Genomic DNA, 461,373 nt, shown 5'->3' on the forward strand with positions numbered 1-461,373 from the left:
TCGACGTGTGACTCGGCGGCGAAGTGGACGATCTGGTCGTGCTCGGCGGCCAGCCGGTCGACCAGACCGATGTCGCAGATGTCGCCCTGGACGAAACGGAAGCGGTCGGAGTGGCGGACGGGGTCGAGGTTGGCCGGGACGCCGGCGTAGGTGAGCTTGTCGAGGACGGTGAGGTACGGGCGTTCCGGTCCGTCCCCGGCCAGCAGGGTGCGGACGTAGTGGGAACCGATGAACCCGGCGCCGCCGGTGACGAGGATCCTGGGAGCGGCGGCGGTCTTCTGCGCGGCGGTGCGCGTCTCCGTGGTGCGCGTCTCAGTGCTCATGGGGACAGCTCTACCGTGCCGTGATCGTCCGCTACCAGGCGGTGGGCGTGCGGAGATCCGGGGCCTGGCCCTCCGGATCGCGGTGGTCATCTTCCGTTCGCCGCGGCGGGAGGAGTTCTCGCGGCGGTCGGAGCGAAACCGCGCCTCGCTTGACTTGGCATGGAATTCATGTCCTTGGAATTACCCGCCGACGCGATTTGACACCGCGGGAAAACATGCTCTGGGAATGCCTTCGGAGAAATTCCGGCTGAAAAGGGGCGGGATGACCGGATCTCGCCGGGCACCTCCCCGTCCGGACGCCCCCGAGTGCCACCCTGCCCAGTCGGCGCACGGCCGATCCGACTGCGGAAGATTTCGGCCGACGACCCCGGGAGCGTTCGACCGACACACTCGGAACGCACGCGCACCCCCCTCGGAAATATCGCCCTCCACCAACCTCATATGAAATTCCGGCATTTCCTGGTTATGCTGTCCGCTTCCTGAAGTCCGTATTGCCGAACAGATGGGACCGCTGTATGGGCACGCCGGAGTTTCCCGGCCGCTTGCAGGCGACGTTCGTTCCGGATCCCGATGTGCCGGGGCACGGTGTCATGGCCTTCTGGGGCACCCCCGAACCCTCGGCGGAGGCGGCGGCGCTGGGCCTGCCGGCCGCCGCCGGCACCACGGGCACCGGCACCCGGCTCACCACTCCCCCCATGCTTCCCACCCTTCTGCCGCACGGCGGCTCCCTGGTGGACGTGGACGTTCCCGCGTTGCTGGTCCCGGTCGGCGAGGCGGTCGGCGCGCTGGCCGCCCTCACCGCGACCGAAGCCGCAACCCAAGCCGGAGTCGAAACCGGAATCGAAGCCGCGACCGGAAGCGGAACCGGAGTCAGAGCCGACGCCGAGGAGGTCGAGGGCGCCGAGAACGCCAACGACGTCGACGACGCCGAGGACGAGGCAGAGCCCGCCGCACCCGACCGCCCCTGGGGCCACTCCGTCCACGCCTGGGTCGTCGCCGCCCGGCTCGCCCTGGAGCACGTCACCGCCGGCCACCTCGTCCCCGTCCTGCGCGAGGCCGGCGAGGGCCGGGTCCGCGCCCACTGGCGGGCCGTGACCGACGGCGACCCCCGGCTGGCGGCCCTCGCCACGGCCCTGCCCGCCGCCGCCCACGCGCTGCGCGTCCCGACGCCGGACGGCACCCCCGGGTCCGACGGCACGGACCCCGGGGAGGCGCGCGTCTGGTCCCCGCTCGCCCTGCTCACCGCGTTCTGCGACGCCGTCGCCGATGCCTGCGCCCGCGCCTCCGCACCGGCGGCCGACGGCACCGCCGACTCCTGGACCACCATCCTCACCACCACCCCCGCCAGCACCGTCACCACCGCACTCACCACCACCCCACCAGCACCGAAACCACCACCCCTGCCACCGCCCTCACCACCACCTCCAACCCCGCCGAGGTACCAGCCCCCACCACGCCCACCCCCGCACAGCTCGCGGACTGGGTGGCGGCCGGCGGCGGCGAGCGGGCCGCCGTCCGGCTCCGCCTCCGCCTCGGCACGCCCGCCGGCCCGGATGCGCTCTGGCCGCTGACCTTCCATCTGGAGGCGGTGGACGAACCGGACGTCCTCCTCTCCGCCCACCGCGTCTGGGACGCCGGCTCGGGCACCCTCTCCCTCGGCGGCCGGATCCTCGACGCCCCGCAGGAGGCGCTGACCGAGGGGCTGGGCCGCGCGGCCCGCGTGTTCCGGCCCCTCGCCGCCTGCCTGGACGAGAGCCGGCCCACCCGGGTCCTGCTCAACCCCTTCCAGGCGGCGCGGCTGTTCGGCGACACCGCGACCGCCCTGGACACCGCGGGCATCGGGCTCACCGTCCCGGAGGAGCTGAGCGGCGAGGGCGGCAACGCCCTCGTCCCCCGCCTCCGCGTCGGCACCCGCCGGAGCCCGCGCGGGAACGGCGCCGCGCCCCGCGCCCGTACCGTCACCTACCGCTGGGAAGCCGTCGTCGGCGACGAGGTGGCGACCCCTGACGAGGTCGCCCTCCTCGCCTCCCGCGGCGAGCCCCTCGCCCCCTGGCGGAACACCTGGATCCGCCTCGACCCCGACCGGGTCGGCGAACTGGCCGCCCTCGTCGGGACGCCGGGGCGGCTCTCGACCGCCGAGGCGCTGTCCATCGCGTTGTGCGGCCGCCACCGCACCGAGGAGTTCGGCGACGTGCCGGCCGTCGCCGACGGCTCGGTCGCCGACCTCGTCGGCCGGCTGCGCGAGGCGGGCAGGCGTACCGAGCCCGACCTCACCGGCGTGTGCGCGGACCTCCGTGACTACCAGCGGCGCGGCGTCGCCTGGCTGCAGTCCCTCACCGACCTGGGCTTCGGCGCGCTGCTCGCCGACGACATGGGCCTCGGCAAGACCCTCCAGACCATCGCGCTGCTCGCCGGCCGCACCGGCGACCGCCCCCGGCTCGTCGTCTGCCCGACCTCCGTCGTGAGCAACTGGGAACGTGAACTGGCCCGGTTCGCCCCCGGCCTCACCGTGCTCCGCCACCACGGCGCGCGACGCGCCACCGACCCGGCCGCGTTCACGCCGGGCGCGGTCGTCGTCACCAGCTACGCCCTGCTGCGCCTGGACGCCGAGCTGCTCGCCTCCGTCGGCTGGGACCTCGTCGTCCTGGACGAGGCGCAGCAGATCAAGAACCACACCGCGCAGACCGCCCGCGCGGCCCAGCGCCTCGACGCCCGGGCCCGCGTCGCGCTGACCGGCACCCCGGTCGAGAACCGGCTGTCGGAGCTGTGGTCGATCGCGCACTTCACCAATCCCGGGCTGCTCGGTTCGCACCGGCGGTTCAGGGAGCAGTTCGCAGGGCCGATCGAGCGCGACGGCGACCGGGAGGCGGCCGGGCGGCTGCGCGCCGTCGTCTCGCCGTTCGTGCTGCGGCGGATGAAGAGCGCGGTGGCGGACGAGCTGCCGGCCAAGATGGAGTCCACGGTTCCGTGCGACCTCACCGCCGAGCAGACCCGGCTCTACCGGGCCGCCGTCGCGGAGGCGCTCGACGGCGGCGACGGGCTCGGCTCCGGCAGCCGCCGGCAGGGCAACGTGCTGCGGCTGCTCACCCACCTGAAGCAGATCTGCAACCACCCGGTCCAGTACCTGGGCGAGGAGGACACGGCGGCGGCCGGCTCGCTGGCGGGCCGCTCCGGGAAGCTGATGCGGGCGACCGAGATGCTGGGCGAGGCCGTCGCGGCGGGCGACCGGGCCCTCGTCTTCACCCAGTACCGCGTCATGGGAGAGTTGCTGGCCCGCCACCTCTCCGCCGAACTCGGGCTGGAGGAGGTGCCGTTCCTGCACGGCGGCACCCCGGCCGAGCGGCGCGACGCGATGGTGGACGCGTTCCAGCACGACGACACGGCGTCCCCGCTGCTCGTCATCAGCCTCAAGGCGGGCGGCTTCGGCCTCAACCTCACCCGCGCCTCGCACGTCCTGCACTACGACCGTTGGTGGAATCCCGCCGTCGAGGACCAGGCCACCGACCGCGCCCACCGCATCGGCCAGACCAGGACCGTGCACGTGCACAAGCTGGTCACCGCCGACACCTTCGAGGAGCGCGTCGCCGCGCTCCTGGAGAGCAAGCGCTCGCTCGCGGACTCCGTCGTCGGTACGAGCGAGACCTGGCTGGCCGAGCTCGACGACGACGCCCTGCGCGCCCTCGTCCGCCTCGCCGGCTCGGAGGAGTCCACGGGCGCGGGCGACCCGACCCCATCGGCAGCCACAGGAGAGACGGCATGAGCCCGCCACCCGCCGCGGCACGACTTCCCGAGGCACCACACCCGCCGGGGAAGAGCCCACCACCCGGAGGAGCCCGACCGTCCGCAAGAAATCCGCCACCCGTGAGAAGCCGTCCGCCCCGAGCGGCACCTGGTGGAGCAGGCGCTGGGTCCGCGCCCTGGAGTCGCTGGGCGCCACCTACCCCAACCCCCGTCTCCCGCGCGGCCGTACGCTGGCCCGCCAGGGCGCGGTCCAGGGCCTGACGGTCCGGCCGGGCGAGATCACCGCCCGGGTGGAACTGGCCAAGTCGGGATACGAGGTGACGCTGCGGCTGCCGGTCTTCGGCGACGCCGAGTGGTCGGCCGGCGTCCGGGTGCTGGCCGGGCAGCTCCGGCACGCGGCGGCGCTGCTCGAAGGCCGGATGCCGGAGGACATCGACGACACCTTCGGCAAGGCCGGGCCGGCCCTCTTCCCCCGGCGCGGGGAACTTTCCTGCCACTGCGACTGCCGGGACGCCGGTGACCCTTGTTCCCACGGTGCCGCCGTCCACTACGCGTTCGCGGAAGCCCTCCAGGACAACCCCTTCCTGCTGCCCGCCCTGCGCGGACGCGACAGGGAGAGGCTCCTGACCGAGCTGCGGGCGGCCCGGTCGAGCAGCACCACCGACGCGTCCGCCACCCCGTCGACCATGACGGTCTCCGAACTCCCGTCCGCCGCCGCCTACTTCACCGGCGGCGATCTCTCCGCCGTCCCCCTGCACCCCCAGCCGCCCGCCGACCCCGCCCACGGGCTGCGCCGGCTCGGGCCGCCGCCGGGCTGCTCACCGGCCGACGCCGAACTGCTGGCCGGCGCGGTGGAACGAGCCGCCGCCCACGCGTGGCGCACGGCCGGAGGAAGCACCTGAGCGAAAACGGAACCCCCCAGCCTCACTTCTCCTTGAGCTTGAGGTACCGCAGGACCTCCTTGTACAGCTTGTCGCCGTCCGCCCGCGCCTTGCCCTTCTCCGGCATCGTCACCTCCAGGTACCAGGCGGTGTCCTTCGCCTTGTTGACGATGACGCGGGTGCGGCGGACGGCCTTGGGGTCGTCGTCGCCGGAGCCGGACTTCCGGTAGACGGTCGTCATCTCCACCGACTCCCGGCCGTCGAAGGAGGGCGCGGACCCGACCGACACCCGGGCGTCGGCGACCCCGGTGATCTCGCCCTTCTCCAGTCTCGTCCTGCGCTTGGCGGCCTGGATGCGGGCCGAGTCGACCTGCTTGTCCTTGTCGGACGCGTCGACGGAGCCGGCGGGCGGGTCGTTGTGGGTGAACAGGGAGACCCGGTAGACCCCGCCGGGGTCGTTGAAGAGCACCAAGTGCTCGTCGGGCTTGATCTCCTTGACGTAGTCCTCCGGCACGGCCAGCGACGCCTTGACGACCTCCGGCTCTTCGACGACCTTCCAGTGCAGCGGCGTCGCCGGCCCGTAGCCGAACGGGTTGACGGCGAACAGCGCCACGGCGGCCCCCACCACCACGACCCCGACGCCCAACGACCACTGCGTCTTCCGCTTGTGGTGCAGCACCGGCGGGATCCACCGGCTGCCGGTGACCGGTACCGCCGGGGCGACGGGCACCGGCGGAGCCGGCCGCGCGACCTCCTCCAGGGCCGCGCGCACCTCGGACGTCGTCGGCCGGGCGGACGGCTCCTTGCGCAGCAGGCGCATCACGATGTCGGTGAGGGCGGCCGGGCCCCGGGTCGGCCGCGGCGGTTCCGCGGAGAGCACGGCCTGCATCGTCGCCTGCGTGTTGGAACGGCGGAACGGCGACATGCCCTCGACGGCCGCGTACAGCACGACGCCCAGCGACCACAGGTCGGACGCGGGCCCGGGCCGCTGCCCCAACGCCCGTTCCGGCGCGACGAACTCGGGCGAGCCGATGAAGCCGCCGGTCTCCGTGAGGCCCTGCTCGCCCTCGATCTGCGCGATGCCGAAGTCGGTGAGCACCACCCGGTCGTGCCGCCCGAGCAGGACGTTGTCCGGCTTGACGTCCCGGTGCAGCACCCCGGCCTCGTGCGCCGCCTCCAGCGCGCCCAGCACGGCGAGGCCGACGCGGGCGGCCTCGCGGGCGTCCAGCGTCCCCTCGTTCAGCCGGCCGCCCAGCGACTGGCCCTTGACCAGCTCCATGACGATCCAGGGCCGGCCGTCCTCCACCACCACGTCGTGCACGGCGACGACGGAGGGGTGCGCGACGCGGGCCGCGGCGCGGGCCTCGCGCTGCATCCGCAGGTGGATGGTCTGCCGCATGGACTCCGGCAGGTGGTCCGGGACGCGCGGCTCCTTGACGGCGACCTCGCGGTCCACGACCTCGTCGTGTGCCCGCCACACCGTGCCCATGCCGCCGTGGCCCAGCCGCGACCGGAGCAGGTACCGGCCGCCGATCCGACGGCCCGCGCCCGGCTCGGCGGCTCCGGCGGCGGCCGTTCCCGGGCCTCCGGCCGCCACCGAAGCCCCGGCCGCCCCCGGAGCCCCGGCCGTCCCTGAACTCACGGCCGCCCCCGGGCCCACCGCCGTCCCCGGCCCCCGACCGGTCCCGTCCCGCCGGGTGCCACGTCGGCAGCCGCACCGGGCGCGACGGCCATCGCGGCCGGGTCCTGGGTCAGCGGCGGCGCCGCCGGGTCCGCGTACGGGTTCGGCCAGGCCGGGGCCGGCGGCCGCAGGTCGTAACTGGTGGGCTGATGCGCCCTTCCCCCGTCGTTGGTCATGCCCCCATCATCGGCCACGCGCGCCGGGCCCCGTAATCCTCCCCGTGGCCGCCCTCGGCGCCCCCTCCCCAAGTCCCGCCTCCCCCGCCGTCCGTCGCCCCTCGCCCCCGAGGCCCGAGCGCCACGCCCCACCCGCCCCTACCGCCTCGGCCACCCCGAACAGGGGTTCCGCCCGGCCGGACCGCCGTATTAGCGTGAGGGGCCGGGCGCGGGACGCGGGCCTGGAACGACGGGACGACAGAACGACGGGACGGCCGCCACCGGCCGGGAACCGACCAGCAGTTCACGAGTACGACGGAACACACGAGTACGACGGAACGACGGAACGACGAAAGACCGCAAAGGACCCAGCCGTGCCCCACCCGCAAACCGTGCCTCCCTCGCAACCGGAGCCCCACCACCCGGCCGGAAGACTGCTCGCCGTCAGCGACCTCCACATCGCCCACGCCGAGAACCGCGCCCTCACCGAGACCCTGCGCCCCACCCACGACGACGACTGGCTGATCGTCGCCGGCGACGTCGCGGAGCGGTACGACGACGTCGAGTGGGCCCTGCGGCTGCTCGCCGGCCGCTTCGCCAAGGTGATCTGGGCGCCCGGCAACCACGAGTTGTGGACCCCGCCCAAGGACCCCTGCGACCTGCGCGGCGAGAAGCGCTACCTGCGCCTGGTGGAGCTCTGCCGCGAACTCGGCGTCGCCACGCCCGAGGACCCCTACCCGGTGTGGGAGGGCGACGGCGGCCCGGTGGCCGTCGCGCCGCTGTTCACCCTCTACGACTACACGTTCCGCGTCCCCGGCGCCGACACCAAGGAGGAGTCGCTGCGCCGGGCCTACGAGGCGGGCGTCGTCTGCACCGACGAGCACTTCCTGCACCCGGACCCGTACGCCACCCGCGACGACTGGTGCCGGGCGCGCGTCGCCTACACCGAGCGCCGGCTGGCGGAGCTCGACCCCGGTATGCGGACGGTCCTCGTCAGCCACTGGCCACTGGTCCGCGAACCCACCCGGATCCTGCGCTACCCGGACTTCGCCCAGTGGTGCGGCACCGAGCTCACCGCCGACTGGCACGTCCGCTTCCGGGCCGCCGCCGCGGTCTACGGGCACCTGCACATCCCCCGCGTGACCCGGTACGACGGGGTCCGCTTCGAGGAGGTGTCGGTCGGCTACCCGCGCGAGTGGCGGCCCCGGCCGCCCCGGGAGCCGCTCCGGCAGATCCTGCCCCAGCCCGTGGACGAGCCGGGAGCCGTCTGGTGATCGCCGCACTCCTGCCCGCCTGGGCCGTCACCGAACACGCCTTCACCGACGCCCCGGACGACCCGGTGAGCCTCCTCTTCCCCGAGGAGGCCGCCCACGTCGCCCGCGCCGTCCCCAAGCGCCTGCACGAGTTCGCCACCGTCCGGGTGTGCGCCCGCGCCGCCCTCGGCCGGCTGGGCCTCCCGCCCGGTCCGCTGCTGCCCGGCAAGCGGGGCGCGCCGGGCTGGCCGGACGGCGTGGTGGGGAGCATGACGCACTGCCAGGGCTTCCGCGGTGCCGCGGTCGCGCGGGCCGCCGACGCGGCGTCGCTCGGGATAGACGCCGAGCCGAACGGGCCGCTCCCGGACGGCGTCCTCGCCATGGTCTCGCTGCCGTCCGAGCGCGAGTGGCTGGCCGGCCTGGCGGCCCGCCGGCCGGACGTGCACTGGGACCGGCTGCTGTTCAGCGCCAAGGAGAGCGTCTTCAAGGCGTGGTACCCGCTGACCGGCCTGGAGCTGGACTTCGACGAGGCCGAGCTCACCGTCGATCCGGACGCCGGCACGTTCACGGCCCGGCTGCTGGTGCCGGGCCCGGTCGTCGGCGGCCGCCGGCTGGACGGCTTCGAGGGGCGCTGGACGGCGGGCGAGGGCCTCGTCGTCACGGCCATCGCCGTCGCGGCGCCGACCGGTGCCGCGACGGAAGGAACCGCGGAGGCCGAGGACGACCGGGCCGCCGTCCCGTAGAACCGGTGTGGAATCCGGCGCGGAATCCGGTGTGGCGACGGGTGTGGCGGCGGATGTGAACACCGGCGTGGCGCCCGCCGACCGCGTCGGGGGCGCCACGAACGGGCGCCGGTCCCGCGGGGCCCTCCGCCGTGCGGAGCGGAGGCCCGGCGCGGACGCGCCCGGTGTCGTCGGGGTGCGGTGCGTCAGTCGGCGACGCAGACGTTGCCGTTGGTCGAGTTGAGCAGACCGACGATGTCGATGGTGTTGCCGCAGAGGTTGATGGGGAGGTGGATCGGGATCTGGATGACGTTGCCCGAGATGACGCCCGGGGAGCCGACGGCCGCCCCCTTGGCGTTCGAGTCGGCGAGGGCGGTGCCGGAGACGCCGGCGAGCGCCGTGCCCACGGTGGCGGTGAGGGCCGCTGCCTTGGCGATTCGTGACATGGGGTGACACCTTCGTTCGGTCTGACAGGGTCGAGACTCACGGCCGCTGACGGCCGGGAGCCCGGATCAACGCCCGATCACCCCGAAGGTTTCGAATCGTGCGGCGGACGGGTGACCGGCGGCCGAACGGCCCCGCCGGGCCCCGGAAGCTGCCATGACGTCCGTGCGACGTCTGTACAGCCGCGCCCCGCACCGCGTCCAAGGGACGGACGGACGACCGGCGGGGAGGGACGGCCATGCGCGGGATCGATCGTCGGAGCGGGCCAGGCCGGACTGGTCTGGCGCTGGGGCTGCTGGGGACGGACGGCGGCCCTTCCGGTGGTGAGGTGGGGTGGCGCTCGATGAGCGGCGGGTGGCGCTCGGCGGGTGGCGGGTGGCGCTCGGCGGGTGGTGCCAGTGCTCGGCGGGTGGCCGCTCGGGGCGTGCGTTAGCGTGGCCGGATGAGCACGACACCGGCCGCCCCGGCCACCGCACGGCGCAATCCCGGTCAGGGGCCCGTCGTAGCCGCGGTGTCCCTCGGCGGCGGGCTGGGCGCGGCGGCCCGCTACGGCGCCGGTCTGCTGTGGCCGACGCCGGACGGTGCCTTCCCCTGGACGACGTTCCTGGTCAACGCGACCGGCTGCGCCCTGATCGGCGTCCTGCTGGTGACCATCGCCGAACGGGGTTCCCCGCACCGGCTGCTGCGTCCCTTCCTCGGCACCGGGGTGCTCGGCGGCTACACGACGTTCTCCACCTACGCCGTCGACGTCCGTGACTTCCTGGCGGACGGCCGCACGGCGACCGGGCTGCTGTACCTGGCCGCGACGCCGCTCGCCGCGCTGGCGGCGGTGTGGGCCGCGTCGGCCGTGACGCGCCGGCTGGTGCGGGGAGGACGACGGTGATCCCGCGCGGGCCGGCGCTCCGGCTGACGGTGTACCTCGGCGAGTCCGACACCGCGCACGGCCGGCCGCTCGCCTCCGAGCTCGTCCACCGCGCCCACCGCGCCGGGCTGGCGGGTGCCAGCGTGTTCCGGGGCGTCGAGGGGTTCGGCGCCTCGTCCCGCGTGCACACCGCGCGGCTGCTGTCGCTGAGCGAGGACCTGCCGGTGGCGGTGGTGATCGTGGACGCGCCGGAACGGGTACGGGCGTTCCTGCCCGTCGTCGACGAGCTGCTGGACGAGGGGTCCGGCGGGCTCGTCACCCTGGACGAGGTCGAGGTCCACCGGGGGTGAACTGGCTGTTCGTCGTCGCCGGCGCCATGGCCGGCGCTCCGCTGCGCTACCTCACCGACCGGGCCGTGCAGGCGCGGCACGATGCGGTGTTCCCCTGGGGGACGTTCACGGTCAACGTCGTCGGCTGCTTCGTGCTGGGCGTGGTGACCGCCGTGGCTCCGGAGGACGTCCGGCTGGGGCTGGGTACCGGGCTGTGCGGGGCGCTGACCACGTACTCGACGTTCTCGTACGAGACGCTGCGGCTGGCGGAGGACGGGGCGCGGGGGCCGGCGGTGCTCAACGTGCTGGGGAGCGTGGGCGCGGGGCTGGGGGCGGCGTACGCGGGGGTGTGGCTCGGCGGGTGGCTCGGCGGGGTTTTCTAGCGGGGTCTGGTCACGGTCCCCCGCCGCACGGCCTGTTCACGCCTCCCCCAAGTGCTCCAGCAACACCCCCCACAACTCCCGTGCCGCGCGCGGCGGGGGCGCGTCCTTGCGGTGGGCCACCGCGACCGTCCGCCGCATCCGGTCGCCCTCGAACGGCGTGACGCGCAGCCCCGAGCGGGCGGCGACCATGCCGGGGACGACGGCGACGCCCAGCCCGGCCCGGACGAAGCCCAGGACGGCGTCCATCTCGCCGCCCTCCACCGTGAACGACGGCTCGAAGCCGGCCGCCCGGCAGGCCGCGATCGTCATCTCCCGCAGGTCGTAGCCCCGCCGGAACATCGCCATCGGCAGCCCGCGCAGGTCCTCCACCCGGATCCGGGCCCGCCGGACCGGCGGCGGGGCGGACGTGGACGAGACGACGACCAGGTCCTCGTGGAGCAGTTCGGTGGTGGTCAGGGCGGGGGCGCCGACGCCCAGCGGGGTGATGATCAGGGCCAGGTCGAGATCACCGCCGGCCAGGCCGCGGACCAGGTCGCGGGAGCCGCCCTCGTCGATGAACAGCTCGATCCCCGGGTAGCGCGCGTGGTAGGCCCGCAGCACGTCCGGGACCAGGCTGGCGCACAGGCTCGGCGGCGCGCCGAGCCGTACCCGGCCGCGCCGGAGCTGGGCCACCTCCTGGACCTCACGCCGCGCGGTGTCGGTGTCGGCGAGGATGCGGCGGGCGAGGGGCAGCAGCGCCTCGCCCGCGTCGGTCAGCGTGATGTTGCCGCGCACCCGGTGGAACAGGTCGGCGCCCAGCTCCCGTTCGAGCGTCCGGATCTGCTGAGAGAGCGACGGCTGGGCGACGTGGAGGGTCTCGGCGGCGCGGGTGAAGTGCCGTACCTCGGCCACCGTCGCGAAGTAGCGGAGCTGCTGGAGTTGCACGCCGAACAGGATAGATAGGCGTTGCCTATGGAAACCAGGTCCGTCATGTCTTGGACGCATGAATCTTGCCGACCTACTGTCGGCGCATGGCACTGGCGACCCGGACGGAGCGTTCCCCGTCCCCCACCGAGCCCCCCACCGGGCGTTCCCCGTCCCTCGTGGGCCTGCTGTGGCGCTCGACCGTCGGCAAGAAGGCGGTCATGGCGACCACCGGGCTGATCATGCTGGCGTACCTGGTCGCCCACATGCTGGGCAACCTGAAGGTCTTCTTCGGGCCAGGGGAGCTCAACCACTACGGGCACTGGATCCGCACCATCGGCGAGCCTTTCCTGCACCGCATGTGGTTCCTGTGGCTGACGCGCGTGGTGCTCACGGCGTCCGTGGTGCTGCACGGCGTGGCCGCCTACCAGTTGAGCCGCCGGGACCTGGCCGCGCGGCCGGCGCGGTACGAGCGGAAGCGGGCCCGGGCGAGCTACGCCACCCGGACCATGCGCTGGGGCGGGGTGATCCTCGGTTTGTTCATCGTCTGGCACATCCTCGATCTCACCACCCTCACCGTGAACCCCAACGCCGAGGAGGGGCACCCGTACCAGAACCTGGTGGCGTCCTTCGACCGCTGGTACGTGAGCGCCTTCTACATCGCCGCGATGCTCGCCCTCGGCCTGCATGTCCGGCACGGCTTCTGGAGCGCGGCCCAGACGCTGGGCGCCAACTCCCCGCGCCGCGACCGGGCGTTCAAGGTGATCGCCAACGGGCTGGCCGCCCTGCTGACCCTCGGCTTCCTCGCCGTCCCGATCGGCGTGCTGACAGGAATCGTGAGCTGACATGTCCGACCATGACGTCCGTTGGACCACGGACGACGACCACGACCGGCCGGCCGGCCGCCGGACCGCCGGCGACGACCACACCCGCTGGAGCGTCGGCGCCCCGATCGCCGACACCAAGGCCCCCGACGGACCGATAGCCGAGCGCTGGGACCGCCGGCGGTTCGAGGCCAGGCTCGTCAACCCGGCCAACCGCCGCAAACAGACCGTCATCGTCGTCGGCACCGGCCTGGCGGGCGGCGCGGCCGGCGCCACCCTCGGCGAACAGGGCTACCACGTCGTCCAGTTCTGCTACCAGGACTCGCCGCGCCGGGCGCATTCCATCGCCGCCCAGGGCGGCATCAACGCGGCGAAGAACTACCGCAACGACGGCGACTCCGTCCACCGCCTCTTCTACGACACGGTCAAGGGAGGCGACTTCCGCGCCCGCGAGTCCAACGTGCACCGCCTCGCCCAGATCTCCGTCGAGATCATCGACCAGTGCGTGGCCCAGGGCGTGCCGTTCGCCCGCGAGTACGGCGGCCTGCTCGACACCCGCTCGTTCGGCGGCGTCCAGGTGTCGCGGACGTTCTACGCCCGCGGCCAGACGGGCCAGCAGCTGCTGCTCGGCGCGTACCAGGCGCTGTCCCGGCAGATCGCGGCCGGGAACGTCGAGATGCACCCGCGCACGGAGATGCTGGACCTGATCGTCGTGGACGGGCGGGCGCGCGGCATCGTCGCCCGCGACCTGATCACGGGGGCCGTCCGGACGTACTTCGCGGACGCCGTGGTCCTGGCGACGGGCGGCTACGGCAACGTCTTTTACCTCTCCACGAACGCCAAGAACTCCAACGCCACGGCCATCTGGCGGGCGCACCGGCGCGGCGCGTACTTCGCCAACCCCTGCTTCACCCAGATCCACCCCACCTGCATCCCGCGCTCCGGCGACCACCAGTCCAAGCTGACGCTGATGAGCGAGTCGCTGCGCAACGACGGCCGCATCTGGGTGCCGAAGGCGCGGGGCGACACGCGCCCGCCGGCCGAGATCCCGGAGGACGAGCGCGACTACTACCTGGAGCGGATCTACCCGTCCTTCGGCAACCTCGTCCCGCGCGACATCGCCTCGCGCGCCGCGAAGAACGTCTGCGACGAGGGGCGCGGCGTCGGCCCCGGCGGGCAGGGCGTGTACCTGGACTTCGCGGACGCGATCCGGCGGATGGGCCGGAAGGCGGTGGAGGCGAAGTACGGCAACCTCTTCGAGATGTACGAGCGGATCACCGCCGAGGATCCGTACGAGGTGCCGATGCGCATCTATCCGGCGATCCACTACACGATGGGCGGTCTGTGGGTCGACTACGACCTTCAGACGACCGTTCCGGGTCTGTTCGCGATCGGCGAGGCCAACTTCTCGGACCACGGCGCCAACCGGCTCGGCGCGTCCGCCCTGATGCAGGGCCTGGCCGACGGCTATTTCGTCCTGCCGTCGACGATCAACGACTACCTGGCCCGGCACCCGCACGCCCCCGTCCCGGAGGACCACCCGGCGGTGACGGAGGCGGTGGGCGAGGCCACGGACCGTCTGGCCCGGTTGCTGTCCGTAGACGGCGACCGGACGCCGGACTCGTTCCACCGCGAGCTGGGTGAACTGCTGTGGGACGAGTGCGGCATGGCACGGACGGAGAGCGGCCTGCGCAAGGCCCTGGACCGCATCCCTTCGTTGCGGGAGGAATTCTGGCGCCGGATCAAGGTCCCGGGGACCGGTGAGGAACTGAACCAGTCCCTGGAGAAGGCCAACCGGATCGTCGACTACCTGGAACTGGCCGAGCTGATGTGCCTGGACGCGCTGCACCGCACCGAGTCCTGCGGCGGCCACTTCCGCGAGGAGAGCCGGACGCCGGAGGGCGAGGCGGCGCGCAAGGACGACGAGTTCTCGTACGCGGCGGCCTGGGAGTTCACGGGGACGGGCGGCCCACCCGTACTCCACCGGGAAGAGCTCACCTTCGAATACGTCCACCCCACCCAGCGGAGCTACGCGTGAACCTCACCCTGCGCATCTGGCGCCAGCGCGACGCCGGTTCGCCCGGCGCCATGACCACCTACGAGGTCAGGGGCATCAGCGAGGACATGTCCTTCCTGGAGATGCTCGACCACCTCAACGAGGAACTGATCCTCGCCGGCGACGAGCCCGTCGCCTTCGACCACGACTGCCGCGAGGGCATCTGCGGCGCCTGCGGCATGGTCATCAACGGCCGGGCCCACGGCCCGGAGCGCACCACGACCTGCCAGCTCCACATGCGCCACTTCACCGACGGAGACACCATCGACGTCGAGCCGTGGCGGGCCGCGGCGTTCCCGGTCGTGAAGGACCTGGTCGTCGACCGCTCGGCGTTCGACCGCATCATCGGCGCCGGCGGCTACGTCTCCGTCCCCACCGGCTCCGCTCCCGAGGCCCACGCCACCCCGGTCCCCAAACCGACCGCCGACCTCGCCTTCGAACACGCCGAGTGCATAGGCTGCGGCGCCTGCGTCGCCGCCTGCCCCAACGGCTCCGCCATGCTCTTCACCTCCGCGAAGGTCGTCCACCTCAACGTCCTCCCCCAGGGCGCCCCGGAGCGGGAGTCCCGCGTCCTCGACATGATCGGCACCATGGACGCGGAGGGCTTCGGCGGCTGCACCAACACGGGCGAATGCGCCACGGCGTGCCCGAAGGGCATCCCGCTGACGGCGATCGGGCGGATGAACCGGGAGTATCTGCGGGCTACGGTGAAGGGGCGGGGCGGGCGGCCGTAAAAGGGACGCCCAAGTCCCCGTCGTTCGGTCGGTATTGCCGAGGTGAACATGCCGAGCCCACTCGTCCCGACCGGGCCCAGCGACCGGAAGCAGGGAGCTCCCCGAAAATGTCGGCTTTCATCCGAGAAGGGCGCCTCTTCCGAGTCGCCGGCTTCACCGCGACACACCGGCAGTTGATCCTGGTGAGTGAAGCCACTGCGATCGACAAGACGACGACGCACATCGAGGTCTATGCCGGCCACGTGGAGCTGATGTTCCTCAAGCCCATCTACCACGACGGGTTGCACCTTCGGCGCGCCTCGGACGTGGAATTCGAGACGCTGAGGGAGCGACATGACCTGAAGGCAGAGGACGCAGAATGGACCTGGATGCTGGAGCCAGGGAATGGGAGCTTCATCGTCAGCGGCCGGCCCGCTTGGCGTGAGGTCGAATACTCGCTGATGGACCGCGAGTCACTGTTCGATTTCTCCCGTCCTTGGCCCCCGGATCACCCCGCTCAATGGGGCGACGTGGGCTAGGCGCTCGACGCCAAGGGGTCAGTGGTCGTAGGAGACCAGGGCAGATGCTGTGCGGCATACGGTGGATCGATGACCTCGGGTTACTGGAACCACAATGTTCACTACCATCGGCTCGTGCTCGACGCTGTGCCGGTTGGGTGCCGTGCGGCATTGGACGTCGGATGCGGCGAGGGACTGCTGGTGCGCAAGCTGGCCCGACGAGCCCAGTCGGTGACCGGTGTGGACAGCTCCGGCCCGATGATCCGCCTGGCTCGTGAAGGCAGTGCGGGTCTGAGCAGGGTGACCTTCTCTGAGGCGGACTTCCTCGACGGGGCTTCGCATGGACCGCTTGCCGCGGGCACGTACGACTTCATCAGTGCCGTAGCGGTGGTCCATCACGTCGAGTTCGAACAGGCGGTCAAGGCCATGGTTCGCCTGCTCACGCCCGGCGGACGTCTGGTGATCGTCGGCTTGGCCCGCAACCGGACGCCGCAGGACTGGATCATCAGCGGCGCGGGGGTCCCGGCCGCCCGGTTCCATGCCCGCCGCCACGGCGGCAAGACCGACCCGGACGGCATGCCCGTCCGGATGCCTGCCATGGCTTGGGGCGAGGTTCGCAAGGAGGCGAGACGACTGCTGCCCGGCTGCCGCTTCCGTCGCCATCTGCTGTGGCGTTATTCGCTCATTTGGGACAACCTCCAGTACTGATACCGCGCCGGTCATCGCCGCTACTTCGGGGTTCGCGGCCGCCCCCGGACCGCACCCTGCACGGCCTCACGGCCGCCTTCGCGCTGACCGGCACCAAGGCGTCGCACACCACCTAGGGCGAGGCCCGGGAGGCCGTGAGCGAGGGGGCCTGCGTGCACGAACGCAGGCAAGGAGGCGCGCGTTTACGCGTACCCCGGCCGCTCGGAGCTGTTCGTCTCTTCGGGCGGCGGTGCGGGGCGCTTAGCATGGACGTATGAGTGAGCTGCTGCCGGTCGCCGGCGATGACGGGTCCGTGCGTGCGTCGCACGCCGAGCGGGACGCGATCGTGGAGCGGTTGAACGAGGCGGCGGCCGAAGGGCGACTCGACTTCGGCGAGTTGGAGGAGCGGGTGGAGCGGGCGCTGAGCGCCCGGACGCATGGCGAACTCGCCGCGCTCACCGCCGACCTGCCCGCCCGGCCGGGCGCGGATCCGGCCAAGCCGCTGACACTCAAGGGCGGCATGCACGGCGCGAAGCGCGAGGGCCTCTGGACGGTGCCCGCGCGGATCGTCGCCCACGGCGGCATGGGCGGCGTCGTCCTCGACTTCACCGCGGCCGAGTGTCGGCTGCCGGAGGTCGCGGTGGAGGCGGAGGGCGGCATGGGCGGTGTCGTGCTCGTCGTCCCCGAGGGCTGGGGCGTGAACACCGACGGCATGGAGGGCGGGGTCAAGGACAAGACCGCCACCACACCGCGCCTTCCCGGGACCCCGCTGATCCGCGTCAGCGGAAAACCGGGCATGGCGGGCGTCGTCGTCCGCCACCCCAAGCGGCGCGAACTACGGCGGAGCAAGCGGCGCGCGGAGCTCACGCAGGGCTGAGGCCGCGCTCCCGCGTGGAGTCGAGGCTTTACGCGGAGCTGAGACACCCATGGCTACGGTGCCGGGATGAGCGACGACGCGATCCGGTTGCGCCCGGTTCAGGACGATGACTTCCCCGAACTCAATCGCTTTCTGACCGACCCTGAGACCGTCGGGCCGTTCCAATGGACCGGATGGACCGATCCCCGCGCCTGGCGGCGGCGTTGGGAGGAGAACGGGATGCTGTCCGACGACGGCGGCGTGTTGGCGATCGTCTCGGGCGGTGGTGACGACGGCGCCCGGCTCGGCATCGTCGGATGGCGGAAGGTCGTCAACTGGCGCACGTCCTTCTCCTGGAACATGGGCGCCCAGCTCTTCCCCGCATTCCGCGGTCGCGGTGCCGGCACCGGCGCCGGCACCCGGGCCCAACGGCTGCTGGTGGAATACCTGTTCGCCCACACGATCGCGCATCGCGTCGAAGCGGACACCGAGGCGGAGAACGTCGCCGAACGGCGCGCCCTGGAGAAGGCGGGCTTCACCTTCGAGGGGATCATGCGCGGCTTCGCCTTCCGGGACGGGAAGTGGCGGGACGCGGCCCGGTACGGCGTGCTCCGGGATGATCTGCTGCCGGGCTCCGGGTAGACCCGGGGCAGCCTGTTCCCCGGCCCCGGGCACGCCAGGCCGGGAACCCGGGCCCTCCCCCGCACGACTCCCTTGAAGTCAGCTGATCGCCAAGGGGGTTTGGATGACTTCGGCAGTACAGCCGTCGCGCCGCGGGGTGCTGGGGGCGGCGGCCACGGGCGCTCTCGCCGTGGGGCTCAGCGGGGCGGGCGGCCCGGCCGCCGCCGCCTCGACGTACCGGAGCGACCGCGGTGACCGGAGTGGCCTCGGTGCCGGGGGCGACCAGAGTGACCGCGGGGACCGGGGTGCCGGCCGCCCCGTGGACGGGAACCGGCACAGAACGGTCGCGATCCTGCTCTACGACGGTTTCACCGCGCTGGACGCCGTCGGCCCGTACGAGATGCTCTGCCGCCTCCCCGACGTCCGCGTCGTCACCGTCGCCCACCGCCCCGGCCCCGTGCGTACGGACACCGGGCAGCTCGCCCTGACCGCCGAGCGGGCCCTGGCGGACGTACGCCACGCCGACGTCCTCCTCGTCCCCGGCGGCGGCAACCGCGGCACGACCGCCACCATGGAGGACCGGGCGATCCTGAACTGGGTGCGCCTTCTGCACCGCCGTACGACGTGGACCACCTCCGTCTGCACCGGCTCGCTGATCCTCGGCTCCGCCGGACTGCTGAAGGGACTGCCCGCGACGACGTACTGGGCCTCCCGCCCCTACCTGGCGAAGCTCGGCGCCGTCTGGACGCCCGGCCGCTTCGTCGAGACGGGCCGGATCATCACGGCGGCCGGCGTCTCGGCCGGCCTCGACATGGGCCTCCACCTCGCCGCCCGCCTCTGCGACGACCTCACCGCCCGGGCGACGCAGCTCGCCGTCGAGTACGACCCGCACCCGCCGTTCGACTCCGGCAGTCCCGAGAAGGCGGACGAGGCGACGCGACGGCTCGCGCTCAGGCTGATCGACGACGCGGCGGTCCCGGCGGCGTGAGGGGCGGGGTCGTCGGCGTGAGAGTGCAGGGTCGTCGGCATGAGGGGGCAGAGTCGTCGGCGCCTTACGGACTTACGGAAAGGGGTGTTGCCGCGTCATGGGCAGGGTGTGGTGCCTCATGAACCGGGGGCGTTGACGTCGCACGGTCGGGGGCTTGGTCCCTGAAGCACGGGGACGTCGGCGGCTCAAGTGCAGAACCTTCGACATCTCAGGGACACGTGTGCCCCATGGGGCGACGGCCGATGACGGCGATGCCGTGTACCGGATCCTTGCCCGCGCAGAAGTTGACGTCGGGGCCACCGTTACGGGTGGGCGTGCACGACAGGCCGACCGGAGTGTCCGGGTTCCGCAGGACGACGCCGAGGGGCTGGAGGACGGACGCCACGTCGGCGTCCCGCGCCGTACCGACGCTCCGGCACCGCATCGGTGCCGTAGAACCGCCGCCGGCCGCGAGCGCGTCCCCGCCGGCGGGCAGGTACAGGACGAGAGCGGCGGCGGCCGAGAGGCCGGCGAGGCAACGGACGATCGTCTTCTTCACGTTCACGGCAGTCCTTCGAGCGGCGGCCGGGAAGCCGGCGGTTGACGCTTTCCTCTTTCACGTTGACGCGTTTCTCGTTCAACCCTTGCTCCGCTGCTGCGCGGACAACCCGTCCGGGCGCGGGAACCACCCGATGGGGGACACCTCCGAGCCCTCTCCCCGTTTTTTCACCCGAAGCCGGGAGGGGGAGTTGCCGCAAGACCGGCACCGCGCCGTAGAGCGGCCTCCCCCGCCGCATCCGCCGGCCGGAATGGTCCCCGCACGGCGGGGGGCGTCGCCATGCGCGCGTACTGCTGTCGGCCACCGGAACCCGGGCCAAGGGCAGCCGATGCCCGCCCCGCCCCGGCCAACGTCCCCTTCCCCGGCCGGGACCAAGACGTGAAGAATCACGGCATGTACGTGACATTCTCCAAGAGACCTCCGACCACCCTCGCGCGCCGCCTCGGCGCCCTGGTGCTGGCCGGGGCCTGATCCAGTGGCCGCACCAGCGGAACCCCAACGGCGCCGGTCATCAACGAGTCGCTCTACTTCCACCCGCGTTTCTGAGCGCGGCCCGTCCCGCGGGCAGGGGGGAGGCGCCGACCGCGAGGGAGCGGCCGGCGCCTTCTCCGCCCCCGCCCCGCCGGGCCCGCAGCACACCCGTCCCCGTCACGGACGCCGTCGGCCCGGCCACCGCCCGCCCCGGCACCTCGCGCCACAGCGCCGCGTACGCGGTGAACCGCCGCACGCCGCAACGGCAACAAGTCGCGACCCCGCTCCGGCCCACCACCCACGCCCCGGGCGCGTGCCCGCACCCCGTCGCGGGCATCAGTGCACCCACCGGTGATGCCGCCCCATCGCGACGATCCACCCCTGCGCGGCGACCCGGTCCCCCTGCCGCGACGCGGCGTAGTACGCCTCCCGGATCCGCCGGCACTCGACACAGGGCGCGGGGCGGCGGGACGCGGGGGGTGGGGGGAGGGTGGTTTCGGGCATGGGGGTACCCCTTCCGGAGGTCAATTGACCGATGTGGTCTCAGGGTTGCGCTCCGCGAGTACGCTCCGGAAGGGCCGGATTCATAACATCACCGAAGTTATTGATGCGAGGTGCACTGCTCATGCCCGTCGAGACGGACGTACCGGACCCGCTGTCGTCGCCGCTCACGTTCTTCGGCGAGGAACTGTGCCGGCTGCGCAACGAGGCGAAGCTGTCGCAGGCCCGGATGGCCAGGCAGGCGCGCACCACCCAGGCAATGATCAGCTATGTGGAGAACGCGAAACGGGTTCCCTCCGAGGACCTGGCCAAGGATCTCGACCTGGCTCTGGGGACGGGAGATTACTTCGCTCGCCTGTTCACGTTGGTGGTGAAGTTCGTCTATCCGGGCTGGTTCCGCTCGTACATCGACTTCGAGTGCGAGGCTTCTGCGATCAGCGCGTACCAGAGCCACTTCATCCCTGGCCTGCTCCAGACCGAGGACTACGCCCGCGCGATCCTCGCCGGCGGCCGCCCGAACAATCTTGACGGCCTGGTGACCGCCCGGCTGTCGCGCCAGGACATCTTCGACCGGGCAGACCGGCCGCTGACGTGGTTCATCGTCGACGAGTACGCGATCAGCCGCATGCTGACCACGCCGACCGTCATGAGGGCGCAGCTCGATCGAGTGCTGGATGCCCAAGACCACCCGAAAACCATCATCCAGGTGGTCCCGCACGACGCCCCTCCACATCCCGGTATGAGCGGGTCCTTCGTCAACCTGAACTTCGACGTCGGGGCGGACGTCGTACACATCGACGGCTTCTTGCAAGGCCGTACCGCCCTGGATCCGGACGAGGTGTCCGTTGCGGCACACGCATACGACTTGATCAGGGCGGTCGCCTTGTCCCCGCAGACGTCCGCCGACCTGATCTGGCGGCGCAGGAAGGAGCTGGCCCGTGCGTGACGTGCGCCTCGGCTGGGTCGCCTCCCAGCGCATCACCAATGGCGGGAACCGCCTTGAGTGGTCACCCACTCGCGCTCGCACCGGCACCGTCCCCGTGCGGGACAGCAAGAACCCCGAGGGCCCAGCCCTCCTCCTCCCCGCCCCCGCGTGGACCGCGTTCCTGCGCCTGGTCGCGACGCCGGGCGACTGACCACCGGACGGCGGAAAGGCCAACAACGGCGACGCCGAACAAGCGCCGCCGCGCAGCCGCACCAGGCTGCGAAGTGCCGCCCGCGAGCGCATCGGGCCGGAACAACTCGTCCGCCGCTCCTCCGAATCCCGCTTGATCAAGCGGAGGAGCATCGGTGGCTGTGTTGCCGGGGCCTCCAGCGGTCCCGAGGACCTGGCCGCTGCGGCTGGTAACGATCGGGCCCTGTCACCAGCGGCTCAAGACGCAACCATCCAGCCTCGCTGCTCCAGCAAGGCGCCGTTTGCCCCGACGGCAGTCACCGGGCAGCGTCATCTCGTCCAGGCTGCAACCACCGCGCAGAACCAACAGCACCGTACGCACGGCCACATGCACCCTCACCGCGGCTGCCGGCGCTCCGGCGTCCGCCCCGGCTGACCGGCCGGTACAAGACCCGCGCGGCGAGCACGTCCGTTCCGCTCCCAACAGGCAATGCCAGTGCCCCGCACGGCGACGGATCGGGGACGGGCCCCCGCTGCAGTCACAGCGCAATCCGGCTCAGCAGTCGAATGCCGACCAGCAGATGCCAGTCCGCAACCTCTGGTCGTCAAGCACAAGGTCACGGATCGCCCCGGGAGCTGAGCGCACTGCCACTTGGCCACATGCCGAGATCGTTAGGACTCGTTCGTTCCTGAGACCGTCCAGACAGCGAGGCCGCCTCCGGGCAGTGATACGAAGCGCCACCCCGTGGGGCCCGTGACCTGCCACGCTTCGAAGGACGGATCGGACGGGCAGGTCAGGTGATGGCCGGTGTCGAAAACGAGGCGCAGAGCGCCGGACTTGAACGCGACCGCCGACAGGACTTTCGCGCGGAAGAGATGCAGGGCCGCTGCGACGTCCTGCGATTCCGGCTTCAGGGGCACGGGCGGGTTGGTACGGGCCGTTCCGTGTGAAAGGCCGGCGGGGGATTCCAGTGCGACTTCCCACTCCGAGTCGAGGGCGAGAACAAGCCGGAAGTTCACGCCGATCTCCGCTACGGCCATGCCGCGAAGGGGCAGGACCCACGGTCCTCCTGTTCGACAGGATCCTCTTCAGTGCTCACTCCTGCACCTTGGTTCATCCATCAGCCGGCCGCCACGGGATTTCCGACGTCCGGACAGCCGGCACCCGAACCCGCGCGCCCGCGACGTACCGCATGTAGCCCGCCGTCCGGCAACACGCGTCCGAGGCGGAGAACGTCCGAGGCAGAGAACTGGCGGGCCCGCCCGAACACCCGGCTGAGGGAGCGATACGGCCGTTCCCGTAGGGAGGACATCGCGCGTACCGGTACACCGAACGGGGAGCACTGCTCCGTCAGCCACTCTGACGAAAGGTGAACTCATGCTTCTCCGAGGCGTCGACTCCCTCGTCGGGCCTACCGTTCACCTACTGGTTCTGGGCGCGGGCAGCGTGCCCTGAGGGCCGACTGCCCCCAAGGCCCCCCGACAGGTCAGGTGGCCGAAGCCCCTCGGTCGGGTGGTTTGAGACCGCCCATCGCCGTAACGTCGAACTGATACGGAAAAGGTCAGCCTGTTGGCGCCGCCGGGGTCGCGTCCGGTCCGGCGCGATCGAGGGAGATGGAATCGCGATGGGGACGAAGTGGTCCGCCGTTCCATGGGGCTTGGCGCTGGCCCTGGTCACCGGCGTGCCCGCCACCGCGGCACCGGCGGCCGCACCCGGCCTGGCACTCGACCGCGCCCGGCCGGCTCAGCACATCACGCTCACGAACTCGGACAACGACGGGTCCGTGACCGCGAGCTCGGGTGACGGCATCGAAGTCCGGCTCACCGGCTACCGGGAAAACGGACTCACCTGGACTTGGAGCACCCCGACATCCAGCGACTCCGCCGTTCTCCGGCTCACCGCCGGCCGTACGGCACCGAACGGCGACGCGTCAGCGACCTTCCGCGCCGAACATGACGGCACCGCCACCATCACCGCGGAACGACGCTGCCGCCCCGACACAGGTCGTATCTGTCCCATGGTGATCACGCCATGGAAGGTCACGGTCGAAGTGAAGTGACCTCATGAAGGGCGTCGGCGTCCGCCGGTCGCCGGACCCGTAGGACACGGCCTGGCCGTCGGCCAGTCCCGAGGCGCTGAGGCTCGCCCCCAGCGGCTGACCGCCCCTGAGCGTCGTCGCCCCTCCGGCACCCGGTTCGGCCCCCAAGGCGCCGAGCGAAGCCGGACGGAGCCGGCGGCCCGACGCCTCACCCTCACTGCCCTCACTCACCTCACTTGACGGACGTCAGGAAGCCGACCATCAGGTTCAGCCACTCCTGCGGGTTCTCGATGAACGGCGCGTGGCCGGTGGGGAGTTCGGCGAGGCGGGCGCCGGGGATTCCGTCGGCGAGTCGGCGGTGGTGGAAGGGGTGACCAGGTTGTCCAGGGTGGTGGAGATGACGAGGGTGGGGACGGTGATGTTCGGGAGGTCGGCGAGGACGTCGACGCGGTCGGCGAGGTCGAGGTGGTCCGGGGTGCCCGGGGGACGGAGTCCCGGCCGGCCGCCAGCATGGCGTCGACGTCGTCCTGCGAGAACGCGTCCGCCGTGGGCGCGCCGAAACCGAGGAGGGCACCGAAAGCGGTGATGCCCGCCGGGTCGTCGGTCTTCTCGATCAAGTCACGCCAGAGGCGGGTGGCGAGGGAGAAGCGAGGGTTGGGGCGGGCGAAACCGGCGGTGAGGACGAGGGCGGTGACACGGTCGGGGTGTCGTGTGGCCGCCCGGACGGCGACGGCGGCGCCCAGCGAGTAGCCGGTGACGGCGAACGTCTCCAGGCCCTCCGCGACAGCGGCGGCGACGAGTTGGTCGGCGAGGCCGTCGAGGGTGAGGGGTTCGTCGGAGCGCGGAGTGCGGCCCGTGCCCGGGTAGTCGGGGCCGACGACGGTGAAGTGCTCGGCGAGACCGTCCATGATCGGGCCGTAGTTGGGCTGGATGCCGCCGCCGGCGCCGTGAGCGAGGAGGAGACCGGGGCCGCTGCCTCGGGTGATGCGGGCGAGGCTGGGGGTGGGGGTGGGGAGTTCTATGGAGGACATGATTCCTGCTCTCTGTGTGCGTGTGTGGGGAGGTTGTGGGGGGTGGGGTCGGGGTCGTGGAAGGCTCAGGGGCTGGGGTGTGCTCCCGGCCGGGTGAAGGCCGCGAGGACAGCGGCGGCCGTGACGACGAGCCCGCCGAGCCAGGGGAGGTCATCGAGGCCCAGGCCGGAGCCGAGGGCCTGACCGCCGAGCGCGGAACCGCCCGCCGTGCCCAGGTTGAAGGCGGAGGCGGTGACGGCGGTGATCAGGGTGGGCGCTCCGGGGGCGGCCGCGAGGGCGCGTTCCTGGAGCAGCGGGGTGAGTGCGGCTGTGACCAGCCCGAGGAGGGGCACGGTGAGCGCGGCGGACGGGCGGGCATGACTGGTGAGGGTGAAGGTCACCAGGGCGGCGGCGAGGACGAAGAGGGTTGTCCGAAGGGCGCGTTCGGGAGTGCGGTCGGCGAGGCGGCCGCCCAGGACGTTGCCGAGCAGCGCGCCTGCGCCGAAGGAGGCGAGGAGGAGGGTCACCGCGTTCGCCGAGAAGCCGCTCACGTCACCGAGGAGCGGAGACACGTAGGTGTGGACGGTGAAGAGGCCGGCCTGCGCCAGGACGGTCACCGCCAGGACGCGGGCCGGGCCGCGTCCGTGCAGCGCGCGGACCTCCGCCCGGGGCGCGGGACGCGTCCTGGGTTCTGGGGGACGGACGAGGACGGCCACGGCGAGCAGGACGAGCGCGGTGAGCGCTGCGATCCCCCAGAACGTCACCCGCCGGCCGTACCGGTCCCCGAGCCACGTCCCGAGCGGGGCGCCGAGGACGGTGGCGAGGTTCCACCCGGCGGCGACCACCGAGATCGCCCGGCCGCGGCGCGCGGCGGGCACGGTGGAGACGGCTATGACCAGGGCCGTCGCGAAGGCGGTGCTGTGCGTGAGCGCGGTGGCCACGCGGGCGGCCGCGAGCGTTCCGAGCCCGTCGGCCAGGGCCGCTGCCGCGTTGCCGGCTGTGAACAGGACCAGCAGCCCGAGCAGCGCCCGGCGCCGAGACAGCCGCAGCACGCCCACGGTAACGACCGGCCCGGCCACAGTGACGGTGAGGGCGTACCAGGTGACCAGCGAGCCGACGGCGGGGAGCGGACACCGCAACTCGACGGCCAGCCCCGGCAGCAGCCCGACCATGACCCACTCGCCGGTTCCTATGAGGAAGACGCAGGCGGTGAGGGTGGCGAGGACGGCGGTGGGGTGGTTGGGGCGGCTGGTGGGGAGTCGGGCTGATGGGGCCGGGGTGGGGTGGTGGGCCGTCCCCGGTGGGGTGCTTGGGGCCATGTCGCGACGCTAAGGTCTGACATCGGTGTGAGAGTCAAGTGCGAGTGTGGGTGGGGGTGGGGGTGGGGGTGGCAGGGGTGGCGCGGCTCGCGGATTTCATCGGGGTTCCCGCGGCGGATGGTATGGCGGTTTTGCCGGGCTCCGAGCAAGTGAGTAAAAAAGCGGTTCCGCCGGGCTAAAACACCAGGTGGCGCCCTGTGGTCCCCGCGTATGCGGGGGTGGTCCCCACGGCTACCCGCCGTACCCCTACACCACGGTGTGGTCCCCGCGTACGCGGGGATGGTCCCGCCACCGCGCTCGTCGCCGACCTCGCCTGACCGTGTTCCCTGCGCGCGCGGGGACCCGTCGGCGACAAGCTCACTCTTGGCGCCGAGGTGGTCCCCGCGTGCGCGGAGTTGGTCCTGACTGCACCTTGCTCCGCCCGATGGGCGATCAGCGTTTCCCGCGAGTGCGGAGGTGATCCGCCCCGGCACTCACCTCGGAACCGATCGCCCCAGCGACCCTTCGCGCAGGGCTGGCCCCCTGCGCGAAGGGGGCAGTGGCCGATGCCGCCGCCCGCCCCTCGGTGCAGGCAGGCAGCGGCTCCGTACGCGGCCGCGGTTTGGCAACCGCGGCCGCCGGCGGTTACTTCGCCGCCGAGTCGACCGTGCTGGAGGCGCCGGAAAGGGCCGACTGCGCGGTGGAGTTGGCCGCGTCCTTCAGGTTGGTCACCGGGCCCGGCTGCTCGGAGGGGGAGGAAGCGGAGGGGCTGGAGGGGGGCGGCTGCTCCTCCGAGGACGAGGAGCTGGAGCCGCCCTTGGGGTCGTACTTGTAGGTCTCGGTGACCTTGTGCTCCTTGGTGATCTGGCCCGGAGCCGGGGAGACGATCGCCACGGGCAGGGGGCCCAGGCCGTGGCCCTCGTGGTGGCGGCCGTGGTGGTCGTCCGCCATGGCCGTACCGGCCTGGCCCAGCACCATGCCACCGGCCAGTACGGCCAGCGCCACGCCAACCACACGGTTGCGCATCGACATCTTCGGGTCTCCTTAGGAGAGGGGGGTACGGGGACGCCGCCTCCGAGACGGAAGCGGCGCCGTATGCACGGCGGGGCACCGCGGTGTTCCCGGGCCGGGCGTGGCCCGTGCCACCGGGGGTCGGATGGAATGGCACGGGCCACCGGCCGGGAAGGCCGCCCCTGCCGAGGCAGCAGAGAACTACCGGTGCGATCAGCGGTCAGTCAAAACATCCGACCGGAAAGCCACGCCCGCTCGTCGAACCTCTCGACGTTCACTGAACGGAGGTTCCCCGCGCGGGTGTTGTGGGTGCGTCCCCTGCACTCCGTACGTCACCTCAAACGTGCGTCGCGCCCCCTGATGTGGTGGCCTGCGTTCACCCCGCCTGACGGCCGCCACCTGAACGGAGGACGACATCTCGCCACCCCGTCCCTCTCCCCGTAACAGCAGTGCCCGAGTGTCACCGGGTTGACCGGCCCGGGCTCGCGCCCCCTCCCCGGCTTGCGCCCCTCCCCGGTTCGTCCCTCTCCCCGGCTCACGCCCCGACGTCGTGGGACGGGTCGGGGCGCCGTGGGACGCGTCCGGGCCCCGTGGGACGCATCGGGGCCCGAGCCGGGGAGACGTACAGCGACGAAACGTCACTGCGCCCCGAAGACCTGCGTCCACCGCGGGCCGCCGGGCGCCTTGTTGATGCCGACGCCTATCTCGTCGAACGAGCAGTTGAGTATGTTCGCCCGGTGCCCCTCGCTGTGCATCCAGGTGTCCATCACGGAGGCGGGGGTCTGCTGGCCGTAGGCGATGTTCTCGCCGTACGTGCTCCACCGGTAGCCGGCGGCGGTGATGCGGTCGCCGGGGCCCTTGCCGTCCGGGTTGGTGTGGTCGAAGAAGTTGCGGGCGGCCATGTCGTCGGAGTGGCCTTGGGCGGCCTGTGTGAGCCGCGAGTTGAGGCGCACGGGCGAGCAGCCGGCCTTGGCCCGCTCGGCGTTGACGATCGCCGTGACCTGCTGCTGGAGCGAGCCGCCCACGTCGCCCCTGGACGCTGCCGGGGCGTTGGCGGCCGACTTCGGGGACGTACGGCCCGAGTCGGACGTCCGCGAGCCCTGCTGCTGCGATCCCGACCCGGCCCCGGAGCCGGAGCCCGAACCGGAGCCGGACGAAGGTGAGGAGGGAGCCGCGGCGGAACGTTCCTCCGCCGACTTCCCCTCCTCGTCCTTCTTGCCCGCCTTGCCCTCGTCCTTCCCCTTCTCCTCGTCCTTCCCCTTCTCCTTGTCCTTCTTCTCCTTCTTGTCGCCCTTTCCGTCCTTCGCGGCCTTCGCCGACGTGGAGGGGTGGGCGCTCGGGGAGGGGGCGGCGGTGCTCGACCGGTCGCCGAGGGGGACCGCCGCGTCGCCGGTGGTGACGCGGGTGCTCGCCTCGGTGCCGGAGGACGAGTCGGAGAAGAACTCCGTCCCCCCGATGACCGCGCCGCCCGCCACGACGGCGAGCGCGGCCGCGCCGATCGCGACCCGCTTGCCCTTCGTGCCGTGCTTCGCCTTCGCCCTGGGGTTGTTCCGCTTCGCGTGGGTCACGCCGTGCTTGCCTTTCGTCGTCTTCATCGGCTCTACCGGGGTCGCCGGATTCACCGGATTCGCTTGGTTCACCGGATTCACCTGGTTCGCCGGATGGCTGTGGTGCTGCGCGGTGTTCGTGGTGTCGTATGCGGCCTGTGGTGTGTCGGGTCCGTGCCCCGCGAGGGGGTGACCGCCGGCGTCCGGGCCGGGCACGTCCCCGTACCCGCCCGGATGTACGGCGGCCACCGCCTCCGTCCGCAGCACGGTGGCGGTGCCCCACCAGTCGAGGAGGGCCCCGGCGACGGGGACCAGACCGAAGCCGACCAGCAGCCCCTCGGCCGGGACGAGCGACGTCCACGCGCCGCCGCAGGCGCCGCACCCGCGCGCGTGGCGGGCGACGCGCTTGCGCCAGAGGGCGGAGGGGGTTCCGTCCCACGCCGCGACCAGCCCGTCGAGGGCGGGGCAGCGCGGCGAGGCGCCGAGGGCGCGGACGACGCCGCGGGCCGTGTCGAGCCGCTCCTTGATGCGCTGGACGCGGACGGCGGTGTGCTGCGGCGTGAGGCCGAGCGCGGCGGCGACCTCGGCACGGGTCAGTTCGCCGGCGGCCTCCAGCCACCACAGGGAGAGCACCTCGCGCTCGCCCTCGTCCAGCCAGCGCGTGGCCTCGGCGACCTCCCTGCGCTGGCCTTCGAGGCCGAGCCGCTCGATGGTGACGGCGACGAAGTCGGCCGCCGGGTCGGGGACGTCGGCGCCGGTCCCGGGGAACCCGTCGAGGGGGGTCTCCGGGCGGCGCTCGCGCCAGTGGGTGCGGAGCTGGTTGGTGGTGATCGCCACCAGCCAGGAACGGAAACCGGCCGGGTCGCGCAGCTCCCCCAGCCCGTTGATGACGCGCAGCATCGTCTCCTGCACGACGTCGTCGACGTCCGCGTGCCCGTTGAGGGCGCGGCCGACGATGTTGTAGACGAGCGGCAGGCAGGCGGCGACGAGTTCGTCCTGTGCCGCCGTGTCACCGGCCCGCGCGGCTTCGACCAGCGCAGCGTTATCGGTTCCCACGCCTCACGCACCTCTCTCCGTTCGCATCCGACACCTGGGAGACGGGGTGCTCCCGGCCGGATAACAAAAATTGCAAGATTCTTGCATCACAGGGGAGGGAGGTGGGGCGGGGGTGCGCGGAGGTGGGAGCGGCGGCTGCGCGGGGCGCGTCAGCGGTGGCCGAGGACGTTGACCACGCGGCCGTTGGGGTCGCGGACGAAGAAGCGCCGCACGCCCCACTCCTCGTCCTGGAGGACGTGGACGATCTCGGCGCCGCTGTCCCGCATGGCCGCGTAGGCGGCGTCCACGTCGTCCACCTCGATACTCATATCGGGAGCAACCGGGGCGGTCTTGTCACGGGCCATGAAACTGACCTGCGCCGACGGATCGGAGGCGGAGGCGAGCGTCATGATCCACCCGTGGTTCATGACCTCCTCGAAACCCAGCAGGCCGTAGAACTCCCGGTTCTCCTGCACGGACTCCGACTGGACGTTGGGTACGACACGACGAACGGCCATGGACGCCTCCGGGTGGGATGGGCTGGTCGGCTGGTTACCGGATCCCACAGGTACTACGACGGGGTCGCTGCCGCACAGGTTTTGGTGACAGGGGGCAACTCGCTGTCCGCTGTCACCGCAGCGGGGCATCTCCGGGGCAGCCGGCCGCCGTCGGTCATCCGTCCGGCTGACCGGCTCAAGGTGACCGAGCCGAAGGCGCTTCGTTGATCCGGCATGAAGAAAATCATCACGCTTGTGATCACGACCGCGGCCGCTCTCGCGCTGGCCACTCCCGCTGACGCCGACAGCACCGGCGGGGGCACGGGCTCAGTCGACCCTCACAACTTCACCTCTTCCGCCGTGTGCCTGCAGGAGCTGGCCGTGGTACCCGTGGGTGGTCCCGCGCTCGAAGGCTTTGCCTGCGAGGTCGGCAACGTGCTGGGGCTCTAGCAGACCACCGTCCGCTGCCCTTACGGCACCGATCCGGCTCCGGCCCGGCTCCGGCCCGGCTCGGCTCCCGCCCCCGGCTCCGACGCCGGGGGTGGGCGCTGGGCAGCACTCCGTACGAGGCTTCGGCGCGGGTGAGTAGGGCGACTTCTCCGCATCCTCTCCGCGCCCTCACTCGAAAACGGGGGCCTCATCCCTCCCCACCGGCACCAGGAACTCCCGCAGCATCCCGGGCGTCACCGCGTTCGCGAACGCCGCCGCCTCACCGGCCGCCATGTCGCGGATGCGGTACGCCTCTTCACCGGCCGCGACGGCGGCCGTCGCGGTGACGACGCCGGCGCGGCGGGCGAACGGGGTGCGGGTGAAGGTCCAGGCGAGTACCGCGTCGCGGTCGAGGAGGACCGTGTCGCGGGTGAGGCTGCCGGAGCGGATGACGAGCCAGTGGCCGCGGAGGGCGTGGCCGAGGGCGCGGTAGGCGTCGTCGGCGAGGGCGCAGGCCACCGGGGTGGAGAGGAGCAGCCAGGCCGCCGCGCAGTACAGGAGTACCGGAGTGAGCAGGGTGCCGAGCACGGCGAGGACGGTGGTCGGCGGCAGGACGCACCACAACAGGACGCGGACGACGCGCCGGCGCCGGGCGGCCGGGGGGTGGGGGCGCAGGCCGCCGGTGTCCACGTGTTCGCCGAGGACGCCGGCACAGACGCGTTCGCCCTCGGAACGGGGTGCGGGCGGGAGGAGGGTGCTGCGTTTGCGGTTCTCCTCGCGGTCGCCGAGTCCGCTCGCGACGGCGCGTACGGTGGCGCCGCCGCCGCTGCGGAGCAGCAGCGGCTCGCGGAGGACGACGCCGCGCAGGCGGGCGCGTTCGATGGAGACGGACCGGGTGGTGAGCAGGCCGTGGCGGACCCTGAGGGTGTCCGCGTCCGTCCGTTCCAGCCGGTACCCCCACCACGTCTCGGCGTAGAGGACGACGGATCCGATCGTGCCGAGAACGGTGATCGTGAGGATGAGGAGGGGGACGGTGATCCAGAGGGCGCTGTTGCCGAACTCGTCGAACGCGCGGCGGACGAAGCCACTCCGCCACGGTTCGACGCCCATCCCGTCGAGGACGCGCCAGACCGCGCCGGCGGCGGTGAGGACGCCGCCGAACACCCAGAAGGTGAGCGGCGCGTACCGCAGCCAGCGGGGGTCGGCGCTGGACAGGACCGGGTCGTCGGCGTCCATCCGCCTGGTCCGGGCGAGGAGTTCGGAGCGCAGACGTTCCGCGTCGGCGCGGCACAAGGCGTCCAGCGACACCTGACCGTGCCCGCCGGTGCCGGCGCGCAGCACGACGAGGCCGAGGGCCCGGTGGACGGGGTGGGCGGTGAGGTCGACGTTGCGGACGCGGTGCAGGGGGACGGACTTGGTGCGCCGGGTGAGCAGGCCGGTGCGGAGTTCGAGCGCGTCCGCCGTGACGCGGTAGTGAGTGCGGAGCCAGGAGAGGGCGCCGAGGGCGGTGAGGGCCGCGAACACGGCCGCGACGACCGCGAGGCTGATCCACACGCGGGCGCCGGGGCGGCCGCCGGTGGCGAGGACGGCGAGGACGAAGGAGCCGAGGGGGCGCCGAGCCAGGAGCAGTGGGAGAGGAGGGTTCGGGGGGACGGGCGGTGCCAGGTGGGCGGGGGTGGGGTGGTGGTGGGCGGGGTGGTGTTGGTGGGCCGGGGCGCGCTTGTGGGCGTGGGATGGGTTGTGGGCGCGGGATGGCTTGCGTGTGCGGGGTGGCTTGTGGGCGCGGGGTGGCCTGGGGTGCGTGTGCCCGGCGTCGTCGGCGTCCGGGCGTCGGGCGTACCGGCGCTGTACGTACCGCCGCCCTGGAGCTCGTCGTTGCGCATACCGCCGTCGTACGTACCGCCGTCGCACCCGCCCGGGTCCTCCTGCCGCCACGGCCCGCTGTCTCCGGTGCGCCTCACGTCGCGTCCTCCCGTACGTATCGGACGGCCCGGCCGACGTGTTCGGCCATCCGCCGGGCGTCGTCCGCCGCCAAGCCGGCGATCTTCACGGCGCCGGCCGTGGACGCGGTGGTGACGACGACGGTGGCGAGTCCGAAGTGGCGCTGGAGCGGGCCGACCGTCGTGTCGACGGTCTGCACCCGCGAGAGCGGCGCGATGCGGCTGCGCTGCCAGAACCAGCCGTTCGCCGTGTAGACGGCGGTCTCGCCGACCTCCCAGGCGTGGATCCGGTAGCGCCAGGCGGGCATGGCCAGTTGATAGCCGAGCGCGGGTGCGACGAGCGCGACCGCGAGGAGGGGGGCGAGCCAGGGCAGGGCGCCGGGGAAGAGGAGTACCGACAGTACGAGCAGCGTCGCCGCCGTCAGGAGGAGCGGGCCGCTGACGGTCAGCAGCGCCTGCACCGCCCACCAGCGGCGGGCCCGGGGATCGACGCGGTGGCGGGGTGGCCGGAGGGTGACGGACGGGCCGTCGGCGGTGGTGCCCGTGGCGCCGGTGGTGTGCATGGGATTGCCCCCTGGGACCCGGGACCTTGGCAGGCCATCCGTTTTCAGGTCGGTCGTATTGCAAACGTCACCGGTAAGGTATGGCAATACGACCGACTTGTAAAACGGAGGTGACCGTCGCGGTGCCGAAGCGGGTGGATCACGAGGAACGGCGGCGCCTGATCGCCGAGGCGCTCTGGCGCATCGCGAGCTCGCGCGGGCTGGAGGGCGCGAGCCTGCGCGACGTCGCCGCCGAGGCGGGCATCTCGCTGGGGCAGTTGCAGCACTACTTCTCGGGCAAGGACGAGATGCTCGTCTTCGCGCTGGAGCACATCTCCGCTCTGGCGGAGGCGCGGATCCGGGAACGGATCCTGGCGCTGTGGAGACCCGGGGACAGGCAGGGGGACGGGCCGGAGGCCGGGAACGGGCAGGGGTCCGGGGGCGGGCCGAACTCCGCGGCCGCCTCCGACAGGCCCTCGCCCCGGACCGTCCTGCGCGAGTGCGCCGCCGAGATGCTGCCCCTGGACGACGAGACCCGCACCGGCCTCCTCGTCGGCATCGCCTACTTCGTCCGCGCCATCAACGACGAGCGCCTCCGGCGCCACGCCCAGGAGGGGGAGCCGAAGCTGCGCGCCTTCTTCGCCGAACAATTCCGGGAGGCCGTCGAGCGGAGGGAGGCGGTGCCGGGGCTGGACCCGGACATGGAGGCGATGCTGCTGATCGCTTTGACGGACGGGTTGACGAGCTCCGCGTTGATGGAGGTGATTACGCCGGAGGAGGCGATGGGATTGGTGGATCGGCACTTGGGGCGGTTGTTCGTGCGGTGAGCTTTGTTATTGGCTGCGGTGGGTGGGGTTGGCCCCCGTCCCCTCCCCCAGAGGGGGCACCCCCATTTCACCGTTTCCTGCGGGGGAACGCCCCCCGCGCCCCCTCCCGTACGCGGCCGGGGCCCGCTGCCGGCTCCCGGGTCGTCCGGGTCAGAATGATCCGACCGAACCACCCCGGGAGTGACGAGTGCACCAACTCACCTACCGCGACATCGAGTCCGCCGGCGAACGGATCGCCGGGCGCGTCCGCCCGGTCGCCCTGGCCCCGGCGGGTCCCGACACGACCGACCCGGCCGGGCCGCCCTGCGAGCTGTGGCTCGCGCTGGAGTTCCTGCAGCACACCGGCTCGTTCAAGGCGCGCGGCGCCCTCAACTTCCTCCAGGCCCACCTCGACGCCGGCACCCTCCCCGACGCCGGCGTCACCATCGCGTCCGGCGGCAACGCCGGGCTGGCCTGCGCCTGGGCCGCCCGGCGGCAGGGCGTCCGCGCCACGGTCTTCCTGCCCGCCACCGCGCCGGTGGTGAAGGTCGCCAGGCTGCGCGGGTACGGGGCCGACGTGCGGCTGGTCGGCGACGAGTACGCCGAAGCGGCGTCCGCCTGCGCGGAGTTCGCCGCCACGACCGGGGCGCTCGCCTCGCACGCCTACGACCACCCGCTGATCGCCGCCGGCGCCGGCACCCTCCTGGACGAGATCCACCGCCGGATCCCCGACCTGGACACCGTGGTCGTGGCGGTGGGCGGCGGCGGCCTGTTCGCCGGCGTCGCCACCGCGGCCCGGCAGCGCGGCGTCCGCACGGTCGCCGTGGAACCGGAGGGTTCCCGTGCCCTCAACGCCGCCCTCGCCGCCGGGCATCCGGTCGACGTCCCGATCGACTCGATCGCCGCCGACTCCCTCGGCGCCCGGCGCGCGTCGGCTCTGGCCTTGCACGCGGCGCAGCAGGGCGATGTGCGTTCCGTGGTGGTCCCGGACGCCGAAATCGCCCGCGCCCGGCAGGGGTTGTGGGACGAGCGCCGCATCGCCGTGGAACACGGCGGGGCTACGGCGCTGGCGGCGATGACGGCCGGGGAGGCGGACTCCGCACATTACGGGTACCGGCCACGGGAGGGCGAGAAGGTGTGCGTGGTCCTGTGCGGCGCCAACACGGATCCCGCTACGCTCACGGGTCCGATGGACTGACTACCGCCGGGCAGAGGAAGGACGGGCAATGCCCAATATTTCAGCTTTGCCCGTTCCCGCGAAAGTGAGTAAAAACGCCACCTCTCACGGATAAACCCGCAGGTCGCGCCCTGTGGTCCCCGCGCATGCGGGGGTGGTCCCTTCTTGAACGCCTCCTCGGCCGCGCCCTGGTCGTGGTCCCCGCGCACGCGGGGGTGGTCCCGGGAGACAGATCGTCGTCCAGCCCTTCGGGGGGTGGTCCCCGCGCACGCGGGGGCAGAGCCATCAACACGAAAGCCGGTACCCTCCCCGCCCAACGCCGAATCCCCCTCACCTCACCCTCCGAGCCGCCCGGTTCCTCCCCCAGGCCCCGGCGACAGCGCCTCCGCCAGCTCGTCCAGGGCATCCGTCAGAAGCTCCGCGCCCCGCACCGTCACCCCCGTGTCCCCCTCCGCCGCGGCCCAGGCCGCCACCCGCAGCCTCAGCGGCGTCCAGTCCAGCGGCCGGCGTTCGCGCAGCGCCTCCACCGCGTCCGGGAGCAGTTCGCGCAGCGTCGCCGCGAAAGCCGCCGCCCCCGGGGACGGCGGAGCATCCGGCTCCGGCAAGTGGGCTTCCATGAGCATCGTGACGCGGCCCATCGTCGCCAGGGCGGATTCCGCCGAGCGCTCGGCGCTGCGGGAGAGGCCGCGGTGGCGGACGGGTTCCTTTTGGGCGCGTTCGGCCGTGTCCTCCCATTCGCGCCTCGCCGCGCGCGCGTCCAGCAGCGCCTCGCGGACGTGGCGGGGGCTGCGGCCGGCCGGGTCGGCGTGGGCGGTGAGGACGGCGAGGGTGTACTCGCCGTTGGCGCGCAGCCATTCGGCGAGGCGGTCGCGGAGGCGGCGGGTCTCCCAGACGGGGAACAGGGCGTACGCCGCCACCGCCAGCAGCCCGCCCAGCAGCGTCAGGGCCACCCGCGCCTGGACCGTCTGCGACCACCCCTCCCCCACCACCCCCAGCAGGAACACCACATACCCGCCGACACACGCCGACGCGACGATGTAGCCCGTTCCCGTGAAGAGGTACAGCAGGCCGACGCAGACCACGGCCAGCGACGCGCACACGTACGGGTCCGGGTGGAGCAGCGCGGTGATGGCCGCGCCCGCCAGGACGCCGACCAGCGTGCCGACGAAGCGGGCCACGCCCCGCGAGTACGTCTGCGCGAAGTCCGGGCGCATGATCATCACGGAGGCCATCGGGGCCCAGTAGCCGTGCCCCCATGGCAGCGCCGTGCCCAGGACGTACCCGACGCTCGCGACCGCCGACAGGCGGACCGCGTGCCGGCCGATCGGCGACGACCAGCGCGCCTCCCGCCGTACCGCCCGGAGGGCCACTGGGATCAGCCGGTGGACGGTCGGGCGGAGGAGGTGGCGGTACGGCTCCGGCGGGTGGTCCGCGGGCGGGGTGTCCGTCGCGCGGCGCGCCTGCCTAACCGGCTCGTCGCTGCCCTCGACCGCGTCGCCGAGCAGCGCGATCAGCCGGTACGCGGAACGGCGCGCCGCGCCCGTGAGCATCGGGCCGGACTCCGGCACCCGCAGCACGTCCAGCGCCTCCGGCGGCAGCCGGACCGGGCCGCCCCTGCGGACCGAGCGGGCGACCGCGTCGAGGACGGTCGCGGCGGCGCCCAGCAGGTCGCGGACGCGGTCGCGTTCCGGGCCCTCGGGCGGCGCGCCGACGACGGGGTCGGCGAGCGCCGCCAGTACCGGACGGAGTCGTTCCGCGAGTCCGCGCGGGCCGCCGAGCTGGCGCGGACGGCTGCGGGCCTGACGGGGTGTGACCGCGGCAGCGCTGCGCGCCTCCATCAGCGGCTGCGGATCGAAGTGCGCCACCGGGTCGTGCCGCAGCCGGCGCGCGTAGTCCGCCTCGGCGGCCAGCGCGTCGGCGAGCGCGTCCCGCTGCCGGCCCCACGGTCTGATCGGGAACACCACGATGAGCAGCGCCTGCACCAGGCCGCCGACCGCAATCAGCCCGGCGTGCTCGGCCGCCCCGGCGACGGACGTCGGCAGGGTGACGGTGATCAGCATCACCGCGACCGTCTGGGTGGCCACCAGTCCCGACACCGGCCCGACCGCCCACGCCATGCCCGCCAGCAGTGTCCAGGCGGCCAGCAGGAGGAGGAACAGGACGTGGCTGTAGGCCGCCAGGTAGCCCAGGAACGTGCTGGCCGCCAGCCCGACCGCCACCCCCAGCGCCAGCACCGGCCGCGGCCGCCAGCTCCGCTGGAACGTCGCGAGGCCGGCCGCGAAGGCGCCGAACGCGGAGGATACGGCGAGGGCCGGGCTGCCGAAGGTGAGCATGAGGGCCATGACGATCGCCACACCCGCCGTACTGCGGACGGCCAGGAGCGGTTCCGGGGCCGCCCGCTCGATCGTCAGGCCGGCGCGGGCCGTGTCCTTGAGGGCGCTCAACCAGGGCATGATCTTGAGCTTACGTTCCGGTGGGTGATTCGGAGGTGGGGGTTCCGGGGTGGCTCCGTCCCGGGTCCGGGAGCGGGTCCGGGAACGGTCCGTCCCAGGTTCGGGAGCAGGTCCGTGCCGGTTACCCCCGGTTCGCCTCGAGTAACGTCCGACGCTCCCGCACCCTCAGCCCCCTCAACGTCCGCGCCGCCCAGCACCCCCGAGACCGGACACGCCCGAAGGCCGGCCGACCCCGCCTCACCCCACGCGAGCCGGCCTCCGGCCCCGAGCACCCACCCCCACCCGCCTACTTGTGGCTCGGGAACCCCAGGTCCACCCCGCCGTCCTCCGGGTCCGGCCAGCGCGTCGTCACGACCTTGCCCCGCGTATAGAAGTGGACGCCGTCGTTCCCGTAGATGTGGTGGTCCCCGAACAGGGAGTCCTTCCAGCCGCCGAACGAGTGGTAGCCCACCGGCACGGGGATCGGCACGTTCACGCCCACCATCCCCGCCTGCACCTCCAGTTGGAAGCGGCGGGCCGCGCCGCCGTCGCGGGTGAAGACGGCGGTGCCGTTGCCCCAGGGGGAGGCGTTGATCAGGGCCACCCCCTCCTCGTACGTCTCCGCGCGCAGCACGCACAGCACCGGGCCGAAGATCTCGTCGCGGTAGGCGTCCGACTCCGGCGACACCTTGTCGAGCAGCGACAGGCCGATCCAGTGGCCCTTCTCGTACCCCTCGACCGTGAAACCGGTGCCGTCGAGGACGACCTCCGCGCCCTGCGCCGCCGCGCCCGTCACGTACGAGGCGACGCGGTCGCGGTGCTCGGCGGTGATCAGCGGGCCCATCTCGGACGCGGGGTCGGAACCCGGGCCGATCTTGATCTTCTCGGCGCGGTCGCGGATCTTCGCGACCAGCGCGTCGCCCGTGTCGCCGACCGCCACCACCGCCGAGACGGCCATGCAGCGCTCCCCCGCCGAGCCGTACGCGGCCGACACGGCGGCGTCCGCGGCGGCGTCGAGGTCGGCGTCGGGCAGGACGAGCATGTGGTTCTTGGCGCCGCCGAGCGCCTGGACGCGCTTGCCGTGCGCGGAGGCGGTGGCGTGGATGTGCCGGGCGATCGGGGTCGAGCCGACGAACGAGACGGCGGCGACGTCCGGGTGCTCCAGCAGCCGCTCCACCGCCACCCGGTCGCCGTTGACGACGTTGAGCACACCCTCCGGAAGCCCTGCCTCCGCCGCCAGTTCGGCCAGCAGCAGCGCCGCGGACGGGTCCTTCTCGCTCGGCTTGAGCACGAACGTGTTCCCGCACGCGACGGCCAGCGGGAACATCCACATCGGCACCATCGCCGGGAAGTTGAACGGCGTGATGCCCGCCACCACACCAAGCGGCTGCCGGATCGCGGCGACGTCCACCCGGCTGGACACCTGCGTGGACAGCTCGCCCTTCAGCTGCGTGGTGATGCCGCACGCAAGCTCGACGATCTCCAGGCCGCGCGCGACCTCCCCCAGCGCGTCGGCGTGCACCTTGCCGTGCTCGGCCGTGATCAGCCGGGCCAGGTCCTCGCGGCGCGCGTCGAGCAGCGCGCGGTACGCGAAGAGGACGGACGTGCGGGTGGCGAGCGAGGACGTCCCCCACGAGGCGTACGCCTCCTTCGCCGCCGCCACCGCGGCGTCCACCTCCTCCGCCGACGCCAGCGCCACCCGCGTCGTCACCTCGCCCGTCGCCGGGTCGGTGACCGGCCCGTACGCGCCCGACGCGCCCTCGACGGCCCGGCCGCCGATCCAGTGGCCGACGGTCTTCGTTTCCGACGTCATCTCCACGTCTCCTTCTTCGTCTTCGGGCGTTCCCCGACGGCCTGCGAACACGCCTCGCGCGCACGCGCCTCACAGATGGCGGCGGCGCCCCGCGGCCCCCCGCTCGTACTCCTCCCGGGCCCGCACGGCGGCCGGGCGGGTCGCGGTCCGGGCGACGGGCACATCCCACCACGCCTGGGCGGGCGGCGCGCCCGGCACACTGTCGGGCGTCGCGGTCTCCACGTGGACACATGTGGGCCGCGTCGCCGCCCGCGCCGCCGCCAGCGCCTCCGGCAGCTCGCCGGCGGTCCGGACGCGGAGGACGTCGAGGCCCAGGGAGGCGGCGTTGGCGGCGAGGTCCACCGGAAGCGGATCGCCGGTGTACGTGCCGTCGGGCGCCAGCCGCCGGTACGCGGTGCCGAACCCCTCGGCGCCCACCGCCTCCGACAGGCCGCCGATGGACGCGTAGCCGTGGTTCTGGAGGATCACCACCTTGATGTCCAGCCCCTCCTGCACCGCCGTCACCAGCTCCGTCGGCATCATCAGGTACGTGCCGTCACCCACCAGCGCCCACACCGGGCCGCGGCCCGCCAGCCGGACGCCGATCGCGGCCGGGATCTCATAGCCCATGCAGGAGTAGCCGTACTCGACGTGGTAGTCGCCGGCGCGCGACCGCCACAGCCGGTGCAGGTCGCCGGGGAGCGAGCCGGCCGCGTTGACGAGCACGTCGGACCCGTCGGCGATCCGGTCGAGCGCGCCGAGGACCTGCGCCTGCGTGGGGCGGGCGGACGGGTCGGGGTGCGGCGCGAAGGCCCGGCCGACCGCCCGGTCCCACTCCTCCCTCCCCCGGCGTACTCCCGTACGTACTCCTCCGGCACCCGGTATCCGGCCAACTCTGCGGCCAGCGCCTCCAGTCCGGCCCGCGCGTCGGCGGCCACGGCGAGGCCGGCGAGCTTGTGGGCGTCGGCGGACGACAGGTTGAGGTTGACGAAGCGGACACCTGGGGCGGCGAAGAGGGTGGACGAGGCGGTGGTGAAGTCGGTGTAGCGGGTGCCGACGCCGACGACCACGTCCGCCGTCCGGGCCAGCGCGTCGGCGACGGCCGTACCGGTGTGTCCGATGCCGCCGACGTCGGTGGGCGTCGCGTGGTGCACGGCGCCCTTGCCGGACTGGGTGAAGGCCATCGGGATGCCGGTGGCCTCGGAGAACGAGCGCAGCACCGCCCCGGCGCCGCTGTGCCGGACCCCGCCGCCGCAGACCAGCAGCGGCCGGCGGGCCGAGCGGACGACGGCCGCCGCCTCCGCCACGGCCGCCGGGTCGGGGGCCGGGCGGCGGACGTGCCAGACGCGGTCGGCGAAGAACTCCTCCGGCCAGTCGTACGCCTCCGCCTGCACGTCCTGCGGCAGGGCGAGGGTCACCGCGCCCGTCTCCACCGGGTCCGCGAGCACCCGCATCGCCTGCAACGCGGCCGGAACGAGCGCCTCCGGGCGGGTGATCCGGTCGAACCACCGCGACACCGGCCGCAGGCAGTCGTTCACCGACACATCGCCCGCGCCCGGGTGTTCGAGCTGCTGGAGGACGGGGTCGGCGGGGCGCGTCGCGAACGTGTCACCCGGGAGCAGCAGGACGGGCAGATGGTTGACGGTCGCGAGGGCGGCGCCGGTGACGAGGTTGGTGGCGCCGGGGCCGATGGACGTGGTGACGGCGTGCGTGGACAGCCGGTCCTCGGTCCGGGCGTAGCCGACGGCCGCGTGGACCATGGCCTGTTCGTTGCGCCCCTGGTGGAACGGCATGCGCTCGCGGCCGGTCTCCAGCAGCGCCTGCCCGACGCCGGCGACGTTGCCGTGCCCGAAGATGCCCCAGCAGGCGGCGATCAGCCGACGGCGTTCGCCGTCCCGCTCGGTGTACTGGTGGGCCAGGAACTCCACCAGGGCCTGGGCGACGGTCAGCCGTCGGGTTCCTTGGGTCCCTTGGGCCTCTTCGGCCCGTCGGGTCCCTTGGGTCTCTTCGGCCCCTCGGGTCCCTTCGATCCGTCCGGTCCCTTCGGTCCCCGGGTCTCGTCGGTCCGTCGGGTCCGTGGCGTCATCGGGCGTCTCCCGCGGGGTAGAGCGGCAGCCGGGGGTCGACCGGCTGCCGGGGCCAGGTGGCGCGGATCCAGGCGTGGTCGGGGTGGTCGCGGATCAGCCACTCCCGGGGGCCGGGCCCCGCCATGACGTTGAGGTAGTACATCGGGTGCCCGGGCGCGGCGACGGACGGCCCGTGCCAGCCGTCGGGGATCAGCACCGCGTCGCCGGTGCGGATCTCCGCGAGGACATCGGTTCCCCCGGCGCGGGAGGGCGACACCCGCTGGTAGCCGAGACCGGGTTCGCCGCCGGGGCCGGGGGCGATCTCGAAGTAGTAGACCTCCTCCAGCCGGGACTCCTCCCCCGGCCGGTCCTCGTCGTGCTTGTGCGGCGGGTACGAGGACCAGTTGCCGCCGGGGGTGAGGACCTCGACGGCGATCAGCCGGTCACAGGCGAACACATCCGCCGCCGCGAAGTTGTTGACCTGCCGCGAACAGCCGCCCGCACCGCGCAGTTCGACGGGGACGGCCGGGGCGGGCCCGTACCGGGCGGGGAAGCGGTGCTCGCACCGCGCCCCGGCGAGCGCGAACCGCCCGCCGGCGGGCGCCGTGACGGTGACGCGCGCGTCCCGTGGGACGTACGCGAAGTCGGTGACGGCCGTGAACACGCTGTCCCGCCCGCGCAGGGTGAAGGTCACGGTGTCGAGGACGGCGACCGTACAGCCGCCCGCCAGCGGCAGCACGATCCACTCGCTGTCGCCGGTGGGGAAGGTGTGGGTGCCGCCGGGCGGGAGGCTGAGGATCCGCAGGGACGAACGGTCCCAGCCGGCGCGGGCGGGGTCGACGTCCAGGGAATAGGGACCACGGGCGGCGCTGCCGGCGGGGAGGTGGGTCATGGGGTGCGGACTCCTGCGGAGGGCTGGGACGGGGCGGGGTCGGGCGGGGCGAGGTCGGTTCGGGTGCTCCCGGCCTCCGACTCCTCCCTTCCCCCGGCCGCGGGCGGGGACGCGTGGGCGCGTGACGGGTGGGAGGAGGGCGGTGCGGAGGTTTCGCCTGAGGGCCTCGCGGGTGGGTGGGTTGCCCCTGTCCCGCCCCTTCCCGTTTCTTGCAGGGGCTGCGCCCCCGCCCCCCCAAACCGCGCTCCGCGCGGTTGTCCTCAAGCGCCGGACGGGCTGATTCATCCGACCAGCCCCGCCACTCGGTCCACCGCCCCCGCCACATCCCCGTCCGGCGGATAGAGCAGCGCCCGCCCCGCCACCATCCCCCGTACCCCCGGCAACGCGAGCACCGCGCCCCACCGCTCGTACGCCCGCTCGGCGTCGTCGGGGCGGGAGCCCGCGTCGCCGCCGAGGAGGACGACCGGGAGGGTCGTGGCCCGCAGTACGTGGGCCATGGCGTCGGTGTCGTCGCTGACGGGGACCTTGAGCCAGGTGTAGGCGGAGGTGGCGCCGAGGCCGGAGGCGATGGTGAGGGAGGTGGTGATGGCCTCGGCGGTGAGGTCGGTGCGGAGCGGGCCGCCGCCGTCGCGGCGGCATAGGAACGGTTCGACGAAGACCGGCAGCCGGTGCGCGGCCATGGCGTCGACGGCCCGGGCGGCGGACTCCAGGGTGCGCAGCGAGCCGGGGTCGTCCGGATCGATGCGGAGCAGCAGCTTCCCCGCGTCGAAGCCGCGTCGGGCGAGGTCGTCGGCGCTCGGGCCGGTGAAGCGGTCGTCGAGTTCGAAGGAGGCGCCGAAGAGGCCGCCGCGGTTCATGGACCCCATGACGACCTTGCCGTCCAGGGCGCCGAGCAGCAGCAGGTCGTCGAGGATGTCGGAGCTGGCGAGCACGCCGTCCACGCCCGGCCGGGAGAGGGCGACGCAGAGACGTTCCAGCAGGTCGGTCCGGTCGGCCATGGCGAGGCGGCGCCCGCCGGCGGAGAGGGCGCCGCGCGCGGTGTGGTCGGCGGCGACGACCAGCAGCCGGCCGGACGGCCCGAGCAGCGGACGGCGCGGCCGGCGCGCGGCCGCCTCGGCGATGGCCTCGGGATGGCGACTGCGGACGGTGGTGAGGTCGGAGATGCGCACGGGCGGGCTCACGGCCGCTCGTCCCCTCGCGCGGCGGGCCGGGGAGCGGCGGGGCGAGGGGCCTGGGGTCGGGGGTCCGCTGACCCGGGCGCTCGGGGTCGGGAGTCCGCGGGTTTGGGCGCTGCGGGACGGGAATCCGCAGGCCCGGGCGCCACGGGACGGAAGTCCACTGATCCGGGCGCCACGGGCCGGGAGTCCACGGGGGTGGGCGCTCCGGGTCGGGAATCCGCAGGCCCAGGCGCCACAGCTCCGGAATCCGCAGGCCCGGGCGCCACGGCTCGGGAGTCCGCAGGCCCAGGCGCCACAGCTCGGGAGTCCGCAGGCCCAGGCGCCACAGCTCGGGAGTCCGCAGGCCCAGGCGCCACAGTTCCGGAATCCACAGGCCCAGGTGCCACACCTCGGGCATCCCCGGCCCCCGTCCCCCCGCACCGGAGCGTCCCCGCCCGGTGGGCCGTCAGCAGTGCCTCCACCTCCTCCGGCCGCGGCATCGCCGACGAGCAGGCGAGCCGGGACGCGACGAGGGCGCCCGCGGCGTTGGCGAAGCGGAGGACGTCCGGCAGGGGGCGGCCCGCGAGGAGGCCGTGGCAGAGGGCGCCGCCGAACGCGTCCCCCGCCCCGAGGCCGTTGAGGACCTCGACCGGGACGGGCGGCACCTCGGCGCGGATGCCGTCGCGGTGCAGGGCGAGGACGCCGTCGGGCCCACGCTTCACGACGGCGAGTTCGACGCCCGCGGCCAGCAACGCCCGGGCGGCGGCCTCGGGTTCGCGTTCACCGGTGGCGACCTCGCACTCGTCGAGGTTGCCGACGGCGACCGTCGCGTGCCGCAGGGCCGCCGCGTAGTGCGGGCGCGCGGCGGCGGCCGCGGCGGCGCCCGTCCGGCCGCCCGCGCCGGAGGCGCCGCCCTCGCCGCCCCAGAACAGCGGCCGCCAGTCGAGGTCGAACACGGTGTGGCCGCGCCGCTCGCGGGCCGCGAGCGCGGCGAGGGTGGCGGACCGGCTGGGCTCCTCGCACAGGCCCGTTCCGGTGACCCAGAGGATCCGGGCGGCGCGGATCGCCGCCACGTCCAGTTCCTCGGGGCGGATTTCCAGGTCGGGCGCCTTGGGCCGGCGGTAGAAGTACAGCGGGAAGTCGTCGGGCGGGAAGATCTCGCAGAAGGTGAGGGGCGTCGGGTAGGCGGGGACGGGCGTCACCCAGCGGTCGTCGACGCCGAAGCCGCGGAGTTCGGTGTGCAGGTAGGCGCCGAAGGGGTCGGCGCCGGTGCGGCTGATCAGGGCCGTGCGGCGGCCCAGCCGGGCGGCGGCGACGGCGACGTTGGCCGCCGAGCCACCGAGGAACTTCCCGAAGGCGTCCACCTCCGCCAGCGGCACACCGGCCCGGAGCGGGTAGAGGTCCACGCCGAGCCGGCCCATGGCGATCAGGTCGTGGGCGTGGGGGATCTGCGGTCCGTCCGGCTCGCTCATGGGGTCAGGTGTAACCGGGGCCGCCGAACACTGTCAAGGAATTGTCCTTACATACTGACGTCCCGTGCCGGCCGCTTGACGTTACGTCCGTATGTCCTGTCGAAGCCTTGACACCCCCTCACCGGCCCAGGAAGCTACGGACATCCCCACTGCCCGCTGGGAGGAGAGCCGCATGCTCGACCGGATCCGCGTCGGTTCGGCGCCCGACTCCTGGGGCGTCTGGTTCGCCGACGATCCAGCGCAGGTGCCCTGGCGGCGCTTCCTGGACGAGGTGGCCGACGCGGGCTACCGCTGGATCGAGCTCGGCCCGTACGGCTACCTGCCCACCGACCCCGCCCGGCTGCGCGACGAGACCGCCCGGCGCGGCCTGAGCGTCTCGGCCGGAACGGTCTTCACGGCCCTGCACCGCGGCCCGGCCGTCTGGGACGCCACCTGGGAACAGGTCTCCCGGGTCGCCGCCCTGGCCCGCGACACCGGCGCCCGCCACCTCGTCGTCATCCCGTCCTTCTGGCGCGACGACCGCACCGCCGAACTCCTGGAGGACCCCGAACTGACGCCCGAGCAGTGGCGTTCGCTCGCCGCCGGCACGGAACGGCTCGCCCGCGAGGTCCGCGACGCGTACGGGCTGGAGATCGTCGTCCACCCGCACGCCGACACGCACATCGACACCGAGGAGCACGTCGCCCGCTTCCTCGACGCGACCGATCCGGAACTGGTGCGGCTGTGCCTGGACACCGGGCACTACGCGTACTGCGGCGGCGACAGCGTCCGGCTCATCGAGACGTACGGAGAGCGGATCGGCTACCTCCACCTGAAGCAGGTGGATCCCGGCGTGCTCGCCGACGTCGTCGCGCGGGGGACGGCGTTCGGGCCGGCGGTGCGGCAGGGGGTGATGTGCGAGCCCCCTCGCGGGGTGCCGGCATTGGAGCCCGTGCTTGCGGCCGCGGCGCGCCTCGACGTCGACCTGTTCGCCATCGTCGAGCAGGACATGTATCCGTGCGCGCCGGACGCGCCCTTGCCGATCGCGCGGCGGACGCGAGCGTTCCTGCGCTCGTGCGGCGCGTAGCGCCGCGGTGTCTGAGCCCCGATCCCGCCCTTTCACCGTTTCTTCCAGGGCTGCGCCCCGGACCCCGGCATCGCGGCTTCGCCGCGAGGTCCTCAAACGCCGGACGGGCTGATTCAGCCCGCCCGGCGTTTGAGGACAACCGCGCGGAGCGCGGTTTCGGGGGTGCGGGGGCTTGCCCCCGCAAGAAACGGTGAAAGGGCGGGCCCGGGGCACCCCACCCACCCACAAGGACCACCGCATGAGAAACCTCCGCATCGCCCTCCTGGGAGCCGGCCGCATCGGCTCCTTCCACGCCGCCACCCTGACCCGCACAACCGGCGTCGGCGACCTCTTGATCGCCGACGCCGACCCGGCCCGCGCCGCCGCCCTCGCGGCACGCATCCAAGCGAAAGCCCTCGACTCGCCGGAGGAGGCGTTCACGACGGCCGACGTGGACGCCGTGGTCATCGCCACGGCCACAGCCGCCCACGCCGACCTCATCACAAGAGCCGCCCGGGCCGGCCTCCCCGCCTTCTGCGAGAAGCCGATCGCCGTCGACCTCCCGGGCACGGCCCGCGCCCTGGCCGAGGCCGAGCGAGCGGGCACGCTGCTCCAGATCGGCTTCCAGCGCCGCTTCGACGCCGGTTACCGCGCCGCCCGCGAGGCCCTGCGCGCCGGGCGCCTCGGGCGGGTGCACACCATCCGGGCCGTGACGTCCGATCCGGCGCCGCCGCCGGCGGAGTTCCTGCCCCTCTCCGGCGGCCTCTTCCGCGACTGCATGGTGCACGACTTCGACACCGTCCGGTGGCTGACGGGACGGGAGGTGACCGAGGTGTACGCCCGGGGCTCGGACGCGGGCGCGCCGGCCTTCCGGGAGCACGGTGACGTGGACACCGCCTGCGCGCTGCTCACCCTGGACGACGGCACGCTGGTGTCGGCCACGGCCACCCGCTACAACGGCGCGGGCTACGACGTCCGTACGGAGCTGTGCGGGGACCGTGACCAGTGGGCGGTGGGCCTGGACGCCCGGACGCCGCTCACCTCGGCGGAGCCGGCCGGGCCCGGGGCCCCGGAGCGTCCCTGGCCCGGGTTCCTCGAACGCTTCGAGAGCGCGTACCGCGCCGAGCTGGACGCCTTCGTGCGCGCCGTGCGCGGCGCGCTGGACAGCCCGTGCCCCGGCCGCGAGGGCCTGAACGCCCTGCTGATCGCCGAGGCGTGCGAGCTGTCCCGCCGGGAGAACCGGCCGGTGGGACCGGCCGAGCCGGCCGTGGCGGCCGGGCTCGGCTGACCGTACGGACGCGCGGCCGCCCGAACACCACGTCGCCGCCGGGTTACGAGCGTCACGACTCGGTCAGTCTTCCTCGACAGCCGTCCCACAGCCCTGCCCGCCCGGCTCGCCCGGGCCGCTCCCCGGGTGAGGCTGCGTGATCGAGAACGGCAGCGTCGCGGACCCCCCGACGGAACCCCCTCCGTGGCCGCGGCGCAGTGGAGAGGCGCGAGAGATGACCGACCGTCGACTCTGGTCCTACAAAGAGATCGCCGCACACATCGGGGTGCAGACCGATACGGTGCGGTCCTACCGCAAGCACGGTCTGCTGCCGTCGCCCGACCTCACCGAGGACGGGAAGCCGTACTGGTTCGCCGACACCATCCGGCTGTGGGTCGCCGAACGCCCCGGCAACCGGGCCCGGCGGGCGCGCCGGGGCTGACTGCCCCGAAGCCCGTCCCGAAGCCTGGCGCAATACCCCGGGGGGTACGATGGCGGCGCAGTCGCCAACCGGTCCACTTCACCGAGGAGCACAGCATGACGCACGGAACGACCGCCGGGACCACCACCGTCTACCAGGTGACCGGCATGACCTGCGGCCACTGCGAGAGCGCGGTCGGCAGCGAGCTCTCCGCGCTCGACGGGGTGACCTCCGTCAAGGCCGAGGCGGCCACCGGCCGGGTCACCGTGGTCTCGGAAGGCCCGTTGGACGACGAGGCCGTCCGGGCCGCCGTGGACGAGGCGGGGTACGAGCTGGTGGGCCGCGGCTGATCCACCCTCTCGCCGTACCCCGACAAGGGCCCTGATTTCCGTTCAGGGCCCTTGCCCTTTTCCGTCCCCTTTGCCACACGAAAACAAGAGACCTAGATCACAGCAATTCCGGGGTAACCATTCCGCACATGGATTGGTCTAACCAGGCAGTGCTGGATCGTCTTGGGGGACGGGCCGGCCACGCGTGGCCGGGACACGTACCCGGGGAGCTTTGAGCGGCCCTCCCGTCCGTACGTTGTCCCGGCAGATCGCGTCCGAGAGGCGGCGCACCCCGGTGCGCCGCGGGAACGGTGAGCGCGCGGCGCGCATTCGGACTCCCGGGCGGATCCCGTGGGGGAATCCGCTTCGGGACGGAAAGCGCCCCGCTCCGACCCGTGGGGGGATCGGAGCCGGGGCGCTTTTCATTGATGCCATGTACAACTTCCTGCGTTGCCATGTACATGTGCTACGTACATCATTTTTATTAGGGGTAACCGCCGGTATCGCCTTGACAGGCGGCGGATCCGGTACGGGCCCGGGGCGGCGTCCGGTACGAACCCGGTACGGCGTGGGGTACGGCCCCGCACGCGAACGGCGCCCCCGCCGCCCCCGGAGGGGAAGCGGGGGCGCCGTACCGGCGACCCGGGAAGCGAGGGTCAGCGGGCCTCGACGGGCACGAAGTCGCGCTCGACGACGCCGGTGTAGATCTGGCGCGGGCGGCCGATGCGGGAACCCGGCTCCTTGATCATCTCGTGCCACTGGGCGATCCAGCCGGGCAGCCGGCCGAGCGCGAAGAGCACGGTGAACATCTCGGTCGGGAAGCCCATCGCCCGGTAGATGAGACCGGTGTAGAAGTCCACGTTGGGGTAGAGGTTGCGCGAGACGAAGTAGTCGTCGCTGAGCGCGTGCTCCTCCAGCTTGAGCGCGATCTCCAGCAGCTCGTCGTCCTTGCCCAGGGCGGAGAGGACGTCGTGCGCCGCGGCCTTGATGATCTTCGCCCGGGGGTCGAAGCTCTTGTAGACGCGGTGGCCGAAGCCCATCAGGCGGACGCCGTCCTCCTTGTTCTTCACCTTGCGGATGAAGGCGTCGACGTCGCCGCCGGAGTTCTTGATGGACTCCAGCATCTCCAGGACGGCCTGGTTGGCGCCGCCGTGCAGGGGGCCCCACAGGGCGTTGATGCCCGCGGAGATGGACGCGAACAGGTTGGCCTGCGAGGAGCCCACCAGGCGCACGGTCGAGGTGGAGCAGTTCTGCTCGTGGTCGGCGTGCAGGATGAGCAGCTTGTCCAGGGCGCTCACCACGACCGGGTCCAGGTCGTACTCGGCGGCCGGCACCGAGAAGGTCATGCGCAGGAAGTTCTCGACGTAGCCGAGGTCGTTACGCGGGTAGACCACGGGGTGGCCGACCGACTTCTTGTACGCGTAGGCCGCGATCGTCGGCAGCTTGGCGAGCAGGCGGATCGTGGAGAGGTCGCGCTGCTTCTCGTCGAAGGGGTTGTGGCTGTCCTGGTAGAACGTCGACAGGGCGCTGACCACGGACGACAGCATGGCCATCGGGTGGGCGTCGCGCGGGAAGCCGTCGTAGAACCGCTTGACGTCCTCGTGCAGCAGGGTGTGCCGGGTGATCTCGTCCTGGAAGCGCGACTGCTCGTCGGCGGTCGGCAGCTCGCCGTTGATCAGCAGGTACGCCGTCTCGAGGAACGTGCTGCGCTCGGCCAGCTGCTCGATGGGGTAGCCGCGGTAGCGCAGGATGCCCTGCTCGCCGTCCAGGTAGGTGATGGCGGACTTGTAGGCCGCCGTGTTGCCGTAACCGGAGTCCAGGGTCACCAGACCGGTCTGGGCGCGCAGCTTGCCGATGTCGAAGCCCTTGTCACCGACGGTGCTGTCGATCACCGGGTAGCTGTACTCGCCGTCCCCGTAACGCACTACTACAGAGTTGTCGCTCACGTCATCCCTCACCGACGTTGTGCCTCTTCTTCGAGGTGCCCTGACTACCCCTACCTTCCCCCATTTGGACGCGGTCCGTGCACTCGGGGTCGGCCATAGGGCCCAAGAGCGGCACTGAGTGCCGTCCAGCGTGCCATCCTGCCCCCTTCGCCCCGATTGGTAAACCGCTCAGAGACGAACACCACCTCCCATGGCGAGCCGGTGATCGAGAGCGGTGCAGCGCCGGCCCGCGCCGACCGTGCGCACGGCCTGCCCGAGGGCGCGCCGCGAGCCGACCAGGACGACCAGCCGTTTCGCCCGGGTTACCGCCGTATAGAGAAGATTGCGCTGGAGCATCGTCCAGGCGCTCGTCGTCACCGGGATCACCACCGCCGGGTATTCGCTGCCCTGGGAACGGTGGATCGTCACGGCGTAGGCGTGGGCGAGTTCGTCGAGTTCCGTGAAGTCGTAGCCGACCTCCTCGTCCTCGTCGGTGCGGACCGTCAGCCGCTGCTCGACCGGGTCGAGGCCGGTGACCACGCCGACCGTGCCGTTGAAGACGCCGTTCTCCCCCTTCTCGTAGTTGTTCCGGATCTGCGTCACCTTGTCGCCGACCCGGAAGACGCGGCCTCCGAAGCGGCGCTCGGGCAGGTCGGGGCGGGCGGGGGTGACGGCCTGCTGGAGGAGCGCGTTGAGGGCGGCGGCCCCGGCCGGGCCGCGGTGCATCGGGGCGAGCACCTGGACGTCCCGGCGCGGGTCCAGGCCGAACTTGGCGGGGATGCGGCGGGCGGCCACGTCCACGGTGAGCCGGCCCGTCTCCTCGGTGTCCTCCTCGGCGAAGAGGAAGAAGTCCGCGAGGCCCGTGGTGACGGGCGGGACGCCGGAGTTGATGCGGTGGGCGTTGGTGACCACGCCGGACTGCTGCGCCTGCCGGAAGATGCGGGTGAGGCGGACGGCGGGGACCGGGCTGCCCGGGGCCAGCAGGTCGCGCAGCACCTCGCCCGCGCCCACCGACGGCAACTGGTCGACGTCCCCGACGAGCAGCAGGTGGGCGCCGGGGGCCACGGCCTTGGCCAGCTTGTTGGCCAGCAGCAGATCGAGCATGGACGCCTCGTCGACGACGACCAGGTCGGCGTCGAGCGGCCGGTCCCGGTCGTAGGCGGCGTCGCCGCCGGGCTTGAGCTCCAGCAGTCGGTGGACGGTGGACGCCTCGGCCCCGGTGAGCTCCGCGAGGCGCTTGGCGGCCCGGCCGGTGGGCGCGGCGAGGACCACCTTCGCGCGTTTGGCGCGGGCGAGTTCGACGACGGACCGGACGGTGAAGGACTTGCCGCAGCCGGGACCGCCGGTGAGGACGGCGACCTTGCCGGTGAGCGCCAGCCGGACGGCGTCCCGCTGCTCGGGCGCGAGTTCGGCGCCCGTCCGGCCGGCGAGCCAGGTCAGGGCGCGGTCCCAGTCGACGTCGCGGAACGCGGCCAGCCGGTCGTCCTCGGCGCGCAGCAGCCGGGACAGCTGGGCGGACAGGGAGAGTTCGGCCCGGTGGAAGGGGACGAGGTAGACGGCGGTGACCGGCTGCCCGTCCTCCGGGCCCGGCACGGTCTCCCGCACCACGCCCTCCTCGTCGGCGGCGAGTTCGGCCAGGCACTCGATCACCAGGCCGGTGTCCACCTGGAGGAGCTTCACCGCGTCGGCGATCAGCCGCTCCTCGGGCAGGAAGCAGTGCCCCTGGTCGGCGGACTGCGAAAGGGCGTACTGCAGGCCCGCCTTGACGCGTTCGGGGCTGTCGTGCGGGATGCCGACGGACTGGGCGATCCGGTCGGCGGTGAGGAAGCCGATGCCCCACACGTCGGCGGCCAGCCGGTACGGCTCCTTCCGGACGACGGAGATGGAGTCGTCGCCGTACTTCTTGTAGATGCGGACGGCGATGGAGGTGGAGACCTCGACGGTCTGGAGGAAGAGCATCACCTCCTTGATGGCCTTCTGCTCCTCCCAGGCGTCGGCGATCTTCTTCGTCCGCTTGGGGCCGAGGCCCGGGACCTCGATCAGCCGCCCGGTCTCCTCCTCGATGATCCGGAGGGTGTCGGTGCCGAAGTGCTGCGTGATGCGGTCGGCGAAGACCGGGCCGATGCCCTTGACCAGGCCGGATCCCAGGTAGCGGCGGATGCCCTGGACGGTGGCGGGGAGCACCGTCGTGTAGTTCTCCACCGTGAACTGGCGGCCGTACTGCGGGTGGGAGCCCCAGCGGCCCTCCATCCGCAGCGATTCGCCCACCTGGGCGCCGAGGAGCGAGCCGACGACGGTGAGCAGGTCGCCGGCACCACGGCCGGTGTCCACCCGGGCGACGGTGTAGCCGTTCTCCTCGTTGGCGTAGGTGATGCGTTCGAGCACCCCTTCGACCACTGCCGGTTGTGCCATGGAGTGACGGTACCGCCGGGGTCGGACAACGCCCGTCGCGGGTGCGAGGCGAGGGGCCGTCCCAGGTGCGACGTGAGGGGAACGGGGTGACACGAGGGGCGGGCGGGAGCGACGCGAGGGGGCGGGCGGGAGCGACGCGAGGGGGCGGCCCGGGCGACGCGAGGGGCCCGGTCCCTGACCGAGCCCCTCGTTTCTCCCCCCGGCCGGCTTCCCCTTGATCCCCCGGATACCTCCCCCGGGAAGCCGGATGCCACATACGACAACCCTCGCGCCCGGGAGGTTGCGGCCCCTCCGAAGCGTTATCGATCCGTTACCTGAAGTGGCGGGAAGTCCGTTACGCACGGGGAAGCCGGTTCTCTGTGAAACTCGCTTTCTCCACTCTCGCTGTCCCCGGTCTCCCCCTCCCCGACGTCTCCCGGCTCGCCGCCGAGCACGGCTGGGACGGCGTCGAGCTCCGCGCCCACCCCGAGGAGCCCCTGCACACCGGCAGCGGCCCGGCCGAACGGGCCGCCGCGGTACGGCGGTTCGCGGCGGACGGGGTGGAGATCCTGGGGGTGGCCGGGTACGCCCGGGTGGCCGGGCCCGGCCCCGACGAGCCGGTGTTCGACGAGCTGGACGCGCTCGTCCGGCTCGCCGCCGACCTCAGCGCGCCGTTCGTCCGGGTGTTCCCGGGCGCCGGGGAGCAGCCGGTGGAGGAGGCGGAGGCCACGGCCGCGCGCCGGCTGGCCTGGGTCGCGCCGCTCGCCGCCGACCTGGGCGTCCGCGTACTGCTGGAGACCCACGACTCGCACCCCCGCGCGCAGGACGCCGTGCGGGTGCTCGGCCCGGTCGGGCACCGCAACGTCGGCGCCCTCTGGGACCTCCTGCACACCTGGCGCAACGGCGAGCCGCCCGCCGCCACCCTGCCCGCCCTCGCCCCGCACCTCGGCTACGTCCAGGTCAAGGACGTCGCCTCGGCGGAGGACACCGCTCCGCTGCCGCTGGGCACGGGCGCGGTGCCGATCGCCGCGTGCGTGGCGGAACTGGTCGCCGCCGGCTGGGAAGGCTGGCTGTGCTGGGAGTACGAGAAGCGGTGGCACCCCGAGGCGCCGGACTTCGCGGGGCTCGCCGGGCCGGGGCGGGAGTACCTGGGCGGCCTGCTCCGGCGCTGAGCGCCCGTCAGTCGGCCGCGACCGTCACGGCGATGCCCGCCAGGGCCGTCCCCGTGACGTACCGCTGTACGCGCAGCCAGCGCGGGCGGCGGCCGAGGAACGAGGCCACGGACCCGGCCGAGACGGCGATCAGGCCGTTGACGGTGAGCGCCACGGTGACCTGGGTGAGCCCGATCAGCAGGCTCTGCAGGGGGACGGACCCCCGGTCCGGGTCGACGAACTGCGGCAGCACCGACACGTAGAGGATCGCGATCTTCGGGTTGAGCAGGTTGGTGACGAAGCCCATCACGAAGAGGCGGCGGGCCGGGTCCGGGGGCAGCGGCTTGGGGGCGAACGCCGAGGTGCCGCCCGGCCGCAGGGCCTGCCACGCCAGCCAGGCCAGATAGCAGGCGCCGGCGAGCTTCACCGCCGTGTAGACGGCCGGGACCAGCGCGAAGAGGGCGGCGATCCCGGCGACCGCGGCCAGCAGGTACACGAGGAAGCCCGCGGCGACGCCCAGCAGTGAGATCAGCCCCGCGCGCCGCCCCTGGGTCACCGAGCGGGACACCAGGTACATCATGTTGGGCCCCGGGGTGAGCACCATGCCGAGGGCCACCAGGGCCATGCCCGTCACCGCGTGCCAGGTGACCACGGAGAACTCCTTTCCGGGACCGGTCTCGTCGTAGCGGGGTCGCGTCGTACGGGAGCGCAATGGCGTGCCGAGGGGGACGGGGTCGCGTCTTGGGGGACGGATCACCAGCGTCGCGTGCGACCGCCGCGCGGCACCAGTCCGATGTTCTTCACGGTGCGTTTGAGCGGTGCTTCACGGAACGGCGTCCCGCGGAACGGCACTTCAGGGAACGGCGTTACCCGGGGCGACGCTCGGCCGCGCGGCTGCCGCCCCGGCGGCTGCTTCCCCGGCGGCGGCCGCCCCGGTGGTGGCCTCCCCCGTAGCGGCCTCCCCGGCGGTGGCCTCCCCCGCGGCGGCCGGCCCGCCCGTACGCACCACCCGCCGGAAGCCCGGCCGCCCCGTCCCCGCCAGCGAGGCCACCGCGATGCCGCCGACCAGCAGCACCGCCGCGCCCCACCGCAGCGGAGTCACCTCCTCGTCGAGCAGCAGCGCGGCCGACGACATCCCGAAGACCGGTACGAGCAGCGAGAAGGGGGCCACGGCCGAGGCGTCGTAGGTGCGCAGCAGGTGGCCCCAGAGGCCGAAGCCGAGCACGGTACTGATCCAGGCGACGAACAGCAGGGCCCCGACGCCGCTCCAGTCGAGGGAGCGCAGCGCCTCCGCGTCGGCGTGCGGGCCCTCCACGGCGAGGGAGAGCAGGAGCAGCGGCAGCACCGGGACGGCGCTCACCCAGACGATGAACCGGAAGGCGTCCGGCGCGGCGGCCTTGCGGGTGAGGATGTTGGAGACGCCCCAGAAGGCCGCCGCGGCGATGACGAGGGCGAAGCCGAGGAACGGCCCGGACAGCCCTTCGTCGACCGCCGCGACCACGATGCCGGCGACGGCCACGGCCAGGCCCACCGCCCGCGCTCCGCGCAGCCGTTCGCCCAGCGCGACGACGGCGAAGAGGGCGGTGAACACCGCCTGCGCCTGGAGGACGAGCGAGGACAGCCCGGCGGGCATCCCGGCGCCCATGCCGACGAACAGCAGCCCGAACTTGCCCACGCCCAGCGTCAGTCCGACCCCGATGATCCAGCGCCACTTCACCGGTGGCCGGCCGACGAGGAAGACCGCGGGCACGGCGGCGGCGAGGAAGCGCAGGGCGCCGAAGAGGAGGGGCGGGAAGTGGTCGAGGCCGACGTCGATGACGACGAAGTTGACGCCCCACAAGGCGGCGACGAAGACGGCGAGGAGGAGGTGGCGCGGACGCATGGGACCAGCATCACGGGCCGGGACCGTGCAGCACCAGTTCACCTTCCTTCACTATGGGGTTGAGCAATGCTTCAACGAGCGGCCGATGCGACGGCAGAAGGTAGGGGAACGTGCTGGACCTGTCCCGAATGCGCGCCCTGCACGCCGTGTCCGTCCACGGCTCGGTCAGCGCGGCGGCGCTCGCCCTGGGCTACACGCCGTCCGCCGTGTCCCAGGCCATCGCCAAGCTGGAGCGGGAGACCCGGACGCCCCTGCTGGAGCGGCGCGGCCGGGGCGTGGTCCTCACCGACGCCGCCGTACGGCTCGCGGACACCGCGCGGGAGCTGCTGGCGCTGGTCGAACGGGCCGAGACCGAGCTGGACGAGCGCCGCGGGCTGCCCACCGGGCGGCTGACGGTCGCCGCGTTCCCCACGGCGGCCAGGGACCTGCTGCCGGGCGTCCTGGCCCGGTTGGCGCGGGAGCACCCGACCGTGGACGCGCGGATGTCGGAGGTCGACCCGCACCTTTCGGTGGGGCTGGTCGCGCAGGGGGCGGTCGACCTGGCCGTGGCCCACGACTGGGACATCAGCCCGCTGCCCGCGCCGGAGGGCATGGCGCGGGTGACGCTGGGCGAGGACCGGTGCGACGTGATCGTCCCCCGCGGCCACCGGCTGGCCGGACGGGACGTGATCGTCGCGACGGACCTGGTCCACGAGCACTGGATCTGCCAGCCGCCCGGCACCATCTGTCACGACTGGCTGGTACGGACGCTGCGGGCGACCGGCCACGAGCCGGACCTCGCCCACCAGGTGGCCGAGTTCCAGACCCAACTGGCCCTGGTGGACGCCGGTCTGGGCATCGCCCTCGTCCCCCGGCTGGGCCGCGGGGCGCTGCCGTCCGGCGTGGTCGCGCTGCGGCTCGAACCCCAGCCCGTACGCCGGCTGTACGCCTACTGGCGAGTCGGCGCGGCGCGGCGTCCCGCGATCACCGAGACGGTCCGGCTGCTGCGCGCGGCGGCGGCCGGCGCGTAGCCCGGGAACCGGCTGACCGGCCGGACCGTCCAAGGGCCGTGCCGTCGGCGAGTCCTCGCGGCGCGGTGCCGGGGCCGTCGCACGCCGCGTCGCCCGGCCGCCCACCCACCGGCCGCGGCCGCGGCACGCCGCCGCCGGTGCGTGCCCTCCCGAAGCACCGGCGGCGGCACCCGGGAACGCGACGGCGGGCGCCCCCTCGCCGGGAACGCCCGCCGCTCTCGCGTGCTCCGGCCCTACGGCCGCAGCGCGCTCTGCTTGTCGTTCTTCACGCGGTCGAGCTTGGCGTCGAACGGCGCGAGCGGCTTGGCTGCCTTCTCGTCCTTCTGGACGGCCTGCGGCGCCACGCCGGCCCACTTCAGGACCTCGGCCGTGGCCTTGGCCCGCTCGTCGGCCACCAACTGGGCGATGTTCGAGCCGTGGTTGCCGCCCGGCGCGTAGAAGCGGTAGTCGTGCCGCGCCTCGGCGCCCCTGCCCAGGCGGAACGGTTCACCGCTCCACGGGTCGTTCTGCCCGTACACGAAGAGCATGTTCCGGCTGTCCTCGCGCACCCAACGGTCGACGTCCGCCATCGCGCCGGGGTGGAAGGTCATCGGGATGTCCCGGGGGACGTACGAGCGCGGCTGGTTGATGCCGGGGTAGCGCAGCACGCCCTTGAGGTGCGGGTTCTTCACCGTGGGGGACCCCAGCTGGGTGCCCGCCTGGTAGTAGTACGGGGTGAAGCGCTCCAGGCCCTGGTCCGTGTAGCCGTCGAAGCCCGAGATGTCGTCGATGAACTTGTACAGCTCGTCGGTGGACGCCTTGGTGGCCGGGACGGACGCGCAGTCGCTCTGCAGGTGGTACTGCCAGAAGGACCACACCAGGTCCAGGACGACGTTCTCGTACGCCTTGTCGGCGCTGCCGACGACCTTGAACGTCTTGCCGTTCTCCTTCGCCCACTTCTCGTAGCGGGCGACGATCTCGTCCCGGCGGACGAGCGCCTCGCGCTGCACCGAGTTGAGCTGGGTGCGGCAGGCCTTGTCACCGACGTTCTGGAAGAACTTGTCGTACGCCGAGTCTTCCTTGTCGTTCACGTCGTTGGGCGCGACGTAGGCGACCGTGCCGTTCATGTCGTTCGGGTAGAAGCGGCGGAAGTAGGTGGCCGTCATGCCGCCCTTGCTGCCGCCCGTGGCCAGCCAGTTCTTGCCGTAGATCGGCTTGAGCGCCTTGTACAGGCGGTGCTGGTCGCTCGCCGCCTGCCAGATGTCCAGCTTCGACCAGTCGGCGGGCTGCGGCCGGGACGGCGTGAAGAACCGGTACTCCATCGACACCTGGTTGCCGTCCACGATGCGCGTGGGCTCGCTGCGGCTGGGGTTCGTGGAGACGTTGTAGCCGGACGTGAAGAACACGGTCGGCCGGTCGGTGTCCTTGTGCAGCAGGGTGAAGCGCTGCTCGAAGGTCCCCTTGCCGGGATTCCGGTGGTCCACCGGCTGCCGGTACGTCATCACGAGGTAGCGGTAGCCCTGGTAGGGCTTCTCCTCGACGAACTTCATCCCGGGAATCTTCAGGATGCGGTCCTTGATGTCGTTCTGCGGAGCGGTGATCGCCGCCGCCTCCGCCGTGGCGCTGCCGGCGCCGATCGCTCCTATGAGCATCGTCGCCGCCAGCAGCGATCTGAGAGCCTTGCGCATGCGCCCTCCCCTGGGTTCGCAAAGGTCGCCGCGAACCTACCCGGGGTGACATACGTTGCGCCAGACCCTTTGTCCTCGCAGTTCACACGGCTTGGCCCGTTCCCTTCGACGCTCACACGCCCGGCACGGGCCGACCGGGCGCGTCCAGCCACACGTGCTCGCCGTCGGCGTCCACGGTCAGACCGAACCGCTCGAACCCGGGCCGCCCACGGGCTTCCCACCAGTGGTAGGCCGCGCTCACCTCTGCCCACAGCTTCCGGGGGCCCGACTGGCACACCTCGAACTCGGCCTTACCCGGCTCGTAGTCCACCGTCGCCCACGACGTGACGGCCGTGTCGCGAAGCCACAGCGTGTAGGAGCCGTCTCCGTACGCCTCCGCCCACGGGAACGCTCCCGGCACCTGAACGCCGATCGCGAACATCACGTGCCAGTCGCCCACGGCGTCCGGAGACAGGGTGGTCATGGAGCACACACCGTCCGCCGGCCATTTCCTGCCGCCGAGGTACTCCCGGACGTGCGTCCGTGCGGTCCGCTGGGCCCGGAGCCGCATGAACGCGGACGACCCGACGAACCGGCCGGCCGCCGACCCGTCCCCCGCGACGGTGAGGCGGACCACCGCTTCCCCGCCGTAGACGGGCCCCCACGGAGCGACGATGGCGCCGCCGGGTCTCGTCTGCGTGATCCACGGCCGGGGCAGGCTGCCGACGGAACAGGTGGCGATCACCCGGTCGTACGGCGCTCTCTCGGGGAACCCCTCGGCTCCGTCTCCTACGACAGTGAGCGGCTCGTACCCCGCCGCGTGCAATCGGGCCCGCGCTGCCCGAGCGCTGGCCTCATCCACCTCGACCGTGACGACGTTCGCGGCACCGACGCGGTGGGACAACAGGGCGGCGTTCCAGCCGGTCCCGGTGCCGATCTCCAACACCCGGTGGCCTTCTTCGACGCTCAGCTCGGCGAGCATCGAGAAGACCATGGTGGGCATGGAGTTGGAGCAGGACGGCACCTTCCCCTTCCCCGGTCCCGTGTACGTACCGTCGTCCCATTGGGTCGTGATCGGCGCGTCCCGGTACACGGCGGCCCACCAGGCTTCGGGGTCCTCTGCGCGGACCACGCGGTCGCTCTGCCGGTTCATGCCGGCGCGGCCGGGCCAGATGACGTCGGGCACGAACAGGTGCCGGGGCACCGCCTCGAAGGCGGGCAACCAATCGCTCGTCAGCGCTCCGGACGCGGTGAGCGCGGAGGCGAGCCCCTTCGGCCCCGCCTCCTCCATGCCGTCGGCGCTCACTCAGTCACCGTCTGCCGGGTTCTTGCCGTCGTTGGTGTTACCGCCCTCATCGGACCCGCCGCCGCCGTGCTTGTTGCCGCTGTCGCTGTCGTCCTGCGGGTTGCCGTCCGCCATCGTCTGCCACCAGGGCATGGCTCTTCCTAGGGTGAGGGGTGGTACCGGTGGGGAGTCTCCCCACGTCACCGTGCGGTTGGGCACCCGTCCGGAGGGACGGGCGTCGCGCCCCGCGTGCCGCGCCGGAAGTCGCCGTTGGGGGGGCACGGTCGGGTCCGCCGGTGAGGCAGACGGGAGTCTGCAGGGGGCCTACGCGCCCCGGGGGCCCCAGTGGGCCGCATACAGGTGCAACCCACGGACAGTCAGCACACGTTCGCCTTCGCCACGGTCACCGCTGTCGAGTGCTCGCGCGAACTCGCTCTTCAACCGGGCGCACTCAAGGCATCCGGTGCGCCCACAGCCGCCCGGTGCGCTGCTCACCGGCGGTTCCTCACCACCACTCCCCACGGCCGTCACCATCCGCGCCGCCCCTCCCGGTTCAGCTCGCGCACACGAGCGCGCAGCTTGTCGGTAGTGGTGGCGCGGCGGTATCGCGTCGGCTGCCAGGTGCGGCCGCCCTCCGGCGGGCGGAGGGTGATCCGGCGGGTGTCGTGGTCCCAGCCGACGACGACGCCGACCCGGTCGCGCTCGGTGTCGAGGATGAGTTCGAGCGGTTGAGGGATCCAGTCATCGACCACAGTGCACCTCGTCCCCGTGCCGCAGCCCCTCCCGCCGCAGCAGCTCCACGCGCTTCCAGTCGCCGGCGCGCCCGGCGGCGTGACGCGCGTCGGTGATCCTCGTGCACGCGGCGCACGGCACGTGCGGGTTGGGCACGAGCGCGGGCCGCGCTGCGACCCCGAAGGGCATGTGCGTCATACGTTCGAACCTCCGCAAATCCTGCTCGTGGGTGCCGATCAACCGACCGAGCCACCATCGGTGATCGGGCACTGTCAGGTTGGACCTGTGTAACGTCGGAGGACAGGGGTTTGGGGTACCCAGCGGGTACCCAAACACCGTGCCAGGGGCGCCCGTTGCCGGATCACGGCGACGGCGAACGTCGATTCGAAAGCCGGGCAGAATGAGCGCGATCATTGAGGTTCCGGGGCCGGGAGCGAACGTGAGGCTGCTCCGGGACGAACGCGGCTGGAAGCAGGAGGAGCTGGCGCGGCGCGCCGGACTGTCCAGGCCGCATATCGGAAAGATCGAACGCGGCGAGCGGACGCTGACCCAGGGCGTGGCTGCTGCACTGGCGCGCGCATTCGGCGTCAGCCTTGAAGTGATCCTGGGATCCACACCGGTCGTCGGCGCCGAGGAATCACTGAAGGCCCTGAATTCGGCGATTCGACGATTCGACCTCCCGGCCGAGTCCACGGCGAGCCCGGAACAGCTCAAAGCAGCGTTGGCCGAGATGGCCGAGATCCGCGGGAAGGCCGACCTGACCCAGGTGCTGCTGAAACTCCCGCCGCTTGTGTCGGAGGTGACGAACCACGCGCACAGGACGGGAACTCCGGAGGCGTGGGCCATGGTGGCGGAGGCATACTCGTGCGTCTACTGGCTTGCCGCACGTCACCGTTGGATGACCCTGGCCGACCTGGCGGTCACCAAGCAGAAGATCGCCGCACAGCAAGCCGACCCGGTGACACTGGCGGTCGCCGCCAGGGACGAAGCCGGGGTCTACCTGAATCACGGGGAATTCGAAGACGGCCTGGCCGTCGTGGACCGCGCCATCACTCAAGTGGAGCGGGGGGACGCGACCGGGTTCGAGCGCTCCTACGCGCTGGGAACCCTGCACCTTCGGGGACTGACACTGGCCGGGCGATTGGGAGACAAGCGTACGGCCGACCGCCACATCGACAGCGCTTGGGCTCTCGCCGAGGATTTCGACCGGGATGTCTGCCGCGCCGGCGGGATCGGCGGGATCCACTTCGGCCCGCAGAACACCGCCATCCACGTCGTCGCGACGTGCAGTGACCTCCGGAGGCACGCCGACGCCATCGCGGTCATGCGGGACCTCACCAAAGACCCGGCACGACGGCCCTTGAGGCTTCCCGCCACGCGAACCAGCCCGATGTACATGAACACCGCCCGCTCCAAGCTGGCGCTAGGCGACCGGGAAGGAGCCCTTGAGGACTTGGAGAACGCTTGGAGCATCGCTCCTCAAATGGCGAAGGTGCATCCCACCAGCCAGGAGCTCATCCGAGTCCTGACGACGCTGCACAAGCGGAGCAACCCGCGGCTCGTCAGGCTCGCCCGAAAGGCCGAAATCGAATTCTGACAGCCCCTGGGAGGCACCCCATGACGACAGAGCCGCACACCGACGGGACGGCCGGCTTTCTGCTGGAGATGGGCATGTTGAAGCGTGCCAAGAGGTCCGGGTGGTGGATCGCCGGGGTGAAGGATCCGGAGTCGATCGCGGAGCACTCGTTCCGGACGGGGATCATCGGTTCGGTCCTGGCCATGATGGAGGGGGCCGACCCCGCCAAGGTGGCTCTTTTGTGCCTCTTCCACGACACCCAGGAGACCCGTGTCGGGGACATCCCACACATCGGGCGCCGGTATCTGACCGCGGCGTCGAACGAGAACGTGACCGGGGACCAGGTCTCGGGTGCTCATCCCGCCGTCCGGGCGGGCGTTCAGCACATCGTGGAAGAGTACGAGAACGGAACCGGACCGGAGGTTCTGTGCGCCCACGACGCCGACAAGTTGGAGTGCCTGATTCAGGCGGTGGAATACCGAGAGCAGGGATATCAGAACGTGCAGAACTGGATCGACACCAGCCGTTCCCGGCTCAAGACGGCGTCGGCGCAATCCCTTGCCGAGGCGGCTTTGCGTATGACGTCGGTGCAGTGGCAGGAGACCTATCTTCGTTGATGCCCAGGGAAGGGCCCCAGTCCCGCCCCTTCGCCATTTCCTGCAGGGGCAAGCCCCCGCACCCCCGAAACCGCGCTACGCGCGGTTGTCCTCAAACACCGGGTGAATTTCGGCCCCAAGGAGGTCGAGCGCGTGCCCCGCATCATCTCCCCGGACGCCTTCGGGAAGCTGTTCGAAATCTTCGAGCACAGCGCGTGGCGGCTTGAGACCCGAGCACGTTACGCCTCCGACGAGTCCACTGGCACGTACGCCCAGTTCGTCAAGGGCGAGCATCCGCAATGGGACCTCACCACTCCCTGGTCGGTGACCGTCAAGGGGAAGACCGCGAGCGGGGCGACGGTCGGCCGAGTGCGCGTTGTCGACGCCCCGCCCACTCCGGGTCAGCGCTACCTCTTGGCACACGCCGAGAAGAACATCGCACTCGGCGAAGACATCCGATACCTGTGGCGCGCGGACGCCGAGCAGCGGAACCTGCCCGCCGAGGACTTCTGGATCTTCGACTCCCGCCTGGTCGCCCTGCTCAACTTCGACGAGGCCGACAACCTCGTCGACGTCGAACTGATGACCGATCCAGCAGAGGTCAACCGCTACTCTCAAGTGCGCGAAGTGGCTTGGCATTACGCAGTCGGTCACGCGGTGTTCACGACCGAGCCCGGTCCCGCCAAGTAGCCGTTAGCGTGTACCGGTGAGCACCGACTTCCAGCAGGCCCGACAAGCCCTCGGAGCACGGCTCAGGGAACTGCGCGTCTCCGGCCCTGACGGCCGGCTCACCGGTACGGCGCTCGCGAAACGGCTGGGGTGGCCGCACTCCAAGGTGTACAAGCTGGAGAACGGACGCCAGACCGCGACAGCCGAAGACCTCACCGCCTGGGCCGAAGCGACCGGCCGGCCCGCGGTCACCAACGAGCTCCACTCCCGCCTCAGAGGGCTGGAATCACGCCATCGCTCCTGGCGGCGCCAGCTGTCGGGGGGCCACCGCGCAGTCCAGGAAGCACACAATGAGGCACAGGCGAACTCGGCCGTTCTGCGCGCCTGGGAATCGTCCTGGATCGTCGGAGTCCTTCAGACACCCGACTACGCACGGGCCATCCTGACCCGCTTCACCGAACTCCAACGGTCGAAACGCGACGTCGAAGAGGCGGTACGGGCCCGCATGAAACGGCAGTCGGGGCTGTACAGCCCGGACAAGCGCTACCACGTACTGCTATGGGAGGCAGTACTGCACACCCGGATCTGCCCGCCCTCCGTCCTCGCGGGCCAGCTCGATCGGCTCCTGGGAATCGTCGGCCTCGACACGGTCGAACTCGGCATCGTGCCTCTCAAAGCGACTCTGAAGGTTCCGCCCGGAGTCGGTTTCTGGATTTACGATGACCGCCGGGTGATCGTGGAGACCTGGGACGCGGAGCTGTGGCTGGACGACACCGACAGTGTCACCACTCACCTCCGCACCTGGCACACGCTGCGGGAGTCCGCGGTGTTCGGATCCGACGCGCAGCGGCTCATCAGTCAGGCGCGGCACGCCCTGAGCACGTGATCGGCATAGCTGCCGGCGCCCCGCGGCCCGGGTGTCGGTCCCGCCTCGGCGCCCGGCGCGGGAAAAGCGAGGGCGTCGGCCCTCGCGCGTGTGCCAGGCTCACCCGACCGGTTTCGCGGAAGCTGTGCGGAGGGGAGTCCGGGCATGGAAAAGGACGACGAGGCAACGCGGTGCAACCGCCTCAACTGGGATGAGCGCGCGAGCATTCACGGTCAGGACCGCTACTACGACACAGCGGGATTCCTCGCGGGCGGCAGCTCGTTGCGGGAGGCCGAGTTGTCGCTCGTCGGGAATGTGGAGGGCCGGAAGCTGCTGCACCTCCAGTGCCACACCGGCCTGGACACCCTCAGCTGGGCGCGCCGGGGAGCCGAGGTCACCGGGCTGGACTTCTCCCCGGTCGCCGTCCGGCGGGCCCGTGAGCTCGCCGAACGGGCGGGCCTTGACGCCGACTTCGTGGAAGGGGACGCCCGGCGCCTGCCGCCGGAGCTGCGCGGCCGGTTCGACGTGGTCGTCGCGACGTACGGGGTGTTCGCCTGGATCGACGACGTGGCCGCCTGGGCGGGCAGCGCCGCGGCGGCACTGCGCCCGGGCGGGCGGCTGGTCGTCGTCGACCTCCATCCGCTGGCCCAGATGATCGATCGCGGCGACCCGCTCGTCGTCGACGCGTCGTACGCGAACACGGGCCCGCAGCGCTTCCGCTCCGAGACCAGCTATGCCGATCCGTCGACGCCGTTGCGTCACCAGGAGACGGTCCAGTGGTCGCACTCGCTGGGCGAGATCGTCTCGGCGGTCGCCGGGGCCGGGCTGCGCGTCGAAGTCCTCGACGAGTATCTGTCCAGTGACCGCGACGACCGGGGGTCGGTCCTGCGGCAGGGGCAGGACGGGCGGTGGCGGCTGCGGATCTGGCCGCACGACCTGCCCGTCCTGTTCGGCCTCGCCGCCGTCAAGCCCGTCTGACGGCCGACGCCCGCGCGCGAAGAGACGAACGAAGGGACGCGCGCGGAACGCGAAGCGGCGGAACGGCGGGCGCGCCCCTCACGCCCCCACCCCGAGCGCCTCCTCCCGCCCCGCGCCGCCCGTGAACGTCCGCCAGAGCGCCGCGTACCGGCCGTCCAGCGCCAGGAGTTCCTCGTGGGTGCCGTCTTCCACGACCCGGCCCCCGTCCAGGACGACCACCCGGTCCGCCCGCGCCGCCGTCGTCAGGCGGTGGGCCACGACGAGCGTCGTGCGACGGCCGGCCAGCCGGTCCGTGGCCTCGTTGACCAGGGCCTCCGTGGCGAGGTCGAGGGCCGCCGTCGCCTCGTCCAACAACAGCACGTCCGGATCGACGAGCTCCGCCCGCGCCAGGGCGATCAACTGCCGCTGCCCGGCGGAGAGATTGCGACCGCGCTCCGCGACCGGATGCAGATAACCGCCGTCCAGCGTCGCGATCATCGGGTGGGCCCCGACCGCCCGCGCCGCCGCCTCGACCTCCGCGTCGGTCGCGTCCGGGCGGCCGTAGGCGATGGCGTCGCGGACCGTGCCGGGGAAGAGGTAGGGCTCCTGCGGGACGACGCCCAGGCGGTGGTGGTACGCCACCGGGTCCAGGGTCCGCAGGTCGTGGCCGTCCACCAGGACCGCGCCCGCCGTCGGGTCGTAGTACCGCGCGACCATCTTCACCAGCGTGGACTTGCCCGCGCCCGTCTCACCGACGAACGCGACGGTCTGGCCGGCCGGGATGGTCAGGTCGATGCCGCCGAGGGCCTGGGCGCGGCCGCCGGTGTCGGAGTCGGCCGAGCCGTACCGGAAGTGCACGTCGTCGAAGACGATCTCCCCCCGCAGCTTCCGCACCGGACGCGGATCCTCCGCCACCGGCGTCGACGTCCGCTCGCGCAGCAGCGCCTGGATCCGGCCCAGCGAGACCGTCGCCTGCTGGTAGCCGTCGAAGACCTGCGAGAGCTGCTGCACGGGGGCGAAGAACAGGTCGATGTACAGCAGGTAGGCGACCAGCGCGCCGGTCGTCAGCGTTCCGTCGTCCACCCGGCCGGCGCCGACGATCAACACCGCCGCCGACGCCACCGACGAGAGGAGCTGGACGAACGGGAAGTAGACCGAGATCAGCCACTGGCCGCGCACCCGCGCCCGCCGGTAGCCGTCGCTCCGCTCGGCGAACCGGTCGGCGCCCGCCTCCTCGCGGCGGTACGCCTGGACGATCCGCAGCCCGGCGACGCTCTCCTGGAGGTCCGCGTTGACCAGGCCGACCCGCTCCCGGGCGAGTTCGTACGCCTTGACGCTCTGCCGCCGGAAGAAGACCGTGCCGACGACGAGCAGCGGCAGCGTCGCGAAGACCACCAGGGCCAGCTGCACGTCGATGACGAGCAGCGCGACGAGGATGCCGAGGAAGGTGAGCACGGAGACGACGGCGGTGACGAGACCGGTCTGGAGGAACGAGGACAGGGCGTCCACGTCCGTCGTCATCCGGGTCATGATCTTGCCGGTGAGCTCGCGCTCGTAGTAGTCGAGGCCGAGCCGCTGGAGCTGCGCGAAGATCTTCAACCGGAGTGAGTAAAGGACGCGTTCACCGGTCCGTCCGGTCACCCGGGTCTCGCCGACCTGCGCCGCCCACTGGGCGACGACGACCAGCAGCGCCAGCCCGGAGGCCGCCCACACCGCGCCGAGCGCCATCCGCTCGACGCCCTGGTCGATGCCGTGCCGGATCAGGACGGGCAGCAGCAGACCGGCGACCGCGTCGACCGCCAGCAGCAGCAGGCTGAGCGCCAGCGGAGCGCCGAAGCCGCGCAGCAACTGCCGCAGCCCGTACGACTCCTCGGGGCGGGCGGCCCGCTCCTCGTCGATGTCCGGGGTGTCGGTGGCCGGCGGCAGCGCCGCGACCTTGGCGAGCAGGTCAGGGGTGGCGGGCATGCCGGTGAGGGAGCCGTGCGGATCGTCCGCGTCCGCACCCCTTCCGTCGCGGACCCACAGCGCCGGGGTGACGCCGTCCACACGGCCGTCCACCGCGTCCTCGACGGTGTCGACGGGCGGTTCCGTGGCGCCCGCCGGGTCCTTGGCGACGCCGCCCAGCTCGTCGGGGTCGGTCAGCAGCCGCCGGTAGAGGGCGCACCGCTCCTGGAGCTCGGCCGCCGTGCCGACGTCCACCAGCCGGCCGCCGTCGAGGACCGCGATCCGGTCGGCGAGGCCGAGGGTGGACGCGCGGTGGGCGATCAGCAGCGTCGTCCGACCGGCCATGACGCCGCGCAGCGCCTCGTGGATCTCGTGCTCGACGCGGGCGTCGACCGCCGAGGTGGCGTCGTCGAGGAGGAGCAGCCGGGGGTCGGCGAGGATCGCGCGGGCGAGGGCGATGCGCTGCCGCTGGCCGCCGGAGAGGGTCAGGCCCTGCTCGCCGACCTTGGTGTCGTAGCCCTCGGGGAGCGCGGAGATGAAGCCGTCGGCCTGCGCGGCCCGGGCGGCGGCGCGGACCTGCTCGTCGGTGGCGCCGGGGAGGCCGTAGGCGATGTTGTCGCGGACGCTGTCGGAGAACAGGAAGCTGTCCTCCGGAACCAGGCCGATCGCGGCCCGCAGCGAGGCGTGGGTGAGGTCACGGACGTCGTGCCCGCCGATCCGGACGGCGCCGGACGTCACGTCGTAGAAGCGCGGCAGCAGCAGGGACAGCGTCGACTTGCCGCTGCCGGAGGCGCCGACGACGGCGACCGTCTCGCCGGGCTCGATCCGCAGGGTGACGCCGTCGAGGACGGGCCGCTTGGCGTCGTAGCCGAACGAGACGTCGTCGAACTCGACGGTCGCGGGCGCGTCGGCGGGCAGCTCGTGGGCGTCGGGCCGCTCGTCGATGACGGGCTCGGTGTCGATCAGTTCCAGGACGCGTTCGACGCCGGCGCGGGCCTGCTGGCCCACGGTGAGGATCATCGTCAGCATCCGGACCGGGCCGACGAGCTGCGCGAGGTAGGTGGAGAAGGCGACGAACGTGCCCAGGGTGATCTGCCCGCGGGTCGCCAGCCAGCCGCCGAGCGCCAGCATGGCCACCTGGCCGAGCGCGGGGACGGCCTGGAGGGCCGGGGTGTAGCGGGAGTTGAGCCGGACCGTGCGCAGCCGCCCGGCGAACAGCCGGCGGCTGACCTTCCGCAGCTTCCCGGCCTCCTGCGCCTCCTGCCCGAAGCCCTTGACGACCCGGACGCCGCCGACCGCGCCGTCCACGACGCCGGCGACGGCGGCGGCCTGCCCCTGGGCGAACCAGGTGGCGGGGAAGAGCTTGACGCGGCTGCGGGAGGCGAGGAACCACAGGGCGGGGGCGACGGCGAGGGCGACCACGGTGAGCAGCGGCGAGAGGACCGCCATCACGACCAGCGAGATCAGGAAGAGGAGAATGTTGCCGATCATCATCGGCAGCATGAACAGCAGGCCCTGGATCAGCTGGAGGTCGCTGGTGGCCCGGCCGACGACCTGGCCGGTGGAGAGCTCGTCCTGCCGCTTGCCGTCCAGCCGGGCGATGGACGCGTACATCTCGGTGCGCAGGTCGTGCTGGACGTCGAGGGCGAGTCGGCCGCCGTAGTAGCGGCGGACGTAGGTGAGGCCGTAGACGACGGCGGCGGCGACGATCAGCAGGGTGGCCCAGGGGGCCAGGGGGCGGTGGTGACCACCGATGACGTCATCGATGATCACCTTGGGTATCAGCGGGACGAGGGCCGTGACGGCCATGCCGCCCAGCGAGGAGCCCAGCGCCAGCAGCACCGCCCGCCGGTAGCGCCAGCAGTAGCCGGCGAGCCGCCTGGCCCAGCCCGGACCGTCGGCCCGCCCGTCACCGCGACCGTCCGCTCGTCCGCCGTCGCGTCCGTCCCTGTGACCGCCCGCGCGTATCTCCGCGCGTTGCTCCGCCTTCTCCGCCACCCGGGTCCTCCCGCCTCGTACGCCTTACCGAGAGGCGCCAACGCCAGGAGGGGCGGATTTCATCCCGCCGTAACGAACGGGGGCGGGGTGGCCCCCGTTCGTTACGGGTCCCAGGCGTTCCGGGCGGCCGCGCTGTGCGACTGGCCCGGCCTGGCGGCCGCACTGTGCCTACTGCCCCGCCCTGGCGGCCGCGATCTGCCGCGACATGATCGTCGTCAGCTCGTACGCCGTGTGGGACGCGGCCACGGCCGTGATCTCCGCGTGATCGTACGCGGGGGCCACCTCGACGACGTCCGCGGAGACCAGGTTGCAGGAGGCCAGGCCGCGCAGGATCTCCAGCAGCTCGCGGGAGGTCATGCCGCCGGCCTCGGGGGTGCCGGTGCCGGGGGCGTGCGCCGGGTCGAGGCAGTCGATGTCGATCGAGATGTACAGCGGGCGGTCGCCGATGCGCTGCCGGAGCTGGTCGGCGACCTCGTCGGCGCCACGGCGGTAGACGTCCGCCGAGGTGACGATGCCGAAGCCCATCTTCTCGTCGTCGGTCAGGTCCTGCTTGCCGTAGAGCGGGCCGCGGGTGCCGACGTGGGAGAGGGCGGAGGTGTCGAGGATGCCCTCCTCGACGGCCCGGCGGAACGGGGTGCCGTGGGTGTACTCGGCGCCGAAGTAGGTGTCCCAGGTGTCCAGGTGCGCGTCGAAGTGCAGCAGCGCGACCGGGCCGTGCTTCTTGGCGACCGAGCGGAGCAGCGGCAGCGCGATGGTGTGGTCGCCGCCGAGCGTCATCATGCGGGCGCCGGTGCCGAGGATGTCGTCGGCCGCGGCCTCGATCGTCTCGACGGCCTCGTTGATGTCGAACGGGTTGGCGGCGATGTCACCGGCGTCCGCGACCTGCGCGAGGGCGAACGGCGACGCGTCCTGCGCCGGGTTGTAGGGGCGCAGCAGCCGGGACGCCTCGCGGATGGCGTTGCCGCCGAAGCGGGCGCCGGGGCGGTAGGAGACGCCGGTGTCGAAGGGCACGCCGACGACGGCGACGTCGGCCGTGCCGACCTCGTCGAGCCGCGGCAGCCGGGCGAAGGTCGCCGGCCCGGCGTAGCGCGGGATGCGGGACGAGTCGACGGGGCCGCGCGGTTCACGGGGGGCGACGGTGGTCATGCGGGGAGCCTCTCGGATCGCTGCCTGGGTCGTTCCAGAGGGTAGGCAGGGGGCGGGGTTCCGCACATGTACGGAATTGTGGGTCCGCACTCCTCTTATGGACACGGCGTCCATCGCGGCCGGGGGGAGACGGCGGATCGGCGGGCGGGAAGAATGCCCCCATGCCGACGTCGCAGACCGTACCCAGCCGAGCCGAGCTGTTCGACCATCTCGTCCGGACGCACATCGCGGGGGTCGTCGCGACGCCCCGCCGGAACAGCCTCGACCACTACCGCAAGCTCGCGCACGGCGACCGGTCGCACTGGCTCGGCGTGGAGCTGGGCGACCGCTGGACCGACGAGCAGGACGTGCTCGCCGTCATGGCCGAGCGCTGCGGGGTCAGCGACGATCCCGCGCTGCGGTCCGGACAGGACACCATCGACCCGGAGCTGACGATCACCGCGCTGGAGCGGGCGGCCCTGTTCCTGCGCAAGGCGGCGGAGGCGCGGCAGCGGGTGCTGTTCGCCACCGGCCACCCCGGCGGCCTGCTGGACGCGCACCGGACGGTCGCCGCCGCCCTGCGCGCCGCCGGCTGCGAGATCGTCTCCGTGCCCGGCGTGCCGCGGGCGGACGAGGGCGCGGTGTACCAGGTCGCGGACGTGGCGGTGTTCGAGGGCGGGGCCACGCTGTGGCACACCCACTCCCCCGCCCCGATGGCCGCGGTCCTGGACGCGCTGGCGCGCGAGGGCCGCCCGCTGCCCGACCTGGTGGTCGCCGACCACGGCTGGGCGGGGTGCGCGGCGCAGCGCGGGATCGACGCGATCGGCTTCGCGGACTGCAACGATCCGGCGCTGTTCCTCGCGGAGGCGGAGGGGGTGCTGCGGGTGGCGGTGCCGCTCGACGACCATGTCGTCGACCCTCGGTTCTACGAGCCGGTGACGGCGTACTTGCTGGACGCGGCGGGGGTGGCGGCGGTGGGGTGAGCTTCCCCGGTCCCGCCCTTTCTCCCCCGGCTACCGCTGGGAGGTGCCCCCAGTTTCCTGGGGCTGCGCCCCAGACCCCCTTTTCGCGGCTGCGCCGCTCGTCCTCAATCGCCGGACGGGCTGATTTTTCAGCCCGTCCGGCGATTGAGGACAACCGCGCGGAGCGCGGTTTCAGGGGGTGCGGGGGCTCCGCCCCCGCAGAAACGGTGAAAGGGCGGGACCGGGGCCAAGCCCCCCACCGCGTTCAGGCTGTCCGCCGCCCGTTCCAGCCCCGGACGCACAGCCACGTCCCCCCGTACAGCGCCCCCATCTCGACGGCGCGCCCGGCGAGGCCGAAGGCGAAGCGGGAGCCTTCGGTCTGGTCCAGGAGCCACTGGTGCCAGAAGAACATCACCAGGACCGTCAGGACGATGACGACGGCTCCGGCTGCCATCAGCAGGATGTTGCGCACGAGACTTCCCCCCTCTTCGGTCGACGAGCCTACCGGGGGGCCGTCGCGACCGGCTGACGCGGCCGACTGACGCGGCGTCAGTCCGCAGCGACGCGCGGAATCCTCACCAACCCCTCCTGAATCACCGACACCGCCAGCTCCCCGCCCTCCGTGAAGATCCGGCCGCGCGCGAGCCCCCGGCCGCCCTGGGAGGTGGGGCTCTCCTGGTCGTAGAGCAGCCACTCGTCCGCGCGGAACGGCCGGTGGAACCACATGGCGTGGTCCAGGCTGGCGCCGACGACGTCGCCGACCACCCAGCCGCCGCGGCCGTGGGCGAGCAGGACGGAGTCGAGCAGCGTCATGTCGGAGACGTAGGTGGCCAGGCAGACGTGGAGCAGCGGATCGTCGGCGAGCTTGCCGTTGGTGCGGAACCACACCTGCGACCGCGGTTCGCGCGGCTCCCCGTACCGGGCGAAGGGCGGGTCGCCGACGTACCGCAGGTCGACGGCGGCCCGGGCCTCCAGCAGCCGTTCGACGACGTCCGGGCCCGCGAACCGGTCGGCGTAGCGGGGCAGCAGCTCGGCGGCGGTCGGCAGGGTGAGCGGGTCGGGCGCGGGCGGGGCCGGCTCCTGGTGCTCCAGGCCCTCCTCGTACAGTTGGAAGGAGGCCGAGAGGTGGAAGATCGCCCGGCCGCGCTGGACGGCCACCACGCGACGGGTGGTGAAGGAGCGGCCGTCGCGGATGCGGTCCACCGTGTAGACGATGGGCGCGCCGGGGTCGCCCGCCCGCAGGAAGTAGGCGTGCAGGGAGTGCGGGAAGCGGTCGTCCGGGACCGTCCGGCCGGCCGCGACCAGCGCCTGGGCGGCGACCTGGCCGCCGAAGACCCGGGGGATCAGCGCGGGCCGGCTGGTGCCGCGGAAGATGTCCTCCTCGATCCGTTCGAGGTCGAGGAGGTCGAGGAGGTCCTGCAGCGGGGCCGGGGCCGGGGGTTCGTTCACGTGCGGTGCCGTTCCGTTCCTGAGAGAGCTCGGGGAGCTCAGAGGCCCATCGACTTGGCGACGATGGAGCGCATGACCTCGCTGGTGCCGCCGTAGATCCGGCTGACCCGGGTGTCGGCGTACAGCCGCGCGATGGGGTACTCCATCATGTAGCCGTAACCGCCGTGCAGCTGGAGGCACTTGTCGATGACGACGGCGGCGCGTTCGGTGGTGAAGAGCTTGGCGGACGCGGCGTCGGCGGCGCTCAGTTCGCGCGCGTCGTGCGCGTCCAGCGCCCGGTCGACGACGGCCTGCATGGCGTCGACCTCGGCCTTGCAGTCGGCGAGGACGAACTTGGTGTTCTGGAACGACGCCACCGGCTGCCCGAAGACCGTGCGCTCGGCCACGTACTTCCGCGCGAACTCCACGGCGGCGGCGGACTGCGCGTACGCCGAGAAGGCGATGCCCAGCCGCTCCTGCGGCAGGTTGTGCGCGAGGTAGGAGAACGCCTTGCCCTCCTCGCCGAGCCGGTCCCCGACGGGCACCTTGACGTCGGTGAAGGAGAGTTCGGCGGTGTCGGAGGTCTTCAGGCCCAGCTTCTCCAGCTTGCGGCCGACCGCGTAGCCCTCGGAGCGGGCGTCGACGAACAGGAGCGTGATCCCGCCGCGCCGGTCCTCGGGGGAGGGCGGCGCGGTACGGGCGCAGACGATCACCCGATCGGCGAGCACGCCGCCGGTGATGAAGGTCTTGGCGCCGTTGAGGACGTAGTGGCTGCCGTCGGCGGAGAGCTTGGCGGTGGTCTTCATGCCGGCCAGGTCGGAGCCGGTGCCGGGCTCGGTCATGGCGATGGCGGTCATCATGTCGCCGCTGACGAACGGCGGCAGCCAGCGCCGCTTCTGCTCCTCGGTGGCGTACTTCAGGAGGTACGGCAGCACGAGCGCGGTGTGCACACTGCTGCCGCCGAAGCTGACGGCCGCGCGGGCGCACTCCTCGGTGATGACGGCCTGGTACTTGAAGCTCGTCTCACCCGCGCCGCCGTACTCCTCGGGCACCTCGATGCCGAAGACGCCCAGTTCGCCGAGCTTCTTGTAGAAGTCGCGCGGCGCCTGCCCGGCCTCGCGCCACTCGTCGTAGCAGGGGACGACCTCCGCGGCGATGAAGGCGCGGATGGTCTCCCGGAACGCCTCGTGGTCCTCGTTGAACACCGTCCGACGCACAACTACCCCCTCGGCGGGGCCGGTTCCTCCGTCCCCCGGTCGGCTGAGCGCTTGCTCAGCGAAAGCTACCCGGCGGTCTCCGGGACTGTCCAGATCCCGCCGGGGCCGGTCGTGTCGGCGACGTGGGCGTCGTGGGCGACGTGGGCGACGTGGGCGACGTGGGCGACGTGGGCGACTGCAGACGACCGCAGTCGACTTCAGAGGCGGGCGGGGCCGGTGAGCGCCGCGAGCGCCCCGTGCGCCAGCCGGCGGAGCAGTGCGGCGGTGGCGTCGCGGCCGGGCAGCCCGCCGGCACGGCCGAGGTGCGGGGTGGAGTTGAGCAGGCCGAACACCGCGTGCACGGCGGCCCGGGCGTCGTCCTCGGCGACCGCGGGGTGCAGCGCGCGCACGACCTCGACCCACAGCTCCACGTACTGCCGCTGGAGCGAGCGGACCTGCTTGCGGTCCACGTCACGGAGCCGGCCCAGCTCCCGGTCGTGCAGGATGATCAGGGCCCGGTCGTCCAGGGCGAAGGCGATGTGCCCGTCGATCAGCGAGTCCAGGACGGCGGCGGGTCCGGCGTCCGCCGCCTCGGCCGCGGCGCGGCGCTCCCGGCCGCTCGCCAGGAGCCGGCCGCTGATGCCGACCAGCAGTTCGGCGAGCATCGCGTCCTTGCCCGCGAAGTGGCGGTAGAGCCCGGGGCCGCTGATGCCGACCGCGGCCCCTATCTCGTCCACTCCGACGCCGTGGAAGCCGCGCTCGGCGAAGAGGCGGGCGGCCTCGCGGAGGATCTGCTCGCGGCGCGTGGGGGCGGGGCCGGCGGCGTCGGCGGGGGCGGCGGTTTCGGCGGGGCTGGCGGGGCCGGCGGGGGCGGCGGCGGTCGGCCGGGCGGTGGTCTCCGCCGAGGGGGCGGATCCGGGCGCTCCGGCGGCTGCGCGGGCGGGGTTCACGGGGGTCACCGAACAAATTGTAGACAGCGCCGTTAGCGGCCGTTAACCTGAAGGAGATCTGTTAACGCTTATTAACCGCAACGGATATTCACCGCACGTGGCACGGGAGCAAGGGAGCTTCGAGTCCATGCAGCAGGCACCGGCGCTGGTCAGCGCCGCAGATCCGGCGTCCGAAGGCTGGCGGGGCAACGAGGCCGCGCACCGCGAGCTCGTCGCGCGGCTGCGCGAGAAGCTGGCGGCGGCCCGGCTGGGCGGGGGCGAGCGCGCCCGCGCCCGGCACACCGCGCGCGGCAAGCTGCTCCCCCGGGACCGGGTGGACACCCTGCTGGACCCCGGCTCCCCCTTCCTCGAACTGGCCCCGCTGGCCGCCGACGGCATGTACGGCGGGGCGGCCCCCGCCGCCGGGGTGATCGCGGGCATCGGCCGGGTCTCGGGCCGCGAGGTGGTGATCGTCGCCAACGACGCGACGGTCAAGGGCGGCACCTACTACCCGATGACCGTCAAGAAGCACCTCCGGGCCCAGGAGATCGCCCTGGAGAACCGGCTCCCCTGCCTCTACCTGGTGGACTCCGGCGGCGCCTTCCTGCCGATGCAGGACGAGGTCTTCCCGGACCGCGAGCACTTCGGCCGGATCTTCTACAACCAGGCCCGGATGTCCGGCGCCGGCATCCCCCAGATCGCGGCGGTCCTCGGCTCCTGCACGGCCGGCGGCGCGTACGTCCCGGCGATGAGCGACGAGGCCGTGATCGTGCGCGACCAGGGCACGATCTTCCTGGGCGGCCCGCCGCTGGTGAAGGCGGCCACCGGTGAGGTCGTCACCGCCGAGGAACTGGGCGGCGGCGAGGTGCACTCCAAGGTCTCCGGCGTCACCGACCACCTTGCGGAGGACGACGCGCACGCGCTGCGGATCGTCCGCACGATCGTCTCGACGCTCGGCGACCGCGGGCCGCTCCCCTGGCGGGTCGAGCCCGTCGAGGAGCCCAAGGTCGACCCCGCCGGGCTCTACGGCGTCGTCCCGGTCGACTCCCGCACCCCCTACGACGTCCGCGAGGTCATCGCGCGGGTGGTGGACGGCTCGCGGTTCGCCGAGTTCAAGGCCGAGTTCGGGCAGACGCTGGTGACCGGCTTCGCCCGGATCCACGGCCACCCGGTCGGAATCATCGCCAACAACGGCATCCTGTTCGCCGAATCCGCCCAGAAGGGCGCCCACTTCATCGAGCTCTGCGACCAGCGCGGCATACCCCTGGTCTTCCTCCAGAACATCTCCGGCTTCATGGTCGGCCGGCAGTACGAGGCCGGCGGCATCGCCAAGCACGGCGCCAAGATGGTGACGGCGGTGGCCTGCGCCCGCGTCCCCAAGCTGACGGTCGTCATCGGCGGCTCGTACGGCGCCGGCAACTACTCGATGTGCGGCCGGGCCTACTCGCCCCGCTTCCTGTGGATGTGGCCCAACGCCAAGATCTCCGTCATGGGCGGCGAACAGGCCGCCTCGGTGCTCGCCACCGTCAAGCGCGACCAGCTGGAGGCGCGCGGCGAGGAGTGGAGCGCGGAGGACGAGGAGGCGTTCAAGGCGCCCGTCCGCGAGCAGTACGAGACCCAGGGCAACGCCTACTACGCGACCGCCCGGCTGTGGGACGACGGCGTCATCGACCCGCTGGAGACCCGCCGGGTCCTCGGCCTCGCCCTCACCGCCTGCGCCAACGCGCCCCTGCCCGAACGCGACCCGAACGCGCCCGGCTACGGCGTCTTCCGGATGTGAGAGGAGTACCGACCATGCCCAAGCCGATCACGTCCGAACAGATCACGTCCGAGCCGGTCACGTCCGAGCCGAGCGCGTCCGAGGCGGCCATGTTCGAGAGCGTTCTGGTGGCCAACCGCGGCGAGATCGCCGTCCGCGTCATCCGCACCCTGCGCGAGCTGGGCATCCGCTCGGTCGCCGTGTACAGCGACGCGGACGCCGACGCCCGGCACGTCCGCGAGGCCGACACGGCCGTCCGCCTCGGCCCCGCCTCCGCCGCCGAGAGCTACCTGTCCGTCGACCGGCTGCTGGCCGCCGCCGAACGCGCCGGCGCGCAGGCCGTCCACCCCGGCTACGGCTTCCTCGCCGAGAACGCGGCCTTCGCCCGGGCCTGCGCGGACGCCGGCCTGGTCTTCATCGGCCCGCCGGCCGACGCGATCGACCTCATGGGCGACAAGATCCGCGCCAAGGAGACGGTCCGGGCGGCGGGCGTCCCGGTCGTCCCGGGTTCGACGGGCAGCGGCCTGACCGACGCCCAACTGATCGACGCGGCACGGGAGATCGGCATGCCCGTCCTGCTGAAGCCGTCCGCGGGCGGCGGCGGCAAGGGCATGCGGCTGGTCCGTGACGAGGCGCTGCTCGCCGAGGAGATCGCGGCGGCCCGGCGCGAGGCGCGCGGTTCCTTCGGCGACGACACGCTGCTGGTGGAACGGTGGATCGACCGTCCTCGGCACATCGAGATCCAGGTCCTCGCGGACGGCCACGGCAACGTCGTCCACCTGGGCGAGCGCGAGTGCTCGCTCCAGCGCCGCCACCAGAAGATCATCGAAGAGGCGCCGAGCGTCCTGCTGGACGAGGCCACCCGCGCGGCGATGGGCGCCGCCGCCGTCCAGGCAGCCCGCTCCTGCGGCTACACCGGGGCGGGCACGGTCGAGTTCATCGTCCCCGGCGGGGATCCGTCCGCCTACTACTTCATGGAGATGAACACCCGTCTCCAGGTGGAGCACCCGGTCACGGAGCTGGTGACCGGCCTGGACCTGGTGGAATGGCAGCTCCGCGTGGCGGCGGGCGAGCCCCTGGACTTCGCCCAGGACGACGTGTCGCTCACCGGCCACGCCGTCGAGGCCCGCATCTGCGCCGAGGTCCCGGCCCGCGGATTCCTCCCCTCCGCCGGCAGGATCGTCGCCCTTCACGAGCCGGAGGGCCCGGGCGTCCGCGTCGACTCCGGCTTGCTCCCGGGCACGGAGGTCGGTACGGACTACGACCCGATGCTCGCCAAGGTCATCGCTTACGGCCCCGACCGCGCCACGGCCCTCCGCCGCCTCCGCGCCGCCCTCGCGGACACGACCATCCTCGGCCTGGAGACCAACACCGGCTTCCTCCGCCGCCTCCTGGCCCACCCGTCGGTGGTCTCGGGCGACCTGGACACGGGCCTGGTCGACCGCGACGGCCCGTCCCTCCTGTCGGACACGGTCCCGGCCGAGGTCTACACGACGGCGGCCCTCACCCGCCAGGCCGCCCTGTCCCCCGCCCCCGCTTCGTGGACGGACCCGTTCTCCACCCCGGACGCCTGGCGCCTGGGCGGCACCCCCGCCTGGACACCCCACCACTTCCGCGTCCCCGGACATGACCCGGTCACCGTCCGGGTCCGGACGACGGCGACGGGGACGGAGGTGCTGGTGGACACGCCGGAGGGCGCGGAGGCGCCTGGGACGGCGGGTGACGGGAAGGCGGCGGGCGGCGCCCAAGCACCCGTGCGGCCGGCGCAGCACGGGCAGGCGGCGGGCGGCGCCGAAGGCGCCACGGCCGGCGCGGCCGCCACGGCAGCGACCAGCGCAACAGCGGCCGGCGGCGGGCAGCGCGCGGACGACGCGGGCGCTGTGCGCGGCAGCGCGGCAACCGCAGACGGTGCCACGGCGCCCGCCGGCCGTACGGCCGGCGCGGCAGCGGCCGGCACGAGCACGGCCCGCGTGACGGCGTCCGCCGCCGCCCTGCCCGCGCAGCAGGGCGCGGCGATCGGGGGGTCCGGGGGCCTGCCCCCGGTTTTGGGAAGGGGCGGGGCTGGGGAACAGCCCGCCGCAGGCGCCCCCCGCCGCGCCCGCCTCCTCCCCACCGGCCCCCACCGCCTCACCCTCGACCTCGACGGCCGCACCACCCCCTTCGTCATAAGCCCCGACGGGGCCTGGCTGGCCCACCAAGGCGACACCTGGCACGTCCTCGACCACGACCCCGTAGCCGCCGGGGGCGCGAGCGCCGCCGCGCACGCCGGGGCGCTCACCGCTCCCATGCCGGGCACGGTCACCGTCGTCAAGGCGGCCGTCGGGGACACGGTCACCGCCGGCCAGAGCCTGCTCGTCGTGGAGGCGATGAAGATGGAGCACGTCATCGCCGCCCCGCACGACGGCACGGTCACGGAACTGGACGTCACCCCCGGCAGCACGGTCGCCATGGACCAGGTCCTGGCCGTCGTCGCCCCGGACCAGCCCTCCGGCCAGCCGGCAGACCAGCCCGTCGACCAGCCCGCCGCCCAGGAGGAAGCATGACGGCCGCCGGCCTCCCCATGCCCGTACGGGACCCCGCCCTCCCGGACCGCGTCCGGATCCACGAGGTCGGCCCCCGCGACGGCCTGCAGAACGAGAAGGCGATCGTCCCGGTCGAGGTGAAGGCGGACTTCATCCGCCGCCTCGCCGACGCGGGCCTGCGCACCGTCGAGGCGACGAGCTTCGTCCGCCCCGAGTGGGTACCGCAGCTCGCCGACGCCGAGGAGCTGCTGCCGCTCGTCGAGGGGATCGGCGTCCGCCTCCCCGTCCTCGTCCCCAACGAGCGCGGCCTCGACCGCGCCCTCGCCCTGGGCGCACGCGAGGTCGCGGTCTTCGCCAGCGCCACCGAGTCGTTCGCCAAGGCCAACCTCAACCGCACGGTCGACGCGTCGCTCGCCATGTTCGCGCCGGTGGTGCGCCGGGCGAAGGACGAGGGCGCGCGCGTCCGCGGCTATCTGTCGATGTGCTTCGGCGATCCCTGGGAGGGCCCGGTCCCGATCGAGCGGGTCGCGGCCGTCGGCCGTCGCCTGTACGAGATGGGCTGCGACGAGCTGAGCCTCGGCGACACCATCGGCGTCGCGACCCCGGGCCACGTCAGCGCCCTCCTCACCGCGTTCGACGCGGCGGGCGTCCCCACCGAGCACCTCGCCGTGCACTTCCACGACACCTACGGCCAGGCCCTGGCCAACACCCTCACGGCCCTGCGCCACGGCGTGACCACCGTGGACGCCTCCGCGGGCGGCCTCGGCGGCTGCCCGTACGCGAAGAGCGCCACCGGCAACCTCGCCACCGAAGACCTCGTCTGGATGCTCCACGGCCTCGGCATCGACACCGGGGTCGACCTCGGCCGGCTCACCGCCACAAGCGTGTGGATGGCCGCCCACCTGGGACGGCCGAGCCCGTCCCGTACCGTCCGCGCCATCTCCCACCAGGAGTCCTGAGCCATGCTGGACCACCGCCTCACCCCCGAGCACGAGGAACTCCGGCGTACCGTCGAGGAGTTCGCCCACGATGTGATCGCCCCGAAGATCGGGGACTTCTACGAGCGCCACGAGTTCCCCTACGAGATCGTCCGCGACATGGGCCGCATGGGCCTCTTCGGCCTCCCCTTCCCCGAGGAGTACGGCGGAATGGGCGGCGACTACCTCGCCCTGGGCATCGCCCTGGAGGAGCTGGCCCGCGTCGACTCGTCCGTGGCGATCACCCTGGAGGCGGGCGTCTCCCTGGGCGCCATGCCGATCTTCCGCTTCGGCACGGAGGAGCAGAAGCGCGAGTGGCTGCCCCGGCTGTGCGCCGGCGAGATACTGGGCGGCTTCGGGCTGACGGAGCCGGAGTGCGGTTCGGACGCGGGCGGCACCCGCACCACCGCCCGGCTGGACGAGGCCACCGACGAGTGGGTCATCAACGGCACCAAGTGCTTCATCACCAACTCGGGCACCGACATCACCGCCCTGGTCACCGTCACCGCCGTGACCGGCCGTACGCCGGACGGCAAGCCGCTGATCTCCTCGATCATCGTCCCGTCGGGCACCCCCGGCTTCACCGTCGCGGCCCCTTACTCCAAGGTCGGCTGGAACGCCTCGGACACGCGTGAGCTGTCCTTCTCCGACGTCCGGGTGCCGCGCGCGAACCTGCTGGGCGAGGAGGGCCGGGGCTACGCCCAGTTCCTGCGCATCCTCGACGAGGGCCGGATCGCGATCTCCGCGCTGGCCACCGGGCTGGCGCAGGGCTGCGTCGACGAGTCGCTGACGTACGCGAGGACCCGACGGGCGTTCGGCCGGCCGATCGGCGACAACCAGGCCATCCAGTTCAAGATCGCCGACATGGAGATGCGCGCCCACACCGCCCGTCTCGCCTGGCGCGACGCGGCCTCCCGGCTGGTGCACGGCGAGCCGTTCAAGAAGCAGGCGGCGCTGGCCAAGCTCTACTCGTCGGAGATCGCGGTCGACAACGCCCGCGAGGCCACCCAGATCCACGGCGGCTACGGCTTCATGAACGAGTACCCGGTGGCCCGGATGTGGCGCGACGCCAAGATCCTGGAGATCGGCGAGGGCACCAGCGAGGTGCAGCGGATGCTGATCGCCCGGGAGCTGGGCCTCACGGGCTGACGCCGGACGGGTCCGCGGGCGGTGGTGCGTACGGCACCGCCGCCCCGGGCCCGCGCACCGCCCGCGCCCCCCGCCCGGCCTGCCCAAGCCGCCTCCCGCCTGCGAGAATTCGCCCATGGCAGAGATCTTCCAGAAGGACGGCACGTGGACGTTCGACGGGGACGCGATACGCATCGTCCCGGGCCGGGAACGCGGGGTCCATCTGGTCCGCCAGACGCTGGGTGAGCTGACCGTGCCGCTGGAGGCCGTGGCGGGCATCGCCTTCGAGCCGGGCCGCAAGGCCGGCCGGCTGCGGCTGCGGCTGCGCGAGGGGGCCGACCCGCTGTCCCAGGTGACGCGCGGCCGGATGGCCGACGCCATCGACCCGTACCAGCTGAGGACGGAGCCGGACCGGGCCGGCGTCGCCGAGTACTTCGCGGAGGAGGTCCGTACCGCCCTGCTGCTGGAGCAGGTGCCGGACGGCCCGGCGGACCGCTATCTGCTGCCCGGCCCCGCCGTCCCGCTGGCGGTCGGCGCCGGGGACGGCACCGCCTCCTTCGACGGCGAGACGGTCCGGCTGGAATGGAACTGGGTCACCGACGACGGCAAGGCGTCGGGCGGCCCGCGGGAGCTGCCGCTGGCCGACATCACGGGCGTGGAGTGGCTGCCGAGCATCGGGCTGGAGAACGGCTACCTGCGGTTCGTCGTCCGGGGCGCGCCCTCGAAGACGCCCGCCAAGCACGACCCGAACGCCATCGAGCTGTTCGGTTTCAAGAAGGACGGGCTGATGGCCCTGCTGGGCGCCGCCGTCACGGCCCGGCTGCCGCACCCCGCCGCCCCGGTGCACGAGGTCCCGGCGGTCACCGCGCCCGCGACGGCCGCCGCGCTCGACCGGGCCCCGTCCGACGCGCCGCCGGCCGACGATCACGACACCCTGCTCCGCCGGCTGCGGGAACTGGGCGAGCTGCACCGGTCCGGGATCCTCACGGACGAGGAGTTCACCGCCGCGAAACAGGCGATTCTCCAGCGTTTCTAGGTAAAACGATCACTAATTCATCGCGAGTCCTGCCCGAAATCGGGCAGGATTCTTGCGAAACGCTTCGACACCCCTCAGTATCAACGGGTGCTCGAACGCCGTATGTCCCATGACGACCTGGTGGACCACCTGGTGCGCAGCACGCCGCTCCAGCGCGGCGAGGCCGCCCGGGTGGTCCTGGACGTCCTGGCGTACTTCGACGAGACGGCCGAGGAGTTCGTCCGCCGCCGCCACCGCGAACTGCAGTCCGGTGGCCTGGCGAACGCGGAGATCTTCGAGCGGATCGCGGCGGAGCTGCCGCACCGCGCGGTCGCCCCGCCCCCGCTCTCGCTGCGCCAGCTGCGGCGCATCGTCTACGGCTGAGGCGGACCGGGGGCCGGGACGCCCGTCCCCGGCGAAGGCGGAACGGCGGCTGCTGCCGCCCGCGGGCATCATCGATCGTTTGTCAGGGAGGGTCATCACCTTATGTGCGGAATCGTCGGTTACATCGGAAAGCGCGACGTCGCCCCGCTGCTGCTCGAAGGGCTGCAGCGGCTGGAGTACCGCGGCTACGACTCCGCGGGCATCGCCCTGCACGCGAGCGGCAAGGCCGGCGGCCTGAAGACCGCCAAGGCCAAGGGCCGCGTCCGTGAGCTGGAGGCCCGCCTCCCCAAGCGCTTCAACGGCACCACCGGCATCGCGCACACCCGCTGGGCCACCCACGGCGCCCCCAACGACGTCAACGCCCACCCGCACGTGGACGCCGACGAGAAGGTCGCCGTCGTCCACAACGGCATCATCGACAACGCCTCCGAGCTGCGCGCCAAGCTGACGGCCGACGGCGTGACGTTCCTCTCCGACACCGACACCGAGGTGCTCGCCCACCTGATCGGCCGCTCGCAGGCCGCCACGCTGGAGGAGAAGGTCCGCGAGGCCGTCCGCCACATCGAGGGCACCTACGGCATCGCCGTGCTGCACGCCGACTTCCCGGACCGCATCGTCGTCGCCCGCAACGGCTCGCCGGTCGTCCTCGGCATAGGCGAGAAGGAGATGTTCGTCTCCTCCGACGTCGCCGCGCTGGTCAGCCACACCCGCCAGGTCGTCACCCTGGACGACGGCGAGATGGCCACCCTGAAGGCCGACGACTACCGCACCTACACCACCGAGGGCTCCACCACCTCGTCGCAGCCCACCACCGTGGAGTGGGAGGCCGAGTCGTACGACATGGGCGGCCACGACACGTACATGCACAAGGAGATCCACGAGCAGGCCGACGCCGTGGACCGCGCCCTGCGCGGCCGCATCGACGACCGCTTCTCCACCGTGCACCTCGGTGGCCTCAACCTGGACGCCCGCGACGCCCGCGCCGTGCGCCGGGTGAAGATCCTCGGCTGCGGCACCTCGTACCACGCCGGCCAGATCGGCGCCCAGATGATCGAGGAGCTGGCCCGCATCCCCGCGGACGCCGAGCCGGCCTCCGAGTTCCGCTACCGCAACCCGGTCGTGGACCCCGACACCCTCTACATCGCGGTGTCCCAGTCCGGCGAGACCTACGACGTGCTCGCCGCCGTCCAGGAGCTCAAGCGCAAGGGCGCCCGCGTCCTCGGCCTGGTCAACGTGGTCGGCTCGGCCATCGCCCGGGAGACCGACGGCGGCATCTACGTGCACGCGGGACCCGAGGTCTGCGTCGTCTCCACCAAGTGCTTCACCAACATGGTGGTCTCCTTCGGCCTGCTCGCCCTGCACCTGGGCCGCACTCGCGACCTGTCCGTCGCCGACGGCAAGCGGATCATCGAGGGCCTGCGCAAGCTGCCCGCGCAGATCGAGGAGATCCTCGGCAACGAGGCGGAGATCGAGAAGCTGGCGGCCGAGTACGCCGACGCCAAGTCGATGATGTTCATCGGCCGCGTCCGCGGCTACCCGGTGGCCCGCGAGGCGTCCCTCAAGCTCAAGGAGGTCTCATACATCCACGCCGAGGCATACCCGGCGTCGGAGCTCAAGCACGGCCCGCTGGCCCTGATCGAGCCCGCCATGCCGACCGTCGCGATCGTCCCCGACGACGAGCTGCTGGAGAAGAACCGCGCCGCCCTGGAGGAGATCAAGGCCCGCAGCGGCCGCATCCTCGCCGTCGCGCACCAGGAGCAGGAGAAGGCCGACCACACGATCGTGGTGCCGAAGAACGAGGACGAGCTGGACCCGATCCTCATGGGCATCCCGCTCCAGCTCTTCGCCTACTACACGGCCAAGGCCATGGGCCGCGACATCGACAAGCCGCGCAACCTCGCCAAGTCCGTCACGGTCGAGTAGTCGCTACGGTCGGGCAGCCGCGACGGTCGAGCGGTCCGGACGGTCGAGCGTCGCGCCTGGCGGGCCTGCGCGTCGCGCCCGATGGGGCTCCTCGTCACGCCTGACGGCTCTGGCCGTCACGTCCTACGGCTCCGCCCATGGAGTCTGACGGACCGTCACGACCGACGGCGCTCCCCGCGCGTGCCACCCGGCGCGCGGGGAGGACCGCCTCCCCGGTGCCGGCGCCGCCCTCGCGCCGGCGGTGATGCCACCGGTCCCGGGAACCGTCACCTCCCGCCCGGCGGCACGTTCGCTCACCGGACTTGTACCCGGGGGAAGCGACTTTCGCACACCTGAACAGGCGCGCGCTTCCGCATCGCAGGGGCGCGCGCCTGTCGCGTCCGCCGGCGGGTCCGGCGCTCACCACCCGCGCGGGGCAGGGAGTTGGGCTTGTGCTCGCGTGAGAGGTGCGAGCGTGAGACATGGGGTGCGTGAGGCACGTGAAACGCTTGAGGCGCGTCCCATACATACGCCCTACGCCCCGGATGCTCCCGCCGCCCCGCGCCCCACGCATCTCGGGGTCACGGGGCCACGGGGCCACGGGGCCACGGGGTCAGGGGGTCACGGGGTCAGGGGGTCACGGGGTCAGGGAATGACCACCACGGGCCGCTGCGCCCGCCGGGCCAGCCGTCCGGCCACCGAGCCGAAGATCCGGCCGACGATCCCATGGGTGGAACCCACCACGATGGCGTCGGCCGCGTACTCCCGCCCGACCTCCTCCAGTTCGTGGCAGATGTCCCCGCCCCGCTCGACGAGGATCCAGGGGACCTCGGAGAGGTGGTCGGCGCAGGCCAGTTCCAGGCCCAGGACCTCGGTGCGGTGGTCGGGGACGTCCACGAAGACCGGCGGTTCACAGCCCGCCCAGACGGTCGTCGGCAGCCGGTTGGCCACATGGACGATGATCAGGCCCGAGCCGGAGCGCCGGGCCATGCCGATTGCATAAGCAAGCGCCCGTTCGCTCGACGTGGAGCCGTCGAAACCCACCACGACACCGTGCTGGAACGCGGGATCGCAGGAATGGCGTGCTTCTTCCGCCGCTTCGGGAAGCGCCGTCTGATCGGCGATCCGCTTGCGGTCCGCGGGTTCGGAGAATTCGTGACCGGCCATCGGTGTCTCGGCGAAGGAATTCCTCTTGCGGAGGGTCGGCGGTGGGCTGCGATGGACTGAAGGGACATTTCCCGTCGTACGGGACACCGCGCGGGCGCATGGATGTCAGTACGGCGACAAAAATCCGTCCGGGATTCATCTTTTCAAGGACTTACCCCCCAGGGTACGGCCCCGCCCTCCGGGTGCCCAGAGGCCGGCCCGCCGAACGGGGCCGGAAGACGCCGGCCTCCGCCCGCCTGCGACGGCCGCCCCCGAGGGGCGGACGTCCGGACGACGGGTGCGACACGCGGTGTCCCCTCGACGGGTGTGACGGCTGACGGGTGAGCGTTCCCCGGAGCATGCACGAGGGCCGCCCCCAGCGCAATGCCCCGTGTGCCCCTACCTCTGCCCGTTCGCCGAGTGACCCACACGCCCGGACGGCGTTGTACTACCGCCAGCAGCCGCCACCAGGGAGCCGCTCCGTGCCCGGAACCCGCGACGACGCCCACGCCGCAGAACCCGACCGGGAATCGCCCGATCCGGTGAGCGACGTGGTGCGCTGGGCGGCGTTCAGCTGCGCCCTGGTCCCCGTCGTCCTGCTGATGTGCGGCCGGTCCTTCGGCGGGGCGGCCGGCACCGCCGCCGGACTCGTGGCGCTCACCTGCGCCTGCCACGCCCTGCTCCGCCGCTCGGAACGGGCCGCCGGACGCGCCCCGCGGGCCACCGGCCGGGGCGGCGCGGACCGCCGGACGGACCGTGGCGAACAGCCCGCCGGAGCGCTCGAAGAGGACCTGGAAGAAGCCCTCGAAGGGGCACTCGGACGAGTCGCGGCACCGGTCTCCCCGCACCGCGGCCGGCACGGCCGCACCGGTACCGGTACGCACCGCGGCGCACGCCATCCGGGCGCCAGTACGTACGTCGACTGATTTTTCGTACGCCGACACCCGTATGTTTTCGGCCAACTTCAGGCCGAGGGCCCTCGCTTGGCCTGACCAGCCCCCAACAGCCGGGCGACCAGCAAGGAAAGGACCGCTGAGGGCGGTTGATCCCTACGACGCTGGGGCAGAGCCGAGAGGCGTACTTTTCAGCGGGGCCTGCAAGTGCAACGCTTCGTGATCGAACGCTTCGCGCCAAGTTGTCATGTCGACATAGAGCCGGATGGTGAACTGGTCACCGCGACTACATCCGACACAGTAGATTCGATCTTGGCCATGACCGGCGGGGGAACCGTTCAGGACCGAGGGGAAACGTGCAGGACCGAGAGGACTCGACCGCCGAGGGGGCTTAGCGCCATGAGCCAGGACTCCACGACCGTACCGGAGACCGTGCGCAAGCTCTCCGGACGCCGCCGCCGGGAGATCGTCGCCGTACTGCTCTTCAGCGGCGGCCCGATTTTCGAAAGCTCCATTCCGCTCTCCGTATTCGGGATCGACCGGCAGGACGCCGGGGTTCCCCGTTATCGCCTGCTCGTCTGCGCGGGCGAAGATGTGCCATTGCGAACGACCGGCGGTCTGGAACTGACCGCGCCGTACGGCCTGGAGGCGCTCTCCAGGGCCGGCACCGTCGTCGTACCGGCCTGGCGGTCCATCACCCAGCCACCGCCGCCCGCCGCCCTCGACGCACTGCGCCGCGCCCACGAGGAAGGCGCCCGCATCGTCGGGCTGTGCACCGGGGCCTTCGTGCTGGCCGCCGCGGGACTGCTCGACGGCAGACCCGCCACCACCCACTGGATGTACGCGCCGACGCTCGCCAAGCGCTACCCCTCGGTCCATGTGGACCCCCGGGAGCTCTTCGTGGACGACGGTGACGTCCTGACCTCCGCGGGCACCGCCGCCGGCATCGATCTGTGCCTGCACATCGTCCGCACCGACCACGGCGCGGACGCCGCCGGGGCGCTCGCCCGACGCCTCGTCGTACCGCCGCGCCGCAGTGGCGGCCAGGAGCGCTACCTCGACCGGTCTTTACCGGAGGAGATCGGCGCCGACCCGCTCGCCGAGGTCGTCGCCTGGGCGCTGGAGCACCTCCACGAGCAGTTCGACGTGGAGACCCTGGCCGCCCGCGCCTATATGAGCCGTCGCACCTTCGACCGCAGGTTCCGCTCGCTCACCGGCAGCGCGCCGCTCCAGTGGCTGATCACCCAGCGGGTGCTCCAGGCACAGCGGCTCCTGGAGACGTCCGACTACTCCGTGGACGAGGTCGCCGGGCGCTGCGGTTTCCGTTCCCCCGTCGCCCTGCGCGGCCACTTCCGGCGGCAGCTGGGGTCCTCCCCCGCGGCCTACCGGGCGGCCTACCGGGCGCGGCGGCCCCAGGGCGGCCCCGACGGCCGGCCGGACCGGCCCGAGCGGCCGGACCGGGACGGACGGGGTGACCGCTTCGGCGGTCCGGATCCGCTGGAACCCCGGTCCGGGGAGCCTGCGGTCGTCGGGCTGAGACGGACGGCCCTGGCCGCCGCGCACGCCGCGGCCGGCCCGCTCGGCGGTCCGCCGCACCCCGGCGGGCACGGCGGACACGGCGGCCACCCCGGACACGGGGTGCCCCTGGGGCACGGACAGGGGAACCCGGGGTTCGGCCATGGACCGGGACACGGCCCGGGTGCCGTCGACCCGGGCAAGCCGGAGTCCGACCTGTACAGCCCGCACCTGCCCGGCCAGCGGGAACGCCCCGTAGGGTGAGTTCCATGAACGATCGCATGGTGTGGATCGACTGCGAGATGACCGGGCTCTCGCTGTCGACCGACGCGCTCATCGAGGTGGCCGCCCTGGTGACCGACTCGGAGCTGAACATCCTCGGCGACGGTGTGGACATCGTCATCCGCCCGCCCGCCGAGGCCCTGACCACCATGCCCGAGGTGGTGCGCCAGATGCACACGGCCTCCGGGCTGCTCGACGAGCTGGACGGCGGGACGACGCTCGAGGAAGCGGAGCGGCAGGTCCTGGCGTACATCCGCGAGTACGTCCCGGAGCCCGGCAAGGCCCCGCTGTGCGGAAACTCGGTCGGCACCGACCGCGGTTTCCTGCTGCGGGACATGCCGGAGCTGGAGAAGCACCTGCACTACCGCATCGTCGACGTCTCGTCGGTGAAGGAGCTGTCCCGGCGCTGGTTCCCCCGGGCCTACTTCGCCAGCCCGAAGAAGGCCGGCAACCACCGGGCCCTCGCCGACATCCGTGAGTCGATCGCCGAGCTCCGCTACTACCGCGAGGCGATCTTCGTGCCGCAGCCCGGTCCGGACTCGGACACGGCGAAGGCGATCGCGGCCAAGCACGTCCTTCCTGTTCAGTCGTAGTCCGGCCGGATCCCCGCGGGCTCTCCGTGGGGTTTCGGCGGGGATTCCGGCGGAGTGACGCAGCTCGCTCCCGGCACGGCGAAAGCCGGGAGCGAGCACCCCTCCGGACCCTGTACACTTTTTCTCGGCCGGTGGGAAACACGGAAACAAACGCCGGACATGGTGGGTATAGCTCAGCTGGTAGAGCACCTGGTTGTGGTCCAGGATGTCGCGGGTTCGAGTCCCGTTACTCACCCTCAGAGCCGAAGGCCCTGATCTGGGAAACCAGGTCGGGGCCTTCGGCGTTCCCGGCCTCGGTCGTGTCCGCGCGTCCGAATGGCCGTCAGCCCTTGCCGGGCCTCCCGCCGCCCCACCACGACGACACGCCGGAAGCGCTTCCCGCGCCCCTTTCACCCCCCAGGCCACGTCACGCAGCGCGTCCTTGACACTACGCCAGGTTGCGGCAAGTCTCGGAGCAGCCCCGAAACCCCCAATGCTCCGGTCCGGCACGCCTCTTGGCGGGCCCCGCCGGCCGGCGGGGCGGGCACGGCATCAGGAGGAGGCATGCGCGGCGGCACGCACGGACGGCGGCCCCGGGCCCGGCGGGTACGGGCGGCACCGGCGGCACTGACGGCCGGGCTGCTCCTGGCCGCGGCGCTCACCGGCTGCGCGGCCGACGGCGACGGGCGGACCACGCTCTCCGTCGGCACCTTCGGGGTCTTCGGCTACCGGCAGGCCGGCCTCTACGCCGAGTACGAGCGGCTGCACCCGGAGATCCGGATCAAGGAGAACGTGATCGAGCGGAGCGACACCTACTTCCCGCAGTTCCTGACGCACCTGGTGACCGGCAGCGGGCTGGCGGACGTCCAGGCCGTCGAGGTCGGCACCCTGCACGACCTGGCGGCGGGCCAGGGCCGACGGCTGGAGGACCTGTCCCGGGCGCCGGGCGTGCGCCGGGCCGACTGGCTGGGGTGGAAATGGGCCCAGGCCACCACCCCCGACGGCCGGACGGTCGGGCTCGGCACGGACATCGGGCCGATCGCCGTCTGCTACCGGAAGGACCTCTTCCGCCGGGCCGGGCTGCCCACCGGCCGGGAGGCCGTCGGCCGCCTGTGGGCCGGCGACTGGCGGAAGTACCTCGACGTGGGCCGCGCCTACCGGAAGCGGGCCCCGGCGGGCACGGTCTTCACCGACTCGGCGGCGGGCGTCTACAACGCCGCCATCCACGGCTATCCGGAGCGCTATTACGACCGGTCCGGCCGCCCGCTGTACACCGGCGGCCCGGCCGTCCGGGCGGCCTGGGACCTGGCGGTGCGGGCGGCCCGCGAGGGGCTGACCGCGCGGCTGAGACAGTTCGAGAAACCCTGGGACCAGGCGTACGCGAACGGCCGCTTCGCCACCGTCGCCTGCCCGCCGTGGATGCTCGGCTACATCAAGGAGAAGTCGGGCGACGCGGGCCGGGGCCTGTGGGACGTGGCGCCGGCGCCCCGGCCGGCCAGCTGGGGCGGCTCGTTCCTCACCGTCCCGAAGGCCGCCCGGCACCGGGCGCAGGCCATGGCGCTCGCCGCCTGGCTGACCGCGCCCGCCCAGCAGGCCCGCCTCTTCGCCCGGCAGTCGAGCTTCCCCTCCACCCCCGCCTCGTACGGCATGCCGGAGCTGCGGGACGCGCGGAACCCCTACTTCGGCGGGGCGCCGGTCGCGCGGATCTTCGCCCGGGCCGCCGAGGGCGCGCCCACGCTGGTGACCGGACCGCACGAGCAGCAGATCGGCACCGCCTTCACCGACGTCGGCATCCCGCAGGTCGAGCAGCAGGGCAGGTCTCCACGGGCGGCCTGGGCGGCGGCCCAGAAGGAGATTCACAACGCGGTGGACGAATGACCTCGGCGCCGCCCACCACCGTCGAGGACCCCGGCGCGGATCCCGCTCCGGGCCCGTCGGCCGCCCCGCCCGCCCCCGGCCGGGACCGCCGCGCCGCCTGGCGCACCCGCCGTCACCGGTGGGACGTGCGCTGGAGCCCGTACGCGTTCGTGGCGCCGTTCTTCCTGTTCTTCTCCGCATTCGGTCTCTTCCCCCTCCTCTGGACCGGCTGGGCCTCACTGCACCGGCTCGAACTCACGGACATGAGCCGGATGGAGTGGACCGGGGCGCACAACTACCTCCGGCTGCTGCACGACGAGTTCTTCTGGAACGCCCTGCGGAACACCTTCACCATCGGTGTGCTCTCGACCGTCCCCCAACTGCTGACGGCCCTCTGCCTCGCACATCTGCTGCACCAGCGGCTGCGGGCCGCCACCTTCTGGCGCGTCGCCCTCCTCACCCCGTACGCCACGTCGGTCGCCGCGGCCACCCTGGTCTTCGTCCTCCTCTACGGGCGGGACTACGGCCTGATCAACTGGGCGCTGGGGCTCGCCGGCATCGCCCCGATCGACTGGCAGAACGGCACCTGGAGCTCCCGGATCGCCGTCTCCTCGATCGTCGTCTGGCGGTGGACGGGCTACAACGCGCTGATCTACCTCGCCGCCATGCAGGCCGTCCCCGACGAGCTGTACGAGTCGGCGGCGCTGGACGGCGCCTCGCGGGTGCGGCAGTTCCTGCACGTCACCGTGCCCTCGCTGCGGCCGACGATCCTGTTCACCGTCGTCGTCTCGACGATCGGGGCAACGCAGCTGTTCGGCGAGCCCCTGCTCTTCGGCGGGGCGGCCGGGCAGAAGGGCGGGGCCTCGCACCAGTTCCAGACCCTGGGCCTCTATCTGTACGAGCAGGGGTGGTTCGGCTTCCATCTCGGCCGTGCCTCCGCCGTGGCCTGGGCCATGTTCCTGATCCTGCTGCTGGTCGCCGCCGTGGGCGGGCTGCTCGCCCGCCGGCTGCGCGCGGACCGGTGAGGAGCCGCCGTGCCCGTCCCCATCCCCGCCACCCGCGTCACCCGCGCGCCGGCCGGCGGCCGGCCGCGCACCGGGCCGCTCGGATACACCGTGCTCGTCCTCTTCACCGCGGGCTCGGTGCTGCCCCTGGTGTGGACGGCCGTGGCCGCCTCGCACGGCAACACCCGGCTGGCGCACACCCCGCCGCCCCTCTGGTTCGGCGGCAACCTGGCGCACAACCTGGGCATCGCGTGGAGCGACGCCAACCTGGGCCTGGCCCTGCTGAACACGACGCTGGTCGCCGGCTGCGTCGCCCTGGGCACCGTCCTCTTCTGCACCCTCGCCGGCTTCGCCTTCGCCAAGCTGCGGTTCCGGGGGCGGAACGCCCTGCTGGCGGTGGTGGTCGGCACGATGATGGTGCCCCCGCAGCTCTCCGTGGTCCCCCTGTTCGCACTCGTCGCGGAGCTGGGCTGGACCGACCGGCTGCAGACGGTCGTCCTGCCCACCCTGGTCAGCGCGTTCGGCGTGTTCTTCATGCGGCAGTACCTCGTGGAGGCGCTGCCCACCGAGCTGATCGAGGCCGCCCGGGTCGACGGCGCCGACAGCCTGCGCGTCGTACGGCACGTCGTCCTCCCCGTCGCCCGGCCCGCGATGGCGGTGCTCGGGATGCTCTCCTTCGTGCAGTCCTGGAACGACTTCTTCTGGCCGGTGATCGCGCTGACCCAGGACAACCCGACCGTCCAGGTGGCCCTCACCGGCCTCGGCCGCGGCTACGTCCCCGACCAGGCCGTCGTGATGGCCGGGGCGCTGCTCGGCACGCTCCCGCTGCTGCTCGTCCTCGCCCTCTTCGGGCGGCACATCGTCGGCGGCATCATGCGCGGCGCGGTCAAGGGCTGACGCCCGTGCCGGCTCCGTCATCTCCCCCGTCCCCCTCTTCCCTCTCCTCCGGAGCGATCTCATGCCCACGACCTTCCCTCCCGGCTTCGTCTGGGGCGCCGCGACCGCCGCGTACCAGGTGGAGGGCGCGGTCCACGAGGACGGCCGCACCCCCTCCATCTGGGACACCTTCAGCCACACGCCCGGCAAGGTGCTGAACGGCGACACCGGCGACACGGCCACCGACCACTACCACCGGTACGCCGAGGACGTCCGCCTGATGTCCGGCCTCGGCCTGGGCGCCTACCGCTTCTCCGTCTCCTGGCCCCGCGTCCAGCCCACCGGCAGCGGACCCGCCTCCCCCAAGGGCCTCGACTTCTACCGCCGGCTCGTCGACGAGCTCCTCGCCCACGGCGTCAAGCCCGTCCTGACCCTCTACCACTGGGACCTGCCCCAGGAGCTGGAGACGGCGGGCGGCTGGCCGGACCGCGAGACCGCGTACCGCTTCGCCGACTACGCCGAGCTCGTCGCCCGGGCACTGGGCGATCGGGTCGAGTGCTGGGCCACCCTCAACGAGCCCTGGTGCAGCGCCTTCCTGGGCTACGCCTCGGGGGTGCACGCCCCCGGGCGCACCGACGACGCCGCGGCCCTGCGCGCCGCGCACCACCTCAACCTCGCCCATGGGCTGGGCGCCCAGGCGCTGCGCGCCACCCTGCCGCGCCGGGCGCGCGTCGCGGTCGTCCTCAACCCCAACGCCGTCCGGGCCCGCACCACGTCACCCGCCGACCTGGACGCTCAGCGGCGTATCGACGCGCTCTCCACCCGTATCTTCACCGGGCCCATGCTCCACGGCGCGTACCCCGCGGACCTGATCGAGGACACGGCCGGGATCACGGACTGGTCGTTCGTCCGCGACGGCGACACCTCCGTCATCAAGCACCCCCTGGACTGGCTGGGCATCAACTACTACACGCCGTCCGTTGTATCAGCCACCACTGACAACCGCCCCTCACCTGCGCCTTCGCCCTACCCCGGGCCCAGGGCGTCGCCTTCCACCAGCCGCCGGGCCCCGGACGGCCATGGACTGGACCGTCGACCCCAGCGGCCTGTACGACCTCCTGATGCGCTTCACCCGCGAGGCTCCCGGCCTCCCCCTCGCCGTCTCCGAGAACGGCGCCGCCTACGACGACAAGCCGGACGGCCGAGGGGCCGTGCACGATCCCGACCGGATCGCCTATCTGCGCGGGCATCTCGACGCCGTGCTGCGGGCGTTGGCGGACGGGGCGGATGTGTGGGGGTTCTTCGTGTGGTCGCTGCTGGACAACTTCGAGTGGGCGTACGGGTACAGCAAGCGGTTTGGGATCGTGTACGTCGATTACGCGACGTTGTCGCGGACGGTGAAGGGGAGTGGGGAGTGGTATCGGGGGGTGATCCGGGCTGGGCGGGTGGGGTGAGTCGCCCCTGCCCCACCCCTTCGCCGATTCCCGGGGCTACGCCCCGGACCCCGAAACCGCGCTCCGCGCGGTTGTCCTCAAACGCCGGACGGGCTGGATTCAGCCCGTCCGGCGCTTGAGGACCTCGCGGCGAAGCCGCGATGCCGGGGTGCGGGCCTTCCCGCGGAAACGGTGAAAGGGCGGGGCCGGGGCACCCTCACTCGAACACCGACGGCGGCGGCTCCGGCGACGGCTTCGCGTCGGCATCGGTGACGGGCTCGGCCCCACCGCAGAAGTCGTCCACGGCCCGCCCGGACTCAACCCGCCCCTGCGCCGCGTCCGTCGCACACCGCCGTGTCAACTCCCCCACGGGAAACGAGGAATCCGACGCCACAAGAATCACGTTCCCGAACCGCCGTCCCCGCAACACCGCCGGTTCCGCCGCCAGGCACAGCTCCGGAAAGACCGTCCGCACGGTCGCGATCTGCGACTTGACGAAGGCGAGAGAGGGCGGACCGTCCGCCAGATTGGCCGCGTAACAGCCCCCGGCCGCAACACCCGCCGCACCTCCGCGGCGAACTCGACGCTCGTCAGATGGGCGGGCGTCCGCGCGCCGGCGAACACGTCGGCGATGATCAGGTCCGCCCACCCGTCGGCCACCTTGGCGAGCACCTCGCGCGCGTCCCCGGAGCGCACCCGGATCCGCCACGACGGGTCGAGCGGCAGCTCGCGCCGGACGAAGGCGACCAGGGGGGCGTCGATCTCGACGACCTGCTGGGTGGAGCGCGGCCGGGTCGCGGCGACGTAGCGGGCCAGGGTGAAGGCGCCGCCGCCGAGGTGGAGGGCCTGGACCGGGCGTCCGGGCGGGGCCGCGAGGTCGGCGACGTGGCCGAGCCGCCGCTGGTAGGAGAACTCCAGGCGGGCGGGGTCCTCCGGGTCCACATGGGACTGCGGCGCGCCGTCGATCAGCAGCGTCCGGGCCCGCGGACGGTCGGGGTCCGGCCGCAGCTCCGCGAGGCCGCCCGCCACCTGCTCGGTGACGGGCTCCGCGGCGCGCCCGCGCCCCGCCCGCCGTCCGCTCCGGCCCGTCTCCCCGGCCGCCCGCCTGCCTTTAGCCATCCGTCAAGTATCGCCCGGTTCGTCCGGGCGCCCCGCCGGAACCGTCAGCGGCAGCGGTCGACGGCCTCGATGGTGCGGGCCGCCTCCCCGAGCGCGGCCCGCAGCACGGCCGGGTCGGTCGCCTCGGAGAGCGCCGCCTCGGGGGCCACCAGCCAGCCGCTGCCCGTCACGGGCGGCTCGTGCCGGCCGGCGCGCACCCCGCGTCCGTACGCCTGGGTGCAGGCGCTGCCGGGGACGTCCCAGGCCGCCGCGGTGCCGGCCGGGACGAGGAATCCGAGGGTGTGGCACTCGCCGTCGTGCAGGACGGGTCCGACCCCGTCGCGGAGCCGGAGGATGTCCACCGCCTCCAGTCCCTGCCGGGCGGGCACGGTGACCAGGTCGCAGGGGACGCCCTCACCCTGCGCCCGGGCCGGGCGCGCGGCCTGGCCGTGTCCGGGGCGCGCCTGGTGAAGGGCCGCCGTCCGCGAGCCGCCGATGTTCACTCCGGCTTCCGCCAAGGGGAACGCCTCCTCCGCACGTTTCGCTGAACCCGTCGCCGCCGTTCCGCACCCGCCGGGGGCGCGGCACGGGCGGCAGGCACCTGCTCGTACTGTTCAACTCCCTTGAGCCGTCAACGGCTACGGCGCCGCGCCGCCGTAAAGGATGGCAGTTCATGGCGGATCGCGAGTGGGATATCCGTTTTGTAGCCAAAGCGGACGTACGGGATTCCCGGCAGCCGGTACGGTCATCACGCCGTACGGCAGCACCACCGTCCGCCCCGGATGCCGGAGGGGCGGCACTCGCCAGGAGAGGGTCCGGCCATGGCGTCGCCCCACGCGTCCCCGTCACCTCGCGCCCCCCGTCCGAACACCGTCTTCCGCGAGCTGCGCGGACCCCGGTCACCTGCGGAATTCGCGGCGGCGGTACGGCGTGCGGCCCGGGAGATCGGGGAACAGGTCTCGTGTGACGCGCGGTACATCGGGCGCGTCGAATCCGGCGAGATCCGCTGCCCCAACTACGCCTACGAGCGGGTGTTCCGCCATATGTTCCCCGGTCGCGAGCCGGCGGACATGGGCTTCCTCCCCCGCGAGACCGTACGCGGACGGGGGGCGCGAAACAAGGGCGGTGCGCCGCCCGCTCACATCGAAAGCCCCGCCGACGACGGTGAAGCGACGGGTCCCGGCGCACCGGGCCTCCGGGACGCCGGCGCCCCCGGCACCGGCGGTACCAGTGACGAGGAGAGCGACGTGTTGCGTCGCGCGTTCATGACCCATGGCACGGCCGCGGTGGCCGTCGTCTCCCTGGGCGGCGCCGCGGGCGCCCGCCCGCGGCGCCACGCCGGCGAGGCGGAGGCCCTGGCGGTGGAGGAGGCCGTCCGCCGCATCCGGCTGCTCGACGACCGGCACGGCGCCGACGGCCTCTACCGGCGCGCCACCCGGCCGCTGCGGGCCGCGTACGACCTGCTGGACGCGGAGGCCCGACGGCAGTCGGTGGCCGACCGGCTGCACGCGGGCGCCGGTGAACTGGCCATCTCCGTCGGGTGGTTGGCACACGACTCCGGCCGGTTCGCCGACGCCCGCTCGCACTACGCCGAGGCGCTGGCCACCGCGCGGGTCGCCGGGGACGCGGCGCTGGAGGCGCACGCGTTCTGCAACACCGCGTTCCTGGCCCGGGACGCCGACCGGCCCCGCGAGGCCGTCCGGGCCGCCCAGGCCGCCCAGCATGTGGGCCGGCGGCTGGGCTCGGCCCGGCTGATGTCGCTGCTGGCGCTGCGCGAGGCCGGCGGCTGGGCCCGGCTGGGCGACCGGGCGGCCTGCGCGGGCGCCCTGCTGCGGGCCCGGACCCTCTTCGGGCAGGGCGCGTGCGAGGCCGATCCCGAGTGGATGACGTTCTTCGGGGAGGCCGAGCTGGAGGGACTGGAGGCACAGTGCTGGTCCGCCCTGGGCGACCGGTCCCGCGCGGCGGAGCACGGCGAACGGGCCGTGGCGCTGGCCGACCCCCATTTCGCCCGCAATATCGCGCTCTACACGGCGCAGCTCGCGGACGACCTGGCGCACTCCGGCTCCCCCGACGCGGCGGCGGCGGCCGGGGAACGCGTCCTGGACCTGCTCGGCCAGGTCCGGTCCGCCCGCATCCGCGGGATGCTCGACGGCACGTCCCGGACGCTGCGCCGGTTCACGGAGGACCCGGCGGTGGAGTCGTTCCTGGCGCGGCGGGCGGCCTGACGCGTACGTGACGGCCGGCCGCTCGACCCGGGTTGCTCCGGGGTCCGGCCGCTCGGCCCGGGTCGCCCCGGCGTCCGGCCGCTCGACCCCGGTTACTCCGGCGTCCGGCCGCTCGGCCCGGGTCGGGCGGCCGGCCGGCTCCGTTCAGCCCAGGTGGCCCGTGTCGTTCCAGCGCTCGATCGCCGGCTCGCCGTAGGCCCAGCCGAGGATCGACAGCGACGTCGGCTCCAGCCGGATCCGCGCCGCGAAGGACGCCTCGAAGCCGAGCCAGCGGGCGGCGATGACGCGCAGGATGTGGCCGTGGGCGAAGACGAGGACGTCCCGGTCGGCGGCGGAGCGCGCCCAGTGGACGACCTCGTCGGCGCGGGCCGCGACCTGGTCGAGGGTCTCGCCGCCGGGGACGCCGTCGCGCCAGATCAGCCAGCCGGGCCGCTGGGCCTTGATCTCGGCGGGTGTCATGCCCTCGTAGGCGCCGTAGTCGAACTCCATCAGGGCGTCCCACGCGGTGGCCCGCTCGCCGAAGCCGGCGAGGTCGCAGGTTTCACTCGCCCGGAGCAACGGACTGGTACGGACCTCGACGCCCGGCAGGCCGTCCCAGGGGGCGCGGTGCAGGCGCTCACCCAGGAGCTTGGCCCCGTGCCGTCCCTCGTCGAGGAGGGGGATGTCCGTGCGGCCGGTGTGCCTTCCGGACAGCGACCACTCGGTCTGTCCGTGCCGGGCCAGCAGGATGCGCGGTGCCATGGAGCGGGCTCCCTCGGGATCTCGGTGACTTCCCCCACAAAATGGCGGGAGCTGCCACAAAAGTGATGTGCGGTACGGATGCCTTAGACCCGTCGGAACTATCATCACTCACTTGCGCCACAGGCAACCCGACGCCATATTCGGTCGTCTCCCTCCTTATGCGCCGCGCCCAGGAGCCGAACACCGGGTGACCCCGATGTTTCCGTGGCCCGACGGGGCGGTGTGCGGCGGATGCGGCGTACGCCGTACGGTTGCATGCGCGCTTATTGGCCGCCTGAACACATGGAGAGCGTCCGGATGTACCGCACCGCACCACTCGGGAAGCGGCCGCGCTGGTGGACCGAACTGCCACTGATCGCCGTCGTCTACGCCCTGTACTCGGCGGGCCGCCTGCTGGTCCGCGGCGATGTGCAGTCGGCCGTCGATCACGGTGTGTCGATACTCGATATCGAGAAGCAGTTTCGAATAAATTTCGAACATCCACTCAACCGGCTGTTCACGGACCACGCCATCCTCGGCGTACCCGCGGACTTCGTGTACGCCTCGCTGCACTACGTGGTCACCCCGGCCATCCTGGTGTGGGTCTTCCGCCGCCATGCCGAGCACTACCGCCAGGGCCGGACCTGGCTGATGCTCTCCACCCTCATCGGCCTGGTGGGCTTCACCCTGCTGCCCACCTGCCCGCCCCGGCTCCTGCCGGACGGCTACGGCTTCATCGACACCATGCACCAGTACTCGTCGTACGGGTGGTGGGGCGGTGACGCCAGCGCCCCGCGCGGACTGGGCGGGCTCACCAACCAGTACGCGGCCATGCCGAGCCTGCACGTCGGCTGGGCGCTGTGGTGCGGGGTCATGCTGTGGCGCCACGGGCGCGGCACCTGGGCAAAGGTCCTCGGCGTCGGTTACCCCCTCACCATCACGCTCGTCGTCATGGGCACGGCCAACCACTACTTCCTGGACGCCGTCGCCGGTGCCGCCGTCATGGGCGTCGGCCTGCTGCTGACCCGTCCCGCGCTGCGCCTCGGCGAGCGGATCCGCGCCCGGGCGCCCCGCTCCCTGCCCTCGCTCGACCCGGCCGGGCCTGCGGGAATGCCCGAGAGCCCGGCGATTGTCAGTGCCGGGTGCGAGACTTCGGCTCGTACTGCGCACCCGCGCACGACCGGGTCCGGCATGCCCGCCGGGGGCGGACGGGCGGGCGCGCCGGAGAGACAGCGCGAGGCGGACGGCAGTGAGCACATCCCTTCGATCCCTTCGGACATCCCCCGGCAGTCCCGCGGCGGAGCCGGCGGCAGCCGGCCCGACGGCGCTCCGGCGGCGGCTCGCTGAGCTGCGCGGGCCGGACGTCCCACCGCGCCCGCTGGACGCCCGCGCCCTGGCGGCCCTCGCCGCCAACCCCGGCTGCCGCCGCCGCGCCCTGCTCGACGGCGCCGGGGTCGACAAGGCGGCCCTCGCGCGGGCGCTCGGCACGCCCGCGGCGTTCGGGCAGTCGCAGTTCGCCATAGCGCGCGGCAACGCCTTCGAGGCCCGGGTCAAGGCCGACGGCGGTACGGAGCTCGTCCGGCTGCTGCACGCGGCGCTCCCCGCCGGGGAGGCGCCGGAGCCCCCGGACGTGGTGGACGCGCCGGACCTCTCCGCCGCCGGCCCCGAGGGGCGCACGGCCCGTACCGCCCTGGCCCTGCGGGAGGCCACGGCCGCCGGCCGGTGGGCGCTGCTCGACCACCCCATGCTGGCGCTCACCGTGGCCGGCACCTCCGCCTACCTGGAGCCGGACGCCGTCGTCGTACACCCGGACGGCACCTGGACGGTGGTCGAGATCAAGTCCTTCGCCATGATCGACGGCGCGGCCGACGCCGCCAAGGCCGGGGCCGCCGCCCGGCAGGCCGCGGTGTACGCGCTCGCCCTGGAGACGGTGGCCGAGCGGCTGCCGGACCCGGCCCGGGAGGATGGCCGGGTGCGCCACGAGGCGCTGCTGGTCTGCCCCAAGGACTTTTCCAACCTGCCCGCCGCCGCCCTCCTCGACCTCCGCAAGCAGCGCGCCACCACCCGCCGGCAGCTCGCCCGGCTGACCCGGGTCGAGGAGATCGCCGCCGCCCTCCCGCCCGGCACCACCTTCGCCCCGGACCGGCCCGCCGCGGAGCTGACCGCCGCCGTCGAGGCGGTCGACGCCGCGTACGCCCCGGACTGCCTCGCCGCCTGCGAGCTGGCCTTCCACTGCCGCGACCGGGCGCGCGCCGAGGGCGACGTCCGGCACCTGGGGCGGAACGTCCGCTCCGGGCTCGGCGGGCTGACCACGGTCGGGGAGGTCCTCGCGGCGGCCCGGGGCGACCGCCCGTGCCACGGGTCCGAGGACGACCCCGCCGTCGCCGCCCTCCGCCGCGCCGCCGCCCTGCGCGCCGCGGCCCTCGCCGCCGCCGGTTCGCCGGAAGGGGCGACAGGATGTCGCTGATCACCTCCCTCGCCCGCCTGGAGGCCCTGCACACCGGCCGGGCCCGCCCCTTGGCCACCGTCCGCCACCGGCACCTGTCGGACCGCCCGCTCGTGCTCGTCCCGCTCACCACCGCCGGTGAGACGGGTGCGCCCCTCGGCGCCCTCGTCGGCACCGAGCGCGACGCGCCCCGCCTGCTGACGGTGGCTCAGCCGCGCGACCGCGCCCTGCGGTTCGCCTTCCTGGCCGAGCTCGCCGAGGCCGTCCTGCCGTACGTCGAGGGGTACGCGGACGACACGGTCACCGAGGAGCGCAAGGAGACCGACCCGGCGACCGGCCGCCGGACGACCGTCGAGGTCGAGCTCTGCGCGGACGCCCCGCAGCTGCTGGTCCCCGGCCCGGCCGCGGTCGAGTACGTCCGGCTGCTCGGCCGGTCCATGCGCTTCCGGCGCACCGCCGAGGAGGATCCGGCGGCCGACTGGCCGGCGCCGCCCCGCGTCCCGCTGCTCGGCCGCTGGCTCACCCACTACGGGGAGCGCGCCCGCCTCCCCGGCAGCGCCCTCCTGCAGCCGATGACCGAGCTGCTCTCCCGGCACTGGGCCACCGGCCAGAGCCACCTGGAGGACCAGCACCTGAGCGCGCTGCTTGCCTGGATCGACCCGCCCGAGGGGAGCACCGGGCCGGAGGCGGCCCGCCGCGCCGAACTGGCGCGCGACGCCGACGGCCTGCTGCTCCACCCGCCCGCGGGCCCGGCCACCGACCCGGCCTTCGACAACAAGCTGCTGGCCCCCGCCATCGCCCGCTACGACCGGGCCCGCGCGTCGGTCCTGGAGACCGGCCGGGGCCACGCCGAACTGCGGGCCGCCGACGCCGCGATACGCACGCTGCTCCTCTCCCAGCTGCGGCCCACCTGGGACGCCGTCTGGCGTGGCGTCGACCTGCTGCGCGCCCTCCCCGAGGGCGCCTCGGTCGCCGAGCGCTGGAAGCGCGACCGCTGGTCGTACACCGGCCACCGGGACCGGCTGCGGGCCGGCGAGCCGCCGCAGCCGCGCCGGGACGACGCGGTCACCGCCGCGCGGAAGCTCGCCGCCCGCGAGACCGCGCAGGCCCGGCTGGACGCCCAGGAGGCGTTGGACGACCCGCTGGTCATGGCCGGGCGGCGGCTCGCCGGCGAGGCGTTCGCCGGGGAGGTCACCGAGGTGGTCATGGCCCTTTCGGAGGCGAAGGTGCCGCGCCCGCGCCCGCTGGTCACCGTCCGTACGGACGACGCGCCGCTGCTGGAGGAGGGCGCGCGGGTGCACCGGGCGCTGGCCGACGGCCGGTCGCAGCCGGCCGAGTTCGTGGCGGCCGGCCCGGCGGGGCTGACGGTCCGGCTGACGGGTGGCATGGGCCGCGGCAAGGTCCCCGACGAGGGGACGGTGCCCGCGCCCGGTGACCGGGTGTGCTGGACGCTGTTCGAGCACGCGCCCAGGGGCGGCCCCGAGCTGCCCGAGCCCGAGCACACGCCCTGGACCCACGGCGGGCCGCCCGGCACGGCGGCGGAGGACCCCGATCCGGTGACCGCGGAGGATCTGCTGTGACCCAGGAATCCGCTGCGCCCCGGGAGCCCGCTGTGCCCGGGAAGTCCACCACGCCCCAGGAGTCCCCTGCGCCCGGGGAGTCCGCCGTGCCCGAGGAAGCGATCCCGGCCCCCGCCGGTCCGGTGCGGGCGTCCCGCGCCTTCGACCCGTCCGAGGCGGCCGCCGCGGCCACGCGAGCCATCCTGCGCGACACGCTGGACGGACGGCACCGCGGCGTCGTCGTCGACTCGCCGCCCGGCGCCGGCAAGTCGACGCTGGTCGTCCGCGCCGCCCTGGAGCTGGCCCGGGCGGGCCGGCCGCTGATGGTCGTCGCGCAGACCAACGCCCAGGTGGACGACCTGGTGCTGCGGCTGGCCGAGGAGGACGCCGACCTGCCGGTCGGCCGGCTGCACAGCAGCGACCCGCGGCCCTACGACCCGGCGCTGGACGGGCTCGACCAGGTCGTCACGTCGACCAAGGCCGCGGACCTCGCCGGTCTCGACGTGGTCGTCTCCACCGCCGCGAAGTGGGCGCACACCAAGGTCACCGAGCCCTGGGGCCAGGCGATCGTGGACGAGGCGTACCAGATGCGCTCGGACGCGCTGCTGGCCGTGGCGGGCCTGTTCGACCGGGCCCTGTTCGTCGGCGACCCGGGCCAGCTCGACCCGTTCAGCGTGGTCGGCGCCGAGGGGACGGCGCAGTGGGCCGGCCTGTCGTACGACCCGTCGGTGAGCGCGGTGAGCACGCTCCTCGCCCACAATCCCGGGCTGCCGCAGCACCGGCTGCCGGTGTCCTGGCGGCTGCCGGCGTCGGCCGCGCGCCTGGTGTCGGACGCGTTCTACCCGTACACCCGCTTCCGCAGCGGCACGGACCACGGCGACCGCCTGATGTCCTTCGGCGTCCGGGAGGACGGGTCGGCGGTGGACCGGGTCCTCGACGAGGCCGCCTCGTCCGGCTGGGGGCTGCTGGAGCTGCCCGAGCGGCACGTGCCGCGTACCGACCCCGAGGCGGTCGAGGCGGTGGCCCTGGTGGTGCGCCGGATGCTCGACCGGGGCGCGGCCGTGACCAGCGAGCGCGCCCCCGATCCCGTCCCGCTCACCGCCGCCCGGATCGCGGTGGGCACCGCCCACCGGGACCAGGCGGCGGCCGTCCGCGCCGCGCTGGCCGAGCACGGGGTCGTCGGCGTGACGGTGGACACGGCCAACCGGCTCCAGGGCCGCGAGTTCGACGTCACCGTCGTCCTCCACCCCCTCTCGGGGCGCCCCGACGCCACCGCCTTCCACCTGGAGACCGGCCGCCTCTGCGTCCTGGCCTCCCGCCACCGGCACGCCTGCGTGGTGGTGTGCCGCGCGGGAGTGGACCGGCTGCTGGACGAGCACCCGTCGACGGAACCGGTGCGGCTGGGCGTCGCGGTGAAGTTCCCGGACGGGTGGGAGGCGAACTTCGCGGTCCTGACCCACCTGAACGAACACCGGGTCCGATGGCGCCCCTGACCACCGCCCGGCACCCGTCGGCGAAAGCGGCCGGTGATCACAGCCCGGACGGGCGGGAGGCGGATTTCGCGGTCCTCACCCACCCGCCCGAGCACCGCGTCCGGCGGTGCCCACCCGCCCGAGCACCGCGTCCGGCGGTGCCCCTGACCGCCGTCCCCGGCGGGAAGAGCGGGCCCCCTTGCGCGCGGCGCGACAATGGATGGCGGCGCAGACGATCCTGGAGGTATGTACATGTGCGAGTGCGAGCCGAAACAGGCTCCCGGTCCGGGCGGTGGCGCGGCCCCCCGCCGCAGGCCCGCGCCGCTGCTCTTCGAGCCGCCCGAGGCCGTCTCGGAGGCCGAGCACTTCTTCGACCTGGAGTCGATCGAGGACCCGCGCGAACTGCTGGCCCGCTCGACGGAGCTGGCCCTGGCCTTCCGGGCGGCGGCCGACCGCGCGATCGAGTTCCAGGCCGTGGCGGCGGCCCAGCTCGCCGACCCCCGGCGGTTCGACCGGCTGCCCACCGCCGTGATCGCGGAGCGCGCCGAGTGGAGCGAGGACTACGCCAAGAAGATGGTGGAGTTCGGCCGCGAGCTGCTGCGCAGCGGCAGAACGGCCGACTGAGCCCGCCCCTGCGGCCCCTCGCCGCGCATCCGGCCCATGACACCGGCTCATGGGCCGTTGGCATATGCGGCGCACAACCTAGCGCACCCCGTCCCGCGCTGTCCCGAATTCCCGGAACTGCCGCCGCCCGCCCCCGGTCGCGCGCCGACCATGAGGGCATGGACTCCAGGCCACGCGTTCCGCACCCCGCCCGCCTCCCGCAGCCGACCGTCCCGAGCGAGCCGGTGCGCCCCGCCGGCGCCGAGTGGCTGGCCTCGGCCAGTCCGCTCCCCCGCAGCGTGCTGGCCCTGTGGGCGGCCGACCCGCGGACGACGCTGCTGCTCCCCTGCGGGCGGGCCTTCGACGTGATCGGCGTCCCGTCGCTGTTCGGCCGCCGGATGCTGGACCGGCTGTGGTCGGACGGGCCCGGTTCCGGACCGGTCGCCGCGCAGCAGGGCCGGCTGCTGCTGTTCGCGGCGCCCGGCACGGCCCAGCGGCTGCCGGCGCTGCTGCGCTGGGAGGAGTGGGCCCGGGCCGTCCCGCCCCTGCTGTGCCTGGGCACGGGCGACGCGGTGACGGTCCCCCCGCCGTATCCGCCGGACGGGACGGAGCCGGTCCCGCCGGCCTCGCGCTGGGTGGTCGCCCCGGACGTCCGGCATCCCTGGCTGCCGGGGCCCGATGTTCTGCTCTGGTCCTGCGTCCGCACCGCCCGCGCCGGGCTCAAACATACGGATTTTCTTTCCACCGGATCAGGGTGCTAGAGTCTTCTCTGTCAGCAGGCGCCGCTAGCTCAGTTGGTTAGAGCAGCTGACTCTTAATCAGCGGGTCCGGGGTTCGAGTCCCTGGCGGCGCACAGACAGAGGAAGCCCCTCCACTTCGGTGGAGGGGCTTTTTCGTTCCCCGGAGAAGCGGGTGGGGAGATCACTCCCGGGTGACCCGGACCGTCCACGCCCCGTCCGCCGTCCGCCCCCGTACCGCCACCCGGATCCCGCCCTCCGCGACGGTCAGGGACTCCCCGACCCCGAGCGGCGCGTCGGCCAGCGGCGGGTAGACGGCCTCTCCGGGGCAGGCCGAGGTGCCGGGATGGCCGTCCACCACTTGCACGGGCCCGCCGCCGGACGGCGTGTCGCTGTCCACTCGGTAGACCAGTACGCCCTCGGTGCAGGTGGCGGCGTCGTTGCCGGTCGCGGTCCGGACCTCGACCACGACGGCGCTGCCGGCCCCGGTCCTGGCCACCACCAGCCGGGTGCGGGTGTCCCCCCGCCGCATCGGGGCCTCCAGCGGCTGGACGGTGTGCACGGCGCCGCCCCGGCCGATGACGCAGTCCACCTGCCGGGCGTCGAGCCAGCCGAGCTTCCACTTGTGCCAGCCGAAGGGGTCGGCGGCCAGCCCGAACTGGCTGCCCATGAGGTCCCAGTCGCCGACGTGGGTGTCCCAGTCGCCCTTTCCCTCGGAGGGCCGGTGGTAGAGGTCGGGCAGGTCCAGGACGTGCCCGGTCTCGTGGGCGAGGACGTTCCGGTCGGGCGGGTGGTGCTCGAAGACGGTGACGACCCGGCGCAGCTCGGCGCCGTCGACCTCCAGCGGCCGTTCCAGGTTGACGACCTTGGTGGCGTCGGAGTCCACCCCGGGCGCGTCCGGGTCGGCGACCAGGTAGACCAGCCCGTAACGGCCGAAGTCCACGGCACCGCGCGCGGCGGTGATGGCGTCCCTCAGATAGGCGGTGCGCAGTTCGCCGTCCCAGTCGCGCTGTATCCGGTACGCGGTGGAGGGCCGGGGCATCCGGAACCACCGGTCCACGGGGTGGGCGCGGACGGAGAACCGGCCGTACGAGGCGCGTTCGAAGAACCGGGAGGTACCGGGGAAATGGTCCGCCATGAGCTGGGCGGGGGTGGCGACCGGACGGGAGTCCGGGAAGGAGAGGAAGACCATGACGGCGTCCAGCCGGCCGAGGGGGCGCGGGTAGGACGGGTTCCAGGTGTCCAGCCCCTCGGAGTGGTGGGCGTCGCTGCGGGGCAGCGCGCAGGGGCCGCCGGGCCCGACGGCCCGGGCGGGGGCCGCCACCAGGGTCGCCGCGATGGCGCACAGGCAGGTCAGCACCGCCCACAGCCGGCGCAGCCCGGACCGTTCCACCCCCATGGGTGTCTGCGGACGCACCACGTCGACCTCCCGGGACGGATTCGGGACACCTCTCCCACCCTCGGATGGTTTGTATGGTTATGCCCTGTTCCGGTCCCCCGGTCGAGTGACTGGGCCGACTTCTGGGTACATCACACTCAGTCACGGACGGTCAATCGAGATGCCATCGAGATGCACGCCCATGCAGCCTCGGCCCCGAGCGGGCATGGACGTACAGAAACGGTCGAATCCAGGGTCGCGGCTCCCCTGATCGAGACCCGGCCGCTGGAACGGGCCCCGTACGAGCCCTATGATCGCCACATTTGCAGCATGGATTGCCCCAACCGGCGGCCCAATGCCGTCAATTCGACCACGCGTACGAGACTCATGAAAGCCGCACCAGACAGGTGCGGAACGATTGCCACGCGGGAGCGAGCGGTGAGCGGAACCCTCGACGGACAGGGCGGCGTGCCGGGTGCGGCGGCGCCCGTCGTCACACAACGTCACGTCAACGCGGACGATTTCCGCGCTGCCTTCCGGGCCGCGCACCTCGGGATGGCCGTCGTCGGGGCCGACGGCCTGGTGCGCGTCGCCAACGACGCCCTCGGGGCACTGCTGGGCACCGACCCCGCCCGGCTGGAGGGCTGTCCCGCGGCCGAGTTCACCGGGCTGCGCGAGGACTCCCGGACCTGGAACGCGTACCGGGAAGTGCTGCTCGGCCGCCGGGCCCGGCTCAACTGCACGCGTCGGCTGCGGCGTCCCGGCGGCCGGGCGGTGTGGGCCGAGGTGGCCGTCACCCCGCTGCCGGGCGGCCGCGACGCCCTGCTGTCCGTCGCCGACATCAGCGAGCGCCGGGACCTGCGCGCCCGGCTGCGGCACCTGCGGATGCACGACCCGGTGACCCGGCTGCCCAACCGCAGCCTGTTCTTCGAGCGGCTGGCCGCCGCGCTGGCCGCGGCGGAGGAGGATCCGGACGCCCGGATCGGCCTGTGCTACCTGGACCTCGACGGCTTCAAGGCCGTCAACGACACCCTCGGCCACCGCGCCGGCGACCGGCTGCTCTGCGCGGTGGCCCGCCGGCTGCGCGACTGCGCCGCGGAGGGCGGCCATCTGGTGGCCCGGCTGGGCGGCGACGAGTTCGCGCTGCTGGTCGAGGAGTCGGCCGGCACCGAGCAGCTCGTCACGCTCGCCACCGCCGTACTGGCCGCGCTCCAGCGGCCGTTCGAGGTGAACGGGCAGCGGCTGGCGGTGTCGGCGAGCATCGGCGTCGTCGAGCGCCCGGCGGCCGGGACGCACGCGACCGAGCTGATGCAGGCCGCGGACACCACGCTGTACTGGGCGAAGGCCGACGGCAAGGCGCGCTGGGCCCTCTTCGACCCGGAGCGCAACGCCCACCGGATGACCCGGCAGGCGCTCTCCAGCACCCTCCGACCGGCCGTCGACCGCGGCGAGTTCGTCCTCCAGTACCAGCCGCTGGTCGGGCTGGGCGACGGTGTCGTCCGCGGGGTGGAGGCCCTGGTGCGCTGGCACCACCCGCAGTTCGGCACGCTCGCGCCGAATCGGTTCATCGGACTGGCCGAGGAGACCGGCGCGATCGTGCCGCTGGGCCGCTGGGTGCTGGAGACCGCCTGCCGCCAGGCCCGCCGCTGGCAGCTGGAGCGTCCCGACGAACCGCTGGTGGTGAGCGTCAATGTGGCGGTCCGGCAGGTGTGGGACTCGGACCTGGTCGCGGACGTGGCGGCGATCCTGGCCGAGACGGGGCTGCCGCCGCGCCTGCTCCAACTGGAGCTCACGGAATCGGCGGTGATGGGCTCGGCGGGCCGGCCGCTCCAGCAGCTGCGCCGGCTGAGCGACATGGGCGTCGCCATCGCCATCGACGACTTCGGCACCGGCTACTCCAACCTCTCCTACCTCAGCAGACTCCCGGTCTCCACGCTGAAGCTGGACGGCTCGTTCGTCCACGGCTTCCGCACCGACGAGCCGCCGAACCCGGCGGACGAGACCATCGTCGAGGCCCTGGTGCAACTGGCGCACCGACTGGGGCTGACGGTGACGGCGGAGTGCGTGGAGAACGCGGAACAGGCGGAACGGCTGGGGCGGATCGGCTGCGACACCGGGCAGGGCTGGTTCTACTCCCGCCCGGTCAGCGCGGAGCGGATCTCCGCGCTGCTGGGGGTGAAGGCGCGCGCGGCGGTGTGAGCGGGCGCGCCCCGAGCGGGGCGCGAGTGGCGGCCGAGCCACGCGCGTGCGCTGACGCGGTACGCGAGCGACGCCGCGCGCCCATCTGCGGCCGGGCATACCGAGCGCGGCGGGCCACACACGCCGGCCTTTCCCGCATCCAGGGCGCCCCGGGCGCGCCTCCCGAGCAGGGCGCGAGTGACGGCCGAGCCACACGCCCGCGTGCGCCGACGCGGCACGGACTGCGACACGCCCGTCCCGCCGGGCACACCGCACGCGGAGGGCCGCACACGCCGGCCCTCCCACACCCAGAGCGTCCCAGGCGCGCCACACCTTCTTCGGCGCCCCGGCACAACCGGCCGCCTCCCGGTGCCCCGGTGCGTCCGGCTGGCCCGCACCGGGTGTGACCGGCCGCCCGCCCGGAGGCCCGGCATGCCCGTATGCCCGGCCGGCCGGGCCGGTGCCCGGAGGTGGCCGGCCGTGCGCCCGGCGCCCTGGCCGCATGGCGTCGACCCCGCCGGCGACGCCGGTCACTCCGATCGGGCCGAGTGTGCTGGTCACTCCGATCGGACAGCGTGGGCCGGTCGGGCCACGCAGGCCGGCCGCACCCCCACCACACCAGCCCCCTACGCGCCGGAGGCGCCCGGCATCCCGTACGCGTCCGCGATCAGCTCATAGCTGCGCAGCCGGGCATCCGCGCCATGCACATTGGCCGTGATCATCAGCTCGTCGACGCCCGTCCGCCGCACCAGCGCGTCCAGCCCCTCCCGTACCTCGTCCGGGGTGCCGTAGACCACGTTCCGCAGCCAGTCGCCGACGAAGTCCCGTTCCGCCTCGCCGAATTCGTACGCCTCGGCCTCCTCGGGAGTGGGCACCAGCCCCGGCCGTCCCCGACGCAGCCGGAGCATGGACAGCGCCCCGGTGAGCACCTGGCGGCGCGCCTCCGCCGGGTCGTCCGCCGCCAGCGCCTGGACGCCGATCTTGGCGTACGGGCGGTCGAGGACGGCCGACGGGCGGAAGGACGCGCGGTAGAGGTCGAGGGCGGGGACGGTGTTGGCCGCCGAGAAGTGGTGGGCGAAGGAGAAGGGCAGTCCCAGCGCCCCGGCCAGCCGGGCGCTGAACCCGGAGGAGCCGAGCAGCCAGACGGACGGCCGGTCGGCCCGCTGCACCCCGCCGGGCACGCGGCCCTGGACGGGACCGGGCACGGCGTGGATCCGGGCGTAGGGGTGGCCGTCCGGGAAGTCGTCGTCAAGGAAGCGGATCAGCTCCGAGAGCTGCTGCGGGAACTCGTCCGCCCCCTCCGCGAGCCGGTCCGCCCGGCGCAGGGCGGCGGCGGTGGCGCCGTCCGTGCCGGGAGCGCGCCCTAGACCCAGATCGATGCGCCCCGGCGCGAACGCCTCCAGGGTGCCGAACTGCTCGGCGATCACCAGCGGAGCGTGGTTGGGCAGCATCACCCCGCCGGACCCCAGCCGGATCCGGTCCGTCCGGGCCGCGAGGTGGGACAGGATCACGGCGGGCGAGGAGCTGGCGACGCCGGGCATGGAGTGGTGCTCGGCGACCCAGTAGCGGTGGTAGCCGCGCCGTTCGGTCAGCCGGGCCAGCTCGACGGTGGTCTCCAGCGCCTGCCGCGCCGTGCGGCCGGCGCCCACGGTGGCCAGGTCCAGTACGGACAGCGGGACGGGGGCGCGTCCGCGAGGGGTCGCCCGGATGATCTCGTCGTGCTCGTCGGCCACGGTGGCCCGCCTCCCTGCTCGCGGTCGCGCGGTGCGCGCTGTTCTGTCGTGGGCCCGGCGGGCGTGCCGTGCGATCACTTCCACGCGCCGCGGCCGCCCGTGAGGGCGTCCTTCCGCCGGTCCCGCCGGAAGAGAACCGGAGCCCCACTCCGCTTTATTCCCGCACCGGACGGCGGCCCGGCCGGACGCCCGCCCCGGCATACCGACGGCACGCCATACCGGCGGCATATGCCTCCGACCGGCCCCACAGCCCGGAGCGTTCCGGAGCCTCCCCTTCTCGCGCAACACCCTCTCCGCACGGCCCGCTTCGCCCTATCGTGAGAAGCGGAACACCCGCGCGACCAGCCAAGGGGAGACCGTGGCGCTCAAGCCCGAGCCGATCACACCGTTCCACTCGGTGCAGCACGCCCTGCGCGTCCTGGAGACGGTCACCAAGTACTCCGGCGGCGTGAGCGAGGCCCAGCTCGCCCGGGAGTCCGGCCTGCCCGCCGGGCGCCTCGCCCACCTGCTGGCGATGCTCCGCCGCGAGCGGTACGTGACCCGGGTCGGGGAGGACGCCTACGCCGCGGGCCCCGCGCTCGCCCTGCTGACCATGGGCGGCGACCGCGACGCGGCCCTCACCGGCCGGCTCCAGCGGGCGCTCGCCCGGCTGCGCGACACCGTCGGCGCGGCCGTCTACCTCAGCGGGTACGTCGACGGGGAGGTCCGGATCACCCAGTACGCGGACGGGCCGGGCACGCCCCGCGTGCACGAGTGGGTCGACTTCCGCACCGCCGCCCACGCCAGCGCGCTGGGCAAGTGCCTGCTCACCCAGCTCGACCACGACGACCGGCGCGACCACTTCTCCCGGCACCGGACCGCCCGGCTCACCTCCCGGACGATCACCGACGAGAAGACGCTGCTCACCCGGCTCGCCGCGCAGCCCGCCAGCGTTCCCGTCCTCGACCTGCAGGAGTACGCGGTGGGCACGGTCTGCGCCGCCGTCCCCGTCACGGCGGGCAAGCGGGTCGGCTGCCTCGCCCTCTCGCTCCCGCTCGCCCACGCCCACCGGCTCCGCCAGGCGGCGGACGCACTCAACCGGCACGCCGCCCCGATGCTGCTCTCCCTGGCCCTCCAGTGAGGCCGGAGTGGCCCGCGAGTGACGGGTGGTGCGAAGCACCCCTCGGGACCAGGTAGTATTTATCTCGTCAGCAGGCGCCGCTAGCTCAGTTGGTTAGAGCAGCTGACTCTTAATCAGCGGGTCCGGGGTTCGAGTCCCTGGCGGCGCACAGACGGCAGAAGGCCCCTCACTCCGGTGAGGGGCCTTCTGCGTAGCGGAGTTCAACGGACATCCGAGGAGCCGGCGGAACCTCGGAGGAATCGGCGGAAGGAGCAGCCACGTGCCCCAGCGGCGCCGCACCCCGGCAGCCGGCCTGATGCTGCTGCTCCTGCTGGCCGTCCTCGGCCCGGCCTTCGCCGGCCCCGCCCTCTTCGGCCTGCCCGGCCCGGCACCGACTGCCGCCGCCGCCCGTCCGCACACCGCGTCGCGGCCGGAGACGCCGTCCCCGACCGGAGCGGTGATCGTCTCCGTCCGGAACGACCAGGACACCGGCGGCGGGAGCTGCCGGCCGCTCGACGTGCCGCTGAAGGGCACGGAGATCGTCGTCCCGCACGCCCCCCATGACCCCTGACCGCGTCCGCCACCGCGCGCACGCCGCTCCCCCAGGCCGCGGCGCCACAGGCCCGCGTCCCCCGGGCGCCGCCCGCGTCGCTCGTCGGCAGCGCCGAGCTCCTCCCCGTCCTGCGGATCTAGACCCGCCCGTACGGCCCGCGCCGGGCCGTACTCCGGCATGCCTGGATTCCGCCGAGACCTTGGGAGCTCCGCCCACCATGACCCCTTCCGCCAAGAAGAACGCGCCCGGCCCGAAGAACGGGCGGAAAGCGCGGCCCGACAAGAAGACCCCGGCCGCCCCCTCCGCCACCGGCCGCCGGCTCGCCGCCGTGGGCGCGGGCGCCGCCCTGGCCGTGGCCGTCGTCGCCGCGGGCCTGGCGATCGCCAAGAGCTCCGGCGGCTCCGACGGCGGGGACGACCGCGCCAAGCCCGCCGCCACCGCCTCCGCCGACCCCCAGCAGTCCCTCTTCGACGAGGCCGAGCGGATGACCAGCCGCCGCGAGAAGGGCGACCCGCTCGCCCTCGGCAAGCCGGACGCGCCCGTGGTGCTGGTGGAGTACGCCGACTACCAGTGTTCGTTCTGCGGCCGTTTCACCCGCGAGAGCCAGCCGGAACTGATCAAGAAGTATGTGGACGAGGGCGTCCTGCGGATCGAGTTCCGCAACTTCCCGATCTTCGGTGATCCCTCGCAGCGCGCCGCCCGCGCCTCCTGGGCGGCCGGCCGACAGGGCCGCTTCTGGCAGTTCCACGACGAGCTCTACGCCAAGACCCGCAAGGGCGACGCTTTGGCCGAGGACAAGCTCGTCGACATGGCCCGCACCGCCGGGGTGGGCGACCTCGACCGCTTCCGCGCCGACATGAAGAGCGACGCCTCCGAGGAGGCCGTCAAGAAGGACCAGCAGGAGGGCTACCGCCTCGGCGTCAGCAGCACCCCGTCCTTCCTCGTCGGCGGCCGGCCGCTCGCCGGCGCCCAGCCGATGAAGGAGTTCGAGGCGGCCATCGAGCAGGCCCGGCTGGTCAAGGCGGCCAAGAACCCCCAGGACGCCAAGGACTCCGGGAAGCCGAAGGGCGGGCCGGGCGCATGACCGACATCGGCTACCTCGCCGCGTTCCTCGGCGGCGTCCTCGCCCTGGTCAGCCCGTGCAGCGCCCTGCTGCTGCCCGCGTTCTTCGCCTACTCGCTCGCGAGCCCGGGCCGGCTGCTGGCCCGGACCGGCGTCTTCTACCTCGGGCTCGCCACCACGCTGGTCCCGCTGGGCGCGGCCTCCAGTGCGGCCAGCCGGCTGTTCAACGGACACCGCGAGGCGCTCGTGACGGCCGGCGGGTGGATCGTCATCGCCCTGGGCGCCGCCCAGATCCTCGGCCTGGGCTTCGCCTCGCGCCGGGCCCAGGCCGCGGCCGGCCGGATCACCCCGCGCACGGCGGCCTCCACCTACCTGCTGGGCTGCGTGTACGGGCTGGCCGGTTTCTGTGCGGGCCCGATCCTCGGTTCGGTCCTGGCCATGACGGCGATGCGCGGCGAGGCACTGCAGGGTGCGGCCATGCTCGCCGTCTACGCCCTGGGCATGGCGCTCCCCCTGTTCGTCCTGGCCCTCTTTTGGGACCGCTTCCGGCTGGGCACCCGCGGCTGGCTCCGGGGCCGCGAGATACGGATGGGCCGCCTCCGCCTCCACACCACCTCCCTCCTCTCCGGCCTCTTCTTCATCGCCATCGGCGTCCTCTTCCTCCGGTACGACGGCACCACCGGGCTTCCCGGTCTCCTCGACGCCGACCAGGAGGCGAGCCTGGAGGAGACCGCCTCCCGCCTCGGCAACGCCGTTCCGGACCTCGTGGTGCTGGCGGTCGTGGCACTGGTGGTGGCCGGGGTGCTGGCAAGGGTGGCGTTCCGGAAGCGGTGACAAGGCCCCCTGCGGAACGGCGGGGGCTCAGGGCAGCCGCACCCGCCCGTACAGGTTCGGCTTGTACCGGGCGAACGTCGAGATCCGCACCTTGGTGCCCGGCCGGGCCGCCTCCAGGTACCGGCTGCCGCCGAGGTAGATCGCCACGTGGTGGACGCCCGACGCCCGCCCGTTCCGCGACCAGAACACCAGGTCCCCGCGGCGCAGGGACGTGCGCGGAATCCGTGCCGTGGCCCGGTACTGATCCGCGGCGACGCGGGGCAGCCGGACGCCCGCCCGGCGGTACGCCACCTGTACCAGCCCGGAGCAGTCCCAGCGGTGCGGACCCGTGCCGCCGAGCGCGTACGCGTCGCCGACGTGCGCCAGCGCGTACGCGACGGCCGCTTCCAGCCCCTTGGCCACGGCGGCGGCGTCCATGGCGTCCGCGCCGGCGGCCGGCGCCCCGGTTACGGGAACGGGCAAGGCGGCCGGTTCCGCGGGGACGATCGCGTCTCCCGAGCCCCCGGCGGCGGCCGCCGTCCCGTCCGTCTCCGGCAGGACCGCTTCCTCCGCCCCGGGCCTCTCGGGATGCGCGGGGAGCACACCGGTCTCCTCCTCGCCCCCGGCACCGGACGCCTCCTCCGCCACTCCGTCCTCGTCCGCGCCGGCGTCCGCGTCCGTATCCGGCCTCGCCGCGTCCTCGGGCGCGGCGGGAGCGGCGGCGGGCGCCGCCACCGGGTCCGGCGGGTCGCCCGGTGCGGCCGCGGCCGTGCCCGAGCCGGCTATGACGGCCGCGCCCACGGCCGCCACGATGGCGCCCCGGACGGCGTACCTCCGGTGTCCGGCGTCCTCGTCACTCTCCGCAGCGCCACCGCCCGTGCCGGGCGGGACGGAGGCCGTGCCGCGCCGGGGGCGCACACGGCCGTCCGGTATCGGTCCACCGGCTGTCGTCCGCACCGTTCCACCGCCTTCCGCCCTCGGTCCGCGGTCGCCCGCGGGCGTGCGATCGATTGCCTCAGGCACCGCTCCGCCAGCTTCTCAACGGTCCGCGCGACCCGCACCTCACGGCGGTCCACCGGCTCCGCCGGGCCTCCCACCAGCGCGGACCGGGGCGGCGGTCCGATCTGGCGCGGCTCTGTACTCCACCGGGGTGGTCATCGGCACTCCCAGGAGTGAGGTAGAGTTTTCTCTGTCAGCAGGCGCCGCTAGCTCAGTTGGTTAGAGCAGCTGACTCTTAATCAGCGGGTCCGGGGTTCGAGTCCCTGGCGGCGCACAGACAGCCGAGAGGCCCCTCACTCACCGTGAGGGGTCTCTCGGCGTTCCCGCCACCGTCCGCACGTTCTCCCCCAAGCTTTCGTGTGCTGGCCAAGCGGATGGCGCCCGGGCACAGTCTCCCAATGGCCAGTGACCATCCGGAGCGGATCAAGAGGCTCATCGTCGACCGCCGGCTGTCGCCGGGAGCACCGCTGCCCACCGAGCGCGAACTGACGGAGCTGCTGGGGACGGGCCGCACGGGGGTGCGCGAGGCGCTGAAGGCGCTCCAGGCGATGGGCATCGTGGAGATCCGGCACGGCTTCGGCACCTACGTCGGCCCGATGACCATGGAACCCGTGGTCGAGGCCCTTGCCTTCCGTACCGTCGCGGGCCACCGGCGCGGTGAGGACAGCCTGCTCCAACTGCTGGAACTGCGGGAGGCGGTGGAGGCGGGACTGGCCCGGCGGCTCGCGGGGCGGGTGGCCGCGGCCGATCTGGCCGAACTGGACGCGATCGTCGCCCGGATGGCGGACGAGGCCCTGACCGGCCCCGTCCGGGCGGAGACCGACCGGGCCTTCCACGCCGTCCTCCGCCGGGGGCTGGACAACCCTCTGCTCGACACGGTCCCGGAGGCGTACTGGACCGCCTTCCACCGGGTGCGCCCCGGCCCGTCCTCCGCGTCGGCCGACCCGGGGACGGTCTGCGCCCGGCACCGGGTCATCGTCGCGGCGGTTCGAACGGGTGACGCAGAACGAACGGAAGAGGCCATCCGTGATCACTTCTGCGACATTCGTACACGTCTCCGACTGGACTACCGCTTTGCCCGGTAAACCGATCGTTTCACCCTTGCGATCATGAAGAGGCGTCGGAGATCCTGAACGGCGGCTGTGATCCCCGGCTCACCGTGCACACAGTGAGCCGGGAGACACCGGAGGGAGCCGGTGTCCAGGCGCCCGCGCCGGCCGAGGGGAGCCGGCCGGGGTTCATGTACCGGCGTACCACGCGGGATTCCCGCGTGTGGGGGGAATGACTGATGACGTCCACGCCTGCCGACGCGCGACGGCAGATCCCGTACGATCCGCCCCGCGACCCGTCGGTCACCACCCGGCCGCGCATCCCCGCGCCCCCGGGGCCGGACGACGCGCGGCGCAGAGCCGCCCCTCCGCACCCGGCCCGCCCGCGCACCCCCAGACCCTTCCACCCCCGCTACGACTACGAGCACTACAGCCGGCTCGCCGGCCCGCTCACCCGCCCGGCGGATGGCCCCTACACCGTCCGCTACCGCAGCCTGCTGGCCGACGAGCCGCACCGCATCCGGGCCGCGCTCCTGCTGGGCGCGGCCCCCGTCGTCTCCGTCGTCCTCCTCCTCTGGCTGCTCCAGCCCGCCCACTGGGTGCAGCGCGACCACGCCGGACCGCTGATGCGCGTCCTCGACCTGGTCATGCTGGTCTCCATCGGCCTGATCGAGATCTTCCGGACGCTGAACGTCGTCTCCAACGCCCACGCCACCCTGGTCGCCCGCGACCCCATACCCGTCGTCCCCGAGACCGGCACCCGGGTCGCGTTCCTCACCTCGTTCGTGCCCGGCAAGGAGCCGATCGCGATGGTCACCCGCACGCTGGAGGCCGCCGTGCGGGTCCGCCACCGCGGCCCGGTGGACGTCTGGCTGCTCGACGAGGGCGACGATCCCGAGGTCAAGGCGGTCTGCGCCCGGCTGGGCGTGCGCCACTTCACCCGCAAGGGGATCGAGAAGTGGAACCGTCCCAAGGGCCCGCACCGGGCGAGGACCAAGCACGGCAACTACAACGCCTGGCTGGACGCACACGGCGACGACTACGACTTCTTCGCCTCCGTGGACACCGACCATGTGCCGCTGCCCAACTTCCTGGAGCGCATGCTCGGTTACTTCCGTGACCCCAATGTCGCCTTTGTCGTTGGACCTCAGGTGTACGGGAACTACGACGCGACGGTCACCAAGGCCGCCGAGAGCCAGCAGTTCCTCTTCCATGCCCTCATCCAGCGCGCGGGCAACCGCTACGGCGCCCCCATGTTCGTCGGCACCAACAACGCGGTGCGGATCAGCGCCCTCAAGGGCGTCGGCGGCCTCTACGACTCGATCACCGAGGACATGGCCACCGGCTTCGAGCTCCACCGCCACCGCAACCCGGCCACCGGCCGCCGCTGGCGCTCCGTCTACACGCCCGACGTCCTCGCCGTCGGGGAGGGCCCCAACGCCTGGACGGACTTCTTCACCCAGCAGCTCCGCTGGTCCCGGGGCACCTACGAGACGATCATCAAGCAGTACTGGAAGGGCCCCTTCACCCTCGCGCCCGGCCCCTTCCTCAACTACACGCTGATGGTCATCTACTATCCGATGACCGCGGTCAACTGGATGCTCGGCGCCCTCAGTTGCACCCTCTTCCTGGGCCTGGGCGCGGCCGGCATCCGGATCGACTCGCAGATCTGGATGATGCTCTACAGCGACGCCGCCGCCCTCCAGATCGGCCTCTACGTCTGGAACCGCCGGCACAACGTGTCCCCCCACGAGCCCGAGGGCTCCGGCGGGGTCGCCGGCATGGTGATGTCCGCGCTGTCCGCGCCCGTGTACGCCCGTTCGCTGCTCGACGCGGTCCTGCGCCGCAAGAGCCGCTTCGTGGTGACCCCCAAGGGTGACTCCGCCAGCCCGGACACCCTCTTCGGCACCTTCCGCATCCACCTCTTCTTCCTACTGATCTTCGGCGGTTCACTGGTGGCCTCGTTCTTCCTCGGTCACAGCCACGCGGCGATGCGCACGTGGGCGGCCCTGGCCGTCGTCATCACGGTCGCGCCGATCGCCGCCTGGTGGTGGACCGCGCGCCACGGCAAACAGCCCGAGGGAGCCCAGCCATGAGACTCCGGCACCTGACCGACCGCCGTTCCGGGCCCGTCATCGGCCGCCGCACCCGCCGCACGGCGGTGGGCGCGGCGGTGGTCCTCGCCCTGGCGGGCATGAACGGGCCGGCGATCTGGGGCTACGCCTCGCACCAGTACCACGAGTACAAGATCAACAAGCCGGAGTACAAGGCGGAGAACGGCCACTGGGACGTCGTGGACGTCCCGGACGAGTACCGGATCAACACCATCCACGCGGCACTGCTGCAGACGGGCAAGGTGCTGCTGGTCGCCGGGTCGGGCAACAACGCCGCCAACTTCGCGGCGAAGACGTTCCGGACGGTCCTGTGGGACCCGGAGAAGAACACCTTCAAGAACGTCCCCACCCCCAAGGACCTCTTCTGCTCCGGCCACACCCAGCTGCCGGACGGGAAGCTGCTGGTCGCGGGCGGCACCCAGCGCTACGAGAAGCTGGAGGGCGATGTCACCCGGGCGGGCGGGCTGATGATCGTCCACAACGAGAACCCGGACAAGCCGATGACCTTCCCGGCCGGCACCCGGTTCACCGGCAAGCAGTCCGGCAAGACCTTCGAGTCGAAGGACGCCGTCCTGGTGCCGCGCGCCAAGAAGGAGCAGGGCAAGGACGGCAAGGTCAAGGTCACCGTCAGCACCGCCCGGGTCTATGTGGAGGCGCTGGAAAAGGGCCAGGAGCATGCCACCGGCCTCACCGACAACTACCGCATCGAGGGCCTCACCGGCGACGACGCCCGCAACTTCTACGGCATCGCCAACAAGCTGTCGTTCGACAAGAAGGACTTCCAGGGCATCAAGGACGCCTTCGAGTTCGACCCGGTCGCGGAGCGCTACGTCACCGTCGACCCGATGAACGAGGCCCGCTGGTACCCCACGCTGACCACCCTCCAGGACGGCAAGGTCCTCTCCGTCTCCGGCCTGGACGAGATCGGCCAGGTGGTCCCGGGCAAGAACGAGGTCTACGACCCCAAGACCAAGAAGTGGACCTACCTCCCGCAGGAGCGGTTCTTCCCCACCTACCCGGCCCTCTTCCTCACCGACAAGGGCAAGATCTTCTACACCGGTTCCAACGCGGGCTACGGCCCCGCCGACAAGGGCCGCGACCCGGGCGTGTGGGACCTGGGGAACAACTCGTTCATCCCGGTCCCCGGCATCAGCGACCCGGACGCCCTGGAGACGTCGATGTCCGTCCTGCTGCCGCCCGCCCAGGACCAGCGGTACATGGTGCTCGGCGGCGGCGGGGTCGGCGAGGACAAGAAGTCGACGGCGAAGACGCGCATCGTCGACCTGCACACCGAGCGCCCCCGCTTCCACGACGGCCCCGACCTCTACGCCAAGGCCCGCTACCCCAGCAGCGTCATCCTGCCGGACGACACGGTCCTCACCACCAACGGCTCGGGCGACTACCGCGGCCGCAGTGCCTCCAACGTCCTCAAGGCCGAGATCTACGACCCCAAGGCCAACTCCTCCCACCGGGTCGCCGACCCGCTGGTCGGCCGCAACTACCACTCCGGCGCGCTGCTGCTGCCGGACGGACGGGTGATGACCTTCGGCTCGGACTCCCTCTTCCGGGACAAGGACAACACCCAGCCCGGCGTCTTCCAGCAGCAGATCGACCTGTACACCCCGCCGTACCTCTTCCACAAGGGCGACCGTCCGGAGATCAGGGACACCGACCGGCGGACCGTGAAGCTCGGCGACAAGACCACCTACCGGATCACTTCCGCGCACGGAGTCGCCAAGGTCCGGCTTCTCCGGCCGGGTTCGTTCACCCACGTGACCAACATCGAGCAGCGGTCGATCGCACTGGACCTCAAGAGGGAGGAAGCCGACCGTTTCACCGTGACCCTCCCGAAGGACCCGTCCCTGGTGCCGCCCGGGTGGTACATGGTCATGGCGGTGGACGAGAAGGGCACCCCGTCCAAGGCGGTCTGGGTGAAGGTGCCGGCGGCGGAGAAGAAGGACGAGAAGAAGGACGAGGACAAAGAGGAGAAGAAGGACTGAGCCGCCTTCGCGAGGGGGGCCGCGCCCGGCTCAGGAGCGGGCGTTCCTGGCCAGCTCCAGGGCGTAGGTCTCCCACCACTCCCCCGCGTCGGGGCCGCCCTTGCAGGCACCGTCCGACTCACCGGGCCGCTTGACCCACAGGTAGGCGTCGACCAGCCGGTCGCCGGTACGGGTGGTGGGCGGCTCGCCGAGCGCCCGCCCGGAGGGGTTGCACCAGGCCTTCTCGTGGTCGCCGTCGGAGAGCGGCCCGTTCCCGTTGCGGCTGGTGTCGATGACGAAGTGCTTGTAGCCCACCAGCGCCGAGAGGGTGTGCCCGTACTCCTTGCTGGCCTGCGTGGTCTGGAAGTTGGAGACGTTGAGCGCGAAGCCGTCCGCCCGGTCGATGCCCGCGCGGCGCAGCGGCTCGGCCATCCGGTCGGCCGGGGTGACCCAGCTGGGGTTGCCGGCGTCCAGGTAGACCTTGGTCCGCGGCAGCGCCTTCAGCCTGCGGACGGCCTCCTTGAGCAGCGCGTAGCGCTCCTCGTGGAACTGCTGGGGCGTGCAGCCGTCCTCCATGTGCGGCAGCGCGTCGGGCTCCAGGATCACGGTGGCGCTGCGGTCTCCGATGCCGCTCGCCGCGCGGTCCAGCCAGGCGCGGTAGGAGTCGCCGTCGGCGGCGCCGCCCTGGGAGTACTGGCCGCAGTCGCGGTGCGGGATGTTGTAGAGGACGAGGAGGGCGTCGCGGTCGGCCTTGGCCGCCGCCTCGGTGAAGCCGCGGGTCTGGCTCTCGGGGTCGTCGACGCCGATCCACTCGGCCACCGGCTGCTGGGCGATCTTCGTGATCAGCCGGGCCTCCTGCTCCTTGCCGGAGCCGAGGAGCCGGGCCGCCTGCCGGGCGGCGTTGCCGTTGGGGTTCACCCAGTACGGGGAGCGCTCCCGGGGGAGCTGGGACGGGGAGGCGGCGGACGGCTGCGGACGGGGGCCCGCGGCCTCGTCGTCGGAGGAGGAGCAGCCGGTGAGTCCGGTGAGACCGGCGAGCGCGGCCAGGACGGCCATCGCGGTGCCGGTACGGGTCAGTGCCGGGTGAGCCGAACAGGCTGGGCGGGTGTGGCCGGTGTGACTGCCGTACATCCACTCCCCCTTGGGTGTACTTCCGGGAGACGTCTCTGGTCCCCTCGGGACAATGAACCGGTCGCCCCCATGCTGGCACAGCGCGCCCAGGAGTGTGGGCAGTCATCTCATGACATGACGGCAGATCGCTCTCTCGGAGCACAATTGCCGCTTCTTGCACGGTTCAGGCGCGTCCGCTTCCGGTCAGGTAGGCGGAGACGACCACATTGGCGCTGTACTCACGGCGGGCCCGGTCGTAGTCGCCGCCGCAGGTGATCAGCCGGAGCTCGGCCCGGCCGGTGTCGTGCGGTCCGTAGACCTTGGCGGCGTCGAACCGGTCCTTGGCGAAGACCGTGACGTCCTCGACGGTGAAGTCGGCGGTGGAGCCGTCGACCCTGGTGACGGTGACGGTCTCGCCGCGCTTGAGCTTGCCCAGATCGGCGAAGACGGCGGGTGCCCGCTCGGTGTCGACGTGTCCGACGAGCACGGCCGCGCCGAGGCTGCCCGGCTGCGGGCCGCCCCGGTACCAGGCGACGGCGCCCGGCCGCTCGTACGGCGGCGGCTCCACCGCCCCCTGCGGCGTGAGGCCGTGGCCCTCGATCGGGGCGCGCAGCCCCATCGCCCGGACGGCCAGCCGCTCCGGCTCGGCGCCGGGCAACGGGGCGAGCGGCGGCGGCAGTTCCCGGGCGGGGGGCCGGCCGGCGGCCGCGACGTCGCCGGTGGCCGGCCAGGCGCCCATGGGCACCTCGGTGGCCTCGCGTCCCCACAGCCACAGGGCGAACAGCAGGGCGGCCCAGGCCAGGCCCGTCAGGAGGCGGCCGTGGCCGCTGGCGCGTGGTTCCGACATGGCACCCGGTCGCTTCCGTTCACCTTCTGCCCGCCTCGGTACGTCGGCGGTACCAGATCAGACCACCGGCGATCAGGACGCCGACGCCGCCGACGACCAGGCCGGGGGTACCGGGCGTACCCGAGGCGGCGACGGGGGCGGTGCCGCCGCCTCCGGCCGGGACCGGCGCGACGGGGACGCCGTGATCGTGCTCCGGAGCGCGCTCCTGGGCGTGCTCCTGGGCGGCGAAGCCGTCGTGCCCGTCATGGGCGCCTCCGGCGGGGACCCGGCCGTCGTGGCCGTCGTGGCCGTCGGCCAGGGAGGCGGCGCCGGCCTCCGGAAGGACGATCAACTGGCCTTCCGCGACGCCGTCCCGCCCGTCGCAGCTGATCCGCACCGGGTAGGTGCCGGCCGTCGTGGTGGAGCGGACCGTGGCGTCGGCGAGGTGCCCGGTGCTGTCGCGGGTGAGCTTGGCGTCGGTCACGAACGCCTCCGAGGCGGCCGTGGCGCGTTCGCCGGTGCACCCGGAGACGCGGACGCGGACGTCGGCGCCGGGCTTCGCGGTGAGGGGACGATGTCGACCGTCGTGGTCCGGGTGGTCACGGGGTCATCGAGGGCATGGGCGGGAGCGGCACCGACGGCGACCGCCGCCAGCGCACCACAGAGTGCGGAGCGGACTGAAACCATGATGAACCTCCTGATACCTCAGAAGTTCACCTGCCCGGGAGCCGCGGCGCATCCGCTCCGTGCTCCCGTTACTCCAACCGGTGACGAACCGGATGTCCGTACCGCCCGGACGGCGGGCAACGGTGTCCGCCGTCCGAGGCGGCCTCGGTAGCCGCCTATGACCGTTTCAGATCAGTTCGGTGAGATCCGCGATCGAGTCGACGACGCGGGACGGCCGGAAGGGGTAGCGGTCGATCTCGTCGGGCCGGGTCAGCCCGGTGAGCACCAGGAACGTCTCCATGCCGGCCTCCAGTCCGGCGAGGACGTCGGTGTCCATCCGGTCGCCGATCATCGCGCTGGTCTCCGAGTGGGCGCCGATGGCGTTCAGACCGGCCCGCATCATCAGCGGGTTGGGCTTGCCGACGAAGTAGGGCTCGCGGCCGGTCGCCTTGGTGATCAGCGCGGCGACGGAACCGGTGGCGGGCAGGGCCCCCTCGGCGGAGGGGCCCGTCTCGTCGGGGTTGGTGGCGATGAACCGGGCACCCGCGTTGATCAGCCGGATCGCCTTGGTGAGCGCTTCGAAGGAGTAGGTCCGCGTTTCGCCCAGAACGACGTAATCGGGGTCGGCGTCGGTGAGGACGTAACCGATGTCGTGCAGCGCGGTGGTCAGCCCGGCCTCGCCGATGACGTACGCGGTGCCGCCCGGCCGCTGATCGCCCAGGAACTGGGCGGTGGCCAGGGCCGAGGTCCAGATGTTGCCGACGGGCACGTCGAGACCGATCCGCTGGAGGCGGGCGTGCAGGTCGCGCGGGGTGTAGATGGAGTTGTTGGTGAGCACCAGGAAGGGCTTGCCGGAGTCCCGTAGGCGGGAAATGAAGGTGTCCGCCCCCGGCACCGGGACGCCTTCGTGCATCAGCACACCGTCCATGTCGGTGAGCCAGGACTCGATGGGCTTGCGCTCTGCCACTGCGGAACTCCTGCCATGCTGGGCGGCCCGCCGCCGGGCCCGGAGGCCCCTCGCCGGATCGGGGACGAACCGGACCGGCGGGGCTCGCCCGCCGGCCGGCACCTCCCAGCCTAGTCAGCCCGCGGTGGCGGGCTTCCTGACGGCTTGCCCGCTTCTTCGCCGGGGCCCGGTCAGCGCCGCATCCGGCGGGCCCACAGCAGCAGTCCCGCCCCGCCGGCGAGGCAGACGCAGGCGGCGGCGCCGAGCACGGGGACGGTGTGCGAACCGCCGGTCGCGGCGAGGACCGGCGGGCCCGGGTCGCGGCCCGGCGCGGGGACGGCGTGCGGCGTGAGGCCCGGTCTGACGGAAGCGGCGGCAGGGGCGGACGGGGCGGGGGTGGGGGCGACGGTGAAGGTGTAGTCGCCGGACTCCCCGACCCAGGCGCCGTCCGCGCCGCGCCGCTGGACGGCGGTGACGTTCGCGGTGACGGGCCCGTCCGGGGCGGCGTCGGTGAAACCGAGCCGCACGGGGACGACGACGCTCCGGCGGGCGGGGACCGAAAAGCCGTGGAAGCCGGGCGAACCACCGTCGAAGACGCCGACGTTCTCCGCCTCCTCGGTCCGCTCGAACCGCACCGGCCGCCAGCGCGCGCCCTCCTTGTCGTAGAACTCCAGGTGGATGTGCTCGGGCCGGAGCGCCCGCTTGCCGTCGGCCAGGACGGCGACGGGGTGCACGTCCCGGCACTCCTGGCCCGTGACGTTGCGGAGCTCCAGTTCCCAGGCCGGCGCGGGGGCGCCGCGCTCGTAGACGTCGGGACCGCCGGCGAGGCGGGAGGCGATGGGGAACTCGGTGCGGTTCGCCTCCCCGCATCCCGGCCGGTCACCGCGGTGGACGGCGACGGGCGCGGCCGCTGCCATGGGCGGGACGGAGTTGGCGGACGCTGCTGACGCGTTGGGGCCGAGGACGAGCGCCGGCAGGGCGATCAGCGGCAGGGCGAGCGCCGCCGCGCGCGCCGGGAGGGCGTGCGCGGCGGGTACGGAGGTCGGCAGCGCGCGGGACAACGGCATCGGGGAACCTTTACTGCAGGGGACTCCGGGAACTCGGATGACTCGGGCGACCCGGGTGGCTCGGTTGACCCGGGTAGCTCCGGTGACTCCCGGTGGCCGGGAACATGCCCGTCACGCGTCGGATGGCGAAGGACACGACGGACATGTCCCCCGGCCGGCGGCAGACTTCCGCCCGTTGGGACGAAGGGCGGGTCACTCGGACGGGGCGGGGGGGGCGGGCGGGGCAGTCGGACGGGGGGCAGTCAGACGGGGGGGAGTCAGACGGGGGCGGGCGGATGGGGCGGGCGGTCCTGGCGTTCGCCGGTTCGCCGCTCGCCCTGATGGCGCGTCCGGTCAGGCGCAGAGGACGTAGAGGGTCACCTTGCGGGCCCGGGTGTTGCCGGGGAGCGGCTCGGTCGTGATCGTCCAGCCGCGGCGGTCGTCCGTCGGCGCGGAGCTCGCCACGTAGTTGTGCGGCTCCACCTGCGCTCCTCCGCTGTGCGCGTGTTCGCGTCCGGGGCAAAGGAGGGTGTGGGTGGCGGCCTTCCCGGCCGGGTCCTGGTACGTGCGGCTGATCCCGTGGGGCGCGGCGGTGGCGGGGGCCGCGGCGGTGAGCAGCAGGGCGGCGGCGAGGGCGGGGAGGAGGGCGGCGGTTCTCATGGGGTTTCCTTCCGTGGGGCGGTTCGGAAAGCGGACATCGCATGAGGAACAACGCCGTTGGTCGGTAAGGGTGCATTTCGTTCCCCCGGAGGGGTGAGGGCACCGAATGGCCGGGGCCCGCCGACCGCCTGTCAACGGCTTGGTGCGGGCGCGAGTCAGACCCCGAACAGGGGGGCGAGCACCAGTTCCGCCGCTCCCCCGACGACCGCCCGTGCCCCTTCGGGGGCGACGTCGACCGGCACCGCGCCGCCGAGCGCGTCCCGGACCCCGTCCACGAAGACCGCGGGCCGCGCGAGCACCACACCGCCGCCCAGCAGGACGCCGTCGATGTCGAGGAGGCGTACGAGGTTGAGCGCACCGACGCCGAGCAGCCGCGCGGCGCGCAGCGTGTCGCCCTCGGCGACGGCGGCCAGGCAGAGCGCTTCGAGGCAGCCCCGGTCCCCGCAGGCGCACAGGGGGCCGTCGACCATGACGACCTGGTGACCGAACTCGCCCGCGCCCGTGCGCGGTCCGCGGTGGACGCCGCCGTCGAGGACGAGTCCGGCGCCGAGGCCGGTGCCCAGGTGCAGATAGGCGAAGGAGCCGGTGGCGCGGGGGGTGCGGAGGGCGAGGCCGAGGGCGGCGGCGTTGGTGTCCTTGTCGACGACGACGGGCAGGCCGAGCCGTTCGCCCAGCGCGTCGCGCAACGGGAAGCCGTCCCACCGGGGGAAGCCGGTGACCCGGTGCAGGACGCCGCTGCGATGGTCGAGGGGACCGGGGACGGCGACGCCGGCGCCGAGCACACCGCCGGTGGCGTGGTCGGTGAGCAGCGCGGTCACCGCGCCGGCCACGGCGTCCAGCACGGCCTCCGCCCCGGCCCCGAAGTCGAGCGGCGCGGTACGGGTGGCCGTCTCGGTGCCGGTGAGGTCGACGAGGGTGACGGTGAGGGCGTCCCTGTCGAGGTGCACCCCCACGGCGTGGGCGGCCCCGGGGACCAGGCGCAGGGCCGTCGCCGGCTTGCCGCCGGTGGAGGCGCGGCGGCCCGCCTCGGCTGCCAGCCCCGCGTCCCGCAGCCGGCCCGTGATCTTGCTGACGGCCTGCGGGGTGAGCCCTGCCCGGGCGGCGAGCTCGGCGCGGCTGGCGCCGGCCGGGCCGGCGCAGCGGAGCAGCCCGAGGACGACGGCGGTGTTGTGGTCGCGCAGGGCGGCCAGGTTGGCTCCGGGATCGGTCCTGTTCACGGGACCATTGTCGTGGGCGCTTGCACTTTTGCAACACTGTTGCCAAAGTGGCGGGCATGGACGGCATCTCCGACACCCCCCTCCGCGTCGGCCTGATCGGCTACGGCGTCGCGGGGTCGTTCTTCCACGCCCCGCTGATCGCCGCCACCGAGGGCCTGGTCCTCGACACGGTCGTCACCGCCAACCCGGAACGGCAGCGACAGGTCGCCACCGAACACCCCGGGGCCCGGACCGCCGCCGACCCCGACGAGCTCTTCGCCCGCGCCGGCGACCTCGACCTGATCGTCGTCGCCTCCCCCAACCGCACTCACGTGCCGCTGGCCCGCCGCGCCCTGGAGTCCGGGCTGCCGGTCGTCGTCGACAAGCCCCTCGCCGCCACCGCCGCCGAGGCGGAGGAACTGGGCGCGCTGGCCGAGCGGCGCGGGCTGCTGCTCAGCGTCTTCCAGAACCGGCGCTGGGACAACGACTTCCGTACCGTCCGGTCCCTAATCGGCGACGGCAGCCTCGGCCGCGTGCTGCGCTTCGAGTCCCGCTTCGAACGGTGGCGCCCGCGCCCCAAGGGCGGCTGGCGCGAATCCGGCGACCCCGCCGAACTGGGCGGCCTCCTCTACGATCTCGGCAGCCACCTGGTCGACCAAGCGCTGACCCTCTTCGGACCTGTTGTCGGCGTCTACGCCGAGGCGGACGTCCGCCGACCGGGCGCCGAGGCGGACGACGACACCTTCATCGCCCTCCGCCACGCCGACGGCGTCCGCTCCCACCTCTGGATGAGCGCCACCACCGCCCAACTCGGCCCCCGTTTCCGGGTACTGGGCAGCGACGGCGGTTACGTCAAGTACGGCCTCGACCCGCAGGAGGCCGCCCTCCGCGAGGGCCTGCGCCCGGACGACGGGACGCCCTGGGGTGTCGAGCCGCGGTCCCTGTGGGGGCGGCTCGGCGAGGGCGAGTCCCCCCTGACCGGCGGCGGCGAACCCGTGCCGACCCTCCCCGGCGACTACCCCGCCTACTACGCGGCGGTCGTCGAGGCCCTGCGCACCGGCGGCCGGCCACCGGTCACCGCGTCGGAGGCCGCGGCGGCGCTGCGCGTCCTGGAGGCGGCGAGGGTGTCGGCGACGGAGGGCCGCACGGTCAGTCTCTGACCGCCGGCCTCGCGTACGCGCGGGTCGGTGCGGTCGGTCCGGTCGGACCGGTCGGCTCAGTCGGCCGGGTCGGCATATGCGGTCGAGCACCGCCCGCAGACCGCGCGGCGCGCCCGACCGCCGACTGCCGACCGCCGACCGCCGACCATGATCGAACGGTCGTGCATCCGGAGGGCGTTGTCCAGGACGAGCCCTCGTGGACGAGGAAGAAACGGGTGCCCCCGTCCTCCCTCTCCAGGATCCAGGTGATCGCCCACTCGGCGCCGGACCGGGAGTCGGGACCAGCGCCCCGCCACCCGACCCTTGGCACCCGCTCCGGCTCGGAGGCCGGGACCCCGGCCCGTATCGTTCCGGGAAGCCCGGTGCCGGACACGGCCGTGACCGTCATCGTGTTCGCCTCCTTCTCCTCGCCCCGCCCGGACTTCGCCCCGCACCGGATGCTGCAATGGCGGCCATGACGCACTCCGCCTCCCGCGCCGCCGCCGATCTCCCCGCCGTGGAGACCATGAACGGCCCGGCGGCGGTCCGGGCCGTGGGCGCCTTCCGACTGGTCTACGCCGAGGCGTTCACCGAACCCCCGTACAGCGAGAAGGAAGCGGACGTCGCCCTGACCTTCGACCGTTTCCGCGCGGAGGCCGCGCACCCCGCCTTTCGCGCGGCCCTCGCCCGTACGGCGACGGGCGAACCCGTCGGCATGGCACTGGGCACCACCCTCGGCCGGCGGTCCGGCTGGTGGGACCCGTACGTCGCCCCCTCCGACCGGCACCGGACCTTCTGCCTGCTGGAACTCGCCGTCCGCGCCGCCCACCGACGGCAGGGCCTCGCCCGCCGGCTGCACGACACCCTGCTCCGCACCACCGACGCGGACCGGCTCCTCCTCACCGTCCACCACGCCGCTGCCCCCGCCCGAACCGCGTACCACTCGTGGGGCTACCGGACGGTCGCCGAGACCGAGCTCTGGGGCGATGACGTCCACGCCGTGATGCTCTTCGATCACCCGGCGGCTGGTCGGGATCGGTGAGGCGTGGCCTCTCCCCCGTCGAGCCCTGAACCTAGGCCGCCCGCGCGGCCGTTACCCCCTTCCCCTCCGTGTCGGCGAGCCGTCGGGCGGTGGCGGCCCCGGCGGCAGTGGGCCGGGCGGCCGTACCGCTCGGTATTCCGTGAACCGGCACGTCCCGCAAGCCCGGCAGCGGTCCGCGCCGCCGCGGGAGTCCCAGCCCGCCGTGTGCTTGCAGTGCCGCACGAGGCGGCCGGTGGTGCTGTCCGTCTTCGCCGTTCCCGCCCTCATCGTCGCCCCTCGTCGTCTCGCCCGCAGTGCTCCGTCACCCAGTGGGTCAGCGCCGCCGCCGTCGCGTCCCCCGACACCGCCGATGCACCCCCGCTCGCGGCGGCCCGCCTCGCCGCCTCCAGTTCCGCACACCGGCCGCAACCGGTCTGATACGGACGCAACCCCGCCGCGTTGCGCTCCTCTCGCGTTGCCAACCGCAGAGCGGATGGCGGCACTTCCCACTCCAGACCCCCGCCCGGCCGACAGACCTGCACGCGGTCCTCGGCGGCGCCGATCACTTGGACCAGCCGGTTCTCCCGCACGTCGACGACGTAGGTGCCGGTTCTGTATGTCATGAGCCCCGCCCCCCGATGGTGAACAGCAACGCGCCTGTGCAGGTTGCCCGTTGTGACCTTGCTCCATCAGTCTGCACCCACCCGGCAAGGAATAGCCTTCCAAATTGGAGGAATCACCCTTCCGAGTGATCAACCCGCACATTGAGGCGACGCGCCCATCCCACGCAGCACGCTGGACCCGAACGCTTAAGGGGAGAAGCAGCACATGGCACACGCGTCCCGCCGTACCGCCCGTCGCCGCAGGCTCGGCACCATCCTCAGGGAGGCCCGCGAGGCAGCGGGCATCACCGCCACCGACGCGGCCCAGGCGATCCACACCGACAACACGAAGATCAGCCGCATCGAGACGGGACGCCACCGCGTGACCCGCCTGGAACTGGAGACGCTCTTCGCGCTGTACGAGATCGCCGACGAGAAGACGCGCGACTGGCTGATCGCGCTCGCCGCCGAAGGAAACCAGCGCACGTGGTGGCGGGGCCACAGCAGCAAACTCCGGACGGATTTCAAGGAGTTGCTGGCTCTGGAATCGGAGGCCGCGCGCATCACCACGCTCCAGACCCAAGTCGTCCCGGGCCTGTTGCAGACCCGGGGATACGCCACGTCGATCATCCGCCGCGCATCCCCGCACTTGTCCAGCGAGGAAGTCGACTTCTGGGCCGATTTCCGCCTCGCGCGGCAGAACATCCTCCGGCGGGACAATCCGCCGCGATACCTGGTCCTTCTCCAGGAAGGCGTCCTACATCAGCAGATCGGCGGCCCGGCCGTCCTTGCGGACCAGCTTCGCCATCTCATCGCCGTGAGCCGGCCACCCGAGCTGACGATTCAGGTCGTTCCCTTCCGTCAGCCTGAATGGACCGTCTGCCAGGGCTCCTTCACCTTGTTCTCGTACCCCAAAGTCCTCGACCTGGAAGTCGTACACATTCCGTACCTCGACGACAGTCTGTACCTGGAGGATGATGAAGCGGTCAGGAAATCCTGGAAAGCGATCAACCGCCTGAGAGCAGTCGCACTGTCGGCAGCACAGTCCGTAGAGCTGATGGAGTCCCTCGTGCGCGAGCTCGAACAGCATCAAGGGGGCGCGTGATGATAGGCCCCCACTCGCCGCAAGGCCACTGGCGCACGTCGTCGTACAGCGGCGACGGCGGGAGCCAACAATGCGTCGAGTACCGGCCCACCCCCAACCGCCGCATAGCCGTCCGTGACAGCAAGGCGCGGCCCCGAGGGACCTGCACCTTCGGCCCGGACACCTGGGCGGCGTTCATCGCGGCGGTGCGGGAGCAGGATGGCTTGAAGTGAGCGTGGCAGATACAGCGACAACGAATCGACGGCGTTCTCACGCCGCCGCCTCGGCGTACTGCCTGCCGATTCGGCGCGCGGGATGCGCGGCGTATACGGACACGCCGACGGTCAGTACGAGTGTCGCCACGGTGACGCCTGTCAGCCACGGCCAGTTGAAGGCCGGCCACAGGCCCTGACCCAACTGATTCGCCAGGGGCGCCAGGCAGACGAGAGAGACGAAGAAGGCCAGGACGGCGCCCACGGCCGTCGCGGCCAGCGTTTCCAGGGCGACCACTCGGAAGAGTTGTGGCCGGCTCAGGCCCATGGCGCGGAGGCGGGCTCTCTCGGAGTTCCGGTCCCTTTGGGCCAGGGCGCAGGTGTTGGCCGCGGACAGCAACGCGTAGCCGGTGACGACGGCCACGATCAGGTAAGTGGCGAAGGAATCCGCCGGGTTGCGTGGCTGAAGTCGCGAGAGGTAGTCGTCGTGTGACCGCACCCGCTGCCCGGGAGCGGTCGGCCACGCGCTGCCGTCACCGGTGAGGAAGATCCGATCGGCCGGCGCGTCCGGTGTGTGCGCCAGCACGGATTCACGGGACAGCAGCAGGCCCGGGAACACGAAATCCCGGTGGTAGATCGCGGCCAGTCGCAGTGTTTCCTGCCGTCCGTCGGTGAAGGTGAGGCGCACCCGCCGACCCAGGTGCCAGCCCTGGGCCTCGGCGACGGTCGATCCGGCGGCGAAGGATCCGGTACCGATCCGTCCGAGGTCTCCCTGTGCGACATCGAGGTCGAGCACCTTTTTCAGGGTCTTGCCGTCGACGCCCCAGGCGCGTTGCGGCTTCGGGTGTTTCTCCCAGAAGGAAGGCGGTGTCTTCAGACGTGCGGCCAGCACCGGAACCGCTGTCGCCCGCTGTAGAGCCGGCGGTTCGGCGGGCAGTCGGGCACCGTCGTGGGCGGTGACCACGGCGTGTGCACGCAGGGCCTGGGCGGTCTGCTCCCGTACGGCCTTGTTGACGTTGGTGTCGGCGCCGAGCATGCAGGTCGAGATGCCCAGCGCGAGCAGGACCGGGACGGCGACAGCGGCGGTGCGGGTGGACGTGCCGCGCAGGCCGGCGGCCGCGACCTTTCCCAGCCGGCGGTCCGCCAGGCGCAGGGCGGTGGCGAAGGGGCGGCTCAGAGCGGGGATGATCCACGGTCCCAGCACGGCCAGCGTGGGCAGGAGGACGAGCGCCAGCCCCGTCGCCATGGCCGCCCGGTACATGTCCGGCATCTGCGGCAGCATGATGATGATCAGGAGAGGGAGGCACAGGAACAGCGCCATGCCCAGCCCCGCGAACAAGCGGGCCCGGCGTCGTCCGCCTTCCGGTTGGTCCGTCCCGCCGCGCACCGCGGCGATCACGCTGACACGGCCTGCCGCGTGGATGGCCCCCAGCCCGGCGAGAACGGCGATGCAGCAGACCGCGGCACACACCGCCCCGGCGACGAGCGCGGTCGTGCCCGCCCCCGGCAACACCACGGACTCGGGAAGCAACTCCCGTGACACCAGCAGCCGTCTGCACCGCCACGCGAGCGGCACCGCCCCCACCCCGAGCCCCAGTACCGATGCGAGGGCCGCGAGGCACAGGACGTCGGTGGTCACCAGGGTCCTGATCCGGCCGGCGGTCGTGCCCTGAGCCCTGAGGACGGCGAACTCCGGGAGGCGCTGCGAGGTCCACAAGGACACCGTGGTCCCCAGCACCATCACCGCCGACATGACCATGAGCGTGATCAGCAGGCTGAGCAGGTTCTCGGTGTCCCGCATGCCCTGTGAACCCGACGCCCAGGCGCCCAGCGGCGACTGCTCCACCGCGGCGAGCAGCAGCCCGCAGGCCCCTACCGTGGCCGCCGTCGCCGCGCAGGCGAACGCCGCACCGAGCACGCGTGCGGGGTACACCCGCACTTCGGCCAGGAAAAGACGATGTAGACGCACCGTTGATTCGTACCGCAGTTCCCATGGTGGCCGAGGCCCAACCGCCTTATCCGGCCATCACTTTCACGATCAGCCGACCGTCCGGGAACCGAGGCGTCCGGCTGCCGGGCATCACGTGCGTCAGGACGTCCGCGCGGCGACGCCGGATCTCGCCGCCCGCCACTCCGGAGCGAGGACCGACCAGACCTCGAAGTCGTGGCGCTTGCCCGCGTGGAGGAAGTGCTCCCGCAGGACGCCCTCCTTCGTCATGCCGAGGCGGCGGGCGACGGCGATGCTGGGCTGGTTGTCGGTCGCGGCGCGCCACTCGATGCGGTGGAGGCCCCGTTCCTCGACGGCCCAGTCGATGATGTGCCGGGCGGCCCGGGTGACCAGGCCCTTGCCCGCGGCCGCCGGTTCGAGCCAACAGCCGACCTCCGCCGTGCCCTGTTCGACGTCCATGACGCGGAACAGGACCACGCCGACCAGCGTGCCGTCCAGCCGGATGCCGTACAGCCGGCCGGTGTCGGCGGCGGCCTTCTCCATGTACGAGCGGAGGTACGCGCGGCTCGACTCCAGGTCGGTGATCTTGTGCGGTACGGGGAGGAACCGTCCGACGAAGTCCCGGCTCCGGATGACGCAGGCCAGGAACTCCTCGGCGTGCCACGGTTCGAGGGGACCCAGCTCGCCACCGTTGTCGTCGAGGGGTATCGCGTACATCGTCGTTCTCCACGGGTCGGAACCGGCGGGCAGGGCACGGATCTTCTCATGGGCGCCGTGGGGCGACGGTGGCGTGAAATGTGCGATCCGGGACGATCCCGGGGCGCCCGCGGGTCGGCCGATGGCCTGTCGGGGGGCGCCCGATGGTCTGTCGCGGGTCTGCCGCTGGTCTCTCGTGGGTCTCTCGTGGGTCTCTCGCGAACCGGAATCGCTCAGGATTTGTCAGGTCCGGGCCGTCGCCGTGGTGAGGGACCGGTCGGCGGCGTTGAGGATGTCGGCGAAGACGCGGGTGATGACGGGCTTGGCCACGTGGCGGGCGACGCGGGCGCCGCCCGGGAAGGGGAGGCCGAAGGTGGTCGTCCAGGTGACGAGGGTGCCCTCGGGGACTTCGGTGAACGTCATGCGGCCGAGTTCATGGCGGGCCGGCGGGTAGCTGCGGTCGACGTCGTAGGCGAAGTCGTAGGGCGGGTTGTAGGACGTGATGCGTTCGCGGAACCAGCCGATCAGCCAGGTGTGCAGCCGGACGGCGCCCACCCCGTACGGCGCGTCCGCGCCCGGGCGGGCCAGGCGGGCCTTGAGGACGAACGGGGAGCGGGTGTAGTTGGTGGTCGTGGCGCACCACTCGAAGACGTCGGCGATCGGGGCCGCGATGACGCGTCGTACCGTCACGGTTTCCATGTCTCGTCCTCTCTCCAGGCCGGGCCGGTCGTCTGCGGAGCCGGTCGGTGTCAGGACGGGGGGCGGGGCGTGGGCGTGACAAACCTGCGGAGTGACGTGCATCACATTTCATTCTCCGTCCGTGAGCGGTACAGGACGGCGAGTGCCAGGCCCGAGCCCAGGAGGACCAGGGAGCCGCCGAGGGCCATGTCGCCGCTCATCGGCGGACCGTGGTGGCCCTGTTCGCGGCCGTCGTCGGCGGGACGGGCGGCGGACAAGGGGGCGACGGTGATGGGGAGACGGGCGCGGAGGGCGGGGTCGGTGGGGAGGGAGGTGGGGGTCGCGGAGCCGAGGGGCCAGGGCGGCGCGTCCTGATCGCCGTCTTGGCCCGCCTCCGTTTCGAGCCGGTCGGCGCCGGTGAGAGGGGCGCCGCCGACGCAGGCGCCCGGGGCGCCCGCCGCGCAGCGGGCCGCGGCATCGGGGTCGGTGGTGGCGGGGGCGGTGAAGGCGCAGAGCAGCAGGGCGCCGCTGATCGTCGCCGCCATGACCGTCGCCGTCGCGGCGACCGTGGCCCGGGCGGTGGGACGGACCCGGAGGCGGGCCCGGCGAAGTCTGTGCCGCATATCCGAAAATAAGCACACCGCGACCGACCCCCTCGGGCAGCACACGCGCCCGTTCCCCCGAACGCACCCCGCCCCGCCGCCCGGGAGACCGCCGCGCCTACCCGCCTTTGAGGTGCTGCCGCTGCCGCCCCAGGCCGTCGATCGCGAGTTCGACGACGTCTCCGGAGCGGAGGTACGGCTTGGGCTCGGGTCGGCCCAGGGCGACGCCCGCCGGGGTACCGGTGTTGATGACGTCACCAGGGTAGAGCGTCATGAACCGACTGATATAGCGCACGAGATGAGCCACGGGAAAGATCTGGTCCGCCGTGCTCCCCTCTTGCATCAGCGCGCCGTTGACCCAGGCGCGGATCGTCAGTTCCTGCGGGTCGGGCACCTCGTCGGCGGTGACGAGCCAGGGGCCGAGCGGGTTGAACGTCTCGCAGTTCTTGCCCTTGTCCCACTGGCCGCCGTGTTCGAGCTGGTAGGCGCGCTCGGACAGGTCGTTGCTGATGGTGTAGCCGGCGACGGCGGCGAGCGCCTCCTCGTCCGTGGCCAGCCGGCGGGCCGTACGGCCGATGACGACGGCGAGTTCGGCCTCCCAGTCGGTCTTGAGGCTGCCGGGCGGGACGAGCACGGGGTCGTCCGGGCCGACGACGGTGTCCGGAGCCTTGAGGAAGAGGACGGGCTCGGCGGGCGTGCGGGCGCCGATCTCCGCGACGTGTGCACGGTAGTTGAGCCCCACGCAGACGATCTTGCCGATCCGGGCCACCGGCGGGCCGATGCGCAGGCCCGCCGGGTCCAGGGCCGCGAGCACGCGCGCGCCGACGGCCGCCCGGATGTGGGCGAGCAGCGGCCGATCGCCGAGCAGCGCGCCGTCCACGTCCGGGACGAGCGCGGAGAGGTCGCGCAGCGTGCCCTCCTCGTCCAGCAGCGCGGGGCGCTCCGCCCCCGCCGGGCCGACCCGGAGCAGCTTCATCGATCCAACCCTCCGGTGCTTCGGCGAACTCGGTGCGTGAGGCGCGGGCCCGGTGCGCTCGGTGCGCCCGTCATGCTCGGTGCGTCGTACACGACCGATCGATCGTCCAAGATCCTGGGGGCGCTCGGCAAGTGGCGTTTCGGCCTGTGGACGGCGACGACCGGCCTTCGGACAGCCGTCTCCGCCCGCCCGTTCACCCGGTCGTGGGACGGCGGCGACGGGACTTCGGTGCGCCTCCGGCAGCCTTCGGACCGGGCGCCGGCCCGGCCTTCGCCCGGGACCGCGGCCCTGTCTCCGGGGCGGCAGCCGCCTCGTTCCGTACCCCGGCCTCCGTGCCGGTCATCGGCCTGGTCTCCGCGCCGGTCTCCCCCCTGGTCTCCGTTCCGGATTCCGCGCCGGTCCGGCCCCGGTGGAGGTACGCCCGTTCCGCCGCCGTCCACAGCGTCGTCGTCACCACGTACAGGGCCGCCGCGAGCGGTACGACCGCCACGGTGATCAGGGTGGCGAAGGACAGGAACGGCGAGATGCGCGCCGCCAGGGCGACCGCCTCCGCGCCCGGAGCGGAGTCGCCGGTGGCGGGGGGCGGCGTCGCGGCGGCCGTGCGGCGGGCGCGCCGGAACGTCCAGGTGGCGACGGCGGCCACCACCGCGAACAGGGTCAGGTAGACGAGGCCGTGCGCGCCCAGCGGACCACCGTCGGCGAGGGCGTTCATCCACCGGCCGCCGAGCGGGGCACCGAACAGGGTGTGGTCGAGGAGATCACCTCCGGATCCGGTCGAGAACAGGTGGTACATGACGTAGAAGACGGGCAGTTGGACGAGCATGGGCAGGCAGCCCGCCAGCGGGGACACGCCGGTCTCCGCGTACAGCTCGGCCGTCGCTTGCCGCAGCCGCTCCGGGTCCTTGCCGTGCTTGCGCTTCAGTTCCGCCAGCCGCGGGGCCAGGGCCGCCCTGGCCCGTTCGCCGCGGGCGGCGGACCGGGACAGGGGGTGCAGGCAGAGCCGTACGACCAGGGTGAGCAGGACGATGGTGGCGGCCGTCGCCGAGGCCCCGAAGGCGGGTTCGAGCGCGTCGGCGACATGGGACAGGAGTGCGCCCAGGGGTGCGAAAAAGGACATCGGTAGAGCCCTCCACGGGTCTCGTCGTGCCGGAGTTCGGTACGGCGGGCCGGTGGTGGCGTGTCGTGGTCGGCGTTGTAGCCGGCACAGCCACCGGGCCGCCGGATTCGGCGTGACGAGCCGCGCTGCTCCTCGCCGTCGGCCCGCCCCCTGGCGGTGATGGGGGCGGTGTCGACGTGCGGTGCTCGGCGGGGGGACGGGCCGTCCTCCGAGCCGTCAAGCGGCCCGGCCGGGAGGGCGCGTCGAGTGTCGCCCGTGGCGCACCGCTGCCGTTTCGGAGGCGGTGCGCGCACGCGGCAGGGGGCGGTGAGGCCCCGCGCCGGAGCGGCGGGGAGCGGCTACGCGGCCGTCAGGACGAGACGTCCGGGCGCCCTCGGGCGCCGGCGGCCCCTGGCGTCGGGGTCGCATTGGGCGAGGAAGGCCGTGCGCAGTTCCCTGTCCCGGATCGCGGTGCGTATTCGGGTCGGCGTCAGCGGGCCCGTGCGGACGGCCGCCGCCACGAGGACGGCGCGTACCGTCAGGGCCGCCGCGACGGCGGTCGTCGAAGCGACGGCGACCGCGCTCATCAGGATGCTCAGCAGTCCGCACTGCGCGAGCAGGAGTTCCGCGCACAGGATGAGGAACATGGCGATGTGTGTGCGGATGACGCGCTTCATCGTGCTCCCCCCTGGTCCGATCCGGTCGGTCCTTCAGTCGTTCCGATAGTAGACGGCCCCACTGACAACGGCTGCTCCGGGACCGTCCGCCCTGTTCAGGGCCGCTCGGGTCCCGTTCAGGCCCCGTTCAGGCCCCGCTTGGGCCCCCGCTCAGGCTCCGTTCAGGCCCCGTCCGCCGCGGGCGTTCGTCCGGTCCCGGCCGCCCCGGCTTCCCCGGCCGCCCGGGACTCCTCGGGCCCCGGGTCCGAGGCCAGTACCTCGGCGTCCGGCCGGTCGTCCGCCGGCTTCGGCCCCAGCCACGAGACCGCGAGCGCGACGACGAGGTTCACGCCGAGCGCCAGCGCTCCCGCGTTCACCCCGCCCACCGGGTCGTGCTCGGTGAAGACGAGCGCGCAGACCAGGGCGCCGCCCACGGCCAGTCCGCTCAGCGCGCTCCACAGCGTCATCCTCCGCCACACCAGGCCCAGCAGGATCATGGGGACGAGCTGGGCCATGCCCTCGTAGGAGATCAGCGACAGCCGGACGAGCGTGTTGGGCGCGGCGTACGTCAGGATCAGCGCCGCCGCCCCCGCCACGACCACCACGGTCTGCGCCGCGAACCGCTGCCGTCGCGGCCTGTCCACGAGGGCGGGCACGGCGCCCAGTACGCTCCGGCCCCACATCGTCCCGATGACCAGCATGAACACCGCCATCGGCACGATCGACGACAGGGCCGCCGCCACCCCGATCACCCCGACCAGCCAGGCCGGCAGCGAGTCGACGACCAGCTTGAACAGGGCCAGGTTGGAACCCGCCCCGGTGAGACCGGGCACGACGAAGATCGCGGCCATGCCCAGCAGCATGGGGACGAAGAGCAGCACGTTGTAGAACGGCAGCAGGACGGCGTTGCGCCGCAGGGCATCGGCGCTCCGCGCGCCCAGGTAACCGGCCACCGTGGTGGGGAAGATGACGACGGTGAGCGAGTTGAGGAAGCTGGTGGTCGCGAACCAGGTCGCGCCCAGTCCGCTGCCGCCGTGCCCGCTCAACGTCAGCCACTCCGGCTTCTCGGCCACCAGCCGGTCGAGGAACGGGCCGTAGCCGTCGAAGTGGTGCATCGGGACGTAGATCGCGAGGAACGCGAGGGTGCCGATGACGAGGACGTCCTTCAGCACCGAGACCCATGCGCTGCCGCGCAGTCCGCTGACCACGACGAAGGCCGTGGTGACGGCGAAGGCGATGAAATAGGCCCAGTTGAGGCTGATGGCGCCGTAGGAGATGGTCGAGACGACGACGCCCATGCCGGTGATCTGGAGCTGGATGTACGGCAGGAGGCAGACGGTCGCCAGTACCGCGACCAGGGCGCCGAGCCAGGGGCGGCCGTAGCGGTGGGCGACCATGTCCGTGATCGAGACGAGGCCGTGCCGGCGGGCGTACGACCAGAGGGTCGGGCCGACGACGTAACCGATCGCGTATCCGCAGGAGAGGTAGGCGATGACGTAGAGGACGGGCGAGCCGAAGTTGTAGCCCCACCCGGCGGCGCCCAGGTAGCTGAAGCTGGTGTAGCCCTCGCCGGCCATCAGCACCCAGATCATCACCGTGCCGAGGCTGCGGCCGCCCACCGACCACTCGGCGATGCCGCCGCCTCCGCCCCTGCCCCGGACGGCCAGGAGGCCCAGGGCGACGGTGAGGACCATGAAGACGCCGAAGACGGTCGTCGCGACGGTGGCGTTGGTGGCGTTCACACTCGGCCTCGCTTGCGGTCGCCGCGCCAGGCGAGCCAGACGGCGGCGGGGGTGAGGAGGGTTGCGAGGAGCAGCCAGAAGAAGAGGAAGGGGAGGCCGAGGACGGTGGGGTGGACCCGGTTCGTCAGGGGGAGGGTGGCCAGGTAGAGCGCGTAGGGGGCCAGGAGCCAGAGGAGGGTGGGACGTTTCTTCAACACGGCGTTGACCCTAGGTGGTCTGGTTTGTGTGGCGGGTTCGCCCCGCCTTGTGCGGTGGGTCCGCCCCGGGCGGTGGATCCGCCCCGCCCGGCGGGGGCGGTTCGCCGGGGCGGCGCCGTGGCTGATCTTGGGCGCTCGGGGCGGCGGTTGTCGGCCCGGGAGGGTGTTGCGGTCGCGTGGTGATATTTGGGGGTGCCCCGGTCCCGCCCTTTCACCGTTTCTTGCGGGGGCAAGCCCCCGCACCCCCGAAGCACGCTTCGCGCGCTGTCCTCAAACGCCGGACGGGCTGGGTGAGTGGGCGGCGGGGGGTGGGTGGGTCGGTGCTGGGTGCGCCGTCCTCACATGACGGACGGCTGATGGGGCTCGCGACCTTGAGCGGCTGCGCCAGCCTCGGATGGAGGCCGTCGGCCGGGCCGCCGCCGTGACGAACCGGGCCAAGGCCGGCATCGGTGCCGGTGCCGGCTCCTTCGCCCTCCCCGCCCCCCTCCCCGCCCCCGTCCCCGAGCGGATGTTCGGGCATCTGCACCGGTTCCGCGTCGGCTGGGAGGCGGAAGTGCGGGCCTGAAGTCGGGAAGGGCGCCTCACCCGGACCTCACGCCCCCAGCAGCCGCGACGCCGCGTAGATGAGCAGCCCCGCCAGCGCGCCCACCACCGTGCCGTTGATGCGGATGAACTGCAGGTCCCGCCCGATGTGCGCCTCGATCTTGCGGGACGTCTGCTCCGCGTCCCAGCCCGCGACGGTCTCCGTGATCAGCGACGTGATCTCGTCCCGGTACGTCGTCACCACGTACACGGCCGCGTCCTCCAGCCAGCCGTCGACCTTGGCGCGCAGCCGCTCGTCGGCGGTCATCCGGGCGCCGAGGGAGAGGATCGCCGTGCGGGTGCGGAGCCGCAGTTCGCTGCGTTCGTCCTCGGCGGCGGCCACCACCATCGCCCGGACGGAACTCCAGGCCGACGCGATCAGGTCCTGCACCTCACTGCGGCCCAGGATCTCCGACTTCAGCCGCTCGACCCGCGCCCGGGTGTCCGGGTCGGACTGGAGATCGTGCGCGAAGTCCGCGAGGAAGCGGTCCACTGCGCCGCGTGCCGGATGTTCGGGCATGTCGCGCATCTCGGTGACGAAGCGCAGCAACTCCTTGTAGACCCGCTCGCCGACCTTGCGGTCGACGAAGCGCGGCGTCCAGCCCGGCGCGCCGCCGGCGACCGCGTGCATCACCGAATCGCCGTGCGTGACCAGCCAGTCGTGGGCGCGGGCGCACACCAGGTCGACGGCCTTGTGGTGGCCGCCGTCGGCGATGATCCGCTCCAGCATCCGGCCGACGCCCGGGGCGATCTCCTGGGCGTCGGCCCGCCGGGTGACGGCCTCCCCGACCACCGCCTGCACGTCCGCGTCGCGGAGGACGCGCAGGGCGCCGCGCAGGGCGGTGGACAGTTCGGCGGTCACCCGGTCCGCGTGCTCGGGGGCCGCGAGCCAGGCGGCGAGGCGGGAGCCGATGCCGACGGCACGCAGTCGGCGGCGGACGACGTCTCCGGAGAGGAAGTTCTCGCCGACGAACTCGCCGAGGCTCTGTCCGAGCTGGTCCTTCTTGGTCGGGATGATCGCGGTGTGCGGGATCGGCAGGCCCAGCGGGTGGCGGAACAGCGCGGTGACGGCGAACCAGTCGGCGAGCGCGCCCACCATGCCCGCCTCCGCCGCCGCGGCCACGTAGCCCGCCCACGGGCCCGCGCCCGACGACTTGGCCCAGGTGGCGAGCGCGTAGACGAGGGCGACGCCGAGCAGCAGGCCGGTCGCGAACGCCTTCATCCGGCGGACGCCGCGGCGCTTGCGCTCGTCGGCCTCGCTGTAGGTGAAGCCGACGGGTGGGGTGGGCGCGGGCGCGCTTGTGAACGGGGCCTCGCCGCGTGCCCTCGTCCCTCCCGACGGGGTCGCGCCGCGCGTCTTCGTCCCTCCCGACGGGGTCGCGCCCGTCGGCCGAGCCGTACCCGGCTTCGCGCCCGGCGGCCGAGCCGCGCCAGGCTTGGCCCCCGCCGACCGGTCCGCACCCGGCTTCGCCCCCACCGGCCGATCCCCTCCCGGCTTCGCCCCCGCCAGTCGGTCCGTCCCAGGCCGGGCCCTTTCGGGCATCACTCCCTCGGAGGGCCGCTCTTCGGGCGTCTTCCCGGGTGCCCCGCCGGAAGTCTTCCGAGACGTCTCCGCGGGGGTCTCCGCCGGGGGCTCCGCAAGGGCCCCCTCTGGAGCCTCCCCAGGGGTCTCACCCGGCACCCCTCCCCCGCCGCCCCCGCGCCGGAGCGTTCGCCTCCGGACGGCTTCCCACCGTCGTCGGCGCCCGCCGCCTCGTCCTCTCGGGACCGATTCATCCGCATCACCCGTCCGCTTTTCCTCGGCAGTTTCCCCGTCCCACTCGGGAAAGCTCTTTTCTCTCTCTACCCGCTCGACTCGGGGAACGGCCCGGTAGTTCCCACCGTCTGACACGTCGCGGCCGGCCCGCACCGGTGACCGGCCGCCCGGAGCTCCCGCGACCCGCGTGGGATCATGGACCAGGCGACCGGGCCGCGGCGGCGCCTCCGAGGGCGCCTTCCCCGGCGGCCCGCCCGGATCCCGCTCCGTCCGCCCGCCGTTCAGGAGATTTCCCGCGATGACCAGGTCCCCTCTGTCCCGCGGCGCCGCCGGTGCCCTGCTCGCCGCGCTGGTGACCGTCGTCACCCTGGTCTCCGTGGTGATCTTCCTGGGGACCGCGGACGTCACCACGGGCGGCGAGGAACCGGAGCACCGGCGGCCGGACGCCGCGCCCGCCGCGGTGAGCGGCTGGACCGGTTCCTGGGCCACCGCGCCCGCCGCCGCGGATCCCCGGGCGCCGACCGGGCTCCCCGGCACGACCATCCGCAACGTGATCCACACCAGCGTCGGTGGCACCGGTGCTCGCATCCACCTCTCCAACCTCTTCGGCAACCGGCCGCTGCACCTCACCCACGCCTCGATCGCCGTCTCCGCCGGGCCCGGCACGGCCGCCGCGGTGCCCGGGACGATGCGGCGGCTGTCGTTCGGCGGCCGGGTCGCGGTGGACGTGCCCGCCGGCGGAGACGCCGTCAGCGACCCCGTGCCGCTCACCGTCGCCCCCGCGTCCGACCTGCTCGTCACCCTCTACTCGGCGACGCCGTCCGGACCGGTGACGCTGCATCCGCATGCCCGGCAGATCTCCTGGCTCGCCCGTGGCGACCGGACGGAGGACCCGGGCGGTGCCTCCTACACCGTCCGGACGCCCTACTGGCGGTACGTCACCGGGGTCGACGTCTGGGGGACGCAGGCCGCGGGCTCGGTCGTCGCCATCGGCGACTCCATCACCGACGGCGTCAACTCGACGATGAGCGCCAATCACCGCTGGACCGATTTCCTGGCCGCACGGCTGCGCTCCGAGCTCGGCACGCCACGGTACGGCGTCCTCAACGAGGGCATCAGCGGCAACCGCATCCTTCTCAGCAACCGCGGCGGCGGCCGGGAGCGGCCCAACAACCCCAGCGCGCTCGACCGGTTCGACCGGGACGTGCTCGGGCGGACGGGCGTCCGGGCCGTCGTCGTCGAGCTCGGGGTGAACGACATCCTGCGGCGGCCGCAGCAGCTCGACGCCCGGCGCATCGTCGACGGGCTGCGGCGGCTGGTGGCGCGGGCGCATGCGCGGGGGCTGGTCGTGGTCGGATCCACGCTGACGCCGTTCGGCGGGCATCCGGGGGTGGTGCCGGCGCGGCAGGAGCCTGTGCGGCTGGCCGTCAACGCGGAGATTCGGGCGGGGCGGGTGTTCGACTCCGTGGTGGATTTCGATCGGGTGTTGCGGGATCCGGGGGATCCGCAGCGGCTGCTGCCCGCTTATGACAGTGGGGATCGGCTGCATCCGAATGATGCGGGGTATCAGCGGATGGCCGAGGCGCTTGATCTGGGGGCGTTGGCGGGGCGGCCGGTGGATGCGGCGCTTTAGCCGCCCCGGGGGGCGGGAGGGGATTCCCCAGCCCCTCCCCAGAGGGGGCGCCCCCACTTCCCGTTTCCTGCAGGAGCTCCGCCCCCGCGCCCCCGAGCGCACCTGCGGCGCGCGTCCTCAAACGCCGGACGGGCTATAGGCGGCTGGTGTTCACCCTTCGCCCTTTTCCAGGGACATCCGTGCCCGCTTCTCCCTGCGTTCCTTCCGCGTCACGCCCACCCCGCCCCAGAACGCGAACCCCGTGATCCGCACGCGCGGGGAGCCCGGGGAGCCCGCGCCCGTGCCCTTCGTGTCGAAGCCGCCCATCAGGCCGAGGCCGTTGACCTGTACGTCCAGGTCCGGGGGGACGACGACCTCCATGCCGCCCATCACGGCGATGCAGCGGATCGTCACGTCGCGGTCCTCGAAGTGCGCCTGGCGGAGGTCGATCTGCCCGCCGCCCCAGAAGGTGAAGGCGATGAAGTTACGGGGCACGGTCCAGCGGCCGTGCCGGCGGAAGCCGCCCATGACGGCGACGGCGCCCTTGGAGGAGGGGGTGCCGCCGATGCGGCCCTCCCAGCCCTCGCCGGTGGCGGCGGGGGTCGCCGCGGCGGGGACGGCGAGCTCGGTCCCGGCGGCCGGCAGGTCGCTGACGAGGGGCGCGAGGTCGGCGTGCGTCCGGGCCTTGTAGGCCGCGTCCAGGCGCTCCCCGAACTCCTCCATGTCCAGCCGCCCTTCGGCGACGGCCGTACGCAGCGCCTCGGCGACGCGCTCGCGCTCGGCGTCGGAGGCGCGCATCTCAGGACGTTCGCTTGTCATGACCACAGGGTAGGGCCTGGCGACGTCACAGACTCGGCCGATCGGCGTAGAGCCGGGCGATGACCTGCTCGATGTCCGGTTCGCGCACCGAGAGGTCGACCAGGGGGTAGCGCTCGGCGACGGCCGCCACGATGGGGGCGGCGCTGCGGGCGGCCGGGAAGGCCAGCCACTGGCGGGGGCCTTCCACCCGGTCGACGCGGGTGCCGGGGACGTCGTCGATCGGCGGGAGTTCGCGTTCGAGGTCGACGACGAGCATCCGTTCGCTCTCCCCCACGGTGTGCAGGCCGTCCAGCCCGCCGTCGTAGACCAGCCGGCCGTGGTCGATCACCATCACCCGGCCGCACAGCTGCTCGATGTCGGTCAGATCGTGGGTGGTCAGCAGGACGGTGGTGCCGTGCTCGGCGTTGAGGTCGCGGAGGAAGCCGCGCACCTTCGCCTTGCTGACCACGTCGAGGCCGATCGTCGGTTCGTCCAGGTAGAGCACGTCGGGGTCGTGCAGCAGGGCCGCCGCGATGTCGCCGCGCATCCGCTGGCCGAGGGAGAGCTGCCGGACGGGGACGTCGAGGAGGTCGCCCAGGTCGAGGAGGTCGACGCAGCGTTCCATGTTGGCGCGGTAACGGGCGTCGGGGATGCGGTACATGCGGCGCACCAGGCCGTAGGAGTCGCGCAGCGGCAGGTCCCACCACAGGGTGGTGCGCTGCCCGAAGACGACGCCGATCCGGCGGGCCAGCCGGGTGCGGTCGCGGGTCGGGTCGATGCCGGCGACGCGCAGCCGGCCGCTGCTGGGCATCAGGATGCCGGTGAGCATCTTGATCGTCGTGGACTTGCCGGCGCCGTTGGGGCCGATGTAGCCGACGATCTCGCCGCGCGGCACGCGGAAGGAGAGGCCGTCGACGGCCCGGACCTCGCGGCGCTCCCGGCGCAGCAGGCCGGCACGCCGGCGGACATGGAACACCTTCTCCACGCCGTCCAGTTCGATGAACGCCTCATCGTTTTCTTCCCGCTCGTTCACTCTCAGCTCCCCGTGCTCCTGTAGCTTCTCAGCCCCGCTCGCCACAACAGCCCGGTGAGCCCGAGCAGCAGCACTGCCACCAGCGGACCGCAGAGCGACACCCACCCGGGCAGGTGCAGCGGGTCGTCCCGGCCCAGCAGCCGCAGTACGGGCAGCCAGTTGACGAAGGCGAGCGGGACGACGAACGTCACCCCGCGCACCAGGTCACGGGCGAAGACCGTCGGCGGGTACTGGAGCAGCGTGACGCCGCCGTACGTGAAGGAGTTCGCCACCTCCGAGGCGTCGGACGCCCAGAACTGGAACGCCGCCCCGGCCAGGAACACGGCGCAGAAGATCGCCGTCCCGGCGACCACGGTCACCAGCAAAAACAGCGCCTTGAGCGGCGTCCAGGCCACGTCCGCCGAGGCCGCGCCCCAGCCCAGCACCGCGAGACCCTGGCTGGTCCGGCCCAGCCGGCGGAGCGCGAAGCGGTCGGCGGCCACCTGGGCGAGGACGGGCACCGGGCGCACCAGCAGGGTGTCGAACGTACCGTCGCGCACCCGCTGTCCCACGCGTTCCGCGTTGCCGAGGATCAGGTCGGCGAGCCCGAACGAGGTGCAGGTCGCGCCGTAGAGCAGCGCGACCTCGGGGAGGGTGAAGCCGCCCAGGGTGTCGATGTGGGAGAACATCAGCAGGATGGTGACGAAGTCCAAGGCGCCCGCGACGCAGTTGCCGAGCGTCATGAGGACGAAGGACGCGCGGTAGGTCATCGTCGAGCGCACCCACATCGCGGCGATCAGCAGGTACGCGCGGACGGCGTGCACCACGTGACCCGCGCGCTCAGCCACCCTGGACCACCGCCTTCCGGGTGGCGCGCGCCTGGGTCAGCCGGCCCAGGGCCAGCAGCACCGCCGCCCAGCCGGCCTGGAAGCCGAGCGCGCCCGCCAGGCCCGCCCCGGCGTACCGGCCGAGCAGCACGTCCACCGGCACCTGGAAGACGGCGGACCACGGCAGGGCCCGCGCCACGTCGGCGAAGGCGCCGGGGAAGACGGTGAGCGGCAGCAGGGTGCCCGAGAAGAACATGCACAGCAGTTGGCCGATCATGATGACGCCGTCGCCGTCGAGGAGCCAGAAGGCGCACAGCGCCAGCAGGAAGCGCAGCGCGAAGCCCACGACGACGGCCAGGATGACGGCGCACAGGAACAACAGCCAGCGCAATGGGTCGTGGGGGAGCGTGAGTTCGAAGCAGAGGGCGCCCGCGGTCAGCGGCACCACCCCGCGGCCCAGCAGCTGGAAGGCGGCCCGTCCCAGGTCGGCGGCGAGCCACCAGAGCTGGAGGTCGGCGGGCCGGTGGAGGTCGATCGCGATGTCGCCGTTGCGGATGCGAGCCTGCAACTCCTGCTCGAATCCGCCGCCGAGCAGCGAGACCGCCGCCAGCAGGGCCTGGCCGACCCAGACGAAGGTGAGGGCCTGCCCCCGGTCGTAGCCGCCCAGGTGCGGGCGCTCGTCCCAGAGGGCCATGAAGGTGTAGGCGAGGATGAATCCGAAGACCGTATTGGTGAACACCCCGGCGGCGGTGGCCATGCGGTACGTGGCGTGGCGCCGGAAGCCGCTCACCGCCACGGCGGCGTACAGCCGCATCCCACGCCCCCTCGTCTCGTTGAACCTTGTCAGTCCGCCGACCGGCCGGGCCGAACCCGAAGCGCAGGAGCGTAGCCGTATCCCTCAGTCCCGTGCCATGGATTATTCACCCCTCGGAGTGGTCGCCCGCCGCCGAACGGACCTGACCGCGCCGTACGGGGGCGCTGGATCCCCCCGGCCGGGACCGGTGGTGCGACAGTGCTTCCGGGAAGCACGGCAGCGCTGCCGGGTCGTGCGGCACCGCCTGACCGACACCGTCCGCCGTGGCCGCAACCCCGGCGGCGGGCCGAGGAGTTCCGGGAAACATGAGCGACGAGCAGTCACAGCACCGCACCCGTGCCAGGGGTGACGACCCGCCGGGCTGGGCGCCGAGAGGCGACGCCGCCCGCCCCCGTAAGCGCACCGGCTGGCGACGGCTGTTGCCCACGTGGCGCATGGTGCTCGGCGGGTTCCTGCTGGTCGTCCTCCTCCTCGCGGGCGGCCTGATCGCCGGGTACACGCTGGTCGACATCCCGGCCGCCAACAAGGCGGCGACCGCGGAGAGCAACGTCTTCCTCTACGCGGACGGCACCCAGCTCGCCCGCGACGGGGAGGTCAACCGGGAGAGCGTCCCGCTCAGCCGCATCCCCAAGGCCGTCCAGCACGCGGTGCTCGCCGCCGAGGACCGCGACTTCTACGGGGAGTCCGCCGTCAACCCCGAGGCGATGGTCCGCGCGGCCTGGAACACCGTCACCGGCAAGGGCAAGCAGTCGGGCTCCACGATCACCCAGCAGTACGTGAAGAACTACTACCTGGGCCAGGAGCAGACCATCAGCCGCAAGGTGAAGGAGTTCTTCATCGCCATCAAGCTGGACCGCGAGTCCGGCAAGAACGACATCCTGGAGGGCTACCTCAACACCAGCTACTTCGGGCGCAACGCCTACGGCATCCAGGCCGCCGCCCAGGCGTACTACGGCAAGGACTCCGACAAGCTGGACGTCGCGCAGGGCGCCTACCTCGCCACCCTGCTCAACGCGCCGAGCGCGTACGACGTCGGCGCCCACCCCGAGAACAAGCCGCGGGCCGTGGCCCGCTGGAACTACGTCCTCGACGGCATGGTCAAGAAGAAGTGGCTGACCCGCGAGCAGCGGGCCGCGGTGAAGTTCCCCGCGCCCGGCAAGAGCAAGCCGCGGCTCGGCATGTCCGGCCAGCGCGGCTACCTCGTCGAGGCGGTCAAGGACTACCTCACCGGCAACAAGATCGTCGACGAACAGACGCTGGCCGCCGGCGGCTACCGCATCACCACCACCATCGACCGCAAGAAGCAGAAGGCGTTCGCCGACGCCGTGCAGTCCGAGCTGATGAACGAGCTCAGCGACTCCCGGAAGACCGACTCCTACGTCCGCGCGGGCGGCGCCTCCATCGACCCGCGCACGGGCCGGATCGTCGCCCTCTACGGCGGCATCGACTACACGCGGCAGTACGTCAACAACGCCACCCGCCGCGACTACCAGGTCGGCTCCACCTTCAAGCCGTTCGTCTTCACGTCGGCCGTGCAGAACGGCTCCGGCACGCAGCAGGGCCGGCCCATCACCCCGTACACGGTGTACGACGGCACCAACAAGCGCCCGGTGCAGGGCCCCGACGGGCCCGTCGGCTACGCCCCCGCCAACGAGGACGACCGCAGCTACGGACCGATCACCGTCACCAAGGCCACCGACCTTTCGGTGAACGCCGTCTACGCGCAGATGGCCGAGGACGTCGGCCCGTCACGGGTGAAGGCGACCGCCGTCTCCCTCGGCATCCCCGAGAAGACGCCCGACCTGACCGCGTCCCCCTCCATCGCCCTCGGCCCGGCCACCGCCAGCGTCCTGGACATGGCGCAGGCGTACGCCACCCTCGCCAACCACGGGCGGCACGGCCCGTACACGCTGGTGGAGAAGGCCACCAAGGGCGGCGAGACCCTCCACCTGCCCGACCGGCAGGAGCGGAAACAGACCGTCCCCCGGGAGGCCGCCGACACCACCACCTCCGTCCTGCGGAGCGTGGTCGACAGCCCGGGCGGGACGGGCGCCGCCGCGCGCGCCTCCGGGCGGCCGGCGGCCGGCAAGACCGGCACCGCGGAGGAGGACAAGGCCGCCTGGTTCGCGGGATACACCCCCGACCTGGCCACCGTCGTCGCCGTCATGGGCCAGGACTCCGAGAGCGGCGAGCAGAAGCCGCTGTACGGCGCCACCGGGCTGCCCCGCATCAACGGCGGCGGCTACCCGGCGCAGATCTGGGCCGCGTACACCGCCGACGCGCTGCAGGGCACTCCGGCGCACGACTTCGACCTGGAGGTCCAGCAGGGCGCCGAGAGCCCGCCCCCGGAGCCGCCCGCCACCTCCGCGCCCCCGCCGTCCTCCAGTCCGCCCCCGCCCACCTCCGCGCCCCCGCGCAGGCCCACGACGACCGCGCCCCCGTCGCGTCCGGTACGCCCCTCGTTCCCGACGCAGCCGCCGGAGCCGACCGGGCCGCCCTCGCTGCCGATCATCACGCTCGGGCCCAACCCGGGACGCGAGGCGCGGAACGGTGAGCACGATCTGCTGGGGTACGACTACTGAGCCGTCGCGGCGCGGTGCCCCGGCCCGGGGAAGGGCCGGGGCACCGCGCGTCTCGATCGGGGTTCAGTGGCCGGGCGTCCGGGGTTCAGTGGCCGGACGTCGCCTTGAGGCCGACCACGGCCGCCAGCAGCAGTACGACGAAGAAGATCCGGGCCGCGCCGGCCGGCTCGCCCAGCACCGTCATGCCGAGCACGGCGGCACCCGCCGCGCCGATGCCGACCCACACCCCGTAGGCCGTGCCGATGGGCAGCGTCCGGGCGGCCCGCGACAGCAGCAGCATGCTGGCCACGATCCCCGCGATGGTGAGGACGCTCGGCCAGAGCCGGGTGAAGCCGTCGGTGTACTTCATGCCGACCGACCAGCCCACCTCCAGCAGGCCGGCGACGACGAGCAGGATCCATGCCATGACGGCACCTCCGTGGAATCGGTTCTCCAGGGGTGCGTCGTCTTGTCCTGACCCGGTACGGCGCGTCTCGTCGGGGTCCTTCCGACGGTAGCAAACGGCCGGCCGACAGCGGCCGGCCGACAGGACCGCGCTACAGGTACAGCCCGGTGGAGTCGTCCGACCCCTCCAGCCGCTCCGCCGCCACCGCGTGCAGGTCGCGCTCGCGCATCAGTACGTAGGCCACGCCGCGGACCTCGACCTCGGCGCGGTCCTCGGGGTCGTACAGGACCCGGTCGCCGGGCTCCACCGTGCGCACGCTCTGCCCCACGGCCACGACCTCCGCCCAGGCCAGCCGGCGGCCCACCGCCGCCGTCGCGGGGATGACGATGCCGCCGGTGGAGCGGCGCTCGCCCTCGGGGATGTCGGTCCGGACCAGCACACGGTCGTGGAGCATCCGGATGGGCAGCTTGTCGTGGGTCGTGTTCGTACGCACGGCACGACCGTACCCGGCCGGGCGGGCCCGTGAGACCAGAGCGGGAGAGGCCGGGACGCCGGTTCCGGGACGGAAGACCCGTCCGCCACACGCCGCGTACCGCCCGTCACGCGCCGCGACCGGCGGGCGCCGTACGGGGCCGCGCGCGGACGGCCGCCGTACGGGCCCGGCGGTCGCCGCCTCCGACGGACGGGGAACGCTACTTCTTGTCCTTGCCGCGGCGCGAGGACACCGTCAGCAGCCCGATCACTCCGACGGCCACCATCGCCGCCGGAACGATCCGCTCCAGACGCGGCACGCCCTCGTCCGTCACGAACTGCGCCCGCACATCCGAGACCACCCGGTTCGCGATCGCACAGGCCCGCCCGAGGGTGTGGTCCACCTTCGAGGCCGCCTTCGCCTTCGCGTCGCCGATGATCGTACTGGGGTGCATCCGCACACCGATCTCGTCGAGCGTCACGGCGAGCTCACTGCGCCTGCGGGCGATGTCCGCCTCGATCTGAGCAGGGGTCCTGGCTTCCGGCACCGCGCTGCCTCCGTAGTCTCATAAGAGTGATGACGAGTGATGACAACAGTCTGTCAGTTCGCTCGGCGCCCCGCCCCATGGCACCCCCGGTGGGCCCGCACTGCGGCCGTCAGGGGTCGTTAGGCTCGGTCCCCGGCAGACCCGCCCACCGCCCCGAAGCACAGGAGAACCATGAGCGAGCGACTCCAGCCCGGCGACACCGCCCCCGCCTTCACCCTGCCCGACGCGGACGGCCGGCCCGTCTCCCTCGCCGACCACAAGGGCCGCAAGGTCATCGTCTACTTCTACCCCGCCGCCCTCACCCCCGGCTGCACCAAGCAGGCGTGCGACTTCACCGACAACCTGGAGTTCCTCGCGGGCCACGGCTACGACGTCATCGGCGTCTCGCCCGACAAGCCGGAGAAGCTCGCGAAGTTCCGCGAGAAGGAGGAGCTGCGGGTCACCCTCGTCGGCGACCCCGAGAAGAAGGTCCTGGAGGCGTACGGCGCCTTCGGCGAGAAGAAGCTCTACGGCAAGACCGTGACCGGCGTGATCCGCTCCACCGTGATCGTGGACGAGGAGGGGAAGGTCGAGCGCGCGCTGTACAACGTCAAGGCCACCGGACACGTCGCGAAGATCATCAAGGACCTCGGGCTCTGAGGGGCCCCGGGTCCCGAGGCGCTCACCGCCCGTACGCCCCCTCACCGCGCAGCACGGGACGGTCCTCCGGCTCGTCCTCGGCCTCCGGCAGGTCGAGGACGGCCTGGGCGCCGCCGCCCTCCGCCGAGCCGAACTCCAGCCGGGCGCCCAGCACCGCGGCCTGCCCCACGGCGATCGTCAGGCCGAGACCGTGCCCGGTGCCCCGCTCCGGGGCCGCCGTGCGGAACCGCCGCGGCCCCTGGCTGACCAGCTCCGGCGGATAGCCGCCGCCGTGGTCCCGGACGACGATCCGGGTACCCTCCACCCGCACCTCGATCGGCGGCTTCCCGTGCTTCGCCGCGTTGGCCAGGATGTTCACCAGGATCCGCTCCACCCGGCGGGCGTCCGTCGCCACGATGCGGCCCTCGCCGACCACCTCGACCGCCACGTCGTCCACCCCGCGCTGGCCCCGCGCCCGCTTCACCACGCCACGGACCAGCGACGGCAGTTCGACCGCGTCCAGTTGGGCGCTCTCCACCCCCGCGTCCAGCCGCGAGACCTCCAGCAGGTCCTCCACCAGCGCCCGCAGCGTCTGCGCCCGCTCCTGCACCATCTCCACGGCGCGCGGGTGCGGCAGCAGTTCGGCCGAGGCCACCAGGCCCGCGACCGGCGTGCGCAGCTCGTGCGCCACGTCGGCCGTGAACTCGCGCTCCGCCTCCACCCGGGCCGCCAGCGCCGTCGCCATCGCCCGCACCGAGCGCTCCAGCTCCGCCACCTCGTCCCGACCCACCGGCCCGGTCCCGACCGCCGCGGGCGCCTCGCCCGCCGCGATCCGGCGCGCCTCGGCCGCGCTCAGCCGCAGCCGCCGGGACAGGCCCTGCGCCACGAACCAGCCCACCACCGCCATCAGCAGCACGGTCACCGCGCCGGCCAGCAGCAGCGCCCAGTCCAGGGCGCGCTGGAAGGCGTCCCGCTTGGGGAAGGACGCCGAGACCGACAGCACCTTGCCGGACCCCACGCCCGTCGCCGCCCACACCCGCGGGTCCTCGCCGCCGCTGATGTACGTCCCGGAGCGCCCCTTCGCCACCGCCTTGGCCAGCGGCGCCGGCAGCGCCGCGTCGTCGAGCTGAGCGTTCAGCGTCACCTGGCCCTCCCGCTGGTACAGCTGGAGGGCGGAGCTCAGCAACCTGTCCTGCTGGGCCCGCGCCTGGCGGTCCCGCTCCAGCCCGGAGACGTGGTGCACGGCCACGCCGAGCAGGACGACCGCCAGCGCGGTGACGGAGGAGATCGCCAGCGCGATCCGGCCACGGATGCCCATCACGTGATCGAGTACGTCTCGGTCGTCTTCCCGGCCGGGGTGAGCCCCGTGTAACGCACCTCCACCGAGGTGAACGCCAGCATCCCGTCGACCTTCCGCGGCCGGGAGAGCGTCAGCCGCGCCGGGAACGAGGTGCGCGCCGAGCCGTTCGCACCGCTGGACACCAGGACCACGCCGTCGCCCTCGGCCTTGTCCGTGCCGTATTTGTCCCACTCGATGTCGCTCGCCACCGCGCCGCCGTTGGCACAGCTCAGGGTGATGATCTTCGGTTCCAGCAGCAGCTCGCCGTACCCGCAGTCGCGGACGCCCGGCAGTTCCTGGGCGGCGCCCGGCGCGAACTCGGCCGAGGCCGTCGTGCGGTCCCGCTGCTCCTGCTGCTCCTTCTTGGCCCTGGCCGTCTGCGGCGCGTCGGACACGGCGTTCGCCCGGTCCGCCCCCTGCCCCAGCCACACGCCCCCGAGGGCCAGCACCGCCACCACGGCGGACACCCCCAGGAGGGTGCGCGCGCGGACCCGCCGACGGGGTACGGCACGGTCGGTCATCGGACTCTCTTCCTCGATCGGGCGGTCGGAGGCGGCATATGACGAGAACAGTCGGGAACAGTCGGAAGCGGTCGGGTGGCGGGCGGCCGGTCCGCGGCGCGGCGGGCCCGTCTCTCCCCCGGTGTGAGGGACGGGTAAATCGGGGGCCGCGTTCCCTTTGGGGGACGACCGGTTCGCGGCGGAACGTGGGTGTGTGACGCGTCGCACGCGCGTCCGGCACCTCGGGGGCGAAACGTTCCGCGGCGGGCACGGGCCGCGGCGCTCCTGACCGGCGTCGCCGACGCTCCGTCACCGGGCCCCGCCGCGGGCCCCGGACGGCTCCCGGACGAGGCCGGACTCTCCTCCCCCGCGCGCGGCCCGGCCCAGTACAGTAGGCACGGCACCGGCGCCCGTACGCCAAGGGCTGAGCGGCGATCTTTAGGTGGTCGTGTTTGTCGGTTCGAATCCGACCGGGCGCACCGATGCCGAGGGCCCGGCTCGCAGTCGACTGTGAGCCGGGCCCTCGGCATGTCCGGCACCGGTGTGCGGCTCCGGGCGGCCGGGCGGTTCCGGGACGCTCGGGGCTGTTCCGGGTTGTTTTGGCTTGCTCCGGGCGAACGGCGGTCTGGAACGGTCGGACCGGGCGCTCGGCGGCTCAGGGCGTCAGCCCAGCAACTCCCGCACCACCGGCACCAGTGCGCGGAAAGCCTGGCCGCGGTGGCTGATGGCGTTCTTCTCCTCGGCGGTCAGCTCGGCGCAGGTACGCGTCTCGCCGTCGGGCTGGAGGATCGGGTCGTAGCCGAAGCCGCCACCGCCGGCGGGCTCGGTGCGGAGCGTGCCGCGCAGCCGTCCCTCGACCACCCGCTCGGTGCCGTCCGGCAGGGCCAGCGCGGCGGCGCAGGCGAAGTGCGCGGCGCGGTGCGGGGCGGCGATGTCGGAGAGCTGGGCGAGGAGCAGGTCCAGATTGGCCTTGTCGTCGCCGTGCCGGCCCGCCCAGCGGGCCGAGAAGATGCCGGGGGCGCCGTTCAGGACGTCCACACAGAGGCCGGAGTCGTCGGCCACGGCGGGCAGTCCGGTGGCGCGGGCCAGGGCGTGCGCCTTGAGGAGGGCGTTCTCGGCGAAGGTGACGCCGGTCTCCTTGACGTCGGGGATCTCGGGGTAGGCGTCGGCGCCCACGAGTTCGACGTTCAGGCCGGCTCCGGTGAGGATCGAGCGCAGTTCGGTGACCTTGTGGGCATTGCGGGTGGCGAGGATCAGGCGCTTCATGGGGCCCGATTATTCACGCCGGACGCGGTACATCCTGTTCCGCATGTCCCCTTCCGCACGCCCTGTTCCGCACGTCCCGCCCGGAACTCCCTGCCCCGCGCGCACCGTTCGGCCCGTTACGCCCCGCGCGTAGGGTCCGAGCACGTCCCGCCCCGCCCCGCACGTCCCGCCCCCGCACGTCCCGTTCCGCCCTCCGCCGCCGGACGGCGTCGCCGGCCCCTGGCACACGGCGTCGGCCATGGTGCGCCGCGCACGGCGTCAGCCCTTGGTGCACGCCGCGGTCAGCGAACCGGCCGCCTCGGTCAGGGCGGTGACGTCGGGACGCTCGCCGTCGCCGACGCTGTCCTGGATGTCGTCCACGGCCGCGGTGAGCGCGCCGACGGCGTCCTTGACCGGGGACTCCCCGTCGCTGTCGGTGTCGGTCCCGGTCCTGCGGGTCAGTTCACCGAGATCCCGGTTGATCTTGTCGATGTACTCCTGGCCGCTCTGCGGGTCCTTGGAGTCGTCGGCGATGGTCCGCCGCAGGTTCTGGACGTCGCGCTGCACGTCCTTGGCGAAGGCGCCGCAGTCCGCCGCCGCCCGCGCCTGCGAGCAGGCGGTCACGGCGGGCAGCGCGAGGGCCGCCGCGGCTAGGGCCGCGACGGCGGTGGTGCGGCGCGGGCGGTGGTGGCGCGAGGCCATGCGGCGGTTCCCCTCCGGTGGGCGTGCTGCCCGGTGGTCACGGGGGCACGGACCCCTCGCCGCGCCCCCAGCATGGTAGCTACATCGTCTGCTCAAGGGCGGCGCGCTGGGCGGCGTCGAGGTCGGCGCAGCCCTTGACGGCGAGGTCGAGGAGGGCGTCGAGCTCGGCGCGGTCGAAGGGCTGGGCCTCGGCGGTGCCCTGGACCTCGACGAAGCGGCCGTCGCCGGTGCAGACGACGTTCATGTCGGTCTCGGCGCGGACGTCCTCCTCGTAGCGGAGGTCGAGCAGCGGGACGCCGTCGACGATGCCGACGCTGACGGCGGAGACGGTGCCGGTGAGGGGGTGGCGGCCGTGCTTGACCAGCTTCTTCCGCTGGGCCCAGGCGACGGCGTCGGCGAGCGCCACGTAGGCGCCGGTGATGGCGGCCGTGCGCGTGCCGCCGTCGGCCTGGAGGACGTCGCAGTCCAGGACGATGGTGTTCTCGCCGAGCGCCTTGTAGTCGATGACGGCGCGCAGGGAGCGGCCGATGAGGCGGGAGATCTCGTGGGTGCGCCCGCCGATCTTGCCGCGGACCGACTCGCGGTCGCCGCGGGTGTTGGTGGCGCGGGGCAGCATCGCGTACTCGGCGGTGACCCAGCCCTCGCCGCTGCCCTTGCGCCAGCGGGGGACGCCCTCGGTGACGGTGGCGGTGCAGAGGACCTTGGTGTCGCCGAAGGAGACGAGGACGGAGCCCTCGGCGTGCTTGCTCCAGCCACGCTGGATGGTCACGGGGCGGAGCTGGTCGGGCGTGCGGCCGTCGATGCGAGACATGGTGATGAGCCTATCGGGATCGCGAAGGGCCCTGTTCCGGTTCGTGCGCGATCACGCGTCACTGGCCGGAACAGGGCCCTTCAGGGGAGCTCAGCGGCTCACATCATGTCTTCGATCTCCGCGGCGATCGGGTCGGCGTCGGTGCCGATGACGACCTGGATGGCGGTGCCCATCTTCACGACGCCGTGCGCGCCGGCGGCCTTGAGGGCGGCCTCGTCGACCAGCTCGGGGTCGACGACCTCGGTGCGGAGACGGGTGATGCAGCCCTCGATCTCCTCGATGTTGTCGAGCCCGCCGAGACCGGCGACGATCTTCTCTGCCTTGCTGGCCATGTGCACTCCTGTTGTCTCGGCCCTCGGCGGTCCCGCCGACCGGCTTTCACACGGTAACCCACGTTCAGAGCAACTATGCGGGCGTATGTCCGTCATCTGGCGAAGGATGGCGGCCACCGGGCCCCGCGTTCCGGAGGACCGAAAACGTACCCCAAGTGGTCTACACCAGTATGCCAGCCCCGGGAGGACGCAGATGAGTGCGGAGGCCGCGAGCCGGCCGCGGCGGAAGCGGTGGCAGGGCCTGCTGGGCGGACTGCAGAAGATGGGGCGCAGCCTCCAGCTGCCGATCGCGGTGCTCCCGGCCGCCGGCATCCTCAACCGGCTGGGCCAGCCCGACGTCTTCGGCGCCGACGGCCTGGGCTGGACGGACGTCGCCAAGGTCTTCGCCGGGGCCGGCGGCGCGCTGCTCGACTCGGCGCTCGGACTGCCGCTGCTGTTCTGCGTCGGCGTCGCCATCGGCATGGCGAAGAAGGCGGACGGCTCGACGGCGCTGGCGGCGGTCGTGGCCTTCCTCGTCTACTTCTCCGTCCTGCACCAGTTCCCCGAGGACTGCCCGCAGACCGCGAAGTTCGCGGGGGCCGGGCTGTGGAGCGGCGTCTGTGTCTCGGGGTCGGGCGCCGCGACGCTCGCCGGCTACCAGAACCCCGGAGTCTTCGGCGGCATCGTGATCGGCCTGCTCAGCGCCTGGTTCTGGGTCCGCTTCCACCGGGTGCGGCTGGTGGACTGGCTGGGCTTCTTCAACGGGCGGCGGCTGGTCCCGATCATGATGTCGTTCGTCGCGCTGCTCTTCGCCGTGGTCTGCCTGTGGGTCTGGCCGCCGGTCGGCCACGCCCTGACGAGTTTCAGCCAGTGGCTGGCGGACCTCGGCGAGACGGGCTCGGGCGTCTTCGGGGTGGCGAACCGCGCGCTGCTGGTCGTGGGGCTGCACCAGTTCCTGAACACCTTCATGTGGTTCCAGTTCGGCGACTTCACCAAGCCGGACGGAACCGTGGTGCACGGCGACATCAACCGCTTCCTGGCCGGCGACCCGTCGGCCGGCCAGTTCACCACCGGCTTCTTCCCCATCATGATGTTCGCCCTGCCGGCGGCGGCCCTGGCGATCACCCACACGGCCCGGCCGGAGAACCGCAAGATGGTCGGCGGCATGATGCTGTCGGTGGCCCTGACGTCGTTCGTGACGGGCGTGACGGAGCCCATCGAGTACTCGTTCCTCTTCATCGCACCGCTGCTGTACGTGGCACACGTCCTGCTCACGGGCGTCTCGATGGCCGTGACGTGGGCGTTCGGCGTGCACGACGGCTTCAGCTTCTCGGCCGGCCTGATCGACTACGTGATCAACTGGGGGCTGGCGACGCGGCCCTGGCTGATCATCCCGATCGGTTTCGGGTTCGCCGTCGTCTATTACGCGGTGTTCCGCTTCGCCATCACCCGGTTCGATCTGCCCACGCCGGGACGGGAGCCGGAGGATGTGGCTCGGGAGATGGAACGGGAGAAGACGGAGTAAAGGGCCGAATGGGACCACTCTGAGAGTGATTCGCCCCACAGGTCCCGTGTGTCACACCCCACCACCGTTGACGGATTCCTTTATGCCCGCTTCACGTGCTACAACAGGTCTAAACCACTGAGTGGTGTAGACCAGAAAATTCAGCGTTTTTCAGCGGGCACATCCAAGAGGGCCGTCGCCCCGATCTCCGAGCGCCCGCCTCACCTGGAGGAATCCGATGAGTACGGCTAGCGCCTCAGCGGCCGATAAAAAGGGCTTCGGCAAAAGCGCGATGGCTGTGGCCCAGCGTATCGGCCGCAGCCTCATGCTGCCGGTCGCGGTGCTGCCCGCAGCGGCGCTGATGGTCCGCCTGGGCCAGGACGACATGCTGGGCAAGGCGTCGTTCCCGCACTTCCTGAACAAGATCGCCCAGTTCCTGTCGGCCGGTGGCGGCGCGATCCTCGACAACATGGCGCTGCTGTTCGCCGTCGGTGTCGCCATCGGTTTCGCCAAGAAGTCGGACGGTTCGACCGCGCTGGCCGCCGTCGCCGGCTACCTGGTCTTCCAGAAGGTGCTCGGCACCTTCACCGACAGCAGCCTCCCCAAGAAGGAGGCGGTGGTCGACCACAAGGTCGCCCTCGTCGAGCAGACCGTCGACGCCAAGGTGCTCGGCGGCATCGTGATGGGCCTCGTGGTCGCGCTGCTCTACCAGCGCTTCTACCGGACCAAGCTGCCGGACTGGGCGGGCTTCTTCGGCGGCCGCCGCCTGGTGCCGATCCTGTCGTCCTTCGCGGGCCTGCTCATCGGCATCGTCTTCGGCTACATCTGGCCGGTCCTCGGCACGGGTCTGCACAACTTCGGTGAGTGGCTGGTCGGTTCCGGCGCCGTCGGCGCGGGCATCTTCGGTGTCGCCAACCGCGGTCTGATCCCGATCGGCATGCACCACCTGCTCAACTCCTTCCCGTGGTTCCAGGCCGGCTCCTTCGACGGCCCCAAGGGCACCGTCAACGGCGACATCGCCCGCTTCCTCGCCAAGGACCCGTCCGCGGGCCAGTTCATGACCGGCTTTTTCCCGATCATGATGTTCGCCCTGCCGGCCGCCTGCCTGGCGATCGTGCACTGCGCCCGCCCGGAGAACCGCAAGGTCGTCGGCGGCATGATGGGTTCGCTCGCGCTCACCGCGTTCGTCACCGGTGTCACCGAGCCGATCGAGTTCACGTTCATGTTCGTCGCCCCGGTGCTGTACGCGATCCACGCGGTGCTGACCGGTGTCTCCATGGCGCTGACCTGGGCGCTCGGCATGAAGGACGGCTTCGGGTTCTCCGCCGGCGCGGTGGACTTCGTGCTCAACTGGGGCATCGCCAGCAAGCCGTGGGCGCTGATCCTGGTGGGTCTGGGCTTCGCGGCGATCTACTACTTCGTCTTCCGGTTCGCGATCATCAAGTTCAACCTGATGACGCCGGGGCGTGAGGTGGATCCGGAGTTCGCTGAGGCGACTGCGCAGGTGGAGGCGAAGGCTGCCGCGAAGCCGGCTGCGGCCAAGGCCGACGTGACGGCCGACGCGAAGGCCGACGCGAAGGCCGACGCCAAGCCGGCTGCGGCGAAGTCGGCTGCCGCCAAGCCGGGTGCCGCCAAGGGCGGGGCGAAGAAGACGCCCCAGCAGCGGAAGCGGAAGCCTGCGGCGAAGGCCAAGCGCTGATCTTGCGCTGAGCGCTGCCGAGCCCCCGGGACCGACCACGGTCCCGGGGGTTTCGCTTTGCCCCGGACCCGCCCTTTCACCGTTTCCTGGGGCTGCGCCCCAGCCCCCCTTTCGCGGCTCCGCCGCTCGTCCTCAAACGCCGGACGGGCTGACTTTCAGCCCGTTGGGGGCCCCCTCTGGGGGCGGGCCCGGGGCACCCTAAAACTCGTACACCGCCCCCGCGTGGGCCAGCTCCGCGGGCCCGTCGTACAGCGAGCGCGCGTCGCGCAGGTTGCGCAGGGGGTCGGTCCACGGCGGGATGTGGGTGAGGACGAGGCGCTCGGCGCGGGCGGAGGCGGCGAGCCGGCCGGCTTCCAGGCCGTTGAGGTGGAGGTCGGGGATGTCCTCCTTGCCGTGGGTGAAGGACGCTTCGCAGAGCAGCAGGTCGGCGTCCTTGGCGAGGGAGTCGAGCGCCTGGCAGGGGCCGGTGTCGCCGGAGTAGACGAGGGCGGAGCCGCCGTGTTCCACCCGGAAGGCGAACGCCTCGACGGGGTGGTTGACGCGGTCGGTGAAGACGGTGAACGGGCCGACGGAGAAGCCGCCGGGTTCGAGGGTGCGGAAGTCGAAGACCTCGCGCATGCAGGCGGGGTCCGGTACGTCGCCGTAGGCGGTGAGCAGCCGCTGTTCGGTGCCCTCCGGGCCGTGGACGGGGATGGCGCCGGCCCGGCCGCCCTCGTGCCGGTAGTAGCGGGCCACGAAGTACCCGCACATGTCGATGCAGTGGTCGGGGTGGAGGTGGGACAGCAGCACCGCGTCGAGGTCGTAGAGGCCGATGTGGCGCTGGAGCTCGCCCAGGGCACCGTTGCCCATGTCGAGGAGCAGCCGGTAGCCGTCGGCCTCCACCAGATAGCTGGAACAGGCGGATTCCGTGGACGGGAACGAGCCCGCGCATCCGACGACGGTGAGCTTCATGCGGGCCTGAACCTCCGTGGGCCGGTGACGGGGGGCCGGTGACCGTGCGGTGCGTCCGAGGGTAAGGCGGGAACCGGGCGGCCGCTCCATCGCGGGCCGGGTCTGTGGCTGGAATCACCAGGACGGACGGCGCCGGGCGCCGGGGCGCGCGAAAACCCGCCCGCGCCCCCTGAAGGGCGGCGGACGGGTCCGCAGTGCGGTGGAGGCGGCGGCGGCCCGCTAGAGCGGCCGGACCCGCTCCGCCCGGTCGAGGGTGTCCATGAAGCGCCGGAAGCGCTCGGCGGACTCCTCGCTGCCGGCCGTCACCGTGAACTCCTCCGGCGACATGACGGCCGCCAGCCGTTCACGCGTCTCAGGGTCGAGCGCATCCCAGGCCGCCCGATCCAGCCGTGACTGCGCCGCAGTTTCCGCACTGCCAGTTTCCATTGTTGAGTTGCCTCATGTCCGAAGATCCACATGCGGGACAGTTCATGTGCGTCTCCTACGGGATGATGTCAGCCGGTCGCCAACATCGGTAGGGGCAGTCTCTCCGGCGGTCCCGGCCCGCTCCCGGGCGGGTGCTCAGGCCCAGAGCTGCCCGTGCAGCGCGGCCACCGCGGCCTCGGTGGTGGGCGCGGTGTAGAGGCCGGTCGACAGGTACTTCCAGCCGCCGTCGGCCACGATGAAGACGATGTCCGCGCGCTCCCCGGCGCGTTGGGCCTTGCGCGCGACGCCGAGCGCGGCATGCAGGACGGCGCCGGTGGAGACGCCCGCGAAGATGCCCTCCTCGGCGAGGAGTTCGCGGGTGCGCCGCACGGCGTCCTCGGAGCCGACGGAGTAGCGGGTGGTGAGGACCGTCTCGTCGTAGAGCTCGGGCACGAAGCCCTCGTCGAGGTTGCGCAGGCCGTAGACGACGTCGTCGTAGCGCGGTTCGGCGGCGACGATCCGTACGTCCGGTACGTGTTCGCGCAGGTAGCGGCCGACGCCCATCAGGGTCCCGGTGGTGCCGAGGCCGGCCACGAAGTGGGTGATCCCCGGGAGGTCGGCGAGGATCTCGGGGCCGGTGGTGGCGTAGTGGGCGCCGGCGTTGTCGGGGTTCCCGTACTGGTAGAGCATCACCCAGTCGGGGTGCTCGGCGGCCAGCTCCTTGGCCATGCGCACGGCCGTGTTCGAACCCCCGGCCGCGGGCGAGGAGATGATCTCGGCGCCCCACATGGCGAGCAGTTGCCGGCGCTCCTCGCTGGTGTTCTCCGGCATCACGCAGACGATGCGGTAGCCCTTGAGGCGGGCGGCCATGGCCAGGGAGATGCCGGTGTTGCCGGACGTGGGCTCCAGGATGGTGCACCCGGGGGTCAGCCGGCCCGCCTTCTCCGCCTGCTCGATCATGTGCAGGGCGGGACGGTCCTTGACGGAGCCGGTGGGATTGCGGTCCTCCAGCTTCGCCCAGATCCGGACGTCCCCGGAGGGGGACAGCCGGGGCAGGCGGACCAGCGGAGTGTCGCCGACCGCGGCCAGCGGGCTGTCGTACCGCATGCCTAGCGGGCCCCGCCCGCGACGGCCGGGAGGATCGTGACGCTGTCGCCGTCGGCGAGTTCGGTGCCCGGGCCGGCCAGGAAGCGGACGTCCTCGTCGTTCAGGTAGACGTTGACGAACCGGCGCAGCGCGCCGCCCTCGTCCACCAGCCGCTCGCGGATGCCCGGGTGGCGGGCGTCCAGGTCCTTGAAGAGGTCGTCGAGCGTGGCCCCGGCGCCCTCGACGGCCTTCTCGCCGTCGGTGTAGGTGCGGAGGATGGTCGGGATGCGTACCTCGATGGCCATGGTGGTGCTCCTCGTCGAGTGCGTGGGTGCGGGGAGGCGGGCGGAACGGCTGGGACGCGGGGACGGAACGGGTGTTCTCCCGGGACAACCGTGGGCGCATGCTATCGATTCCCCGCCCCGCTCCCCCATGGCCGTCCCGGTGGGCGGGACGGCCGTTCCCGCCTGGTGGGACGCTCAGTACGCCGCCACGATCCGGACCTCTTCCTCGGTGATCCCACCGTCCACGATGCGGAACGAGCGGAACTGGAAGGGGCCGGAGCCGTCCGTGTCCGCCGTGGAGACCAGCACGTAGTGGGCGCCCGGTTCGTTGGCGTACGAGACGTCCGTGCGGGACGGGTACGCCTCGGTGGCGGTGTGCGAGTGGTAGATGACCACCGGCTCCTCGTCGCGGTCGTCCATCTCGCGGTACAGCTTGAGCAGATCGGTGGAGTCGAACTCGTAGAACGTGGGCGAGCGGGCGGCGTTGAGCATCGGGACGAACCGCTCGGGGCGGTCGCCGCCGGCCGGTCCGGCGACCACACCGCACGCCTCGTCGGGGTGGTCGGCGCGGGCGTGCTCGACGATCCGGTCGTACAGGGCCTGGGTGATGGTCAGCATGCGGGCCAGCATAGGTCGGGGCGCGCGGGGCCCCGCGGGGCCGTGACGGACACCACTCGCCGCACCGCCTTCGGCCCGGCCCCGGAAACGCGACGGGCCCGCCGCGCACCGGGGGGAGGGTGCGGGGCGGGCCCGATGGCCCGGCGTGATGCCGGCGTCAGGCGGCCTGGTCGACGCTTTCCCGGGCCGCGGCCGAGTAATCCTTGCGCTCGAACGCCTGCGGGTTGCGGGCCTTGAGCACGAAGTACGACACGACCATGAGCCCGGCCCAGACGGGCGCGCAGTACAGCGAGATCCGCGCGTCCTTGTCGATGCCCATCAGCACGATCACCATGCCGATGAAGGCGAGGGCGAAGAGGCTGGTCCAGGGCGCTCCGGGGGCCTTGAACTCCGACTGCGGCAGCTCGCCGCGGTCGGCCTTGCGGCGGTAGCGGAGCTGGGCCAGCAGGATCATGATCCAGGCCCACATACCGGAGATGGTGGCGAAGGAGACGACGTACTCGAACGCCTTGCCCGGCCACTGGTAGTTGATCCACACGCCGACGAGCATGCACGCGGCGGAGACCGTGGTGCCGCGCAGCGGCAGGCCGCGCTTGGTCAGGGCGGCGAAGAACTTCGGGCCCTGGCCGTTGAGGGACAGGTCGCGCAGCATGCGGCCGGTGGAGTACATGCCGGAGTTGCAGGAGGACAGCGCCGCGGTGAGGACCACGAAGTTGACGATTCCGGCACCGGCCGGCAGGCCGATCTTGGCGAACGCCTCGACGAACGGGCTGACGCCCGGCTCGAAGACGGTCCAGCTGACCACGGACAGGATGATGATGAGCGCGCCCAGGTAGAAGACGGCGATGCGCCACGGCACGGTGTTGATGGCCTTGGGCAGCGTCTTCTTGGGGTCGGTCGCCTCGCCCGCGGTGACGCCGACGAGCTCGACGGCGAGGAAGGCGAACATGACGATCTGCAGCGTCATCAGCGTGCCGCCGATGCCCTTGGGGAAGAACCCGCCGTGGGACCAGAGCTGCGAGAAGGACGCGGTGTCACCGGCGTCGGAGAACCCGAGGGTGATGACGCCGATGCCGATCAGGATCATGCCGATGATGGCGGTGACCTTGACCATGGAGAACCAGAACTCCAGCTCGCCGAAGAGCTTCACGGAGATCAGGTTGACGAGGTAGAGGACGGCCGTGAAGACCAGCGCCGAGGCCCACTGCGGGATCGACTTGTCCCAGTACTGGACGTACTTGGCCGCCGCGGTCACCTCGGTGATGCCGGTGACCACCCAGAACAGCCAGTAGGTCCAGCCAGTCACATAGCCCCAGAACGGCCCGAGGAACTCACGGGCGTAGTCCGAGAACGAGCCCGAGACCGGGCGGTACATGAGGAGCTCGCCGAGCGCCCGCATGATGAAGAAGATGACGAGTCCCGCCACCGCGTACGCGAGGATGAGACTCGGTCCGGCCTTGGATATGGCCGTGCCGGCGCCGAGGAAGAGCCCGGTGCCGATGGCGCCACCAATGGCGATCATCTGGATCTGTCGGTTGCCCAGCCCCCGCTGGTAACCCTCGGAAGCTTCGCCGCTTCCGTCCCGCTCGCCGGCCTCGCCTGCGACGCGGTCCGCGACCTGCTCAGAGGTCATGGTGGAACGCCTTTCTCCATACCGATCCGGATCGTCCGGATCGGGTTCCGATCCCCCGGATGGAGTCCTGCACGAGCCGACGGTCGGTCGGCCATAGCGCTCCCGCTCCACGACATGGATGGCGTCGGTGGATGCAGGTCGTGAAGATTTATCACGGGTAATACGTAGATCGCCAGTTCGAATGTGCGCCAAGCCACAGGCAGAGTGGGGCAAACCCCGTAAAGATGGGCGTTCACCGCCACCGCGGTGATGCGATCGTTATGCGGACACCGTTACCCGAAAAGCGGACGGAGATCGTCCGGAAAGACCGAAAAGGGCCGGACGGGAAAGAGCCGGTCCGGAAAGAACGGGAACGCGCCGGAATGAGCCGGACCGGGCCGGAACGAGAGCGGGCGCCGGCTAGCGCGGGCCCAGCGTCTCGATCAGCGTCTCCTGGAGTCCGCCCAGCCACAGGTAGGCCATCACCATCGGCTTGCGGGGGTCGTCGTCCGGCAGCCGGAAGAGGGCGTCGCTCTCGTCCTCGTCGGTGATGTCCAGCCGGGCGGCGATGGTCAGCCGGAGGTCGTTGAGCGTGCCCAGCCACTGCCGGGAGCCCTCCGGGGAGAGCCGGAGCACCGCCGCGCCGCCCCCGGGCCCGTCCGCCGTCGGGAGCCCGTCGAGCGAGCGGACGACCGCGAGGCCGTCGTCGCGCTTGCGGGCGCGCAGGTCGTTCTCGGTGTAGCGGCGGAACTCGGCGGCGTACGCGCGGGCCTGCTCGTCCTGCTCGGCGCCGGGCGTGCCGTAGGCGTCCGGGAAGAGGCGGGCCAGCGCCGGATCGGCGGGCGGCTCGCTGGGGCCCTCGGCGAAGAGGCGGGCCAGCGGATCGTCGTCCTCCGCGCCCGCGGGCCCGGCGTCGGGGCCGATCAGCTCCAGGAGCTGCACGGTGAGGTTGCGGAGGATGGAGACCTCGATCTCGTCCAGGGCGATGGCTGCCCCGCCGCCGGGCAGCGGCTCGAAGTGCCCGGCCATCAGCGGTCCTGGGAGAGGGTCGCCCACAGGCCGTAGCCGTGCATCGCCTGCACGTCGCGCTCCATCTCCTCGCGCGATCCGCTGGAGACCGTGGCGCGGCCCTTGTGGTGGACGTCGAGCATCAGTTTGCGGGCCTTGTCCTTGGAGTAACCGAAGTACGCCTGGAAGACGTAGGTCACATAGCTCATGAGGTTCACGGGGTCGTTGTGGACGAGGGTGACCCAGGGGACGTCGGGTTCGGCCACGGCGAAGGGGGATTCGCCCGTCTCCGGACGTTCGATCTCGACAGGTGCCACACTCACGCCCGCTCCACGCCTCGCTTCTCCGTCGGGACACGGCGGTCCATACGCACTTCCCATGCTGCCACTTCGCGGCCCCCGACGCACAAACGGCCCCCCGAAATCGTCACTCTGACGAGTATTCGCGGTAGCATCCGGTCGACGCCAGAACGGGAATGCGAGGTAGGACCAAGTGAACGCTGCGGACCTGGGGCTGCCGGTGGCTGTGCCGTCGACGGCGCTCTTCACCGACCGGTACGAACTCACGATGGTGCAGGCCGCGCTGCGCGCCGGGACGGCCGGTCGGCGCTCGGTGTTCGAGGTCTTCAGCCGGCGGCTGCCCGAGGGCCGCCGGTACGGCGTGGTCGCGGGCACCGGCCGGGTCCTGGACGCCGTCGAGAACTTCCGCTTCGACCCCGGCGTCCTGGAGTTCCTCGCCGACCGCGGCATCGTCGACGCGCCCACCCTGGACTGGTTGTCCGGCTACCGCTTCCGCGGCGACATCTTCGGCTACCCCGAGGGCGAGGTGTACTTCCCCGGCTCGCCGATCATGCGGGTGGAGGGCACCTTCGCCGAATGCGTGCTGCTGGAGACGGTGATCCTCTCGATCCTCAACCACGACTCCGCGGTCGCCGCCGCGGCCTCCCGGATGGCCGTCGCGGCCGGCGGCCGGCCGCTGATCGAGATGGGTGCCCGGCGCACCCACGAACTGGCCGCCGTCGCCGCGGCCCGCGCGGCCTACGTGGGCGGCTTCGCCACCACCTCCGACCTCGCCGCCGGCTTCCGCTACAACATCCCGACCGTCGGCACCAGCGCGCACGCCTTCACCCTGCTGCACGACAGCGAGCGCGACGCCTTCCGCGCCCAGGTCGACTCGCTGGGCGGCGGCACCACCCTGCTCGTCGACACCTACGACGTGACGGAGGCGGTCCGGATGGCCGTCGAGATCGCCGGTCCTGAGCTCGGCGCCGTCCGCATCGACTCCGGCGACCTGCTGCTGCTCGCCCACCGGGTGCGCCAGCAGCTCGACGACCTGGGCGCCCACAAGACGAAGATCGTCGTGACCAGCGACCTGGACGAGTACGCCATCGCCTCGCTGGCCGCCGCCCCCGTGGACGCCTACGGCGTCGGCACCCAGCTGGTGACCGGGAGCGGGCACCCCACCTGCTCGATGGTCTACAAGCTGGTCGCCCGCGCGGACACGGCGGAACCGGGCGCCCCGCTGCGGCCGGTCGCCAAGAAGTCGATGGGCGGCAAGATGTCCATGGGCGGACGCAAGTGGGCCGCCCGGCGCACGGACGCGGACGGCGTCGCGGAGGCCGAGGTCGTGGGCACCGGGCCGGTGCCGGAGGAGCTCGCGGGGCGGCAGTTGCTCGTCGAGCTCGTCCGGGGCGGCGAGGTCGTCGCCCGGGAACCGCTGGACGCGGCCCGGGACCGGCACACCGCGGCCCGCGGCGCGCTGCCGCTGTCCGCCACGCAGCTGTCGAAGGGCGAGCCGGTGCTGCCCACGGAGTACCTCTGACCGGTCCCCGGGGGCCGGGCCGTCGCCGACGCACCGTCGGCGTACCTCCGACCGCCCCCTGTGCCCCTCCCCCGTCCCAGGGGACTCACTACCCTCGGTCACAGAGAGTCGAACAGCGTCGCCGCCGCCGCGGCCCCGGCCGCGGCGCGCCGTGGCGGAGCGGCCGATTCCGTGGCGGCGTCCGCGGCGGCGGCTTCGCCGTCACCGTCCGCACCTTCACCACTGTCATCACCGTCCGCACCGTCGGCCGAGGGCCCTTCCGTAAAGGATCAAGCGCCATGAACCGTGCACTGATCATCGTCGACGTGCAGAACGACTTCTGCGAGGGCGGCGCCCTCGCGGTGGCCGGCGGCGCCGACGTGGCGGCGGCGATAACCGACCTGGTGGGCGAGGCCACCGCCGGTTACGCCCACATCGTCGCCTCGCGCGACATGCACATCGACCCCGGCGACCACTTCTCGGAGCACCCGGACTACGTCGACTCGTGGCCCGTCCACTGCGTGGCCGGCACCGAGGGCAGCGGGTTCCACCCGAACCTGGCGCCCGCCATCGCCTCGGGCGCGATCGGCGCGGTGTTCGACAAGGGCGCCTACGCGGCCGGCTACAGCGCCTTCCAGGGCGCGGACGAGAACGGGACCGGCCTCGCCGACTGGCTGCACGCCCGCGATGTGGCGGAGGTCGACGTGGTCGGCATCGCCACCGACCACTGCGTCCGGGCGACCGCGCTGGACGCCCGCCGGCAGGGGTTCCGCACCACCGTCCTGCTGGACCTGACGGCGGGCGTGGCCCGGGAGACCGTCGACGCCGCGCTGGAGGAGCTGCGCGGGGCGGGCGTGGAGCTGATGGGCAAGCCCGTGGTGGGCTGACGGGCCACCCCAGGGGGTGTCAGGCGGCTCCCGCCGGGCGGCGGAGCAGCCGCGCTATCGGATGCCACCACTCCGTCTCGTCCTCCGGCGCCGACCGCCACACCAGCCCGTCCGGGTGGTGCAGCGCGGCGCTCACCTCGTCCGGGCTCGGCGGTTCGCTGTTCCCGCGGAGGAAGACCGCCCGGAGGCCGAGATTCCGTACCCGGGTGAGCGCCCGTTGCCGGTTCGCGGCGTGCACCAGCACCCGTACCCGCGACCCCGGCCGCGCCTCGCCGCCGGGCGGGCTGGGCAGGGAGAGGGCGACGACCACACTGCCGTCCGGGAGCTTGACGAATCCGCCGCCGGCCATCCGCATCACCCTCCGTGGAGCCTCCGAGTCGGCCCCCGTGTCAACAAGGGACCGTCACCACCGCATCCAACCCCGATCGACGGCGACCCGCCAGGGAAATCCGGAAAAACGCCTCTGACCTGGGGATTCATCGAGCTTTTGGATGATCTTGTGGCTCGGGGACGACCGCCGCCCGACGCCTCCTCCGGCCGTCCGGGAGGCGGCTGTCAGTAGCGGGGGCGCCTGCCGCGGGCGGGTACGCGGGCGCATCCGGTCCACCACCCGGGCGGGCGGGCCGCTCCCCGCGCCTCTCACGCCTCGGGACGGTGGGCAAGGGCGTGCTTACCGGCCGTTCCCCTAGGGCAGACAGGACCGTAGAGTCTTTTTGCGGTACGTACCTGTCGGCTCTGCACCCCACCATGCCCCCCGAGGACGGATTCCGTCATGCCGCGTCCGACGTCAGCACAGATCGTTTACGGCTCGGCCACCGTTGTTCTCTCGACCCTCCTCATGCTGCTGCTGTCGCGGACGAGTTCGGGCGTCGGGGTCGCCGTCGTCGCCCTGGGCGCGCTGGCACTCGGCCTGCTCGTGGCCGCGCTGGTGCCCGGCGCGCGCCGGAGCCCACGGGCGGAGGCGGTGGAACCCCCCGTGCGCCGGCCCGCCGGGGCGCGTCCGGCGGGCCCGCGCGTGGGCGGACGGCTGGGTGATCGGGTGAGCGAGCACTCACTGCACGGCTGAGACCACCACGGTCTTGGCCGCCTTGTCGTGGACGCACTGCTGATACGGCTTGTCCCACGCGCACCAGAGGACGTTGACCAGCCAGAACAGCGGTCCACAGCAGGGCACGATCCACGGCAGGCAGTAGACGGCGGCGCGGATCCAGCCCGGCGCGTTCCGGGGCACGGCGCCGTTCTCCAGCATCGCGACGCGGATGCCCATCGCCATCTTGCCGACCGTCTGCCCACGGGCCGTCAGCATCAGGCCCTCGTAGAGGAAGTAGACGATCGCCACGAGGACACTGAGGCCGGTGTTCTTGGTGTTGTCCTGGGACGGGTCCCAGTGGTCCCAGACGAACGCCGAGTAGATCAGGCTGACCGGGACGAAGACGATCAGGAAGTCGATGATCCGGGCGAGCAGCCGTTTGAAGCGGCTCGCGAGCGGCGGCATCCCGGCCAGCGGGTCCGCCGCACCGAACCCGTCCCCGTAGGGGTTGCCCGGACCGCCGTGCGGAGGCGGCCCCCCGGCGCCGTAGGGGCCGCCGGGGCCGGGGCCGGGCCCGTACTGGCCGCCCCCGTGGGGACCGCCGGCGGGCGGGCCGCCGCCGGGCGCTCCCCCGTACGGCGGAAGGTCCTCCGGCGGCTTCTTGCCGAACGGGTCGTTGTCCTGCGGCTGGTCCGTGCTCATGGCCCGAGTACACCCCGGAGGGCGGGCCGCCGCATCCGACCGTATGCCGTTCGAGTTGCCCCCGGCCCGGCGGTCAGCCGCGGCCCGACGCGACGAAGGTGCGGGCCGCCTTGTCGTGCCAGCACTGCCGCCAGGGGCGGTCGAACAGGCACCACATCGCGTTGACCACCCCGACGGCCACCACGCCCAGCAGGCTGTACACCAGCCAGCGGCGCAGCGCGGCGGCGAACGACGGGGTGTCGTGCGACTCGATGCCCAGCACGCGCACCCCACACAGCTTCTTGCCCGGCGTGCGGCCCCAGGTGGCGGTCGGCAGCACCTCGTAGAGCACGCCGCCGAGCAGCAGGGCGGCGAGGACGACCGCGAGGTACGTGCCGGTGGTGCCGTCGAGCAGCCAGACGGTGACGGTCTCGCCCGAGCGCTTGGCCCGGTTCACCTTCTCGTCGATGTGGCTCACGGCCTTGGCCCAGAGCGGCACGGCGACGGCGGCGACGGCGCCGCCGAGCACGACCGTGTCGATCAGCCGGGCCGCGAGGCGCCGCCCGAGCCCCGCCGGACGGCCCTCCTGCCGGGCGGCGAGCAGGAACGGGTTCTCCGCCGGCGGCTTCCACGGCGCGGGGGCCGCGGCCTGCTGCTGGGCGGGGAGGGGCTGCGCGGCGGAGGCCGGCTGGGGGGTGGGCGCGGGCTGCGGGGCGACGGGAGCCGGCTGCCGCGCGGACACCGGGTGCGGGGCGGCGGCCGACTGCTGCACGGGCAGGGACTGGGCCTGCGGCTGCGGCTGCGGTGGTGACTGCGGCTGCGGCTGTCGCTGCGGGGGCGCCTGGTGGGCGGCCTGCTGCGGCGGCTGGGCCTGGTGTGGCTGGTGCGGTTGTGCTCGGTGCTGGGGGCGGGTTGAGCTTGAGACTGCGGCTGGGGTTGGGGTTGGGGCTGCTGCTGGTACTGGTCCTGGTGCCGATTCTGGTTCGAGTGCTGGTGAGGCTGCTGGGGGCGCTGAGGCTGCTCCTGCGGCGCCCAGCCGCCGTAGGGCGACTGCCCCGGAACGCCCTGCGCCTGCGCCTGTGCCTGTCCCGGAACGCCCTGCCCCTGCCCCTGACCTTGCCCCTGTACCTGCCCCTGCCCCTGCCGCCCTGCCGGAGCCTCGGACCGTCCCCGCACCGGCTCCTGTGCCTGCTGCGGAAGCGGCCGCGCCGTCACCGGCCGGGGCGTCGGGTCCGGCTCCCCGTGCCATGCCTCCCCGCCGCCCGGCCGCCGCCGCTGCTCTCCGCCCGGCGCCGCCGCCGGGGCGGGCCGACCGCCGAGATCGACGGTCCCCTGACCGCCCTGCGGCCCGGCGGCGTCCGGCAGCCGCGGGTCGCGGCCGTCCGGAACGGATCGCTCCGGTACGGACGCGTCCCCGCCCCATCCACCGTGCGCCCCGAGCACTCCGGGCACCTCGGCCACTCCGGGCGACGAGGCCACCGGGGCCACCGAGGCCGCCCCGGCGCCGTACCCCCGCTCGTACCCGTCCCCGTAACCGCTCCCGCCGGCGCGCCCGTCCGCCCGGCCGCTCCCGGCGTCCCAGGGGTCACGGACGTCACGGACGCCATCGACGGCTCCCGCCACCGGCTCCTCGTCCAGGAACACCGGCCCCGTCTCGTTCGACGAGGCGGCGCCGGTCCGCCGCGGCGTGGACGGCCCCGGCCCCTGCCGCGCGGGCGGCGTCGGGACCCGCGGAACGGCCGGCGGCGGCACGGGCAGACCGGGCGGCGGTGCCGGCAGCGGCTCGCCCTCGGCGGGCGCGGGCCGGCTCGTCCCGGGGACCCAGGCGGTGCCGCTCCAGTAACGGATGTAGCCGGGGATGGACGGGTCCGGGTAGAAGCCGGCGCCGGGGCTGCTGCCGGCGGATCCCGGGATGGGTGCGCTCATGGTCTCCGGTGTCCCGTATCTGTTCGGCCGTGCTGGGATGTCAGGCAGTCTGCCGCACTGGCGTGGTGTCCTGTGTACCGCTCCGGTGCCTGTGCTCGCGACTGCGGACGCGTTTCCCTGTGACATCTATGCGCAAAAGACAACCCGGGGCGCGGCCAACAGGTCTACCAGACGGCATTCCTCCGTGGGATGCGTTGCCGACGGAACCACTCACACGTGCGACCGGGGACACCACGCGATGCCGCACGCGGGTGGTGTGGAGGGTGAGACGCGCGAGCAGGCGAGGAGGCGGTGCGAAGTCGCGTCATGACCCGGGGCCGGTCCGCTCTGTTCTGTGCGGACCCGGTTCGCGAAAGACCGCGCACCGGGCACTGGAACGGAGCGAGAGGGCGCACTTCATGTATTCCGTGGTGGAGCGAGACCTGGAGATCGACCTGGTGCTGTCGCCGGGGCACCGCGTTCCGGTGCCGGCGCGGCTGCACTACCGGGCGGAGGATCCGTACGCCGTGCGGATCTCCTTCCATGTGACGTCGGACGAGCCGGTCAACTGGACGTTCGGGCGCGAGCTGTTGACGGAGGGACTGCGGCGGGCCAGCGGTACGGGTGACGTCCGGGTGTGGCCGGCGCGGAGCGGGGGACGGTCGGTGGTGTGCGTCGGACTGACCTCGCCGGACGGGGAGGCGCTGCTCCAGGCGCCGGCCGAGGAGGTGGCGGGCTGGCTGGCCGGCACCCTGCGGCTGGTGCCGCTGGGTGCGGAGCGGGAACGGCTCGGACTGGACGAGGGGCTGCGGGAGTTGCTGGCGCAAGGGGCCTGAGAGGAGCGGGCCACGGGGGACGGGCCCGGCCCCCGTGGCCCCGGGGCGGATCGGCCTCAGAACACCTTGCCCGGGTTGAGGATCCCCAGCGGATCGAACACCGCCTTGATCCCCCGCTGCATCTCCATCGCCACCGGCCCGGCCTCCCGCGCCAGCCACTCCTTCTTCAGCAGCCCCACTCCATGCTCCCCGGTGATCGTGCCGCCGAGCTCCAGGCCGAGCGCCATGATCTCGTCGAACGACTCCCTGGCGCGGCGTGCCTCGTCCTCGTCGGCGGGGTCGAAGCAGACGACGGGGTGGGTGTTGCCGTCGCCGGCGTGGGCGCAGACGCCGATGGTGAGGCCGTGCCGCTCGGCGATGGCGCTGGTGGCGTCGACGAAGGCGGCGAGGCGGCCGCGCGGTACGCACACGTCGTCGATCATGGTGGCCGGACTCAGCGCCTCCAGGGCGGGCAGCGCGACGCGCCGGGCGTGGAGCAGGAGTTCGGACTCGGCCGGGTCGTCGGCGGGGACGACCTCGGTGGCCCCCGCGGCGGTGCACACCTCGGCGACGGCGGCGAGGTCGGGGCCGGGGTCGGGGGTGTCGAAGGCGGCGAGGAGCAGGGCTTCCGTGGACTCCGGAAGCCCCATGCCCGTCAGGGAGTTGACGGCGCGGACGGTGGTGCGGTCCATCAGCTCCAGCAGCGACGGCGCGTGCCCGCGCGCCATGATCCGGCGGACCGCCTCGCAGGCCGTGGCGGTGGACGGGAACTCGGCGGCCAGCGCGAGCTGCGCGGGCGGTGCCGGACGGAGCGCGAGGACGGCCCGGACGACGATGCCGAGGCTGCCCTCGGAACCGACGAACAGCCGGGTCAGGTCGTAGCCGGCGACGCCCTTGGCGGTGCGGCGGCCGGTGGTGAGCAGCCGGCCGTCGGCGAGGACGACGTCCAGGCCGAGCACGTACTCGGCGGTCACGCCGTACTTGACGCAGCAGAGACCGCCGGACGCGGTGCCGATGTTGCCGCCGATGGTGCACTGCTCCCAGCTGGAAGGGTCCGGCGGGTAGTACAGCCCGTGCTCCAGGACCGCCCGGGAGAGCACGGCGTTGACGACGCCCGGTTCGACGACGGCGATGCGCTCGACCGGGTCGATCTCCAGGATCCGGTCCATCTTGACCAGCGACAGCACCACACAGCCGTCCACGGCGTTCGCCGCGCCCGACAGGCCGGTGCGGGCGCCCTGCGGCACGACGGGGACGCGGAGCGCGGTCGCCGTGCGCATCACGTGCCGCACCTGCTCGACCGTACGGGGCAGGACGACGGCGACGGGGGCGCCGGCCGGGCAGAAGCTCGCCATGTCGTTGGCGTAGGAGGCGGTGACGTCGGGGTCGGTGAGGACCGCGCTCTCGGGCAGCCCTTCGCGCAGGAGACTGATCAGATCACCCATGCGTTCACCCTCCCACCACCCGGCGGGCCGGGGAAGATCGCGCGGCGGCCGGTCGCGTGGCGGCCGGTCGCGCGGCACGGCGCGGCCCCGCCGGGAAGGGCGGGACCGCGCCGGGTGGGGGGTGTGCCCGCAGTGGATCGGGGGCCCGGCTCAGAGGTTGCCGCGCTTCTCCTGCTCGCGCTCGATGGCCTCGAAGAGGGCCTTGAAGTTGCCCTTGCCGAAGCCCATGGAGCCGTGGCGCTCGATCATCTCGAAGAAGACGGTCGGGCGGTCCTGGACCGGCTTGGTGAAGATCTGCAGCAGGTAGCCGTCCTCGTCGCGGTCCACCAGGATCTTCAGCTCGCGCAGCGTCTCGACGGGCACCCGGGTCTCGCCGGCCCACTCGCCGAGGGTGTCGTAGTAGCTGTCCGGGGTGTCCAGGAACTCGACGCCGGCCGCCTTCATCTGCCGCACGGTGGTGACGATGTCGTTGGTGGCCAGGGCGATGTGCTGGAGGCCGGGGCCGCCGTAGAACTCCAGGTACTCGTCGATCTGCGACTTCTTCTTGGCGATCGCGGGCTCGTTGAGCGGGAACTTCACCTTCCGGGTGCCGTCCGCGACGACCTTGGACATCAGCGCGGAGTACTCGGTGGCGATGTCGTCGCCGACGAACTCCTTCATGTTCGTGAAGCCCATGACCCGGTGGTAGAACTCCACCCACTCATCCATCCGGCCGAGTTCGACGTTGCCGACGCAGTGGTCGATGGCCTGGAAGTTCCGCTTGGCGGGCGGCGCCACGACCGGGGTGGCGGCGACGAAACCGGGCAGGTACGGGCCGCTGTAGCCGGAGCGGTCCACCAGGGTGTGGCGGGTCTTGCCGTAGGTGGCGATGGCGGCGAGGACGACGGTCCCGTGCTCGTCCTTCAGCTCGTACGGCTCGTCCAGGCCCCGCGCGCCGTGCTCGACCGCGTAGGCGTAGGCGGCGCGGGCGTCCGGCACCTCGATCGCCAGGTCCACGACGCCGTCGCCGTGCTCGGCGACGTGCTCCGCCAGGAAGCGGCCGCGGTCGGTGGCCGCCTTGATGACGGTGGTGAACACGAACCGGGCACCGCCCGACTCCAGGACGTAACTCGCCGTCTCCCGGCTGCCGTTCTCCGGCCCGGAGTAGGCGACCAGCTTCATGCCGAAGGCCGACGCGTAGTAGTGCGCGGCCTGCTTGGCGTTCCCGACGGCGAAGACCACCGCGTCCATCCCCTTGACCGGGAAGGGGTCGGCCTGCCGAGCGGTGTCAAAGGCGTGTTCTGTGGTCTGCGTCATACGCGCAGCGTCTCGCCGATCCACAAGGTGCGCAATAGTTTCAGTTTTCGCTGGGCAATCTGCACAGTAGACGCCCGGAACCGCCGGACGTTCTGTACATGGTGACCACGAGGGGTCGGCTGTGGCGATCGATCGTTTGGACGGCAGGCTGATCGAGCTGCTGGCACAGGAACCGCGCATCGGCGTCCTGGAGGCGTCCCGGCGCCTCGGCGTGGCCCGCGGCACGGTCCAGGCCCGCCTGGACCGGCTGCTCTCCCAGGGCGTCATCCGCGGCTTCGGCCCCGACGTCGACCCGGCCGCGCTCGGCTACCCCGTGACGGCGTTCGCGACGCTGGAGATCAAGCAAGGGGAGGGCCCGGACGTCCGGTCCCACCTGGCCGGGGTGCCGGAGGTCCTGGAACTGCACACCATCACCGGGCACGGCGACATGCTGTGCCGGCTCGTCGCGCGGTCGAACGCGGATTTGCAGCGGGTGATCGACAAGGTGGTGGGGATCGAGGGCATCGTGCGGGCCTCCACGGCGATCGTGATGGAGGACGCGGTGCCGCTGCGGATCATTCCGCTCGTGCGGCAGGCTGCCGGGGGGTGAGGTGTGCCCCGGACCCTCCCCCAGAGGGGGTGCCCCCACCTTCGCCGATTCCCGGGGGCAAGCCCCCCGGACCCCCGAAACCGCGCAGCGCGCTTCGGGGGTGCGGGGGCAGAGCCCCCGCAAGAAACGGTGAAAGGGCGGGTCAGGGGCAACCCCACCGCGTCAGCAACGAGGCACCGAGCCCCCCGACTCCAACGCCCGCAACGACTCCACCGCATCCCCAAGCTTCCGTACCGGAACGAGGCGCAAGCCAGCAGGCGCCCCCGCCGAAGCCTCCGCGCACTGCGCCTTGGGCACAAGAAACACCCCAGCCCCATCCCGCCCCGCAGCCTGCACCTTCAGCCCCACGCCCCCCACCGGCCCGACCGTCCCGTCAGGATCGATCGTCCCGGTCCCCGCGATCGTCCGCCCCCCGGTGAGGTCACCACCCCGCCCGTCCCCGTCGAGCTTGTCGATGATCCCGAGCGTGAACATCAGCCCCGCGCTGGGCCCTCCGATGTCGCCCAGGCTCAGACTGACCTTCACGTCGGAAGGCGACCGGTGAAGGTGCCGCAGGGCGGCCCGCACAGCCGAGTCCTGCGACTTCTTCATCTCCTCGACGTTCCGCTCCTCCGTCTCCTTGTCCGACTTCCCGGGCGGGAACACGGAGTCGTGCGGCATCACCGTCCGGTCCGTGCGGAACCAGTCCGACGCGACCTCGGGCAGCGTGACCTCCGCGTCCGGCCCGGTCGCGATGATCGAGACCATGCGGAGCTGGCCGCTGGTCCGCCGGGCTTCCGCGCCGCCGACCGTGATCACCGGCTTGCCCTGGTGGGCGCCGAGGACGTCCACCGTCCAGCCGGGTCTCGCGATCGTGAACGGCAGCGGCGCGAACGCGGCGGTCACGAGCAGCGCCAGGACGGGCACGGCGCAGACGGCGAGGGTCCGGGTGCGGCGGGACCACGCGGACGGAGACCACGCGGACGGAGACGAAAGTGGCATACCGCGAATCTAGTTCACCGCCGCACCACCGGAGGCCGCGCCCTCACCGGAGCGCGTCGGCCACCTCCTTCGCCGCCTCCATGACCCGCGGCCCGACCCGGTGCGGTACGGCGTCGGTGAGCATGACGACGCCGACGCTGCCCTCGATGCCGCTCACCCCGAGCAGGGGGGCGGCGGCGCCGCTGGCGCCCGTCTCCAGTTCGCCGTGGGTGAGCGCGTACCCGGGGTTGTCGACCTCGCCCGCGCGGGCGGCGAGTATCGCCCGGCCGGCCGCGCCGCGGTCCAGGGGGTGGCGGAACCCGGCGCGGTAGGCGACGTGGTAGTCGGTCCAGGTCGGCTCGACGACGGCGACGGCCAGCGCCTCCGCGCCGTCGACGAGCGTGAGGTGGGCCGTCGCCCCGACGTCCTCGGCGAGCGCCCGCAGCGCGGGCAGCGCGGCCTCCCTGACCAGTGGGTGGACCTGGCGTCCGAGTCGTAGGACGCCGAGCCCGACGCGGGCCCGGCCACCGATGTCCCGGCGGACGAGTTCGTGCTGCTCCAGCGTGGCGAGCAGCCGGTAGACGACCGTGCGGTTGACGCCGAGCCGGCTGGCCAGCTCGGTGACGGTCAACCCGTGATCGGTCTCGGCGAGCAGTTTCAGGACACGCAGTCCTCTGTCGAGCGTCTGCGAAGTCTCCGCGGTCACGACGCCCCCTCCTCCGATGAAAGGCGGGCTCCCATCGCGGTGGGGTTGCGCTTCCGGTCCCGTCCGGCAGCGCGCGAGGAGAGGCCGCCGGGTCGCTTGACGCATACGTTCCTTGACGCATACCACCGGCCGCGCTCCGCGGCGGCGCTGCCACGGGGCGTGTACGTGACCGGCACGGTAGCGAGCCGGTCCGCTCTCCGGAAGAGTCTGCCCACAATCCGGGCGCCCCGCAGAGTATTTGAGAAACGGACGATCAACGAATCGTTTCACCACGGGGCACCCGGACTGCGAGAGCCGCTCACGTCACTTCATGCGCGTGGCCCACTCGCGCACCTTCTTGATGCGCTCGTTCAGCTGCCCGGCCGTGGCCTCGGCGCTCGGCGGGCCGCCGCAGGTGCGGCGCAGCTCGGTGTGGATCACGCCATGCGGCTTGCCGCTCTGGTGCGCGTAGGCGCCGACCAGGGAGTTCAGCCGCTTGCGGAGCTCCAGCAGCTCCTTGTGCGTGACCACGGGCCGGCGCTCGGCCGGCATCTCCAGCAGGTCGGCCTCCTCGTCGGGCTTCCGCCTGCTGTGCGCGATCTGCCGCGCCTGCCGCTTCTGCAGCAGCAGTTGCACCTGCTCCGGCTCCAGCAGCCCGGGAATGCCGAGGTAGTCCTGCTCCTCCTCGCTGCCGGGGTGGGCCTGCATGCCGAACTCGGCGCTGTTGTACAGCACCCGGTCGAAGACCGCGTCCGACTCCAGGGCCTCGAACGGCAGCACGTCCTGCTCGCCCGTGTCCTCGTCCTGCTGCTTCTCCGCCTCCGCCATCTCCTTCTCGGACTCGGCGTAGGGGTCCTCCTCGCCCTCCTTCTTGGGCTTGTCGAGGACGTGGTCGCGCTCCACCTCCATCTCGTTGGCGAAGCCGAGCAGCATGGGGATGGTCGGCAGGAAGACCGATGCCGTCTCGCCGCGCCGCCGCGACCGCACGAAGCGGCCGACCGCCTGCGCGAAGAACAGCGGCGTCGAGATCGTCGTCGCGTAGACGCCGACCGCGAGCCGGGGCACGTCCACGCCCTCGGACACCATGCGGACGGCGACCATCCAGCGGGAGTCGCCCGCCGAGAAGTCGTCGATGCGCTGCGACGCCCCCGAGTCGTCGGAGAGGACGACCGTCGGGCCCTCGCCGGTGATCTCGCGGAGGAGCTTGGCGTAGGCGCGGGCCGAGTCCTGGTCGGAGGCGATGACGAGGGCGCCCGCGTCCGGGATGCTCTTGCGGACCTCGGTCAGCCGCCGGTCCGCGGCGCGCAGCACGTTGGGCATCCAGTCGCCGCGCGGGTCGAGCGCGGTGCGCCACGCCTGGCTGATCGCGTCCTTGGTCATCGGCTCGCCGAGCCGGGCCTCCAGCTCGTCGCCGGCCTTGGTGCGCCAGCGCATGTTGCCGCTGTAGGAGAGGAAGATCACCGGGCGGACGACGCCGTCGTTGAGGGCGTTGCCGTAGCCGTAGGTGTAGTCGGCGGCGGACCGCCGGATTCCGTCGTTGCCCTCCTCGTAGGTGACGAACGGGATCGGGTTGGTGTCGGAGCGGAACGGCGTGCCGGTGAGGGCGAGCCGGCGGGTGGCCGGCTCGAACGCCTCAAGGCACGCCTCGCCCCAGGACTTGGAGTCGCCGGCGTGGTGGATCTCGTCGAGGATGACGAGCGTCTTGCGCTGTTCGCAGCGGTTGCGGTGCAGCATCGGGCGTACGCCGACACCCGCGTACGTCACGGCGACGCCGTGGTACTCGCGGCCCAGCGGGCCCGCGCTGTACTCCGGGTCGAGCTTGATGCCTATGCGGGCGGCGGCCTCCGCCCACTGCTTCTTCAGGTGCTCGGTCGGTGCGACGACGGTCACCTGCTGGACGACGTGGTGGTGCAGCAGCCAGGACGCGAGGGTGAGCGCGAAGGTGGTCTTGCCGGCGCCGGGGGTGGCGACGGCGAGGAAGTCGCGCGGCTGCTCCTGGATGTACTTCCCCATCGCGCCCTCCTGCCAGGCGCGCAGCTTGTTCGCGGTACCCCAAGGGGCCCGGCCGGGGAAGGCGGGCGAGAGATGGTGGTTGGCTGTGGTGGTAGTCACGGTCTCCGTCGGCTGGATCGGGGCCTTGAGAAATCGGTAAACGACAACCGCGTCAGCCTACCGGGGACCGGCCGGGGACCGTCCTCGTGCGCGGGCACCTAGACGGTCCCGGCCGGTCCCGGCCGGTCCCGGCCGGTCTCGACCGGTTCCGGCCGGTTCCGGATCATTTCGGACAAGCCCTGGCGGGCGCGGGCGGCAGGCCCCCGCCCGTCAGCCCGCGAGCAGCTCCCCGAGCCGCCGTGAGACTTCCGCCACGTCCCGCACCCGGCCCGTCGTCACGTCGAGGACGAGCCGCTCGGCGGCGTCGACGTCCGGCCGGAGCTCCACTCCGTGCAGGGCCAGGAACGTGACGCAGGCCAGCCAGGCGGTGCGCTTGTTCCCGTCGACCAGCGGGTGGTTGACCGCCAGGCCCTGGAGCAGCGACGCGGCCTTGCCGATCAGCTCCGGGTGCACCTCGTGCCCGTACATCTCCGCCGCCGGCCGGTGCAGGGCGGACGCCAGCCCTCCGGCGTCCCGGACGACGACCTCCGTGTCGCCGGCGCAGGCGCAGCCGGCCACGACGAGGGCGTCGTCCGGGGTCAGGTAGTCCGTCGCCATGGTCGTCATGGTCGTCATTTGAGCCGGTCCAGGAGCTCGCGCCAGACCTCCGCCTGCCGCCCGGCGGTCCGCCGGACGCGGGCCCGGCGGCCGGTCGCGGACAGGTACTCGTCCACCGCGCGCAGGGCGGCGGCCCGCGGAGTGATGCCTTCGCTGCGGGCGCGCTCGCGCAGCGCCGCCGTACGGTCGTCGTCGAGGCGGAGGTTCAGGGACATGTTCGAACATTAGGGCGTCAACGGGCGGCGGCAGTACCGGTTTTCGACTCGACGCCGCTCGCCGGTCCGCCGTTTCCGCGGACGGCCGTTCCCTCCGCCGCCGGCCGCAGCCGGGTCGTGATCCAGGCGCCGGCCAGGGCCACCGCCGCCAGCGTCACGTAGACGGAGACGAAGGCGGCGGGCGGGGCCGCCGTGTCGGCCGCGTCGCCGTCCGTGGCCACGGTCGCGCCGCCGAAGGCGCCGAAGAGGACGCCGCCCGCACCGACGAGGACGATGTTCCCGAGGGCGTCGGAGAGCTGGAGGGCGGCCGAGTTGATCCCCTCCTCGCCGGGCCGGGACAGGGAGAGGACGAGGATGCCGCTGCTGGAGATCGTCAGGCCGATGCCGTAACCGCCGATGATCCACGCGACGGCCACCAGCCAGACCGGCACCCCGTCGACCAGCACCAGCGGCACCAGCGCGACGGACACGGCGACGAGCACCATGCCCAGGCCCATCAGCCGGTCCCGGTGCCGCTCCGCGCCCGAGCGGCTCTGGGTGAACGAGCCGAGGGCCCAGGCGAGGCCCCCGCCGGTCAGGGAGAGGCCGGCGGCCGTGGCGGACAGGCCGCGCTCGCTGACCAGCATCAGCGGGATGAAGCTCTCCGCGCCCAGGAAGGCGCCGGCCGCGACGCCGCGCAGCAGTACCACGGACGGCAGCCCGCGCGCGGCCCGGAACGTGCCCTTCGGCACCAGCCTGACGATCGACGGCGCGAGCAGCGCGAGCCCGACGACGGCCGGGACCAGGGCGAGCCAGGTGCGGTCCTGCCCGGCGTACTGGAGCAGTCCGGCGCCGCCGGCGACGGCCAGCGCGAGCAGGACGCGCCGCCGGTCCACGCTCCCGCCGCGGTCGGTCCGCGGCAGCTTCCGCAGGGCCGGCAGCATGATCAGCAGCGGCAGCAGGACCAGGACCGGGATCGCCAGGAAGACCCAGCGCCAGCTCAGCCGCTCGGCGACCGACCCCGCGACCACCGGCCCGACCAGGACCGGGACCACCCAGGCCGCCGAGAACGCGGCGAGGATCTTCGCCCGCAGCCGCTCGGGGTAGGCGCGGCCCACGACCACGTACAGCGAGACGAGCACCATGCCGCCGCCCAGCCCCTGCACGAAGCGGGATCCCACGAACATCCACATGTCCTGCGAACAGCCCGCGAGGACCAGCCCGGTGCCGAACGCGGCGATGCCGGTGAACAGCGGCCCGAGCGGGCCGGAACGGTCGCTCCACTCCCCCGACAGCGCCATGGAGAACAGGCTCGCCGTGAAGTAGGCGGAGAACGCGAAGGCGTAGAGGCCGATGCCGTCGAGCGCGCGGGCGGCGATCGGCATGGCCGTACTGACCGCGCTGGCCTCGAAGGCGATGAGCGAGATCACGGAGATGATGCCGAAGGTGAGCCCGCGGTAGCGGCGGCCGAGCACACCGCCTTCGTCGTCCGGCGGAGCCGCGGCGGGGGACGCGGCGGGGGACGCGGCGGGGGACGCGGCGGGGGACGCGGCGGGGGACGCGGCAGGAGACGCGGCAGGAGACGCGGCGGGGGTCGGGGGGACGGCGGCGGGGTCCGGCGGCGGGGGTATGGAGTCGGCGGTGCTCATGCGAGGCAGCGTAGGGAGGGGCCGTTCGGACCGCCTCTGGCTCCGGAACCGTTTCGGCCTCATCCCTTCGCCCTACCTCCGGAGTCACGCGGCCCCCCTGAACCCCGGGCCCCCGGCCCCGTCCTCGCCCCCGTCACACCGCTACTCCGCCACGACGTCATGCCGCCACTCCGCTACGCCGCCACTCCGCTACGCCGTCACGCCGTCACGCCCTCACGCCGTCACGCCGTCACGCCGTCACGCCGTCACGCCGTCACGCCGTCATCCGAGGATGGTCACGCCGTGAGCAGCACACCCGCGTAGGACACCCCCGCGATGACCACCCACGAGCACAGCCCCAGCGCCGCGACCCGCCCCCCGGTCCGCACCAGCGAGGGCAGGTGCACCGCGCTGCCGAGCCCGAACAGGGCGGCGGCGAGGAGCAGTTCCTGGACGTGCTGGGCGCCGTCCAGCACCCCGTCCGGCACGAGCCCGGTGCTGCGCACCGCGACCATGGTGAGGAAGCCGAGGACGAAGAGGGGGACGAGCGGGGGCCGCTTCTGCTGGTCCGCGGGCACCCCCGTGCCGCCGGCCGCCGCCCGGGCCTGGGCGCGCCGCCGGCTCACGGACACGGCGACGGCCGCCACCAGCGGTGCCAGCAGCGCCACACGCATCAGCTTCACCAGGACGGCCTCGCCGAGCGCCGTCGGACCGGCCGTCTGCGCGGTCGCCACCACCTGGCCGACGTCGTGCACGCCCGCGCCGACCCAGCGTCCGAACTGCGTGTCGTCGAGCCCGAGCGGGTGGTGCAGCAGCGGCAGCACGGCGATGGCGAGCGTCCCGCACAGCGTGACGAGGGCGACGGACGTGGCGACGTCCTCCTCGTCGCTGCCGGAGACCTCGCTGACCGCGCCGATCGCGGAGGCGCCGCAGATCGAGTAGCCGGTCGCGATCAGCAGCGGCTGGTCGCCGCGCAGCCCGAGCCGGCGGCCGAGCCAGAGCGTGCCGAAGAAGGTGGCCGTGACGACGACGAGCACCATCGCCACCGTCGCCCAGCCGACCCCGAGCACATCGCCGATGCTCAGCTTCAGCCCGAGGAGCACGACGCCCACGCGCATCAGCCGCTTCCCGGCGAGCGTCAGCCCCGGCCGTCCGACGCCCCGCACCCGGGCCTTGACGCCCGGCAGGTGGGCGGCGGCGATGCCGAGCACCACGGCCGCGGTGAGCATGGGGACGGCGGGGACGAGCCGGTGGACCGTCCAGGCCAGGGCGACGCCGAGGACGGCCATGGCCAGTCCGGGGAGCTTGCCGGGGGGCGCGGCGGCCGTTCCGGCGCGGGCGCCGCCCGGCCGCGCGTTGGTCAACGCCATGACGGCTGTTCCCCCTGCTGTTCCTGTTCCGGCTGATGTGCCCGTTCCGGCCGATGTGCCCGTTCCGGCTGTTGTTGCCGTTCCGGCTCGTACGGCCGGTAAACCCTATATGGCCGGATCACCTGGTATATCCGGCCCGCTCTCCACCGCTCCCGCATCACAGCTCGTCGGCCGGCAGGTGGTAGACGCGCCGCACGCTGGAGCCCAGCCGCGCGATGTCCGCGCCGTAGACGTGGATCGAGATCGCGGTGGACGAACAGGCGTTGCGCACCCGGTGGATGTCCCCGGGGGGCGCGAAGCCGCAGACGTCGCCCTGGGCGTTGACGACGTCCTCGGTGGCGACCAGCCGGCAGCTCGTGCCGTCCGGGACGAGCCGGTACCGGCGCTCGCTCTCGGCGCCCTGGTGGACGCCGGTCACGCACCACGAGACGTGGTCGTGGACGGAGGTCTGCTGCCCCGGCAGCCAGACCAGGGCCACGAGCGAGAAGCTGCCGTCCGGTTCCGCGTGCAGGATGTGCTGGCGGTAGCGCTCGGGGTCGCCCTCGCACTGCTCGGGGGTGAGCAGGTCGTCGGAGCCGAGGTGGCCCGCGAGCCGCTCGCCGACGAGGTAGGCCGTCGTGTCCGGCGGCAGGCCGCGGCCCACTGCCTCCCGGACGTCGTCGATGAGCCCGCGGAGGCGGGCGGTCGTCGGGGCTGCGGTAGGAGTGGTCATACGGGCAGGTTCGAGGGCGTGATCCATCACGTCCAACGACAGTTTGTTGGCCGGGGCCCAACTCCCGCTTATGGATCGCGCGGGCGCGCCGTCCCGCACCCGGCCCTCGGACGGGACCCGCTCAGCACCCCACCCGCCGCGCCGCCGCGGCCTTGAGCTCGTCGAGGACCAGCGCGGTGGCGGGGACGCGCAGGTGGTCGCGGAGGACGTACGCGGAGACGCGGCGGCGGGAGGCGGGGTCGAGCGCCCGGCCGGTGATCCGGTCGTGGCGCAGGAACGACAGCACGAGCCCCGGCATCATCGCCACCCCCAGCCCCTCGGCGACGAGGGACTGCACGACCAGGTTGTCGTCGGTGGTGAAGGCTATGTCGGGAGCGAAGCCGACCTCGGCGCACTCGTGCAGGAAGTTGGTGCGGCAGCGCAGGCAGCCGGCGATCCACCGCTCGTCGGCGAGGTCGGCCAGGCCCACGGCGCGGCGGCGGGCCAGCGGGTGCCCGGCGGGGAGCAGTACGGTCAGCTGGTCCTCCAGCAGCGGTATCTCCGCGAGCTCGTCCGGGACCTCGTCGTGCAGCCCGGGATAGGTGAAGGCGAGGGTGATGTCGCACTCCCCGCGCACCAGCCGGCGGAGCGAGTCGGGCGGCTCGCCCTCCAGCAGCTCGACGCGGACGCCGGGGTGGTCGGCGGCGAGCCGGGCGAGGGCCTCCGGGACGAGGGTGGCGCCCGCGCTGGGGAACGCGCAGACCCGCACCCGCCCGGCCCGCAGCCGCGTCAGCGAACTCATCTGCTGCTGGGCCACGGTGAGGGTGTCCAGGATCGTCTCGGCGTGCCGCGCCAGCGCCTCCCCCGCCTCCGTCAGCCGCATCCTGCGGCCCACGCGGGTGAACAGCGGAGTGCCGACCGACCGCTCCAGGGCCTTCATCTGCTGGGTGATCGCGGGCTGGGTGTAGCCGAGGGCCCGCGCGGCGGCGGAGTACGAACCGGCCGCGACCACCGCGTGGAACGTCTTGATGTGCCGGGAGTCGAACACGCCGGAATCATAAGCGGAATTTGGGGTAGCGGGCAGATCCGGCTTGAATGACTTCTGGATCAACGGACCTTTGGTGCATGGTGGACTTATGGCGCCTCACGCAGCTCACACATCACGCTACGTCTCGTACGACGCGGCGGAACTGGCCTACCGAGTGCTGGAAGCGCGCACCGCCGACACCCCCGGCCCGCCGGTCGTCTGCCTCGCCGGCGGCCCCGGCCGGGACGCCGCCTACCTGGGCGACCTCGGCGGCCTCGACGCCCGGCACACCCTCGTCGTCCCCGACAGCCGGGGCACCGGCGACTCCCCGCCCGCCGACGACCCCCGCGGCTACGCCTTCCCGGCCCTCGCCGAGGACGTCGAGGCGCTCCGCGGCCACCTCGGCCTCGACCGCTTCGCCCTCCTCGCCCACGACGCCGGCTGCGCCACCGCCCAGGCGTACGCCGCCCTCTACCCGCACCGGGTCAGCCACCTCGTCCTCGTCGCCCCCGGCGCCCGCCTCCAGGGCGAACTGCCCACGGACGCCGAGGAGATCTTCGAGTCGCGGGCCACCGAGGACTGGTGGGTGGACGCCTACGTCGCCGTCCACTCCCTCGCCGAGACCCGCGACTTCACCGAGGCCCGCACCCTCCTCCGGCGCGCCGCCCCCATGGGCTACGGCCGCTGGGACGCCCCGCAACAGGCACACGCCGCCACGGAGGACGGCCAGCTCCACCCCGTCCCCCGCATCGCCTTCTGGCAGGGCGTGGACGAGCCGGCCCGCCGCGCCCTCCTCGACCACCTCCGCTCGGCCGCCTTCCCGCTCCTGGTCGTCACCGGCGACCGCGACGCCATCACCGGCGTCCGCGCCGGCGAGACGGTCGCCGCCTCCTTCCCCGCCGCCACCCGCACGGAGGTGCGGACGCTGTACGGAGTGGGGCACTACCCGTGGGTGGACGAGCCGGAGATGTTCCGCCCGCTCGTCGAGGACTTCCTGGCCGCCCCGTGACGGCCACTGTGAACGCCGCGTGACACTCATGTGGCGCATGCGGCAGGACAGTTGTGGCCCGCCGGCACCCTCCCTATCGTCGACGACGGAGCACGATGACACGGCCGTGTGCCCGAGTGGTTCAGGGGCTCGCCTGCAAAGCGAGTTACGCCGGTTCGAATCCGGTCACGGCCTCCGCTGACGCGCGGGGTGGCTGAGTAGCGATACTCAGCCACCCCGCGCGTCACGTCGGTACGCGTACGGATGCCGGGCCCGGGGCGGCGCGCCTAGCGTGACGGCATGGCTTCAACTGATGGGACGCGTGCACTGACCAGGGGGTCTAAGGGGCCCGGGGGGTCTCAGGGTTCCGCGGGCTCTGGGGGCCTTGTGGACTCTGCGGGTTCCATGGCCTCTGCGGGTTCTGTGAACTCTGCGGTCGACATCGCCCTGAAGGCCGTGGGCATGGCGGCACTGTGGATCTTCGCCGGGCTCACCTTCCTGTTCCTCCCGCTCTCGGTCATGGCCAGTGACGGCTGTGACCAGGGCGACACCCGCACCATCTGCACCACGGCCGCTCAACAGGCCGTCGGCTGGATCCCGTTGCTCACCGCCCCCACCGCCGCCCTGCTGGGCACCTGGGGCCTGGTCTCGCGGCGGGAGGGAGCGCCGGTCGCGTGGGGGGTGGCGGTGGCGATGCTGATGGGGGCGTGGGTGGTGGTGGACGGCATCGTGGGATGAGGAGTGCCGGGCGGCGCGTCGGGGGGCGGGCGGCACCGGCGTGGCATGCCCGGCCACCGGTGAACGGCCGCGGCCCCCGCGACCGGCCAAGCGCCTCTGAGGGACTGCCAGTCGTCGGCTTCCCCAACCTTCACTCCACCCCCACCTGTAACCGTCCGCCGGCACGGCGGGAGAATCGGCCGGTCGACCACCGGCTTCACGTCCGCCACCCGCCCTCCTCCCCCGAACAGGCCCGTCATTCCATGGATGCCCTCACCACCGGAGACCCCCTCCGCCTCGGCCCGTACCGTCTCGTCGGCGTGCTCGGCGCGGGTGGCATGGGCAAGGTGTACCTCGGCCGGGACGCCGCCGGGGCCGCGGCCGCCGTCAAGGTGCTGCACCCGGAGATGGCGCACGACCCGCACCTGGCGCAGCGCTTCGTCCGCGAGGCGCAGGCCGCGCGGGCGGTGACGAGCCCGGGTGTCGCACGGGTGCTCGGGGCGTGGACGGAGGGCGGACGGCCGTGGATCGCCGCGGAGTTCCTGGCCGGGCCGACGCTGACCGAGGCGGTGGCGGAGCACGGGCCGTTCGACGAGGCGGGGGTCAGGGCCCTGGGCGCCGCGCTGGCGCGGACCCTCGGGGACGTCCACGCCGCCGGCCTGGTGCACCGTGACATCAAGCCGTCCAACATCGTCCTGACCTCCTCGGGCCCGCGCGTCATCGACTTCGGCATCGCGCGCCCCGAGCACGGCCTCACCCTCACCACCACCGGGACCAACCCCGTCACCCCCGGCTACGGCGCCCCCGAGCAGGTGCTCGGCCGGCGCGTCGGCCCGCCCGGCGACGTGTTCTCGCTCGGGGCCGTGCTCGCCTTCGCGGCCACCGGCCGCCGCGCCTACGACGGCACGGACGTGGCGTCCGTCCAGTACAAGGTCGTCCACGAGGAACCGGACCTGGCGGGCCTCCCCGCCCCGCTGCACGCCCTGATCGCCCCCTGCCTGGCCCGCGAACCCGGCCACCGCCCGCAGCCCGCCCTCATCGCCGCGGCGATGGCCCCGCCCAAAGGCGCCGACCGCGCCTGGCGCCGCGGCCCCCTCGCCGCCGACATCGCCCGCCGCGAGACCGCCGCCCGCCGACTGACCGCCCTGACCGACGCCCCCGCCACCGCCTCGGGCCCCTCCCGGCGCCGCCTGGTCACCGCCCTCGTCGCGGGCGGCGTCACCGTGGCCGCGGGGGGCGGCACGGCGGCGTGGTGGTTCCTCCGCGACGAACACCCGGCTGCCGAGTCCCTGAAGGCCGACCCGCCGCCCCCGCCCCACCCTTGGGACGCCAAGCCCCTGACGACCGGCCAGTACGAGGAGGACCGCCCGCCCGCCGAACTCTGGGGCCCGGTCGTCACCTTCCCCTTCGCCCCCGCCCCGCTTCCCGTGCGCGACCTGGTCGTCGCCATGGCGAGCGACGGCCTGACGGCCTTCTCCGTACGCGACGGCAGACCGAAATGGCGGGTGGACAGCGAGAAGTACGGCCGGTTCGCGGGCCGTGCCGACGTCGTGGCGGCCCCGTTCGACGGCGGCCGGCTCGTCGGTCTGGACGCCGCCACGGGCCACGAGCGCTGGAGCGCGTCCGTCGACGCGGACCACGTCCTCGCGATGGACGACGGGACGGTCTACTTCGTGGACGGCGCGAGGACCCTGCGCCCCAACCGGATCAGCGCCCTCGACATCCGTTCCCGCACGGTCCGTTGGGCCGTCCCCCACCCGGACCGGGAACCGGACCACTCCGAGTCCGCGCTGGCCGTCCCCGCCGGGAACCGCCTCGTCGTCTACGGCCGGAACGGCGACGTCTACGCCCTCGACACCGCCACCGGCCGCACCGCGTGGAAGCTCACCCAGCGCCCTTACGCACAGGACGCGGTGCTGCCGGCGGTCCGCGACGGCATCGTGTACCTCGGCGGGAAGACCCTGGCCGCACACCGCCTGGACGACGGCGAGAAGCTGTGGTCCCTGCCCTCCGCCTCCTTCCGGACCAGCCCCGCGATGAACGGCGGCACCTGCTCCTACCAGGGCTGGTCGGGCCCGTCCGTCGACGGCTCCTTCCTCTACGCCGTGGACGCCCCGACCGTCCACTGCCTCGACCGCCGCACCGGCGAGACCGTCTGGACCCACCGCCTGGACGACCGCGCCTACCCACCCCTCACACCCCCCGCCGTCCAGGGCCGCACCCTCTGGACCGCCACCGGCGGCAGCGCCTCCGCCGCCCTGGCCCTCGACAAACGAACCGGCAAGCCCCTCTGGTCCTACCCCTGGCGCGGCAGCGTCTCCCCCTGGCTCGTCGGCTCGGGCAACCGCGTCTTCCTGTCCGCGGACGGGTCGCTTACGGCGATGCCGGTGGTGTGAGACCGCGGACGGAGGCGCGCGGCTACCGGTCCCCTCGTCGGCATTCACCCATGGGCAGGAGGCCCGAATCCGGGCCTCTCCCGACGCCGCCTCGCGACCACCAGAGCCCCCGCGCCCCCGGCTCCGACGGCCAACGCGCCTCCGGCCCCCAGCAGTATCCAGGTCGTGGTGCCCGTCCCCCCGCCGCCGGCCTCGCGGGCGGCTCCCGCCGAGGGCGCGTCACCCGGCCGGGCGTCCGGCCGGCGCGAGGGCACCGGCTTGACGACCACACCTGAACCCCCGGCGCCCGTAAGGGGGTTGACGTCCGCCGGCCCCGGGTCGCCGGGGTCCTTCAGGGCGACCCGGGGCCGGACCACGCCGTAACCAAGGGTGTCGCTCCGCTTCTCACCGCTCTTGGGGCCACCGGCCGTGTTGATGAGCACGCGGAGGACCTGATTGGCCGTCCAGTCCGGGTGGACCGACCAGAGGAGGGCGGCGGAGGCGGAGGCGAGGGCGCTGGCGGCGCTGGTGCCGTGGCTGCGGCAAATACCGGTACTGCCGGGGCAACTGTGGATCATGTCATCCCCCGGGGCCGCCAATGAGACGTGCGGCCCTCGCACCGATTCCTCCGTCACCCGCGCGTCCTTGCCGATCGCGCTGACGGCCACCACCCCCGGGGAGGCCGCCGGATACTCGACCGGGTTGCCCTCACGCCCTTCGTTTCCCGACGAGGCGAACAGCAACTTGCCCCGGGAAAGGGCGTATCGCACGGCCTCGTCCATCGACCGGCCCTGGCCCGGGTTGCCGAACGACATGTTGATGATCTTCGCCGGAGAGTCGGCCGCGTATCGGATGGCCCGGACGATGGCCTCGTTCTGCGCCGCCCACCCGTCGACGTGGCTCAGGACGCGCAGGGGAAGGATCTTGGCCCCGGGTGCCAGACCTTTGGTCGCCGACTTCTCCGGCCCCTTGCCGGTCCCGGCGATCAATACCGCCATCGAGGTGCCGTGCCCCACGGCGTCCTTGTGGGCACCGGTCCCGGAAGGCAGGAAGTCCTTTCCGGGCAACACCTGTCCGCGCAAGTCGGGAAGACTGTCGTCGACGCCGCTGTCGATCACGGCGACCGTCACCCCGGATCCCGTGCTGGTCCGCCACATCTCCTCGGCGTGCATGCCGTCGAGGTACCACTGGTGGTCTCTGACCGTGTCCGCCCAGGCCGGCCCGCCCGGGACCAGCAGAAGGAAGAGTGCGGTGGCGAGACCGCGTACAGCCGTCCTGAGGATGGGCTTCCTGTACCCGATCATCTGCGGAAACGTCCTCTTCCTCGGGTGAGTTCAGTCGACGACGGGGGGAATGACGCCGTACCGCCCGTGAGACGGGTTCTCCTCCTCTACCAGGTACTCGGGCCGGCGGCTGCCGCTACCGCCTTCCCGCCCGGATGGCGCCTCCGCGGAACCCCGGGTCAGGCCGGACCCACCCTGGGTGAAGGGGCGGCCTCCCGAAATGGCGTCGCGGGCGGCCTGACCGCCTGCCACGCCACCGGCCTCGGACGACAAGCGACGGCCACCCGCCCGGCCGAGCCCGCCCCCCGCTCCGCCGCCGGCCGGCGAGCCCGCGAAACCGGGCCCGTAGCCCATGCCAGGGCGCCCCTGCCCCGCCGCGGATCCGGGCTCGGCGCCGACGACCGTGCCCCTGGTCGCCGAGGGCAGCCCCTGGCCGGGAGCCTTGGGCGCAGGACGTCCGCCCACCACGCCGTCGGCGGGTCCCCGGGAACCGACCGGGCGCGCGTCCGCGACTCCGGGCAGTCCCGGCGTGACGGACGGCCGTGCCACCGGCGTCCCTCCACGCCCCGTGCCCGAACGTCCCTCGGTCACCTGAGCGACGCGCCCGCGCCGAGGCTTTCCGTCATCCGGGTCCCCACCGTGCCCGGATGCCGGAGGTCTGCGGTCCGGCCACGTCGGCGGCATCCCCGGGACACTGGTCAAGGGGCCCCGGGGGTGGTGCGACGGGACCGGGGGCACCGTGGACACCGGTCCCGACGGACCGGGCGCCGGCTGCCCCCCGTCCGGCATCGTGGGCACCGGGGCCGGGGGACGGGGGACCCCGCCGTCCGTCTTGGTCGGGATGCCAGGGTGGCCGGCCGGCGGAACGGTCGTCGTGCCACCGGTCGTTCCACCGTGTCCGCTCGTCGTACTTCCGGCCACCGGACCGCTCGGCACGGCGGTGCCCCCGAGAGGTGTCCCGCCTCCGTCCACGCGGTCAGCGACGGCGGCGGCACTCGCGCTACCGCCGGAGCCGGTGCCACCGGCTCCGGCGCCACCGCCCTCCGTCCCGTCGAGCGAGACATGCTCGGAACCGGCCTTGCCTTCCGGAGGAAGCATCACATCCGGCATCGGCGGAAAGTTCGGCCGCACCCCCTTGGTGATCTCGTCACCGGAGTCGTTGTACGCCTGGGCGAGCCGCGTCATCGCCTCGGCGGCGTGATCGTGCTCCTGGCGGAGCTTGGTGAGCGCGGTCGCGACCTCCGCGGGGCTGGGGCCGTCCTTGGCGTAGAGGGTCCGCACGTCGTGGAACTTGTCGGCGTTGTCGCGCAGCCCGGGGTTGAGCCGGTCGAACTTGTCCACCTTCGCCTTGGCGTCGGCCGGGACGGGCGGCATCTTCTGGGCCGCGCTGAGGGCGTTGGCGGCGGCACAGATCCACATGCCGACCTTCTCGCTGTAACCGCTCAAGGACAGGGTGGCGTTGGACATGTCGGCACCCCAGGCATGGAAGGCCCGGGCGCCCTCGCCGTCCCACTCCAGACGGCTCATGTGCTCCTTGAGCCCTTGCCCCACCTCACCGATCGTCTGAGCCGCCTCCTGGAGCCTGAGCCCGATGGCCCTGATCTTGTGCTCGTCGGCGTGCTCGACCATGGCGAGGAGCTGCTCGTGGGAGTACGTGCCGAAGTCGGGAACCGCTGCCGGTGTGAACGCGGGCCTGGCCGATCCGGGGTGCGTGTTCCTCTCCTGGCCGGTCATGTCACATACCCCCCTTGTCGTGGTCCCCACCTGCGTGGCCCACGTCGCCGCCGCCGGGTGCGTGCGGATCAGACTTCGGGTCGTAGTACTTCGCGACCTCCTGCCGGACCGCCCATATACGGCGCTGGTGCTCCTGGTCCGTCTCCTGGTAGCCGTTGTGCGCCCCTTGAAGGGCGAGGCTCAGGGCTTCGATCTGGTCGGCGAGCAGCTTCGACAGGGCAGCCAGATCCTGATGCACGGCCCGGTAGGCGCCGTACAGCGCCCCTACCGCGTCGAAGCCCTTGCCCAGATGCCCCTGGTCGAACGTCGCTTCCCCTACGCGCGACGGATCCGCTTCGGAACCGCTGAGTTTGACCAGCGCTTCGTCGATGCGCCCCTTGAAGGTCTTGAGCGTGCCGAGTTCAACCTTCAGCCTGTCGCTCGCGGAGTGTGTCCCCACTGCCGCCCCACCCCTCGTCCACCCAATCCATGGGCCCTACATCAAGCCACGCAAGCCTACCGGCAAGTAGGCGCGCGTACGCCCCGGACGAGTCCAATTCCGCACTTCCGTCGAGAAGTTGAATGCCCAAGTAGACAACCAGGCTCACACCCGGCCTCGTCGTCGGCGGCCACCGCCCATAGCGACGATTGATGCGCCGGATGAGCGTGGGCACCCGGCGCGATTGCCCACGCCGCTCCACATGGCAGTCTCTGTCAGAATCTTGCCAGCTTCAGGCACTTGACTTACAGTCACCGACGCGCGCCCCGATGCGCCAACCGCACCTCCATCCGCGCCCAAGGCGTCAATTGATCAAGGAGGGATGATGTCCGATTTCGGCCACGCCGATGACGGCATGGCGGACCTGCTGCGAAGGCTGAACGAGGTGACGGAACGGATGCACGACGCCTGCGCCTCATTGAAAAAGGTCGGACCGAAAGGCCTGGGCACACAGGGCCTCGACGCAGCCTGCTACCACTTCCAGGACAACTGGCACGACGGCATCAAACGCATAGCCAAGGGATCCAAGCACATCCACAGCGCCTTGAAGGAGGTCTCGAAGGAGTTCACGGAATACGAACACGTCCTGCGCCGGGGGTTCAGCCCCAGCGAACGGTAGGCCGCCGGCGGCACTCCGCATCCGACCACCGGACTCACACGTGGGAGAAACATGTCCGACTCAGCGTGGCCTGGTCTTGGCTTCAATCCCGCAAAAGGCAGCGTAAAGACAACCGAGTGGCTCGCACACGACGTCGGCCGAGTCGCAGACGAACTGGAAGAGCTCCATCGCCTGGTAGAGCAAATCGGAAAGTCGGACAAAGTCTGGAAGGGGGAGGCGGCCACGGCCTTCAGAGGTCAGCTCGGCAAGCTGCCCACCTATCTGCAACAGGGCAGCAAGTCCATGCATGACTGCTCGCACGCCCTGAAGCAGTGGCGTGAGAACCTCCACGCCCACCAGGAGACAGCGAAGAGGCTCGAAAACGACGCGGTCGCCGCAAGGTCAAAAGTCAAGGAGACGGTCGAAGCCAGCAAACTCATCAATCAGAAGATCGATGACATCAACCATAATCATGTGCAGATCTCCAAGGCCGAGGCCGACAAGCTGACCAGCGACAGCAGCAAGGCGGCCTCGGACGCCGCCAAGGCCGTGCACGCACTCGATTTGATCATCGCCGAGGCCGAGCGCCTGCGGGAGAAGTGGGAACGGCACTCGGAAGAAGCGGCCAAGGCGATACGCGAGGCCGCCAAGAACCACCCGCCGGACATCAGTGTGTGGGAGCGGATATCGGGTGGCCTCAACAAGGCGTGGAAGGGTTTCAAGAACTTCCTCGTCAAGCACGCCGATCTGTTCTCCACGCTGTCAAGCGCATTGGCCTTGGCAGCCATCGTAGCCAGCGCATTCCCACCTGCGGGAGTCGTCCTCGGCGGATTGTCGGTCGCCTGCGCCAGCGCAGCTGCGGCAGGACACTACATGGCCTGGAAACGCGGCCTCATCGACGGAAAGACGACGATCGCCAAAGTCGGAATGGACAGTTTGGGACTCTTTCCCGGCTTCGGGGCGGGTAATGGACTCTTCCAAGGGGTGAAGGCAGGCGCCAAGGGAGCCAAGTTGCTCAACGGCGCCAGAGAGGCGGGCACAGGCTTCCTGGAGGCTTTCAAGAATCCCCTTACCACGAAGGGGATCAGTCCTCAGGTGAACCGGGTCGCCGGGATGTTCAAGAAAGAGGTCTCGCCCGAAGCGATCACAGGAACGGTGAAGGCCATGTCCACTGTCCACGGTTTGGAGAAGTTGCTCACGCATGGTGAGACTTCCAGCCACCACGAAAGGGAGCCCCGTATTCAAGCACCCGCTCCTTACACAGGCAGGAGAGGTACGCCCGCCGCATTCCATGAGGCTCTGGCTGGCTGACTGAGCAGGTGAACCCACATGGATAACACTGCGCGTGCCGACCTCCACATGACCTGGCTCCCCCCTGCCTTCTTCCACCCCCTTCCACTGGACTCTGCGGATGCCGAAGAGGCAGCCGACCGGCTTTATTCCCTGGCCGAAAGGCTTCTGCCTTCCGGCACCGACGAGGACAGGGTTCGCATGTGTGTGGCCTACGGGTTTCTTCTCCAGGATTTCATCGAAGCTGGAGCCGAGTACGCGGCATTCTGCGCTCTAGACATGGGCGACGGCAGGCGGAGCACTGCTTCCTTGGCGATGTACAGGATCCCGCTTGAGGGCTACGCAGACCTGGACCTCCTCGACCAGATGGCGTCCGCTCTAAGAGACGCCTACCCACGCGATGATGTACGTTTCTCCGAATTGTCTTGCGGCAGGGTCGTCGTGCGCATAGGAGATGAACCGTTCGTAGTCCCCTCGGAGTTTTCAGGGGCGGGAACCTCGATCGAGATGCTAAAAGGTATAATCCAGGTCTATATCCCCCTGCCTGACCGTTCAGAAATCGCGGTACTGGAACTTGCGACTCCCGCCATGGACGACTGGGATTTTTATTCGGAACTGTTCGCCAGTATCGTTCAGACCGTGAGCTGGGCAACCGAGGAAGAAATTCTCTTCCTCACGACTCCTTCGCAGATCTTCCATCCTTCCGATAGCGTGTCCGTCGCTGCCGCGCAAGAGGTGTACGCACATTCCAGCAATATTCTGGACGCATTGGCACTGCACGGCTCTGTCAGCCCTGAGAGCCGATTGACCAAAGTTGTCTGCCCTGACTGCCGAGTAGCAAGCCGGACGGTTCCATGTTCACTACTGCACGAGTGGTTCGCGCACGCTTTGGCAAGTTCCGCCGATTACACCGACGTGGTTCGGCGTGCTGAAGCCTCCCTACTGGCCCGCACATGGAAGCCGATTACCCCATTGGCGACGGGAGACCGCTCTTTTTCAGCCGTGCATACCGCAGGATACCGCCTTGGCTTGACCCCTTGTCCCAGTAACTTGCGCCTGCTTGTGAAGGTACTCGGCCCTTGCCGGAGATCAATCGAGGCGTCGGCGGGGCACGGTCTGCCGCCTGATGAGGTTTGAGAGCTCCCTATGCCAGAGAAGTTTCATGATCAGATCCCGCCCAAAACGAAACCCGTTACCGACTACGAGCGGATCGCCGGCAAGGGTCGGTGGTACAGCGAGGCAGGGTGCACTCTCGCTGTCTTTCCCATAATCGGAACCCTGGTCGGCTTCAGCAGCGACTTCCCAGAAGGCTATGCGACTCTCCTCCTCGTCCCTGCCGTGATTTGGTTGTGGGCCCTCGCCATCCGGCGTGCCTTCCGACTGAGGCCGTTGTACGGTGAGGCCCGTGACTACGTGCGGCGCCTGGTGGATGCCGAAGAGCGGGGGGTAAGGGTTCCGCAGCCGTCTCCCGCATTGCGGCTGATGTACCGGGTGGAGAAAAACGGCCGCGAGCACCTTGCGAAGAAAGCCGGCAAGCAGCGCTGACACCGGCCCCGCCTGACCGCCTCGGTCCACTGGTAGTTGAAAAGGCGCTCACGCGGCAGGAGTTTGACGATCCCTTCCGTCGAAACTCCGCGTAGCGGAGTACGAGCGTGTCGCGGGCAAGGGCAAGTGGTACGACGAGGGGGATGCCTGCCTGCTGTTGCGGGTGCTCACGGTGGGGGCATAGGGGGCCGCTCGCCTCCAGGAGCGGAGCGTCGCGCCGCCCGGCTTGTCGCCGCGGCTGGAGGAGATACTCACCGGCGAGAAGCGCAACCGCCGCTACCACCGGTGGAAGAGAGACCGGAAGCAGTTGTGGACAGCGCCTCCGGTTCCCTCCCGCCCGCCCCCGCCGTCACACCCCCGTCGTCGCCACCGCCGCCTGCGGTCGGATCGGCAGTCGGTTCACCGGGCGGCCCGTGGCCGCGCGGACGGCCGAGGCGATGGCGGCCGGGGAGGTGACGACCGGGACCGCGCTGATGGCCTTGGCGCCGAAGGGGGCGACCACGTCGCGTTCCTCGACGAGCTTGACGATGCGGATGTCCGGGGCGTCCAGGGAGGTCGGCAGGGCGTAGCCGCCGAGGTCGGGGCGGCGGACCTGGCCGGACGACGTGCGGAGGTTCTCGGTGAGGGCCGCGCCGAGGCCCTGGGTGAGGCCGGCCTCGATGCGGGCGTGCGCCTGGGCGGGGTTGAGGACGCGGCCGACGTCCTGGGCGACGGCCATCTCGACGACGCGGACGGAGCCGAGTTCGACGTCGACGTCCACCACGGCCCGTACCGCGCAGAAGGCGATGCCGACGAAGGCGTCGCCCTGGCCGGTCTCGTCCAGCGGCTCGGTGGGGTGGGGGCGGCACTGGGCGGTGGCCCAGAGTTCCTTGCCGTCCAGGGCCTCGGCGACGGTGGTGCTGAGCACGCCGTCGTACGAGGTGATCTTGCCGTCGGCGATCGTCAGCAGCTCGGTGGACATGCCGAACTGGGCGGCCAGCGGCTGCAACAACTGCGTGCGCACCATGCGGGCGGCCCGCTCGACCGCGCCGCCCGAAACCCAGGTGTGGCGGCCGTGGGCGGCCGGGCCGCAGGGGGGCTGGTCGGTGTCGACCGGCGCCACGTACACGTCCGTGATGCCCAGGACCTCCTGGACGATCTGCCGGGCCAGCGTGGAGAAGCCCTGACCGGTCTCGACGGCGGCGCAGATGACGGTCGCGACGGAACCGCTGACCTTCACCGTCGCCGTGGACACCTCGTCCGCGCCCTCCGCGCCGAGCATGTGCACCATGCCGACGCCGTAGCCGACGCCGCGCCGGACGGCGCCCGGTTCGCCGGCGCCCTCCAAGCCGCCGGGAAGCAGCCACTCCTCCTCGGGGTCGTCCTTGGGCAGGGCGGGGAGGGGGAAGTCGCGTACCGCGGCGAGGAGTTCGGCGACGGGGGCCGGGCAGGTGACCGTCTGGCCGGTGGGCAGGATGTCGCCCGTCGCCATGATGTTGCGCATGCGCAGTTCGGCGGGGTCGATGCCGAGCCGCGCGGCCAGCTTGTCCATCTGGCCCTCGTAGGCGGCGCACACCTGCATGGCGCCCTCGCCGCGCACATGGCCGGACGGCGGGTTGTTGGTGCGGACGGCCCAGCCCTCGACGAAGGCGTGCGGGACGACGTACGGGCCGCAGGCGAAGGCGACGGCGGCGGCGAGCGCGTCCGACGAGGAGTCGGCGTAGGCGCCGGCGTCCATCAGGATCTGCGCCTCGACCTTGACCAGCTTGCCCTCGGCGTCCGCGTGGTGGCGGTAGCGCAGCAGCGTCGGGTGGCGGTGGGCGTGGCTGAGGAACGACTCCTCGCGGGTGGCCGCGAGCTTCACCGGGTGGCCGGTGCGCAACGCGAGGAGGCCGAGCGGCAGTTGGACGCCGGAGTCCTCGCGGTCGCCCATCGCGCCGGGCACACCGGTGACGACGATCTTGACGCGTTCCGGTTCGAGCGCGAAGCAGGCGGCGGCCAGGTCGCGGTCGGCGTGCGGGTCGGTGGAGGCGCAGTAGATCTCGACGCCGCCGTCGGGCCGGGGCACGGCGAGCCCGGCCTCGGCGCCGATGGGCGCCGGGTCCTGCCGGCCGATGCGGTACAGCCCCTCGACCACCACCTCGCCGGTGATCTCGGGGTCGCCGAAGCGCAGCGGGATGTGGCGGATGAGGTTGCCGTCCGGGTGCAACGGCTCGGCGGAAAAGGCCAGTTCGGGGTCGGTGACCGGCTCCAGCACCTCGTACTCGACGGCGATGGCGGCGGCGGCCAGCCGGGCGGTGTCCGGGTGGTCGGCGGCGACCGCGGCGATCGGCTCGCCGTGGTGGCGCACGACGTCGGACGCGAACACCGGGCGGTCCGTGACCCGCCGGCCGTGGGCGGCGTCGCCCGGCACGTCGGCGTGGGTGACGACGGCGTGCACGCCCGGCATGGCCGCGGCCGTGGCGGTGTCGATGGAGACGATCCGGGCGTGCGGGTGCGGGGACCGCAGCACCGCCGCCCACAGCAGCCCCTCCGCCCACAGGTCGGCGGCGTACGGGAAGGTGCCCTGCGTCTTGGCCCCGGCGTCGGCGGCCGGGACGGACACGCCGATGCCCTGCGGAGGCCCGTCGGGGACCGGCGCGGGCGCGGTCACGGACGAGGTGACCAGAGCGCCGAGCACGCCCGTCACGTCGTCCGGCCCTCCCGAGCCGCCCGCTCCGGCGCTGCCGCCCATCCCCGTCATGCCGTCGCCTTTCCACTGCCGCCGTCGTGCGGCCCCGTCTGGTGCGGGATGCGTCCCGTCGCCGCGTCCTGTTCCCCGGACGCCTGCTCCTCGAGCGCCGCGGCCGCCTCGGCGCGCTCGTCGGCGACCTGGCGGACGGCCTCCAGGACCCCCCGGTAGCCCGAGCAGCGGCAGAGGTTGCCGCAGATGGCCTGGCGGGTCTCCAGTTCGGTGGGGGCGTGGTTGCCCTCCAGGAGGTCGTGGACCGTCATGGCCAGACCGGGCACGCAGAAACCGCACTGCACGGCGCCGCAGTCGGCGAGCGCGCGCTGCACGTCGGAGGGCTGCCCGTCCTGGGCCAGCCCCTCGACCGTCCGCACCTCGGAACCGGCGGTCAGCGCGGCGGGCACCAGGCAGGAGGCCACGAGCCGGCCGTCCACCTGCACCGAACACGCTCCGCACTCACCCTGCGAGCAGCCGTCCTTGGCGCCGGCCAGGCCGAGGCGCTCGCGCAGGACGTAGAGCAGGGACTCGCCGATCCACGCGTCGGTGACCGGCCGGTCCGTGCCGTTGACGCGCAGGACGTACGAGGCGCAGGGGTGCTCGGTGGCGGGTGCCTGCGGCTCGTCGAGCGCGGAGGAGGGGGCGGGGAGGCCGACGGGATCCGCGGGATCCGTGGAATGCGCGGGGTCCGTGTGATTGGTGACGTCGGTGCCGTCCGTGACGTCCGTGTGGCCCGTGGCATGGTCGGAGCCGGCGGGGTCGGAGCCTTCCGAGGGGACGGAGGCGTCGGACGAGTCCGGGGAGGCGGACGCGTCGAACGGGCCGTCCGGGCCGGGCTGTTCGTGCCGCTGCTCGTGAGGCGTGCCCGGGGCGCCTTCCTCGGGCAGGTGCTCCGCGGGTACGGACGCGTCGTGCGCGTCGTTCGGCACGGGGGCGTCGTTCGGCACGGGTGAGCCGTGCGGTGCAGGTGCGTCGTGCGGCGCGGGCGGGTCCTGCGATACGGGCGCGGCGGTGTCCGGTCCCGGCGCGGGCTCCTGTCCGGCGGACGGCTCATGGCCCGCCGCCTGGACGTCGGCGGCCTCGGCCCCGTGCCGCCCGTGCTCCACGGAGGCGTGCGGCTGCTCCGGGCCGTGACCCGGTACGGACTCGGCGGCGTGCGCGAGGGGTTCGGTGTGCGGGACGGCCTCGGGGGCCGCGCCGGAGGCGGCACCGGGGACGTCATGCGGCACGGCGAGGCCGTGCTGCCGATACCCGCCGTACGTGTCGTGCGCGTCACGCGTGTCATGCGCGTCATGGGTGCTGTGCGCGTCATGGGTGCCGTGCGCGTCGTGCGTGCCGGCGTGCGGGACTGCCGTAGGGGCGCCCGGAACGTCGGTCACCACCTCCCACGCGCCACTGACCACCTGTTCGCCCGTATCGGTGACGTTCGTGGCGTTCGTACCGGGGTGCGGCGTCAACCCGTCGCCCGGGTACGCGTTCGCCGCGTCCAGGCGGTACTCCCCCGACGCGTCGGGCGTGTCGCCCGTCGCCGCAGGGGCGGCCGGCACCGACCACTGCCCGGCCGAACCGGCGTGGGCGACGTGATCGGCGTGATCAACATGACCGACGTGATCGGCCGCGTCGGCGGAAGAGGCCGGAGACACGGGCACACCGGCCCCGCCCGTCCCCTCCGTACCGCCGCCGACGGGCTGGTGCCAAGCCCCGGTGTCCGCGGAACCGGGCGCGGGCACGGGCCACTCCGCCGCCGGGTGCGCGGCGGCGGGCGCGGCGCCCGTCCCCTGCGGGGCGGCGTGCAGCGCGTACTCGCCGGACTCGTCGACCGGGTCGTCCCCGGCCGCCGGGACCGACCACTGCCCGGTCGAACCGCTCTGTTCGGCGGCGTCCGGCTCCATGCCGGGCGGGTACGGCAGCGGCCACTGCGCGGTGTCCTGCAACCCACCGGAACCATCGGGGCCACCGGCCGCGCCCGGCGCGCCGGGGGCCGGGGAGCCGTCGGAAGCGCCGGCCGCGGGCACGCCGGAACCGTACGTGCCGCCGGGCCCGTACGCGTCCGCCGCGTACACCCCGGCGCCGTACGCCTCGCCACCGTGGACGTCACCACCGTGGACATCGGCACCGCGCACGCCGGCACCGCGCACGTCGGCCCCATGGGCCTCGCCACCATGCCCGTCACCACCGGGCACGCCGGAGCCGTACGTATCGGTGGCGCCGGAGCCGTACGCGTCCGCGGGCGCGGCCCACTCCGCCGGCCCGTCGACCATGCCGGAGACGTACGGGCCGGCCGGCCAGTCGTCATGCTCGGACGACGGCGCCGGCGACGGCGCGGACGCCGGCGCCGCGCGCCCGGCGTCCCCGGAGCGCGCGCCGGCCTGCTGCGGCACGGACGCGCCCTGGTGCGCCTGCGGACCCGCCTGCTGATGATGCTGATGATGCGCCACGGACTGGTGGGGCACCGACTGCTGGACGCCGGACTGCTGGACACCGGGCTGCTGGACACCGGCCTGATGCTGCCCAGCGGCCTGGTGCTGCGGCCCCCGGCCTGCCGGCCGCCCTGGGGATAGCCGGCGCCGGCCGCGCCCTGATGCTCCTGGCCGCCCCCCGGATACTGCGGCACCGCGTCCCAGGAGGACGCCGCCGCGGGCGGCGCGTACCCCGTCCCGGGCGCGGCCAGCGGCGCCCAGCCGGTGTCGCCGCCGGGGCCCGGGTGCGCCAGCAGTTCGGGCGGGAGCTGGACGAACGCCGTGCCCTCCGCGTCGATCTCCGCCCCGCGCGGCATGGGCTGCCAGCCGCCCTCGACGGGCGTGCGGGCGTGTCGCTGCTGATCGTCACTCACGCGAGTGCCCTCCCCAGTGCTCGGCGGGCCAGAGTCGCCACGGTACGCCGCAGATGCAGCACGGCCGGCGGCAGGGTACCTTCTCCCGGCGCCTGGACGGAGTGGCCGGTGCCGTCGTCGGCGCCCTGCGGGACGGGCGGCGGGTCGGGGATGCAGGCGGCGGCCACGTAGTCGCCGAAGGCGGCCAGCGCCTCGGGGGCCAGGGTCCGTTCGCCGTCCCAGTCGATGAGCGAGGCGACCCAGTGCTCGGCGTCGTACGGGCGCAGCGGCATCGGCGCGACCGCGCCGACCGCGCACCGGACCATCCGCCGGGCCGGGTCCAGGACCACGGCGACGGAGGCGGTGGCGCGGCCGGGGCCGGTCCGGCCGGTGGCCTTGAGGAAGGTCTGCGGGGCGTGCAGGAGCGGGACGCGGACGTAGCCGATGAGCTCGCCCGGGTGCAGCAGTTCGATCCCGGCGAGCAGCCTGCCGACCGGGATCTCGCGCCGCCCGCCGGGGCCCGCGATGACGAGGGACGCCTCCAGGGCGGCGAGGACGGGCAGCGCGTCCCCGGTCGGCGCGGCGGAGGCGATGTTGCCGCCGAGGGTGCCCGCGTTGCGGATCTGCGGGGCCCGGCGGCGCGGGCGGCGGCGGCGAGCGCGGGGATGAGGGCGGCGAAGTCCGGCCGCCCCATGCGGGCGTGGGTCAGTCCGGCGCCGAGCAGGGCGTGGCCGTCCTGGTACTGCCAGCCGCGGATCTCGCTGATGCGCCCGAGGCCGACGAGCGCGGCGGGGCGCAGCAGGCCCGAGTTGACCGCTGCCATGAGATCGGTGCCGCCCGCGACGGGCACGGCGGCGGGCATGGCGGCCAGCGCCGCCACGGCCTCGTCGAGCGAGCCCGGCAACGTCACCGTGTGCGCCGCCTGCGGTGCGTGCGTGGTCAACCCAGCTGCCCCTTCCCCGGTGGTCCCGGCTGTTCCGGCCGTCGCGCCGGCATTCCGCCGTACGGTACGTGCTCACGGTCCGGACGTGGCAACTCTGGCACATCTTCGGAGCCCGCCGTCGCGAGGGTCCGCGAACCGCCGCCCGTCCCCGCCCGCCCCGGAGCGGCGAGCGCGGTGACCGCCGGGCGCGCCGCCCGGACGCCGCCGGGCGGCGGAGGCGTCGCGGCCCGGGGGCCGAACGCCCGGGCGCGTCGCGGCCGGAGGCACCGAGGCACCCGCCCGGGCGCGGCACGGCGTGCGCCGGGGACGGGACCGGACAGCGGGAGGCGACCGCCGGCCGGAGAGGTCCCGCCCCTGACGGACGAGGCCGCTCCGGCCGCCGTCAAGACGGCGCGCGGACGCCTCGCGGCGCGCGAGGTCCCGGCGGTTCCGGTCGACCCGGTCGGCCCGGTCATCGTCTCGTCATCGTCTCGGCTGCCGCTCCGGCCCTCGTCCCCGTCCCGCTCCGTCCGGCTCCGTCCCGCCACGCTCCGCCACATCCGCCACGTCCCGTCACGTCCCGCCCACCATGGCGGCATATGACCGTCTTTGGCCGGGCCTTGTACGACTTACGGCGGTGTGCGGAGGTCCACCGTGCCAGGGCCGCACCGGGCGGACCGGGACCTTCCGCTCCACGTCACACGATCGGGGGCGCCCCCTCGATCGGGCGTCCGAGCACACCGGGCCGGCGCTGCCAGGGGCGGGGGCCGCCGGGCGGGCGGTAGGCCACGCCCAGCGCGTCCAGCCGCCGGTAGTGGACGGCCATGCGCTGTTCGAAGTGCGCGAAGTCCCGTTCGGCGGGCGGCGGAAGGGCCGACCACACCGCCTCGGCGAAGGCGGCCAGCCGGGGGAACGCCTGGTAGTCGAGGCGCTGCTGGTCCTCCATCACCTCCGTCCAGAGGTTGGCCTGGGCCCCGAGGACGTGCCCGGCCTCCTCCGCTGTGAGCCCGGCCGGCACCGGCTCGAAGCGGTAGACGTCCTCCAGGGTGCGGACCCAGCCGATGGGCACGGGCTCGTCCGGTCCCGGTGCCTGCCGGTGGTCGAGGTAGACCTGCTGTTCGGGGCACATGACGACGTCGTGTCCGGCCCGGGCCGCGGCGACGCCGCCCGCGTAGCCGCGCCAGGACGCCACGGCGGCCCCCTCGGCCAGGCCGCCCTCCAGGATCTCGTCCCAGCCGATCAGCCGCCGTCCGCGCGCGGCAAGCCAGCGGTCGAAGTGCCGGATGAACCAGCTCTGGAGCTCCTTCTCGTCGGCCAGCCCCTCGGCCGCCATCCGGGCCCGCGCCGCCGGGGACGCCTTCCACTGGTCCTTGGGGCACTCGTCGCCGCCGATGTGCACGAAGCGCGAGGGGAAGACGTCGAGGACCTCCGTCAGCACGTTCTCGTAGAAGGCGAGGGTGCCGTCGGCCGGGGCGAGCACGTTCGGGCTGACGCCCCAGGTGTCCCACACGCCGAGGGCGGCCGTGTCGACGACGTCGGCGTTGCCGAGTTCGGGGTACGCGGCGATGGCGGCCTGCGAGTGGCCGGGCAGGTCGATCTCGGGGACGACGGTGATGTGCCGCGCGGCGGCGTACGCGACGATCTCGCGCAGGTCGTCCTTCGTGTAGTAGCCGCCGTGCGGGCGCTCGTCCCAGAGCGGCGAGGCCCGGTGCCCGAGCTTCGTCCGCGGCCGCCAGGCACCGACCTCGGTCAGCCGCGGATAGCGCTCGACCTCGACGCGCCAGCCCTGGTCGTCGGTCAGGTGCAGGTGCAGGACGTTGAGTTTGTGCGCGGCGAGCAGGTCGAGGAAGCGGAGGACGCCGTCCTTGGGGACGAAGTGGCGGGCCACGTCGAGGAGGGCGCCGCGCCAGCCGAAGCGCGGCGCGTCCTGGACGCCGACGCGCGGAACGTGCCATTCCCGCCGCGCCGCGACGGGCGCCCGCCGGAAGGCGTCGGGGCCCAGCAACTGACGGAAGGTCTGGGCGGCCCAGAAGAGCCCGGCCGGATCGGCGCCGTCGAGGAAGACGCCGTGTCCGTCGATGACGATCCGGTAGCCCTCCGGTCCCAGCTCGCCGGCCACCCGCGGGTCGATGCGCAGGACGAGGTGGTCGTGGTGGCCGTCGCCGTCGGGCAGCGGCAGCCCGGTGGCGGCGCCGACCGTGGCGCGCAGCCAGCGGGCGGTGCTCTCGGTGCCCGGGCCGGCGTCGATCCCCGTCTCCCCGTCCAGCACCGCCAGGCCCTCGTCGGGCGGGACCCGGGCGAAGCGGCGCGGGGCGGGGACGAGTCCGGTCTCGGTGTCGCTCATGGCAGCCCTTCCGGCAGGCGGTCCTGGTCCGGTTCCGGAACGGATCCTCCCCCGGCCGGACGGGCGGCGGCCAGCCCCCGGGCCCTGCCGCGTCCCGCCCCCCGCGCGGCCCTGCACGGCTGCGAACGCGCGACGGCTCCCCGGCCGCGTGGTCGACGCGTCCGGGGAGCCGTGAGGTCAGACAGAGCCGTGAGGTCAGACAGAGCCGTGCAGTCGGGCAGAGCCGTGCGGTCGGACAGGGTGGCGGCGCGGCCGGGCGGGGCGCGCCGTGGGGCTACTTCTTGTCGCCGCCCTTGCCGCCCTTGTCGTCCCCGCCGGCGCCCATGCCCTCGAAGATCTCCTTGCACATCGGGCAGACCGGGTACTTCTTGGGGTCGCGCCCGGGCACCCAGACCTTGCCGCAGAGGGCGACGACCGGGGAGCCGGAGAGCGCACTCTCCATGATCTTGTCCTTCTGGACGTAATGGGCGTAGCGCTCGTGGTCGCCGTCGCCGTGCGACACCTGCGGTGTCGGCTCTACGAGGGTGCCTGTACCTGCCCCGCGCTCGGGCTCGAGAGTGCTCATGGTCCCCAAGGGTACTGGGGAGCGGCGCGGTCGGCCGAGGCTCGGCGGACGCGGCGTCCGGCCGCCGCCGCGCGCCCGGCCCGCACCGCCCGCGCCTCGGTCCGGACGGGGACCGTCTCAGTTCAGACTGGGGTCGTCCGGATAGGTCGCCACCATGGCCAGCTCGTTCCGCTGCCGCCGCAGCACCGACCGCCAGAGCCGGGACGGGTCCGGGGACGAGACGTCGCCCGGCTCGGACTCCACCACGTACCAGGCGCCCTCCACCAACTCCTCCTCCAGCTGCCCGGGCCCCCAGCCCGAGTACCCGGCGAAGATGCGCAGCGAGCCGACGGCGGACCCCAGCAGTTCGGGCGGGGCCTCCAGGTCGACGAGGCCGATGGCGCCGTGCACCCGCCGCCAGCCGACGGGATCGCCCCGGCCCGGGCGGCGCGCGGGGCCGGAGCCGGGCGGGCCGCCGGCGGGGGCGTCCTTGCCGGGCTCGTCCCCGGGGACGACGGCCACGCCGAGCGCCGAGTCCAGCGAGACGGGTCCGCCCTGGAACACCACGCCCGGCTCGCCGGCCAGCGCGGCCCACGACGCGAGGATGTCGCCCACGCCGACCGGCGTGGGCCGGTTGAGGACCACTCCGAGCGAGCCCTCCTCGTCGTGGTCGAGCAGCAGCACGACCGCGCGGTCGAAGTTCGGGTCCGCCAGCGCCGGGGTCGCGACCAGCAGCCGCCCTGTGAGCGAGGACACCTCCGTCATGGCGACATGATCCCGCATTCCGGGCCCGCGGGAGCCCCCGGAAGGGACGAAAAACCGGCCGGTACGAAGCGTTCCGGAGCACGGCGGAGGGGGCGCGCCGGACGACGCCCTTTACCGGTGGCCGACGATAACCGGTAGCGACCACTCCGTTAACGCAGCGTGTTGTGACAAACCCATGACGTACCAAGGCCCCCCTCGGGGCGGCATCGGGCCCCTCCGGTCGCATTACCCTTTCTTCTTGCCCCCTGCCCAACTCCAGGAACGCGAGATCCATGACCGGCCCTGACGATGTCCTGCTTGTCCACGGCGGTACCCCGCTCGAGGGCGAGATCCGTGTCCGCGGTGCGAAGAACCTCGTGCCGAAGGCCATGGTCGCCGCCCTGCTCGGCAGCGGCCCCAGCCGCCTGCGCAACGTCCCCGACATCCGTGACGTGCGGGTCGTCCGCGGGCTGCTGCAGCTGCACGGCGTGACCGTGCGCCCCGGCGACGAGCCGGGCGAGCTGGTTCTCGACCCCTCGCACGTGGAGAGCGCGAACGTCGCCGACATCGACGCGCACGCCGGCTCCTCGCGCATCCCGATCCTCTTCTGCGGCCCCCTGCTGCACCGCCTCGGCCACGCCTTCATCCCGGGCCTCGGCGGCTGTGACATCGGCGGCCGGCCCATCGACTTCCACTTCGAGGTGCTCCGCCAGTTCGGCGCCACCATCGAGAAGCGCGAGGGCGGCCAGTACCTGGAGGCCCCGCAGCGGCTGCGCGGCACCAAGATCCAGCTGCCGTACCCGTCGGTCGGCGCGACCGAGCAGGTGCTGCTGACGGCCGTGCTCGCGGAGGGCGTCACCGTCCTGTCCAACGCGGCCGTGGAGCCGGAGATCGAGGACCTCATCTGCGTACTGCAGAAGATGGGCGCGATCATCTCCATGGACACCGACCGGACGATCCGCATCACCGGTGTGGACTCGCTCGGCGGCTACAACCACCGCGCGCTCCCCGACCGCCTGGAGTCCGCCTCCTGGGCGAGCGCGGCGCTCGCCACCAAGGGCAACATCTACGTCCGCGGCGCCAGCCAGCGCGAGATGATGACCTTCCTCAACACCTACCGCAAGGTCGGCGGCGCCTTCGAGATCGACGACGAGGGCATCCGCTTCTGGCACCCCGGCGGCGAGCTCAACGCCATAGCGCTGGAGACGGACGTCCACCCCGGCTTCCAGACCGACTGGCAGCAGCCGCTCGTCGTCGCCCTGACCCAGGCGTCCGGCCTGTCCATCGTCCACGAGACGGTGTACGAGTCCCGGCTGGGCTTCACCTCCGCCCTCAACCAGATGGGCGCCCACATCCAGCTCTACCGCGAGTGCCTCGGCGGCTCCGCCTGCCGCTTCGGCCAGCGGAACTTCCTCCACTCGGCGGTCGTCTCCGGCCCCACGAAGCTCCAGGGCGCCGACCTGGTCATCCCCGACCTGCGGGGCGGCTTCTCCTACCTGATCGCGGCGCTGGCCGCGGACGGGACGTCGCGGGTGCACGGGATCGAGCTGATCAACCGCGGGTACGAGAACTTCATGCAGAAGCTGCAGGATCTGGGTGCGAACGTGGAGCGTCCGCAGGGAGCCTGACGGGTTTTCCGCCGTGGGGGCGGGGCGGGGGTGGGATGCCCCGGTCCCGCCCCTTCGCCGTTTCTCGCAGGGGCTGCGCCCCCGCACCCACTAAACCGCGCTGCGCGCGGTTGTCCTCAAGCGCCGGACGGGCTGATTTCAGCCCGTCCGGCGCTTGAGGACAAGCGGCGAAGCCGCGAAAAAAAGGGGGGCAGGGGGCTTGCCCCCAGGAAACGGCGAAGGGGCGGGACCGGGGCACAGCCCGCCGCAGGCGCCCGCGCAGCGGCCGCGCACGCGAAAGGGCGGCCGCCCCCGCCCGGGGAACGGCCGCCCTCCGGCGTCCGAAGGCTTACTTGCCCTTCGCGGCTTCCTTGAGCTTGGAGCCCGCGGAGACCTTCACGCTGTAACCGGCAGCGATCTGGATCGGCTCGCCCGTCTGCGGGTTCCGGGCGGTGCGAGCGGCACGGTGGGTGCGCTCGAAGGTCAGGAAGCCGGGGATGGTCACCTTCTCGTCGCCCTTGGCGACGACCTCACCGACGGTCTCGGCGAGGGCGGCCAGAACGGCGTCGGCGTCCTTGCGGGTCACCTCGGCACGGTCGGCCAGAGCGGCCACCAGCTCACTGCGGTTCATGTTGTACTCCCGTGTCTTTCTTGCCAATGAGGCGTGAGATCGAAGCCGATGCTGCCAGGGCCCTCGGACAGTCCCCGGACCCGGGTCCGCCACTAGATCCCTCGCGCCCCGGGGGGTGCCCCCTGGACGGAGTCCTCGGGGGAGCATCCTGCCCCCACCAGTGGTGGGAAAGCCAATCCGGCACCCTGGAGAGTCACACGGAAAGCGCCACAGCCTCGGAGGGGGCCGCGTTTCCGCGGCCCGTTCACTGCCCGACACCCTATGGGGGCCGTAGGAGCGCCGCGTCACGCGACGCGCCGTGGTCAGGCCGTCGTGGCGGCCGTCACAGCCACTCCGGCGGCCTTCGCGGCCTCGCGGACGGCTCCGGCGACCGCGCCCGCGGCCTTCTCGTTGAAGACGCTCGGGATGATGTAGTTCGCGTTCAGCTCGTCCTCGGCGACGACGTCGGCGAGGGCGCCGGCGGCGGCCAGCATCATCTCGGTGTTCACGGTGCGCGACTGGGCGTCCAGGAGGCCGCGGAAGACGCCCGGGAAGACCAGCACGTTGTTGATCTGGTTGGGGAAGTCCGAGCGGCCCGTGGCGACCACGGCGGCCGTCTGGCGGGCGATCGCCGGGTCGACCTCGGGGTCGGGGTTGGCGAGCGCGAAGACGATCGCGCCGCCGGCCATGGCGGCCACGTCCTCGGCGCCGAGGACGTTGGGGGCGGAGACGCCGATGAAGACGTCGGCGCCGCGCACGGCCTCCTTGAGCGTCCCGGTGATGCCCTCGGGGTTGGTGTTGTCGGCGATCCAGCGCAGCGCCGAGCCGGGGTCGGCGGAGACCAGGTCGTCGCGGTCGGCGTGCACGACGCCGTGGATGTCGGCGACGACGGCGTGCTTGACGCCGGCGGCGATCAGCAGCTTCAGGATGGCCGTACCGGCCGCGCCGGCGCCGGACATGACGACGCGTACGTCGCCGATGGACTTGTCGACGACGCGGAGCGCGTTGGTGAGCGCGGCGAGCACGACGATGGCGGTGCCGTGCTGGTCGTCGTGGAAGACCGGGATGTCGAGGGCCTCGCGCAGCCGGGCCTCGATCTCGAAGCAGCGGGGCGCGGAGATGTCCTCCAGGTTGATGCCCGCGAAGCCGGGGGCGATGGCCTTGACGATCTCGACGATGGCGTCGGAGTCCTGGGTGTCCAGGCAGATCGGCCAGGCGTCGATGCCGGCGAAGCGCTTGAAGAGGGCCGCCTTGCCCTCCATGACGGGCAGCGCGGCCTTGGGGCCGATGTTGCCCAGGCCGAGCACGGCGGAGCCGTCGGTGACCACCGCGACGGAGTTGCGCTTGATGGTCAGGCGGCGGGCGTCCTCGGGGTTCTCGGCGATGGCCATGCAGACGCGGGCGACGCCCGGCGTGTAGACCATGGAGAGGTCGTCGCGGTTGCGGATGGGGTGCTTGGACGCCATCTCGATCTTGCCGCCGAGGTGCATCAGGAAGGTCCGGTCGGAGACCTTGCCGACGCTGACGCCCTCGATGCCGCGCAGCTTCTGCACGATCTCGTCGGCGTGGGCGGTGGACGTCGCGGCGACGGTGACGTCGATCCGCAGCTTCTCGTGGCCGGAGGCGGTGACGTCCAGGCCGGTCACCGATCCGCCGGAGGACTCCACGGCCGTGGTGAGCTGGCTGACCGCGGTACCGCCGGCGGGCACCTCCAGTCGGACCGTCATCGAGTACGAGACGCTAGGCGCCGTTGCCATGGCCGCTTTCCCCTGCTTTCGCTGATTGCGTTGTTCCGCGCGCCCGCCGTGCGGTCCGGCCGGAGGCCGACCCGCGCCGGGCGACGTCCGATCGTCGCACCTACCGGCCGGTAGACGGTAACCAGCACCGTCTTTCCGGAAGGTGGGTTTCACCATATGAGAGCGCTCGGGGCCGCCCACCTGGGCAAACCCCGCCTTCCCATCATGCGCCGCCCCGGGCAAACCCCGGGCAAAGCCGGTACGGACGACGACCGCACACGACTGGACACGATCGAACACGAACGGGCGGTTCCCTCCAAGGTCTTCGGAGGGAACCGCCCGTTGCGCGGAAGGTTCAGCGGCACCGACCCGCCATGCTCGCCTCGCGGCAAGTGGTCGCTCGAAGCGACTAAGGTTGGGCCCGGGGGCTTGGATCGAGCCGGTGCCGTATTCAGGCTAACAAACGCCTCCCGGAAGTCATTCCCGGTACCGGGAGTTCCGCCGGAACCGGCCGGACGACCATCCGGGCGGCGTACGGCACTTCCGCCGCCCGTAGACCCCCGACCCCCGGACGCCTCAGTCCCGCAGCAGGTCCGGCACCCCGTCCGCGTCCGGCTCGTCCCGCTCCCCCGCCAGCACCGTCAGCCGCTGCGTGGCACGGGTCAGGGCCACGTACAGGACGCGGAGTCCGGCCGGGGACTCGTCGGCGATCTCGGCCGGTGTGACCACGACCGTCGCGTCGTACTCCAGGCCCTTGGCCTCCAGGCTGCCCAGCGCCACCACCCGGTCGCCGAGGCCGGCCAGCCACGCCCGCGCCTCGGCCCGCCGGCCCATGGGCACGACGACGCCGACCGTCCCGTCCACCTCGGCCAGCAGGTGCTCCGCCTCGGCGCGGACGGACGCGGCGAGGTCGGGGCCGGCGACGGCGAAGCGCGGTTCGACGCCCGTGGAGCGGACGGCGGACGGGGACTCCATCCCCGGCATGGCCAGCGCCAGCACCCTCGACGCCAGTTCGGCGATCTCGGCCGGGTTGCGGTAGTTCACGGTGAGCCGGAAGCGGCGGCGGGGGCGGGTGCCCAGCGCCTCGTCCCGGGCCGCCGCGGCCTCGTCCGGGTCGGACCAGGACGACTGGGCCGCGTCGCCGACGATCGTCCAGGTGGCGTGGCGGCCCCGGCGGCCGACCATCCGCCACTGCATCGGCGTCAGGTCCTGCGCCTCGTCGACGATGACGTGCGCGTAGTCGCGGCGTTCCTGCGCCAGCCGCTCCGCCCGCTCGCGGCGGCTCTCCATCCGCTCGGGCATCAGCTCCTCCAGGCCGGTGAGCTGGTCGAGCGGGTCGAGCTCGCGGGGTCTGCGGGGCCGGGGCGGGGCGCCGAGCAGCGTCTCCAGCTCGTCCAGCAGCGCCACGTCGTGCACCGAGAGCGGACCCTTGCCCTCCGCGTCCAGCCGGCCCAGCGAGCGGGCGAGCTGCCGGATCTCGCGCGGGTTGAGCACACGGCGGGCCCAGCGCCCGAGCCGCCGCTCGTCGGCGAGCAGCGCCAGGACCTGACGCGGCGCCAGCTCCGGCCACCAGGCGGCCAGGAAGGACAGGAAGTCGTCCTCGGTGGTGATGTCCTCGTCGAACGCCGCGCGGGCCTCGGCGGCCATCTCCGGGTCGGTGTACCGCTTGGGGCCGCCCGCGCGGGACCACAGGGCGTCCAGCAGCAGCCGGCGCGCGCGGGGCCGCAGCAGGTTGACGGGGGCGGTGCCGCCGAGCGCGGACTGCCGGATGCGGTCCAGCTCCTCGGGGCCCAGCTCGACGCGGGCGCCGAAGGCGACGACGCGCAGCCGGTCGGGGACGGCCCCGGCGCGGGGGACGTCGAGGGCGCCGCGCGCGGCCTTGCGGAGCACCTTGAGCATGCGCGACGAGCCCTTGACCCGGGCCACGGCCGGCTCGTCGTAGGTCTCCGCCTCCGCGCCGTCCACCAGCGAACCGAGGGCGCGGATGGCGACCTGCCCCTCCTCGCCCAGCGACGGCAGCACGCCCTCGGTGTAGGCGACGAGCAGCGGCGTCGGCGAGACGATCAGGATGCCGCCCGCGTAGCGTCTGCGGTCCTGGTAGAGCAGGTAGGCGGCGCGGTGCAGGGCCACCGCGGTCTTGCCGGTGCCCGGGCCGCCCTCGACCTCGGTCACCGAGGCGGCGGGGGCGCGGATCACCATGTCCTGCTCGGCCTGGATCGAAGAAACGATGTCCCTCATGGTGTGGCTGCGGGCCTGGCCGAGCGCGGCCATCAGGGCACCGTCGCCGACCACCGGCAGCGCGGCGCCGTCCAGGGTCGCCCGCAGCTCCGGGCGGAGCAGGTCGTCCTCGACGCCGAGCACCCGGCGGCCCTTGGAGCGGATCACCCGGCGGCGCACCACGCGGCCGGGCGCCACCGGCGTCGACCGGTAGAAGGGCGCGGCGGCGGGCGCCCGCCAGTCGATGACGAGCGGCGAGTAGTCGGTGTCCAGGACGCCGATGCGGCCGATGTGCAGCGTCTCGGCGATCTCGGCCCGGCCGTCGCGGACGGCGTCGTCGGCGGGCTCGACGGAGGTGTACGCGCCGTCGGGCCCCTTCTTGCCGTCCTTGCCGGGCAGCAGGTCGATGCGGCCGAAGAGGAAGTCCTCGAACTCGCTGTTCAGCCGGTTGAGGTGGACCCCGGCGCGGAACACCTGGGCGTCCCGTTCGGCGAGCGCCCCCGGCGTCCCCACCTGGCCGCGCTTGGCGGCGTCGTCCATGAGGAACTCGGCCTCGTGGATCTTCTCCTCGAGGCGCCGGTACACCCGGTCGAGATGGTGCTGCTCGGCACCGATCTCACGGTCACGGATCCCGTCCGGATGCGTGGTCCCCCCGCCGTTCCCGGCGTTTCCGGCGTTCTGCGGATCCGTCGCCACCTGCGCGCGTGTGGCGTTCTGCGCGGCCACCCAGGCCCCCTTCTGTGTGCGTAGGGCAGCCTTCAACCGTACGCGAACAGGGGTACCTAGCGCACCTGTCAGGACATGAGAGGTTTGGCACGGTCGGTCATGGCTTGGCGGGGTGCGGTGACGGCGCAACGTCCGCGCGGCCGGGCCCGGTTGCGGACGCCTCGGCGGTCCCGCCCGAATCTCGCGCCCCTTCTTGCACTCCCTCGCCGTTCATCACGCGGCGGCGGTGCCGGGCCACGCGCTCCCGGTTGCCGCACACCTCGCTGGAGCACCAGCGGCGCCGCCGGCCCCGGGAGGTGTCCAGGTAGAGCAGGGTGCAGCTCTCGCCCTCGCACTGGCGCAGCAGGCCGCGGACGGCCGGGTCGGTGAGCAGTTCGACCGCGTCCCGGGCCACCAGGGACACCAGCGCCGCGCAGTCCGGCGGGGCGGCGACGGCGCGGACGAGACCGCCGTCGGCGCCCCGGACGGCCCGCGGGGCGGGCGGGGGCTCGGCGGCGAGGGCGTTGACCCGTTCGAGGTCCGCCTCGGCGGCGTGCTCCGGACCGTCCGCGGCCTCCGCACGGACGACGCGGTGCAGCAGGTGGCGCAGGGCGTGGAAGCGCCCGAGCCAGCCGGCGTCGACGGCTTCCAGCGGTGTGCCCGGGGGTACGACGCGGGCGCCCAGCAGCCAGGCGCGCAGCCGCTCCGGCGTGCCGAGCCGCTCCCCGGGACCGTCGCCGGGCCGCCCCACCCCGGTGGCCACCAGGTCCAGGCAGAGCCGCCCGGAGTCGAACCGCAGGTCGTGGGAGGCCGCCGCCATCTGCCTGTCACCTTTTCCCTGGGGGAGCCCTGTGCGGAGCTGCGCCGCGCGGAGAGACGCACCACCCCACAGGGTGCCCGGCCGGACGCCCGGCCGGAACCCCCACGACCGGCGGACGCGCCACCGCGCGGAGGGGCTTGGAGGGGCCTGGAGGGCCCTCCACCCCGGCGTCAGCCGCGCAGGAACCCGTCGCCGTGGACGGCGATGTGCGCCTCCAGGGCGTTGAGGGCGTCCTGGGTGGTCTGGCCGCTGCCCTTGCCGCGCTGCTCGGCGTAGTAGGCGGCGCCGAGCCTCTTCAGCAGCTCGCCGCCCGCCCGTTGGGCCTGCACCTCGTCGACCTTCTGCTTGCCTTGCTGCAACGCCTGCTGGGCCTGTTCTTTGGCCCGGTCGAGGAATCCCGCCATGTCGGCCTCCGTGGCACGAGTGGAGCACGCTTCGGTCCGGCGGCTCCGGCCGGACGGTTCGGCTCCCGGACCGGATCACCGGACCAATTGTCGGCCGCCGTGCCGCCGGGCGGCAACCGCCCGCGATCACCCGCCGGAGTACACGGCCGGCACCGTGCTCCCGCCCTGATCACGGGCCCGCCCGGCCGGCACCGCCGCCCGTGGCCCCGGCGGGCCCGCCCATCGCCGCCGCGTCCTCCGCCGGGAGCCACGCCCCGGGCGGGCGGTCCAGCCACCGCTCCTCCGGGAAGCCGGAGGCGGCGGCGAGGAGGGCGTCGAGGCCGGGGTGGCGGAGGCCCTTGCGCCAGACCATCGAGACCGGGGAAAGGGGAACCGGGTCGGTGAGGGGGCGCAGGACCATCCCGGGCACCTTCAGGAACTCGGTGCCCGCCAGCACCGACCACCCCCGCTTGCGCACGACGCGCGCGAACTCCTCGTCCCCCTCCAGTTCGGGGAAGGGCTCGGCCATCGCGATGCCGCGGCCCTCGAAGAGGCGGCGGGCGAGGTCGGTCCACTCGGCGGTGGCCGGATTGCCGGCGGCGGCGTACAGCGTCTCGCCGCGCAGCGCCTCCAGGGGTACGGCCGCGCGGCCCGCCAGCCGGTGGTTGGCGGGCAGCAGGACGGCCATCCGCTCGTACCGCACGGGCCGGTGCTCCAGCGCCGTCCTGACCTCCACCGGCAGCCCCGCGACCCGGCCGAAGGCGACGTCCAGCCGTCCCGCCAGGATCGCGGCGGCGGCGCCGGTGAGGCCACTGTGGTGGCGGGCGACCAGCTCCACCCGGGGCGCGGCGGCGCGGGCCCGGACGACGATCCGGTGGGCGGTGCTCGCCGGGGAGACGACGTCCACCAGCAGCGGGCGCTCCTCGCGCGCCCAGGCCGCCGCCAGTTCGTCCTGCGCGGCGAGCACACGCCGGGCGTACGGCAGCAGCCGCGCGCCCTCCGCCGTCAGCGTCACCGCCCGCGTCGTCCGGCTGAACAGCTGCGCCCCCAGCCGCTGTTCGAGGCGCCGGATGTCCCGGCTGAGCGCCTGCTGCGCGAGGTGGAGCCGTGCGGCGGCCCGGGTGAAGTGCAGTTCGTCGGCGACGGCGGCGAACGCTCGCAGCAGGCGCGGCTCGATGTCGTGCGGCATGCGGCGCAGTCAACAACAAGAGTGCGTGAATGGCCATCGATCAGGTGTTGGACCGGGACCGCTGCCCGGCCCGAGGCTGGTCACATGACCACCCACCTCCCCTTCCTCCTCGTCCCGCCCCGCCACCGCGACGCTCCCGCGCCGCCCCGCGACCGGACGCCCCTGCTCCGCCGGCTCCGCCCGGCGCGGACCGGCGGGCACAAGCCCGCCCCCACCGGCCCCCGCTAGCCGATCGCCCGCGCCCGGCGCCGCCGGACCAGCACGACGCCCAGCGCCGCCGCGCCGGCCACGCCTCCGCCGGCCCCCGCCAGCGCGGCCACCGGCACGCCGGACCCTCCGCCGCCGGCCGGCTCCGCGGCCCGTCCGCCCCGGTCGTCCGCCGCGCTCACGGCGGGGCGTATGGCACCGCCCGGTCGCTCGGCGGTGGCACTCCCCTCACCGGTGCCGGTGACCAGCAGCCGCCCCGTCTTCCGCACCCGCCCGTGGTGGCTGACCACGGTCACCGGGTACGCGCCCGGGCCCAGCGTCCGGCGGATGCGCGCCGGTCCGTAGTAGCGCGGGTCGTCGCCGTCGCCCGCCTTGCTGTCGTCGCGCCGGAGCGGCACCGGCGTCTCGAAGGCCGGGGACGTCGCCGTCAGCCGGCCGTCCTCGCCGGGGTCGGGCGACGCGTCGCGCCACAGGACGTTGACCGTCCCGCCGGCGCCCACCCGCTGCCCGTCCGTGCGGGCCCGTTCGGGCGTTCCGGGAACGGTGAAGAAGGCCGGCCCGCGCGCCCGGCCCACGTAGTCGCCGTCGCCCGGGCGGGCGGCGCGCACCACGAGCCGCGCCTCGCGGAGCGCCCGGCCGCCCGGCCCGGTGAGCGTCACCTTGTATGTGCCGTCCTTGGCGCCGAGCGGCAGCGCCACCGAGGCGCCGAACATCCGCGGGTTGTTCCAGTGGCTGCCCCTGGGGTCGTGGACCAGCCGCACGGGCGCCGGGAAGACCGGCGAGCGGACCGTGTAGGAGGTGCCCCGCTCCCCCGGGCAGAGATCGTCGTACCAGAGGCCGACCCGCTCCCCCGGCCGCAGCGCCCCGCCCCCGTCCGTCACCTGGAACAGCGGCGGCCTCGGGGCCCGTACCCGCACCAGGTCCTCGGCCACCGTCCGGCCGCCGACCCGGACGGTCAGCGGGTACGCGCCGGGGCGGGCGGACGCGGCGACGGCGGGCCGCGCGTGGTGGCCCTGCCCGGCGTCCGGCGCCCGTCCGCCGTAGGGCGTGAGGCGCACCGGCCCGCGGAAGGCCGGCGAGTGGGCGGTCACGGCGGCGCCCGCCCGGACGCCCTGCACGTCGATGTCGACCAGCTCCCCCGGCCGGTTCTCGAACGCCCCGTTGACGAGCACGTGGACGGCCCCGCGGCCGGGCCCGTCGGCGGCCGACGCCCCGGCGCCCCCCACCAGCAGCACCGCACCCGCACCGGCCGCGACCGTGGCGGCCGCTCGGACGATCCTCTTCATGGCGCCACCCCCCTTTGTCTCTGGAAGAGGGCCTCCGGGGCCCTCCGGTTGCGCTGCCTCCTGCCATGGAACCACTCGGGTACGACATCGGGCATCGGGCACGGCCCGGGCCGGGGTACGACAAAGGCCCCACCGCCGGGGCGGTGGGGCCTCTGCCTCACATGGGTGATCTGTGGAGATGGCGGGAATCGAACCCGCGTCCAACGGTGCGGAATCAGGGCTTCTCCGAGCGCAGTCCGCTGCGATTTTCTCGGCCCCGGAGATCACACGGACAAGTCTCCGACGGGCCCAGCCACTGTTTGGTTTCCCACCAGGCCCCGTGGCCGGGCCTAGTGGTTTAGTTCCCTAGCTGATGCCAGGATCCGGGTCGGGAACAGCCCCGGGCTGACACTTCGCAAGTCGCTACTTAGGCAGCGAGGGCGAAGGAATCGCGCTTGGTGTTGGCGATTATTGGTTGCGACATATGGTTTACGAGATCATTGCCGCTTCCTCGGCTCGCTTCCCCTGCTTCGACATCCGCTGTCGAAACCGATCATCCCCATGTTGTTTTTTCAACGTGCAACCCACGGTGGGGTGTGCGCTGCCCATCGTACGTGACCAACGCCGAACGGTGCCAGCGCATTCCCGGGAGGTCCCCCCGGGGAGCTACCGGGGCGCCTGCGCGCGCTGACGCCGGCGGGCGGCGGAGATGGCGCGGTCCGCCTCGCGGCGGTCCGTCTTCTCCCGCAGCGTCTGCCGCTTGTCGTACTCCTTCTTGCCCTTGGCCAGCGCGATCTCGACCTTGGCGCGGCCCGAGGTGAAGTACAGCGCGAGGGGCACGATCGTGTGACCGGTCTCGTCGGCCTTCGAGGACAGCTTGTCGATCTCGGCGCGGTGCAGCAGCAGCTTGCGCTTGCGGCGCGCGCTGTGGTTCGTCCACGTGCCCTGCGCGTATTCGGGGATGTGCACGTTGTGCAGCCACGCCTCGCCGCCGTCGATCTGCACGAAGCCGTCCACCAGCGAGGACCGGCCCTGCCGCAGCGACTTGACCTCGGTGCCGGTCAGGACCATGCCGCACTCGTACGTGGTGATGATGTGGTAGTCGTGCCGCGCCTTCTTGTTCTGCGCGACGAGCTTGCGCCCGGGTTCCTTGGGCTGCTTCTGCTGCTTTCCCATAGTGCGGTCATTCTCGCACTAGGCCCCCGGCCCGAGGCCACCCAATACCGCGCGGGCCCGGGACTCCGCGTCCCCGTGGACGACCAGATCGGGGGTGATCCCCCGGCCGTCCACGGCCTGTCCGGAGGGGGTGCGCCAGTGGCCGACGGTCTGCTCGGCGACCGAGCCGTCGGGCAGCGGCCGGGGCATCTGGACCGAGCCCTTGCCGAACGTCCGGGAGCCGACGACGACGGCCCGCCCCCGGTCCTGGAGGGCGCCCGCCAGCAGTTCGCCGGCGCTCATGGTGCCCCCGTCGACCAGGACGACGAGCGGACGTCTCGTGTCGCCGCCCGGACGCGCCTCCAGCACCCGCTGCCGGCCGTGCACGTCGTACGTGCCGACGAGCCCGCCGTCCAGAAAGGCGGAGGCGCTGGTGACAGCCTCGGTGACCAGCCCGCCCGAGTTGCCGCGCAGGTCGAGCAGGACTCCCTCGCGAGGCCCGGCGCCCCGGACCGCGGCCCGCACCTGCTTGCCGGTGCCATGGGTGAACGACTCCACCTTGATCCGGGTGCCCGCGGCGGGCCCGTCCCGGAAGCGTTCGGCGACGACGCTGCGGGTGCGCAGCCGCGCGCGCCGCAGGGTGCTCTCCCACTCCCGGCCGCCGTCCCGCGCCAGGCCGAGGGTGACGGGCGTACCGCTGCCCGACGGGCCGCCGCGCAGCCGGGCGACGACCTCGGTGACCGGCCGCCCGGTCACCTCCGTGCCGTCCACCGACCGCAGCCGGTCCCCCGGGGCGATCCCGGCGCGGGCGGCCGGGCCGCCGCGCTCGACGCCGTCGACCTCCATCCGCCCGTCGGCGGCCCGGCGCACGGACAGCCCGACGCCGACGTACTCGCCGCGCAGGGCGTGCTGGAACCCCTCGTACTCGGTGGCGCTGTAGACCCCGCCCCAGCGGTCCGCGGAGCGCCCGGTGTTCGCGGGGGCGCGGACGGGCGGCCGGGCGCTCTTCGTGTGCGGTGCCGGGGCGGACGAACGCGGGGCGCGGGCCGCCGCGGACGGCGGCCCACCGCGGGCGTCCGCGCCCCAGGAGCCGGTGGCCGCCCCGGTCGCCAGCGCCCCGGCGAAGACCAGCGTCAGGACCGCGCCGCGCCGGTGACGGCGGTGCGGTACGAACATCGTCGGGCCGGGCATGCGCGAGAGTCTAGGACACCGCCGGGCGCCGTACGGGGAGTTGGCCGCTCCCGGACCGTACGGCACCCGGCGCCTCGGGGCCCCTCGGACCTTCGGGCACTCCGGATTTCCGGGTACGTCGGATCTTCCGATGCTTCGGATCTTCGGAACGTCCGACCTTCGAATGCTTCGGACCTTCGGAACGTCGGACCTTCCGTCGCGTCAGACCTTCAGGTACTTCCACAGCGCCGCGAACGCGGCCAGCGCCGGCATCAGCAGGCCGGTCGCCAGGATCAGCGGCAGCTTGGTCAGCACCGCGCTCCAGCCGATGAACTGGATGACGTCGATGTGCGTGGCCAGCAGGTCGTTCACCAGGAACTGCTGGCCGCAGACGAGCAGCACGCAGGCGAGCCCGCCGCCCAGCAGCCCGGCGACGGCCGCCTCCGCGATGAACGGCACCTGGATGTAGAAGCTGGACGCCCCGACGAGCCGCATGATCCCGGTCTCCCGGCGGCGGCTGAACGCGGACACCCGGACCGTGTTGACGATCAGCAGCAGCGCGACGACGAGCATCAGGAACATGACGCCCAGCGCACCCCAGTTCATGTACCTCAGGAGGTTGAACAGGCTCTTGAGGGTGTCCTTCTGGTCCTCGACCGTCTGCACGCCCGGGCGTTTCTGGAAGGCGCTGGAGATGACCTCGTACTTGGTGGGGTCCTTGAGCTTGACGCGGAAGGACTCCTGCATCTGGTCGGCGGTCACCACGGTGGCCAGCGGCTGGTTGCCGAACTGCTCCTTGTAGTGCTTGTACGCCTCGTCCGTCGTCTCGAACTGGATGCTCTGGACGATCGGCATCTTCTCCAGATCGGCCTTGATCTGCTTCTTCTGCTCATCCGTGACCGCGCCCTTGGCGCAGGACGGGAAGTTCGCCTTGTCGGTCTTGTTGCAGAGGTAGATCGAGACGTTGGCCTTGTCGTACCAGTAACCCTTCATCGAGTTGACCTGCTCGTTCATCAGCAGCGAACCGCCGAACAGGGCGAGCGAGAGGGCGACCGACACGATCACCGCGAAGGTCATCGTGAGATTGCGGCGGAGACCGACGCCGATCTCCGACAGAACGAACTGGGCGCGCATGGCGTCCTTTCACTGCCTTTCAGTGCTGGTAGCCGTAGACGCCGCGCGACTGGTCGCGCACGAGACGGCCTTGGTCGAGCTCGATGACCCGCTTGCGCATCTGGTCCACGATCTGCTGGTCGTGGGTGGCCATGATGACGGTGGTGCCGGTCCGGTTGATCCGGTCGAGCAGCTTCATGATGCCGACCGAGGTCTGCGGGTCGAGGTTGCCCGTCGGCTCGTCGGCGATCAGCAGCATCGGCCGGTTGACGAACGCCCGGGCGATGGCCACCCGCTGCTGCTCGCCGCCGGAGAGCTCACCGGGCATCCGGCCCTCCTTGCCGCCGAGCCCGACCAGCTCCAGCACCTGCGGGACGGCCTTGCGGATCTCGCCGCGCGGCTTGCCGATGACCTCCAGGGCGAAGGCCACGTTCTGGGCGACCGTCTTGTTGGGCAGCAGGCGGAAGTCCTGGAACACCGTGCCCAACTGGCGGCGCATGTGCGGCACTTTCCAGTTGGAGAGCCGGGCGAGGTCCTTGCCCAGGACGTGCACCCGGCCGTGGCTGGCCCGCTCCTCGCGCAGCAGGAGTCTGAGGAAGGTGGACTTGCCGGAACCCGAGGAACCGACCAGGAAGACGAACTCGCCCTTCTCGATCTCGAGCGAGACGTCCCGGAGCGCCGGGCGGCTCTGCTTCGGGTAGGACTTGGAGACGTTGTCGAATCGAATCACGAGTGCACCACGTGCGACCTGGAGAGCGGCACGGAACGCCACGGCCGTGGCGCCCGTCGGTGAGCGTGACCATACGCGAACGACCCGTGTACGCGCAGTCGGCGTCCTGTGTCGAGGCGTCCGCGGGCTGCTTCGTCTCCGGCGGCCGGGTCGGACGCGGGGAATAAAAGGGGACAATCGGCTCGCACGGGCGTCAGCGGGACGTACGGAGGTACCGTTCGAGGCGGCTCCCGGACACCGGTCGCGCCGAAGGGCGGGAAAGCTGGCACAGTGGTAGGGGGAACCGCACGGCTCTCTCGCGCGTTGGACGTACCGGAGGAGGAATTCGCATGACATGCGACCGACTGGTGTGCGCCAACTGTGCGTCCCCGGTCAGCGAGGGACGGTGTCCGGTCTGCCGGGCGAGCCGCGAGCGGCTGCAGCAGCAGGAGGGCCTCTTCGCGGGCCTGACCCCGGCCGCGCTGGTGGCGCTCCTGGTGGCACTGGTGGCCCTGGCGGTCGTCGCGCGCAGTTTCGCGGCATGAGTCGACGGTAGCGATCCGGTCGGAGGTTCCCCTCGGTACGGACCACGACGGACGACGAGGCCCGGGGTGCGGTACGGCACCCCGGGCCTCGTCGCGTCAGCGCCTTCGCACCGGGCCGCGCCGGAACGTTTCCGCGCGGCGGTCGGGCGTGTTCGCGGTCAGGCGACGGTCTTGCGGTTGATCGCCCGCGGCAGCAGCCGGAAGCCGATGCCACCCGCGATCATCGTCGCGGCGCCGGCGACCAGGAACTCGGTCTGACCGGCACCGGTCTGCGCCAGCTCCTCCTTGGGCTTGGCCTGCTGGACAGGCTTGACGGCCGCGCCGTCCGCACCGGTGTTGCAGTTGCCGCTGCTGGTGTCCACCGGGCACGCCTTGTCGGTGGCGCCGGGACCGGTGCCGCTGCCGGTGGAGGGCGAGCTGGTGGTGCCGGGGGTCGGCTCGCCCGTGGGGTCGCTCGTCGGCTTCGGGTCCGTCGTCGGCGGCTTGGGGTCCGTCGTCGGAGGCTGCGGGTCCCCCGTGGGCGGCTTCGGGTCCGTCGTCGGCGGCTTGGGGTCCGTCGTCGGAGGCTGCGGATCCTCCGTGGGCGGCTTCGGGTCCGTCGTCGGAGGCTTCGGGTCCTCCGTGGGCGGCTTGGGATCCGTCGTCGGAGGCTTCGGGTCCTCCGTAGGCGGCTTCGGGTCCGTCGTCGGAGGCTGCGGAATGCTCGTCGGCGGCTGCGTGGTGTCCCCGCCGCCCGGCGGCGGGGTCTGGCCGTCGCCCGGCCCGTCGGGCACCGACACGGACTTGCCCTTCTTCAGGCCGTCCAGCGGAACGTCCACGCCGGCGGCCGACGCCACACCCGCGGCCGTCAGCGAAGCACCCGCGGCGATCACCGCACCCGCGGTGATGCGCGCAACGCGCAACCGCGTCTTGTTGGTCATATGCCTGCTACCCCCAGTAGCTGGTCTCGTCGATGGAGCAGCCATCCACGGGGCGGCGGCTCCGGGGAACCGTGCGCGACGACTCCGGCCGTACGGCCGGGTGGCACGCCCCCCGCCACACGCACCCCAGTGATACGCATGCCGCTCGCCAGCCTTCCGAGATTCCAGGGCAGCGTCAAGCGGGATCCGGACGCTATGCCCGGATCCTTCAGCATTTCGTCCTACTTTTCCTGCTGCTTACGCCAGCGGATGCCGGCCTCCAGGAAGCCGTCGATGTCACCGTCGAGAACGGCCTGCGGGTTGCCGACCTCGTGCTCGGTGCGCAGGTCCTTCACCATCTGGTAGGGGTGCAGGACGTACGAACGCATCTGGTTGCCCCAGGAGCCGCCGCTGTCGCCCTTGAGGGCGTCCATCTTGGCCTGCTCCTCCTGGCGGCGCCGCTCCAGCAGCTTGGCCTGGAGGACGTTCATCGCGGTCGCCTTGTTCTGGATCTGCGAGCGCTCGTTCTGGCAGGAGACGACGATGCCGGTCGGGAGGTGCGTCAGTCGCACCGCGGAGTCGGTGGTGTTGACGCCCTGGCCGCCGGGGCCGGAGGAGCGGTACACGTCGACGCGCAGCTCGGACTCGTCGATCTCGACGTGGTCGGTCTGCTCGACCACGGGCAGCACCTCGACGCCCGCGAAGGACGTCTGGCGGCGGCCCTGGTTGTCGAAGGGCGAGATGCGGACGAGGCGGTGGGTGCCCTGCTCGACGGAGAGGGTGCCGTAGGCGTAGGGGACCTGGACGGCGAAGGTGGTCGACTTGATGCCGGCCTCTTCGGCGTACGAGGTCTCGTAGATCTCCGTCTTGTAGCCGTGGCGCTCGGCCCAGCGCAGGTACATCCGCTGGAGCCGCTCGGCGAAGTCGGAGGCGTCCACGCCGCCGGCCTCGGCCCGGATGTTGACGAGCGCCTCACGGGCGTCGTACTCGCCGGACAGAAGGGTGCGGACCTCCATCTCGTCCAGCGCCTTGCGGACGGAGCCCAGCTCCGCCTCGGCCTCGGCGAGGGCGTCGGCGTCGTCCTCGGCCTCGGCGAGCTCGAAGAGCACCCCGAGGTCGTCGATGCGGCCGCGCAGCGTCTCGGCCTTGCGCAGCTCGGCCTGGAGGTGCGACAGCTGACTGGTGATCTTCTGCGCCGCCTCCGGGTCGTCCCACAGCGACGGGGCTGCCGCCTGCTCCTCGAGCACGGCGATGTCGGCCCTCATCTTGTCGAGATCCAGGACGGCCTCGATCGACCCCATGGTGGAGGAGAGGGACTTGAGCTCTTCGGATACGTCAACGACTGCCACGCAACCAGCCTAACCGGTGCGCGGGGCGGCGGGGGACGCCCTGCGGGACCGGGGTGTCCGGCCGGGAACCGGGGGCGCGCGGGACGGTCCCGGCGGCCCCCGGACGACCGGGCGCTCCTCCTTGGACGTGCGGCGCGCCCTCCCCGGGCGGGCGGCGCGTCCGCTACGGGAGTTCGCCCTGGGGCGTGTCCGTGCGGTGCACGCCCGGCTTGGCATCGCCGGAGTCGTGGTGGGCGGTGGCCAGCCAGCCGCCCACGCCGGCCGCCGCGGCCAGGGCCGCCGCCGCGGCGCCCAGCTTGATCCGGCGGCGGCGCCGGGCCTCGGCGGGGGTGCGGTGCCGGGCGGAGCCGGCCCGGGGCTCACCGGCGGCCCGAGGGGCGCGGGCCGTGCCGTGCGCGCCGCCCGCGAGCTCCTCGGGACCCGGTACGCGCATGCTCGTATGCGTGTCCCGGGTGGAGTCGAAGGCCGGGGTGGGCACGAGGGGGACCGCACCCCGGCGACGCGGCGCGGGCGCCGCCCCGGCGGGCGCACCCTGCCCGTCGTACGCCGTACCGGGAGCCCCCGCGCCGTCGCCGGACGTGTCACCGTGACCGGCGTACTCCGCGTGCTCCTCGGCACCCGGCTCGTCGATGTCCAGCGGCGGCAGCCCGGCCAGGCCGGGAAGCAGTTCCCGCAGGCGGGAGGCCAGCTCGGAGGCGCGCAGCCGGGAGGCGGGCGCCTTGGCCAGGCACTGGACGATCAGCTGCCACAGCTCGTCGGGGATGCCCGGCAGCGGCGCCACCGTCTCGGTGACGTGCCGCCGCAGGACGGCCCCGGGGTGCCCGCCGCCGAACGGCGTGAACCCGGCGAGCAGCTCGTAGAGGACGGTCGCCAGCGCGTACACGTCGACGGAGGCGCGCGGCGGCAGCCCCTCGATGATCTCGGGCGCGAGGTAGTCGGGGGTGCCGATGACGCTCCGCTGCGCGGCCCCCGGCCGCCCGCGCCCGGCTGCCGCTCCCGGGCCGGGCGCGGGGCGTCCACGAGGCGGGCGATGCCGAAGTCGGTGAGCAGCGCCGGATGGGCGCCGCCGGGCCCGAGCGGGCCCTGCATGTCGAGGAGGACGTTCTCCGGTTTGACGTCGCGGTGGACGACCCCGGCCTTGTGTGCGGCGGCCAGGGCGTCGGCGACGTCCGCGACGATGGCGACGGCCGCCTCGGGCGCCAGCCGGCGCTCGTGGTCGAGCCGGGTGCGCAGGTCCGTGCCCCGGACCAGGTCCATCACCAGGGCGAGGTCGGCGCCGTCCACGACCAGGTCGCGGACGCCGACCACGCGCGGGTGGTCGAGACCGAGGAGGGCGGCGCGCTCCTGGACGAACCGGCCGACGAGCTCCTGGTCGGACGCGAGGTCCTCGCGCAGGAGCTTGATCGCGACCGGGCCCTCGGGCCCCTCGCCGAGCCACACCGTTCCGGCGCTGCCCCGGCCGAGGACCTGGTGGGCGGTGTACCGGCTGCCGATCTTCCGTGCCAAGACTGTTCCCCGACTCCTCCGACATCCGACAGGCGCGTCAGCGACAACCTACGCGGCCGAGGGGATGCTAGGGGCACCGGCCGGTGCCGGACGCCCATTCCGCGGCACAAGCCACCCTACGGGTGGCGGCCCGTTCCGGACCCCGGCCGTCCACCGGTCGCGTTCCCGCCGGCCGGTTGTGTTTTCGAGGCCGGGGCGCAACGTTTCACCACCCCGGCCGGATGGGCCGACATCCCGGCGGCATCCCATCGGCACCACCTACCGGCACCCACCGGCACCCGTCGGCGTCACATCGTCCGCCGCTCCGTCCGGGGCCGTCCGGGGCCGTCCGTCCGGGACTACGCCTTCGACCCCAGCTCGGACACCCAGTCCTTGGCCTTGGTGACCCAGTCCCAGGCGGCGTCCCAGAAGCTCCTGCCGTCGGCGACCCAGTCCTTCAGCGGGGTGAACTCCCACACCGCCCAGGAACCGATGACCAAGATGACGATCACAAAAAGGCAGCCCTTGAGGCACCCGAGGCCAGGGATGCGCATGGGATTCGCGCTGCGCTGCCGGGGCGGACGGGGCTCACGCCGGGGCGCGGGCTCCGGCTCGGGGGCGCGTACCGCTGCGGCTCCGGAGCGGGCGCGGGCTGCTGCCGGCGCGGCTCGGGGCGACGACGCTCGGGCCGCTCGGGGGCGGGCCGCTGCGGCGCGGCCTGACGCTGTTGCTGCGGCTGCTGCGGCGGGTACTGCTGCGCCTGCTGCTGCGGATAAGAGGACTGCTGGGGGTTGGGGTACGGAGGGTTCCCGTAACCCTGCCGGTCCGGGTAGCCCTGCTGCGGATACGGCTGCTGATAGGGCTGCTGCTGGTACGGCTGCTGCTGCGGGGCCGGGCGGCGGGTGGGGCGCCGGCGCAGCGGGTCCTCGCTGGGGTCCAGGTACTGGACCTGCGTCTGGTCGTTGCGGTCGCGGGCCGCGCGCAGCTGCGTCTGCCAGGGGTGCGGGCCGTCGGCCTGCTGCTGGTCCGGGTCGACGGGCGGCATGGCGCGCGTCGGGTCCGCCCCGCCGTACCCGCCGGGGCCGGTGGGCATGACCCGGGTGCCGTCTGGGCCCGGCGCGGAGCCGGTGGGCAGGATCCGGGTCGGGCCGGCGTCGGGGCCCGGCGGGGTGCTGGGCAGCACGCTGGTGGCCGCGTTCGGGTCATACGCGCCCGGGCCCCGGCCGGCCGACGGGTCGACGGTCGGGGGCAGCACCTGGGTGGGGTCCGCGTCGCCGAAGCCGGCGCCGGGCCCGCCCTGACCCGCCTGGCCGGTACCGGGGACGGGGGCCGGCTGCGGGTCCGGGGCGAGCAGCGCGGCGACGCCGAGCGCCGCCTCCGCCTGGGCCGGGCTGGCGTGCACACCGATGCCGGCCGCCACCACGCGCAGGGCACGGGCCAGGCTCTCGGCGCTCGGCCGCTCCTCCGGGCGCTTGCGGAGGCAGCGGTCGATGACCGTCCACAGGGGCTCGGGGACGGTGGTGGGGCGGCGCGGCTCCGCGCTCAGATGCTGGTGCAGCACCTCCAGGGCGGTCGCCCCAGCGAACGGCGGGCGGCCGGTGACCAGCTCGTACAGCAGGATGCCGGCGCCGTAGATGTCGACGGCGGAGGTCTGCGGGCGGCCCTCGGCGGACTCCGGGGCGACGTACGCCGGGGTGCCGACGAACTCGTGGGTGCGGGTCAGTCCTGGCGAGTCCGCGAGGCGGGCGATGCCGAAGTCCGTGAGCATCGGGTGCATCCGGCCGTCCTCGTTCTTCAGGAGGACGTTGGCCGGCTTGAGGTCGCGGTGGACGATGCCGTCGGCGTGGCTGGCCGCCAGGGCGTCGGCGATCTGGGCGGTCAGCAGGGCCGCGGCCACCGGGGTGAACGGGCCGTTCTCCCGCAGGTAGCGGTGCAGGTCCGGGCCGTCGACCAGGTCCATCACCAGGGCCAGCAGGTCGCCCTCGACGACGAGGTCGCGGGTACGGACGATGTTCGGGTGGGTGAGCCGCAGCAGCACGGAGCGCTCGCGCAGGAAGCGCATGACGACGTCCGCGTCGTTGGCCAGCTCCTCCTTGAGGACCTTGATGGCGACGGTCTCGCCGGGCTGCCCGGCCACGGCCGCCTCGGCACCCGCCGCCTCCCGCTGGCTCGCCCGCCAGACGGTGCCCGTCGCTCCGCGTCCGAGCGGCTCTTCGAGCAGGTATTTGCTGCCTACCGGCCGCACGTCATGCGCTCCCTGGTCGTGTGCTCCGGCCCGGTGGCCGGCCCGCGGTCGTGCCGCGAACCGGATGCCGGGCCGCTTCTTCGTTCCGGTTCTTCCCGGTTCTTCGTTCCGGTTCTTCCCGGTTCTCGCCGGTTGTCCTCGGTTCGGTCCGGCCTTCCGGCTCCCGGTCTCCCGGGACCGGCCCTCCGGCCCACTGTAGTGCGGCCCCACGCGCCGCCGTCCTGGCGAATCGGTGGGGCACGGGGGAAAGACGCGCCGCCGGGACGGTTGGTTGCCACGGGCGGTGGCGGGAGTTCCGGCGGGGGCGCGGGCGGGCGTGGGCCGGCAAGGTCAGGCCAGGTCAGGGTGTCGCCAAACGAAGGAAAGCGAAGAAGAAAGGAAGAAAGTCCCCAAGTATCCGATCGATCCACGATCGCGATCGGACGTTTTCTCCACCACACCGTACGGGCCGCCGGATTTCAAGATCACGAAACGGGTTGCGCCGGGCACACTGTCAGTGGCAGGTGCGAGGATGCTCGCAGCACGGTGCGGTGGGGGCGGAGCCGAGGCCCCGCGCTCCGTGGTGACCTGTACGTGCCGAAGCGCCCGTGCGGCCGGTGGGGGAGCGTCCTGCCCCTGTCGGGTGCATCAGGGGCAGGAAGGGACTGTGGACGCCGATGCAGATCCGGCTGACCGTCCTCGGGCCGTCGCTCGGCGGCCACGCCGCGCACGCCTGCGACGTTCTGGTGACCGCTCCGGCGGGCACCGCCCTCGCCGGTGTGACGAGCGGTCTGGCCGCCGTCCTGGCCGCGGCCGGTTCCGACCTCGGTACCGGGGCCGTCACCGTCTACGCGGGCACCGAGCGGCTGGACGCCCAGCGCTGCGCGCTGGGCGAGCCCCCGCTGATCGACGGCGCGGTGCTCTCCCTCGGCGCCCCCGCCGACCCGGAGCGGCACCCCACCACGCCCCTCGCCCTGCTGGCGGAGACCACCGCCCGGCTCCACGTCGTCTCCGGGCCGGACGCGGGCGGGGTGCACCTGCTGCACGGCGGCGAGGTCCGCATCGGCCGCTCCTCGACGGCCGACATCCCGGTGGACGACCCCGACGTCTCCCGGCTGCACTGCGCGGTCACCCTGGGCGACGACGGCCGTGTGACCCTCCACGACCTCGGCTCGACCAACGGCACCACCCTGGACGCGACCCCGGTCGACGAACGTCCTGTGCCGTTCCGCCCCGGGGCACTGCTCCGCGCGGGCGAATCGACCCTGGTCCTGCACGGTCCCGACGGCACGGACGGCCGTTCCGCCACGTCCGTCCCCGCGACCGGCGCGACGACGGAAGGGCCCGGTTCGCCGCTTCTCCTCCCCACATCGCCCGACGGCGAGGGACACCTTCGGGTGACGCCCCGGGCACACCGTCCGACGACCGTCACCCGGACGGACGTCCCCGGGCCTCGGGACGCGGACGCGGGACGCCGCCCGGACGGGCGCGCGGCGGGCGGTGCGAGCAGTGCGAACGGGACGGCCGGGGGCGCCCCGGCGCACGCGCCGTCGCGCGACGGCGCCGGTTCCGGACCGGCCGGGCGGAGCACGCCGGTCACGCCCGACGGGCGGTCCGCCGCGTCGGGCACGGACGGGCGCGGGAGCGGGCAGGGACGCGCGGAGACGCCCGACCGCCGCACCGCGCGCTCTGCCGAGACCGCCGCGACGGCCAGGGCCGCCGGCGCATATGGCACACACGGGCTGCCGCACGGCGGCACGGGCTCCGCGCCGGCCGCGCCCGACGGGCGGCCCGCCGCCTCGGGAGCGGAGGCACCCGGAGACACGCAGGGGCACGCGGAGGCGCCCGGCCGCACTGCGCGGGCCGCCGGGACCGCCGGCGGAACGGCGTTCGCCGGGGCGGGTTCCGCCGAGTCCCGGCCGGATCTCCGCTCCGGCACCACCGGTTCCCGCAGTTTCCAAGACGATCACGGCCCAGGCAGGGCACAGCCGTCCGGAACCACCACTACGCCCCACGCCGCCGAGCCGGCACCCGTAGTCCGTCCCGCCGGAGACGCGGCACGCGCCGGTCAGCACCACGGATCCGGCCACTCCCCCGAAGCGGCCGACGTTCCGTCCGCCGGGCAGACGCGCGCCCACGGGCCGCGCTCCGGGGCCGCGGCCCCGCGCACGCGGGGGCTGTCCGGCAGGGAGGGTGCGGCCGTGGAGGCCCGCGCGGCCGGTTCCGGTCCGTCGCAGGCCGATGCCGCAGCCGACGGCGTACCGGAGTCCGGGGCGTCCCGGGCCGGGCGGGTGCCCGCCCACCGGCCGGCGAGCGCGTCCCCCGGCACGAACCACACATCCCGGAGCAGCGACGCCGACGGCTCGGCGACAGCGGGAAGCCCGCAGCACCGCGCCCCGTCCACCACGGGCACCCACGCCTCCCCCAAGACCCGGCGGCGGTGTCCGCCGGTCCCGACGCGTCCCCCGCCGGCACCCGCCCGGACGCGGGCTCCCGGCCGGGAGCCCGTGGTGAGTCGGCGGCCGAGGCCGGGCACGACCCGTCGGCCGGAGCCGTGGACGGTCGGGCGCCGAGCGCGGCCCGCCCTCCGCACGGCGAGGAGTACGGCACGCACGGCCGCGGGGTGGCGGGAGACACCCAGCGGCCCCCGGCCGCCGGGCAGTTCGGGAGTTCCCGGCAGGGAATCGCCGAGACGGCGGTGTATCCGGCCCAGGGCCGGCCACGCAGTACGCGTGACGGAGCGGCGACCGTGCCGGACGCGGCCCGGGACGGCCTGTCGCCGCAGGACACCGGGGCCTCCGCCCGGGACGCCGCGCACCCGGCGCAGGGCACCGCCACGTCCCGCCCCGACCGCGCCGTCATGGACCACCGGACGCCCGGCGCGGCCCCCCGCGCGGGCTCAGAAGACCGTGCCGCGCGCGCCGACGGACCGGCGGCCGGCGGCTCGGCGCAGCCGTACGAGGCCCCCACCCCGGCCACCCGTGTCACCGCCGACGGCGGCGGAACGGCGGGTTCGAACCGCTCGGCAAAGGACGGGACCCCCGCCGGACGCGGCGGTGAATCGGCGCCGCGCGGCTCCCGGATGAGCGGATTCGCCTACGACACGTCGGGGGGCCGTACGGACTCCGGCTGCCGGCCGTCGGAAGCGGCCGGGCGCGGACGCGGACCGGGCGCGCCGGACCGGGCACGCGACCTCGGCGGCGCCCGGGCGGCGGATCCGGGTGCGGCCCCGCAGACCGGGGCCCGGTCGGGTGGCGGACGAGGCCAGGAGGCGGGGGCCGACTCCCGCTTCCGTCCCGGTTCCGGTTCCGGTGCGCAGCGGCCGGGTTGGGCCGGGCAGGCCCCCGACTCAGGCGCCGCACCTGGCGACGGCCGCGCCTGGGACGCGACTTCACGCACGGGCGGCGCGACCCCGGCCGGTCACGGCCACGGCGCCCCCACGCTCCGACAGGGAGCCACAAGCCCCGACGACCGTCAGGCGGGCGCTCCCGGCCAGGGCTCCCGCGTGCCGGGGGGCTCCGATGAGCCGGCCGGCCGTGACGGCTCGTTCCGTCACACCGGTGTGGCACGAGCCGGCGGCGCGTCCGAGACACGAGGCGTTCCGGGCGGCGGGCGGCCGGGGAACGCCGGAGCGTCCCCGGCCGCGGCCGACGGCCATGACAGCCACGTACCCGGCGCGGGCTCCGCGACGTCCCGCGTCCCCGCGACCGCCGACTCCGAACGCAGCACGCACGCGCGCGGGTTCAGGGCGGAGGGCGTCGCCACAGACGGCGGTTCCCGGACGGAGGGCGCGGAGGCACTCGACGCCGCTCGACGTGCCGTCACCCACCACGGTGACCCGACGGCGACCGACAGCCGGCGCACCGCCGCGGGCGCGAGCATTCCCGGGCAGGCCAGGGCCGCGAGCGGCGCCGAGGTGCCGGGGCGTGCCGCGTCCGCCCCCTCCGCCACGTCCGCCCCCTCCGCCACGTCCGCCCCCTCCGCCACGTCCCCCTCCACCGCGACGGACAGCGCGCGGTGGGGCCACGACGGGACGGGTCACCGGGCCCGCGGTTCGTCCGCCGCCGCGGAGGACTCCGGAAGCAGGCGACGCGCGCCGGGTGCCGGGCTGTCGGCGGACGGCCGGACGGACGCCGGCCCGGCGGAGGCCGCCACCTCCGCGAACGGCGCCCGACGCGGCATGACCACGGGTACGACCGGTACCGGCACCGCCCGCTTCGCCGCGGCCTCGACGGCCGACGAGTCCCGCACCGGCAGTCTCCCCGGCCACTCCGGTCGCACGGCGCCTCACGTACCCCAGCCTCACGTACCCCAACAGCCCCGCACCGAGCACCGGGACGCCGCTCCCGTCACCGGGCCGGACACGCCTTCGAGGGCCGGACGCCCCTCCAGGGCCACCGGCCGCGACTCCGGCACCGGCCACCCCGTACCCGGCGCCGAGCACGCCCCCGGCACCGCTTCGGCGCACGCCCCGGCCGCGCCGACGACCGACCACCGGGGAGCCGCGCATCTCCGCTCCTCGGCGGCCGAGCCCTCCGCGCCCGCCCCCGTCACGGGCGGACTCGCCGGGCAGCGCAGGACCGACGCGCTCGCGGCGCACGCGCCCAGGGTCACCGCACGGATCCCCGTCGGCTCCGAGGCCGCGGACACCGCCCCGGCCCCCGGGCTGGACGCCCCTTCCGGCGACGGTTTCGGCGACGGCAACCGCCCGGCCGCCACATCGCACGCGCCCGTCGCATCGCACCCCGCCCCGGCAACCGCGACGAACGCGGAGCCGGCCGACCCCGGTTCGGCAGCCGTACCCGCGCCCGCTGCCGGAAAGCGCCCCCGCGGCCGCGGCATAGCGGCCTGGGCGCGCCGCCTGACCGGCGGTCGCGGCGACCGTCAGCCGCAGACCGCCGACACCGGCGCCGACGACGTCCGGCTCCCGGTCACCGCTGTGGCCGTCGAAGCGGGCACCGGGCGCGCGGACGCGCACAGCGCCGCCGCGACCGCCGTGAGTCTGCGTGAGCGCTGGCCGGACCCGGCCGCCGTACTGCTCACGGCGCTCGGCCCGGGCCCGCGCCTGTGGGAGCGCGGCCCGGACCACGCGGACCTGCTGACCGTCCGCCTGGGTACGGCCGACCGCTACGCCCCCGCCCCGGACACGGCCACCGGCCGCACCCTGTTGCCCGCCGTGCCCGTCACCGTCCCCCTGCGGCAGGCCGGTTCGCTCGGGCTGGCCGGGCCCCGGGGGCGGCTGGCCGGACTGGCCCGGTCCGCTCTCGCCCACCTCGCGGCCCTGCACTCGCCGTCGGTGCTGGAGTTCGTCCTGATCGCCGCCGATCCCGCCCGCCCCGCGGACCGGCGGCAGGCGGAGTGGGCCTGGCTGGGCTGGCTCCCGCATCTCCGCCCGGCGTACGGCCAGGACTGCCGGCTGCTGGTCGCCTACGACCGGGAGCAGGCCGCGGCGCGCGTCGCCGAGCTGGTGCGCCGGCTGGACGACGGCCCGCTCGGCCCCGGCTGGCCGACCGCTTCCCCGGAGGACGTCGCGGCGGCGGCCGACCGCCACCCCGGGCCGTACACGGTGGTGATCGTGGACGGCGACCCGGGCACGTCCACGCTGCGCGAGACCGTCGCCCGGCTGGCCGCGCGCGGCGGCGCCGCGGGCGTCCACCTGATCTGCCTCGCCGAGGCACCGGCGACGACGGCCAGTTCCCCGGTCCCGGCGGCGCTGGAGACCGCCGCCGCCGGCTCCCCCGCGTTCCCGCACTGCGGTGCGGTGGCGCTGCTCGGCGGCGACGTGGCCACGGTGGTGCAGGTCATCGACCGGGCCGCGCTGCCGGGCGACCGGTCCGCGTCCGCCCCGGCGCCCGGCGGCTCGGTCGTGGCCGCGGTGGACGCCGTGTCCGGCGCCTGGGCGGAGCGGTTCGCCCGGGCCCTCGCGCCGCTGCGGGTCACCGACGCCGACCCGACGGGCCGTTCGGCGCGCGTCGCCGCCCTGCCCAGGACCGCGCGGCTGCTGGACGAGCTCGGCCTGGCCCGCGCCACCCCCGCCTCGCTGACCGCCCGCTGGGCCGAGGCCACCGACCCCGGCAGCCGCCCCGGCGGCCGGGCCGTCGCCGTCCTCGGCGCGGGCCCGCACGGTCCGCTCGCCGTCGACCTGGCGGCCGACGGCCCGCACCTGCTGGTCGAGGGCGGCCCGGGCAGCGGCAAGACGGAGCTGCTGCGCTCGCTGGCCGCCTCGCTCGCCGCCGCCGACCGGCCGGACCGGCTCTCCCTCGTCCTCGTGGACGGCGCGGCGGCCGAACGCGGCGAGGGCCTGCGCGTGTGCACGGACCTGCCGCACGTCTCCACCTACCTGGCGGCCTCCGACCCGGTGCGGATGCGGGAGTTCGCGCAGGCCCTCGGTTCGGAGCTGAAACGCCGCGCCGAGCTGCTGGGCACGCTCGACTTCGCCGCCTGGCACGAGCGGCACGCCCCGCCGTCGCCCCAGGTGGTGGGCCCCCGGCGGTCCGCCGACCCGTCGTCCGGCGACCTGGACTCGCCCCCCACCGGCACCCTCCGGCTGCGCCCCGCGCGGGGCGGCGACAGCGCCGCCCGGACGGCCGAGACCGCGCTGCCGCGGCTCGTCGTCCTGGTCGACGACTACGACGCGCTGGTCGCCCCGGCCCTCGGCAGCACCGGCCGGCCGGCCGCCGGTTCGGTGGTCCGGGCCCTGGAAGCCGTCGCCCGGGACGGCGAGCGGCTCGGCATCCACCTGGTCGCCGCCTCCGGCCGCCCGGACCGCACCGACAGCACCGAGGCCGCCGAACGGGCCGCCCTGCGGGCGGCGTTGGAGATCGCCCCGGCCGAGACGGGGGCGCAGGGCGACGGCGGGCCGGCGCCCGGCCGGGGCCGGCTGCGCCGCCCCGACGACGAGGCCGCGACCCCGTTCCAGGCGGGCCGGGTCACCGGCCGCATCCCCCGGACGGCGACGCTCCGCCCGACCGTGGTCCCGCTGGACTGGCAGCGCATGGGCGATCCGCCGACCCGCCGGCCGGTGCGCGAGCTGGGCAACGGCCCGACCGACCTGGCCCTGCTCGCCAGCGCCCTGCAGCGGGCCGCCCAGTCGGCGGGCGCCCGCCCGGCGCCGCCCCTGCTGTGACCCGGCGGCGGTCCGGCGCGGGGCCGCGTCGGCGCCGCGCCGGACCGGGCCCCCGTCACCGCGAGCGTGGTGCCGGCGCGGCACCGTGCCAGGTCGGGCACGCGTCACCGCCGCAGTGGTGCCCGCGCGGCACCGTGCCGGGCCGGGCTCGCATCACCGCAGGTGCGTGCCGGTAGCCGCGTCGAGCCGGGACCGGGTGCGCGCCGCAGCCGGGGTCGCCCGGACCGCCGGCACCCGGCCCGGTGGACGCCCGCCGCCGCCACCGCGTGATCCGTTCCCGCCCCCGGAAACGGCCCCGGGGCGCGTCCACCGCGACCCGGTGCCCGCCCACGGCCCGGGAGGCGCCCGTCGACACCCCGGGCGGAATCGGCGCCAATGACATCTTCCGGGCCCTTCCGGACCCTTCCGCCCCACCGCTCCCGCGCCTCCCCGGCCGTTTCCGAACGTCCGCCCACGCGACATCACATCCCGGTCACGATCGGCGAGTTGACACCGGAGCCGCTATTGCGGGCACCTCCGGGGCGGCGTAGGACTGTCGCACGGGAGTGCGGTCGTACGGGGGACGACGTACGGGGCGGCCGTCCGCTGCGACCGGGCACGGAAGGGACGGCAATGCGTACAACGCTGTGGAGGAACCGCGTGGCGCGCGGCGCGCTGGCGGTGCTGGCCTCGGGCGCCCTTGCCCTGTCGGCGGCGGCCTGCGGTGGTGGCGGTGACGGTGACAGTGACGGGAAGAAGGACGAGGGGAAGCCGAACGCCTCCGCGTCCGGCTCCTCGGACGTCATACCGAACACCGTCCGGCTCCCCAAGCTGAACGGGCAGAAGCTCAAGGTGACCGCCGTCTGGACCGGCGCCGAGCAGGCCAACTTCACCAAGGTCCTCGACGAGTTCGCCAAGCGCACCGGCGCCTCGGTCTCGTACGTCCCCAGCGGCGACGACATGTCGGCGTTCATCGGCTCGAAGGTCGCGGGCGGCGACCCGCCGGACGTCGCGCTCCTGCAACAGCCGGGCGCGCTGCGCGAGTTCGCGGAGAAGGGCTGGCTCAAGCCGCTCTCCACCGAGGCCACCACGGAGCTGCGGAAGAACTTCGCCAAGGGCTGGGTGGACCTCGGCTCCCACCAGGGCAAGCCGTACGGCGTCTACTTCAAGGCCAGCAACAAGTCGCTGGTCTGGTACAACACCAAGATCTTCGATGCCGCGGGCGTCAAGGAGCCGGCGACCTGGCCGGAGCTGATGAAGACGGCCCAGGCGATCGCCGACTACGGCGTCTCCCCGGTCTCGATCGGCGGCGCGGACGGCTGGACGCTCACCGACTGGTTCGAGAACGTCTATCTCTCCCAGGCCGGCCCCGAGAAGTACGACCAGCTGGCCGCACACAAGATCAAGTGGACGGATCCGTCCGTCAAGGACGCCCTCACCACGCTGGGGCAGCTGCTCGGCAAGAAGGAACTGCTGGCGGGCGGCAACAGCGGGGCGCTCCAGACGCAGTTCCCCACCTCCGTCACCCAGACGTTCAGCGGCGGCGAGAAGGCGAAGGCCGCCATGGTGTACGAGGGGGACTTCGCCGCCGCGAACATCACCGCTGCCAAGGCGAAGATCGGCACGGACGCCAAGGTCTTCCCGTTCCCGAAGGTGGGCGACCGGGCCCCGGTGGTCACCGGCGGCGACGTGGGCGTGGCCCTCAAGGACGGGCAGGCCGCGCAGGCGCTGCTGACCTTCCTGGCCTCGCCGGACGCGGCGCAGGTCTGGGCCCACCGCGGCGGCTTCATCTCCGGCAACAAGAACCTGGATCTCGCCGCCTATCCGGACGACACCCAGCGGACCATCGCCAAGGCGCTGGTGCAGGCCGGCGACGCGTTCCGGTTCGACATGTCGGACCAAGCGCCGGCGGCCTTCGGCGGCAAGCCGGGCCAGGGCGAGTGGAAGGACCTCCAGGACTTCCTGCGGAACCCGGCGGACGTGGCGGGCATCCAGCAGCGGCTGGAGTCCGACGCGGCCAAGGCATTTAAGAACTGACGGGCCCGGTCCCATGAGCTCCGTCACGACGGGGGTCCCACCGGGCCCCGGCACTGTGCGGCCGCAACGGAAGCAACGGGGGCGGCGGACCGTCCTGGGCACCCGCCCCTGGGTGGCCGCGCTGTTCCTGCTGCCCGCGCTGGTCCTGCTGGGCGCGCTGGTCGTCTACCCGATCGGCTGGTCCGTCCACCGCAGCTTCTTCGACGCCTCGGGCGACGGCTTCGTGGGGCTGGACAACTACCACGAGGTCTTCTCCGACGACCGGATCCGCACCGCTCTGAAGAACAACGTCATCTGGGTCGTCGTCGCCCCCAGCATCGCCACCGTCCTCGGCCTGATCTTCGCCGTGCTGACCGAACGGGTGCGCTGGGGAACGGCGTTCAAGATGATCGTCTTCATGCCGATGGCGATCTCCATGCTCGCCGCGGGCATCATCTTCCGCCTGGTGTACGAGCAGGACCCGGACCGCGGCGTCGCGAACGCCGTGTGGGTCGGCATCCACGACACCTTCTCCGACCCCGCGCCCTACCCGGGCGCGCGCCCTCGCCCCAACGGCGACCTCGCCGCCGCCTCCGACGGCTCGTTCACCTCCAAGTCGGTGCTCCGGCAGGGCAGTCCGGCGGCCGTGCCGCTGGTGGCGGTGAAGCCGGGGGACGCCAAGGGAGCGCGGGACGCCGTACCCGCCCGGCCCGAGCCCGGGAAGGTGACGGGCACCGTCTGGCTGGACTTCGTCCGGGGCGGCGGTGGCACCCCGGGCCGGATCGACCAGGGCGAGAAGGCCCTGTCGGGCATCACCGTGCAGGCCGTGAAGGACGGCCGGACGGTGGCCTCCGCCACCACCGCCGCCGACGGGACGTTCACGCTCCCGGCGAAGGCCGACGGTGCCCGGCTGCGGCTGCCCGCGGGCAACTTCGCCGAGCGCTACCGCGGCGCCGAATGGCTCGGCCCGACGCTGGTCACCCCCTCGATCATCGGCGCGTACATCTGGATGTGGGCCGGCTTCGCGATGGTCCTCATCGCGGCGGGCCTGGCGGGCGTGCCCCGCGAACTGCTGGAGGCCGCCCGGGTGGACGGCGCCAACGAATGGCAGGTCTTCCGCCGCGTCACCGTGCCGCTGCTGGCGCCCGTGCTCGGGGTCGTCGTCATCACGCTGGTGATCAACGTCCTGAAGATCTTCGACCTCGTGTACATCATCGCCCCCGGCTCCAGCCTGCCGGACGCCAACGTGCTGGCGCTCCAGCTCTACCAGTCGTCCTTCGGCACGGCCGTCAACCAGGGCCTGGGCAGCGCCATCGCCGTGCTCCTGCTGTTGCTGGTGCTGCCGGTGGTGATCGTGAACATCCGGCGCATGCGTAAGGAGCGGCGGCGATGACCACTGCGGACCCCCTCACCGGCGCACCCGCGCCCTCCGCCACCACCGTGCGGCCCCGGCGGTCCCTGCCCGCGCGGCTGGCCTCCCGCCTCGGCGGCGGCGTCACCCGCTTCTTCCTCGTCGCCGTCGGGCTGTTCTGGCTGATGCCGACGGTCGGACTGCTCCTCTCCTCGCTCCGGGACCGGTCGGACATCGCGTCCTCCGGGTGGTGGAAGGTCTTCAGCCACCCGGGGCAGCTGACGACGTCGAGCTACGACACGCTGTTCCACAACGACAAGGTGATGCACTCGCTGCTCACCACCACCTTCATCACCGTGCCGGCGACGGTCCTGGTGATCCTCATCGGCGCGTTCGCGGGCTACGCCTTCGCCTGGCTCGACTTCCCGGGCCGCGACTGGTGGTTCATGGCCGTCGTCGCCCTCCTCGTGGTGCCCGTCCAGGTCGCCCTCATCCCGGTGGCGAAGCTCTTCAACACCCTCGGCATCTTCGAGACGACCGCGGGCGTGGTGCTCTTCCACACGGCGTTCGGGCTGCCGTTCGCCATCTTCCTGCTCCGCAACTTCTTCGCCGAGATCCCCCGCGAGCTCCTGGAGGCGGCCCGGCTGGACGGCGCGGGCGAGTTCCGGCTGTTCTTCCGGGTGGTCCTGCCGCTGGGCGGCCCGGCCATCGCCTCCCTGGGGATCTTCCAGTTCCTCTGGGTGTGGAACGACATGCTGGTCGGACTGATCTTCGCGGACAGCGCCAACCCCCCGATCACCGTGGCCCTCCAGCAGCAGGTGCGGCAGTTCGGCGACAACGTGGACATCCTCGCCTCGGGCGCCTTCCTCTCCATGATCGTGCCGCTGGCGGTGTTCTTCGCCTTCCAACGGCAGTTCGTGAGCGGCGTGATGGCGGGTGCGGTGAAGTAGCGCGCGGCACGCCCGGACGCGCGGCCGGAGGGGACGGCCGGACGGGCTGCGGGAGGGACGGCCGGACGGGCGCCGGGAGAGAGGGCCGGACGGGCGCCGGCCGCTCCCCCGGTCACGGCGCCCGCCCCCGCGGCGGACCGCACGTGTACCGGGAGACCGAGCCCCCGCGCACGTACACCGTCGACTCCGGCCGCGCGCGGCACAGTTCCCCGAGCACCCGCGTCTTGGCGGTCTCCGCACGCTGGGCGCGGAACCAGCGGCCGCCCACGGTGGTCGTGTCCGACACCACCCACACCGGCCGCCCAGCCGGCAGCGCGGCCAGCCGAGCGCGCAGCTCCGCCGCGCCGACCTCCTCCCCGTAGAGCGTGCCGGAGGCGGCGGCCGAGCGCTTGAGGGTGAGGTCCCGCAGGCCGGTGAACTCCTCCGGGTAGAAGAGGGCTGTCCGCCGTTCGTGGTGCGGCAGGAACAGCACCGCGTCCCCCGGCCGCGCCAGCCGCCCGACCGCCCGGGCCACCGCCGCCGGTTCGTCCCCGCGACTGCCCGGCAGCCGCTCGCGCTGCTGCTGGGGCAGCTGCCACACGAACCCGGCCGCCACCAGGACCGCCCCGGCCGCCGCCACCGCCCGCTGCCCGGGCAGCGCCCCCAGCACCCGCTCCAGCCCCGCGGCGGCCAGCAACGGCACGCCCGCCACGCTGAACAGCAGATACCGGTCCAGGAACAGGGGCGTGCGCTGCGACGCGGCGTAGAGGAGGACGGGCGGGACGAGCGCCAGCGGCAGGGCCACCGCGTTCAGCGGGAGCCGCCGCGCCCCGGGCGGGCCGGTCCGCGGCAGCGGCGCCACCAGGGCGAGGGCGGCCAGCGCGAGTGTCACGCCGGCGATGAGACCGGTGGGGCCCGCGAAGGCGAGCACGAGCCCCTTCGCCTCCGCGTACCCGGGCGTCCGGATCCAGGAGACCTGCGCGCTCTGCCGCCGGGACAGCACCGCCAAGGGTGCCGCCGCGGCACAGGCGGCCAGGCCCGCGTACAGCCACCCGCGCCAGGTCCGCCACGGCACCCGGGAGGCGAGGAGGGTCAGCCCGTGCGCCGCGAGCAACAGGATCGCGAACTCGTGCAGCAGGGAGGTGACGGCCACGACGGCCCCGTAGCCGGTCCAGCGGAGCCCGGTCCCCCGTTCTGCGGCCCGCACCAGCAGCCAGGTGGCCCCCGCCGCCCCCGCCGCGACCAGCGCGTACGAACGCCCTTCCTGGGCGTAGTGCCCGACGAACGGGGTGGCGGCGTACGCCAGTCCGGCCCACAGCCCCACCCGGGGCCGCGCGAGCCGGCACCCGATCGCCGCGACGAGGGCCGCCGTCCCGGCCGCGGCGGCGACGGACGGCAGCCGCACCGTCACCTCGTCGTCGTGCACGGCCACGACGGCGTGCATCAGCAGGTAGTACAGGCCGTGCACGAGGTCGACGTCGCGGAGCAGCCGCACGATCTCCGGCAGCGACCGGCGAGCCACCTGAAGGGTGGCCCCCTCGTCACGCCACACGGTCCTGCGGTCCAGCCCCCACAGACCGAGGACGAGCATCACCCCGCCCGGCAGCAGGACGGCCGCCGTCGCCGCTCGCGAGCGGCCGGCACGGCTCGCGCCCACGGCGCCGTCCGTCCCGCGCGGCCGCCCCCGGGCCCGTCCGGGCGGCGTACCGCCCCCGCCGTCCCGCGCCCCGGGCACCGGCCCGGCCGCCGGTCCCGCGCCGTCCTCCCGCCCGAGGGCACCCTCCGCCGCACCGCCTCCCACGTCCGCGCGGTCACCGACCGCACCCCTCGAACCGCCCCGCCCGGTCAGCACCGCGCGCAATGGCCCCCGCACCATCGCCTCCCCCTTCCAGTCCGTCCAGTCCACGATCAGTGACCCACGCCCGGCACACCCGGGCCCAGAATCACCCGATTCATCCCTCTTAACCGATAAAAATGTCTTTCGTGACAGTGAACGAGAGCGGAACCCCTGCCCTGCCACGCGCTCCCGGCACCCTGCCCACCGGCCTCGTCACCGTGATCGTCATCGGCTACGACGACGCCGCCCACATCGCCACCGCCGTGCGGTCGGCCCTCGCGCAGGGCCCCGCCGTCGCCGAGGTCATCGCCGTCGACGACGCCTCCACGGACGGCACCGGTGCCGTCCTCGACCGGCTGGCCGCCCGCGACCCCCGGCTCCGGGTCATCCACCGCGCCGTCAACAGCGGCGGCTGCGGCACCCCGCGCAACGACGGCGTCCGGGCCGCGGGGACGCGGTACGTGATGTTCCTCGACAGCGACGACGTCCTCCCGGAGGGCGCCGCGGAGACGCTCCTGGCCGCCGCCCTCCGCCATGAGGCGCCCGTCGCCGCCGGCCTGTGCGTACGCCGCGAGCTCCCCCAGCGCCTCGACACCCGCTGGCAGCCCGGCCTCTACCGCGCCGCCGCCCTGCACCGCTCCCCCGAGCACCATCCCGCGCTCCTCCACGACACCCTCTGCGTCAACAAGCTCTACGACCGCCGCTTCCTCACCGAGCACGGCATCACCTTCCCCGAAGGGGCCTATCCCTACGAGGACTTCGTCTTCAGCGCCCGCCTCCTCGCCGCCGCCCCCCGCATCGCGACCGTCCCCGACACCGTCTACGTCTGGCACGTGCGGCGCGGCGCCCGCCGGCCGTCGATCTCCCTGGACCGGGACCGGATCGGCAACTGGCACGCCCGGCTGCGCGCCCACCGGCGCGGGGTGGAGATCTACCGGGCGGCCGGCCGGGACCCGCTCGCACACGCCGCGCGGGTGAAGTTCCTCGACCACGACCTGCGCATGTACGTCCGGGAACTGCCCGCCCGCGGCGACGGCTACCGGCACGCCTGGTGGCGTGCCACCCGCGAGTGCCTGACCGGCTATGCCGAAGCGGAGCTGGCCGCGGCCGGGGCCCCCGCCCGCTGGATCGCGCGGGTCGTGCTGGCCGCCGCGGACCCGCGCGACCTCGACCGCCTCGCCCAGCTCGCCGCCCGCCCGGCCCGGCTGCTGCCGCCCTACGCCCGGGCCGGCGGCCGTCCCGTCTGGGCGGAGGACCTGCCCGCGGTCACTCTCGACGGCCTCGTCGGCCCCGGAGCCGCACCCGCCCGCCGGCTGCCGGTGTCCGTCGACGCCACGCTCCGCCTGCTGACCGGCCCGCCCCGGGCCGAGCTCCGGCTCCGCGTCCACGAACTCTACGGACGGCTCGCCGCGGCCCGCCCGCACACCGTGGACGTCGAACTCCGGCCGCGCGGCGGCGGCACGGCGCTCGAAGCCCGCGCCTCCCTCTCGCCCGACGGCCCCGACTGGACCGCCCGGCTGTGGATCGGCCTGGGCCCACTGGCCGCACCGGGGCACGGCCACCGGCCGCGCACCTGGGACCTGCGGGTCCGGCTGCACTGCGCGCACGGCGGCGTCATCCGCACCGCCGTCCGGGCGGCCGGCGGCACCCTGGGCCGCCGCGCCCTGCCCAGCGCACGTCACGGGCTGCTGCTGGTGCACCCGTACGCGGCGGCGAACGGCTCGCTCTCCCTGCGGATCGCCGCCGGACCGCGGTGCGCGCTGCTCCTCGCCGCGCGGCGCCTCCGCCCCCTCCGAACCACCCGTCCGTAACGCCCGGAAGGACCAGAACGGACCCGCCGCGCACCATCGGGAACAGGTCCGCGCCGTCCTCTCCCACCGACGCCACGAGGAACCGCCCCGGCACCCGGCACCCACGTTCCGACGAGGCCCGACACCGCTTCCGCGCCCCGCGGTCGCTCCCCGTCGCCACCGGGAGCCACGCGCGACCCCCACCTTGGGAACCGTTCGAACCTCGCGGACCTTGCGAACCGTCCGAAGACACCCCCGAAGTCCACCCCCACACCCCACCCTCACCGGTCCACCTCCTCGAACAGTTCCTCCCACCGGTCCAGCACCCCCGGCAGCGCCAGCGGCGCCACGTGCTCCCGCGCGGCCCGCCCGTACCGCTCCCGCAGCCCCGCGTCCCGCACCAACTCCCCCAGCGCCGAGGCCAGAGCATCCCCGTCCCCGGCGGCACCAGCACCCCGGTCCGCCCGTGGTCCACCAACTCCCGCACCCCGCCCGACAGATCGAAGCTCACGCACGGCACCCCGCAGGCGGACGCCTCCGCCAGGGCCATGGGCCGGCCCTCGCACTCGCTGGTGAGCGCCACCACGGACAGCTCCCGGTAGGCGGGGGCCATGTCCCGGACGGTGCCCCGGAAGCGGACCCGGTCCGCGATCCCGTGCCGTACGGCCCGTTCGCGCAGGGCCGCCTCCTCCGGACCATCCCCGAAGAAGTGCAGCTCCCAGTCCGGCCGCCCGGCGCAGGCCGCGGCGAACGCGTCGACGAGGCGGTCGAGCCGTTTGACCGGCTCCAGCCGGCCGACCGCGCCGACGCGCCGGGTGTCCAGCGGTGCCGGCGGTCCGGGGGCGAAGGGGAGCGGGTTGGGCACCACCGCCGCGTTGGGAAGGCGCCGGCGGCGGAACTCCTCGGCGTCCGGCTCGCTGAGGAACACCGCCTTCTCCAGGGCCGGGTAGTGCCGCAGGATCAGCCGGAGGTTGGCGGACGCCGCGGCCTGCGCGAAGGACTCGTGGTACTGGCCGACGGCCTTCAGGTGCCGGTGGTCCACCGTCCGCAGCCAGTCCGCCGCCCACGGCGACCCGATGACGACGTAGCCGTGCGGCACGGCCGCGAACCGCCGGGCGAGCCGCTCCCGGGCCCGCTCCCCGTCCCGCCGTGCCGCGCGCAGGGCCCGCAGCCGGGACGGCCGCAACCGCTCGGCCGGACTGACGGCGTCCCGGGCGGGCGTCGCCGGCATGCGGTGCAGCGTGGCCCGTCGATAGGCCGGGCGCGCGTGGTAGGTGTGCGGTTCGGGGCTGGGACGGATGCCGATCAGCTCCACCCGGTGCCCGCGCTCCGCGAAACCCTGGGCGAGGGTGTGCAGCACCCGCTGGGAGCCACCCATCGAGTCCACGTCGATGCCGACCAGGAAGAGGTTGCGGCGGGAGGCGGCTGGACCGCGGCTCTCCGGCGGCCGGTTCATCGTGCGTCCCCGGTGAAGAAGAGGTCGACCACGGCCTTGGCGGCCCGCCCGGTCTCGTACGGGTTGAACCGCGCCCGGAACCTGTCGTACGCCCCCGCCCACTCCTCCCGTACCGCCCCCAGGTCCCGCAGTGCCGCGGCGAGTTCACCGGTCCCGGTGAGCAGCGGACCGGGGGCGATGTCCGTCAGCTCGTAGTAGGTGCCGCGCAGGGTGGACCGGTAGGCCGGGTAGTCGTCGGCGTAGAGCAGCACCGGCCGGCCCAGGTTGACGTAGTCGAACATGACGGACGAGTAGTCGGTGAGGAGCGCGTCCGAGGCCAGCAACAGGTCGTTCAGGTCGGCGAACTCCCGCCCGTCGCGCACCGCGTGACCCACCTCCCGGGCGACCGTGAACCGCTCGTAGTAGTGCGGCCGGACCACCACCGTCCACTCGTCCCCCACCCGGCGCACGAGCTCTTCGAGGTCCACCCGGATCGACTCGCCGCTGGCCCGCGCGCCGTCGCGGAAGGTCGGCGCGTAGAGCAGCACCTTCTTCCCGTCGGGGATTTCGAGCCGCTCGCGGGCGGCGGCGGCCCGCTCACGCTGGGCGGGTTCGTCCCACCGGACGAGGACGTCGTTGCGCGGGAGGCCGGTGCGCAGCAGCTCGCCGCCGTAGGCGTTGCCGCGGACGAAGGTGCGTTCGAACTCCTCGCTGGGGGCGATGAGGGCGTCCCAGCGGTCGACCATGGCCCGGTGCCGTGCCCGCCGGGCGGGCCCGGCGAGCCGCAGCTCGGGGGCGTCGTAACCCATGTGCTTGAGCGCCTGGCCGTGCCAGGTCTGGAGGTAGCGGGTGCCGGGGTGCTTGGGAACGTGCGCGGGGAAGCCGTGCGAGTCGATCCAGTAGCGGGCGCGGGCGACCGTCCGGACGTACTCCCAGCTGCCGCGCCGGACCAGCGGTACGCCCTTCGGGTAGCCGGCCCGGCTGCCGCTGTACGACCAGACGGCGTACAGCGGGAGGTCGCGGCGGAGCAGCTCCTCGTGGATGTAGCGGGGGCTGTCGGCGTAGCCGCGGCCCTCCAGCGCCTCGAAGACGACGAGCTGTTCGTCGACGGGGAGCCGGTGGAGCTCGTGGGAGACCAGGGCCTTGGCGCCGGGCCCGGTGACCCGGCGGGCCAGCCGCGCGCAGCGGGCGCGGACGGGTTCCAGACGCGGGGCCAGGGCTTCGGCGCGGGCCCGCGGGCCGGTCCGCTCCCACCGGATCTCCAGCCGCCCCGGCCCCCCGTCCTCGCAGCCGACGCGGACGTCGTGCCCGCCGACGCGGGCCAGCAGCCCGGGCCGCCCTGCGGGGGCGAGGACGGGATCGGTGCGGCGCAGCCCCAGCCGGCCGAGGGTCACCACCGGATGGCGCCGGCCGGTGAAGCCCTTGGGGCCGAGCGGCACCCGGGCCAGGTCGAGGACGAGCTCCGCGCTGCGGACACCGGCGTCGTCGGGCGCCGGGGCGTAGCCGAAGGGGATGACGAGGGGGGCGGCCCGGGCGGCGACGCGGAGTTCGGCGGTGACGTCGGCGGGGCCGGCGAGGAGCCCGCCCGGGTCGTAGGTGCGCAGGGTGATCCGCAGCCGGGTGCCGTGCGGTTCGACGAGCGTCACCTCGTGGCGGAGCGGGCCGGTGGTGAAGGGCTGGGCGTCCAGGTGCCAGTCGGTGACGTCGAGTTCGGCGGCCTCCCGGGCGTCCGCGGGCGCGGTGCCGCCCCAGTAGGTGCGCCCCTCGTGCCGGACGACGCGGCGCGGGGCGAGCCGCGGCCGGTCGAGGGTGCGCGCGCACTCGGCGGCCTCGGCGAGGCGCCCGGCGCTCAGCAGGTACTGGCAGATCCGCTGTTCCCGGGGCAGGGCCTCGACCGCCCGCGGGTCGACGTCGGCCAGGAAGGGGGTGACGACCTCCGCGAACCGCTCGGCCCACCGCCGGTCCCGGAACGGCAGGTCGCCGAGGTGGAGGCGGAGGGCGTGGCGGAGGACCGCCTCGTCCTTGGCCGGTTTGAGCGCCGTGCGGCCCGCCTCCTCCAGGAAGGCGTCGGTCATCCGGGAGGCGGTGACGCGGTCCCTGATGTTCCGGATGCGATGTCTGCCGGAGGAGATGGAGAGGGTGGCCGGGTCGGCGGCCAGCCGCCAGGTGTAGACGGACCAGGGGACGACGGCGAAGCGTTCGGCGAGCGTGTAGGCGCGGGCGCTGAAGTACTGGTCCTCGTAGTGGATGTGCTCGGGGAAGCGCAGCCGGTGGCGGGCGAGGAAATCGGCGCGGTAGAGCTTGTTGGTGGAGAGGTGGTCGAGGAAGTACTCGGGGGCCGACTCGATGCCGTCCACGACGCGGGGTTCGGCGAACAGGCGGGGGTACCAGAGGCCGGTGGTGCCGGTGGCCTCGTAGAGCCGGGTGACCTCGCCGGCCACCAGGTCGGCGCCGGTCCGTTCGGCGGTGAGCAGCAGGGATTTGCAGGCGTGGTACGGCAGTTCGTCGTCGCTGTCGAGGAACATCAGGTACGGCGCGCGGGCGGCGTCGACGCCCGCGTTGCGCGGCGCCCCGCAGCCGCCGCTGTTGACGGGCAGCCGGAGAGCGCTCACCCGCGGGTCGGCGGCGGCCAGCCGGCGCACCTGCTCGGGGGTGCCGTCGGTGGAGCAGTCGTCCACGACGATCACTTCGAGGTTGCGCAGCGACTGGCCGAGGACGGACCGCACGGCACGCGGCAGCCGGTCCTCGTCGTTGTGGACGATGACGACGACGCTGACGTCGGGGACGGGACGCGGGGGCGCGGCGGGCACAAGTCACCTCATCTCGGAAGGATCCCGGGGACCCGGTTCACTACTCAGAGAGTAGACGGCACCACTGACAGTCACCGTCGGAGCGGTCCGCGGACGGCTCCGCCAAGCGCAGGCCGCGAGCACCGCCGCCATCCCGGTGAACATCACGATGTCCTTGAACGCGTGCCGCCGCGCGCTGCCCAGCTCCGGCCAGGCCACCCCGGCGAGCTGCGGCAGCAGGGCCATCCAGAACCACACCGAGCGCGCGGCGGCGTCCCGCACCACCACCGACGCGACGAGCGCGGGCACGATCACCAGGGCGTAGTGCAGGAAGGACGGCCGGGACACCAGGAACGCGGCGAGCATCAGCAGCGACCCGCACTCGACGAGCCGCAGCGCCTCGTCGCCCCCGCGCCGCCAGCGCTGCCGGGCGACGGCGAGCACCGCCGCGGCGGCGCAGGCGGCGAGCACGAACGCCAGGTGGTGGGGGACGCCGAGACGGGGCAGGACAGCGGTCCACGAGGCGTCGAAAGGCGCGGCGTAGTCGTCCTGGCCGTGCAGCAGGAACGGCAGCGTCTTGGTGAGTAACAGCCCCGGCCGGGGCATGGCGAGCGCCGCCGCGAGGGAGATCGTCGCAGGCAGGGCCACCGCCCAGGCCAGCGCCCGCCACCGCCGGGCGAGCACGAGGAGCAGCAGCAGCGGCACGAGCATCGGCTTGAGCGCGACGGCCAGGCCGATGGTGACGCCGGCGGCCGTCCAGCGGCCGCGGAGGGCCAGCAGCAGCGCGGCGGGGAAGGCCACGGCCGAGGCGGCCGTCCAGTTGCCCAGGTGGACGATGCTCTGGAAGGGGAGGAAGAGGCCCAGTCCGGCGGTCAGGGCGGCGGCGAGCCGGCTGTCCGCCCGGACGTCGAAGATCCGCATGGCGAGCACGACGCCGGCGAGCACCAGGGCGGCGGTGGCGAACGGCACGGCGCGGGACAGCGTCGCGTTGCCGAACGGTGCTTGCGGCAGCGCCGCGAACACCGCGCCCGGCAGATAGAGGAACCGTTTGTCCGCGTACGGCGAGCCGCCCTCCAGCAGGGCGCGGGCGGCCCGGACGACGACCGCGTTGTCCATGCCCGCCCGGCGGACGCCCAGCATCCGTCCGGCGCTCAGCACATAGACCAGCAGGGCCGCCGCCAGTACGGGCCACGAGGCCCGGCCGGCGATCCAGCGCGCGAAGCCGTCCCGGGACGGGGGCCCGTCGTCCGGCGCACTCATCGTTCCACCTCCAGCAACATCAGTCCTCCGGGGCCCGGGGCGGCACGCCGCAGGGCCGGGTCGTCGGGCGGCAGGCCGGGCCCGCCGTCCTTCTGCAGCACCCATCGCGCCCCGTACTCCCGGAGGGCGCCCAGCCGTTGCGCGCGCGTGGCGGAGGGCGCGTAATAGCGGCGTGTCACCGCCCTGCGCTCCCGTTCATCGGGGAGGAACACGTCCGGATAGGCGGGGGCGACGGTGTACGGCCCGTAGGCGGGCAGCATCCGCAGCGCGTGGTAGTCGTCGGTCATGACCGTCTCTCCGGCCGGCACCCGAGCGGCCGCCCAGGTGAACGACGGCCACGGGGCGATGGACGGAACGTGCGCCCGGACCATCCGGGCGGCGCGGGCCGGCAGGGCGTAGGCCACGGCACCGGCCTGGACGCACGCTCCCACCAGGAGGGCGGCGGTGGTCGCCCCGGCGAGCAACGGCCCCGCCCTGCGGCCGGTCCGCCCGGCCGCCTCCACCGCGAGGGCGAGTTGGGCGGGGAGCAGCACGGCGGGCAGGATCCGCCCCCACGACCAGTGGCCGGTCAGCCCGCCCGCGGCGAAGACCGCCGCGCCCAGGGCGAACAGGAGGGCGAGCGGATCGCGCCGGTCCCGCCACCACCGCGCGCCGAGTGCCACCACTCCCAGTGCCACCAGGCAGAACTTGGACACCAGATGCTGGTAGAGCGGCCGGTGGATCTCCTCCAGGCCGTCGGCCCCGGACAGCGCGGTGAACGGGTAGTACGGCCATGCCGCGAGCACCGCTCCGGCGAGCAGCGCGCCGGCGCCCACCCGAAGCCAGACGGCGCGCGCGGGCAGAGGCCGCGCCCCGAAGAGCACCGACACCACCCCCAACGCCGCGACGGCTCCGGTGAATTGGTGCACCAGGAGCACCAGGGCGAGCAGCAGCCCCAGCCCCAGAAACCGGACCGTCCCCCACCGCTCTTCGACCGCCCGGCGCAGCAGGGCCCACAGATGCAGCGCCAGCCCCAGCGCCAGCGTGCTCGGATAGGCGACGGTCAGGGCCAGCGAGGTGAGGCCGGGCACCCCGCTCCAGGCGAACAGCCGGGTGCCGTACAGGAAGAGGACGCACAGCAGCGCCAGCGGCACCGCCGTCCGCCGGCCGGTCAGCGTCCGGACGAACGCGCGCACCCCGGTGCCCAGCGCGACGAGCCCGGCGAGCGCGGCCAGGTGCAGCACCGCCAGCGCGCTCTCCCCGGTCGCCGCAGCGAGCAGCGCCAGCAGGACCATCCAGGGGGAGTAATAAGGGCTCGGCACGTCCGCGTCCACCAGCGGATGCCCCGGGTGCAGCGGGTCCGCGCGCAGCCGCTCCACCACGGCCGCGTGCATCCCCAGGTCACCGGCCCACGGCAGCCGCACCACGGCGGCCAGCAGCAGAGCGGCCGGGACCAGGACGACCAGCAGCAGGGCGCGGTACGGCAGCTCCGTCGCGGCGCCGGCGGCCGGCGGGGCCTCCGTCCGGGTGGTCACGGCGCGCGGCTCAGCGGGCCCGCCCACCGCTCGAACGCATCTCCTTGGCCCGCAGCCGCCAGGGCATCGCGACCGATTCGAGCTGCACCGCCAGGCTCATCTTGGACTCGCCCACCGTCCGGTCCTCGAAGTGGATCGGCACCTCCAGCACCGTGAACCCCGCCCGCAGCGCCCGGTACTTGGCCTCGACCTGGAAGCTGTAGCCCGCGCTGTCGATGGTGTCGAGGTCGAGGGAGCGCAGCGCCGCCGCGCTCCACAGGTTGAAGCCGCCGGTGATGTCGCGCAGCCGGGTGCCGAGGATGGTGCCGGCGTAGGCGTTGGCCCAGCGGGAGAGCAGTCTGCGGTGGGCCCCCAGGCGGCGGACAGCGTGCCGCCGGGCACGTAGCGGCTGCCGACGACGACGTCCGCCCCGGTGGACAGGGCGACGCCCAGCATCTCGGCGACCTTGCCGACCGGGTGGCTGCCGTCGGCGTCCATCTGCAGGACGTACGCGGCACCGTCCTCGACGGCCCGCGCCATGCCGGCCGCGTACGCCCGCCCGAGGCCCTCCTTGGTGGTGCGGTGCAGCACGGAGACGCGGGGGCGGCCGGGCTCGTGGTACTTCTCGGCCAGCTGCTCGGCGACTTTCCCGGTGCCGTCCGGGCTGTCGTCGTCCACGACCAGCAGCCGCAGCCCCTCCAGCGGCAGCGCCATCAGCGCCTCCGCCATCATCGGGAGGTTCTCCGCCTCGTTGTAGGTGGGCATCACCACGGTGGTCACCGTGCGGGCCCACTCGGCGGGCAGCGGGGTCAGGACGGCGGGGGTGTGCGGAATGCTCATGGGCTGTCCTCTTCGGTAGGGAGCGGGGGCGGGGGCGTACGGAACGACGGGTCCCCGGTCAGGCGGCGCCGAAGCGGATGGCGGCGTCGGGAATGGCGGTGCCGCACCAGACACGGGCCCCCTCGCGGAGTTCGTTGTCCGCTCCGATTTCAGCGTGATCGCCGATGACGGCGCCGTCCAGGACGGTGCGCGGCCCCACCCGGGCGGCGGTGCCGATCATGGACGCCCGGATCCGCGCCCCCGCCTCGATCCGGGCCCCGTCCAGCACCACGGACCCGGTGATCTCGGCACCGGCCCCGATCCGCGCCCCCGTGCCGACGACCGTCCCGCCGGCCAGCCGCACCCCGGGCTCGACATGGGCCCCGGGTAGCACCAGGTGCTCGCCCGGTTCGCCCGGCACCGCCGGGGAGCGGACGATGCCGCGCACCAGGTCGGCGGATGCCTGGATGAACGAGGCCGGCCGGCCCAGGTCCAGCCAGTACGACGCGTCGACGACGCCGTGCAGCAGCGCGCCGCCGTCCAGCAGCCCGGGGAAGGTCTCCCGCTCGACGGAGACCGGGCGGCCGGCGGGAATGGCGTCGATGACCTCCCGCCGGAAGACGTAGCAGCCGGCGTTGATCTGGTCGGTGACGATCTCGTCGGGGTGGCGGGGCTTCTCGGTGAAGGCGAGCACGCGGCCGTCGGGGCCGGTGGGGACCAGGCCGTACGCCCGGGGGTCGGCGACCCGGGTGAGGTGCAGGGTGACGTCAGCCTGGGCCTGCTCGTGGCGTCTGAGCAGGGCGGGGATGTCGAGGCCGGTGAGGATGTCGCCGTTGAAGACGAGCACGGGTTCGCCCGGCCGGGTGGTGAGCGCGTCGGCCGCGCCCCGGATCGCTCCGCCCGTGCCGAGCGGCTGGTCCTCGGTGACGTAGGTGAGCCGCAGGCCGTAGGCGGAGCCGTCGCCGAAGTAGGGCTCGAAGACCTCGGCGAGGTAGGAGGTGGCCAGCACGACGTGGTCGACGCCGGCCGCCCGGGCCCGGGCGAGCTGGTGGGCGAGGAACGGCACCCCCGCCGCGGGGACCATGGGCTTGGGTGTGTTCAGCGTGAGCGGCTGGAGCCGAGTGCCCTTGCCGCCGACGAGCAGTACCGCCTCTGTCATGCCACTGTCCTCGCGCATCGTCGTCGCATCGTCGCACTGCGTTAGTTTTCGCGGGAAATTACACTACAATCGGCTGTCTGCGTGCAATGTCCGCTATGCGTGGCGACCGTTTCGGGAGATGCCCTTGCGACAGACGACGGCAAGAGGGAGACGCCTGCCCGGCGCGGCGAGGCTGTTGGCGCTCGGACACGAGTTCGCGAAATTCGGCACCGTCGGGGTGCTGGGGATCTTCGTCAACTTCGGCGTCTTCAACCTGTGCCGGGGCATCACCAGGCTCCCCGTCGTGCGGTGCAGCGTGGTCGCCACCGTCGTCGCCATCGCCTTCAACTACCTGGGCCTGCGGTACTTCACCTACCGCGACCGCGACAAGAGCCACCGCAGCAGGGAGGTACTGCTCTTCGCGGTGTTCAGCGCCCTCGGCCTGATCATCGAGAACGGCGTCCTGTACATCGCCACCTACGGCTTCGGCTGGGGCTCGCCGTTCCAGAGCAACCTCTTCAAGTTCCTCGGCATCGGGACCGCCACCCTGTTCCGCTTCTGGGCGTACCGGGCCTGGGTCTTCCGGGCCATGCCCCGCCACGGACCGCGGCACGGCCGGCCCCATGCCGAGCCCGCTCCCGCCGCGCCCGCTCCCGCCGCGCCCGGTCACGACGCGCCCGCAGGACCCGCCGGGCCCGACCCGGCCGCGTACCGCCCCGAGACCACCGCACCTCCACCGTAGGAACCACCGGCCCCCAGGACAGCAGGGCCGGGCGGACGGGCCGCCAACGCCGGCGGAACCGGCAGGAACGCGGGGATGAAGAAGGACGAAAAGGGGCGGCCCCGGGGTGGTGGAACCCCGGGGCCGCCCCTGTGCGACGAACGTCAGCTGTGCGTCCGCAGCAGGGTGCGCATCGTCCGCATGGCCACCGACAGGTTGGCCAGGTCGAACGAGTCCGAGCCGCGGATCTCGTCCAGCGTGCTCCGCGCGCGGCTCAGGATCGGCGCGTTCTTCTCCTCCCACGCCGTGAAGCGCTGCTCCGGCGTGGAGGAGCCGTTGCCCACCGAGAGGATGTCGGCGGTGAGCGCGGCGTGGCACGCGTACAGGTCCTCGCGGATGGAGGCGCGGGCCATGGACTGCCAGCGGTCGGCGCGCGGCAGCTCGATGATCTTGTCCATCAGCTGGGTGATGTGCAGCCGGTCGCCGAGGTCGTAGTAGACCTCCGCCACGAACAGCGGCTCCTTGCCGGTGCGCTCCGCGATGGCGACGATGTCCAGCGCCGGGAAGACGGACGAGAAGCCCGCGACCCGGACGGCCAGCTCGCCGGGGATCCCGGCCTCCGTCAGCTCGTCGTGGATGGACTGCCACCAGTCGAGGTCCGCGCCGCGCAGCAGCTTGGGCAGCTCACCCCAGACCGTCGCCACGCCGTCGCGGAAGAACTCGATGGTCTCGGCCAGCCGGAGCGGCTGCGGACGGTTGTTGAGCAGCCAGCGGGTGCCGCGCTCGACCAGCCGCCGGGAGTGCAGCCGCACCCGCGTCTGCACGTCCGCCGCGACCTTGTTGTCCAGCGCCTCGACGGCGTCCCACACCGCGCCCAGACCGAAGATCTCGCGGGCCGCGGCCTGCGCCCGGACGATCTCCTCCAGCGACGCCCCGGTCTCCTCCCGCAGCCGGTGCAGGAAGGTCGAACCGCCGGTGTTGACCGTGTCGTTGACGAGGACGGTCGTCACGATCTCGCGGCGCAGGGCGTGGTGGTCGATCTGCTCGCCGAACGTCTGCCGCAGGGCGCCCGGGAAGTAGGCGTAGAGCAGGCGCTGGAGGTACGGGTCGTCCGGCAGCTCGGTGTCCAGCAGCTCCTCGGCGGTCGTGATCTTGATGTAGGCGAGCAGGACCGCCAGCTCCGGCTGGGACAGGCCGCGCCCGGCGGAGAGCCGCTCGCGGATCTGCCGGTCGGTGGGCAGGAATTCCAGCGCGCGGTCCAGGTGGCCGTCCCGGCTGAGGCGGCGCATGATCCGCTGGTGGGCGTGGAGCAGGCTCGGCGCCTGGGCCTCCGCGTTGGCCAGCGCGACGTTCTGCGCGTAGTTGTTGCGCAGGACCAGCTCGCCGACCTCGTCGGTCATCTCCGCCAGCAGCTTGTTGCGCTGCTTGACGGTCATGTCGCCGTCGGTGACCAGCGCGTTGAGCAGGATCTTGATGTTCACCTCGTGGTCCGAGGTGTCCACGCCGGCGCTGTTGTCGATGGCGTCGGTGTTGACCCGGCCGCCCGCGAGCGCGAACTCGATCCGGCCCAGCTGGGTCAGGCCCAGGTTTCCGCCCTCGCCGACGATCTTGACCCGCAGGTCGCCGCCGTCGACGCGGATCGCGTCGTTCGCCTTGTCCCCGACGTCCGCGTGGGACTCGGTGGACGCCTTGACGTAGGTGCCGATGCCGCCGTTCCACAGCAGGTCGACCGGGGCCCGCAGGATGGCCTTCATCAGCTCGGCGGGGGTCATCTTGGTGATGCCCGGCTCGATGCCGAGGGCCTCGCGGACGTGCGCGTTGAGCGGGATCGACTTGGCCGTCCGCGGGTGCACGCCGCCGCCCTTGGACAGCAGCGAGGTGTCGTAGTCGGCCCACGAGGAGCGCGGCAGCTCGAACAGGCGCCGGCGCTCGGCGTACGAGGTGGCGGCGTCCGGGTTCGGGTCCAGGAAGATGTGCCGGTGGTCGAAGGCGGCCACCAGGCGGATGTGCTCCGACAGCAGCATGCCGTTGCCGAACACGTCACCCGACATGTCGCCGACGCCGACGACCGTGAAGTCCTCGGTCTGGGTGTTGTGCCCCAGCTCCCGGAAGTGGCGCTTCACCGACTCCCAGGCACCCCGGGCGGTGATGCCCATCCCCTTGTGGTCGTAGCCCGCCGAACCACCGGAGGCGAAGGCGTCGCCGAGCCAGAAGCCGTACGACTGGGCGACCTCGTTGGCGATGTCGGAGAACGTCGCGGTGCCCTTGTCGGCCGCGACCACCAGGTAGGTGTCGTCCTCGTCGTGCCGCACGACGTCCTTCGGCGGCACGACCTCGCCGCCGACCATGTTGTCGGTGATGTCGAGGAGACCGGAGATGAACGTCTTGTACGAGGCGATGCCCTCGGCCAGCCACGCGTCACGGTCCACCGACGGGTCCGGCAGCCGCTTGCCGACGAAGCCGCCCTTGGCACCCACCGGCACGATGACGGTGTTCTTCACCATCTGCGCCTTGACCAGGCCCAGCACCTCGGTACGGAAGTCCTCGCGCCGGTCGGACCAGCGCAGACCACCGCGGGCGACCTTGCCGAAGCGCAGGTGCACACCCTCGACGCGCGGCGAGTAGACCCAGATCTCGAAGGCCGGGCGCGGCGCAGGGAGGTCCGGGATGGCCTGCGGGTCCAGCTTGATCGACAGGTAGTCCCGCGGCTCGCCGTGCTCGTCGCGCTGGCCTCCTCCTTCGCTTCCGGCGCTGACGCGCTGGAAGTGGTTGGTCCGCAGCGTCGCCTTGATGACCGTGAGGAACGCCCGCAGGATGCGGTCCTCGTCCAGGCTCGCGACCTGGTCGAGGGCGCCGTCCAGCTCCTCCAGCAGCCCGTCGGTCAGCTCCCGGCCCGCCCGCTGGAGCGCCGGCGACATCCGGGCCTCGAACAGGTTGATCAGCAGGCGCGTGGTGTGGACGTTGTTGCTGAGGGTGTCCTCCATGTACGACTGGCTGAACGTCGTACCGGCCTGCCGGAGGTACTTGGCGTAGGCGCGCAGCACCATCGCCTGCCGCCAGTCGAGACCGGCGCGCAGCACGAGCTGGTTGAAGTTGTCGTTCTCCGCCTTGCCCGTCCAGACCGCGGCGAAAGCGTCCTGGAAGCGGCCGCGGGCGTCGTCGCCCTCGACGTGCTCGGGCATCCGCAGCCCGAAGTCGTAGATCCACGCGGTCGTCCGGTCCGAGCAGCGCAGCTCGTACGGGCGCTCGTCGACGACCTCGACGCCCAGCCGGCTGAGGACCGGCAGCACGGCGGAGAGCGAGACCGGCTCACCGGTGCGGTAGATCTTGAAGCGGCGCTCGTTGGGGGCCGCGCCGACCGGCTCGTAGAGGCTGAACGCGAAGTCGCGGTCGCCGCCGGCCGTGGTCAGCTTCTCCAGGTGCTGGAGGTCGGCGACGGCGCCGCGGGGGCTGTGGTCGGCCTTGTAGCCCTCGGAGAAGGCGTGGGCGTAGCGGCGCAGCAGCTCGGCGGCGCGCTCCTCGCCGACCTCGGCGGTGAGGGTCTCGGCGAAGCCGTCGGCCCAGGAGCGGGCGGCGTCGACCAGGCGGCCCTCGATGCGCTCGGCGTCGGCGTCGCTCAGCTCCGGCAGCGTGGAGCCGGGCTCGACCCGGACGACGAAGTGCAGCCGGGACAGGACGGACTCGGTGTTCCAGGCCGTGAAGTCGACGCTGGTGCCGTTGAGCTCTTCCTTGAGGATGTCGATCAGCCGCAGCCGGACACCGGTGGTGTAGCGGTCGCGCGGCAGGTAGACCAGGGCGGAGTAGTAGCGCCCGTACTCGTCACGGCGTAGGAACAGCCGCAGCCGGCGGCGCTCCTGGAGGTAGAGCACGTTGGTGGCGATGGAGCGCAGCTGGTCGGCCGGGGTCTGGAACAGCTCGTCGCGCGGGTAGGTCTCCAGGATCTGGAGCAGGTCGCGCCCGTCGTGGCTGTGCGGCGTGAACCCGGCGTCGGACAGCACCTGGGCCACCTTGCGGCGGATGACCGGGACCCGGCGCACCGACTCGGTGTAGGCGGCCGAGGAGAACAGGCCCAGGAAGCGGCGCTCGCCGACGACGTTGCCCTCGGCGTCGAACTTCTTGACGCCCACGTAGTCGAGGTACGAGGGGCGGTGCACGGTGGCGCGGCTGTTGGCCTTGGTCAGCACGAGGAGCTTGTGCTCGCGGGCCTTGGCCCGGGCGTCGGCCGGCAGCCGGCTGAAGGACGCCGAGGCGGGCCGGGACAGCGGCGCGTGCGGGCCTTCGTGGTGCCCGTCGGCCGTGTGCGCGGGATCGGAGCGGAGGATGCCGAGGCCGGTGCCGGGGACGGCGGTCAGCGCGTCCTCGTCGCCACTGTCGGCGGGCACCTTGGTCAGCTCGTACTCGCGGTAGCCGAGGAACGTGAAGTGGTCGGCGGAGAGCCAGCGCAGCAGCTCGCGGGCCTCGTCCACCTCGGTGACCGGCAGGTCGGCGGGGGCCGGCTCGTCCTGCAGGCCGTCGGCCAGCCGCAGCGCGGCCTCCCGCATCTTCTCCCAGTCCTCGACGGCCTCGCGGACGTCGGAGAGGACCCGCAGCAGGTCGGCGCCGATCTGCTTGAGGTCGTCGCGGTCGGTCTCGCGGTCGATCTCGACGTGGATCCAGGACTCGACGAGCGCGTCATGCGGCAGCTGGGCGTCCTTGCCGCTGCCGTGCGCGTCGCAGTTGGAGCCGAGGACCTCCAGCAGACGACCGGTCAGATCGCGGCGGACGACCATCTGCGGGTGGATGACGACGTGGATTCCGCGGTTCTGCCGGGAGAGCTCGTTGGTGACCGAGTCGACCAGGAACGGCATGTCGTCGGTGACCACCTCCACCACCGAATGACTGCACGTCCAGCCGTTCTCCTCGACCGTGGGCGTGTGCACCCGCACGTTCGCGGTGCCCTGCGGCCGGTTCTCGGCGAGCCGGTGGTGCGACAGCGCGGCGCCGAAGACGTCGACGGGGTCGCGGCCCGTCAGGTCCTCCGGCGCCGTGTGCAGGTAGTAGCGCTGGAGGTACGCGGTCAGGGTGTCCTGGTCGAGCCCGCCCTCACCGTTCGGCCCGGTCGGGTGCTGTCCCCCGGCCGGCGTGTTCTCGGCGACGCGGGCCGCCCGCGCGAGCAGCTCGGCCTTGGCTTCGTCCAGCTTGGTCTGCATGTCCTCTGGCTCCTGTCGCGCGCCGTTGCGTGACATAGGTGGTGAAGGCATCACGCCGCGACGCCGGTTCTCCGGTCGACTTCGACGGTATGCCGGGATGAGGGGCGACCGGGCCGTTCTCGGACAACTCTGTCAGAAACGTCAGAAGCGTCGGACGGACCCGGTTCCGGGGACCAGCGGTGGCCCGGGCGCCTTGGCGCTCCGGGCGGCGCACAGGGGCATCGTCGCCCCCGCGGGATATCGCGCTGATCACCCGGTAAGGCTATCGCTCTTCCGGGGGACCGCGTCATGAGCCGATTGTGTACAAAAGACGGCCCCTGTCTTTGACGGTCTGGACAGCGACCCGACCCCGGCCGCGGCCCGGCACCCCTTCCCGGCGCTCCCCTCACCGCTTTCCCCCCGTTCACCTCGCCATTCGCCCCATACCAGCGGCCTGTCGGCAGCCGCCGGCCTCACGCCACCAGACGCTCCGCGAGCTCGACCGCCTCCGTCAGGGTGTCGACCACCGGCACCCCGGCGGCGGACAGGCTCGCCCTGCTGTGCGACCCCCCGGTGTACAGCACCGCCTTCGCACCCACGTGCGCCGCCGCGAGCGCGTCGTCCACCGCGTCCCCGACCACGACCACCCGCTCCGGAACCATGCCCTCCAGGGCCGCCACGTGCCGGGCCATCTGCTCGGCCTTGCCCCGGTCGCTCCGGCCCGTACGGCCGTCGACGCGGACGAAGTGGTGCTCGATGCCGTACGTCCGCACCAGGGGTATCAGGTCGTCGTGCGACGCCAGCGAACACAGCGACTGGGTGCGGCCCGCCGCCTGCCGGTCGGCGAGCAGCTGCCGGGCCCCCTCGGCCAACTCGGCCTCCACGGCGTACTTCGCGTAGTGCCGGTGGAACGCCGCGTCCATCACCTGCCACTCGGCGTCGCTGGGCAGCCGGCCCATGAGCCGCTCGTAGAACCGCGGCACGGGCACGCAGTACAGGTCCCGGTACCGCTCCAGCGTGATCGGGGCAAGCCCCACCTCGGCGAACGAGGCGTTCGTCGCGGCCATGACCGCGTCGACGTCGTGCAGCAGCGTGCCGTTCCAGTCCCAGACGATGTGCGCCCCGTGCCGTGTCATGGAAAGACCGTACCGGCCCCCACTGACAACGCCCCCGGCCACCCGTCCGACCAGGGCGGACGCCCCACCGGCGACGCCCCGGACCAGCCGCCCGCCCAGAGCGGACGCCCCTCGGACCGGCCGGCTCAGATCAGGTTGGGGATCTCCTGCACGCCGAACCACATCAGCTCGTGGTCCTCCGCGCCGTCCACCGTGAAACGGGCGTCCTCGTCGCCCTGGTCGGCCGCGCCGAGCGCCGCCGCGGCGGCCGCGACGTCCGCCTCGGCGTCGTCCGCGTCCACGTGCACGGCCGCGGCCTTCGCCAGCGGCACCGGCCGGGACAGCCGCACCTCGCCGAGCGCCGACTCGTCGAGTCCGCGGTCGGGGTCGACGGCCGCCTCCCGGTCCGGGACGTCGACCGCGACGACCACGCGGCGGCGCGGCGACCCCGGGTCGGTGGCGATCCGACGGAGCGACGCCTGCGCGGCGCGCCCGAGCGCCGCGTACTCCAGCTCCTCCATGTCGTCGGAGACGTACCACTCGCGCAGCGCGGGGGTGACGGCGTAGGCGTCGAACGGGGCCGGGCCGAGCTCGCCCGTCCGGTGTGCCTCGGCGAGACCGGGGAGGGTCAGAGGGACGTAGACGCGCATGTCCGCCGCTTTCCGGAGTACCTGTGGATGGGTGCGCTGCCAGCATACGGGGGCCCGTCGGGCCGGGGCGCGTCCCCCTTCGAAGTGCCGGACACCGGTCGGCCGGCCCCCGGCCCTCACCCGGCCTACCGCCGCGACCAGCGGAAACCGCACATCCCTCACCCGGATAGGTGAATCGCTCCCGGCCGCCGGAGGTCCTTGCCGGGCCCGTCCGCGCGCCGGTAGAAGATCCCCGACCGAAGGGGGCGAACAGCGTTGCACAGGACCACCGGACCGGGCCGGGACACCGCCCGGCGCACCGCACCACCACGGCGGACGGACGCCCGGCGCCCGGGCGCCGGCCCGGCCGCACGGCAGCTCCGCGCGGGCATCCCGCGCTACTGGTTCGCCGAACAGCTGCTGCTCACCCTGAGCGGCCAGCGCCCGGTGCACCGGATGCTCGGCTACACCCTGCCCGCCGCCTACGACCTGCTCGTCGAGCTCGCGCCGAGGGCGCCCCTGCGCCCGCCGGCCCCCGGCGGCACCCCGGTCGTACACCGCTGCGACCAGTTCCAGCCGCGCCCCGGCGTGATCGAGGCGTTCGCGCGGATCACCTCCGGCGACCGGGTGCGGGCCCTGGCCTTCCGGCTGGAGCGGGGCACCGACCAGCGCTGGCGGTGTTCCGCCGTCGAACTGGGCGGCGCGCACGCCTGAGCACGCCGGAGGGGCGGGACGCACCCGCGTCCCGCCCCTCCTCGCGACCTCTCAGGTCACTTCTTGCGACGCCGGCCACCGCCGCCGTTCCGCTGCGCCTTGCGGCGCTCGGCCCGGGTCATCCCGTCCGCCGCGGAGCGGACCGGACCGTCGTCGTTGGTGAAGTCGCCCTCGACGACGCCGCCCTCGCCGTCCACCGTCGGGGCGGAGAAGTGCAGCCGGTCGGGGCGCTGCGGGGCGTCGAGGCCCTTGGCCCGGATCTCCGGACGGGCGGCCGGCACCGCGTCGGCCGGGGTCTTCTCCAGCGAGGGCGCCTCGCCGGCCTGGACCGGGACCTCCTCCAGCTGCTGGTCGACCTGGACCTCCAGGTTGAAGAGGTAGCCGACCGACTCCTCCTTGATGCCCTCCATCATGGCCTGGAACATGTCGAAGCCCTCGCGCTGGTACTCGACCAGCGGGTCCTTCTGGGCCATCGCGCGGAGGCCGATGCCCTCCTGGAGGTAGTCCATCTCGTAGAGGTGCTCACGCCACTTGCGGTCCAGGACCGACAGGACGACGCGGCGCTCCAGCTCGCGCATGATGTCCGAGCCCAGCTGCTCCTCGCGGGCCGCGTACTGCTCGTGGATGTCGTCCTTGACGGACTCGGCGATGAACTCGGCGGTGATGCCCGCGCGGTCGCCCGCCGCCTCCTCCAGCTCCTCGATGGTCACCTTGACCGGGTAGAGCTGCTTGAACGCACTCCACAGCCGCTCCAGGTCCCACTCCTCCGCGAACCCCTCGACGGTCTCCTGGCGGATGTAGTCGTCGATGGTGTCGTCCATGAAGTGCAGGATCTGCTCGCGCAGGTCCTCACCCTCCAGGACGCGCCGGCGCTCGCCGTAGATGACCTCGCGCTGGCGGTTGAGCACCTCGTCGTACTTGAGGACGTTCTTGCGGGTCTCGAAGTTCTGCTGCTCGACCTGCGACTGGGCGGAGGCGATGGCCCGGGTGACCATCTTGTTCTCGATCGGCACGTCGTCGGGAACGTTGGCCATGGCCATCACGCGCTCGACCATCTGGGCCTTGAACAGGCGCATCAGGTCGTCGCCGAGCGACAGGTAGAAGCGGGACTCGCCGGGGTCGCCCTGACGACCGGAACGACCGCGGAGCTGGTTGTCGATCCGGCGCGACTCGTGCCGCTCGGTGCCCAGGACGTAGAGCCCGCCGAGCGACTTGACCTCCTCGAACTCCGCCTTGACCGCGGCCTCGGCCTTCTCCAGCGCGGCGGGCAGGGCGGCGGCCCACTCCTCGACGTGCTCCACCGGGTCCAGGCCGCGCTGGCGCAGCTCCGCCTCGGCGAGGTCGTCGGGGTTGCCGCCGAGCTTGATGTCGGTACCGCGGCCGGCCATGTTGGTGGCGACGGTGACGGCGCCCTTGCGGCCGGCCTGCGCGACGATCTGCGCCTCGCGCTCGTGGTGCTTGGCGTTGAGGACCTCGTGCGGGATGCCGCGCTTGGAGAGCTGCTGGGAGAGGTACTCCGACTTCTCCACCGAGGTGGTGCCGACGAGGATCGGCTGGCCCTTGGCGTGCTTCTCGGCGATGTCCTCGACGACCGCGTCGAACTTCGCGACCTCGGTGCGGTAGATCAGGTCCGACTGGTCCATGCGCTGCATCGGACGGTTCGTCGGGATCGGCACCACGCCGAGCTTGTAGATCTGGTGGAACTCGGCGGCCTCGGTCATGGCCGTACCGGTCATGCCGGAGAGCTTGTTGTAGAGGCGGAAGAAGTTCTGCAGGGTGATCGTGGCGAGCGTCTGGTTCTCGTCCTTGATGTCCACCCCTTCCTTCGCCTCGATCGCCTGGTGCATGCCCTCGTTGTAGCGGCGGCCGGCGAGGATACGGCCGGTGTGCTCGTCGACGATCATGACTTCGCCGTCCATGACGACGTAGTCCTTGTCCTTCTTGAACAGTTCCTTCGCCTTGATGGCGTTGTTGAGATAACCGACGAGCGGCGTGTTGACCGATTCGTAGAGGTTGTCGATGCCCAGCCAGTCCTCGACCTTGGTGACACCGGACTCGTGGATGCCGACCGTGCGCTTCTTCTCGTCGACCTCGTAGTCGCCGGTCTCCTCGATGCCCTTCTGCGGGTTGGCCGGCTCGCCGCGCTTCAGCCGGGTGACCAGCTTGGCGAAGTCGCCGTACCACTTGGTGGCCTGGTCGGCGGGGCCCGAGATGATCAGCGGGGTACGGGCCTCGTCGACGAGGATCGAGTCGACCTCGTCGACGATCGCGAAGTTGTGCCCGCGCTGCACGAGCTCGTCCTGCGACCACGCCATGTTGTCGCGCAGGTAGTCGAAGCCGAACTCGTTGTTCGTGCCGTACGTGATGTCGCAGCCGTACATCTCGCGGCGCTGGGCCGGCGTCATGTTGGCCAGGATGCAGCCGACCGACAGACCCAGGAACTTGTGGACCCGGCCCATCATTTCGGAGTCGCGCTCGGCGAGGTAGTCGTTGACCGTGATGAGGTGCACGCCGTCGCCGGAGAGCGCGTTCAGATAGGCGGGCAGGGTGCCGACGAGGGTCTTGCCCTCACCGGTCTTCATCTCCGCCACGTATCCGAGGTGCAGGGCGGCGCCGCCCATGAGCTGGACGTCGTAGTGGCGCTGGCCGAGCACGCGCTTGGCCGCCTCGCGGACGGTCGCGAACGCCTCGGGGAGCAGGTCGTCGAGGCTCTCGCCGTCGGCGTACCGCTGCTTGTACTCCTCGGTCAGGGCGCGCAGCTCGGCGTCGGAGAGGGTGAGGAAGTCCTCTTCGATGGAATTGACCTGGTCCGCGATGCGGTGCAGCTTGCGCAGGATCTTGCCTTCTCCTGCACGCATGATCTTGCCGAAGACGGACACGTAGGCTGACTCCTTGCCGGTCGGGCCTGGCACTGACTGTCCCCCGCCACCGGCGGGGAGAGGGTGCGCGGGCACGACGGGACAGTCCCCGCCGCAACGGCCATCGTAAGCGAGGACCCCACCGCGCCGGGAGGTCCGTCATCGCGGAGGCCGGGGATCACCCGCACGGTGAACGCACGGGGTGCCCGGAAGGTGCCCGACGGGGGTAACCGAGATGCGGAATGTTGCCTTCCGGCCGGTTGTACGTGCCGATGTGACGCTCCCGCCGCGAAACCCCCGAACCCCCGCGACACCGTGGCGCCCACCCACCAGACTTTCGGATCATGGAACCGACATCCCTCACCACCGAGCGCCTGCTCCTGCGCCCCTTCACCCCGGACGACGTCCCGGCCGTGCACGCCGCCTGCCAGGACCCCGCGATCCCGCGCTACACCCCGGTGCCCTCCCCGTACACGCTCGAGGACGCCCGGCTCTTCGTCGAGGAGCGCTGCCCGGCGGGCTGGCGTGACGACACCGCGTACACGTTCGGGGTCTTCACCCGCGACGACGGCCGGCTCGTCGGCTCGATGTCCCTGATACAGCTCAGACTCGCCGCCCCCGAACGGCAGGCCGAGATCGGCTACTGGACCGCCAAGGAGCGGCGCGGCCGCGGCTACACCGTCGAGGCGGCCCGCGAACTCGTCCGATGGGCGTTCCGGGACCTCGGCGCGGAACGGCTGGAGTGGATCGCGGAGGCCGGGAACGAGGGCTCCCGGGCGGTCGCGTCGAAGGTCGGGTTCCGGATGGACGGCACGGTCCGCGCCCTGATCCCGCACAACGGGACGCGCCGCGACGCCTGGACGGGCACGCTGCTCCCCTCGGACCTGGGCCTGCCGTCCGCGACGCCCTACCTGCCCTACCCCCACCGGGAACGCCCCGCCGAGGGCTGACCGAGGGGCGTTGTCAGTGCCACGTCCTAGGGTGATCGCATGACAACCGCCGCCACCGCGAAGGGCCGTAGGGCCGACATCAGCCTCTCCGCCGACGAGGCGCGCCGCATCGCGCTGCGCGCCCAGGGCCTGCTCGGCGCGCCGGACCGGCGGGCCGGGGTGCGCGGGGTGCTGCGGCGGCTGGGCGCCGTCCAGTTGGACACCATCTCGGTGCTGGCCCGTTCGCACGAGCTGGTCCCCTACGCACGGCTGGGCGCCGTGGGGCGGGACGCGGTGGAGTCCGCCTACTGGACGCCGCGGCCGGCCGGCGGCGCGGCGGAGCCGCCGCACGGCTTCGAGTACTGGTCGCACGCCGCGTGCGTGCTGCCCATCGAGGAGTGGCCCCTCTTCGCGTTCCGGCGGCGAGCGCTCCGGAAGCGCGGCTACCGCTGGCACATCATGGCGGACGCGGAGCGCTCCTGCGCCGCCGTACGCGACCGCCTGCTGGCCGACGGACCGCTCACCGCGACCGAGTTGGGCGGCGCCAAGAAGGGCGGCCCCTGGTGGGACTGGTCCGAGACGAAGATCGCCGTCGAGTGGCTGCTCGACACCGGGGAGGTGGTCTGCACCGAACGGCGCGGCTGGAAGCGGGTGTACGACCTGGCGGAACGCGCGGTGCCGGCCGGCTTCTTCCACGACGGCCTGGACGACGCGGCATGCATACGGCGGCTGGTCGCCCAGGCCGGAGCGGCCATGGGGGTGGCCACCCGGGCGGACCTGGCGGACTACCACCGGCTGAAGGGGGAGCAGGTGGACGCGGCGCTGGAGGGCTCCGGCCTGGTCCCGGTGGACGTGGCCGGGTGGCCCGCGCCCGCCTGGGCGGATCCGGCGGCGCTGGACGCGGAGTCGACGGGCCGGGGGCAGCGGCACCGTACGACCCTGCTGTCCCCTTTCGACTCGCTGATCTGGGACCGGCCGCGCACCGAGCGGATCTTCGGCTTCACGCACCGCCTGGAGGCGTACGTCCCCAAGGCCAAGCGCGTGCACGGCTACTTCGCGATGCCCCTGCTGGCGGGCGGCCGCCTGATGGGCCGGGTGGACCCGGCCCGCGAGGGACGGACGCTGGTGGCCCGCCAGGTCTCACTCGCCGGCACCGGAGCGGTGGCACCGATGGCCCGGGCGCTGCGCGAGGCGGCCGAGTGGGTCGGCTGCGACGACGTACGCGTGGAGCGCTGCGACGACGCACGACTGAGGGAGGCGCTGCGGACCGCACTCACAGCCTGACCGGCCACGGGATCAGCGGATCTCCAGGATCTTCTCCCGCATCGCGTACACCACCGCCTCCATCCTGGAGTGCAACTGCAACTTCTCCAGGATGTTGCGCACATGATTCTTGACCGTGTTCTCGCTGATGAACAACTCCTTGGCGATGTCACGGTTGTTCATGCCGGTGGCCACCAGCTTGAGCACTTCCAGCTCGCGGTCGGTCAGCCGGGGCGCGGGCACCAGCCGGCGCTCGTCGGTGCGCTGGATCATGGACTTGAACTCGGTGAGGAGCTTGGACGCCATGGAGGGGCTGATCTGCGACTGGCCGTCGGCGACCGCCCGGATCGCGGTGGCCACCTCGTCGGTGGAGATCTCCTTGAGCAGGTAGCCGGTGGCGCCCGCCTTGATCGCGTCGTAGAGGTCGGCTTCCTCGTCGCTGATCGTCAGCATGATGATCTTGGCGCTGGGGGCCACCTCCTTGATGGAGGTGCACGCCTCGATCCCGCCGCGCCGCGGCATCCGCACGTCCATCAGCACGATGTCCGGCAGCAGGTCGGCCGCCTTGTCCACGGCCTCGGCCCCATCGCCCGCCTCGCCCACGACGAGGATGTCCTCCTCGTGCGCCAGCACGATCTCCAGCCCGCGGCGGAAGAGCGCGTGGTCGTCCACGACCAGGACCCGGATCGGCTCGCTCCGCGGGGCCGCGCCCGCGACCGGGTCCGTGCGGGCGCCCTCGACGTCGTCCTCGCCGGCGCCGGTCACGGATCCGAACCTGTCCGCCATTGTTCCTCCCCCTGAAGGCCATGGCCCCTCGCGGTTGCACGGTGCACACCCCAACCGGTCCCGCCGGACCAGCCGTTGCCGCCCGCCCATGATTCCATGCCGGGCCGCACCGCGCTGCCGCCGCGGCCGGGCGCGGGACGCACGACGGAGCCCCGGAAGCCCTCCCGGGCTCCGGGGCGCCGCCTCGGATGGATCCGCGGCCCGGCGGCCGGCGTGGCGTGTCGCGATCAGACGCTCCCGGCGCCGCGCCGCGGCCCGGCGTCAGCCGCCGAGCGCTCCGCCCGCGCCGCCGGGCTCCGCCTCGGCGAAGGGGTCGGCGTTGAGGTGGATGACGCCGTAGTCGTAGGCGTGCCGCCGGTAGACGACACTGGGCAGCTTGGTGTCGGAGTCGACGAACAGGTAGAAGTCGTGGCCGACCAACTCCATTTCGTAGAGCGCCTGGTCGAGCGTCATCGGAGCGGCGGTGTGGGTCTTCTCGCGGACCACGACGGGGCCCTCGCCCCGGATCTCCAGCGGCCCGATACGGGTCACCGGCACCTCGTCCGCGGTCTCCGTGGCCAGTTGGCCGCTGTCGTCGAGGCGCGCGGCGCCGTCGACGGCCACTCCGACCTCGCTCGCCGGGATGCGTCCGTTGCCCCGGCGGTCGAGTCGCTTGTCGTGCTGCTTGCGCAGCCGCGCTTCCAGCTTGGCCGTGGCCAGGTCCAGCGCGGCGTAGGGATCCGTCGCGGCGGCCTCCGCCCGGATCACCGGTCCGCGACCGCGCAGGGTGATCTCGACACGGTCCGAACGGTCCGCCTGCCTGGGGTTGGGCTCCTTGGACACCTCCACGTCGAGGCTGATCACCTTGCCGTCGAGCTTCTGGATCTTGTCGACCTTCAGCTTCTCGGCCACGTGCTTGCGAAAGCGCTCGGGCACCTCTGTCTTGCGGCCCTTGACGACGATGTCCACGCAGAACTCCGTTCCCGGATCGCCCCGCCGAAGGTGCGGAGCGCATCCCTCTTGCATCAGGCCCCGGAGTTGACCGGAGCCACCGACACGGCGGTTCCACCTCCTCCTCCCCCGGCGGCAAGACCTGCGTCCCACCCGGTTCCAGCTTCTTCGAAGGCGTGCAAAACGCGCCATTCGGAGATATGAGTCATAGCTTTCGCCATTCCTCACAACCGAACATATCTCGCGGGGAGGCCCGTCGGTACCCCTTACCCCGCCGTACCTCCATTCAGGTGTTCTCCACCCGTTTCCATGTGGAACGACGGGGCTTACCCGCGAGTTCCGCTTCTCGGCCCGGCGCGCCTCCGCGCCTGGTTGACGTCTGTCCCCCACCGACGCCCCTCATTCCACCGAAAGCACCTTCGCCCCCACGAATCCCGGCCACCGTCACCGCCGGGCCGCGAGTCCCCCCGATCTCCCGGTGCTCCCCGGGCTCCCCCGCCCGGCCTCCCGCGGCGGCACCGCGACCACCGCCGCGCCCGCCACCCGGCCGCCCGCCGCGCCCACCGCCCGCGCCGCCTCGGCCAGCGACGCCCCCGTCGTCATCAGGTCGTCGACCAGTACCACCACCGCACCCCCGTCCCACAGCCGCGCCGCCCCCGCCGGCACGGCCAGCGCGCCGGCCACATTGGCCCGCCGCCCCCGCCCGTCCAACCCCACCTGGTCGGCCACCGCCCGGCACTGCCGCAGCACGGGCGCCGCCCGGGCCTCGGTGCCGGACCGCCGCAGCACCCCGGCCGCCGCCACCGACAGCCGACGCACCGGATCGTGCCCGCGCCGCGCCACGGCACGCCGCGCGGAAGGCACCGGGACGAGCAGCAGAGGCCCGCCCAGGGCCCGCGCGCCCCGGCGCGCGCCACCCGTACCGGCCCGGAACACCGCGCCCGCCAGCGCGCCGCCCAGGGCCTCCGTCAGCGCCAGCGCTCCCCGTTCCTTGTGGGCGAGCAGCACCGATCGCACCGCGTCCGCGTACCAGGCCGCGGCGTACACCGGCGGCAGCCCGGCCGGCACCGGATCCGGCCACGCCCGCCGCGCCGACCGCGCGAACAGCTCCTCCCGGCACTCCCCGCACAAGACGCGGCGGGCGACCCCGCATCCCGCACAGCCGGCCGGGAGCACCAGCCCGGCGATCTCCTGCCACCACCCCCGCACGGTCCCCACTCTCCCGCCGGGAGACCGGCCCCGCCACCCCTGTGGACAACTCCGGCCATGGGCACGACACCCTGTGGACAGCCATGGCAACCCCGCCCGTCGCCCCCTCGCAACCCCACCCGACGCGCCCCGGCAGCCCCGCCAACCCCCGGTCGAAAGCCCCACCCGACGCGACCGGCCGAACCCACCCACCCCGACCGGGCCGCCCTGACCCGCCGGCCCGGACCGGCCGTCCCCGTCTCACCCCACCCCGGACGCCCGCCCGGCGAAAGCCCTACCCGGGATAAACCGGCGCCGCCCCGTCCTTCGCCACCGGCTTCCAGTTGGTGTCCGGCAAAAGCCGCACGATGTCCCCGTCCCGCTCCGCGAGCAGCGCCGTCGCCCGCCCCTGCTCCTCCGGAGCCGCGACCCCGCCGACACCGGTGATGCCCGGCAGCGCCGAGACGCCGGACAGCGAACCGTCCGTCTCGATGAACTCCACCTGCTGCAGCCCGCCCTGTTCGTTCCCCGCGACCAGCAGCCGGCTCCCGCCGGCCCAGGAGACGGCGTCCACACGCACGAAGTTCGGCGCCACCGACCGCAGGTCACGCACCGACAACCCCGGCCGCCCCCCGACGCCCTGCCGTTCCACCCGGCCCAACCACAGCCCGGAACGGTCCCCCTTAGTCACCACCAGGGCGATCCGCACTCCGTCCGCCGCTATCCGGACCCCGGTGATCCGGCCACTGCCGAGCCCCGTCACCGGCACCTCCTCCGGTGCCCCCTTGCCTCCGGGCAGCCGCAGCAGCCGCGGGTGTTCGGGATCCTGGTCCGCGACCCACAGATCGCCCAGGCCATCCCAACTGGGCGTGGTCAGCCCGGCCTTGGCACCACCGCGCGACGTCAACCGGGCCTCCCCCGGCTGCGCCCCCGACTCCAGGCCCGCGACGAACAGCGACTGGCCGTTCGCGCTCACGACGGCGGCCGTCCGCTCGCTCCGGTCCACCGCCACCGACCCCAGGCGCGGCCCGTCCGCCCCGAACGGCCCGGCCACCCGCCGCGCCTCGTCCTCGCCGTCCGTCAGCTCGACCACCCGGCGCCGGTTGTCGAGGAAGTACTGCCGCTCCATCCGCCCCGCGGTCTGGTCCAGCCCGAACTCCGGGGCGCGGCCCCGCTTCAGCGAGCACAGCGTCTCGTCGCCGCTCTGCAGCGTCACGGTCTCCACCCGCGCCGACTCCTGTGCCGTGTAGAAGAGCTGAGCCGCCATCCGCCGGCACTGCCGCTCCCCGACCCCGGCCGCCTTGCCGTCGAGGCGCACCTTGAGGTTGTTCGAGTCGTCCAGGGACAGCCGCTCGTCCGTCAGCCGCGTCTTCGGCGGGAACGCCGTCGCCGCGACCGGGTCCAGCCACGTCGTCGGCCCGTCGAGCAGCGCCTTGACGGCGGAGGTCACCGTGTCTATCCGCTTGCGCAGGTACACCGGGTCGGCGACGAGCACGTCCTGCCCCTTGCCGGCCGTCCCCGGTCCCAGCTCGGCGAAGTAGTACTTGTTGACCGACCGGTAGATGCGCTGGAAGTCCGGCACGCCGACCACCAGGCCGGTGGGCGGCGCGTCGATGCGCCACTCCCCGTCCTCATACGTCAGGTGCACCGACTGCTCGTACGTCCGAGCGTCGGGCTTGTACGCGTGCTTGTCGTCCACCCGCGCGACCTGCTTGCCGGTCAGCTTGACCCGCGGCGAAGGACCCGCGCCCGGGTCCCGGTCCCGGCTCTCCGGCACGAGCTGCACCTGCGGCATCTCCGCGAGCACCGTCGTCGAGGCGGCCGGGTCCCACTTCCGCTTGACGGCCTTCGCCAGGTACATCCGCGCCGTCGCGTAGTCCGGGTCGTCACTGGTCGTGGCCTCCAGGAAGCCCTTCACCAGTTCCGCCGGCTGCTCGCCCTTGCGCGGCGGCACCCCGTACACCCGCACCTGCGAGTCCGCGTCCGCGCGCTGCGAGGAGTCCACGGCGTGCACCTCGCCGCTGTCCGGCATCGAAGCGCAGCCGGCCAGCAGCAGCCCGGCCACGGCCGCCACCGCCGGCAGTCCCGCACGCCACCGGTCGTTCCGCCTGCTCACGGCCGCCTCCGCTCTTGAACGCCCTGAACGCCCTGAACACCTGGGGAGCCTTGGGCACCTTGGACGCCGCCCATCGAACCGTCCGCCCCCGTTCCGCCCGGCCGCGCCACCACCCGCGCCCCGCTGCCCGGCAGCGCGGTCGGATCCACCGCCGGCGTCTGCCGCGTCTGCGGCGGTACGGACGTCCCGCGGCCGGCCGCCGCCAGCGGCACCCCGGCCTCGTTCACCCCGCGGTTGCGCCGCGAGTCCGCGGGCTCCAACGGAATCGGCGAACCGCGCAGCGGCTCACCCGCCGTACAGGGCAGCGTCAGCCGGAACTGCGAACCGCCGCCCGGCTCGCCCCACGCCTGGAGCCAGCCGCCGTGCAGCCGCGCGTCCTCCACCGCGATGGACAGCCCGAGACCCGTCCCGCCGGTCGTCCGGGCCCGCGCCGGATCGGCACGCCAGAACCGGTTGAACACCCGGGTGGCCTCGCCCGGCTTGAGCCCGACGCCGTAGTCCCGGACGGCCACCGCGACCGCCCCGCCGGCCATCGCCAGCCGCACCACCACGTCCCGTCCCTCGCCGTGCTCCACGGCGTTGACGACGAGGTTCCGCAGCACGCGCTCCACCCGCCGGGCGTCCGCCTCCGCGATCACCGGCCGCTCACCGCCCTCGACGAGCAGCCGGGTGCCCTTCCGCTCGGCCAGCGGCAGCGCGCCCTCGATGACGCGGTTGACGACGTCCCGCAGATCGATCGGCTCGGCCTCCAGGGCCGCGGCGCCCGCGTCGAACCGGCTGATCTCCAGCAGGTCCGCGAGCAGCGACTCGAACCGGTCCAGCTGCCCGAAGAGGAGCTCCGCCGAGCGCGCCGTGACCGGGTCGAAGGTGTCCCGGGCCTCGTGGATCACCTCGGCCGCCATCCGCACGGTCGTCAGCGGCGTCCGCAGCTCGTGCGACACATCGGAGACGAACCGTCTCTGCATCCGCGAGAGCTCCTCCAGCTGCTGGATCTTCACCTGGAGGGTCTGCGCCATCTTGTTGAACGACTCGCCCAACCGCGCGATGTCGTCCTCGCCCGTGACCTTCATCCGTTCCTGGAGCACCCCGGCCGCCAGCCGCTCGGAGATGCTGGCCGCCATCCGCACGGGAGTGACGATCTGCCGCACCACCAGCCACGCGATGGCCCCCAGCAGCACCACCAGGAACACCCCGGCGGTCGCCAGCGTCCCCTTCACCAGGCTCAGCGACTTCTCCTCCTGAGTGAACGGGAAGAGGTAGTACAGCTGGTACGGCTTGCCGCTGATGTCGTAGAGGCGCTTGCCGACGACGAGCGCGGGCTCCCCCTCGTCGGAACCACTGCGCCGGATCGACGTGGGCTCCTCGAAGGCCCCCTGTTTCTCCAGCCGCTTGCGCAGGTCCTGCGGCACACTGCGCTCGGGGTCGATGTCCCCGGAGGCCCGCGGCCCGCGCGTCCCCACGTGCGCCCCGTCGGAACCGCCGTCACTCAGCGCGACGACGTAGTAGACGCCCTGGCCGCCACTGGCGAGCTGCTGGACGAGCCCGGTGAGCCAGGCACCCGGGTCGGGCGTCCTGCCGCCCGTCTGCGACGCGTCCTGGGCCCGCCCGTCCGCACCGGTCGCCCCAGCGTCGGCGGCGTCCCTGGCGGCCTTGAAGCCGCCCTCGGCCTGGCTCTGCGCCGCGTTCCGCTTGGCCTCCAGCAGCCCGTTGCGCACCTGGCCGATCACCACAATGCCCAGCAGCAGCACCACGCCCAGGGACATCAGCAGTGTGGTGGCAACCACACGCAACTGGATGTTCCGCAGCCACAACCGCATCACCGGCAGCAGCGGCCGGCGCACCCAGCGCGCGTAGAGGCGCAGCACCGGGTGGACGGGCGCCGTCGCCGCCCCGTCGGGGAGCAGCCGGCCGGCGCGCCACAGCCGCCGGAAGAGGGATACCCCGCCCGCCACCTCGGCGGGCCGCCCCGCACCCCGCTCCGGAGCGGCACCGCCGTCCGTCATGTCAGCTCGGCCCGGCCTTGTAGCCGACGCCGCGCACAGTCACCACGATCTCCGGGCGCTCGGGGTCCTTCTCGACCTTCGAGCGCAGCCGCTGCACGTGCACGTTGACCAGCCGAGTGTCGGCCGCGTGCCGGTACCCCCACACCTGCTCCAGCAGCACCTCGCGCGTGAACACCTGCCACGGCTTCCTGGCCAGCGCCACCAGCAGGTCGAACTCCAGCGGAGTCAGGGCGATCGCCTGCCCGTCCCGCTTCACGGAGTGCCCCGCCACGTCGATGACGAGATCGCCGATGGTCAGCTGCTCGGGAGCCGGCTCCTCCGATCTCCGCAGCCGGGCTCTGATCCGGGCAACCAGCTCCTTGGGTTTGAACGGCTTGACGATGTAGTCGTCCGCCCCGGACTCCAGACCGACCACCACGTCGACGGTGTCGCTCTTCGCCGTCAGCATCACGATCGGCACACCGGACTCGGCACGGATCAGCCGGCACACCTCGATACCGTCCCGGCCGGGCAGCATCAGATCAAGCAAAACAAGATCGGGTTTGGCCTCGCGAAAAGCGGCGAGTGCCTTGTCACCGTCGGCCACGAACGACGGCTCGAAACCCTCACCACGAAGCACAATTCCGAGCATCTCGGCCAGTGCGGTGTCGTCGTCGACGACAAGGACGCGTCCCTTCATATCGACATCATCCCATTACCCGATCGTGACCTGTCACACAGCTCCGCCAGACCGGCCTTCGTCACGGGGGAAACAACCCCGTATTCCGTGACAATCGCGGTCGTCAACTCGGGAGGTGTGATGTCGAACGCAGGGTTGTACGCCTGCGCTCCCAGCGGCGCCAGCGGCACTCCGGCCCCCGTTCCCACACCCGCCGCCTGCGTCGGAACAGGGATTTCGGTGACCTCGTGGCCGGGCCGCTGCTCCACTTCGATATCCGCGCCGCCTTCCGTGCCGAGGTCCACCGTCGTGCTCGGCGCCACCACGACGAACGGGATGTGGTGATAGCGGGCCAGCACGGCGAGCGGATAGCTGCCCACCTTGTTGGCCACCGAACCGTCCGCCGCGATCCGGTCCGCGCCCACGAGGACGGCGTCCACCTCCCCGGCGGCGAACAGCGAGCCGGCGGCACTGTCCGTGAGCACCGTGTACGCCATCCCGGCGCGCGCCGCCTCGTACGCGGTCAGCCGCGCGCCCTGGAACAGCGGACGCGTCTCGTCCACCCAGAGCCGCCGCAGCCGCCCCGCGCCGTGCAGGGCCCCGGCGACGGCGAACGCCGTGCCCTGGCCGCCGGAGACCAGGGCCCCGGTGTTGCAGTGGGTCAGGATGCGGTAGCCGCCGCCCGGCAGCAGTTCCTCGAGCAGGGCGACGCCGTGCTCGGCCATCCGGGTACTGGCCTCCGCGTCCTCCCGGTGCACCGCCCGCGCCTCCGCGAGCGCGGCCGCCGCGGCGGCCCGCCCGTCGCCCCCGGCCTTCCGGACCGCGGCGCGATGGGCGTCCCGCACCCGGGCGACGCCGTAGGCGAGGTTGACCGCGGTGGGACGGGCCCGGGCCAGCATCTCGGCGGCCTCCTCCACATCGAACCCGCGCACCGCCGCCAGCGCCACACCGTACGCACCGGCCACACCCAGCAGCGGGGCCCCGCGGACGGCGAGCGTCTGCACGGCGTCGACGAGGGCCGGCACATCCGTACAGACCAGTTCCACTTCCTCGGCGGGCAGGCGCCGCTGGTCGAGGAGGACGATCACGGGCCCTTCCGGTGGTTCCTCCCAGCGGAGGGGCGAGGCGGCGGAAAGAGCAGCGGCATCCGAAGGTCGCGCGTACTGATCGGCCATTTACCCAGTCTGCCCCGTCCCGGGGCGACTATTGAAGGTCCCCCCGCTTCTCTCCCCCTTATGAGGCCAGGGGGCGCCGACGGGAGTCCCGAACCGGTCACCGCACGCCCCTCACCCGCCCCCGTCAGGCTTCCGTCAGGGCCCCTCCGGCCGCTCTGCGGGCCCCGGGGAGCCCCCGGGCCCCCGTGACACGATGTCCGGGTACGGCTCGGACGCCGCACCGGCACGCGGGCCCAGAAGGAGCGACACACCATGAACGACTCTCCGGGCCGGAACTCGCCCGGACCCCATCCACCCGGCCCTCCCGGCCCTCCGCCGCCCCCGGCGTGGCAGAACGGCCCCGGGTGGGGCCACCACCCGTGGGCACCTCCGCCGAGGGCCCCACAGCCCGGCGTCATCCCGCTGCGCCCCCTCGGCCTGGGCGAGATCCTCCAGGGTTCGTTCTCGACCCTGTCGCGGTACTGGCGGACGGTGCTGCCGGTCTCCTTCGGCATCGCCCTGGTCACCCAGGCCGCGACGACGGTGGCCAACGGTCTGTGGCTCAAGGACGGTCAGGCCCTGGACGACCTGCGGGACGACGCCACGTCCCAACAGGTGCTGGACACCATGAAGGACAGCCTCGGCGCGCTGGGCATCACCATGATCGCCGGGCTCGTCGGCTCGATCCTCGCCTCGTCCATCCTGACGGTCGTGGTCAGCCGGGCCGTTCTCGGACGGCCCGTCAGCACGGCGGAGGCGTGGCGCGACGCGCGTCCCCAACTGGCCCGCATGGCAGGGCTGCTGTGCCTGATCCCGCTGTTGCTCCTCGGCGTCTTCGCCCTCGGCACTGCTCCGGGCCTGCTTCTTTTCGCGGTCGGAGCGGATTCCGCCGGCGTCGCGCTCGCGCTGTTCGGCTCGCTGGCCGGGCTGGCCGCCATGGTGTGGCTGTGGGTGCGCTACTCCCTCGCGGCGCCGGCGCTGATGCTGGAAAAGCAGGGTGTGACGGAATCTCTGCGCCGGAGTGCGAAGCTGGTCCGGGGGGTCTGGTGGCGGATTCTCGGAGTGCAGGTCGTCGCCCTGCTGGTCATATCCGCGATCACCATGGTCGTACAGGTTCCGGTCAGCGTCATTCAATTGATCACTATTGGCGGTCTTGATTCCGGCGCATCCGTCACCTGGCCTTCCTTGATCATTAGCGGTGTGGGCGCCGTCATCAGCTCCACGGTCGCCCTGCCGTTTATGGCCGGCGTGACGGCCCTGATCTATATGGACCAGCGGATTCGTCGAGAATCGCTGGACGTGGAACTCATCCGCGCCACGAACTCCGGTTGATCCACTTCTCTCCCACGGCAAACTCGCTACCCGGGGGCGCGAAAGCGCCCTCGGGGCGGGCCCGTCCTGCCGTACAGGTGCGTAAACGCAAGTAAGCCCTGGCAGGGAGCGATGCTCCCCACCAGGGCTTACTTGTAATTTTAGTTCGGCGGCGTCCTACTCTCCCACACGGTCCCCCATGCAGTACCATCGGCGCTGAAAGGCTTAGCTTCCGGGTTCGGAATGTAACCGGGCGTTTCCCTAACGCTATGACCACCGAAACACTATGAAACAATTTCAACAACCGGCACTTTGGTTGTTCGTGGTTTCAGAACCAACACAGTGGACGCGAGCAACTGAGGACAAGCCCTCGGCCTATTAGTACCAGTCAGCTCCAACCGTTACCGGTCTTCCACACCTGGCCTATCAACCCAGTCGTCTACTGGGAGCCTTACCCCATCAAGTGGGTGGGAGTCCTCATCTCGAAGCAGGCTTCCCGCTTAGATGCTTTCAGCGGTTATCCCTCCCGAACGTAGCCAACCAGCCATGCCCTTGGCAGAACAACTGGCACACCAGAGGTTCGTCCGTCCCGGTCCTCTCGTACTAGGGACAGCCCTTCTCAAGACTCCTACGCGCACAGCGGATAGGGACCGAACTGTCTCACGACGTTCTAAACCCAGCTCGCGTACCGCTTTAATGGGCGAACAGCCCAACCCTTGGGACCGACTCCAGCCCCAGGATGCGACGAGCCGACATCGAGGTGCCAAACCATCCCGTCGATATGGACTCTTGGGGAAGATCAGCCTGTTATCCCCGGGGTACCTTTTATCCGTTGAGCGACGGCGCTTCCACAAGCCACCGCCGGATCACTAGTCCCGACTTTCGTCCCTGCTCGACCCGTCGGTCTCACAGTCAAGCTCCCTTGTGCACTTACACTCAACACCTGATTGCCAACCAGGCTGAGGGAACCTTTGGGCGCCTCCGTTACCCTTTAGGAGGCAACCGCCCCAGTTAAACTACCCACCAGACACTGTCCCTGATCCGGATCACGGACCCAGGTTAGACATCCAGCACGACCAGAGTGGTATTTCAACGACGACTCCACACACACTGGCGTGCATGCTTCACAGTCTCCCACCTATCCTACACAAGCCGAACCGAACACCAATATCAAGCTATAGTAAAGGTCCCGGGGTCTTTCCGTCCTGCTGCGCGAAACGAGCATCTTTACTCGTAGTGCAATTTCACCGGGCCTATGGTTGAGACAGTCGAGAAGTCGTTACGCCATTCGTGCAGGTCGGAACTTACCCGACAAGGAATTTCGCTACCTTAGGATGGTTATAGTTACCACCGCCGTTTACTGGCGCTTAAGTTCTCAGCTTCGCCCCACCGAAATGGAGCTAACCGGTCCCCTTAACGTTCCAGCACCGGGCAGGCGTCAGTCCGTATACATCGCCTTACGGCTTCGCACGGACCTGTGTTTTTAGTAAACAGTCGCTTCTCGCTGGTCTCTGCGGCCACACCCAGCTCAAGGAGTAAATCCCATCACCGGACATGGCCCCCTTCTCCCGAAGTTACGGGGGCATTTTGCCGAGTTCCTTAACCATAGTTCACCCGAACGCCTCGGTATTCTCTACCTGACCACCTGAGTCGGTTTAGGGTACGGGCCGCCATGAAACTCGCTAGAGGCTTTTCTCGACAGCATAGGATCATCCACTTCACCACAATCGGCTCGGCATCAGGTCTCAGCCTTAACGTGTGACGGATTTGCCTACCACACGGCCTACACCCTTACCCGGGACAACCACCGCCCGGGCTGGACTACCTTCCTGCGTCACCCCATCGCTTACCTACTACAAGTCTGGGTCGTCGGCTCCACCACTTTCCATCACCCGAAGGATCCGGAACGGCTTCACGGACTTAGCATCGCCTGATTCGATATTGGGCGTTTCAAAGCGGGTACCGGAATATCAACCGGTTGTCCATCGACTACGCCTGTCGGCCTCGCCTTAGGTCCCGACTTACCCTGGGCAGATCAGCTTGACCCAGGAACCCTTAGTCAATCGGCGCACACGTTTCCCACGTGTGTATCGCTACTCATGCCTGCATTCTCACTCGTGAACCGTCCACAACTCGCTTCCGCGGCTGCTTCACCCGGCACACGACGCTCCCCTACCCATCACAGTCCCCGTTGGGGGTATGTACTGCAATGACACGACTTCGGCGGTACGCTTGAGCCCCGCTACATTGTCGGCGCGGAATCACTTGACCAGTGAGCTATTACGCACTCTTTCAAGGGTGGCTGCTTCTAAGCCAACCTCCTGGTTGTCTCTGCGACTCCACATCCTTTCCCACTTAGCGTACGCTTAGGGGCCTTAGTCGATGCTCTGGGCTGTTTCCCTCTCGACCATGGAGCTTATCCCCCACAGTCTCACTGCCGCGCTCTCACTTACCGGCATTCGGAGTTTGGCTAAGGTCAGTAACCCGGTAGGGCCCATCGCCTATCCAGTGCTCTACCTCCGGCAAGAAACACACGACGCTGCACCTAAATGCATTTCGGGGAGAACCAGCTATCACGGAGTTTGATTGGCCTTTCACCCCTAACCACAGGTCATCCCCCAGGTTTTCAACCCTGGTGGGTTCGGTCCTCCACGAAGTCTTACCTCCGCTTCAACCTGCCCATGGCTAGATCACTCCGCTTCGGGTCTTGGGCGCGCTACTCTGGTCGCCCTATTCGGACTCGCTTTCGCTACGGCTTCCCCACACGGGTTAACCTCGCAACACACCGCAAACTCGCAGGCTCATTCTTCAAAAGGCACGCAGTCACGACACAAGAAGCAAGCTCCTTGTGCGACGCTCCCACGGCTTGTAGGCACACGGTTTCAGGTACTATTTCACTCCGCTCCCGCGGTACTTTTCACCATTCCCTCACGGTACTATCCGCTATCGGTCACCAGGGAATATTTAGGCTTAGCGGGTGGTCCCGCCAGATTCACACGGGATTTCTCGGGCCCCGTGCTACTTGGGTGTCTCTCAAACGAGCCGCAATGATTTCAGCTACGGGGGTCTTACCCTCTACGCCGGACCTTTCGCATGTCCTTCGCCTATCACTACGGTTTCTGACTCGTCTCACAGCCGGCAGACTATGAAAGAGAGATCCCACAACCCCCACGACGCAACCCCTGCCGGGTATCACACGTCGAAGGTTTGGCCTCATCCGGTTTCGCTCGCCACTACTCCCGGAATCACGGTTGTTTTCTCTTCCTGCGGGTACTGAGATGTTTCACTTCCCCGCGTTCCCTCCACACTGCCTATGTGTTCAGCAGCGGGTGACAGCCCATGACGACTGCCGGGTTTCCCCATTCGGACACCCCCGGATCACAGCTCGGTTGACAGCTCCCCGGGGCCTATCGCGGCCTCCCACGTCCTTCATCGGTTCCTGGTGCCAAGGCATCCACCGTGCGCCCTTAAAAACTTGGCCACAGATGCTCGCGTCCACTGTGCAGTTCTCAAACAACGACCAGCCACCCGTCACACACCAGACAAGCTGGCGCTTCACCGGGGCCGGACCGAAGATACAGACCGTAGCCCGTACCCTCAGACACCCAACAGCGTGCCCGACCCAGTCACATCAGATCCTGTGTTCCACGCCGAAGCAGTACTAACAAGTCCCTTGCAACTGTGCCGAATAGTCAACGTTCCACCCATGAGCAACCGTGCAGAACGTTTGTCTGCAGTCGGCTATGTGCTCCTTAGAAAGGAGGTGATCCAGCCGCACCTTCCGGTACGGCTACCTTGTTACGACTTCGTCCCAATCGCCAGTCCCACCTTCGACGGCTCCCTCCACAAGGGTTGGGCCACCGGCTTCGGGTGTTACCGACTTTCGTGACGTGACGGGCGGTGTGTACAAGGCCCGGGAACGTATTCACCGCAGCAATGCTGATCTGCGATTACTAGCAACTCCAACTTCATGGGGTCGAGTTGCAGACCCCAATCCGAACTGAGACCGGCTTTTTGAGATTCGCTCCACCTCACGGTATCGCAGCTCATTGTACCGGCCATTGTAGCACGTGTGCAGCCCAAGACATAAGGGGCATGATGACTTGACGTCGTCCCCACCTTCCTCCGAGTTGACCCCGGCAGTCTCCTGTGAGTCCCCATCACCCCGAAAGGCATGCTGGCAACACAGAACAAGGGTTGCGCTCGTTGCGGGACTTAACCCAACATCTCACGACACGAGCTGACGACAGCCATGCACCACCTGTACACCGACCACAAGGGGGGCACTATCTCTAGCGCTTTCCGGTGTATGTCAAGCCTTGGTAAGGTTCTTCGCGTTGCGTCGAATTAAGCCACATGCTCCGCTGCTTGTGCGGGCCCCCGTCAATTCCTTTGAGTTTTAGCCTTGCGGCCGTACTCCCCAGGCGGGGAACTTAATGCGTTAGCTGCGGCACGGACGACGTGGAATGTCGCCCACACCTAGTTCCCAACGTTTACGGCGTGGACTACCAGGGTATCTAATCCTGTTCGCTCCCCACGCTTTCGCTCCTCAGCGTCAGTATCGGCCCAGAGATCCGCCTTCGCCACCGGTGTTCCTCCTGATATCTGCGCATTTCACCGCTACACCAGGAATTCCGATCTCCCCTACCGAACTCTAGCCTGCCCGTATCGAATGCAGACCCGGGGTTAAGCCCCGGGCTTTCACATCCGACGCGACAAGCCGCCTACGAGCTCTTTACGCCCAATAATTCCGGACAACGCTTGCGCCCTACGTATTACCGCGGCTGCTGGCACGTAGTTAGCCGGCGCTTCTTCTGCAGGTACCGTCACTTTCGCTTCTTCCCTGCTGAAAGAGGTTTACAACCCGAAGGCCGTCATCCCTCACGCGGCGTCGCTGCATCAGGCTTTCGCCCATTGTGCAATATTCCCCACTGCTGCCTCCCGTAGGAGTCTGGGCCGTGTCTCAGTCCCAGTGTGGCCGGTCGCCCTCTCAGGCCGGCTACCCGTCGTCGCCTTGGTAGGCCATCACCCCACCAACAAGCTGATAGGCCGCGGGCTCATCCTGCACCGCCGGAGCTTTCCACCACCGAGCATGCGCTCAGTAGTCGTATCCGGTATTAGACCCCGTTTCCAGGGCTTGTCCCAGAGTGCAGGGCAGATTGCCCACGTGTTACTCACCCGTTCGCCACTAATCCCCTCCCGAAGGAGGTTCATCGTTCGACTTGCATGTGTTAAGCACGCCGCCAGCGTTCGTCCTGAGCCAGGATCAAACTCTCCGTGAATGTTTACCCGTAATCGGGTGACACTCGCGTTGAGCGGAACGACCAGGCGGAATAGGCCCGGTCGTTCACAGCGTCCTCGCTGTGTTTTTCAAAGGAACCTCATCCAGGACCACAAGGATCCGTGGACGGGGTTGTTTTATAGTCTGGCGTTGACTTTTGGCACGCTGTTGAGTTCTCAAGGAACGGACGCTTCCTTTGTACTCACCCGAGAGACTCTCTCAGGCTTTCCTCCGGGCGCTTCCCTTCGGTGTTTCCAACCTTACCAGATCCGTTTTCCGTTCCGTTTCCGGCCCGGATTCGAAATCCGATCCCCGTTGGAGAGGGGGTTTCGCCTTCTTGCTTTCGCTTTCCGGCGATTCCGACTTTATCAGATTTTCAGCGGGCCGATTTACTCGGCCGATTCGCTTCCTTCTGAGGGAGTCGAGAGGCTTCGCGATCAATGTGAGCGGCGCTCACGACTCGAAGCGATGTAGATGCTAGCTGTTGGCGGCGACCAAGTCCAGTCGTCCCAACCGTTCGAATCTACCTCCCCCACCCACCCGTGTCAACAGGTTTGTGGGGCAGAAGGAAACCCTACCAGCCCTCCGCCTCAGTCGAACACCGACGGCGGGCTCTCCAACTCCTCCAGTTCGATGCCCGGCGCGGACAGGACGACGTCGCCGGCCAGGTGGACCGTGTGGCGCTCCCCCGTGTCGAGGGCGCTGACCTGGTACTCGTCCACTTCCAGGGTCCCGTTGTCAGTGGGGTGTGGTGTCCTGCTGACCAAGGTCCACGACTGGTCGACGGTGAGGGGGGCGAGCACGGGGGCGGTGAAGGAGACCAGGCGGACGCGGGCCGGGGGCCGCCGGGGGTGAGGCGGAGCAGCCGGGCGAGGGCCACGTGGAAGGCCGGGGAAGCCCCGGTGAAGGCGTGGGCCCGGACGTTTCCCTCCGTCGCGTGTTCGCCGGACGGGTCCGTGCGGACCCAGGTGACACCGTCGAGTGCCGCCGCCCGCACCTGCCAGTCGGCGGACCGGAGCTGAAGGCGGATGGGCCGGCCCAGCGCGTCGATCGCCAGGTCGACCGAGCCGGCCGGTGCGCCGGACGCGTGAGTGGTCGTGGAGACATAGCGCCAGCCGGACGGGCCGGTGGCGCACTGGAAGCGTTCCTCACCGAGGGGGGTGTGGTCGTGTGGATCGTGGAGCGAGTAGCGGCCGCGGGGCATGGAGGGTTCCTTGACACGAACGGGCCAGGCCCCCGCCGCGGGGGCAGGGGCCTGGCCGGCCGGCTGGTGTGCCGGCTGCTGACGCTGCTGTGGCTCTCGGCGTCGCGCATGCCACGCGGAGCGCGTGCACCGCGTGCACCGCTTGTGCCGCACGTGCCACGAAGGCGGCCGGGAGGGCCGCCGGCGCCGAGGGAGCCGTCAGTAACGGTAGTGGTCGGGCTTGTACGGGCCCTCGACCTTGACGCCGATGTACTCCGCCTGCTCCGGGCGGAGGGTCGTCAGCTTCACGCCGAGCGCGTCGAGGTGGAGCCGGGCGACCTTCTCGTCCAGGTGCTTGGGCAGCACGTAGACGTCGGTCGGGTACGACTCCGGCTTGGTGAAGAGCTCGATCTGGGCCAGGGTCTGGTCGGCGAAGGAGTTCGACATCACGAACGACGGGTGGCCGGTCGCGTTGCCCAGGTTCAGCAGGCGGCCCTCGGACAGCACGATGAGGACCTTGCCGTCGGGGAAGGTCCAGGTGTGGACCTGCGGCTTGACCTCGTCCTTGACGATGCCGGGAATCTTCGCGAGACCGGCCATGTCGATCTCGTTGTCGAAGTGGCCGATGTTCCCGACGATGGCCTGGTGCTTCATCTTGGCCATGTCGGAGGCCATGATGATGTCCTTGTTGCCGGTCGTGGTGATGAAGATGTCGGCGGTCTCCACGACGTCGTCCAGGGTGGCGACCTGGTAGCCGTCCATCGCCGCCTGCAGCGCGCAGATCGGGTCGATCTCGGTGACGATGACGCGGGCGCCCTGGCCGCGGAGCGACTCCGCACAGCCCTTGCCGACGTCGCCGTAGCCGCAGACGACCGCGACCTTGCCGCCGATCAGGACGTCGGTGGCGCGGTTGATGCCGTCGATGAGGGAGTGGCGGCAGCCGTACTTGTTGTCGAACTTCGACTTGGTCACGGCGTCGTTCACGTTGATCGCCGGGAAGAGCAGAGTGCCCGCCGACTGCATCTCGTAGAGGCGGTGGACGCCGGTGGTCGTCTCCTCGGTGACGCCGCGGATCTCCGACGCCAGCTGGGTCCACTTCTGGGGGTTCTCCCCCAGGGTGCGGTTCAGCAGGGTGAGGATCTGGGCGTACTCCTCGCTGTCCGCCGTGGACGGGTCCGGGGCCGCGCCGGCCTTCTCGAACTCGACGCCCTTGTGCACGAGCAGGGTGGCGTCACCGCCGTCGTCCAGGATCATGTTCGGGCCGCCGGTGGGGGTGTCGGACCAGGTCAGCGCCTGCTCCGTGCACCACCAGTACTCCTCCAGCGTCTCGCCCTTCCAGGCGAAGACGGGGACGCCCTGCGGGTCGTCCGGCGTACCGTTCGGGCCCACCGCGATGGCGGCGGCGGCGTGGTCCTGGGTGGAGAAGATGTTGCAGGACGCCCAGCGCACCCGCGCGCCCAGCGCCACCAGGGTCTCGATCAGCACCGCCGTCTGCACGGTCATGTGCAGCGAGCCGGTGATGCGGGCGCCGGCCAGCGGCTGCGCCTCCGCGTACTCCTTGCGGATCGCCATCAGACCGGGCATCTCGTGCTCGGCGAGGGTGATCTCCTTACGGCCGAATGCCGCCAGGGAAAGGTCCGCGACCTTGAAGTCCTGGCCGGTGGAGGTGGTGGTCATACGGGCTGCTCCTCCTGAAGGGCGAGCGAGAGTGTGGGTACGGCCGTGCGACGGACAGGTCGTCGTGCGTGCCGGTTCTCCTCGACACGCGCACGTCACACCTGGCCGCAGCGCAGTCCGTCGGAGGTCCTCTCTCCCTCGGCCGGCCCGTCGTGCGAACCGCCCGACCGCCATCAGCAGCGACGTCTGGCACCGCGTCCGAATCTACACCGGCCGGCCCCCGGATCCCCAGCCCCTCCTTGGGATCCGGGCCCGCTGACGGTGAATCGGTGACGGATCGTCGGGACCCGCGGAGGGTTCCGGGGGCGTGCGGGGTCGTGTGTGACCGGTGGGAGGTCGTCCGGTTTCGGCGCCGACCGCGCCGGGCGGGCCTCGCCTTCCCGGAGTCCGGCGCCCGCCTGTGAAGGATCCGAGCGGCTGACGTACGCCGCGACGCCGGCGACGCGGCTTCGCCATGCGGTCCTCAATCGCCGGACCGGATGAAAACCGGCCCCCGCCCGGCGCCTCGGCAACGCGGATTCGCCGCGTCGTCCTCAGACGCCGGCCGGGCCGGAAGTGGGCCCCGCGCCCCCCGGTGTCGCCGCCGGGTCCGGGCCCGCCGCTGCCGCGGCCTCGCTGTAGACGTCGGGTTCGAGGTAGATGACGCGGGCGATGGGGACGGCCGCGCGGATGCGGGTTTCGGCGGCGTCGATGGCTCGGGCCACGTCGGCGGCGGTGTCGTCGTGGCGTACGGCGATCTTGGCGGCGACGAGAAGTTCCTCGGGGCCGAGGTGGAGGGTGCGCATGTGGATGACGCCCGTCACGGTGGCGCCGTCGACGGCGGCTTCGCGGATGCGGGCGACCTGCTCGGGCCCGGCGGCCTCGCCGAGCAGCAGGGACTTGGTCTCGGCGGCCAGGACCAGGGCGATGAGGACGAGGAGGGCGCCGATGCAGAGGGTGCCGATGCCGTCCCAGACGCCGTCGCCGGTGGCGACGGTGAGGCCGACGCCGCAGAGGGCGAGGACGAGGCCGACGAGGGCGCCGAAGTCCTCCAGCAGGACGACGGGCAGTTCGGGGGCCTTGGCCGTGCGGACGAACTGCTTCCAGGACTGCCGGCCGCGCAGCTCGTTCGACTCGGCGACGGCCGTGCGGAAGGAGAAGCCCTCGGCGACGACGGCGAACAGCAGCACGCCCACCGGCCAGTACCAGTTGTCGAGCTCGTGCGGGTCCTTGATCTTCTCGTAGCCCTCGTAGAGGGCGAAGACGCCGCCGATGGTGAACAGGACAATGGCGACGAGGAAGCCGTAGACGTACCGCTCGCGGCCGTAGCCGAAGGGGTGTTCCTCGCTCGCCGCCTTCTTCGCCTTCTTACCGCCGACCAGCAGCAGCGCCTGGTTGCCGGAGTCGGCGACCGAGTGCACGCCCTCCGCGAGCATCGACGACGAGCCGCTGAACGCGAAGGCGACGAACTTCGCCACGGCGATGGCCATGTTGGCCCCCAGCGCGGCGACGATGGCCTTCGTTCCGCCTTGAGCACTCATACGTACGGGGTGTCCCTTCCGCCACGGGCCCATCGCGGATTCCGCCGCGGTGGTCTTTGCTGTTTCTTTGCCGCCCTCGGCGGGCCATTGTGTCAGCAGGGGCGGCCGGGCCGCCTTCAGACGGCGACCGTGGCGCGGAAGAGCGTGCACTCGCCCCGCAGTTCCACGCGCTCCCCCGCCGGGACGAACGCCGACTCACCCCGGGCCAGCTCCAGTTCACCGTCGTCACCGTCGAGGCGGGCGGTGCCGGCGGTGCACAGGAGGATCTGCGGAGCGGGCGCGTCCAGGCGCACGGGCAGCGCGTCGGCGGCCCGTACGCGCCGGGAGAGGCGGAACTCGTCGACGGGCGCGTCGTACACCTCCTCCTCGTCCGGCCCGGCCTCCGGCCGGAGCACCGACGGGACGGCGGGTTCGAAGCGGACGACGCGCAGCAGTTCGGGGACGTCGACGTGCTTGGGCGTCAGCCCGCACCGCAGCACGTTGTCCGAGCCGGCCATGATCTCGACGCCGAAGCCGTCCAGGTAGGCGTGCGGCACGCCGGCGCCGAGGTACAGGGCCTCGCCGGGCTGGAGGCGGACGTGGTTGAGGAGCATGGCGGCGAGGACGCCGGGGTCGCCGGGGTAGTGGCGGGCGACGAAGGCGTAGGCGGCGCAGTCGTCCCGGTACGGGCCGTCCCCGCCGGCCAGCCGCTCGGCCGCGGCAGTCGCCTGCGCGACGGTCTCGGCGATCGCCGTGCGGTCGGCGGTGAGGACGGCGGTCAGGACCTCGCGGAGCGCGTCGGACGCGGGGCGGGCGTGCAGCAGGTCGACGTACGGCTTGAGGGCGTCGACGTCGAGGGCCGCGAAGAGGTCCGCCGTCCGCACCGGTTCCCGGAAGCCGCACAGACCGTCGAAGGGCGTGAGCGCGCAGAGGAGTTCGGGCTTGTGGTGCGGGTCCTTGTAGGTGCGGTGCGGTGCGTCGAGGGGAATGCCCCGGGCCTCCTCGGCGGCGTGACCGGCCTCCGCGCGGGCGCGGTCGGGGTGCACCTGGAGGGAGAGCGGGGCGGCGGCGGCGAGCAGCTTGAGCAGGAACGGGAGCCGGGGGCCGAAGGCGCGGACGGCCGGGGCGCCGAGCTCACGCTCGGGGTCGGCGGCGATGACGTCGGTGAGCGGCCGGGGCCCGTCGCCCCGGTCGACACGGGAGGGGGCGCCGGGGTGGGCACCCATCCAGAGTTCGGCCTGGGGCTCTCCGGTGACCGGGGTGCCGAGCAGGCCGGGGATCGCGGTGGTGGAGCCCCAGGCGTAGGGGCGCACGGTGTTGGCGAGGCGGTCCATGGGAGCGGTTCCTGACTTGTACGGGCGGTTCCTGGCGGTACGGACGGGTCCGGCGCGATGCGTACGGTCGCGCGCGATGTGTACGTGCCCGGCTCGGCGTGAACGTACCCGGCTCGGCGCGTACGGGTCCGGCGCGGCGTGTGTGCGGCTCCGGCGCCGCGCACGGACCATGGAGCCCGGCGCGCGGCGGCCTCCGCGTCCCGGGCCACGGCCGCTGGTTCAGGGGGTACCCGCGAGGGCCAGGTAGACGGCGGCGAAGTCGGTGACGGCCAGCAGTTCGGCGGCGGTTTCCAGGGGGCTCGCGTCCTCGGCGGCCTCCAGCTCGCTGACCGGGGTGTCCCGGTGCAGGGCCAGATCGCGGGCGCCGGGAACGGCCGAGGTGATGTCGGGAGCGCGTTCGCGCAGCAGGACGACCCGGGCGTGCAGCGCCTCGGGGTCCTCGACGCGGTCGCGGAAGAAGTCGTCGGGGTCGGCCCCGGCGGCGAAGGAGCCGGACAGCAGGGCGCTGTGCGCGGTGAGCGCCTCGGGCAGTTCGGCGGCGAGCGCCGGGCGGCCGGCCAGGGCGGCGAGGACGGTCGCGAAGCGGCGTCCCGCGGCGCCCGCGAGGTCGCCCTCGGTCCAGATCAGCGGGAGGCTGTCGGCCAGTTCGGCGGCGAGGGTCTTGGCCGGGTTGCCGTAAGTAGCGGTGGCCGGGCCGCAGCGTTCGGCGAGCCGGTCGAGCCGGTCGGCGAGCGCGTCGAGGGCGGACCTCGGGGCCTCGAACAGGCCGATGCGGTCGGCGAGCGCGAGCAGCGGGGTGAGCAGGGACCAGAGTGTGCCGGGGCCGGTCGGCAGGACGTTCTCGCCGTTCTCGGGGCGCGCGGGGGCGTCGTCGCCGGCCATCGTCGCCTCGTACGGAGTGCTGGTCAGCGGGATGGCCAGGCCGCGGACCTGGGCGGTGGCGTCGGCTAGCGGGGTGCCGGCCGGCGTGACGCAGACGACGGAGCAGCCGCGGCGGTACGCCTGTTCCAGCAGCAGGGCGAGGCCGGGCTCGGTGCCGTCGGGGCTGACGGCGAGGAGCAGGTCGAGGGGGCCGGCCCAGCCGGGGAGCGTCCAGCGCAGGGCGCCGGGCGCGGCCGCGACGCCGGTGGGGCGGAGGTGGGCGACGGGACAGCCGCCGCCCGAGAGCGCGCCCAGCAGTTCGGCCGTCGAGGCGGCGGCCGGGCCGGGTCCCACGACGAGGACGGCGCGCGGGCGCCCGTCGGGGTGCAGGGCCCCGATGCCCGCTTCGTCGGCGTTGCGGGCGGCCGTCCGGACCCGGGCGCCGGACTCGGCGGCGCCGCGCAGCAGTCCGTGGACGTCGGCGCGGGAGAGGGCGTCGGGGTCATCGAGGAGAGACTCGTCGAACACCGTTGATCAGCTCCGATCGCCGTGGTGTGCGGGGTGCCGGCCGGGGCGGCGCGGCTCAGTGGGGGCGTCGGGCCTCGTCCACCAGGAGGACGGGGATGCCGTCGCGGACGGGGTACGCCAGGGCGCAGCTCTCGCTCTCGCACACCAGCTCGGTGGTCTCGTCGGAAGCGTCCGCTTCCTGCCGCAGGGGCGCGTGGCACGCCGGGCAGGCGAGGATCTCCAGGAGGCCGGCTTCGAGCGGCATGGGGGTTCCCTTCGGGAGGTGTGCGTCGGGTGTGCGTCTCTGTGCGGTCAGGGTACCGCCGGACGTCACCCTGGTGACGTCCGGCGGGAAGCCCGGGCCGGCCGGGCGCCCCTCGTGGCCCTCGGGGCCCGGAGCCTCGGGGTCCCGAGAGCCCGAAACCCCAAGACCTCGGAGCCTCAGGCGCGGACGATGGCGAGGACCTCGTCGCGGACCCGGGCGACCGTCTCCTCGTCGCGGGCCTCGACGTTGAGCCGCAGCAGCGGTTCGGTGTTGGAGGCGCGGAGGTTGAACCACCAGTCGGCGGCGGTGACGGTGAGGCCGTCCAGCTCGTCGAGTTCGACGTCGTCGCGGTCCGCGTAGGCGGCGCGGACGGCCGCGGCCCGGCCCGGCTGGTCGGCGACGGTGCTGTTGATCTCGCCGGAGGCGGCGTAGCGGTCGTACTCGCGGACGAGCTCGGAGAGCGGCTTGTCCTGGCCGCCGAGGGCGGCGAGGACGTGCAGCGCGGCGAGCATGCCGGTGTCGGCGTTCCAGAAGTCGCGGAAGTAGTAGTGCGCGGAGTGCTCGCCGCCGAAGATGGCGCCCGTGCGGGCCATCTCCTGCTTGATGAACGAGTGGCCGACGCGGGTGCGGACGGGCTTGCCGCCGTGCTCCTTGACGACCTCGGGCACCGACCAGGAGGTGATCAGGTTGTGGATGACCGTTCCGCCGGGGTGCTTTCCGAGTTCGCGGGCGGCGACCAGGGCGGTGATCGCGGACGGGGAGACGGGGTCGCCGTTCTCGTCGACGACGAAGCAGCGGTCGGCGTCGCCGTCGAAGGCGAGGCCGATGTCGGCGCCGGTCTCCCGGACCTTGGCCTGGAGGTCGACCAGGTTCTTGGGGTCGAGGGGGTTGGCCTCGTGGTTGGGGAACGTCCCGTCGAGCTCGAAGTAGAGGGCGATCAGGTCGATCGGCAGGCCCTCCAGGACGGTGGGGACGGTGTGGCCGCCCATGCCGTTGCCGGCGTCCACGACGGTCTTCAGCCGGCGGATCCGGCCGAGGTCGACCAGGGAGCGCAGGTGGGCGGCGTAGTCGGCGAGGGTGTCCCGCTGCGACAGGGTGCCGGGGGTGGCGACGGGCTCGGGGGCGCCGTTCTCCGACCAGTCCTCCACGAGGGCGCGGATCTCGGCGAGGCCGGTGTCCTGGCCGACGGGGGCGGCGCCGGCGCGGCACATCTTGATGCCGTTGTACCGCGCCGGGTTGTGGCTGGCCGTGAACATGGCGCCGGGCAGGCCGAGATGGCCGCTGGCGAAGTAGAGCTGGTCGGTCGAGCAGAGACCGATCTCGGTGACGTCGGCGCCCCGGGCGGCGGCGCCGCGCGCGAAGGCCCGGGCCAGCCCCGGCGACGAGGGCCGCATGTCGTGCCCGACGACGATCGCGTCCGCCTCCGTCACCTTGGCGAAGGCAGCGCCGAAGAGCTCGGCGAGCGCCTCGTCCCACTGGTCGGGGACCACACCACGCACGTCGTACGCCTTCACGAGCTGCGACAGATCAGCCACGTCTCACCCTCCTGGAGTCCGGTACAGGTCCGGTACAGGTACCCAAACCTACCCGGACCCACCGCCCGTTCCGGCGCCGGACGGCCGACGGGCCCGAGAACCGGGGACGAACCCGGGGCGAATCGGGGACGAAACGGGGGTGGGTCAGGGGTTTGAACGCCTCGCGCGCGCAGATCGGCGAGCTAACCCCGGCACCCGCACGGAACACGCTCCACCAGAGCCCGCGAAGCGCCGCGAACCGGCCGAATGTGACGGAAACGTCAGACACGCCGGCCGGAATTCGCCACCGGAGGACGGGGCTTCGGGGCCGCGGGCGTTCAGGAGTCGGGCGAGCGCAGCACCCTGAGATGGCCCCGGCGGGCGACCTCCATCGGGTTGACGTCGCGCGTGCTGGGACCGACGGGCCCCTTCATCTGGCTGCCGACCGTGCCGGTGGCGGACCCGCCGCCCGCGGCGCGCTCCTGCGGACGGGCCGCCTCCCGCACGGCGTTGGCCAGCGCTTCGAGGTCGTCACTGCTGCGACGGGCGGGGCCGGTGTCCACGGCGAGCCGGACGACCTCCCACCCGCGGGGGGCCGTCAACCGCTCCGAGTGCTCGGCGCACAGGTCGTAGCAGTGGGGTTCGGCGTAGGTGGCGAGCGGGCCGAGGACGGCGGTCGAATCGGCGTAGACGTACGTCAGCGTCGCGACGGCCGGGCGGCCACACGCGGTGCGCGAACAGCGACGTACAGGGCTCACGACGTGGGACGGTACCGCACTCTTGAGCGGGCCGCGACGACTCACTCCTGGCTCACCCCTCCGTGTCGTGCCGGAGCGCCCGGTGGACACCGCCCCCGAACCGCCGGGTCGACCTGCGCGGGGAGGGCGTGGAACACAACGCGCGGCCCTGGAACTCTGTCATCACTCAGCCACCATAGTGTCATTCGGCATGCGATCGACGGTCTCCCCATCGGCTTTATCCGATCGCAAGCAACAACGGAACGCTCATCGGGCGACATCCGATGAGATGCGCGGCTACCGCGCGTACACGGCCGACCGGCGGATACCCTTCGAGGTGATGGACAGCCCCGACAGCCCCGTACCTCCACCGGCCGGTCCGCCCGGGCCGCCCGGCCGGCGCCCGCGCCACCGCGACCGGCACGGCCGCGGCATGCGCGGTCCGATCGCCCCGCCGCAGGTCCCGCTGTCGGTGAGCCGCGCCGAGGCGTTCGTCGACCTCGTCCACGATTCGGCGGAGCGGCTGGAGCGCCGCTGGCCGCAACTGGCGTCGGTGGACTTCGTGGTGCGCGAGGTGCCCGTGCCGGGCGAGGACGGTGAGCCGGGCGAGGCGCTGTTCCTCGACGGCGGCTCGGTCCCGCTCGGCCGGTACGTCGCGGCGCGCGGCGACGACCCCGACCGGATCGTCATCTACCGCCGCCCGGTGGAGATCCGCACCAAGAACCGCGACGACCGGGCGCTGCTGGTGCACGAGGTCGTCGTCGAGCAGGTCGCCGAACTCCTGGGGCTGGCCCCGGAGTCGGTGGATCCGCGCTACGGGCAGGACTGACCGGGGCGGGACGGGTCTCGCCGCCCCGCCCTCGCTAGCGCGTGACCGTCGTCAGGTCCGAGCGCACCGCCGGCGTCTCCACCGTGGAACGGTCGTCCGGGACCGGCTGCACGGTGAACGCCGGGACGCCGTCCTGCGGGAGCGTCAGCGTCCGGGCGGCGTGCACCGGCCCGCCGGAGACCGTCTCCACCGTGAGCGCGTACCCGCCCTTGCCGCCGCCACCCGGAACCGGCGGCTCGACCGTGAGCGTGGTGCCGGACCGGACGGTGTACGTCCGGGTGGCCGGGGTCCCGCCGCCGGCCGCCCACGCCGTGACCTTGACCCGCGCCTCCGCGCCGGGCGCGGCCAGGGACAGCGAGGTGCCCTTGGCCCGGTCGTCCGCCACCGTGCCGCGCGCGCCGACCGGCTCGACCGCCGGGAGGAACGCCGTCTCCTGCTTGTCCCCCTTGCCGCGGGTCACCCGCAGCCCGGCGACGACCTTCCCGCCGTCCTCGGCGGTGAGCAGCAGCGACCCGGTCTCGCCCCGGGCGACGCCGTCCAGTTCGGCCGTCTCCGTGGTGCCGCTCCTGACGTGCAGCGTCTCGTGGCCCGCAGGGGTGATCGAGCCGGTGGGACCCGCGAAGCGGAGCTTGAGGTCGGCGTCGTCGGCGCCGGGCGCGAAGGCGACGAGCCGCACGGAGGTGGCGTCGGCCGGGATGCCCGGGAGGACGGCGGCCGCGGCCGGCTCGGAGGCGGGCAGCCAGTCGCCGCCCTGCTTCTCGTCGGACGCCTGCACCGCCGCGCCGACCCGCCCGGAGCGGGCGGTGACGTGCAGGGTGAGGGCGTCGGCGGGGGTGTCGCTCAGGGTGCTCAGCAGGACGGGCACCGACGAGCGCGGCGGGACGGTGACGCCCTCGCCCGCGGGCGCCGCGACGCGGCCGTCCTTGCCGTACAGCTCCAGGTCGACGACGGCGGCCGCGGCGGGGTCGGGGTTGGTGAGGTGGACGTAGTCCTGGCGGCCCTTGGCCGTGGAGACGCCCGGGAACCAGAACGACGTGTCGGCCGGCGCGCACGTCAGTCCGTGCAGGCCGCGCCCGCTGCCGGCGGCGACGGCCGTGGTCTGCTGCACGGTGTAGCCGGGGGCGAGCGGTCCGTCGGCGGAGCCGAGGAGGGCGGGGGCGTCGGAGCGGTCGGTGGTGGCGGTCGCGGGGGCGCCGGGGGCCTTGAGGGTCAGGACCGGGCCGGTCCCGGCCGCCTTGCCGTCGCCCGCCTTCTTCTCGCCCTTCTCACTCTTCTTCGCCGGCGCCTGGCTCTTCGTCGTCGTCACCGGCAGCAGATCGGCGGGCCGCCGCGCGTCCCGGCCTCCGGTGGCCGCCTTGGCGGTCGCGGGGGCGCCGGGGGAGAACGCCGTGTACGTCGTCTCCGCGACCTCGGACGAGGTCGGCGCCGGGCAGACCACGGCCGAGCGCTGGACCGGCATCCGGGCGGCGGACCTCGTCGCCCGGGCGGTGCCGGTACCGGCGCCGCTCCCGGCGTCGCCCGAGGGCGCGGTGACCACCGCGACGCCGGTGACGGCGGCGAGCGCCGCCGCCGTCGCGAACAGCGAGAGGGTCGTGCGCCCCACTCGCGCCCGCTCGCGCTTCGCTCCCGCCCGCTCGCGCTTCCCTGCTGATCGCTGGCGCTTCACTGCTGCTCGCTCCCGTCGCGGCGGAGGCCGTGGCCGGCGTCGTACGTCGTGTGGTGCCCCTGGCCGTTCTGCCCGCCCTGCCCGCCGGCCCCGTACCCGTACGGGTCGTGCACGCCGTAAGGGCCGGGCGCGGACGAGGCGTCGTACCCGGCGGCGTCCGGGTAGGCACCGGCTTGATGGCCCTGCTCCTGGTACCCGCCCGTCTCCTGCGGACAGGGCTGCGGGGCCTCCTGCGGGTACGCGGCGGACCCGTACGACCCGTAGCCGCCGTAGGAGTAAGGGTCGGTCCCCCAGCCGCCGTCCGCCGGCCCCTGGGCGTACTGCGGGGCGGGCGCCGCGGCGTACGGATCCGCCGCGTAGGGATCGGCGGCCGTGTACGCGTCCGCCGAGGGCTCTTCGTAGGGGTCGGCCGGGACCGGCGCGGACACCGGCGCACCGGTCCCGTCCTCCGCCGCCGCGGTCTGCCGTCCCTCGGCCGCGGCGCGCAGCCGGCGGGCCCGGCGGCCCTCCCCGGCCGGCGCCTGCTCGGGCAGGGACACGGGCTCCGCGACGGGCACCACCGCGTCGGGCAGGTCGTCGTCGACGTGCCGGCGGCGGCCCGGCAGGGCCAGGACGACCAGGACGACGGCGAGCAGCCCCTGGGTCCACACCCACGCGGTCCGGGCGAACGGCGTCTCGTAGGAGAGCGCCAGCCGGCCGCCGCCGGCCGGGAGCCGGAAGCCCTGCGCCCAGCCGTCGAGGGTGACGCGCGGCAGCGGGTGCCCGTCGAGGGTGGCCCGCCAGCCGGGCGCGGCCCGGTCGGCGAGGCGCAGCACCCGGCCGTCCTTCCCGGCGGGGACCGTCGCCCGGGCCCCCACGGGCCCGGAGGGGACGGCCACCGGGTCGGCGCCCTCGGTGACGACGCTCACCCGGGAGACGGGCCGGTCGACCCGCCAGAGCGCGGTGCGCCCCTCCTGGCTGAGCCGGGTGAGGCCGGGGGCGGCGTCCAGGGCGGCGCCGAGGTCCTTGGCGGCGCCGTCGCGGACGAGGACGAAGCCGACGGCGTAGTCGGCGAGGCGGGCGGCCTGGTCGGCGCCGGAGCCGGCGACGAGGTCGGCGACGACGGAGTCCAGCCGCGCGTCCCGGCCGGGCGCCACCGCGTCGTCGCCCATCCGGATGCCGGAGCCGCGGACGAGCGCGTAGGTCAGGTGCGTGGTGTGTCCCGGCTCCTGGGCGAGGACCAGGGTCCTGGCCCGGTCGCGGGTGGTCGCCGCCTCCGCGACGAACGCCGGGACCTGCACCGGGTCCCGCCGCTCCAGCGGCCCCCCGGCCCCGCCGGCCGCCCAGGCGACCGCGGCGGCGAGCGGCCCCGCGGCGGCGGCGAGGGCGACGAGCCCGGCGACGGGCTGCCGCCAGCCGAAACTCTTGGCGGCGACGCGCTCGCGGGCCCCCTCGGCGCCGACCACGGCCGCGGCGGTCAGCGCCAGGCCGTACACCAGGAGGACGGGCCCGGCCCAGGCCGTGTGGTTGACGAGCGCCGCGCAGAACAGTCCGGCGAGCGCGACCGTCCAGGCGGTGCCCACCGCGGTCCGCCGGTCGGCGCGGAGCAGCGCGCCGAGCGCGGCGAGCAGGACGCCGGCGAACAGCAGCCCGCCGAACGTCCGGGGCCCGCCCGGGTCGGCGGTGAGCAGGCGCAGCGGCGCGCCGGTGCCGCCGCCGTACTCCGTCCCCGCCTCGGTGAGGAGCCGGCCGGGGTCCGTGAGCAGCCCCAGTGACCAGGGCGCGAGGACGAGCAGTGGGGTGGCGGCGACGGCGAGCAGGGCTAGCGCGTGCGGGACGAGCCCGCCGCCGCGGGCGCGCAGCGCGAGGACGCCGAGGCCGAGGACGACGGCGAGCGGCCACACCAGCGGGGTGAACGCGGTGGCGACGGTCAGGAGCAGGGCGTACGTCCAGACGGCCCGCCACACCGGCCGGGCGCCCGGCGAGCGGAACCCGCCGGCGGCGACGGCGGCCCGGGCGACGAGCGGGAGCAGGACCGCGAGGACGGCCGTGCCGAGCCGGCCCGTCGCGAGGGCGCCCGTGGTGGCGGGCAGGAACGCGTAGGCGACGCTGCCCCACGCCCGCAGCGGCCGCGAGGCGACGAGCGGGCGGGAGGCGAAGTAGGCGGTCAGCCCGGCCAGCGGGACCGAGCAGACGAGCAGCAGGGTGACGGCGAGGTCCGGCGAGCCGAGAAGCAGGGTGGAGAGGGCCGCGAGCACCGCGAGGTAGGGCGGGGCGCCCGCGGTGCCGCCGGTGCCGACGGCGTGCCAGCCGTCCGCGTACAGCGACCACAGGTCGGACGCGCCCTCCGGCACGGGCAGCAGGGCGCCGCCGGACAGCGCGCCGCCGCCGTACAGCCCGCGGCAGGCGACGGCGGAGACCAGCAGCAGGGCGGTGAAGAGGACGGGGGCGGGCTTGCGGGCGATCCGCCGCAACCGGGCGAACTGCTCGATCTCCAGGAAGTCCGCCTCGTCGCCGCCGGGCCCGGACTCGACGGCGCCGTGCCGGCCCGCCGACCGCGCCTCGGGGTCGGACCGCCCGCCGAAGAAGGCCGCCAGCTGCTCGAACACCACTCTGAGGGTGGCGCCCGGCGGGGGAAGAGGGGCCGCAGCTCCTTGGCGTCGACGGCGCCGGCGCGGCGTCTCCGGGCGGCGCGGACCCGGCCGGGGCGCAGCAGTACCGCGCCCAGGCCGGTGAGTTCGTCGAGGGCCTGGCCGGGGACCTTGCCGACGAGGTGGCCGAGCGCGCTCAGCAGGGTGCCGAGGACGATCCGCAGCAGGACGTAGGGCAGGGCCGCGCCGCGGGTGTTGGCGAGCAGCGCGTAGACGGCGCCCGCCTTGTCGACGCGGTGCGGGGAGGCCGGCCGGCGGCCGACGCAGTCGACCGGGCGGCGCTCCCGGGAGGCGGCCTCGGCGTGCCGGAGGACGGCGTCGGGGGCGACGAGGACGCGGTGGCCGGCGGCGTGGGCGCGCCAGCAGAAGTCGACGTCGTCGCGCATCAGGGGCAGCCGGGGGTCGAAACCGCCGAGCGCCTCCCAGACGTCCCGCCGGACGAGCATGCCCGCGGTGGAGACGGAGAGGACGGACCGCACCTGGTCGTGCTGGCCCTGGTCCTGTTCGCGGCGGTCGAGGCCGGTCCAGCGGCGCCCGCCGCGGGCGACGGTGACGCCCACTTCGAGCAGCTGCCTGCGGTCGTACCAGCTGCGGAGCTTGGGGCCGAGGACGGCGGCGGGCCGTCCCGCGGCGATCTCCTGGTCGGCGACGCGCAGCAGTTCGCGGAGGGCGCCGGGCTCGGGGGCGCAGTCGTCGTGCAGCAGCCACAGCCACTGGACGGGCTCCGCGTCGCGGTCGTGCGCGTCCGGGGACCCGTAGGGGTCGTGGGGGTCGTCGCGCCAGGTGCGGCTGACGGGGTCCCAGCCGCTGGAGCCGGCGAGGTAGGGGAGGTCGTCGGCGGTGGGCGCGGGGGCCGCGCGGACCGCCTCGTCGACGGCGGTGCCGAAGCCGGCGCGGCGGGCGAGGTGCAGGACGCGGTCGGCGCCGAGCGCGTCGGCGAGCAGCCGGGCCGAGTCGTCGTCGCTGCCGGTGTCGGCGGCGACGACCCGCTGGACGGGCCGCTCTTGGCCGAGCAGCCCGGCGAGCGCGTCGGGCAGCCAGCGGGCACCGTCGTGGGCCACGAGCACGGCGGTGACGACGTGCCGGGGGAACGCCGGGGGGTGGCTGAGGTCGAACGCGGGGGTACCGGCCGGTGGGCCGGCGGATCGCTGTGCGCGGACATCGGGTACGGGCCCTCCGGCCGGGGGCGGCCGGGGCGGGAGCGGTCGGCGCTCCCGGGTACGGCCGCGGTGCTGGACTGCGGTGGACGCCCGAGGGCGTCGGTCGTCTCGGACGGCACCCCACCCTAGTGGCTGGGAACGGACCGCTCCGCCCCTCGGCGCGGGGCGCGGACGGCGGCGTCGCACCATGCGAGCAGGCGTTCGACCTGGTGCGGCGGGTGCGCGGGCGGCCCCGGGCGGCGGCCGCGTACGCGCGGTCGTGGGACGGAGGAGCACGGCGGGACGGCGGCGCGGCGCGCTCCGGCGCAGAAGGCCGCGGGCTCGCGCCGGAGGTGGGGTGGGCGGACGTGCGGTGGGCGGCGGTGCGCCGGGCTCAGCGGGTCTGCGGGCCGGGGTTGCCTGGGGCCTGCGGGTCCTGCGGCCGGCGATCGTGCGGGAAGGATCGGCGATCGTGAAGGGAGGCCGGCGCGCGGCCGGCACGGGCCACGGCCCTTCACGGGCTCGGCCGGGCCTCGTCGGTGCGGCCCGGCGGTGACCGGGCGTCAGGTGCCGGGTGCGGCACGGCGTCCGGTGCTGCGCGCCGCCGCGTACGGCGCTCGGCCGGTGACACCCGGGAAACGGCGCTCAAGCGGTGCGCCGGAGATGACGGGGGCTCAGCCCCCTCAGACCGCGGCCTTCTTCAGGCGGCGGCGTTCCCGCTCGGACAAGCCGCCCCAGATGCCGAAGCGTTCGTCGTTGGCGAGTGCGTATTCGAGGCATTCGGACCGGACTTCGCAGGCGAGGCAGACCTTCTTGGCCTCGCGGGTCGATCCGCCTTTCTCGGGGAAGAAGGACTCGGGATCGGTCTGGGCGCACAGTGCGCGCTCCTGCCAGCCGAGCTCCTCGTCCGCCTCCTCGACCAGCAGTTGCTGAAACAGCTCGGTCATGTGCGCCCCTCGTCTGTCATTGCGTCCCCGTGATGCTGCCGTGATCAGGTACGGCAGAACGACACGAGTGAAATTACAAGTGCGCCGATCCGGGCCAGTCAAGCCGAGATCTGCTATTGAGCCCCTTATTCACTCTGCGGAACCAAGGCCGAGCGGAAAGTTGCCAAACCGCCACAAGAGTGGACACATCTCTCGCTCGCCACAGCCGTCCCGCGGCTCCCTTGTCTTCAAGAGGGACGCGAGGGGCGACCGTCCAGTTGCACCGCCCGGAACCGGGCGATGTTTCAACATCAGGATGCCGGGCGATTGTCCCGGCAGCCACAAAACAAACCTCTTTCCGATCTCCGCTACCGGATGAGGTGAAAGATTGGCATCAAACCGGACATCCGGTTGACACGGCGCAACGGATGCCGGTCTCCTTGTCAGCATGCTCGCGACCGCATCCTCCCCGACGTCCGCCCGGACGTCCGTCCCGGGGATCCCCGGCCTGACCCGTTCGTACGGGTCGCGCTGTGCCGTTCAGGCGCGCTGTCGCTGTTCCAGCTGTTGATGCCGCAGAGCTCCGGCTGACGCTTTCCCCTTTCGCCCGGTTCTCCCCGGTCTCGTCACCGCGGTCCCGCCCGTGCTCCGTCGCGGCGGCCGCGTCGTCGACCACCGGACGCGTCCCCGTACGTCCGTAGGTCCCGGCCGGCCCTGTCCGCCGGCCGCCGCGCCGTACGCGTGACGCCCGTACCGCCAGTGCCCCACCGCCCTCCGGCCCCGCGCCTCCCGCCACCCGTCGAGGAACCCCTCTCATGAACAGCGACGTCCAGATCGCCGGCGACCCGCTCGCCCTCCCCCACCTCATGCCGCCGCCGGCCGCCCACCCCGCCACCGTCGCCGAGTTCGCCGGGCTGGCCCGGCGCATCGCCGCCGACCGGGCCGCGTGGTCCCGGCTGGTCCGCTTCGACGCCGGCAGCCGCTGGTACCACCGGCTGCGTACCGGCCCCGGCTACGAGGTGTGGCTGCTGAGCTGGGTCCCCGGCCAGGGCAGCGGACTGCACGACCACGGACGCTCGTCCGGCGTCCTCACCGTCCTCCAGGGCACGCTGACCGAACTGCAGGAGGCGTCCGGGACGGCCGTCCGGCGCCGGCTCGGCGCCGGCGACCAGCGGGTCTTCGCCCCCGGCTACGCCCACGAGGTCGTCAACGACTCCCTCGAACCCGCCGTCAGCCTGCACGTCTACTCCCCCGGCCTCACCGAGATGCCCCAGCACCGCCCGCTCCGCGTCGCGGACGGCCGCCCGTCGGCCGCGCCCGTCCGGTGACACCCCGTCGCACCACCCCTCGGAGGCGCCGGCCGGGGCTGACAGACTGGCCCGCATGCAGCGCATTGTGGTTCTGGCCGGCGGGATCGGGGGCGCCCGCTTCCTCCGTGGCCTGACATCAGCAGCCCCGGACGCGGACATCACCGTCATCGGCAACACCGGTGACGACATCCACCTCTTCGGCCTCAAGGTCTGTCCCGACCTCGACACCGTGATGTACACGCTCGGCGGCGGCATCCACGAGGAGCAGGGGTGGGGCCGCGCCGACGAGACCTTCGCCGTGAAGGAGGAACTGGCCGCCTACGGCGTCGGCCCCGAGTGGTTCGGGCTGGGCGACCGCGACTTCGCCACGCACATCGTCCGCACCCAGATGCTCGCCGCCGGCTACCCGCTCAGCGCCGTCACCGAGGCGCTCTGCGAGCGGTGGAAGCCCGGCGTGCGACTGCTGCCGATGAGCGACGACCGCGTCGAAACGCACGTGATGATCGACGACCCGGACGGCGCCGAGGGTGCCCGCAAGGCCGTGCACTTCCAGGAGTACTGGGTGCGGCTCCGGGCCCAGGTGCCCGCACACGCGATCATCCCCGTCGGCGCGGAGCAGGCGAAGCCGGCGCCCGGTGTGCTGGAGGCGATCGGCACGGCCGACGTCATCCTCTTCCCGCCGTCCAACCCGGTCGTCAGCGTCGGCACCATCCTCGCCGTGCCCGGCGTCCGGGAGGCCGTCGCCGCCGCCGGCGCGCCCGTCGTCGGGCTGTCGCCGATCGTCGGCGACGCGCCGGTGCGCGGCATGGCCGACAAGGTGCTGGAGGCCGTCGGCGTCGAGTCCACGGCCTCGGCGGTCGCCAGGCACTACGGTCCCGACCTGATCGACGGCTGGCTGGTCGACACCGTCGACGCGGCGCGGACCGCCGAGGTGGAGGCCGCCGGCATCCGCTGCCGGGCCGTCCAGCTGATGATGACGGACGTCCCGGCGACCGCGCGGATGGCCGCCGAGGCCCTGGCCCTGGCCGAGGAGGTGCGCGCGTGACCGAGGCCCCGTCCTACCGCGTCTGGGCGCTGCCCGGACTGCCGGAGGTCCGGCCCGGCGACGACCTGGTCAAGCTCGTCGCCGCGGCGGCCACCGCCGAGGGCCTGCCCGGGCTGGCCGACGGCGACGTCCTGCTCGTCACCTCGAAGATCGTCAGCAAGGCGGAGGGGCGCGTCGCCGAGGCGCCCGACCGCGAGGCGGCGATCGACGCGGAGACCGTCCGGCTGGTCGCCCGGCGCGGCCCGCTGCGCATCGTCGAGAACCGGCTCGGCCTCGTCATGGCCGCCGCGGGCGTCGACGCCTCCAACACCCCCGAGGGCACGATCCTGCTGCTGCCCGAGGACCCCGACGCCTCCGCCCGCGCGCTGCGCGCCGGGCTCCGGGACACGCTCGGCGTGGACGTCGGCGTGATCGTCACCGACACCGCCGGACGGCCCTGGCGCGCCGGGCTGACGGACATGGCGATCGGCGCGGCCGGGGTGCGCGTCCTGGACGACCTGCGCGGCGGCACCGACGCGCACGGCAACCCGCTGACGGCCACCGTCGTCGCCACCGCCGACGAACTCGCCGCCGCCGGCGACCTGGTGAAGGGCAAGGTGGCCGGGCTCCCGGTCGCGGTCGTCCGCGGCCTGCCGCACGTCGTGTCCTCCGCCGGGGACACGGCGGGCGCGCGGAAGCTGATCCGCTCGGGCGCGGACGACATGTTCCGGCTGGGCACCTCCGAGGCCGTCCGCGAGGCGGTCCGACTGCGGCGCACCGTGCGGGAGTTCACCGACGATCCGGTGGACCCGGGCGCCGTACGCCGCGCCGTCGCCGCGGCCCTCACCGCACCGGCGCCCCACCACACCACCCCGTGGCGCTTCGTCCTCCTGGAGTCCGAGGAGTCCCGGCTGCGGCTGCTGGACGCCATGCGCGACGCCTGGATCGCCGACCTGCGGACCGACGGCCGCTCCGAGGAGAGCGTCGCCAAGCGCGTCCGCCGCGGCGATCTGCTGCGCGACGCGCCCTGTCTGGTGGTGCCGTGCCTGGTCATGGACGGCTCCCACACGTACCCGGACGCGCGGCGGGCCACGGCCGAGCGCGAGATGTTCGTCGTCTCCATGGGCGCCGGCGTGCAGAACTTCCTCGTCGCGCTGGCGGCGGAGCGGCTCGGCTCCGCGTGGGTGTCCTCCACCATGTTCTGCCGGGACGTCGTCCGCGACGTCCTGGAGCTTCCGGCCGACTGGGACCCGATGGGGCCGTGGCGGTGGGACGGCCCGCGGCGGCGCCTCGGGAGCGGGCGGAGCGGGTTGCTGACGCGTTCGTCGTGGTGCGGTAGCGCTGCGCTCGGCTGGTGCGGGGCATTCGGGCGCCGCCCCCAGCCCGTCCGGCGTTTGAGGACAGCGCGCGCAGCGTGCTGCGGGGGTGCGGGGCTTGCCCCCGCGAGAAACGGTGAAAGGGCGGGGCTGGGGCCACTTCCCCTGGGCCCACGCGGCGTCCGGGCCCTGACAGTGTCCGGGCAGCGGGCCGGTGGGTGGGGGACGGTGCCCCGGTCCCGCCCTTTCACCGTTTCTCGCAGGGGCTCCGCCCCCGCACCCCCGAGCGCGCCTGCGGCGCGCGTCCTCAAACGCCGGACGGGCTGGAGAGTTACAGGTGCCTGATGTCGTTCACCGAGAAGCGCGGCGCCCGCCGCTCCGGGCGGATGCCCGTGAGGAGGATGAGGCGGCAGGCGCGGTGGCGCTGGCCGGTGTAGGGGGCGAGGAGTTCGAGCATGCCGGCGTCGTCGGTGCCCCGGGCACCGGTGAGCGCGTAGCCGATCGTCTTCGGCAGGTGCAGGTCGCCCACGGTCACCGCGTCCGGGGCGCCGTTGCTGCGCTGGAGGGTTTCCGCGGCCGTCCAGGGGCCGATGCCGGGGACGAGCCGCAGCCGGGCGGCGGCGCGTTCGTCGTCCATCGCCGCGGCCTCCTCCAGGCGGGCGGCGACGCGGGCCGCCTGGACGACGGTCGCCGAGCGCTTGCCGTCGACGCCGGCCCGGTGCCACTCCCAGGAGGGGAGGAGGGCCCAGGCGCGGGCGTCGGGCATGACGCGCATCCGGCCCGCGGGCCCGTCGGCGGGGCCCGGCGCGGGCTCGCCGTGCCGTTGGAGGAGCAGCCGCCAGGCGCGGTACGCCTCGTCGCTGGTGACCTTCTGCTCCAGGATGGAGGGGATCAGCGACTCCAGCACCAGCCCGGTGCGGGCCAGCCGCAGGCCGGGGTGGCGGCGGTGCGTCTCGTGCAGGAGGCGGTGGCGCGGGGTGAAGGCGGTGGGGTCGTCGTCCGCGCCGAGGAGCGCGGGGAGGGTGTCCAGGAGCCAGTTCGCGCCGGGTCCCCACGCCTCGGCGCGCACCTCGCCGGCGCGCGCGGCGATCCGGACGGTGCCGGGGCCTTCGGGGGTCCGGCTGGCGCGCCAGACGGCGCCGTCCGGGGCCACGCGGTACGCCGGGTCGCCGGGGCCGCGCGCCAGGACGCCGAGGGTGCGTCCCAGGTCGAGGGGGCCCGGCGGGGCCCAGGTACGGGTGGCCATCCGGCCAGGGTAACGCCGGGATCCGGCCAGTGGGCGGCCCGCCGGTCACGCTGGAGGCCCGGCTGGGGGCGTCCCGGATCCCGGAGTCCGTCGCACCCCCGAACCGGGGTGTCGCGACGACCGCCGGACCCCGGGAGGCCCGGCCGCCGTCCCCGCTACTGGTCCGACGAGAAGCGCACCGCGCCGCACGGGATCCGCGCGTCGCACCACACCCGGGCGCCCGCCCGGAGTTCGTTGTCGGCGCCGATCTCCGCGTGGTCGCCGACGACCGCGCCGTCCAGGACCGTACGCGCCCCGACGCGCGCCCCCGCGCCCACGAGGGAGTCGCGGACGGAGGCGCCCGCCTCGATGACCGCGCCGTCGAGGACCGTGCTGCCGTCGACCCGGGCGCCGGACGCGACCCGCGCGCCGGCGCCGATCACCGTGCCGCCCATGAGCTTGGCGTCGGGGGCCACCTCGGCGGTGGGCAGCACCAGGCGCTCGCCGCAGCGGCCGGGGACCGCCGGGGAGGGGGCGCGGCCGAGGACGAGGTCGGCGGAGCCGCGGACGAACGCCTGCGGGGTGCCCAGGTCCAGCCAGTAGGTGGAGTCGACCATGCCGTGCAGGTGGGCGCCGTCGGCCAGCAGGCCGGGGAAGGTCTCGCGCTCGACGGAGACCGGCCGGCCGGCCGGGATGGTGTCGATCACGGACCGGTTGAAGACGTAGGCGCCGGCGTTGATCTGGTCGGTGACGATCTCCTCGGGGGTCTGCGGCTTCTCCAGGAAGGCCGTGACGCGCCCGTCGGCGTCGGTGGGGACGAGGCCGTACGCCCGGGGGTCCGTCACCCGGGTGAGGTGGAGGGAGACGTCCGCGCCCGCCGTGCGGTGAGTGGAGATCAGGGCCTCGATGTCGAGCCCGGTGAGGATGTCGCCGTTGAAGATGAGCACGGGGTCGTCGGGGCCGGAGTGCAGCCGGTGGGCGACGTTGCGGATGGCGCCGCCGGTGCCCAGGGGTTCGACCTCGGTGACGTACTCCAGGTGCAGGCCGAGCGCCGAGCCGTCGCCGAAGTACGGCTCGAAGACCTCGGCGAGGTAGGAGGTGGCGAGCACGATGTGCTCGATGCCCGCCGCCCGGGCCCGGGCCAGCTGGTGGGTGAGGAAGGGCACCCCCGCCGCCGGGACCATGGGTTTGGGCGTGTGCACGGTGAGCGGACGCAGCCGGGTCCCCTTGCCGCCGACCAGGAGGATCGCTTCTCTCGGAGGCGGCTGATGCGGTTCAGTCAACGTGTTCGTCTCTGCTTCCTGGTGGGGCCGGGCCGTGAACGGCGGCCAGTGTATGCAGACCGCACCGGCCAGGCGGACGGTGCGCCTCCTCTTAGGGCCGGTCGGCTTGGGGCCGGTCAGCGCCCCTGGAGCCGGGCCGCGGTGCTGCGGGCGGTGCCGAGCTTGGCGTAGAGGCGGTCGCCGGGGCATTCGGTGGAGTAGCCGTCACGGTGTCCGGAGATGACCTTGAGTTTGACCTTCGCCCCCTTCTTGAAGAGGTTCCCGCCGGCCGACACCAGGGTCGTGGTGCCGCGGGGGTTGGCGTTGTACAGGCCGAGCTTCCAGGCGGTGAGGGCGGCCACGGCGTTCACCGCGGCCTTGGCCGGGCTGGTGGTCCCATAGGTGCCGAGCACCGCGATCCCCATGCTGTTCGTGTTGAAACCGAGAGTATGGGCGCCCTTGACGGGCTTTGCCACCCCGCCTGCCCGGCCCTCGTAGACGGTGCCGCACTTGTCGATGAGGAAGTTGTAGCCGATGTCCCGCCAGCCGCTGCTGACGACGTGATAGCGGTAGATACCTCGGATGACGGAGGGCGACTGGGCGCAGGTGTAGCCGTTGCCGGAGGCGGTGTGGTGGACGAAGGCCGCCTTCACCTTCTTGGTATAGACGAAGCCCCGTTCGCGCATCGACTCGTCGGCGCCCCAGCCGGCGCGGGTGACGATGCGGGGGCGGGGGCCGGCGTGTCCGGCGTAGGCGGCGCCGGTGTCGGTGTCCTCGTCGGCGGCCGAGTCCATCGGGCCGTTCTCGCCGCTCACACCGGCGTCACCGTGCGCACCGGTCTCCCCGGACTCGCCGGACTCGCCGCTCGTGTCCACGCCCGTGCCCCCGCTCGCGTCCGACGCGTCACCGGGGTCCGTACCGTCGGCCGACCCGGCCGGCCGGCCGGACTCGGCCGATCCCTCGGCCCCCGCGCCCTCCGCCGCCGAGGCGTCCTCCTCCGCCCCGGACCGGCCGCCCGTACCGCCGGCGCTGTCTGCCTTGCCCGACTTGTCCGAGGACGAGCTCACATTGGCGCCCGGCGCGACCGCGGTGAGCGTCGCGACCTCCTCGGCGGTGGGCCGGTGGGTGGCGGCGGGGATCTCGTGGGCGCCCAGCGGGGCGAGCGGCGAGTTGGCCGCGGAGGTGGCGCGTTCCTCGTCGTCGGGGGCGGGCGCCGCCGCGCGGGAGCGGGTCCGGGCGACAGGCGCCGAGCCGGGGTCGACGAGTTCGGCGCGCAGTCCGCGCGGCAGCGTGGCGGAGCCCGCCGGCCGGCCGGCGGCGGCGCCCGGCCGGACCCGTACCTCGATGGCGTCCGAGGCCCCGACCCACAGCGGCGCCGAGGCCCCGCGCAGGCCGGAGCGCGCCTCGGAACCGTCGGGCCGGTCGAGGTCCTGGACCTGGACGTCCTGCCAGCCGGACCAGGCCCGGCCGCCCACGGCCCGGGTACGGACCTGGGCCCGGCCGCGGAGCTCGGCCCCCACGTCGTCCCAGACGATGCCGACCATGGAGAACGGTTTCACCCGCTGGGGCCGCAGCCCCCGGACGCCGGTCACGGCCGGCTGCGTCTGGGTCCTGCCGTGCAAGGTGGTTTCTGAGCCGTCCGCGGTCGGCAGCGGGACGAGGGGCAGCGAGTACGTCGCGCCGGGGATCCGCGCCGGGGCGGCACCCGGGGCCGCCGCCGCGCCGGGGGCCTTCGGCGGGGCGGCGGCGGCCGGGCGGGCGGGCGCGGAGGCCGCACCGGACGCGCCGAGGACGGGCAGGGTCAAGGTGGCGGCACAGGCGGTGACCGCCGAGGTGACGAGGAATCCACGCATGACACAGATCCTGCGCATATCCAGTCAAACCTGTCCATTCCTATCCAGTCGTCCGGTGACGGCCTGTCGGCCCGCGACGGCCCGCGCACCGCGCCCGTCCGACTGACCGTCACGCCCCGCCCGGCGTACCCTTCCGGAGATGAACGCCACCGACCGCACCCCCGCCGACCTGCTGCGTTCCGCCCTCGCCGCGGACCCGACGCGCCCGCTCGTGACCTTCTACGACGACGCCACCGGCGAACGCGTGGAACTGTCCGTGGCCACCTTCGCCAATTGGGTGGCCAAGACCGCCAACCTGCTCCAGGGCGAGCTCGCCGCCGCGCCCGGCGACCGCCTCGCGCTCCTCCTCCCCGCCCACTGGCAGACCGCCGTCTGGCTGGTCGCCTGCTCGTCCGTCGGGGTGGTGGCCGAGGTGGGCGGCGACCCGGCCGCGGCCGATCTCGTGGTGACCGGCCCGGACCGACTGGAGGAGGCGCGCGCCTGCTCCGGGGAGCGCGTGGCGCTCGCCCTGCGCCCGCTGGGCGGACGCTTCCCGCAGCCGCCGGAAGGCTTCCTCGACTACGCCGTCGAGGTCCCCGGCCAGGGCGACCGCTTCGCCCCGTACGCCCCGGTCGACCCGCAGGCCCCGGCGCTCGTCGTGGACGGGCGGGAACTGACGGGTGCGCAGGTGGTCGAGCGGGCGCGCGAGGACGCGGCGGGACGCGGGCTGGAGCCCGGTGCTCGGCTGCTCTCCGGGCTGGCGTACGACACGTGGGACGGCCTCTCCGCCGGCCTGTACGCCCCACTGGCCGCGGACGCCTCGGTGGTGCTCTGCCGTCACCTCGGCGAGCTTTCCGAGGAGGCCCTGGCACAGCGCCGGGCGAGCGAACGCGTCACCGTGACGGCCCTCTGACGGCCCTCTGGCGCTGCCGGGTCGCGACTCCGGGGCGATGATCGGCGGGTAGGCACCCCGAGACCCGCTCCGGAGGGAGTCGCGCACCCGTGGCCCACAGCTCAGGCGCACCTCTCCGGCCGTCCGGCCCCTCCGACCCCGGCGCGGACGGCGGCTTCCGCACGCCGCGGCGCCGCCGCCGCTGGGTGCGCCGGCTGCTGCTGGGCCTCGCGGTGCTGCTGGTGGCCGTGACGGCGCTGACCTGGGTGCTCTACGCGCGCCTGGACGGCAACATCACCACGGACACCCGCACGGCGAACGAGCTGGCGCAGTACGAGCGGGAGCGTCCCACCGCCCTGGTCGCGGGCGCCCAGAACATCCTGATCATCGGCTCCGACACCCGCGGCGGCGCCGAGAACGGCAAGTACGGCACGGACAGCGGCACCCAGCGCTCGGACACCACGATTCTGCTGCACCTCGCCGCCGACCGGCGGAGCGCGACGGCCGTCAGCATGCCGCGCGACCTGATGGCGAAGATCCCGAGCTGCCGTAAACCGGACGGACGTTACACCAACGAGCATTTCGCCCAGTTCAACTGGGCCTTCGAGGACGCCGGCGCCGCTTGCACCATCCGCACCCTGGAGAACATCACCCACGTCCGCGTCGACCACCACATCATCGTGGACTTCGCCAGCTTCAAACGGCTGGTGGACGCGGTCGACGGGGTCGAGGTCTGCCTGAAGAAGCCGATGGACGACCCCGACGCCCGGCTGAAGCTGCCCGCCGGCCGGCAGGTGCTGCACGGCGAGGCGGCCCTCGGCTACGTCCGCGCCCGGTACGGCCTCGGCGACGGCAGCGACACCGAACGCATGGGTCGTCAGCAGGAATTCCTGGGAGCCCTGTTCCAGGAGATGCACAGCGACGGGGTGCTCCTCAACCCCACCCGGCTCTACCCCGTGCTCGACGCGGCCACGAAGTCCCTCACCACGGACGCCGGGCTGGACTCCCTCCGCAAGATGTACGACCTGGTGCGCACGGTGCGCAACATCCCCACGGACCACGTCCAGTTCCTGACCGTGCCGCGCCGGCCGTACCAGTACAACGCGGACCGCGACGAGTTGGTGCAGCCGGACGCGGACCACCTCTTCGAGCTGCTGCGGTACGACCGGCCGGTGCCCGTCACCGCCCACGTCCGCCCGGCCGACGGCAAGAACGCCGATGACAAGAACGCCGAAGGCGAGAACGCTCAAGGCAAGAACGCCCGAGGCACCGGGGGCGCCGGGGGCAAGCGCCCCGCGCCGCCCCGCGAACCGGACCCCTCCGAGGCTCCGGCGGAGGCCCCTGCCACGGGTTCCGGGAGCCCGTCGCCCACCGCTCCCCCCACCTACGAGGGCACCACGGCCGCCCGCGGCATCTGTGGTTGACGGCACCGGGGGTACGATCGGACTTTTCGCCCCGGCGAAAACGTCGGGGGCGGTACTCCGGCGAAGAGATGGGGCGGAATGCCCAGTTGTAGGGGTGCGTGATTTGTCACTGACGTCGCTAGCCGCTGAACTGGGCGGATAGTGTGAGCGGTCCGGTGCGCACGGCCGGTGACCGCGCACTGCAAGACGACATGACCGAGCGCCTCGGGGGTAGGCGCCGCGTGGCACCGACGGAGGACTCAAGCGACCGTGGACGCGCAAGGCCGTGGGCGGGCGGACGGCATCGACCCCGCCGACCAGTGGGTGTTCGACCCCAAGACCGGCAGCTACGAGCTGCGCCTCGACCCCTCCGACACGTCGGGTCCCTCCTCTGACCATGTCTCCCCAGCCGGCGCGCGGTCCAATCCCGTCGGCGGCAATCCGCCCGGCGGCACCTCCGGCCCGCGGAAGAAGCCCGTACCGGGCGCGCGGCCCGGCGGGCGGCCCCTCCCCGAGCAGCGTGGCGGCCGGCGGGCCGGCAAGGCGCCGGCCGGGAAGGCCGACAGCGCGGCCGCCGCGGCGGGCCGCCGCAAGGCGAAGCCGAAGAAGAGCACGAAGAAGAAGGTCCTGCTGTGGACCGGCGGCACCCTGGCGTTCGTGCTGGTGGGCGGCTCGCTGGGCGCGTACCTCCTCTACGAGCACCTCAACGGCAACATCGAGAAGGTCGACGTCGGGGTGGACAACGAGGCCGTCCCCGACGGCCCGGTGAACATCCTGGTGATCGGCACGGACAAGCGCTCGGGCAAGGGCAACACCGGCTACGGCGACGACGGCAGCGTCGGTCACGCCGACACCACGCTGCTCTTCCACGTCGCCGAGGACCGCTCCAACGCGACGGTGATCTCCATCCCGCGCGACATGATCACCGACATCCCCGAGTGCCCCACCAAGAAGGACGGCGCCACCCGGAACATCCCCGGCTCCAAGAAGGTGCGCTTCAACGAGAGCCTGGGCCAGGAGGACCGCGACCCCGGCTGCACCTGGCGGACGGTCGAGAAGATCACCGGACTGAAGGTCAGCCACTTCATGATGGCGGACTTCAACGCCGTCAAGTCGCTGTCCTCGGCGGTGGGCGGTGTCGAGGTGTGCGTGGCCAAGAACGTCAACGACCCCAAGTCGCACCTCAAGCTCTCGGCCGGCAAGCACGAGATCGAGGGCGAGCAGGCCCTGGCGTTCGTCCGCACCCGGCACAGCTTCGGCTTCGAGAGCGACCTGGACCGCATCAAGCTCCAGCAGCAGTTCCTGAGTTCGATGATTCGCAAGATGAAGTCGGACGACACCCTCACCAACCCCAAGAAGCTCTACGACCTCAGCAACGCGGCCACCAAGTCGCTGACCGTCGACACGGGCATAGGGTCCATCACCAAGCTCACCAGCCTGGCCAAGGAGCTGAGCAAGGTGAGCCTGAAGAACATCACCTTCACCACGCTGCCGGTCCTGGACAACCCCGCCGACGGCAAGCAGCGCAAGACGGTCATCATCGATGAGGCCAGGGCCGAGCCGCTGCTCGCCATGGTCCGCGAGGACGTCTCCCTCACCGAGGTGAAGCGCAAGGAGAAGGCCGCCAAGGACAAGGCGGACGCCGCCGCGAAGGAGAAGGACGCCAAGCAGGCGGCCCTCCTCAAGGGCCCCAAGGCCGAGCCGGCCAAGGTCCGCGTCAAGGTGCTCAACGGCAGCGGGAAGGTGGGCGCCGCGCAGGAGACCGTGACCTGGATGCAGAACATCAAGGCCATGCCGCACGCCGGCAACGGCGGCAACGCGGGTCCCGGCGGCCAGAAGGTCTCCAAGACGGTCCTGCAGTTCGCCCCCAACCAGGCGGACCAGGCACGGACCCTGGCGGAGGCCATGGGCCTGCCCGCCGACGCCCTCCACCAGACCGACAAGGACGCGGCCCCCTTGGCCGAGATGACCCTCACCCTCGGGGCCGACTTCAAGGGGGCCGGTGTGCCGGTCACCCCGCCGAAGGCCCCGAAGCAGGCCCCCAAGGACATCCAGCGGGTCGAGGCGGACAACCAAATCTGCGCGAAGTGAATCCTGCGAACACACTTGTGCATCTCACTACCCGGTAACAGAGTCACCAGGTACAACGCACCTGCCCTGCGGGCCGTGCGCACCAGTCAGGGGGAGGCCCAATGCGGCTCAACGGTCTACGGGGGGAAGAGAAGGCCGACAACGGGGGCACAGAGGAGTCCGGCAAGGAGGGGGCGGCCGGCAAGGACGCCTCCTCGCCCGCCGGAAACGGCGACGGTGCCAAGGGAACTGACCGGCCGTCGGGCGGCGGCAGACCGCCGCGCCGCCGCGCGATCCGAATAGTCCGCTGGACCGCGCTCTGCCTCGCGATCCTCGTCCTCGGGGCGTCCGCGGCCGGCTACGTCTACTACCAGCACCTCAACGGCAACATACGCAAGGGCAAGCTCAACCTCGGTGACAAGCAGCTCGACCGGAGCGTCCCCAACGCGGCGGGCCAGCGCCCCCTGAACATCCTCCTCCTGGGCTCGGACAGCCGGAGCGGCAAGGAGAACCAAAACCTCGGCGGCGCCCGCGAGGACGCCGACCGACCGGGCCTCGCCGACGTCCAGATGCTCGTCCACGTCTCCGCCGACCGCAGCAACATGTCGGTCATCAGCGTCCCGCGCGACACCCGCGTGACCATCCCCAAGTGCACCGACCCCGCCGACGGCAAGGTCTACCAGGAGACCAGCAGCCAGATCATCAACACCAGCCTCCAGAACGGCGGTCCCGGCTGCACGGTGGCCACCTGGGAGGAGCTCACCGGCATCCCCATCGACCACTTCATGATGATCGACTTCGCGGGCGTGGTGAGCATGGCCGACGCGGTGGGCGGCGTACCGGTCTGCGTGAAGAGCAACATCCGCGACGACAAGTCGGGGCTGCGGCTGGAGAAGGGCACCCACACCATCAAGGGCGAACAGGCCCTCCAGTGGCTGCGCACCCGGCACGGCTTCGAGGACGGCAGCGACATCGGCCGGACCCACGCCCAGCACCTCTACATGAACTCGATGGTCCGTCAGCTGAAGTCCGGCAGCCGGCTCAGCGACCCCGGACAGCTCACCGACCTCGCCGAGTCGGCCACCAAGGCCGTGACCGTCGACAAGGACCTGGGCTCGGTCAAGAAGCTCTACGACCTCGGCAACGACATCAAGCGGGTGCCGTCGGCCCGGATCACCATGACCACCATGCCCTGGGTGCAGGACCCGCAGGACCCGGACGCCCACGTCATCCCCAAGAAGGGCGACGCCGACAAGCTGTTCTCGCTCGTCCGCAACGACATCGCGCTCGACGGCAAGGACAAGAAGAAGCCCGAGTCCGCGGACGCCAAGGGCCCGGCGCAGCACGCCGCCAAGGTCGCCAAGGACAAGATCGCCGTCACCGTCTTCAACGGCACCGGCACCCCCGTCCTCCCGCCCACCGCCGGGCGCGGTTCGGACGTCGCGGCGTACCTCGTCAAGCAGGGCTTCACCAAGACGACGTCGGACTCGACCCCGCGCGCCCAGGCCGACACCACGATCACCTATCCGAAGCAGACGCAGCGCCCCGACGCCCTGGCCGTGGCCAAGGCACTCGGGCTGCCGGAGGACGCCATCCGGCTGTCCCCGGCGGCGGAGCAGGTGACGCTGGTGATCGGCGGCGACTGGCGCGAGGGCGACACGTACCCGAAGCCCGGGGGCACCAAGGGCGACGGGAAGGGCGACGCCAAGAAGGCGGACGGGAAGAAGTCCGGCGGGAGCAAGCCGGGCGGCGGGGACGACGAGGACCCGAAGAACGGCAAGGGCAAGCAGGAAGACAACGCCGACAACAAGGCCCCGGAGAGCGCCGACCCGCTCAACGGCGACGACAAGTCCGCCTGCATGGAGGTCAACCCGATCAACCGGTTCTGACCGGTGGGGGGACGACACCGCCCCGAAAGACGACGAAGGGCCGCCCCCGTACGCCGGAGGCGGCCCTTCCCGCGGTGTCCGCTACGCCCGCACCGCCGGGCGGCGGCTGGCGATGACGCGCTTCGCGAGCGAGCGCGGGCTGGTCAGGAAGCCGAAGCCCCACGACATGTGCATGGTCGCCAGCGCCACCGGGATCTGCGCCCGCGCCTTCAGCGGCAGCCCCTTGCCCGCGGGCACCGAGCCGGCGACGATCGCCGCCAGGTAGCCGCCCGGTACGACCAGCGCCCACGGCGTCACCGCGGCGCCCACCACGATCCCGGCCGCGATGGCGACGACGGCGGTCGGCGGGGCCAGGTAGCGGAGGTTGATCGAGCCCTTGTGGAAGCGGGCGACGACGTGCCGCCAGCGGCCGTAGTCCTTGTACTGCTTGGCGAGCGCGCGCACGCTCGGCCGGGGGCGGTAGGAGACCTTGAGCTCCGGCGAGAACCAGATCAGCCCGCCGGCCTCGCGGATGCGGAAGTTCAGCTCCCAGTCCTGGGCGCGGATGAACTCCTCGTTGTACCCGCCCTGCCGCTCCAGCGCCTCACGCCGGAAGACGCCCAGGTAGACCGTCTCGGCCGGCCCCGCCTCGCCACCCGTGTGGAACGCGGCGTTGCCGACCCCGATCTTCGAGGTCATGGCGGCGGCGACGGCCCGCTCCCAGTCGTTCTCCCCCTCGGCGTGCATGATGCCGCCGACGTTCTGCGCGCCCGTCTCGTCGAGCAGCCGCACGGCCGTCTTGATGTAGTCGGGCGAGAGCATGCCGTGCCCGTCCACCCGCACCACGATCGGGTGGCGCGACGCCTTGATCGCCGCGTTCAGGGCGGCGGGCGTGCGGCCGGTGGGGTTGGGCACCGTGTGGACCCTGGGGTCCTCCCGGACGAGCTCGGCGGCGATCTCGTCCGTGCGGTCGGCGGACGGACCGAGGGCGATCACCACCTCCAGCTCACCGGCGTAGTCCTGCTCCAGGATGTGCCGCACGGAGGTGCGCAGATGACGCTCCTCGTTGAGCACCGGCATGATCACGGAAACTGCGGGCGGCTGCTGCTCTGGCATGGTTCCTCGGAGGTACGGGGGTCAGGGGTTCACCCCGCGGTGGACGGAAACGCCGCCACGTTACCGCGAACGGGGGACGCGGACCCGCGCCGCCCGGGTGGCGGGCGGGCGCCGGACGGCGTGGAACCGCGGCCCGTTGATCGTATTGACCTACGGTGACCCGGTTCCGTCCCCCTGCCGCGCCGGGGGTGTCCCCAGTTCGTCGCGGAGGTCACGAAGTGCCCGTACCAGACCCAGTACCGGCCGGCACTCCCCGCCCGGACCGCGGCCGGCACGGCGCCCCGCGCCGGCCCCGCTGGGGGCTGCGCGTCGCCACCGCGCTCGCCCTCGTCATCCTCGTCGCCGGCGGCGCCGGGCACGCGGTGGTGCACGGCATCGACCGGGGCATCCGCCGCGTCGACCCCTTCACCGGCCTCTCCCACCGCCCCCGCACCGGCCACGGCACCAACATCCTGGTGGTCGGCACCGACGGCCGCGACACCATCACCGAGGACGAGCGCACCCGCTACCGCCTGGGCGGCGAACCCTGCCACTGCACGGACACCGTGCTGCTGGTCCACCTCTCCGAGGGCCGCGACCGGGCGTCCGTCGTCAGCCTCCCCCGCGACACGTACACCGTCCTCCCCGCCCGCACCGACGCCTCCGGCGCCCTCCGCCCGGCCCATCCGCAGAAGCTCAACGCCGCGTACGCGGAGGGCGGGCCCGCGCTGACCGTCAGCACCGTCGAGCAGCTCACCGGAGTGCACATCGACCACTACCTGGAGGTCGACTTCGCCGGCTTCATGCGCACGGTCGACCTGGTCGGCGGGGTGCGCCTCTGCACCGAGGTGCCGCTCCGGGACGACCACAGCGGTCTCGACCTGCCGGCCGGGACCAGCACGCTGAACGGCGGCCAGGCCCTGCAGTACGTCCGCTCCCGGCACCTCGACGCCAGCGCCGACCTCGGCCGGATGCGCCGCCAGCAGCGCTTCGTCGCCGCCCTGCTCCAGCGGGCGACGAGCGGCGGGGTGCTCCTCGACCCGCCGGTGTTCCGCCGGGTCGCCACCGCCCTGCTCGGCGCGGTCCGCGCGGACCGCGGCTTCGACGCGGCCGAGCTCGTCGAGCTGGGCCGTACGCTGCGGGGGCTCCGGCCGGCCTCGACGGAGTTCACCTCGGTGCCGATCGCGGCCGTCGACTTCCCCGTGCCCGGGGTCGGGTCGACCGTGCGATGGGACGAGGGCGCGGCCGCGCCGCTGTTCCGGGCGCTGCGGGCGGACCGGCCGCTGGCGGGGGTGGGTGGCGCGGGCGGGAGCGCGACCCCGACGCCGGAGCCGACGGAGGGGGAAGCGGAGACGGAGGCGGAGACGGACGGGAAGGGGCCGGGGCCGGTGGGCGCCCCCGGGCCATCGGCGGCACCGGCGTCCGGCGGGGTGCCCGCCGCGCCGGGTGTGCCGGTCGCTCCGGCCACTCCGGTCCCGTCCGCCCCGCCCGCGGAGGCGACGGCGACGCCGGCCGGCCCCGCGCCCGTCGAAGTGGCCCCCGGGCAGATCCGGGTCCAGCTCCTCAACGGCTCAGGCCGCCCCGAGCTCGGGCAGGACACCGACGCGGCGCTGCGGTCCGCCGGCTTCCTCACCACCGGCCTGCCGCTCGACGCCCCGCCGCCGACCGCCCTGCGCACGGTGATCGCCTTCGATCCGCGCTGGGACCGCTCCGCCCGCTCCCTCGCGGCGGCTCTGCCCGGCGCCGAGCTGCGGGCCGTGCCGGGGCAGGGGGCGCTGATGCAGGTGACGCTGGGGGCGGATTTCGGCGGAGTGCGGGCGGTCCGGGGGCCGGAGCCGCTGCCTGGGCAGGGGCCGGCGTCCGTGCGGCAGGAGGTGGTCACGGGGGATCGGGTGGTGTGCGGCGGGTGAGTGTTGGGGGGTGCCCCGGTCCCTCCCTTTCTCCCCCAGCTACCGCTGGGAGGTGCCCCCAGTTTCTTGCGGGGGCTCTGCCCCCGCACCCCCGAAACCGCGCTCCGCGCGGTTGTCCTCAAACGCCGGACGGGCTGAAGAGCACGCCCGGGCGCGAAGCCAGCCCGTTGGGGGTGTGCCCCCTCCGGGGGAGTTCGAGGGCGGGCGGCGAAGGGGTGGGCCGGGGCTCAGTCCTCCAGCCCCTCCGCCGCCCGGTTCATCCGCAGCTCCTTGATCGCACGCCGTCGCGCAAGCCGGTGTGTGCGCCGGATCTGCGCCTCCTGGTAGCGCCGCCGGTCCCGCTCCGTCTCCGGCAGCACCGGCGGCACGGGCCGCGGCTTGCCCTCCTCGTCGACGGCGGCGAAGACCAGGTAGGCGCTGCCGACCTGTACGGCCGGCGCGGACTCGTTCCAGCGCTCGGCCATGACGCGGACGCCGACCTCCATGGAGGAGCGTCCGGTCCAGTTGCACTGGGCCTGGACGTGGACGAGGTCACCGACGCGGACCGGCTCCAGGAAGGCCATCTCGTCCATGGACGCCGTCACGGCGGGGCCGCCGGAGTGCCGGCCGGCGACCGCGCCGGCGACGTCGTCCACCAATTTCATGATCACCCCGCCGTGCACGGTGCCCAGAAGGTTCGTGTCGCTCGCGGTCATGATGTGGGACAGCGTCGTGCGCGAGGCCGAGGTCGGCTTGCCGGGTATCCCGGCCGCGCCGGACTCGGCGGTCCGGTCCTGAGTGGTCATGCACCCCACTGTATGCGGGGTGCATGTACCCGGCCGCCCGTGTGTCAGCTCTGCAACAGCCGTGACCCGGTCCGGTACCACCCGGCCGGAGCAGTCGCGCGGGCGGGCACACTTCTTCTCATGAGTGAGTGGCCCGAAGTGCGGAACAACGACCGCCGGTACCCGTACGGAGGCGACGGCGCCCACCCGCGCGCGCACCGGAGCGGGCCGCCGCCGCAGTACGGGCAGCCCGGACGGCCCGGTCCGTCCGGCGCACCGGGCGGCCACCGTGACGACGGTTACAACACCGGCCGGGTCTACGGACGCGGCGGCGGCCCGGGGGCACCCCCGGCGGTCCGGCCGCGCCGGGGCGCGCGCCGCGCGGCGGCCGGCCGGGCCGGCCGAACTGGCGCAGGCGGATCACCATAGGTCTGCTCGCCTTCCTCGCCGTGGTGCTGGTGGTCTCCGTGAGCACCTACTTCTGGGCCGACTCCAAGCTGCGCCGCGAGGTCGACCTCGGGAAGGTGGAGGACCGGCCGCCGGGCGGCGAGGGCACGAACTACCTGATCGTCGGCTCGGACAGCCGGGAGGGGCTGACCGAGCAGGACAAGAAGGAGCTGCACACCGGGTCGGCCGACGGCAAGCGCACCGACTCGATGATGATCCTGCACACCGGTGACAACGGCACCACCATGCTCAGCCTCCCCCGCGACTCGTACGTCACCATCCCGGCGTTCACCGGCCAGAAGACCGGCAAGCGGTTCCCGGCCTCCACCCACAAGCTGAACGCCGCCTACGCGGACGGCGGCCCCGAACTGCTCGTCCGGACCATCGAGTTCAACACCGGGCTGCGCATCGACCACTACGCGGAGATCGGCTTCGGCGGGTTCCGCAGCCTGGTCGACTCGCTCGGCGGCGTCGACATGTGCCTCGACAAGCCGATCAAGGACCGTGACTCGGGCGCCGACCTCAAGGCCGGCTGCCAGACGCTGGACGGCAAGCAGTCGCTGGCCTTCGTCCGCCAGCGCCACCAGGAGGCCGACCAGGACCTCGGCCGGATGCGCAACCAGCAGAAGTTCCTGAACACCCTCGCCAAGCAGGCGGCCTCGCCGTCCACCGTGCTCAACCCATTCACCCTCTACCCGGTGATCGGCTCCGGCCTCGACACCCTGATCGTCGACGACGGCATGGAGCTGTGGGACCTGACGTCGATGTTCTGGGCGATGAAGGGCGTCACGGGCGGCGACGGCAAGCAGATGACGGTGCCGATAGGCAACGCCAACCTGGCCACGCGCGGCGACGGCGTCGCGGTAAAGTGGGACCCGGTCAAGTCGAAGCAGCTCTTCGAGCAGCTGAAGAAGGACGAGAAGGTGACGGTGGAGTAGGCCCGCCGGGGCGGGGCCGGGCTCAGGCCGGTTCCGCCCCCTGGATGACGGCGAAGATCCCGCCCTGCGGGTCGGCGACCACGGACATCCGGCCCGCCACCATGTCGAACGGCGGCACCAGCACCGAGCCGCCCGCCCGGACGAGCGCGTCGACCGTGGTGTCCGTGCCGTCGACGGCGAAGTACGTCAGCCAGTGCGAGGGCGTGCCCTCCGGGAACCGCTCCAGCCCCTGCATCCCGCCGATCGGCCTCCCGTCCGCCCTCAGCGCGAAGTAGCCGGGCGCCTCCTCCATCGGCACCGCCTCGATCCCGAACGCGGCCCGGTAGAACGTTCCCGCCGCCTCCGGGTCGGAGGTGTTCAGCTCGTTCCAGATCACCGCACCGGGTTCGTTGACCACCTCGCAGCCGAAGAAGTCCCTGGTCTGCCAGAGTCCGAACACGGCGTCCGTGGAGTCCGCGACCACCGCCATCCGGCCGAAGGTCAGCACGTCCATCCCGGGCACCAGCACCCGCCCGCCGTGCTCCGCGACCGCGCCGGCCGCGGCGTCGGTGTCCGCCACCGCCAGGTACGTCGTCCACGCGGTCTGCGGCGGGGGCTGCCCCTCCTGCGCCATCGCGGGCCCGATGCCCGCCACGGCCCGGCCGTCCAGCGTGCACACCGCGTACCCGCCCGTCTCCGGCGGCCCGGGCTCCCCCTGCCACCCGAAGAGGTCCCGGTAGAAGTCCAGTGCCGCCCGCTGATCGGGCGCCATCAGATCCACCCAGCAGGGCGTACCGGGCGCGTACGTCTCACGTACCTCGGGCATGACGCTCGCCTCCTGGCGCACGGCGGTCCCCCCAGGGGTCGTGTCCAGGGTGGGGGGCGTCGGGCGGGGGCGCCACTTGGGGGCTCGCGCCGGTTCGGGACAGCGGTTTCCTGTTCCCTCAACCGGCGCTCCTTGACCCTCGGGTCACGGCTCCGGAAGCATCGGAACGCGGGGAGCGCACCTCAGGGGAGGAACCGATGACGCTCAAGGCGACACTGCTGGTCAGCACGTGTGACCTCAAGGACTGCCCGGCCCTGTACACGACGGACCGCGACACGTTGCTCGTGCAGGGCGAGACACCGACCGACCACGGGCTCGAGATTCCCGCTCACGAAACCCTGGTGGAGATCCCGATGGAGCTCATCCGGAAGGTCATCCGTGAGCAGCTCGTCTAAAAACCTGGGCGACCTCTTCGCGGAATTCGGACAGGAAGCGTTTCGACTGGAGACCTTGGACGACTACGGCAGGTCGGGAAACGTCGACGCGTATCGGACGTTCCTCTCCGGCGCGCCGCGGCCCGTCGACTACAACGCCGACTGGGTGGAGGAAGTCCGCTCGCACACCGGCCGTGGCAAGCGCGTCTATCGGGTACACGTACTGACGCGTCCGCTGACGGACTACCTCCGGTACGAACTCGGCTGGGGGTACCGGAAGAACATGACCGGAGGGGAAGAATTCTTCATCCTCGACGTCACGGACAAACCCAATCCGCTGGCGGGGAGCCCGGATTTCTGGCTGTTCGACTCCAAGACGGCGGCCGTCATGCGGTACGACGACCAGGGCGCCTTTCTGGGGGCTGAGATCCTCCCTCAGAGCATGGCGGAGGAATACGTCCGGCGCCGGGACACGGCGCTCGCCCAGGCGGAACCGTTCGTGAGCTGGTGGGCCGAGCACGGCGAGTGAACGGAGCACAGCTCGGGGCGGCATTGCGGGCGCTGCGCGAGGCATCCGGCAGGGAGGCCAAGGCAGTCGCCCGCAGCGCTCTCATGTCCCCTTCGAAATTGTCGAAGATCGAGAACTCGAGGCTCGCCCCCAGTGCGACCGACGTGGAACGCATCCTGACCGCCATCGGCGTGTCCGAGGCGGTCAAAGCGGAGTACACGGGGGCCGCCCGCGCCGTGGCCACGGAGGCGACGGCGTGGCGGCTGCTGAAGAGGGCCGGTGTTCACAAGGGCCAGCAAGCCGTCAAAGCGCTCGAAGCCCAGATGTCCGTTCTCCGGCTGTTCCAGCCGGCTCTCGTTCCCGGCCTGTTGCAGACGGCGGAGTACATCAGGGCTGTCCTGCGGCGCCACGGCCTGAGCGACGACACGCTCACCCGGACGATCGACGGCAGACTCGAACGGCAGGCCGTCCTCTATGACGCTACGAAGGAACTGCACTTCGTCATCACGGAACCGGCCCTTCGCTGGCAGATCGTGCCCCGCCCCATGCTGGCTGCTCAGCTGGACAGGATCGTGTCCATATCCCGGCTTTCCCACGTTGACATTCGCGTGGTCCCTCTGCGGTTCCAGCAGGCCGACGTGGCCAATCACGCCTTCGTCATCAGGGACAACCGCATGGTCACAGTGGAAACCGTCCATGCCGAACTGGTCGTGACGGAGCCGAAAGACGTGGAGCTGTACGTCCGGAAGTTCGAAGGGTTCGCACGAGCGGCACTGTCCGGGAGCGAGATGCGCGCCATGGTCGAGGCGATCCGCGACGAATTCTTGAGCGAACAGGAAACGGCATAGACCGTCCCCGCCCGCGCCGCCACGCTGGTCCCGTGACCCCGGAAACCGAATGCACCGCCAAAGCAGCCGCCGTCTTCCTGGCGGGCAAGAAGAAATCCGACGACGTCGCGTTCATGCTGGAGCGCGCGCTCGCCGCGCTGGGCATCACCGTGGGCGATCAGGACGCGTGGCCGCGGCTCACGGGACGGGCGTCGCTGTCCGGCGAGCCGTACGTGTACCTGGGGACCGTGCCGGTGGCGACCGCGCTCAAGCTCGTCGACACCTTGGTGTACGCGCACTCCGAGCGGCGTAGACGCGCCGACGCGCTCGACGCTCGAGGAGGCGCCCGCGATCCACGGCGAGAACCTGGCACAGGATGTGCGCCGTGATCGCGGCTTCGCGCACGTCGGACGGACCGGGGACGGCAAGGCCGTCGTCATGCGCAAGCGCGGCAGGTGGACCGTGGTCGGTCCTCCTGCGGCGGCGCACCGAGGACGCGGTGGAGACCGTCAAGGCTCCTCGAAGGCTACGGCCGGTGGCGTGGGAGAACGCGAACGCCCCGGTCGGCTTCGACCGGGGCGTTCGCGCCGCCGTTACGGCAGGTTGCGCGCCATGACGATGCGCTGGACCTGGTTCGTGCCCTCGTAGATCTGCGTGCTTTACGGCATGTGGGGCCCTGACCTGCACGAACGCACCCTTCTCGGGGTGCTCCCCCAGCATTTCCCCATGATCACTAGGTCACTCCAGGGACGCCACCGCATCCGCGATCAGAGAACGCGCTGCCGCTCCGCGTACGGCCCCTTGGGAGAGCCGCTCAAACGCTCGGGCATACAGCTCGACCTGACTGGGCTGCGTGAGCGTGGAAGCAGCGTCCAACGTGTCCGCGTGCACCCGGCCGTCATCGAAGATCGTGAAGGTAGGCATGGGCCACACGGGCCGTTGCGCCGAGAACGGGACGATGCCTACAGCGACGTTCTGGAGGTCCATAGCCCCGAGCAAGTGGCCAAGCTGTGCCGCCATGGTTTCGGCGCTGCACAGCCGATAGCGCAACACCGACTCCTCCAACACGAACGAGAAACGGTGTGCGCCATTGCTCAGCACCGCGTTACGCCTCATGCGGGCCGCCACGGCATCGCTCACATCATCCGGAGTTCCCCGGAAATCCGCGATGGAGGACAGCAGAGCAGCGGCGTATCCGGGCGTCTGGAGGAAGCCGGGGATCACGTCGGAGACATAGACGCGGAAGGTCTTGGTTTCTTGGTACAGATCCCCAGTGGATTCTTGCAGGCGTCGAAGGCCGCTCCGCTGGAGTCGTTTCCACTGCACATGCGCATCGGCGGACTGCCGGTTTGCCGCGATCAAGTCGGGGATTTGATCGCCAGCGGCGCAGGCACGGCACCACGCCCGGATGTCCGCGTCCGAGGGAGGCGTCTTGGCATTCTCGATCCGGGATGACTTCGACTCCGACCAACCACACCTGATAGCCAGCTCCCGCCCGTTGATCCCCGCGTCCTGCCGGATCTCACGCAGACGCGCCGCAAGATCCTCGCGGGCCTTCTGGACGCGTGAAGAGGGGTGTGGGGGCATGGAGCTGACTTTCGTCAGACCTCGTACTGGTGGTGCGGGATCGCTCGCTCCCAAACCGTTTCGAAGGCGGCAGCGCACAGCTTCACGGCTTCCGGGTCCACCGTGATCTCGTCCTCCACTACCGCGCCGTCACCTGAGAAGTGGTGCACCCGGAGCAGCTCGTCATCGAACAGCCAGAAGTCATTTCCCGGCAGGGCGACAGCCGTGGCCCGCCGCCGTGGCAGCCACCGGACTTCCTCGCCAGCCGTGACGTTGGCATGAGTGACGTAGTGCTCCCACCGGATGTAGTCCGATACCGGCTCGGAGATCACCCGAGCCCTGCGGATCACCACGCCCCTGGCCACGGTGTCCGCGATCAATTGGTCATAGGGATGCCACCAGGACTCGCGATCCTCCCAATTGATCCGCTCCCCACGCCTCCATGCCTCGAACCGGTCCGTGGTGGCGTACGAGTCGCGCAGTTCCAGATGGACGGCGGATCGCTGGCACTGGCCAAGCAGCTCAGCGAAGCTGGGCACGCTCGACGGCATCACACGCCTCCCTGATCATCGGAATCATCCGGGCCGGAACCCTGACGATGGCCTCGCTGTCGGGCACCGAGCCGTTCGCGGGGCTGGTTCCCTCACACTCCGCCTGAGTCTCGGGGTTCGGCTTCCACCCCTGCAACAAGATCTCCTGAGCTTCAGCGTCCGCCCACACGGTGGGGCAGTGGTCCCGGTCGGTGTTGGGGTCGATCCCAACGAACTCTACGGCCATGGCAGGCTCCCTGGTCTAGGTACTTGCTCGGGCTTGCATCAGCTTCTTTGAGCTGGAGAGATACCGTCAATACCGCTATGAGCCATGCCAACTGACGTGCAAGCTCATGCAAGTTTGTGGAGCCCGGCACTCCCTGATTCCTACGGTCCGCACATCGACCTCGGAATCGATCGGGAGGGCGCGGCGCGATGACCGAGAGCAGGGCACACGGTAAGGGAGCGACTGATCAGGCGGGCGGCAGTGAGGCCCGGCAGTTTCTCTCCCGTCTCTCCCGGGCGGGCGGCGTCGGCGGTGTGCTCTTGGTGCGCAAGTTCGACCCTGGGCCCGAGGGAGCGGACGTTGCCCCTGGCGATGGTCTGAAGTGGCCCAAGTGCCAGTGCGGTAGCCCGAAGTGCCCCGACTACGAGCCGCTCGCGGAGCCGTTAGGCGACCGGTTGAGCATCAAGGTGGCCGAAGCCAACAGACGGAGCCGCAGGGGTGGGCTATGAGCCCGCAGACGGCGACGAAAGCGGCTAGGAAGCGTGAGCCCCGCAAGGGGGCACCGAAACGAGCGGCCAAGGCGCCCGAGCCACTGATCACGTTCTGCGGGATGTGCACCGGTCACCGCTCGATCTGGTGTCCCGACTGCTGGGGATTTGCTGGGTGCGACACCTGCCACCACACGTTCAAGGTTCCCTGCCCGGTCTGCGCGGGAGGCAAGTTGGGGCCGATCAGATGGTGATCCTTCATTCTCCGTCCCTGTCGGACGTAGCCGAACTGGGCTCCCCGTGCCCAATCGGAATCCCGGCGGGGGCGGTGCAGACTCCCGCCCCGGTGGTGGAAACCCTGGACAGGTCGAGCGGCCGGGGCGGGTTGTACGACGGCGCGGGGACCGCTTCCCCGCACGCACGGCGAAGGGATAGGCACGATGACCGCAGTCCCCGAGTTCGAGTTCCGCACGTCCAGCGCATGCAAGTACGACAACAACAACAAGCTGTGTGTCGAGGTGGTGACCAACGTTCCCGGTAGGGTCGCGGTCCGCAACTCCGCGACGGGCCAGACGGTCGAGTTCACGGCCGTGGAGTGGGCGGCCTTCCTCCCCGGTGCCAAGCTGGGGGAGTTCGACGTCACGGTGTAGGGAGTCGTCATGCAGCAGTGCTCCTTGTGTGGTGCTAGGGCGGAGCGCGACCCGGAGCACTCTGAAGTGACGCGCTGCATGTCGTGCTGGGAAGTGTGGGTGCTGCCGACTGATCGACGGTGCCCAGGAGCAGGGCGGGGCACATTCGCCCCCGCTCTGCGGCTGTTGGAGGAGTACCGGGACTTGAACCGCTGAGCAAGCAAAGGTACGCCTCTGCGCCGTGATCACGTTCGACGGAAAGGGAGGGTGCGAAAGTGGGTAAGAAGAACGAAGACGAGTGGGACCCACAGGCCAACCAGGGCCAGGCGACCGATCCTGACACCCGTGTCTCTCAGAACGGTGATGTGCACAGCAGCATGGCGGACGACGAGGACCGCGAAGGGAAGTAGCGCCCGTGATCCACGGTGAGAACCTGGTGAAAGACCTGCGGCGTGATCACGGCTTCATCCACGTCGGGCGCACCAGGGACGGCAACGCCGTGGTCATGCGCAAGGGCGACAAGTGGACCGTCGTCCCGCTTCGCTGGCTCACCGAAGAGGCCGTGGACACTATCAAGGCCCAGGCCGGAATCAGTCTCGTGTGAGTCGTCCAGCAGCAAAGGAACGCCCCTGCCGGTAGTGGCAGGGGCGTTCTTTGGTTGCTTCGAGGCTTAGAGCAGCGCCAAGAAGGGGTTGGTGCCGGCGAGCGGTTCCGACCGCTTCACCGGTTCCGACAAGGCCGCCGGGGCCGGGCCCTGCTTGGTGGCAGGGCGGTAGGCGTCGAGCTGGACGACCGTGGCGCGGTTCTCCTCACGCTCGGCGCTGGCCGGCTGCGGCTCTGCGTGACGGAAACCGTCAACACGGAGCGTGAAAACCGTCTTCGGCCGGCAAGGCTGAGCGGCTGCCGCTTGATCTTGGGAGCATCGGCCCCCTTGTCCTGGGTGGCGTTCCGGAGGGTGGACCCGTCCCACGCGGCGCGGAGTTTGGTCGTGAACGAGGGGTCGCGCTTGACCCGCTTCAGGACCTCTGTCCATTCCTCTTCTACGACCAAGGCGCGCACGTCCCGCCCGTGCTCGGTTTCGGCGGTCGCTTCCTGCTGCTCCCACAGGGGGTTGACGAGACTGGCGCCGGACGTGATGCCGGATGTGGTGTGGGTGGCCAGGAAACGGCCCAGGGGCTCGTCCAAGACGTGATGAGCGGTCCGGAGCGCGATCCCGCCTGCTCTACGCGGGCCTCCCTGAGAACGACGTAGCGATGGGGCACAGCAGCACGGGCGTGCTGCGGCAGCACTACCACTACATCTTCGAGGGAGCCGAACAGCGCGGCAGCGCCGCCATCGCAACGATGCTGACGCCCGGCGCGGACGACCCCACGGAGCGGGCCGAGGTTGCATGACCCGACCAAGGCGAACGGCCCCCGGCATCAAGTCGGGGGCCGCGTCGTTTGCCCAGGTCAGCGGGGCTTTTCGTCCCAGTGTCAGCCCAGGATTTCCCCAGCATGACGCCCAGGAACACCCCGATCCGGACCGGAACGGGCCGAAACCCGAGATGACCTTGCCAGCGACGGAAAACCGCCTCTGACCTGTGAGAAAGGCTCTACGGCAGGTTCCTCGCCATGACGATCCGCTGGACCTGGTTCGTGCCCTCGTAGATCTGCGTGATCTTCGCGTCGCGCATCATCCGCTCCAGCGGGTAGTCGCGCGTGTAGCCGTAGCCGCCGAGGAGCTGGACGGCGTCCGTGGTGATGTCCATGGCCGCGTCGGAGGCGAAGCACTTCGCCGCCGCGCCGTGGAAGGTGAGGTCGTCGTCGAGGCGCTCGGACTTGGCCGCCGCCGCGTAGGTGAGCTGGCGGGCCGCCTCCAGCTTCATGGCCATGTCGGCGAGCATGAACTGGACGCCCTGGAAGTCGCCGATCGGCTTGCCGAACTGCTTGCGCTCCTTGACGTAGCCCTTGGCGTAGTCGAGGGCGCCCTGGGCGATGCCGAGGGCCTGGGCCGCGATGGTGATGCGGGTGTGGTCCAGGGTCTTCATCGCCGTGGCGAAGCCCGTGCCCTCCTCGCCGATCATGCGGTCGGCGGGGATGCGGACGTTGTCGAGGTAGACCTCGCGGGTCGGCGAGCCCTTGATGCCGAGCTTCTTCTCCGGTGCGCCGAAGGAGACGCCGGCGTCGGACTTCTCGACGACGAACGCGGAGATGCCCTTGGAGCGCTTCTCCGGGTCGGTCACGGCCATGACCGTGTAGTACTCGCTGACGCCCGCGTTGGTGATCCAGCGCTTGACGCCGTTGAGGACCCAGAAGTCGCCGTCGCGCACGGCGCGCGTCTTCATGCCGGCCGCGTCCGAGCCGGCGTCGGGCTCGCTGAGGCAGTACGAGAACATCCCGTCGCCCTTGGCGAGCGGGCCCAGGTACTTCTTCTTCAGCTCCTCGGAGCCGGAGAGGACGACCGGCAGCGAGCCGAGCTTGTTGACCGCCGGGATGAGGGAGGAGGAGGCGCAGACACGGGCCACCTCCTCGATGACGATCACCGTCGCGAGGGCGTCGGCGCCCGCGCCGCCGAACTCCTCGGGCACGTGCACCGCGTGCAGATCGGCCGCGGTCAGCGCGTCGAGCGCTTCCTGCGGAAAGCGACCCTCCTCGTCCACCGCCGCGGCGAACGGCGCGATCTTCGCCTCGGCGAGCGAGCGAACGACCTTGCGGAGCTCGTCGTGCTCCTCGGACGGCCGGTACAGGTCGAAGTCCTTGTTTCCCGCCAAGGCGAACTCCCCAGAGCGTTAACTACCGTTTAGTAACCGTGATTCTAGGGGCGCCGGCCCGGCCGGGGATACGTGAGCTTGCCGACAGCGGCGGATCATGCGAATCCTTCCCCCGACCGCCCCGGACTATGCTCGGGCCACGCAGTCAGCACGCCCGTACGTAACTGGAGCACGCATGGCCCCCAAGATCACTGTGATCGGCACCGGCTACCTCGGCGCCACCCACGCGGCGGCCATGGCCGAGCTGGGCTTCGAAGTGCTGGGCCTCGACGTGGTCCCGGAGAAGGTCGAGATGCTCGGACGGGCCGAGGTGCCCATGTACGAGCCGGGGCTGGAAGAGCTGCTGCGCAAGCACGTCGCGGGGCTGGAGGGGTCCAGCGGGCGGCTGCGCTTCACCACCTCCTGGGAGGAGGTCGGCGAGTTCGGCGACGTCCACTTCATCTGCGTCAACACCCCGCAGAAGCACGGCGAGTACGCGTGCGACATGTCGTACGTGGAAGCCGCCGTCGCCTCGCTCGCCCCGCGGCTGAGCCGTCCCGCGCTCGTCGTCGGGAAGTCCACCGTGCCCGTCGGCAGCGCCGCCCGCCTCGCCCGCAAGCTCACCGAACTCGCCCCCGCCGGCGAGGAGGTGGAACTCGCCTGGAACCCGGAGTTCCTCCGCGAGGGCTTCGCCGTCCAGGACACCCTGCACCCCGACCGCATCGTCGTCGGCGTCGCGGGCGAACGCGCGGAGAAGGCGCTGCGCGAGGTGTACGCGACGCCGATCGGCGAGGGTTCGCCGTTCGTCGTCACCGACTACCCGACCGCCGAACTGGTGAAGACCGCCGCCAACTCCTTCCTCGCCACGAAGATCTCGTTCATCAACGCGATGGCCGAGGTGTGCGAGGCGGCCGACGGCGACGTCGCCAAGCTGGCCGAGGCCATAGGGCACGACGAGCGGATCGGGAAGAAGTTCCTCCGCGCCGGCATCGGCTTCGGCGGCGGCTGCCTGCCCAAGGACATCCGCGCCTTCATGGCGCGAGCGGGCGAGCTGGGTGCCGACCAGGCGCTCACTTTCCTGCGCGAGGTCGACTCCATCAACATGCGGCGGCGCGGGCACATGGTCGAGCTCGCTCGTGAGGCGGTGGGGGGTGGGTTCCTCGGGCGGCGCGTCGCCGTCCTCGGCGCCACCTTCAAGCCGGACTCGGACGACGTCCGGGACTCGCCCGCGCTCAATGTCGCCGGGCAGATCCATCTGCAGGGCGGTCAGGTGACCGTGTACGACCCGAAGGGGATGGAGAACGCTCGGCGGGTGTTCCCGACGCTTGGGTACGCGGGGAGCGCGTCGGAGGCTTGCCGGGGGGCGCATGTGGTGCTGCACCTGACCGAGTGGGCGGAGTTCCGGGAGCTCGATCCGGCGGCGCTGCGGGAGGTCGTGGCTTCGCCGCAGATCCTGGACGGCCGCAATGCGTTGCACGCTGACGCGTGGCGGGCGGCCGGGTGGACGTTCCGGGCGATGGGGCGGCCGCGGGCTTAGCCCATCGGGCGGGGTGCCCCAGCCCCGCCCCTTCGCCGATTCCCGGGGGCAAGCCCCCCGGACCCCCGAAAACGCGCGGAGCCGCGATGCCGGGGCGCGGGCCCTCCCGCAGAATCGGTGAAAGGGCGGGCCCGGGGCTCCCTCAACCGTCCAACTGCCCGATCGTCGCGATCGACGGCCCGCGCCGCCCGCTCACCTCACGGGAAACCGCTTCCGCGCCCCGCAACACCCGCACCGCGTTCTTCCAGGTCAACTTCGCCAAGTCGCCATCCGACCAACCCCGCCGCAGCAACTCCGCGATCAGGTTCGGATACCCGGCCACGTCCGCCAGGTCCGACGGCGTGAAGGCGGTGCCGTCGAAATCACCGCCGATGCCGATGTGGCCGGCCCCGGCGACCTCCCGCATGTGGTCCAGGTGGTCCGCGACCGTCGCCGCCGTCGCGACCGGGCGCGGGTGGCCGGCCTCGAAAGCCTGGTGGACGGCCATCGCCTCAGGCGTCGTGTCCAGGTGGTGGAAGCCGTGCGCGCGCATGTTCTCGTCGGCCGCGCGGGTCCAGGCGACGGCCTCGGGGAGGACGAACTTGGGGACGAACGTGACCATCGCGACGCCCCCGTTGGCCGGCAGTGCGGCCAGGACGTCGTCGGGAACGTTGCGGGGGTGGTCGCAGACCGCGCGTGCGGAGGAGTGCGAGAAGATCACCGGCGCTTCGCTGACGCGCAGCGCGTCCCGCATCGTGTCGGCGGAGACGTGCGACAGGTCGACGAGCATGCCGAGGCGGTTCATCTCGCGCACGACCTCCTCGCCGAAGCGGGTGAGGCCGCCGGCGCGCGGCTCGTCGGTCGCGGAGTCGGCCCACGGGATGTTGTCGTTGTGCGTGAGGGTCATGTAGCGCACGCCCAGGGCGTACAGGGCGCGCAGGGTGGCGAGGGAGCAGTTGATGCTGTGGCCGCCCTCGGCGCCCATCAGGGAGGCGATGCGGCCCTCGGCGCGCGCGGCCTCCATGTCGTCGGCGGTGAAGGCGAGCCGCAGGTCGGCCGGGTGGCGGTCGGCCAGCCGCCGGACGACGTCGATCTGTTCGAGGGTCGCGCTCACCGCGTCGTCGCCGGCCATGTCGCTGCGTACGTACACGGACCAGAACTGGGCGCCGATGCCGCCGGCGCGCAGCCGGGGCAGGTCGGTGTGGAGGCCAGCGGCGCTCTGGTCGGTGGCGATGTCGCGGCGGTCGAGGTCGTAGGAGACCTGTTCGCGCAGTGCCCAGGGGAGGTCGTTGTGCCCGTCGACGATGGGGTGGGCGGCCAGCAGTTCGCGGGCGCGGTCGAGCGGTTCCGTCACGTCCGTCCTCCTACTTTCCGAAGCCGAAGCCGGTGTCGCCCTGCGCCTTGGCGCGCAGGCGGCGGCCCTTCTCCGTCGCCTGCTCGTTGAGCTCCTCCTGGAAGCGGCTCATCCGGGCGCTCAGGCCGGGGTCGTGCGCGGCGAGCATGCGGACCGCGAGCAGGCCCGCGTTGCGGGCGCCGCCGACGGAGACGGTGGCGACGGGGACGCCGGCCGGCATCTGGACGATGGAGAGGAGCGAGTCCATGCCGTCCAGGTACTTGAGCGGGACCGGGACGCCGATCACCGGGAGGGTGGTGACGGAGGCCAGCATGCCGGGCAGGTGGGCCGCGCCGCCGGCGCCCGCAATGATCGCCTTCAGTCCCCGGCCGGCCGCCCGCTCGCCGTACGCGACCATCTCGCGGGGCATCCGGTGCGCGGAGACGACGTCGACCTCGTAGGGGACCTCGAACTCGGCGAGCGCCTCGGCGGCGGCCTCCATGACGGGCCAGTCGGAGTCGGAGCCCATGACGATGCCGACGACCGGTGCGCCGGGGGAGCTGCTCATTCGGTGATCGTCCCTCGCAGGTATCCGGCGGCGTGGGCGGCGCGCTCGCGCACGTCGTCCAGGTCGTCGCCGTAGGTGTTGACGTGTCCGACCTTGCGGCCGGGCTTGACGTCCTTGCCGTACATATGGATCTTCAGCCCGGGGTCGCGTGCCATGCAATGGAGGTACGCGGAATACATGTCCGGATAGTCGCCGCCGAGAACATTGGCCATGACGGTCCACCGGGCGCGCGGGCGCGGGTCGCCGAGCGGCAGGTCGAGGACGGCCCGGACGTGGTTGGCGAACTGCGAGGTGACCGCGCCGTCCTGGGTCCAGTGGCCGGAGTTGTGCGGGCGCATGGCCAGTTCGTTGACGAGGATCCGGCCATCCCGGGTCTCGAACAGCTCGACGGCCAAGTGGCCGACGACGCCCAGCTCCTGGGCGATCCGCAGCGCGAGCCGCTGGGCCTCGGCGGACAGGCCGGGGGACAGTCCGGGGGCGGGGGCGATGACCGTGTCGCAGACGCCGTCGACCTGGATCGACTCGACGACCGGGTAGGCGACGGCCTGGCCGTGCGGGGAGCGGACGACGTTGGCGGCGAGCTCTCGGACGAAGTCGACCTTCTCCTCGGCGAGGACGGGCACCCCGGCGCGAAAGGCGTCCTGCGCCCCGGCGGTGTCGCGGACCACCCAGACGCCCTTGCCGTCGTAGCCGCCGCGCACGGTCTTGAGGACGACTGGCCACCCCTCGCCCTCGGCGGCGAACCGCTCGACATCGGCCGGATCGGCCACGATGCGGTGGCGCGGACAGGGAACGCCGATCTCCGTGAGCTTCGCCCGCATCACGCCCTTGTCCTGGGCGTGCACCAACGCGTCGGGCCCCGGGCGGACGGGGATGCCGTCCGCCTCCAGGGCCCGTAGGTGCTCGGTCGGAACGTGCTCGTGATCGAAGGTGATCACATCGCAGCCTTGTGCGAACGCACGAAGGGTGTCGAGGTCGCGGTAGTCCCCCACCACCACCTCGTTCGCGACCTGCGCCGCCGAGTCCTGCGGAGTGTCACTGAGCAGCTTGAATCTGATGCCGAGGGGGATGCCCGCCTCGTGGGTCATACGGGCGAGCTGACCGCCGCCGACCATGCCGACTACCGGGAACGTCACGCCAACAGGGTATCCGTACGCACGACCGGCCCGGCCCCCTGCTTGGATGATCGTCCAAGCCGGACGGCCACCGGTCGGTGGCGGGCGGGGCGGCGGGCGTTCGTCCGGTATTCACCCGGCCCCCGGCCGCATCCCGAAAGCGCTCGCTAGCATGGTGAGTCGCCCCACGCCCTGACCGCCTTCCCCACGGAGCCTGACGAAACCATGAGTCATCGGCGCGCAGTGCGTTCCCGGCTGGAGCGGCTGGTCCGCGAAATCGCCAAGTTCGGCGCCATCGGCGCCGTCGGTTTCGTGGTCAACACCGTCGTCTTCAACATGTGCAGGCACTCCGGGCTGGCCGTGGTCCGCTCGGGTGTGATCGCCACCTGCTTCGCCATCGCGGCGAACTACGTCGGCAACCGGTACTGGACGTACCGCGACTGCGACAAGAGCCGCCGCAGCCGGGAGCTCACGCTGTTCCTGCTGTTCAGCGGGGTCGGCCTGGTGATCGAGAACGGCATCCTGGCGCTGTCGCACTACGGCTTCGGCTTCACCTCCACGGTGGCGGACAACATCGCCAAGAACGTGGTCGGGCTGGGCATCGGCACGGTGTTCCGATTCTGGTCGTACCGGACGTGGGTGTTCAAGCGGCTGCCGGTGACGCAGGCGGCCGTCGAGGCGGCTGAATCGTTTCTGGCGCAGGCTCCGCAGGTCACGCAGGCTCCGGCGGCCGCGGAGATCCCGCGGCAGCGGCACCGGGCCTCGTCCACGCACTCCTGACGGCCGTCCTTCCCCGTCCCGGCCTGCACCGGCGCGTGCCGGCGGGCGCCCGTAGACGTCCGTACCGGCGCCCGTACCGACGCCCGCCGGAGCTCAGTCCTCCCGCTCGTCCTCTTCCGGCTCGTGGGTCCCCGGCCGCGCCTCCATGCTCAGGAACAGCGCGAACACCGGCGGGCGCTGCTGGAGCAGTTCCAGCCGGCCGCCGTCCGCCTCCGCCAGGTCCCGGGCGACGGCCAGGCCCAGGCCCGTCGAGTTCCGGCCGCTGACCGTCCGTTCGAAGACCCGCGCGCCCAGGTCCGTCGGGACGCCCGGGCCCTCGTCGGAGACCTCGACCACCGCCTGGTTGCCGGTGACCCGGGTGCGCAGGGCGACGGCTCCGTCGCCATGGGTCAGGGAGTTCTCGATCAGCGTCGCGATGACCTGGGAGACCGCGCCCGGCGTGCCCACCGCGCGCAGCCCCTGCTTGCCCGAGCGGACCAGGGCCCGGCCGCCGGCGCGGATGGCGGGCCGCCACTCCTCCAGTTGCTGCTTGATCACTTCGTCGAGGTCGAAGGTGACGGCCGAGCCGGTCTTGGGGTCGCGGGAGTTGGTCAGCAGCCGCTGGACGACGTCGGTGAGCCGCTCGACCTGGGTGAGGGCGATCGTCGCCTCCTCCTTGACCGTGTCCGGGTCGTCGGTGAGCGTGATCTCCTCCAGCCGCATGGACAGCGCGGTCAGCGGGGTGCGGAGCTGGTGGGAGGCGTCGGCCGCGAGCCGCCGTTCCGCCGTGAGCATCCGGGCGATGCGTTCCGCGCTGCCGTCCAGGACGTCGGCGACCCGGTCGAGCTCGGGGACGCCGTAGCGGCGGTGGCGGGGGCGGGGGTCGCCGGAGCCGAGCCGCTCGGCGGTCTCGGCCAGGTCGGTGAGGGGCGCGGTCAGCCGGTTGGCCTGCCGCACGGCCAGGAAGACGGCGGCGACGACGGCCAGCAGCGCCACCGCGAGGATCACCAGCAGCGTCCGGCCGACCTCCTTGCTGACGGCCGAGCGGGACTCCTCCACCCGGACCCGCTCGCCGTGCTCCCCGGTCTGCTCCGAGACGATCAGGCCGCCCTCGGGCGGGTGCCGACCTCGATGGGCTTGCGGCCGGGGATCTCCACCCGCGCGTACCGGTCCTGGGCGATCTGCTGCTGCAGCACGCCCGCCTCGACCCGTTCGCCGCCGGCCAGCCGCCCTTCGACGCTGCTGACCAGCCGCACCGCCTCGGACTGCACGCTCTCCTGCGCGCTGCTCTCGATGGTGCGGGTCTCGACGATGACCAGCGAGATCCCGAAGACCGCGATCACGACGAGGACGACGGCGAGCGTGGAGTTGATCAATCGGCGGCGCACGGGCGGTTCTCCGGCTCGTTGTTCCGTTGTTCGGACGCCCCCCGGTCCCGGGGCTAGTTCTTCTCGAACCGGAAGCCGACGCCGCGCACGGTGGCGATGTAGCGCGGGTTGGCCGCGTCGTCCCCGAGCTTCTTGCGCAGCCAGGAGATGTGCATGTCGAGGGTCTTGGTGGACGACCACCAGGTGGTGTCCCAGACCTCGCGCATCAGCTGGTCGCGGGTGACGACCCGGCCCGCGTCCCGGACCAGGACCCGGAGCAGGTCGAACTCCTTGGCCGTGAGCTGCAGTTCCTCGTCGCCCATCCAGGCGCGGTGCGACTCGACGTCGATCCGGACGCCGTGCGTCGCCGTCCCCTGCTGGGGGGAGTCGGCGGCGCCGCGCCGGAGCAGGGCCCGGACGCGGGCCAGCAGTTCGGCGAGGCGGAACGGCTTGGTGACGTAGTCGTCGGCACCGGCGTCCAGACCGACGACGGTGTCGACCTCGTCGGCCCGGGCGGTGAGGACCAGCACGGGGAAGCCGTGGCCCTCGGTGCGCAGCCGCCGGCAGACCTCCAGACCGTCCATTCCGGGCAGCCCGAGATCGAGGACGAGCAGGTCGACGTCTCCCTTGATCCCCGCGGCGAGCGCTGTGGGACCGTCTTCTCGTACCTCCACCTCATACCCCTCACGGCGCAGCGCGCGTGCGAGCGGCTCCGAGATGGACGCGTCATCCTCGGCGAGCAGTACTCGGGTCATGCACGTGATGGTAGTCCGCTCGGGCGCACGTCAGAGCGCAGTCCGGGCACCCGGGACCCGGCGAGCGCCGAAGTGGCGGACACATCGGAACCCCGATGAATGGTTCCACCATGCATTGTGATCCATGTCTCAACTCCTTCCATATGCGGGCGGGGTGTGACGTATGGTTACCAGAAGTCTGTACCAGCGTTGGAGACCTTCGGCTCGGCAGTAGCGCCGGAGGTCTCTTCCGTACGCGGGACTTATACGTCACTCTTATGTGAAACGTGAACGACCTGTCGGCCGGGTCCACCGCGCGAAGATGCGCGGGGGCGTGGATCCCGGAATCAAGGCCGCTCTGCCGGCTCCCCCGAGGGGGAGGCGAACCCCAAGGGCGTGGGGGCGAGCGATGCCGTGATCCGGTGCCGGCCAACCCCCACACGGGCGCGCAGCAGCTCCACGCGCGTCCTCGGAACCCAAGGATCGACCATGGCGTCCAGCCTGACGAAGGAGTCAACCGCGCGGGACAACACCCCCGTCGCCGGCGGCAAGACCCTCTTCGGCCACCCCCTCGGCCTGGCCCCCCTCTTCCTGACGGAGATGTGGGAGCGCTTTTCCTACTACGGAATGCGCGCCCTCCTCGTCCTCTACCTGATCTCCGGTGGCCCGGACGCCAAGTCCGGCAGCCAGGGCGGCGGTCTGGCCATGCCGGAGTCGACGTCGCTGGCCATCTACTCGGTGTACGTGGCCATGGTGTACCTGCTGGCCATGCCCGGCGGCTGGTTCGGCGACCGCGTCTGGGGTCCGCGCAAGACGGTGGCCATCGCGGCCAGCGTCATCATGTGCGGTCACCTGCTGCTCGCGCTGCCCGGCAAGCCGACCTTCTTCGCCGGTCTGGCGCTGGTGGCGATCGGTTCGGGTCTGCTGAAGTCCAACATCTCGACGATGGTCGGCCACCTCTACAACGGCCCCAAGGACCCGCGTCGCGACGGTGGCTTCACCCTCTTCTACATCGGCATCAACCTCGGTGGCCTCGGCGCGCCCCTGATCATCGGCACCGTCGGCCAGCAGGTCAGCTGGCACCTGGGCTTCACCCTCGCCGCGATCGGCATGGGCCTCGGCCTGGTGGCGTTCCTCATCGGCACCCGCTGGCTGGACCCGAAGAGCGCCGAGGTCCCGATGCCGCTGACGGCGGCCGAGCGGAACTCCTGGCTGCTCAAGGGCCTGGTCTGGCTGGTCATCGCCGCGATCTTCTACGGCGTCGTGGTCGGCACCGGTCACTTCACGATCAACTGGGCCCTCGTTCCGATCGCCCTCGTCGGCCTGATCGTCCCGATCTTCGTCCTGGCCCGCATCAAGCGGGACAAGGAGCTGACGTCGGAGGAGCAGACCAAGGTCAGCGGCTACATCTGGTTCTTCGTCGCCGCCGCCGTGTTCTGGGGCATCTTCGACCAGGCCGGCTCGACGATGTCGACCTTCGCCGAGAAGAAGACCACGGACAACGTCTTCGGCATCCACTTCCCGTCCACCTGGTTCCAGTCGATCAACTCCGCGTGGGTGCTGGTCCTCGCACCGATCTTCGCCGCGATGTGGGTGTCCATGGCGCGCCGCAAGCGCGAGCCCAGCTCCACGGTGAAGTTCTCCGCGGCGATGCTGCTGGCCGGTGCCTCCTTCGTGCTGTTCGCCATCCCCATGAAGATGGCCACGGGCGGTTCGACCGTCAGCCCCATGTGGCTGATCACCATCTACATGCTGCAGACCCTCGGTGAACTCTGCCTGTCCCCCGTGGGTCTGTCGCTGACCACCAAGATGGCGCCGAAGAAGTACGCCAGCCAGATGATGGGTGTCTGGTTCCTCGCGGTCACCGCGGGTGACTGCATCATGACCCTGATGGCGACGGCGGGCGTCGACCTCAACGGCTTCGGCGTGATCCTCGGCGAGGCCGGCGTCGCGGTCCTGGCGGGTGTGGCGGTCTGGACGTTCCGCAAGAAGATCGAGGCCCTCATGGGCGACGTGCGCTGACCCGCACGTGAGACGGCCCGTCGGCCGCCTCCCGCACAATGCCCCCGGCGCGATGACGCGCCGGGGGCATTCGTGTGCGCGGGGAGGGCGCGCGGGGCGGACGGGCGCGGGTGGGAGCTTCCGTGCGGGGCTGCGGGGGTGGTGGTGTCGTTCGGCGCATACATCGGCGCAGCGCCCGCTCAGCGCCTCTCCGGCGCCTCGCAGTGCCTCTCCGGCGCCTCGCAGTGCCTCTCCGGCGCCTCGCAGTGCCACTCAGCGCCTCTCTGCGCCTCTCAGAAGACCCTCGACGGTCCTCGCGGGCCTTCGGTGGCCCTCGGTGGCCCTCGGTGGCCCTCGGTGGCCCTCCGGCGATTCTCAGCGCCCTCCGGCCGCCTCGGCCGTCCGCAGCGGGCCCGGCGTCCCGCACACGGCCCCGGGCGCACCAAAACGGCCACTGGCGGAGCGCCGTGGCCGTACGGGGCGGGGTCGGGGCGTGCGGGAAAGGGCACGCCGTACGAGCGTACGTCTAGGAGGGGGCGGCCAGTTCCGCCCACACCGTCTTGCCGGCGCCGTCCGCGTTCCGGACGACACCCCAGTCCAGACACAGCCGCTGGACGATGAACATGCCGTGCCCGCCGGGGCGGCCCGCGCGGTGGGGGGTCCGGGGCACCGGCTCACCGTTGCCGAGGTCGGAGACCTCCAGCCGCAGCACCTTCGTCCCGCGGCTGACGAGCAGCTCGGCGGGGCCGCCCGCGTGCAGGCAGGCGTTGGTGACGAGCTCGGAGACGACCAGCAGGACGTCCTCGGCGGCGGCCCGGTGATCGGCGTTGGCCGCGGGCAGCCAGCCCCAGTCCCGGAGCGCCTGGCGGGTGAAGTCACGGGACAGGGGGACGGCGCCGCTGACCTCGACGAGGGACAGCCGGCGGGCCGGTCCGCCCGGTGGCCCCGCTTCGGCGGGCGCGGCCGCGGCTGAGCCGTGCGCCTCCGGGCCGGGGTCGCCCGGCGCCGGCGGGTACGGCCGGGTGGTGCTCATCAGCGCTTCACCTCACCGATTCACCGATTGAGAAAGAGACTCTGTCGTCACGTACACAGTCTTCGCGTACAAAGCGGTCAGCCTGCTCCTGCCCGGACGTACGCGGTGAACACCTACGACACCGTTCCGGTGGCCCGCACAACACACCGTTGTCCGCCCGTCACTCGGCGAGAGCCGCGTCGAGGCTGCTGTGCACCGCGAAGACCGCGCCGGCGCCCGTGATCTCGAACACCCGGGCCACCACCGGCCGCATCGCCGCGAGATGGACGGATCCGCCCGCGGCCTCGGCCTTCAGCCGGGCGCCGAGCAGCACGTTGAGCCCGGTGGAGTCGCAGAACTCCAGCCCGGAGCAGTCGACGACGATGCGCGCGCCGACCTCCTCGGCGCAGCTCTCCAGCGGTTCACGCAGGAGATCGGCCGTATGGTGATCGAGCTCACCCTCCGGCTTCACGACCGCGCTCGCGCCGTGCCGCCGGACCTCCACCCGTAGCCGGGTCCCGCTCACGACTCCGACACCTTTTCCCTGGTATCTCCGCATGCCATCGCGCATCCCTTCATGGTGTGCCCGTGCCCTGCCTGCCCGCTCAGGACAGCGGAAACCCTACGCGTTCCCTACGCCTGCGGAAAGTCGAACAACCGTCATTCACCGCCAAATACGGACATTCGGGACTTGCCAAGCATAGGTAAAGACCGATACGGCTAGAGGAAGACATCACCCACCACGGACGGCCCGGAGGCGCCGCAAACCGCAGCACGAGCTCATGGCACCGGCGGCCATATGCCGAGAACGATGGAGGAGACCATGTCACCCCGGCTCGACGAACCGCGTTCCCCCCTCTCCCCGGAGGCAATCCCCCTGCTCTCCGAGAACGAGGACACCGTCCCCCACGGGACGGCGGAGACCGCCTCGTCGACATTCCCGCCCCTTCCGGAGATCCCCCGTACAACGAGGTGGAACCGGTCGACGCGCGGGCCCTGTCCAAAACCCTCTTCGCCCGCCTCGAATCCCTCGAGGAAGGCACGCACGAGTACGCCTACGTGCGCAACACCCTGGTCGAACTCAACCTGGCCCTCGTCAGGTTCGCCGCCTCCCGGTTCCGCACCCGCAGCGAACCGATGGAGGACATCGTCCAGGTCGGCACCATCGGCCTCATCAAGGCCATCGACCGCTTCGAGCTCAGCCGCGGCGTCGAGTTCCCGACCTTCGCGATGCCGACGATCATCGGTGAGATCAAGCGCTTCTTCCGCGACACCAGCTGGTCCGTGCGCGTCCCGCGCCGGCTCCAGGAGCTCCGGCTCACCCTCGCCAAGGCCGGCGACGAACTCGCCCAGCGCCTCGACCGCTCCCCCACGGTCGCCGAACTCGCCCGGCACCTGGGCATTTCGGAGGAGGAGGTCGTCGAGGGCATGGGCGCCAGCAACGCGTACACCGCGAGCTCGCTGGACGCGCCCTCCGAGGACGACGACGGCGATGGGGGCACCCTCTCGGCCCGCATCGGCTACGAGGACCACGACCTCGAAGGCGTCGAGTACATCGAGTCGTTGAAGCCCCTGATCGCCGAGCTGCCGCCGCGCGACCGCACGATCCTGTCGCTGCGGTTCGTCGGGAACATGACCCAGTCGGAAATCGGCGAGGAGCTCGGCATCTCCCAGATGCACGTCTCCCGGCTGCTCTCCCGGACGCTCGTGCGGCTGCGGCGCGGGCTGCTGGCCGACGAGTAGCACGAAGGACGGACCGGCCGGCCGGTCCGTCGCCTCCGGGTGCACGGTGCGCCGCGCGGAACTCCCGCGCGGCGCACCGTCGTTTCCGGGTGCCTTCTGTTTCCGCTCGGCTGTGGCGGCGGACGCAACGGGGGTTCCGCGGGAAACGTGGGGGTGATGTGATGACGGTGATGATCCACACTCGATCCCTCGATCTCGGCCGCTTCGCCTGGGAGAAGAGACGCACGCAACGTTCCGGCGCTTCCGGCGGTTCCTACGCTCCTGGGGCTTCCGTCACGCCTTCCGCTTCGTTAGGACGCCGCTCGCTCCTCCGGGCCTCGGTCGGCGCGGTGGGCGCCGCCGTGGCCGGCGGAGCCGCGGGCACCCTGGGCCCGGCAGCGCGCGCCGCGACGCACGCGCCCCGCACACCGTCCACGGACCCCGTACCGCTCCCGGCCCCCTCCGGCCCCTGCCCGGTGGGCACCACCAGGCTGCACCTCGTGGACACCCGTCGTACGGACCCCTACGCGCCCACGCGGACGCCGCGGGAGCTCATGGTGCAGGTCTGGTACGCCGCGGACACCGGCTCCGCGCGGACGACCGCCCCCTACCTCACCGGCGGCCTCCTGCCTTTGGTGGAGCAGCGCTTCACCCTGCCGACGGGCTCGCTCTCGCGGGTGCGCACGCAGTCGCGCGCCGGCGCGCCCGTGAGCCGCGCGCTCCGGGACGCGCCCCTGATCCTCTACAGCCCCGGCCGCCGGGACCCGGCCGCGACGGGCACCGCGTTCGCCCAGGAACTGGCCTCCCAGGGCTGTGTGGTGGTGGGCGTCAGCCACACCTACGACGGGCCCGCCGAGTTCCCCGACGGCCGCGTCGTCCCCGGCGCCCCGCCGACGAGCGACCCCGAGCGGCTCCGGCGGTACTCCGACGTCCGGACGGCGGACCTGCGCTTCGTCCTGGACGTGCTGAGCGGCGAGCGAGGGCCGAGCCCGGCGCCCGCGGTCAGCGCCGCCGTGGACTTCGACCGGGTCGGCGCGTTCGGGCACTCGCTGGGCGGCTCCGCCTCCGCCGAGGCGCTGCGCACGGACGCCCGGTTCTCGGCCGGCGCCGCGCTCGACGGCCGGCTGTGGACGGACGCCGTCCACACCGGGCTGACGCAGCCGTTCATGTCATTCACGGCGGCCGCTAAGGACGCGTCGGGCTCGTCGGACGCGCCCCGGGACGCGTTCACGGCGGCCCACCGAGCGTGGGGCCGCACGGTACACCTGCCGGGCACCGGGCACTACGGCTTCACCGACCTCGCGCCGCTGGGCGTCGGCCTGCAACTGGCGGACTCCTGGCCGCCGGAGCGGTTCCGGCGGTTCTTCGGCACCCTGGACGGCCGCCGGGCGCAGGCGGTGACGAGCCGGTACGTGGCGGCCTTCTTCGGGCTCCACCTGCGCGGCCGCCCCGCGCCGGAGCTGGACGCACCGGGGGCGGACCTGCCGGACCTGCCGGAGGTGCGGGTCGCTCGGCGGCGGGAGGCGAAGGGCTGAGCGGTGGGGCGGGTTGAGCCGTCGGCCGTACGGATCGTGAGCCGTCCGGTTGGCGCGCTGTCGGGCTGTCGGGCTGCGAACCGTGGGTCGCGAACCGCGGGACGACGCGTCGGTCGGCGAACCGTCGGTCGGGGAGCCCTCGGTCGGCGGCCCACCCCCGGCTCGGTGCGGGAGCGGGCCGCCGGTCTGAGGTGCCGGCCGTCCGGGTCAGACCTCGCGTACGCCCCGGCGCCAGACCGCGGAGACCAGCGGGACGCCCGGCCGGTACGCGAGGTGGACGTGGCTCGGCGCGTCCAGCAGGACGAGGTCGGCGCGGGCGCCGGGGGTGACGCGGCCGATGTCGGTGCGGCGCAGGGCCGCGGCGCCGCCCGCGGTGGCGGCCCAGACGGCCTCGTCGGGGGTCATCCCCATGTCGCGGACGGCCAGGGCGACGCAGAACGGCACCGAACTGGTGAAGGACGAGCCGGGGTTGCAGTCCGTGGAGAGCGCGACGGTGACGCCCGCGTCGAGGAGCCGGCGCGCGTCCGGCCAAGGGGCGCGCGTGGAGAACTCCGCGCCGGGCAGCAGGGTGGCGACCGTGTCGCCGGAGGCCAGGGCGTCGACGTCCGCGTCGGTGAGGTGGGTGCAGTGGTCGGCGGAGGCGGCGCCCAGCTCGACCGCGAGCCGGACGCCGGGGCCGTGGCCCAGCTGGTTGGCGTGGACGCGGGCGTGCAGCCCCTTGGCGATCCCCGCCTCCAGGACCGTACGGGCCTGGTCGCCGTCGAACGCGCCGCGCTCGCAGAAGACGTCGACCCAACGGGCGTGCGGGGCGCAGGCGTCGAGCATCTCGCCGGTGACGAGCGCGACGTAGCCGTCCGGGTCGTCGGCGAACTCGGGGGCGACGACGTGGGCGCCGAGGTAGGTGACCTCGTCGGTGTGGGCGGCGGCGATCCGCAGGGCGCGGGCCTCGTCGTGGACGCTGAGGCCGTAGCCGGACTTGGTCTCCAGGGTGGTGGTGCCCTGGCGGAGGGCCTCGTCGAGGTGGCGCCGGAGGTTGGCCTCCAGCTCGGCGTCGGTCGCGGCGCGGGTGGCGGCGACGGTCGTGCGGATGCCGCCGGCGCTGTAGCTCCGGCCGGACATCCGGGCGTTGAACTCCTCGGTCCGGTCACCGGCGAAGACCAGGTGGGAGTGGGAGTCCACGAAGCCCGGGAGGACCGCCCGGCCCCCGGCGTCGACGGCGTTGTCAGTGGCGGGTGCTTTGCTTGTCGGACCGACCCAGGCGATGCGGTCGCCGTCGATGACGACCGCCGCGTCCTGGATCACGCCGAGGGGGCCTGTACCGGGGAGGGAGGGATCGTTGGTGACGAGGCTGCCGATGTTGGTGATCGCCGTGGTGATGGGAGCCATGGGGGTGAGGACGTCCTTCGGGTTCGGGCGCTTCGGGCTCGGCCGCTTCTTGCCGGGGGCTGGATGGGGGGCTTGCCGGGGGTCCGTTCGGGGGTTCGGGCGGGGGTTCGCGAAGCGGTCGGGCCCGGCGGGTCCGCGGGCCCGGGCGGGCCCGACCGCTTCAAGAACGCAGGGCCGCGATGGAGTCGGCCAGGGCGCCCGCCACGTTCTCCACGAGCAGGTGGGCACCGTCCCGTACGACGTGCCGTCCGCCGACGACGGTGTGCCGTACGTCCGCGTTGCTCGCCGCGAATACGGCCGTCTCGGCGCCCAGCCGGGGGTGCGGTCCGGCCGTGCGGACGGAGTCCAGTGCGACGGTCGTGAGGTCGGCGAGGGCGCCGGGCTCGATGCGGCCGGCGTCGGGCCAGCCGAGGGCGGTGTGGCCGTCGGCGGTGGCGGCGCGCAGCAGGGCGGCGGCCGTCCAGTGGCCTCGGGTGCGGGTGCGCAGGCGCTCGTCGAGTTCCATCGCGCGGGCCTCTTCGAGGAGGTCGATGACGGCGTGGCTGTCGCTGCCCAGGGAGAGCGGGGAGCCGGCCCGCTGGAGGGCGGCGGCGGGGCCGATGCCGTCGGCGAGGTCGCGTTCGGTGGTGGGGCACATGCAGGTGCCGGTGCCGGATCCGCCGAGCAGGGCGATGTCCTCGTCGGTGAGGTGTGTGGCGTGCACGGCCGTGGTGCGCGGGCCGAGGACGCCGTTGTCGGCGAGGAGCCGGGTGGGCGTGACGCCGTGGGCGGCGCGGCAGGCGTCGTTCTCGGCGGTCTGCTCGGACAGGTGCACGTGCAGGGGGCCTCGCGGTCGGCGGCCCAGGCGGCGACGGTGGCCAACTGCTCGGCGGGCACGGCGCGCACGGAGTGCACGGCCGCCCCGATCCGGGCGTGCCCGCACCCCTTGAGGGCGTCGGCGCGTTCGGCCCAGGCGTCGGCCGTGCCGTCGGAGAAGCGGAGCTGGTGCCGGTTGGGCGGTTCGCCGAAGCCGGCGGAGAGGTAGGCGGTGTCGAGGAGGGTGATGCGGATGCCGGCTTCGGCGGCGGCGGCGAGCAGCGCCTCGCCCATGGCGTTGGGGTCGTCGTAGCGGGAGCCGCCGGGCGCGTGGTGGAGGTAGTGGAACTCGCCGACGCAGGTGACGCCGGCGAGGGCCATCTCGGCGTAGGTGGCGCGGGCGAGCGCGAAATAGCGATCGGGGGTGAGCTTGTCGGAGACGCCGTACATGGTGTCGCGCCAGGTCCAGAAGGTGCCGGAGCCGATCTGGACGGCGCCCCGCAGGGCCCGGTGGAAGGCGTGGCTGTGGGCGTTGGCCAGGCCCGGGAGGGTGAGCCCGCGCAGGGTCACCGCCCCGGGCGGGGGTGCCGTCACCTCGGTGCGCACGGCCGTGATCCGGCCGTCGGCCGGGTCGGCGTCGATGGCCACGCCGGGTTCGACGTGGGTGCCGAGCCAGGCGTGTTCCGCCCAGTAGGTGGTGGTCACCGGCACGCGAGGCCCTCCAGTACGTCGGTCAGTGCGGTCACCCCGGCCAGGCAGTCGTCCTCGGTGGCCGTCTCGGCCGGCGAGTGCGAGACGCCAGTGGGGTTGCGTACGAACAGCATGGCGGTGGGGACGGCGGCGGAGAGGATCCCGGCGTCGTGTCCGGCGCCCGTGGGGAGCACGGGGACGCCGCCGAGCAGCCCGGCGAGCTCGTCGCGCAGGCCGTGGGCGAACTCCACGACGGGGGTGAACGACTCGCGGGTGACGCGGACGTCCACGCCGTCCCGCAGGCCGCGTTCGACGGCGGCCTGCTCGATGGCGGCGACGACCTCGGCCAAGGTGGCCTCGTCGGCCGCCCGCGAGTCGAGCCAGCCGCGGACGAGGGACGCGATGGCGTTGACGCCGTTGGGTTCTACGGCGACCTTGCCGAAGGTGGCGAGGGCGCCGGCGAGGCGCGCCTTCTTGCGGGCGGCCAGGACGGTGTTGGCGTAGGTGAGCATCGGATCCCTGCGGTCCTCGATGCGCGTGGTGCCCGCGTGGTTGGCCTCGCCGTGGAAGTCGAACCGCCAGCGGCCGTGCGGCCAGATCGCGGAGGCGACGCCGACGGGATGCGGCGTCTCGGCGAGCGCGCGGCCCTGCTCCACGTGCAGCTCGACGAACGCGCCGATGCGGGCGAGGCGTTCGGGGTCCGGGCCGATGGCCTCCGGGTCGTACCCGGCCCGTTCCATCGCCTGCGGCAGGCCGACGCCGTCGGCGCCGCGCAGCGCGTGCGCGGCCTCGGGGGTCAGAGTGCCGGCGGCGAGCCGGGAGCCGACGCAGGCGACGCCGAACCGGGCGCCCTCCTCGTCGCCGAAGTTGACGACGGCGAGGGGGCGGGTGGGCGCGGCGCCGCGCGCGCGGAGCCCGTCGAGGGCGGCGAAGGACGAGACGACGCCGAGGGGGCCGTCGAAGGCGCCGCCGTCGGGGACGGAGTCGAGGTGGGAGCCGGTGACGACGGCGTCGCCCGCGGTGGGGTCGCCGAGCCAGGCCCACTGGTTGCCGTTGCGGTCGACCTCGTAGGTGAGGCCGCGGGTCTCCGCCTGGGCCTTGAACCACTCACGGCAGTCGGTGTCGGCGCCGGTCCAGGCGTGGCGGCGGTAGCCGCCGCTTTCGGGGTTCCGGCCGATGGGGGCGAGGTCGCGCCACATCTCGTGGAAGCTCGCGCCTGCGGCGGGCTGCTCCCCTGTCCCGCCCCTTCCCGAAACCGGGGGCGATCCCCCGGGCCCCCGAACCGCGCTCCGCGCGGTGTCCTCAAACTCCCCCAGACGGGCTGAATGGCTCACGCGTCACCCTCGCGCATCGGCACCCGAACGCCCCGGTCCTCGGCCACCGACTCCGCGATGTCGTACCCGGCGTCGACATGCCGGATCACACCCATCCCCGGGTCGTTCGTCAGCACCCGGCGGATCTTCTCGCCGGCCAGCGGCGTGCCGTCGGCGACCGTCACCTGGCCCGCGTGGAGGGAGCGGCCCATGCCGACGCCGCCGCCGTGGTGGAGGGAGACCCAGGAGGCGCCGGAAGCCACGTTGACCATGGCGTTGAGCAGCGGCCAGTCGGCGATGGCGTCGGAGCCGTCGAGCATGGCCTCCGTCTCGCGGTAGGGCGAGGCGACAGAGCCGCAGTCGAGGTGGTCGCGGCCGATGACGACGGGGGCGGACAGCTCGCCGCTCGCCACCATGTCGTTGAAGCGCTCGCCGGCCCGGTCGCGTTCGCCGTAGCCGAGCCAGCAGATGCGGGCGGGCAGCCCCTGGTAGTGGACGCGCTCCCCGGCCATCTTGATCCAGCGGGCCAGGGACTCGTTCTCGGGGAAGAGGTCGAAGATCGCCTTGTCGGTGCGGGCGATGTCGGCGGGGTCGCCGGAGAGGGCGGCCCAGCGGAAGGGGCCCTTGCCCTCGCAGAACAGCGGCCGGATGTAGGCGGGGACGAAGCCGGGGAAGGCGAACGCCCGGTCGTACCCGGCGAGCCGGGCCTCGCCGCGGATGGAGTTGCCGTAGTCGAAGACCTCGGCGCCGGCGTCCTGGAAGCCGACCATGGCCTCGACGTGCTTCGCCATGGACTCGCGGGCCCGCGTGGTGAAGCCGGCCGGGTCCTTGGCGGCGGCGTCGGCCATGTCCTCGAAGGCGATGCCGGTCGGCAGGTAGGCGAGCGGGTCGTGGGCGGAGGTCTGGTCGGTGACGATGTCGATGGGCGCGCCCATCGCGAGCAGCTCCGGGACGAGTTCGGCCGCGTTGCCGAGGACGCCGATGGACAGCGGACGGCGGGCGTCGCGGGCCTCGACGGCCAGCCGGAGCGCGTGGTCGACGGAGTCGGCCTTCACGTCGAGGTAGCGGTGTTCGATGCGGCGGTCGATGGCGCGCGGGTCACAGTCGACGCAGATCGCGACGCCGTCGTTCATGGTGACGGCGAGCGGCTGGGCGCCGCCCATGCCGCCGAGGCCGGCGGTGAGGGTGATCGTCCCGGCGAGGGTGCCCTGGAACTTCTTGGCGGCGACGGCGGCGAAGGTCTCGTAGGTGCCCTGGAGGATGCCCTGGGTACCGATGTAGATCCACGAACCGGCGGTCATCTGGCCGTACATGGTGAGGCCGAGGGCCTCCAGACGGCGGAACTCCTCCCAGTTCGCCCAGTCGCCGACCAGGTTGGAGTTGGCGATCAGGACGCGCGGCGCCCACTCGTGCGTCTGCATCACACCGACCGGGCGGCCGGACTGGACGAGCATGGTCTCGTCCTGCTTGAGCGTCCGCAGCGTGCGGACCATGGCGTCGAAGGAGCGCCAGTCGCGGGCGGCCTTGCCGGTGCCGCCGTAGACGACGAGCTTGTCGGGGTGCTCGGCGACCTCGGGGTCGAGGTTGTTCTGGAGCATGCGCAGGGCGGCCTCCTGCTGCCAGCCCAGGGCGCTGAGCTCGGTGCCTCGCGGCGCTCGCACGGGTCGCGGTCCTGACATGGGCCCTGCCTCCCTGACTCCCGGCCTCGTCGGACGCCGGCCGTGGGTGAGAAGAACGGTGAGAAGAAAGTCGAGTGGAACGTGCGGAGAACGTGCTGAATAGAACTTCTGCACATACTGGGCCGGTGAATACGTCTAGTCAACAGGTGGTGTGGCCCCCTTCGCGCCGTGGCGCGGCACCGGGTCCGGTGGTGAAGTAGGAGGGTGGGCCTGAAGGGGAACGGTCGGTCGGAGCCCGGCCCGGCGGAGCGGCGGGACGCCGCCGTCCGGGCGGCGGTGGCGCGGGGGCTGGTGGACGAGGGGCGCCCGGTGGCCGGGCTGCTGGACGTGGCCGGGATACGGGCGTCGGCGGCGGGCCTGCGCGCGGCGTTCGACGAGGTCCGCACCGGCGGCGGGCGGGGTGTGCTGCACGCCTTCGCGGTCAAGGCCGCCTCCCTGGTGCCGGTGCTGCGGCTGCTCGCCGACGAGGGGCTGGGCTGCGAGGCGGCCAGCCCCGGCGAACTGGCCCTGGCCCGCGCCGCCGGCGTGCCGCCCGGCCGCATCGTCCTCGACTCCCCCGCCAAGACGCCCGCCGAGCTGCGCGAGGCGCTGGCGCTCGGCGTCGCAGTCAACGTCGACAGCCGGGCCGAACTCGCCCGTCTCGACGCATTGGTGGCGGCCGGCGGGCCCCCCGCCGCCCCGCTGGGCGTCCGGGTCAACCCGCAGGTCGGCGGCGGCAGCATCGGTGCGATGAGCACCGCCACGGAGAGCTCGAAGTTCGGTGTGGCGCTCCGCGACCCGGGTGCCCGCGCCTGGCTGCTGCGGGCGTACGCGGACCGCCCCTGGCTGACCCGGCTGCACGGTCACGTCGGCTCGCAGGGCTGCCCGCCGGAGCTGCTCGCGGAGGGCGCGCGGATCGTCTACGAACTGGCCGAGGAGATCAACGGGCTCGCCGGGCGGCAGCAGGTCGACACTCTGGACATCGGCGGCGGCCTCCCCGTCAACTTCGCCTCCGACGAGGAGACCCCGAGCCACCGGGATTACGCCCGGCTGCTCGCCGCGACCGTGCCCGGACTCCTCGACGGGCGGTACGGGCTGGTCACCGAGTTCGGCCGGTCGCTGACGGCCAAGCACGGGCTGGTGCTGGCCCGCGTGGAGTACGCCAAGTCGGCGGGGGGCCGCCGGATCGCCGTGACGCACGCGGGCGCCCAGGTCGCCACGCGAACGGTGTTCGCGCCGGACGCCTGGCCGCTGCGGGTGGCCGCGTACGACGCCCAAGGGTTGCCGAAGACGGGTACGCCGGTGGCCCAGGACGTCGCCGGCCCGTGCTGCTTCGCGGGCGACCTGGTGGCCGTGGACCGGGCGCTGCCGCCGCTGGAGGCCGGCGACCACGTCGCCCTGCTCGACACCGGCGCGTACTACTTCTCCACGCCCTTCGGCTACAACGCGCTGCCGCGGCCGGGGGTGTACGGGTGGACGGGCACGGCGGACGGGGTGCGGTTCGCGCCGGTTCGCGCGGCGCAGACCCTCGACGAGCTCATCGCCGAGAGCGGCGGCGCGCACGCCGGAGCGCTCAGCGGGCTGCGCTGACCGCCGCCCGGCCGACAGGCCGCCGGGGACGGCGGGCGCCGCCCGGGGCGGCGTCGCCCGCCGCGAGGCCGGTGGTCAGATAGCCGTGGACCTGCCTGCCGGCCGGGCTGCCCTTCGCCCACTCCGTGCGCACCCACAGCAGCGCCTCCGTCCTGCGCTCCAGCCCGCCCAGCCACTGGGCCTTCGCCCACAGGCCCGCGCCGACGCCCGCCATCGCCAGGCCGGCGGTGCCGGGGGCCGCGAGGGAGGAGGCCACGGCGGCCGGGAACGCGAGCGCGAGCCACCAGCGGCGGGCTTGCCGCCAGGTGCGGGCGGTGACGGCGCGGTCCTGGAGGAACACCGCCTTCCCCGCCCGCGAGGCGGCGCGCGCCAGGTGCGCGTAGCGCTTGCGGCGGGCCGTGAACGCGGTGGCGGCCGTCGCCAGGAACAGGGCCGCTCCGGCGAGCAGGCCGATGCGGCGGCCGGTCAGGCCCGGGAGGGCGGCGCCGATCCCCGCCGCCAGCAGGCCGAGCCACCACAGGGGGGCGGCCGGAGCCCGCACGATCACCGCTACGCGTGCCAGTGAGCGGCTTCCGCTTCCGCGGCCCATGTCGAACCTCCTCACATCGGCTGGATTCAGGGCGGAGGGTAGCGGGCGAATCTGAGGAGAAGCTGAGGATGGTGGGGCGGGGGCGCCTGCGGCGGGCGGTGCCCCGGTCCCTCCCCTTCGCCGATTCCTGGGGCTGCGCCCCAGACCCCCTTTTCGCGGCACCCCACATGACCGAACGATGACAACGGCGTCATACCCCGGTATCACCTGCCACTGAGCGCCCACGTATGACGTGAACACACTCCCGCCCCCGCTACCGTCAAAGCAGCGCACGGGGGCGGACCAACGAGTGGAGGAACCCGGAAATGCCGATCGACAAGCGGGGATTGAGGCGACGCGCAGCGGTCGCGGCGGTGGCGCTGGTGCTGACGGGGCTGATGAGTCTGCTGGGTTCCGCGACGGAGGCGAGCGCGTACCCGCATCAGAAGGCGGCTAGCACGCAGGACCACTGACGTCGCGTCACTCCGTGAAAAGCCCCCGCGCCACCGCCTTGACATCGAACTCCTCCAGCCGCGCCTGCGCGTCGGGCAGCGCGTCGCACATCGCCTCCAGGAGCACCCGCCCCAGCAGCATCGGCGCGCAGGCCGTGTCGAAGACCAGGCCGGTGCCGACGGCGGCGGGCAGCAGAAGGTCGCTGTGGCGGGCCACGGGGGCGAAGGTGGAGTCGGCGACGGTGACGACGGTGAGGCCCGTGCTCCGCGCGTACTCCAGCGCCTCGACGACCTCGCGCGGGTGGCGCGGGAGCGCGAAGCACAGCAGGACGCTCGCCCCGGCCCGTACCGCCGCGTCGAGGCGGTCGACGAGGAGGCTGCCGCCCTCGTCGAGCAGCCGGACGTCGGGGTGGACCTTGCGGGCGAAGTAGGTGAAGCCGGCGGCCTGGGCGCCTGCGGCGCGCAGGCCGAGCACCGGCAGCGGCCGGGACGCCGCGAGCAGCCGCCCCGCGCGGGCGACGGGCTCGGGGTCGGCGAGCAGCGACGCGAGGTGCCGCAGGTTGTCGATCTCGGCGTGGACCGCCTGCTGGTACGCGTTCTCCGTGGCCGGCGCCGTCTCCGGCGCCGCCGGGACCGCCTCCCGGAGGTGGCGGCGGAGCGCCGGATAGCCGTCGAAGCCGAGGGCCACGGCGAAGCGGGTCACGGACGGCTGGCTGACCCCGGCGAGTTCGGCCAGTTCGACGCTGGAGAGGAAGGGCGCGTCGGCGGCCCGGCGCACCATGCAATGGGCGATCCGGCGCTGCGTGGGCGTCAGCCGGTGCCCCTCGAAGAGCTTCTGCAGCCGTGCGGTGGCCTCCGGTGCCGCGCCGGTCTCCGTCATCCGCTCTTCCTCTCCCCGTCACCCCGGGTCATTCATCCGAACCGGGCTCTGCATGGAATTATGCAGGCGGCGGACGGGTCCGCCGCCCCTACAGCCCTTCCAGCAGCTTCTTCTGCGGCTTGCCCATGGCGTTGCGCGGCAACGCCTCCAGGAACCGGACCCTGCGCGGCCTCTTGTGCACGGACAACCGCCCGGCCACGAAGTCGATCAGCGCCTGCTCCGTCACGCCCTCCGCCACCACATACGCGACGATCTCCTGGCCGAGGTCGTCGTGCGGCAGCCCGACGACGGCCGCCTCCGCCACCGCCGGATGGTCGAGCAGCGCGTTCTCCACCTCCCCTGCACCGATCCGGTAACCCCCGGACTTGATCAGGTCGATGGAGGCGCGGCCGACGATGCGGTGGGTGCCGTCGGGGTCCAGCGCGGCGATGTCGCCGGTACGGAACCAGCCGTCGGCGGTGTGCGCGCGGGCCGTGTCCTCGGGGCGGCCGAGGTAACCGGAGAAGAGGGTGGGCCCGGACACCTCCAGTTCGCCGATGCCGCCGCCGTCCTCGACGGCCGCGAGCCGGGTGCGCGTCCCCGGCAGCGGTACGCCGACGCGCCCCGGCACCCGCTCTCCGTCCGCCCGCGCCGCGACGGTGATCAGCGTCTCCGTCATGCCGTACCGCTCGACGGGCCGCTGTCCGGTCAGCGCCTCCAGTTCCCGGAAGACCGGCGCGGGCAGCGCGGCGCTGCCGGAGACCAGCAGCCGCGCCCCGGCCAGCCGCCGGGCCGCGGCGGGCTCGCGGACGACGCGGGACCACACCGTCGGCACGCCGAAGTACAGGCTGCCGCCCGCCGCCGCGTACGCCTCGGGGGTCGGCCGCCCGGTGTGGACCAGCCGGCAGCCGGTGCGCAGCGCGCCCAGCACACCGAGGACGAGCCCGTGCACGTGGAACAGCGGCAGCCCGTGCACCAGGGTGTCCTCCGCCGTCCACTGCCAGACGTCGGCGAGCCCGTCGAGGCAGGCGGTGATCGCGTCGTGCGGTATCAGCACGCCCTTGGGGGCGCCGGTGGTGCCGGAGGTGTAGAGGATCAGCGCCGGACGGTCCGGGTCCGCCGTCCGCACCGGGCGGTCGGCCCGTTCCCGGACGTCCACGGGGACGGCCGCGACGCCGTCGTCGCCGTCCTCCGCCTCCCCGCCGAGGACGAGTGCGGCGCCGGAGTCGCGCAGGATGTGCCGCCGTTCGACGGGCCCGGCGTCCGGCGGCAGCGGCACCACCGGCACCCCGGCGAGCAGCCCGCCGACGACCGCGACGGCCGTCTCGGCCGTCGCCGTCGCGCGGACGGCGACGCACTCCGCGCCGGCGATCCGGTGTGCCACGGCCCCCGCGGCACCGAGCAGGTCCTCGCGGGAGAGGGTGCGGCCGGCGAAGGAGAGGGCGTCCGGCCGGTCGGCGGTGTCGCCGTCGGTGAGGGACGACAGGAGGGCGGCTGTCACGGGCTGCTCCTTCCACGGAGCCGCCTCGGGGGCGGCCCCACTGCGGATACTGGTGCTGCCCCCACCGACGGGGGCCACGGGCCGACCGTACCGTTGTCGCCATGACCGGCCACGACCCTGACCTGAAGCCCGACCTCAAGAAGGACCTCGACGCGTCCCTCCAGGCCCGCAAGGAGCTGGGCGCCGACTACGAGGCGGAGCTCGTCGACTCGTTCCTGGAGAAGGTGGAGGACAAGCTCGACGGCGCGGTGGCGCGGCGGCTGCGCCGCCAGGCCGCCGAGCAGCAGATGACGGCCGCGCGCGGCGGACGACCCGACGCCGGCGGCGAGTTCGGGAGCTTCGGCGAGCGGTTCGGCTTCGCGACGGTGACGCTGGTGCTGGCGATCCCGCTGTCCGCGATCGGCGTGGGCAGCGCCGGGCTGGCCGGTCTGCTGGTGACCTGGGCCGGGATCGTGGGGGTCAACGCGGTGCACGTGCTGCGCGGGTTCCCGTGGCAGCGGAACCAGGGCCGCGACGTCTCGGAGTGGGACTGACGGGCCGTCCGCCGGGGGGGGTGGGTGGCTGCGGGGCCCCGGGTGGCTCAGGGGCCCCGGGTGACGCGGGGTCCGGGTGGCACCGGGGCCCGGATGACGCGGGGCCCGGGTGACACCGGGAACGGACCGCACGGCGAACGGACGGCACGGGGAACGGACTCCGCGCGGGACGAATCGAGCGAGGGCCGGACCCCGCGGGAAACGGACTGCGCGGGGGCCGCCGCACCCCGGGCCGAGCCCGGGGCCGGGACGGCGGCGGTCCCCCGCGGGGACGCGGCCCGGGCCGTAGGGCGCCGGCCACCGCGTCCGGACGGCCGTGGAGTCCGGGAGCCGCTCCGGAAGTCCCGCCGTCGCACCGATGTGCCGCCCGGGACGCTTCCGCCCCGCGGCACGCCTCCAGTGTGGCGGGGCCGTGTTAAGTCCGTGCTGCCGTCGCGTGACACATACGTTCCTTTTACGGGACGGGCGCGGGCGTTGACGCCCTCCGAACGGCCCTGAGCGCACCACGACCGACCCGCGAACGACCGGCGAACGACTTCGGAGCCACCCCGGAGCGTCCCCCGGCCCCGCGAGGACGCGCACCGCACGCGCACCGCACGGCCGTCGGACGGACCCGAGCCGCCCCCGGGCGGGCGGGCCGCCCCGCATGCCCCCGACGACGGAGCCCGCCGGTCCGGCTCCCGCCGGCCCGACGGGCCCCACCGGCCGTCAGACGGCCCGCACTCCGAGCTACTTGCTGCCCTCCGCCAGGAACGCCAGCAGGTCCTGACGGCTCACCACACCGGTCGGCTTGCCGTCGACCAGCACGATCGCCGCGTCCGCCGCGCCCAGGACGGCCATCAGGTCGCCGACCGGCTCGCCGGAGCCGACCTGCGGCAGCGGCGCGCTCATGTGCTTCTCCAGCGGGTCGGAGAGCGACGCGCGCTGGGTGAACAGGGCGTCCAGCAGCTCCCGTTCCACGACCGAGCCGATGACCTCGGCGGCCATCACGTCCGGGTGGCCGGCGCCCGGCTTGACGATCGGCATCTGCGAGACGCCGTACTCGCGCAGCACCTCGATCGCCTCGCCGACCGTCTCCTCGGGGTGCATGTGCACCAGCGAGGGCAGGCCGCCGTCCTTGCGCCGCAGCACGTGGCCGACGCGGGCGGCGTCGCCCGGCTCCTCCAGGAAGCCGTAGTCCGCCATCCACTCGTCGTTGAAGATCTTGCTGAGGTAGCCGCGGCCGCTGTCCGGCAGCAGGACGACCACCACGTCGTCCTCCGTCAGCCGCTCGGCCAGGCGCAGCGCGCTGACGACGGCCATGCCGCAGGAGCCGCCGACGAGCAGGCCCTCCTCGCGGGCGAGGCGGCGGGTCATCTGGAAGGCGTCCTTGTCGGAGACCGCGATGATCTCGTCGGTCACCGTGCCGTCGTAGGCGGTCGGCCAGAAGTCCTCGCCGACGCCCTCGATCAGGTACGGGCGGCCGGAGCCGCCGCTGTAGACGGAGCCCTCGGGGTCCGAGCCGACGATCTTGACCTTGCCGCCGCTGACCTCCTTCAGGTACCGGCCGGTGCCGCTGATCGTGCCGCCGGTGCCGACGCCCGCGACGAAGTGCGTGATCTTGCCCTCGGTCTGCTCCCACACCTCGGGACCGGTGGAGTGGTAGTGCGACAGCGGGTTGTTCTTGTTGCTGTACTGGTCGGGCTTCCAGGCGTTGGGGATCTCACGGACCAGCCGGTCGGACACGTTGTAGTACGAGTCCGGGTGCTCCGGGTCGACGGCGGTGGGGCAGACGACGACCTCGGCACCGTAGGCCCGCAGCACGTTGATCTTGTCCTGGGACACCTTGTCCGGGCAGACGAAGACGCACTTGTAGCCCTTCTGCTGGGCCACCATCGCGAGGCCCACACCCGTGTTGCCCGACGTCGGCTCGACGATGGTGCCGCCCGGCTTCAGGTCACCGGACTTCTCCGCGGCCTCGATCATCCGCACGGCGATGCGGTCCTTCACCGATCCGCCGGGGTTGAAGTACTCGACCTTGGCCAGCACGGTCGCCTTGATGCCCTCGGTCACGCTGTTGAGCCTCACGAGCGGGGTGTTCCCGATGAGCTCGATCATCGAATCGTGATACTGCACGGTGGTCTCCGCGGTCGGGGGCACTAGCGGTTCGTCGCGTGCCCGTACAACCAGCCTATTCGGACGATTCGAGGGCCGAGTGCACCAGTGACGCGTTGCACTGACCGGTGCTCGGGGCACGTAGCCATCAACACGGTCGAGCAAGGGTGCACAGCGCTCGTGGAGCGGGAGGAGACCCGCCTTATGTCCATGTCGAGGGCGAGGGCAGCGCGACGGATCGCGGCGGCGGCGGCGTACGGAGGCGGCGGCATCGGGCTGCTGGGCGGGGCGGCCCTGGGGCTGCTGGTGACGGAGGTGGCGCTGGCCCGGCGGGTGGTCGGCGGCAACCACGACACCCCGCCGCAGGCGGACGGCCGCTACGGATCGGCGTTCGTCCACCGGGCCGGGAACGAACCCCTGGTCCTCGGCATGCTGGGCGACTCCACGGCCGCGGGCAAGGGCGTCCACCGGCCCCGGCAGACGCCCGGCGCCCTGCTGGCCACCGGGCTGGCGGCGGTCGCCGAACGGCCGGTGGACCTGCGCAACGTGGCGCTCTCCGGCGCCCAGTCCTGCGACCTGGAACGGCAGGTCACCCTGCTGCTGTCCGGCCACGACCGAGCACCCGACGTCTGCGTGATCATGATCGGCGCCAACGACGTCACCCACCGGGTGCCGGCCGCCCGCTCGGTCCGGCTGCTGTCGGAGGCCGTGCGCAGGCTCCGCGAGGCGGACTGCGAGGTCGTGGTCGGCACCTGCCCCGACCTCGGCACGATCGAACCGGTGTATCAGCCGCTGCGCTGGCTGGCCCGGCGGCTGAGCCGCCAGCTCGCGGCGGCACAGACGATAGGGGTGCTGGAGGCGGGCGGGCGCTCGGTCTCGCTGGGCGACCTGCTCGGCCCCGAGTTCGAGTCCAACCCCCGCGAGCTGTTCGGACCCGACAACTACCACCCCTCGGCGGAGGGCTACGCGACCGCCGCCATGGCCGTCCTGCCCACGCTCTGCGCCGCGCTCGGCCTGTGGCCGGAGGACGAGGAGCGGCCGGACGCCGCCCGCCGCGAGGGCATCCTGCCGGTGGCCCGGGCCGCGGCCCAGGCGGCGGCCGAGGGCGGCACGGAGGTCACGGCCGCCCGCGGCCGCTGGGCCCTCCTCAAGCACCGCCGCCGCCGGCAGCTTCCGCCCCCGGAGGGGCCGGAGGGACCGGGGACGGGCCGGAGCGGCACCATGTGTGGCACCGGGTGGGGAGGTAGCCCCGGACCCTCCCTTTCACCGTTTCTTGCGGGGCAGGCCCCCGCACCCCCGCAGCGCCCTGCGGGCGCTGTCCTCAAGTGCCGGACGGGCTGAATTCAGCCCGTCCGGCGCTTGAGGACGAGCGGCGCAGCCGCGACAACCGTCGCGGAGCGACAATGGACGCACACCCCGCCGTCGAACACCGGCCCGACGGCCATGAGTCACATCACAGCCGCGGCCTCGTGACCTTGACCTTACGTGCGGGTAACTTCACCGGAGTCCTGCCGTCGCGTCGACTGGAGCCGTGATGCCCGAAGCCGTGATCGTCTCAGCTGCTCGTTCCCCCATCGGCCGGGCCTTCAAGGGCTCGCTGAAGGAGCTGCGGCCGGACGACCTGACCGCCACGATCATCCAGGCCGCCCTCGACAAGGTCCCCGGCCTGGACCCGCGCGAGATCGACGACCTGATGCTCGGCTGCGGCCTGCCCGGGGGCGAGCAGGGCCACAACCTCGCCCGGATCGTCGCCGTGCAGATGGGCATGGACCACCTGCCCGCCACCACGGTCACCCGCTACTGCGCCTCGTCCCTCCAGACGTCGCGGATGGCCTTCCATGCCATCAAGGCGGGCGAGGGCGACGTCTTCCTCTCGGCGGGCGTCGAGATGGTGTCCCGGTCCGTCAACGGCACGTCGGACGGCATGCCCGGCACCCACAACCCGCTGTTCGCCGACGCCGAGGCGCGCACCGCGGCCCGCGCCGAGCAGGGCGGCGAGGGCTGGCACGACCCGCGCGAGGACGGTCTCGTCCCGGACGCCTACATCGCCATGGGGCAGACGGCCGAGAACCTCGCCCGCCTCAAGGGCATCACCCGCGAGGAGATGGACGAGTTCGGCGTCCGCTCGCAGAACCTCGCCGAGCAGGCCCTCGCCAACGGCTTCTGGGAGCGCGAGATCACCCCGGTGACCACCCCGGACGGGACGGTCGTCGCGAAGGACGACGGCCCGCGCGCGGGCGTCACCATGGAGGGCGTCAGCGGCCTCAAGCCGTCGTTCCGCCCGGACGGCCTGGTCACGGCCGGCAACTGCTGTCCGCTGAACGACGGCGCCGCCGCCCTGGTGATCATGTCCGACACCAAGGCGCGCGAGCTGGGCCTCACCCCGCTCGCCCGGATCGTCTCCACCGGCGTCTCCGCCCTCTCCCCGAGATCATGGGCTACGGCCCGGTCGAGGCGAGCCGCCAAGCGCTGAAGCGGGCCGGCATGACCATCGGCGACATCGACCTCGTCGAGATCAACGAGGCGTTCGCCGCGCAGGTCATCCCGTCCTACCGCGACCTGGGCGTCGACATCGACAAGCTCAACGTCAACGGCGGCGCCATCGCGGTCGGCCACCCGTTCGGCATGACGGGCGCGCGCATCACCGGCACGCTCATCAACTCGCTGCGGTTCCACGACAAGCAGTTCGCGCTGGAGACGATGTGCGTGGGCGGCGGTCAGGGCATGGCCATGGTGATCGAGCGGCTGAGCTGATCCTCAAGGGGAGCCCCTGCCCGTCTCCCCGTTCGTGACCCAATCTCCCCCAGGATGTGACCAACGTCCCGGGGGAGATTCGTTTCCGCTGGTCAGCTATGTTGAAGTCACCACCCCCGGGCCCTAAGTCCCGCCGGTTTCATGACGTTTTGCACTGGGGACCGGGAAAGCCGCGCGCGAAGCTGAGATAGGAATTCGGGGACCGACAGCAACCGGGAGTACGTCAGTGAGCGCCATGTCCCTTGCCCTGCTGCTGGCCGCCGCCACTGCCACCGCCGCGGGCACCGCCGCCCTGTGGACGACCCGCGGGCTGCGCCGGCAGATCCACGCACTCCGCGCCGACCTGGCCGAGGCCGGGGCCCGGCACACGGCGACCACGACGGACCGGGCGCACCCGGGCGGCACGACCGGCACGACGGCCGCGGCGGTCCCGGCCGCCCGGACGGCACCCGCCGAGGAGCCCGGCGTCGTCCTCTCCGACATACGGGCTGCCGTCGCCGACGCGCTCGCGGAGGAGCGCGAGCGGGAGCTCGCCGAGGCCCGGGCGTTCTGGGCCGCGCAGGAGGCCCTCGACCTGGGGGGCGCGTCCGACGCGCCGTCCCTGCTGTCGGGCCTGCCGGGCGCCGTCGACGAGGTGCCCGCCCCCGAACTGCTGTACGGCGACGTTCCGCAGGGCCCGTTCCCGTACCTGCCCCGGCAGACCGACGCCGCCGCGGCGGACGAGGCGGAGTCCCCGGAACTGGCCGCGGCCCGCCGCCGGCACCCGTCGCACCCCGACTTCTCGCCCGCCGACCTCTCGTCCGCCGGCGCCCCGGTCGGCGACCACGAGCGCACGGTCGAGCGGCTGTCCGAACTGGCCGAGGCCGGCGTGCCGCTGGCGGACGTCCGCCCCGGCCCGCTCGGCACCCTCGACGTCTACGTCTTCGCCGACGGCACCACCGTCTGCATGACGCCCGGCCACCGGGAGACCGCGGAGAGCCTGGCGCACGCGCTGCGCACCGGCGAGGCGCCGGTGCTGCTCGGCGGCTCCGGGGTGGCGGGCGCCTACGCCCTCACCTTCGGCTGCGCGACGGGCAACGTCTACGTCCTCGCGGACCGGGTCATCGCTTCCCTCTGACCCCGCGTTTCGCTCCGCCCCCCGCTTCCCCCTGGCCCGCGTTTCGCTCCGCCCCCGCGGCCTCACTGCAGCCCGCACCGCCGCGCCGCCCCCGCCACCAGCTCCACCGCCTCGGCGACCGCGCCCTCCGGCGCGCCGCCGGCGCCCAGCGCCTCGGCCAAGTCGTGGCCGGCGACGGCGACCTGGTCCGCGACGGCGAACATCCCGGCGTCCGGCATCTCGCGCGGCGCGGTCTCCCCGGGCTCCTCCATCCGCTGGGCCCGGGCCGCCAGCTCGCGGGCGAGGGCCAGCGCCTCGGCGGCGGCCCCCCGGCTCAGCCGGGACTGGGGCAGGGCGCGCAGGCGGTCGGCGAAGGTGTCCACGGCGGTCAGCAGAGGCGTCACATCATCCACGCCCCGAGACTATGCGGCGGCCACCGACTGTTGCCAATGACTGAACACTCGGGCACGGTGACATGAAGGACCATCATCCGACGCGTCCGGAGGCGCCGATGTCCTACGTCATCTCCGACGAAACCCACCGGAACCTGCTCTCCCGAATCCCCCACTGCACCGGCCGAGAAATCGCCGACTGGCTGCGCACGGTCGACGAAGGCCCATCCCTGTCCCGGTTCGAGGAGAAGGTGAGCTGGCTGCGCGGAGAGCACGGCCTCGCCTACGGCCACGCCAAGGCGATCGTGCACGAGTACGACCTCCGACGGGCCGCGCGCAGGCTCCTGTAGCCCTGGAGCCGCGGGCGGCCGGTCCGCACCCCGCACGACGACCCCGTACAGCAGACGATCCCGTACAGACGGGCAGGGCCCGGGAAGACCGTGTGGACGGTCTTCCCGGGCCCTGCTTCGTCTCGCGTCCCCCGGGGGACTAGTCGTCGCTCATCACCAGGGCGATGACGCGCAGCAGCTCGGTGTAGATCCACACGAGCGACAGCGTCAGGCCGAACGCGGCCAGCCACGACTCCTCGCGGGGGGCGCCGTACTGGACGCCGTCCTCGACCTGCTTGAAGTCGAGCGCCAGGAACGCGGCACCGATCAGCACGCCGACGACGCCGACGAGGATGCCCACCGGGCCGGTGCGGAAGCCGAGGCCGTTGCCGCCGCCGAACACGGCGAACAGCATGTTGACGACGCCCAGCAGCAGGAAGCCGATCGCGGCACCGGCCACGAAGCGGACGAACCTGCGGTTCACGTTGATGATCCGGGCCCGGTACGCGAAGAGGACACCGGCGAACACCGCCACCGTGCCCAGCACCGCCTGCATCGGGGCGCCCTTGGCGACCTCGTTGTACGCCTGGCTGATGACGCCGAGGAAGAGGCCCTCGAACGCCGCGTAGGCCAGGATCAGCGCCGGGGACGGCTTGGCCTTGAACGACTGGACCAGGCCCAGCACCATCGCGATCACCGCGGCGCCGAAGCCGAGGCCGACGGGCAGCTTGAGCGCCCACGCCGCGCCGGCCGCGACGATGACCAGGCCCAGCGTGATGGCGGTACGGCTGACGACGTCGTCCATCGTCATGGCGCCCGGGCGGGCCGGCGCCTGCGGCATCCCCTGCTGGAGATCGGGGGCGCCCTGCGCGTACGGGTTGCCGGGCTGGCCGTACGGGTTGCCCGCGTACGGGTCGGCCGGCTGCGCGTACGGGCTGTTCGCGTAGGGGTTCCCCTGCGTCGCGGACCCGGACGGCGGTGCCGCGTTGAAGTTCGCGTAGCCGCCTCCGGGAGTGAACCCCCGTCGCGAGAAGACCGGGTTCCTGCTCCTCATTTCACTCCTCCATGGCCACCCTGCGCGGCCTTGCCGTCAAGGGTAATAGGTAGGCAAAGGAATGGCTCTCGTGCTGTGGGACGATCTTTTGCCGTACACCTCTCCTACCAGAGAACGCGATACACAAACGACGGGTTCCGCGCGGACGGCCGAAAGCCGGGCGGCCCGTCCGAAGACGGCCCGCCCGGCCCGTTCACCCCGCCGTGCGCCCGGTCAGCCGGCGACGGCGTTCACCCGGACGGCCATGTTCCCGGACGGGTGCCGGTTCTCGTACATGAGCTGGTGCGCCCGGCCGGTGTCGGCGAAATCACCGGTCCAGGACAGGCACGGGTCGAGTTTTCCGCTCGCGGCGAGTTCGATGACCTGGCGGCACTGCCGGATGTTCGCGAAGTGCGAGCCCTGCAGCCGCTTCTGCCGCATCCAGAGGAATCGCAGGTCGAGGTCGCCGTTGTAACCGCTGGTGCCCCCGCAGATGACCACCATTCCGGCGGTGTCGCACAAATACATCGACGTGGGAATGGTGTTCTGCCCGCTGTGTTCCAGGACGATCCGGGGCGCCCGGCGTTCGCCCAGGATCTCCCAGAAGCGGTTGCCGAAGGCGCGGGCGCCCTTCATCCATTTCGCCATGGCGGCGTTGTCCGAGGTGTCGGGGAGCCGGCCCCAGTGGTCGAAGTCGTTGCGGTTGATGAACCCCTCCGCGCCGAGCTCCAGGCAGTGCTTGCCGCGCTCGTCGTCCGAGACCACGGCCACGGGGACGCCGCCGCGGATCCGGGTGATCTGGATCGCCATCGAACCGAGGCCGCCCGCGCCGCCCCAGATCAGCACCGGGTCGCCGGGCTCCACGGTGTGCGGGGCCCAGCCGCAGAGCTGGCGGTAGGCGGTGGCGCCGGTCAGCAGGAAGCAGGCCGCCGCCTCCCAGGACAGGTTCTTCGGCTTGGGGTGGCACTGGAAGTCCTTGACCAGGGCGTACTGGGCGAAGGTGCCGTAGTTGGTCTCGTAGCCCCACGCCTTCTGGGTGACCGACGTCATCGGGTCGGCGCCCAGCCGGATGTCCTCGGCGGTCTCGTCCCAGGTGCAGCCGGAGAGGGTGACCTCGTCACCGACCTTCACCGAGGTGACGCCCTCGCCGACGGCCCAGACGATGCCGGAGCCCTCCGAGCCGCCGATGTGGAAGTCCTCGGGCTCGCCCTTTTTTTGCCGGCCGGCCACCACGTCGTACGGGTAGCCGAGGGAGGCCCACACGTTGTTGTAGTTGATGCCCGCGGCCATGACGTAGACGAGCACCTGGCCGCGGCCGACCTCCGGCACGTCCACGACCTCCATGGCGAAGCCCTGGGACGGCGGCCCGTAGCGCTCCGGGCGGATGACCGACGCGTGCATCCGCGCCGGAACCTCGCCCAGGGGCGGCATCTCGCCGATGTCGTACAGGTCCTTGGTCAACTCTTCCTCCACGTCGGGTGACTGGCGTCACATGCGTCATGCGGTACGAGGGGTGGCCGGTGCTTCAGGGCCGGATGTCTCGAAGCCGGATCTCTCGGGGTCGGATCTCTCGGGGTCGGGTGCCTCGGGATCGGCTGCTTCGGGCCGGGTGTCTCAGGCAGGGATCTCCGCCGCCAGCTCCCGGGCCAGGGACGCGGTGGTGGTGCCGCGGGCCAGGCGGGCCACGGGAAGGGCGACGCCCAGCTCCCGTTCGAGCCGCTTGCGCAGCTCCGTGGCCATGAGCGAGTCCATGCCGAGCCGGTGGAACGGCTTGTCGACGTCGAGCCGGCCCGCCCGCATCCCCAGCACCGCGGCGACGTGCTCGGCCACCCGCTCGGCGACCGGGCGGTCGGGGGCGGCGGGGGTCTCGGCGGGCGCGGCGGGTGCGGCGGCCGGGGCCTCGGGAGTGACGGGCGCGGGAGCGGGCGCGGCGGGAGCCACGCGCGCCTCCGCCGCCACGGGCTCGGCGGCTCGCACGGGCGCCGGGGCCGGCGCCGCCTCCCCGCGCACCGCCCCCGCCGTGATGCGGAGGCTGCCGCGCAGCTCGATCACGAACCCGCTCGCCGGGTCCGTCAGCCGCAGTTCACCGGTCAGTTCGACGCCCTGGTCCGCCGTGTTCGCCGCGGCCCGCCGCCCGCTCGTCTCGTCCGCCCGCGCGTGCTCGGTCACCACGGTCCCGTCCTCGCCCACTTCGCTCACGTGCTCCGGTTCCTTCCTGTCGTCGGCCGGGGTCCGGCCGACGGGCATGCCCTTGGCCTCGGCGACGGCCCGGCCGGCCGCGTCGAAGAGGACGGTGTCCAGGGCGAGCGCCCCGCCGGCGCCCTCGGTGATCCGGCAGACCGTCCACAGCTCCTCCGTCGCCTCGCCCGTCACCGCGAACCCGGTCAGGTGCGGGGAGAGCAGCGACGGGTCGGGCAGCAGGGCCAGGGCGGGCTGGTAGGCGGACCGGACGAGTTCGGGGTGGACTGGATGGCCCGGCCGGGGTTCCGTCCCGGCGGGCCGGCGCAGCCGGGCGACGGCCTCGCCCCGCCCGAGCCACACCTCTTCCAGGACGGGCCGGAGGGCGCCGGCCGCCGGGACGCGCCGCCGGAAGGCGTCGCCGTCGAGGTGCTCGGGGCAGCGGGCGAGGACGGTGGCGGGCGGCTCGTGCCCGGCGCCCTCCAGGCCGACGGAGGCGGTGCCCCGGGCGCGTCCGGTCCACTCCGCCGCGCCGTCGGTCCGGCTCTCGACGGTGAACGTCCACTCCCCGTCCGCCGCGCCCGGTGTGACGGTGGCCCGCAGCACGGCGGCCGTGCCGGGCGGGACGAGGAGGGCCTCCCCGATGTCGGCGGCGGTGAGCCGGACGTCGTCGGTGCCGGCGGCCCGTGCCACGGCGGTCCGCGCGGCCTCGACGCACTCGGGGCCGTGGACGACGGCGGGGCCGTCAACGGGCGCGGGCGGCGGCAGGAACGGCGTCCCCGGCTCGTCCAGCCGGAACTCGTACGTCCGGGGCAGCGCGTCCAGGTCCTCCACCCAGTGGCTCTCCCGCTGCCAGGGGTAGGCGGGCAGCGGGACGCACCGCCCGCCGCCGTAAAGGGCGGTCCAGTCGACGGGCGCGCCCGCCTCGTAGACCCGGCCTAGGTGGGCGAGGAGCGTCTCGCGCTCGGGCTGGTCGCGCAGCAGGGAGCCGACGGCGGTGCCGGGGAGGCCGGCGTCGGTCAGGGTCTCCTGGACGGCCTTGGAGAGGACGGGGTGCGGGCTGATCTCGACGAAGACGGTCTCGCCGGCCTCGGCGGTGGCGAGCACGGCCTCGTGGAAGTGGACGCGGCCGCGGATGTTGCGGGTCCAGTACGCGGCGTCGAGCCCGGAGCCGTCGACGAGTTCGCCGGTGACGGTGGAGCGCATCGGGACCGTCCCGGCGCGGGGCGCCAGGTCCCGCAGCTCATGGGCGAGTTCGTCGAGCAGCGGGTCCATGCGGGAGCAGTGGGAGGCGGCCTCGGCCTTCATCACGCGGCAGAAGACGTCGCGGGCGTCCAGCTCCGCCTTGATCTTCTCGATGCCCTCGACCTCGCCGGCGAGGACGGTGGTGCGCGGGCCGTTGCTGGCCGCGACGGAGACGTCGACGGCGAGTTCGGCGATGAGCCGGTCGGCCTCGTCGGCGGTGAGGGCGGCCACCGACATCGTCCCCTGGCCCGCGACGCGGTCCCGGATGAGCCGGGCGCGGCGGCAGACGACGGCGGCGGCGTCGGCGTGGCTCAGCGCGCCGGCGACGCAGGCGGCGGCGGACTCGCCCATGCTGTGCCCGAGGACGACGTCGGGTTCGACGCCCCAGGCGCGCCAGGTCTCGGCGAGCGACACCTGCACCGCCCACAGCACCGGGTGGACGACGGCGACGGTCTCGTGCACCAGGTCGGTGCCGTCGGTCAGCCGGTCGATGACGGACCAGCCGGTCTCGGCGCGGACGGCCTCGTCGCAGCGGATCAGGGACGCGCTGAACGCCGGTGAGGCGTCCATGAGTTCGCGGGCCATGCCGATCCACTGGGAGCCGTGGCCGGAGAAGACGAAGGCGACGCGCGGGCGGCCCGCGTAGCCGGCGTCGGAGGCGTCCTCGGCGGCCTCGCGCAGCCGGGCGGCGAGCGCCCCGGGTCCGTCGCCGACGACGGCCGCCCGGCAGTCGTGGTGGGCGCGGCGGACGGCGGCGGTGTGGCAGAGGTCGGCGAGGGGCGTGGCGTGGCCTTCGGTTTCGAGGTGGCCGGCCAGGTCCAGCAGGCGCTGCCGCAGGGCCTCGGGGGAGGCGGCGGAGACGGGCAGCAGGTGCGCGGTGCCGCGCTCGGCGCCGGCCGGCCGTGCGGCGGGTTCGGCGCCCGGCCCGGCCTCGGTGAGGACCACGTGGACATTGGTGCCGGAGACGCCGAAGCCGCTCACCCCGGCGGTCAGCGGCCGCCCCTCGACGGCGAGCGGCACGGCGCCGGCGTGCGGGAGGTCCAGGCCGGCGGCGTCCCAGTCGACGGCGGGGGTGCGCTCGGTGACGTGCAGGGTGCGGGGGACGGTGCGGTGCTGGAGGGCGAGGACGGTCTTGATCAGGCCGAGGACGCCCGCGGCGGCGCCGGTGTGCCCGATGTTGCTCTTGACCGAGCCGACGAGCAGCGGCGCGCGGTCCGCGCGGGTGTCGCCGAGGACGGCCACGATGGCGCCGAGTTCGACGGGGTCGCCGGCGCGGGTGCCGGTGCCGTGGGCCTCGATGTAGTCGACGTCGGCGAGCGGGATCCCGGCGTGCTCGTAGGCGAGTTCCAGCATCTGCCGCTGGCCGCTCAGCGCCGGGTTGATCATGGTGTCGCTGCCGGCGCCGTCGTTGTTGACGCTCCAGCCGCGGATGACGGCCCGTACGGGGTCGCCGTCGGCGAGCGCGCGGTCCAGCGGCTTGAGGATCACCGCGCCGACGCCCTCGCTGAACACGAAGCCGTCGGCGGAGGCGTCGCCGAAGCGGCAGTTGTCCGAGAAGACGTTCGCGTCGACGAAGCCGTGGTTCTCGGTGTTGGTGAGCAGCAGCTGCGAGCCGCCGGCGATGGCCACGGTGGACTCGCCGGCGGCCAGGCTCTGGCAGGCGAGGGCGAGGGCGGTCAGCGAGGACGAGCAGGCGGTGTCCACGGAGAGGCCGGGGCCGGTGACGTCCAGGGCGAAGGAGACGCGGCCGGTGGTGGTGGAGCGGGAGCCGGCGCCGAGCGAGGCGTGGATGTCCGGGTGGCCGACGGACTGCTGGAGCTCCCAGTAGTGGACGTTGGTGGTGCCGACCCAGACGCCGGTGCGGGTGCCGGCCAGGGCGGTGGTGTTCTGCCCGGCGTCCTCCAGCGCCTCCCAGACGGCCTCCATGAACAGCCGCTGCTGCGGGTCCATGCCCGCCGCCTCGCGCGGGGAGATCCCGAAGAACGCGGCGTCGAAGCGGTCCACGTCGTCCAGCAGCCCGGAGCGGACGCGGGCGCCCGGGATCTCGTACGGCCGCCCGAAGCGGGTCGACGGCACGTCACGCACCGTGCAGGTCTCGTCCGTCAGCAACCGCCAGAACGCGTCGGGGCCGTCGGCGCCGGGCACCCGGCAGCCGATGCCCACGACGGCTATGGGAGCGGACCGCGCCCCGTCGTAATCGCCCATGGTGTACGTGACTTCCTCGATTTCGGCTCGATTCCGGGGCCCGCGCGGCCGGCGCCGGCGCGGGTTCGGTCTCCGGATCTCGGATACGTCACGACTCTCGGGGGTGGCACGGGGCGGTTCAACGGGCCGGTCCGGAAACTGCCGGGCGGCCCGCGGAATGGCGTGAATTCCCTGCCGGGCCCGGGCCGGTGGTGGCAGCTTCCTGCCTCCGATTCACCTGGATGTCACATCCATGGACTTATGCGCGCAACAAACCGGCGCCGGCCGCGTAGAGGCCGGCCTGGAATCGGGAACGGGCGCCGAGCAGCCGCATGATGTCGGCGACGCGGCGGCGGTAGGTGCGGACGGAGATGTCGAGTTCGCGGGCGGCCACCTCGTCCGTGTAGCCCTCGCCGAGCATGCGCAGGATGCGGGCGCCGGAGTCGCGGCGCAGGCACTCCTGGAGCCGCTGGTAGCGGGTCAGGGGGGCGGCCCGGTACCAGGCCGTCATGAGGATGTCGTACAGCGCGCGGACCACGCTGGGGGCCCGGACGAGCGACGCCTCGGCGCCGAACACGGTGGCCTCACCGGCCCTGACCAGCGCCACTCGCTGGTCGATGACGGCCGCCGCGTGCCGTACGCCCGCGGCCAGCCGGATCTCCACGCCGTCCAGCAGCGTCGCCAGCCCGGCCAGCCGGGCGTCGGCGGCCAGTTCGGGCGGGGCGAGGACCCGCACCCGGGCGTCGTCCGGGTGCCGGCGGGCCAGCGCCTCCAGCGCGTCGGTCACCAGCCGCAGGGCCTCACCCGCGGGCGGGACGAGGAGGGTGACCGACGTCTCCGCCCGGCGCACCAGGTCGATGAGCGCGTCGACGGCGACGGCGCGGTCGCCGATGACCGCGAGGCTCGATTCCTCCAGCGCCCGGATCTGTGTGTTCTGCATCACGGATTCGATGAGCGGGCGCATTTGTAAAAGGACTTGGTCGACGTCTCCGGGCGGTGTGCCGTCACCTGCCCGGGAACCGTCCGCGGCGTCCCGCTCGCGCGGGTCAGAAAGCATGTGACCCGGGACCATGTAAAGGGAATTGGGAATACGCATGCACGCCCCAGTGAGTTTCTTTGCGGACCGTCCGGATGGCGGGCCGCCGCGGTAACCGCCGGTACGGGCCGGAAGGCGGCCGGAAGGGGCCGGAAAAGGCCGGTGGAGAACGGGGAATTCACGGGCCGCCGCCCCGCCGCCCCGCCGGACGTCCGGACCGCCCGCCTCACCCGCCCCTCCGTCCCCAGCGATCACAACGCTACCGACCGGTAACGCTACATACCGTAGCGTTGGGGCGTCAACGCGTAGTAGTGGGCCGACAGTTGACATTCGGCCAGGCGGCCGACACGCGCACCCTTCGACGGCACCTCCTTGCGTGATACGCAAACTTGCGGGGCACGCAGGTTTCTGGGACGGTGAGGCGCATGAGCACCAGGGCCGCGAGAACGACGGCGCGGGCGACGGCACAGCGGGAGACCGCCGGGCCGGCGCCCGGGCCGGCACCGGCGGAGCGTCCGGCAGAACACCCGGCGGAGCATACGGCGGAGCACCCGGCGGAGCCTCGGAATCCAGGGCTCCGGGAGCGGAAGAAGCAGGCCACGCGGACGGCGCTCGGCCTCGCGGCGCTGCGGCTCGCCGCCGAGCGCGGCTGGGCCGCCGTCCGGGTGGAGGACATCGCGGCCGAGGCCGGCGTCTCGGCCCGGACGTTCAACAACTACTTCTCCAGCAAGGAGGAGGCCGTCATGGCCTCCGGCACCGAACGGACCGAACGGGTCCGCGCGGCGCTGGCCGCCCGCCCGCCGGAGGAACCGCTGTGGGACGCCCTCACGCACGCCTTCGCCACCGCGCTGGAGGAGCACTCCGCCGTCGACCCCGGCACCCTCCTGCGCGCGCGGCTGGCCCTGGCCCACGCGCAACTGGCGGCGGAACAGGTGCGGTTCGAGGCCGGGATGGCCGCCACCCTGGCCACCGAGATCGCCCGCCGCACCGGCACCGACCCCGAGCACGACCTGTACCCGCTGCTCGCCGCCACGGTCGCGCTCACCACGACCCGGCTCACCTTCGAGCACTGGGTGCGCACCGGATCCCGCGCGCCCGTGGCGGAGGCGGTGCGCCGGGAACTGCAGCGCGTACGCGTCGACCCCTGACCGGCCACCCCGCCCGTACGCCCCCGCCATGCCCCGGCACTCCCCGGCGCGCGGGGCGTGGGGGCGCGCCGGGGGCGTTCCGACCGGGCCGTTCACACGGCCTCGGGGGCGCGGTGTCCGCCGGGGCACCGGACCGTCGGCGTCCGCCCCCGGACCGTCCGCCCCTGGACCGTTCGCCCCTGGACCGTCGGCGCCGCGTCCGGCGGACCGCGTGCACGGGCGGAACGTACGCGGCCCGACGCCGGAACGTCGGCGAAGGTACGCGGACCAACGCCGGTACAGGGACGGCACGTACGCGAGCCGACGCCGGAACACCGGCGGCACATCGGCCGTGCCTCAGCGGACCGTCCGCCGGACCTCGGCGGGAACCCGCGGCACGCCAGCACCACAGCAGGCGCAGCATCCGGCACCACAGCAGGCGCGACACCCGGCGCTGAAGCAGAGCAACACCCGGCACCACAGCACGCGCGGCACGTGCCGACACACACCGCAACGGCACTCCGCACCACAGCACGCGCAGCACTCCGCACCACAGCACGGCACCAGGAGCACGTCACCCGCCCCGAGGGGAACTCCCATGTCCCGTACGCCCACTGATACGGCCGGCTCCGCCGGCACCCGCGCCGACGAGTCTCGGGGCGCCGCCCCCGATCCGGACGCCGCCGCCGAAGCGGCGGCGGGGTGGCGGAAGGTCCCGGTTCTGATCGTCGGCCTCACCGCCCTGCTCGCCGCCATGCTGACGGCGTTCGCCCTGCCGGCGATCAACTCCGGCCCGCACGAGGTGCCGATCGCGGTCGCGGGCCCCGGCCCGGTGGCCGACCGGGTCGCGGACCGGCTGGCGGAGGCCCGGCCCGGCGCGTTCCGCGTCACGAAGGTGCCGGACGCGGCCGCCGCCCGGCAGCGGATCGACGACCGGAAGGCGTACGGCGCGGTGGTCCTGGGCGCGGCGCCCGGCGACAAGCCGGAGGTGCTGGTCGCCACCACGGCCGGCCCGTCCGTCGCCGCCACCCTGCGCGCCCTCGCGCCGTCCCTCGACCCGTCCGCGCCCCGCCCCTCGGTGGCCGTGCACGACCTGCACCCGCCGACGAAGGACGACCCCAACGCGGCCGGACTCGCCGCCGGCGCCCTGCCGTTGGTGCTCGGCGGCTACCTGGCGACCGTCGCCATCGTGATGCTGCTCCGCCGCCCGGCCCAGCGGGCCGCGACCTCCCTCGGCTTCTCGGTCCTCGCCGGCTTCGCCCTCAGCGCCGTGCTCCAGTACGGCTTCGGGGTCACGGACGGCGACTACGCGCTGATCGCCCTGGCCGTCACCTTCAGCACCGCCGCCACCTCCGTCACCATCATGGGTCTCCACTCGCTGCTCGGCGGACCCGGCCTCGGTCTGGGCGCGGCCATGATGATCTTCCTCGGCAACCCACTGTCCGGCCTGGCCTCCGGGCCGGAGTGGTTGCCCTCCGGCTGGGGAACGTTCGGCCAGTTCCTGCCGCCCGGCGCGGGCGGCACCCTGCTGCGGTCGACGGCCTTCTTCGACGGCGCGGGGAGCGGGCGGGCGCTGGTCGTGCTGTCCTGCTGGCTGGTCGGGGGGCTCGCCCTCTTCGCGGTGGGCTCGCGGCGGGCCACGGCGGTGCGGGTGAAGGCTTCCTGAGCCCCGGACCCCCTTTTTCGCGGCTCCGCCGCTCGTCGTCAAACGCCGGACGGGCTGAAAGTCAGCCCGTCCGGCGTTTGAGGACTGGGGGCACCCCCTCTGGGGGAGCCCGCAGGGCGCTTCGGGGGTGCGGGGGCCGGCCCCCGCAAGAAACGGTGAAATGGGGGTGCCCCCTCTGGGGGAGGGACCGGGGCTCACCCCTCCAAGAACGCCACCACCCGCGCCGGCGCCGCACTCGTCCCCGTCAGCTTCAACGGGAAGAACCCGACCATGAATCCGGTCGGCGGAAGCTCGCCGAGATTCACCAACTGCTGAACGATGAACGCCTCCTTCTCCTGGATCGCGTAGTGCCCGTCCCAGATGTGCCCGGAATCCCCCGTCTCCTCGAAAGCCCGCCGCATCGCCGGAATAGGCCGGTCCCAGCCGATCGCGTCCGTGCCCAGCACGGTCGCCCCCAGCCCGGTGAGGTACCGCGTACCGGCCCCCGACATCCCCGGATAGGCGAAGTACTCCGGCTCGCCCAGCCGGTACCGCTCCTGCCCGGTCCTGATGAGCACCGCGTCACCCGGCTCGACGTCCCGCCCGGTCGCCGCGATGGCCTGCTTCAGGGCCTCGACCGGGATGGCCTCCCCGGCTTGGCCCAGGGCCGTACGTCGAGGACCATGCCCGGCCGGTACAGCTCCTCCAGGGAGATGTCGCTCAGCGTCCGGGACGGCCGGCCCTCGCACATGCGCCCGCTGTGCAGCGGGGCGTCCACGTGCGTCCCGCAGTGGGTGCTGATCTCGTGCATGACCTCCCCGGCCGGGCCCTCGCGCCCGGGAAGGTCGTCCGGGTCGCACCCGAAGGAGGCGACCATGAAGTCCCGTCCCCACTCGTCGTGCGTGTGGTAGTCCATGCGCGGGGCGACGACCAGCGCCAGGTCCGGCATGCTCTCGGGGACGAGGTCGAGGTCACGGGGGTCGATGGGGGAGGTGAGGTCGACGATGCGGCGGCTCATATCGCGGTACCAGCTCTCGGGTTGTCGGGTTCCGGGGGCCGGCCGATCAGCCCCCGCAGTTCGGTCTTGAGCACCTTTCCGTAGCTGTTCTTGGGCAGCGCGGCGACGAACAGGAAGCGGCGGGGCCGCTTGTAGCGGGCCATGCGGCCGAGGCAGTGCGCCTCCAGGGCGGCGGCGAGTCCACCGTCCGTGCCGCCGTCGGCCCGCACCACGAAGGCGACGGGCAGTTCCCCCCATTCGGGGTCCGGTGCGCCGACCACCGCCGCTTCCGCGACGGCGGGGTGGCGCAGCAGGACCTCCTCCACTTCCCGCGGGTAGATGTTGGAGCCTCCGGAGATGACCAGGTCCTTGGCCCGGTCGACGAGGGTGAGGAAACCGTCGGCGTCCAGCCGGCCCAGGTCGCCGGTGTGCAGCCAACCGCCGCGCAGGGTACGGGCGGTGGCCTCCGGCGCGTTCCAGTAGCCGGACATCACGGTGGTCCCGCGGACCAGCACCTCGCCGGTCGTCCCGGCCGGCACCTCCCGCCCGTCGGGGTCCGCCACCCGCACCTCGACACCGGTCCGCGCCCGGCCGACGCTCGCCAGCCTGCGCCCCAGCGCCTCGGGATCGTCCCCGGCGTGGTCCTCGGGGCGCAGGTGGGTGATGGTGCCGGGCGACTCCCCCTGCCCGTAGCCCTGCCAGAGCCGGCCGGGCCCGAAGCGGGCGACGACCCGTTCCAGGTCCTCCCGGTACATCGGCGCCCCGCCGTAGAGGATGCGGTGCACGCGCGGGACGAGCCCGTCGGGCAGCAGGGCGGGGTCGAGCAGGCGGCGCAGGATCGTCGGCACCGCGAAGAACGTCACCGGGCCGAACGCCCGCAGCGCCTCTTCCAGGGTGTCCGCGGTGACCGCGCCGCCGCGCGGGAAGACCTGGGCCCGGGCGCGGGCGACGTGGGCGAGGCCGAAGAGGCCGCCGGCGTGCGACATGGGGGCGATGTGCAGCATCGACGCCTCGACGCCGGCCCCGATGTCGGCGAGGGCGCTGTCGGTGGCGGCCCGCAGGTTGCCGTGGGTGAGGGTCGCGCCCTTGGGCCGGCCGGTGGTGCCGCTGGTGTAGAACAGCCACGCCGGCGCGTCTTCCGCCACGTCGGCGGGCGGCCGCACGGCACCCACGGCCGCCGCACCCACGGCCACCTCACCCCCGCCCGTCGCATTCACGCCGCCCGTCGCACCCCCGCCCGCCACCGCCCCGCCCGCCGCGCCCTCCGCGCTCGCGAGTGCGTCGACGGCCACCAAGGCGGCCGGTCCGACCCCCTGTTCACCCAGCGGGCCGATCAGTTCACCGGTGGCGACGCAGACCCGCGCGCCGCAGTCCTCCGCCAGCTGCGCGAACTCCCGGGGATGCAGCCGGGCGTTCATCGGGACCGCCACCAGCCCGGCCCACCAGACCCCGAACAGCACCTCCGGATAGAGCGGGGTGTTCCGCATGGCCAGCGCCACCCGGTCCCCGGCCCGCAGACCGTGTTCCCGCAGCAGCGTCGCGCCGATCGCGGCGGCGCGCTCGGCGAGCCCCCGGTAGTCCCGGAGCACGTCCGCCCCCTCGCACACGGCGGGCGCGTCCGGCTGCTCGGCGGCGGCCCGGTACAGCAGGTACGCGACGTTGACGCACCCGGTGGCCCGCGCGAACGCTCCGGCACGCGGCGCGTCACCGTCCGGCCGGGCGCCCGCCGTCGGCTCCGCGCCGCCCGCCGGCATCCCGCGCGCCCCGGCCGTCCCGGCGCCGCCCGACACCGTCCTTCCCTCCCCCACCGTTCCACCCCTCACGGCCGCCTCCCCGGTGCCTCCAGTACCACCACCGCCGCCGCGGCCTCCTCGAAGTCCAGGAAGCCGCCGCCGTTCTCGGCGAGGCCGACGCGGGCGCCGGGGACCTGGCGGTCGCCCGCCTCGCCGCGGAGCTGGGTGACGAGTTCGTGGATCTGGCCGACGCCGGTGGCGCCGACGGGGTGTCCGTTGCTCTCCAGGCCGCCGGAGGTGTTGACCGGCAGCCGGCCGCCGAGGGCGGTCTCGCCGCGTTCGGCGGCGTGCGCGCCCTCCCCGTCCGGGATCAGGCCCAGCGCCTCCACCTGGAGCACCTCGCCGATCGCGGTGGCGTCATGGACCTCCGCGAGCGAGACGTCGGACGGGCCGAGGCAGGCCCGTTCGTAGGCGACGGCCGAGGCGAGGCGGGTGATCCGGCGGGCCTCCTCGTCGAGGGTCCGGCCGGTGCCGGAGGCGACGACGCTGGCCCGGATCCGTACCGCCCGGCCGGCACCCAGCCGGCGGGCCGCCGCGGGCGAGCAGACGAGGGCCGCCGCGGCGCCGTCCCCGATGGGCGCGCACATGGGCTGGGTCAGCGGCGGCACGATCGGCCGCGCGGCCAGCACCTCGTCCACCGTGAGCGCCTCGCGGCGGGCGGCCCGGGGGTTGAGCGCGCCGTGCCGCCGGTTCTTGGCGGTGACGGCGGCGAGCCGCCGGGGGTGAGGCCGGGGTGGCGGCGGCGGTAGTCGGCGGCGAGCGCGGCGTAGACGTCCATGAACACCGAGCGCCGGCCCGGCGGGGCCGCCTCCGCGCCCGCCGCCTCGCGGAGGGCCTTGAGCCCCTCCTCCCACCGGGCGACGTCGAGTCCGCCGTGGAAGGCGGCGGCCAGCCGCTCCTCGTCGGCGCCGTACATCTTCTCGGCGCCGACGGCGAGGGCGATGTCCGCCTCCCCGGCCCGGACCGCGGTGGCCGCCAAGTGGACGGCGGCGGTCCCGGAGGCGCAGGCGTTCTCGACGTTGAACACCGGGACGCCCGCCACCCCCGCGTCCCGCAGCGCCACCTGGCCGCGCACCAGGTGCTGCCCCTCCAGGGCGCCCTGGGTGGCGTTGGCGAAGAACACCGCGTCCACGGCGGCGGGTTCCACGCCGGCGTCGGCCAGGCACAGGGCGAGCGCCTCGCCCGCGAGCGCCGCGACGGTCCGGCCGGGGAAGCGGCCGTACGCCGTGCGGCCGACGCCGAGCACGTACGCGTCGCTCATGACCCACCCGTGTCCCGCGCGGGCACCCGGACGGTGTTGCGGAGCACGCCGATGCCCTCGACCTCCAGCTCGACCACGTCCCCGTCCTTCAGGTGCCGCCCGAGGTCGAACCCGGTGCCGGACGGGACGGTTCCGGAGCCGATGACCTCCCCGGCGTGCACCGCGCGGTCCCGGCTGAGGTGCACCACGGCGTCCTCGAAGCCGTGCTCCATCCCGTCGGTGGTGCCGCGCGACCACTCCTCGCCGTTGACCCGGGCGGTCATGGTCAGGGAGTACGGGTCGGTGAGCTCGTCGCGGGTCACGACGCAGGGGCCGAGGGTGTTGGAGCCGGCGAAGTCCTTGCCCTCGCAGGGTCCGACGCCGGCCCGCATGAGGGCGGCCTGGAGGTCGCGGGCGCTCCAGTCGTTGTAGACGGTGTAGCCGAAGATGTGGGCGGGGGCGTCGGCGGGCTTCACGTCCCGGCCGGTCCGCCCCACCACAGCCGCGAACTCCAGTTCGAAGTCGAGTTCCCGCGATCCGGTGGGCGCGGCGATCTCGTCCTCCGGCCCGCTCACGCAGAGGTGGTCCGCCGTGTAGTACATGACCCGCTCCCGGAACAGCGGGCTCAGGTCGAACTTCCCACTGGCCATCAGCCGTTCGAACTCCGCGGCCGGGTCGTCCGCCGCCGCGGCCTGCCGCCGCGCCAGCTCCCGCAGCCCGCTCTCCAGGTGGGCGATGAACAGCCCGCAGTCGCGCAGCCGTACCGGCCGGGGCAGCGGCGCCAGCAGCCGGATGCCGCCCAGGGCGCGTACGGCCTCGCCGGGACGCCGTTCGCACAGCTCCCGCGCCCGGTCGAGGCCGGCCTCGCCGGACTCGATCAGCGCCTGGAGGGAGGCGAGCCGGGGGTCGTCGGGCGCGGCGGCGGTGAGGTCGAGGACGGCGCCGTCCGGGGCGTCGCCGCCCAGCAGGACGCCGGCGTGCGGCCGGCCCGGCGGAGGCGGTCCGGCGGAGTACTTGTCTACGAACGTGATCAGGCGCATGACGGCTCCGATCGTGCGGTCGGTGGTCCCGGGCGGACGGACGAGCACACGGGGAGGCCCGGGGGTGGCGTGAATCGACCGGCGTACGGCCGGCGAGGAGCGGTACGGGGAACGTGCGGCGACGTGCGGCTCGGAACGTGTCCCGCCACTTCTGCGGTGCGAGCCGTCGTGCACCAGGGCATTCAAGGTCCCCGGCTTCGCTCACCCGCGAAAACTGGACGGTGGTCCAATCGTTGAACGCCCGGCACAGACCGTCAAGTAGTGTGCGGGGATTGGTTTTCCGGACACGGAACGGAAAACGGAGGCATACATACCTCTTCGGTGGTGCGAACCCCCGTGGAACAATCACCGCATGACAGCCGGCCGTCGTGAGGAGTCCGCCCGGGAGAGCCGCCGGCGGCTGCTGGAGGCGGCGACCGAACTGGTCGCCGAGGGCGGCCCGCGGGCCGCCTCCGTGCAGGCCGTCGCCGACCGCGCCGGCATCAGCCGGGGCTCGGTCGCCTGGCACTTCGGTTCCAAGGAGGGCCTGATCGCCGAGGTGATCGGGCAGGCGTTCCACACCGCCGAGGAGGAGTACCGCCGGGTGCTCCCGGAGTCCGGGCCGCTCACCTTCGACGCCCTGCTCGACGCCCACCTCACGGTGGTGGACGCACCCTGCGGCCGGGTCTTCGCGACGGTCCTGCCGGAGGTCATGGGCGGGCCGGGGCCGCTGCGCGACGCCTATGTGCGGGGGTACGAGGGGACCCGGCGCGCCTGGGTCGGCTATCTGGAACGGATCACCGCCGGCACCCCCGGACTGCCGGACGCCAAGAGCCTGGCCTCGCTGGTCTTCGGCAGCGGCGTGGGCGTGAACACGCTGCACGGCCTCGACGGCCTGGTGGACCGGGCGGAGGCGTTCGCCGCCCTCCGGACCCTCTTCGAGCTGGCGGGCGGAACGGCGCCGGCCGGGGACGGCTGAGGCACGCGGGACGCCGGAGCACGACGGCCGACGGCCCGACCGGTACGGGCGGACCCTGACCGGACGGCCGGGGTCCGCCCGTCGCCGGGCACACGCGCCCGCCCACAGGCGAACGGTGAACGTGCGGATGTGCCCGGAGCCGGACTCGAACCGGCACGGCCCGAAGGGCCAGCGAGGTTTAAGCTCGCCGTGTCTGCATTCCACCATCCGGGCGGGCCCTCGGGCCACGCGTGCACGGACGCGCGCGCGGGTTCCCTCGAGGAGAACAGGATGAGCCTATCCGGGTGGCGCCCCCCAAACAGCGGAACACTGACCAGAGGTTGTCTTATTTTATGGGCAACTGAGGAGCTGTCAGTGCAGCAATGACGCCATAGGCACATGCCAGCGGCCGATCCATCCCGTTCACCACCCCACCCGGGCACTCTCCCGGAATTGTCGCAATCTCGACTCCCCCCGCGCCGCTCCGTAGCCGTTCCCTCACCGCCCGGCCGCTCCGGCGCCGGAGGCCCCGGCGAGGACGGCGACCTCGGCGGCGGCGGTCCCGCCGCCCTCATACCGGAGGATGACCCGGCCCCCGCCCGTACCTCTGGAGACGGTCCCGCGAACGGGAGCCTGGTCTGATCCGAGCCGGGCAGGCGGACAGGACCATGGAATCACGTCCCGTTCCGCCTCCCGACAGGAGTGTCCCCCGTGACCACCAGCCCCTACGGCGCCCCGACCGCCGTCCGCACCGCCGAGGTGGCGGCCCGCGCCACGGATCTCACCAAGGTCTACGGCCAGGGCGAGACCCAGGTGGTCGCCCTGGACGCCGTGTCCGTGGATTTCCGCAGGGCCGAGTTCACCGCGATCATGGGGCCGTCGGGCTCGGGCAAGTCGACGCTGATGCACTGCATGGCCGGGCTGGACACGGTCTCCGGCGGCTCCGCCCGCATCGGGGACACCGAGCTCACCGCGCTCAACGACAAGAAGCTGACCCAGCTCCGCCGGGACAAGATCGGCTTCATCTTCCAGGCGTTCAACCTGCTGCCCACGCTCAACGCCCTGGAGAACATCACGCTGCCGATGGACATCGCCGGCCGCAAGCCCGACAAGAAGTGGCTGGACACGGTCGTGGACACCGTCGGCCTCTCCGGCCGGCTCAAGCACCGCCCGAACCAGCTCTCCGGCGGCCAGCAGCAGCGCGTCGCCGTGGCCCGCGCCCTCGCCGGCCGCCCCGAGATCATGTTCGCCGACGAGCCGACCGGCAACCTCGACTCCCGCTCCGGCGCCGAGGTCCTGGGCTTCCTCCGCAACTCGGTGCGCGAGCTGGGCCAGACCGTCGTCATGGTCACCCACGACCCGGTCGCCGCCTCCTACGCGAACCGCGTGGTCTTCCTCGCCGACGGCCGCATCGTCGACGAGATGTACGAGCCGACCGCCGACGCCGTCCTGGACCGCATGAAGGCGTTCGACGCCAAGGGCCGCACCAGCTGACCCGTCCGGCAGCCCCCACCAGGCAGCCAGGTACCGGCCCCCGATAACGGACACCAGCCGGCAGCCGATAACGGACACCAGCCGGCACCCAAAAGCGGACCCAACTGGCAGCCGAAAACGGACATCAGCCGACCAGCCCACCCGAGCCCAGGACCACCAATGTTTCGTACCGCCCTGCGCAACGTCCTCGCGCACAAAGCCCGATTGCTGATGACCGTCCTCGCCGTGATGCTCGGCGTGGCCTTCGTCTCCGGCACCCTCGTCTTCACCGAGACCTTCTCCAGCGCCCTCCAGCACAGCAGCCAGAAGGGCTTCGCCGACGTCGACGTCGCCGTCCGGCCGCACGTCGAGGACCGCGACGAGAGCAAGCCCGGCGCGCCCCCGTCGCTGACCCAGCGTCTGCTGGACAAGGCGGCCCAGGTGCCCGGCGCCGCCTCGGCCACCGGCAGCATCGACGGCCACGCCTACCTCGCCGGCAAGGACGGCGAGCTGGTGGGCTCCGGCTTCACCCGGGCCGGCTCCAACTACTTCCCCGGCAAGGACGGCAAGGACGCCCGCTACCCGCTGAAGTCCGGCCGGGCGCCGCAGCGCGCCGGCGAGATCGCCGTCGACGCCAAGACCGCCGAGCGCGCGGGCTTCAAGGTCGGCGACACCGTCCGGATGTCCGTCCGGGGCCCGGTCCTCACCCAGAAGATCACCGGTGTCTTCACCACCGACAAGGGCCAGGTGACGGCCGGCGGCACGCTCACCCTCTTCGACACCGCCACCGCCCAGAAGCTTTTCACCAAGCCCGGCCGGTTCGACGAGATCGACGTCAAGGCCGCCCCCGGCACGTCCCAGGACCGGCTGAAGGCCGAGATCGACAAGATCCTGCCGCGCGACGCCGAGGCCACCACCGGCAAGAAGCTCGCCGACGACGAGGCCGAGGTGATCGCCCAGGGCATGGACGGGGTGAAGACCGGTCTGCTGGTCTTCGCCGGGATAGCCCTGTTCGTCGGCATCTTCATCATCGCCAACACCTTCACCATGCTGGTCGCCCAGCGCACCAAGGAACTCGCCCTGCTCCGCGCGGTCGGCGCCAGCCGCCGCCAGGTGACCCGCTCGGTGCTCGTCGAGGCGTTCGTCGTCGGCGCGGTCGCGGCCGTCGCCGGTCTGCTCGCCGGCATCGGCATCGGCGCCGGGATGAAGGCCCTGATGCCCTCCGACGCCATGCCGGACGGCCCGCTCGTCGTCCCCTCGTCGGCGATCGTCTCCTCGCTCGCCGTCGGCATCCTGGTGACCATGCTCGCCGCCTGGCTGCCGGGCCGGCGCGCCGCGAAGATCCCGCCGGTGGCCGCCATGAACAGCGTCCACGCGGTGGCCACCACCAAGTCCCTGGTGGTCCGCAACACCATCGGCGCGCTCCTCACGGCCGCGGGCGCCGCGATCTCCGTCGCGGCGGGCGACGAGAAGGGCCTCGGCCTCGGTGCCGGCCTGCTGCTCATCGGCGTGTTCGTGCTGACGCCGCTGCTCTCCCGTCCGCTGATCGCCGCCGCCGGGCCGGTGCTGCGCCGCTTCGGGATGCCCGGCAAGCTCGCCGGCCAGAACGCGGTCCGCAACCCGCGCCGCACCGCCGCGACCGCCGCCGCGCTGATGATCGGTCTCACCCTGATCACCGGCCTCACGGTCATCGGCAACAGCGTCCAGAAGGCCATCGACAAGATGGCCGCCGACTCGCTGAAGGCCGACTTCGTGGTCGCCATGGAGGGCGGCAACGACCTCTCCCCCGACGTGGCCAGGAAGCTGGCCGCGCAGCCCGGCGTCACCGCCGTCAGCGCCCTCCGCCAGACGTCCACCCGCATCGACGGCGACCTCGAATCCGTGGTCGGCGTGGACGCGGGGGCCATCGACAAGCTGACCCGCCTCGACTTCACCGCCGGCTCGGAAGCCTCGCTCTCCCAGCGGCAGCGGGTCATCGTGGACGACTCGACGGCCAAGAGCCACCACTGGAAGGCCGGTTCGTCCTTCGAGGCCACCTACGAGGACGGCAAGAAGGGCCGCCTGACGGTCGGCGGGATCTACAAGGGCAACGACATGCTCAAGGGGATCATGGTCGACCACCGGACGGTCACCCCGCACATGCCCGAGGTCGTCGACCGGCAGGTGCTGGTCAAGACGGACGCCGGGGCGACCACCGCCGAGAAGAAGGCGCTGCGCAAGGCCCTCGGCGACAACCCGGCGATCCAGGTCAAGACCAGGGACGACATCACCCGCGAGATCGCGTCGATGATCGACATGATGCTGAACGTCCTCTACGGCCTCCTCGCCATGGCGGTGATCGTCGCGGTGCTGGGCGTCGTCAACACCCTCGCGATGTCCGTCTTCGAGCGTCAGCAGGAGATCGGCATGCTGCGGGCCATCGGGCTGGACCGCAGCGGCATCAAGCGGATGGTCCGCCTGGAGTCGCTGGTCATCTCGCTCTTCGGCGGGGTGCTGGGCATCGTCCTCGGCGTCTTCTTCGGCTGGGCCGCCGGCCAGCAGATCGCCACCAGCATGGCGACCTACGAACTGGCCTTGCCCTGGGACCGGATGGGCCTGTTCCTGCTGCTGGCCGCCGTGGTCGGCGTGCTGGCGGCGCTCTGGCCGGCCCGCCGGGCGGCGCGGCTGAACATGCTCTCCGCCATCAAGGCCGACTGACGGCCCCGATCCCCGGGAGGGCCCGGCTCCGCCACCGGAGCCGGGCCCTCCCGTCGTTCAGACCCGCCACTCCCGGGTGCGCAGCGGCAGTCCCGGGTCACCGGATCCGGGGGTCCGTACGGCCAGCACCTGGTTGACGCCGATGCGGTTGCGCTCGAACGACAGGGCCGAGGCGGCCATGTAGAGCCGCCACACCCGGGCGCGGCCCGGCGAGGTCAGCCGCACGGCCTCGGTCCAGTGCGCCTCCAGGTTGGCCACCCACCGCCGGAGGGTCAGCGCGTAGTGCTCGCGCAGCGCCTCCACGTCCCGGACCTCGAACCCGGCCTCCTCCAGCTGCGCCACCGTCCGTCCGACGGGCGCGAGTTCGCCGTCCGGGAAGACGTAGCGGTCGATGAACTCGTCGACCCGGTACGCCTCCTCGTCGCGCAGCGGGCGGCGGGCGATCTGGTGGTTGAGCAGCCGGCCGCCGGGGCGCAGCAGGGCGTACAGGTCGGCGGCGTACTCGGCGTAGCGCTCGCGGCCGACGTGCTCGGCCATGCCGATGGAGGAGACCGCGTCGAAGGGCCCGTCGGAGATCTCGCGGTAGTCCTGGACGCGGATCTCCACCCGGTCCGTCAGCCCGGCCTCGGCGATCCGCTTGCGGGCGTATCCGGCCTGCTCCTCGGAGAGGGTGATGCCGACCGCGCTCACCCCGTACTCGCGGGCGGCGTGCAGCACCATCGAGCCCCAGCCGCAGCCGACGTCGAGCAGGCGCATGCCGGGGGCCAGGCCGAGCTTGCGGCAGACCAGGTCGATCTTGGCGCGCTGGGCGTCCTCCAGGGTGCCGCCGGGCTCCCAGTAGGCGCAGGAGTAGACCATCGACGGGCCGAGGACGAGCTCGTAGAAGGCGTTGCCGACGTCGTAGTGGTGGCTGATGGCCTGCTTGTCGCGGCGGAGGCTGTGCAGCCGCCCGGACGTCCCGCGGGCCTCCTCCGGGGGCGGCGCGGGCGGCGCCCAGGGCCCGGCGAGCTTCAGCAGCTCACGGCCGGCGGCCCGGAAGTCCGGGTCCCGGAGGACGTCGAGGGCCGCCCGGAGGCCGGTGCGGCGGGCGGGTTCCTCGCCGCGCTCCCAGACGGACCCGGCGAGCAGGTCGAGGGCCGCGTAGAGGTCGCCCTCGACGTCGAGGTCCCCGGCCACCCAGGCGCGGGCCAGGCCGAGCTCGCCCGGCTTCCAGAGCAGGCGGCGGAGGGCGCGGCGGTTGCGGACGACGAGCACCGGCCCACCGGGCGGACCCGCCTCGCTGCGGTCCCAGGCGCGGAGGCGGATGGGGAGTGGTGCCCCCAGTACCCGTTCCGCGAGGTCGGCGAGCCGTCGGGCGGCCTGGGCCATGTCGCACACCTCCATGATGCAGTGTCAGGAGCGTCGGAAGAGACGATCAGAAGATTGATTCATCTGACACCTAAACACCGGCGAGCCGTGCTGTAGTCCTTCCCTGCCGGAGTGCGTCATCTTCGCGCCGGGGAGGGAAAATCGCCATGACGGCCGAGCAGAGGGGTGCGTGGAACGGCGCGCGGGGGCGGCCGGCGCACGCGGGCACGCCGAAGGGCGCCCACCCCACGGATTTGGTGGACGCCCTTGTGCGGATGCCGTGCGTTCGCCGCGCGGCGGAGGACTCAGCCGGCCTTGGCCTTCTGGGTCGGGACCGCGTCGGCCGGCTGCGGAGCGGGCTTGGCGGCCTCGTAGAACTCCTCGCGGGGGTTCTCCATGGCGCCGAGCGAGACGACCTCGCGCTTGAGGAACATGCCCAGCGTCCAGTCGGCGAAGACGCGGATCTTGCGGTTCCAGGTCGGCATGGCCATGCCGTGGTAGCCGCGGTGCATGTACCAGGCGAGACGGCCCTTGAGCTTGATCTTCATCTTGCCCATGACGATCATCGCGACGCCCTTGTGCAGGCCGAGACCGGCGACCGCACCCTTGTTGGCGTGGCTGTACTCCTTCTGCGGGAAGCCCCGCATGCCGGAGACCACGTTGTCGCCGAGGACCTTGGCCTGGCGCAGCGCGTGCTGGGCGTTCGGCGGGCACCAGGCGTTCTCGTTGCCCGCCTTGCGGCCGACGAGGTCCGGGACCTGGGCGTTGTCGCCCGCGGCCCAGATGTAGTCGGTGCCCTGCACCTGGAGGGTCGCCTGGGTGTCCACGTGGCCGCGCGGACCGAGCGGCAGGCCGAAGCGGGCCAGCGCCGGGTTGGGCTTGACGCCCGCCGTCCACACGATCGTGTTGGCGTCGACCTCGAGGCCGTTCTTGAGCACGACGTGGCCGTCGACGCAGGAGTCCATGGACGTCGAGAGGTGGACCTCCACCCCGCGGCTCTCCAGGTGCTCCTTGCCGTACTGGCCGAGCTTGGGGCCGACCTCGGGGAGGATCTTGTCGGCGGCGTCGACCAGGATGAAGCGCATGTCCTCGCGCTTCACGTTCCGGTAGTGCTTGGCCGCGTCGCGGGCCATGTCCTCGACCTCGCCGATCGTCTCGGCGCCGGCGAAGCCGCCGCCGACGAAGACGAAGGTGAGCGCCTTGCGGCGGATCTCCTCGTCGGTGGTCGAGTCGGCCTTGTCCAGCTGCTCCAGGACGTGGTTGCGCAGGCCGATGGCCTCCTCGATGCCCTTCATGCCGATGCCGTTCTCGGCGAGGCCGGGGATCGGGAAGGTACGGGAGACCGCGCCCATCGCGATGACCAGGTAGTCGAAGGGCAGCTCGTACGCCTCGCCCACCAGCGGGGCGATCGTGGCGACCTTGCGGTCCTGGTCGATGGTGGTGACGCGGCCGGTGAGGACCTCCGCCTTGGGGAGCACACGTCGCAGCGGCACCACGACGTGACGCGGCGAGATGCTGCCGGCCGCTGCTTCGGGGAGGAAGGGCTGGTACGTCATGTACGAGCGCGGGTCGACGACCGTGACGGTCGCCTCGCCGTATCGCATCTTCTTCAGAATGCGACGCGCCGCATACAGGCCGACGTACCCACCGCCTACTACGAGGATCCGTGGACGCTCCGTGGTGCTCATGATTCGAGTATCCAGCACACCCCGAAGGGGTGCTCGTGCGCCCCTTCACAAGACGCGGGGTGCTGTCTGCTACACTGCGCCGCCCACGTGACCGACGCCATACCCCTCACAGGGAACCACTGACCCCCGAAACGCGTTGACCACCCCCGCTGAGCTGGCCTTGCGACCCGAAACGCAACTGGACCACTCGGTTCCGTCGCCCTGCCTGAACGTTCCTGCCGACCGGACGCGGAACGCCCATTCCCGCTCATCGGGGCCGGTTCGGCCCCGGATGGGGGCCGAACGGCACTGGACCAGCGTTCCAGTCCCATTTTTTCATGTGAAGGATTTCACGAACCTTTTCCCCGGGGGTGCGACGGCCCGCCCTTGCGGGTCACTTCAGCACGCCTGGACACACCCGTAACAGCGCCTCCAGGCCGGCGGCCGCCCCTCAGTCCAACCCCGCCAGCACGTCCACCAGCACACGCCCCTCCCGAGCCCCACGCCGCAACAGCAGCGCCGCCACCGCGTGCAACTCACCCCACGCATGCGGACGCCCGACCTCCGCAGCGTCCCGAACGACGGCCAGCGCCGCCTCCAACGCCGCTTCGGCCTCACCGGCACCCGCGTGGGCGTGGGCGAGGCAGGCTCCGTACCAGGCCCTGTCGCGCCGGAAGCCGGGGGCGAAACCGGCGAGCCCCGCCACCAAGTGGTCGACGGCACTCCCCCAGGCCCGCAGGTGCAGGTCCGCCATGCCCCGCTGCGCCGAGAACCAGGACTCGCCGTAGAAGTACAGCCAGGGCGGGGCGTCGCACGCCTCCCGAATAACCCGGTGCGCTTCGTCCAGATCGCGGTACGCGCCCTCGGCGTCACCGTCGAGCGCACACCCCCGTCCCGCCATCTGCAGCGCCATGGCCCGCGTCGCCCGGCTCACCCCGGCCGTACCCGCCGCCGCCTCCGCGAGCCTGACGCACGCGCGCCCCCTCCCCTTCGACCAGGCGAGATGGGCCTTCATGCTCATGGTGGTCGCCGCCAGGTCACCGTGCCCGGCCTCCAACGCCCAGTCATAGGACCGGTCGAACCACCCCAAAGCCACCGGGGTGTTGTCCTGGTCCTGCGCCATCCACGCGAGGAACTGCGCGTACTCGGCCATCAGCTTCACCAACCGATCGGCGAGCGGCCCCCGCGCCTGGCCGTACAACCCGGCCACCCGCTCAAACTGCGCTGCCACGACCCCGGCCACGACCCGCGAACCGAGCGTGTCCTCGGCCCGGCGATGGGAGGCGAGCAACCCTTCCATGACCTCGAGGGAGTCCGCGTCCACCCGCACCCGCCCGCCCCCGACCCGCCGCAGCCGGTCCACAGCGGCCTCCGCGACCACCTCCGGCAACACCAGTGACGGCAACGGCATCTCCGTCATCGCGGCCCCGAGCAACTCGACCGGAACCCCGAGCCCCTGAATGATCCGCTGCCGCACCTCGGCCGAGGTCACCGCCCGCCGCCGGTTCTCGATCGCGGACACATCAGGCTGCGACAGCCCCACCCGGGCCCCGAGTTCACTCTGGTTGGCACGGGTCAGCACCCGCCACCCTTTCAACAACGCAGCCCAGTCCTCGACCGCGACGGCGGCCCGCAACCGCGGATGCGCCCAGACGTCCGGCTCCGGCTCCATGGCCGCAATATACGGCGGTCGTATATGACCCGGAGGTGGATCGGCGCGATGGCGGACCGGCATGGTGAAGGCCGCCGCACAGGCAACCGCCGATCCCACACAGGAAGAGAGCCATGCCGCCTGCCTCCCACGTCCTGGGACTCGCCCATATCACCGATGCCGACGGACGTCTCCTCATGTTGAAGGGAGAGGACGGGAGTTGGCGGCTCCCCGGAGGGCCGGCCCTGCCGGAGGAATCGGCCCGGAACGCGATGACCTACCACGTACGCCGAGACCTCCGGCTCCGCGTCGAACCGCGCTTCCTCCTCGGTGTGGAACCGGTCGCCGGCACCGGTTCCACGGCCTACCTCTTCGCGTGCGAAAGCCTGACCCCCGACGACATCGCACGCATCGAACTCCCGGGCGGCATTGCCCGTTCCACCGTCGTGGCACTGGCCTTCGTGGACTACCCCGGCACTACCGAACGGGTCAGCCCCCACGAGCACCGGCTCATCGTCAACGCCGCCGCGGCCGTCCTGAGAAGGACCCCCTCCTGACCTTTGGTTTCGACCAGCCGCCGACAACGGCTCGGTCCGCCCCGGTCCCGGTGGGCGTGCAGGTTCCTGAAACGCCGGAAGGGAAACCCCTGCCGATGGTTGACTACCGGCCGTGAGTGCCGACGCGTACCGCCCGTACGTTCCGCAGAGGCCGCCGGTCCAGTGCGTCAAATGCCGGGGCATCCACGTGATCCTGAACAAGGCCCTGCATCCGCAGCTCCTGCAGGACCAGTGGCGGTTCACCTGCCTGGACTGCCGGGTGGCCTGGCCACAGGAGCAGCACGGAGGGGAGCCGGACGAGTACGCGTGACCGGCACGGTGTACACGCTCATGCGTACACTGGTGTCATGGCCGAGAACACGGTGACCGTACGGGAAGCCCGCGCCCACCTCGCGGACCACATCAACCGGGCCGAGGAAGGAATTCCCACGGTCATCACGCGCAACGGCGCGCCCGTGGCGGCCGTGGTGCCGATCGCGGACTTCGAAGCGCTGGAGGAAGCGGCGGACGTGATGCTGGCGCGGGAGGCGGAGGCGGTGCTGGCCGAGGGCGGGCCCACCGTGACGATGGCCGAGCTGCTGGCCGACCTGTTCGCGGAGCAGGCGCAGGGCGAGGACGCGGCGTGAAGTACGCGTTCCGCTTCACCGCTGCGGCGCAGCGGCAGCTCCGGGCCGTCAGCCGGCCCGATGCCATGCGCATCCTGGCGGCGCTGACCGCGCTCGGCGACGACCCGTACCGCGAGGACGCCGACATCAAGAAGCTCAGCGGCCCCTCGGGGCTCTACCGGCTCCGGGTCGGCAACTACCGGGTCGCCTACCGTATCGACGACGGCGAACTCGTGGTCCTCGTCGTCAAGGTAGGCGACCGGCGGGACGTCTACCGCAACCTGTAGACCCGGCTCACCTCACGCCTCTTCTGCCGTTTTCCAGGCGATTCCATCCAAAATGTCATGTTCGCTCACCACGACGTCCTCCGCCCCGATCCGCTCCATCAGGCACTGGAGGACGAGCGCGCCCGCCGCGATCACGTCCACCCGCCCCGGGTGCAGCACCGGGATCGCCGTCCGCTCCTCGTGGGTGGAGGTGAGGAGGCGGGAGGTGACCTCGCGGACGCGGGCCAGCGGGATCCGCGCGTGGTGGATGGCCGTCGAGTCGTACTCGGCGAGGCCGAGGGCGATGGCCGCCACCGTGGTGACCGAGCCGGCCAGGCCGACGAGCGTGCGGGCCTCGCGCAGGGGGACGGTCTGCTCGGCGAGGTCGAGGGCGGCCTCGACGTCGGCCCGTATGGCGGCGATCCGCTCCGGCGACGGCGGGTCCACGACCGCGCCGTCGGCGACGAGATGACGTTCCGTCATCCGGACGCAGCCGACGTCCACGCTGCGCGCCGCCCGTACCCGGTCGTCGCCGACGACGAACTCCGTCGAGCCGCCGCCGATGTCCACGACCAGGAAGGGACGGTCGAGGTCGGTACGGCCGGTGAGCTCCTTGGTGGCGCCGGTGAAGGAGAACTCCGCCTCCAGGTCGCCCGTGATCACCTCGGGCTCGACGCCCAGGATGTCCACGACACCCGCCACGAACTCCGCGCGGTTCCGCACGTCCCGGGACGCGGAGGTGGCGACGAACCGCACGCGCTCCGCGCCGTGCGCCCGGATCACCTCGGCGTACTCCCGGCACGCGGCGAACGTCCGCTCCAGCGCCTCCGGCGCGAACCGGCCCGTGCGGTCCACGCCCTGGCCGAGCCGGACGATCGTCATCCGCCGGTCGAGCTCCTTGAACCCGCCCGTGGCGGGGTCGAGGTCGGCGACGAGCAGTCGGATCGAGTTCGTACCGCAGTCGATCGCGGCAACGCGCGTCATACGTGCTCCTCTTATTCCGCGGTGTCGGAGGTGGCGGACGTGCCGGACGTGTCGGAGGCGTCGGAGACTTCGGATGTGTCCGACGGCGACGGCGCGCCGCACGGCGTCACACACGGCCCCTTGCGCCACCACTCCGGCAGCATCGCGATCGTCTCGTCACCCAGCGGGTTGACGCCGGGACCGGCCGCCAGCGAGTGTCCCACCAGCACGTGCAGGCACTTCACCCGGTCCGGCATGCCGCCCGCGCTGGGGAAGCCCTCCAGCACCTCGATCGCGTCCCGCCGCCGGATGTAGTCCTCGTGCGCGGCGCGGTACGCGGCGGCCAGCTCCGGGTCGCTCTGCAGCCGGGCGCTCATCTCCTTCATCACGCCCTCGGCCTCCAGCGTGCCGATGGCGGAGGCCGCGCGGGGGCACGTCAGGTAGTAGAGGGTCGGGAACGGCGTGCCGTCCTCCAGCCGCGGCGCGGTCTCGACGACGTCCGGGTTGCCGCAGGGGCAGCGGTGGGCGATCGCCCGCAGGCCGCGCGGGGGGCGGCCGAGCTGCTCCTTGAACGCGGCGATGTCCGCGTCGGTGGGCTGGGTGGGCTCGGTCTGGGGAGGAGGGGTGTCCATGTGCTCACTCGTGTCGGAGGGTCGGAAAGTCGGGGCCTGAAAGTGGAGGCCGGGAAGCCGAAGGCCGGAAAGCCGGAGGCCGGAGAGTCGGAGGAGGCCCGAAGAGTCGGAGGGGAGCGCGTCAGCGGTGGGCGTCCGACGTGTCCACGCCGTCCCAAAGGTTGACGTACCACGGCCGGTCGGCGGCGCCCTGGTCGCGGCGGTGCCGGGCGTTGCCGCTGCCGTCCACCACCGTGTAGCCGGTCTCGCCGGGCCGGACGTAATGCAGGTGCTCGCGCGCCAGCCGTTCCACGTACGCCGGGTCCTCCAGCCGCGCCTTCTCCTCGCGCAACCGCTTCACCTGCTCCTTGGCCTGCTCGGAGCGGTGCCGCTGGTCGTCGATGTCCGAACGCTGGGTGACCCACTGGCGCATGGGGTAGGCCAGGGCGACGATCAGCGAGCAGACGACGAGCGCCAGCAGCGCCGCGCGGCCGGTGAGCCGGCTGCGCCGCGGCGGACGGGTGCGCCGGCCCCGGGCGTCCGGCCCCTGGACCAGGACCGAGCCGATCGCCTTGAGCCTGGTCGCGGTGGAGAACCGTTCCGCCGCCACATCGCCTCCCCGCTGCCGGCTTCACCGAAGCCGGACCGCATGCCAAAACCGTCCCCGGCCACGGTACGGGACCATGGCCGGGGACGGGGTGAGGCGTGAGGCTTTGTCAGCCTCGTACGCGCACTGCCAGGTGTGGCTCAGCCCTGGCGGAAGCGCGGGAACGCGCTGCGGCCGGCGTACACCGCGGCGTCGTCGAGGATCTCCTCGATGCGCAGCAGCTGGTTGTACTTGGCGACGCGCTCGGAGCGGGCCGGGGCACCGGTCTTGATCTGGCCGCAGTTGGTGGCGACGGCCAGGTCGGCGATGGTGACGTCCTCGGTCTCGCCGGAGCGGTGGGACATCATGCACTTGAAGCCGCTGCGCTGGGCCAGCTCGACGGCGTCCAGGGTCTCGGTCAGCGAACCGATCTGGTTGACCTTGACCAGCAGGGCGTTGGCGGCGCCCTCCTCGATGCCGCGCGCGAGGCGCTCCGGGTTGGTGACGAACAGGTCGTCACCGACGAGCTGGACCGCGTCGCCGAGGCGCTCGGTGATGGTCTTCCAGCCGTCCCAGTCGTCCTCGAACAGCGGGTCCTCGATGGAGACCAGCGGGTACGCGTCGACGAGCTCGGCGTAGTAGTCGGTCATCTCGGCGGCGGTACGGCTCTTGCCCTCGAAGGTGTAGACGCCGTCCTTGTAGAACTCGGACGCGGCGACGTCGAGCGCGAGCGCGATGTCCTGGCCGGGGGTGTAGCCGGCCTGCTTGATGGCCTCGAGGATGAGGTCCAGGGCCTCGCGGTTGGAGCCGAGGTTCGGGGCGAAGCCGCCCTCGTCGCCCAGGCCGGTGGAGAGGCCCTTGGCCTTCAGCACGGCCTTGAGGGTGTGGTAGACCTCGGTGCCCCAGCGCAGCGCCTCGGAGAAGGACTCGGCGCCGATCGGCGCGATCATGAACTCCTGGATGTCCACGTTGGAGTCGGCGTGCGAGCCGCCGTTCAGGATGTTCATCATCGGAACGGGCAGCAGGTGCGCGTTCGGGCCGCCGAGGTAGCGGAAGAGGGGGAGGTCCGACGCCTCGGAGGCGGCGTGCGCGACGGCCAGGGAGACGCCCAGGATGGCGTTGGCGCCCAGGGAGCCCTTGTTGTCGGTGGCGTCCAGGTCGAACATGGCCTGGTCGATCAGGCGCTGCTCGGTGGCGTCGTAGCCGACGAGCTCCGGGCCGATCTGCTCGATGACGGCCAGCACGGCCTTCTCGACGCCCTTGCCCAGGTAGCGGTTCTTGTCCCCGTCACGGAGCTCGATGGCCTCGAAGGCACCGGTCGAGGCGCCGGACGGCACGGCGGCGCGGCCGGTGGAGCCGTCGTCGAGGCCGACCTCGACCTCGACCGTGGGGTTGCCTCGCGAGTCGAGGATCTCGCGAGCTACGACGACGTCGATGGACGGCACGAGGGTCTCCTTCGTGTGTGTCTGGGTACTCCAGCGTTCTGCAGCACGAGCCTAACGGGCGCCGGAGGGTCCACCTGCCCCCGGAGCGCCACCCCGCCGGAAAAATGGCACAAACGCCGAGATCAAGGGACGAATGGGCGAGCTGTTCGCTCAACGGGGAACCGGCGCGGGAAGCGGGAAGCGGGAAGCGGGGGCTGGGAAACGGGAGCCGGGTACCGGACGACGGGGCCGGACGGGCGGAGCCGGCGCGCGGGGCCGGCGCGCGGGGCCGGCGCGCGGGGCGACCGCCGGGCGCACGGAAGCGGCGGGCGTACGGGAGCGGTTCGCGCTCTGAAGCCGTTCGCGTACGGGAGCGGTTCACGCTCCGAAGCCGTTCGCGCACCCGAGGGCTCAGCCCTGGAACGGCCCGCCCCCACAACCCGCCCACCCACCACCCCGCAACAGTTCACACCCGGGAACGGCGAAGCCCCGCTCCGATGCGGCTCGGGGGGGATCGATCGCATCAAAGCGGGGCGGTTCCGCTGCGGCCCGGGAAGGGGAACCCGGGCCGGTGGTTCGGGTGCCGCGCCGGGGACGCCGGCGGTACGGGCGGCGGTACGGGCCGCCCGGCCGCGGAACCCCGGTCAGGGCCTGGACGACCAGGGGCGCGGCCGCGTACGGCTCACGCCCCCGGAAGCCCTCTCAGCCTCAGCTGAGGTGCAGCTTCTGGCCGGGGAAGATGAGGTCGGCGCTCTCCACGATGTCCTTGTTGCGGTCGTAGAGCTTCTCCCAGCCGCCCTTGACCTTCTTGGCCTCGGCGATCTTGGCGAGGGTGTCGCCTTCCTTGACCTCGTAATTCCCGTCGCCGATCTTGACGGTCTTCGGCGCGGCGTGCTTCGGCGTGGCCGGCTTGGCGGCCGGCGCGGCCGGGGCCTCCTCGGCCTCCTGCTGCGGAGCGGCGTGCTTCGGCGCGGCCTTGCGCTCGCTGCGGTCGGCGTGGCTCTGGCCGGTCGAACGCTGGCCCGAGGCCGACTTGGAGACGACCTTGCCGGAGCCGGAGTCGTCGACCGACGGGGACCCGCCACCGCGGGTCAGGCCGCCCTCGCCGGCGCAGCCCCAGGCGCCGGGGCCCTGGGCCGCGAGCAGCTTCTCGGCGACCAGGATCTGCTGGCCCTTGCTGGCGAGGTCGGCACGCGGCGCGTACTGGGTGCCGCCCATGGCCGCCCACGAGGACTGCGAGAACTGCAGACCGCCGTAGTAGCCGTTGCCGGTGTTGATCGACCAGTTGCCGCCGGACTCGCACTGGGCGACGCGGTCCCAGGTATCCACGGAGGCGGCGTGGGCGGACGTGGCCATCATCAGCGGGGCGGCGACTGCGGCGCCGGTGACACCCGCGAGCGTGGCGATGCGGACGGCCTTGTTCGGACGACGGTGCTTGCCCTTGGACATGACTCGGTTTCCTCACCGGCGCCTACGAGGTGAGCTGTCGGGTTCGGGCGTGAGTTGCCCGGCCCGGTGGCTTGCGCTCACCAGGCTTCACCCCAAGCCGTTCCGGTACGTCGGTCGTTGACCGATGAACCGTTCCGGCGACCTACCGTGGTTCCCCCGCTCCTGCCTACGGCGCTTGCGCGACGACTCCCCCGGTCGCCGGCAGGATTCGGCGTGACGACCGTGGTGCTCGCGATGGCGAGCGATGAAGACGGTAAGCACAGACGGCCGACGGGTTCAAACCCTCCTTTTCAGCCACCGCCTGCTCCACCCACCCCGGGGAACTCACTGTTTCCGCAGGTGGGAATGGCTTCACGGGTTTCTGACGAGCCGTCTCCGCGCGGATGTCAACGAGACCCATGTCTCACTTTCATCCGGAACGGACATTCGACGCGAACTCCCCCGCTACTTCTTCAGTTCGAGCTGCTGACCGGGGCGAATGAGGTCCGGATCGCCCCCGACGACCTTTTTGTTGTCCTGGTACACGCGATGCCAGCCACCCTCGACCCGATGCTGTTCCGCGATCTCTGACAGGTTGTCACCAGGGCGCACGGTGTAGTCGTGCACGGACGGTGCGTCCGCGCGCCCGCGCTCCGCGCCGCGCGACGCGCGCTCGCCGCTCGAACCGGACGGTTCCGCGCGGTGCTTGCCCGTCCCGGTGTCGTCCGCGCCGGCGCGCACGGGCTCATCGGTCGTACCGGAGGCGGACGTTCCGGAGTCCGCTCCGCCGTCCCGGTCGGACCGCTGCCCGTCCTTCGAGGCGCCCGTGGCGTCGCCGTCCGGCTTGCGGTGCTTGCCGCCGGCGGAGGAACCGGTGGAGGTGTCGCGGTCCTCACCGGACGGCTTCTCCGGCTGCCCGGGCTTCCCGGAGGGGTCGGCGGTACCGGAGTTGCCGGTGGTGCCGTGTTCGCCGGCCTTCTCGCCCTTGCCACCGGTCGTCGACCGGTCGGAGGCGGCGTCCTTCCCGGCGGACGTGTCCGACGTCTTCCCGGACGGCTTCTCGCCGGACGTCCCGTCGCCCTTCTCGCCGGCCTTGTCGGACGACACGTCCCGCGACCGGCCGGAGTCGGACTTCCCGGACGTTCCACTCGTCCCGGATGTTGCACTTGTCCCGGACGATCCGGAAGCCGGCACGTGCGACGACCCCTCGACGGCGTCGTGCGACATCCCGGGATTGACCTCGGGCGCCCGGCCGTCCTTGGCCAGGTCGGACTTCACCGCGCAGGCGGGCCAGGCGTACGCGCCGCGGGCGTCGAGGATCCGCTGGGCGACGGCGATCTGCTGGGCCCGGCTGGCCTGGTCGGGGCGCGGCGCGAACTCCGTTCCGCCGTACTGCTTCCACATGTCGGTGGTGAGCTGCAGTCCGCCGTAGAACCCGTTGCCCGTGTCCGCGCTCCACAGGCCGCCGCTCTCGCACTGGGCGACGCGGTCCCAGGTGGGGGCGTCGGCGGCGTCGGCGGTGGTGGCGCCGAGCAGGGGCATGGCGATCCCGGCACCCGCCACGCCCGCAGCGACGACCACGGCGGGCAGTTGACGGGGACGACGATGTCGGCCTTTCCCGGAGAGCATGCGATCACCTCTCATATGGCTGCCGACCGGCTGCTGACCGCTGCCGATCGTGTGGCTGCTGAATATGACGGCAGAAGATAGCCACGGCCCCCGGGCGCCACAACCCACCGTGATCGGCGCCGGGAGACGGTCAAGCCGAGTTGACGTATAGTCATGTGCCCGTCTGTCCGGGCTCCGGAGAGAAGGCCACGGGCAGCGTCCGCAGGCCCCGCATGATGAGCCCGCCGCGCCACCTGAGATCGGCCGGATCAGCGGAAAGCCGCAGGTCGGGAAGGCGTCGCAGCAGTGTCGCGAGCGCCGTGCGGCCCTCCAGTCGCGCCAACGGCGCCCCGAGGCAGTAGTGGATGCCGTGGCCGTACCCGAGGTGCTGATTGTCACTGCGGGCGAGGTCGAGGGTGTCGGGCTCGGCGAACCGTTGCGGGTCGCGGTCGGCCGCCGCGAGGACGACGAGCACGGGGTCGCCCTCCGCGATCCGCCGGCCGCCGATCGTCAGGTCCTGGGTGGCGAACCGCCAGGTGGCCAGTTCCACGGGACCGTCGTACCGCAGCAGCTCCTCCACCCCGGTCTCCAACAGGCTCTCGTCCCCGGCGGCCAGCGCGCGCTGCAGGCGCTCGCGCTCTCCGGGGTTGCGCAGCAGCGCGTACGTGCCGTTGCCGATGAGGTTGACGGTGGTCTCGAAACCGGCGAAGAGCAGGATGAAGGCCATGGCGGCGGCCTCGTTCTCGGTGAGGTGCTCACCGTGGTCACTGGCCCTGATCAGCCCGGAGATCAGGTCGTCGCCGAGGTCCTCGCGCTTGCGGTGGATCAGCTCGGCGAGGTAGGTCCGCATCCGCTTCACGGAACGGGCCACTCCGCCGCGCGGCCCGCCGCCGTGCCGGATCATCATCCCGGCCCAGTCCCGGAAGTCGTCCTGGTCCTCCGGCGGGACGCCGAGCATGTCGCAGATGGCGTAGATGGGGAGCGGGAACGCGAACTCGTGGATGAGGTCCGCCTCCCCACGCCCCGCGAACCCGTCGATGAGCCGGTCGGTGAGCTCCTGCACGCGGGGCGCGAACTCCGCCACGCGCCGGGGCGTGAACGCCTTGGAGACCAGACGCCGGAGGCGGGTGTGGTCCGGGGGGTCGATGTTGAGCAGGTGCGTCATGAGGTTGGCACTCCGCTCGCCCGGAATGCCCACCTTGCCCTTGCCGTGCGCGGTCTCGGAGTGGTGCACGGGGTTCTTCGACAACCGCTGGTCGGCCAGCGCCTGCCGCGCGTCGGCGTACCGGGTCACCAGCCACGCCTCCACCCCGCTCGGCAGGGCGGTCCGGTGCACGGGGGCGTGCTCGCGTAGCCAGGCGTACGCCGGGTAGGGGTCGCTCGCGAACTCCCAGGTGAAGAGGGGAGGCGTGGGCCCCTCAGGGGCGTCGGGCGCGGCGGGAGCGGTGTGGTCGTCGGTTTTGTCGTGCACGGTCCGACGCTACTAGGGGGCGCGGGGCGGGGTCGCGGCCCCGCCCGCTCGCTCTTCACGATGGCCGACCGACCGCGACCGTCCGACCGCGGCCGTTGGCGGTGACCGTTTGGCGATGACCGTTTGGCGGAGGCGGTTGGGTGGTGGCCGTTCGGTGGAGGTGGCTTAGTGGTGGCCGTTTGATGGTGGCTGCCCCCGCCGTTCCAGTGGTGGCCGCCCCCGGCTCTAGTGGTGGCCGCCCCCGCCGCTGCCGAAGGCGCCGCTGCTCCCCGGGTTCCACTTCCTCTGCTCCTCGGTGAGCTCCTCCTCGTGGCTGCCGGGGTTCCGGAGCTCGTGCGGCAGGACCCGCTCCCCGGCCCCTCGGTGCGCAGCGGATCCGCCTCCCGGTGCTCGGTCACGTAGCCGACGGCGTCGTCGTTGTCCTCGTGCCCCGGCCCGTGGTCCGGCGAGGACGGCCCCCGGTCGTGCTCCTCGCGCGTCTGCCAGGCGCCCTGCCGCCGCTGCGGCTGGCTCGGGGGCGGCGGTTCCTTGTCGCGCCAGCGCCGTCCGTACACGAAGGCGAGCAGCAGCAGGGCGCCGACGCAGAGCCCGACGGCGAAGGGGGCGGCGCCGCCGACCCAGGCGGGTAGGGCGAGAACCATCTCATCGGTACGCATGCAGTCCGGTTACCCGGAGGGCGCCCGGTCAAGACCGTCACTGAGCCGAACGGGGTGCAACCGCCGTCCGGGCGCGAAGGGCCGCACGGGACTACGCGGCCCCGTCCCCTCCGCCGGCCCCTCCGCCGTCCGTCTCGACCCCGGCTTCGGCCTCGGCCTGCCGGATCGCGTCCCGGTACGTGCGGGCGGCCGCCCGCAGCGCGGTCTCCGGCTCGACGCCCTCCGCCTCGGCCCGCACCGCCATGGCCAGCAGCGCGTACCCGACGCCCTCCCCGGCCGGAAGCGGAACGTCCAGCCCCTCGGACCGGACGCGGGAGGCCAGCTTGGCGGCCAGCGCGAGGGCCGGCTGCCCCAGCGGGACGCCCTCGGTCAGGGACGCGCGGCGCTTCTCGGCGGCCTTGGTCCGCGTCCAGTGCGCCCTGACGTCCTCCGGAGTCTCCGCCTCCGCGTCCCCGAAGACATGGGGGTGCCGGTGGACGAGCTTCTCGACGATGGTCCCCGCCACGTCGTCGATCGCGAACGGCTCGTCGGGGTCGTCCTGGGCGATGCGCGCGTGGAAGACCACCTGGAGCAGTACGTCGCCGAGCTCCTCGCGGAGCGCCTCGCGGTCGCCCGTCTCGATGGCCTCGACGAGCTCGTACATCTCCTCCAGGCCGTATTTGCCCAGGTCCTCGTGGGTGCGGATGCCGCTCCACGGGCAGGCGACCCGGATCCGGTCCATGACCTGCACCAGGTCGAGGAGGCGGGCGCCGGGCAGGTCGTACGAACCGGGCAGCAGCTCCAGCGCCGGCATCCGCTGCCGGCCGGAGCCCGCGAGCCGGGCCAGGCCGTCGGTCAGGGCCGACTCCCCCGCCGCCGACGTGATCACGACGACGGTCCGGCCGCCGGCCAGGCAGTCGTCGACGAGCGCCCGGGCGTCGAAGGACCCCTCCGGGGTCTCGGCGGTGATCCCGGCCTCCCCGAGATAGGGCAGCAGCGGGTGGGCCGGGTCGGCGCACAGCACCCGGTCGGCGGCGTGCAGCGTCTGCCACGCCGGCCAGGACAACAGTCCGGGCGCGACGCGGTGGCTGGTGGTGAGCAGGACGATCCGGCCGGCCGCCGGGGACGCAGAGTCGTTCACCCTGTCGAGCGTAGGGGACGGCGGCCGGGCCGGGCCCCGAGGGGCCCGCCGCCTGCGCCGCGCCCGCTACACCGGGCTCTCCGCGGCGGGCGGGGCGACGGGCCGCAGCCAGGGCTCCTGAAGCGGGCGGGCGGTGCCGCGCTTGGCGTCCCAGGCCCCGTACCGCGGGTTGATGTCGACGCGCAGCGCCTGGGAGGTCTTCATCAGCACGTCGTTGGTGCGCGCGGCGCCCAGCTTGCCGTCCAGCTTGGTGCGGACGAGGTCCATGGCGAGGGCCTGGTCGATCTGCGAGGGGGCGATGCCCAGGGCCAGGAAGCGGGCGCGCACCGCCTCGGCGCCGCCGTTGGCGCGCTCGACCTGCGACCGCTCGTCCTGGAGCTCGCGGCGGGTGACGTCCACCCCGTTGTCCTGCCCGGCCTTCTCGATGATCCGGTACTGGACGAGCCGGATGAGGGTGTCCTGGCTGAGCCGTGCGCTGTTCGCCGTGAGCTGCTCGCCCTGCGGGGACGACTCCTGCGCGTCGCGTACGTCCTTCACCTGGCTCTGGAGCTGCGCCACGGTGATCCGGTCGTCGCCCACGACGGCCGCGGCGCCGGGGTGCGGGGTGGACCCGCAGGCGGTGAGCAGGGGTGTCGCGGCCAACAGCCCGGCGGCGGCGGAGAGCGCGGTCCTTCGGCGGATCATGGAGCCTCCCGGCAGTGCTCGTGCGGCGGTACGGCGATCGACCTGGCGTTGATCGATGGTAGGGAGTCCGTGTGGCGGAGGCCACTGATTCGACCAACGATTCGCCGGCGCCCGGGATGTGCGGGCCTGGTGGGGCGGGAGGGGCTGACGGGCACTCAGTCCCCGCTCCCTACCGCCTTTCCACACCCCTCTTTACGCCGCCCTTCTCACGTCTTCATGCCGCGCTCTCATGCCGCTTCATGCCGCGCTCTTCACGCCCGGACCTCGCCCAGCCAGCGGAGGGTGTGGCGGATCTCCGCGGGGAGCGGGTGGTGCGGCCCGTGCACCCGCTCGGCGTCGAAGAGCAGGGCCATCAGGGTCTCGTGCGCGGCGTGGCGGTCGCCGAGGGAGAGCAGGAGGTGGCCCGTGCGCCGGCGTATCTCGAACGCGGTCGCCAGGTCGTCCGGGTCGTGCTGGAAGTGCGGCAGCAGCGCGCGGTACTCGTCGAGCGCTGCTGCCGCCTCGCCCAGCTGCTCCAGGCACTGGGCGGCGTCGTACCGGAAACGCAGCACCTGGCGGGCGGCCCGGGGACCGGTCTCCGCGGCGTAGTCGTCCATCAGCCGGTGCAGCTCGGGGAGGGCGCGGCGGTACTGGCCGTCGTCCATGAGCGTCGCCGCGTACTGCTTGCGCAGGCTCCGGACGACGCCGGAGTGCTCGCCGTGCTCGTCCGCGGCGGCCGGGAGGATCGCTCCGAGGATGTCGACGGCCTGGGTGATGCCGCCCTGGTCGAGCAGCCGCTTGACCTCCTCGACGGCTCCGGCGACATCGGCTCCGCCGGTGGGCGTATGGCCCGCGGGGACACCGGCGTCGGCGGCGGCCGGGAACGCCGGTGCTCCGGAGGAGACATGGGCGCCACCTGGGACGGAGGTCCCGGCCAGGGCCGTCGCCCCGGCGGGGGCGGGGACGGTCGCGGAACGGTCGGGCCAGGGGGCGTGCGGGAGCAGGAAGGGGCGCGTGGGGTTCATCGGGCCCATGATCGGGGCCGTGATCGGGGCCGTGATCGGGGCCGTGGTTCCGCCGGCCGTTCCGCCCGGGTGGCCCGCGGCTCCCGCGTGGGAGCCGTCCGCGGTCCGGCCGGGGGTGGGGAGGAGCGGGACGAGGGCCCGGTAGACCTCCTGGGCGTCGGCGGGGCGGTCCTGCGGATCCTTGGCCAACAGCCGCAGGACCAGCTCCTCCAGCGCCGGGGGCGTCTCGGGCCGGAGCCGGCGGACGGGGACGGGCGGTTCGTAGAGGTGCCGGTGCAGCACGCCGAGCGCCGTCGAACCGGCGAACGGCACTTCGCCGCTGAGCAGTTCGTGCAGCAGCACGCCGAGTGCGTAGAGATCGGTGTATGGGCCGACGGCTCCGCCCATCGCCTGCTCGGGCGCCATGTAGGCCGGGCTGCCGATGGGGGAACCGGTACGGGTGAGGCGCGTGGTGTCGGCGTCCATGACGGAGGCGACACCGAGGTCCAGGACGAGCACCGAACCATCCGGGCGGATCATCACGTTCCGCGGCTTGAGGTCGCGGTGGATGATCGGGACGGCGTGCACCGCCGCGAGCACCGAACAGAGCTGCGCGGCCACCGAGACGGCCCACGGCCAGGGGTAGGGCTCGTGCTCGGCCAGGTGGTCGGCGAGGTCGGCGCCCTCGACGAACTGCATGACGAGGTAGAGGTCCTCGCCGTCGCTGCCCGCGTCGTGCACGGTGACCAGGCCGTGGTGGTCGACCTGCGCGGTGACCCGGCACTCGCGGACGAAGCGGCGGCGGAGCTCGTCCCCGCCGTCGGTGCCGGCCATCCGGTCGGGGCGCAGCAGCTTCACGGCCACGCGGCGGTCCAGCCGCCGGTCGTAGCCGGTCCACACCTGACCCATGCCACCCTGGCCGATGACCGTCGCCAACTCGTACCGGTCGGCGATGACGCGCCCGTTCACTGCTCCCGCTCCCCCTGGTGGCCCGGACCCCTGCGGAGGAGGTCGCTCAGTTCGTCCAGCTCGGCCCGGACCTGGTCGATCCGCTGCGGCCGGCGGGCCCCGTCCGCCGGAGACGGCGCCTGCCGGGTCGGCTGGACCGGCGTTTGCGGGTGCGCGGGCGGCTGGTGCCGGTGCGCTGCCTGGGGGTCCGCGGGCGGTTGATGCGGGGTGGCTCGGTGGCCTTGGTCACCGGGGTGCCGCGGGTGCGACGGCACGGTGGCCTGCGCGTGCGGGTCCGGCTGCGGATAGCCGTAGGCCGACACCTGCCCGGCGAGTGGCGGGCTTGACTGATGAGGCGTCATAAACCCTGTCCCGCCAGCAGGATGAGACGTCGGCTCCTCCACGGGGGCCGGACGAGCGTGGCGCGGCCGGTACGGACGCTCCGCACCGGCCCCGGGCAGGGTCGGCGCGGCACCGGGCGCCATCGGGTTGGCGGGGTTCACGGGACCGGCGGTTCCTGCGATACCGGCGATTCCACCGAGCCCGGGAGATCCAGGCTGCCCGATCGGCCCGGCCTGCCCCGTCGGCCCGTTCTGCCCGGGCACGGCACCCATGGGGTGCCCGGACACCATGGCACCGTTCGGAGAGACGGCCGAAGGCGGTGGTATCGAAGGGTGCCCGACGCCCGGATGACCACCTGCCAGATGGCCATACGGAGGTTGCCCGACCGCGGGCGGGGTCGGACCGTACCGGTTGTAGGAGGGCGGCGGCAGGTGGCCGCTCAGGGGCTGCCCACCGGGGTGGACCGGAGCGTAGGGGCCGTGGGCGACCGCCGGGAAGGCGGTCGGGCCGGGTCCGGCATGCGACGGAGCCCATCCGGTCACGGTGGTCCGGTGGTGACGGATGTCGGACCAGAGGTAGTAGGCAGTCGCGGTCACCCCGGTCACGATCGCGCAGATCATGCCCACGGTGTTCCAGACCGTCTTCGAGAACCGGTCCTCCAACATGACCAACCAGACCACAGAGGCCACCAACGCCACCCAGAACAGCGCCCAGTCGAGGGCTCTACGTCGGACGATGGCCACCCGCAACATCGGTATCCAACTCAGCAGAAACACCGTGCAGACCGTGATGGCGACGATGACCACGCGGATGGTGACGACCACCGCTCCACCGGGGCGGTGGGGCTGTCGCTGTGCCGGGCCGGGGCCATTCATCACTGCTCCTGGGGTACGGGATGTCACAGAGCCTATCCATCGACCCCCGAACGATCGCGAGGGTTGCCTCGATCCGGCGGCCGAGGGATCGCTCACAGCCGATTGAGACCCCGCGCGCGCCGGCCCGCCCGGCCGCACCACGCCGCCCCACCGGCCTTGCCGAACCGGCCCGTTCCGGCCGTCCCACCCGGTTCGGCCGGCCCGCCCGGCCCGGTTGGGCCCGGCCGTCCCGCCCGGCTCAGTCCGGCCGTACCGTCCCGTCGGTCAGCCCGTCGTACAGCCCTTGGACCAACTGCTCCCCCAGTCGTTCGGTCAGCCGTAGCGCCTCCTCGAAAGCGGCCAGGGCACGGAACCGGGCACCGTAGCGGCGCTGTTCCGCCAACGGCAGCCGGGGCACCTGGAGTCTGCGCACATCGAGCCGGGTCGCCGTGGACGCGTAACTGCTCGCCTGGCGCTGGTTGGCGGTGCCGCGCAGGAACCCGGCGAGGAACCAGGGGTCGAGCGCGGCCGGGTCGGGCCGGAGCAGGAACAGTCCGCGGCCGAGCGCCGCCCCGGCGGTGGCCTCGTCGACGACACGGGCCACGGTGACGTCACCGAGCACCGGCACCACGACATCGTCCGCCTGCACCGGCACCGGCTCCTCGGCCGGCCCTTCGGGCAGTGTGCCGGAGGGCGCGCCGCCCGCCTTGACGTCGTAGTCCGTGAGTACGGGGGGCGCGCCGGGCCCGGTGGCGGTGCCGGGCCCGCCGGCCCGGAGGACGAGGGCGCCGGCCCGTGCGAGCTCCCCGACGGTGGTGGTCGGCCATCGGGCGCCCGAGCCCTCCTCCGGTACCCCGGGGGCGAGTTCGGCGGCCCGGCCCAGGGCGACGGTGAGCCGGTCCTGGACGTCCGTGAGGTCGGCGACCCCGCCGGCCGACGCGGGCGGCGGGAGGTGGCGGGCCGGGGCCAGGTCCACGTCGTCGTCCAGCAGGTCGATGACGGGCAGCGAGCGGTGCTGGCCCGGTTTCTCCTCGACCGTGCCGGTCCGGTCGAAGTCCTCCCAGGCTTCCAGCACCGCGGTGCTGACGGCCTGCCAGGGAAGCTTGTCGCGGCCGGCCGGGGCGAGGTCGGCGGTGTCGATGAGCAGTACCTGTGGGGTGGGCGACTGCTGTGCGCCGGGGCGGCGCAGCACCCACAGGTGCAGCGGGATGCCGTACGGCGGGGCCGCGCCGGCGGGCAGTGAGATCACGGCCCGGAGCGCGCCGCGGCGGAGCAGGTCGGCGCGGATGCGGCGGCCGGACCGGCGGGAGGCGACGGCCGGGGGCATCAGCAGGACGGCGGTGCCGCCCTCGCGGAGGCGGGCGAGGGCGTGCTGGACCCAGGCGAGCTCCGATTCGGTGCGGGCGGGGAACCCGTACTCCCAGCGCGGGTCGTAGGCCAGCTCGTCGTGGCCCCAGTTGCGTTCGTTGAACGGCGGGTGGCACAGCACGACGTCGACAGCCAGGTCCGTGAAGGCGTCCGCGCGGAGGCTGTCGCCCGGGCGCACTCGCACCTGGGCGTCGGAGTGCAGGGCCAGGCGCAGGGCGGTGAGTGCCGCCAGGTCGGCGTCGGATTCCTGGCCGAGGACGGTGAGCCGCTCGGCCGGGCCGGCCGAGCCGGCCGCGCTGAGCAGTCCACCGGTGCCGCACGCGGGGTCGAGGACCGCGCGTTCCCGCCGCTCGCTCTTGGGCCCGTGGCCCAGGGCGGCCATGAGCTCGGCGACGCCCGGCGGGGTGAGGGAGTACTGCCGGGGGTTGGCGTCGAGGTGACGGCCGAGGAGGAATTCGTAGGCGGGGCCGGCGCCGCGCACCGTGGCGAGGTCCGCGGTGCCGCGCAGCAGTCCGGGGGAGGCGGCGAGCTCGGCCGGGCCGGGGACGGCGACGGCGTGGTGTTCGCCGAGCCGGGCGGCCAGCACGGTTTCCAGAGCGGTGGGCAGGGCTTCCGCGAGCTCGGCGTCGGGGAGCTCCGCCAGCTCCAGCCAGTCCATGGGCCGGTTCTTGACCAGGAGCAGAACGGCCCCCGCGTAGCGGAGGGCGGTGACGGCACCGGCCGGATGCCCGACGAGCTGCTGCCAGACCCGCTCGCGCAGCGGCACCTCCTCGATCTTGCCCTGATGCCTCAGCCACCGCTCGACGTCGGTGAGATAGAAGGTCGGGCTGGTCTCCGTACCTCCTATGGGCTGGGGAAAGTCCGCGTGCCGGCGGCGCCAGTTGCTGACCGCCGCGCGTCCCACTCCGGCCAGCCGGGCGATCCCGGCCGCGGTCACCTCCACCGCACTCTCCGACATCTGACTCCCCTCCTCCTCGGTGCTGCCGCTCGTTCGATGTGGTGCCGAGCATACCCCCGACCCTCGAACCGACCCCTTCACAGGCGTGAAGTCACTCGATCACGTGAACGTCGTTGACTCGGTTAACAGCATCTGCTGTGATTGCCTCATCGGAACACGGATCTCTCGCCGAAAGGTGTTCGCCATGTATCAGCACGCCCAGCAGAAGCAGCGGAACTGGTTCGCCCGGCACAAGGTGCTCACCGCGGCCGGCGCCCTCGTCCTCGTCGTGGGCGCGGGTGCCGCGCTCTCGGGCGGCGGTGACGACAGCGCCTCCGACAAGGTCGTGACCGCCGGCGACGGCGGCGCGGGGGGCAAGGGCGCCGGTAAAGAGGGGAAAGCGGCGAAGAAGGCCGACATCCCCGGCAGCGGAACGTTCCAGGTCGGCTCCGACGTCAAGCCCGGCACCTACCGGAGCGTCGGCAACAAGTCCTCGGGCAACTGCTACTGGGAGCGCGCCAAGGACTCCAAGGGCGAACCCGACTCGATCATCGCCAACGACAACGTCACCGGCTCCAGCTACGTGACGATCAAGGCGGACGACAAGATCTTCAAGTCTCAGGGCTGCAAGGGCTGGGAGCTCGTCCCCGCCAAGGCGGACGGCGCCCCGAAGACCACCTCGGTGTCCGGCAACGGCATGTACCGGGTGGGGGCCGACATAGCCCCCGGCACCTACCGGTCCACCGGCAACAAGGCGGACGGCAACTGCTACTGGGAGCGCGCCAAGGACGCGCTGCACGGCGTGGACTCGATCGCGGCCAACGAGAACGTCACCGGCAACGGCCTCGTGACGATCACCGCACAGGACGCCTACTTCAAGACCGCCGGCTGTGCCGAGTGGAAGAAGACCGGCTGACCCGGTACCCGGCGGCGACCGCGCCCGCCACGGCGTCCGGCGGTTGCGCGTATCTTTTCGACAGTCGTCAGCCGAACCGGAAAGCCAGCAGGAGGAGAGGACCCCCATGGACTCGGCCGCAGCCGCCGTCTCGGCTCCGGGCCCGGACACGGTCGCCGCCCCGGCCGGGGCCGGGCGTGGACCAGCACCCTGCGGGCTCCGCGGCTCGACCCCTACTGGGTGGCCGGGGCGCTGTTCGTCCTCTACACCGCTCTCTCGGTGACCCGGCACCGCCGGATGCTGACCATGTCCTGGGACATCGGCATCTTCGAGCAGGCCATCCGGACCTACGCCCGGTTCCAGGCGCCCGTCGCCGATCTGAAGGGTCCCGGCGCCAACATCCTCGGCGACCACTTCAGTCCCATCACCGCCCTGATAGCCCCCTTCTACCGGCTCTTCCCCAGCCCCGTCACCCTGCTCGTCGTCCAAGCCGCGCTGTTTGCGGTGTCCGCCGTCCCCGTCGTCCGGCTCGCCGCCGGAAAGCTGGGGCGCGCCCGCGGGCTGGCGATAGGCATCGCCTACGGCTTCTCCTGGGGCATACAGCGCGCGGTCGACTTCGACTTCCACGAGATCGCCTTCGCCATGCCGCTCCTGGCCTTCTCCCTCGAAGCCGCGGTCGGCCGACGGTGGCGCACGGCGATGTGGTGGGCGCTGCCCTTGGTCCTGGTGAAGGAGGACCTGGGCGTCACCGTCGCCGCGATCGGCGCGGCGGTCCTCCTGCTGGAGCGCCGGGACCGACGCCACGGCCCCGACGGGACCCCGCGCGACACCACGGCCACGACGGTCGGCGGCATCCTCGTCGTCTTCGGGCTCGCCGCCAGCGCCCTCGCCCTCGGCGTCGCGATCCCCTCCTTCAACAACACCGGCTCCTACGGCTACTGGAACAAGCTCGACGGCGGTTCCACCGCCACCATCCCGCCACTGACCGCCGCCCGCACCCTGCTGTGGATACTGCTGCCGACCACCGGCCTGCTGGCCCTCCGGTCACCGGTCGCGATCGTCGCCCTGCCGACGCTTGCCTGGCGGTTCGTCTCCCACGACGACCACTACTGGGGAACGGACTGGCACTACAACGCCGTCCTGATGCCCGTCGTCCTCATCGCGCTCACCGACGCGCTCACCACCGCCCACCGCAGCCCGCGGGCCTGGCTGCGCCGGTACGCCCGGCAACTGCCCGCCGCCGTCGCGGGCGCGGCCCTGGCGCTCAGCGCGTCCCTCCCCCTCTACACGCTGACCGAGCCCGCCACCTACGAGATACCCGCGAGCGTCAAGGCCACTGAGCGGCTGCTGGCCCGCATACCGGACGGCGCCACCGTCGAGGCGTCGGACGTCGCCGCCATAAGCCGGCTGACCGGCCGCTGCCGCGTCTTCTGGTTCGGGGACACCCAGGGGATCACGCCGGCCTACATAACCCAGCGCGTCGACGACGGCAGGCCCGTCAAGGACCTCGTCGCCGACGCGGCCCGGATGCATCCGGGGGCCCGGTACGACCTGGTGGGCGTGGAGGGCACGACCGTGGTACTCAAGCGCGTCGCCTGACGCGCTCGGGTCGCCCGGCGGAAGCGCTTCGGGCCCGGGCCGGCACCGGCCAGGCGGCGCCGCGCCGGGCCCCGCCCCTCCGCCGGCCCCGGCGCCCACCGGTCAGCCGAGGATGGTCGTGAGGAACTCCCCGGTCCAGGCCAGCAGTTCCCTTCCGACCAGCGGCTTGCCTCCGATGGGGCGGGTGGCCGGCCGGGGCACCAGGATCTGCCGGTTGGCGGGCTTCATGACCGTGCGCGGATAGAGCCGCTTGAGCCGCAGTTCCTGCGACTCGCGCAACTCGACCGGACCGAAGCGGACGTTGGAGCCCTGCAGGGTGATGTCCGTGACCCCGCAGGCCCGGGCGAGCATCCGCAGGCCCGCGACCAGCAGCAGGTTCTCCACCGGCTCGGGGAGCTTGCCGTAGCGGTCGGTCAGCTCCTCGCGGACGGCCTTGATGTCCTCCTCGCTGTTGGCGGAGGCGATGGCCCGGTACGCCTGGAGGCGCAACCGCTCGCCCGGCGCGTAGTCGTGCGGGACGTGCGCGTCCACCGGCAGTTCGATCTTCACCTCGAGCGGCGGCGGCTCCTCCGCGCCACCGGCCTCCAGGGAGGCGCGGTAGTCCGCCACCGCCTCGCCGACCATGCGGATGTAGAGGTCGAAGCCGACGCCGGCGATGTGCCCGGACTGCTCGCCGCCCAGCAGGTTGCCGGCGCCGCGGATCTCCAGGTCCTTCATCGCCACGTACATGCCGGCGCCCATCTCGGTGTGCTGGGCGATGGTGGCCAGCCGCTCGTGCGCGGTCTCGGTGAGCGGCTTCTCCGGCGGATACAGGAAGTAGGCGTAGCCCCGCTCGCGGCTGCGGCCGACGCGGCCGCGGAGCTGGTGGAGCTGCGAGAGGCCGAAGTTGTCACCGCGCTCGACGATGAGGGTGTTGGCGTTGGAGATGTCGATACCGGACTCCACGATCGTCGTGGAGACCAGCACGTCGAACTTCTTCTCCCAGAAGTCGACCACGACCTGCTCCAGCGCGGACTCCGACATCTGGCCGTGCGCGGTGGCGATCCGCGCCTCGGGCACGATCTCGCGCAGCCGGGCGGCGGCCCGGTCGATGGACTCGACACGGTTGTGGATGTAGAAGACCTGCCCCTCGCGGAGCAGTTCGCGCCGGATGGCGGCGCCGATCTGCTTCGGGTCGTAGGGCCCGACGAAGGTGAGGACCGGATGGCGCTCCTCCGGCGGAGTGGTGATCGTGGACATCTCGCGGATGCCGGTGACGGCCATCTCCAGCGTCCGCGGGATCGGTGTCGCGGACATGGTGAGGACGTCCACGTTGGCGCGCAGCTTCTTCAGCTGCTCCTTGTGCTCGACGCCGAAGCGCTGCTCCTCGTCGACGATGACCAGCCCCAGGTCCTTGAACTTCGTCTCGGACGAGAACAGCCGGTGGGTACCGATGACGATGTCCACGGACCCCTCGCGCAGCCCCTCCAACACCGCCTTCGCCTCGGTGTCCGTCTGGAACCGGGAGAGCGCCTTCACCACCACGGGGAACTGGGCGTACCGCTCCGAGAAGGTCCCGAAGTGCTGCTGCACCAGCAGCGTGGTGGGCACCAGCACCGCCACCTGCTTGCCGTCCTGCACCGCCTTGAAGGCCGCGCGCACCGCGATCTCCGTCTTGCCGTAGCCGACGTCGCCGCAGACCAGGCGGTCCATGGGAACGGACTTCTCCATGTCCTCCTTGACCTCGGCGATGGTGGTGAGCTGGTCCGGGGTCTCGGCGTACGGGAAGGCGTCCTCCAGCTCCCGCTGCCAGGGGGTGTCCGCCCCGAAGGCGTGGCCGGGAGCGGCCATCCGCGCCGAGTAGAGCTTGATCAGGTCGGCGGCGATCTCCTTGACGGCTTTCTTGGCGCGCGCCTTGGTCTTGGTCCAGTCGGCGCCGCCGAGCCGGTGCAGCGTCGGCGCCTCGCCGCCCACGTACTTGGTGACCTGCTCCAGCTGGTCGGTGGGGATGTAGAGGCGGTCGCCGGGCTGGCCGCGCTTGGCGGGCGCGTACTCGACGAGCAGATACTCACGCGTGGCGCCCTGGACGGTGCGCTGCACCATCTCGATGTAGCGGCCGACGCCGTGCTGTTCGTGGACGATGTAGTCGCCCGCCTGGAGGGTCAGCGGGTCGATGGTCTTCCGGCGGCGGGCCGGCATCCGGCCCATGTCCTTGCTCGCCGACTTCTGGCCGGACAGGTCGGTCTCGGTGAGGACGGCGACCTTCAGGCCCGGGTGGACGAAGCCGCTGTCCAGGCTCCCGCAGGAGACGTGCACCAAGGCCGGGGAGAAGTCGTCGAGTTCGGCGTCGAGCCGGGCCGGGATGCCCTCGTTGCCCAGTACCTCCACCGTCCGCGCGGCCGGACCGTGCCCCTCGGTGAGGAACAGCGTCCGCCAGCCGTCGGCCAGCCAGCCCTTGGTGTCGGCCAGGGCGCGGGCGGTGTCGCCGCGGTAGGTCTCGGGGGCGTGCATGCCCAGGGTGAGGGTGTCGCTGTCCAGGTCCTCGTCGGCGGCGAAGGGGCTGACGGACCACCACATCACGCCCAGTTCGCGGGCCCGGTCGCGGACGTCGGCGATGCTCCACAGCGAGGCGGCGTCCACGTCGATGGGCGCCTCGCCGCCGCCCGCGGTGGCGGCCCACGACGCCTGGAGGAACTCCTGGGAGGTGGCGACGAGGTCCGCGGCGCGGGTCCGTACCCGCTCCGGGTCGCAGACGACCGCCATGCTGCCGGCCGGGAGGACGTCGAGCAGCAGCTCCATGTCGTCCACCAGCACCGGGGCGAGGGACTCCATGCCCTCGACCGCGATGCCCTCGGCGATCTTCCCGAGCAGCTCTCCGAGCTCCGGGTGGTCCTCGGCGAGCGCGGCGGCCCGCTCCCGGACGGCGTCGGTGAGCAGCAGCTCGCGGCAGGGCGGCGCCCACAGCCCGTGCTCGGCCACCTCCAGCGACCGCTGGTCCGCCACCTTGAAGTAGCGGATCTCCTCCACGTCGTCGCCCCAGAACTCCACCCGCAGCGGGTGCTCCTCGGTGGGCGGGAAGACGTCGAGGATGCCGCCGCGGACGGCGAACTCGCCGCGCTTCTCGACCAGCTCGACCCGCGCGTACGCGGCGGCGGCCAGCGCCTCGGTGACCTCGCCGAGGTCGGCGCTCTGCCCGCTGCGCAGACTGACGGGCTCCAGGTCGCCAAGCCCCTTGACCTGCGGCTGGAGCACGGACCGGACGGGCGCGACGACGACGCTGACGGGCCCGGCGGCCGGGTCGTCGGGGCTGGGGTGGGCGAGCCGGCGGAGCACGGCCAGCCGGCGGCCCACGGTGTCGGAGCGCGGGGAGAGGCGCTCGTGCGGCAGCGTCTCCCACGACGGGTACTCGACGATGCCGTCCGGCGGCAGCAGCGAACGCAGCGCGGCGGCCAGGTCCTCGGCCTCCCGCCCGGTGGCGGTGACGGCCAGGACGGGCCGGCCGGCGCGGGCCAGGGCGGCGATGGTGAACGGCCGGGCGGCGGGCGGTCCGACGAGGTCGACGTGCGGCCGGTTGCCGTCGCCCGCGGCCTTCACCGCTTCGGCGAGCGCCGGATCGTTGACGACGGCGTCGAGCAGACCGTGCAGGCTCATGAGGGGCTTCCGTCCCGGGAGGGTGACAACACGAATCGCCCGACGCGTGGGGGACGAGCCGGGTGTGTCTCCAGCGTACGACGCGGGGGCGGGGTGGGGGCGGGCGTCGGGGCGCCGCCGGGCGCGGGCCGGTGGTTGGCGGGCGGCCCGCGCCCCGACGGCGGGGAAGCGCCCCCGGGCGGCCGCGGGCCGGTTCCGCCTCGGGCGGGGGGCTTGCCCCTGTCCCGCCCTTTCCCGTTTCTCACGGGGGCTGCGCCCCCGCGCCCCCGAAGCACGCTTCGCGTGCTGCCCTCAAACGCCGGACGGGCTGGAGGGGGCCGGCGTCCTCAAGCGACGGACGGGCTGGATGCGGCGCCAGGCCCGGCCGCGCACCCCCGTGGCGCGGCCGGGCCCTGGTCGACCCTGGTGGGGTCAGTCGGTGGCGATGGCGTTCAGCACGTTCATCCGGCCCGCCCGGAAGGCCGGGATCAGGGCGGCGAGGAGGCCGACCACCGCGGAGCCGAGGAAGACGGCGGTGATCGTGGGCCAGGGGATGTCCAGGACACCGAGGCCCTCCAGGGCCAGCAGCTTCTGGGCCGTCGTTCCCCAGCCCATGCCGAGCCCGAGGCCCAGCAGGGCGCCGAAGAGGGCGATGACCACCGACTCCAGGCGGATCATGCGGCGCAGCTGGCGGCGGGAGAGGCCGATGGCGCGCATCAGGCCGATCTCGCGGGTCCGCTCGACGACCGACAGGGCGAGGGTGTTCACGACGCCGAGGATGGCGACGATGATCGCCAGGGCCAGCAGTCCGTAGATGATGTTGAGGAGCTGTCCGACCTGGTCCTTGATCATGGTCTTGTAGTCGGCCTGGTCGCGGACCTTGACCTGCGGGTACTCGGCGACGGCGGCCTTGAGGGAGGCGGCGGCCTCCGTGGTCCGGCCGTCCTTCGCCTTGGCGAGGATCATGCCGGTCAGCGGCATCGCGCCGGCCGGCAGGTACCGCCGGGTAGTGGCGAGGTCCAGGTACATCGCGCCTTTGTCCAGCGACGTGTCGTCCGAGGTGACGGCGGCGACCCGGAGCCGGGCCGTCCGGCCGTCGATCATGGTGACGGTGAGCCGGTCGCCGCGCCGGATGCCGTGGTCCTTGGCGAAGCCCTCGGGCACGGACATGGCGTCCCTGGCGTAGGCGTCCTTCAGCCGGCCCTGGACGGTCTGGGAGCGGACGTCGTCGGCGTAGGTGGGGTCGGTGGCGGTGAGCCGCTGGGTGGCGGTCTTGCCGTCGGGGGTGGTGACCTCGGCCATGACGCCGACGTAGCGGCTGAAGTGCTCGATGTCGTGGGCCGACAGGACGGCCTTCTCCACGGCCGGGCTCAGGGCCTTGTCGCCGCCGTCCTGGATGATGAAGTCCGCTCCGACGGACTTGTCCAGCTGGTCGGTGGCGGAGGCGACCATCGAGGAGCCGACCACGGACAGGGCGGCGACCAGCGCGAGGCCGATCATCAGGGCGGAGCCGGTCGCTCCGGTGCGGCGCGGGTTGCGCAGCGCGTTGCGCTCGGCGAGCCGTCCGACGGGGCCGAAGACGCGGAGGACGACGGCGCCGAGGCCGCGGACGAGGAAGCCGGCGAGCAGCGGCCCGACGACCACGAACCCGACGAGGCTCAACAGCACGCCGAGGCCGAGGTAACCCGAGCCGGCGGCGGCCTCGTCGGCGTTCCCGGCGGCGAGCAGCGCGGCGGCTCCGGCGGCGGTCAGCGCCAGCCCGATGCCGGCCCGCACCCGGCCGGCGCGGCCGTCGGCGGGGGTGCCGGCGTCGCGCAGGGCGGCCATCGGCGAGATCTTCCCGGCCCGGCGGGCGGGCAGGTAGGCGGCGAGCACGGTGACGAGCACGCCGATGGCGAGGCCGACGAGCGGCGTGGTGGCCTTGATCGTCAGTTCGCCGGTGTCCAGGTTCATGCCGACGGACTCCATCAGCCCCATCAGCCCGACGGCCAGTCCGATGCCGCCGCCGATGCCCAGCACCGAGCCGATGACACCGAGCATCAGCGCCTCGACGAGCACCGACCGGTTGACCTGGCGGCGGCCGGCGCCGATCGCCCGCATCAGGCCGATCTCGCGGGTGCGCTGGGCGACCAGCATGGAGAAGGTGTTGACGATCAGGAAGATGCCCACGAGGACGGCGATGCCGGCGAAGCCGAGCAGCGCGTACTTCATGACGTCGAGGACGGAGCCGAAGTTCTCCTTGTTCTCCTTCTTCGTCTCGGCGGCGGTGTACACGGTCAGGTGCGGGCCGACGGCCGCGGTGACGCGCTCCTTGAGCTGCTCGTCGCTGACGCCGGGCGCGGCGGTCAGCCCGAAGCCGCTGTACCCGCCGGTGGTGCCGAGCAGCCGGGTCTGGGCGGTACGCGTGTCGAGGTAGACGACCGCGGCGCCCGGGTTGGTGGTCTTGTACGTGGCGAGGCCGACGACGCGGACGCGGAAGTCGCCCGGGGCAGCGATGACGCGGAGGGTGTCGCCGACGCGGACGCCGCGCTTGTCGGCGGTGTCGGAGTCGAGGACGGCCTCGGTGGCCCCGCGCGGCTCGTGGCCGCTGGTGATCTCGACGGACTTCTTCTGCCGCTCGCTCCAGTTGGTGCCCACGGTGGGGGCGCCGGAGTCGGGGCCGATGTCCTTGTTGCGGGCATCGGCGACGGTGATCTGCTGGCTGCTCGCCTCGGGCTCGACCCTGGCGACGCCGGGCACGGTGGCCAGCTTGCCCTGGAGGGAGGCGGGCACGGTCCGCGGTGTCCCGGTCTGCTGGACGTCGTCCTTCTTCTCCGGCGCGACCGAGACGTCGGAGGCGGTGGCCGCGAAGAGCTTGTCGAACGTCGCGTTCATGGTGTCCGTGAACACCAGCGTGCCGCAGACGAACGCCACCGACAGCAGCACGGCCACGGCGGACAGCGCCATCCGGCCCTTGTGGGCCAGGAGGTTGCGCAGGGAGGTCTTGAAGACGGTCACGAGACCCGCCCGCGGGCGTCGAAGTGCTTCATCCGTTCCAGCACCATGTCCGCGGTGGGCTGGTGCATCTCGTCGACGATCCGTCCGTCCGCCAGGTAGAGCACGCGGTCGGCGTAGGAGGCGGCGACGGCGTCGTGGGTGACCATCACGATGGTCTGGCCGAGTTCGTCCACCGAGCGGCGGAGGAAGCCCAGCACCTCGGCGCCGGCCCGGGAGTCAAGGTTGCCGGTCGGCTCGTCGCCGAAGATGATCTCGGGCCGGGCGGCGAGCGCGCGGGCCACGGCGACGCGCTGCTGCTGACCGCCGGAGAGCTGGTTGGGCCGGTGCTTGAGGCGTCCCGCCAGGCCGACGGTCTCCACCACTCGGTTCAGCCACTCCCGGTCGGGTTTGCGGCCGGCGATGTCCATGGGGAGCGTGATGTTCTCGAGGGCGTTGAGGGTCGGCAGCAGGTTGAACGCCTGAAAGATAAAGCCGATCCGGTCGCGGCGGAGCTGGGTGAGCTTCTTGTCCTTGAGCCGGGTTATCTCGGTCTCGTCGATCCAGATCTCGCCGGAGGTGACCGTGTCGAGGCCGGCGAGGCAGTGCATCAGGGTCGACTTGCCGGAGCCGGACGGGCCCATGATCGCCGTGAACTGCCCGCAGGCGATGTCGACGTCGACGTGGTCCAGCGCGGTGACGCGGGTCTCCCCCGAGCCGTACGCCTTGAGGACCTGACGCGCCCTCGCCGCGACGGCCGTCCGTCCTCCGTCGCTCCCGGTCATGGGAATCGATACAGCCGTCTTCACGGTGAGGTCTCCTGATTCTGCTGCTGCTTCTGTTACTGCTGCTGTTTCGGCTACTGCTGCTGCTTCTGCCGGGACCGTCCGGCGGGCTCCTCCGGCCCCGCACCAGCCTGCTGTTCCACGGCGGGCACCGCGATGGGGCGCAGGGGTGTTCCGATGGTGGGGCTGACCCCACCCCCGGCCCTCCGGCCTGCCCTCGCATGACGAGCCTAGGGAGCGGGAGGACCGCCACCCCTCCTGCTGCGGGACGAGCGCCACCGGTGGGGACGTAGGGGCCGACCCCTAGGGGACGCACCCCTCAAGGCGGGTGTCTTCTCAGGGTCGTGCAGAATCGGAATGCCATCTTCCGAGAGCTGCGAGCCACCGGCGCGCGGGGGAAACGGCCGAACCGCGGTCCCTTCCGGGGGAACGCGTCGCGAAGAAACCGTGAAGCCCGTCCCGGGGCAAGACAATTGGGGCTTGAGGGAATTAGTGTTCGGGTCTATGGCCGAGGGGGGCGTCCGACAGCCTCCCCTGCGCCCGGCCGCCGGTCTCCCAAGGAAGCAGCCTCAGTGAAGATACTTCGTACGCGCGCTGCCAGCGTCTCCCGACAGGGACTGTGCACTGCTCTGCTCGTCGCCAGCCTCACCACCGCGGCGGTGGGCGCCAGTCCGCCGCACCACACGGCGGACGCCGGCGACCCCGCCCCCGGACCCGGCAACCCGCAGAGACTGCCGCATGGCTCCCCCAACCTCGCCCTGCCCGACCTCGTCCCTCCGCCGGGCACTCCAGGAGCGCCGGGCAGCGGCACTCCCGACGGCGGCCCGGACAAGGCCACCGGCATCCCGGCGACCGCCCTGGCCGCCTACAAGAACGCCGAGAAGCTCGCCGGGGAGCAGTGGCCGAACTGCCACGTCCCCTGGGAACTCATCGCGGGCATCGGCAAGGTGGAGTCCGACCACGGCACCATGGGCGGCGGCCTCCGCACCGACGGGTCCACCGCGAAGCCCATCATCGGCCCGCCCCTGACGGGCGACAAGTTCGCGCTCGTCCGTGACACCGACGGCGGCCGGTACGACGGCGACCGGCAGTTCGACCACGCCGTCGGGCCGATGCAGTTCATCCCGTCCACCTGGGAGAGCTACGCCGCCGACGGACGCGGCACCGGCCAGAAGGACCCCAACAACATCTTCGACGCGGCAGCCGGCACCGCCCGTTACTTGTGCGCCGGCGGCCTCGACCTGAGCAAGCAGGGCGACGTCGAGAAGGCCGTCCTGCGCTACAACTCCTCCCGCGACTACCTCAACACGGTGCTCGCCTGGATGCGCACGTACCAGAACGGCGGCGGGGGCGCCGTGGCCGATGTGCCCGTCGGGTCGCCGTCGGGGGGCAGCACGCTGCCGACGATTCCGACGGTGCCGCCCGTGCCCTCGGTGCCGACCGTGCCCACGACGCCGTCCCGGCCCGCGCCGGGGAACACGACGCCGGCGACGCCCAAGCCCAACCCGAAGCCGAAGCCCGACCAGAGCAAGCCGGGCGGGGACAAGGGCAAGCCCGGGGACCACAAGCCGAAGCCGCCGGCCACGGCCTCCAGCCTGGAACTGAAGAGCGATCAGGAAGTGACGGCCGACACGGGCAAGGCTTTCCCGTCCCTGACGGTGCGCGCGGTCACCGCCGACGGGGATCCCGTCACAGGCACCCGGGTGCAGTTCGAGGTCATCGGCAAGAACGGCCCGCGCTTCCACCACGGCCGGACCGCCACCGCCACCGTCACCGCCACCACCGGCAAGGACGGCCTGGCCACGGTGACGGGTCTCACCGCCGGCGCCACGTCCGGGACGTACACGGTCCGCGCGACCATCGGCGACCGGGGCAGTACGCACGCCGACTTCACCGCGGTCGTCACGGAACCGACGCCGCCCAAGGCCGACGAGATCGTCCGGCCCGGCAACACCCCCTTGTCGGCCAACGCGGGTGCCTCCTTCGGGCAGCCGATCAGCCTCCAGGCCAACGCCAAGGGCAAGGGCAAGGACAAGAGCAAGCCGGTAGCCAAGGTGAAGATCACGGCGACCGTTTACGCGGACGGCAAGGTGGCGAAGACCGGTCCGTACTTCAAGGAGGGCGACAACCGGTCCCGCACGGTGACGGTCACCACGGGCGACGACGGCAAGGTGGATCTACCGCCGCTCTTCGCCGACGACCGGACGGGCAGCTTCACGCTTCTCCTCACCACCGGTGACGGCGTCCAGCTTTCCCTGCCCCTGACTGTCACTTCCAAGCCCGGCGAGCCCACCGAATCCGGACAGCCCGGTGACAAGGGCAAGGACACCGGCAAGGGCGAGAAGAAGGACACCAAGGGCAGCGGCAAGAAGGGCGCACCCGCCTCCGCTTCCTCGAGCCCCAAGGCCACCCGCACCACCGACTGATCCGAGTTCACCACCCCGTACGTCCCGTCCACCCCACCCGCCGGAGGACGGGACGTACGGCCGCTCAGTCCCCCAGCGCCGGATCCTCCGCCACCGGCTTGCCCGTCAGGGCGGCGAGGCTGTGCCGCACGTGGGCCATGTGCGATCGCAACTCCTCGCGTCGTTCCTCGTGCTCCCGGAGCACCCGCTCGGTCTCCCGCGCGATGCGCTCCTCCCGCACCCGGGCCTGTGCGATGAGCGACGCGGCCTGCGCCTCCGCGTCCTCTTGGCCGTGCCGCGCCGCCTCCTCGGCGTCCGCGTAGCGGCGCTGCGCCTCGTTGAGGGTCGACCGCGCGTACTCCTCCATCGCTGCCACGCGCGCGTCCATCGCGGCCTCGCGCTCGGCGTCCTCGCGGCCCGCCGCGTCCCAGCGCTCGGCGTGCTCCTTCTCCTGGTCGGCGAGCATCGTGGCGGCGCGCTCGCGCATCTCCTGAAGGGCCGCCTCGGCGTCCGCGCGCCACTGCTTGGCGTCCTGGCGGGCCGTCGCGCGGAGCTCGTCCGCGACCGTCTGGGCCGCGAGTTGCGCCTGCCGGGCCCACTCCTCGGCCTCCGCCCGCACCTCGACCTGGTACTCGTGGGCGGCGTCGCGGACCTTGCGGGCGTAGGCGCCCGCCGCGTCGTGCATCTCGGCGGCCTCGGCGTCGGTCCGCTCCTTCAGACCGAGCGCCTCCGCCTCCGCCGTGGCGATCAGGCCCTGGGCGCGGGGCCCCAGCGTCTCGTACGTCTGCGGGGGCAGCTGCGCCACCACCTGCCGGAGGCGCTGGACCTCGTCCTCCATCTCCCGCGCGAGGACGGTGAGCCGCGCCGCGCGCTCCCAGGAGGTGTCGCGCTGGCGCGCGAACTCGGCGAGGGCGCGCTCAACCTGGTCAGGCCGGTAGCCGCGGCCTCGTACGACAGTGAAACCGTCAGGTGACACCGATGCACTCATGCTTGTAGCCCCTTATATCCGGAAACCCGGTCTGCGACGCGGTCAGGCGCACATCATTCCCGCACGAGGGAAGTGCCCAAAACACGACACTCCGCCTGGTTGTTCTGTCAAGGATGCGCCGACCGACAACGCAGAGCGCCCGGTCCCCCGTGCGCGGGGCCGAGCGCCCTGCCGCCGTCGAATCCCGGCCGGCCGCTAGAAGAGACCGTCCCACATCTGCTCCAGCAGCACCGCCCACCAGTTCTCCGGCGACGAGAAGGCCACCGGGTCCAGCGCGGCGATCTGGTCCTGGAAGTCCACGGTCCAGCGCCCCGCCTGCTCCGGCGTCAAACCGTAGCGCCAGCGCCACATGCGCCCGAGCAACGCCAAAGAGCGTACGAACTGAGGAAGGCTCGTGTTGACGAACTGCGGCACCGCCGGCCGGCCGTCGGGGCCCGCCTCCAGCGGGACGGCCACGATGTGCGCCGTACCGTACTGGACGCAGAGCTGCCGACCGAAGTCGCTGCCCATCACCAGGTACGAGCCGGCGTCCGACGCCGGCCGCGCCCCGCGCTCGGCCGCCAGCTCCGCGAGCGTCGGCACCGGGCGGCCCGGCTGGGCCTGCGCCCAGAAGAACGGCCCGAAGTCGGTCGGCAGCCCCGCCCACACCAGCGTCTGCGCCACCACGTCCGGCACGCCCTGCCGGGACACGGCACGCTGGTCGAAGCGGAAGACACCCTGCGGACCGAACGATTCCAGCAGCTCCTGCGCGATGGCCTCCGCCGCGAGCGGCGGGGCCGGGCGCACCTGGTGCGGCTGCGGCAGCGGCACCCGGTTCGGGGCCGGACGGGCGGGGGCGCCCGCGACCTGGTGCAGCTCGCCCTGGTGCTCCAGCAGGTGCCGAACGCCCTGCTGGCGGCCGGCGTGGTCGCTGCCGTACGCCGCGGTGTGGCTGACGCGCACCTGCGGCCAGGTCTCGCGGATCATCCGCGCGCAGTAACCGCCCGGCAGGTCACAGGACTCCAGCTCGGTGTGGAGTTCGAGCACCTGCTGCGGCGGCACGTTCATCGACCGCAGCTCGTGCAGGATCTGCCACTCCGGGTGCGGGGTGCCCGGCGCGCTGCGCCGGATGACCTGCTGCTCCGAGCCGTCCTGGGCACGGTAGCGGAGGACGGCCATATAGCCGGGGCCGACGGTCGGGACGCCGGCCGGGGGCTGCGGATAGCCATAACCGCCGGGCGGCTGCGGGGCGTTGGGTGCCGGCGGGACGCCCGGCGCGCCAGGGCTCGCGAGCATCGTCGCCGCGGCGTGCACGCCGCCCGCCGGGGCGCCCGGGACTCCGGGAGCGCCCGGAGCGTGCGGAGCCGGCGCGACGGCGCCGGGGGCGGCGCCCGGAGCACCCGGGGCGGCCGGCGGGTGTACGCCGGGTCCTCCCGGAGCACCCGGGGGCGTGGAACCGCCTTGCGCGCCTGGGGAGTTCGGGGCGCCCGGGGCTCCGGGGACTCCCGGTGCGGCGGGTGCGGCGGGCACGTTCGGGGCGCCGGGCACGTTCGCCCCGGCGAGCATCGTCGCGGCGGCGTGCACACCGCCCGGCGGCGTCCCGGGCGCGGCGGGCGGCGTTCCCGGCGGCGCGGGAGGTACGCCGGGTGTTGCGGGCGCGCCGGGTACGGGCGGGACACCCGGGGCGGACGGGCCCGCTCCCGCGGCGGACGGGGCACCAGGGCCCACGGGGGCGCCGGGAACTCCAGGCGCGCCGGGAGCTCCGGGGGCACCCGGCATCCCGGGCGCACCCGGCGTCGCGAGCATCGTCGCCGCGTAGGCGGCCGACCTGCCGCCGGGCGGCTGAGAGTTCGAACTCCCGGCGCCCGCAGGGGCGTTGGGGGCTGCGGGCGGAGCGGACGGCGGCGCGGCCGGGCTCACGGGCGGCACGTTCGGTGCATGCGGTGCGGGCGATGCATGTGATGCGGGCGGCGCCTGCGGTGCGGGCGAGGTCTGCGGCGAGGCGGCGGGGCCGGGCGCGGCCGGCGGTACGGCCGGGGCGCCCTGCCCCGGACGCACGCCCCCCGGCTCCTCGATCGCGGGAGCCAGCCGCGTTCGCGGCAGCGAACTGCCCCCGGGCATCAGCTCGGTCTTCGCGTCCGGCCGCACACCCGGCGGAGGCGTGTCGTCGGCATCCGAACCGGACAGCGCCGGCGCGAGGACGGTCGCGGGCAGATTCCCGGTGTCGCCGTCGCCCGCACGCGTCGAGACGTCGGCACCCGCCCAGTCGGGCTCGGGGGCCGGCGCCTGAGAAGGCGGGGAAGAGGGGATGGCCGGAGGCGTGGAGGCCGGCACGGCCCGGTCCGACGCCTTGTCCGGAACGGGCGCGCCGGACGCACCGAGCGCCTCCGACGTACCGCCCGACACGGAAGCGGAGGCGTCCGCTCCGTCGGAACCCGTCCCTCCCGAGGCGCTCGACGACAGCCCGCCCGATCCCGTCACACCGGCGGAACCCTCGTCGGGCGCACCGCCGGACGCACCACCAGACGCACCGCCGGACTCACCCGGCGTAAGAGAAACACCGGACGTACCAGGCACGTCCGTCACGCCGGGCCCACCCGACGTACCGGAAACACCAGATGCACCCGACGCACCCGAAGCATCCGCCGCACCCGATCCACCCGACGTGTCACCCGAGCCGGACCGTGGCGCCGGCACGCCCTCCGCACCCCGCCGCGCCGCGGAGTCCTCCTCCGCCTCACGGTCCCGCTCGCGGTCCGGGATGCCCATCGCGTCCGCCGCGTCCTGGAGCCACTGCGGCGGGCTCAGCAGGAACGACGTCGCGTTCAGGTCCACCCGTCGCGGCGGCTCGGCCGCCACCGGCGCCGGCTCGGCCGCGGTGCCGTACTCCTCCTCGTACCGCCGGATCACCTCGCCGACCGGCAGCCCGGGCCACAGCGTGGTCTCCCCGCTGTCGCGCGCGATCACCAGTCGCGAGCGGGCGCTGTCCGTGGAGGCCACGCCCTCGCGGTCCTCGGCCCAGGCGACGAAGCCCAGGTCGAACTCGCGCACCTTCACCTCGCGGTGCAGATACGCCGGAACGTCGCCGTTGACCCAGCGCTCCGCGCGCTCCTGAGCCTGCGCGAAGGTCACCACCGCGCTCACCCCTCCACCGGGACGGCGTACGCGAAGCCGCCGTCGACCATCAGGTTCGCCACCGTCTCCAGCTCGGGCGGACCGCCCGCCAGCCGGGACAGGAAGGCGTCGAAATCCTCACCGCAGGGCAGCAGCAGCCGCTCCACCCGCTCCTGCACCGTCCAGCCGTCCCGGTCGCGGGCGTCGTCGTACGGGCAGAACCAGACCGACCCCGTCGCCTCGCCCTTCACCTTGACCGCCAGCACACCGCCCTGCACGAAGGCCACCCCGAGGTAGTCCTTGGTGAAGTGGTCGCGCAGGCACTTGTTGACGTAGACGAGGTCGTTGACCGCCGCTTCCTCGCGGACGGTGAAGAACGGCTGGTCCAGCAGCAGTCCCAGCTCCGCGTCGAGCGCGGCGCCCACCGGGGCGCAGCCGCCGGCCGCCTTGAGGAACGCCCGGTAGGCGCCGGGCAGCCGGTAGCCGAGGTCCTCCTCGACGCCCTGCACCTGCTCCTCCGTCACGGCCAGTTCCCGCTGCGGGAGCGCGAAGTGCACCGGCCGGGTCTCCTGGAGCGGGCGGGTACCGCGCTTCTCCTGGTCCACGGCGGCCGTCGCCAGCCCGCCGTGGTGCCGCAGGAGCGCCTTCACCTCCGCCGGCACCAGCTCCAGCCGGCGCGTTCCGGCCACGTGGTGCCAGGTCCAGCCGTGCGGAGTGGCCACCGGGTGCAGGCTCGCCCAGAGTTCGTGGCCCTCCGCGTGCAGCGCGGCGTTGGCGGAGACGTAGTCGGTCAGCCGCAGTTCGTCCACGCCGAAGCCCTCCGGCGGGTCCGCGATCTCGGCGGCGGCCCGGGCGTACGGGGAGAAGTCGGGGTAACCGTCCTCGTCCACCCGCACACCCTGGGGGTAACGGCCGTGCCGGACGGGGTCCGGGAAGTGCACGACCTGCCCGGCGTAGGCCGTGTTCGGTGGCGCGGCCTGCTGCCCGAGCCGACCTGTCGTCATGGCGGATGCCCCCTGCTTGGCTGGCGTGTTCTGCGACGTTCGCGGTCCCGGCGGCGGGTGACGGATCCCACGGCCGGAACGGCCTCGTGACGGACAGCCTATGCGGTGCCGCAAGACGGCTCCCCCGCCCGTGGGTGGGGAGGGGGGCACGGAGGACGCCCCCTCCTGACAACGCCCGCACAGGCGGCCCCGGTTCCGGCCTCACCCCCGGTCACGGCCCCGGCCCGCAGGGGCCGCTGTGCGCGACGGAACGCCGGACGGTGCCTGCTCCCGGAACCTGTACACGGTGCGCGCTCCGGGGACCTCGTACGGGCGCCCGCTCCCCACCCCCGTACGGCAACCGCTCCCGAAACCGGGACGGCACCCGCTTCCGGACCCCGGACGGCACCTGCCCCCTACAGCACCCGCTCCCGAAAGCGGCAGACCGCACCGGACCCGGGAGAACCGCAGAAACCCCTCACGTCCCGGCAAACCCCTCCACCGCGACCGTCTCACCCCCGTGCCACGACTCGGGCCCCTCTCACCTATTCCGGCACACCAGACACACGCAACACCGCCCTGCCTTCCACTCCCACCACCCCGTTTGGCAGGCTGATCCCCGCAACAGGGGGATTGCAGGGAGGGAAGAACCACCATGCACACGACGCAGGACCACCAACCCCTGACCGGGAGCACCGACGGACGGACCGCCGCACCCGGCGACCCCCGGCTCAGCTGGAGCACGACCGAGGACGCCGACCGTCCACCGGTGCTGCTCCACCGACGCGACGGCATCCTGCCCGCCGTCGCCGCCGCGCTCTCCGTCCGCGGCACCACGCTGACCTGCACCGCGGGCAAGGCCGAACAGCCGCCCGCCCTGCACCCCCTCGTCCAGGACTTCCTGGACACGCTCACCAGCGACCGCCGCGAGCGCTTCACCGGCCGCTGCCCCGAGGCACTGCTCCTCACCCGCTTCCTCACCACCCATGAGGCGGGCCGCAGCAAACGCGCCTCCCGCAAACCGCTCACCCACGGCGAGGCCCGCCGCGCGCTCAAGCAGTCGAAGATCACCGCCCGGCACATCCGCGAGGACGGCGACCCCCGGCACGGCGCCTACGCCCCGCCCTGCCGGTCCTGTACCGCGCTCCTCACCCACTTCGGCGTCCGCGCCATCGACCCCACCACCACGGAACGAGGCAGGCCCTGACCTCCATGCGCGCTTTCGACCGCACCGCAGCCACCCGGTTCCCCGTAGCCGTCGACGCCGCCCTGCGCGAGGCGGGCTGGCAGCCCGGCCGCTGGGACATCAAGGCCGCCGAGAAGTGGGCCGACGCCCTGCGCGCCCACGTGTCGCCCGCCGGGCACCGGCACACCGTCTTCCCCGCCGCCGTCGAGGCGTGGGCGGAGTTCGGCGGACTGCGGATCGCGGGACCGGGTTCGGGCAAGCACATCGCGCCGACCCCGTTCCACATCGACCCACTGCACGGGCTGCACCTCGCCCGGACCGTCGCCGACCTCGGCCGCGCGCTCGGCACCGAGGTCTGCCCCCTCGGGCAGGAGCTCGACGGGCAGGCGCTGCTCACCATCGACGCCCATGGGCGGGTGTACAGCCTCGACCACACCGGCGACTGGTTCCTCGGGGCCGACATCGATCACGCGATCGGGGCGCTGGTGACCGGGACGCGGCCGGCCCGGCTCTCGTTCGGCGGCTGAGGCGACCGTCGCGGAGGGGCGGCCGTGTCCCGGCCCCGCCCCACCGCCGTTTCCCGGGCACGGAGCCCCCAGACCCCCGCACCGCGGCGGCGCCGCGAGGTCCAAAGACCGGACGGGCTGCTCACGCCGCGTCCGCCGCCTCCGCCACGTCCGGGATCACGGCCGAGACGCGGAAACCACCCCGGTCCGTGGGTCCGGAGACGAACACCCCGCCCAGCGCCGTGACCCGCTCCCGCATGCCGACGAGACCGTTGCCGCCACTCGGCAGCCCGGCGTCCGTCCCGCCGTCCGACGGGCCGTTCTCCACCTGGAGGGCCACCTCGCCCTCCCGGTGCGCGACCCGCACCCGGGCCGCGGCCCCGGGCGCGTGCTTGTGGACGTTGGTCAGGGCCTCCTGCACCACCCGGTACGCCGTGCTCTCCACCCGCGCGGTGTACCCGCGCTGCTCACCCTCGACCGAGAACTCGACGGCCATCCCCGCCTGCCGCGACTGCCCCACCAGATCCGCGAGTTGGCCGAGGCGCGGCCCGTCCGCGGTGCCGGTGGCGGCCAAGGCGTCGGCGGAACGGCGTACCCGGGCCGAGGCCGCCGCGGCCACCGCCGCGAGCCGCTCGGGCTCCTGCGCCACCGCGGGCTCGGCCGCGCCGTCGGGCTTGGCACGCAGCACACCGAGCATCTCGCGCAGCTCGGTCAGCGCCTGCCGGCCCATGTCACCGACGAGCTCGGCGTTCCGGGACGCCTTCTCCGGGTCCTTCAGGGCCACCGCCTGAAGCGCCGCCGCGTGCACCACCATCAGGGAGACCCGGTGCGCGACCACGTCGTGCATCTCGCGGGCGATCCGCGTCCGCTCCTCGCTGCGGGCCCACTCGGCCCGCTCCTCGGCCCGCTCCGCCAGCAGCGACAGTTCCCGCTCCAGCCCGTCGGCCCGTTCGCGCAGGCTCTCCACCAGCCTGCGGCGGGCGCCCACGTACAGGCCCAGGAGCAGCGGCGGCGCCGTCAGCCCCAGGGCCATCACGGAGGAGAAGAGGACCGCCGTGACCAGGCTCGACTGCAGGCCCGAGGCCGTGGCGTCACGGTGGAACCGGGCCGCGGAGACGAGCAGCGTCCCGGCCATGGACGCGACCGCGAGGACGACGACGATCCGCCGCGGCACGTCCGCCGCGGCGAGGGTGTACAACCCGACGATCCCGAGCAGGAAGCCCATCTCGGCCGGGGTGACGGCGATCGACACCAGCACCACCGCCACCGGCCACTTCCGGCGCACCAGCAGCGCGCCGCCGACCGGTATGCCCGCCAGCGCTCCGAGCGCCCCCGGAGCCCCCACCTCATGCGCGAACGAGAGCCCCTCGAAGGTGCACTCGATCACCGACATCAACGCCAGGACGACGTCCAGCACCATGCCCCGCCGCCTGGCCCACCACCACGGCCCCGCGGGCGCGCCCCGGGCGCCCGCCTCCGTGATTGCCCCCGTTGTGGTCATACCACCCAGACTACGGGGGCGGGCCAACGGTTTTCGAAAAACTGACAGCAGCACGCAAACGGCAGGAGCGGAAGCGAGCGCGCCCCACTTCGCTCGAACTGGTGAATCGCTCAGGCATTCGCCGACAGCGGCCGACGATCGCGGCACTCTGCTCACATGACAGAGGCACCGGGCAATGGTGACGGCGCGGGGACGGACGGCTCGCGGGACGGTGACGCGGCATTCGAAGAGTTGCGCTCGCGAGCCGTCGCCCTGCGCCGGGAGGGGCTCAGCACACGCACCATCGGCGAAAGGCTCGGCATCGGAAGTCACGGCCTGCTCACCAGGCTGCTGCGTGGCGAGCCGGCGCCGGAGTGGACCAAGCGCCCCGGGCGAAGGACGCACTCCGGGAGGAGGCCAGAGCCTTGAGGCTGGCCGGGAAGACGTACGACGAGATCACGGCGGAGCTGGGGGTCGCGAAGAGTTCGGTGTCTTTGTGGGTGCGGGACCTCCCCAAGCCCCGGAAGACTCCGGAACAACTGCATGCGATGCGGGAGGCGAGGTGGGAACCCCATCGGCGTGAGGTCGCGGCCAAGCGCATCCGGACGAGGCTGGACGCCGCCTGCGAGATCGGGCGGATGACGGAACGGGAGTTGTTCCTCCTCGGGGTCGGGCTCTACTGGGCCGAGGGAGCCAAGAGCAAGCCGTATCAGGTGCGGGAGGCAGTCCACTTCGTCAACAGCGACCCGGGCGTGATCCAGGTCTACCGAGCGTGGCTCGCCCTCCTGGGGATCGGACCGGACCGCGTCCAATACCGCGTGATGATTCACGAGTCCGCCGATGTGGCGGCCGCGGAAGCGTACTGGGCGAAGCTGGTGGGGGTCGATGTATCGAGCCTGTGCAAGACGACCCTGAAGCGGCACAACCCGAAAACCGTCCGCAAGAACACAGGCTCCGGCTACCACGGCTGCCTCGTGGTGCAGGTCCTCCAAGGCGCCGACCTATACCGTCGCATTGAGGGCTGGTGGTACGGCATAGTGTTGGGGGTCAAACAGGATCACCTGGCGAATAGTCCCTTTTGGCCCTGTTAGCTGTCCCCTGTGGTGTAATCGGCAGCACGGCGACCTTTGGAGTCGCTTGTCCAGGTTCGAGTCCTGGCGGGGGAGCATTCACCGCGGGTCCTGACCGCCCAGGTCAGGACCCGTCCGCGTTCCGGCCCTTCTACGCACCGGTATCCTGCGGGTGTCACCCCCTCGTAACCCCGAAGCCGAAGGGCACACCCGTGAGCGCCAACCGCCCGGCAGCCGTCGTCGTTCTCGCAGCGGGTGAGGGCACCCGCATGAAGTCGGCGACCCCCAAGGTCCTGCACTCGATCTGCGGCCGCTCCCTCGTCGGGCACGTCGTCGCCGCCGCGCGCGAGCTGGAGCCGGAGCAGCTCGTCGTGATCGTCGGGCACGCGCGGGAGCAGGTGTCGGCGCACCTCGGCGAGATCGACCCCGATGTCCGTACCGCCGTCCAGCTGGAGCAGAACGGCACCGGGCACGCGGTGCGCATGGGTCTGGAGGAGCTGTCCCGCGAGGGCATCCGCCCCGACGGCACCGTGATCGTCGTCTGCGGTGACACTCCGCTGCTCACCGGCGCCACCCTGCGGAGCCTGGCCGAGACCCACGCCGCCGACGGCAACGCGGTGACCGTGCTGTCGGCCGAGGTGCCGGACTCCACGGGGTACGGGCGGATCGTCCGCGACGCCGCGACGGGTGCGGTGACCGAGATCGTCGAGCACAAGGACGCCACCGAGGAGCAGCGGGCGATCCGCGAGATCAACTCCGGGGTGTTCGCGTTCGACGGCCGGCTGCTGGCGGACGCGCTGGGCAAGGTGCGGACGGACAACAGCCAGGGTGAGGAGTACCTCACCGATGTGCTCGGGATCCTGCGCGAGGCCGGGCACCGGGTGGGTGCGGCGGTCGCCGGTGACCACCGGGAGATCCTGGGCATCAACAACCGCGTCCAGCTGGCGGAGGCCCGCCGGCTGCTCAACGAGCGGCTGTTGCACGACGCGATGATGGCCGGTGTGACGGTGGTGGACCCGGCGACGACGTGGGTGGACGTCACGGTGACGTTCGAGCCGGACGCGCTGGTGCACCCGGGGACGCAGCTGCTGGGCGCCACGCACGTGGCCACCGGCGCCGAGGTCGGCCCGAACACGCGGCTGACGGACACCACAGTGGCGGCCGGTGCCCGGGTGGACAACTCGGTGGCCGACGGCGCGGTGGTCGGCGAGGGGGCCCTGGTCGGCCCGTACGCCTACCTGCGGCCCGGGACGAAGCTCGGCCGCAAGTCGAAGGCCGGCGCGTATGTGGAGATGAAGAACGCCGAGGTCGGCGAGGGCACGAAGGTGCCGCATCTCTCCTACGTGGGCGATGCCACGATCGGCGACCACACCAACATCGGCGCCGCGAGCGTCTTCGTGAACTACGACGGTGTGAACAAGCACCACACGACGATCGGCTCGCACTGCCGCACCGGCAGCGACAACATGTTTGTGGCTCCGGTCACGATCGGGGACGGCGTGTACACCGCCGCCGGCTCCGTCATCACCAAGGATGTGCCCCCGGGTTCGCTCGCTGTCGCACGCGGCCAGCAGCGGAATATCGAGGGCTGGGTGGCTCGAAAGCGCCCTGGAAGCGCCGCCGCACAGGCCGCTTCCGCCGCTCTCCAGGAGCACGACGGGGAGCAGTGACCTGACAACGGCAGCGTCGAACGGGGCGTACCGTGATAAGCGCACACAATGCGACATCCAAGGAGACTGTGCTGTGACCGGGATCAAGACGACCGGCGAGAAGAAGCTGATGCTCTTCTCCGGCCGCGCCCACCCCGAGCTTGCCGAGGAGGTCGCGCATCAGCTGGGCGTCGGCCTGGTCCCGACCAAGGCCTTCGACTTCGCCAACGGTGAGATCTACGTCCGCTTCCAGGAGTCCGCGCGCGGCGCCGACTGCTTCCTGATGCAGAGCCACACGGCTCCCATCAACAAGTGGGTCATGGAGCAGCTGATCATGATCGACGCTCTGAAGCGGGCTTCCGCGCGGAGCATCACCGTGATCCTGCCGTTCTACGGCTACGCCCGTCAGGACAAGAAGCACCGCGGCCGCGAGCCCATCTCGGCCCGTCTCATCGCCGACCTGATGAAGACGGCCGGTGCCGACCGCCTCCTCACGGTCGACCTGCACACCGACCAGATCCAGGGCTTCTTCGACGGCCCGGTGGACCACCTGTTCGCGCTGCCGATCCTGGCGGACTACGTGGGCGCCAAGGTCGACCGCGACAAGCTGACCGTCGTCTCCCCGGACGCCGGCCGTGTGCGCGTCGCCGACCGCTGGTGCGACCGGCTCGGCGCCCCGCTGGCGATCGTGCACAAGCGCCGTGACAAGGATGTCGCCAACCAGGTCACGGTGCACGAGGTCGTCGGTGACGTGAAGGATCGTGTCTGCGTACTGGTGGACGACATGATCGACACCGGTGGCACCATTTGCGCCGCGGCGGACGCCCTGTTCGCCCACGGTGCCGCGGACGTCATCGTGACCGCCACCCACGGTGTGCTCTCCGGCCCGGCCGCGGACCGGCTGAAGAACTCCAAGGTCAGCGAGTTCGTGTTCACCAACACCCTGCCGACCCCGGACGAGCTGGAGCTCGACAAGATCACGGTGCTGTCGATCGCCCCGACGATCGCCCGCGCGGTGCGCGAGGTCTTCGAGGACGGTTCGGTGACGAGCCTCTTCGACGAGCAGGCGTGACCGTCGCCTAGGACCCTCGCCTAGATCGATTTCGGTGCGGCCTCCCGCGCCGGGTAGACTCCTGGAGTTGCTCGGCGAGGGAGGCCGCACCGTTTTCTCCACGGTGTGGCGGTCCGTTATCGACGCGCTCTTCGTAGCAGGCCGTTCGTGGCCGGGTGACCCTGTCCACACACGACCTCCGAGGAGTGCACCATGGCCGAGATCAAGCTCGCCGCCGCCGTCCGCACCGAGTTCGGCAAGGGCTCCGCCCGCCGCATCCGTCGCGCCAACCAGGTTCCCGCCGTCGTCTACGGCCACGGTGGCGAGCCCGTCCACGTGTCCCTCCCGGGCCACGACCTGATGATGGCGCTCAAGACCCCCAACGTCCTGCTCTCCCTGGACATCGAGGGCCGCGACGAGCTCGTCATCCCCAAGCAGGTCCAGCGTGACCCGCTGAAGGGCTTCCTGGAGCACGTCGACCTGCTGGTCGTCGAGCGCGGCGAGAAGGTCACCGTCGAGATCCCGGTGCAGACCGAGGGCGACCTGGCCCCCGGCAACAACCTGCTCGAGCACACCCTGACCACCCTGCCGGTCCTGGCCGAGGCCACCCACATCCCCGAGGCCGTCACCATCTCCATCGCGGGCCTGGAGGCCGGTGCCTCCGTCCTCGCCAAGGACGTCGTCCTGCCGGCCGGTTCCGAGCTGGCCGTCGACGCCGACACGGTCGTCCTGCACGTCGTCGCCGGTCAGTCCGCCCCGGCGGACGAGGCCGCCGAGGGCGCCGAGGCCTGAGCCTCGCGCTGAGCCTCACTTTCCTCCGGCCGCCGCCCCGCTCCTGACCCGGAGCGGGGCGGCGGTCTGTGTATGAAGGAGTTATGCGGATGACGACGGACGCCACGAGCACGAGCCCCTGGCTGATCGTGGGCCTGGGCAACCCCGGCGGCGAGTACGCGGGCAACCGGCACAACGTGGGCTTCATGGTCGCCGACCTGCTCGCGGAGCGGATCGGCGCGAAGTTCAAGGCGCACAAGGCTCGCGCCCAGGTCGTGGAGGGACGGCTCGGCCCGCCCGGCCCGTCGAGCCGCCGCGTCGTGATCGCCAAGCCGATGTCCTTCATGAACCTGTCCGGCGGGCCGACGGCCGCGCTGCGCGACTTCTACAAGGTGCCGGTCGAGCGGATCGTCGCCGTGCACGACGAGTTGGACATCGACTTCGGGCAGTTGCGGCTGAAGCTCGGGGGTGGGGACAACGGGCACAACGGTCTGAAGTCGATCACCAAGACGCTTGGTTCCGATTACTGCCGGGTGCGGTTCGGGATTGGGCGGCCGCCGGGGCGGATGCAGGTTGCGGACTTCGTGCTGAAGGATTTTTCTTCCGCCGAGCGGAAGGATCTCGCTTTCGAGGTCGACCGGGCTGCCGATGCGGTGGAGTCGTTGATCGTGGACGGTCTGGAGCGGGCGCAGAGCACGTACAACTCGTAGGGGGTTCGCCCCGGCCCCGCCCTTTCACCGTTTCTTGCGGGGGCTGCGCCCCCGCACCCCCAAGCGCGCCTGCGGCGCGCGTCCTCAAACGCCGGACGGGCTGACTTGTCAGCCCGTCCGGCGTTTGAGGGCAAGGGGGTCTGGGGCGCAGCCCCAGGAATCGGCGAAGGGGTGGGACCGGGGCGCCGCCCGCCGCAGGCGCCCCACCATGGCCTCAGCCCGTGTTGCGCAACCCCGCCGCCACCCCGTTCACGGTGAGCAGCAGCGCCCGGGCCAGCAGCGGATCGGGAGCCTCCCCCCGGGCCGCCGCCTCTCGCTGCCGGTGCAGCAGCGTGACCTGGAGGTACGAGATCGGGTCGAGGTAGGCGTCCCGGATGTGGAACGTCTGCCGCAACACCGGGTTGGAGTCGAGGAGTTCCCGCTCGCCCGTGATGCGCAGCACCTCCTGGACCGTCAGTTCGTGCTCGGCCTGGATCGTCTCGAAGACGTGCTTGAGTTCGTCGGGCACGAGCGTGTCGACGTAGTGCCGGGCGATGCGCAGGTCGGTCTTCGCGAGCGTCATCTCCACGTTGGAGAGGAAGTTGCGGAAGAAGTGCCAGCGCTCGTGCATCTCCTCCAGGACCCTGTCGAGGCCGGCCTCGCGGGCGGCCTTGAGGCCGGAGCCGACGCCGTACCAGCCGGGGACGATCTGCCGGGACTGGGTCCAGCCGAAGACCCAGGGGATGGCGCGGAGTCCGTCGAGGCCGGCGCCGGAGTCGGGGCGGCGGGACGGGCGGGAGCCGAGGTGGAGTTCGGCGAGCTGGTCCACGGGGGTGGAGGCGAAGAAGTAGGCGGGCAGGTCGGGGTCCTCGACGAGCCGCCGGTACGCGCCGTGTGCCGCGTCGGAGACCGTGTCCATGGCCGCGTCCCAGCGGGCGAGCGCCTCGTCGGACTGGCGGGGCGCGGTGTGCAGGGCGGATGCCTGGAGGGTGGCGGCGACGGTCAGTTCGAGGTTCTCCCGGGCGAGGGCGGGGATCAGGTACTTGTCGGAGATGACCTCGCCCTGCTCGGTGACCTTGATCTCGCCGTCGAGGGTGCCCCAGGGCTGGGCGAGGATCGCGTCGTGGGTGGGGCCGCCGCCGCGGCCGACGGTGCCGCCGCGGCCGTGGAACAGCCGGAGCCGGACGCCGTAGCGGTGGGCGACGTCGCGCAGCCGGCGCTGGGCGCGGTGGATCTCCCACTGGCTGGTGGTGATGCCGCCGAACTTGGAGGAGTCGGAGTAGCCGAGCATGACCTCCTGGACGTCGCCGCGGAGGGCGACGAGCCGCCGGTAGGAGGGGTCGGCGAGCATGTCGTCGAGGATCCGGTCGGCTTCGCGGAGTTCGTCGGTGGTCTCCAGGAGCGGGACGATGCCGATCTTCGCCCAGCCGCCGTGCAGGTCCATCAGCCCGGCCTCGCGGGCGAGGACGGCGGCGGCGAAGACGTCGTCGGCGCCCTGGCACATGGAGATGATGTACGACTCGACGACCTCGGGGCCGAAGCGGTCCAGGGCCTCGCGGACGGTGTGGAAGACGCCGAGGGTCTTCGCGCCGGCCGCGTCGAGGGGGGCCGGGCTGGGGGCGAGCGGGCGGCGGGAGCGCAGTTCCTTGGCGAGGAGCTTGCGGCGGTACTCGCGCGGCATGTCGGCGTAGCGCCAGGATTCCTCGCCGAGCCGGTCGAAGAGCTGGCCGAGGGCGTGGTGGTGGGCGTCGGCGTGCTCGCGGACGTCCATGGTGGCGAGGTGGAGGCCGAACGCGGCGAGGGTGCGCAGGGCGCGCTCCAGCCGGCCGTCGGCGATGAGGCCGCCGCGGTGGGCGCGCAGCGAGTCCTGGACGAGCTGGAGGTCGGCGAGCAGGTCGGCGGTGCCGAGGTAGTCGCGGCCTTCCTGGTGGGGGGTGTTGTGGGCCAGGCGCTCGCGGGTGTTGAGGAGCTTCTGGCGGATGCAGGTGGCCTTGAGCCGGTAGGGCTCTTCGGCGTTGAGCCGCTTGTAGCGGGGGCTGATCTCGGGGAGGAGTTCGAGGTCGCGCTGAAGGGAGGCGAGCAGTTCCTCGGTGGCGCCGCTGTTGCGGATGGAGTTGGAGAGGGCGACGCGGAGCTTGTCGACGAGCTCGACGGCGTCGGTGATGCCGTGTTCGTGCTGGAGGATCAGCACGTCCCAGGTGACCTGGGGGTGACGTTGGGGTTGCCGTCGCGGTCGCCGCCGATCCAGGTGCCGAAGGTGAGCGGGCGGGTGGTGGCGGGCAGCGGGACGCCGACCCGGTCGAGCTCGGCGGCCAGGTCCTCCAGGACGTCGCCGACGGCGCCGGCGTGGAGCTCGTCCAGGTAGTAGATGGCGTTGCGGGCCTCGTCGGTGGGTTCCGGGCGGGCGACGCGGAGTTCGTCGGTCTGCCAGAGCAGGTCGATGTTCTCGGCGAGGCGGAGGTCGGTGCGGCGCTTCTCGCCCTCGCCGGTGGCGTGGTGGCCCAGGAGTTCGGCGATGCGCAGGAGCTTGTTGAGGACGCTGCGGCGGGCGGCTTCGGTGGGGTGCGCGGTGAAGACGGGACGGACGCCGAGGTGCTCGACGGCTTCCTTGAGGTGCTCGGGGTCGGCGTCCTTCAGCCGGTCCGCGGTACGGGCCAGGATCGAGCCCTCGGCGTCGCGGCGGGCGCCGAGCTCGCGGGCGCGGTGCACCTGCTCGGTGACGTTGGCCAGGTGGAAGTAGGTGGAGAAGGCGCGGACCAGCTTGGCGGCGGTCTCGGGGTCGGTCTCCCCCAGCAGACGGGCGGCGGCCTCGCCGTCGGTCCGGGTGAGCGCCCGGACCCGTTCGACCAGGGTGAGGAGTTCCTCGCCCTCTTGGCGGACGAGGGTCGCGCCGAGGAGGTCGCCCAGGCGGCGGATGTCGGCGCGCAGTGCGGCGCCGCTTTGTGCTTCGAGGCTGGTGGGGTCGGCACTGCTCACAGGTGCTGCTCCTAGCGGTGTTTCCGAGCACGTCTGGAGGGGTGGCGGACCGCGCTGTCCGACGCCCACCAGCATAGGTCGCCACCCCGTGCGCCCGGTGGCGGCCGACAGCCCTCTTGCCCCCAGCCGGGCCCTGCCATACTTACGATGCCGTAGGTTACGGAACCGTAGCCAGCCCCCGACCCCACGAGGGAATCCATGACTGCAAGCCCCGACCTGATCGAGGACGTGCCGAAGGCCCAGGAGGCCCCGCTCCCCGTCGCCACGCTGGGTGGTGACAGCAAGCGTTCGATCGAACAGATCACCCTGTTGCTGTTCATCACCATCCCCTTCGTCGCCCTGCTCGCCGCGGTCCCCCTGGCCTGGGGGTGGGGGGTCAGCTGGCTGGATCTGGGGCTGATGGCGGCGATGTACTTCATCGGCTGCCACGGCATCACCATCGGTTACCACCGTTACTTCACCCATGGCTCGTTCAAGGCCAAGCGGCCGCTGCGCGTCGCCTTGGCGATCATGGGTTCGCTGGCGGTGGAGGGGCCGGTGGTGCGCTGGGTGGCGGACCACCGCAGGCACCACAAGTTCTCCGACGCCGAGGGCGACCCGCACTCCCCGTGGCGCTACGGCGAGACCGTGCCGGCCCTGATGAAGGGCCTGTGGTGGGCGCACGTCGGCTGGATGTTCGACGAGGAGCGGACGCCGCAGCACAAGTACGCGCCGGACCTCATCAAGGACCCGGCGATCCGGGCCGTCTCCCGTACATTCGTCCTGTGGACGACGGTCTCGCTGCTGATCCCGCCGCTCGTCGGCGGGCTGGTGACGTGGTCCTGGCAGGGGGCGGCGACGGCGTTCTTCTGGGGTTCACTGGTCCGGGTGGCGCTGCTGCACCATGTGACCTGGTCGATCAACTCGATCTGCCACGCGGTCGGCAAGCGGCCGTTCAAGTCCCGGGACCGCTCCGGGAACGTGTGGTGGCTGGCGATCCTGTCGTGCGGTGAGTCCTGGCACAACCTGCACCACGCCGACCCGACCTCGGCGCGGCACGGGGTGCTGCGGGGCCAGCTGGACTCCAGCGCCCGCCTCATCCGCTGGTTCGAGCTGGCCGGCTGGGCGTACGACGTGCGCTGGCCGAGCGCGGGCCGCGTCGCGGCGCGGCGCAAGCCGCGGCCCGGCGAGGAGAGCGTCCGCGCGGCCGACGGCGAGCAGAAGGACGCCGCTCAGGCGGCATGATGGACGGCGTGGCGATCGACAGCAAAACCTCCGGTAAGAAGGATCTGACCCCCGCGCAGGGGGCCAGACGCACCCGTCGGGTGCGGATGACCGGCGCGGAGCGCCGGGAGCAGTTGCTGGACATCGGTCGCACGCTCTTCGCCGAGCGGGGGTTCGAGGGCACGTCGGTGGAGGAGATCGCGGCCAAGGCCGGGGTCTCCAAGCCGGTGGTGTACGAGCACTTCGGGGGCAAGGAGGGGCTGTACGCGGTGGTCGTCGACCGCGAGATGCGGCAGCTCCTCGACATGGTGACGGGCGCCCTCACCGCGGGCCACCCGCGCGAGCTCCTGGAGCAGGCCGCGTTCGCCCTGCTCGACTACATCGAGACCTATACGGACGGTTTCCGCATCCTCGTCCGCGACTCCCCCGTCGCCCAGTCGACGGGCACCTTCGCCTCGCTGATCAGCGACATCGCCACGCAGGTGGAGGACATCCTGGGTCTGGAGTTCAAGACCCGCGGCTTCGACCAGAAGCTCGCCCCGCTCTACGCGCAGGCGCTGGTCGGCATGGTGGCCCTGACGGGCCAGTGGTGGCTCGACGTCCGCAAGCCCAAGAAGGCCGAGGTGGCGGCCCACCTGGTCAACCTGGCCTGGCACGGCCTCGACGGCCTGGAGCAGCGGCCGCGTCTGGTGGGCCACCGCAAGAGCTGAGCCGCTCCACCGGAGGCCGCCCTCTCCGCACCCTTCACGCGAAAGGGTGATCGGATCATCACTCCCCCTCCTCACCCCCCGGCTTCCGGGCCACCACGAAGATCCGCCGGAACGGGAAGACCGTCCCGTGCGGACCCGGCGGGTACGCCTCGCGGAGGAGGGCCGCGTACCCGGTGAGGAATTCCTCCCGCTCCTCGGGGGCGTCGGCGAGGGCGGTGAGGACCGGGCGGAGGCCGGTGCCCTTGAGCCAGTCGAGGACGGGGTCGGGGCCGGGGAGGAGGTGGGTGTAGGTGGTCTCCCAGGCGTCGACGGTGAGTCCCAGGTCGGCGAGGAGGGTGAGGTAGGCCGCCGGGTCGAGGACGTGGACGGGGCCTCGGGCGGCGCCGGCGAGGCGGTCGCGCCAGCGCGGGGTGTCGCAGAGGCGGCGCATCAGGGTGTGCGAGGGCGCGTCCTGGTTGCCGGGCACCTGGAAGGCGAGGACGCCTCCGGGGGCGAGCGCCGCGGTCCAGGCGGGGAAGGACGCGGGGTGGTCCGGCACCCACTGGAGCAGGGCGTTCGCGATGATCAGGTCGAGTGGGCCGTCGGGGGTCCAGTCGGACGCGTCGGCGGCGGCGAAGGAGATACTGCCGCCGCCGCTGGTCGGACCGGCGTGCGCGGCCGCCGCGCGCAGCATTTCCGGGGAGTTGTCGAGCCCGGTGATCAGGGCGTCGGGCCAGCGGTCGGCGAGCAGCGCGGTGACGTTGCCGGGGCCGCAGCCGAGGTCGGCGATCCGGGCCGGGCCGGGGCCGGGCAGCCCGGGGACGCGGGCGAGCAGATCGTGGAAGGGGCGGGTGCGGGGGCCGGAGTGGCGGAGGTACTGCCGTGGGTCCCAGGTCGGGGTGTGGGGCATGGGGGCCTCCTGGGGGCCGGGAGCGTGGAGGGCTCTGTCGGGCCCAGCATCCTCCGCCGATATCTTGACGTCAAGAGACTTCATGTCGACAGACCCACTACACTGATCTCATGGAGGACGAGGTCGATCGGCTGGTCGCAGCGTGGCGCCGGGAGCGCCCGGACCTCGACGTGGAGCCACTGGAGGTTCTGAGCCGGGTCAGCAGGCTCGCCCGGCACCTCGACCGGGCGCGGCGGATCGCCTTCACCGAGCATCAGTTGGAGCCCTGGGAGTTCGACGTCCTGACGTCGCTGCGGCGCGCGGGCGCGCCGTACCAGCTGTCCCCCGGGCAGTTGTTGACCCAGACGCTGGTCACCTCGGGCACCATGACCAACCGCATCGACCGGCTGGCCAAGAAGGGCCTGGTCCGGCGGGAGCCCGACCCCAACGACCGGCGCGGCGTCCTGGTACGGCTGACGGAGGAGGGGCGGGACCGCGCGGACGAGGCGCTCGCCGGGCTGCTCGCCCAGGAGCGGGCCATCCTCGCCGAACTCTCCACCGCGCAGCGCGTCGAACTCGCCGCCCTGCTACGCCAGTTGACCGCCCCGTTCGACAACGTCCCCGGCTAGGTCGACCGGGCCGACCCCGGCCCGGCGGGCCAGCGCGACGGCCGCGAGCGTGGAGTGCACGCCCAGCTTGCCCAGGACGTTCTGCATGTGCGTCCGCACCGTGTGCGGGGAGAGGAAGAGCCGTTCGGCCACGGCCTTCCGGCCGAGCCCGGCCACCATGCAGCGCAGCACCTCCCGCTCGCGCGGGGTGAGCGACTCCACCAGGCGCTCGCTCTCCGTACGGTGCTTGCGCGCGGCCGTCAGCTCCCGCAGTACGCCCGTCAGCAGGGCGGGCGGCAGATGCGTCTCGTCCCGCAGCACACCTCGTATCACCGCGAGCAGGCGCGAGAGCGAACAGTCCTTCGCCACCCAGCCGCCGGCCCCGGCCTGGAGCGCCGACGCCGCCCGGCGCGGGTCGTCCCGCTCCGCGAGCACCACCGTGCGCACCCCCGGATGCCCGGAGCGCACCCCGGCCACCAGGGAGATCCCGTCCACCACACCCTCGGGCTGACCCGTCGGCGGCCGCCCGGGAGGCCGGCGCTGCTCCGGGACCCGGGCCGCTTCCACGGCCGACGCGCCCAGATCGGCGTCGATCAACAGGACGTCGTAACGCCGCCCTTCCGCCGCCGCGCGCTCCAGAGCGCGCAGCGCCGCCGGCCCGCTGCCGGCCGCCGAGACGTCCACGTCCTGCTCGGCCGCGAGGGCGGCGGCGAGCGACTCGGCGAAGATACGGTGGTCGTCGACCACCAATACCCGAATACGTGCCACAACCACCCCCAAATCCGGGGAGGCGTGCAGTGCGGGTACGGCGCCCGGTACGGAGCCGTCGCACGCGCACGGCCGCCGCCGTGCCCTGACAACTACCCCACCCCGGGCGACGTACCTGCCTGTCTCGCCCCCTGATCGGCGTCGGCCCCCACCGACGCTGTGCTCAGCGTACGGCCGGGGTCCGACAACGGAAGCCGATTCGCAAAACTGCTTGACCCAGATGTTTATCGTGAGCTTTATGTTCAGTATTGAGGTAGTGAACGACGCGGAACGACGCGATGTGGTCGAGCAGCGCCTCACCGAGACCAACTCCGAACGGTCCGCCGTGCTTCGCTCCCTGCGCGGCACCCCCGCCGAGGACAGCGTCCCACTCCAGGTCTACGCGACGGGCGCGGACGGGGAGTTGGCGGGTGGCCTCACCGGATACGTCCAGTACCACTGGCTGCACATCGACCTCCTCTGGGTCGACGCGCGGCACCGCGGCACGGGACTCGGCGGGCGACTCGTGGCCGCTGCCGAGGAGAGCGCCCGCCGGCGGCACGGCTGCGTCGGCAGCCGCGTGCAGACCTGGGACTTCCAGGCCCCGGACTTCTACCGCAAGCAGGGCTACCGGGTGGTGGCCACGGTGGAGGACTACCCCCCGGGCGTCACCGACTACACATTGATCAAGTCCCTTGCCACGGACGGGTGATCGGGCCGCCCCCGCCGGACGCCTCGGCCAGGTGCCTCGTCGGGCGTCCCGACCGGTCGCCTCGGTCAGGCGCCCCCGTCAGACGCCCCCGTCAGACGCCCCCGTCAGACGCCCCGGTCAAGCGTCCCCATCAGGCGTCCCGCCGCGCCCCCTCCCCCGCCGTCACCGCGAAGACGGCCGGCGCCCCGAACCCGGCGGACGCGAAGGCCGCCGTGACGGCCCGGACCACCGCCTCCGCCCGCTCCTCCGCCACCAGCGCGATGGCCGACCCGCCGAAACCCCCGCCGGTCATCCGGGCGCCCAGCGCGCCCGCCGCGCGGGCGGTGTCGACCGCCAGGTCCAGTTCGGGGCAGGAGACGGCGAAGTCGTCGCGGAGCGAGGCGTGCCCGGCGGTGAGCAGCGGCCCGGCCGCCCGGAGGTCCCCGGCCGCCAGCAGCGCGGCCACCCGTGCCACCCGGTCGTTCTCCGTGACGACGTGCCGGACCGCCGGCCGCAGCCCGGCGGGCAACACAGGCAGGGCGTCGGGGAGTTGTGCGGGAGTGACATCCCGCAGGGCGCGTACGCCGAGCGCCCGCGCGCCCGCCTCGCACGCGGCGCGGCGCGCCGCGTAGGCGCCGTCCGCGAGCGCGTGCCGGACTCCGACGTCGACGACGAGCAGCCGCAGTCCGTGCGCGGCGGGGTCGAACGGCAGGTGGCGGACGGTGAGATCGCGGGTGTCGAGGTGGAGCGCGTGCCCGGCGCGGCAGCGGGCGGCGGCGGTCTGGTCCATGATCCCGCAGGGGACGCCGACGAAGGCGTGCTCCGCGTGCCGCGCCAGCCGGGCCAGTTCGGCCGGTTCCGGCGCGAGGCCGTGGACGCCGGCGACGGCCAGCGCCGTCGCGACCTCCAGGGCGGCGGACGAGGAGAGGCCGGCCCCCTGCGGCACGTCGCTCGTCACGTGCAGGTCCACGCCGCCTACGGGCAGGCCGGCCGTACGCAGTGCCCAGACGACGCCCGCCGGGTAGGCCGCCCAGCCCCTGATCCGCCCCGGCACGAGCGCGGCCGGCTCCAGCGTCACCACCCCGCCGTCCGCCCGCGCGGAGTGCAGCCGCAGCAGCCCGTCCGGGCGGGCGGCGGCGGCCACCCGGGTGCGCCGCGACAGGGCCGTCGGCAGCACCAGGCCGTCGTTGTAGTCGGTGTGCTCGCCGATGAGGTTGACGCGGCCGGGCGCCGACCAGACGCCGTCCGGGGCGCGGCCGTAGACCGCCCGGAAGCCCGCCGCGGGGTTCACCGCGGCTCCGCGCGGCGGGCGAACTCCCAGGCGTCCGCGATGATCGCGGCCAGCTCGGGGCGCCGCGGCTTCCAGCCGAGCACCTCGCGGGCGCGCTCGGCCGACGCGACGAGGACGGCCGGGTCGCCGGGACGGCGGGGGCCCGTACGGCACGGGAGGGGTCGGCCGGTGACCTCGCGGGCGGTCTCGACGACCTGGCGGACGGAGAAGCCGTTGCCGTTGCCGAGGTTGCAGATCAGGTGCTCGCCGGGGCGTGCGGCGTCCAGGGCGAGCAGATGCGCCTCGGCCAGGTCGCCGACGTGCAGGTAGTCGCGGACGCAGGTGCCGTCCGGGGTGGGGTAGTCGTCCCCGTGCACGGTGATCTCCGCACGCTCGCCGAGGGCCGCCTGGAGGACGATCGGGATCAGGTGCGTCTCCGGGGCGTGCCGCTCGCCGTACCGGCCGTGCGCGCCCGCCACGTTGAAGTAGCGCAGCGAGACGGCGGCGAGGCCGTGTGCCGCGCACTCCCCGGCGATCATGTGGTCGACGGCGAGCTTGGAGGCGCCGTAGGGGTTGGTGGGAGCGGTGGTGTCGGTTTCGGTCAGCGGGACGGGGTCCCGCGGGTCGCCGTAGGTGGCGGCGGTGGAGGAGAAGACGAGGGTGCGGACGCCCGCCTCCCGCATGGCGTCGAGCAGGTCGAGGCTGCCGCCGACGTTGTTGCGCCAGTACTTCTCGGGGGCGGCGACGGACTCCCCCACCTGCGAGCAGGCGGCGAAGTGCAGGACGGCGTCGTACGAGCCGTCCAGCCAGCGCGCGGCGTCCTGTACACGCCCCTCGATGAAGCGCGCGCCCTGCGGGACCGCGTCGCGGTGGCCGGTGGACAGGTCGTCGAGCACGGTCACCCGGTGCCCGGCGGCCACCAGGTGGGCCGCGACGACGCTGCCGATATAGCCGGCGCCGCCCGTGACCAGGCACGTCCTCGTGTTCATCCGGTTGCCGCCTCTCGCAGTCGCTCCGCCGCGGTCTCCGGCGGCACGTCGTTGACGAACACGTTCATGCCGGACTCGGAACCCGCGAGGAATTTGAGCTTGCCGGGAGCCCGGCGGACGGTGAAGAGCTCGGCGTGGAGCGCGAATTCACTCCTGAGGGGGTGGCGCACGGGTGCCTGGTGCCAGCCGGAGATGTACGGGGTGGGCGGCGCGTCCGGCCCGAACAGGCGGTCGAAGCGGCGCAGCAGCTCCCGGTGGACGCCCGGCAGCTCGGCCCGGGCGTCCGGTCCCAGGGCGGGCAGGTCGGGCACCCGGCGCCGCGGGTACAGGTGCACCTCGTACGGCCAGCGGGCGGCGTACGGTACGAACGCCGTCCAGTGCTCCCCGGCGAGGACGACGCGGCGCCCGTCGGCCTCCTCCCGCGCCACGACGTCGTCGAACAGGTTCCGCCCGCCCGTGCGCTCGCGGTGCGCGGCGAGGGAGGCGAGGGCGCGCTCGGTGCGCGGGGTGACGAAGGGGTACGCGTAGATCTGGCCGTGCGGGTGGGCGAGGGTGACGCCGATCTCCGTGCCGCGGTTCTCGAAGCAGTAGACCTGGGCGGTGCCGGGGCGGGCGGACAGCTCGGCCGTGCGGTCGGTCCAGGCGTCGAGGACGAGCGCGGCCCGCTCGTCGTCCAGCGCGGCGGCGGAGCCGTGGTGGTCGGCGGTGAAGCAGACCACCTCGCAGCGGCCGGCCTCGGGGCCGGCGAGGGCCGGGAAGCGGTTCTCGAAGACCACGACCTCGTAGTCGGCGTCCGGGATCTCGGTGGGCCGGCCGGGCCGGGAGGGGCAGAGCGGGCAGGCGTCGGGCGGCGGGTGGTGTGTGCGGCCCTGGCGGTGGGCGGCGATGACGACGGTGTCGCCGAGCAGCGGGTCGGCGCGCAGCTCGCTGCCGCGGTCCGCGCCGGCGGGGCCGTCCGGTTCCGGGCCGCCCGGCACCGGCCCGCGGCGGTCCGCCGCGTCGCGGACCGTGTCGTCCCGGGCGTCGTAATAGAACAGCTCGCGGCCGTCGGCGAGCCGGGTGGCCGTTCTCTTCATTTCCGCACTCTGCCCGCTCGTACCGTCCGGCACACCGGTCCCGTCGGTGACGGCCGGTCCGGCGGTGCGCCGTGCCACGGACGCGGGTGGGGTTCCCGCCGGTACCACGGTCGCTCCGGCCCCGCGGCCCGCCAGGCCACGGCGAGCGGACGTCCGCCCGTACCGCCGCCCCTACGGTCCTTGGCGGCCCACCGCTCCCCGGGCGACGGCCGGGGCCGGGACGGACGGCGTCCGGCCGCCGGCGGCGCGGTCGAGGAGGCCCGTGCGGGCCGCCAGGGCGGCGGCCTCCAGCCGGGAGCCCACGCCGAGCTTCATCAGCACCCGCTGCACATGCGTCCGGGCGGTGCTGGGCGCTATGCCCATCCCGGCCGCGATCAGCCGGGTGTCCTCGCCCTCGGCCACCCGGACCAGCACCTCGACCTCGCGCGGGGTCAGCAGCTGGAGCAGCCGGGCGCCTTCGTCGTCGGGCTGGGCGGCGGGGTTGAGCAGTTCGGCGAAGGCGCCCTGGAGCAGCTGGGGCTCCACGGCGGCCTCGCCGGCGCGGGCCTTCATCATGGCGCGCTCGACGCCCTCGATGCGCTCGTTGTGCCGTACGTAGCCGGAGGCGCCGGCGGCGAAGGCGGCGGCGATGCCGAGCGGGCTGGGCACCGGGCCGAGCACCACGACGGCGACCTGCGGGCGCTCGCGTTTGATCCGGACCACGGGGTCGAAGGCCCCGGGCTCCGCCGGGGCGGCGGTCCCGAGCAGGCACACCTCGGGTGCCCGGCTCACCACCAGATCGGCCGCTCCCGCGCTCGGCGCCGCCGCGGCCAGCACCCGGTGCCCCCGCAGCTTCAGCGCCGAGGCGAGCGCCTCGGCCAGCAGCCGGTGGTCGTCGACCACCATGAGCCGCACGCCCATGCGCTGCCCCCCTGTCGCCCGCGTACGTCTCTCGTCGCCCTCTGCCCCCGGAAGCTACACGCTTGTTCGACGTTCCGCGCCCCCTACTCGTGAGAAGTCCCCCGGAATGCCGAAATCCCTGTCAATCACGTGTACTTCGCGTCTGAAACGGATCGTTCAGGCATGTACGCGTGATGGACAGGGATACGGCGTGTAGTGCTCGCCGAATGATCAACTCACGCAGCGGAAACGATCGTTCACGTGACCGTCCCGGCGGCCCCCCACACGGTCGTTCAGAGGCGGACCCGGCCGCTCACTCGGCGCCCCAGATCATGGCGACGTACTCCTTGCCGCCCGCGAACTGGCTCGGCTTGTGCAGGTAATTGCGGCCCAGGTAGAGCCGGCCCTGCGCCCAGATCGCCTGCTCGAAGAGGGGCGAGATCTGGCTCTCGGTCTGCTGGGTGGCGACCGGGTTCTTCAGCAGCACCCGGGTGGCGAAGGTCTGCGGGTCGATGCTCACCACGGTGCCGCCGTTGCGCCAGCCCGCCGTCTGGTAGCCGATGACCGCGCCGTCCTTCCCCACGCCCAGCGGCACCAGCGTGGAGCTGACGCGGCCGTCGACCTTGCCCTTCGTCTGCCCGCTGGACAGGTCGAACGCGACGATCTCGTTGACGCGGCCGACCTCGTCGGCCTTGCCGGTCTGGTGGTCGTCGGTGGGCAGGTAGAGCTTGTCCTTGTCGACGGCCAGCTTGTAACAGGACTCGACGCCGCTCGACGAGCAGCGCGGCTGGTACTTGCCGTTCTCCGTGGAGATCTTGCTGCGCAGCTTGCCGTCGGAACCGCTGTCGTCGATGGCCATGAAGTCCGAGACGCCGGTGCCGCTGTGGTCGCCCACCTTGACGCCGATGACCAGCGGGTCGGTCGACACCACGTGCGCGTCGTCGACGCCGTTCGGCAGGTTGAAGGTGGACTTGGTTTTGCCGGACGCCGGGTCGAGCGTCTGGATCTTCATCTGCGGGCGCTCGTAGTCGCCGCAGCGCCGGACCGCGACGAGCTTGGTGCCGCCGCCGTAGCCGTCGTCCTTGCAGAGGTCCTCCGGCTTGGGCTTCCACAGCTCCTTGCCGTCCATCGTCCAGGCGGCGCCGCCCTGGAGGCTGCCCGCCGCGACGGTCCCGCCGCCGATGGTGACGTCTTGGAACTGGACCGTTCGGTCACCGATCTTGACCGACTTCTGCCACAGTTTCTTCCCGTTGTTCAGGTCCAGGGCCACGACCTGATTGCACGGGCCGCCGTAGGGCTTGTTGGAGGACGGCGGCTCCTCCTCGACGACCACGGCCGTCCTGCCGTCCTCGGTGACGTGCTTCGGCGCCTGGCAGATGTCGCCGGGCAGCGGGATCTCCCACTGCTTGCCGCCGGACAGGCCGTAGCCGACGACCTTGTCGAGGTCGCTCTTGGCGAAGACCTTGTCGGTGACCCACATGCCGGCCGCCGAGCGGCTGTCGTCGACCACCGGCTGGTCGGCGCCGAAGAGGAGCTTGCCGTCCTTCGGCTTCCCGTCCTCGGACCCGCCCTTGCCGCCGGTCCCCTTGCCCTGCTCCTGCTTCCCGCCCTTGTCGGCGGAGTTGGTGGGCTTGTCGTCCTTACTGTCACCGCCCGTGGTGGCGTACCAGACACCGCCGCCGACGGCGAGCACCAGCGCGGTCACCGCGCTGACAATGACCGTCATCCGCTTCTTGGAGCCACCGCCGGACGGCGCGGGCGGCGGCGGGTAGCCGCCGCCCCCGTACTGCGGGAACGGCTGGACGGGCGTGGGGGCGCCGGGGCCGGCCGGGCCCGGGTAGCCGTAACCGCCCGCCGGGAAGGGCGGGGTGTACGGCGCCCCCGGCGGAGGCGGCGGCTGGGGAGCGCCCGGCGGCGGAGCGAGCGGCGCGCCGGGGGGCGCGGGCGGGGCCTGGGGGGTACCCGGCGGCGGTGGGGGCGCCTGCGGGTAGCCGTACGCGGGCTGACCCGCGGGCGGCGCGGCCGGCGGCTGGTCCTGCGGCCGCGGCGGCATGGCCGGCGGGGCTCCGAACCCGGGCGCGGTGCCCTGCGGCGCGCCGAAGCCCGGCGCCGCGGGCGGTGCCGCGGGCGCCGGTCCGCCGGGCGCGAAGACCGTGGGCGTGGGACCGGGGCGGTCCTGGGGCGCCGCGGCCGACGAGTCGGGGCCCTGGGGTGCCGCGGCCGTCGGGGTGGGGTCCTGGGGCGCGCCGAAGCCTCCGGCCGGCTGCTCCGGGGGCACCCCCTGCGGTGGCTGAGGCGGCTTGGGCGGCTGTGACATCGGCTTTCCTCTTTAGGCGCGGGAAGCCGCGGCCCGACCGGCCTCCCCCGCGATCCCGGTGGCGGGCGGCCATCGGGAAGGAGCGCATCGGGTGCGGATCCCGCCAGTGAGCGGCAGGCGAGCGGGGGTTCTTTGTATCACTCTGCGCCGCCGGGGCAGGGAGAGCCGTCTGAGGTGCCGAGCCACCGATACCGGGCTGTGACGAGACCGTTGCGGCTTCGATGGAGGGCGCGCGCCGCCTCGCGCACGCCATACCATCCGCCCCACCCGTCACACGGCGTCGGCCAGTTCCAGCCAGCGCGACTCCAGCTCATCGCGCTCCGCGGCGAGTTCGCGGAGTTCGGCGTCGAGCTTGGCCACCGCCTCGAAGTCGGTGGCCTGTTCGGCGATGCGCTCGTGCAGCTTCGCCTCCAGCTCGCTCACCTTGTCGAGCCGGCGCTCGATCTTCTGCAGTTCCTTCTTGGCGGCCCGGGCGTCACCCGCGCTCTTCTGCCTGGCCGGGGCCGCGGCGGCCGCGGGGGCGGCGGGCGCCGCCGCGTCCAGGACGGCCTGCCGCCGCTCCAGGTACTCGTCGAGGCCGCGCGGCAGCATCCGCAGGAAGCGGTCGCCCAGCAGCGCGAACACCCGGTCGGTGGTGCGCTCGACGAAGTACCGGTCGTGGCTGATGACGACCATCGAGCCGGGCCAGCCGTCGAGCAGGTCCTCCAGCTGGGTCAGGGTCTCGATGTCGAGGTCGTTGGTGGGCTCGTCGAGGAAGAGGACGTTGGGCTCGTCCATCAGCAGCCGCAGCAGCTGCAGGCGGCGGCGCTCACCACCGGAGAGGTCACCGACCGGCGTCCACTGCTTCTCCTTGGTGAAGCCGAACTTCTCGCACAGCTGCCCCGCCGTCATCTCCCGGCCCTTGCCGAGGTCGACGCGGTCGCGCACCTGCTGGACGGCCTCCAGCACCCGCAGGGCGGGGGCGAGTTCGGCGACCTCCTGCGACAGGTAGGCGAGCTTGACGGTCTTGCCGACCACGACCTTGCCGGCCGCGGGCTGCTTCTCGCCTTCCGTCCGGGCGGCCTCGGCGAGGGTGCGCAGCAGCGAGGTCTTGCCGGCGCCGTTGACGCCGACGAGGCCGATCCGGTCGCCGGGGCCGAGCTGCCAGGTCAGGTGCTCGATGAGGACCTTGGGGCCGGCCTGGACGGTCACGTCCTCCAGGTCGAAGACGGTCTTGCCCAGCCGGGAGCTCGCGAACTTCATCAGCTCGGCGTTGTCGCGCGGCGGCGGCACGTCCGCGATCAGCTCGTTGGCGGCCTCGATGCGGAAGCGCGGCTTGCTGGTGCGGGCCGGGGCGCCGCGGCGCAGCCAGGCGAGCTCCTTGCGCATCAGGTTCTGCCGCTTGGCCTCCTCGGTGGCGGCGATCCGCTCGCGCTCGGCGCGGGCGAAGACGTAGTCGCTGTAGCCGCCCTCGTACTCGTGGACGGTGCCGCGCTGGACGTCCCACATGCGGGTGCACACCTGGTCGAGGAACCAGCGGTCGTGCGTGACGCAGACGAGCGCAGAGCGACGCGCCCGCAGGTGGCTCGCGAGCCAGGAGATGCCCTCGACGTCCAGGTGGTTGGTGGGCTCGTCGAGGACGATGAGGTCCTGGTCGGCGATCAGCAGCTTGGCGAGCGCGATGCGGCGCCGCTCGCCGCCGGAGAGCGGGCCGATGACCGTGTCCAGGCCCTGCGGGAAGCCGGGCAGGTCGAGGCCGCCGAAGAGGCCGGTGAGAACGTCGCGGATCTTGGCGTTGCCCGCCCACTCGTGGTCGGCGAGGTCGCCGATGACCTCGTGCCGGACGGTGGCCTCGGGGTCGAGGGAGTCGTGCTGGGTGAGGACGCCGAGACGTACGTGACCCGCGTGGGTGACGCGGCCCTTGTCGGCGTCCTCCAGCTTGGCGAGGATGCGGATCAGGGTGGTCTTGCCGTCGCCGTTGCGGCCGACCACGCCGATCCGGTCGCCCTCGCTGACGCCGAGGGAGACGCCGTCGAGCAGCGCACGGGTGCCGTACACCTTGTCGACGGCTTCCAGATTGACCAGGTTGGCTGCCATTCCGCTCCTCGCTCCGCGGTCTCCCCTTCAGGAGCCCTGTGGTCCTCCCTTCAGGATCCCACGCCCGCCGGGCACCCCGGCCGCGGAGTCTCCCCCCTCACGCCTTCGCCGCCTCCACGGGCCGGGCACGCAGCGCGGCCCAGGTGGGGAGGAGCGTCGAGACGAGCGTGACGGTCCCGGCGGCGGCCACCACCGCCAGGTAGATCGAGGCGGGCCCGGACGGCCGCCAGGTGCCGGAGACGGACAGGCTGAACGGGACGAGCGTGGTGGCCGCCGCGAGGGTGCCGAGGATCAGCCCGACCGCGGCGACGTACAGGCTCTCGACGGTCATCATCCGCAGCACCTGGCCCTTGGTGGCCCCCGTGAGCCGCTGGAGGGCGAACTCCCGGCGGCGGGCGCCGACCGCGACGACCGTCGAGTTGACGACGGCGAGGGTGGTGTAGGCCACGAGCATGCCCACGATGAGGTAGTTCACCCACATCTGGGTGCGGGTGTTCTCCGCGCGCTGAGCCGTCACCTCGTTCCGGTCGCTGACCTTGAGCCCGGGGTGCCGGGCCGCCAGCCGGCCCAGCTCGTCGGTGAGCCGCTCGGCGGGGACGCCTGGGGCGGCCTTGACCAGGATCTGCGTCGGCAGTCCGGTGGTGGTGTGCCTGGCGAGCAGCATGGTGCTGGTGAGGGCCGTCTCGAAGCCCTCGCGGGCCGGGAAGAGGGCCACGATCCGGACGTCCGCCGAGGCGCCGTCGCCCATCCGCAGCCCGATGGTGTCGCCGACCCCGCGGTGCATGCGGCGGGCGGCGGCCTCGGGGAGCGCGACGGCGTTCCCCGTGAGGTCGGCCAGCCGGCCGGCGGTCGGCCGGATCGCGAGGACCTGCCCGGCCCCCTCGGCGTCCACGCCCCGGAGGGCCGCGCCGCGCTTGTTCTCCGCGCCGTCGTGCGGGCGTTCGGTGAACGCGGTGCCGGTGACGGACGCGCTCGCGGCGGCGACGCCGGGCAGCCCGCGCACGGTGGCCGCCAGCGCCGGGTCGATGCCGCCGGCCGCCGAGGTGAGCACCGCGTCGGCCCGCAGGTTCCCGGTGAACTCCCGGTCGGTGGCCGCGGCCACGCTGGTCTGGAGGTAGAGCATGCCGGTGGTGATCGCCGTCGCCAGCATCACCGGGGTGGCGACGGCGGCCGTACGGAGGGCGCTCGCCCGGCAGTTGAGGGCGGCCAGCCGGCCGGACGCGCCGGTCAGCAGCCGCACCGGCCAGTGCAGCAGGACGCTCACCAGCTTCACGAACCACGGCCCCAGCAGCGCCAGGCCGATGACGCAGCACATCACCGTCGGCCCGGCCGTGCTCGCCGCCACCGGGCCGCGCAGGACGAGCGCGGTGACCAGCGCGAGGGCGGTGGCCCCGGCCAGGAACAGCAGCCCGAGCCCCAGCCGCACGGGGTGGAACCACCGCTGCGGCGCGGCGGCCTCGCCCAGTGCCTCGACCGGCTTGGCGCGCACGGCCCGCAGGGTGCCGACGAGCGTGCCGACGACGGACGTCAGCAGGAGGGAGCCGTACGCGGGCAGGGCCGGGATCCAGCCCTGGCTGAACTCGACGGTCTCCGCCACCATCCCGGTGTCGGTCATCCGCCCGAACAGCCACCGGCCCAGCGCGGGACCGGCGGGCCACGCGGCGGCCCCCGCGAACACCGCGATCAGCAGCGTCTCGCCGAGGAGCAGCCGGCGGATCTGGCCCGTGGTGGCGCCGACGGCCCGCAGCAGGGCCAGCTCGCGGAACCGCTGCCGGGCGGACAGTCCGACCGTGCCGGCCACGACGAACATCGCCACCGTGATGCCCAGCCCGCCGAACACCCCCGAGATCGCGATCAGGTCCTCGCCGCCCGCGAGCACCTCCGGGTGCTCGACCGCACCCCGGTCGTCACCGGTCAGCAGGGTGACCGGCTGTCCGGCGAGCGCCGCCTTGACGCCCTTGCGGACGGCGCCGGCGTCCGCGCCGGGCTCGGTGACGACCGCGATGTCGGCGACCGTCCCCGGGTGGGCGGACAGCCGCTCGGCGTCCGGCGCCGAGAAGAACAGCGTCCGCCGCGGCACGTCCCGCCCGGCGGCCGGCCGGGCCACGCCGCTCACCCGGTACTCGGCCACGCCGCCGTGCGCCACGACGCGGACGCGGTCGCCCGCCCCGGCCCGGGCACGCCGGGCGAGCGCCGCGTCGAGGACCACCTCGCCGCGGGCGGGCGCGGCGCCCTGCGCGAGGGCATACGGGGTGAGGGCCGCGGACTCCCACGCGTGCGCCTCCGCCGTCCCGCCGCTGTCCGGCAGCGCGACGTCGAACGACCGCTCCCCGACGGCCTTCCGGACCCCCGGCACGGCCTCCACCCTGCCGGTGAGCCCGGCCGGCAGCTCCACGCGCTCCGCGAGCACCCGTTGCTTCTTGTCCCCGGCTGGTGGTGGATCCGGTCACCCGTGACCAGGATCCGCGCCCCCGCGAGGCGCTGCGGCGGAACGTTGTTGCGGATGCCCGTCTCCATCAGGCCGCCGCACGCCATCACGATCGTGGCACCGATGAGGAGGGCCAGGAAGGTGGCGAGGAAGGCGGGGGTTCTGTGGCGGAGGGAGCGGAGGGCGAGCTTGCCGATCATTCCCGCAACGGTAGGTTTCGGGGCGGGCTCGGCCCATGGGAGCAGCGGGTGGGTTGGGGGTGGGGTTTTCCCCAGTCCCTTCCCCAGAGGGGGCACCCCCAACGGGCTGGATATCAGCCCGTCCGGCGTTTGAGGACAGCGCGCACAGCGCGCTTCGGGGGACGCGGGGGCTCGCCCCCGCAAGAAACGGTGAAAGGGCGGGACTGGGGCTCAACCCACCACGGTGGCACCCGCCACCGGCCCCGACGCCACCCGTACCGCCCGGCACGTCCCTGACGCCCGCAACGCGGCAGCCACCCTCTCGGCGTCCTCCGCACCCCCCACAAGAAACGCGGTCGTCGGCCCCGACCCCGACACCATCGCCGCGAGCGCCCCGGCCGCCGCCCCGGCCGAAAGAGTCTCCGCGAGCGACGGCCGCAACGAAACAGCCGCGTCCTGCAGGTCATTGGAGACGGCGGCGGCCAGCGCACCCGCGTCCCCCGACCGCAGAGCGCCAAGCAGCGCGTCGGAAGCCACAGGCTGCCCAGGCCCGGGATCCGTCCCCGCCGACGCCCGCAGCCGGTCGCACTCCGCGTACACGGCCGGCGTCGACAGCCCGCCGTCCGCGACGGCGAAGACCCAGTGGAACGTCCCGCCCGCCTCCAGCGGCGTCAGCCGCTCCCCGCGGCCGACGCCGAGCGCGACCCCGCCGAGCAGGCTGAACGGCACGTCGCTGCCCAACTCCGCGCAAATATCAAGCAGTTCGTCCCGCGAAGCGCCCGTCCCCCACAGCGCGTCGCAGGCGAGCAGCGCGCCCGCACCATCCGCGCTGCCGCCCGCCATCCCCCCGGCGACGGGGATGTCCTTGTCGATGTGCAGGTGGACGCGCGCCTCGCGCCCGTACCGCCCGGCGAGGGCGAGGGCCGCGCGGGCGGCGAGGTTGGAGGTGTCGAGGGGGACCTGGTCGGCGTCGGGGCCGGAGCACGTCACCCTCAGTTCGTCGGCCGGCGTCGCGGTGACGCGGTCGTACAACGAGACGGCCAGGAAGACGTTGGCGAGGTTGTGGAAGCCGTCGGCGCGCGGGCCGGCGACGGCCAGCTGGACGTTGACCTTGGCGGGGACGCGGACGGTGACGGACTGCGCGGTCACGGGGGACGGCTCCTCGGGTCGGGAACGACGATCGGGGGTCGGACGGATCGTACGGCGGACGTGGCACGCGAAGCGGACCCCGCCCGTGGAGTGGGCGCGGAGCACGGGCCGGGCCCCGCCCGTACATCCGACGCGGCCCACCGAGTGGGTCCGGCCCGGCGAGCGGCCCCGGGCGGATGAACGGGCCCCGCCCCGCGTAAGCGGGCCCGCTCAGCCCGCCTTGTGCTCGGCGATGGCCACGAACTCGTCCACCGTCAGCGACTCGCCGCGCGCCTGCGGCGAGACCCCGGCGGCGACCAGCGCGGCCTCCGCGGCGGCCGCGGAGCCCGCCCAGCCGGCGAGCGCGGCGCGCAGCGTCTTGCGGCGCTGCGCGAAGGCCGCGTCGACGACCGCGAAGACTTCCTCCCTGGTCGCCGTGGTGGCGATGGGTTCGGCGCGACGGACGAGGGAGACGAGGCCGGAGTCGACGTTCGGGGCGGGCCAGAAGACGTTGCGGCCGATGGCACCGGCCCGCTTGACCTCGGCGTACCAGGCGGCCTTGACCGACGGGACGCCGTACACCTTGGAGCCGGGCGGGGCGGCGAGCCGGTCGGCGACCTCGGCCTGGACCATGACGAGGGTGCGCTCGATGCTGGGGAACCGCTCCAGCATGTGCAGCAGCACGGGCACGGCGACGTTGTACGGGAGGTTGGCGACCAGCGCGGTGGGCGGCGGGCCGGGCAGTTCGGTGACGCGCATGGCGTCGCTGTGCACGAGTGCGAAGCGGTCGGCGCGGCCGGGGAGCCGGGCGGCGATGGTCGCCGGCAGGGCCGCGGCCAGGACGTCGTCGATCTCGACGGCGGTGACCCGGTCGGCGGCCTCCAGCAGGGCGAGCGTCAGCGACCCCAGGCCGGGGCCGACCTCGACGACCACGTCGTCGGGGCGCACCTCGGCGGTGCGGACGATGCGCCGGACCGTGTTGGCGTCGATCACGAAGTTCTGACCGCGCTGCTTGGTGGGGCGCACCCCGAGGGCGGCGGCCAGTTCGCGGATGTCGGCGGGGCCGAGCAGGGCGCCGGACTCGTCTGTGCTGGGGCTGGAGCTCACCCGTGAAGTTTACGGCCGCACACGGGCCACGGGCTCGCCCCCCGGCGGACGTAGAGCTTCTTGGCGCGCAGGGTCTGTTCCTCGGCGCTGGCCTCCTGCGGGCGGCCGCTGCCGCCGAGGGACTGCCAGGTGCCGACGTCGAACTGGTACAGCCCGCCGTAGGTGCCCGACGGATCCACCGCGTCCGGCCGGCCGCCGGCCTCGCACTGGGCGAGCCCGTGCCAGTTCAGGCCCTCCGCGCCCTGCACGGTGGTGGGCATCTTCTTGGTGCCCACCTTGATGATCTGGGTGCGGGGCTTGCGGACGATCTCGGAGGAGACCTTGCGGGGTCGCTGACGGACGCCGTTGACGGTCCGGAGCGCGTAGGTGATGCGTTCGACGCCCTTCTCGCCGCGCTGGGCGACGACCTCGGTGCCCTTGGCGAGGTGGGGGTCGTCGTGGCGCTCGGTGGTGAAGTCGATCGGCACCTCGCGGACCTCGCGGCCGCCGGTGATGCGCATGATCGAGACGGTCTGGCCGTCGCGCGGGAAGCTGTCGGGGTCGACGGAGGCGGTGTCCTCGCCGTCGAGGGTGATCCCGGCCTGGGCGATGGCTTCGCGGACGGTCGCGGCATTGGTGCGGATGGTGCGGGTGCGGCCGTCGGCCATGAAGGTGAGGGTCCGCTCGGTGCGGACGTCCAGGTTCAGGCCGTGCCGGCCGATGGGCGCGGAGCGGGAGGCGGACAGGTAGGCGCCCTCGGCCCGGACGCCGAGCTGGCGCAGGGCGCCGTCCACGGTCCGGGCGGTGGTCCACACCTGGCGGCGCTCCCCGTCGAGGGTGAGGGTGACCGGGCGGCCGTAGCGGACGATGACCTGATCGCCGGAGGCCAGGCCGTGGTGGCGACCGGGGGCGACGATGTCGTGCTCGCCGACGTCCATGCCCTCGTCGGCCAGCAGTTCCTCGACGTCGTCCGCGAAGGTGTGCAGGGTGCGCGGCCGGCCGTCGACGCTGAGCTGGACGGCCTTGTCGCCGGCGACGAACGCGGAGGTGCCGCCGGCCAGGAAGGCGACCACCAGGGCCTGCGGGAGCAGCCGGCGCAGCGGGTCGCCGCCCTGCCGGGGCGCCGCCCGCGCGGCCCGCTTGCGGCGCCCGGCCCTGCGGGCGCCCGCCCGGCCGGGCGGGGGCGCCTCGCCGTGGAGGTCGTCGGGCGGTTCGCCGTCGGGCTCGTCGTCGAGGGCGCTGAACGGGCCGCTCCGGAAGGTGTCCTCCGGTTCGTCCTCCTCGGAGGGGACGGCGACGGCGGGCGCGTACCCCTCGTACGGGTGACCGTCGTACGGGGCGTGGACGACGCCGGTGAGCACCGCGGCGGAGGGCGGCGGCGCGGCCGTCCCGGGCGGGGCGGAGGTCTGCCGGGGCACGTACGCCTCGTAGCCGGTGTACGCCCCGGCGCCCCCCTGGTCCTGGCCCTGGCCGGGCCGGCTCCCCAGCCCGTGCCCGCCCAGGCCCCCGTGGGGCCCGTACGGGTCGGGCCGGCCGTAGTCGCCGTGGGGCGCGTACGGACCGTACGGCGGCGGCTCGGCCGCGCCGCGGCGCGCGGCGTGGGGGCTGCCCTGCGGATGGCTCACGACACTCCACTGGGTCCGGACTGACGGGACCGGGACTGTAGCGGAGGCGGGGTGACTCTCCCAAGCCCGTCCATCACCCTGTGTCGTCGGAATCCGGGGGTCAGTACCCGAACGCGCGTGCGGTATTCGCCGCGACCGCCGTGGCCAGGGCGTCCTCGTCCACACCCTTCACCGCGGCCATCGCCCGGAGAGTGACCGGAATGAGGTACGGCGCGTTGGGCCGTCCGCGATACGGGGCGGGGGTGAGGAACGGCGCGTCGGTCTCGACGAGGACGCGGTCGAGCGGGGCGACCGCGAGGGCGTCGCGCAGCGGCTGGGCGTTCTTGAAGGTGATGTTCCCGGCGAAGGAGAGGTAGTACCCGGCCTCGGCGCAGACCTTCGCCATCGCCGCGTCGCCGGAGAAGCAGTGGAAGACGACCGTCTCGGGCGCCCCCTCCTCGGCGAGCACCCGCAGGACGTCGTCGTGCGCGTCCCGGTCGTGGATGACGAGGGCCTTGCCGTGCCGCTTGGCGATGGCGATGTGCCGGCGGAACGAGCGCTCCTGCGCGGCGACGCCCTCCGGGCCGGTGCGGAAGAAGTCGAGGCCCGTCTCGCCCACGCCCCGGACGTGGTCCAGGGCGGCCAGGGCGTCGATCTCGTCCAGGGCCGCGTCGAGGGCGGCGTCCCCGCCGGGCTCGCGGGCGCCCTGGCGGGACCAGCCGTCGGGATCCCCCAGGACGATCCGGGGCGCTTCGTTGGGGTGCAGGGCCACGGTGGCCCAGACCGCCTCGTGGGCGGCGGCCGTCTCGGCGGCCCAGCGGGAACCGGCCAGGTCGCACCCCACCTGGATCACCGTGGTGACCCCGACGGCGGCGGCCTTGGCCAGGGCGTCGGCGACCGTGCCGTCCTGCATGTCCAGATGGGTGTGCGAGTCGGCCACCGGCACGTTCAGCGGCGCCGGCGGGGGCGGAGGGGCGCTCTTGTCGTCCTTGTCGCCCTTCTTCCGTCCGCCGTCCGCCGTGCCGCTGTTCGATGCATTCGCCGCCATGGTCGGGATTCTAGGGACCGCTCCCGGGCCGTGCCCGGGGCGGGCTCCCCGTCCCCGCCGGCCTCGCGGTGGAGACCCGCCTACTTGCGGTGGAAGGGGTGCAGCAGGTCGGAGAGGTGCCAGTGCCGCGGTTCCCGGGGGGCGCGCTGCTCGTTGCCGACCGGGATGCCGCCGCTCATGAACGGCCCGGCGGGGGACGCCGGCGAGACCGTCGTCCGGGAGGCCAGGTGCAGCGCGTCCGCGATCTGGGAGACCTGTCCCGAGCGCATGATGCGGACGAGGTGTTCCCCGCAATTGGGGCAGGTGGGGCGGGTGAGCGGGGACGGGACGCGGTCGCCGTCCGTGTGGTACGTGACGAAGGGACGGCCCTCCGGGTCCACGTGGTGCACTATCTCGTACGACTGTTCCCAGCTGTGCGCGCACCTCATGCAGGCGAAGGCGTAGGACTCGTGCACCGTGTCGAGCCCCGTCCGGACGGCCGGCGCACCGGTTTCCGTCGCGGTGCGGATGGCGGTGCCGGACTCCACGCCTCGTGAGGTCCCTGCGGTCTCGCTCATGGCAGCTCCTCTTGTCCTCCGGACATTTCCCAGTCCGTTCGGACGTCCATCGGGATCGGATGTCCCACAACCAGGGAACGCCCATTCCCGCGTCGACGCAGCAGCCCATTCCTCGAATTGGGGCAAACTTAACCGCTACATGCCCGAAGAGCCCGGGAGCGAGGTCTGACCTTTGCTTTTCGCTCCAGCCCTTTACTTTACGGCGGGGCGCGGCGGCCGGCATTTCGTGAGGGAGGCGGCCGGGGCCCCGGTCCAGGCCATTCCGGGGCCGGTACCTGCGGTTCCGGGCGCCCGCTGGGGCTCGGCGGGCCGTTTCCGCAGTTCCGCGGGGGTGCTTCCCGGTAAACCGGCCGGCGGCCGGCTTCCGGTTTCCCGGAGGGAGCGCTTCCGACGGGTTCCGGCAGTTCCGGAGCGGTCCCCGCCCGGTTCCCGGAGAACGCCTCCGGGTTACCGGCGAGAATCGTTCCGTTACCGCTTCCCGGGACCCCGCGCTACCGCTGCCCTTCCCCGGATCCCCCGGCTCCCCCGGATTTCGCCGCGGTTTTCGCCGCCACGACCGCGTCGAACACCTCGCGCTTGGGCAGCCCGGCCTCGGCCGCGACCGCGGCGATGGCCTCCTTGCGGCGCTCGCCCGCCTCCTCCCGGACGCGTACCCGCCGGACCAGTTCGTCGGCGTCGACCTCTCCCGGCCCCTTCTCGGGGGCGCCCTCCACGACGACGGTGATCTCCCCGCGGACGCCCTCGGCGGCCCACGCGGCCAGCTCGGCCAGCGGGCCCCGCCGCACCTCCTCGTAGGTCTTGGTCAGCTCACGGCAGACCGCGGCCCGCCGCTCGCCGCCGAACACCTCGGCCATCGCGGCGAGGGTGTCGTCCAGCCGGTGCGGCGCCTCGAAGTAGACGAGGGTGCGGCGCTCGTCCGCCACCTCGCGCAGCCGCCCGAGCCGCTCCCCGGCCTTGCGCGGCAGGAAGCCCTCGAAGCAGAACCGGTCCACCGGCAGCCCGGAGACGGCCAGCGCGGTCAGCACCGCGGACGGCCCGGGGACGGCCGTCACCTTCACCCCGCGCTCCACGGCGGCGGCCACCAGCCGGTAGCCGGGGTCCGAGACCGACGGCATTCCGGCGTCGGTGACCAGCAGCACCCGCGCGCCCCCGGTCAGCGCCTCGACGAGCTCGGGCGTGCGGGACGACTCGTTGCCCTCGAAGTAGGAGACGACCCGGCCGGTGGTGTGCACCCCCAGCGCCTGGGTGAGCCGGCGCAGCCGCCGGGTGTCCTCCGCCGCGATCACTTCGGCGGCGGCGAGCTCGGCGGCCAGCCGGGGCGGCGCGTCGGCGACGTCGCCGATGGGGGTTCCTGCCAATACGAGCGTTCCAGTCACGCCCCCATCCTCGCAGGCGCGCCCCGGGCCCCCGGGGCGCCGGGCCGCGACCGCGCGCTCCCCGGCGCCCGCGGCGGCCGGTTCCCTACGATGGCGCGGTGACCAGTGACACCGCGACCCAGGGCCGGCCGAGCCGCGCGGCGGCCGGACAGCCGCCTTCGTGGCCGACCCGGCTGCGCCGCTTCGGATACGCGGCCCCCGAGCGCCGGACCGGCGTGCGGGAGCGGCTCGTGCCCCCGTACCGGGAGCCGGGCACCGGCGTGTGGGAGGCGCTCGGCGTGCGGCCGGGGCCCGCGCGGCTGCTGGCGCGCTCCCTGGGCTGGCTGGGGCCGCTGCTGGTCACACTGATCGCCGGGCTGACGCGGTTCCACAACCTGGGCAGCCCGCGAGCGGTGATATTCGACGAGACGTACTACGCCAAGGACGCCTGGGCGCTCTGGAAGTACGGCTACGAGGCCAAGTGGCCTGAGGACAAGGACCTCAACCAGCGGATCGTCGACGGGTACGACCACATCGCCGACGTGCCGTCGTACGTGGTCCACCCGCCGGCCGGCAAGTGGGTCATCGGCCTGGGCGAGCAGTTCTTCGGCCTGACGCCCTTCGGCTGGCGCTTCATGCTCGCGCTGCTCGGCACGCTCTCCGTGCTGATGCTGTGCCGCATCGGCCGCCGGCTCTTCCGCTCCACGCTGCTGGGCTGCGTCGCGGGCGCGCTGATGGCCGTGGACGGCATGCACTTCGTGATGAGCCGCACCTCGCTGCTCGACCTGGTCCTGATGTTCTTCGTGCTGGCGGCGTTCGGCTGCGTACTGGTCGACCGCGACCGGGCGCGGGCCCGGCTGGCCGCCGCGCTGCCCGACGACCCGGCGACCGGCGACGTCCGCCCCGACGCGGAGACCGCCCGGACCCTGCGACTCGGTTGGCGGCCGTGGCGGATCGCCGCCGGGGTGTTCCTGGGGCTGGCGGCGGCGACGAAGTGGAACGGCGCTGTCTACCTGGCGGCGTTCGGGGTGCTCGTCGTGCTGTGGGACGTCGGCTCGCGCCGCCTGGCCGGGGCCCGCCGCCCCTGGCGCACGGTACTGCGGCGGGACGCGCCGTGGGCGTTCCTCTCCCTGGTCCCGGTCGCGGTCGCGACCTACCTGGCCACCTGGACCGGCTGGTTCGCCAACAGCGGCACCTACAGCCGGACCCAGGGCTGGCAGCACAGCGGCTACTACCGGCACTGGGCGGAGACCGAGGGCGGCTACGGCACGGACGGCTTCCTCGCCGGCGTCCTCAACCCGCTGCGCAGCCTCTGGCACTACGAGCAGGAGGTGTGGAGGTTCAACACCACCCTCAACTCGCCGCACACTTACCAGTCCAACCCGTGGAGCTGGCTGGTCCAGGGCCGTCCCGTCTCCTACTTCTACGAGTCGCCCGCCGCGGGCGTCGACGGCTGCCCGTCCGACGCCGGGGGGAAGTGCGCGCGCGAGGTGCTGGCGCTCGGCACGCCCCTGCTGTGGTGGGCCGCCTGCTTCGCCCTCGCCTACCTGCTCTTCCGCTGGTTCTTCCGGCGGGACTGGCGGGCCGGCGCGATCCTGTGCGGGACGGCCGCGGGCCTGCTGCCGTGGTTCCAGTGGCAGGACCGGACCATCTTCGACTTCTACACCGTGGTCTTCGTGCCGTTCCTGTGCCTGGCGGTGGCCATGATGATCGGAGCGATCAGCGGGCCACGGGGGGCGTCGGAACGCCGGAGGGTGACGGGCGTGGTCGGCGCGGGCGCGCTCTTCCTGCTCATCGTCTGGAACTTCATCTACTTCTTCCCCATCTACACCGGGCAGCCGATCCCCATGGACGCCTGGCGGAACCGGATGTGGCTGGACACCTGGATCTGACGGTCCCCGCCCGGCCATCTCCCTTTCCATACGCGCGTATTGAGCACCCTTGATGTACAAGCGTATTGAGCACCCGCGCGTGGTTCGTCTCACGCCGTCACCGCGGGTGCGTTGTCAGTGCCCTCCCGTAATGTGCTGACCCGTGACGGACCGCGACCGTCCGGGTCGCGGCCGGGGAGGGGGTCGATCATGGGCGCGGGAACGAAGGCCGTGGTGGCGGCCGTCGTCGCGGTGGCGCTGGGGGGCGCCGGGTACGCGGGGTACGCCTTGGTGGACGACGTGGACCGGAGCACGCACCGGGAGGCGGCGCCGGCCCGGACGGGTCCGCCGAAGGCGCCGGAAGTGGAAGGGACCGCGCGGGACTTCCTGGCCGCCTGGTCCCGCGGCGACGTGGAGGAGGCCGCGGCCCTCACCGACAACGCGCCGGCCGCCTCGGTCGCGCTGACCGGCTACCGCGACGACGCACACATCCGGAAGGTGACGTTCCGGCAGGGTGCGGCCACGGGGACCGAGGTGCCGTTCACCGTCACCGCCGAGATCGTCTACAAGGGCCGCGCCACCACCTGGACGTACCCCTCCAAGCTGGGCGTGGTGCGCGGCAGAACGAGCGGGCGGGCCGTCGTCGACTGGCGGCCGGCCGTCCTCCACCCCCGGCTGACCGCCGGCGAGACGCTGACCACCGGGCCCGCCCGGGGATCCGCCGTGACGGTCACCGACCGTGCCGGCAAGCCGCTGGACGCCCGGACCTACCCCTCGCTCGCGGGCATCCTGCCGGAACTGCGCAAGCGGTTCGGGGAGAAGGCGATGGACGGCCGCCCGCGGGTGGAGGTACGGGCCGAGGGGCCGGGGAGCGGCACCGGACAAGAGGCGTCGGCCGGGCAGGGGACGTCGGCAGGAGAAGGGGCGTCCACCGGGCAAGGCGCGGAGAAGGTCCTGCACGTGGTCTCCGAGGGCGGCCCGGCCGAGATCCGGACGACGCTGGACGCGGGGGCGCAGCGGGCGGCCGAGGCGGCCGTGGCCGCGCGGTCCGAGGCGTCGGTGGTGGCCGTCCGGCCGAGCACCGGGGAGATCCTGGCCGTCGCGGACACCGGCGCACGGCGGGCCGGCTTCAACGCGGCGCTGCTGGGCCGGACCGCCCCCGGCTCGACGATGAAGATGGTCACCGCCGCGCTGCTGCTGGAGCGCGGCAAGGCACGGCCGGATCTGCCGCTCCCCTGCCTCCGATACGCGACGTACGGCAAGCAGTTCCACAACGTGGAGCGGAGCGAGAACCCCGGGGCCACCTTCGCCCAGGACTTCGCCGCCTCCTGCAACACCGCCTTCGTCTCGCTCGCCGGCCACATCGCCGACGGCGACCTCGCCGCCGAGGCGCGGGACGTGTTCGGCATCGGCGGGGACGACTGGCAGACCGGGGTCACCACGTTCGACGGCCGGATACCGCCCGACACCGGCGCGGGGAAGGCGGCGGCGATGATAGGCCAGGGCACGGTCCAGATGAACCCGCTCACCATGGCCTCGGTCACGGCCACCGTCCGCGACGGCACGTTCCGCCAGCCGCACCTGGTGGACCCCAAGCGCTTCGGCCTGCAACCGGCGCACGCGGCCCGCCCGTTGTCTCCGGTGACGGCCCGCGCACTGCGCGGAATGATGCGGCTGACCGCCGTCTCCGGAACGGGACGGACGGCGATGTCCGGCCTCGGCGGCGAGATAGGCGCCAAGACGGGATCCGCCGAGATCGACCGACAGCCGCAGCCCAACGGCTGGTTCGCCGCCTACCGCGACGACATGGCCGCGGCGGCGGTCGTCCCCCGGGGCGGCCACGGCGGCGATTCGGCGGGGCCGGTGGTGGCGGCGGTGCTGCGGGCGGGGTGAGCGGCCGGCCCGTCCGGCGTTCGTGGGGGCCGGGGCACCCCGGCCGACCCGCACACCCCGGCCGACCCGCACACAGAGGCCGACCCGCGCACAGTGACGGAGGTGACAGCAGAAAGCAACCGACCCGCATAGCGTCGCGGGCATGCGCACTCACGACTCCCCACACGGCCCCGCCTCGTGACCCCGCTGGTCATCGCCGCCGTCCTGGCCGCGGCGGTCACCCACGCAGGCTGGAACGCCATCGCCCACGGCATCCGCGACCAGTTGACGGCCTTCACCCTGGTCGGGGCGGGCAACTGCCTCGGCGGGCTGGCGCTGATGCCGTTCGTCCCGGCACCGGACGCGGACTCCTGGCCGTACCTGGCGGCGTCCGGGGTGCTGCACGTGCTCTACATGGCCCTGCTGATGCGCTCGTTCTCCCTCGGCGACTTCGGCCAGGCGTACCCGATCGCCCGGGGCACCGCGCCCCTGGTGGTCACCGTCCTGGCCGCCGTCCTCGCGGGCGAATTGCCGAACGGGTGGCAACTGGCCGGAGTGGCCGTGGCGTCCACCGGCCTGGTGGGCGTCGCCCTCTGGGGCATCAGGGGCTCGGGCGCTCCCCCGCAGTGGCCGGCGATCGGCGCGGCGGCGGCCACCGGCCTGGCCATCGCCGGGTACACGGTCGTCGACGGCATGGGCGTCCGCGTGTCCGGCTCCTCTCTTGGTTTCACCGCCTGGTTGATGGTGCTGGAGGGACTGCCGGTGCCGCTGTACGCCCTGGCGGTCCGGAAGCGGGACGCGCTCGCCGCGGCGCGGCCGTACGCGGTGCGGGGCCTGCTCGGCGGGTTCATGTCGATGCTCGCCTATGGGTTGGTGCTGTGGGCGCAGACGCGGGGGCGGATGGCACCGATCGCCGCGCTGCGGGAGTCGTCGATCATCGTCGGCGCGGCGATCGGGACGCTGCTCTTCAAGGAGCGCTTCGGTGCGCCGCGGGTCGCGGCGGCGGCTTTGGTGGTGGCGGGGATAGGGCTGATGTTGCACGCCGGTTGAGGCCGGCGGTTGTGGGGCCCCGGTCCCTCCCCAGAGGGGGGACCCCCACTTCGCCGTTTCCGCGGGGGCCAGCCCCCGTACCCCCGAAACCGCGCTTCGCGCGGTTGTCCTCAATCGCCGGACGGGCTGAAGTGTGCGCCCGGGCGCGATATCCAGCCCGTTGGGGGTCCCCCTCTGGGGGAGGGACCGGGGCGCACCCACCCCTCACCTCCCCCGAAGCGCTCCCCGCAGGCCGACGTTGGCCACCAGGATCCCGCCGTCGACGGGAAGGGTCACCCCAGTGATCCACGACGCGTCCCGCGAAGCGAGGAACGCGACGGCAGCGGCGACATCCTCCGGCCGTCCCACCCGCCCCAGCGGATAATGCGCGGCGGCCCGCGCCAAAGCATCCTCCCGCCCGTCCCAGTTGGGCGTGTGCACCGTCCCCGGAGCGATGAGGTTGACGCGGACCCCGCGTGCCGCCGCCTCGCCCGCGAGGGTGCGGGTGAGGCTCGCGAGGCCCGCCTTGGCCGCGCTGTAGGCGTGGTTGCCGAAGTCCTGTTCGCCGTTGACGGAGCCGATGTTGACGATCGCGCCGCGCCCGCCCGCGGCGGCCAGGTGCGGCAGGGCCGCGCGGGCGCAGCGGAAGGCGCCGCCGAGGGTGACGTCGAGGTCGCGGTGCCAGAGCTCGTCGGAGTGGTCCTCGAAGTGCTCGGGGTCACGGCCGCAGGAGAGGGCGTTGTTGACGAGGACGTCGAGGCCGCCGAAGCGGTCGGCCGCGTGGGCCACGGCCGCTTCCACGGCCTGCCGGTCCGTGACGTCGCAGACGTGCGCCTCGGCGACGAGGCCGGCCTCGCGAATGGCGTGGGCGGTTCCTTCGGCCCGGTCGCCGTCCGCGTCCGTGACGAGGACGTGGGCGCCCTCGCCGGCGAGCCGCAGGGCGGTGGCGGCGCCGATGCCCCGCCCGGCGCCCGTGATCAGGACGGACCAGCCGTCGAACCGCCGCGTCATGGAAGCCCCTTTCGCACCACCGGTCACACCGTCCGGGGGCTGTTCCCTACCCCGCCAGGGCGCGGGCAACCGCCCGGACCAGGGCCTGCGCGCGCGGGTCGGCCGTCACGTTCTTCTGCATGCCGTTGGTGACGTAGCCGAGGGAGATGCCGGATTCGGGGTCGGCGAAGCCCAGGGAGCCGCCGCGGCCCGGGTGGCCGAAGGAGCCGGCCGCGAGCAGCGGCGAGGCGGGTCCGTGCAGCATGTAGCCCAGTCCGAAACGGGTGTTGGCTATGAGGACGCGGTCGGGCCCGGCGGACTCCTCGCTGCGGGCCAGGGTGAGCGTGGCGGGCGCGAACAACCGCCGTCCGCCGTCCTCGACGTCGCCGATGAGCGCCGCGTAGAAGCGCGACAGCGCCTCCGCCGTGGCGACGCCCGCCGAGGCCGGGAGCACGGCGGCCCGGTAGGCGGGGTCGTTCTCGTCGGGCAGCGGGTCGATGGCCGCGAACGCGCGCCGGGTGAGCGACGCGGGGTCGCGGTAGGCGTCGGAGACGGCCCGCTTGGGGCGGACGCGCAGGCCGGGCGTGCCGGTCCCGGCGGGCGGTTCGACGTCGCCGATGCGCCCGGCGCGGTGCTGTTCGGTCTCCGGCAGCCCGAGCCACAGGTCGAGTCCCAGGGGTGCGGCGATCTCGTCGGCGATCCACGCGCCGATGTCGCGGCCGGTGACGCGCCGGACGAGTTCGCCGACGGTCCAGCTGTAGGTCTGGGCGTGGTAGCCGTGGTCGGTGCCCGGCTCCCAGGCGGGCGCCTGCGCGGCGACGGCGCGCGGACCGCTGACGCCGTCGCGGGCCTGCTCGGGGGTGAGCGGGGTGTCGAGGACGGGCACGCCCGCGCGGTGCGCGAGGAGGTGCCGGACGAGGACGCGCTCCTTGCCTGCGGCCTTGAACTCGGGCCAGTAGGTGCCGACGGGCGCGTCGAGGTCCACCTGCCCGCGCTGGTGCAGCAGCAACGGCACGGCCGCCGCGACGCCCTTGGTGGCGGAGCGCACGATCTGCGCGGTGTCCGGCGTCCACGGCGTACCGCCGTCGACGTCCCGGGTGCCGCCCCACAGGTCGACGACCTTCCGGCCGTCCCGGTGGACGACCACGGCCGCGCCGCGCTCGCCGCGGCGCGCGAAGTTGTCGGCGAAGGCGTCCCGGACCGGTTCGAAACCGTCCGCCACCGTGCCCTGGACGTCCGTCACTGCTGTTCTGCTCCCCTTGATCCCGCTGGTCCCACAGGTCCCACCGGTCCGTTCGCCGTACATGTCCTTCCATGGTGCATCGCGTCCGGCACCTCCCGGTGACCGGGGCGCCCGCCGCCGTCGCCCGGCCGGCCGGGCGTCCCCGCTCCCCGGCGGCCTCCTGACGCTTTGCCGGGCCGGGAGCGGCCATCCCCTGACGTGACGGGGATCACGCCCCGGGCCGGGCCGCGACCGCCCGCGGGTCGAAGCCGAAGGGGAGTTCCAGCCGGTGTGACCGCAGCAGTTCCGCGTCGCCGAGCAGGGTCCGCGTCGGCCCGTCGGCGACGATCGTCCCGCCGCTGAGGACGACGGACCGCTCGCAGAGTTCCAGGGCGTAGGGGAGGTCGTGGGTGACCATCAGCACGGTGACGTCCAGGCTCCGCAGGACGTCGGCGAGTTCCCGGCGGGAGGCGGGGTCGAGGTTGGAGGACGGCTCGTCGAGGACGAGGATCTCGGGCTCCATGGCCAGGACGGTGGCGACCGCGACCCGCCGCCGCTGCCCGAACGACAGGTGGTGCGGCGGCCGGTCGGCGAAGCCGGCCATGCCCACCCGGTCCAGGGCCCGGCGCACACAGGCGTCGAGCGCGGCACCGCGCGTCCCGGCCGTGGCCGGCCCGAACGCGACGTCCTCCCGGACGGTGGGCATGAACAGCTGGTCGTCCGGGTCCTGGAAGACGACGCCGACCCGCCGCCGGATCTCGGCGAGGTGCGGCGCGGCGACCGGCAGCCCGGCCACCCGCACCGTTCCTGCGCCGCCGCCGAGGATGCCGTTGAGGTGCAGGACGAGGGTGGTCTTGCCGGCCCCGTTGGGTCCGAGCAGGGCCACACGCTCGCTCTGACGTATCGTCAGATCGACGCTGTGGAGCGCCTGATGGCCGTCCGGGTAGGCGAAGGCGAGCCCCGCGACCTCCAGTGAGAACGGAACCGTCACAGCGGCACCCCTTCCGTCGTCAGGCGGACCGCCAGCGCGGCCAGCGGCAGGACGGCGGCGCACGCCCACTGCGCGCGGCTCGCGCCGGCCGCCCCCGTCACGCCCCCGGTCTCGGGGAGGGTGCCGGTGTAACCGCGGCTGACCATCGCGAGGTGGACGCGCTCGCCGCGCTCGTAGGCGCGGATGAACAGCGCCCCGGCGGACGCGGCCAGCACCCGCCAGTGGCGCACGCCCCGGGCGGTGTGGCCCCGGGACTCGCGGGCGACGCGCATGCGCCGCATCTCGTCGGCGACCACGTCCCCGTACCGGATCATGAACGCGGCGATCTGCACCAGCAGGGCGGGCACCCGCAGGCGTCGCAGGCCGAGCAGCAGGTCCCGCAGGCCGGTGGTGGAGGCGAGCAGGACGGACGCGGCGACGCCCAGCGTGCCCTTGGCCAGCAGCGTCCCGGCGTCCCGGAGGCCGGACTCGCTCAGCGGCAGCCCCAGCACGTCCACCCGCGGTCCCCGCGCCACGAACGGCAGCAGCAGCGCGAACGCCACGAACGGCAGCTCGATCGCCAGCCGGCGCAGGACGGTCCCGGCGGGCAGCCGGGCGACGGCCGTGACGGCGGCGAGCAGCGCCGCGTGGCACGCGAACGCCCATGGCGGCGTGGCCGGGGTGGCGGCCACGACGAGCATGAAGCCGCACGCCGACACGACCTTGCACTGCGCGGGCAGCGTGTGCACGGGCGAGTCGCCCGGCCGGTACAGCGATCCGTGGACGGCCGCCGCGTGCCCGGCGCCCATGTCAGACGGCCTCGGTCCGCCGGGCCTCCGCCTCGGCCACCGGCGGCGCGGCCGGCCGGGCCCGCCGGCGGCGCAGCACCACGAGGACGCCCGTGCCGGCCGCCAGGGTGACGCCGACGCCGACGACCCCGGCGAGCGCCCCGGACGCGCGGGCGTCGGAGACGTCCTTCACCCGGTAGTCGGCCAGCGGCGAACCCTCGGTGGCGGTCTCCCGGGCCTTGCGGTCGATGCCCTTGTCCCGGGCGACCTTCTCCAGGCCGTCGGGGGTGCTCGCCGCGTAGTAGCTGACGAATCCGGCGAGTACGACGGTGACGGCCATGACCACGGCGGCGAAACGGCGGCGCGGGCGGGGGGCGCGGGCCGACGCGGCGGGGGCGCGGGTCACGGCGCGGGCGCCGTGGACGAGGTCGGGGCGGACGGCCATGACCGCGCCCACCGTCATGGCCGTGATCACCGCCTCGCCCACGCCGATCAGCACGTGCACCCCGGTCATGGCCGCGAACACCGTCCCGACCGGCACGTCGGTCGTGCCGCCGAGGGCGTAGAACAGGGTGAAGACGCAGGCCGCGGCCGGGACGGAGACCAGCGCCGCGCCGAACGACGCGAACGTGACCGCGCGCGGCCGGCGCGGCAGCACCGCCAGCAGACCGCGGAACACCGCGTAGCCGACGACCGTCGTCGTCACGGCCATGTCGGTGATGTTGACGCCGAGCGCGGTGAGGCCGCCGTCCGCGAAGAGGAACGCCTGGGCCAGCAGGACGACCGTTATGCAGAGCAGGCCCGTCCACGGGCCGGCCAGGATCGCGGCGAGGGCGCCGCCCAGCAGGTGGCCGCTGGTGCCCGCGGCGACCGGGAAGTTGAGCATCTGCACGGCGAACACGAACGCCGCGACCAGGCCGGCGAGGGGCGCGGCGCCGGCGTCGAGCTCCCGGCGCGCGCCACGCAGGGCCAGGGCCACGGCGGTGGCGGCGACGGCTCCCGCGGCGAGGGAGACGGGTGGGTCGATGTATCCGTCCGGTACGTGCATGGGCGCCCACTTTCGGTCCGTGCCGATCGTGCAGGGGTGAACCGCTCGCATGATGGGCGCGTTGCGAAGCCCTCGCAAGAGCGTGCGGCGCGCGCTTGCGCGCCCCCGGCGGGGGCTGTGCCCCGGTCCCTCCACTTCGCCGATTCCTGGGGGCGAGCCCCCCAGACCCCCGAAACCGCGCTCCGCGCGGTTGTCCTCAATCGCCGGACGGGCTGATCAAAGCGCCGCCCTGCTCCCCGTGCTCACCGCCTGCGTAGCCGTCGCCCCCAGCCGCGCGTCCTCCGCCACCTGTGCGGCGGTCAGCACGTACCCCGTCTCCGCATTGGCCGTCGACCGCGCGAAAACGACCCCGTACACCTTCCCCGAAGGAGTAAGCAGCGGCCCGCCCGAGTTCCCCGGCCGCACAGTGGACCGCACCGAGTACACCTGCCGGGTCGCGAGCCCGTCCCCGTAGATGTCCTGCCCCTTCGCCCGCAGCTCGTTGGCGACGGTCGCGGCCCGCAGGTCGAGGCCGCCGTTCTCGGGGAAGCCCGCGACGACCGCGGCGTCGCCCCGCTTGGCGGACTTGTCGAAGGGCAGGACGGGCGCGTCGAGGCCGGGGACGTCGAGGACGGCGACGTCCGTCTCGGGGTCGAAGAGGACGACCTTGGCGCGGTGCGGGCGGCCGACGCCGCCGACGCGGACGGTCGGGTCGGTGACGCCGGCGACCACGTGCGCGTTGGTCATCACGTGCCCGGAGGCGTAGACGAAGCCGCTGCCCTCCTGGCCGCGCCGCCCGCCGTCGACGTCGGCGACGCCCTCGACCTTGACGACGGACGTCCGCGCGGCGCGGTTGGCGGCGACGGTGACGGCGTCGCCGGAGGGCTTGGCGACGCTGGTGGCGGGCTCGTTCTCGAACGGGTTGAAGACCTGGGGGAAGCCGGCGCCGGTGAGGGCGTCGGTGGTCCGGCTGAACCAGGTCGGGGCCTGCTCGGGCATCGTGTCCTGGACCGCGCCGAGCACCCGCGAGTCGCGTATCTGCCCGGTGAGCAGCGTGGAGTTCGCCGAGACGAGGACGCTGGCGGCGACCCAGGCCACCAGCAGGACGGCCAGCCCGTTGACGACCGCGCCGCCGGCGCCGTCCACCCCGCGCACGGGCGCCCAGGTGAGCCGCCGACGCAGGCTCCAGGCGAGCCGCCCGGCCAGGGCGTGCCCGAGGACGGCCGGGACGAGGACGACGAGGACCGCCACCACGGCGGCCGACGACGAGCCGGGCTCGAAGTGGCCGACGACGGAGGGCAGCGCCCAGACGCCCAGGACGGCACCGCCCAGGAAGCCGGCGAGCAGCACGGCGCTCGCCACGAGGCCGCGCCGGAAGCCGGAGACGGCGTAGCCGAGGACGACGAGGAGCAGAAGCACATCGAGCAGGTTCACCAGTGGAGCCCTTTCCCTTCACCCGCGCCCCCGACCGCGGCCACGGTCGCATGCGCCCGTGGATTAGGGAAAACGCGCGTTTCCGTACGAACGGTTCCCCGAGGTGGGCTTCGCCACGTCGGGGAATACGGAACAGGCCCGTCCCCCGCCGAGGCGGAAGGACGGGCCCGAGGCACCCAGCGCGAGCGTCAGACGCGGGTCAG

At 72.9% G+C, this 461,373-nt stretch carries 375 protein-coding genes, 8 tRNA genes, 3 rRNA genes, 1 other RNA gene, 19 pseudogenes and 2 riboswitches (2 of these 408 running past the window's edge); of the genes and pseudogenes, 165 read left to right on the top strand and 241 right to left on the bottom strand.

Going from position 1 to position 461,373, the window contains the following annotated elements:
• Positions 1–323, bottom strand: partial view of a dTDP-glucose 4,6-dehydratase gene (gene rfbB, locus ACQEVS_RS11975; protein WP_433019121.1) — the 5' end (the start) only. The gene continues 730 nt to the left of window position 1, outside the view; only the first 323 of its 1,053 coding nucleotides appear in the window; it begins with the start codon at positions 321–323; the stop codon falls past the left edge of the window.
• A 590-nt stretch (positions 324–913) separates the two neighbouring features.
• On the opposite strand from rfbB, the gene ACQEVS_RS11980 reads away from it, so the two are divergent.
• From ACQEVS_RS11980 to ACQEVS_RS11990, 3 genes are all read left to right on the top strand, one after another.
• A complete protein-coding gene (locus tag ACQEVS_RS11980) occupies positions 914–1,894 on the top strand; it encodes a hypothetical protein (protein ID WP_433019124.1) in 981 nt (326 codons plus the stop codon).
• The gene (locus ACQEVS_RS11985; protein WP_433019127.1) at positions 1,807–4,083 is read left to right on the top strand and encodes a DEAD/DEAH box helicase; all 2,277 of its coding nucleotides are present in this window, start codon (positions 1,807–1,809) and stop codon (positions 4,081–4,083) included. The genes ACQEVS_RS11980 and ACQEVS_RS11985 overlap by 88 nt, the downstream gene beginning before the upstream one ends.
• 271 nt (positions 4,084–4,354) lie before the next feature.
• Positions 4,355–4,966, top strand: coding sequence for a hypothetical protein (locus tag ACQEVS_RS11990; RefSeq protein WP_433019130.1), 612 nt, complete (start codon positions 4,355–4,357; stop codon positions 4,964–4,966).
• A 22-nt stretch (positions 4,967–4,988) separates the two neighbouring features.
• Here the strand turns inward: ACQEVS_RS11990 and ACQEVS_RS11995 are convergent, their stop codons facing one another.
• Positions 4,989–6,587 (bottom strand): serine/threonine-protein kinase, encoded by a 1,599-nt coding sequence (locus ACQEVS_RS11995; protein ID WP_433019133.1) that lies wholly within the window; start codon positions 6,585–6,587, stop codon positions 4,989–4,991.
• Complete coding sequence (locus ACQEVS_RS12000; protein ID WP_433019136.1) at positions 6,584–6,802, bottom strand: hypothetical protein; 219 nt, start codon at positions 6,800–6,802, stop codon at positions 6,584–6,586. The genes ACQEVS_RS11995 and ACQEVS_RS12000 overlap by 4 nt, the downstream gene beginning before the upstream one ends.
• Positions 6,803–7,155: 353 nt before the next feature.
• On the opposite strand from ACQEVS_RS12000, the gene ACQEVS_RS12005 reads away from it, so the two are divergent.
• Together ACQEVS_RS12005 and ACQEVS_RS12010 are read left to right on the top strand one after the other, a co-directional pair.
• Positions 7,156–8,055, top strand: coding sequence for a metallophosphoesterase family protein (locus ACQEVS_RS12005; protein WP_433019139.1), 900 nt, complete (start codon positions 7,156–7,158; stop codon positions 8,053–8,055).
• The gene (locus tag ACQEVS_RS12010; RefSeq protein WP_433019142.1) at positions 8,052–8,777 is read left to right on the top strand and encodes a 4'-phosphopantetheinyl transferase family protein; all 726 of its coding nucleotides are present in this window, start codon (positions 8,052–8,054) and stop codon (positions 8,775–8,777) included. Before ACQEVS_RS12005 ends, ACQEVS_RS12010 begins: the two co-directional genes overlap by 4 nt.
• A gap of 185 nt (positions 8,778–8,962) precedes the next feature.
• Here ACQEVS_RS12010 and ACQEVS_RS12015 read toward each other — a convergent pair whose 3' ends face one another.
• A complete protein-coding gene (locus ACQEVS_RS12015; protein WP_351503252.1) occupies positions 8,963–9,202 on the bottom strand; it encodes a chaplin in 240 nt (79 codons plus the stop codon).
• 440 nt (positions 9,203–9,642) lie between these two features.
• On the opposite strand from ACQEVS_RS12015, the gene ACQEVS_RS12020 reads away from it, so the two are divergent.
• From ACQEVS_RS12020 to crcB, 3 genes are read left to right on the top strand one after another with little or no spacing between them, the layout of a single operon-like run.
• Positions 9,643–10,083, top strand: a complete 441-nt coding sequence (locus ACQEVS_RS12020) for a fluoride efflux transporter FluC (RefSeq protein ID WP_433019146.1) — start codon at positions 9,643–9,645, stop codon at positions 10,081–10,083.
• Positions 10,080–10,412: a DUF190 domain-containing protein gene (locus ACQEVS_RS12025; protein ID WP_433019149.1), complete on the top strand. Its 333-nt coding sequence runs from the start codon at positions 10,080–10,082 to the stop codon at positions 10,410–10,412. The genes ACQEVS_RS12020 and ACQEVS_RS12025 overlap by 4 nt, the downstream gene beginning before the upstream one ends.
• Complete coding sequence (gene crcB / locus ACQEVS_RS12030) at positions 10,409–10,774, top strand: fluoride efflux transporter CrcB (protein WP_433019152.1); 366 nt, start codon at positions 10,409–10,411, stop codon at positions 10,772–10,774. The genes ACQEVS_RS12025 and crcB overlap by 4 nt, the downstream gene beginning before the upstream one ends.
• Positions 10,775–10,810: 36 nt before the next feature.
• On the opposite strand, the gene ACQEVS_RS12035 is transcribed toward crcB, so the two are convergent.
• A complete protein-coding gene (locus ACQEVS_RS12035) occupies positions 10,811–11,698 on the bottom strand; it encodes a LysR family transcriptional regulator (protein ID WP_433019155.1) in 888 nt (295 codons plus the stop codon).
• A gap of 86 nt (positions 11,699–11,784) precedes the next feature.
• Here ACQEVS_RS12035 and ACQEVS_RS12040 point away from each other — a divergent pair, with 86 nt between their 5' ends.
• The 8 genes from ACQEVS_RS12040 to ACQEVS_RS12075 all read left to right on the top strand — a co-directional run bounded on the left by ACQEVS_RS12040 (position 11,785) and on the right by ACQEVS_RS12075 (position 18,940).
• Entirely contained in the window at positions 11,785–12,522 is a 738-nt protein-coding gene (locus ACQEVS_RS12040) for a succinate dehydrogenase cytochrome b subunit (protein ID WP_433019158.1), read from the top strand.
• A 1-nt stretch (position 12,523) separates the two neighbouring features.
• Positions 12,524–14,539, top strand: coding sequence for a fumarate reductase/succinate dehydrogenase flavoprotein subunit (locus ACQEVS_RS12045; RefSeq protein ID WP_433019161.1), 2,016 nt, complete (start codon positions 12,524–12,526; stop codon positions 14,537–14,539).
• Entirely contained in the window at positions 14,536–15,291 is a 756-nt protein-coding gene (locus tag ACQEVS_RS12050) for a succinate dehydrogenase/fumarate reductase iron-sulfur subunit (RefSeq protein ID WP_433019164.1), read from the top strand. The genes ACQEVS_RS12045 and ACQEVS_RS12050 overlap by 4 nt, the downstream gene beginning before the upstream one ends.
• Before the next feature lie 107 nt (positions 15,292–15,398).
• Positions 15,399–15,809, top strand: a complete 411-nt coding sequence (locus tag ACQEVS_RS12055; RefSeq protein ID WP_433019167.1) for a hypothetical protein — start codon at positions 15,399–15,401, stop codon at positions 15,807–15,809.
• Positions 15,810–15,878: 69 nt separating this feature from the next.
• Positions 15,879–16,496: a class I SAM-dependent methyltransferase gene (locus ACQEVS_RS12060; RefSeq protein ID WP_433019170.1), complete on the top strand. Its 618-nt coding sequence runs from the start codon at positions 15,879–15,881 to the stop codon at positions 16,494–16,496.
• Positions 16,497–16,749: 253 nt separating this feature from the next.
• Positions 16,750–17,352 (top strand): DUF1707 SHOCT-like domain-containing protein, encoded by a 603-nt coding sequence (locus tag ACQEVS_RS12065; protein WP_433019173.1) that lies wholly within the window; start codon positions 16,750–16,752, stop codon positions 17,350–17,352.
• A 66-nt stretch (positions 17,353–17,418) separates the two neighbouring features.
• Complete coding sequence (locus ACQEVS_RS12070; protein WP_433019176.1) at positions 17,419–17,973, top strand: GNAT family N-acetyltransferase; 555 nt, start codon at positions 17,419–17,421, stop codon at positions 17,971–17,973.
• 103 nt (positions 17,974–18,076) lie between these two features.
• Positions 18,077–18,940, top strand: coding sequence for a DJ-1/PfpI family protein (locus tag ACQEVS_RS12075; protein ID WP_433019179.1), 864 nt, complete (start codon positions 18,077–18,079; stop codon positions 18,938–18,940).
• A gap of 208 nt (positions 18,941–19,148) precedes the next feature.
• Here ACQEVS_RS12075 and ACQEVS_RS12080 read toward each other — a convergent pair whose 3' ends face one another.
• From ACQEVS_RS12080 to ACQEVS_RS12090, 3 genes are all read right to left on the bottom strand, one after another.
• Positions 19,149–19,478, bottom strand: coding sequence for a hydrophobin family protein (locus ACQEVS_RS12080; RefSeq protein WP_433019182.1), 330 nt, complete (start codon positions 19,476–19,478; stop codon positions 19,149–19,151).
• 511 nt (positions 19,479–19,989) lie between these two features.
• Complete coding sequence (locus tag ACQEVS_RS12085; RefSeq protein WP_433019185.1) at positions 19,990–20,286, bottom strand: DUF6255 family natural product biosynthesis protein; 297 nt, start codon at positions 20,284–20,286, stop codon at positions 19,990–19,992.
• Positions 20,286–20,453: a hypothetical protein gene (locus ACQEVS_RS12090; protein WP_433019188.1), complete on the bottom strand. Its 168-nt coding sequence runs from the start codon at positions 20,451–20,453 to the stop codon at positions 20,286–20,288. Before ACQEVS_RS12090 ends, ACQEVS_RS12085 begins: the two co-directional genes overlap by 1 nt.
• 121 nt (positions 20,454–20,574) lie before the next feature.
• Here ACQEVS_RS12090 and ACQEVS_RS12095 point away from each other — a divergent pair, with 121 nt between their 5' ends.
• The gene (locus tag ACQEVS_RS12095) at positions 20,575–21,396 is read left to right on the top strand and encodes a helix-turn-helix domain-containing protein (protein WP_433019191.1); all 822 of its coding nucleotides are present in this window, start codon (positions 20,575–20,577) and stop codon (positions 21,394–21,396) included.
• Positions 21,389–21,586 (top strand): DUF397 domain-containing protein, encoded by a 198-nt coding sequence (locus ACQEVS_RS12100; RefSeq protein ID WP_433019194.1) that lies wholly within the window; start codon positions 21,389–21,391, stop codon positions 21,584–21,586. Before ACQEVS_RS12095 ends, ACQEVS_RS12100 begins: the two co-directional genes overlap by 8 nt.
• A 650-nt stretch (positions 21,587–22,236) precedes the next feature.
• Here the strand turns inward: ACQEVS_RS12100 and ACQEVS_RS12105 are convergent.
• Complete coding sequence (locus ACQEVS_RS12105; RefSeq protein WP_433027486.1) at positions 22,237–22,620, bottom strand: DUF6188 family protein; 384 nt, start codon at positions 22,618–22,620, stop codon at positions 22,237–22,239.
• Between the two features lie 569 nt (positions 22,621–23,189).
• On the opposite strand from ACQEVS_RS12105, the gene ACQEVS_RS12110 reads away from it, so the two are divergent.
• A complete protein-coding gene (locus ACQEVS_RS12110; RefSeq protein WP_433019197.1) occupies positions 23,190–23,624 on the top strand; it encodes a hypothetical protein in 435 nt (144 codons plus the stop codon).
• Positions 23,625–23,830: 206 nt separating this feature from the next.
• Here the strand turns inward: ACQEVS_RS12110 and ACQEVS_RS12115 are convergent, their stop codons facing one another.
• From ACQEVS_RS12115 to ACQEVS_RS12135, 5 genes are all read right to left on the bottom strand, one after another.
• Positions 23,831–24,634, bottom strand: coding sequence for an alpha/beta fold hydrolase (locus tag ACQEVS_RS12115; RefSeq protein WP_433019200.1), 804 nt, complete (start codon positions 24,632–24,634; stop codon positions 23,831–23,833).
• A 65-nt stretch (positions 24,635–24,699) separates the two neighbouring features.
• On the bottom strand, positions 24,700–25,932 hold the full coding sequence (locus ACQEVS_RS12120) for an MFS transporter (RefSeq protein WP_433019203.1): 1,233 nt from the start codon (positions 25,930–25,932) through the stop codon (positions 24,700–24,702).
• Positions 25,933–26,556: 624 nt separating this feature from the next.
• The gene (locus ACQEVS_RS12125) at positions 26,557–26,943 is read right to left on the bottom strand and encodes a hypothetical protein (RefSeq protein ID WP_433019206.1); all 387 of its coding nucleotides are present in this window, start codon (positions 26,941–26,943) and stop codon (positions 26,557–26,559) included.
• 617 nt (positions 26,944–27,560) lie between these two features.
• Positions 27,561–29,525, bottom strand: coding sequence for a sigma-70 family RNA polymerase sigma factor (locus ACQEVS_RS12130; protein ID WP_433019209.1), 1,965 nt, complete (start codon positions 29,523–29,525; stop codon positions 27,561–27,563).
• 149 nt (positions 29,526–29,674) lie between these two features.
• A complete protein-coding gene (locus ACQEVS_RS12135) occupies positions 29,675–30,022 on the bottom strand; it encodes a VOC family protein (RefSeq protein ID WP_433019212.1) in 348 nt (115 codons plus the stop codon).
• 213 nt (positions 30,023–30,235) lie between these two features.
• On the opposite strand from ACQEVS_RS12135, the gene ACQEVS_RS12140 reads away from it, so the two are divergent.
• Positions 30,236–30,451, top strand: a complete 216-nt coding sequence (locus tag ACQEVS_RS12140) for a hypothetical protein (protein WP_433019215.1) — start codon at positions 30,236–30,238, stop codon at positions 30,449–30,451.
• Between the two features lie 168 nt (positions 30,452–30,619).
• On the opposite strand, the gene ACQEVS_RS12145 is transcribed toward ACQEVS_RS12140, so the two are convergent.
• Together ACQEVS_RS12145 and ACQEVS_RS12150 are read right to left on the bottom strand one after the other, a co-directional pair.
• Complete coding sequence (locus tag ACQEVS_RS12145) at positions 30,620–31,984, bottom strand: PH domain-containing protein (RefSeq protein WP_433019218.1); 1,365 nt, start codon at positions 31,982–31,984, stop codon at positions 30,620–30,622.
• A 403-nt stretch (positions 31,985–32,387) separates the two neighbouring features.
• Positions 32,388–32,933 carry a PH domain-containing protein gene (locus tag ACQEVS_RS12150; protein WP_433019221.1) on the bottom strand — a complete coding sequence of 182 codons (546 nt, stop codon included), beginning with the start codon at positions 32,931–32,933 and terminating at the stop codon, positions 32,388–32,390.
• A 122-nt stretch (positions 32,934–33,055) separates the two neighbouring features.
• Between ACQEVS_RS12150 and ACQEVS_RS12155 the strand changes: the two genes are divergently transcribed.
• On the top strand, positions 33,056–33,739 hold the full coding sequence (locus tag ACQEVS_RS12155; RefSeq protein ID WP_433019224.1) for a TetR/AcrR family transcriptional regulator: 684 nt from the start codon (positions 33,056–33,058) through the stop codon (positions 33,737–33,739).
• A gap of 187 nt (positions 33,740–33,926) precedes the next feature.
• Positions 33,927–34,916 (top strand): threonine/serine dehydratase, encoded by a 990-nt coding sequence (locus tag ACQEVS_RS12160; RefSeq protein ID WP_433019227.1) that lies wholly within the window; start codon positions 33,927–33,929, stop codon positions 34,914–34,916.
• A 314-nt stretch (positions 34,917–35,230) separates the two neighbouring features.
• On the opposite strand, the gene ACQEVS_RS12165 is transcribed toward ACQEVS_RS12160, so the two are convergent.
• The 6 genes and pseudogenes from ACQEVS_RS12165 to iolC form a co-directional block, all read right to left on the bottom strand.
• On the bottom strand, positions 35,231–37,348 hold the full coding sequence (locus ACQEVS_RS12165) for an FUSC family protein (RefSeq protein ID WP_433019230.1): 2,118 nt from the start codon (positions 37,346–37,348) through the stop codon (positions 35,231–35,233).
• 286 nt (positions 37,349–37,634) lie between these two features.
• The gene (locus tag ACQEVS_RS12170; protein ID WP_433019233.1) at positions 37,635–39,140 is read right to left on the bottom strand and encodes a CoA-acylating methylmalonate-semialdehyde dehydrogenase; all 1,506 of its coding nucleotides are present in this window, start codon (positions 39,138–39,140) and stop codon (positions 37,635–37,637) included.
• A 69-nt stretch (positions 39,141–39,209) separates the two neighbouring features.
• Positions 39,210–41,068: pseudogene (iolD, locus tag ACQEVS_RS12175) on the bottom strand (3D-(3,5/4)-trihydroxycyclohexane-1,2-dione acylhydrolase (decyclizing)).
• A 133-nt stretch (positions 41,069–41,201) separates the two neighbouring features.
• Entirely contained in the window at positions 41,202–42,077 is an 876-nt protein-coding gene (iolB, locus tag ACQEVS_RS12180) for a 5-deoxy-glucuronate isomerase (protein ID WP_433019236.1), read from the bottom strand.
• A gap of 281 nt (positions 42,078–42,358) precedes the next feature.
• Positions 42,359–43,258, bottom strand: coding sequence for a Cgl0159 family (beta/alpha)8-fold protein (locus ACQEVS_RS12185; protein ID WP_433019239.1), 900 nt, complete (start codon positions 43,256–43,258; stop codon positions 42,359–42,361).
• Between the two features lie 437 nt (positions 43,259–43,695).
• Positions 43,696–44,706 (bottom strand): annotated as a pseudogene (gene iolC / locus ACQEVS_RS12190) (5-dehydro-2-deoxygluconokinase); the annotation flags it as partial.
• Between the two features lie 172 nt (positions 44,707–44,878).
• Between iolC and ACQEVS_RS12195 the strand changes: the two are divergent.
• The 4 genes and pseudogenes from ACQEVS_RS12195 to ACQEVS_RS12210 all read left to right on the top strand — a co-directional run bounded on the left by ACQEVS_RS12195 (position 44,879) and on the right by ACQEVS_RS12210 (position 47,789).
• The gene (locus tag ACQEVS_RS12195) at positions 44,879–45,772 is read left to right on the top strand and encodes a sugar phosphate isomerase/epimerase family protein (protein WP_433019242.1); all 894 of its coding nucleotides are present in this window, start codon (positions 44,879–44,881) and stop codon (positions 45,770–45,772) included.
• Between the two features lie 238 nt (positions 45,773–46,010).
• Positions 46,011–47,039, top strand: a complete 1,029-nt coding sequence (locus ACQEVS_RS12200) for a Gfo/Idh/MocA family protein (RefSeq protein ID WP_433019244.1) — start codon at positions 46,011–46,013, stop codon at positions 47,037–47,039.
• A 214-nt stretch (positions 47,040–47,253) separates the two neighbouring features.
• Positions 47,254–47,460: a helix-turn-helix transcriptional regulator gene (locus ACQEVS_RS12205; protein ID WP_185946039.1), complete on the top strand. Its 207-nt coding sequence runs from the start codon at positions 47,254–47,256 to the stop codon at positions 47,458–47,460.
• A gap of 49 nt (positions 47,461–47,509) precedes the next feature.
• Positions 47,510–47,789, top strand: a pseudogene (locus ACQEVS_RS12210) (heavy-metal-associated domain-containing protein).
• 635 nt (positions 47,790–48,424) lie between these two features.
• On the opposite strand, the gene ACQEVS_RS12215 reads toward ACQEVS_RS12210, so the two are convergent.
• Positions 48,425–49,714 carry a citrate synthase gene (locus tag ACQEVS_RS12215; RefSeq protein ID WP_185946040.1) on the bottom strand — a complete coding sequence of 430 codons (1,290 nt, stop codon included), beginning with the start codon at positions 49,712–49,714 and terminating at the stop codon, positions 48,425–48,427.
• Positions 49,715–49,882: 168 nt separating this feature from the next.
• Positions 49,883–52,105, bottom strand: a complete 2,223-nt coding sequence (gene recD2 / locus ACQEVS_RS12220) for an SF1B family DNA helicase RecD2 (RefSeq protein WP_433019249.1) — start codon at positions 52,103–52,105, stop codon at positions 49,883–49,885.
• 359 nt (positions 52,106–52,464) lie between these two features.
• Between recD2 and ACQEVS_RS12225 the strand changes: the two genes are divergently transcribed.
• On the top strand, positions 52,465–53,256 hold the full coding sequence (locus tag ACQEVS_RS12225; protein WP_433019252.1) for a sugar phosphate isomerase/epimerase family protein: 792 nt from the start codon (positions 52,465–52,467) through the stop codon (positions 53,254–53,256).
• A 7-nt stretch (positions 53,257–53,263) separates the two neighbouring features.
• On the opposite strand, the gene ACQEVS_RS12230 is transcribed toward ACQEVS_RS12225, so the two are convergent.
• The gene (locus ACQEVS_RS12230; RefSeq protein ID WP_433019255.1) at positions 53,264–53,887 is read right to left on the bottom strand and encodes a LysE family translocator; all 624 of its coding nucleotides are present in this window, start codon (positions 53,885–53,887) and stop codon (positions 53,264–53,266) included.
• A 201-nt stretch (positions 53,888–54,088) separates the two neighbouring features.
• Positions 54,089–55,117: an EamA family transporter gene (locus ACQEVS_RS12235; protein WP_433019258.1), complete on the bottom strand. Its 1,029-nt coding sequence runs from the start codon at positions 55,115–55,117 to the stop codon at positions 54,089–54,091.
• A 110-nt stretch (positions 55,118–55,227) separates the two neighbouring features.
• On the opposite strand from ACQEVS_RS12235, the gene ACQEVS_RS12240 reads away from it, so the two are divergent.
• A complete protein-coding gene (locus tag ACQEVS_RS12240) occupies positions 55,228–56,127 on the top strand; it encodes a LysR family transcriptional regulator (protein WP_433019261.1) in 900 nt (299 codons plus the stop codon).
• Positions 56,128–56,360: 233 nt separating this feature from the next.
• Here the strand turns inward: ACQEVS_RS12240 and ACQEVS_RS12245 are convergent, their stop codons facing one another.
• The 5 genes from ACQEVS_RS12245 to ACQEVS_RS12265 all read right to left on the bottom strand — a co-directional run bounded on the left by ACQEVS_RS12245 (position 56,361) and on the right by ACQEVS_RS12265 (position 59,988).
• Positions 56,361–57,794 (bottom strand): S28 family serine protease, encoded by a 1,434-nt coding sequence (locus ACQEVS_RS12245; RefSeq protein WP_433019264.1) that lies wholly within the window; start codon positions 57,792–57,794, stop codon positions 56,361–56,363.
• A 112-nt stretch (positions 57,795–57,906) separates the two neighbouring features.
• Positions 57,907–59,064, bottom strand: a complete 1,158-nt coding sequence (locus tag ACQEVS_RS12250; RefSeq protein ID WP_433027489.1) for a methyltransferase domain-containing protein — start codon at positions 59,062–59,064, stop codon at positions 57,907–57,909.
• Positions 59,065–59,079: 15 nt separating this feature from the next.
• A complete protein-coding gene (locus tag ACQEVS_RS12255; protein ID WP_433019267.1) occupies positions 59,080–59,211 on the bottom strand; it encodes a hypothetical protein in 132 nt (43 codons plus the stop codon).
• A 374-nt stretch (positions 59,212–59,585) separates the two neighbouring features.
• On the bottom strand, positions 59,586–59,810 hold the full coding sequence (locus ACQEVS_RS12260; protein ID WP_433019270.1) for a hypothetical protein: 225 nt from the start codon (positions 59,808–59,810) through the stop codon (positions 59,586–59,588).
• Positions 59,800–59,988 carry a hypothetical protein gene (locus tag ACQEVS_RS12265; protein WP_433019273.1) on the bottom strand — a complete coding sequence of 63 codons (189 nt, stop codon included), beginning with the start codon at positions 59,986–59,988 and terminating at the stop codon, positions 59,800–59,802. The genes ACQEVS_RS12260 and ACQEVS_RS12265 overlap by 11 nt, the downstream gene beginning before the upstream one ends.
• A 202-nt stretch (positions 59,989–60,190) precedes the next feature.
• Between ACQEVS_RS12265 and ACQEVS_RS12270 the strand changes: the two genes are divergently transcribed.
• The 5 genes from ACQEVS_RS12270 (at position 60,191) to ACQEVS_RS12290 (ending at position 64,474) form a co-directional block, all read left to right on the top strand.
• On the top strand, positions 60,191–61,387 hold the full coding sequence (locus tag ACQEVS_RS12270; protein WP_433019276.1) for a helix-turn-helix domain-containing protein: 1,197 nt from the start codon (positions 60,191–60,193) through the stop codon (positions 61,385–61,387).
• A gap of 20 nt (positions 61,388–61,407) precedes the next feature.
• Entirely contained in the window at positions 61,408–61,983 is a 576-nt protein-coding gene (locus ACQEVS_RS12275; RefSeq protein ID WP_433019279.1) for an HD domain-containing protein, read from the top strand.
• A 132-nt stretch (positions 61,984–62,115) separates the two neighbouring features.
• Entirely contained in the window at positions 62,116–62,652 is a 537-nt protein-coding gene (locus tag ACQEVS_RS12280) for a DUF6879 family protein (protein WP_433019282.1), read from the top strand.
• 16 nt (positions 62,653–62,668) lie between these two features.
• Entirely contained in the window at positions 62,669–63,517 is an 849-nt protein-coding gene (locus ACQEVS_RS12285) for a helix-turn-helix domain-containing protein (RefSeq protein ID WP_433019285.1), read from the top strand.
• Positions 63,518–63,661: 144 nt separating this feature from the next.
• The gene (locus tag ACQEVS_RS12290) at positions 63,662–64,474 is read left to right on the top strand and encodes a class I SAM-dependent methyltransferase (RefSeq protein ID WP_433019288.1); all 813 of its coding nucleotides are present in this window, start codon (positions 63,662–63,664) and stop codon (positions 64,472–64,474) included.
• Between the two features lie 78 nt (positions 64,475–64,552).
• On the opposite strand, the gene ACQEVS_RS12295 is transcribed toward ACQEVS_RS12290, so the two are convergent.
• Positions 64,553–68,239, bottom strand: a complete 3,687-nt coding sequence (locus tag ACQEVS_RS12295) for an ABC transporter ATP-binding protein (protein ID WP_433027492.1) — start codon at positions 68,237–68,239, stop codon at positions 64,553–64,555.
• A gap of 324 nt (positions 68,240–68,563) precedes the next feature.
• Positions 68,564–69,541, bottom strand: a complete 978-nt coding sequence (gene speB, locus ACQEVS_RS12300; RefSeq protein ID WP_433019291.1) for an agmatinase — start codon at positions 69,539–69,541, stop codon at positions 68,564–68,566.
• A 161-nt stretch (positions 69,542–69,702) separates the two neighbouring features.
• Here speB and ACQEVS_RS12305 point away from each other — a divergent pair, with 161 nt between their 5' ends.
• On the top strand, positions 69,703–70,503 hold the full coding sequence (locus ACQEVS_RS12305; protein ID WP_433019294.1) for a phosphatase: 801 nt from the start codon (positions 69,703–69,705) through the stop codon (positions 70,501–70,503).
• 244 nt (positions 70,504–70,747) lie between these two features.
• On the opposite strand, the gene ACQEVS_RS12310 is transcribed toward ACQEVS_RS12305, so the two are convergent.
• The 4 genes from ACQEVS_RS12310 to ACQEVS_RS12325 form a co-directional block, all read right to left on the bottom strand.
• Positions 70,748–70,954 carry a hypothetical protein gene (locus ACQEVS_RS12310; RefSeq protein ID WP_433019297.1) on the bottom strand — a complete coding sequence of 69 codons (207 nt, stop codon included), beginning with the start codon at positions 70,952–70,954 and terminating at the stop codon, positions 70,748–70,750.
• Positions 70,955–71,031: 77 nt separating this feature from the next.
• On the bottom strand, positions 71,032–71,931 hold the full coding sequence (locus tag ACQEVS_RS12315; RefSeq protein WP_433019300.1) for an acyl-CoA thioesterase: 900 nt from the start codon (positions 71,929–71,931) through the stop codon (positions 71,032–71,034).
• A gap of 38 nt (positions 71,932–71,969) precedes the next feature.
• A complete protein-coding gene (locus tag ACQEVS_RS12320; protein WP_433019303.1) occupies positions 71,970–73,127 on the bottom strand; it encodes an acyl-CoA dehydrogenase family protein in 1,158 nt (385 codons plus the stop codon).
• Between the two features lie 197 nt (positions 73,128–73,324).
• Positions 73,325–74,065, bottom strand: a complete 741-nt coding sequence (locus ACQEVS_RS12325; RefSeq protein WP_433019306.1) for an SACE_7040 family transcriptional regulator — start codon at positions 74,063–74,065, stop codon at positions 73,325–73,327.
• A gap of 118 nt (positions 74,066–74,183) precedes the next feature.
• Between ACQEVS_RS12325 and ACQEVS_RS12330 the strand changes: the two genes are divergently transcribed.
• From ACQEVS_RS12330 to glmS, 7 genes are all read left to right on the top strand, one after another.
• On the top strand, positions 74,184–75,815 hold the full coding sequence (locus tag ACQEVS_RS12330; protein WP_433019309.1) for a carboxyl transferase domain-containing protein: 1,632 nt from the start codon (positions 74,184–74,186) through the stop codon (positions 75,813–75,815).
• Positions 75,816–75,904: 89 nt separating this feature from the next.
• Positions 75,905–78,337 (top strand): acetyl/propionyl/methylcrotonyl-CoA carboxylase subunit alpha, encoded by a 2,433-nt coding sequence (locus ACQEVS_RS12335; RefSeq protein ID WP_433027495.1) that lies wholly within the window; start codon positions 75,905–75,907, stop codon positions 78,335–78,337.
• The gene (locus tag ACQEVS_RS12340) at positions 78,334–79,275 is read left to right on the top strand and encodes a hydroxymethylglutaryl-CoA lyase (RefSeq protein ID WP_433019312.1); all 942 of its coding nucleotides are present in this window, start codon (positions 78,334–78,336) and stop codon (positions 79,273–79,275) included. Before ACQEVS_RS12335 ends, ACQEVS_RS12340 begins: the two co-directional genes overlap by 4 nt.
• Positions 79,276–79,281: 6 nt before the next feature.
• Complete coding sequence (locus ACQEVS_RS12345; protein ID WP_185946073.1) at positions 79,282–80,442, top strand: acyl-CoA dehydrogenase family protein; 1,161 nt, start codon at positions 79,282–79,284, stop codon at positions 80,440–80,442.
• Positions 80,443–80,557: 115 nt separating this feature from the next.
• Positions 80,558–81,457, top strand: a complete 900-nt coding sequence (locus ACQEVS_RS12350) for a DUF4429 domain-containing protein (RefSeq protein WP_433019315.1) — start codon at positions 80,558–80,560, stop codon at positions 81,455–81,457.
• Between the two features lie 87 nt (positions 81,458–81,544).
• A complete protein-coding gene (locus ACQEVS_RS12355; RefSeq protein WP_185946059.1) occupies positions 81,545–81,820 on the top strand; it encodes a hypothetical protein in 276 nt (91 codons plus the stop codon).
• Positions 81,821–81,922: 102 nt separating this feature from the next.
• Positions 81,923–83,743 (top strand): glutamine--fructose-6-phosphate transaminase (isomerizing), encoded by a 1,821-nt coding sequence (glmS, locus tag ACQEVS_RS12360; RefSeq protein WP_433019319.1) that lies wholly within the window; start codon positions 81,923–81,925, stop codon positions 83,741–83,743.
• Between the two features lie 624 nt (positions 83,744–84,367).
• On the opposite strand, the gene ACQEVS_RS12365 is transcribed toward glmS, so the two are convergent.
• The gene (locus tag ACQEVS_RS12365) at positions 84,368–84,889 is read right to left on the bottom strand and encodes a universal stress protein (RefSeq protein WP_433019322.1); all 522 of its coding nucleotides are present in this window, start codon (positions 84,887–84,889) and stop codon (positions 84,368–84,370) included.
• 461 nt (positions 84,890–85,350) lie between these two features.
• Here ACQEVS_RS12365 and ACQEVS_RS12370 point away from each other — a divergent pair, with 461 nt between their 5' ends.
• From ACQEVS_RS12370 to ACQEVS_RS12405, 8 genes and pseudogenes are all read left to right on the top strand, one after another.
• Positions 85,351–85,794: a hypothetical protein gene (locus ACQEVS_RS12370; protein WP_433019325.1), complete on the top strand. Its 444-nt coding sequence runs from the start codon at positions 85,351–85,353 to the stop codon at positions 85,792–85,794.
• A gap of 366 nt (positions 85,795–86,160) precedes the next feature.
• Positions 86,161–87,540 (top strand): GlxA family transcriptional regulator, encoded by a 1,380-nt coding sequence (locus ACQEVS_RS12375; protein ID WP_433019328.1) that lies wholly within the window; start codon positions 86,161–86,163, stop codon positions 87,538–87,540.
• Between the two features lie 5 nt (positions 87,541–87,545).
• Positions 87,546–88,151, top strand: coding sequence for an oligoribonuclease (gene orn, locus ACQEVS_RS12380; protein WP_004953545.1), 606 nt, complete (start codon positions 87,546–87,548; stop codon positions 88,149–88,151).
• Between the two features lie 162 nt (positions 88,152–88,313).
• Positions 88,314–88,386, top strand: a tRNA-His gene (locus ACQEVS_RS12385).
• Positions 88,387–88,694: 308 nt separating this feature from the next.
• Positions 88,695–90,008, top strand: a complete 1,314-nt coding sequence (locus tag ACQEVS_RS12390) for an ABC transporter substrate-binding protein (protein ID WP_433019333.1) — start codon at positions 88,695–88,697, stop codon at positions 90,006–90,008.
• Entirely contained in the window at positions 90,005–91,012 is a 1,008-nt protein-coding gene (locus ACQEVS_RS12395) for a carbohydrate ABC transporter permease (RefSeq protein WP_433019336.1), read from the top strand. Before ACQEVS_RS12390 ends, ACQEVS_RS12395 begins: the two co-directional genes overlap by 4 nt.
• A 9-nt stretch (positions 91,013–91,021) precedes the next feature.
• The gene (locus tag ACQEVS_RS12400; RefSeq protein WP_433019339.1) at positions 91,022–91,888 is read left to right on the top strand and encodes a carbohydrate ABC transporter permease; all 867 of its coding nucleotides are present in this window, start codon (positions 91,022–91,024) and stop codon (positions 91,886–91,888) included.
• A gap of 61 nt (positions 91,889–91,949) precedes the next feature.
• A pseudogene (locus tag ACQEVS_RS12405) lies at positions 91,950–93,321 on the top strand (GH1 family beta-glucosidase).
• 196 nt (positions 93,322–93,517) lie between these two features.
• Here ACQEVS_RS12405 and ACQEVS_RS12410 read toward each other — a convergent pair.
• Together ACQEVS_RS12410 and ACQEVS_RS12415 are read right to left on the bottom strand one after the other, a co-directional pair.
• Positions 93,518–94,419 (bottom strand): annotated as a pseudogene (locus ACQEVS_RS12410) (spermidine synthase).
• A 44-nt stretch (positions 94,420–94,463) separates the two neighbouring features.
• On the bottom strand, positions 94,464–94,916 hold the full coding sequence (locus ACQEVS_RS12415; protein ID WP_433019341.1) for a hypothetical protein: 453 nt from the start codon (positions 94,914–94,916) through the stop codon (positions 94,464–94,466).
• Between the two features lie 303 nt (positions 94,917–95,219).
• Between ACQEVS_RS12415 and ACQEVS_RS12420 the strand changes: the two genes are divergently transcribed.
• Positions 95,220–96,623, top strand: coding sequence for a tetratricopeptide repeat protein (locus ACQEVS_RS12420; RefSeq protein ID WP_433019343.1), 1,404 nt, complete (start codon positions 95,220–95,222; stop codon positions 96,621–96,623).
• A gap of 144 nt (positions 96,624–96,767) precedes the next feature.
• Here ACQEVS_RS12420 and ACQEVS_RS12425 read toward each other — a convergent pair whose 3' ends face one another.
• Positions 96,768–97,364 carry a histidine phosphatase family protein gene (locus ACQEVS_RS12425; RefSeq protein WP_433019345.1) on the bottom strand — a complete coding sequence of 199 codons (597 nt, stop codon included), beginning with the start codon at positions 97,362–97,364 and terminating at the stop codon, positions 96,768–96,770.
• A 297-nt stretch (positions 97,365–97,661) separates the two neighbouring features.
• Between ACQEVS_RS12425 and ACQEVS_RS12430 the strand changes: the two genes are divergently transcribed.
• From ACQEVS_RS12430 to ACQEVS_RS12460, 7 genes are all read left to right on the top strand, one after another.
• Positions 97,662–98,690 carry a phosphatase PAP2 family protein gene (locus tag ACQEVS_RS12430; RefSeq protein ID WP_433019347.1) on the top strand — a complete coding sequence of 343 codons (1,029 nt, stop codon included), beginning with the start codon at positions 97,662–97,664 and terminating at the stop codon, positions 98,688–98,690.
• On the top strand, positions 98,593–99,810 hold the full coding sequence (locus ACQEVS_RS12435; RefSeq protein WP_433019349.1) for a hypothetical protein: 1,218 nt from the start codon (positions 98,593–98,595) through the stop codon (positions 99,808–99,810). The genes ACQEVS_RS12430 and ACQEVS_RS12435 overlap by 98 nt, the downstream gene beginning before the upstream one ends.
• Positions 99,801–101,369: a hypothetical protein gene (locus ACQEVS_RS12440; protein WP_433019351.1), complete on the top strand. Its 1,569-nt coding sequence runs from the start codon at positions 99,801–99,803 to the stop codon at positions 101,367–101,369. The genes ACQEVS_RS12435 and ACQEVS_RS12440 overlap by 10 nt, the downstream gene beginning before the upstream one ends.
• Positions 101,370–101,455: 86 nt before the next feature.
• On the top strand, positions 101,456–102,841 hold the full coding sequence (locus tag ACQEVS_RS12445; RefSeq protein WP_433019353.1) for an AAA domain-containing protein: 1,386 nt from the start codon (positions 101,456–101,458) through the stop codon (positions 102,839–102,841).
• 225 nt (positions 102,842–103,066) lie between these two features.
• On the top strand, positions 103,067–103,444 hold the full coding sequence (locus ACQEVS_RS12450; RefSeq protein WP_004948925.1) for a hypothetical protein: 378 nt from the start codon (positions 103,067–103,069) through the stop codon (positions 103,442–103,444).
• A gap of 158 nt (positions 103,445–103,602) precedes the next feature.
• Entirely contained in the window at positions 103,603–104,184 is a 582-nt protein-coding gene (locus tag ACQEVS_RS12455) for a bifunctional DNA primase/polymerase (protein ID WP_433019355.1), read from the top strand.
• 18 nt (positions 104,185–104,202) lie between these two features.
• Positions 104,203–104,276: transfer RNA gene (locus ACQEVS_RS12460), tRNA-Lys, on the top strand.
• Positions 104,277–104,344: 68 nt separating this feature from the next.
• On the opposite strand, the gene ACQEVS_RS12465 is transcribed toward ACQEVS_RS12460, so the two are convergent.
• Positions 104,345–105,559: a M6 family metalloprotease domain-containing protein gene (locus tag ACQEVS_RS12465; protein ID WP_433027498.1), complete on the bottom strand. Its 1,215-nt coding sequence runs from the start codon at positions 105,557–105,559 to the stop codon at positions 104,345–104,347.
• Between the two features lie 366 nt (positions 105,560–105,925).
• Between ACQEVS_RS12465 and ACQEVS_RS12470 the strand changes: the two genes are divergently transcribed.
• Positions 105,926–107,737, top strand: coding sequence for a putative bifunctional diguanylate cyclase/phosphodiesterase (locus ACQEVS_RS12470; protein ID WP_433019357.1), 1,812 nt, complete (start codon positions 105,926–105,928; stop codon positions 107,735–107,737).
• A 605-nt stretch (positions 107,738–108,342) separates the two neighbouring features.
• On the opposite strand, the gene ACQEVS_RS12475 is transcribed toward ACQEVS_RS12470, so the two are convergent.
• A complete protein-coding gene (locus ACQEVS_RS12475) occupies positions 108,343–109,449 on the bottom strand; it encodes an LLM class flavin-dependent oxidoreductase (protein WP_433019359.1) in 1,107 nt (368 codons plus the stop codon).
• A 358-nt stretch (positions 109,450–109,807) separates the two neighbouring features.
• Between ACQEVS_RS12475 and ACQEVS_RS12480 the strand changes: the two genes are divergently transcribed.
• From ACQEVS_RS12480 to ACQEVS_RS12500, 5 genes are all read left to right on the top strand, one after another.
• On the top strand, positions 109,808–110,569 hold the full coding sequence (locus tag ACQEVS_RS12480; RefSeq protein ID WP_433019361.1) for an IclR family transcriptional regulator: 762 nt from the start codon (positions 109,808–109,810) through the stop codon (positions 110,567–110,569).
• Between the two features lie 74 nt (positions 110,570–110,643).
• Positions 110,644–110,717, top strand: a tRNA-Lys gene (locus ACQEVS_RS12485).
• A 111-nt stretch (positions 110,718–110,828) separates the two neighbouring features.
• Positions 110,829–111,119 carry a hypothetical protein gene (locus ACQEVS_RS12490; protein ID WP_433019363.1) on the top strand — a complete coding sequence of 97 codons (291 nt, stop codon included), beginning with the start codon at positions 110,829–110,831 and terminating at the stop codon, positions 111,117–111,119.
• A 199-nt stretch (positions 111,120–111,318) separates the two neighbouring features.
• Positions 111,319–112,185 carry a DsbA family protein gene (locus tag ACQEVS_RS12495; protein WP_433019365.1) on the top strand — a complete coding sequence of 289 codons (867 nt, stop codon included), beginning with the start codon at positions 111,319–111,321 and terminating at the stop codon, positions 112,183–112,185.
• Entirely contained in the window at positions 112,182–112,997 is an 816-nt protein-coding gene (locus ACQEVS_RS12500) for a cytochrome c biogenesis CcdA family protein (protein WP_433019367.1), read from the top strand. Before ACQEVS_RS12495 ends, ACQEVS_RS12500 begins: the two co-directional genes overlap by 4 nt.
• A gap of 27 nt (positions 112,998–113,024) precedes the next feature.
• Here ACQEVS_RS12500 and ACQEVS_RS12505 read toward each other — a convergent pair whose 3' ends face one another.
• Positions 113,025–113,777, bottom strand: coding sequence for a C40 family peptidase (locus ACQEVS_RS12505; RefSeq protein WP_433019369.1), 753 nt, complete (start codon positions 113,775–113,777; stop codon positions 113,025–113,027).
• Positions 113,778–114,175: 398 nt separating this feature from the next.
• Here ACQEVS_RS12505 and ACQEVS_RS12510 point away from each other — a divergent pair.
• The 4 genes from ACQEVS_RS12510 to ACQEVS_RS12525 all read left to right on the top strand — a co-directional run bounded on the left by ACQEVS_RS12510 (position 114,176) and on the right by ACQEVS_RS12525 (position 119,138).
• Positions 114,176–114,249, top strand: a tRNA-Lys gene (locus ACQEVS_RS12510).
• 124 nt (positions 114,250–114,373) lie between these two features.
• Positions 114,374–115,060, top strand: a complete 687-nt coding sequence (locus tag ACQEVS_RS12515; RefSeq protein ID WP_433019371.1) for a FadR/GntR family transcriptional regulator — start codon at positions 114,374–114,376, stop codon at positions 115,058–115,060.
• 203 nt (positions 115,061–115,263) lie between these two features.
• Positions 115,264–117,120: a glycosyltransferase family 2 protein gene (locus ACQEVS_RS12520; RefSeq protein ID WP_433019373.1), complete on the top strand. Its 1,857-nt coding sequence runs from the start codon at positions 115,264–115,266 to the stop codon at positions 117,118–117,120.
• Positions 117,117–119,138, top strand: coding sequence for a galactose oxidase-like domain-containing protein (locus tag ACQEVS_RS12525; protein WP_433019375.1), 2,022 nt, complete (start codon positions 117,117–117,119; stop codon positions 119,136–119,138). Before ACQEVS_RS12520 ends, ACQEVS_RS12525 begins: the two co-directional genes overlap by 4 nt.
• 30 nt (positions 119,139–119,168) lie before the next feature.
• Here the strand turns inward: ACQEVS_RS12525 and ACQEVS_RS12530 are convergent, their stop codons facing one another.
• From ACQEVS_RS12530 to ACQEVS_RS12560, 7 genes are all read right to left on the bottom strand, one after another.
• A complete protein-coding gene (locus ACQEVS_RS12530) occupies positions 119,169–120,248 on the bottom strand; it encodes a glycoside hydrolase family 6 protein (RefSeq protein WP_433019377.1) in 1,080 nt (359 codons plus the stop codon).
• Between the two features lie 163 nt (positions 120,249–120,411).
• Positions 120,412–121,074: a class F sortase gene (locus ACQEVS_RS12535; protein WP_433019379.1), complete on the bottom strand. Its 663-nt coding sequence runs from the start codon at positions 121,072–121,074 to the stop codon at positions 120,412–120,414.
• A gap of 19 nt (positions 121,075–121,093) precedes the next feature.
• Positions 121,094–121,537: a hypothetical protein gene (locus tag ACQEVS_RS12540; protein WP_433019381.1), complete on the bottom strand. Its 444-nt coding sequence runs from the start codon at positions 121,535–121,537 to the stop codon at positions 121,094–121,096.
• A gap of 369 nt (positions 121,538–121,906) precedes the next feature.
• The gene (locus tag ACQEVS_RS12545) at positions 121,907–122,686 is read right to left on the bottom strand and encodes an HAD-IIA family hydrolase (RefSeq protein WP_433019383.1); all 780 of its coding nucleotides are present in this window, start codon (positions 122,684–122,686) and stop codon (positions 121,907–121,909) included.
• Positions 122,687–122,856: 170 nt separating this feature from the next.
• Entirely contained in the window at positions 122,857–123,732 is an 876-nt protein-coding gene (locus ACQEVS_RS12550; protein WP_433019385.1) for a hypothetical protein, read from the bottom strand.
• A 333-nt stretch (positions 123,733–124,065) separates the two neighbouring features.
• Positions 124,066–124,371, bottom strand: coding sequence for a hypothetical protein (locus ACQEVS_RS12555; RefSeq protein ID WP_351505784.1), 306 nt, complete (start codon positions 124,369–124,371; stop codon positions 124,066–124,068).
• 155 nt (positions 124,372–124,526) lie between these two features.
• Positions 124,527–125,588 (bottom strand): ROK family transcriptional regulator, encoded by a 1,062-nt coding sequence (locus tag ACQEVS_RS12560; protein WP_433019388.1) that lies wholly within the window; start codon positions 125,586–125,588, stop codon positions 124,527–124,529.
• Positions 125,589–125,644: 56 nt separating this feature from the next.
• Here ACQEVS_RS12560 and ACQEVS_RS12565 point away from each other — a divergent pair, with 56 nt between their 5' ends.
• The 3 genes from ACQEVS_RS12565 to ACQEVS_RS12575 all read left to right on the top strand — a co-directional run bounded on the left by ACQEVS_RS12565 (position 125,645) and on the right by ACQEVS_RS12575 (position 127,748).
• Complete coding sequence (locus ACQEVS_RS12565) at positions 125,645–126,727, top strand: Gfo/Idh/MocA family oxidoreductase (RefSeq protein ID WP_433019390.1); 1,083 nt, start codon at positions 125,645–125,647, stop codon at positions 126,725–126,727.
• 215 nt (positions 126,728–126,942) lie between these two features.
• Positions 126,943–127,185 carry a hypothetical protein gene (locus tag ACQEVS_RS12570; RefSeq protein ID WP_433019392.1) on the top strand — a complete coding sequence of 81 codons (243 nt, stop codon included), beginning with the start codon at positions 126,943–126,945 and terminating at the stop codon, positions 127,183–127,185.
• Positions 127,182–127,748 (top strand): GNAT family N-acetyltransferase, encoded by a 567-nt coding sequence (locus tag ACQEVS_RS12575; RefSeq protein ID WP_433019394.1) that lies wholly within the window; start codon positions 127,182–127,184, stop codon positions 127,746–127,748. The genes ACQEVS_RS12570 and ACQEVS_RS12575 overlap by 4 nt, the downstream gene beginning before the upstream one ends.
• A gap of 51 nt (positions 127,749–127,799) precedes the next feature.
• On the opposite strand, the gene ACQEVS_RS12580 is transcribed toward ACQEVS_RS12575, so the two are convergent.
• Both ACQEVS_RS12580 and ACQEVS_RS12585 read right to left on the bottom strand, forming a co-directional pair.
• Positions 127,800–128,015: a DUF6255 family natural product biosynthesis protein gene (locus ACQEVS_RS12580; protein ID WP_433019396.1), complete on the bottom strand. Its 216-nt coding sequence runs from the start codon at positions 128,013–128,015 to the stop codon at positions 127,800–127,802.
• Entirely contained in the window at positions 128,012–128,350 is a 339-nt protein-coding gene (locus ACQEVS_RS12585) for a hypothetical protein (protein WP_433019398.1), read from the bottom strand. Before ACQEVS_RS12585 ends, ACQEVS_RS12580 begins: the two co-directional genes overlap by 4 nt.
• Before the next feature lie 205 nt (positions 128,351–128,555).
• On the opposite strand from ACQEVS_RS12585, the gene ACQEVS_RS12590 reads away from it, so the two are divergent.
• On the top strand, positions 128,556–129,434 hold the full coding sequence (locus tag ACQEVS_RS12590; protein WP_433019400.1) for a helix-turn-helix domain-containing protein: 879 nt from the start codon (positions 128,556–128,558) through the stop codon (positions 129,432–129,434).
• Complete coding sequence (locus ACQEVS_RS12595) at positions 129,434–129,646, top strand: DUF397 domain-containing protein (RefSeq protein WP_433019402.1); 213 nt, start codon at positions 129,434–129,436, stop codon at positions 129,644–129,646. The genes ACQEVS_RS12590 and ACQEVS_RS12595 overlap by 1 nt, the downstream gene beginning before the upstream one ends.
• Positions 129,647–129,683: 37 nt before the next feature.
• Here the strand turns inward: ACQEVS_RS12595 and ACQEVS_RS12600 are convergent, their stop codons facing one another.
• The 9 genes from ACQEVS_RS12600 to ACQEVS_RS12640 all read right to left on the bottom strand — a co-directional run bounded on the left by ACQEVS_RS12600 (position 129,684) and on the right by ACQEVS_RS12640 (position 138,216).
• The gene (locus ACQEVS_RS12600; protein WP_433019404.1) at positions 129,684–131,543 is read right to left on the bottom strand and encodes an FtsX-like permease family protein; all 1,860 of its coding nucleotides are present in this window, start codon (positions 131,541–131,543) and stop codon (positions 129,684–129,686) included.
• A gap of 171 nt (positions 131,544–131,714) precedes the next feature.
• Entirely contained in the window at positions 131,715–132,290 is a 576-nt protein-coding gene (locus ACQEVS_RS12605) for a GNAT family N-acetyltransferase (protein ID WP_433019406.1), read from the bottom strand.
• A gap of 222 nt (positions 132,291–132,512) precedes the next feature.
• Positions 132,513–132,968: an SRPBCC family protein gene (locus ACQEVS_RS12610; protein WP_433019408.1), complete on the bottom strand. Its 456-nt coding sequence runs from the start codon at positions 132,966–132,968 to the stop codon at positions 132,513–132,515.
• Positions 132,969–133,069: 101 nt separating this feature from the next.
• Positions 133,070–133,570, bottom strand: coding sequence for a hypothetical protein (locus ACQEVS_RS12615; protein WP_433019410.1), 501 nt, complete (start codon positions 133,568–133,570; stop codon positions 133,070–133,072).
• A gap of 97 nt (positions 133,571–133,667) precedes the next feature.
• Entirely contained in the window at positions 133,668–134,525 is an 858-nt protein-coding gene (locus ACQEVS_RS12620) for a fumarylacetoacetate hydrolase family protein (RefSeq protein ID WP_433019412.1), read from the bottom strand.
• A gap of 193 nt (positions 134,526–134,718) precedes the next feature.
• Complete coding sequence (locus tag ACQEVS_RS12625; protein ID WP_433019413.1) at positions 134,719–135,642, bottom strand: YidC/Oxa1 family membrane protein insertase; 924 nt, start codon at positions 135,640–135,642, stop codon at positions 134,719–134,721.
• Positions 135,643–135,980: 338 nt separating this feature from the next.
• Positions 135,981–136,298 (bottom strand): DUF6412 domain-containing protein, encoded by a 318-nt coding sequence (locus ACQEVS_RS12630; protein ID WP_433019415.1) that lies wholly within the window; start codon positions 136,296–136,298, stop codon positions 135,981–135,983.
• A gap of 161 nt (positions 136,299–136,459) precedes the next feature.
• Positions 136,460–137,971: a sodium:solute symporter family protein gene (locus ACQEVS_RS12635; RefSeq protein ID WP_433027501.1), complete on the bottom strand. Its 1,512-nt coding sequence runs from the start codon at positions 137,969–137,971 to the stop codon at positions 136,460–136,462.
• A 44-nt stretch (positions 137,972–138,015) separates the two neighbouring features.
• The gene (locus ACQEVS_RS12640; RefSeq protein WP_433019417.1) at positions 138,016–138,216 is read right to left on the bottom strand and encodes a DUF3311 domain-containing protein; all 201 of its coding nucleotides are present in this window, start codon (positions 138,214–138,216) and stop codon (positions 138,016–138,018) included.
• Between the two features lie 394 nt (positions 138,217–138,610).
• Between ACQEVS_RS12640 and ACQEVS_RS12645 the strand changes: the two genes are divergently transcribed.
• Positions 138,611–138,781: a hypothetical protein gene (locus ACQEVS_RS12645; protein ID WP_433019419.1), complete on the top strand. Its 171-nt coding sequence runs from the start codon at positions 138,611–138,613 to the stop codon at positions 138,779–138,781.
• A gap of 27 nt (positions 138,782–138,808) precedes the next feature.
• On the opposite strand, the gene ACQEVS_RS12650 is transcribed toward ACQEVS_RS12645, so the two are convergent.
• A complete protein-coding gene (locus ACQEVS_RS12650) occupies positions 138,809–140,341 on the bottom strand; it encodes a DUF445 family protein (RefSeq protein WP_433019421.1) in 1,533 nt (510 codons plus the stop codon).
• A gap of 511 nt (positions 140,342–140,852) precedes the next feature.
• Between ACQEVS_RS12650 and ACQEVS_RS12655 the strand changes: the two genes are divergently transcribed.
• Positions 140,853–142,187: an SGNH/GDSL hydrolase family protein gene (locus ACQEVS_RS12655; RefSeq protein WP_433019423.1), complete on the top strand. Its 1,335-nt coding sequence runs from the start codon at positions 140,853–140,855 to the stop codon at positions 142,185–142,187.
• 150 nt (positions 142,188–142,337) lie between these two features.
• Here the strand turns inward: ACQEVS_RS12655 and ACQEVS_RS12660 are convergent, their stop codons facing one another.
• From ACQEVS_RS12660 to ACQEVS_RS12675, 4 genes are read right to left on the bottom strand one after another with little or no spacing between them, the layout of a single operon-like run.
• Entirely contained in the window at positions 142,338–142,985 is a 648-nt protein-coding gene (locus ACQEVS_RS12660) for a DUF1707 SHOCT-like domain-containing protein (protein WP_433019426.1), read from the bottom strand.
• Positions 142,986–143,010: 25 nt separating this feature from the next.
• Positions 143,011–143,997, bottom strand: a complete 987-nt coding sequence (locus ACQEVS_RS12665) for an ABC transporter ATP-binding protein (protein ID WP_433019429.1) — start codon at positions 143,995–143,997, stop codon at positions 143,011–143,013.
• A gap of 2 nt (positions 143,998–143,999) precedes the next feature.
• Positions 144,000–144,764 carry an ABC transporter permease gene (locus tag ACQEVS_RS12670; RefSeq protein WP_433027504.1) on the bottom strand — a complete coding sequence of 255 codons (765 nt, stop codon included), beginning with the start codon at positions 144,762–144,764 and terminating at the stop codon, positions 144,000–144,002.
• Between the two features lie 52 nt (positions 144,765–144,816).
• Complete coding sequence (locus ACQEVS_RS12675) at positions 144,817–145,617, bottom strand: ABC transporter permease (RefSeq protein ID WP_433019432.1); 801 nt, start codon at positions 145,615–145,617, stop codon at positions 144,817–144,819.
• Positions 145,618–145,922: 305 nt separating this feature from the next.
• Between ACQEVS_RS12675 and ACQEVS_RS12680 the strand changes: the two genes are divergently transcribed.
• Entirely contained in the window at positions 145,923–148,199 is a 2,277-nt protein-coding gene (locus ACQEVS_RS12680) for a transglycosylase domain-containing protein (protein WP_433019435.1), read from the top strand.
• An 85-nt stretch (positions 148,200–148,284) separates the two neighbouring features.
• On the opposite strand, the gene ACQEVS_RS12685 is transcribed toward ACQEVS_RS12680, so the two are convergent.
• The 3 genes from ACQEVS_RS12685 to ACQEVS_RS12695 form a co-directional block, all read right to left on the bottom strand.
• Positions 148,285–148,605 (bottom strand): DMT family transporter, encoded by a 321-nt coding sequence (locus tag ACQEVS_RS12685; protein ID WP_433019438.1) that lies wholly within the window; start codon positions 148,603–148,605, stop codon positions 148,285–148,287.
• Between the two features lie 31 nt (positions 148,606–148,636).
• A riboswitch (guanidine-III (ykkC-III) riboswitch) is annotated at positions 148,637–148,702 on the bottom strand.
• 33 nt (positions 148,703–148,735) lie between these two features.
• Positions 148,736–149,038 (bottom strand): GroES family chaperonin, encoded by a 303-nt coding sequence (locus ACQEVS_RS12690; RefSeq protein ID WP_087930644.1) that lies wholly within the window; start codon positions 149,036–149,038, stop codon positions 148,736–148,738.
• A 238-nt stretch (positions 149,039–149,276) separates the two neighbouring features.
• A complete protein-coding gene (locus tag ACQEVS_RS12695) occupies positions 149,277–149,603 on the bottom strand; it encodes a DUF3618 domain-containing protein (protein ID WP_433019441.1) in 327 nt (108 codons plus the stop codon).
• 171 nt (positions 149,604–149,774) lie between these two features.
• Here ACQEVS_RS12695 and bcp point away from each other — a divergent pair, with 171 nt between their 5' ends.
• Positions 149,775–150,242, top strand: a complete 468-nt coding sequence (gene bcp, locus ACQEVS_RS12700) for a thioredoxin-dependent thiol peroxidase (RefSeq protein ID WP_004951099.1) — start codon at positions 149,775–149,777, stop codon at positions 150,240–150,242.
• Positions 150,243–150,264: 22 nt separating this feature from the next.
• Here bcp and ACQEVS_RS12705 read toward each other — a convergent pair whose 3' ends face one another.
• Positions 150,265–151,539 carry a sensor histidine kinase gene (locus tag ACQEVS_RS12705; protein WP_433019444.1) on the bottom strand — a complete coding sequence of 425 codons (1,275 nt, stop codon included), beginning with the start codon at positions 151,537–151,539 and terminating at the stop codon, positions 150,265–150,267.
• Positions 151,539–152,081 (bottom strand): hypothetical protein, encoded by a 543-nt coding sequence (locus ACQEVS_RS12710; RefSeq protein ID WP_433019447.1) that lies wholly within the window; start codon positions 152,079–152,081, stop codon positions 151,539–151,541. Before ACQEVS_RS12710 ends, ACQEVS_RS12705 begins: the two co-directional genes overlap by 1 nt.
• A 385-nt stretch (positions 152,082–152,466) precedes the next feature.
• Between ACQEVS_RS12710 and ACQEVS_RS12715 the strand changes: the two genes are divergently transcribed.
• Positions 152,467–152,539, top strand: a tRNA-Leu gene (locus tag ACQEVS_RS12715).
• A 184-nt stretch (positions 152,540–152,723) separates the two neighbouring features.
• Here the strand turns inward: ACQEVS_RS12715 and rdgB are convergent.
• From rdgB to ACQEVS_RS12735, 4 genes are all read right to left on the bottom strand, one after another.
• A complete protein-coding gene (gene rdgB, locus ACQEVS_RS12720) occupies positions 152,724–153,326 on the bottom strand; it encodes an RdgB/HAM1 family non-canonical purine NTP pyrophosphatase (protein WP_433019450.1) in 603 nt (200 codons plus the stop codon).
• A 258-nt stretch (positions 153,327–153,584) separates the two neighbouring features.
• Complete coding sequence (locus ACQEVS_RS12725) at positions 153,585–154,007, bottom strand: hypothetical protein (protein WP_433019453.1); 423 nt, start codon at positions 154,005–154,007, stop codon at positions 153,585–153,587.
• Between the two features lie 79 nt (positions 154,008–154,086).
• Entirely contained in the window at positions 154,087–154,818 is a 732-nt protein-coding gene (rph, locus tag ACQEVS_RS12730) for a ribonuclease PH (RefSeq protein WP_433019456.1), read from the bottom strand.
• Positions 154,819–154,916: 98 nt separating this feature from the next.
• On the bottom strand, positions 154,917–155,462 hold the full coding sequence (locus tag ACQEVS_RS12735; protein ID WP_433019459.1) for a glucose PTS transporter subunit EIIB: 546 nt from the start codon (positions 155,460–155,462) through the stop codon (positions 154,917–154,919).
• On the opposite strand from ACQEVS_RS12735, the gene ACQEVS_RS12740 reads away from it, so the two are divergent.
• Both ACQEVS_RS12740 and ACQEVS_RS12745 read left to right on the top strand, forming a co-directional pair.
• A complete protein-coding gene (locus tag ACQEVS_RS12740) occupies positions 155,344–156,654 on the top strand; it encodes a PTS transporter subunit EIIC (RefSeq protein ID WP_433019462.1) in 1,311 nt (436 codons plus the stop codon). The genes ACQEVS_RS12735 and ACQEVS_RS12740 overlap by 119 nt on opposite strands.
• Before the next feature lie 217 nt (positions 156,655–156,871).
• Positions 156,872–158,332, top strand: a complete 1,461-nt coding sequence (locus ACQEVS_RS12745; protein WP_433019465.1) for a PTS transporter subunit EIIC — start codon at positions 156,872–156,874, stop codon at positions 158,330–158,332.
• A 198-nt stretch (positions 158,333–158,530) separates the two neighbouring features.
• Here ACQEVS_RS12745 and ACQEVS_RS12750 read toward each other — a convergent pair whose 3' ends face one another.
• From ACQEVS_RS12750 to clpS, 8 genes are all read right to left on the bottom strand, one after another.
• Positions 158,531–159,283, bottom strand: coding sequence for an MBL fold metallo-hydrolase (locus ACQEVS_RS12750; protein WP_433019468.1), 753 nt, complete (start codon positions 159,281–159,283; stop codon positions 158,531–158,533).
• Positions 159,284–159,635: 352 nt separating this feature from the next.
• Positions 159,636–159,755 (bottom strand): hypothetical protein, encoded by a 120-nt coding sequence (locus ACQEVS_RS12755; protein ID WP_152262506.1) that lies wholly within the window; start codon positions 159,753–159,755, stop codon positions 159,636–159,638.
• Positions 159,756–159,844: 89 nt separating this feature from the next.
• Positions 159,845–160,795, bottom strand: coding sequence for a PLP-dependent cysteine synthase family protein (locus ACQEVS_RS12760; RefSeq protein WP_433019471.1), 951 nt, complete (start codon positions 160,793–160,795; stop codon positions 159,845–159,847).
• A gap of 2 nt (positions 160,796–160,797) precedes the next feature.
• The gene (locus ACQEVS_RS12765) at positions 160,798–161,079 is read right to left on the bottom strand and encodes a MoaD/ThiS family protein (protein WP_433019474.1); all 282 of its coding nucleotides are present in this window, start codon (positions 161,077–161,079) and stop codon (positions 160,798–160,800) included.
• A gap of 174 nt (positions 161,080–161,253) precedes the next feature.
• Positions 161,254–161,676: a Mov34/MPN/PAD-1 family protein gene (locus tag ACQEVS_RS12770; RefSeq protein WP_433019477.1), complete on the bottom strand. Its 423-nt coding sequence runs from the start codon at positions 161,674–161,676 to the stop codon at positions 161,254–161,256.
• A 157-nt stretch (positions 161,677–161,833) separates the two neighbouring features.
• The gene (locus ACQEVS_RS12775) at positions 161,834–163,309 is read right to left on the bottom strand and encodes an amino acid permease (protein WP_433019480.1); all 1,476 of its coding nucleotides are present in this window, start codon (positions 163,307–163,309) and stop codon (positions 161,834–161,836) included.
• A 399-nt stretch (positions 163,310–163,708) separates the two neighbouring features.
• A complete protein-coding gene (locus ACQEVS_RS12780) occupies positions 163,709–164,317 on the bottom strand; it encodes a DUF2017 domain-containing protein (protein WP_433019483.1) in 609 nt (202 codons plus the stop codon).
• Positions 164,317–164,619 (bottom strand): ATP-dependent Clp protease adapter ClpS, encoded by a 303-nt coding sequence (gene clpS / locus ACQEVS_RS12785; RefSeq protein WP_004951066.1) that lies wholly within the window; start codon positions 164,617–164,619, stop codon positions 164,317–164,319. The genes ACQEVS_RS12780 and clpS overlap by 1 nt, the downstream gene beginning before the upstream one ends.
• Positions 164,620–164,788: 169 nt before the next feature.
• Between clpS and ACQEVS_RS12790 the strand changes: the two genes are divergently transcribed.
• Both ACQEVS_RS12790 and ACQEVS_RS12795 read left to right on the top strand, forming a co-directional pair.
• Positions 164,789–166,117 carry a nicotinate phosphoribosyltransferase gene (locus tag ACQEVS_RS12790; RefSeq protein ID WP_433019487.1) on the top strand — a complete coding sequence of 443 codons (1,329 nt, stop codon included), beginning with the start codon at positions 164,789–164,791 and terminating at the stop codon, positions 166,115–166,117.
• 278 nt (positions 166,118–166,395) lie between these two features.
• Complete coding sequence (locus tag ACQEVS_RS12795) at positions 166,396–166,983, top strand: isochorismatase family protein (RefSeq protein WP_433019490.1); 588 nt, start codon at positions 166,396–166,398, stop codon at positions 166,981–166,983.
• A 19-nt stretch (positions 166,984–167,002) separates the two neighbouring features.
• Here ACQEVS_RS12795 and ACQEVS_RS12800 read toward each other — a convergent pair whose 3' ends face one another.
• Positions 167,003–167,332, bottom strand: a complete 330-nt coding sequence (locus ACQEVS_RS12800) for a hypothetical protein (protein ID WP_040891683.1) — start codon at positions 167,330–167,332, stop codon at positions 167,003–167,005.
• A 423-nt stretch (positions 167,333–167,755) separates the two neighbouring features.
• Here ACQEVS_RS12800 and ACQEVS_RS12805 point away from each other — a divergent pair, with 423 nt between their 5' ends.
• Positions 167,756–168,049, top strand: coding sequence for a hypothetical protein (locus tag ACQEVS_RS12805; RefSeq protein WP_433019493.1), 294 nt, complete (start codon positions 167,756–167,758; stop codon positions 168,047–168,049).
• Here the strand turns inward: ACQEVS_RS12805 and ACQEVS_RS12810 are convergent.
• From ACQEVS_RS12810 to ACQEVS_RS12820, 3 genes and pseudogenes are all read right to left on the bottom strand, one after another.
• On the bottom strand, positions 168,035–168,715 hold the full coding sequence (locus tag ACQEVS_RS12810) for an RDD family protein (RefSeq protein ID WP_433019496.1): 681 nt from the start codon (positions 168,713–168,715) through the stop codon (positions 168,035–168,037). The two genes, ACQEVS_RS12805 and ACQEVS_RS12810, sit on opposite strands and share 15 nt — an antisense overlap.
• 73 nt (positions 168,716–168,788) lie before the next feature.
• Complete coding sequence (locus ACQEVS_RS12815) at positions 168,789–169,466, bottom strand: RDD family protein (RefSeq protein ID WP_433019499.1); 678 nt, start codon at positions 169,464–169,466, stop codon at positions 168,789–168,791.
• 1,028 nt (positions 169,467–170,494) lie between these two features.
• Positions 170,495–170,746: pseudogene (locus tag ACQEVS_RS12820) on the bottom strand (DUF2510 domain-containing protein); the annotation flags it as partial.
• Between the two features lie 272 nt (positions 170,747–171,018).
• Between ACQEVS_RS12820 and ACQEVS_RS12825 the strand changes: the two are divergent.
• A complete protein-coding gene (locus ACQEVS_RS12825; RefSeq protein WP_433019502.1) occupies positions 171,019–171,435 on the top strand; it encodes an SsgA family sporulation/cell division regulator in 417 nt (138 codons plus the stop codon).
• Positions 171,436–171,491: 56 nt separating this feature from the next.
• Here ACQEVS_RS12825 and ACQEVS_RS12830 read toward each other — a convergent pair whose 3' ends face one another.
• Complete coding sequence (locus ACQEVS_RS12830) at positions 171,492–172,859, bottom strand: FAD-binding oxidoreductase (protein ID WP_433019505.1); 1,368 nt, start codon at positions 172,857–172,859, stop codon at positions 171,492–171,494.
• A 150-nt stretch (positions 172,860–173,009) separates the two neighbouring features.
• Positions 173,010–174,155, bottom strand: a complete 1,146-nt coding sequence (gene hppD / locus ACQEVS_RS12835) for a 4-hydroxyphenylpyruvate dioxygenase (RefSeq protein ID WP_433019508.1) — start codon at positions 174,153–174,155, stop codon at positions 173,010–173,012.
• A gap of 121 nt (positions 174,156–174,276) precedes the next feature.
• Between hppD and ACQEVS_RS12840 the strand changes: the two genes are divergently transcribed.
• On the top strand, positions 174,277–174,744 hold the full coding sequence (locus ACQEVS_RS12840; protein ID WP_351508617.1) for an Lrp/AsnC family transcriptional regulator: 468 nt from the start codon (positions 174,277–174,279) through the stop codon (positions 174,742–174,744).
• A gap of 162 nt (positions 174,745–174,906) precedes the next feature.
• Here ACQEVS_RS12840 and ACQEVS_RS12845 read toward each other — a convergent pair whose 3' ends face one another.
• The 9 genes from ACQEVS_RS12845 to ACQEVS_RS12885 form a co-directional block, all read right to left on the bottom strand.
• The gene (locus ACQEVS_RS12845; RefSeq protein ID WP_433019512.1) at positions 174,907–175,725 is read right to left on the bottom strand and encodes a hypothetical protein; all 819 of its coding nucleotides are present in this window, start codon (positions 175,723–175,725) and stop codon (positions 174,907–174,909) included.
• A 43-nt stretch (positions 175,726–175,768) separates the two neighbouring features.
• Positions 175,769–176,410: an IclR family transcriptional regulator gene (locus ACQEVS_RS12850; RefSeq protein WP_185944208.1), complete on the bottom strand. Its 642-nt coding sequence runs from the start codon at positions 176,408–176,410 to the stop codon at positions 175,769–175,771.
• Positions 176,411–176,713: 303 nt separating this feature from the next.
• On the bottom strand, positions 176,714–178,501 hold the full coding sequence (locus ACQEVS_RS12855) for a DEAD/DEAH box helicase (RefSeq protein ID WP_433019515.1): 1,788 nt from the start codon (positions 178,499–178,501) through the stop codon (positions 176,714–176,716).
• 210 nt (positions 178,502–178,711) lie between these two features.
• Positions 178,712–179,098, bottom strand: a complete 387-nt coding sequence (locus ACQEVS_RS12860) for a type II toxin-antitoxin system death-on-curing family toxin (RefSeq protein ID WP_433027508.1) — start codon at positions 179,096–179,098, stop codon at positions 178,712–178,714.
• A gap of 14 nt (positions 179,099–179,112) precedes the next feature.
• Positions 179,113–179,313: a CopG family transcriptional regulator gene (locus tag ACQEVS_RS12865; RefSeq protein WP_433019518.1), complete on the bottom strand. Its 201-nt coding sequence runs from the start codon at positions 179,311–179,313 to the stop codon at positions 179,113–179,115.
• Positions 179,314–179,330: 17 nt separating this feature from the next.
• A complete protein-coding gene (locus ACQEVS_RS12870; RefSeq protein ID WP_433019521.1) occupies positions 179,331–180,941 on the bottom strand; it encodes an MFS transporter in 1,611 nt (536 codons plus the stop codon).
• A 275-nt stretch (positions 180,942–181,216) separates the two neighbouring features.
• Positions 181,217–182,290: a YeiH family protein gene (locus ACQEVS_RS12875; protein WP_433019524.1), complete on the bottom strand. Its 1,074-nt coding sequence runs from the start codon at positions 182,288–182,290 to the stop codon at positions 181,217–181,219.
• A gap of 157 nt (positions 182,291–182,447) precedes the next feature.
• Positions 182,448–183,002 carry a cysteine dioxygenase family protein gene (locus ACQEVS_RS12880; protein ID WP_185944205.1) on the bottom strand — a complete coding sequence of 185 codons (555 nt, stop codon included), beginning with the start codon at positions 183,000–183,002 and terminating at the stop codon, positions 182,448–182,450.
• A 121-nt stretch (positions 183,003–183,123) separates the two neighbouring features.
• Positions 183,124–184,029, bottom strand: a complete 906-nt coding sequence (locus tag ACQEVS_RS12885) for a LysR family transcriptional regulator (RefSeq protein ID WP_004950592.1) — start codon at positions 184,027–184,029, stop codon at positions 183,124–183,126.
• An 88-nt stretch (positions 184,030–184,117) separates the two neighbouring features.
• Between ACQEVS_RS12885 and ACQEVS_RS12890 the strand changes: the two genes are divergently transcribed.
• The 4 genes from ACQEVS_RS12890 (at position 184,118) to ACQEVS_RS12905 (ending at position 188,109) form a co-directional block, all read left to right on the top strand.
• Complete coding sequence (locus ACQEVS_RS12890; RefSeq protein WP_433019529.1) at positions 184,118–185,017, top strand: alpha/beta fold hydrolase; 900 nt, start codon at positions 184,118–184,120, stop codon at positions 185,015–185,017.
• Between the two features lie 102 nt (positions 185,018–185,119).
• A tRNA-Cys gene (locus ACQEVS_RS12895) sits at positions 185,120–185,191 on the top strand.
• A gap of 228 nt (positions 185,192–185,419) precedes the next feature.
• Positions 185,420–185,734 (top strand): hypothetical protein, encoded by a 315-nt coding sequence (locus tag ACQEVS_RS12900; protein WP_433019532.1) that lies wholly within the window; start codon positions 185,420–185,422, stop codon positions 185,732–185,734.
• Between the two features lie 242 nt (positions 185,735–185,976).
• Positions 185,977–188,109: a PQQ-binding-like beta-propeller repeat protein gene (locus ACQEVS_RS12905; protein WP_433019535.1), complete on the top strand. Its 2,133-nt coding sequence runs from the start codon at positions 185,977–185,979 to the stop codon at positions 188,107–188,109.
• 44 nt (positions 188,110–188,153) lie between these two features.
• On the opposite strand, the gene mycP is transcribed toward ACQEVS_RS12905, so the two are convergent.
• The 3 genes from mycP to ACQEVS_RS12920 are packed head-to-tail and all read right to left on the bottom strand — an operon-like array spanning position 188,154 to position 191,544.
• Positions 188,154–189,392 (bottom strand): type VII secretion-associated serine protease mycosin, encoded by a 1,239-nt coding sequence (gene mycP / locus ACQEVS_RS12910; protein WP_433019538.1) that lies wholly within the window; start codon positions 189,390–189,392, stop codon positions 188,154–188,156.
• A 30-nt stretch (positions 189,393–189,422) separates the two neighbouring features.
• Positions 189,423–191,105 (bottom strand): hypothetical protein, encoded by a 1,683-nt coding sequence (locus ACQEVS_RS12915; RefSeq protein ID WP_433019541.1) that lies wholly within the window; start codon positions 191,103–191,105, stop codon positions 189,423–189,425.
• Position 191,106: 1 nt separating this feature from the next.
• Positions 191,107–191,544: a hypothetical protein gene (locus ACQEVS_RS12920; RefSeq protein WP_433019544.1), complete on the bottom strand. Its 438-nt coding sequence runs from the start codon at positions 191,542–191,544 to the stop codon at positions 191,107–191,109.
• Positions 191,545–191,908: 364 nt separating this feature from the next.
• Between ACQEVS_RS12920 and ACQEVS_RS12925 the strand changes: the two genes are divergently transcribed.
• The 4 genes from ACQEVS_RS12925 to ACQEVS_RS12940 are packed head-to-tail and all read left to right on the top strand — an operon-like array spanning position 191,909 to position 195,016.
• A complete protein-coding gene (locus ACQEVS_RS12925) occupies positions 191,909–192,202 on the top strand; it encodes a hypothetical protein (RefSeq protein ID WP_433019547.1) in 294 nt (97 codons plus the stop codon).
• 51 nt (positions 192,203–192,253) lie between these two features.
• Positions 192,254–193,492, top strand: coding sequence for a putative T7SS-secreted protein (locus ACQEVS_RS12930; RefSeq protein WP_433019550.1), 1,239 nt, complete (start codon positions 192,254–192,256; stop codon positions 193,490–193,492).
• An 18-nt stretch (positions 193,493–193,510) separates the two neighbouring features.
• The gene (locus tag ACQEVS_RS12935) at positions 193,511–194,608 is read left to right on the top strand and encodes a hypothetical protein (protein ID WP_433019553.1); all 1,098 of its coding nucleotides are present in this window, start codon (positions 193,511–193,513) and stop codon (positions 194,606–194,608) included.
• A 9-nt stretch (positions 194,609–194,617) separates the two neighbouring features.
• A complete protein-coding gene (locus tag ACQEVS_RS12940) occupies positions 194,618–195,016 on the top strand; it encodes a hypothetical protein (RefSeq protein ID WP_433019556.1) in 399 nt (132 codons plus the stop codon).
• A gap of 349 nt (positions 195,017–195,365) precedes the next feature.
• Here ACQEVS_RS12940 and ACQEVS_RS12945 read toward each other — a convergent pair whose 3' ends face one another.
• Positions 195,366–197,729 (bottom strand): xanthine dehydrogenase family protein molybdopterin-binding subunit, encoded by a 2,364-nt coding sequence (locus ACQEVS_RS12945; RefSeq protein ID WP_433027511.1) that lies wholly within the window; start codon positions 197,727–197,729, stop codon positions 195,366–195,368.
• Positions 197,730–197,734: 5 nt separating this feature from the next.
• The gene (locus tag ACQEVS_RS12950; protein ID WP_433019559.1) at positions 197,735–200,101 is read right to left on the bottom strand and encodes a 2Fe-2S iron-sulfur cluster-binding protein; all 2,367 of its coding nucleotides are present in this window, start codon (positions 200,099–200,101) and stop codon (positions 197,735–197,737) included.
• 12 nt (positions 200,102–200,113) lie between these two features.
• On the opposite strand from ACQEVS_RS12950, the gene ACQEVS_RS12955 reads away from it, so the two are divergent.
• Positions 200,114–200,281 carry a hypothetical protein gene (locus tag ACQEVS_RS12955; protein ID WP_433019562.1) on the top strand — a complete coding sequence of 56 codons (168 nt, stop codon included), beginning with the start codon at positions 200,114–200,116 and terminating at the stop codon, positions 200,279–200,281.
• Positions 200,282–200,549: 268 nt separating this feature from the next.
• Here ACQEVS_RS12955 and ACQEVS_RS12960 read toward each other — a convergent pair.
• The 4 genes and pseudogenes from ACQEVS_RS12960 to ACQEVS_RS12975 all read right to left on the bottom strand — a co-directional run bounded on the left by ACQEVS_RS12960 (position 200,550) and on the right by ACQEVS_RS12975 (position 205,107).
• Positions 200,550–201,475: pseudogene (locus ACQEVS_RS12960) on the bottom strand (FAD binding domain-containing protein).
• A 676-nt stretch (positions 201,476–202,151) separates the two neighbouring features.
• On the bottom strand, positions 202,152–203,798 hold the full coding sequence (locus tag ACQEVS_RS12965; RefSeq protein WP_433019565.1) for a beta-N-acetylhexosaminidase: 1,647 nt from the start codon (positions 203,796–203,798) through the stop codon (positions 202,152–202,154).
• 274 nt (positions 203,799–204,072) lie between these two features.
• Entirely contained in the window at positions 204,073–204,363 is a 291-nt protein-coding gene (locus tag ACQEVS_RS12970; protein WP_078588184.1) for a DUF3039 domain-containing protein, read from the bottom strand.
• A gap of 117 nt (positions 204,364–204,480) precedes the next feature.
• On the bottom strand, positions 204,481–205,107 hold the full coding sequence (locus ACQEVS_RS12975) for a YqgE/AlgH family protein (protein ID WP_433019569.1): 627 nt from the start codon (positions 205,105–205,107) through the stop codon (positions 204,481–204,483).
• A gap of 272 nt (positions 205,108–205,379) precedes the next feature.
• Between ACQEVS_RS12975 and murA the strand changes: the two genes are divergently transcribed.
• Complete coding sequence (gene murA, locus ACQEVS_RS12980) at positions 205,380–206,714, top strand: UDP-N-acetylglucosamine 1-carboxyvinyltransferase (RefSeq protein ID WP_433019572.1); 1,335 nt, start codon at positions 205,380–205,382, stop codon at positions 206,712–206,714.
• A gap of 328 nt (positions 206,715–207,042) precedes the next feature.
• On the opposite strand, the gene ACQEVS_RS12985 is transcribed toward murA, so the two are convergent.
• The 6 genes from ACQEVS_RS12985 to ACQEVS_RS13010 all read right to left on the bottom strand — a co-directional run bounded on the left by ACQEVS_RS12985 (position 207,043) and on the right by ACQEVS_RS13010 (position 214,353).
• Complete coding sequence (locus tag ACQEVS_RS12985) at positions 207,043–207,324, bottom strand: HU family DNA-binding protein (protein WP_004951951.1); 282 nt, start codon at positions 207,322–207,324, stop codon at positions 207,043–207,045.
• A gap of 302 nt (positions 207,325–207,626) precedes the next feature.
• Positions 207,627–209,060 carry an NAD-dependent malic enzyme gene (locus ACQEVS_RS12990; RefSeq protein ID WP_433019575.1) on the bottom strand — a complete coding sequence of 478 codons (1,434 nt, stop codon included), beginning with the start codon at positions 209,058–209,060 and terminating at the stop codon, positions 207,627–207,629.
• Between the two features lie 555 nt (positions 209,061–209,615).
• The gene (locus tag ACQEVS_RS12995) at positions 209,616–211,952 is read right to left on the bottom strand and encodes a HelD family protein (RefSeq protein WP_433027514.1); all 2,337 of its coding nucleotides are present in this window, start codon (positions 211,950–211,952) and stop codon (positions 209,616–209,618) included.
• Between the two features lie 127 nt (positions 211,953–212,079).
• On the bottom strand, positions 212,080–212,781 hold the full coding sequence (locus ACQEVS_RS13000) for a CGNR zinc finger domain-containing protein (protein WP_433019578.1): 702 nt from the start codon (positions 212,779–212,781) through the stop codon (positions 212,080–212,082).
• 170 nt (positions 212,782–212,951) lie between these two features.
• Positions 212,952–213,185: a hypothetical protein gene (locus ACQEVS_RS13005; RefSeq protein ID WP_433019581.1), complete on the bottom strand. Its 234-nt coding sequence runs from the start codon at positions 213,183–213,185 to the stop codon at positions 212,952–212,954.
• Positions 213,186–213,354: 169 nt separating this feature from the next.
• Positions 213,355–214,353, bottom strand: coding sequence for a LysR family transcriptional regulator (locus tag ACQEVS_RS13010; RefSeq protein ID WP_433019584.1), 999 nt, complete (start codon positions 214,351–214,353; stop codon positions 213,355–213,357).
• An 84-nt stretch (positions 214,354–214,437) separates the two neighbouring features.
• Here ACQEVS_RS13010 and ACQEVS_RS13015 point away from each other — a divergent pair, with 84 nt between their 5' ends.
• Positions 214,438–214,581, top strand: a complete 144-nt coding sequence (locus ACQEVS_RS13015; protein ID WP_433019587.1) for a hypothetical protein — start codon at positions 214,438–214,440, stop codon at positions 214,579–214,581.
• Here the strand turns inward: ACQEVS_RS13015 and ACQEVS_RS13020 are convergent.
• The 6 genes from ACQEVS_RS13020 to ftsE all read right to left on the bottom strand — a co-directional run bounded on the left by ACQEVS_RS13020 (position 214,578) and on the right by ftsE (position 219,993).
• Positions 214,578–215,846 carry a hypothetical protein gene (locus ACQEVS_RS13020; RefSeq protein ID WP_433019590.1) on the bottom strand — a complete coding sequence of 423 codons (1,269 nt, stop codon included), beginning with the start codon at positions 215,844–215,846 and terminating at the stop codon, positions 214,578–214,580. The genes ACQEVS_RS13015 and ACQEVS_RS13020 overlap by 4 nt on opposite strands.
• A 170-nt stretch (positions 215,847–216,016) precedes the next feature.
• Positions 216,017–216,386, bottom strand: a transfer-messenger RNA (tmRNA) gene (gene ssrA / locus ACQEVS_RS13025).
• 105 nt (positions 216,387–216,491) lie between these two features.
• Complete coding sequence (gene smpB / locus ACQEVS_RS13030; RefSeq protein WP_433019593.1) at positions 216,492–217,001, bottom strand: SsrA-binding protein SmpB; 510 nt, start codon at positions 216,999–217,001, stop codon at positions 216,492–216,494.
• Between the two features lie 18 nt (positions 217,002–217,019).
• Positions 217,020–218,171, bottom strand: a complete 1,152-nt coding sequence (locus ACQEVS_RS13035) for a S41 family peptidase (protein ID WP_433019596.1) — start codon at positions 218,169–218,171, stop codon at positions 217,020–217,022.
• A gap of 201 nt (positions 218,172–218,372) precedes the next feature.
• Positions 218,373–219,284 (bottom strand): permease-like cell division protein FtsX, encoded by a 912-nt coding sequence (gene ftsX, locus ACQEVS_RS13040; protein WP_433019599.1) that lies wholly within the window; start codon positions 219,282–219,284, stop codon positions 218,373–218,375.
• A gap of 19 nt (positions 219,285–219,303) precedes the next feature.
• A complete protein-coding gene (gene ftsE / locus ACQEVS_RS13045; protein WP_004951920.1) occupies positions 219,304–219,993 on the bottom strand; it encodes a cell division ATP-binding protein FtsE in 690 nt (229 codons plus the stop codon).
• 329 nt (positions 219,994–220,322) lie between these two features.
• On the opposite strand from ftsE, the gene ACQEVS_RS13050 reads away from it, so the two are divergent.
• On the top strand, positions 220,323–220,517 hold the full coding sequence (locus ACQEVS_RS13050) for a hypothetical protein (protein ID WP_433019603.1): 195 nt from the start codon (positions 220,323–220,325) through the stop codon (positions 220,515–220,517).
• A gap of 158 nt (positions 220,518–220,675) precedes the next feature.
• On the opposite strand, the gene ACQEVS_RS13055 is transcribed toward ACQEVS_RS13050, so the two are convergent.
• The 5 genes and pseudogenes from ACQEVS_RS13055 to ACQEVS_RS13075 form a co-directional block, all read right to left on the bottom strand.
• Positions 220,676–221,437 (bottom strand): hypothetical protein, encoded by a 762-nt coding sequence (locus ACQEVS_RS13055; protein ID WP_433019606.1) that lies wholly within the window; start codon positions 221,435–221,437, stop codon positions 220,676–220,678.
• Positions 221,438–221,658: 221 nt separating this feature from the next.
• Positions 221,659–222,765 carry a peptide chain release factor 2 gene (prfB, locus tag ACQEVS_RS13060; protein ID WP_433019609.1) on the bottom strand — a complete coding sequence of 369 codons (1,107 nt, stop codon included), beginning with the start codon at positions 222,763–222,765 and terminating at the stop codon, positions 221,659–221,661.
• A 163-nt stretch (positions 222,766–222,928) separates the two neighbouring features.
• Positions 222,929–224,271: pseudogene (locus tag ACQEVS_RS13065) on the bottom strand (serine/threonine-protein kinase).
• Between the two features lie 338 nt (positions 224,272–224,609).
• The gene (locus ACQEVS_RS13070) at positions 224,610–224,762 is read right to left on the bottom strand and encodes a hypothetical protein (protein WP_433019612.1); all 153 of its coding nucleotides are present in this window, start codon (positions 224,760–224,762) and stop codon (positions 224,610–224,612) included.
• On the bottom strand, positions 224,759–226,495 hold the full coding sequence (locus tag ACQEVS_RS13075; protein ID WP_433019615.1) for a serine/threonine-protein kinase: 1,737 nt from the start codon (positions 226,493–226,495) through the stop codon (positions 224,759–224,761). Before ACQEVS_RS13075 ends, ACQEVS_RS13070 begins: the two co-directional genes overlap by 4 nt.
• 656 nt (positions 226,496–227,151) lie before the next feature.
• On the opposite strand from ACQEVS_RS13075, the gene ACQEVS_RS13080 reads away from it, so the two are divergent.
• From ACQEVS_RS13080 to ACQEVS_RS13100, 5 genes are all read left to right on the top strand, one after another.
• Positions 227,152–229,560 (top strand): FHA domain-containing protein, encoded by a 2,409-nt coding sequence (locus ACQEVS_RS13080; RefSeq protein WP_433019618.1) that lies wholly within the window; start codon positions 227,152–227,154, stop codon positions 229,558–229,560.
• Between the two features lie 476 nt (positions 229,561–230,036).
• Positions 230,037–233,600 carry an FtsK/SpoIIIE domain-containing protein gene (locus ACQEVS_RS13085; RefSeq protein WP_433019621.1) on the top strand — a complete coding sequence of 1,188 codons (3,564 nt, stop codon included), beginning with the start codon at positions 230,037–230,039 and terminating at the stop codon, positions 233,598–233,600.
• A 612-nt stretch (positions 233,601–234,212) separates the two neighbouring features.
• On the top strand, positions 234,213–235,616 hold the full coding sequence (locus ACQEVS_RS13090; RefSeq protein ID WP_433019624.1) for an ABC transporter substrate-binding protein: 1,404 nt from the start codon (positions 234,213–234,215) through the stop codon (positions 235,614–235,616).
• A 13-nt stretch (positions 235,617–235,629) separates the two neighbouring features.
• Positions 235,630–236,988: a carbohydrate ABC transporter permease gene (locus ACQEVS_RS13095; protein WP_433019627.1), complete on the top strand. Its 1,359-nt coding sequence runs from the start codon at positions 235,630–235,632 to the stop codon at positions 236,986–236,988.
• On the top strand, positions 236,985–237,896 hold the full coding sequence (locus ACQEVS_RS13100; protein ID WP_433019630.1) for a carbohydrate ABC transporter permease: 912 nt from the start codon (positions 236,985–236,987) through the stop codon (positions 237,894–237,896). The genes ACQEVS_RS13095 and ACQEVS_RS13100 overlap by 4 nt, the downstream gene beginning before the upstream one ends.
• A 112-nt stretch (positions 237,897–238,008) precedes the next feature.
• Here ACQEVS_RS13100 and ACQEVS_RS13105 read toward each other — a convergent pair whose 3' ends face one another.
• The gene (locus tag ACQEVS_RS13105; RefSeq protein ID WP_433019633.1) at positions 238,009–239,781 is read right to left on the bottom strand and encodes a glycosyltransferase family 39 protein; all 1,773 of its coding nucleotides are present in this window, start codon (positions 239,779–239,781) and stop codon (positions 238,009–238,011) included.
• An 83-nt stretch (positions 239,782–239,864) separates the two neighbouring features.
• Between ACQEVS_RS13105 and ACQEVS_RS13110 the strand changes: the two genes are divergently transcribed.
• Positions 239,865–241,523 (top strand): glycosyltransferase family 2 protein, encoded by a 1,659-nt coding sequence (locus ACQEVS_RS13110; protein WP_433027517.1) that lies wholly within the window; start codon positions 239,865–239,867, stop codon positions 241,521–241,523.
• A 475-nt stretch (positions 241,524–241,998) separates the two neighbouring features.
• Here ACQEVS_RS13110 and ACQEVS_RS13115 read toward each other — a convergent pair.
• The 6 genes and pseudogenes from ACQEVS_RS13115 to ACQEVS_RS13140 all read right to left on the bottom strand — a co-directional run.
• Positions 241,999–242,958 (bottom strand): annotated as a pseudogene (locus ACQEVS_RS13115) (glycosyltransferase); the annotation flags it as partial.
• A complete protein-coding gene (locus ACQEVS_RS13120; RefSeq protein WP_433019636.1) occupies positions 242,955–245,747 on the bottom strand; it encodes a bifunctional glycosyltransferase/CDP-glycerol:glycerophosphate glycerophosphotransferase in 2,793 nt (930 codons plus the stop codon). The pseudogene ACQEVS_RS13115 and the gene ACQEVS_RS13120, both read right to left, overlap by 4 nt.
• A gap of 3 nt (positions 245,748–245,750) precedes the next feature.
• Positions 245,751–246,986, bottom strand: a complete 1,236-nt coding sequence (locus ACQEVS_RS13125; RefSeq protein WP_433019639.1) for a glycosyltransferase family 87 protein — start codon at positions 246,984–246,986, stop codon at positions 245,751–245,753.
• Positions 246,983–248,500, bottom strand: coding sequence for a hypothetical protein (locus tag ACQEVS_RS13130; RefSeq protein ID WP_433019642.1), 1,518 nt, complete (start codon positions 248,498–248,500; stop codon positions 246,983–246,985). The genes ACQEVS_RS13125 and ACQEVS_RS13130 overlap by 4 nt, the downstream gene beginning before the upstream one ends.
• A gap of 10 nt (positions 248,501–248,510) precedes the next feature.
• Positions 248,511–249,319: pseudogene (locus ACQEVS_RS13135) on the bottom strand (polyprenol monophosphomannose synthase).
• Between the two features lie 58 nt (positions 249,320–249,377).
• Positions 249,378–250,457, bottom strand: a complete 1,080-nt coding sequence (locus tag ACQEVS_RS13140; RefSeq protein ID WP_433019645.1) for a sugar phosphate nucleotidyltransferase — start codon at positions 250,455–250,457, stop codon at positions 249,378–249,380.
• A gap of 118 nt (positions 250,458–250,575) precedes the next feature.
• Here ACQEVS_RS13140 and ACQEVS_RS13145 point away from each other — a divergent pair, with 118 nt between their 5' ends.
• Positions 250,576–251,178 carry a GtrA family protein gene (locus tag ACQEVS_RS13145; protein WP_433019648.1) on the top strand — a complete coding sequence of 201 codons (603 nt, stop codon included), beginning with the start codon at positions 250,576–250,578 and terminating at the stop codon, positions 251,176–251,178.
• A gap of 143 nt (positions 251,179–251,321) precedes the next feature.
• Here ACQEVS_RS13145 and ACQEVS_RS13150 read toward each other — a convergent pair whose 3' ends face one another.
• The 3 genes from ACQEVS_RS13150 to ACQEVS_RS13160 form a co-directional block, all read right to left on the bottom strand.
• Entirely contained in the window at positions 251,322–256,346 is a 5,025-nt protein-coding gene (locus ACQEVS_RS13150) for an NAD-glutamate dehydrogenase (protein ID WP_433019651.1), read from the bottom strand.
• Positions 256,347–256,798: 452 nt separating this feature from the next.
• Complete coding sequence (locus ACQEVS_RS13155) at positions 256,799–257,461, bottom strand: HAD family hydrolase (protein WP_433019654.1); 663 nt, start codon at positions 257,459–257,461, stop codon at positions 256,799–256,801.
• A 125-nt stretch (positions 257,462–257,586) separates the two neighbouring features.
• A complete protein-coding gene (locus ACQEVS_RS13160; RefSeq protein WP_433019657.1) occupies positions 257,587–258,090 on the bottom strand; it encodes a DUF6912 family protein in 504 nt (167 codons plus the stop codon).
• A 255-nt stretch (positions 258,091–258,345) separates the two neighbouring features.
• Here ACQEVS_RS13160 and ACQEVS_RS13165 point away from each other — a divergent pair, with 255 nt between their 5' ends.
• The gene (locus tag ACQEVS_RS13165; protein WP_433019660.1) at positions 258,346–258,783 is read left to right on the top strand and encodes an Rv3235 family protein; all 438 of its coding nucleotides are present in this window, start codon (positions 258,346–258,348) and stop codon (positions 258,781–258,783) included.
• Positions 258,784–258,839: 56 nt separating this feature from the next.
• Here ACQEVS_RS13165 and secA read toward each other — a convergent pair whose 3' ends face one another.
• Positions 258,840–261,662 carry a preprotein translocase subunit SecA gene (secA, locus tag ACQEVS_RS13170; protein ID WP_433019663.1) on the bottom strand — a complete coding sequence of 941 codons (2,823 nt, stop codon included), beginning with the start codon at positions 261,660–261,662 and terminating at the stop codon, positions 258,840–258,842.
• Between the two features lie 323 nt (positions 261,663–261,985).
• Between secA and ACQEVS_RS13175 the strand changes: the two genes are divergently transcribed.
• Positions 261,986–262,591 (top strand): GNAT family N-acetyltransferase, encoded by a 606-nt coding sequence (locus ACQEVS_RS13175; protein WP_433019666.1) that lies wholly within the window; start codon positions 261,986–261,988, stop codon positions 262,589–262,591.
• A 39-nt stretch (positions 262,592–262,630) separates the two neighbouring features.
• On the top strand, positions 262,631–263,854 hold the full coding sequence (locus tag ACQEVS_RS13180) for a winged helix-turn-helix domain-containing protein (protein ID WP_433019669.1): 1,224 nt from the start codon (positions 262,631–262,633) through the stop codon (positions 263,852–263,854).
• A gap of 12 nt (positions 263,855–263,866) precedes the next feature.
• Here ACQEVS_RS13180 and ACQEVS_RS13185 read toward each other — a convergent pair whose 3' ends face one another.
• From ACQEVS_RS13185 to mtnA, 7 genes are all read right to left on the bottom strand, one after another.
• Complete coding sequence (locus ACQEVS_RS13185) at positions 263,867–264,619, bottom strand: response regulator (protein WP_004946877.1); 753 nt, start codon at positions 264,617–264,619, stop codon at positions 263,867–263,869.
• Between the two features lie 261 nt (positions 264,620–264,880).
• Positions 264,881–265,567 (bottom strand): ribosome hibernation-promoting factor, HPF/YfiA family, encoded by a 687-nt coding sequence (gene hpf, locus ACQEVS_RS13190; RefSeq protein ID WP_433019672.1) that lies wholly within the window; start codon positions 265,565–265,567, stop codon positions 264,881–264,883.
• A gap of 426 nt (positions 265,568–265,993) precedes the next feature.
• Entirely contained in the window at positions 265,994–266,758 is a 765-nt protein-coding gene (locus tag ACQEVS_RS13195) for a ComF family protein (RefSeq protein ID WP_433019675.1), read from the bottom strand.
• 274 nt (positions 266,759–267,032) lie between these two features.
• A complete protein-coding gene (locus ACQEVS_RS13200; RefSeq protein WP_433019678.1) occupies positions 267,033–268,853 on the bottom strand; it encodes an LpqB family beta-propeller domain-containing protein in 1,821 nt (606 codons plus the stop codon).
• The gene (gene mtrB, locus ACQEVS_RS13205) at positions 268,850–270,856 is read right to left on the bottom strand and encodes an MtrAB system histidine kinase MtrB (protein ID WP_433019681.1); all 2,007 of its coding nucleotides are present in this window, start codon (positions 270,854–270,856) and stop codon (positions 268,850–268,852) included. The genes ACQEVS_RS13200 and mtrB overlap by 4 nt, the downstream gene beginning before the upstream one ends.
• A gap of 1 nt (position 270,857) precedes the next feature.
• Entirely contained in the window at positions 270,858–271,535 is a 678-nt protein-coding gene (gene mtrA, locus ACQEVS_RS13210) for a two-component system response regulator MtrA (protein WP_004946863.1), read from the bottom strand.
• The gene (gene mtnA, locus ACQEVS_RS13215; RefSeq protein WP_433019685.1) at positions 271,532–272,689 is read right to left on the bottom strand and encodes an S-methyl-5-thioribose-1-phosphate isomerase; all 1,158 of its coding nucleotides are present in this window, start codon (positions 272,687–272,689) and stop codon (positions 271,532–271,534) included. Before mtnA ends, mtrA begins: the two co-directional genes overlap by 4 nt.
• Positions 272,690–272,941: 252 nt before the next feature.
• Here mtnA and ACQEVS_RS13220 point away from each other — a divergent pair, with 252 nt between their 5' ends.
• On the top strand, positions 272,942–274,000 hold the full coding sequence (locus ACQEVS_RS13220; RefSeq protein WP_433019688.1) for a glycerophosphoryl diester phosphodiesterase membrane domain-containing protein: 1,059 nt from the start codon (positions 272,942–272,944) through the stop codon (positions 273,998–274,000).
• 143 nt (positions 274,001–274,143) lie between these two features.
• Here ACQEVS_RS13220 and rrf read toward each other — a convergent pair.
• The 11 genes and pseudogenes from rrf to ACQEVS_RS13275 all read right to left on the bottom strand — a co-directional run bounded on the left by rrf (position 274,144) and on the right by ACQEVS_RS13275 (position 288,903).
• Positions 274,144–274,260, bottom strand: a 5S ribosomal RNA gene (gene rrf, locus ACQEVS_RS13225).
• Positions 274,261–274,337: 77 nt separating this feature from the next.
• Positions 274,338–277,460, bottom strand: a 23S ribosomal RNA gene (locus ACQEVS_RS13230).
• Positions 277,461–277,735: 275 nt separating this feature from the next.
• Positions 277,736–279,261: ribosomal RNA gene (locus ACQEVS_RS13235) — 16S ribosomal RNA — on the bottom strand.
• Together the 16S, 23S and 5S rRNA genes form the textbook arrangement of a ribosomal RNA operon.
• Before the next feature lie 589 nt (positions 279,262–279,850).
• Positions 279,851–280,464 (bottom strand): annotated as a pseudogene (locus ACQEVS_RS13240) (hypothetical protein).
• A gap of 198 nt (positions 280,465–280,662) precedes the next feature.
• Positions 280,663–282,120, bottom strand: a complete 1,458-nt coding sequence (gene ahcY, locus ACQEVS_RS13245) for an adenosylhomocysteinase (RefSeq protein WP_433019691.1) — start codon at positions 282,118–282,120, stop codon at positions 280,663–280,665.
• 533 nt (positions 282,121–282,653) lie between these two features.
• Positions 282,654–283,640: a cation diffusion facilitator family transporter gene (locus tag ACQEVS_RS13250; RefSeq protein WP_433019694.1), complete on the bottom strand. Its 987-nt coding sequence runs from the start codon at positions 283,638–283,640 to the stop codon at positions 282,654–282,656.
• A gap of 116 nt (positions 283,641–283,756) precedes the next feature.
• Positions 283,757–284,953 (bottom strand): mannose-6-phosphate isomerase, class I, encoded by a 1,197-nt coding sequence (manA, locus tag ACQEVS_RS13255; protein ID WP_433019697.1) that lies wholly within the window; start codon positions 284,951–284,953, stop codon positions 283,757–283,759.
• A 219-nt stretch (positions 284,954–285,172) separates the two neighbouring features.
• Positions 285,173–286,342, bottom strand: a complete 1,170-nt coding sequence (locus ACQEVS_RS13260) for an SIS domain-containing protein (protein ID WP_433019700.1) — start codon at positions 286,340–286,342, stop codon at positions 285,173–285,175.
• Positions 286,343–286,397: 55 nt separating this feature from the next.
• Positions 286,398–286,586, bottom strand: a complete 189-nt coding sequence (locus ACQEVS_RS13265; RefSeq protein WP_433019703.1) for a Trm112 family protein — start codon at positions 286,584–286,586, stop codon at positions 286,398–286,400.
• Between the two features lie 176 nt (positions 286,587–286,762).
• Positions 286,763–288,121: a phosphomannomutase/phosphoglucomutase gene (locus ACQEVS_RS13270; RefSeq protein WP_433019706.1), complete on the bottom strand. Its 1,359-nt coding sequence runs from the start codon at positions 288,119–288,121 to the stop codon at positions 286,763–286,765.
• Between the two features lie 317 nt (positions 288,122–288,438).
• Complete coding sequence (locus ACQEVS_RS13275; RefSeq protein ID WP_433019709.1) at positions 288,439–288,903, bottom strand: DUF3499 domain-containing protein; 465 nt, start codon at positions 288,901–288,903, stop codon at positions 288,439–288,441.
• Positions 288,904–289,177: 274 nt separating this feature from the next.
• On the opposite strand from ACQEVS_RS13275, the gene ACQEVS_RS13280 reads away from it, so the two are divergent.
• On the top strand, positions 289,178–289,666 hold the full coding sequence (locus ACQEVS_RS13280) for a metallopeptidase family protein (RefSeq protein ID WP_433027520.1): 489 nt from the start codon (positions 289,178–289,180) through the stop codon (positions 289,664–289,666).
• 34 nt (positions 289,667–289,700) lie between these two features.
• Here ACQEVS_RS13280 and ACQEVS_RS13285 read toward each other — a convergent pair whose 3' ends face one another.
• From ACQEVS_RS13285 to ACQEVS_RS13295, 3 genes and pseudogenes are all read right to left on the bottom strand, one after another.
• Complete coding sequence (locus tag ACQEVS_RS13285) at positions 289,701–291,269, bottom strand: DUF5719 family protein (RefSeq protein WP_433019712.1); 1,569 nt, start codon at positions 291,267–291,269, stop codon at positions 289,701–289,703.
• Between the two features lie 59 nt (positions 291,270–291,328).
• Positions 291,329–295,029, bottom strand: a pseudogene (locus ACQEVS_RS13290) (glycosyltransferase family 2 protein).
• A gap of 755 nt (positions 295,030–295,784) precedes the next feature.
• Positions 295,785–296,048 (bottom strand): WhiB family transcriptional regulator, encoded by a 264-nt coding sequence (locus ACQEVS_RS13295; protein WP_004952403.1) that lies wholly within the window; start codon positions 296,046–296,048, stop codon positions 295,785–295,787.
• Positions 296,049–296,842: 794 nt separating this feature from the next.
• Here ACQEVS_RS13295 and ACQEVS_RS13300 point away from each other — a divergent pair.
• From ACQEVS_RS13300 to ACQEVS_RS13310, 3 genes and pseudogenes are all read left to right on the top strand, one after another.
• Positions 296,843–297,355: a cysteine dioxygenase gene (locus ACQEVS_RS13300; protein WP_433019715.1), complete on the top strand. Its 513-nt coding sequence runs from the start codon at positions 296,843–296,845 to the stop codon at positions 297,353–297,355.
• Positions 297,356–297,410: 55 nt separating this feature from the next.
• Positions 297,411–298,382, top strand: a complete 972-nt coding sequence (cofD, locus tag ACQEVS_RS13305) for a 2-phospho-L-lactate transferase (protein WP_433019718.1) — start codon at positions 297,411–297,413, stop codon at positions 298,380–298,382.
• A pseudogene (locus tag ACQEVS_RS13310) lies at positions 298,379–299,700 on the top strand (coenzyme F420-0:L-glutamate ligase). Before cofD ends, ACQEVS_RS13310 begins: the two are co-directional and overlap by 4 nt.
• Before the next feature lie 308 nt (positions 299,701–300,008).
• Here ACQEVS_RS13310 and ACQEVS_RS13315 read toward each other — a convergent pair.
• The 3 genes from ACQEVS_RS13315 to ACQEVS_RS13325 all read right to left on the bottom strand — a co-directional run bounded on the left by ACQEVS_RS13315 (position 300,009) and on the right by ACQEVS_RS13325 (position 304,017).
• Entirely contained in the window at positions 300,009–300,923 is a 915-nt protein-coding gene (locus ACQEVS_RS13315) for a DNA-3-methyladenine glycosylase family protein (protein ID WP_433019721.1), read from the bottom strand.
• Positions 300,924–301,078: 155 nt separating this feature from the next.
• The gene (locus ACQEVS_RS13320) at positions 301,079–302,185 is read right to left on the bottom strand and encodes a sugar phosphate nucleotidyltransferase (protein WP_433019724.1); all 1,107 of its coding nucleotides are present in this window, start codon (positions 302,183–302,185) and stop codon (positions 301,079–301,081) included.
• 116 nt (positions 302,186–302,301) lie between these two features.
• Positions 302,302–304,017 (bottom strand): N-acetylmuramoyl-L-alanine amidase, encoded by a 1,716-nt coding sequence (locus tag ACQEVS_RS13325; protein ID WP_433019727.1) that lies wholly within the window; start codon positions 304,015–304,017, stop codon positions 302,302–302,304.
• Between the two features lie 139 nt (positions 304,018–304,156).
• Here ACQEVS_RS13325 and ACQEVS_RS13330 point away from each other — a divergent pair, with 139 nt between their 5' ends.
• From ACQEVS_RS13330 to ACQEVS_RS13345, 4 genes are all read left to right on the top strand, one after another.
• Positions 304,157–304,909, top strand: a complete 753-nt coding sequence (locus ACQEVS_RS13330; protein WP_433019730.1) for a TIGR03089 family protein — start codon at positions 304,157–304,159, stop codon at positions 304,907–304,909.
• Between the two features lie 89 nt (positions 304,910–304,998).
• Complete coding sequence (locus tag ACQEVS_RS13335; RefSeq protein ID WP_433019733.1) at positions 304,999–306,312, top strand: LCP family protein; 1,314 nt, start codon at positions 304,999–305,001, stop codon at positions 306,310–306,312.
• A gap of 249 nt (positions 306,313–306,561) precedes the next feature.
• A complete protein-coding gene (locus ACQEVS_RS13340) occupies positions 306,562–308,382 on the top strand; it encodes an LCP family protein (RefSeq protein WP_433019736.1) in 1,821 nt (606 codons plus the stop codon).
• Positions 308,383–308,483: 101 nt separating this feature from the next.
• Positions 308,484–310,250, top strand: coding sequence for an LCP family protein (locus ACQEVS_RS13345; RefSeq protein ID WP_433019739.1), 1,767 nt, complete (start codon positions 308,484–308,486; stop codon positions 310,248–310,250).
• An 81-nt stretch (positions 310,251–310,331) separates the two neighbouring features.
• Here ACQEVS_RS13345 and ACQEVS_RS13350 read toward each other — a convergent pair whose 3' ends face one another.
• A complete protein-coding gene (locus ACQEVS_RS13350) occupies positions 310,332–311,345 on the bottom strand; it encodes a glycosyltransferase family 2 protein (protein WP_433019742.1) in 1,014 nt (337 codons plus the stop codon).
• A 302-nt stretch (positions 311,346–311,647) separates the two neighbouring features.
• Between ACQEVS_RS13350 and ACQEVS_RS13355 the strand changes: the two genes are divergently transcribed.
• The gene (locus tag ACQEVS_RS13355) at positions 311,648–313,234 is read left to right on the top strand and encodes an LCP family protein (protein WP_433027523.1); all 1,587 of its coding nucleotides are present in this window, start codon (positions 311,648–311,650) and stop codon (positions 313,232–313,234) included.
• Between the two features lie 227 nt (positions 313,235–313,461).
• On the opposite strand, the gene ACQEVS_RS13360 is transcribed toward ACQEVS_RS13355, so the two are convergent.
• The gene (locus tag ACQEVS_RS13360) at positions 313,462–314,019 is read right to left on the bottom strand and encodes an acyl-CoA thioesterase (RefSeq protein ID WP_433019745.1); all 558 of its coding nucleotides are present in this window, start codon (positions 314,017–314,019) and stop codon (positions 313,462–313,464) included.
• Between the two features lie 446 nt (positions 314,020–314,465).
• Between ACQEVS_RS13360 and ACQEVS_RS13365 the strand changes: the two genes are divergently transcribed.
• Positions 314,466–315,383 (top strand): LCP family protein, encoded by a 918-nt coding sequence (locus ACQEVS_RS13365; protein WP_433019748.1) that lies wholly within the window; start codon positions 314,466–314,468, stop codon positions 315,381–315,383.
• A 22-nt stretch (positions 315,384–315,405) separates the two neighbouring features.
• Here ACQEVS_RS13365 and ACQEVS_RS13370 read toward each other — a convergent pair whose 3' ends face one another.
• Positions 315,406–316,188: a VOC family protein gene (locus ACQEVS_RS13370; protein WP_433019751.1), complete on the bottom strand. Its 783-nt coding sequence runs from the start codon at positions 316,186–316,188 to the stop codon at positions 315,406–315,408.
• Between the two features lie 197 nt (positions 316,189–316,385).
• Between ACQEVS_RS13370 and ACQEVS_RS13375 the strand changes: the two genes are divergently transcribed.
• From ACQEVS_RS13375 to ACQEVS_RS13390, 4 genes are read left to right on the top strand one after another with little or no spacing between them, the layout of a single operon-like run.
• On the top strand, positions 316,386–316,583 hold the full coding sequence (locus tag ACQEVS_RS13375) for a hypothetical protein (RefSeq protein WP_433019754.1): 198 nt from the start codon (positions 316,386–316,388) through the stop codon (positions 316,581–316,583).
• Positions 316,567–317,091 carry a DUF6879 family protein gene (locus ACQEVS_RS13380; RefSeq protein WP_433019757.1) on the top strand — a complete coding sequence of 175 codons (525 nt, stop codon included), beginning with the start codon at positions 316,567–316,569 and terminating at the stop codon, positions 317,089–317,091. Before ACQEVS_RS13375 ends, ACQEVS_RS13380 begins: the two co-directional genes overlap by 17 nt.
• Positions 317,088–317,918: a helix-turn-helix domain-containing protein gene (locus ACQEVS_RS13385; RefSeq protein ID WP_433019760.1), complete on the top strand. Its 831-nt coding sequence runs from the start codon at positions 317,088–317,090 to the stop codon at positions 317,916–317,918. Before ACQEVS_RS13380 ends, ACQEVS_RS13385 begins: the two co-directional genes overlap by 4 nt.
• A 32-nt stretch (positions 317,919–317,950) precedes the next feature.
• On the top strand, positions 317,951–318,286 hold the full coding sequence (locus tag ACQEVS_RS13390; RefSeq protein WP_433019763.1) for a hypothetical protein: 336 nt from the start codon (positions 317,951–317,953) through the stop codon (positions 318,284–318,286).
• Positions 318,287–318,635: 349 nt separating this feature from the next.
• Here ACQEVS_RS13390 and ACQEVS_RS13395 read toward each other — a convergent pair whose 3' ends face one another.
• From ACQEVS_RS13395 to ACQEVS_RS13405, 3 genes are read right to left on the bottom strand one after another with little or no spacing between them, the layout of a single operon-like run.
• The gene (locus ACQEVS_RS13395; RefSeq protein WP_433019766.1) at positions 318,636–319,484 is read right to left on the bottom strand and encodes a helix-turn-helix domain-containing protein; all 849 of its coding nucleotides are present in this window, start codon (positions 319,482–319,484) and stop codon (positions 318,636–318,638) included.
• Between the two features lie 14 nt (positions 319,485–319,498).
• Positions 319,499–320,014 (bottom strand): DUF6879 family protein, encoded by a 516-nt coding sequence (locus ACQEVS_RS13400; RefSeq protein WP_433019769.1) that lies wholly within the window; start codon positions 320,012–320,014, stop codon positions 319,499–319,501.
• Positions 319,986–320,240 (bottom strand): hypothetical protein, encoded by a 255-nt coding sequence (locus ACQEVS_RS13405; RefSeq protein WP_433019772.1) that lies wholly within the window; start codon positions 320,238–320,240, stop codon positions 319,986–319,988. Before ACQEVS_RS13405 ends, ACQEVS_RS13400 begins: the two co-directional genes overlap by 29 nt.
• 907 nt (positions 320,241–321,147) lie before the next feature.
• Here ACQEVS_RS13405 and ACQEVS_RS13410 point away from each other — a divergent pair.
• From ACQEVS_RS13410 to ACQEVS_RS13425, 4 genes are all read left to right on the top strand, one after another.
• Complete coding sequence (locus ACQEVS_RS13410) at positions 321,148–321,357, top strand: DUF397 domain-containing protein (RefSeq protein ID WP_433019775.1); 210 nt, start codon at positions 321,148–321,150, stop codon at positions 321,355–321,357.
• Positions 321,358–321,611: 254 nt separating this feature from the next.
• Positions 321,612–321,746, top strand: a complete 135-nt coding sequence (locus ACQEVS_RS13415) for a hypothetical protein (protein WP_356288938.1) — start codon at positions 321,612–321,614, stop codon at positions 321,744–321,746.
• A 5-nt stretch (positions 321,747–321,751) separates the two neighbouring features.
• Complete coding sequence (locus ACQEVS_RS13420; RefSeq protein ID WP_433019778.1) at positions 321,752–321,940, top strand: hypothetical protein; 189 nt, start codon at positions 321,752–321,754, stop codon at positions 321,938–321,940.
• 649 nt (positions 321,941–322,589) lie between these two features.
• Positions 322,590–322,730 carry a hypothetical protein gene (locus ACQEVS_RS13425; RefSeq protein WP_433019781.1) on the top strand — a complete coding sequence of 47 codons (141 nt, stop codon included), beginning with the start codon at positions 322,590–322,592 and terminating at the stop codon, positions 322,728–322,730.
• 200 nt (positions 322,731–322,930) lie between these two features.
• Here ACQEVS_RS13425 and ACQEVS_RS13430 read toward each other — a convergent pair whose 3' ends face one another.
• Complete coding sequence (locus tag ACQEVS_RS13430; RefSeq protein ID WP_433019784.1) at positions 322,931–324,088, bottom strand: acyl-CoA dehydrogenase family protein; 1,158 nt, start codon at positions 324,086–324,088, stop codon at positions 322,931–322,933.
• A 175-nt stretch (positions 324,089–324,263) separates the two neighbouring features.
• On the opposite strand from ACQEVS_RS13430, the gene ACQEVS_RS13435 reads away from it, so the two are divergent.
• The gene (locus ACQEVS_RS13435; RefSeq protein WP_433019787.1) at positions 324,264–325,604 is read left to right on the top strand and encodes a UDP-glucose dehydrogenase family protein; all 1,341 of its coding nucleotides are present in this window, start codon (positions 324,264–324,266) and stop codon (positions 325,602–325,604) included.
• A 142-nt stretch (positions 325,605–325,746) separates the two neighbouring features.
• On the opposite strand, the gene ACQEVS_RS13440 is transcribed toward ACQEVS_RS13435, so the two are convergent.
• From ACQEVS_RS13440 to ACQEVS_RS13450, 3 genes are read right to left on the bottom strand one after another with little or no spacing between them, the layout of a single operon-like run.
• Complete coding sequence (locus ACQEVS_RS13440; RefSeq protein WP_433019790.1) at positions 325,747–326,937, bottom strand: dipeptidase; 1,191 nt, start codon at positions 326,935–326,937, stop codon at positions 325,747–325,749.
• 10 nt (positions 326,938–326,947) lie between these two features.
• A complete protein-coding gene (purE, locus tag ACQEVS_RS13445) occupies positions 326,948–327,484 on the bottom strand; it encodes a 5-(carboxyamino)imidazole ribonucleotide mutase (RefSeq protein WP_433019793.1) in 537 nt (178 codons plus the stop codon).
• Positions 327,481–328,671: a 5-(carboxyamino)imidazole ribonucleotide synthase gene (locus ACQEVS_RS13450; protein WP_433027526.1), complete on the bottom strand. Its 1,191-nt coding sequence runs from the start codon at positions 328,669–328,671 to the stop codon at positions 327,481–327,483. The genes purE and ACQEVS_RS13450 overlap by 4 nt, the downstream gene beginning before the upstream one ends.
• A 153-nt stretch (positions 328,672–328,824) precedes the next feature.
• Between ACQEVS_RS13450 and ACQEVS_RS13455 the strand changes: the two genes are divergently transcribed.
• Entirely contained in the window at positions 328,825–329,379 is a 555-nt protein-coding gene (locus ACQEVS_RS13455) for a GtrA family protein (RefSeq protein WP_433019796.1), read from the top strand.
• Between the two features lie 93 nt (positions 329,380–329,472).
• Here the strand turns inward: ACQEVS_RS13455 and ACQEVS_RS13460 are convergent.
• Together ACQEVS_RS13460 and ACQEVS_RS13465 are read right to left on the bottom strand one after the other, a co-directional pair.
• A pseudogene (locus tag ACQEVS_RS13460) lies at positions 329,473–330,746 on the bottom strand (ATP-binding protein).
• A 53-nt stretch (positions 330,747–330,799) separates the two neighbouring features.
• Positions 330,800–331,480, bottom strand: coding sequence for a response regulator transcription factor (locus ACQEVS_RS13465; protein WP_185945613.1), 681 nt, complete (start codon positions 331,478–331,480; stop codon positions 330,800–330,802).
• 468 nt (positions 331,481–331,948) lie between these two features.
• On the opposite strand from ACQEVS_RS13465, the gene ACQEVS_RS13470 reads away from it, so the two are divergent.
• Positions 331,949–333,481, top strand: coding sequence for a peptide MFS transporter (locus ACQEVS_RS13470; protein WP_433019801.1), 1,533 nt, complete (start codon positions 331,949–331,951; stop codon positions 333,479–333,481).
• A 505-nt stretch (positions 333,482–333,986) separates the two neighbouring features.
• On the opposite strand, the gene ACQEVS_RS13475 is transcribed toward ACQEVS_RS13470, so the two are convergent.
• Positions 333,987–334,493, bottom strand: a complete 507-nt coding sequence (locus ACQEVS_RS13475) for an ATP-binding protein (protein WP_433019804.1) — start codon at positions 334,491–334,493, stop codon at positions 333,987–333,989.
• 160 nt (positions 334,494–334,653) lie between these two features.
• Positions 334,654–335,043, bottom strand: coding sequence for an STAS domain-containing protein (locus ACQEVS_RS13480; RefSeq protein WP_433019807.1), 390 nt, complete (start codon positions 335,041–335,043; stop codon positions 334,654–334,656).
• Between the two features lie 365 nt (positions 335,044–335,408).
• Here ACQEVS_RS13480 and ACQEVS_RS13485 point away from each other — a divergent pair, with 365 nt between their 5' ends.
• Together ACQEVS_RS13485 and ACQEVS_RS13490 are read left to right on the top strand one after the other, a co-directional pair.
• The gene (locus tag ACQEVS_RS13485; RefSeq protein WP_433027529.1) at positions 335,409–336,215 is read left to right on the top strand and encodes an RNA polymerase sigma factor SigF; all 807 of its coding nucleotides are present in this window, start codon (positions 335,409–335,411) and stop codon (positions 336,213–336,215) included.
• A gap of 341 nt (positions 336,216–336,556) precedes the next feature.
• Positions 336,557–337,729, top strand: a complete 1,173-nt coding sequence (locus ACQEVS_RS13490; RefSeq protein WP_433019810.1) for an alpha/beta hydrolase family protein — start codon at positions 336,557–336,559, stop codon at positions 337,727–337,729.
• Between the two features lie 207 nt (positions 337,730–337,936).
• On the opposite strand, the gene hutI is transcribed toward ACQEVS_RS13490, so the two are convergent.
• From hutI to hutU, 4 genes and pseudogenes are all read right to left on the bottom strand, one after another.
• Positions 337,937–339,115: an imidazolonepropionase gene (gene hutI, locus ACQEVS_RS13495; RefSeq protein WP_433019813.1), complete on the bottom strand. Its 1,179-nt coding sequence runs from the start codon at positions 339,113–339,115 to the stop codon at positions 337,937–337,939.
• 160 nt (positions 339,116–339,275) lie between these two features.
• Positions 339,276–340,621 (bottom strand): annotated as a pseudogene (locus ACQEVS_RS13500) (formimidoylglutamate deiminase).
• Positions 340,612–341,799, bottom strand: a complete 1,188-nt coding sequence (locus tag ACQEVS_RS13505) for an allantoate amidohydrolase (protein ID WP_433019816.1) — start codon at positions 341,797–341,799, stop codon at positions 340,612–340,614. The pseudogene ACQEVS_RS13500 and the gene ACQEVS_RS13505 overlap by 10 nt, the downstream one beginning before the upstream one ends.
• Positions 341,800–341,930: 131 nt before the next feature.
• Positions 341,931–343,592, bottom strand: a complete 1,662-nt coding sequence (hutU, locus tag ACQEVS_RS13510) for a urocanate hydratase (protein ID WP_433019819.1) — start codon at positions 343,590–343,592, stop codon at positions 341,931–341,933.
• Between the two features lie 204 nt (positions 343,593–343,796).
• On the opposite strand from hutU, the gene ACQEVS_RS13515 reads away from it, so the two are divergent.
• A complete protein-coding gene (locus ACQEVS_RS13515) occupies positions 343,797–345,161 on the top strand; it encodes a diaminopimelate decarboxylase (protein ID WP_433019822.1) in 1,365 nt (454 codons plus the stop codon).
• Here ACQEVS_RS13515 and ACQEVS_RS13520 read toward each other — a convergent pair.
• On the bottom strand, positions 345,145–345,750 hold the full coding sequence (locus ACQEVS_RS13520) for a hypothetical protein (RefSeq protein WP_433019825.1): 606 nt from the start codon (positions 345,748–345,750) through the stop codon (positions 345,145–345,147). The two genes, ACQEVS_RS13515 and ACQEVS_RS13520, sit on opposite strands and share 17 nt — an antisense overlap.
• Positions 345,751–346,055: 305 nt before the next feature.
• Between ACQEVS_RS13520 and ACQEVS_RS13525 the strand changes: the two genes are divergently transcribed.
• The gene (locus ACQEVS_RS13525; RefSeq protein WP_433019828.1) at positions 346,056–346,202 is read left to right on the top strand and encodes a hypothetical protein; all 147 of its coding nucleotides are present in this window, start codon (positions 346,056–346,058) and stop codon (positions 346,200–346,202) included.
• Between the two features lie 7 nt (positions 346,203–346,209).
• On the opposite strand, the gene ACQEVS_RS13530 is transcribed toward ACQEVS_RS13525, so the two are convergent.
• Positions 346,210–347,061 carry a MurR/RpiR family transcriptional regulator gene (locus ACQEVS_RS13530; protein ID WP_433019831.1) on the bottom strand — a complete coding sequence of 284 codons (852 nt, stop codon included), beginning with the start codon at positions 347,059–347,061 and terminating at the stop codon, positions 346,210–346,212.
• Positions 347,062–347,149: 88 nt separating this feature from the next.
• Complete coding sequence (locus tag ACQEVS_RS13535; RefSeq protein WP_433019834.1) at positions 347,150–348,541, bottom strand: acyl-CoA synthetase; 1,392 nt, start codon at positions 348,539–348,541, stop codon at positions 347,150–347,152.
• 101 nt (positions 348,542–348,642) lie between these two features.
• Here ACQEVS_RS13535 and ACQEVS_RS13540 point away from each other — a divergent pair, with 101 nt between their 5' ends.
• The gene (locus ACQEVS_RS13540) at positions 348,643–349,074 is read left to right on the top strand and encodes a hypothetical protein (RefSeq protein ID WP_433019837.1); all 432 of its coding nucleotides are present in this window, start codon (positions 348,643–348,645) and stop codon (positions 349,072–349,074) included.
• A gap of 729 nt (positions 349,075–349,803) precedes the next feature.
• Here the strand turns inward: ACQEVS_RS13540 and ACQEVS_RS13545 are convergent.
• The gene (locus tag ACQEVS_RS13545; RefSeq protein ID WP_433019840.1) at positions 349,804–351,189 is read right to left on the bottom strand and encodes a cystathionine beta-synthase; all 1,386 of its coding nucleotides are present in this window, start codon (positions 351,187–351,189) and stop codon (positions 349,804–349,806) included.
• Positions 351,190–351,372: 183 nt separating this feature from the next.
• On the opposite strand from ACQEVS_RS13545, the gene ACQEVS_RS13550 reads away from it, so the two are divergent.
• From ACQEVS_RS13550 to ACQEVS_RS13560, 3 genes and pseudogenes are all read left to right on the top strand, one after another.
• Positions 351,373–352,509, top strand: coding sequence for an SGNH/GDSL hydrolase family protein (locus tag ACQEVS_RS13550; protein WP_433019843.1), 1,137 nt, complete (start codon positions 351,373–351,375; stop codon positions 352,507–352,509).
• Between the two features lie 193 nt (positions 352,510–352,702).
• Positions 352,703–353,922: pseudogene (locus ACQEVS_RS13555) on the top strand (acetyl-CoA C-acetyltransferase).
• Between the two features lie 226 nt (positions 353,923–354,148).
• Entirely contained in the window at positions 354,149–355,039 is an 891-nt protein-coding gene (locus ACQEVS_RS13560; RefSeq protein WP_433019846.1) for a hypothetical protein, read from the top strand.
• A 62-nt stretch (positions 355,040–355,101) separates the two neighbouring features.
• Here the strand turns inward: ACQEVS_RS13560 and ACQEVS_RS13565 are convergent, their stop codons facing one another.
• Positions 355,102–355,431, bottom strand: coding sequence for a hypothetical protein (locus tag ACQEVS_RS13565; protein ID WP_433019849.1), 330 nt, complete (start codon positions 355,429–355,431; stop codon positions 355,102–355,104).
• 98 nt (positions 355,432–355,529) lie between these two features.
• Here ACQEVS_RS13565 and ACQEVS_RS13570 point away from each other — a divergent pair, with 98 nt between their 5' ends.
• Positions 355,530–355,760 carry a DUF4287 domain-containing protein gene (locus ACQEVS_RS13570; protein ID WP_433027532.1) on the top strand — a complete coding sequence of 77 codons (231 nt, stop codon included), beginning with the start codon at positions 355,530–355,532 and terminating at the stop codon, positions 355,758–355,760.
• 139 nt (positions 355,761–355,899) lie between these two features.
• Here ACQEVS_RS13570 and ACQEVS_RS13575 read toward each other — a convergent pair whose 3' ends face one another.
• The 4 genes from ACQEVS_RS13575 to ACQEVS_RS13590 form a co-directional block, all read right to left on the bottom strand.
• Positions 355,900–356,793, bottom strand: coding sequence for a Bax inhibitor-1/YccA family membrane protein (locus ACQEVS_RS13575; RefSeq protein ID WP_433019852.1), 894 nt, complete (start codon positions 356,791–356,793; stop codon positions 355,900–355,902).
• 213 nt (positions 356,794–357,006) lie between these two features.
• Positions 357,007–358,233 carry a crotonyl-CoA carboxylase/reductase gene (gene ccrA / locus ACQEVS_RS13580; RefSeq protein ID WP_433019855.1) on the bottom strand — a complete coding sequence of 409 codons (1,227 nt, stop codon included), beginning with the start codon at positions 358,231–358,233 and terminating at the stop codon, positions 357,007–357,009.
• A gap of 153 nt (positions 358,234–358,386) precedes the next feature.
• Positions 358,387–362,400 (bottom strand): type I polyketide synthase, encoded by a 4,014-nt coding sequence (locus ACQEVS_RS13585; protein WP_433019858.1) that lies wholly within the window; start codon positions 362,398–362,400, stop codon positions 358,387–358,389.
• 238 nt (positions 362,401–362,638) lie between these two features.
• Positions 362,639–363,319 (bottom strand): hypothetical protein, encoded by a 681-nt coding sequence (locus ACQEVS_RS13590; protein ID WP_433019861.1) that lies wholly within the window; start codon positions 363,317–363,319, stop codon positions 362,639–362,641.
• Between the two features lie 521 nt (positions 363,320–363,840).
• On the opposite strand from ACQEVS_RS13590, the gene ACQEVS_RS13595 reads away from it, so the two are divergent.
• Both ACQEVS_RS13595 and ACQEVS_RS13600 read left to right on the top strand, forming a co-directional pair.
• Positions 363,841–364,563, top strand: coding sequence for a TetR/AcrR family transcriptional regulator (locus tag ACQEVS_RS13595; protein WP_433019864.1), 723 nt, complete (start codon positions 363,841–363,843; stop codon positions 364,561–364,563).
• A 577-nt stretch (positions 364,564–365,140) separates the two neighbouring features.
• Positions 365,141–366,208, top strand: coding sequence for a hypothetical protein (locus tag ACQEVS_RS13600; protein ID WP_433019867.1), 1,068 nt, complete (start codon positions 365,141–365,143; stop codon positions 366,206–366,208).
• 194 nt (positions 366,209–366,402) lie between these two features.
• Here the strand turns inward: ACQEVS_RS13600 and ACQEVS_RS13605 are convergent, their stop codons facing one another.
• From ACQEVS_RS13605 to ACQEVS_RS13630, 6 genes are read right to left on the bottom strand one after another with little or no spacing between them, the layout of a single operon-like run.
• Positions 366,403–366,852 (bottom strand): cyclase family protein, encoded by a 450-nt coding sequence (locus ACQEVS_RS13605; RefSeq protein ID WP_433027535.1) that lies wholly within the window; start codon positions 366,850–366,852, stop codon positions 366,403–366,405.
• Positions 366,813–367,205, bottom strand: coding sequence for a cyclase family protein (locus ACQEVS_RS13610; protein WP_433019870.1), 393 nt, complete (start codon positions 367,203–367,205; stop codon positions 366,813–366,815). Before ACQEVS_RS13610 ends, ACQEVS_RS13605 begins: the two co-directional genes overlap by 40 nt.
• The gene (locus ACQEVS_RS13615) at positions 367,202–369,007 is read right to left on the bottom strand and encodes a class I adenylate-forming enzyme family protein (RefSeq protein ID WP_433019873.1); all 1,806 of its coding nucleotides are present in this window, start codon (positions 369,005–369,007) and stop codon (positions 367,202–367,204) included. The genes ACQEVS_RS13610 and ACQEVS_RS13615 overlap by 4 nt, the downstream gene beginning before the upstream one ends.
• Positions 369,004–369,615 carry a thiolase family protein gene (locus tag ACQEVS_RS13620; protein ID WP_433019876.1) on the bottom strand — a complete coding sequence of 204 codons (612 nt, stop codon included), beginning with the start codon at positions 369,613–369,615 and terminating at the stop codon, positions 369,004–369,006. Before ACQEVS_RS13620 ends, ACQEVS_RS13615 begins: the two co-directional genes overlap by 4 nt.
• Positions 369,573–370,238: a beta-ketoacyl synthase N-terminal-like domain-containing protein gene (locus tag ACQEVS_RS13625; RefSeq protein ID WP_433019879.1), complete on the bottom strand. Its 666-nt coding sequence runs from the start codon at positions 370,236–370,238 to the stop codon at positions 369,573–369,575. Before ACQEVS_RS13625 ends, ACQEVS_RS13620 begins: the two co-directional genes overlap by 43 nt.
• Positions 370,235–371,257 (bottom strand): fumarylacetoacetate hydrolase family protein, encoded by a 1,023-nt coding sequence (locus ACQEVS_RS13630; protein ID WP_433019882.1) that lies wholly within the window; start codon positions 371,255–371,257, stop codon positions 370,235–370,237. The genes ACQEVS_RS13625 and ACQEVS_RS13630 overlap by 4 nt, the downstream gene beginning before the upstream one ends.
• 352 nt (positions 371,258–371,609) lie before the next feature.
• Here ACQEVS_RS13630 and ACQEVS_RS13635 point away from each other — a divergent pair, with 352 nt between their 5' ends.
• Complete coding sequence (locus ACQEVS_RS13635) at positions 371,610–372,215, top strand: TetR/AcrR family transcriptional regulator (RefSeq protein WP_433019885.1); 606 nt, start codon at positions 371,610–371,612, stop codon at positions 372,213–372,215.
• A 130-nt stretch (positions 372,216–372,345) separates the two neighbouring features.
• On the opposite strand, the gene ACQEVS_RS13640 is transcribed toward ACQEVS_RS13635, so the two are convergent.
• Positions 372,346–372,428 (bottom strand) — tRNA-Leu (locus tag ACQEVS_RS13640).
• A gap of 477 nt (positions 372,429–372,905) precedes the next feature.
• Between ACQEVS_RS13640 and ACQEVS_RS13645 the strand changes: the two genes are divergently transcribed.
• Together ACQEVS_RS13645 and ACQEVS_RS13650 are read left to right on the top strand one after the other, a co-directional pair.
• Positions 372,906–373,688, top strand: a complete 783-nt coding sequence (locus ACQEVS_RS13645) for an ABC transporter ATP-binding protein (protein ID WP_004949010.1) — start codon at positions 372,906–372,908, stop codon at positions 373,686–373,688.
• A 159-nt stretch (positions 373,689–373,847) separates the two neighbouring features.
• On the top strand, positions 373,848–376,364 hold the full coding sequence (locus ACQEVS_RS13650) for an ABC transporter permease (protein WP_433019889.1): 2,517 nt from the start codon (positions 373,848–373,850) through the stop codon (positions 376,362–376,364).
• 57 nt (positions 376,365–376,421) lie between these two features.
• On the opposite strand, the gene ACQEVS_RS13655 is transcribed toward ACQEVS_RS13650, so the two are convergent.
• From ACQEVS_RS13655 to ACQEVS_RS13665, 3 genes are all read right to left on the bottom strand, one after another.
• Positions 376,422–377,732: a class I SAM-dependent methyltransferase gene (locus ACQEVS_RS13655; protein ID WP_433019892.1), complete on the bottom strand. Its 1,311-nt coding sequence runs from the start codon at positions 377,730–377,732 to the stop codon at positions 376,422–376,424.
• A gap of 284 nt (positions 377,733–378,016) precedes the next feature.
• Complete coding sequence (locus tag ACQEVS_RS13660) at positions 378,017–379,399, bottom strand: NAD(P)/FAD-dependent oxidoreductase (protein ID WP_433019895.1); 1,383 nt, start codon at positions 379,397–379,399, stop codon at positions 378,017–378,019.
• A 430-nt stretch (positions 379,400–379,829) separates the two neighbouring features.
• On the bottom strand, positions 379,830–381,050 hold the full coding sequence (locus ACQEVS_RS13665; RefSeq protein WP_433019898.1) for a helix-turn-helix domain-containing protein: 1,221 nt from the start codon (positions 381,048–381,050) through the stop codon (positions 379,830–379,832).
• 113 nt (positions 381,051–381,163) lie between these two features.
• On the opposite strand from ACQEVS_RS13665, the gene ACQEVS_RS13670 reads away from it, so the two are divergent.
• The 4 genes from ACQEVS_RS13670 to ACQEVS_RS13685 all read left to right on the top strand — a co-directional run bounded on the left by ACQEVS_RS13670 (position 381,164) and on the right by ACQEVS_RS13685 (position 382,478).
• Positions 381,164–381,586, top strand: a complete 423-nt coding sequence (locus ACQEVS_RS13670) for an NUDIX hydrolase (protein WP_433019901.1) — start codon at positions 381,164–381,166, stop codon at positions 381,584–381,586.
• Between the two features lie 112 nt (positions 381,587–381,698).
• A complete protein-coding gene (locus ACQEVS_RS13675) occupies positions 381,699–381,896 on the top strand; it encodes a hypothetical protein (protein WP_398272341.1) in 198 nt (65 codons plus the stop codon).
• Positions 381,897–381,933: 37 nt separating this feature from the next.
• The gene (locus ACQEVS_RS13680; protein ID WP_433019905.1) at positions 381,934–382,212 is read left to right on the top strand and encodes a type II toxin-antitoxin system Phd/YefM family antitoxin; all 279 of its coding nucleotides are present in this window, start codon (positions 381,934–381,936) and stop codon (positions 382,210–382,212) included.
• The gene (locus tag ACQEVS_RS13685; protein ID WP_433019909.1) at positions 382,209–382,478 is read left to right on the top strand and encodes a type II toxin-antitoxin system RelE family toxin; all 270 of its coding nucleotides are present in this window, start codon (positions 382,209–382,211) and stop codon (positions 382,476–382,478) included. The genes ACQEVS_RS13680 and ACQEVS_RS13685 overlap by 4 nt, the downstream gene beginning before the upstream one ends.
• 12 nt (positions 382,479–382,490) lie before the next feature.
• On the opposite strand, the gene ACQEVS_RS13690 is transcribed toward ACQEVS_RS13685, so the two are convergent.
• From ACQEVS_RS13690 to ACQEVS_RS13750, 13 genes and pseudogenes are all read right to left on the bottom strand, one after another.
• Positions 382,491–383,441, bottom strand: coding sequence for an exopolyphosphatase (locus ACQEVS_RS13690; RefSeq protein WP_433019912.1), 951 nt, complete (start codon positions 383,439–383,441; stop codon positions 382,491–382,493).
• 11 nt (positions 383,442–383,452) lie between these two features.
• Positions 383,453–384,052, bottom strand: coding sequence for a DUF501 domain-containing protein (locus tag ACQEVS_RS13695; protein ID WP_433019915.1), 600 nt, complete (start codon positions 384,050–384,052; stop codon positions 383,453–383,455).
• A 121-nt stretch (positions 384,053–384,173) separates the two neighbouring features.
• Positions 384,174–384,641: an FtsB family cell division protein gene (locus tag ACQEVS_RS13700; RefSeq protein WP_433019918.1), complete on the bottom strand. Its 468-nt coding sequence runs from the start codon at positions 384,639–384,641 to the stop codon at positions 384,174–384,176.
• Positions 384,642–384,778: 137 nt separating this feature from the next.
• On the bottom strand, positions 384,779–386,062 hold the full coding sequence (eno, locus tag ACQEVS_RS13705) for a phosphopyruvate hydratase (protein WP_433019921.1): 1,284 nt from the start codon (positions 386,060–386,062) through the stop codon (positions 384,779–384,781).
• 687 nt (positions 386,063–386,749) lie between these two features.
• Positions 386,750–387,490: a transglycosylase family protein gene (locus tag ACQEVS_RS13710; RefSeq protein WP_433019924.1), complete on the bottom strand. Its 741-nt coding sequence runs from the start codon at positions 387,488–387,490 to the stop codon at positions 386,750–386,752.
• Positions 387,491–387,494: 4 nt separating this feature from the next.
• Positions 387,495–387,674, bottom strand: a riboswitch (cyclic di-AMP (ydaO/yuaA leader).
• Between the two features lie 260 nt (positions 387,675–387,934).
• Entirely contained in the window at positions 387,935–389,050 is a 1,116-nt protein-coding gene (locus tag ACQEVS_RS13715; RefSeq protein WP_433019927.1) for a transglycosylase family protein, read from the bottom strand.
• 199 nt (positions 389,051–389,249) lie between these two features.
• The gene (locus ACQEVS_RS13720) at positions 389,250–390,548 is read right to left on the bottom strand and encodes a cytochrome P450 family protein (protein WP_433019930.1); all 1,299 of its coding nucleotides are present in this window, start codon (positions 390,546–390,548) and stop codon (positions 389,250–389,252) included.
• Between the two features lie 225 nt (positions 390,549–390,773).
• A complete protein-coding gene (locus ACQEVS_RS13725; protein ID WP_433027538.1) occupies positions 390,774–391,034 on the bottom strand; it encodes a DUF6479 family protein in 261 nt (86 codons plus the stop codon).
• Positions 390,929–391,204: pseudogene (locus ACQEVS_RS13730) on the bottom strand (DUF6479 family protein); the annotation flags it as partial. The gene ACQEVS_RS13725 and the pseudogene ACQEVS_RS13730, both read right to left, overlap by 106 nt.
• 91 nt (positions 391,205–391,295) lie before the next feature.
• Positions 391,296–392,324 carry a nucleoside triphosphate pyrophosphohydrolase gene (locus tag ACQEVS_RS13735; protein WP_433019933.1) on the bottom strand — a complete coding sequence of 343 codons (1,029 nt, stop codon included), beginning with the start codon at positions 392,322–392,324 and terminating at the stop codon, positions 391,296–391,298.
• A gap of 66 nt (positions 392,325–392,390) precedes the next feature.
• Entirely contained in the window at positions 392,391–393,008 is a 618-nt protein-coding gene (locus ACQEVS_RS13740; RefSeq protein WP_185942678.1) for a SurA N-terminal domain-containing protein, read from the bottom strand.
• Between the two features lie 251 nt (positions 393,009–393,259).
• Positions 393,260–394,960 carry a protein kinase domain-containing protein gene (locus tag ACQEVS_RS13745; RefSeq protein WP_433019937.1) on the bottom strand — a complete coding sequence of 567 codons (1,701 nt, stop codon included), beginning with the start codon at positions 394,958–394,960 and terminating at the stop codon, positions 393,260–393,262.
• Complete coding sequence (locus ACQEVS_RS13750; protein ID WP_433019940.1) at positions 394,957–395,301, bottom strand: hypothetical protein; 345 nt, start codon at positions 395,299–395,301, stop codon at positions 394,957–394,959. Before ACQEVS_RS13750 ends, ACQEVS_RS13745 begins: the two co-directional genes overlap by 4 nt.
• 607 nt (positions 395,302–395,908) lie before the next feature.
• Between ACQEVS_RS13750 and ACQEVS_RS13755 the strand changes: the two genes are divergently transcribed.
• Positions 395,909–396,262, top strand: coding sequence for a hypothetical protein (locus ACQEVS_RS13755; RefSeq protein WP_433019943.1), 354 nt, complete (start codon positions 395,909–395,911; stop codon positions 396,260–396,262).
• A gap of 132 nt (positions 396,263–396,394) precedes the next feature.
• Here the strand turns inward: ACQEVS_RS13755 and ACQEVS_RS13760 are convergent, their stop codons facing one another.
• Positions 396,395–398,461 (bottom strand): N-6 DNA methylase, encoded by a 2,067-nt coding sequence (locus tag ACQEVS_RS13760; RefSeq protein ID WP_433019946.1) that lies wholly within the window; start codon positions 398,459–398,461, stop codon positions 396,395–396,397.
• A gap of 184 nt (positions 398,462–398,645) precedes the next feature.
• Here ACQEVS_RS13760 and ACQEVS_RS13765 point away from each other — a divergent pair, with 184 nt between their 5' ends.
• The gene (locus ACQEVS_RS13765) at positions 398,646–399,356 is read left to right on the top strand and encodes a hypothetical protein (RefSeq protein ID WP_433019949.1); all 711 of its coding nucleotides are present in this window, start codon (positions 398,646–398,648) and stop codon (positions 399,354–399,356) included.
• 219 nt (positions 399,357–399,575) lie between these two features.
• Positions 399,576–400,934: a DUF2079 domain-containing protein gene (locus ACQEVS_RS13770; protein ID WP_433019952.1), complete on the top strand. Its 1,359-nt coding sequence runs from the start codon at positions 399,576–399,578 to the stop codon at positions 400,932–400,934.
• Between the two features lie 102 nt (positions 400,935–401,036).
• Here ACQEVS_RS13770 and mfd read toward each other — a convergent pair whose 3' ends face one another.
• From mfd to ACQEVS_RS13785, 3 genes are all read right to left on the bottom strand, one after another.
• Positions 401,037–404,564 carry a transcription-repair coupling factor gene (mfd, locus tag ACQEVS_RS13775; RefSeq protein WP_433019955.1) on the bottom strand — a complete coding sequence of 1,176 codons (3,528 nt, stop codon included), beginning with the start codon at positions 404,562–404,564 and terminating at the stop codon, positions 401,037–401,039.
• A 411-nt stretch (positions 404,565–404,975) separates the two neighbouring features.
• Positions 404,976–407,540, bottom strand: a complete 2,565-nt coding sequence (locus ACQEVS_RS13780; RefSeq protein ID WP_433019958.1) for an ABC transporter permease — start codon at positions 407,538–407,540, stop codon at positions 404,976–404,978.
• Positions 407,537–408,301, bottom strand: a complete 765-nt coding sequence (locus ACQEVS_RS13785) for an ABC transporter ATP-binding protein (RefSeq protein WP_433019962.1) — start codon at positions 408,299–408,301, stop codon at positions 407,537–407,539. The genes ACQEVS_RS13780 and ACQEVS_RS13785 overlap by 4 nt, the downstream gene beginning before the upstream one ends.
• Before the next feature lie 572 nt (positions 408,302–408,873).
• Between ACQEVS_RS13785 and ACQEVS_RS13790 the strand changes: the two genes are divergently transcribed.
• Positions 408,874–410,727: a lytic transglycosylase domain-containing protein gene (locus tag ACQEVS_RS13790; protein ID WP_433019965.1), complete on the top strand. Its 1,854-nt coding sequence runs from the start codon at positions 408,874–408,876 to the stop codon at positions 410,725–410,727.
• Between the two features lie 64 nt (positions 410,728–410,791).
• On the opposite strand, the gene ACQEVS_RS13795 is transcribed toward ACQEVS_RS13790, so the two are convergent.
• The 3 genes from ACQEVS_RS13795 to ACQEVS_RS13805 form a co-directional block, all read right to left on the bottom strand.
• Positions 410,792–411,694: a cellulose-binding protein gene (locus ACQEVS_RS13795; protein ID WP_398272382.1), complete on the bottom strand. Its 903-nt coding sequence runs from the start codon at positions 411,692–411,694 to the stop codon at positions 410,792–410,794.
• Between the two features lie 195 nt (positions 411,695–411,889).
• Complete coding sequence (locus ACQEVS_RS13800; RefSeq protein WP_433027541.1) at positions 411,890–414,808, bottom strand: SUKH-4 family immunity protein; 2,919 nt, start codon at positions 414,806–414,808, stop codon at positions 411,890–411,892.
• A gap of 5 nt (positions 414,809–414,813) precedes the next feature.
• Positions 414,814–415,791 (bottom strand): SMI1/KNR4 family protein, encoded by a 978-nt coding sequence (locus tag ACQEVS_RS13805; RefSeq protein WP_433019969.1) that lies wholly within the window; start codon positions 415,789–415,791, stop codon positions 414,814–414,816.
• Positions 415,792–416,425: 634 nt separating this feature from the next.
• Here ACQEVS_RS13805 and ACQEVS_RS13810 point away from each other — a divergent pair.
• Complete coding sequence (locus tag ACQEVS_RS13810; RefSeq protein WP_433019972.1) at positions 416,426–416,977, top strand: YwqJ-related putative deaminase; 552 nt, start codon at positions 416,426–416,428, stop codon at positions 416,975–416,977.
• A gap of 5 nt (positions 416,978–416,982) precedes the next feature.
• The gene (locus ACQEVS_RS13815) at positions 416,983–417,483 is read left to right on the top strand and encodes an SUKH-3 domain-containing protein (protein WP_433019975.1); all 501 of its coding nucleotides are present in this window, start codon (positions 416,983–416,985) and stop codon (positions 417,481–417,483) included.
• Positions 417,484–417,604: 121 nt separating this feature from the next.
• On the opposite strand, the gene ACQEVS_RS13820 is transcribed toward ACQEVS_RS13815, so the two are convergent.
• Positions 417,605–418,963: a sensor histidine kinase gene (locus ACQEVS_RS13820; protein WP_433019978.1), complete on the bottom strand. Its 1,359-nt coding sequence runs from the start codon at positions 418,961–418,963 to the stop codon at positions 417,605–417,607.
• A 156-nt stretch (positions 418,964–419,119) separates the two neighbouring features.
• Here ACQEVS_RS13820 and ACQEVS_RS13825 point away from each other — a divergent pair.
• The 6 genes and pseudogenes from ACQEVS_RS13825 to pth all read left to right on the top strand — a co-directional run bounded on the left by ACQEVS_RS13825 (position 419,120) and on the right by pth (position 424,193).
• A pseudogene (locus ACQEVS_RS13825) lies at positions 419,120–420,033 on the top strand (hypothetical protein).
• Between the two features lie 3 nt (positions 420,034–420,036).
• Positions 420,037–420,108: transfer RNA gene (locus ACQEVS_RS13830), tRNA-Gln, on the top strand.
• A gap of 116 nt (positions 420,109–420,224) precedes the next feature.
• The gene (gene glmU, locus ACQEVS_RS13835) at positions 420,225–421,682 is read left to right on the top strand and encodes a bifunctional UDP-N-acetylglucosamine diphosphorylase/glucosamine-1-phosphate N-acetyltransferase GlmU (protein WP_433019981.1); all 1,458 of its coding nucleotides are present in this window, start codon (positions 420,225–420,227) and stop codon (positions 421,680–421,682) included.
• A gap of 73 nt (positions 421,683–421,755) precedes the next feature.
• The gene (locus tag ACQEVS_RS13840) at positions 421,756–422,733 is read left to right on the top strand and encodes a ribose-phosphate diphosphokinase (RefSeq protein ID WP_185942665.1); all 978 of its coding nucleotides are present in this window, start codon (positions 421,756–421,758) and stop codon (positions 422,731–422,733) included.
• Between the two features lie 192 nt (positions 422,734–422,925).
• Positions 422,926–423,504 carry a 50S ribosomal protein L25/general stress protein Ctc gene (locus ACQEVS_RS13845; RefSeq protein ID WP_433019985.1) on the top strand — a complete coding sequence of 193 codons (579 nt, stop codon included), beginning with the start codon at positions 422,926–422,928 and terminating at the stop codon, positions 423,502–423,504.
• Between the two features lie 89 nt (positions 423,505–423,593).
• Positions 423,594–424,193: an aminoacyl-tRNA hydrolase gene (pth, locus tag ACQEVS_RS13850; protein WP_433019988.1), complete on the top strand. Its 600-nt coding sequence runs from the start codon at positions 423,594–423,596 to the stop codon at positions 424,191–424,193.
• A gap of 214 nt (positions 424,194–424,407) precedes the next feature.
• Here the strand turns inward: pth and ppc are convergent.
• Positions 424,408–427,148, bottom strand: a pseudogene (gene ppc / locus ACQEVS_RS13855) (phosphoenolpyruvate carboxylase).
• A 198-nt stretch (positions 427,149–427,346) separates the two neighbouring features.
• Here ppc and ACQEVS_RS13860 point away from each other — a divergent pair.
• Both ACQEVS_RS13860 and ACQEVS_RS13865 read left to right on the top strand, forming a co-directional pair.
• A complete protein-coding gene (locus tag ACQEVS_RS13860; RefSeq protein WP_433019991.1) occupies positions 427,347–428,372 on the top strand; it encodes an acyl-CoA desaturase in 1,026 nt (341 codons plus the stop codon).
• Complete coding sequence (locus ACQEVS_RS13865) at positions 428,369–429,061, top strand: TetR/AcrR family transcriptional regulator (RefSeq protein ID WP_185942660.1); 693 nt, start codon at positions 428,369–428,371, stop codon at positions 429,059–429,061. Before ACQEVS_RS13860 ends, ACQEVS_RS13865 begins: the two co-directional genes overlap by 4 nt.
• A 58-nt stretch (positions 429,062–429,119) precedes the next feature.
• Here ACQEVS_RS13865 and ACQEVS_RS13870 read toward each other — a convergent pair whose 3' ends face one another.
• Positions 429,120–429,950: a trans-aconitate 2-methyltransferase gene (locus ACQEVS_RS13870; RefSeq protein WP_433019995.1), complete on the bottom strand. Its 831-nt coding sequence runs from the start codon at positions 429,948–429,950 to the stop codon at positions 429,120–429,122.
• A gap of 110 nt (positions 429,951–430,060) precedes the next feature.
• Between ACQEVS_RS13870 and ACQEVS_RS13875 the strand changes: the two genes are divergently transcribed.
• Positions 430,061–430,558, top strand: coding sequence for a MarR family winged helix-turn-helix transcriptional regulator (locus ACQEVS_RS13875; RefSeq protein ID WP_185942657.1), 498 nt, complete (start codon positions 430,061–430,063; stop codon positions 430,556–430,558).
• Here the strand turns inward: ACQEVS_RS13875 and ACQEVS_RS13880 are convergent.
• Positions 430,517–431,305: a LuxR C-terminal-related transcriptional regulator gene (locus tag ACQEVS_RS13880; RefSeq protein WP_433019999.1), complete on the bottom strand. Its 789-nt coding sequence runs from the start codon at positions 431,303–431,305 to the stop codon at positions 430,517–430,519. The two genes, ACQEVS_RS13875 and ACQEVS_RS13880, sit on opposite strands and share 42 nt — an antisense overlap.
• A gap of 238 nt (positions 431,306–431,543) precedes the next feature.
• Between ACQEVS_RS13880 and ACQEVS_RS13885 the strand changes: the two genes are divergently transcribed.
• Positions 431,544–431,996, top strand: coding sequence for a GNAT family N-acetyltransferase (locus ACQEVS_RS13885; protein ID WP_433020002.1), 453 nt, complete (start codon positions 431,544–431,546; stop codon positions 431,994–431,996).
• Positions 431,997–432,126: 130 nt separating this feature from the next.
• Here the strand turns inward: ACQEVS_RS13885 and galK are convergent, their stop codons facing one another.
• The 13 genes from galK to rsmI form a co-directional block, all read right to left on the bottom strand.
• Positions 432,127–433,266: a galactokinase gene (galK, locus tag ACQEVS_RS13890; RefSeq protein WP_433020005.1), complete on the bottom strand. Its 1,140-nt coding sequence runs from the start codon at positions 433,264–433,266 to the stop codon at positions 432,127–432,129.
• A complete protein-coding gene (gene galE / locus ACQEVS_RS13895; protein ID WP_433020008.1) occupies positions 433,263–434,234 on the bottom strand; it encodes a UDP-glucose 4-epimerase GalE in 972 nt (323 codons plus the stop codon). The genes galK and galE overlap by 4 nt, the downstream gene beginning before the upstream one ends.
• Entirely contained in the window at positions 434,231–435,310 is a 1,080-nt protein-coding gene (gene galT / locus ACQEVS_RS13900; RefSeq protein ID WP_433020011.1) for a galactose-1-phosphate uridylyltransferase, read from the bottom strand. Before galT ends, galE begins: the two co-directional genes overlap by 4 nt.
• A gap of 171 nt (positions 435,311–435,481) precedes the next feature.
• Positions 435,482–436,210, bottom strand: a complete 729-nt coding sequence (locus tag ACQEVS_RS13905; protein WP_433020014.1) for a response regulator transcription factor — start codon at positions 436,208–436,210, stop codon at positions 435,482–435,484.
• A gap of 292 nt (positions 436,211–436,502) precedes the next feature.
• Positions 436,503–438,506, bottom strand: coding sequence for a PQQ-binding-like beta-propeller repeat protein (locus ACQEVS_RS13910; protein ID WP_433020017.1), 2,004 nt, complete (start codon positions 438,504–438,506; stop codon positions 436,503–436,505).
• A 270-nt stretch (positions 438,507–438,776) separates the two neighbouring features.
• On the bottom strand, positions 438,777–440,582 hold the full coding sequence (locus tag ACQEVS_RS13915) for an ABC-F family ATP-binding cassette domain-containing protein (RefSeq protein WP_433020020.1): 1,806 nt from the start codon (positions 440,580–440,582) through the stop codon (positions 438,777–438,779).
• A 97-nt stretch (positions 440,583–440,679) separates the two neighbouring features.
• Positions 440,680–442,992, bottom strand: coding sequence for an FtsX-like permease family protein (locus ACQEVS_RS13920; RefSeq protein ID WP_433020023.1), 2,313 nt, complete (start codon positions 442,990–442,992; stop codon positions 440,680–440,682).
• A 428-nt stretch (positions 442,993–443,420) separates the two neighbouring features.
• Positions 443,421–444,338 (bottom strand): 4-(cytidine 5'-diphospho)-2-C-methyl-D-erythritol kinase, encoded by a 918-nt coding sequence (locus ACQEVS_RS13925; RefSeq protein WP_433020026.1) that lies wholly within the window; start codon positions 444,336–444,338, stop codon positions 443,421–443,423.
• A gap of 210 nt (positions 444,339–444,548) precedes the next feature.
• Positions 444,549–445,424, bottom strand: a complete 876-nt coding sequence (rsmA, locus tag ACQEVS_RS13930; protein WP_433020029.1) for a 16S rRNA (adenine(1518)-N(6)/adenine(1519)-N(6))-dimethyltransferase RsmA — start codon at positions 445,422–445,424, stop codon at positions 444,549–444,551.
• Entirely contained in the window at positions 445,421–447,028 is a 1,608-nt protein-coding gene (locus tag ACQEVS_RS13935) for a ubiquitin-like domain-containing protein (RefSeq protein ID WP_433020032.1), read from the bottom strand. Before ACQEVS_RS13935 ends, rsmA begins: the two co-directional genes overlap by 4 nt.
• Before the next feature lie 100 nt (positions 447,029–447,128).
• Positions 447,129–448,055 (bottom strand): TatD family hydrolase, encoded by a 927-nt coding sequence (locus ACQEVS_RS13940; protein ID WP_433020035.1) that lies wholly within the window; start codon positions 448,053–448,055, stop codon positions 447,129–447,131.
• Positions 448,056–448,135: 80 nt separating this feature from the next.
• Positions 448,136–448,612 carry a hypothetical protein gene (locus ACQEVS_RS13945; protein ID WP_433020038.1) on the bottom strand — a complete coding sequence of 159 codons (477 nt, stop codon included), beginning with the start codon at positions 448,610–448,612 and terminating at the stop codon, positions 448,136–448,138.
• Between the two features lie 491 nt (positions 448,613–449,103).
• On the bottom strand, positions 449,104–449,988 hold the full coding sequence (gene rsmI / locus ACQEVS_RS13950; protein ID WP_433020041.1) for a 16S rRNA (cytidine(1402)-2'-O)-methyltransferase: 885 nt from the start codon (positions 449,986–449,988) through the stop codon (positions 449,104–449,106).
• A 98-nt stretch (positions 449,989–450,086) separates the two neighbouring features.
• Here rsmI and ACQEVS_RS13955 point away from each other — a divergent pair, with 98 nt between their 5' ends.
• From ACQEVS_RS13955 to ACQEVS_RS13965, 3 genes are all read left to right on the top strand, one after another.
• Positions 450,087–451,859, top strand: coding sequence for a dolichyl-phosphate-mannose--protein mannosyltransferase (locus ACQEVS_RS13955; RefSeq protein ID WP_433020044.1), 1,773 nt, complete (start codon positions 450,087–450,089; stop codon positions 451,857–451,859).
• 189 nt (positions 451,860–452,048) lie between these two features.
• Positions 452,049–453,731, top strand: coding sequence for a penicillin-binding transpeptidase domain-containing protein (locus ACQEVS_RS13960; protein ID WP_433020047.1), 1,683 nt, complete (start codon positions 452,049–452,051; stop codon positions 453,729–453,731).
• 177 nt (positions 453,732–453,908) lie between these two features.
• The gene (locus ACQEVS_RS13965) at positions 453,909–454,760 is read left to right on the top strand and encodes an EamA family transporter (protein ID WP_433020050.1); all 852 of its coding nucleotides are present in this window, start codon (positions 453,909–453,911) and stop codon (positions 454,758–454,760) included.
• 204 nt (positions 454,761–454,964) lie between these two features.
• On the opposite strand, the gene ACQEVS_RS13970 is transcribed toward ACQEVS_RS13965, so the two are convergent.
• From ACQEVS_RS13970 to ACQEVS_RS14000, 7 genes are all read right to left on the bottom strand, one after another.
• Positions 454,965–455,750: an SDR family NAD(P)-dependent oxidoreductase gene (locus tag ACQEVS_RS13970; RefSeq protein WP_433020053.1), complete on the bottom strand. Its 786-nt coding sequence runs from the start codon at positions 455,748–455,750 to the stop codon at positions 454,965–454,967.
• A gap of 46 nt (positions 455,751–455,796) precedes the next feature.
• Positions 455,797–456,972 carry a serine hydrolase domain-containing protein gene (locus ACQEVS_RS13975; protein ID WP_433020056.1) on the bottom strand — a complete coding sequence of 392 codons (1,176 nt, stop codon included), beginning with the start codon at positions 456,970–456,972 and terminating at the stop codon, positions 455,797–455,799.
• Between the two features lie 208 nt (positions 456,973–457,180).
• Positions 457,181–457,942, bottom strand: a complete 762-nt coding sequence (locus ACQEVS_RS13980) for an energy-coupling factor ABC transporter ATP-binding protein (RefSeq protein WP_433020059.1) — start codon at positions 457,940–457,942, stop codon at positions 457,181–457,183.
• A complete protein-coding gene (gene cbiQ / locus ACQEVS_RS13985) occupies positions 457,939–458,730 on the bottom strand; it encodes a cobalt ECF transporter T component CbiQ (protein WP_433020062.1) in 792 nt (263 codons plus the stop codon). Before cbiQ ends, ACQEVS_RS13980 begins: the two co-directional genes overlap by 4 nt.
• A gap of 1 nt (position 458,731) precedes the next feature.
• Positions 458,732–459,757, bottom strand: a complete 1,026-nt coding sequence (locus tag ACQEVS_RS13990) for an energy-coupling factor ABC transporter permease (RefSeq protein ID WP_433020065.1) — start codon at positions 459,755–459,757, stop codon at positions 458,732–458,734.
• Positions 459,758–459,973: 216 nt separating this feature from the next.
• Positions 459,974–461,170 carry a MarP family serine protease gene (locus tag ACQEVS_RS13995; RefSeq protein WP_433020068.1) on the bottom strand — a complete coding sequence of 399 codons (1,197 nt, stop codon included), beginning with the start codon at positions 461,168–461,170 and terminating at the stop codon, positions 459,974–459,976.
• A gap of 188 nt (positions 461,171–461,358) precedes the next feature.
• Positions 461,359–461,373 carry the 3' end of an MMPL family transporter gene (locus ACQEVS_RS14000; RefSeq protein WP_433020071.1) on the bottom strand. The gene runs 2,241 nt beyond the window's last position, so only the last 15 of its 2,256 coding nucleotides appear in the window; its start codon lies beyond the right edge, outside the window; it ends in the stop codon at positions 461,359–461,361.

This window comes from Streptomyces sp. CA-181903 (assembly GCF_050937075.1).
In the GTDB taxonomy this organism is placed as follows: Bacteria; Actinomycetota; Actinomycetes; order Streptomycetales; family Streptomycetaceae; genus Streptomyces.

Coding starts and splice junctions, on each gene's coding strand:
- ACQEVS_RS11980 (WP_433019124.1), top strand. CDS start 914: ATGGCCTTCTGGGGCACCCCCGAACCCTCGGCGGAGGCGGCGGCGCTG.
- ACQEVS_RS12000 (WP_433019136.1), bottom strand. CDS start 6,802: ATGACCAACGACGGGGGAAGGGCGCATCAGCCCACCAGTTACGACCTG.
- ACQEVS_RS12015 (WP_351503252.1), bottom strand. CDS start 9,202: ATGTCACGAATCGCCAAGGCAGCGGCCCTCACCGCCACCGTGGGCACG.
- ACQEVS_RS12020 (WP_433019146.1), top strand. CDS start 9,643: ATGAGCACGACACCGGCCGCCCCGGCCACCGCACGGCGCAATCCCGGT.
- ACQEVS_RS12040 (WP_433019158.1), top strand. CDS start 11,785: ATGGCACTGGCGACCCGGACGGAGCGTTCCCCGTCCCCCACCGAGCCC.
- ACQEVS_RS12045 (WP_433019161.1), top strand. CDS start 12,524: ATGTCCGACCATGACGTCCGTTGGACCACGGACGACGACCACGACCGG.
- ACQEVS_RS12055 (WP_433019167.1), top strand. CDS start 15,399: ATGTCGGCTTTCATCCGAGAAGGGCGCCTCTTCCGAGTCGCCGGCTTC.
- ACQEVS_RS12060 (WP_433019170.1), top strand. CDS start 15,879: ATGACCTCGGGTTACTGGAACCACAATGTTCACTACCATCGGCTCGTG.
- ACQEVS_RS12065 (WP_433019173.1), top strand. CDS start 16,750: ATGAGTGAGCTGCTGCCGGTCGCCGGCGATGACGGGTCCGTGCGTGCG.
- ACQEVS_RS12070 (WP_433019176.1), top strand. CDS start 17,419: ATGAGCGACGACGCGATCCGGTTGCGCCCGGTTCAGGACGATGACTTC.
- ACQEVS_RS12075 (WP_433019179.1), top strand. CDS start 18,077: ATGACTTCGGCAGTACAGCCGTCGCGCCGCGGGGTGCTGGGGGCGGCG.
- ACQEVS_RS12085 (WP_433019185.1), bottom strand. CDS start 20,286: ATGCCCGCGACGGGGTGCGGGCACGCGCCCGGGGCGTGGGTGGTGGGC.
- ACQEVS_RS12090 (WP_433019188.1), bottom strand. CDS start 20,453: ATGCCCGAAACCACCCTCCCCCCACCCCCCGCGTCCCGCCGCCCCGCG.
- ACQEVS_RS12095 (WP_433019191.1), top strand. CDS start 20,575: ATGCCCGTCGAGACGGACGTACCGGACCCGCTGTCGTCGCCGCTCACG.
- ACQEVS_RS12110 (WP_433019197.1), top strand. CDS start 23,190: ATGGGGACGAAGTGGTCCGCCGTTCCATGGGGCTTGGCGCTGGCCCTG.
- ACQEVS_RS12115 (WP_433019200.1), bottom strand. CDS start 24,634: ATGTCCTCCATAGAACTCCCCACCCCCACCCCCAGCCTCGCCCGCATC.
- ACQEVS_RS12120 (WP_433019203.1), bottom strand. CDS start 25,932: ATGGCCCCAAGCACCCCACCGGGGACGGCCCACCACCCCACCCCGGCC.
- ACQEVS_RS12125 (WP_433019206.1), bottom strand. CDS start 26,943: ATGTCGATGCGCAACCGTGTGGTTGGCGTGGCGCTGGCCGTACTGGCC.
- ACQEVS_RS12135 (WP_433019212.1), bottom strand. CDS start 30,022: ATGGCCGTTCGTCGTGTCGTACCCAACGTCCAGTCGGAGTCCGTGCAG.
- ACQEVS_RS12140 (WP_433019215.1), top strand. CDS start 30,236: ATGAAGAAAATCATCACGCTTGTGATCACGACCGCGGCCGCTCTCGCG.
- ACQEVS_RS12150 (WP_433019221.1), bottom strand. CDS start 32,933: ATGCACACCACCGGCGCCACGGGCACCACCGCCGACGGCCCGTCCGTC.
- ACQEVS_RS12165 (WP_433019230.1), bottom strand. CDS start 37,348: ATGCCCTGGTTGAGCGCCCTCAAGGACACGGCCCGCGCCGGCCTGACG.
- ACQEVS_RS12170 (WP_433019233.1), bottom strand. CDS start 39,140: ATGACGTCGGAAACGAAGACCGTCGGCCACTGGATCGGCGGCCGGGCC.
- iolB (WP_433019236.1), bottom strand. CDS start 42,077: ATGACCCACCTCCCCGCCGGCAGCGCCGCCCGTGGTCCCTATTCCCTG.
- ACQEVS_RS12195 (WP_433019242.1), top strand. CDS start 44,879: ATGCTCGACCGGATCCGCGTCGGTTCGGCGCCCGACTCCTGGGGCGTC.
- ACQEVS_RS12200 (WP_433019244.1), top strand. CDS start 46,011: ATGAGAAACCTCCGCATCGCCCTCCTGGGAGCCGGCCGCATCGGCTCC.
- ACQEVS_RS12205 (WP_185946039.1), top strand. CDS start 47,254: ATGACCGACCGTCGACTCTGGTCCTACAAAGAGATCGCCGCACACATC.
- recD2 (WP_433019249.1), bottom strand. CDS start 52,105: ATGGCACAACCGGCAGTGGTCGAAGGGGTGCTCGAACGCATCACCTAC.
- ACQEVS_RS12235 (WP_433019258.1), bottom strand. CDS start 55,117: ATGCGTCCGCGCCACCTCCTCCTCGCCGTCTTCGTCGCCGCCTTGTGG.
- ACQEVS_RS12245 (WP_433019264.1), bottom strand. CDS start 57,794: ATGCGCAAGGCTCTCAGATCGCTGCTGGCGGCGACGATGCTCATAGGA.
- ACQEVS_RS12250 (WP_433027489.1), bottom strand. CDS start 59,064: ATGGAGGAGGCGGGGCCGAAGGGGCTCGCCTCCGCGCTCACCGCGTCC.
- ACQEVS_RS12255 (WP_433019267.1), bottom strand. CDS start 59,211: ATGCCCTGGTGGCAGACGATGGCGGACGGCAACCCGCAGGACGACAGC.
- ACQEVS_RS12265 (WP_433019273.1), bottom strand. CDS start 59,988: ATGACGCACATGCCCTTCGGGGTCGCAGCGCGGCCCGCGCTCGTGCCC.
- ACQEVS_RS12270 (WP_433019276.1), top strand. CDS start 60,191: ATGAGCGCGATCATTGAGGTTCCGGGGCCGGGAGCGAACGTGAGGCTG.
- ACQEVS_RS12275 (WP_433019279.1), top strand. CDS start 61,408: ATGACGACAGAGCCGCACACCGACGGGACGGCCGGCTTTCTGCTGGAG.
- ACQEVS_RS12290 (WP_433019288.1), top strand. CDS start 63,662: ATGGAAAAGGACGACGAGGCAACGCGGTGCAACCGCCTCAACTGGGAT.
- speB (WP_433019291.1), bottom strand. CDS start 69,541: ATGACCACCGTCGCCCCCCGTGAACCGCGCGGCCCCGTCGACTCGTCC.
- ACQEVS_RS12305 (WP_433019294.1), top strand. CDS start 69,703: ATGCCGACGTCGCAGACCGTACCCAGCCGAGCCGAGCTGTTCGACCAT.
- ACQEVS_RS12330 (WP_433019309.1), top strand. CDS start 74,184: ATGCAGCAGGCACCGGCGCTGGTCAGCGCCGCAGATCCGGCGTCCGAA.
- ACQEVS_RS12335 (WP_433027495.1), top strand. CDS start 75,905: ATGTTCGAGAGCGTTCTGGTGGCCAACCGCGGCGAGATCGCCGTCCGC.
- ACQEVS_RS12340 (WP_433019312.1), top strand. CDS start 78,334: ATGACGGCCGCCGGCCTCCCCATGCCCGTACGGGACCCCGCCCTCCCG.
- ACQEVS_RS12350 (WP_433019315.1), top strand. CDS start 80,558: ATGGCAGAGATCTTCCAGAAGGACGGCACGTGGACGTTCGACGGGGAC.
- glmS (WP_433019319.1), top strand. CDS start 81,923: ATGTGCGGAATCGTCGGTTACATCGGAAAGCGCGACGTCGCCCCGCTG.
- ACQEVS_RS12365 (WP_433019322.1), bottom strand. CDS start 84,889: ATGGCCGGTCACGAATTCTCCGAACCCGCGGACCGCAAGCGGATCGCC.
- ACQEVS_RS12375 (WP_433019328.1), top strand. CDS start 86,161: ATGAGCCAGGACTCCACGACCGTACCGGAGACCGTGCGCAAGCTCTCC.
- orn (WP_004953545.1), top strand. CDS start 87,546: ATGAACGATCGCATGGTGTGGATCGACTGCGAGATGACCGGGCTCTCG.
- ACQEVS_RS12390 (WP_433019333.1), top strand. CDS start 88,695: ATGCGCGGCGGCACGCACGGACGGCGGCCCCGGGCCCGGCGGGTACGG.
- ACQEVS_RS12395 (WP_433019336.1), top strand. CDS start 90,005: ATGACCTCGGCGCCGCCCACCACCGTCGAGGACCCCGGCGCGGATCCC.
- ACQEVS_RS12420 (WP_433019343.1), top strand. CDS start 95,220: ATGGCGTCGCCCCACGCGTCCCCGTCACCTCGCGCCCCCCGTCCGAAC.
- ACQEVS_RS12425 (WP_433019345.1), bottom strand. CDS start 97,364: ATGGCACCGCGCATCCTGCTGGCCCGGCACGGACAGACCGAGTGGTCG.
- ACQEVS_RS12430 (WP_433019347.1), top strand. CDS start 97,662: ATGTACCGCACCGCACCACTCGGGAAGCGGCCGCGCTGGTGGACCGAA.
- ACQEVS_RS12440 (WP_433019351.1), top strand. CDS start 99,801: ATGTCGCTGATCACCTCCCTCGCCCGCCTGGAGGCCCTGCACACCGGC.
- ACQEVS_RS12450 (WP_004948925.1), top strand. CDS start 103,067: ATGTACATGTGCGAGTGCGAGCCGAAACAGGCTCCCGGTCCGGGCGGT.
- ACQEVS_RS12455 (WP_433019355.1), top strand. CDS start 103,603: ATGGACTCCAGGCCACGCGTTCCGCACCCCGCCCGCCTCCCGCAGCCG.
- ACQEVS_RS12465 (WP_433027498.1), bottom strand. CDS start 105,559: ATGGGGGTGGAACGGTCCGGGCTGCGCCGGCTGTGGGCGGTGCTGACC.
- ACQEVS_RS12470 (WP_433019357.1), top strand. CDS start 105,926: ATGAAAGCCGCACCAGACAGGTGCGGAACGATTGCCACGCGGGAGCGA.
- ACQEVS_RS12495 (WP_433019365.1), top strand. CDS start 111,319: ATGACCCCTTCCGCCAAGAAGAACGCGCCCGGCCCGAAGAACGGGCGG.
- ACQEVS_RS12500 (WP_433019367.1), top strand. CDS start 112,182: ATGACCGACATCGGCTACCTCGCCGCGTTCCTCGGCGGCGTCCTCGCC.
- ACQEVS_RS12515 (WP_433019371.1), top strand. CDS start 114,374: ATGGCCAGTGACCATCCGGAGCGGATCAAGAGGCTCATCGTCGACCGC.
- ACQEVS_RS12520 (WP_433019373.1), top strand. CDS start 115,264: ATGACGTCCACGCCTGCCGACGCGCGACGGCAGATCCCGTACGATCCG.
- ACQEVS_RS12525 (WP_433019375.1), top strand. CDS start 117,117: ATGAGACTCCGGCACCTGACCGACCGCCGTTCCGGGCCCGTCATCGGC.
- ACQEVS_RS12530 (WP_433019377.1), bottom strand. CDS start 120,248: ATGTACGGCAGTCACACCGGCCACACCCGCCCAGCCTGTTCGGCTCAC.
- ACQEVS_RS12535 (WP_433019379.1), bottom strand. CDS start 121,074: ATGTCGGAACCACGCGCCAGCGGCCACGGCCGCCTCCTGACGGGCCTG.
- ACQEVS_RS12550 (WP_433019385.1), bottom strand. CDS start 123,732: ATGCCGTTGTCCCGCGCGCTGCCGACCTCCGTACCCGCCGCGCACGCC.
- ACQEVS_RS12555 (WP_351505784.1), bottom strand. CDS start 124,371: ATGAGAACCGCCGCCCTCCTCCCCGCCCTCGCCGCCGCCCTGCTGCTC.
- ACQEVS_RS12565 (WP_433019390.1), top strand. CDS start 125,645: ATGGACGGCATCTCCGACACCCCCCTCCGCGTCGGCCTGATCGGCTAC.
- ACQEVS_RS12575 (WP_433019394.1), top strand. CDS start 127,182: ATGACGCACTCCGCCTCCCGCGCCGCCGCCGATCTCCCCGCCGTGGAG.
- ACQEVS_RS12580 (WP_433019396.1), bottom strand. CDS start 128,015: ATGAGGGCGGGAACGGCGAAGACGGACAGCACCACCGGCCGCCTCGTG.
- ACQEVS_RS12585 (WP_433019398.1), bottom strand. CDS start 128,350: ATGACATACAGAACCGGCACCTACGTCGTCGACGTGCGGGAGAACCGG.
- ACQEVS_RS12590 (WP_433019400.1), top strand. CDS start 128,556: ATGGCACACGCGTCCCGCCGTACCGCCCGTCGCCGCAGGCTCGGCACC.
- ACQEVS_RS12595 (WP_433019402.1), top strand. CDS start 129,434: ATGATAGGCCCCCACTCGCCGCAAGGCCACTGGCGCACGTCGTCGTAC.
- ACQEVS_RS12605 (WP_433019406.1), bottom strand. CDS start 132,290: ATGTACGCGATACCCCTCGACGACAACGGTGGCGAGCTGGGTCCCCTC.
- ACQEVS_RS12610 (WP_433019408.1), bottom strand. CDS start 132,968: ATGGAAACCGTGACGGTACGACGCGTCATCGCGGCCCCGATCGCCGAC.
- ACQEVS_RS12615 (WP_433019410.1), bottom strand. CDS start 133,570: ATGCGGCACAGACTTCGCCGGGCCCGCCTCCGGGTCCGTCCCACCGCC.
- ACQEVS_RS12620 (WP_433019412.1), bottom strand. CDS start 134,525: ATGAAGCTGCTCCGGGTCGGCCCGGCGGGGGCGGAGCGCCCCGCGCTG.
- ACQEVS_RS12625 (WP_433019413.1), bottom strand. CDS start 135,642: ATGTCCTTTTTCGCACCCCTGGGCGCACTCCTGTCCCATGTCGCCGAC.
- ACQEVS_RS12630 (WP_433019415.1), bottom strand. CDS start 136,298: ATGAAGCGCGTCATCCGCACACACATCGCCATGTTCCTCATCCTGTGC.
- ACQEVS_RS12635 (WP_433027501.1), bottom strand. CDS start 137,971: ATGGTCCTCACCGTCGCCCTGGGCCTCCTGGCCGTCCGGGGCAGGGGC.
- ACQEVS_RS12645 (WP_433019419.1), top strand. CDS start 138,611: ATGGAGGCCGTCGGCCGGGCCGCCGCCGTGACGAACCGGGCCAAGGCC.
- ACQEVS_RS12650 (WP_433019421.1), bottom strand. CDS start 140,341: ATGCCCGAAAGGGCCCGGCCTGGGACGGACCGACTGGCGGGGGCGAAG.
- ACQEVS_RS12655 (WP_433019423.1), top strand. CDS start 140,853: ATGACCAGGTCCCCTCTGTCCCGCGGCGCCGCCGGTGCCCTGCTCGCC.
- ACQEVS_RS12660 (WP_433019426.1), bottom strand. CDS start 142,985: ATGACAAGCGAACGTCCTGAGATGCGCGCCTCCGACGCCGAGCGCGAG.
- ACQEVS_RS12670 (WP_433027504.1), bottom strand. CDS start 144,764: ATGTGGGTGCGCTCGACGATGACCTACCGCGCGTCCTTCGTCCTCATG.
- ACQEVS_RS12675 (WP_433019432.1), bottom strand. CDS start 145,617: ATGCGGCTGTACGCCGCCGTGGCGGTGAGCGGCTTCCGGCGCCACGCC.
- ACQEVS_RS12680 (WP_433019435.1), top strand. CDS start 145,923: ATGAGCGACGAGCAGTCACAGCACCGCACCCGTGCCAGGGGTGACGAC.
- ACQEVS_RS12685 (WP_433019438.1), bottom strand. CDS start 148,605: ATGGCATGGATCCTGCTCGTCGTCGCCGGCCTGCTGGAGGTGGGCTGG.
- ACQEVS_RS12690 (WP_087930644.1), bottom strand. CDS start 149,038: ATGCTCCACGACCGTGTGCTGGTCCGGACCGACATCCCCGAGGGCGAG.
- bcp (WP_004951099.1), top strand. CDS start 149,775: ATGAGCGAGCGACTCCAGCCCGGCGACACCGCCCCCGCCTTCACCCTG.
- ACQEVS_RS12705 (WP_433019444.1), bottom strand. CDS start 151,539: ATGGGCATCCGTGGCCGGATCGCGCTGGCGATCTCCTCCGTCACCGCG.
- ACQEVS_RS12710 (WP_433019447.1), bottom strand. CDS start 152,081: ATGACCGACCGTGCCGTACCCCGTCGGCGGGTCCGCGCGCGCACCCTC.
- rdgB (WP_433019450.1), bottom strand. CDS start 153,326: ATGAAGCGCCTGATCCTCGCCACCCGCAATGCCCACAAGGTCACCGAA.
- ACQEVS_RS12725 (WP_433019453.1), bottom strand. CDS start 154,007: ATGGCCTCGCGCCACCACCGCCCGCGCCGCACCACCGCCGTCGCGGCC.
- rph (WP_433019456.1), bottom strand. CDS start 154,818: ATGTCTCGCATCGACGGCCGCACGCCCGACCAGCTCCGCCCCGTGACC.
- ACQEVS_RS12740 (WP_433019462.1), top strand. CDS start 155,344: ATGAGTGCGGAGGCCGCGAGCCGGCCGCGGCGGAAGCGGTGGCAGGGC.
- ACQEVS_RS12735 (WP_433019459.1), bottom strand. CDS start 155,462: ATGCCGGCGGCCGGGAGCACCGCGATCGGCAGCTGGAGGCTGCGCCCC.
- ACQEVS_RS12745 (WP_433019465.1), top strand. CDS start 156,872: ATGAGTACGGCTAGCGCCTCAGCGGCCGATAAAAAGGGCTTCGGCAAA.
- ACQEVS_RS12750 (WP_433019468.1), bottom strand. CDS start 159,283: ATGAAGCTCACCGTCGTCGGATGCGCGGGCTCGTTCCCGTCCACGGAA.
- ACQEVS_RS12755 (WP_152262506.1), bottom strand. CDS start 159,755: ATGAACTGTCCCGCATGTGGATCTTCGGACATGAGGCAACTCAACAAT.
- ACQEVS_RS12760 (WP_433019471.1), bottom strand. CDS start 160,795: ATGCGGTACGACAGCCCGCTGGCCGCGGTCGGCGACACTCCGCTGGTC.
- ACQEVS_RS12765 (WP_433019474.1), bottom strand. CDS start 161,079: ATGGCCATCGAGGTACGCATCCCGACCATCCTCCGCACCTACACCGAC.
- ACQEVS_RS12770 (WP_433019477.1), bottom strand. CDS start 161,676: ATGCTGACCATCACCCAGGCCCTGTACGACCGGATCGTCGAGCACGCC.
- ACQEVS_RS12775 (WP_433019480.1), bottom strand. CDS start 163,309: ATGACCTCTGAGCAGGTCGCGGACCGCGTCGCAGGCGAGGCCGGCGAG.
- ACQEVS_RS12780 (WP_433019483.1), bottom strand. CDS start 164,317: ATGGCCGGGCACTTCGAGCCGCTGCCCGGCGGCGGGGCAGCCATCGCC.
- ACQEVS_RS12795 (WP_433019490.1), top strand. CDS start 166,396: ATGAACCGTGCACTGATCATCGTCGACGTGCAGAACGACTTCTGCGAG.
- ACQEVS_RS12800 (WP_040891683.1), bottom strand. CDS start 167,332: ATGGCCGGCGGCGGATTCGTCAAGCTCCCGGACGGCAGTGTGGTCGTC.
- ACQEVS_RS12805 (WP_433019493.1), top strand. CDS start 167,756: ATGCCGCGTCCGACGTCAGCACAGATCGTTTACGGCTCGGCCACCGTT.
- ACQEVS_RS12810 (WP_433019496.1), bottom strand. CDS start 168,715: ATGAGCACGGACCAGCCGCAGGACAACGACCCGTTCGGCAAGAAGCCG.
- ACQEVS_RS12825 (WP_433019502.1), top strand. CDS start 171,019: ATGTATTCCGTGGTGGAGCGAGACCTGGAGATCGACCTGGTGCTGTCG.
- ACQEVS_RS12830 (WP_433019505.1), bottom strand. CDS start 172,859: ATGGGTGATCTGATCAGTCTCCTGCGCGAAGGGCTGCCCGAGAGCGCG.
- hppD (WP_433019508.1), bottom strand. CDS start 174,155: ATGACGCAGACCACAGAACACGCCTTTGACACCGCTCGGCAGGCCGAC.
- ACQEVS_RS12845 (WP_433019512.1), bottom strand. CDS start 175,725: ATGCCACTTTCGTCTCCGTCCGCGTGGTCTCCGTCCGCGTGGTCCCGC.
- ACQEVS_RS12860 (WP_433027508.1), bottom strand. CDS start 179,098: ATGGCGACGGACTACCTGACCCCGGACGACGCCCTCGTCGTGGCCGGC.
- ACQEVS_RS12865 (WP_433019518.1), bottom strand. CDS start 179,313: ATGTCCCTGAACCTCCGCCTCGACGACGACCGTACGGCGGCGCTGCGC.
- ACQEVS_RS12870 (WP_433019521.1), bottom strand. CDS start 180,941: ATGAGCACCGCCGACTCCATACCCCCGCCGCCGGACCCCGCCGCCGTC.
- ACQEVS_RS12875 (WP_433019524.1), bottom strand. CDS start 182,290: ATGGCGTTGACCAACGCGCGGCCGGGCGGCGCCCGCGCCGGAACGGCC.
- ACQEVS_RS12880 (WP_185944205.1), bottom strand. CDS start 183,002: ATGACCACTCCTACCGCAGCCCCGACGACCGCCCGCCTCCGCGGGCTC.
- ACQEVS_RS12890 (WP_433019529.1), top strand. CDS start 184,118: ATGGCGCCTCACGCAGCTCACACATCACGCTACGTCTCGTACGACGCG.
- ACQEVS_RS12905 (WP_433019535.1), top strand. CDS start 185,977: ATGGATGCCCTCACCACCGGAGACCCCCTCCGCCTCGGCCCGTACCGT.
- mycP (WP_433019538.1), bottom strand. CDS start 189,392: ATGATCGGGTACAGGAAGCCCATCCTCAGGACGGCTGTACGCGGTCTC.
- ACQEVS_RS12915 (WP_433019541.1), bottom strand. CDS start 191,105: ATGACCGGCCAGGAGAGGAACACGCACCCCGGATCGGCCAGGCCCGCG.
- ACQEVS_RS12925 (WP_433019547.1), top strand. CDS start 191,909: ATGTCCGATTTCGGCCACGCCGATGACGGCATGGCGGACCTGCTGCGA.
- ACQEVS_RS12930 (WP_433019550.1), top strand. CDS start 192,254: ATGTCCGACTCAGCGTGGCCTGGTCTTGGCTTCAATCCCGCAAAAGGC.
- ACQEVS_RS12935 (WP_433019553.1), top strand. CDS start 193,511: ATGGATAACACTGCGCGTGCCGACCTCCACATGACCTGGCTCCCCCCT.
- ACQEVS_RS12940 (WP_433019556.1), top strand. CDS start 194,618: ATGCCAGAGAAGTTTCATGATCAGATCCCGCCCAAAACGAAACCCGTT.
- ACQEVS_RS12945 (WP_433027511.1), bottom strand. CDS start 197,729: ATGGGCGGCAGCGCCGGAGCGGGCGGCTCGGGAGGGCCGGACGACGTG.
- ACQEVS_RS12965 (WP_433019565.1), bottom strand. CDS start 203,798: ATGAGCGACACCGAGACCGGACTCGTCCCCGCCCCGCGCCGCTTCGCC.
- ACQEVS_RS12970 (WP_078588184.1), bottom strand. CDS start 204,363: ATGAGCACTCTCGAGCCCGAGCGCGGGGCAGGTACAGGCACCCTCGTA.
- ACQEVS_RS12975 (WP_433019569.1), bottom strand. CDS start 205,107: ATGACGGAGGTGTCCTCGCTCACAGGGCGGCTGCTGGTCGCGACCCCG.
- murA (WP_433019572.1), top strand. CDS start 205,380: ATGACCGGCCCTGACGATGTCCTGCTTGTCCACGGCGGTACCCCGCTC.
- ACQEVS_RS12985 (WP_004951951.1), bottom strand. CDS start 207,324: ATGAACCGCAGTGAGCTGGTGGCCGCTCTGGCCGACCGTGCCGAGGTG.
- ACQEVS_RS12990 (WP_433019575.1), bottom strand. CDS start 209,060: ATGGCAACGGCGCCTAGCGTCTCGTACTCGATGACGGTCCGACTGGAG.
- ACQEVS_RS13000 (WP_433019578.1), bottom strand. CDS start 212,781: ATGGCGGCGGCCTCCCACGACCTGCGGTTCGACTCCGGGCGGCTCTGC.
- ACQEVS_RS13005 (WP_433019581.1), bottom strand. CDS start 213,185: ATGGCGGGATTCCTCGACCGGGCCAAAGAACAGGCCCAGCAGGCGTTG.
- ACQEVS_RS13010 (WP_433019584.1), bottom strand. CDS start 214,353: ATGCCGCACGACATCGAGCCGCGCCTGCTGCGAGCGTTCGCCGCCGTC.
- ACQEVS_RS13015 (WP_433019587.1), top strand. CDS start 214,438: ATGACCACCCACCTCCCCTTCCTCCTCGTCCCGCCCCGCCACCGCGAC.
- ACQEVS_RS13020 (WP_433019590.1), bottom strand. CDS start 215,846: ATGAAGAGGATCGTCCGAGCGGCCGCCACGGTCGCGGCCGGTGCGGGT.
- smpB (WP_433019593.1), bottom strand. CDS start 217,001: ATGGGAAAGCAGCAGAAGCAGCCCAAGGAACCCGGGCGCAAGCTCGTC.
- ACQEVS_RS13035 (WP_433019596.1), bottom strand. CDS start 218,171: ATGCCCGGCCCGACGATGTTCGTACCGCACCGCCGTCACCGGCGCGGC.
- ftsX (WP_433019599.1), bottom strand. CDS start 219,284: ATGCGCGCCCAGTTCGTTCTGTCGGAGATCGGCGTCGGTCTCCGCCGC.
- ACQEVS_RS13050 (WP_433019603.1), top strand. CDS start 220,323: ATGACATGCGACCGACTGGTGTGCGCCAACTGTGCGTCCCCGGTCAGC.
- ACQEVS_RS13055 (WP_433019606.1), bottom strand. CDS start 221,437: ATGACCAACAAGACGCGGTTGCGCGTTGCGCGCATCACCGCGGGTGCG.
- ACQEVS_RS13080 (WP_433019618.1), top strand. CDS start 227,152: ATGCAGATCCGGCTGACCGTCCTCGGGCCGTCGCTCGGCGGCCACGCC.
- ACQEVS_RS13090 (WP_433019624.1), top strand. CDS start 234,213: ATGCGTACAACGCTGTGGAGGAACCGCGTGGCGCGCGGCGCGCTGGCG.
- ACQEVS_RS13095 (WP_433019627.1), top strand. CDS start 235,630: ATGAGCTCCGTCACGACGGGGGTCCCACCGGGCCCCGGCACTGTGCGG.
- ACQEVS_RS13100 (WP_433019630.1), top strand. CDS start 236,985: ATGACCACTGCGGACCCCCTCACCGGCGCACCCGCGCCCTCCGCCACC.
- ACQEVS_RS13125 (WP_433019639.1), bottom strand. CDS start 246,986: ATGAGTGCGCCGGACGACGGGCCCCCGTCCCGGGACGGCTTCGCGCGC.
- ACQEVS_RS13140 (WP_433019645.1), bottom strand. CDS start 250,457: ATGACAGAGGCGGTACTGCTCGTCGGCGGCAAGGGCACTCGGCTCCAG.
- ACQEVS_RS13145 (WP_433019648.1), top strand. CDS start 250,576: ATGCCCTTGCGACAGACGACGGCAAGAGGGAGACGCCTGCCCGGCGCG.
- ACQEVS_RS13150 (WP_433019651.1), bottom strand. CDS start 256,346: ATGCAGACCAAGCTGGACGAAGCCAAGGCCGAGCTGCTCGCGCGGGCG.
- ACQEVS_RS13155 (WP_433019654.1), bottom strand. CDS start 257,461: ATGACACGGCACGGGGCGCACATCGTCTGGGACTGGAACGGCACGCTG.
- ACQEVS_RS13160 (WP_433019657.1), bottom strand. CDS start 258,090: ATGCGCGTCTACGTCCCTCTGACCCTCCCCGGTCTCGCCGAGGCACAC.
- ACQEVS_RS13175 (WP_433019666.1), top strand. CDS start 261,986: ATGGAACCGACATCCCTCACCACCGAGCGCCTGCTCCTGCGCCCCTTC.
- ACQEVS_RS13180 (WP_433019669.1), top strand. CDS start 262,631: ATGACAACCGCCGCCACCGCGAAGGGCCGTAGGGCCGACATCAGCCTC.
- ACQEVS_RS13185 (WP_004946877.1), bottom strand. CDS start 264,619: ATGGCGGACAGGTTCGGATCCGTGACCGGCGCCGGCGAGGACGACGTC.
- mtrB (WP_433019681.1), bottom strand. CDS start 270,856: ATGACGGACGGCGGTGCCGCTCCGGAGCGGGGTGCGGGGCGGCCCGCC.
- mtrA (WP_004946863.1), bottom strand. CDS start 271,535: ATGAAGGGACGCGTCCTTGTCGTCGACGACGACACCGCACTGGCCGAG.
- mtnA (WP_433019685.1), bottom strand. CDS start 272,689: ATGGCCGATCAGTACGCGCGACCTTCGGATGCCGCTGCTCTTTCCGCC.
- ACQEVS_RS13220 (WP_433019688.1), top strand. CDS start 272,942: ATGAACGACTCTCCGGGCCGGAACTCGCCCGGACCCCATCCACCCGGC.
- ahcY (WP_433019691.1), bottom strand. CDS start 282,120: ATGACCACCACCTCCACCGGCCAGGACTTCAAGGTCGCGGACCTTTCC.
- ACQEVS_RS13250 (WP_433019694.1), bottom strand. CDS start 283,640: ATGAGTGCTCAAGGCGGAACGAAGGCCATCGTCGCCGCGCTGGGGGCC.
- manA (WP_433019697.1), bottom strand. CDS start 284,953: ATGGACCGCCTCGCCAACACCGTGCGCCCCTACGCCTGGGGCTCCACC.
- ACQEVS_RS13265 (WP_433019703.1), bottom strand. CDS start 286,586: ATGCCGCTCGAAGCCGGCCTCCTGGAGATCCTCGCCTGCCCGGCGTGC.
- ACQEVS_RS13280 (WP_433027520.1), top strand. CDS start 289,178: ATGGACAGCCCCGACAGCCCCGTACCTCCACCGGCCGGTCCGCCCGGG.
- ACQEVS_RS13295 (WP_004952403.1), bottom strand. CDS start 296,048: ATGACCGAGCTGTTTCAGCAACTGCTGGTCGAGGAGGCGGACGAGGAG.
- ACQEVS_RS13300 (WP_433019715.1), top strand. CDS start 296,843: ATGAACAGCGACGTCCAGATCGCCGGCGACCCGCTCGCCCTCCCCCAC.
- cofD (WP_433019718.1), top strand. CDS start 297,411: ATGCAGCGCATTGTGGTTCTGGCCGGCGGGATCGGGGGCGCCCGCTTC.
- ACQEVS_RS13315 (WP_433019721.1), bottom strand. CDS start 300,923: ATGGCCACCCGTACCTGGGCCCCGCCGGGCCCCCTCGACCTGGGACGC.
- ACQEVS_RS13325 (WP_433019727.1), bottom strand. CDS start 304,017: ATGCGTGGATTCCTCGTCACCTCGGCGGTCACCGCCTGTGCCGCCACC.
- ACQEVS_RS13330 (WP_433019730.1), top strand. CDS start 304,157: ATGAACGCCACCGACCGCACCCCCGCCGACCTGCTGCGTTCCGCCCTC.
- ACQEVS_RS13345 (WP_433019739.1), top strand. CDS start 308,484: ATGCGGCTCAACGGTCTACGGGGGGAAGAGAAGGCCGACAACGGGGGC.
- ACQEVS_RS13350 (WP_433019742.1), bottom strand. CDS start 311,345: ATGCCAGAGCAGCAGCCGCCCGCAGTTTCCGTGATCATGCCGGTGCTC.
- ACQEVS_RS13360 (WP_433019745.1), bottom strand. CDS start 314,019: ATGACCACTCAGGACCGGACCGCCGAGTCCGGCGCGGCCGGGATACCC.
- ACQEVS_RS13370 (WP_433019751.1), bottom strand. CDS start 316,188: ATGCCCGAGGTACGTGAGACGTACGCGCCCGGTACGCCCTGCTGGGTG.
- ACQEVS_RS13375 (WP_433019754.1), top strand. CDS start 316,386: ATGACGCTCAAGGCGACACTGCTGGTCAGCACGTGTGACCTCAAGGAC.
- ACQEVS_RS13395 (WP_433019766.1), bottom strand. CDS start 319,484: ATGCCCCCACACCCCTCTTCACGCGTCCAGAAGGCCCGCGAGGATCTT.
- ACQEVS_RS13400 (WP_433019769.1), bottom strand. CDS start 320,014: ATGCCGTCGAGCGTGCCCAGCTTCGCTGAGCTGCTTGGCCAGTGCCAG.
- ACQEVS_RS13405 (WP_433019772.1), bottom strand. CDS start 320,240: ATGGCCGTAGAGTTCGTTGGGATCGACCCCAACACCGACCGGGACCAC.
- ACQEVS_RS13410 (WP_433019775.1), top strand. CDS start 321,148: ATGACCGCAGTCCCCGAGTTCGAGTTCCGCACGTCCAGCGCATGCAAG.
- ACQEVS_RS13425 (WP_433019781.1), top strand. CDS start 322,590: ATGGGGCACAGCAGCACGGGCGTGCTGCGGCAGCACTACCACTACATC.
- ACQEVS_RS13435 (WP_433019787.1), top strand. CDS start 324,264: ATGGCCCCCAAGATCACTGTGATCGGCACCGGCTACCTCGGCGCCACC.
- purE (WP_433019793.1), bottom strand. CDS start 327,484: ATGAGCAGCTCCCCCGGCGCACCGGTCGTCGGCATCGTCATGGGCTCC.
- ACQEVS_RS13455 (WP_433019796.1), top strand. CDS start 328,825: ATGAGTCATCGGCGCGCAGTGCGTTCCCGGCTGGAGCGGCTGGTCCGC.
- ACQEVS_RS13465 (WP_185945613.1), bottom strand. CDS start 331,480: ATGACCCGAGTACTGCTCGCCGAGGATGACGCGTCCATCTCGGAGCCG.
- ACQEVS_RS13470 (WP_433019801.1), top strand. CDS start 331,949: ATGGCGTCCAGCCTGACGAAGGAGTCAACCGCGCGGGACAACACCCCC.
- ACQEVS_RS13475 (WP_433019804.1), bottom strand. CDS start 334,493: ATGAGCACCACCCGGCCGTACCCGCCGGCGCCGGGCGACCCCGGCCCG.
- ACQEVS_RS13480 (WP_433019807.1), bottom strand. CDS start 335,043: ATGCGCGATGGCATGCGGAGATACCAGGGAAAAGGTGTCGGAGTCGTG.
- hutI (WP_433019813.1), bottom strand. CDS start 339,115: ATGGCTCCCATCACCACGGCGATCACCAACATCGGCAGCCTCGTCACC.
- ACQEVS_RS13505 (WP_433019816.1), bottom strand. CDS start 341,799: ATGTGGCGCGACCTCGCCCCCATCGGCCGGAACCCCGAAAGCGGCGGC.
- hutU (WP_433019819.1), bottom strand. CDS start 343,592: ATGTCAGGACCGCGACCCGTGCGAGCGCCGCGAGGCACCGAGCTCAGC.
- ACQEVS_RS13520 (WP_433019825.1), bottom strand. CDS start 345,750: ATGGGCCGCGGAAGCGGAAGCCGCTCACTGGCACGCGTAGCGGTGATC.
- ACQEVS_RS13525 (WP_433019828.1), top strand. CDS start 346,056: ATGCCGATCGACAAGCGGGGATTGAGGCGACGCGCAGCGGTCGCGGCG.
- ACQEVS_RS13530 (WP_433019831.1), bottom strand. CDS start 347,061: ATGACGGAGACCGGCGCGGCACCGGAGGCCACCGCACGGCTGCAGAAG.
- ACQEVS_RS13540 (WP_433019837.1), top strand. CDS start 348,643: ATGACCGGCCACGACCCTGACCTGAAGCCCGACCTCAAGAAGGACCTC.
- ACQEVS_RS13550 (WP_433019843.1), top strand. CDS start 351,373: ATGTCCATGTCGAGGGCGAGGGCAGCGCGACGGATCGCGGCGGCGGCG.
- ACQEVS_RS13570 (WP_433027532.1), top strand. CDS start 355,530: ATGTCCTACGTCATCTCCGACGAAACCCACCGGAACCTGCTCTCCCGA.
- ACQEVS_RS13575 (WP_433019852.1), bottom strand. CDS start 356,793: ATGAGGAGCAGGAACCCGGTCTTCTCGCGACGGGGGTTCACTCCCGGA.
- ACQEVS_RS13585 (WP_433019858.1), bottom strand. CDS start 362,400: ATGGGCGATTACGACGGGGCGCGGTCCGCTCCCATAGCCGTCGTGGGC.
- ACQEVS_RS13590 (WP_433019861.1), bottom strand. CDS start 363,319: ATGCAGAACACACAGATCCGGGCGCTGGAGGAATCGAGCCTCGCGGTC.
- ACQEVS_RS13595 (WP_433019864.1), top strand. CDS start 363,841: ATGAGCACCAGGGCCGCGAGAACGACGGCGCGGGCGACGGCACAGCGG.
- ACQEVS_RS13600 (WP_433019867.1), top strand. CDS start 365,141: ATGTCCCGTACGCCCACTGATACGGCCGGCTCCGCCGGCACCCGCGCC.
- ACQEVS_RS13610 (WP_433019870.1), bottom strand. CDS start 367,205: ATGAGCCGCCGCATCGTCGACCTCACCTCCCCCATCGACCCCCGTGAC.
- ACQEVS_RS13625 (WP_433019879.1), bottom strand. CDS start 370,238: ATGAGCGACGCGTACGTGCTCGGCGTCGGCCGCACGGCGTACGGCCGC.
- ACQEVS_RS13630 (WP_433019882.1), bottom strand. CDS start 371,257: ATGCGCCTGATCACGTTCGTAGACAAGTACTCCGCCGGACCGCCTCCG.
- ACQEVS_RS13635 (WP_433019885.1), top strand. CDS start 371,610: ATGACAGCCGGCCGTCGTGAGGAGTCCGCCCGGGAGAGCCGCCGGCGG.
- ACQEVS_RS13650 (WP_433019889.1), top strand. CDS start 373,848: ATGTTTCGTACCGCCCTGCGCAACGTCCTCGCGCACAAAGCCCGATTG.
- ACQEVS_RS13655 (WP_433019892.1), bottom strand. CDS start 377,732: ATGGCCCAGGCCGCCCGACGGCTCGCCGACCTCGCGGAACGGGTACTG.
- ACQEVS_RS13660 (WP_433019895.1), bottom strand. CDS start 379,399: ATGAGCACCACGGAGCGTCCACGGATCCTCGTAGTAGGCGGTGGGTAC.
- ACQEVS_RS13665 (WP_433019898.1), bottom strand. CDS start 381,050: ATGGAGCCGGAGCCGGACGTCTGGGCGCATCCGCGGTTGCGGGCCGCC.
- ACQEVS_RS13670 (WP_433019901.1), top strand. CDS start 381,164: ATGCCGCCTGCCTCCCACGTCCTGGGACTCGCCCATATCACCGATGCC.
- ACQEVS_RS13680 (WP_433019905.1), top strand. CDS start 381,934: ATGGCCGAGAACACGGTGACCGTACGGGAAGCCCGCGCCCACCTCGCG.
- ACQEVS_RS13690 (WP_433019912.1), bottom strand. CDS start 383,441: ATGACGCGCGTTGCCGCGATCGACTGCGGTACGAACTCGATCCGACTG.
- ACQEVS_RS13695 (WP_433019915.1), bottom strand. CDS start 384,052: ATGGACACCCCTCCTCCCCAGACCGAGCCCACCCAGCCCACCGACGCG.
- ACQEVS_RS13710 (WP_433019924.1), bottom strand. CDS start 387,490: ATGTCCAAGGGCAAGCACCGTCGTCCGAACAAGGCCGTCCGCATCGCC.
- ACQEVS_RS13740 (WP_185942678.1), bottom strand. CDS start 393,008: ATGATCCGCCGAAGGACCGCGCTCTCCGCCGCCGCCGGGCTGTTGGCC.
- ACQEVS_RS13750 (WP_433019940.1), bottom strand. CDS start 395,301: ATGACGCCTCATCAGTCAAGCCCGCCACTCGCCGGGCAGGTGTCGGCC.
- ACQEVS_RS13760 (WP_433019946.1), bottom strand. CDS start 398,461: ATGTCGGAGAGTGCGGTGGAGGTGACCGCGGCCGGGATCGCCCGGCTG.
- ACQEVS_RS13765 (WP_433019949.1), top strand. CDS start 398,646: ATGTATCAGCACGCCCAGCAGAAGCAGCGGAACTGGTTCGCCCGGCAC.
- mfd (WP_433019955.1), bottom strand. CDS start 404,564: ATGAGCCTGCACGGTCTGCTCGACGCCGTCGTCAACGATCCGGCGCTC.
- ACQEVS_RS13785 (WP_433019962.1), bottom strand. CDS start 408,301: ATGACCGGGAGCGACGGAGGACGGACGGCCGTCGCGGCGAGGGCGCGT.
- ACQEVS_RS13795 (WP_398272382.1), bottom strand. CDS start 411,694: ATGAGTGCATCGGTGTCACCTGACGGTTTCACTGTCGTACGAGGCCGC.
- ACQEVS_RS13805 (WP_433019969.1), bottom strand. CDS start 415,791: ATGACGACAGGTCGGCTCGGGCAGCAGGCCGCGCCACCGAACACGGCC.
- ACQEVS_RS13810 (WP_433019972.1), top strand. CDS start 416,426: ATGCACACGACGCAGGACCACCAACCCCTGACCGGGAGCACCGACGGA.
- ACQEVS_RS13815 (WP_433019975.1), top strand. CDS start 416,983: ATGCGCGCTTTCGACCGCACCGCAGCCACCCGGTTCCCCGTAGCCGTC.
- ACQEVS_RS13820 (WP_433019978.1), bottom strand. CDS start 418,963: ATGACCACAACGGGGGCAATCACGGAGGCGGGCGCCCGGGGCGCGCCC.
- ACQEVS_RS13845 (WP_433019985.1), top strand. CDS start 422,926: ATGGCCGAGATCAAGCTCGCCGCCGCCGTCCGCACCGAGTTCGGCAAG.
- pth (WP_433019988.1), top strand. CDS start 423,594: ATGACGACGGACGCCACGAGCACGAGCCCCTGGCTGATCGTGGGCCTG.
- ACQEVS_RS13860 (WP_433019991.1), top strand. CDS start 427,347: ATGACTGCAAGCCCCGACCTGATCGAGGACGTGCCGAAGGCCCAGGAG.
- ACQEVS_RS13865 (WP_185942660.1), top strand. CDS start 428,369: ATGATGGACGGCGTGGCGATCGACAGCAAAACCTCCGGTAAGAAGGAT.
- ACQEVS_RS13870 (WP_433019995.1), bottom strand. CDS start 429,950: ATGCCCCACACCCCGACCTGGGACCCACGGCAGTACCTCCGCCACTCC.
- ACQEVS_RS13875 (WP_185942657.1), top strand. CDS start 430,061: ATGGAGGACGAGGTCGATCGGCTGGTCGCAGCGTGGCGCCGGGAGCGC.
- ACQEVS_RS13885 (WP_433020002.1), top strand. CDS start 431,544: ATGTTCAGTATTGAGGTAGTGAACGACGCGGAACGACGCGATGTGGTC.
- galE (WP_433020008.1), bottom strand. CDS start 434,234: ATGAACACGAGGACGTGCCTGGTCACGGGCGGCGCCGGCTATATCGGC.
- galT (WP_433020011.1), bottom strand. CDS start 435,310: ATGAAGAGAACGGCCACCCGGCTCGCCGACGGCCGCGAGCTGTTCTAT.
- ACQEVS_RS13905 (WP_433020014.1), bottom strand. CDS start 436,210: ATGGGCGTGCGGCTCATGGTGGTCGACGACCACCGGCTGCTGGCCGAG.
- ACQEVS_RS13910 (WP_433020017.1), bottom strand. CDS start 438,506: ATGTCACAGCCGCCCAAGCCGCCTCAGCCACCGCAGGGGGTGCCCCCG.
- ACQEVS_RS13915 (WP_433020020.1), bottom strand. CDS start 440,582: ATGGCAGCCAACCTGGTCAATCTGGAAGCCGTCGACAAGGTGTACGGC.
- ACQEVS_RS13940 (WP_433020035.1), bottom strand. CDS start 448,055: ATGGCGGCGAATGCATCGAACAGCGGCACGGCGGACGGCGGACGGAAG.
- ACQEVS_RS13945 (WP_433020038.1), bottom strand. CDS start 448,612: ATGAGCGAGACCGCAGGGACCTCACGAGGCGTGGAGTCCGGCACCGCC.
- ACQEVS_RS13960 (WP_433020047.1), top strand. CDS start 452,049: ATGGGCGCGGGAACGAAGGCCGTGGTGGCGGCCGTCGTCGCGGTGGCG.
- ACQEVS_RS13970 (WP_433020053.1), bottom strand. CDS start 455,750: ATGACGCGGCGGTTCGACGGCTGGTCCGTCCTGATCACGGGCGCCGGG.
- cbiQ (WP_433020062.1), bottom strand. CDS start 458,730: ATGGGCGCCGGGCACGCGGCGGCCGTCCACGGATCGCTGTACCGGCCG.
- ACQEVS_RS13990 (WP_433020065.1), bottom strand. CDS start 459,757: ATGCACGTACCGGACGGATACATCGACCCACCCGTCTCCCTCGCCGCG.